General features: G+C 36.4%; 397 protein-coding genes, 1 tRNA gene, 1 pseudogene and 1 riboswitch (2 of these 400 running past the window's edge). Of the genes and pseudogenes, 233 read left to right on the top strand and 166 right to left on the bottom strand.

From position 1 onward, the window contains the following. The 5 genes in view from ilvD to ilvA are tightly spaced (at most 48 nt apart) and all read left to right on the top strand, a layout consistent with a single transcriptional unit that may run on beyond the window. Positions 1-412, top strand: partial view of a dihydroxy-acid dehydratase gene (ilvD, locus tag A1704_RS05605; protein ID WP_062671252.1) — the 3' end only. It extends 1,271 nt beyond the left edge of the window; 412 of the gene's 1,683 nt are visible here — the last part of the coding sequence; the start codon falls outside the window, past its left edge; it ends in the stop codon at positions 410-412. A gap of 6 nt (positions 413-418) precedes the next feature. After that, a complete protein-coding gene (gene ilvB / locus A1704_RS05600; RefSeq protein ID WP_062671250.1) occupies positions 419-2,143 on the top strand; it encodes a biosynthetic-type acetolactate synthase large subunit in 1,725 nt (574 codons plus the stop codon). Positions 2,144-2,154: 11 nt separating this feature from the next. Then, positions 2,155-2,436, top strand: a complete 282-nt coding sequence (locus A1704_RS05595) for an ACT domain-containing protein (RefSeq protein ID WP_062671248.1) — start codon at positions 2,155-2,157, stop codon at positions 2,434-2,436. A gap of 48 nt (positions 2,437-2,484) precedes the next feature. Continuing rightward, a complete protein-coding gene (ilvC, locus tag A1704_RS05590; RefSeq protein WP_034692308.1) occupies positions 2,485-3,531 on the top strand; it encodes a ketol-acid reductoisomerase in 1,047 nt (348 codons plus the stop codon). A gap of 11 nt (positions 3,532-3,542) precedes the next feature. Beyond that, positions 3,543-4,805 carry a threonine ammonia-lyase gene (gene ilvA / locus A1704_RS05585; RefSeq protein ID WP_062671245.1) on the top strand — a complete coding sequence of 421 codons (1,263 nt, stop codon included), beginning with the start codon at positions 3,543-3,545 and terminating at the stop codon, positions 4,803-4,805. 598 nt (positions 4,806-5,403) lie between these two features. Here the strand turns inward: ilvA and A1704_RS05580 are convergent. The 6 genes from A1704_RS05580 to alaS all read right to left on the bottom strand — a co-directional run bounded on the left by A1704_RS05580 (position 5,404) and on the right by alaS (position 16,283). After that, the gene (locus tag A1704_RS05580) at positions 5,404-6,873 is read right to left on the bottom strand and encodes a M20/M25/M40 family metallo-hydrolase (RefSeq protein WP_062671243.1); all 1,470 of its coding nucleotides are present in this window, start codon (positions 6,871-6,873) and stop codon (positions 5,404-5,406) included. An 8-nt stretch (positions 6,874-6,881) separates the two neighbouring features. After that, positions 6,882-7,118, bottom strand: coding sequence for a hypothetical protein (locus tag A1704_RS05575; RefSeq protein WP_062671616.1), 237 nt, complete (start codon positions 7,116-7,118; stop codon positions 6,882-6,884). A gap of 74 nt (positions 7,119-7,192) precedes the next feature. Further along, on the bottom strand, positions 7,193-9,520 hold the full coding sequence (locus A1704_RS05570) for a hypothetical protein (protein WP_238590578.1): 2,328 nt from the start codon (positions 9,518-9,520) through the stop codon (positions 7,193-7,195). 306 nt (positions 9,521-9,826) lie between these two features. Further along, positions 9,827-11,641 carry a cytochrome-c peroxidase gene (locus A1704_RS05565; RefSeq protein WP_065119520.1) on the bottom strand — a complete coding sequence of 605 codons (1,815 nt, stop codon included), beginning with the start codon at positions 11,639-11,641 and terminating at the stop codon, positions 9,827-9,829. A 65-nt stretch (positions 11,642-11,706) separates the two neighbouring features. Next, positions 11,707-13,182, bottom strand: a complete 1,476-nt coding sequence (locus A1704_RS05560; RefSeq protein ID WP_062671238.1) for an alkaline phosphatase PhoX — start codon at positions 13,180-13,182, stop codon at positions 11,707-11,709. A gap of 497 nt (positions 13,183-13,679) precedes the next feature. Then, positions 13,680-16,283, bottom strand: coding sequence for an alanine--tRNA ligase (gene alaS, locus A1704_RS05555; protein ID WP_062671236.1), 2,604 nt, complete (start codon positions 16,281-16,283; stop codon positions 13,680-13,682). 254 nt (positions 16,284-16,537) lie between these two features. On the opposite strand from alaS, the gene A1704_RS05550 reads away from it, so the two are divergent. The 4 genes from A1704_RS05550 to msrB all read left to right on the top strand — a co-directional run bounded on the left by A1704_RS05550 (position 16,538) and on the right by msrB (position 19,007). Further along, on the top strand, positions 16,538-17,092 hold the full coding sequence (locus A1704_RS05550) for a sigma-70 family RNA polymerase sigma factor (RefSeq protein ID WP_062671234.1): 555 nt from the start codon (positions 16,538-16,540) through the stop codon (positions 17,090-17,092). A 6-nt stretch (positions 17,093-17,098) separates the two neighbouring features. Further along, positions 17,099-17,368 carry a hypothetical protein gene (locus A1704_RS05545; protein WP_062671232.1) on the top strand — a complete coding sequence of 90 codons (270 nt, stop codon included), beginning with the start codon at positions 17,099-17,101 and terminating at the stop codon, positions 17,366-17,368. Positions 17,369-17,448: 80 nt separating this feature from the next. Beyond that, positions 17,449-17,892, top strand: coding sequence for a DUF417 family protein (locus A1704_RS05540; protein WP_062671229.1), 444 nt, complete (start codon positions 17,449-17,451; stop codon positions 17,890-17,892). A gap of 17 nt (positions 17,893-17,909) precedes the next feature. Further along, entirely contained in the window at positions 17,910-19,007 is a 1,098-nt protein-coding gene (gene msrB, locus A1704_RS05535) for a peptide-methionine (R)-S-oxide reductase MsrB (protein WP_062671612.1), read from the top strand. A gap of 42 nt (positions 19,008-19,049) precedes the next feature. On the opposite strand, the gene A1704_RS05530 is transcribed toward msrB, so the two are convergent. The 3 genes from A1704_RS05530 to A1704_RS05520 all read right to left on the bottom strand — a co-directional run bounded on the left by A1704_RS05530 (position 19,050) and on the right by A1704_RS05520 (position 21,577). Beyond that, on the bottom strand, positions 19,050-19,700 hold the full coding sequence (locus A1704_RS05530; protein ID WP_062671227.1) for a hypothetical protein: 651 nt from the start codon (positions 19,698-19,700) through the stop codon (positions 19,050-19,052). A 126-nt stretch (positions 19,701-19,826) separates the two neighbouring features. Further along, positions 19,827-20,672, bottom strand: a complete 846-nt coding sequence (locus A1704_RS05525; RefSeq protein WP_062671226.1) for an ABC transporter permease — start codon at positions 20,670-20,672, stop codon at positions 19,827-19,829. A 2-nt stretch (positions 20,673-20,674) separates the two neighbouring features. Then, a complete protein-coding gene (locus A1704_RS05520) occupies positions 20,675-21,577 on the bottom strand; it encodes an ABC transporter ATP-binding protein (protein WP_062671223.1) in 903 nt (300 codons plus the stop codon). Positions 21,578-21,693: 116 nt separating this feature from the next. Here A1704_RS05520 and A1704_RS05515 point away from each other — a divergent pair, with 116 nt between their 5' ends. Genes A1704_RS05515 through A1704_RS05505 form a run of 3 tightly spaced genes read left to right on the top strand, consistent with a single transcriptional unit; the run spans position 21,694 to position 24,709 of the window. Then, positions 21,694-23,046 carry an AAA family ATPase gene (locus tag A1704_RS05515; protein ID WP_062671220.1) on the top strand — a complete coding sequence of 451 codons (1,353 nt, stop codon included), beginning with the start codon at positions 21,694-21,696 and terminating at the stop codon, positions 23,044-23,046. 50 nt (positions 23,047-23,096) lie between these two features. Further along, the gene (locus A1704_RS05510) at positions 23,097-24,200 is read left to right on the top strand and encodes an NAD(P)/FAD-dependent oxidoreductase (protein ID WP_062671218.1); all 1,104 of its coding nucleotides are present in this window, start codon (positions 23,097-23,099) and stop codon (positions 24,198-24,200) included. Positions 24,201-24,217: 17 nt separating this feature from the next. Next, positions 24,218-24,709 (top strand): hypothetical protein, encoded by a 492-nt coding sequence (locus A1704_RS05505; RefSeq protein ID WP_131797474.1) that lies wholly within the window; start codon positions 24,218-24,220, stop codon positions 24,707-24,709. A 1-nt stretch (position 24,710) separates the two neighbouring features. Here the strand turns inward: A1704_RS05505 and A1704_RS05500 are convergent, their stop codons facing one another. Continuing rightward, a complete protein-coding gene (locus A1704_RS05500) occupies positions 24,711-24,983 on the bottom strand; it encodes a hypothetical protein (RefSeq protein ID WP_062671214.1) in 273 nt (90 codons plus the stop codon). Positions 24,984-25,168: 185 nt separating this feature from the next. Between A1704_RS05500 and prfB the strand changes: the two genes are divergently transcribed. Both prfB and A1704_RS05490 read left to right on the top strand, forming a co-directional pair. Further along, positions 25,169-26,281, top strand: a complete 1,113-nt coding sequence (gene prfB, locus A1704_RS05495) for a peptide chain release factor 2 (protein ID WP_062671212.1) — start codon at positions 25,169-25,171, stop codon at positions 26,279-26,281. 86 nt (positions 26,282-26,367) lie between these two features. Further along, positions 26,368-27,066 (top strand): DedA family protein, encoded by a 699-nt coding sequence (locus A1704_RS05490; protein WP_062671210.1) that lies wholly within the window; start codon positions 26,368-26,370, stop codon positions 27,064-27,066. Positions 27,067-27,345: 279 nt separating this feature from the next. Here A1704_RS05490 and A1704_RS05485 read toward each other — a convergent pair whose 3' ends face one another. From A1704_RS05485 to A1704_RS05475, 3 genes are read right to left on the bottom strand one after another with little or no spacing between them, the layout of a single operon-like run. Continuing rightward, the gene (locus tag A1704_RS05485) at positions 27,346-28,215 is read right to left on the bottom strand and encodes an alpha/beta hydrolase (RefSeq protein WP_062671208.1); all 870 of its coding nucleotides are present in this window, start codon (positions 28,213-28,215) and stop codon (positions 27,346-27,348) included. A 50-nt stretch (positions 28,216-28,265) separates the two neighbouring features. After that, positions 28,266-29,657 (bottom strand): serine hydrolase, encoded by a 1,392-nt coding sequence (locus A1704_RS05480; protein ID WP_082798711.1) that lies wholly within the window; start codon positions 29,655-29,657, stop codon positions 28,266-28,268. Positions 29,658-29,685: 28 nt separating this feature from the next. Next, a complete protein-coding gene (locus tag A1704_RS05475) occupies positions 29,686-30,168 on the bottom strand; it encodes a tetratricopeptide repeat protein (protein ID WP_062671204.1) in 483 nt (160 codons plus the stop codon). A 155-nt stretch (positions 30,169-30,323) separates the two neighbouring features. Here A1704_RS05475 and A1704_RS05470 point away from each other — a divergent pair, with 155 nt between their 5' ends. Then, positions 30,324-31,208, top strand: a complete 885-nt coding sequence (locus A1704_RS05470; RefSeq protein ID WP_062671202.1) for a DUF808 family protein — start codon at positions 30,324-30,326, stop codon at positions 31,206-31,208. A 138-nt stretch (positions 31,209-31,346) separates the two neighbouring features. Here A1704_RS05470 and dnaJ read toward each other — a convergent pair whose 3' ends face one another. The 5 genes from dnaJ to proS all read right to left on the bottom strand — a co-directional run bounded on the left by dnaJ (position 31,347) and on the right by proS (position 37,801). Then, positions 31,347-32,465: a molecular chaperone DnaJ gene (gene dnaJ / locus A1704_RS05465; protein ID WP_062671200.1), complete on the bottom strand. Its 1,119-nt coding sequence runs from the start codon at positions 32,463-32,465 to the stop codon at positions 31,347-31,349. A gap of 101 nt (positions 32,466-32,566) precedes the next feature. Next, on the bottom strand, positions 32,567-33,106 hold the full coding sequence (locus A1704_RS05460; protein ID WP_394360850.1) for a nucleotide exchange factor GrpE: 540 nt from the start codon (positions 33,104-33,106) through the stop codon (positions 32,567-32,569). A gap of 327 nt (positions 33,107-33,433) precedes the next feature. Continuing rightward, complete coding sequence (locus tag A1704_RS05455; RefSeq protein ID WP_062671196.1) at positions 33,434-34,768, bottom strand: Nramp family divalent metal transporter; 1,335 nt, start codon at positions 34,766-34,768, stop codon at positions 33,434-33,436. A gap of 113 nt (positions 34,769-34,881) precedes the next feature. After that, entirely contained in the window at positions 34,882-36,207 is a 1,326-nt protein-coding gene (locus A1704_RS05450; protein ID WP_062671195.1) for an OmpA family protein, read from the bottom strand. 118 nt (positions 36,208-36,325) lie between these two features. Further along, entirely contained in the window at positions 36,326-37,801 is a 1,476-nt protein-coding gene (gene proS, locus A1704_RS05445; protein ID WP_062671604.1) for a proline--tRNA ligase, read from the bottom strand. A 144-nt stretch (positions 37,802-37,945) separates the two neighbouring features. On the opposite strand from proS, the gene A1704_RS05440 reads away from it, so the two are divergent. Together A1704_RS05440 and A1704_RS05435 are read left to right on the top strand one after the other, a co-directional pair. Then, positions 37,946-39,043: a prolyl-tRNA synthetase gene (locus tag A1704_RS05440; RefSeq protein ID WP_065119518.1), complete on the top strand. Its 1,098-nt coding sequence runs from the start codon at positions 37,946-37,948 to the stop codon at positions 39,041-39,043. Positions 39,044-39,097: 54 nt separating this feature from the next. Next, a complete protein-coding gene (locus tag A1704_RS05435; protein ID WP_238590577.1) occupies positions 39,098-40,483 on the top strand; it encodes an OmpP1/FadL family transporter in 1,386 nt (461 codons plus the stop codon). A 101-nt stretch (positions 40,484-40,584) separates the two neighbouring features. On the opposite strand, the gene A1704_RS05430 is transcribed toward A1704_RS05435, so the two are convergent. The 4 genes from A1704_RS05430 to A1704_RS05415 all read right to left on the bottom strand — a co-directional run bounded on the left by A1704_RS05430 (position 40,585) and on the right by A1704_RS05415 (position 46,720). Beyond that, positions 40,585-42,237, bottom strand: a complete 1,653-nt coding sequence (locus tag A1704_RS05430) for a RagB/SusD family nutrient uptake outer membrane protein (protein ID WP_062671190.1) — start codon at positions 42,235-42,237, stop codon at positions 40,585-40,587. Positions 42,238-42,247: 10 nt separating this feature from the next. Continuing rightward, positions 42,248-44,986: a SusC/RagA family TonB-linked outer membrane protein gene (locus tag A1704_RS05425; protein WP_062671188.1), complete on the bottom strand. Its 2,739-nt coding sequence runs from the start codon at positions 44,984-44,986 to the stop codon at positions 42,248-42,250. A 280-nt stretch (positions 44,987-45,266) separates the two neighbouring features. Next, complete coding sequence (locus A1704_RS05420; RefSeq protein WP_062671185.1) at positions 45,267-45,995, bottom strand: ZIP family metal transporter; 729 nt, start codon at positions 45,993-45,995, stop codon at positions 45,267-45,269. After that, positions 45,995-46,720 carry a class I SAM-dependent DNA methyltransferase gene (locus tag A1704_RS05415; RefSeq protein ID WP_062671183.1) on the bottom strand — a complete coding sequence of 242 codons (726 nt, stop codon included), beginning with the start codon at positions 46,718-46,720 and terminating at the stop codon, positions 45,995-45,997. Before A1704_RS05415 ends, A1704_RS05420 begins: the two co-directional genes overlap by 1 nt. Before the next feature lie 137 nt (positions 46,721-46,857). On the opposite strand from A1704_RS05415, the gene A1704_RS05410 reads away from it, so the two are divergent. From A1704_RS05410 to A1704_RS24875, 3 genes and pseudogenes are all read left to right on the top strand, one after another. Continuing rightward, complete coding sequence (locus tag A1704_RS05410; protein ID WP_062671180.1) at positions 46,858-48,024, top strand: THUMP domain-containing class I SAM-dependent RNA methyltransferase; 1,167 nt, start codon at positions 46,858-46,860, stop codon at positions 48,022-48,024. A 19-nt stretch (positions 48,025-48,043) separates the two neighbouring features. Next, the gene (locus A1704_RS05405; RefSeq protein WP_062671177.1) at positions 48,044-48,466 is read left to right on the top strand and encodes a hypothetical protein; all 423 of its coding nucleotides are present in this window, start codon (positions 48,044-48,046) and stop codon (positions 48,464-48,466) included. Positions 48,467-48,522: 56 nt separating this feature from the next. Beyond that, positions 48,523-48,663 (top strand): annotated as a pseudogene (locus tag A1704_RS24875) (class I SAM-dependent RNA methyltransferase); the annotation flags it as partial. Between the two features lie 256 nt (positions 48,664-48,919). On the opposite strand, the gene A1704_RS05400 reads toward A1704_RS24875, so the two are convergent. Together A1704_RS05400 and A1704_RS05395 are read right to left on the bottom strand one after the other, a co-directional pair. Beyond that, positions 48,920-49,726 carry a helix-turn-helix domain-containing protein gene (locus A1704_RS05400; RefSeq protein WP_062671175.1) on the bottom strand — a complete coding sequence of 269 codons (807 nt, stop codon included), beginning with the start codon at positions 49,724-49,726 and terminating at the stop codon, positions 48,920-48,922. 39 nt (positions 49,727-49,765) lie between these two features. Continuing rightward, positions 49,766-50,779, bottom strand: coding sequence for an SDR family NAD(P)-dependent oxidoreductase (locus A1704_RS05395; RefSeq protein ID WP_062671173.1), 1,014 nt, complete (start codon positions 50,777-50,779; stop codon positions 49,766-49,768). Between the two features lie 208 nt (positions 50,780-50,987). Here A1704_RS05395 and A1704_RS05390 point away from each other — a divergent pair, with 208 nt between their 5' ends. Continuing rightward, a complete protein-coding gene (locus A1704_RS05390; RefSeq protein WP_062671171.1) occupies positions 50,988-51,992 on the top strand; it encodes a glycosyltransferase in 1,005 nt (334 codons plus the stop codon). Positions 51,993-52,187: 195 nt separating this feature from the next. On the opposite strand, the gene A1704_RS05385 is transcribed toward A1704_RS05390, so the two are convergent. Continuing rightward, positions 52,188-53,417 (bottom strand): aminotransferase class I/II-fold pyridoxal phosphate-dependent enzyme, encoded by a 1,230-nt coding sequence (locus tag A1704_RS05385; protein WP_062671169.1) that lies wholly within the window; start codon positions 53,415-53,417, stop codon positions 52,188-52,190. A gap of 157 nt (positions 53,418-53,574) precedes the next feature. Between A1704_RS05385 and A1704_RS05380 the strand changes: the two genes are divergently transcribed. Further along, the gene (locus A1704_RS05380; protein WP_034695278.1) at positions 53,575-54,033 is read left to right on the top strand and encodes an Lrp/AsnC family transcriptional regulator; all 459 of its coding nucleotides are present in this window, start codon (positions 53,575-53,577) and stop codon (positions 54,031-54,033) included. Positions 54,034-54,050: 17 nt separating this feature from the next. On the opposite strand, the gene A1704_RS05375 is transcribed toward A1704_RS05380, so the two are convergent. The 3 genes from A1704_RS05375 to A1704_RS05365 all read right to left on the bottom strand — a co-directional run bounded on the left by A1704_RS05375 (position 54,051) and on the right by A1704_RS05365 (position 58,648). Then, on the bottom strand, positions 54,051-55,136 hold the full coding sequence (locus A1704_RS05375; protein ID WP_062671167.1) for a serine hydrolase domain-containing protein: 1,086 nt from the start codon (positions 55,134-55,136) through the stop codon (positions 54,051-54,053). Between the two features lie 200 nt (positions 55,137-55,336). Then, positions 55,337-56,368, bottom strand: coding sequence for a bestrophin family protein (locus A1704_RS05370; protein WP_062671165.1), 1,032 nt, complete (start codon positions 56,366-56,368; stop codon positions 55,337-55,339). 207 nt (positions 56,369-56,575) lie between these two features. Next, complete coding sequence (locus A1704_RS05365) at positions 56,576-58,648, bottom strand: alpha-ketoacid dehydrogenase subunit alpha/beta (RefSeq protein WP_062671163.1); 2,073 nt, start codon at positions 58,646-58,648, stop codon at positions 56,576-56,578. 349 nt (positions 58,649-58,997) lie between these two features. On the opposite strand from A1704_RS05365, the gene dnaE reads away from it, so the two are divergent. From dnaE to A1704_RS05345, 4 genes are all read left to right on the top strand, one after another. Continuing rightward, positions 58,998-63,665 carry a DNA polymerase III subunit alpha gene (gene dnaE, locus A1704_RS05360; protein WP_062671161.1) on the top strand — a complete coding sequence of 1,556 codons (4,668 nt, stop codon included), beginning with the start codon at positions 58,998-59,000 and terminating at the stop codon, positions 63,663-63,665. A gap of 343 nt (positions 63,666-64,008) precedes the next feature. Next, complete coding sequence (locus tag A1704_RS05355; RefSeq protein ID WP_082798710.1) at positions 64,009-67,290, top strand: fibronectin type III domain-containing protein; 3,282 nt, start codon at positions 64,009-64,011, stop codon at positions 67,288-67,290. A gap of 190 nt (positions 67,291-67,480) precedes the next feature. Beyond that, positions 67,481-70,192 (top strand): T9SS type A sorting domain-containing protein, encoded by a 2,712-nt coding sequence (locus A1704_RS05350; RefSeq protein ID WP_157885749.1) that lies wholly within the window; start codon positions 67,481-67,483, stop codon positions 70,190-70,192. 168 nt (positions 70,193-70,360) lie between these two features. Beyond that, positions 70,361-72,685 (top strand): GEVED domain-containing protein, encoded by a 2,325-nt coding sequence (locus A1704_RS05345; protein ID WP_082798709.1) that lies wholly within the window; start codon positions 70,361-70,363, stop codon positions 72,683-72,685. 194 nt (positions 72,686-72,879) lie between these two features. Here the strand turns inward: A1704_RS05345 and A1704_RS24360 are convergent, their stop codons facing one another. Both A1704_RS24360 and A1704_RS05340 read right to left on the bottom strand, forming a co-directional pair. After that, on the bottom strand, positions 72,880-73,038 hold the full coding sequence (locus A1704_RS24360; RefSeq protein ID WP_156106430.1) for a hypothetical protein: 159 nt from the start codon (positions 73,036-73,038) through the stop codon (positions 72,880-72,882). Positions 73,039-73,081: 43 nt separating this feature from the next. Continuing rightward, positions 73,082-73,909 (bottom strand): ion transporter, encoded by an 828-nt coding sequence (locus A1704_RS05340; protein ID WP_062671154.1) that lies wholly within the window; start codon positions 73,907-73,909, stop codon positions 73,082-73,084. Between the two features lie 250 nt (positions 73,910-74,159). Here A1704_RS05340 and A1704_RS05335 point away from each other — a divergent pair, with 250 nt between their 5' ends. The 3 genes from A1704_RS05335 (at position 74,160) to A1704_RS05325 (ending at position 77,010) form a co-directional block, all read left to right on the top strand. Further along, the gene (locus A1704_RS05335) at positions 74,160-75,008 is read left to right on the top strand and encodes a hypothetical protein (RefSeq protein WP_062671152.1); all 849 of its coding nucleotides are present in this window, start codon (positions 74,160-74,162) and stop codon (positions 75,006-75,008) included. Between the two features lie 125 nt (positions 75,009-75,133). After that, a complete protein-coding gene (locus A1704_RS05330; protein WP_062671150.1) occupies positions 75,134-76,231 on the top strand; it encodes a Nif3-like dinuclear metal center hexameric protein in 1,098 nt (365 codons plus the stop codon). A 2-nt stretch (positions 76,232-76,233) separates the two neighbouring features. Continuing rightward, positions 76,234-77,010: a zinc ribbon domain-containing protein gene (locus tag A1704_RS05325; protein WP_062671149.1), complete on the top strand. Its 777-nt coding sequence runs from the start codon at positions 76,234-76,236 to the stop codon at positions 77,008-77,010. Between the two features lie 324 nt (positions 77,011-77,334). Here A1704_RS05325 and A1704_RS05320 read toward each other — a convergent pair whose 3' ends face one another. Both A1704_RS05320 and A1704_RS05315 read right to left on the bottom strand, forming a co-directional pair. Next, positions 77,335-77,994, bottom strand: a complete 660-nt coding sequence (locus A1704_RS05320; protein ID WP_131797473.1) for a hypothetical protein — start codon at positions 77,992-77,994, stop codon at positions 77,335-77,337. 7 nt (positions 77,995-78,001) lie between these two features. Beyond that, positions 78,002-79,780, bottom strand: coding sequence for an AMP-dependent synthetase/ligase (locus tag A1704_RS05315; RefSeq protein WP_062671145.1), 1,779 nt, complete (start codon positions 79,778-79,780; stop codon positions 78,002-78,004). 345 nt (positions 79,781-80,125) lie between these two features. Between A1704_RS05315 and A1704_RS05310 the strand changes: the two genes are divergently transcribed. Beyond that, positions 80,126-81,265 carry an acyl-CoA dehydrogenase gene (locus A1704_RS05310; RefSeq protein ID WP_062671143.1) on the top strand — a complete coding sequence of 380 codons (1,140 nt, stop codon included), beginning with the start codon at positions 80,126-80,128 and terminating at the stop codon, positions 81,263-81,265. 21 nt (positions 81,266-81,286) lie between these two features. Then, positions 81,287-81,652, top strand: coding sequence for a hypothetical protein (locus tag A1704_RS05305; protein ID WP_034695305.1), 366 nt, complete (start codon positions 81,287-81,289; stop codon positions 81,650-81,652). A gap of 267 nt (positions 81,653-81,919) precedes the next feature. Here the strand turns inward: A1704_RS05305 and A1704_RS05300 are convergent, their stop codons facing one another. The 4 genes from A1704_RS05300 to A1704_RS05285 form a co-directional block, all read right to left on the bottom strand. Continuing rightward, entirely contained in the window at positions 81,920-82,864 is a 945-nt protein-coding gene (locus A1704_RS05300; protein ID WP_062671141.1) for a DUF4349 domain-containing protein, read from the bottom strand. Positions 82,865-83,220: 356 nt separating this feature from the next. After that, entirely contained in the window at positions 83,221-84,816 is a 1,596-nt protein-coding gene (locus tag A1704_RS05295) for a peptide chain release factor 3 (RefSeq protein ID WP_062671139.1), read from the bottom strand. Positions 84,817-84,964: 148 nt separating this feature from the next. Further along, positions 84,965-85,687, bottom strand: coding sequence for a hypothetical protein (locus tag A1704_RS05290; RefSeq protein ID WP_062671138.1), 723 nt, complete (start codon positions 85,685-85,687; stop codon positions 84,965-84,967). 13 nt (positions 85,688-85,700) lie between these two features. After that, on the bottom strand, positions 85,701-86,390 hold the full coding sequence (locus A1704_RS05285) for a hypothetical protein (RefSeq protein ID WP_062671136.1): 690 nt from the start codon (positions 86,388-86,390) through the stop codon (positions 85,701-85,703). A 108-nt stretch (positions 86,391-86,498) separates the two neighbouring features. On the opposite strand from A1704_RS05285, the gene A1704_RS05280 reads away from it, so the two are divergent. The 8 genes from A1704_RS05280 (at position 86,499) to A1704_RS05245 (ending at position 99,236) form a co-directional block, all read left to right on the top strand. Continuing rightward, a complete protein-coding gene (locus A1704_RS05280; RefSeq protein WP_062671134.1) occupies positions 86,499-87,329 on the top strand; it encodes a CPBP family intramembrane glutamic endopeptidase in 831 nt (276 codons plus the stop codon). A 41-nt stretch (positions 87,330-87,370) separates the two neighbouring features. After that, positions 87,371-87,946 carry an RdgB/HAM1 family non-canonical purine NTP pyrophosphatase gene (gene rdgB, locus A1704_RS05275; RefSeq protein ID WP_262916991.1) on the top strand — a complete coding sequence of 192 codons (576 nt, stop codon included), beginning with the start codon at positions 87,371-87,373 and terminating at the stop codon, positions 87,944-87,946. A 67-nt stretch (positions 87,947-88,013) separates the two neighbouring features. Further along, on the top strand, positions 88,014-88,928 hold the full coding sequence (locus A1704_RS05270) for a ribonuclease Z (protein WP_062671132.1): 915 nt from the start codon (positions 88,014-88,016) through the stop codon (positions 88,926-88,928). A gap of 7 nt (positions 88,929-88,935) precedes the next feature. Continuing rightward, positions 88,936-89,706, top strand: coding sequence for a TIGR02757 family protein (locus A1704_RS05265; protein WP_062671600.1), 771 nt, complete (start codon positions 88,936-88,938; stop codon positions 89,704-89,706). Between the two features lie 11 nt (positions 89,707-89,717). Beyond that, positions 89,718-90,284, top strand: coding sequence for a DUF1003 domain-containing protein (locus A1704_RS05260; RefSeq protein WP_062671130.1), 567 nt, complete (start codon positions 89,718-89,720; stop codon positions 90,282-90,284). Positions 90,285-90,477: 193 nt separating this feature from the next. Further along, positions 90,478-92,838, top strand: a complete 2,361-nt coding sequence (locus tag A1704_RS05255) for a choice-of-anchor L domain-containing protein (RefSeq protein WP_062671128.1) — start codon at positions 90,478-90,480, stop codon at positions 92,836-92,838. A 168-nt stretch (positions 92,839-93,006) separates the two neighbouring features. Next, positions 93,007-96,591 carry a choice-of-anchor L domain-containing protein gene (locus A1704_RS05250; protein ID WP_062671126.1) on the top strand — a complete coding sequence of 1,195 codons (3,585 nt, stop codon included), beginning with the start codon at positions 93,007-93,009 and terminating at the stop codon, positions 96,589-96,591. A 287-nt stretch (positions 96,592-96,878) separates the two neighbouring features. Then, complete coding sequence (locus tag A1704_RS05245; protein ID WP_062671124.1) at positions 96,879-99,236, top strand: choice-of-anchor L domain-containing protein; 2,358 nt, start codon at positions 96,879-96,881, stop codon at positions 99,234-99,236. A 125-nt stretch (positions 99,237-99,361) separates the two neighbouring features. Here the strand turns inward: A1704_RS05245 and rsmA are convergent, their stop codons facing one another. Further along, entirely contained in the window at positions 99,362-100,132 is a 771-nt protein-coding gene (gene rsmA, locus A1704_RS05240) for a 16S rRNA (adenine(1518)-N(6)/adenine(1519)-N(6))-dimethyltransferase RsmA (protein WP_062671122.1), read from the bottom strand. A 91-nt stretch (positions 100,133-100,223) separates the two neighbouring features. Between rsmA and A1704_RS05235 the strand changes: the two genes are divergently transcribed. The 6 genes from A1704_RS05235 (at position 100,224) to A1704_RS05210 (ending at position 105,460) form a co-directional block, all read left to right on the top strand. Beyond that, the gene (locus A1704_RS05235) at positions 100,224-101,123 is read left to right on the top strand and encodes a cell division protein FtsX (protein WP_062671119.1); all 900 of its coding nucleotides are present in this window, start codon (positions 100,224-100,226) and stop codon (positions 101,121-101,123) included. Positions 101,124-101,125: 2 nt separating this feature from the next. Continuing rightward, positions 101,126-101,422 carry a DUF3098 domain-containing protein gene (locus A1704_RS05230; RefSeq protein WP_062671117.1) on the top strand — a complete coding sequence of 99 codons (297 nt, stop codon included), beginning with the start codon at positions 101,126-101,128 and terminating at the stop codon, positions 101,420-101,422. A gap of 111 nt (positions 101,423-101,533) precedes the next feature. Then, on the top strand, positions 101,534-102,352 hold the full coding sequence (locus A1704_RS05225) for an undecaprenyl-diphosphate phosphatase (protein ID WP_062671115.1): 819 nt from the start codon (positions 101,534-101,536) through the stop codon (positions 102,350-102,352). Between the two features lie 20 nt (positions 102,353-102,372). Further along, entirely contained in the window at positions 102,373-103,071 is a 699-nt protein-coding gene (gene truB / locus A1704_RS05220; RefSeq protein ID WP_062671113.1) for a tRNA pseudouridine(55) synthase TruB, read from the top strand. Positions 103,072-103,343: 272 nt separating this feature from the next. Then, entirely contained in the window at positions 103,344-104,066 is a 723-nt protein-coding gene (rluF, locus tag A1704_RS05215) for a 23S rRNA pseudouridine(2604) synthase RluF (protein WP_062671111.1), read from the top strand. A gap of 221 nt (positions 104,067-104,287) precedes the next feature. After that, positions 104,288-105,460: a YncE family protein gene (locus tag A1704_RS05210; RefSeq protein WP_147367631.1), complete on the top strand. Its 1,173-nt coding sequence runs from the start codon at positions 104,288-104,290 to the stop codon at positions 105,458-105,460. Between the two features lie 77 nt (positions 105,461-105,537). Here A1704_RS05210 and A1704_RS05205 read toward each other — a convergent pair whose 3' ends face one another. Continuing rightward, positions 105,538-106,797 carry a helix-hairpin-helix domain-containing protein gene (locus tag A1704_RS05205; protein WP_062671107.1) on the bottom strand — a complete coding sequence of 420 codons (1,260 nt, stop codon included), beginning with the start codon at positions 106,795-106,797 and terminating at the stop codon, positions 105,538-105,540. A 365-nt stretch (positions 106,798-107,162) separates the two neighbouring features. Between A1704_RS05205 and A1704_RS05200 the strand changes: the two genes are divergently transcribed. From A1704_RS05200 to A1704_RS05185, 4 genes are all read left to right on the top strand, one after another. Beyond that, positions 107,163-108,794 (top strand): T9SS type A sorting domain-containing protein, encoded by a 1,632-nt coding sequence (locus A1704_RS05200; protein WP_062671104.1) that lies wholly within the window; start codon positions 107,163-107,165, stop codon positions 108,792-108,794. 68 nt (positions 108,795-108,862) lie between these two features. Beyond that, positions 108,863-112,267, top strand: coding sequence for a hypothetical protein (locus tag A1704_RS05195; RefSeq protein ID WP_062671102.1), 3,405 nt, complete (start codon positions 108,863-108,865; stop codon positions 112,265-112,267). Between the two features lie 5 nt (positions 112,268-112,272). After that, the gene (locus A1704_RS05190; protein ID WP_062671100.1) at positions 112,273-115,860 is read left to right on the top strand and encodes a DUF6443 domain-containing protein; all 3,588 of its coding nucleotides are present in this window, start codon (positions 112,273-112,275) and stop codon (positions 115,858-115,860) included. Then, positions 115,820-116,449, top strand: coding sequence for a hypothetical protein (locus A1704_RS05185; protein ID WP_062671098.1), 630 nt, complete (start codon positions 115,820-115,822; stop codon positions 116,447-116,449). The genes A1704_RS05190 and A1704_RS05185 overlap by 41 nt, the downstream gene beginning before the upstream one ends. Before the next feature lie 37 nt (positions 116,450-116,486). Here A1704_RS05185 and A1704_RS05180 read toward each other — a convergent pair whose 3' ends face one another. After that, entirely contained in the window at positions 116,487-116,816 is a 330-nt protein-coding gene (locus A1704_RS05180; protein ID WP_062671096.1) for a helix-turn-helix domain-containing protein, read from the bottom strand. 728 nt (positions 116,817-117,544) lie between these two features. Between A1704_RS05180 and A1704_RS05170 the strand changes: the two genes are divergently transcribed. The 6 genes from A1704_RS05170 (at position 117,545) to A1704_RS05140 (ending at position 120,905) form a co-directional block, all read left to right on the top strand. Next, a complete protein-coding gene (locus A1704_RS05170) occupies positions 117,545-118,297 on the top strand; it encodes a polymorphic toxin type 44 domain-containing protein (RefSeq protein WP_062671091.1) in 753 nt (250 codons plus the stop codon). 10 nt (positions 118,298-118,307) lie between these two features. Further along, positions 118,308-118,811 (top strand): hypothetical protein, encoded by a 504-nt coding sequence (locus tag A1704_RS05165; protein WP_131797472.1) that lies wholly within the window; start codon positions 118,308-118,310, stop codon positions 118,809-118,811. 46 nt (positions 118,812-118,857) lie between these two features. Further along, entirely contained in the window at positions 118,858-119,085 is a 228-nt protein-coding gene (locus tag A1704_RS05160) for a hypothetical protein (RefSeq protein WP_131797471.1), read from the top strand. Continuing rightward, entirely contained in the window at positions 119,078-119,389 is a 312-nt protein-coding gene (locus A1704_RS05155) for a hypothetical protein (protein ID WP_062671085.1), read from the top strand. Before A1704_RS05160 ends, A1704_RS05155 begins: the two co-directional genes overlap by 8 nt. A 75-nt stretch (positions 119,390-119,464) precedes the next feature. Then, positions 119,465-120,022 (top strand): hypothetical protein, encoded by a 558-nt coding sequence (locus A1704_RS05150; protein ID WP_062671083.1) that lies wholly within the window; start codon positions 119,465-119,467, stop codon positions 120,020-120,022. 658 nt (positions 120,023-120,680) lie between these two features. Further along, the gene (locus tag A1704_RS05140) at positions 120,681-120,905 is read left to right on the top strand and encodes a hypothetical protein (RefSeq protein ID WP_062671079.1); all 225 of its coding nucleotides are present in this window, start codon (positions 120,681-120,683) and stop codon (positions 120,903-120,905) included. A gap of 106 nt (positions 120,906-121,011) precedes the next feature. On the opposite strand, the gene A1704_RS05135 is transcribed toward A1704_RS05140, so the two are convergent. Next, on the bottom strand, positions 121,012-121,356 hold the full coding sequence (locus A1704_RS05135) for a MerR family transcriptional regulator (RefSeq protein ID WP_062671077.1): 345 nt from the start codon (positions 121,354-121,356) through the stop codon (positions 121,012-121,014). A 203-nt stretch (positions 121,357-121,559) separates the two neighbouring features. Between A1704_RS05135 and A1704_RS05130 the strand changes: the two genes are divergently transcribed. Next, entirely contained in the window at positions 121,560-122,441 is an 882-nt protein-coding gene (locus A1704_RS05130; RefSeq protein WP_062671075.1) for an AraC family transcriptional regulator, read from the top strand. Positions 122,442-122,614: 173 nt separating this feature from the next. Here A1704_RS05130 and ccoG read toward each other — a convergent pair whose 3' ends face one another. Next, a complete protein-coding gene (ccoG, locus tag A1704_RS05125) occupies positions 122,615-124,057 on the bottom strand; it encodes a cytochrome c oxidase accessory protein CcoG (RefSeq protein ID WP_062671073.1) in 1,443 nt (480 codons plus the stop codon). 252 nt (positions 124,058-124,309) lie between these two features. Here ccoG and A1704_RS05120 point away from each other — a divergent pair, with 252 nt between their 5' ends. Then, complete coding sequence (locus A1704_RS05120; protein WP_062671071.1) at positions 124,310-125,203, top strand: SMP-30/gluconolactonase/LRE family protein; 894 nt, start codon at positions 124,310-124,312, stop codon at positions 125,201-125,203. 78 nt (positions 125,204-125,281) lie between these two features. Here A1704_RS05120 and A1704_RS05115 read toward each other — a convergent pair whose 3' ends face one another. Continuing rightward, positions 125,282-126,589: a DEAD/DEAH box helicase gene (locus tag A1704_RS05115; protein ID WP_062671069.1), complete on the bottom strand. Its 1,308-nt coding sequence runs from the start codon at positions 126,587-126,589 to the stop codon at positions 125,282-125,284. Between the two features lie 495 nt (positions 126,590-127,084). Between A1704_RS05115 and rpsA the strand changes: the two genes are divergently transcribed. The 4 genes from rpsA (at position 127,085) to A1704_RS05095 (ending at position 134,086) form a co-directional block, all read left to right on the top strand. Further along, entirely contained in the window at positions 127,085-128,875 is a 1,791-nt protein-coding gene (gene rpsA, locus A1704_RS05110; protein ID WP_034695342.1) for a 30S ribosomal protein S1, read from the top strand. 393 nt (positions 128,876-129,268) lie between these two features. After that, a complete protein-coding gene (locus A1704_RS05105) occupies positions 129,269-131,899 on the top strand; it encodes a T9SS-dependent M36 family metallopeptidase (RefSeq protein ID WP_238590576.1) in 2,631 nt (876 codons plus the stop codon). Positions 131,900-132,025: 126 nt separating this feature from the next. Continuing rightward, on the top strand, positions 132,026-133,003 hold the full coding sequence (locus tag A1704_RS05100; protein ID WP_062671065.1) for an EamA family transporter: 978 nt from the start codon (positions 132,026-132,028) through the stop codon (positions 133,001-133,003). Between the two features lie 111 nt (positions 133,004-133,114). After that, complete coding sequence (locus A1704_RS05095; RefSeq protein WP_394360848.1) at positions 133,115-134,086, top strand: alpha/beta fold hydrolase; 972 nt, start codon at positions 133,115-133,117, stop codon at positions 134,084-134,086. A 145-nt stretch (positions 134,087-134,231) separates the two neighbouring features. Here A1704_RS05095 and A1704_RS05090 read toward each other — a convergent pair whose 3' ends face one another. Then, positions 134,232-135,374, bottom strand: coding sequence for a multidrug effflux MFS transporter (locus A1704_RS05090; RefSeq protein ID WP_062671597.1), 1,143 nt, complete (start codon positions 135,372-135,374; stop codon positions 134,232-134,234). Between the two features lie 75 nt (positions 135,375-135,449). On the opposite strand from A1704_RS05090, the gene A1704_RS05085 reads away from it, so the two are divergent. Both A1704_RS05085 and A1704_RS05080 read left to right on the top strand, forming a co-directional pair. Next, a complete protein-coding gene (locus A1704_RS05085; RefSeq protein ID WP_062671061.1) occupies positions 135,450-136,232 on the top strand; it encodes an AraC family transcriptional regulator in 783 nt (260 codons plus the stop codon). Between the two features lie 184 nt (positions 136,233-136,416). After that, positions 136,417-136,884, top strand: a complete 468-nt coding sequence (locus A1704_RS05080) for an SRPBCC family protein (protein ID WP_157885748.1) — start codon at positions 136,417-136,419, stop codon at positions 136,882-136,884. A 70-nt stretch (positions 136,885-136,954) separates the two neighbouring features. On the opposite strand, the gene rplS is transcribed toward A1704_RS05080, so the two are convergent. Continuing rightward, a complete protein-coding gene (gene rplS / locus A1704_RS05075) occupies positions 136,955-137,311 on the bottom strand; it encodes a 50S ribosomal protein L19 (RefSeq protein WP_002980648.1) in 357 nt (118 codons plus the stop codon). Between the two features lie 295 nt (positions 137,312-137,606). On the opposite strand from rplS, the gene A1704_RS05070 reads away from it, so the two are divergent. Continuing rightward, positions 137,607-140,345 (top strand): fibronectin type III domain-containing protein, encoded by a 2,739-nt coding sequence (locus A1704_RS05070; protein ID WP_062671057.1) that lies wholly within the window; start codon positions 137,607-137,609, stop codon positions 140,343-140,345. A gap of 173 nt (positions 140,346-140,518) precedes the next feature. Here A1704_RS05070 and A1704_RS05065 read toward each other — a convergent pair whose 3' ends face one another. Then, positions 140,519-142,060 carry a toxin-antitoxin system YwqK family antitoxin gene (locus A1704_RS05065; protein WP_062671056.1) on the bottom strand — a complete coding sequence of 514 codons (1,542 nt, stop codon included), beginning with the start codon at positions 142,058-142,060 and terminating at the stop codon, positions 140,519-140,521. A gap of 380 nt (positions 142,061-142,440) precedes the next feature. Between A1704_RS05065 and A1704_RS05060 the strand changes: the two genes are divergently transcribed. Further along, positions 142,441-143,142, top strand: coding sequence for a CoA transferase subunit A (locus A1704_RS05060; RefSeq protein ID WP_062671053.1), 702 nt, complete (start codon positions 142,441-142,443; stop codon positions 143,140-143,142). A gap of 50 nt (positions 143,143-143,192) precedes the next feature. Here A1704_RS05060 and A1704_RS05055 read toward each other — a convergent pair whose 3' ends face one another. After that, positions 143,193-144,995 (bottom strand): ABC transporter ATP-binding protein, encoded by a 1,803-nt coding sequence (locus A1704_RS05055; RefSeq protein ID WP_062671051.1) that lies wholly within the window; start codon positions 144,993-144,995, stop codon positions 143,193-143,195. 124 nt (positions 144,996-145,119) lie between these two features. Here A1704_RS05055 and A1704_RS05050 point away from each other — a divergent pair, with 124 nt between their 5' ends. Beyond that, positions 145,120-145,773 (top strand): CoA transferase subunit B, encoded by a 654-nt coding sequence (locus A1704_RS05050; protein ID WP_002980639.1) that lies wholly within the window; start codon positions 145,120-145,122, stop codon positions 145,771-145,773. 862 nt (positions 145,774-146,635) lie between these two features. On the opposite strand, the gene A1704_RS05045 is transcribed toward A1704_RS05050, so the two are convergent. Continuing rightward, on the bottom strand, positions 146,636-147,451 hold the full coding sequence (locus A1704_RS05045; protein WP_062671049.1) for a DUF4197 domain-containing protein: 816 nt from the start codon (positions 147,449-147,451) through the stop codon (positions 146,636-146,638). Positions 147,452-147,678: 227 nt separating this feature from the next. Here A1704_RS05045 and A1704_RS05040 point away from each other — a divergent pair, with 227 nt between their 5' ends. The 6 genes from A1704_RS05040 (at position 147,679) to A1704_RS05015 (ending at position 154,226) form a co-directional block, all read left to right on the top strand. Further along, complete coding sequence (locus A1704_RS05040) at positions 147,679-149,943, top strand: glycoside hydrolase family 20 protein (protein WP_062671047.1); 2,265 nt, start codon at positions 147,679-147,681, stop codon at positions 149,941-149,943. A 9-nt stretch (positions 149,944-149,952) separates the two neighbouring features. Then, complete coding sequence (locus A1704_RS05035) at positions 149,953-150,594, top strand: Crp/Fnr family transcriptional regulator (RefSeq protein ID WP_062671045.1); 642 nt, start codon at positions 149,953-149,955, stop codon at positions 150,592-150,594. Between the two features lie 264 nt (positions 150,595-150,858). Continuing rightward, a complete protein-coding gene (locus A1704_RS05030) occupies positions 150,859-151,653 on the top strand; it encodes a sulfite exporter TauE/SafE family protein (protein ID WP_062671042.1) in 795 nt (264 codons plus the stop codon). Between the two features lie 82 nt (positions 151,654-151,735). Further along, positions 151,736-153,151, top strand: coding sequence for an MBL fold metallo-hydrolase (locus A1704_RS05025; protein ID WP_062671040.1), 1,416 nt, complete (start codon positions 151,736-151,738; stop codon positions 153,149-153,151). 5 nt (positions 153,152-153,156) lie between these two features. Next, positions 153,157-153,720, top strand: a complete 564-nt coding sequence (locus tag A1704_RS05020; RefSeq protein ID WP_062671038.1) for a YeeE/YedE family protein — start codon at positions 153,157-153,159, stop codon at positions 153,718-153,720. Between the two features lie 26 nt (positions 153,721-153,746). Further along, positions 153,747-154,226 (top strand): DUF6691 family protein, encoded by a 480-nt coding sequence (locus A1704_RS05015; protein WP_062671036.1) that lies wholly within the window; start codon positions 153,747-153,749, stop codon positions 154,224-154,226. A 59-nt stretch (positions 154,227-154,285) separates the two neighbouring features. Here the strand turns inward: A1704_RS05015 and A1704_RS05010 are convergent, their stop codons facing one another. From A1704_RS05010 to A1704_RS04995, 4 genes are all read right to left on the bottom strand, one after another. Further along, positions 154,286-155,686, bottom strand: coding sequence for a TolC family protein (locus tag A1704_RS05010; protein ID WP_062671034.1), 1,401 nt, complete (start codon positions 155,684-155,686; stop codon positions 154,286-154,288). Between the two features lies 1 nt (position 155,687). Then, positions 155,688-156,845 carry an HlyD family secretion protein gene (locus A1704_RS05005; protein WP_062671032.1) on the bottom strand — a complete coding sequence of 386 codons (1,158 nt, stop codon included), beginning with the start codon at positions 156,843-156,845 and terminating at the stop codon, positions 155,688-155,690. A gap of 5 nt (positions 156,846-156,850) precedes the next feature. Beyond that, positions 156,851-157,216, bottom strand: coding sequence for a DUF3302 domain-containing protein (locus A1704_RS05000; protein WP_062671030.1), 366 nt, complete (start codon positions 157,214-157,216; stop codon positions 156,851-156,853). Between the two features lie 230 nt (positions 157,217-157,446). Further along, positions 157,447-158,025, bottom strand: coding sequence for a Crp/Fnr family transcriptional regulator (locus tag A1704_RS04995; protein ID WP_238590575.1), 579 nt, complete (start codon positions 158,023-158,025; stop codon positions 157,447-157,449). 149 nt (positions 158,026-158,174) lie between these two features. Here A1704_RS04995 and A1704_RS04990 point away from each other — a divergent pair, with 149 nt between their 5' ends. The 8 genes from A1704_RS04990 to A1704_RS04955 all read left to right on the top strand — a co-directional run bounded on the left by A1704_RS04990 (position 158,175) and on the right by A1704_RS04955 (position 170,565). After that, positions 158,175-159,170, top strand: a complete 996-nt coding sequence (locus tag A1704_RS04990; protein WP_062671028.1) for an isoaspartyl peptidase/L-asparaginase family protein — start codon at positions 158,175-158,177, stop codon at positions 159,168-159,170. Positions 159,171-159,253: 83 nt separating this feature from the next. Then, entirely contained in the window at positions 159,254-159,808 is a 555-nt protein-coding gene (locus A1704_RS04985) for a hypothetical protein (RefSeq protein WP_062671026.1), read from the top strand. 20 nt (positions 159,809-159,828) lie between these two features. After that, a complete protein-coding gene (locus A1704_RS04980) occupies positions 159,829-160,491 on the top strand; it encodes a copper homeostasis protein CutC (RefSeq protein ID WP_062671024.1) in 663 nt (220 codons plus the stop codon). A 119-nt stretch (positions 160,492-160,610) separates the two neighbouring features. Next, a complete protein-coding gene (locus tag A1704_RS04975) occupies positions 160,611-163,079 on the top strand; it encodes a beta-mannosidase (protein WP_062671022.1) in 2,469 nt (822 codons plus the stop codon). Between the two features lie 192 nt (positions 163,080-163,271). Beyond that, a complete protein-coding gene (locus A1704_RS04970; RefSeq protein WP_062671019.1) occupies positions 163,272-164,180 on the top strand; it encodes an AEC family transporter in 909 nt (302 codons plus the stop codon). Positions 164,181-164,470: 290 nt separating this feature from the next. Then, positions 164,471-166,918, top strand: a complete 2,448-nt coding sequence (gene priA, locus A1704_RS04965) for a replication restart helicase PriA (protein WP_062671017.1) — start codon at positions 164,471-164,473, stop codon at positions 166,916-166,918. Positions 166,919-167,079: 161 nt separating this feature from the next. Next, entirely contained in the window at positions 167,080-168,549 is a 1,470-nt protein-coding gene (gene dacB, locus A1704_RS04960) for a D-alanyl-D-alanine carboxypeptidase/D-alanyl-D-alanine endopeptidase (RefSeq protein WP_062671015.1), read from the top strand. An 84-nt stretch (positions 168,550-168,633) separates the two neighbouring features. After that, complete coding sequence (locus A1704_RS04955; protein WP_062671013.1) at positions 168,634-170,565, top strand: M1 family metallopeptidase; 1,932 nt, start codon at positions 168,634-168,636, stop codon at positions 170,563-170,565. 68 nt (positions 170,566-170,633) lie between these two features. On the opposite strand, the gene A1704_RS04950 is transcribed toward A1704_RS04955, so the two are convergent. After that, complete coding sequence (locus A1704_RS04950) at positions 170,634-171,512, bottom strand: cupin-like domain-containing protein (RefSeq protein WP_062671011.1); 879 nt, start codon at positions 171,510-171,512, stop codon at positions 170,634-170,636. A gap of 158 nt (positions 171,513-171,670) precedes the next feature. Between A1704_RS04950 and kbl the strand changes: the two genes are divergently transcribed. The 4 genes from kbl to gldG all read left to right on the top strand — a co-directional run bounded on the left by kbl (position 171,671) and on the right by gldG (position 176,054). Then, a complete protein-coding gene (gene kbl, locus A1704_RS04945; RefSeq protein ID WP_062671009.1) occupies positions 171,671-172,867 on the top strand; it encodes a glycine C-acetyltransferase in 1,197 nt (398 codons plus the stop codon). Positions 172,868-173,039: 172 nt separating this feature from the next. Further along, on the top strand, positions 173,040-173,591 hold the full coding sequence (locus tag A1704_RS04940; RefSeq protein ID WP_062671007.1) for a CopD family protein: 552 nt from the start codon (positions 173,040-173,042) through the stop codon (positions 173,589-173,591). A 59-nt stretch (positions 173,592-173,650) separates the two neighbouring features. Continuing rightward, positions 173,651-174,379, top strand: coding sequence for an ABC transporter permease (locus tag A1704_RS04935; RefSeq protein WP_062671005.1), 729 nt, complete (start codon positions 173,651-173,653; stop codon positions 174,377-174,379). Between the two features lie 4 nt (positions 174,380-174,383). After that, the gene (gene gldG, locus A1704_RS04930; protein WP_062671003.1) at positions 174,384-176,054 is read left to right on the top strand and encodes a gliding motility-associated ABC transporter substrate-binding protein GldG; all 1,671 of its coding nucleotides are present in this window, start codon (positions 174,384-174,386) and stop codon (positions 176,052-176,054) included. An 85-nt stretch (positions 176,055-176,139) separates the two neighbouring features. On the opposite strand, the gene A1704_RS04925 is transcribed toward gldG, so the two are convergent. The 3 genes from A1704_RS04925 to A1704_RS04915 all read right to left on the bottom strand — a co-directional run bounded on the left by A1704_RS04925 (position 176,140) and on the right by A1704_RS04915 (position 178,171). Continuing rightward, on the bottom strand, positions 176,140-176,958 hold the full coding sequence (locus A1704_RS04925; protein WP_062671001.1) for a DUF2314 domain-containing protein: 819 nt from the start codon (positions 176,956-176,958) through the stop codon (positions 176,140-176,142). A 35-nt stretch (positions 176,959-176,993) separates the two neighbouring features. After that, complete coding sequence (locus tag A1704_RS04920) at positions 176,994-177,632, bottom strand: hypothetical protein (RefSeq protein WP_062671000.1); 639 nt, start codon at positions 177,630-177,632, stop codon at positions 176,994-176,996. Between the two features lie 110 nt (positions 177,633-177,742). Further along, complete coding sequence (locus A1704_RS04915) at positions 177,743-178,171, bottom strand: DUF4268 domain-containing protein (RefSeq protein WP_062670998.1); 429 nt, start codon at positions 178,169-178,171, stop codon at positions 177,743-177,745. 151 nt (positions 178,172-178,322) lie between these two features. Here A1704_RS04915 and A1704_RS04910 point away from each other — a divergent pair, with 151 nt between their 5' ends. The 3 genes from A1704_RS04910 (at position 178,323) to A1704_RS04895 (ending at position 180,278) form a co-directional block, all read left to right on the top strand. Next, entirely contained in the window at positions 178,323-178,730 is a 408-nt protein-coding gene (locus A1704_RS04910; RefSeq protein WP_062670996.1) for an RrF2 family transcriptional regulator, read from the top strand. A gap of 281 nt (positions 178,731-179,011) precedes the next feature. Further along, positions 179,012-179,899: a sulfite exporter TauE/SafE family protein gene (locus tag A1704_RS04900; RefSeq protein WP_062670991.1), complete on the top strand. Its 888-nt coding sequence runs from the start codon at positions 179,012-179,014 to the stop codon at positions 179,897-179,899. 88 nt (positions 179,900-179,987) lie between these two features. Continuing rightward, the gene (locus A1704_RS04895) at positions 179,988-180,278 is read left to right on the top strand and encodes a putative quinol monooxygenase (RefSeq protein ID WP_047376912.1); all 291 of its coding nucleotides are present in this window, start codon (positions 179,988-179,990) and stop codon (positions 180,276-180,278) included. A 172-nt stretch (positions 180,279-180,450) separates the two neighbouring features. On the opposite strand, the gene A1704_RS04890 is transcribed toward A1704_RS04895, so the two are convergent. Together A1704_RS04890 and A1704_RS04885 are read right to left on the bottom strand one after the other, a co-directional pair. Further along, positions 180,451-181,743, bottom strand: coding sequence for a T9SS type A sorting domain-containing protein (locus tag A1704_RS04890; RefSeq protein ID WP_062670989.1), 1,293 nt, complete (start codon positions 181,741-181,743; stop codon positions 180,451-180,453). A gap of 197 nt (positions 181,744-181,940) precedes the next feature. After that, positions 181,941-182,747, bottom strand: coding sequence for a T9SS-dependent choice-of-anchor J family protein (locus A1704_RS04885; protein WP_062670987.1), 807 nt, complete (start codon positions 182,745-182,747; stop codon positions 181,941-181,943). A gap of 95 nt (positions 182,748-182,842) precedes the next feature. Here A1704_RS04885 and A1704_RS04880 point away from each other — a divergent pair, with 95 nt between their 5' ends. The 9 genes from A1704_RS04880 to A1704_RS04840 all read left to right on the top strand — a co-directional run bounded on the left by A1704_RS04880 (position 182,843) and on the right by A1704_RS04840 (position 192,284). Further along, positions 182,843-184,948, top strand: a complete 2,106-nt coding sequence (locus tag A1704_RS04880) for a TonB-dependent receptor plug domain-containing protein (RefSeq protein ID WP_062670985.1) — start codon at positions 182,843-182,845, stop codon at positions 184,946-184,948. Between the two features lie 16 nt (positions 184,949-184,964). After that, positions 184,965-186,080 carry an HmuY family protein gene (locus A1704_RS04875; protein WP_062670983.1) on the top strand — a complete coding sequence of 372 codons (1,116 nt, stop codon included), beginning with the start codon at positions 184,965-184,967 and terminating at the stop codon, positions 186,078-186,080. A gap of 21 nt (positions 186,081-186,101) precedes the next feature. Next, positions 186,102-186,980: a heme/hemin ABC transporter substrate-binding protein gene (locus A1704_RS04870; protein ID WP_062670981.1), complete on the top strand. Its 879-nt coding sequence runs from the start codon at positions 186,102-186,104 to the stop codon at positions 186,978-186,980. 16 nt (positions 186,981-186,996) lie between these two features. Continuing rightward, positions 186,997-188,004: a FecCD family ABC transporter permease gene (locus A1704_RS04865; protein WP_062670979.1), complete on the top strand. Its 1,008-nt coding sequence runs from the start codon at positions 186,997-186,999 to the stop codon at positions 188,002-188,004. Next, positions 188,004-188,777 carry a heme ABC transporter ATP-binding protein gene (locus A1704_RS04860; protein WP_062670976.1) on the top strand — a complete coding sequence of 258 codons (774 nt, stop codon included), beginning with the start codon at positions 188,004-188,006 and terminating at the stop codon, positions 188,775-188,777. Before A1704_RS04865 ends, A1704_RS04860 begins: the two co-directional genes overlap by 1 nt. Positions 188,778-188,779: 2 nt before the next feature. Then, on the top strand, positions 188,780-189,430 hold the full coding sequence (locus tag A1704_RS04855; protein ID WP_062670973.1) for a class I SAM-dependent methyltransferase: 651 nt from the start codon (positions 188,780-188,782) through the stop codon (positions 189,428-189,430). Between the two features lie 4 nt (positions 189,431-189,434). After that, positions 189,435-190,463, top strand: coding sequence for a hemin-degrading factor (locus A1704_RS04850; RefSeq protein ID WP_062670971.1), 1,029 nt, complete (start codon positions 189,435-189,437; stop codon positions 190,461-190,463). A gap of 115 nt (positions 190,464-190,578) precedes the next feature. After that, the gene (locus A1704_RS04845; RefSeq protein ID WP_062670969.1) at positions 190,579-191,451 is read left to right on the top strand and encodes a ChaN family lipoprotein; all 873 of its coding nucleotides are present in this window, start codon (positions 190,579-190,581) and stop codon (positions 191,449-191,451) included. 197 nt (positions 191,452-191,648) lie between these two features. Continuing rightward, on the top strand, positions 191,649-192,284 hold the full coding sequence (locus A1704_RS04840; protein ID WP_062670967.1) for a peptide deformylase: 636 nt from the start codon (positions 191,649-191,651) through the stop codon (positions 192,282-192,284). A 55-nt stretch (positions 192,285-192,339) separates the two neighbouring features. Here A1704_RS04840 and A1704_RS04835 read toward each other — a convergent pair whose 3' ends face one another. The 4 genes from A1704_RS04835 to A1704_RS04820 all read right to left on the bottom strand — a co-directional run bounded on the left by A1704_RS04835 (position 192,340) and on the right by A1704_RS04820 (position 194,492). Next, positions 192,340-192,774 carry a hypothetical protein gene (locus tag A1704_RS04835; RefSeq protein ID WP_062670965.1) on the bottom strand — a complete coding sequence of 145 codons (435 nt, stop codon included), beginning with the start codon at positions 192,772-192,774 and terminating at the stop codon, positions 192,340-192,342. A gap of 193 nt (positions 192,775-192,967) precedes the next feature. Then, complete coding sequence (locus A1704_RS04830) at positions 192,968-193,393, bottom strand: organic hydroperoxide resistance protein (RefSeq protein ID WP_062670963.1); 426 nt, start codon at positions 193,391-193,393, stop codon at positions 192,968-192,970. Further along, the gene (locus A1704_RS04825) at positions 193,390-193,827 is read right to left on the bottom strand and encodes a MarR family winged helix-turn-helix transcriptional regulator (RefSeq protein ID WP_062670961.1); all 438 of its coding nucleotides are present in this window, start codon (positions 193,825-193,827) and stop codon (positions 193,390-193,392) included. Before A1704_RS04825 ends, A1704_RS04830 begins: the two co-directional genes overlap by 4 nt. A gap of 32 nt (positions 193,828-193,859) precedes the next feature. Beyond that, complete coding sequence (locus A1704_RS04820; RefSeq protein ID WP_062670959.1) at positions 193,860-194,492, bottom strand: NAD(P)H-dependent oxidoreductase; 633 nt, start codon at positions 194,490-194,492, stop codon at positions 193,860-193,862. Positions 194,493-194,767: 275 nt separating this feature from the next. On the opposite strand from A1704_RS04820, the gene A1704_RS04815 reads away from it, so the two are divergent. Then, on the top strand, positions 194,768-195,520 hold the full coding sequence (locus tag A1704_RS04815) for an SDR family oxidoreductase (RefSeq protein ID WP_062670957.1): 753 nt from the start codon (positions 194,768-194,770) through the stop codon (positions 195,518-195,520). 6 nt (positions 195,521-195,526) lie between these two features. Here A1704_RS04815 and A1704_RS04810 read toward each other — a convergent pair whose 3' ends face one another. The 14 genes from A1704_RS04810 to A1704_RS04745 all read right to left on the bottom strand — a co-directional run bounded on the left by A1704_RS04810 (position 195,527) and on the right by A1704_RS04745 (position 207,241). Beyond that, positions 195,527-195,802: a hypothetical protein gene (locus A1704_RS04810; protein WP_131797470.1), complete on the bottom strand. Its 276-nt coding sequence runs from the start codon at positions 195,800-195,802 to the stop codon at positions 195,527-195,529. A 105-nt stretch (positions 195,803-195,907) separates the two neighbouring features. Further along, a complete protein-coding gene (locus tag A1704_RS04805) occupies positions 195,908-196,867 on the bottom strand; it encodes a protein-glutamine glutaminase (protein WP_062670952.1) in 960 nt (319 codons plus the stop codon). A gap of 361 nt (positions 196,868-197,228) precedes the next feature. Next, positions 197,229-197,957: a lipoyl(octanoyl) transferase LipB gene (gene lipB / locus A1704_RS04800; RefSeq protein WP_062670950.1), complete on the bottom strand. Its 729-nt coding sequence runs from the start codon at positions 197,955-197,957 to the stop codon at positions 197,229-197,231. A gap of 31 nt (positions 197,958-197,988) precedes the next feature. Further along, complete coding sequence (gene trpA, locus A1704_RS04795; protein ID WP_062670947.1) at positions 197,989-198,723, bottom strand: tryptophan synthase subunit alpha; 735 nt, start codon at positions 198,721-198,723, stop codon at positions 197,989-197,991. 96 nt (positions 198,724-198,819) lie between these two features. Beyond that, positions 198,820-199,998 (bottom strand): tryptophan synthase subunit beta, encoded by a 1,179-nt coding sequence (gene trpB, locus A1704_RS04790; protein WP_062670945.1) that lies wholly within the window; start codon positions 199,996-199,998, stop codon positions 198,820-198,822. Positions 199,999-200,001: 3 nt separating this feature from the next. Continuing rightward, positions 200,002-200,547, bottom strand: coding sequence for a GNAT family N-acetyltransferase (locus A1704_RS04785; RefSeq protein ID WP_062670943.1), 546 nt, complete (start codon positions 200,545-200,547; stop codon positions 200,002-200,004). Beyond that, positions 200,544-201,053 (bottom strand): hypothetical protein, encoded by a 510-nt coding sequence (locus A1704_RS04780; RefSeq protein ID WP_062670941.1) that lies wholly within the window; start codon positions 201,051-201,053, stop codon positions 200,544-200,546. The genes A1704_RS04785 and A1704_RS04780 overlap by 4 nt, the downstream gene beginning before the upstream one ends. Before the next feature lie 19 nt (positions 201,054-201,072). Next, positions 201,073-201,750, bottom strand: a complete 678-nt coding sequence (locus A1704_RS04775; protein WP_062670939.1) for a phosphoribosylanthranilate isomerase — start codon at positions 201,748-201,750, stop codon at positions 201,073-201,075. Positions 201,751-201,759: 9 nt separating this feature from the next. Further along, positions 201,760-202,542, bottom strand: a complete 783-nt coding sequence (trpC, locus tag A1704_RS04770; protein WP_062670938.1) for an indole-3-glycerol phosphate synthase TrpC — start codon at positions 202,540-202,542, stop codon at positions 201,760-201,762. Positions 202,543-202,597: 55 nt separating this feature from the next. After that, positions 202,598-203,584 carry an anthranilate phosphoribosyltransferase gene (trpD, locus tag A1704_RS04765; protein WP_062671595.1) on the bottom strand — a complete coding sequence of 329 codons (987 nt, stop codon included), beginning with the start codon at positions 203,582-203,584 and terminating at the stop codon, positions 202,598-202,600. Positions 203,585-203,625: 41 nt separating this feature from the next. Next, entirely contained in the window at positions 203,626-204,228 is a 603-nt protein-coding gene (locus A1704_RS04760) for an anthranilate synthase component II (protein WP_062670937.1), read from the bottom strand. A 56-nt stretch (positions 204,229-204,284) separates the two neighbouring features. Continuing rightward, the gene (locus A1704_RS04755; protein ID WP_062670936.1) at positions 204,285-205,709 is read right to left on the bottom strand and encodes an anthranilate synthase component I family protein; all 1,425 of its coding nucleotides are present in this window, start codon (positions 205,707-205,709) and stop codon (positions 204,285-204,287) included. A gap of 246 nt (positions 205,710-205,955) precedes the next feature. Next, on the bottom strand, positions 205,956-206,597 hold the full coding sequence (locus tag A1704_RS04750; RefSeq protein ID WP_062670935.1) for a hypothetical protein: 642 nt from the start codon (positions 206,595-206,597) through the stop codon (positions 205,956-205,958). Between the two features lie 191 nt (positions 206,598-206,788). Next, positions 206,789-207,241 carry a cupin domain-containing protein gene (locus tag A1704_RS04745; RefSeq protein WP_062671593.1) on the bottom strand — a complete coding sequence of 151 codons (453 nt, stop codon included), beginning with the start codon at positions 207,239-207,241 and terminating at the stop codon, positions 206,789-206,791. A 200-nt stretch (positions 207,242-207,441) separates the two neighbouring features. Between A1704_RS04745 and A1704_RS04740 the strand changes: the two genes are divergently transcribed. The 4 genes from A1704_RS04740 to lysS all read left to right on the top strand — a co-directional run bounded on the left by A1704_RS04740 (position 207,442) and on the right by lysS (position 210,835). Further along, positions 207,442-207,657, top strand: coding sequence for a hypothetical protein (locus A1704_RS04740; RefSeq protein WP_062670934.1), 216 nt, complete (start codon positions 207,442-207,444; stop codon positions 207,655-207,657). Continuing rightward, positions 207,657-208,031: a c-type cytochrome gene (locus tag A1704_RS04735; RefSeq protein WP_062670933.1), complete on the top strand. Its 375-nt coding sequence runs from the start codon at positions 207,657-207,659 to the stop codon at positions 208,029-208,031. The genes A1704_RS04740 and A1704_RS04735 overlap by 1 nt, the downstream gene beginning before the upstream one ends. Before the next feature lie 3 nt (positions 208,032-208,034). Next, positions 208,035-208,964, top strand: coding sequence for a 23S rRNA (adenine(1618)-N(6))-methyltransferase RlmF (rlmF, locus tag A1704_RS04730; protein ID WP_062670931.1), 930 nt, complete (start codon positions 208,035-208,037; stop codon positions 208,962-208,964). 173 nt (positions 208,965-209,137) lie between these two features. Continuing rightward, positions 209,138-210,835, top strand: coding sequence for a lysine--tRNA ligase (lysS, locus tag A1704_RS04725; protein ID WP_062670929.1), 1,698 nt, complete (start codon positions 209,138-209,140; stop codon positions 210,833-210,835). A gap of 36 nt (positions 210,836-210,871) precedes the next feature. On the opposite strand, the gene A1704_RS04720 is transcribed toward lysS, so the two are convergent. Genes A1704_RS04720 through A1704_RS04710 form a run of 3 tightly spaced genes read right to left on the bottom strand, consistent with a single transcriptional unit; the run spans position 210,872 to position 213,737 of the window. Then, positions 210,872-211,387, bottom strand: coding sequence for a ClbS/DfsB family four-helix bundle protein (locus tag A1704_RS04720; protein WP_062670927.1), 516 nt, complete (start codon positions 211,385-211,387; stop codon positions 210,872-210,874). Between the two features lie 5 nt (positions 211,388-211,392). After that, the gene (locus A1704_RS04715; RefSeq protein WP_062670926.1) at positions 211,393-212,397 is read right to left on the bottom strand and encodes a cytochrome d ubiquinol oxidase subunit II; all 1,005 of its coding nucleotides are present in this window, start codon (positions 212,395-212,397) and stop codon (positions 211,393-211,395) included. Continuing rightward, positions 212,394-213,737 (bottom strand): cytochrome ubiquinol oxidase subunit I, encoded by a 1,344-nt coding sequence (locus A1704_RS04710; RefSeq protein WP_062670923.1) that lies wholly within the window; start codon positions 213,735-213,737, stop codon positions 212,394-212,396. Before A1704_RS04710 ends, A1704_RS04715 begins: the two co-directional genes overlap by 4 nt. A 234-nt stretch (positions 213,738-213,971) precedes the next feature. On the opposite strand from A1704_RS04710, the gene gyrB reads away from it, so the two are divergent. From gyrB to A1704_RS04680, 6 genes are all read left to right on the top strand, one after another. Continuing rightward, complete coding sequence (gene gyrB / locus A1704_RS04705) at positions 213,972-215,906, top strand: DNA topoisomerase (ATP-hydrolyzing) subunit B (RefSeq protein WP_062670921.1); 1,935 nt, start codon at positions 213,972-213,974, stop codon at positions 215,904-215,906. A gap of 82 nt (positions 215,907-215,988) precedes the next feature. Beyond that, entirely contained in the window at positions 215,989-216,411 is a 423-nt protein-coding gene (locus A1704_RS04700) for a DUF5684 domain-containing protein (protein WP_034695994.1), read from the top strand. A gap of 400 nt (positions 216,412-216,811) precedes the next feature. Next, positions 216,812-218,704 carry a DUF3857 domain-containing protein gene (locus tag A1704_RS04695; protein WP_062670919.1) on the top strand — a complete coding sequence of 631 codons (1,893 nt, stop codon included), beginning with the start codon at positions 216,812-216,814 and terminating at the stop codon, positions 218,702-218,704. Between the two features lie 2 nt (positions 218,705-218,706). Continuing rightward, entirely contained in the window at positions 218,707-220,641 is a 1,935-nt protein-coding gene (locus A1704_RS04690; protein WP_062670917.1) for a transglutaminase-like domain-containing protein, read from the top strand. Between the two features lie 93 nt (positions 220,642-220,734). Further along, positions 220,735-221,559 carry an RsiV family protein gene (locus A1704_RS04685; protein WP_062670914.1) on the top strand — a complete coding sequence of 275 codons (825 nt, stop codon included), beginning with the start codon at positions 220,735-220,737 and terminating at the stop codon, positions 221,557-221,559. A gap of 43 nt (positions 221,560-221,602) precedes the next feature. Next, entirely contained in the window at positions 221,603-222,454 is an 852-nt protein-coding gene (locus A1704_RS04680; RefSeq protein ID WP_062671591.1) for a diacylglycerol/lipid kinase family protein, read from the top strand. A 152-nt stretch (positions 222,455-222,606) separates the two neighbouring features. On the opposite strand, the gene A1704_RS04675 is transcribed toward A1704_RS04680, so the two are convergent. Next, positions 222,607-223,887 (bottom strand): dicarboxylate/amino acid:cation symporter, encoded by a 1,281-nt coding sequence (locus A1704_RS04675; protein WP_062670912.1) that lies wholly within the window; start codon positions 223,885-223,887, stop codon positions 222,607-222,609. Between the two features lie 170 nt (positions 223,888-224,057). Then, positions 224,058-225,746 carry a gamma-glutamyltransferase gene (ggt, locus tag A1704_RS04670; protein ID WP_062670910.1) on the bottom strand — a complete coding sequence of 563 codons (1,689 nt, stop codon included), beginning with the start codon at positions 225,744-225,746 and terminating at the stop codon, positions 224,058-224,060. 205 nt (positions 225,747-225,951) lie between these two features. Here ggt and A1704_RS04665 point away from each other — a divergent pair, with 205 nt between their 5' ends. Next, positions 225,952-226,917, top strand: a complete 966-nt coding sequence (locus A1704_RS04665; protein WP_062670908.1) for an NAD-dependent epimerase/dehydratase family protein — start codon at positions 225,952-225,954, stop codon at positions 226,915-226,917. Positions 226,918-227,001: 84 nt separating this feature from the next. Beyond that, positions 227,002-227,754 (top strand): polysaccharide deacetylase family protein, encoded by a 753-nt coding sequence (locus A1704_RS04660; RefSeq protein ID WP_062670907.1) that lies wholly within the window; start codon positions 227,002-227,004, stop codon positions 227,752-227,754. Positions 227,755-227,890: 136 nt separating this feature from the next. Here the strand turns inward: A1704_RS04660 and A1704_RS04655 are convergent, their stop codons facing one another. Both A1704_RS04655 and A1704_RS04650 read right to left on the bottom strand, forming a co-directional pair. After that, positions 227,891-229,096, bottom strand: coding sequence for a metallophosphoesterase (locus tag A1704_RS04655; protein ID WP_062670905.1), 1,206 nt, complete (start codon positions 229,094-229,096; stop codon positions 227,891-227,893). Positions 229,097-229,160: 64 nt separating this feature from the next. Continuing rightward, the gene (locus A1704_RS04650; protein ID WP_062670902.1) at positions 229,161-230,234 is read right to left on the bottom strand and encodes a 3-oxoacyl-ACP synthase III family protein; all 1,074 of its coding nucleotides are present in this window, start codon (positions 230,232-230,234) and stop codon (positions 229,161-229,163) included. 101 nt (positions 230,235-230,335) lie between these two features. Here A1704_RS04650 and A1704_RS04645 point away from each other — a divergent pair, with 101 nt between their 5' ends. From A1704_RS04645 to A1704_RS04610, 8 genes are all read left to right on the top strand, one after another. Then, positions 230,336-230,905 carry a hypothetical protein gene (locus A1704_RS04645; RefSeq protein WP_062670900.1) on the top strand — a complete coding sequence of 190 codons (570 nt, stop codon included), beginning with the start codon at positions 230,336-230,338 and terminating at the stop codon, positions 230,903-230,905. 3 nt (positions 230,906-230,908) lie between these two features. After that, positions 230,909-231,640, top strand: coding sequence for a bifunctional demethylmenaquinone methyltransferase/2-methoxy-6-polyprenyl-1,4-benzoquinol methylase UbiE (gene ubiE / locus A1704_RS04640; protein WP_047096897.1), 732 nt, complete (start codon positions 230,909-230,911; stop codon positions 231,638-231,640). A 3-nt stretch (positions 231,641-231,643) separates the two neighbouring features. Next, the gene (porT, locus tag A1704_RS04635) at positions 231,644-232,426 is read left to right on the top strand and encodes a type IX secretion/gliding motility protein PorT/SprT (protein ID WP_034695972.1); all 783 of its coding nucleotides are present in this window, start codon (positions 231,644-231,646) and stop codon (positions 232,424-232,426) included. A 138-nt stretch (positions 232,427-232,564) separates the two neighbouring features. Continuing rightward, the gene (locus A1704_RS04630) at positions 232,565-232,867 is read left to right on the top strand and encodes a hypothetical protein (RefSeq protein ID WP_034695970.1); all 303 of its coding nucleotides are present in this window, start codon (positions 232,565-232,567) and stop codon (positions 232,865-232,867) included. After that, a complete protein-coding gene (locus tag A1704_RS04625) occupies positions 232,867-233,154 on the top strand; it encodes a cell division protein ZapA (protein WP_034695967.1) in 288 nt (95 codons plus the stop codon). The genes A1704_RS04630 and A1704_RS04625 overlap by 1 nt, the downstream gene beginning before the upstream one ends. A 233-nt stretch (positions 233,155-233,387) precedes the next feature. Then, positions 233,388-234,953 carry a ribonuclease Y gene (gene rny / locus A1704_RS04620; protein ID WP_062670898.1) on the top strand — a complete coding sequence of 522 codons (1,566 nt, stop codon included), beginning with the start codon at positions 233,388-233,390 and terminating at the stop codon, positions 234,951-234,953. 73 nt (positions 234,954-235,026) lie between these two features. After that, the gene (locus A1704_RS04615; protein WP_062670897.1) at positions 235,027-236,268 is read left to right on the top strand and encodes an MFS transporter; all 1,242 of its coding nucleotides are present in this window, start codon (positions 235,027-235,029) and stop codon (positions 236,266-236,268) included. Between the two features lie 168 nt (positions 236,269-236,436). Further along, the gene (locus A1704_RS04610) at positions 236,437-236,619 is read left to right on the top strand and encodes a hypothetical protein (protein ID WP_062670895.1); all 183 of its coding nucleotides are present in this window, start codon (positions 236,437-236,439) and stop codon (positions 236,617-236,619) included. A 79-nt stretch (positions 236,620-236,698) separates the two neighbouring features. Here the strand turns inward: A1704_RS04610 and A1704_RS04605 are convergent, their stop codons facing one another. From A1704_RS04605 to A1704_RS04585, 5 genes are all read right to left on the bottom strand, one after another. Beyond that, positions 236,699-237,634 carry a YeiH family protein gene (locus tag A1704_RS04605; RefSeq protein WP_062670893.1) on the bottom strand — a complete coding sequence of 312 codons (936 nt, stop codon included), beginning with the start codon at positions 237,632-237,634 and terminating at the stop codon, positions 236,699-236,701. A gap of 168 nt (positions 237,635-237,802) precedes the next feature. Further along, the gene (locus A1704_RS04600; protein ID WP_062670891.1) at positions 237,803-238,678 is read right to left on the bottom strand and encodes a LysR family transcriptional regulator; all 876 of its coding nucleotides are present in this window, start codon (positions 238,676-238,678) and stop codon (positions 237,803-237,805) included. A 311-nt stretch (positions 238,679-238,989) separates the two neighbouring features. Beyond that, a complete protein-coding gene (locus tag A1704_RS04595; protein WP_082798706.1) occupies positions 238,990-240,297 on the bottom strand; it encodes a voltage-gated chloride channel family protein in 1,308 nt (435 codons plus the stop codon). A 31-nt stretch (positions 240,298-240,328) separates the two neighbouring features. Continuing rightward, positions 240,329-240,396: riboswitch (Fluoride riboswitch) on the bottom strand. A 207-nt stretch (positions 240,397-240,603) separates the two neighbouring features. Next, positions 240,604-241,443 (bottom strand): GLPGLI family protein, encoded by an 840-nt coding sequence (locus A1704_RS04590; protein ID WP_082798705.1) that lies wholly within the window; start codon positions 241,441-241,443, stop codon positions 240,604-240,606. A gap of 84 nt (positions 241,444-241,527) precedes the next feature. Then, the gene (locus tag A1704_RS04585; protein WP_002980508.1) at positions 241,528-241,995 is read right to left on the bottom strand and encodes an acyl-CoA thioesterase; all 468 of its coding nucleotides are present in this window, start codon (positions 241,993-241,995) and stop codon (positions 241,528-241,530) included. Between the two features lie 121 nt (positions 241,996-242,116). Here A1704_RS04585 and A1704_RS04580 point away from each other — a divergent pair, with 121 nt between their 5' ends. Both A1704_RS04580 and A1704_RS04575 read left to right on the top strand, forming a co-directional pair. Continuing rightward, entirely contained in the window at positions 242,117-242,470 is a 354-nt protein-coding gene (locus A1704_RS04580; RefSeq protein ID WP_062670889.1) for an arsenate reductase family protein, read from the top strand. Between the two features lie 5 nt (positions 242,471-242,475). Then, on the top strand, positions 242,476-242,925 hold the full coding sequence (locus A1704_RS04575; protein ID WP_062670887.1) for a hypothetical protein: 450 nt from the start codon (positions 242,476-242,478) through the stop codon (positions 242,923-242,925). Positions 242,926-242,993: 68 nt separating this feature from the next. Here the strand turns inward: A1704_RS04575 and gcvT are convergent, their stop codons facing one another. The 3 genes from gcvT to idi are packed head-to-tail and all read right to left on the bottom strand — an operon-like array spanning position 242,994 to position 245,062. Beyond that, positions 242,994-244,070 (bottom strand): glycine cleavage system aminomethyltransferase GcvT, encoded by a 1,077-nt coding sequence (gene gcvT / locus A1704_RS04570; RefSeq protein ID WP_062670885.1) that lies wholly within the window; start codon positions 244,068-244,070, stop codon positions 242,994-242,996. Positions 244,071-244,079: 9 nt separating this feature from the next. After that, a complete protein-coding gene (locus tag A1704_RS04565; RefSeq protein ID WP_062670883.1) occupies positions 244,080-244,553 on the bottom strand; it encodes a hypothetical protein in 474 nt (157 codons plus the stop codon). After that, positions 244,553-245,062 (bottom strand): isopentenyl-diphosphate Delta-isomerase, encoded by a 510-nt coding sequence (idi, locus tag A1704_RS04560; protein ID WP_062670881.1) that lies wholly within the window; start codon positions 245,060-245,062, stop codon positions 244,553-244,555. Before idi ends, A1704_RS04565 begins: the two co-directional genes overlap by 1 nt. A gap of 318 nt (positions 245,063-245,380) precedes the next feature. Here idi and A1704_RS04555 point away from each other — a divergent pair, with 318 nt between their 5' ends. Together A1704_RS04555 and A1704_RS04550 are read left to right on the top strand one after the other, a co-directional pair. Beyond that, complete coding sequence (locus tag A1704_RS04555; protein WP_002980498.1) at positions 245,381-245,791, top strand: LNS2 domain-containing protein; 411 nt, start codon at positions 245,381-245,383, stop codon at positions 245,789-245,791. Between the two features lie 86 nt (positions 245,792-245,877). Then, positions 245,878-246,837, top strand: a complete 960-nt coding sequence (locus A1704_RS04550) for a D-2-hydroxyacid dehydrogenase (protein ID WP_062670879.1) — start codon at positions 245,878-245,880, stop codon at positions 246,835-246,837. 74 nt (positions 246,838-246,911) lie between these two features. Here A1704_RS04550 and mscL read toward each other — a convergent pair whose 3' ends face one another. Then, positions 246,912-247,289 carry a large conductance mechanosensitive channel protein MscL gene (gene mscL, locus A1704_RS04545; protein ID WP_034695945.1) on the bottom strand — a complete coding sequence of 126 codons (378 nt, stop codon included), beginning with the start codon at positions 247,287-247,289 and terminating at the stop codon, positions 246,912-246,914. Positions 247,290-247,534: 245 nt separating this feature from the next. Here mscL and A1704_RS04540 point away from each other — a divergent pair, with 245 nt between their 5' ends. Next, the gene (locus tag A1704_RS04540) at positions 247,535-249,052 is read left to right on the top strand and encodes a bifunctional ADP-dependent NAD(P)H-hydrate dehydratase/NAD(P)H-hydrate epimerase (protein WP_062670876.1); all 1,518 of its coding nucleotides are present in this window, start codon (positions 247,535-247,537) and stop codon (positions 249,050-249,052) included. A gap of 71 nt (positions 249,053-249,123) precedes the next feature. On the opposite strand, the gene lgt is transcribed toward A1704_RS04540, so the two are convergent. Together lgt and yidD are read right to left on the bottom strand one after the other, a co-directional pair. Next, the gene (gene lgt, locus A1704_RS04535; protein WP_062671586.1) at positions 249,124-249,972 is read right to left on the bottom strand and encodes a prolipoprotein diacylglyceryl transferase; all 849 of its coding nucleotides are present in this window, start codon (positions 249,970-249,972) and stop codon (positions 249,124-249,126) included. Positions 249,973-250,425: 453 nt separating this feature from the next. Then, positions 250,426-250,674, bottom strand: a complete 249-nt coding sequence (gene yidD, locus A1704_RS04530) for a membrane protein insertion efficiency factor YidD (protein WP_062670874.1) — start codon at positions 250,672-250,674, stop codon at positions 250,426-250,428. A gap of 100 nt (positions 250,675-250,774) precedes the next feature. Between yidD and A1704_RS04525 the strand changes: the two genes are divergently transcribed. Next, complete coding sequence (locus A1704_RS04525) at positions 250,775-252,052, top strand: replication-associated recombination protein A (protein ID WP_062670872.1); 1,278 nt, start codon at positions 250,775-250,777, stop codon at positions 252,050-252,052. A gap of 45 nt (positions 252,053-252,097) precedes the next feature. Here the strand turns inward: A1704_RS04525 and A1704_RS04520 are convergent, their stop codons facing one another. The 5 genes from A1704_RS04520 to A1704_RS04500 all read right to left on the bottom strand — a co-directional run bounded on the left by A1704_RS04520 (position 252,098) and on the right by A1704_RS04500 (position 257,632). Continuing rightward, complete coding sequence (locus tag A1704_RS04520; RefSeq protein ID WP_062670870.1) at positions 252,098-252,535, bottom strand: hypothetical protein; 438 nt, start codon at positions 252,533-252,535, stop codon at positions 252,098-252,100. A gap of 116 nt (positions 252,536-252,651) precedes the next feature. Continuing rightward, the gene (locus A1704_RS04515; RefSeq protein ID WP_062670868.1) at positions 252,652-254,886 is read right to left on the bottom strand and encodes a DUF2339 domain-containing protein; all 2,235 of its coding nucleotides are present in this window, start codon (positions 254,884-254,886) and stop codon (positions 252,652-252,654) included. A 112-nt stretch (positions 254,887-254,998) separates the two neighbouring features. Beyond that, on the bottom strand, positions 254,999-255,709 hold the full coding sequence (locus A1704_RS04510) for a hypothetical protein (RefSeq protein WP_062670865.1): 711 nt from the start codon (positions 255,707-255,709) through the stop codon (positions 254,999-255,001). A 359-nt stretch (positions 255,710-256,068) separates the two neighbouring features. Beyond that, on the bottom strand, positions 256,069-256,917 hold the full coding sequence (gene pheA / locus A1704_RS04505; RefSeq protein WP_062670862.1) for a prephenate dehydratase: 849 nt from the start codon (positions 256,915-256,917) through the stop codon (positions 256,069-256,071). Positions 256,918-257,221: 304 nt separating this feature from the next. Next, positions 257,222-257,632, bottom strand: a complete 411-nt coding sequence (locus A1704_RS04500; protein WP_062670861.1) for an acyl-CoA thioesterase — start codon at positions 257,630-257,632, stop codon at positions 257,222-257,224. 136 nt (positions 257,633-257,768) lie between these two features. On the opposite strand from A1704_RS04500, the gene dnaA reads away from it, so the two are divergent. From dnaA to A1704_RS04480, 4 genes are all read left to right on the top strand, one after another. Further along, positions 257,769-259,223, top strand: coding sequence for a chromosomal replication initiator protein DnaA (gene dnaA, locus A1704_RS04495; protein WP_002980474.1), 1,455 nt, complete (start codon positions 257,769-257,771; stop codon positions 259,221-259,223). A gap of 100 nt (positions 259,224-259,323) precedes the next feature. Further along, complete coding sequence (locus A1704_RS04490) at positions 259,324-259,773, top strand: low molecular weight protein-tyrosine-phosphatase (protein ID WP_062670859.1); 450 nt, start codon at positions 259,324-259,326, stop codon at positions 259,771-259,773. A gap of 67 nt (positions 259,774-259,840) precedes the next feature. Continuing rightward, a complete protein-coding gene (locus tag A1704_RS04485) occupies positions 259,841-260,539 on the top strand; it encodes an SAM-dependent methyltransferase (protein ID WP_034695928.1) in 699 nt (232 codons plus the stop codon). A gap of 449 nt (positions 260,540-260,988) precedes the next feature. Beyond that, positions 260,989-262,791 carry a lytic polysaccharide monooxygenase gene (locus A1704_RS04480; protein ID WP_082798703.1) on the top strand — a complete coding sequence of 601 codons (1,803 nt, stop codon included), beginning with the start codon at positions 260,989-260,991 and terminating at the stop codon, positions 262,789-262,791. A 135-nt stretch (positions 262,792-262,926) separates the two neighbouring features. Here the strand turns inward: A1704_RS04480 and A1704_RS04475 are convergent, their stop codons facing one another. Continuing rightward, positions 262,927-263,820, bottom strand: a complete 894-nt coding sequence (locus tag A1704_RS04475; RefSeq protein WP_062670855.1) for a DUF4349 domain-containing protein — start codon at positions 263,818-263,820, stop codon at positions 262,927-262,929. A gap of 180 nt (positions 263,821-264,000) precedes the next feature. Between A1704_RS04475 and A1704_RS04470 the strand changes: the two genes are divergently transcribed. Next, on the top strand, positions 264,001-265,068 hold the full coding sequence (locus tag A1704_RS04470) for a DUF2891 domain-containing protein (protein ID WP_062670853.1): 1,068 nt from the start codon (positions 264,001-264,003) through the stop codon (positions 265,066-265,068). On the opposite strand, the gene A1704_RS04465 is transcribed toward A1704_RS04470, so the two are convergent. Continuing rightward, a complete protein-coding gene (locus tag A1704_RS04465; protein WP_062670851.1) occupies positions 265,065-265,538 on the bottom strand; it encodes an Mpo1 family 2-hydroxy fatty acid dioxygenase in 474 nt (157 codons plus the stop codon). The two genes, A1704_RS04470 and A1704_RS04465, sit on opposite strands and share 4 nt — an antisense overlap. A gap of 74 nt (positions 265,539-265,612) precedes the next feature. On the opposite strand from A1704_RS04465, the gene A1704_RS04460 reads away from it, so the two are divergent. From A1704_RS04460 to A1704_RS04430, 7 genes are all read left to right on the top strand, one after another. Then, a complete protein-coding gene (locus tag A1704_RS04460) occupies positions 265,613-266,458 on the top strand; it encodes a helix-turn-helix domain-containing protein (RefSeq protein WP_062670849.1) in 846 nt (281 codons plus the stop codon). 89 nt (positions 266,459-266,547) lie between these two features. Continuing rightward, positions 266,548-267,858: a TolC family protein gene (locus A1704_RS04455; RefSeq protein ID WP_062670847.1), complete on the top strand. Its 1,311-nt coding sequence runs from the start codon at positions 266,548-266,550 to the stop codon at positions 267,856-267,858. Between the two features lie 22 nt (positions 267,859-267,880). Beyond that, positions 267,881-268,999 carry an HlyD family secretion protein gene (locus A1704_RS04450; RefSeq protein WP_062670845.1) on the top strand — a complete coding sequence of 373 codons (1,119 nt, stop codon included), beginning with the start codon at positions 267,881-267,883 and terminating at the stop codon, positions 268,997-268,999. Between the two features lie 102 nt (positions 269,000-269,101). Next, on the top strand, positions 269,102-270,694 hold the full coding sequence (locus A1704_RS04445) for a hypothetical protein (protein ID WP_062670842.1): 1,593 nt from the start codon (positions 269,102-269,104) through the stop codon (positions 270,692-270,694). A 347-nt stretch (positions 270,695-271,041) separates the two neighbouring features. Then, a complete protein-coding gene (locus tag A1704_RS04440) occupies positions 271,042-273,252 on the top strand; it encodes a TonB-dependent receptor (protein WP_062670840.1) in 2,211 nt (736 codons plus the stop codon). Positions 273,253-273,356: 104 nt separating this feature from the next. Continuing rightward, complete coding sequence (locus A1704_RS04435) at positions 273,357-274,169, top strand: siderophore-interacting protein (protein WP_062670838.1); 813 nt, start codon at positions 273,357-273,359, stop codon at positions 274,167-274,169. Between the two features lie 148 nt (positions 274,170-274,317). Beyond that, entirely contained in the window at positions 274,318-275,022 is a 705-nt protein-coding gene (locus A1704_RS04430) for a class I SAM-dependent methyltransferase (protein ID WP_062670835.1), read from the top strand. On the opposite strand, the gene A1704_RS04425 is transcribed toward A1704_RS04430, so the two are convergent. Further along, entirely contained in the window at positions 274,995-275,657 is a 663-nt protein-coding gene (locus tag A1704_RS04425) for a hypothetical protein (protein WP_062670833.1), read from the bottom strand. The two genes, A1704_RS04430 and A1704_RS04425, sit on opposite strands and share 28 nt — an antisense overlap. 64 nt (positions 275,658-275,721) lie before the next feature. After that, complete coding sequence (gene metG, locus A1704_RS04420) at positions 275,722-277,758, bottom strand: methionine--tRNA ligase (RefSeq protein ID WP_062670831.1); 2,037 nt, start codon at positions 277,756-277,758, stop codon at positions 275,722-275,724. A 335-nt stretch (positions 277,759-278,093) separates the two neighbouring features. Between metG and A1704_RS04415 the strand changes: the two genes are divergently transcribed. The 4 genes from A1704_RS04415 (at position 278,094) to A1704_RS04400 (ending at position 285,830) form a co-directional block, all read left to right on the top strand. Further along, entirely contained in the window at positions 278,094-280,847 is a 2,754-nt protein-coding gene (locus A1704_RS04415; RefSeq protein WP_062670829.1) for a SusC/RagA family TonB-linked outer membrane protein, read from the top strand. Between the two features lie 11 nt (positions 280,848-280,858). Next, positions 280,859-282,460, top strand: coding sequence for a RagB/SusD family nutrient uptake outer membrane protein (locus A1704_RS04410; protein ID WP_082798702.1), 1,602 nt, complete (start codon positions 280,859-280,861; stop codon positions 282,458-282,460). Between the two features lie 18 nt (positions 282,461-282,478). Beyond that, positions 282,479-283,594 (top strand): SusE domain-containing protein, encoded by a 1,116-nt coding sequence (locus A1704_RS04405; RefSeq protein WP_062670827.1) that lies wholly within the window; start codon positions 282,479-282,481, stop codon positions 283,592-283,594. A gap of 79 nt (positions 283,595-283,673) precedes the next feature. Beyond that, a complete protein-coding gene (locus A1704_RS04400; RefSeq protein WP_062670825.1) occupies positions 283,674-285,830 on the top strand; it encodes a glycoside hydrolase family 97 protein in 2,157 nt (718 codons plus the stop codon). Positions 285,831-285,887: 57 nt separating this feature from the next. On the opposite strand, the gene A1704_RS04395 is transcribed toward A1704_RS04400, so the two are convergent. Further along, positions 285,888-286,877, bottom strand: a complete 990-nt coding sequence (locus A1704_RS04395; protein ID WP_062670824.1) for a sterol desaturase family protein — start codon at positions 286,875-286,877, stop codon at positions 285,888-285,890. A gap of 203 nt (positions 286,878-287,080) precedes the next feature. Here A1704_RS04395 and A1704_RS04390 point away from each other — a divergent pair, with 203 nt between their 5' ends. The 10 genes from A1704_RS04390 to guaA all read left to right on the top strand — a co-directional run bounded on the left by A1704_RS04390 (position 287,081) and on the right by guaA (position 299,203). Next, positions 287,081-288,940, top strand: coding sequence for a glycoside hydrolase family 13 protein (locus A1704_RS04390; RefSeq protein WP_062670822.1), 1,860 nt, complete (start codon positions 287,081-287,083; stop codon positions 288,938-288,940). Positions 288,941-288,949: 9 nt separating this feature from the next. Next, positions 288,950-289,468, top strand: coding sequence for a nuclear transport factor 2 family protein (locus A1704_RS04385; RefSeq protein ID WP_062670820.1), 519 nt, complete (start codon positions 288,950-288,952; stop codon positions 289,466-289,468). Continuing rightward, a complete protein-coding gene (locus tag A1704_RS04380; protein ID WP_062670818.1) occupies positions 289,468-290,886 on the top strand; it encodes an MFS transporter in 1,419 nt (472 codons plus the stop codon). Before A1704_RS04385 ends, A1704_RS04380 begins: the two co-directional genes overlap by 1 nt. A 352-nt stretch (positions 290,887-291,238) precedes the next feature. Then, entirely contained in the window at positions 291,239-291,967 is a 729-nt protein-coding gene (locus tag A1704_RS04375) for a pirin family protein (protein WP_034696330.1), read from the top strand. Between the two features lie 37 nt (positions 291,968-292,004). Next, complete coding sequence (locus A1704_RS04370; protein WP_062670816.1) at positions 292,005-292,556, top strand: NADPH-dependent FMN reductase; 552 nt, start codon at positions 292,005-292,007, stop codon at positions 292,554-292,556. A gap of 289 nt (positions 292,557-292,845) precedes the next feature. Then, complete coding sequence (gene purM / locus A1704_RS04365) at positions 292,846-293,838, top strand: phosphoribosylformylglycinamidine cyclo-ligase (RefSeq protein WP_062670814.1); 993 nt, start codon at positions 292,846-292,848, stop codon at positions 293,836-293,838. Between the two features lie 74 nt (positions 293,839-293,912). Further along, on the top strand, positions 293,913-294,479 hold the full coding sequence (gene purN / locus A1704_RS04360) for a phosphoribosylglycinamide formyltransferase (RefSeq protein ID WP_062670812.1): 567 nt from the start codon (positions 293,913-293,915) through the stop codon (positions 294,477-294,479). A 175-nt stretch (positions 294,480-294,654) separates the two neighbouring features. Beyond that, complete coding sequence (gene purH / locus A1704_RS04355; protein ID WP_062670810.1) at positions 294,655-296,172, top strand: bifunctional phosphoribosylaminoimidazolecarboxamide formyltransferase/IMP cyclohydrolase; 1,518 nt, start codon at positions 294,655-294,657, stop codon at positions 296,170-296,172. Between the two features lie 89 nt (positions 296,173-296,261). Then, the gene (gene purD, locus A1704_RS04350; RefSeq protein WP_062670807.1) at positions 296,262-297,500 is read left to right on the top strand and encodes a phosphoribosylamine--glycine ligase; all 1,239 of its coding nucleotides are present in this window, start codon (positions 296,262-296,264) and stop codon (positions 297,498-297,500) included. Positions 297,501-297,673: 173 nt separating this feature from the next. Next, on the top strand, positions 297,674-299,203 hold the full coding sequence (gene guaA / locus A1704_RS04345) for a glutamine-hydrolyzing GMP synthase (RefSeq protein WP_062670805.1): 1,530 nt from the start codon (positions 297,674-297,676) through the stop codon (positions 299,201-299,203). A gap of 376 nt (positions 299,204-299,579) precedes the next feature. Here guaA and A1704_RS04340 read toward each other — a convergent pair whose 3' ends face one another. Further along, entirely contained in the window at positions 299,580-299,966 is a 387-nt protein-coding gene (locus tag A1704_RS04340) for a hypothetical protein (RefSeq protein ID WP_062670803.1), read from the bottom strand. A 90-nt stretch (positions 299,967-300,056) separates the two neighbouring features. Here A1704_RS04340 and A1704_RS04335 point away from each other — a divergent pair, with 90 nt between their 5' ends. Beyond that, a complete protein-coding gene (locus tag A1704_RS04335) occupies positions 300,057-301,559 on the top strand; it encodes a carbon-nitrogen hydrolase family protein (RefSeq protein WP_062670801.1) in 1,503 nt (500 codons plus the stop codon). 61 nt (positions 301,560-301,620) lie between these two features. On the opposite strand, the gene A1704_RS04330 is transcribed toward A1704_RS04335, so the two are convergent. From A1704_RS04330 to A1704_RS04325, 3 genes are all read right to left on the bottom strand, one after another. Beyond that, entirely contained in the window at positions 301,621-302,265 is a 645-nt protein-coding gene (locus A1704_RS04330) for a hypothetical protein (RefSeq protein ID WP_062670799.1), read from the bottom strand. 146 nt (positions 302,266-302,411) lie between these two features. After that, a complete protein-coding gene (locus tag A1704_RS24695) occupies positions 302,412-302,576 on the bottom strand; it encodes a hypothetical protein (protein ID WP_167348771.1) in 165 nt (54 codons plus the stop codon). A 125-nt stretch (positions 302,577-302,701) separates the two neighbouring features. Continuing rightward, on the bottom strand, positions 302,702-303,514 hold the full coding sequence (locus A1704_RS04325; RefSeq protein WP_062670797.1) for a tetratricopeptide repeat protein: 813 nt from the start codon (positions 303,512-303,514) through the stop codon (positions 302,702-302,704). 87 nt (positions 303,515-303,601) lie between these two features. Here A1704_RS04325 and A1704_RS04320 point away from each other — a divergent pair, with 87 nt between their 5' ends. The 3 genes from A1704_RS04320 (at position 303,602) to A1704_RS04310 (ending at position 307,388) form a co-directional block, all read left to right on the top strand. Continuing rightward, entirely contained in the window at positions 303,602-305,248 is a 1,647-nt protein-coding gene (locus A1704_RS04320; RefSeq protein WP_062670795.1) for an ABC1 kinase family protein, read from the top strand. A gap of 124 nt (positions 305,249-305,372) precedes the next feature. After that, positions 305,373-305,885, top strand: coding sequence for a hypothetical protein (locus A1704_RS04315; RefSeq protein ID WP_238590574.1), 513 nt, complete (start codon positions 305,373-305,375; stop codon positions 305,883-305,885). A gap of 150 nt (positions 305,886-306,035) precedes the next feature. Further along, positions 306,036-307,388 (top strand): DEAD/DEAH box helicase, encoded by a 1,353-nt coding sequence (locus A1704_RS04310; protein WP_062670791.1) that lies wholly within the window; start codon positions 306,036-306,038, stop codon positions 307,386-307,388. Positions 307,389-307,469: 81 nt separating this feature from the next. Here A1704_RS04310 and A1704_RS04305 read toward each other — a convergent pair whose 3' ends face one another. From A1704_RS04305 to A1704_RS04290, 4 genes are all read right to left on the bottom strand, one after another. Beyond that, on the bottom strand, positions 307,470-308,126 hold the full coding sequence (locus tag A1704_RS04305; protein ID WP_062670789.1) for a GDSL-type esterase/lipase family protein: 657 nt from the start codon (positions 308,124-308,126) through the stop codon (positions 307,470-307,472). Between the two features lie 64 nt (positions 308,127-308,190). Beyond that, positions 308,191-308,652, bottom strand: a complete 462-nt coding sequence (locus A1704_RS04300; RefSeq protein WP_062670787.1) for a lipocalin-like domain-containing protein — start codon at positions 308,650-308,652, stop codon at positions 308,191-308,193. Positions 308,653-308,877: 225 nt separating this feature from the next. Next, positions 308,878-310,041: an iron-containing alcohol dehydrogenase gene (locus tag A1704_RS04295; protein WP_062670785.1), complete on the bottom strand. Its 1,164-nt coding sequence runs from the start codon at positions 310,039-310,041 to the stop codon at positions 308,878-308,880. 137 nt (positions 310,042-310,178) lie between these two features. After that, positions 310,179-310,598, bottom strand: coding sequence for a winged helix-turn-helix transcriptional regulator (locus A1704_RS04290; RefSeq protein ID WP_062670782.1), 420 nt, complete (start codon positions 310,596-310,598; stop codon positions 310,179-310,181). A 98-nt stretch (positions 310,599-310,696) separates the two neighbouring features. Between A1704_RS04290 and lpdA the strand changes: the two genes are divergently transcribed. Then, complete coding sequence (gene lpdA / locus A1704_RS04285) at positions 310,697-312,097, top strand: dihydrolipoyl dehydrogenase (protein WP_062670780.1); 1,401 nt, start codon at positions 310,697-310,699, stop codon at positions 312,095-312,097. Positions 312,098-312,265: 168 nt separating this feature from the next. On the opposite strand, the gene A1704_RS04280 is transcribed toward lpdA, so the two are convergent. Next, positions 312,266-312,871: a hypothetical protein gene (locus tag A1704_RS04280; RefSeq protein ID WP_062670779.1), complete on the bottom strand. Its 606-nt coding sequence runs from the start codon at positions 312,869-312,871 to the stop codon at positions 312,266-312,268. A gap of 37 nt (positions 312,872-312,908) precedes the next feature. Further along, the gene (locus A1704_RS04275) at positions 312,909-313,313 is read right to left on the bottom strand and encodes a hypothetical protein (protein WP_062670778.1); all 405 of its coding nucleotides are present in this window, start codon (positions 313,311-313,313) and stop codon (positions 312,909-312,911) included. A gap of 222 nt (positions 313,314-313,535) precedes the next feature. On the opposite strand from A1704_RS04275, the gene A1704_RS04270 reads away from it, so the two are divergent. Then, positions 313,536-316,070: a phosphoenolpyruvate carboxylase gene (locus A1704_RS04270; RefSeq protein ID WP_062670777.1), complete on the top strand. Its 2,535-nt coding sequence runs from the start codon at positions 313,536-313,538 to the stop codon at positions 316,068-316,070. A gap of 219 nt (positions 316,071-316,289) precedes the next feature. Here A1704_RS04270 and A1704_RS04265 read toward each other — a convergent pair whose 3' ends face one another. Further along, positions 316,290-317,891 (bottom strand): S8/S53 family peptidase, encoded by a 1,602-nt coding sequence (locus A1704_RS04265; RefSeq protein WP_062670776.1) that lies wholly within the window; start codon positions 317,889-317,891, stop codon positions 316,290-316,292. A gap of 88 nt (positions 317,892-317,979) precedes the next feature. On the opposite strand from A1704_RS04265, the gene A1704_RS04260 reads away from it, so the two are divergent. The 3 genes from A1704_RS04260 (at position 317,980) to A1704_RS04245 (ending at position 321,207) form a co-directional block, all read left to right on the top strand. Beyond that, the gene (locus tag A1704_RS04260) at positions 317,980-319,104 is read left to right on the top strand and encodes a DegT/DnrJ/EryC1/StrS family aminotransferase (protein ID WP_062670775.1); all 1,125 of its coding nucleotides are present in this window, start codon (positions 317,980-317,982) and stop codon (positions 319,102-319,104) included. Positions 319,105-319,592: 488 nt separating this feature from the next. Continuing rightward, entirely contained in the window at positions 319,593-320,615 is a 1,023-nt protein-coding gene (galE, locus tag A1704_RS04250; protein ID WP_062670772.1) for a UDP-glucose 4-epimerase GalE, read from the top strand. 139 nt (positions 320,616-320,754) lie between these two features. After that, entirely contained in the window at positions 320,755-321,207 is a 453-nt protein-coding gene (locus tag A1704_RS04245) for an adenylyltransferase/cytidyltransferase family protein (protein ID WP_062670769.1), read from the top strand. Positions 321,208-321,252: 45 nt separating this feature from the next. Here A1704_RS04245 and A1704_RS04240 read toward each other — a convergent pair whose 3' ends face one another. The 5 genes from A1704_RS04240 to pnuC form a co-directional block, all read right to left on the bottom strand. Beyond that, a complete protein-coding gene (locus A1704_RS04240) occupies positions 321,253-323,832 on the bottom strand; it encodes a TonB-dependent receptor domain-containing protein (protein WP_062670760.1) in 2,580 nt (859 codons plus the stop codon). 131 nt (positions 323,833-323,963) lie between these two features. Beyond that, positions 323,964-324,989, bottom strand: a complete 1,026-nt coding sequence (gene mltG / locus A1704_RS04235) for an endolytic transglycosylase MltG (RefSeq protein ID WP_062670757.1) — start codon at positions 324,987-324,989, stop codon at positions 323,964-323,966. Positions 324,990-325,021: 32 nt separating this feature from the next. Beyond that, complete coding sequence (gene dapF, locus A1704_RS04230) at positions 325,022-325,789, bottom strand: diaminopimelate epimerase (RefSeq protein ID WP_062670756.1); 768 nt, start codon at positions 325,787-325,789, stop codon at positions 325,022-325,024. An 89-nt stretch (positions 325,790-325,878) separates the two neighbouring features. Next, entirely contained in the window at positions 325,879-326,544 is a 666-nt protein-coding gene (locus A1704_RS04225) for a hypothetical protein (RefSeq protein ID WP_062670754.1), read from the bottom strand. 4 nt (positions 326,545-326,548) lie between these two features. Beyond that, positions 326,549-327,211 (bottom strand): nicotinamide riboside transporter PnuC, encoded by a 663-nt coding sequence (gene pnuC / locus A1704_RS04220; RefSeq protein WP_062670753.1) that lies wholly within the window; start codon positions 327,209-327,211, stop codon positions 326,549-326,551. A gap of 164 nt (positions 327,212-327,375) precedes the next feature. On the opposite strand from pnuC, the gene A1704_RS04215 reads away from it, so the two are divergent. From A1704_RS04215 to hemN, 3 genes are all read left to right on the top strand, one after another. Then, positions 327,376-328,893: an amino acid permease gene (locus tag A1704_RS04215; RefSeq protein WP_062670751.1), complete on the top strand. Its 1,518-nt coding sequence runs from the start codon at positions 327,376-327,378 to the stop codon at positions 328,891-328,893. A 49-nt stretch (positions 328,894-328,942) separates the two neighbouring features. Continuing rightward, positions 328,943-329,956: a WD40/YVTN/BNR-like repeat-containing protein gene (locus tag A1704_RS04210; protein WP_062670749.1), complete on the top strand. Its 1,014-nt coding sequence runs from the start codon at positions 328,943-328,945 to the stop codon at positions 329,954-329,956. 176 nt (positions 329,957-330,132) lie between these two features. Continuing rightward, entirely contained in the window at positions 330,133-331,491 is a 1,359-nt protein-coding gene (hemN, locus tag A1704_RS04205; protein ID WP_062670747.1) for an oxygen-independent coproporphyrinogen III oxidase, read from the top strand. A gap of 203 nt (positions 331,492-331,694) precedes the next feature. Here the strand turns inward: hemN and A1704_RS04200 are convergent, their stop codons facing one another. Then, on the bottom strand, positions 331,695-333,062 hold the full coding sequence (locus tag A1704_RS04200) for a PQQ-dependent sugar dehydrogenase (RefSeq protein ID WP_062670745.1): 1,368 nt from the start codon (positions 333,060-333,062) through the stop codon (positions 331,695-331,697). Between the two features lie 216 nt (positions 333,063-333,278). Between A1704_RS04200 and secD the strand changes: the two genes are divergently transcribed. The 3 genes from secD (at position 333,279) to A1704_RS04185 (ending at position 338,530) form a co-directional block, all read left to right on the top strand. Further along, positions 333,279-336,188 carry a protein translocase subunit SecD gene (gene secD / locus A1704_RS04195; RefSeq protein WP_062670743.1) on the top strand — a complete coding sequence of 970 codons (2,910 nt, stop codon included), beginning with the start codon at positions 333,279-333,281 and terminating at the stop codon, positions 336,186-336,188. A 175-nt stretch (positions 336,189-336,363) separates the two neighbouring features. Further along, entirely contained in the window at positions 336,364-337,623 is a 1,260-nt protein-coding gene (locus tag A1704_RS04190; protein ID WP_062670742.1) for a TCR/Tet family MFS transporter, read from the top strand. A 103-nt stretch (positions 337,624-337,726) separates the two neighbouring features. Then, positions 337,727-338,530, top strand: coding sequence for an arylamine N-acetyltransferase family protein (locus tag A1704_RS04185; protein ID WP_062670740.1), 804 nt, complete (start codon positions 337,727-337,729; stop codon positions 338,528-338,530). A gap of 75 nt (positions 338,531-338,605) precedes the next feature. On the opposite strand, the gene A1704_RS04180 is transcribed toward A1704_RS04185, so the two are convergent. Further along, positions 338,606-339,553: a hypothetical protein gene (locus tag A1704_RS04180; protein WP_062670738.1), complete on the bottom strand. Its 948-nt coding sequence runs from the start codon at positions 339,551-339,553 to the stop codon at positions 338,606-338,608. A gap of 361 nt (positions 339,554-339,914) precedes the next feature. Here A1704_RS04180 and A1704_RS04175 point away from each other — a divergent pair, with 361 nt between their 5' ends. From A1704_RS04175 to A1704_RS04160, 4 genes are all read left to right on the top strand, one after another. After that, positions 339,915-340,256 carry a Sec-independent protein translocase subunit TatA/TatB gene (locus A1704_RS04175; RefSeq protein WP_034696279.1) on the top strand — a complete coding sequence of 114 codons (342 nt, stop codon included), beginning with the start codon at positions 339,915-339,917 and terminating at the stop codon, positions 340,254-340,256. Positions 340,257-340,258: 2 nt separating this feature from the next. After that, positions 340,259-340,825, top strand: coding sequence for a phosphatase PAP2 family protein (locus tag A1704_RS04170; RefSeq protein WP_062670736.1), 567 nt, complete (start codon positions 340,259-340,261; stop codon positions 340,823-340,825). After that, complete coding sequence (locus A1704_RS04165; RefSeq protein WP_062670734.1) at positions 340,822-341,634, top strand: tetratricopeptide repeat protein; 813 nt, start codon at positions 340,822-340,824, stop codon at positions 341,632-341,634. Before A1704_RS04170 ends, A1704_RS04165 begins: the two co-directional genes overlap by 4 nt. Positions 341,635-341,713: 79 nt before the next feature. Beyond that, positions 341,714-342,166: a tRNA (cytidine(34)-2'-O)-methyltransferase gene (locus A1704_RS04160; protein ID WP_062670732.1), complete on the top strand. Its 453-nt coding sequence runs from the start codon at positions 341,714-341,716 to the stop codon at positions 342,164-342,166. A 158-nt stretch (positions 342,167-342,324) separates the two neighbouring features. On the opposite strand, the gene rlmH is transcribed toward A1704_RS04160, so the two are convergent. Continuing rightward, entirely contained in the window at positions 342,325-342,798 is a 474-nt protein-coding gene (gene rlmH / locus A1704_RS04155; protein ID WP_062670730.1) for a 23S rRNA (pseudouridine(1915)-N(3))-methyltransferase RlmH, read from the bottom strand. 229 nt (positions 342,799-343,027) lie between these two features. On the opposite strand from rlmH, the gene A1704_RS04150 reads away from it, so the two are divergent. Then, complete coding sequence (locus A1704_RS04150; RefSeq protein WP_062670728.1) at positions 343,028-344,041, top strand: YihY/virulence factor BrkB family protein; 1,014 nt, start codon at positions 343,028-343,030, stop codon at positions 344,039-344,041. Here the strand turns inward: A1704_RS04150 and nhaA are convergent. The 13 genes from nhaA to A1704_RS04085 all read right to left on the bottom strand — a co-directional run bounded on the left by nhaA (position 344,038) and on the right by A1704_RS04085 (position 359,882). After that, positions 344,038-345,216, bottom strand: a complete 1,179-nt coding sequence (gene nhaA / locus A1704_RS04145) for a Na+/H+ antiporter NhaA (RefSeq protein ID WP_062670726.1) — start codon at positions 345,214-345,216, stop codon at positions 344,038-344,040. The genes A1704_RS04150 and nhaA overlap by 4 nt on opposite strands. A 2-nt stretch (positions 345,217-345,218) precedes the next feature. Further along, positions 345,219-347,429, bottom strand: coding sequence for a RelA/SpoT family protein (locus tag A1704_RS04140; RefSeq protein ID WP_062670724.1), 2,211 nt, complete (start codon positions 347,427-347,429; stop codon positions 345,219-345,221). Positions 347,430-347,538: 109 nt separating this feature from the next. After that, entirely contained in the window at positions 347,539-347,904 is a 366-nt protein-coding gene (locus A1704_RS04135) for a hypothetical protein (RefSeq protein ID WP_062670722.1), read from the bottom strand. Between the two features lie 257 nt (positions 347,905-348,161). Further along, positions 348,162-350,099: an acetate--CoA ligase gene (gene acs / locus A1704_RS04130; protein WP_262486808.1), complete on the bottom strand. Its 1,938-nt coding sequence runs from the start codon at positions 350,097-350,099 to the stop codon at positions 348,162-348,164. A gap of 30 nt (positions 350,100-350,129) precedes the next feature. Continuing rightward, positions 350,130-352,016 (bottom strand): AMP-binding protein, encoded by a 1,887-nt coding sequence (locus A1704_RS04125; protein ID WP_062670718.1) that lies wholly within the window; start codon positions 352,014-352,016, stop codon positions 350,130-350,132. Between the two features lie 98 nt (positions 352,017-352,114). Next, positions 352,115-352,474, bottom strand: coding sequence for a response regulator transcription factor (locus A1704_RS04120; protein WP_062670716.1), 360 nt, complete (start codon positions 352,472-352,474; stop codon positions 352,115-352,117). Positions 352,475-352,483: 9 nt separating this feature from the next. Beyond that, complete coding sequence (locus tag A1704_RS04115) at positions 352,484-355,186, bottom strand: ATP-binding protein (protein WP_062670714.1); 2,703 nt, start codon at positions 355,184-355,186, stop codon at positions 352,484-352,486. Beyond that, the gene (locus A1704_RS04110) at positions 355,179-355,373 is read right to left on the bottom strand and encodes a hypothetical protein (protein WP_062670711.1); all 195 of its coding nucleotides are present in this window, start codon (positions 355,371-355,373) and stop codon (positions 355,179-355,181) included. Before A1704_RS04110 ends, A1704_RS04115 begins: the two co-directional genes overlap by 8 nt. Positions 355,374-355,375: 2 nt before the next feature. Further along, positions 355,376-355,834 carry a GNAT family N-acetyltransferase gene (locus A1704_RS04105; protein ID WP_062670709.1) on the bottom strand — a complete coding sequence of 153 codons (459 nt, stop codon included), beginning with the start codon at positions 355,832-355,834 and terminating at the stop codon, positions 355,376-355,378. A gap of 64 nt (positions 355,835-355,898) precedes the next feature. Then, positions 355,899-356,126 (bottom strand): DUF6814 family protein, encoded by a 228-nt coding sequence (locus A1704_RS04100; protein WP_062670707.1) that lies wholly within the window; start codon positions 356,124-356,126, stop codon positions 355,899-355,901. 43 nt (positions 356,127-356,169) lie between these two features. Then, positions 356,170-357,750: an MFS transporter gene (locus A1704_RS04095; RefSeq protein ID WP_062670705.1), complete on the bottom strand. Its 1,581-nt coding sequence runs from the start codon at positions 357,748-357,750 to the stop codon at positions 356,170-356,172. A gap of 66 nt (positions 357,751-357,816) precedes the next feature. Next, a complete protein-coding gene (locus A1704_RS04090; RefSeq protein ID WP_062670703.1) occupies positions 357,817-359,196 on the bottom strand; it encodes a hypothetical protein in 1,380 nt (459 codons plus the stop codon). Positions 359,197-359,465: 269 nt separating this feature from the next. Beyond that, positions 359,466-359,882 carry an IS1/IS1595 family N-terminal zinc-binding domain-containing protein gene (locus tag A1704_RS04085; RefSeq protein WP_062670701.1) on the bottom strand — a complete coding sequence of 139 codons (417 nt, stop codon included), beginning with the start codon at positions 359,880-359,882 and terminating at the stop codon, positions 359,466-359,468. Between the two features lie 160 nt (positions 359,883-360,042). On the opposite strand from A1704_RS04085, the gene A1704_RS04080 reads away from it, so the two are divergent. The 8 genes from A1704_RS04080 to argH all read left to right on the top strand — a co-directional run bounded on the left by A1704_RS04080 (position 360,043) and on the right by argH (position 368,642). Next, positions 360,043-360,708: a GNAT family N-acetyltransferase gene (locus A1704_RS04080; protein ID WP_062670699.1), complete on the top strand. Its 666-nt coding sequence runs from the start codon at positions 360,043-360,045 to the stop codon at positions 360,706-360,708. Next, the gene (gene argG / locus A1704_RS04075; protein WP_062670697.1) at positions 360,680-361,876 is read left to right on the top strand and encodes an argininosuccinate synthase; all 1,197 of its coding nucleotides are present in this window, start codon (positions 360,680-360,682) and stop codon (positions 361,874-361,876) included. The genes A1704_RS04080 and argG overlap by 29 nt, the downstream gene beginning before the upstream one ends. A gap of 52 nt (positions 361,877-361,928) precedes the next feature. Beyond that, on the top strand, positions 361,929-362,894 hold the full coding sequence (gene argC, locus A1704_RS04070) for an N-acetyl-gamma-glutamyl-phosphate reductase (RefSeq protein ID WP_082798698.1): 966 nt from the start codon (positions 361,929-361,931) through the stop codon (positions 362,892-362,894). Positions 362,895-362,978: 84 nt separating this feature from the next. Then, positions 362,979-364,118, top strand: coding sequence for an aspartate aminotransferase family protein (locus tag A1704_RS04065; RefSeq protein ID WP_062670693.1), 1,140 nt, complete (start codon positions 362,979-362,981; stop codon positions 364,116-364,118). Between the two features lie 85 nt (positions 364,119-364,203). Beyond that, positions 364,204-365,163, top strand: coding sequence for an N-acetylornithine carbamoyltransferase (locus A1704_RS04060; RefSeq protein ID WP_062670690.1), 960 nt, complete (start codon positions 364,204-364,206; stop codon positions 365,161-365,163). Between the two features lie 66 nt (positions 365,164-365,229). Then, on the top strand, positions 365,230-366,024 hold the full coding sequence (gene argB / locus A1704_RS04055; RefSeq protein WP_062670688.1) for an acetylglutamate kinase: 795 nt from the start codon (positions 365,230-365,232) through the stop codon (positions 366,022-366,024). Further along, positions 365,999-367,081: a M20 family metallo-hydrolase gene (locus tag A1704_RS04050; RefSeq protein ID WP_062670686.1), complete on the top strand. Its 1,083-nt coding sequence runs from the start codon at positions 365,999-366,001 to the stop codon at positions 367,079-367,081. Before argB ends, A1704_RS04050 begins: the two co-directional genes overlap by 26 nt. Positions 367,082-367,337: 256 nt before the next feature. Beyond that, positions 367,338-368,642 carry an argininosuccinate lyase gene (gene argH / locus A1704_RS04045; RefSeq protein ID WP_062670684.1) on the top strand — a complete coding sequence of 435 codons (1,305 nt, stop codon included), beginning with the start codon at positions 367,338-367,340 and terminating at the stop codon, positions 368,640-368,642. Positions 368,643-369,079: 437 nt separating this feature from the next. Here argH and A1704_RS04040 read toward each other — a convergent pair whose 3' ends face one another. Next, positions 369,080-369,541 (bottom strand): Lrp/AsnC family transcriptional regulator, encoded by a 462-nt coding sequence (locus A1704_RS04040; RefSeq protein WP_034696246.1) that lies wholly within the window; start codon positions 369,539-369,541, stop codon positions 369,080-369,082. Between the two features lie 239 nt (positions 369,542-369,780). Between A1704_RS04040 and A1704_RS04035 the strand changes: the two genes are divergently transcribed. From A1704_RS04035 to A1704_RS03975, 13 genes are all read left to right on the top strand, one after another. Next, on the top strand, positions 369,781-370,671 hold the full coding sequence (locus A1704_RS04035; protein ID WP_062670681.1) for an aspartate carbamoyltransferase catalytic subunit: 891 nt from the start codon (positions 369,781-369,783) through the stop codon (positions 370,669-370,671). 114 nt (positions 370,672-370,785) lie between these two features. Beyond that, complete coding sequence (locus A1704_RS04030) at positions 370,786-371,859, top strand: carbamoyl phosphate synthase small subunit (RefSeq protein WP_062670679.1); 1,074 nt, start codon at positions 370,786-370,788, stop codon at positions 371,857-371,859. 41 nt (positions 371,860-371,900) lie between these two features. Continuing rightward, complete coding sequence (locus tag A1704_RS04025) at positions 371,901-372,254, top strand: four helix bundle protein (RefSeq protein ID WP_062670677.1); 354 nt, start codon at positions 371,901-371,903, stop codon at positions 372,252-372,254. 59 nt (positions 372,255-372,313) lie between these two features. Next, on the top strand, positions 372,314-375,496 hold the full coding sequence (gene carB / locus A1704_RS04020) for a carbamoyl-phosphate synthase large subunit (RefSeq protein ID WP_062670675.1): 3,183 nt from the start codon (positions 372,314-372,316) through the stop codon (positions 375,494-375,496). A 208-nt stretch (positions 375,497-375,704) separates the two neighbouring features. Beyond that, positions 375,705-376,898 (top strand): hypothetical protein, encoded by a 1,194-nt coding sequence (locus tag A1704_RS04015; RefSeq protein WP_062670673.1) that lies wholly within the window; start codon positions 375,705-375,707, stop codon positions 376,896-376,898. A gap of 201 nt (positions 376,899-377,099) precedes the next feature. Further along, positions 377,100-377,543 (top strand): hypothetical protein, encoded by a 444-nt coding sequence (locus A1704_RS04010; RefSeq protein WP_062670671.1) that lies wholly within the window; start codon positions 377,100-377,102, stop codon positions 377,541-377,543. Positions 377,544-377,552: 9 nt separating this feature from the next. Further along, positions 377,553-378,011, top strand: a complete 459-nt coding sequence (locus tag A1704_RS04005) for a hypothetical protein (RefSeq protein WP_062670669.1) — start codon at positions 377,553-377,555, stop codon at positions 378,009-378,011. A gap of 129 nt (positions 378,012-378,140) precedes the next feature. Further along, the gene (locus A1704_RS04000; protein WP_062670667.1) at positions 378,141-378,512 is read left to right on the top strand and encodes a hypothetical protein; all 372 of its coding nucleotides are present in this window, start codon (positions 378,141-378,143) and stop codon (positions 378,510-378,512) included. A gap of 156 nt (positions 378,513-378,668) precedes the next feature. Then, complete coding sequence (locus A1704_RS03995; protein WP_062670665.1) at positions 378,669-379,169, top strand: hypothetical protein; 501 nt, start codon at positions 378,669-378,671, stop codon at positions 379,167-379,169. Between the two features lie 53 nt (positions 379,170-379,222). Continuing rightward, positions 379,223-379,681: a hypothetical protein gene (locus A1704_RS03990; protein ID WP_062670664.1), complete on the top strand. Its 459-nt coding sequence runs from the start codon at positions 379,223-379,225 to the stop codon at positions 379,679-379,681. A 157-nt stretch (positions 379,682-379,838) separates the two neighbouring features. After that, entirely contained in the window at positions 379,839-381,989 is a 2,151-nt protein-coding gene (locus A1704_RS03985) for a TonB-dependent siderophore receptor (protein WP_062670661.1), read from the top strand. Between the two features lie 217 nt (positions 381,990-382,206). Next, complete coding sequence (locus tag A1704_RS03980; RefSeq protein ID WP_065119554.1) at positions 382,207-383,481, top strand: PepSY-associated TM helix domain-containing protein; 1,275 nt, start codon at positions 382,207-382,209, stop codon at positions 383,479-383,481. Further along, a complete protein-coding gene (locus A1704_RS03975; protein WP_062670659.1) occupies positions 383,465-384,517 on the top strand; it encodes an alpha/beta hydrolase in 1,053 nt (350 codons plus the stop codon). Before A1704_RS03980 ends, A1704_RS03975 begins: the two co-directional genes overlap by 17 nt. A 131-nt stretch (positions 384,518-384,648) precedes the next feature. Here A1704_RS03975 and A1704_RS03970 read toward each other — a convergent pair whose 3' ends face one another. Together A1704_RS03970 and A1704_RS03965 are read right to left on the bottom strand one after the other, a co-directional pair. Continuing rightward, positions 384,649-385,677 carry a hypothetical protein gene (locus A1704_RS03970; protein ID WP_131797469.1) on the bottom strand — a complete coding sequence of 343 codons (1,029 nt, stop codon included), beginning with the start codon at positions 385,675-385,677 and terminating at the stop codon, positions 384,649-384,651. 18 nt (positions 385,678-385,695) lie between these two features. Continuing rightward, a complete protein-coding gene (locus A1704_RS03965) occupies positions 385,696-386,550 on the bottom strand; it encodes a hypothetical protein (protein ID WP_062670655.1) in 855 nt (284 codons plus the stop codon). 69 nt (positions 386,551-386,619) lie between these two features. On the opposite strand from A1704_RS03965, the gene A1704_RS03960 reads away from it, so the two are divergent. From A1704_RS03960 to A1704_RS03925, 8 genes are all read left to right on the top strand, one after another. Continuing rightward, a complete protein-coding gene (locus A1704_RS03960; protein ID WP_062670653.1) occupies positions 386,620-387,138 on the top strand; it encodes a Crp/Fnr family transcriptional regulator in 519 nt (172 codons plus the stop codon). 53 nt (positions 387,139-387,191) lie between these two features. Then, positions 387,192-387,737: a DinB family protein gene (locus tag A1704_RS03955; RefSeq protein WP_062670650.1), complete on the top strand. Its 546-nt coding sequence runs from the start codon at positions 387,192-387,194 to the stop codon at positions 387,735-387,737. A 45-nt stretch (positions 387,738-387,782) separates the two neighbouring features. After that, entirely contained in the window at positions 387,783-388,289 is a 507-nt protein-coding gene (locus A1704_RS03950) for a methylated-DNA--[protein]-cysteine S-methyltransferase (protein ID WP_394360705.1), read from the top strand. Between the two features lie 57 nt (positions 388,290-388,346). Further along, complete coding sequence (locus A1704_RS03945; protein WP_062670648.1) at positions 388,347-388,952, top strand: CDP-alcohol phosphatidyltransferase family protein; 606 nt, start codon at positions 388,347-388,349, stop codon at positions 388,950-388,952. A 128-nt stretch (positions 388,953-389,080) separates the two neighbouring features. Continuing rightward, the gene (locus A1704_RS03940; protein ID WP_062670647.1) at positions 389,081-389,683 is read left to right on the top strand and encodes a DUF2911 domain-containing protein; all 603 of its coding nucleotides are present in this window, start codon (positions 389,081-389,083) and stop codon (positions 389,681-389,683) included. Positions 389,684-389,686: 3 nt separating this feature from the next. Beyond that, positions 389,687-390,214 carry a GNAT family N-acetyltransferase gene (locus tag A1704_RS03935; RefSeq protein WP_062670645.1) on the top strand — a complete coding sequence of 176 codons (528 nt, stop codon included), beginning with the start codon at positions 389,687-389,689 and terminating at the stop codon, positions 390,212-390,214. Beyond that, entirely contained in the window at positions 390,211-390,582 is a 372-nt protein-coding gene (locus A1704_RS03930) for a cupin domain-containing protein (protein WP_062670643.1), read from the top strand. Before A1704_RS03935 ends, A1704_RS03930 begins: the two co-directional genes overlap by 4 nt. Before the next feature lie 243 nt (positions 390,583-390,825). Further along, a complete protein-coding gene (locus A1704_RS03925; RefSeq protein WP_062670641.1) occupies positions 390,826-391,206 on the top strand; it encodes a PEGA domain-containing protein in 381 nt (126 codons plus the stop codon). 64 nt (positions 391,207-391,270) lie between these two features. On the opposite strand, the gene A1704_RS03920 is transcribed toward A1704_RS03925, so the two are convergent. Both A1704_RS03920 and A1704_RS03915 read right to left on the bottom strand, forming a co-directional pair. After that, positions 391,271-392,014: a dienelactone hydrolase family protein gene (locus A1704_RS03920; protein WP_062670639.1), complete on the bottom strand. Its 744-nt coding sequence runs from the start codon at positions 392,012-392,014 to the stop codon at positions 391,271-391,273. Between the two features lie 195 nt (positions 392,015-392,209). Further along, positions 392,210-392,641, bottom strand: coding sequence for a type I restriction enzyme HsdR N-terminal domain-containing protein (locus tag A1704_RS03915; RefSeq protein WP_062670636.1), 432 nt, complete (start codon positions 392,639-392,641; stop codon positions 392,210-392,212). A 7-nt stretch (positions 392,642-392,648) separates the two neighbouring features. Here A1704_RS03915 and holA point away from each other — a divergent pair, with 7 nt between their 5' ends. From holA to A1704_RS03885, 5 genes are all read left to right on the top strand, one after another. After that, complete coding sequence (gene holA, locus A1704_RS03910) at positions 392,649-393,686, top strand: DNA polymerase III subunit delta (protein WP_062670634.1); 1,038 nt, start codon at positions 392,649-392,651, stop codon at positions 393,684-393,686. A 282-nt stretch (positions 393,687-393,968) separates the two neighbouring features. Further along, a complete protein-coding gene (gene trxB, locus A1704_RS03905) occupies positions 393,969-394,913 on the top strand; it encodes a thioredoxin-disulfide reductase (protein ID WP_062670632.1) in 945 nt (314 codons plus the stop codon). 524 nt (positions 394,914-395,437) lie between these two features. Further along, the gene (locus A1704_RS03895; RefSeq protein WP_062670628.1) at positions 395,438-395,650 is read left to right on the top strand and encodes a hypothetical protein; all 213 of its coding nucleotides are present in this window, start codon (positions 395,438-395,440) and stop codon (positions 395,648-395,650) included. 140 nt (positions 395,651-395,790) lie between these two features. Further along, positions 395,791-395,875: transfer RNA gene (locus A1704_RS03890), tRNA-Ser, on the top strand. A 290-nt stretch (positions 395,876-396,165) separates the two neighbouring features. Next, positions 396,166-397,542 carry a site-specific integrase gene (locus A1704_RS03885; protein WP_065119512.1) on the top strand — a complete coding sequence of 459 codons (1,377 nt, stop codon included), beginning with the start codon at positions 396,166-396,168 and terminating at the stop codon, positions 397,540-397,542. Positions 397,543-397,594: 52 nt separating this feature from the next. Here the strand turns inward: A1704_RS03885 and A1704_RS03880 are convergent, their stop codons facing one another. Beyond that, positions 397,595-397,897, bottom strand: a complete 303-nt coding sequence (locus A1704_RS03880) for a hypothetical protein (protein WP_062670626.1) — start codon at positions 397,895-397,897, stop codon at positions 397,595-397,597. Continuing rightward, positions 397,884-398,156, bottom strand: a complete 273-nt coding sequence (locus A1704_RS03875) for a MerR family transcriptional regulator (RefSeq protein WP_062670624.1) — start codon at positions 398,154-398,156, stop codon at positions 397,884-397,886. Before A1704_RS03875 ends, A1704_RS03880 begins: the two co-directional genes overlap by 14 nt. Positions 398,157-398,314: 158 nt before the next feature. Between A1704_RS03875 and A1704_RS03870 the strand changes: the two genes are divergently transcribed. Beyond that, complete coding sequence (locus tag A1704_RS03870) at positions 398,315-398,905, top strand: DUF6904 family protein (protein ID WP_202967936.1); 591 nt, start codon at positions 398,315-398,317, stop codon at positions 398,903-398,905. Positions 398,906-399,006: 101 nt separating this feature from the next. Here A1704_RS03870 and A1704_RS03865 read toward each other — a convergent pair whose 3' ends face one another. The 3 genes from A1704_RS03865 to A1704_RS03855 all read right to left on the bottom strand — a co-directional run bounded on the left by A1704_RS03865 (position 399,007) and on the right by A1704_RS03855 (position 401,841). After that, positions 399,007-399,693 (bottom strand): hypothetical protein, encoded by a 687-nt coding sequence (locus tag A1704_RS03865; RefSeq protein ID WP_062670622.1) that lies wholly within the window; start codon positions 399,691-399,693, stop codon positions 399,007-399,009. A gap of 8 nt (positions 399,694-399,701) precedes the next feature. Beyond that, a complete protein-coding gene (locus A1704_RS03860; protein ID WP_062670620.1) occupies positions 399,702-400,136 on the bottom strand; it encodes a hypothetical protein in 435 nt (144 codons plus the stop codon). Positions 400,137-400,668: 532 nt separating this feature from the next. Next, positions 400,669-401,841, bottom strand: a complete 1,173-nt coding sequence (locus tag A1704_RS03855) for a hypothetical protein (protein WP_062670611.1) — start codon at positions 401,839-401,841, stop codon at positions 400,669-400,671. Positions 401,842-402,229: 388 nt separating this feature from the next. On the opposite strand from A1704_RS03855, the gene A1704_RS03850 reads away from it, so the two are divergent. Next, the gene (locus tag A1704_RS03850; protein ID WP_062670609.1) at positions 402,230-405,115 is read left to right on the top strand and encodes a tetratricopeptide repeat protein; all 2,886 of its coding nucleotides are present in this window, start codon (positions 402,230-402,232) and stop codon (positions 405,113-405,115) included. 363 nt (positions 405,116-405,478) lie between these two features. Here the strand turns inward: A1704_RS03850 and A1704_RS03845 are convergent, their stop codons facing one another. From A1704_RS03845 to A1704_RS25065, 3 genes are read right to left on the bottom strand one after another with little or no spacing between them, the layout of a single operon-like run. Beyond that, positions 405,479-406,879 carry a hypothetical protein gene (locus A1704_RS03845; protein WP_062670607.1) on the bottom strand — a complete coding sequence of 467 codons (1,401 nt, stop codon included), beginning with the start codon at positions 406,877-406,879 and terminating at the stop codon, positions 405,479-405,481. Between the two features lie 56 nt (positions 406,880-406,935). Further along, positions 406,936-408,078 (bottom strand): ApeA N-terminal domain 1-containing protein, encoded by a 1,143-nt coding sequence (locus A1704_RS03840; protein WP_062670605.1) that lies wholly within the window; start codon positions 408,076-408,078, stop codon positions 406,936-406,938. A gap of 23 nt (positions 408,079-408,101) precedes the next feature. Then, complete coding sequence (locus A1704_RS25065; protein WP_157885747.1) at positions 408,102-408,230, bottom strand: ApeA N-terminal domain 1-containing protein; 129 nt, start codon at positions 408,228-408,230, stop codon at positions 408,102-408,104. A 629-nt stretch (positions 408,231-408,859) separates the two neighbouring features. Here A1704_RS25065 and A1704_RS03835 point away from each other — a divergent pair. The 3 genes from A1704_RS03835 to A1704_RS03825 all read left to right on the top strand — a co-directional run bounded on the left by A1704_RS03835 (position 408,860) and on the right by A1704_RS03825 (position 412,030). Continuing rightward, a complete protein-coding gene (locus A1704_RS03835) occupies positions 408,860-409,663 on the top strand; it encodes a toprim domain-containing protein (protein WP_157885746.1) in 804 nt (267 codons plus the stop codon). Between the two features lie 217 nt (positions 409,664-409,880). Further along, positions 409,881-411,047 (top strand): hypothetical protein, encoded by a 1,167-nt coding sequence (locus A1704_RS03830; RefSeq protein ID WP_062670601.1) that lies wholly within the window; start codon positions 409,881-409,883, stop codon positions 411,045-411,047. Positions 411,048-411,274: 227 nt separating this feature from the next. Continuing rightward, positions 411,275-412,030, top strand: coding sequence for a hypothetical protein (locus tag A1704_RS03825; protein WP_131797468.1), 756 nt, complete (start codon positions 411,275-411,277; stop codon positions 412,028-412,030). A gap of 65 nt (positions 412,031-412,095) precedes the next feature. On the opposite strand, the gene A1704_RS03820 is transcribed toward A1704_RS03825, so the two are convergent. Next, positions 412,096-412,911 (bottom strand): HNH endonuclease signature motif containing protein, encoded by an 816-nt coding sequence (locus A1704_RS03820; RefSeq protein WP_062670597.1) that lies wholly within the window; start codon positions 412,909-412,911, stop codon positions 412,096-412,098. A 92-nt stretch (positions 412,912-413,003) separates the two neighbouring features. Between A1704_RS03820 and A1704_RS03815 the strand changes: the two genes are divergently transcribed. Further along, on the top strand, positions 413,004-414,098 hold the full coding sequence (locus tag A1704_RS03815) for a DUF4274 domain-containing protein (protein WP_062670595.1): 1,095 nt from the start codon (positions 413,004-413,006) through the stop codon (positions 414,096-414,098). A gap of 79 nt (positions 414,099-414,177) precedes the next feature. On the opposite strand, the gene A1704_RS03810 is transcribed toward A1704_RS03815, so the two are convergent. Next, on the bottom strand, positions 414,178-414,558 hold the full coding sequence (locus A1704_RS03810; protein WP_062670593.1) for a helix-turn-helix domain-containing protein: 381 nt from the start codon (positions 414,556-414,558) through the stop codon (positions 414,178-414,180). Between the two features lie 328 nt (positions 414,559-414,886). On the opposite strand from A1704_RS03810, the gene A1704_RS03805 reads away from it, so the two are divergent. The 13 genes from A1704_RS03805 (at position 414,887) to A1704_RS03750 (ending at position 432,246) form a co-directional block, all read left to right on the top strand. Further along, on the top strand, positions 414,887-416,527 hold the full coding sequence (locus tag A1704_RS03805) for a T9SS type A sorting domain-containing protein (protein ID WP_062670591.1): 1,641 nt from the start codon (positions 414,887-414,889) through the stop codon (positions 416,525-416,527). Positions 416,528-416,533: 6 nt separating this feature from the next. Continuing rightward, entirely contained in the window at positions 416,534-419,983 is a 3,450-nt protein-coding gene (locus A1704_RS03800) for a hypothetical protein (RefSeq protein WP_131797467.1), read from the top strand. A gap of 6 nt (positions 419,984-419,989) precedes the next feature. Continuing rightward, positions 419,990-423,436 carry a DUF6443 domain-containing protein gene (locus A1704_RS24795; protein ID WP_082798696.1) on the top strand — a complete coding sequence of 1,149 codons (3,447 nt, stop codon included), beginning with the start codon at positions 419,990-419,992 and terminating at the stop codon, positions 423,434-423,436. Further along, positions 423,402-423,911, top strand: a complete 510-nt coding sequence (locus A1704_RS03790) for an ankyrin repeat domain-containing protein (protein WP_062670585.1) — start codon at positions 423,402-423,404, stop codon at positions 423,909-423,911. The genes A1704_RS24795 and A1704_RS03790 overlap by 35 nt, the downstream gene beginning before the upstream one ends. Positions 423,912-423,920: 9 nt before the next feature. After that, positions 423,921-424,277, top strand: coding sequence for an immunity protein Imm33 domain-containing protein (locus A1704_RS03785; protein WP_062670582.1), 357 nt, complete (start codon positions 423,921-423,923; stop codon positions 424,275-424,277). Between the two features lie 137 nt (positions 424,278-424,414). Then, the gene (locus A1704_RS03780; RefSeq protein ID WP_062670580.1) at positions 424,415-425,401 is read left to right on the top strand and encodes a hypothetical protein; all 987 of its coding nucleotides are present in this window, start codon (positions 424,415-424,417) and stop codon (positions 425,399-425,401) included. A gap of 126 nt (positions 425,402-425,527) precedes the next feature. Beyond that, positions 425,528-425,980 (top strand): hypothetical protein, encoded by a 453-nt coding sequence (locus A1704_RS03775; RefSeq protein WP_062670578.1) that lies wholly within the window; start codon positions 425,528-425,530, stop codon positions 425,978-425,980. A 618-nt stretch (positions 425,981-426,598) separates the two neighbouring features. Beyond that, positions 426,599-427,108: a hypothetical protein gene (locus tag A1704_RS03770; RefSeq protein WP_062670577.1), complete on the top strand. Its 510-nt coding sequence runs from the start codon at positions 426,599-426,601 to the stop codon at positions 427,106-427,108. A gap of 63 nt (positions 427,109-427,171) precedes the next feature. Beyond that, positions 427,172-428,773 carry a hypothetical protein gene (locus A1704_RS03765; protein ID WP_062670575.1) on the top strand — a complete coding sequence of 534 codons (1,602 nt, stop codon included), beginning with the start codon at positions 427,172-427,174 and terminating at the stop codon, positions 428,771-428,773. A 223-nt stretch (positions 428,774-428,996) separates the two neighbouring features. Then, entirely contained in the window at positions 428,997-429,149 is a 153-nt protein-coding gene (locus A1704_RS24350; RefSeq protein ID WP_157885745.1) for a hypothetical protein, read from the top strand. Positions 429,150-429,235: 86 nt separating this feature from the next. Next, complete coding sequence (locus A1704_RS03760) at positions 429,236-429,733, top strand: energy transducer TonB (protein ID WP_062670573.1); 498 nt, start codon at positions 429,236-429,238, stop codon at positions 429,731-429,733. A 1,309-nt stretch (positions 429,734-431,042) separates the two neighbouring features. Continuing rightward, positions 431,043-431,297: a hypothetical protein gene (locus A1704_RS03755; RefSeq protein WP_062670571.1), complete on the top strand. Its 255-nt coding sequence runs from the start codon at positions 431,043-431,045 to the stop codon at positions 431,295-431,297. 124 nt (positions 431,298-431,421) lie between these two features. Then, entirely contained in the window at positions 431,422-432,246 is an 825-nt protein-coding gene (locus A1704_RS03750; RefSeq protein ID WP_062670568.1) for a GLPGLI family protein, read from the top strand. A gap of 213 nt (positions 432,247-432,459) precedes the next feature. Here the strand turns inward: A1704_RS03750 and A1704_RS03745 are convergent, their stop codons facing one another. Together A1704_RS03745 and A1704_RS03740 are read right to left on the bottom strand one after the other, a co-directional pair. Beyond that, on the bottom strand, positions 432,460-433,440 hold the full coding sequence (locus tag A1704_RS03745) for a sterol desaturase family protein (RefSeq protein WP_062670565.1): 981 nt from the start codon (positions 433,438-433,440) through the stop codon (positions 432,460-432,462). An 11-nt stretch (positions 433,441-433,451) separates the two neighbouring features. Beyond that, positions 433,452-434,024, bottom strand: a complete 573-nt coding sequence (locus A1704_RS03740; RefSeq protein WP_228432278.1) for a lysoplasmalogenase — start codon at positions 434,022-434,024, stop codon at positions 433,452-433,454. An 829-nt stretch (positions 434,025-434,853) separates the two neighbouring features. Between A1704_RS03740 and A1704_RS03730 the strand changes: the two genes are divergently transcribed. Continuing rightward, entirely contained in the window at positions 434,854-436,002 is a 1,149-nt protein-coding gene (locus A1704_RS03730; RefSeq protein ID WP_238590573.1) for a cation:proton antiporter, read from the top strand. 196 nt (positions 436,003-436,198) lie between these two features. Continuing rightward, entirely contained in the window at positions 436,199-436,651 is a 453-nt protein-coding gene (locus tag A1704_RS03725; RefSeq protein ID WP_062671580.1) for an Hsp20/alpha crystallin family protein, read from the top strand. Between the two features lie 135 nt (positions 436,652-436,786). Here A1704_RS03725 and A1704_RS03720 read toward each other — a convergent pair whose 3' ends face one another. Then, the gene (locus A1704_RS03720) at positions 436,787-437,575 is read right to left on the bottom strand and encodes a PhzF family phenazine biosynthesis protein (protein ID WP_062670557.1); all 789 of its coding nucleotides are present in this window, start codon (positions 437,573-437,575) and stop codon (positions 436,787-436,789) included. 375 nt (positions 437,576-437,950) lie between these two features. On the opposite strand from A1704_RS03720, the gene A1704_RS03715 reads away from it, so the two are divergent. Both A1704_RS03715 and A1704_RS03710 read left to right on the top strand, forming a co-directional pair. Next, positions 437,951-439,546 carry a tail fiber domain-containing protein gene (locus A1704_RS03715; protein ID WP_062670555.1) on the top strand — a complete coding sequence of 532 codons (1,596 nt, stop codon included), beginning with the start codon at positions 437,951-437,953 and terminating at the stop codon, positions 439,544-439,546. 623 nt (positions 439,547-440,169) lie between these two features. Continuing rightward, on the top strand, positions 440,170-441,462 hold the full coding sequence (locus A1704_RS03710) for a hypothetical protein (RefSeq protein WP_062671578.1): 1,293 nt from the start codon (positions 440,170-440,172) through the stop codon (positions 441,460-441,462). Positions 441,463-441,515: 53 nt separating this feature from the next. Here the strand turns inward: A1704_RS03710 and arsB are convergent, their stop codons facing one another. The 7 genes from arsB to A1704_RS03675 all read right to left on the bottom strand — a co-directional run bounded on the left by arsB (position 441,516) and on the right by A1704_RS03675 (position 447,327). After that, a complete protein-coding gene (arsB, locus tag A1704_RS03705) occupies positions 441,516-442,547 on the bottom strand; it encodes an ACR3 family arsenite efflux transporter (RefSeq protein ID WP_062670553.1) in 1,032 nt (343 codons plus the stop codon). Positions 442,548-442,549: 2 nt separating this feature from the next. After that, the gene (locus tag A1704_RS03700) at positions 442,550-443,161 is read right to left on the bottom strand and encodes an arsenate-mycothiol transferase ArsC (protein ID WP_062670551.1); all 612 of its coding nucleotides are present in this window, start codon (positions 443,159-443,161) and stop codon (positions 442,550-442,552) included. 19 nt (positions 443,162-443,180) lie between these two features. Then, positions 443,181-443,654, bottom strand: a complete 474-nt coding sequence (locus tag A1704_RS03695) for a DUF6428 family protein (protein WP_062670549.1) — start codon at positions 443,652-443,654, stop codon at positions 443,181-443,183. Between the two features lie 76 nt (positions 443,655-443,730). After that, positions 443,731-444,060, bottom strand: a complete 330-nt coding sequence (locus A1704_RS03690; protein ID WP_062670547.1) for an ArsR/SmtB family transcription factor — start codon at positions 444,058-444,060, stop codon at positions 443,731-443,733. Between the two features lie 184 nt (positions 444,061-444,244). Then, on the bottom strand, positions 444,245-445,186 hold the full coding sequence (locus tag A1704_RS03685; RefSeq protein ID WP_062670545.1) for a 3',5'-cyclic-nucleotide phosphodiesterase: 942 nt from the start codon (positions 445,184-445,186) through the stop codon (positions 444,245-444,247). Between the two features lie 125 nt (positions 445,187-445,311). After that, on the bottom strand, positions 445,312-446,433 hold the full coding sequence (locus A1704_RS03680; RefSeq protein WP_062670542.1) for an agmatine deiminase family protein: 1,122 nt from the start codon (positions 446,431-446,433) through the stop codon (positions 445,312-445,314). Between the two features lie 69 nt (positions 446,434-446,502). After that, positions 446,503-447,327 (bottom strand): AraC family transcriptional regulator, encoded by an 825-nt coding sequence (locus A1704_RS03675; RefSeq protein ID WP_062670540.1) that lies wholly within the window; start codon positions 447,325-447,327, stop codon positions 446,503-446,505. Positions 447,328-447,487: 160 nt separating this feature from the next. Here A1704_RS03675 and A1704_RS03670 point away from each other — a divergent pair, with 160 nt between their 5' ends. Together A1704_RS03670 and A1704_RS03665 are read left to right on the top strand one after the other, a co-directional pair. After that, positions 447,488-447,736: a hypothetical protein gene (locus tag A1704_RS03670; protein ID WP_062670538.1), complete on the top strand. Its 249-nt coding sequence runs from the start codon at positions 447,488-447,490 to the stop codon at positions 447,734-447,736. Further along, on the top strand, positions 447,736-448,143 hold the full coding sequence (locus A1704_RS03665; RefSeq protein WP_062670536.1) for a YybH family protein: 408 nt from the start codon (positions 447,736-447,738) through the stop codon (positions 448,141-448,143). The genes A1704_RS03670 and A1704_RS03665 overlap by 1 nt, the downstream gene beginning before the upstream one ends. 71 nt (positions 448,144-448,214) lie before the next feature. Here the strand turns inward: A1704_RS03665 and A1704_RS03660 are convergent, their stop codons facing one another. The 4 genes from A1704_RS03660 to A1704_RS03645 all read right to left on the bottom strand — a co-directional run bounded on the left by A1704_RS03660 (position 448,215) and on the right by A1704_RS03645 (position 454,148). After that, the gene (locus A1704_RS03660; protein WP_062670534.1) at positions 448,215-449,669 is read right to left on the bottom strand and encodes a sigma 54-interacting transcriptional regulator; all 1,455 of its coding nucleotides are present in this window, start codon (positions 449,667-449,669) and stop codon (positions 448,215-448,217) included. A 59-nt stretch (positions 449,670-449,728) separates the two neighbouring features. Continuing rightward, positions 449,729-450,868 carry a vWA domain-containing protein gene (locus A1704_RS03655; RefSeq protein ID WP_062670532.1) on the bottom strand — a complete coding sequence of 380 codons (1,140 nt, stop codon included), beginning with the start codon at positions 450,866-450,868 and terminating at the stop codon, positions 449,729-449,731. A gap of 306 nt (positions 450,869-451,174) precedes the next feature. Then, the gene (locus A1704_RS03650) at positions 451,175-452,947 is read right to left on the bottom strand and encodes a flavin monoamine oxidase family protein (RefSeq protein ID WP_062670530.1); all 1,773 of its coding nucleotides are present in this window, start codon (positions 452,945-452,947) and stop codon (positions 451,175-451,177) included. Between the two features lie 13 nt (positions 452,948-452,960). Continuing rightward, the gene (locus A1704_RS03645; protein ID WP_062670528.1) at positions 452,961-454,148 is read right to left on the bottom strand and encodes an FAD-dependent oxidoreductase; all 1,188 of its coding nucleotides are present in this window, start codon (positions 454,146-454,148) and stop codon (positions 452,961-452,963) included. Between the two features lie 685 nt (positions 454,149-454,833). On the opposite strand from A1704_RS03645, the gene A1704_RS03640 reads away from it, so the two are divergent. From A1704_RS03640 to A1704_RS03625, 4 genes are all read left to right on the top strand, one after another. Further along, the gene (locus A1704_RS03640; protein WP_062670526.1) at positions 454,834-456,567 is read left to right on the top strand and encodes a sensor histidine kinase; all 1,734 of its coding nucleotides are present in this window, start codon (positions 454,834-454,836) and stop codon (positions 456,565-456,567) included. Next, entirely contained in the window at positions 456,545-457,198 is a 654-nt protein-coding gene (locus A1704_RS03635) for a response regulator transcription factor (protein WP_062670524.1), read from the top strand. The genes A1704_RS03640 and A1704_RS03635 overlap by 23 nt, the downstream gene beginning before the upstream one ends. 477 nt (positions 457,199-457,675) lie before the next feature. After that, positions 457,676-458,083 (top strand): ACT domain-containing protein, encoded by a 408-nt coding sequence (locus A1704_RS03630; RefSeq protein WP_062670523.1) that lies wholly within the window; start codon positions 457,676-457,678, stop codon positions 458,081-458,083. 145 nt (positions 458,084-458,228) lie between these two features. Further along, positions 458,229-459,176, top strand: coding sequence for an alpha/beta fold hydrolase (locus A1704_RS03625; protein WP_062670520.1), 948 nt, complete (start codon positions 458,229-458,231; stop codon positions 459,174-459,176). A gap of 74 nt (positions 459,177-459,250) precedes the next feature. Here A1704_RS03625 and A1704_RS03620 read toward each other — a convergent pair whose 3' ends face one another. Further along, positions 459,251-459,646 (bottom strand): VOC family protein, encoded by a 396-nt coding sequence (locus A1704_RS03620; RefSeq protein ID WP_062670518.1) that lies wholly within the window; start codon positions 459,644-459,646, stop codon positions 459,251-459,253. Positions 459,647-459,748: 102 nt separating this feature from the next. Beyond that, entirely contained in the window at positions 459,749-460,435 is a 687-nt protein-coding gene (locus A1704_RS03615) for a Crp/Fnr family transcriptional regulator (protein ID WP_062670516.1), read from the bottom strand. Between the two features lie 395 nt (positions 460,436-460,830). Between A1704_RS03615 and A1704_RS03610 the strand changes: the two genes are divergently transcribed. Beyond that, positions 460,831-461,373 carry the 5' portion of a YoaK family protein gene (locus A1704_RS03610; protein WP_062670514.1) on the top strand. Its footprint extends 183 nt past the window's final position, so the window shows 543 of its 726 coding nt (coding positions 1-543); its start codon is at positions 460,831-460,833; its stop codon lies beyond the right edge, outside the window.

Genomic DNA, 461,373 nt, shown 5'->3' with positions numbered 1-461,373 from the left:
CGTACAGCATGGCGATGTCATTGTCATCCGTCATGAAGGTCCGAAGGGAGCTCCCGGAATGCCGGAAATGCTGAAACCCACCAGTGCTCTGATTGGAGCAGGACTGGGAAGCAGTGTCGCTTTGATTACTGATGGAAGATTCAGCGGAGGAACTCATGGTTTTGTAGTAGGACACATTACTCCCGAAGCGCACGAAGGAGGTTTGATAGCCTTTGTAAACGATAATGACCTGATTGAAATTGATGCTGTCAACAACACCATACAGCTCAAAGTTTCAGAAGAAGAAATAGAAAGAAGAAAAAAAGGGTGGCAAAAACCAGCTCTTAAAGTACAGAAAGGATTGCTTTATAAATATGCATTAACCGTATCATCAGCTGCAGAAGGCTGTGTAACAGATGAAATCACTCAATAAAAAAATATGGAAAATCTGAATCTATCAACAGAAATACAATTGAGCGGAAGCCGGATTATTCTTGAAGCATTTCTTCAGGAAGGGGTGAAAACCGTTTTCGGATATCCGGGAGGTGCCATTATCCCTATTTATGATGCCCTTTATGATTATAAAGAAAATCTGAAACATATATTGGTACGCCATGAGCAGGCAGCAGTACATGCAGCACAGGGCTTAGCAAGAGTCTCAGGAGAAGTTGGTGTTGTATTGGCTACAAGCGGCCCGGGAGCAACTAATCTTGTAACAGGATTGGCAGATGCGTTATTGGATAATACCCCTTTGGTCTGTATTACAGGACAGGTTTTTGAACATCTTCTCGGTACCGATGCCTTTCAGGAAATAGATGTGATGAACGTCACAAGTCCGGTTACCAAATGGAATTATCAGGTAACCGATGCTAATGAACTTCCCGAAGTATTGGCAAAAGCATTCTACATCGCAAAGTCAGGCCGCCCTGGTCCTGTTCTGATTGATGTTACCAAAAATGCCCAGCTGCAGTCTGTTGATTATAAAGGATATTCTCCATGTTCTTCACTGAGAAGCTATAAACCCGATCCTGATCCATGTTTTGATAGTATTGAAAAAGCAGTACAGCTGATCAATAATGCTGTAAAGCCATTTATCATCGCAGGACAGGGGATTATGTTGGGGAAAGCTGAAAAGGAGTTCTTACAGTTTGCAGAAAAATCAGGAATTCCGGTAGCATGGACGGTTCTGGGAATGAGTGCTATTCCAACTTATCATCCACAAGCGGTGGGAATGGTAGGAATGCACGGAAACTATGGCCCGAATATATTAACCAATGAATGTGATGTTTTAATTGCTGTCGGAATGAGGTTCGATGATCGCGTGACCGGAAGACTGGATCAATATGCAAAGCAGGCAAAGATTATTCACCTGGATATTGATAACGCAGAGATTAATAAAAATGTAAAAGTAGATGTTCCCGTTCTGGGAAACTGCAAACATACGCTTCCTCTTCTTACAGAAAAGATCGTAAAAAGAGAACATCATCACTGGCATAAAAGATTTAAAAAATGTCATGAAATTGAAAGCATCAATCTGATTCATAGGGAGCTCTACCCTGAAGAAGGTGAGATTACAATGGGAGAGGTTATCCGCGAGTTGAATGAGATCACAGATGGAGAAGCAATTATTGTAACAGATGTAGGACAGCATCAGATGGCGACATGCCGATACTCTCAGTTCAAACATTCCCGAACCAATGTCACAAGTGGTGGGCTGGGAACCATGGGATTCTGTCTTCCCGCTGCGATAGGAGCTTCTTATGCAGAAACAAACCGTCCTGTTATTGCTGTGATGGGAGACGGAGGAGCTCAGATGAATATTCAGGAACTGGGAACCATTATGCAGTATCATCCGGAAGTGAAGATCTTAATTCTGAATAATTGCTATCTGGGAATGGTAAGGCAGTGGCAGGAATTGTTTCACGAAGAAAGATATTCCTCCGTAGATATTCAGAGTCCCGATTTTGTTCAGGTGGCAAAGGGATATAATATTCCCGGAAAAAAAGTATCCGAGAGGGAAGACTTAAAATGGGCGCTCCGTGAAATGTTGGATCACAAAGGATCTTTCCTTCTTGAAGTAATGACAGGAAAAGAACACAATGTATTTCCGATGATCCCTCAGGGAAAAAGTGTTTCGGAAATTGTATTAAATAATAAAGTTTAAAAATAAAAAAGATGAAAACAGATCATAAAGAATATACCATTACAGCGTATACAGAAGATTATTTAGGATTGATCAGCCGCATCAATGCTATTTTTTCAAGAAGAAGAATTTCTATGGTGACCTTCAATGTAGGACCCTCAGAAATAGAAAAAGTAAAAAAGTTTGTCATCGTAATCAGAGAAACAGAAGATTCTGTTCAGAAGATCAGCAGACAAATGGAAAAACAGGTAGACGTTCTGGAAGTACATTACCACAGAAATCCATACCTGACGGCAGTAGAATATGCCAGCTAAGTGTAAAAATTAAACATCACAATCAATAATAAATAAAAATCAAAAAAAATGGCAAAATTGAATTTTGGAGGAGTAGAGGAGAATGTAGTAACAAGAGAAGAATTTCCGTTGGAAAAAGCTCAGGAAGTATTAAAAAATGAAGTCGTAGCAGTGATTGGTTATGGAGTACAGGGACCTGGACAGGCTTTAAACCAAAAAGATAACGGAATTAATGTGATTGTAGGACAGAGAAAAAACTCCAAATCTTGGGATAAAGCAGTCGCAGACGGATTTGTACCGGGAGAAACTTTATTTGAAATCGAAGAAGCACTGGAAAAAGGAACTGTTATCTGCTATCTTTTGAGTGATGCCGCACAGATAGAATACTGGCCGAAAGTAAAACAGCATCTTACCCCAGGAAAAGCATTGTATTTCTCTCATGGTTTCGGAATCACATTCAGCGAGCGTACTGGAATTGTTCCTCCAGCCGATGTAGATGTATTTCTGGTAGCTCCTAAAGGTTCAGGAACTTCATTGAGAAGAATGTTTCTGCAGGACAGAGGTTTAAACAGCAGTTTTGCCGTTTATCAGGATGCTACAGGAAAAGCCAGAGAAAGAGTAACAGCATTGGGAATTGCGATAGGAAGCGGATATCTTTTTGAAACCGACTTTAAAAAAGAAGTTTACAGTGATCTAGCCGGAGAACGCGGAACGCTGATGGGAGCCGTACAGGGAATATTTGCTGCTCAGTATGATGTATTGAGAAAAAATGGGCACAGCCCTTCTGAAGCATTTAATGAAACCGTAGAAGAACTGACTCAGTCATTGATGCCATTGGTAGCAGAAAACGGAATGGACTGGATGTATGCCAACTGCAGTACAACCGCTCAGAGAGGAGCTTTGGACTGGTGGAAACGTTTCAGAGATGCTACTTCACCTTTGTTTGAAGAGCTGTATGATAATGTAGCCAAAGGAAATGAAGCTCAACGTTCCATAGACAGCAACAGCAAACCGGATTATCGTGAAAAATTGGAAGCCGAACTTACAGAACTGAGAGAAAGCGAAATGTGGAAAGCAGGTAAGACGGTACGAAGCCTGAGACCCGAAAACAATTAATTACTAAACAGATGATGAAAGAGGAAGTAAGTTCCTCCGTTCTAGAAAATGTCTATAAAGCGGAGGAACGATTAAAAGATGTAGTGGTAAAAACACCTTTAGCTGTGAATAATAATCTGTCAGCTATTTATGAGTCTAATATTTGTTTTAAAAGAGAAGATCTTCAAAGGGTTAGATCCTATAAAATAAGAGGAGCCTATAATAAGATGGCCACCATGTCTGAGGAAGAACTTTCAAAAGGTGTTGTTTGTGCCAGCGCCGGAAATCATGCCCAGGGCGTTGCTTTTGCATGTCAGACCATGAAGGTTAAAGGAACGATTTTCATGCCTTTGCCAACTCCCGGACAAAAGCTTGAACAAGTGAAGATGTTCGGTGGAGAATACATTGATGTTGTTTTATTTGGAGACACATTCGATGAATCTAAAGATGCTGCGATGAGGTTTTGTAAAGACCATAACAGCGTATTTATCCATCCTTTTGATGATCCGGCAATTATTGAAGGACAGGCAACAACAGCACTGGAGATTCTGGAACAGACAGAAGGTGTGGTTGATTATCTTTTTGTTCCGATAGGCGGCGGGGGATTGGCAGCAGGAGTCTGTACTGTATTTCAGCAGTTGTCTCCGCAAACAAAGATTATAGGTGTAGAACCATCCGCAGCAGCAAGCATGAAAAAAGCCCTTGAAAAAGGTAAACCCGTTCTTCTCGAAAAAATAAGCCGTTTTGTAGACGGTGCAGCCGTACAGCAAGTGGGAGATCTCACTTTTGAACGTTGTAAAGATGTACTATATGATATGGCTACAGTAGATGAGGGACTTGTCTGTGAAACCATATTGTCACTGTACAACAAAGATGCTATCGTGGTAGAACCGGCGGGAGCACTTTCAGTAGCAGTATTGGAAAAATATAGAGAAGAAATAAAAGGTAAAAACGTAGTGTGTATTATCAGCGGGAGCAATAATGATATTACCCGTATGGAAGAAATCAAGGAAAAAGCATTGCTTCATGCAGGACTTAAGCATTATTTTCTGGTCAGATTTCCACAGCGTCCCGGAGCATTGAAAACCTTTGTAATGGATGTACTGGGACCTGATGATGACATCACTTATTTTGAATACACCCAGAAAAATTCAAAAGAAAAGGGAATAGCAGTCGTAGGAATTGCTCTGAAGCAAAACAAAGATTTCATTCCTTTAATTGATAAAATGAAACAATATGATTTCTTTGTCAACTATCTGAACAATGATCCTTCTCTGATGAATTTACTTATTTAAAAGGATTTAGATGTAAAAAGAGACCTATTTTTTTGATGACATTGAAAAACGACATAAGAAACTGAAGCGTTAAGAAAATGAATTCTGTGAACGTTAAAAAAACTCTAGTGTTTGAGTGCGGGACAACATATGATTCTCAACATAGAGTGTTTCCGCATGAGTTTAGAGTTTTTAGAGAACAGATTTCATTTTTAGCTGAAGTTTCTAAGTCTTGAATTTTTGATTCTTTTGTTTCAAGACAAAAGAAATATGATGAATTAAAAAAATTAACGGTTTCCAATCATAATCAATATTAAATTATTTCGTATTTCAGATTCTAAAAACACAATGATGAAAAAAGCTTCACACTCTGTGAAGCTTTTATGTTTCTGGCAATATCAAATGACATAAGAAAGTGAAACGTTAAGAAAATGAATTCTGTGAACGTTAAAAAACTCTACTGTCTGAGTGCGGGACAAAATATGATTCTCAACATAGATTGTTTCCGCGTGAGTTCAGAGTTTTTAGAGAACAGATTTCATTTTTAGCTGAAGTTTCTGAGTCTTGAATTTATGTTTCTTTTGTTTCAAGACAAAAGAAATATAATTCTTTTTATAAATTATCTTTCAAGCGAAAAATTCGAAATTACTTTCGGACGTTCTATTTCATTAGCTACTTTCCAGGATGTTCTGTACATCCATTCAGTCATTTTATAGAGCTTTTTGTAATTGATATTTTCTGATTCATCCTGTGGAGTATGATACTGATCGTGCAGTACACTTGTGAAGAATATTGCAGGAATTCCAATCTTAGCATACGGAAGATGATCACTTCTGAAATAGAAATACTCAGCATGGCTTGGAGAATCCCAATCTTTAAGGTATTTGAACTTTGTACTTTCATTGTTGGCATCTTCGGCCATTTTTACCAGCTCTTCAGAATTTTTGTGAGGAGTATTTCCTCCTAATAGAGCAGCTTCATTATTGTCATTTCTTCCGATCATATCACCATTCAGAACGGCTACAATTTTCTCTTTCGGAACAACAGGATGTGCTGCATGCCATCTTGAACCCAGCAATCCTCTTTCTTCAGCACCATGGAAAACAAACAGGATACTTCTTTTTCCCGGCTGTTTTTTATAAGCTCTTGCCATTGCTAACATGGCAACACAAGTACTGGCATTATCATCAGCACCGTTGTAGATCGTGTCATTCTTTACAGGATGTCTGATCCCGTCATGATCCTGGTGTCCGCTTAACAGAACATATTCATTTTTAAGAACAGGATCTGTACCATCAATTTTTCCGATAATATTAACGGATGGATATTTGTAAGTTTCAGTGATCAGGTTCAGAGAGGCTTTAGGATTGTTTTTTACCCAGCCAGCATTTTCTCTTTTGATCCACAAAACAGGAATATTATTGGTGATTTTTTCTCTTAATCCTTCCACACCGTAGCTTCCTCTTGTCATTTGAGGCAAAACTTCCACCCAGCTTTGTTCAGAAATATCATCAGTGATGAAAATAATAGCTTTTGCTCCCAATTCAGAAGCTTTATTGTAGTATTTATTTCTTACAAATCCAGGATATCTTCTTACAAAAAGTGTCATATCTTTTGAAATATTCTTGTCAGAAGCGTTTACAGCAAGAACTTTTCCTTTGATATTCAATTTCGCAAGCTCTTCAGGCTCTGCGTTTCCGGCATACACTATGTCAGCATCTAATGAAGCGTTTACAGGTTCAGCGACAAGGAAATCTTTCCATAATTTCAAACTGGTATCTCCGATTTTCAGGCTGCTTTGTGGAATCACCTGATGCCTGTACATATCAAAAAACTGGAAAAATGTTCCATTATCTCCGGCAGGTTTCATTCCGGCTTCCTTCGCTTTGTCAGCCAACCACATAGAAACTTTCAATTCATCCAGAGTTCCGGCTTCACGGCCCCAGAACTGGTCTGCAGCAAGCTGATACATATCGGTGCGGAGATCAGATTCTCTGATAGCAGAAACTAATGGTTTTTTATAATTCTGAGCATTTCCGAGGGTAAACAGGAAAAGGCTTAACAGAGAAAAAATATAATTTTTATTCATAACATTGCTTAATTAAATTCAGCTAGTTTCTCTGAAAACTGTTTTGAAAATTCTTTTCTGTCTTCTTCCAGTTTTTCCTGTGTAGAAGGTAGAATATAATTAAAAAGGATCTTGTCTTCGTTGTCCAAAAAGATAATTTCCTTTTCATTTCCATCGATCATCTGTGAGAAAATTTCCCACATCGGAGTGTCTTTTAATTTTAATAATTCAAAAAACTGTTCTGCTTTGATTTCGATTTTCTGCATGTTCTTTTTATATAGTATCGTTGAATATTTCTGAATTCTCATCCAAAAATAAAGATTTTGTATTTTCCGGACGATTAAAACTCGAGAAATTTCAGCTTAAACTGAATGGCGAAGTTTTCCTTGAAATGTGGCGTTGCATAATAACCCACTCTGTAGAATACCCCAAGATTAAAATAGCTGGAAAGGAAATTGTTCCATTCCACACCGACTTCCTGATACAGGTGATCCAGTTTTCTGAATTTAAACTGGTGGTATTCCGGATGTTTCATATCACCGATAGTTCCTCTTAAGACAAAATCAAAGCTGGAAACATTGTGTCCGAAACTTTTCAGATACCATGGAAGTTTATGCGTAAAGTAATACGCTATGAACCTATCATTATAGTATTTTCCGCCTTCCAGTGTGGCAAACCCAAGGTAAGATGTAAGGTTAAAATTGAAGTCTTTACCAGGAGAGGCCAGTCCGTTCATCGTAAAGTTTTTCCAGATAGGCGCCCCACCAAGAACAAGACCTCCATATAATCGGAACCCTGTGGTCCCGATCGGTGTTTTGAAATTATGAACAAACAAACCATCAAAACGGGAATAATTAAAATCCCCCTGCAGTATTTTGTAACTCTGCTCATAATTAAAATACAGTTCAGGATATTTCTGATCAATCAGAGATTTTCCCTGAGGGGTCATAATATTGGTAGAATTCGGAGAATATTTCAGGGTGAAAAGGGTATTGAAGTTTCTGTAAGATGTTCCCCGGTCTCTGAACTGATAATCGAACTCAGCTTCTTCTGTGTTTCTTCTTACGGCAAGAGCAACGGTAAGTCCGTTGGTGACATCGTTCAGGTAAGATAATGACATTCCTTTAAAGTGGAAATACCGGTCATTATTCAGATTATTCCCGAAGTTCATCATTCTCATCTTGAAATTCCACATCTTTCGGTTGAATTCTCCGGATGCTGTTACATCATCATACACTTCAAATCTGAAAAAGGAATTCTTTTCCAGTGTGGTTTTCATATCAAGCCCCATTCCATACTTCCATTTTCGGTCTTTCACACCATATGCAAAATAGTAGTCAGGTGAAAAATAAGGGTTGAAATTTTCATTCAGCTTGGCTTTTAAACCTAATCTGAAACCTTCATAGGAGTTATAATTGACAATTTCATCCACAGCAAAGTCTACAGAACCGACTCTGATCTGTCCGTTCAGTAAACCTGATAAAATCTGTGCTTTGCTGTCGATTTTATATTTTTTACCTAAACTGTCGATGGTTTTATAGGTATTTTGTTCCCTTTCGGTAAGGGGATCTGTCCTGTAGCGGTCCAGAGATTGACCGTCAATATTTTTTACCGAGAAAGTATAGCCTTTAAAATCCTTTGGATCTTCTTCAATAGGAGATTCGAAATCAAAATATTTTGAGGTAAGGAAAGCATAGGTCCCAAAGCTTTTTTTGTCTTTCTTATCATCGGCATGCACTTTGTCATCCATGGCCATTTTACCCATTTTAAGCTTGGCTTTTTCATGGGCAAGGAACCATTTGTTATTGTAGAATACCCAGGTACTGGTAATAATTCCTTCGTTTTTATTTTTACTGAAATTCTCGATTTTTTTGATTCCGTACGTTTCGGTGTCTACATAAATAGCACCGTTATACTTTCGTTTTCTGTCCGGCTTTTTGTAATTTACCTCACGGAAGCGGATTACAAAGTTTTTCCTTCCGTCAAGGGTAACCGTATCTGAAAGAAAGAATCTGTAAAGTCCTCTGTTTTCGGGTTTTATCTGTTCGGGAACAACATCCCTGTTACTTTGCTGGAGTGCGATCATTTCGTAAATAGGCTGCTTCAGACCGGAGATTCTGTTGTCCAGAATATTGATCTTTTCACCATACTTTTTGGAGTACAAAAACTCCTGAGCTCTTTCCCAAAGGAAGAGTTTACTTTTTGAAAATATTTTTCTTGCGTTGATATTATTCAGCGAGTCTTTTTCCCTTTTTTTCTTGAAAATATTTAAATCATTAAAATACTGATTAAACTGCGAAAGACTGTCCTCATCAATATCAAGAGAGATTTTTTCGTAGGATTTGTAAGAATAGGAACCTAAACTTTTGGGTGAGTTTTCTTTGAATAATTTATTGACTTTTTTAAGAATTTCCAGAGCTCTGGGGTCACTTTTATCCTCAATAACTACAGCTTCAATATTGGTTGTCTTTGATGTTTTTTTAAGCAGGGAAACTTCCATGCTGCTCTCAACTGTGATAGTTTCTCTCTGATAAGAATCTGCATCAATATCAATATTTTTACATCCTGTTTTAAACTCCAGAATACCCTGTTCATTGGTGTATCCGATAACTGTATTGTCACAGGATACCTTTGCTTTATAGACAGGCTTTTGACTGGCGTCATCCACAACCTTAATTTTTGATTGTGAATACCCCAAAAAGCAGATCAGGAAAAATAATAACAGTAAACCCCTTTTCATGTAAAAAAACTACGTCAAAAATAATGATATTTATTCTTGTAGAAAAGTTTTTAACAGAGTATAACATTGATTTAATCTAATGTTTTCATGGACTTTGTAAAGACAAAGACAAATGAAAAAATGATCAGATAGTCTTTCTGTATTTTAAAGGAATTTTCAAATAAAAAAACTCCTTAGCAATTAAGATTCAGGAGTTTTGTGGTTTTTCGTTGTTTTGTGTTTTAGAATCGTCTTTTATTGATCATTGAGCGCTTTCATGAATTCAATGATATCATCTGTTTCTTTATCAGTAAGTTGTAACGGATCATCAGAAAGAGTCTGATTTTCCACTTTAAATCCAAAAGCTTTTCCACCACCTTTGTTGTAAAAATTCATCACTTCTTTCAATGTTTTGTACCCTCCGTTGTGCATATAAGGAGCTGTTTTTTGAATGTTTCGGAGAGTTGGTGTTTTGAAAGAATGCTGCAAAGAAGGAACTGTTTCATGAAATTTTCCTCTTCCCGGATCGGCATCAAGTGTTTTATTCTCTGCATTTACTGCCAAACCCAATATTTCCTGCTCAGTTTTTTTGAAATTCGGAGGCACTGTACCATTGAATAAAGGAAGAAAATGACAGATGGCACACTGGGCTTTTCCCACAAAAAGATTGAAACCACGCTTTTGATTGTCTGTCATCGCTGATTTATTTCCTCTCATATGTTCATCAAAATCTGAATTGAATTTTGCGAGCGAACGAATATAGCTCGCCAGTACATTTTGAAGCTGCCATACTTCAGTTTTTTGGGAGTGATAAATTTTTTTGAATGCGGCCTGATAATTTTTATCCTGATTGATTTTGGCAAGAATGATATTCAGGTCACCGTGCATTTCTTCTTTATTGGAGATCACATCTGAGCTTTGTCCTTCCAGATCATCCTTTCTCATATCCCAAAACTGGCCATGCTGATATCCTGCATAGTTGAGTGAAGGTGTATTTCTCGCCAGTTCTGAATTTTCAAGGGACATTGCTCTGGCTAGACCGTCTGTAAATGCTTTCTCTGGAATATGGCATGTTGCACAGCTTCGGTTATTGCTGTTGGATAATATTTTATCATTAAAAAGCTGATGTCCAAGAGCTGCCTTTTCTTCAGAGTAAGCGTATTCTTTTCCGGGAGTGAAAGCATTAGGATTAAAAGCATTTTTACTAAAGAATGTAGCTGCATTTTTGTTTAAAGCGGTCGTTACGTCAACATCAGGAATGTTCTCCTGCTTTTTAAAATCAAGCATCAGAGCTGTGATTCTATTCAGATGATCCGGAATGAAATTGACATAATCAAATGTGTTTTTGTCGGGGTTTTTCTTCAGTACATTAATGGCTGAACTGATCTCTGCCACAAGACTTTTTAAGGCTTTATTTTTCGAACGATCAGTGGAGATCTGTTCCAAAGTTTCTTTTATTCCTTGCAGAGAAGATGGCATTTCCTCTAAAAATACTCCTGAAACGGGTGTGTCAAAACCTGAAATTCCCAGGCTGGAAATTCTGAAAGCTTCCTGTCTTAAGGCATCAAAAACCTGATCTTTACTGATAGTAATAACCTGAAAGTTGGTTTCTATGGTATTGCTTTTATTGATGAGCTTATTAAGCATCCGGATTACTTCTTCTTTATTTCCTTTATCATATGGATACAACATTTCTTCCAAAACCTGAAGCCCTTCGGGTTCTATTTCCGTATGTTCGTCCATCTCTATTTCAGGAAGGGCAGGACCGTTGATAAACCTTGCGGAGTGGGGTAGGAAGTATTCTACCGCCCATTCCATTGTTTTGTAGGTTTTTCGGATATCCTGAAATTTTTTCTGAAGAAGCTTTTCATCAGCGTTTTTAGTAACCAGAGTTTTCAGTTTGTTAATTTGCTTTTCGAAATCAACATTGGTTTTGATAATCCTGTTTTTGACAGAACCAAGATCTTCGTATATCGGCTGCTGCTTATCGTTTTTACAGTAATAAAGGGTAAAAAGCGCTGCTGCACAGTAAAGAAAAAGGAGTATCGGGTATTTTGAATGCTTATTCATAGGTATGAAAAAGTATCAACAGAGATTTTCTATTGATACTTTAATTGGATATGAAGGAATTAAAACTATTTTTCTACGTTTCTGATGATTACAATCTGTCCACCTTCTTTGTTGGCGTTGATTCCGGAACCGTCAGGATTTTTGAATTTATCCAGTTGCCATGTATGAGAATGGATATTCACAGAGAAGGTATTAGGGATTCCGATGATGTCTGAAATATCAACCATTGCTCCGAACTCCCATGAACCGTACTTCTGCAGATCTCCGGATTGGTTGTATGCTGTCTGCCATGCAGAGTCACCTCTGTTGTGCCTCATATTCAGCCACGGTTTGTATTGTTTGGTGGCAATATTCAGCTGCCAGATATAAGAATCGTGATTGGCATTTTTGTAATAAGAATCTCCGTCTTCCTGGATGTATACAAAGTTTTCAGTTACACATAAGTTGTCAGGATTGATCAGATTATTTCCCGGATTAGAATCACCTTCTGCAACCACTTCCAGTTTTCCTGTCAGCATATTATTGGCGTTCAGAACAAGCTTGTAGACTCTTCCCCACATGGTTAATCCGGCTTTTGGATTAACACCGTCAGAAGATTCACCTGTAGCGGTAAAGTAGATTTCTCTTCCTTTTCCAGCTCCTTTTCTGTAATCTACATCTTCCACTCTTGAAAAGCGGATCGCATTATTGTCAATATTTTTCTGGTTGATCTGAGTTCCGGTAAGGTTTTTAGCGTTAGGAATTTCTACGAACTCTACGTCGTAGCTGCTTCCTTTCGTCATATCCGTTTCAGTATAGTTGCTGTTGGTTCTTTTTAAAGAATACAACTTACCGTTATCAAGATCTCCCTGTGTATCTGCTACATACATGATCAGCTGTCCTGCAGACTGGTGAGAAGAAGAATAAGACTGGTCTTCACCAATGATGATATAGGTTTTTCCGTTAGAAACATCTTTAGGAAGCGGAACTGCATTTTCCATAGAAGCCTTTCCTAATGCCGGTTTTACCCTTGTTTTATCAGTTGCCTGAGACACTGGTGCCAAAGGGTTTAAAGCATGTACCATACTTTCTTCACCTGATTCTCCGGCGGTAAGGAATGCACTGAAACCATGAATTTCCGGAGTTGCCAATGTAGCGGAGCATAATCTTGTCATTCCTCCGGTTCCGTTTAAGATATATTCTCCCTTTACAGGCTTAAAAGTTTTGTCTAAATAGACTCTTGATACCGATTGCTTGATCTCATGGTTGGTGATCATCAGATAGCCGTCTGAGTTTGGATCTTTCATAAGACCCATTCCGTCCGGCTGGCCTCCGAAAACGAAATCGGGAGAACCTGGAAGAACGTCAGAACTGGAAATAAGGGTAGTTATATTTAAATTTTCAAAATCTTTCATTCCATAAACGAAAGCGGGTTCTTTAGAAAAATTTTCAAGTTTGATTTTATCATTGACAGGAGTGTCAGAGTTACCGTTGTCATCATTGCAGCCTTGAAATACAAGAGAAGCAAAGACTAGCGCTCCAATAGTTTTGTTTATTTTCATAATTATATTTTTTGAATTTCGATTATGGCAAAACTAAAGGTCTTGTATTAACTGAGTTTTAAAAAGATAAAACAAATAGTTTAAGATTAAGTAATGGTTTGTTAAGATAAGATCAATAATTAGAACGGGTATAAATAAAAAAGACTGTGATGAAATCTTAGGAATAAAGAATAGTATGGTATAGCGCAGAGTACGCAAAAGTTTTATTTCCTGCTTTTTTCGATCGAAAAGGCATTTGCTGACGAAAATATTGATGATAGCATGAGCGTTATATCCGGCTTATGTAATTTTTCAAAATTTTTTTCATCTGCGAGAAGTAAGAATAGTACACACGCTTAGTCAGAATCAATGAAGTTGATTCCATTCTTTGCCACTTGAAATATAAAGTAATATAGAAAAAACTTTGTGTTAAAATAATATGATATGCACTAAAAACAACTCCGGCTGTCTCAATTTTGAGACAGCCGGAGTTAAAATTTATAATAGAGGTTTCTATTTTAGATATTCAAAGCTTTTTGGTAAGCGTTTTCCAACCCTTCAAGGTTTTTACCACCCGCAGTTGCAAAACCTGGGTTTCCACCACCGCCACCTTGGATTTCTTTAGCAAGGTCTTTTACGATAGCTCCAGCCTGGTAATCAGCAGCAAGATCATCAGAAACTCCAACGGTAATCATTGGTTTTCCATCTGCATCAGAAAGAATAATCGTTACTGAAGTAGGAATTTCTCTCTTTAACTGGAAAACGATGTCTTTTACAGAACCTGCATCCAGAGAAGTTTTCTTCACAAGAAGCTGCTTGTTGCCTTTCTGCTCATAAGCATTCTTCCATTCTCCGATTTCTCCTTTTGCTTTTTCCTTTTTAAGAGCATCTACTTCAGCCTTCAATGAAGTATTTTCTTCGATCAGTTTTTCGATCGATCTTACCACATCTTTAGACTTTAATAACTGAGAAAGTTCAGTGATCTGTTTTTCAAGATTGTTAAAATACTCCTCAGATTTGTCTCCCGAAATAGCCTCAATCCTTCTGATTCCCGCAGCTGCAGAACCTTCAGAAGTGATCTTGAAATGACCAATTTCGCTGGTGTTTTTTACGTGAGTTCCTCCGCAAAGTTCTTTTGAACTTCCAAACTGGATCATTCTCACACTGTCACCATATTTTTCACCAAATAAAGCCATTGCTCCTTTATCCAGAGCTTCCTGAATCGGAATATTTCTGAACTCCTGTAAAGCAATACTTTCTTTGATCTTTTTATTTACTTTTTCTTCAATAAGTGCTAATTCTTCCTCAGTCATTTTGTTGAAATGAGAGAAGTCGAAACGAAGATAATCAGGGCCTACATAAGAACCTTTCTGTTCTACGTGAGTTCCTAACACCTCTCTTAAAGCTTCGTGCAGAAGGTGAGTTACAGAGTGGTTAGCCTGAGAATTTTTTCTTTCGGAAGCGTTTACTTTAGCATAGAAAACAGCACCGGCATCTTTTGGAAGACCATTGATCAACGAAATAATCAATCCGTTTTCCTTCTTAGTCTCCAATACTTCAAAGCTTTCAACCGCATTTTCAAGAACACCTTTGTCTCCAACCTGTCCACCACCTTCAGGATAGAAAGGAGAGCTGCTTAATACCACCTGGTAAAATTCTCCGTCTTTATTTTCTACCTTTCTGTATCTTGTGATATAGGTTTCGGATTCAATCTGATCGTATCCTACAAAGTTTTCATCTCTTTCTTCTAAGGTAACCCAATCGTAAACTTTCTGAGCAGAATCAGCTTTTGAACGAAGCTTCTGTTTCTCCATTTCAGCTTTGAAACCAGCTTCATCAATTGTTAATCCTTTTTCCTCAGCAATAATTCTTGTTAAGTCATCAGGGAAACCATAAGTATCATACAGTTCAAAAACTTCTTCACTTGGTAATACCTTCTGATTATTGGCAATAGTCTGCTGGATCAGTTTTTCTACTCTGATCAGACCGTTTTCAATAGTTTTTAAGAAAGAATCTTCTTCACTTTTGATCACTTCAGCAACAAGTTTTCCCTGTTTTTCGATTTCCGGGAAGAAAGTTCCCATCTGCTCCTGCAGTACAGCTACCAGTTTGTAAAGGAAAGGCTCTTTCATATCCAGGAATCGGTAAGAATAAGAAATTCCTCTTCTTAAAATTCTTCTGATAACATACCCCGCACCTCCGTTGGAAGGTAATTGTCCGTCTGCAATAGCAAAGGAAACTGCTCTGATGTGGTCTACCACAACACGGATCGCAATATCCTTTTCGTCTTGTAAAATTCCGGTATATTTTTTACCTGAAAGTTCCTCAACTTTAGCAATAAGCGGAGTGAAAACATCCGTATCATAGTTGGAAGACTTCCCTTGAAGCGCCATACAAAGACGCTCAAAGCCCATTCCCGTATCTACGTGCTGAGCAGGAAGCTTCTCTAAAGATTTATCTGCCTTTCTGTTGAATTCCATGAAAACCAGGTTCCATACTTCAACTACTTGAGGGTGGTCATTATTTACCAATTCAAGTCCGGAGACTTTCGCTTTCTCTTCAGGCGTTCTCAAGTCAACATGGATTTCCGAACACGGTCCGCATGGTCCGCTTTCACCCATTTCCCAGAAGTTATCTTTTTTATTTCCGTTGATGATTCTGTCTTCTGAAATATGAGATTTCCAGAAATCGTAAGCGTCCTGGTCTCTGTCCAGATTTTCTGAAGCATCACCTTCAAAAATGGTAACGTATAAATTTTCTTTTGGAATTCCGTATACTTCAGTCAGTAATTCCCAGGCAAAAGCAATAGCCTCTTTTTTGAAGTAATCCCCGAAAGACCAGTTTCCCAACATTTCAAACATAGTGTGGTGGTAAGTATCTCTCCCTACATCATCCAGGTCATTGTGCTTCCCTGAAACTCTCAGACACTTCTGTGTATCGGCAATTCTAGGGGCGGTAGGGGTTTTGTAGCCAAGGAAAAAATCCTTGAACTGCGTCATTCCGGAGTTGGAAAACATAAGGGTAGGGTCGTCTTTCAGCACAATAGGAGCTGAAGGAACGATTAAATGCTCCTTACTTTTAAAATAATCTAAAAATTTTTGACGTATCTCTTGTGATGTCATAGTATTGCTTTTGCTTTTTTTAGTATCAAATTTTGATAAGATGCAAATTTACTATTTTTAAGCGATTTGTAATAATTTTATGCTATGTTTTGAATGGTGCCCGGCTTTGGATATGGATGTGTCCTAAACCTCACGGGTTTTCAAAACCTGCGAGGTTTGAGACGGCTATAATTTGTAATAATCAATCTTGTTTTGCATTTTCCGGCTTAACTTACTACCTTCGCTATGATCTTAGATAAGGCAAAACACTTTCAATGACAAAAGATGAAGAGCTGAAAAGCTGGATAGAACAGTATTCAGGGCCGCTTTTGAAGCGGGCACTGTATGTACTTTCGAATAAAGAAGATGCACAGGATGTGGTTCAGGAAGTTTTTCTTGCAGCTTATTCTGCTTATGATTCTTTTGAAGGGAAAAGTAATGCGCTTACGTGGCTGATGGCTATTCTGAATAGAAAAGTTGCAGATTTTTACCGGAAAAAATACAAATCGGAACCCAATATCCGACTTGATCATTTTTTTGATGAAACCGGATCATGGAAAAATAATGATGTTTTAAATGACTGGAATGTATCAGGAGAGGAAGATGAGCTTTTAGACAACAAGGATTTTAATAAAACACTTGAAGAGTGCATTGAGGAATTGCCCTCCAAATGGAAGATTCTGTTGAAAATGTATTATATCGAAGAAAAAAAAGCACCGGAAGTCAGTCAGGAATTGAATGTTTCCACGACTAATTTATGGAAGATTTTGCAGAGAAGCCGCATGCAGCTCAGAGAATGTCTGGAGTTTAACTGGTTTTCAAAATCATAAGAAATCATGATACGAAGAATACTACATATATTATTTTTACCGTGCAGTGAAGCTACTTTACTGATGGAAAAAAGGAATGCCCAATCTATTTCTGCCAGAGAAAACAGGATGCTCAGTATGCACCTGATGATCTGTAAATGGTGCAGGATGTACAATGAAAAGCTGGCTCTTCTGGATAAAGCTTTTAAAAAGACTTTTTCTGAAAAAGAAACTGAAATTAATGATTCTGAAATTCAGGACTTTAAAAATAAAATGATCGATAAATTAAATTTCTAGGATAATTTCTGTCAGGATTTTAAAATAGCACCGACTATACTTTTGAAAACAATAAAGTATTCATTTAAAATCTTAAAAATATGGTCGGAACAGTACAGGAATCTAAAAATCAATTAACCCGAATCGGGTATTATATTTCGCTTTTCGGAGCAGCACTTATTTTACTGTGGATTGGTATCTTCAAATTCACTCCCACAGAAGCAGCTGCAATAAAACCTTTGGTAGAAAACCATTTCTTAACTTTTTTCGTATATAAAATTATAAGCGTCCAGACAGTGTCAAATCTTATCGGAGCGATAGAAATTATCATTGCCTTACTCCTGATATTTAGTGCGAAATTTGCTGTATTGAAAAAGTATGCAGGGATAGGAATGATCGTAACCTTTCTGGTGACATTAAGCTATTTGTTTACAACACCGGGAATATGGAAAATAGTGGACGGAGTTCCTGTGACGGATTTCTTTATTTTAAAAGACCTTATGCTTTTAGGATTTGGATTCATGATCGTTCAAAATAATAAGTAATGAATAAAAAGGTAAAAATGAAAAATATATTAATTGTACTCGGAATCATTCTGGGTATAGCAGTCTTTGCTGCGGGATCCGGGCTCTTCAAAAAGAACAGGCCTGATGTAGTGGAAGTAAAAAAAGAAAATGAGAAAATTATGGATAACAAAAACGTTAGAGAGATTTATTTTGCAGGTGGATGTTTCTGGGGAACAGAACATTTTTTTCAACAAATTCGTGGTGTTGTAGGAACAGAAGTTGGTTATGCCAACGGTAATACCAAAAATCCTACTTATGAAGAAGTCGTAAGCCATACAACAGGTTTCGCAGAAACCGTAAAAGTAAAATATGATCCTGAACAGGTAGATCTGAAACTATTGATTGATCTGTATTTTAAAACCATTGATCCTACAAGCAAGGATCAGCAGGGAAATGACAGAGGAAACCAGTACAGAACAGGAATTTATTTCACTGATAAAACGGATGAAGCGGTGGTAAAAGATGAAGTTCAGAAGCTGGCAAAGAATTATAATAAACCCGTAGTCGTAGAAACTATTCCATTGAAAAATTTCTACAGAGCGGAAGACTATCATCAGGATTATCTGGATAAAAATCCAGGCGGTTACTGCCATATTGAACCGGGACTTTTTGAAATGGCTAAAAAAGCCAACCCGCTTCCAAAACCGGCTTATCAAAAGCAGGATAAAAAAGTTTTAAAAGAAAAACTGACAGCAGAACAATATAATGTTACCCAGGAAAACGGCACAGAAAGACCTTTCCAGAATGAATACTGGAACGAAACCCGTGAAGGAATTTATGTAGATATTACCACAGGAGAACCTTTGTTTGTTTCTACCGATAAATTTGAATCCGGATGCGGATGGCCAAGTTTCTCCAAACCGATTACCAAAGGTTTGATTGATGAAAAGCTGGACCGTTCCCATGGTATGGATAGAGTAGAAGTAAGAAGTAAAACGGGAGATGCCCACTTGGGACACGTTTTCACAGACGGGCCGCAGGATAAAGGAGGACTTCGTTACTGTATCAACAGTGCTTCTCTGAAGTTTATTCCGAAAGCTGAAATGGAAACAAAAGGATACGGAAAATATCTTCCGTTGTTAGATAAAAAGTAATGTGAAAGGAAGGCTGCCATTTGGCAGCCTTTTTATTTTGAATTAATAGTGCAATTGAAATCTTTCTTTAATGCTGAACATGGACATATTCAGAAATATAAGAAACCCGAAAATAATGTAGGAAGCTTCTTTGGAAGCGGTTGTAAACAGGTTAAAGATCTGCCCATAGCGGGTAGATTCAAAAGCATTCATAGTTTCTGCTGGCCCCCAATCTATAGTATCATTACAAAGTAAACATTCATATTCAGGATATTGCACCTTAGGATCAATATAGCTATAAACCGCAAAAATATGTCCTGTTTTCTCCAGGTCAACGGCATATTGTTCCTGTTTGGCAATTGCCAGATCATTCAAAACAGAGACAAAATCACCATAGCTATTATTTTGATCTAAAATAAACTCAATACCAGACTCTTTCTCATTTCTTTCCTGAAGCTTTTTCAGTTCAGAAACATATGATTTTGAATTTTCTTTGGCAGTACCGGGGACTATTTTTATTTTTTTGTAATCCCAGTTTCTATAAGTTTCAAAACTTTCAAATGTATTTTTACTCCCTTCTCTTTCTTTGGCAGGAAGTCCAATATCTATCACAGAAACGTTAATATCTTCAGACTTTTGGCTTCCATAATACCAAAACAAAACAGGAATCAGCAAGGCGCTGATCAATCCTGGAAAGTAGTATATTTTTTTCATGGCTGGTTTTTGATAGTACCGAATGAAAATTTTAAGCCAAAAAAAAAGTGATCCGAAAACGAACCACTTAAAAAATAATCTTTAAATATTGTAATTTTTAAATCTTTAAATTCCAGATATTACCATCTACCAATCTCTTTTTCTCAGAATCCAGTACGAACCGAATATAAAAATAGCACACCATACCAGACAGGCGATAAGGCTTTCTGTAGGGTAGTGGAATTCATATTTTAATCCCATCATTTTTGCCATATCCAATCTGATCATCGGATTGGGAATAAGGTTAGACATACTTTCCAGCGGTAAAAGATGCGAGATGAAAAAATCATTCTGAAGAACCTCATTTCTTTGGGGCCCCTGCATTCCTTTTACTTTTGAATAGACTTCAAGAGCCTTTAAAATTCCCTCACCAATCCAGAAAATAAAGAGAGCAAGAAATACAAACACAGATTTCCTCAGTAAAATAGAAAGGAACATTAAGAAACAGAAGAACGTAAATAGTTTTACCAGGTAATTTCCAATAAAGAACATCTCAGCAAAAACCTTTGTAGATTCCGTTGTCTTCGAATATTGATATCCCAGAAACAAAGTAATACCCAATACAATGGCTGTTGAAACAATAGTGAAAATACTTATTGTCAGTAATTTTGAAGTGATGAATTCCTTTCTGCTCAATCCATCAATGGTATTCTGCTTGAACATCCGGTTACTGAATTCCTGTGAAATAGAGAAAACAATGATCAGTCCCAGGAAAATTTTCAGTAAGGCAACAATCCATGTGGTGAAATTCCAGATTTCCGGGAAATTGTAAATCCCCTGTTCTTTTAAGTTAATGGTTCCTCCAAAAATATCAAAGTCAACCAATCCTATGAAAAGCAGCGCAATAAGAATGGCGAAATAGAGTATAGTGAAAACCTTAAACGGTTGATAGTTCAGGTTTTTGTAGTATTCCAGTTTTAATAATTTGATCATGATTAATTAGTGTTTTTTACAAGTTCAAGGAATTGAGATTCAAGAGACAGTTTTTTCTTGGTCAAGTGGGAAAGATAGATTCCTTTCTCTGCCAGTTTCTGATTCATTGCCGAAGCTGAAACAGAAGCATCATCACGGATCTGGGCTTTGATAAGATCACCTTCCTGATGAATGGAAGAGAACCATTGAAGTTCATTCAAAGCATTTAACAGCAATGTGTTATTATCAGCTTTCAGTTCAAAATATCCATTATTGGAAGTCATTTCATCCACTCTTCCACAGTAGATGGAATTTCCTTCTTTTAATACAATCACGTGGCTGCAGATTTTCTCAATTTCATCCAGAAGATGGCTTGCAATGATAATGGTGATTCCCTGTTTGGCAATATTGCTGATGATTTCTCTGATCTGAATGATTCCTTCAGGATCCAGTCCATTGGTAGGTTCATCCAATATCATCACTTCAGGATTGTTGAGCATCGCTGAAGCTATGGCAAGACGCTGTTTCATTCCCAAAGAAAAAGTTTTGAAAGTATCTTTTCTCCTTTCATACAGATTAACGGTCTTCAGCACTTCGTCAATCCTTGAATAGGGTGCGTGCTTAATTTCAGCGACAATCTTAAGGTTGGTTTCTGCGCTTAAATAAGGATAAAAGTTAGGCTGTTCGATAATTGCTCCGATCTTTTTTAAGGTGTCAGGATCAGTTCCTTTTTTTCCAAACCAGAACCAGTCTCCGCTGGTGGGATTGATGGTTGAAAGCAGCATCCCGAAAGTAGTGGACTTTCCGCTTCCGTTCGGACCCAAAAGGCCATAAACATTTCCTCTTTCGACATCAAAAGAAATATTGTTCACCACAACTCTTTTGAATTTTTTCGTCAAATTTTTTACTGATAAAATCTTTTCCATGTAATTTGTTTTACATAGTAGTAGTCTATATAAATTAGAGAATGTTACAGAATTATCATAAATCAATATTAATTTATGGACAAATACATTAAATTTGATAGAATTAATCAACAGTTATGAAGCTAATTGAACTGGCAGAAGAATTAAATGTATCTGAAGAAGCCATAAAACAGTTTATCCAGGATTTTGATCTTGAACTGGTAGACTGTGTCAGTACAAATTTTGACGTAAAAGAAGATTTTGAAAAATTTGCCCGTGAGAATGTAGATTTTTTGAGGTTATATGAAAAAGATCTTGATAAAAATAAAACGTTGGAGCAGATTGCCGAAGTCATTAAGCAGCCAAAAGATAAGGTGGAAAAGGTGATTAAAGACAATAATCTCAATATTTTCGATAATGGTTTTTTCAAATCCTCCATATCAAGCTATGGAATTGATAACAAACTTGGAGGGAATTATCAGTTTGTCTACGATTATTTTGGGCATAAAACCAGCCTTCAGCAAAGAGATTTTATAGGGTACAGAGACCTTTTCTTTTATACATCCACTGTTCTGGAACCCTTCCTGAATCCACAGCAGATCAAAGACTGGGGCATCAACAAACCTGCAGGGATTATTCTGTACGGACCTCCGGGAAGCGGTAAGATATTCTGGGCCAATAAAATTGCTGAAATCATCGGATATCAGTTTAAAGAAGTTAAAAAACACTATTTGGGAACTTCGCTGATTGATGGAAATGAGATCAATTTCAGTGATTTCCTGGTGAGTATGATGAAGGAAAACAAAATGCTTCTTTTTATGGATGATTTCGATGAAATTATGATGCAGAGAAGGGCGGAAACAGACATTGCTTCCTGCAATCTTGAGGCTCAGGAGCTGATTCTTCACTACATTGGAAAATTTGAAAAAGAAGGTGTTTTAATGGTAGGTTCAGCTAATTCTGTGGCTGAAATTGATGAGGAAATTCTGGCGCCCGGAAGATTTGATGTGTTGATTCCTATTTTTCCTCCCAATGCTTCTGAGCGCTCGGAAATCATTCTTTATGCCATGACCAGAGGATTGGAAGAAGATTCTTTACTCTACAAAATACTTAAAAATAACAAAGCTGATAAGGTTCCTTTCTGGCATGAAATCTCTTCAAAGATGAAAGCCTTCAGTAACACTATGCTGATAGACTTTACCCAAAGTTTAAAGAAAAGAATTAAAAATCTTTATCAGAGAACCAGAAACGAAAAGCTAAAAATTGATCAGAAACTTTTGGAGAGTGCGCTGAGGGATGCCGGGTCAAAACTTACCGAAGAATATCTTGATCAGGTAGCTAGATTTCTTGCGGATGCCATTATCAATAATTTTGATGACTTCAGATTTAGGATTCAGGCTCTGAAAAATGAACTGGAAACCTACAGAGTTGTCGAAGAGCCACAAAGAGCAATCGGATTCCAGCATAATGAAGAAGGAGATAAAGGATAAACTGTTTAAGGTTTTATAAAAATTACTCATTACCTAATTACTCATTATTTATGAACAGTATTTGGGAATTGGATACATTCTACAGAAAAAGAGATATCATCATTATTGGTGCGGGGTTTTCCGGGCTTTGGACAGCTATATCCATAAAGGAGAAGTATCCTGAAAAATCTGTTCTTATTATTGAACGGAATACTATTCCATTGGGTGCTTCCACAAGAAATGCCGGGTTTGCCTGCTTTGGAAGTCTTACCGAAGTGATTGCCGATTCTGAGAAAATGGGCTGGGAAAAAACACTGGAGCTTGTTACAATGAGATTTAACGGACTTCAGAAAATCCAGCATTATTTTAAACATGATGAAATTGATTTTGAACTGAATGGAGGTTATGAAATTGTAAACACTGAAGAGCCTTTAACCCAGATTGATGCTGTAAATAAAAAACTGAAAACAATAACCGGACTGGATCAGACTTATACTTTAAAACAGAACAAAATAAAGGAATTCGGACTTGGAAAATCTGAATTCCTGATTGAAAATCCTTGTGAAGGAGGTCTTCACTCCGGAAAGTTAGTACAGAAACTACTGGAGAAATGCCACGAACTGAAAATTGAGTTTTTATTTGGAACGGAAGTTCAAAATATTGAAGAAACGGACAAAGTTGAGGTGCAGCTTTCAACAGATCTTTCTGTAATCGCCGACCAGCTTATTTATTGTACCAATGCATTCACTTCAAAATTTCTGGAAAAAGAGAATATCATTCCTGCCCGCGGACAGGTTCTCCTGACAGAACCAGTAGACGGTTTAAAACTTAAAGGTACTTTTCATTATGATGAAGGCTATTATTATTTCAGAAATATAGGAAACCGGATATTGCTGGGTGGCGGAAGAAATCAGGATTTTAAGACAGAAGAAACAACGGCTTTTGAAACGACAGAATTTCTGCAGAATCATTTAGAAAACTTTTTAAAAGAAGTCATACTTCCTCATAAAGATTTTAAAATTGCCCTCCGCTGGTCAGGAATCATGGCTATGGGTGAAGAAAAATCGCCCATTGTAAAACAGTTTTCAGAAAGACAGTTTTGCGCGGTAAGACTTTCAGGAATGGGAGTGGCCCTGGCCCCGAAGATAGGTGAAATGATGGCAGAAATGATATAATTACAACGTTGGGAAACATGAAATACTTACCCTTTGAACGTATTACTTACAAAACAAATTTGTCTGAAAAGGAAGTTTTAACAAGACTCTCTGGTTTTGTAGAACCTAAAAAATTTGGTTTGGGGAAAAATTATATCAAAGAATATGAAGGATCTATCTATAATAATAGCTTTGAAATAAGCAGAGTGATACAATACAGAAACTCTTTTCTTCCTCAGATCAACGGTAAAATTCAAAATGAAAATAATGGAACCCAAATACAGGTGACCATGTCATTACATGCTTTTGTCTTCTTTTTCTTAATAGTCTGGTGCTCATTTGCCCTGATTTTCTTCATAGGTGTCTCTATAAAAACTATAAGGGAAAAAGAAATATCAGTAGAACTTTTTCTTCCTCTGGGTATGCTCTTGTTTGTCTACACTTTAACTATGGCAGGGTTCAAATCGGAAAGTAAACAAGCAAAAGAATATCTTAGAAGAAGCTTTGAAGCTGAAATTATCAAAGAGTGATTTAGCTGTTTTCCCACCACTTTAAAATATCTCTAGCTACATCTTCGGCACTAAACTCAGACCTGTAAAGACCGTAAGTGACACCCAACTCGGTTTCTATAATAGTTTCCAGCTTTTCCTGATCAGCCCCTTTTTCCAGCTGTTGAAGAAGTTTTTCTGTTAAGTGATTAAAACTGTTTTTAGAAAGACCGGGCATTAAATTCATTGAAATAATAAGCTTCTTTAACTGAGCAAAATTTCCATTACGCTCATTGATCCAATCATTGATATCCATTTTAAACCTGTTTTAAAATATAAATATAAAGGATAATTTACATTCCATAAATTCAAACCTGAACTCTACGTCCCGGAACCCGAACCTCGGATTCAAAACTTTACCCCAAAACTTTAAGCCCGAACTTTAACCCCGCACCTCTCCACTCTAAAAGAATTCCTTATTTTTGCAAAAAAGAAACATTCGTGATTAACAACGACCAGATAAAAGAAGTTCAATCCAGAATTGAAGACTTACACAGATACCTTCAGATTGAAAAAAAGAAGATTGAAATAGCCAATGATGATGAAAAAACTGCGGCACCCGAATTTTGGGATAATCCAAAAACTGCTGAAGCATTTCTAAAACAGCTTCGTTCCAAGAAAAAATGGGTAGAAAGTTATGACGAAATTCAGACACAGTTTGAAGATTTACAAGTTTTGGCTGATTTTGCTAAAGAAGATCCGGATTCTGAAAAAGAACTGGATGAGACTTTCCCGCAATTGGTAGAAAAAATTGAAGACCTGGAATTCAAAAATATGCTTTCCAATGAAGGGGACGAACTTTCTGCAGTACTTCAGATTACAGCAGGAGCAGGAGGAACAGAAAGTTGTGACTGGGCAGCTATGCTGATGAGAATGTATACCATGTGGGCAGAAAAACAAGGCTATAAAATCCGTGAACTTAACTTCCAGGAAGGAGATGTAGCAGGTGTGAAGACTGTTACCCTTGAAATTGAAGGCGAATTTGCTTTTGGATATTTAAGAGGTGAAAACGGAGTACACCGTTTGGTAAGGATTTCTCCTTTTGACAGTAATGCGAAACGCCATACCAGTTTTGTTTCGGTATATGTTTATCCTTTGGTGGATGATACCATTGAAATCAACATCAATCCTGCCGATATCAGCTTTGAAACCATGAGAGCTTCCGGAGCCGGAGGACAGAACGTAAACAAGGTGGAAACGGCTGTACGTCTTCGCCACGCTCCTACAGGAATTATCATTGAAAACTCAGAATCCCGTTCTCAGCTTCAGAATAAAGAAAAGGCCATGCAGCTCCTTCGTTCAAGACTTTACGAAATGGAACTGGAAGAGCGTATGAAAGCCAGAAATGAGATTGAAGCCAATAAAATGAAGATTGAGTGGGGAAGCCAGATCAGAAACTACGTCATGCATCCATACAAACTGGTAAAAGATGTACGTTCCGGTCATGAAACTTCAGATGTGGATGCCGTAATGAACGGAAATATTACCCCATTCCTGAAAGCATTCTTAATGGCCGATGGAACGGCTGTTTCCGATGATGATCTGGACTTATAAAAATCATGTTTGAATTTTAGTTAAAATCTTATAATTAATTTTTGTTTCAGACATTTTAGACTTACTTTTGTTGTTCATCGATATTTATGGAAGATTTCAATAGCTGGAAGGATTTATTAAACCCGGAGTTTTATATAAAAATGGGAGGGTTTTGGCTGATTTTGTTTATTGTTTTTGCTGAAACAGGTCTTTTTGTAGGATTTTTTCTACCTGGAGATTCACTACTGTTCGTTTCGGGAATTTATGCTGTTGAAATCATCAAAGAGACTTTTGGCTCTACAGGGAGCGATTTCCTAGATACTACAATATTAGCTTCTGGTGTAGCTCTTGCTGCTGTTATTGGAAATGAAGTTGGATATTATTTCGGGAGAAAAGCAGGTCCTGCTTTATATAAAAGACCGGATTCAATGCTTTTTAAGAAGAAATACCTTTATCAGGCCCACGATTTCTTTGAAAAACATGGTGCATTAGCTGTTATTATGGCAAGATTCTTACCGGTTGTAAGAACTTTTACACCCATTGTGGCAGGTATTGTAAAAATGGATAAAAAAGAGTTTTTAAGAGATAATATTATTGGAGCTGTATTATGGTCATTCATTTTGATCTTTGCAGGGCATTATCTGGATAAACTTTTCATGGACCAGTTTGGAATCAATCTAAAACAGAAACTGGAATATATCATTATCGTCATTGTATTGGTAACGACACTTCCGGTCATCTTCAAGTTTGTTTTCGGAAAAAAAGAAGACCTTTCAAAAAAATATGAAGATCAGGACTTTGAATAGATAAAGAATTCAATCAAAAAATACAGAGCCGTCTCAATTATGAGATGGCTTTTTTATTGCTTATCAATAAATTTTTTAAACGCAAAGATTAATTTGTATTGAGTATTATTTTGAGAGAGCAAAGGTAGGAATCAATGAAATTGATTCTTTCTAAGCGTATGGATATATATTCGTGAGCTTCATCAGTGACAAAGTCACGACTTCTTTGCTTTTTTACAATGATGTGTTGTAATTATTATCCTTTGCGTTTAATAATCAAAAAAATTCTCTTAGACACCTTTACTTTTTAATCCATTCCAGAATATTAGGATAGATAATGCTGTCTCTTTTTCTTTTACTGAAAAATCTGGGTGCATGCCCGGCTCCTTTCATAAAAATAAATTTGTGTGGAACGTTCATCTTGGTAAGCGCAGAGTCCATCGCAATTCCCTGGTGTTGATTTACCAGTACATCATTATTTCCCTGAAATAACATGGTCGGAACATCTGTAATATTAGCAATAGGGCTGGCTTCCTTAAAAGCTTCAGAAACGTTTTTCCGGTCAAACTTAGTCCCTACTACCTTTTGAAAAGTAGGAGAGGTATATTTTGAATAAAAAGATTTAAGATATTCAGAGCTGTAAAAATCTGTTGGTCCGCTTAAGGAGATTATTTTTTTTATTTGTTCAGGATGCTGGTAACCATAAAGTAAGGCTAGATGGCCACCGGCACTTTCTCCCAGAAGAATGTAATTGTTGGGTTGAAGCTCTGCTTTTTCTGCTAAAGAGTTGAATTTTTCAATGGCAAGCCCAATATCTTCAAGCTGTTGTTTATAAGTGATCTTTTCTTTGGTAGAAACAAACCTGTAATTCATATTGATACTCGGAATGTTGTTTTGAAAAAGCATTTTCTGAACCTGGATCATATGCTCTTTTTTACCCAAAGTCCAGGCACCACCATGAACGATAAGTACAACAGGAGAATTTTCAGAATAATCTTTGGGAAGAAAAACATCCATTTTCTGTCTTTTATGTTCCCCATATTTCAGATTGTAAATCTTCTGTTGTCCGCCGGGACCTACCCAAACTCTGAATTTAGTATTACATGACTGCAGAAGGAAACCAACGCATCCCATGACGAAAAAATGATACCGGAGAACGAGTTTTTTCATTACTTAAATTTACGAAAAATTCTATTAATTATGAAGCAAACAAGGTTTAATTAAAGCCTTTCCGCTGTTTTTGATGACAGTCCTTTTTTGATGGTAATAACTCCTTTTTCACCTTCTTTGAAAATGAAAGAAATCTCAGTGTCATCATCCTGAAGGAAAAGCGCATCTTCTTTTTCAGCTGAAATTCTGACCTTAGGATCTTTATTGTTCTGCATAAAAAGCTGCCCGTTTTCGTAGAGAATATGGATAATGCTATCATCTGAAAGTTGGTAATCTCCCACGTATTTTTTAAGAATATCAGCACTTAGTGTTACTTCTTTCTTTGGTTGTGGAATAGTGTAAGGCTGATGTAAAAGAGCCGCTAAAATAGTATTACCTGCTTTCTCCAGTTTTTTACTTGTGATATTGTTCAGAAGGATAATGCAGAGATCATCCTCCGGAAGCATCGCAAAATAACTTGTGGAACCCTCTATATTTCCGCCGTGATTAATGAGTTTTTTTCCGTAAAGATCATCAATAAACCAACCATAACCGTAGCCGCTCAAAAAAGGAGTGGTTGCTTTTTTAAATGCCTCTTTGGAAACAATTTTATAATCTCTCAATCCAATATAGTAATTGTACAGATCTTCAACGGTACTGTAGATTTGTCCTGCAGGACCGGTTAGTGTAGAATTCCAGACTTGTGTTTTTTCCTGTTTTGTGTTTGAAATATAAGAATAAGGAACGGTTTTGTACGGGCTTTTCAGTGCAAGGTAGTTAAAACCGGTGTGAGCCATCTTCAGAGGATTTAGGATGAATTTTCTTACAGCATCTTCATAAGAAAGTCCTGTTATCTTTTCAATGATAAGTCCCAATATGATATACCCTGAATTGGTATAAGAAAACTGAGTTCCGGGTTTAAAATCCAATGGTTCATTTTTAAAAAAAGAAAGTTCTTTATCTTTTGGTATAGATTTTCCGGTGTGAAGAAGATTGAAATACTCTTTATTTCGCAATACTTCATAAATTCCGGAAGTGTGGGTAAGGAGATGTTCGATCGTAATTTCATTTCCTCTTGGATAATCGGGAATAAACTTTGAGACAGGATCTTTAAAAGAAAGTTTTCCTTCCTCGCTTAGCTTTACAATGACCAGAGCTGTGAAAGATTTGGTTAAAGAAGCAATCTGATACACACTTTTGTCCTGATTGGGGATCTTTTTTTCTGCATCCTGCCAGCCGTATGATCTTTCAATAATGTTTTTATTCTGATAATGGATCAAAGCAGTTCCATTAAATTTATTAATTGCTGCAAATGCTTTTATAATGTGGTCTATTTCTTCTTTCTTGCTTTCGTGATTAATAGTGTTGAGATGATTTTCCGTCTGAGCTTTCAGAGTAGAGTAGAATGCACTGAACAAACAACACATACATCCTAAAGCTAAAATATGAAATTGACGTTGCATAGGGATCAGATTTAAAAAACGGTTAAAATTATAGGTTTTCAGCGTAGCGGCTCAAAGAATTATTGTACCTGGGCAAATGTTTGGAAAGAGCTTTCAATATTAAAGACAGTGCTTCTTTGTATTCTTCTGCTGAAGAAAGGGACAGTGCTAAAAAAGAATCTACCGCATCATCCAGTTCATCAGAATAGTGGGCTTTTTCCTCCCTTAAAATATGGATACTTTCTTCTATTTTTCCATTATTTCTTAAGGTGCTTGCGAGCTGAATTCTTGCTCTTCTTCTTCGTAAACCAGTTAATCCTTTTTCTAATGCTGATCTGTACAAAGGTTCTGCTTCCTTTTCGTGCCCGGTGGAATCAAAAGCACAGGCTCTTTCAAAATCAGCAATAGCCTGGGAATCCTTTTCTGTAAGTAATTCTACATGATCTTTCATTTGCTCAATAAACTCTTCACTGTTTATGGTTCCAAGTTTTAGCCATATACTTTGTAATTGATTTTCCCAGTTTTTATTCATCCAATAGATTTTAAACAAAGATATAAAATATTGAAAGTGAAGGATTGTTGAAAGGTTCATATAATTTTCAAAATAATTGTTAGATTATGAATCCAAAAACGGAATTAAATAATTATTTTTGCTGAACTTAACAAAGATTAAAAAATTATTAAAATATGGCATCAGGCTTTTTTGCAATTTTGGATGATATTGCAGCATTGATGGATGATGTAGCGGTTACCAGTAAGGTTGCTACCCAAAAGACAGCAGGGATTTTAGGAGACGATCTGGCTGTAAATGCAGAAAAAGCCACTGGCTTTCTTTCCTCAAGGGAAATTCCCGTTTTATGGGCAATTACCAAAGGATCATTTATCAATAAACTGATTATTCTTCCTATCGTTTTTTTACTTAATTGGTTATATGCTCCGGCTATTAATTATGTATTGATCCTTGGAGGATTCTATCTGGCCTTTGAAGGCGTTGAAAAAGTTATAGAATTTCTTTTTCACCGTGACAAAAAGGGGCATGAAGTTATAGAGGAAATTGAAGAAGACGAAAAAAGTTCTGAAGAAATTGAAAAAGAGAAAGTAAAATCGGCAATTACAACTGATTTTATTTTATCCATCGAGATCGTTATTATTGCTTTAGGAACCGTATTGGAAGAAAGTCATCCTTTCATTACGCAGATTTTAGTAACGAGCCTGGTTGCATTCATTGCTACTGTTGGAGTGTATGGAATTGTAGCTTTGATCGTAAGAATGGATGATGCTGGGTTTAAATTAATAAAGAAAAGTAAGGATAAAGGCTTTTTCGGAGGACTTGGACATCTATTAGTGAAGGCTTTACCTATTGTTATTAAAATATTAGGAGTCGTAGGAACAATTGCTTTAATAATGGTTGCTGGTGGAATTTTTCTGCATAGGATCGAATTTTTCCATGGCATATTACCAACCTGGCCGGATGTTTTGAAAGAGCTTACACTTGGAGTTGCTGGCGGATTGGCAGCGGTTGCTGTCTTCACTTTAGGAAAAGGAATCTATTCCCTGGCAACAAAAAAATAAAACAGAATTAGAATTAAATAACCAAAAAATCCTGTACTCGAGAGAGTGCAGGATTTTTTATGATTAGATTTAAACTTTGAATATAAAACTTTGAACGTTAAACAAAAAAGAGACCTGTAAAAAGTCTCTTTTTCTATATTAATTGAATAAATCTTTTACTTTATCAAAAAAAGTTTTTTCCTTTCCGGATGGTTCTGCAACCATTTCTCCGCTGGACATCTGCTTTTCAAAGAATTCTTTCTGGTCCTTGGTAAGCTTCTGTGGAGTCCAGACATTGATGTGGATGAACATGTCTCCTTTACCATAACTGTCGATACTTGGAAGCCCTTTTCCGGCTAATCTCAAGATTTTTCCGGATTGAGTTCCCGGATCAACGGTAATTTTTACTTTTCCGCCTACGGTAGGAATTTCTTTCTTCGTTCCTAAAGCAGCTTCAGCAAATGAAACATATAATTCCTGGTGAAGATTATCACCTTCTCTCTTGATCGTTTGATCTACTTCCTCTTCAATGATCACTAAAAGATCTCCCGGAACACCTCCAAATGGAGCATCATTACCTTTTCCTCTTACATTAAGCTGGATACCGTCTCTTGCTCCTGCCGGAATGTTGATTGCGATTTCCTCTTCATCTTTGATAAGTCCCTGTGCATTGGCTCCTGCAGGAATTTTGTCAGCAACTTTTCCAATTCCCTGACAAGTACTACATGTAGTTTGAGTCTGCATTTGACCAAACATGGTATTCATTACTTTTAACTGAACACCGGAACCGTTACAGGTAGGACATGTTTTTGAAGTGGCACCTTCCGCCATCTTCATTTTCTTTACTTTGATGGTTTTCTGAGTACCATTTACCATTTCCTCAAGGTTCAGCTTGATTCTGATTCTTAAATTAGAACCCTTCACCTGCTGACGGCCTCCACCGCCACCACCGAATCCTCCGAAACCACCACCGAAAATATCTCCAAACTGGCTGAAAATATCTTCCATGTTCATTCCGCCTCCGAAGCCTCCGCCTCCGAAACCACCATTTCCACCCATTCCGGCATGTCCGAACTGGTCGTATCTTGCACGTTTCTGATCGTCGCTCAGAACTTCGTAAGCTTCAGCAGCTTCTTTAAATTTTTCTTCAGCCTCTTTATCTCCCGGATTTTTATCCGGGTGAAATTTGATGGCCATTTTACGGTATGCTTTCTTTATTTCGTCGGCCGATGCAGATTTGCTGATCTCAAGAACCTCGTAATAATCTCTTTTTGACATGACAACTTTATAATTGATTGTTGATAAATGATAAAAGATATTGTAAAGCTAATAAGTGAAACATTCATCAATTATCACTCACCATTTATCATTTATGAATTTTAATTTCCTGTTACTACTTTTGCAAAACGGATCACTTTATCATTTAAAGTATATCCTGTTTCAATAACGTCTACGATTTTTCCTTTCAAATCTTCCGATGGAGCAGGGATCTGAGTAATCGCTTCATGGAAATCAACATTAAAGCTGTCACCAGCCTTTACTTCCATTGTTTTTAGTCCTTTTTCGGTAAGTTTGTTCTTGAATTTCTGATAGATAAGTTCCACACCTTGCAGGTCAGCCGGATTTCCATTTTTAGCGATTTCTTTTAAAGCTCTTTCAAAATCATCCAAAACTCCTAACATTGAAACCATCATTTCCTGGTTGGCATACTGGAAGAATTCGATCTTCTCTTTGCTTGTTCTTTTTTTATAGTTTTCGAATTCAGCATACAATCTGATGTAACGGTCTTTCTCTTCTGCCAAAAGTTCCTCTGGAGAAGGAGTAACTGTCACATTGTCCTGAGACGTTGCGTCATTCTGAACATTGTTTTCTTCCTGATTATTGATGCTTTCTTCGTTAATATCCTGGTTTTCCATAATTCAATATTTATTTACTGATTGTTTGACAAAGAGCCTGCCAAATCTAAAATCTGGACATTAAGGCAGAAAAAGGGAGTAGTGGTGAATCGTGAAGATGTCAATGCGCTTCGCTTGTGAATTTTGAGTAGTATAGGTTTAATAATTGACTTTGCAAAGCAAAAATTGACCATTAACCATTCACTAATCAATGGTGAAGATGTCAATCCGCTTCGCTTGTGAATTTGTTGTAGGGTAGGATTAATAATTGACTTTGCGAAGCAAAAATTGACCATTGACTATTCACCAAAGAATGTCCAATAGTCAATTTTAAAACTATAGTTATATTTTCTATTCTCCCGTAAACGTCTGGTACAAAAGGTACAGATTTAGAACAATGATAATGATGGAAATTATCCATACACAGACTTTCAGGAATGGTTTATTGACAAAATCTCCCATTTTAGCCTTGTCATTGGTAAACATCACCAATGGAACAACTGCAAAACTAAGCTGCATGGAAAGAATTACCTGGCTTAAAACCAATAATTCAGTTGTTCCCTGTTCTCCGTAAAGAATGGCAACAATAAGTGCCGGAATTACAGCAATAAGTCTGGTGATCAATCGTCTCAGCCATGGTTTTAATCTGATATTCAGGAAGCCTTCCATGACGATCTGTCCGGCAAGAGTTCCAGTTAATGTTGAATTTTGCCCGGATGCTAATAAAGCAATGGCAAATGCAATACTGGCCATAGAAGCTCCCAGAATAGGGGTTAACATTTTATAGGCATCATGAATATCCGCCACATGCTCGTTTCCTGTAGTATGGAATGTAGCAGCAGCCAGAATAAGAATTGCTGCATTGATGAAAAATGCCAGCATTAATGAAACGGTACTGTCTATGGTGGCAAACTTTATGGCTTCTTTTTTTCCTTCGGTATCACGGGTATAATCTCTGGTCTGTACAATACTGCTGTGCAGATACAGATTGTGTGGCATTACGGTAGCTCCTAAAATCCCGATTGCTATATAAAGCATGGCCGGGTTCTGAATAATTTCCTTTTGCGGAACCAAACCTCCCAGAATCTCATTAAAAGCAGGCTGCGAAATGATGATTTCATATACAAAACAGGCTAGAATAATGAAGATAAGCCCTCCTACAATACTCTCTATCCATCGGAAACCTTTGGACTGAAGTAAAAGAATGATTAAAACGTCCACTGTTGTAATGACAATCCCCCAGGTCAGCGGGATATGGAATAACAGGTTTAATGCAATGGCTGAACCGATGACCTCAGCGAGATCACAGGCGGCAATGGCTATTTCACAGAATACCCAGAGAATAAAATTAGTGGTAGGATTGAAGTGGTCTCTACAGGCCTGAGCAAGATCTCTTTCTGCAACAACACCAAGTTTTACGGATAAGTGCTGTAAAACCATTGCAAAGATATTGGAAATAAGGATGACCGAAAGGAGAGTATAACCGAATTGAGCTCCCCCGGCAATATCTGTGGCCCAGTTTCCTGGATCCATGTAACCTACGGCAATCATCAGACCTGGTCCTGCAAATGCAAGATATTTCCTCCAGAAAGTTGCATTTTTAGGGACTTTGATTGATGAATAAACCTCTGATAAGGAATGGTTTGTTTTATCTTTTCGCCAAGCGTTTTTTATATTGAAATTCATAAATGTTAGAAATGACTAACAAATTTAATTAAATAAATGTAAACAGAAAAATCATGGCATAAAAAAATCCCGGAAATTGCTTCCCGGGACCTAATTTTTATTGACTCTAAAGATTATTTTGCAAATCTTACAGCCATTTTTCTATCGGCAGCTCTTTCAGCATCAGAAGCTTTTGCATCTACTTTAGCAAATTTACTTCCATAGCCTTCAGCTTCTAAAACCTGAGCACCAACTCCTGCTTTTACTAAAGCAGCCTTGATGTATTCAGCTCTGGCTTTTGATAGTTTTACATTGTTGGCTTCGTTTCCGGTTTTGTCTGTATAACCTCCAATTTTGATTTTTGCATCAGGGAAAGCTTTAAGGATAGCCACTAAGTTATCCAATTGCCCTTGTGAACCTGCTTCAAGTTCAGTAGCACTTCCCATTTTGAAATTGACGTGATCGAAGTCGTACCACTTATCTTTCAATGCTGCATCATCAGCTGCATTTTTGTAGTTTCCGGATTTCAGGAATGTAATCATCTGATCTTCCATTCCTCCTTTGTAACCTTTTAACATCACTCCATTAAGATCAATATCTTCATCTGTTTTAGCTGTTGCAGGAGCAGGTGTTACTGTTGTAGCGGCAGTATCCGTAGTTGTGCTGGTTGTAGTAGAATCAGATGTTGTAGTAGTGGTTGTAGTGGTTTGTTTTTTCTCACACTGCTTCCATAAGAAATAAGCAGCAGCGATCAATAATAAAAGCGGAAGCAACCATTTCCAGATTGAACCTCCGCCTTGATTATTATTGTTATTATTTTCAAATCTTTCTCTTACTTCTCTTGCTCCTTCTGAAACATTTTCTCTTGCTGTAGCTACACCTTCAGCGATGTTATCTTTAGCAGTAGATGTTACTGAAGAAACCGTTTCTTTTGCCTGGCCAAACCAATTTTCAGCTCCTAATCCAAAGGAAGCCAAAGAAAGACCTGCAGGCAATAAAGAAGAAATAATGCCTTTCTGATCATGCAGTAAGCTGGAAATACCTGAAGCACCCAGATTATTGTCTGCTGCATATTTTCCAATAGTGCCTACTGTAGCTCCAGTTACCAGGTTTAACAAAGAACCTGCAGAGGTATTGCTGACACCTGAAAAACTGGCAATAGAATTAACTAATGCACCTACTTTATCTCCAAAAATGGAAGATAATAAGTTTGAAATAATAGGACTGCTCGACGAACCGCCTAATAAATTTCCTAAAATTCCACTTGAAGAGGCTTGTGTAATAGCATCCACAACGCCAGGTTTATCTGCATTATTGGCTAATCCACCTATTACAGCAGGTAATAATCCGCCAATTGCTTTAGAAATACCAGATTCACTTTCTCCAAACTGCGATGCAGCCTGTGAAATCAATGCGGGACCTAATTGTCCTTTAATTAAATCAATGACATTTAAAGACATAATAATAAATTTTTTTGATTAATGTTGAGATAAATTTAAACAAAAATCCGTCCAAATGTCACTTTTTTTTGAATATTTCTTTAAAAATTAATGATTTTTTTCTAAATCATTAAAATTTTTAATAAGCTTTTGCAAATAATACACGTCTCTTAGATGGTTTTCCTGAAATCAAAGAAATTCCTTCTTCTACGTCATTATCCAAAGGAATACATCTTATTGTAGCCTTCGTTTCATCCTTGATTTGTTCCTCTTCTTCAGCCGTTCCATCCCAGTGTGCATAAATAAATCCTCCCTTCTCTTCCAGAACTTTTTTGAATTCTTCATAAGTATCCACTTTCGTGATATTATTTTTTCTGAATTCAAATGCTTTATTATAAATATCCTGCTGAATCGTTTTCAATAAATCTTCGATATAAGAATCAATTCCTTCAATAGAACGAACTTCTTTAGTCAGATTATCTCTTCTCGCAATTTCTACAGACTTATTTTCAAGGTCTCTTGGTCCCATAGCGATTCTTACAGGAACTCCTTTCAGTTCATATTCTGCAAATTTCCATCCTGGTTTGTTCTGAGTATCATTGTCAAACTTCACAGAAATTCCTTTTGCTCTCAGTTTAGCCTGAATATCTAAAGCCACTTCACTGATTTGTTCCAGTTGCTCTTCTCCTTTAAAGATAGGAACAATCACCACCTGAATCGGCGCAAGGGTAGGAGGCAATACCAATCCGAAATCATCAGAGTGCGTCATAATTAAAGCTCCCATCAGACGGGTAGATGTTCCCCATGATGTTGCCCATGCATGTTCGATTTTCCCTTCTTTGTTGGTGAATTTTACGTCAAATGCTTTTGCAAAATTCTGACCTAAGAAGTGAGATGTTCCAGCCTGTAAAGCTTTTCCATCCTGCATTAATGCTTCAATACAATAAGTCTCATCAGCTCCTGCAAATCTTTCAGAAGGCGTTTTTAACCCTTGAATTACAGGAATAGCCATAAAGTTTTCTGCAAAATCTGCATATACTTTATTCATCTTTTCTGCTTCTTCAATAGCTTCATCTTTTGTAGCGTGAGCGGTGTGCCCTTCCTGCCATAAGAATTCTGCTGTTCTCAGGAAAAGACGTGTTCTCATTTCCCAACGAACAACATTGGCCCATTGGTTGATTAGTATCGGTAAGTCTCTGTAAGACTGAATCCAGTTTTTATAGGTATTCCAGATAATTGCTTCTGAAGTAGGACGAACAATAAGTTCTTCTTCAAGTTTTGCATCCGGATCTACAATCAGTTTGGATGGGTTGTCCGGATCGGTTTTTAACCTGTAGTGGGTAACAACAGCACATTCTTTTGCAAAACCTTCTGCATTTTTTTCCTCAGCCTCAAACAAGCTCTTGGGCACAAAAAGCGGGAAGTATGCGTTAACGTGACCTGTTTCTTTGAATTTTTTATCCATTTCATCACGCATTTTTTCCCAGATCGCATAGCCATACGGTTTGATCACCATACATCCACGCACGCCTGAGTTTTCAGCTAAATCAGCTTTTACAACCAGCTCATTATACCATTTGCTGTAATCTTCGCTTCTTGAGGTTAATTTTGCCATTATTTTTTTAAATTTTTTTAACTTTTGTACATTATTGTTATCTAAAAATAAAAATCTATTTTTGATAGATTTTTTTACCAGTATTTTGGTACATTTTTGGTACAGATTGCAAATATAATTTAAATTAAAAATTTTTACGTTATCATGAAAAGAAATATACATAAAAATTTGCTTGGTCTGCTAAGATCCAAAGGGATATTGGCTATATCGGGCGGATTATTACTTGTGTCTTGTGGTGCTCAGATGGGAGGGTATAGCGAGACAGACGGGGTGTATTACGACCCCAATAAGGATACGCTACCTGAAGGAGTTATCATCAATGATAGCGGAAACAGAGTAGGAGAATACTATGATTACTATCAGGATTCCAATGTAATTCAAAATGCACAGACGAATTCCAGAGAGCAACAAAACAGATATAATGACTGGAGTGGTACCAACACCAATTGGAATTCCAACGCTACAGACTCGGATTGGGGACTTTATGCAGGTTCTCAGACCAACTATTATGACAACTCATGGGGATGGGGATCTCCTTGGGGATGGTATGGTGGTTACAGCCCGTATTGGGGTTGGGGTATGAACCGTGGCTGGGGCTGGGGTGCTAGTATGTCCTGGGGTTGGGGCGGATCATTCGGCTGGGGCTGGGGAGGCTCTTACGGATGGGGAAGTCCATACTGGGGATACGGATATGGCGGATATTATGATCCATTCTGGGGCGGATACTACGGAAATCCTTACTGGGGTTACGGAGGTGGTTACTGGGGTGGTGGCTACTACAACAGACCTGTTTACAGAAGAAGCGGTATCAGTGGAGGTGGATTCCAGAATACAGGGGTAGCCAACGCAGTTTACAGAACGAATACAAATAATTCAGGTTTCAGAAACACTAATAATAATGGTGGTTTCAGAGATACCAACTCAAACGGAGGCTTCAGAAACAGTAATGGCGGTTTCAGAGATGGCAATTCCGGAGGTTTTAGAAACGGTAATTCCGGAGGTTTCAGAAATACACAGTCTAATGGTGGATTCCGTAACTCTGCGCCGCAAACAAGACCTAATTACAATTATCAGCAACCACAACCAAGATATAACAATAATAACGGAGGCTTCAGATCTAATGATTCAGGAGGTTTCAGATCGAGTGGTGGCTTCAACTCCGGAGGAGGAGGCTTTAGAGGCGGTTCTTCAGGAGGTGGCGGAATGAGATCCGGCGGCGGAGGCAGAGGTGGCTTCAGATAATTTTTCAAATTAATAAACTATTAAAAAATAATGTTAAAAAAATCTTTAGTATTAATGAGTATTTCTGCTGCATTTTATGCACAGGCTCAGGATGTTTCTGTCATAAGAAATACGGTAGAGGTTTATTCAAGTACTCCTATGGTGGGATCAGCTAAGTTTAATGCGATGGCTGGAGCTAATGGTGCGCTAGGTGGTGATGCAAACTCTTTGCTTACGAACCCGGCAGGTTTAGGAGTAGCTATTTCAGGCGAGGTTTCAGGAACTTTATCTATTTTAGGAAATAAAAACAAAAGTACTTTAGGAGGATCTACAATAGATTATAGCAAAACCAGAGGAGACCTTGGGAATGCAGGAGGTGTAATTGCTTTTCCTTTGATGACAGAAACCGGATGGAAGTTTATCAACATTGGTATTAATTTTTCTAATCAGACTTTGGACAATGTAATCCAGTCACCAGGAAATAATAAGATCGTTTATGCTTTTGATAAGGATGATATTACCAAGGATGCTGCATTAGCGGGGCATATGTATGAAAGATACGGTAACTTGTCAAAGATGAGTTTTGGAGTTGGTGCCAACTATAATCATAATTTATATTTAGGAGCAGGTTTCAACTTTTTCAATGCTTCATTGGATCAGTATGATACTTTGTTGTACCGAAACATTGCCAATGGTTCTACAGAAGCATTCAGTAAGCAGGATACTCCGTACTCAGAAAGATCTTCAGGTTTTTCTGCTTCATTAGGGGTGATTGGAAAGTTGAGTCCTAACTTCAGAGTCGGAGCCTCTCTTGAAACTCCTACATTCTGGACAATAGACAGAAATTATTATTTCTATAATGATCCTGTTTATGGAGACGATATTGGAGCTGAAAACAGAAAGTTCACTTCACCTCTTAAAGCAACGGTGAGTGCTGCGTTTGTAGCAAGTAAAAACTTCTCATTGAACGTAGACTATACCCTTGGACTTACAAAGCCTGACTATAAAGTATACGGAGGTGCAGAAAGAGAATTAAATGATTTCTTCAAAGAAAACTACAAGAATCTTTCAGAAGTAAGAGTGGGAGCTGAGTACAGAGTACAGCAGTTCAGATTGAGAGGAGGTTACGCCTACCAGTCAACTCCTTTTGATGCCCTTACGATCAGCAGATTTAATGATGCAGGTACTGTAGGAGATCAATCGTACAGCAATATGATGCTAAGTGACAGAAATACCCTTTCTTTTGGTATCGGGTATGATTTCAAATCATTCTATGTAGATGCGTCTTATCAGAATATCTCATCTAAGTATACTAATCCTTTTATGAGAGGATATATGGATGGTAATTCTGATTCATCTTATTATTCTGCTAAAAATATCTTCGCAAGTGAAGCATATGCGGCAAGTGAGGTGAAAAACAACAGAAATAATTTCTTCCTTACGGTTGGATGGAAATTCTAAGTTAAGATATCAAAATATATAAAGAGAGGCTGCCCATATTTAGGACAGCCTCTTTTTTGTTGATTTGAAATTTTTGAATGCTGTTGATTTCCGTATTATTCTTAATCCGGATTCTGCACCAGATTTGGCTGGATCTGGATCTGCTGCTCGGGAATATATTCTACCACTCTGTTATGGGTATAAGGTACTGTATAAAAAGCATTATTTCCACTTAAATGAGTTCCGGGATATTGTCTGTCGAGATCCAGTTTGTTTCTGAAGACATCGTATCTTCTATGTCCTTCAAAAGCCATTTCCAACCTTCTTTCCTGTAGAACAACGTCCAGAATAGTCTGCCCTGCAGGGACTGAATTATATACAGGTATTCCTGCTCTTGTTCTGATAATGTTTATGTCTGCGAGTGCTGAAGCAGTATTTCCTTTTTTCGCATAGGCTTCGGCTCTGTTCATGTATATTTCTGCCAGTCTTATAACAACAGGAGACCACAGTTGCGGAACTCCCTCCTGTAAGGAACATTTTAAAACATAAAATTTTGGATATCCGTTTCTTTTATCCATATCATTATCTAAGTAAATATAAGTTTTTCCACCGTTTGCGTTAACAAAATAATAGTTTGTTTTATTGGGTGCTGCCTCAGATTGTACCTGATAATTGATATTATTCATGGTGAAGTAAGTATTTCCATTCTGCTGGAAAGTCTTTTGAAATTGATAACTGTAGGTGGTGGCACCGGATGAGTTGGTTCCTTTTTGTACCCAATATGCAACCGGAACCGCCGGACTGCTGTATTTGGGAGAAATAAACTTCAGCCTTGCATCCTGAGGATTCTGATTGATCAGATCAAGATAAGAGGAAGAAGCATACATTTCACCCCAGCCCACATTCTGTATGGTAGCATACATTGAGCCTATAGTATACCAGCCATCACTATAGTCTCCATCTTTATTGTATTTAAATGCAAAAATAGTTTCGGTATTGGATTCAGGAGCTTTGGTAGCATAAGCAGGTAATTCTGCTTTAGACAGAAGGGTATACTTCCCGGAATTGATGACTTTATTTGCATATTCAATCGCTTTATCATTATTTTCCATGTATAAGTAGACTCTGGAAAGTAAAGCCTGTGCTGCTTCTTTGGATGCATATATATTGTTTTTGTCCAGGGTCATCAGTTTTTCTGCTTTCAGAAGGTCGTTTACCACTTGATTGTATATCTCTCCTACAGTGGCTCTGGCAGGTAAATCGTTGACATCGTCAGATAGTTTTAAGGGTACTCCGGGATTACCTGTCCCCTGATTATAGGGTCTTCCAAATACATTGACCATAGAAAAGTATACATAAGCTCTTAAAAAATAATTTTCGCCTATGAGCTGATCTGTTTCTGTGTCTTTTCCTTCCGTAACCTTTGATATCACTCTGTTACATCCGATAATAGCTTTGTATCCCGAGTTCCAGATCGTATTGGTGCGGGCATTGTTTTTAATGCTTTTATAATTATAATAATAAAAAAATGAATCGGTGGTAGTTCCGCTGATATCAATATTATCACCACCATATTCACTGATCCTGTATAGGTTGTTGTAAAAACCACCGCCATCCGCATCCCCTTTAAGCAATGCATAATTTCCCAGCGTTATGGTTTTGAGTCCGGTTGCATCTGCAAGGATAACATCAGACTCCTTTGAATCATACGGTGAACGGTCTATGTTACATGCCGTTAATGATACTATGAGAATGGGAATAAGTATTTTTTTCATAATTATTTTTTTAAAAAGAAAAGTTTAAGCCTAAGGAAAATCTTCTCGGAATAGGGTAGATAGCTCCTGCATTGCCAGAATAGACGCTTTGATTATCTGCATTACCAACTTCAGGATCCACTCCGGAGAATTTGGTGATGGTAAATAAATTTTCACCCATAATATAAATATTCGCTGATTTTATTTTCATCTTTTCTGTTAGAGATGCAGGCAAATTATATCCTATTCTCAAGGATCTTAACTTGACAAAGCTGGCATCCTCAAGATACCGTGATGAAGGCTTATTTGTTAATGAATTATTGTTGTATACAGCAGCCGGATGGGTTGCGATATCTCCCGGCTTTTCCCATCTTGTCCATCCATCTTTTAAAACCATCTGGTTGTAATACGGATAGGCACCGTCTGAATCAAATAATTCTCTGTACGAGTTATATACTTGCCCACCCTGAGAGAAATAAAGATTTGCGGCAAGATAGAAATTTTTGATGTTCAGATTAGTACTTACAGAGCCGTAATAATCTGGTGTGGCAGCTCCTACCACTTGTACGGTAGCCAGGTTGTATTTTGAGGTCGCACTTCTGCTTCCATCCGGATTAATGATCTCCCATTGTGCTTCACCATTTTCCGGATTTACACCCAGCCACTTTCTCATATAGAAAGAGTTAACGTCATATCCTTGTATAGCTACGTGATAATTGTCCAAGACCTGTGTGCCGTTATTACGGGTTGAAAGGACATTGTTTTTATAGGTGCTGATATTGAACCCCAGATCCCAGTTGATATCTTCTGAGCGGATAATGGAATAATTTACATTGAACTCCCAGCCTTTGTTTCTGACGTCACCGATATTCACGTACTGTCTGTCAACTCCAGTCAATGATGGCAGAGGGACAAGCATCAGCAGGTTTTTTGTTTTATTATTAAAATAATCAATATTTAAAGTAAGTCTGTTATTAAATGCCTTGATATCGATACCAATATTATTCTGATAGATTGATTCCCAGGTTAACGCAGGGTTTCCGAGCTGATACCATGTTGCTCCTATTTGTCCATCATATTTTTCTGTAAGTCTATATAGGTCTTGCCATCCGTAATCCGGACTGGGTGTATTTCCCACAAGTCCTCTGCTTGCCCGTAATTTCCATTCGTTAACAGGTTTTATTTTGAAGAAATTTTCTTTATGGATATTCCATCCCACACTATACGCATAAAATAAGCCGTTTCTGTTGTTGGCACCGAATGCAGAAGATGATTCGCTTCTTAAAGACCCTTGGATAAAATATTTTTTATCATATACATATTCTGTGTTAAACAGGAATGCATTATAAGCGCGGTCAAACTTTCTTCCTGTTGGCTTTTGTCCTGTAGAAGCACCGGTATTAAAAATATCTGTACCGGGTACTACGCCATAAACACCAGCTCTTGATGACTTATAGAATCTGTCGGTATATTCATATGCAGCTAATGCGTTGATGTTATGATTTCCAAAATCTTTGTCAAATCTCAGCATCTGGTTGAAAAATTTGCTGATGTCTTTTTGATAGTTTTCTGTTAATTCCCCTTTATTACTTGTTCCACTGATCGATCTGGGATCGGTATAGTACATATCATCATAGTTTTTGTAGGTAACATTGTTAGTGGTAATGAATTTAAGATAATCAGTAAATCTGACTTCAGCATCCAGATTTCCTATGAGATCCAGCTGATTACTTTTACCATAGTTCCATTGAAGGTCATAAAGGTAACTGCTTTTATCCCTTCCGTACCAATCTGCGTAATCCTCATCCACCCTGATCAGATTTCCATTGGCATCTCTGGGATTGTCCCATGGCATATTAAGGTACATCTGATAAAGGGAAGCCTGAGTATCTTTTCCCGTGGTGTATGATAAACTGACTTTCGGTTTCAATATCAACCAAGGCTTTATAGTCTGTTCATGATTGATTCTGAATGATATCCTGTTGTATTCATCTCCTTTTATTGTTCCGGTTTCATTATAATAATTTCCTGAAATATAGGTTTTGGAATGGTCTGAGCCACCCCTGAAATCAATAGTGTAATTTTGTACAACTCCTGTTTGTGTACCGCCTTTCAGCCAGTTGTAGCCATCGTTTCTAAGGGTTTTAGGGATTTCAGGTGCTCCTTTTAATGAGGTGAAATAATCATACAACTGCGTTCCGTTCATAAGCTTGAAGCGCCCGTTGTTAAACACATTAAAAGAATTATTAAGAGATGCCCTTAATATTCCTTTCCCTGAATTTCCTGATTTGGTAAACACCTGTACAATACCATTGGCAGCTCGGGAACCATACAAGGCTGTAGAAGCAGCATCTTTCAGGATGTTGATGCTTTCTATCTGATTGGGATCCAGATTGGGAGCATAGGGCATTACTACGCCATCCACCACCCAAAGGGCAGAACTGGGACCATTGATAGTAGAAGTACCCCTGATTTTTACAGTGGCTACAGAACCTGCAGAACCTCCACCGGGTAAGATTTGAACTCCGGCGGCTTTTCCCTGCAGAAGACCGGATACGCTTGGGGTATTGGAATCCTGAAGTTTTTTGTCAGAAATAACAGAAACGGCAGCTGTAAGGCTGGATCTTTTCTGTGCCTTGTAGCCGATAATTACAATGTCATCAATTTTTTTTTCTTCTAAAGTATCTGTTTTCTTTGTGGTCTGGGCTGCTATAAAACCTGTCATTAAAAAAAAACAGACTGATGTCGTTAATTTCTTTTGTTTTTTCATACAATTTTTAGATGATGGTAATGTCGCTAATGTACAAAAAACAATGTATAGGTGTTATGTTTATGTTAAAAAATGTTAAACATTGTGTTTTATTTTGTTTTAAAGTGTAAATATTTAATTTTTATTTATTCTTTCGTGTAAAATATTTTTAAAAAAACAAATTTTAACTGATGAGTCTAAAGAGGAATGAGTATAGATTAAGGATAATGATCATGAAAAACGTGGATCATTACTAGAAATATAATAAAAAAAGCTCTGGATTTCAGAGCTTTTTTTATATTTAATGAGAATGAGCAGTGGGATGTTGATGGAAAACATGCATCATCAATGCAAGTGAAACTCCTAAAACAACCAGCCCGATTTTTACCCAATCAATATTGTGATTTTTATTACTTTCAAAAATAATTACGGATGAAATATGGAGGAAAATTCCGCCTACGATCGCCAGAAAATAAGGCTGAAGATTTGGATTGAAATAATTACCCAATAACATTCCCATTGGAGAAGCCAATGCAAATAAGGCTACAATGAGAATAGAAGGATAAGATGAAGAACTTTTAGATTCTCCCTTTCTGTTAAATAAAAATGCTCCCAGAATAAATGAAATAGGGAGATTATGAAATACAATTCCCCAAAGATAAGGCGACATTTCGTGTTGCTCGTTAGCCAAAGGAATCCCCTCAATAAAAGCATGGATAAATAATCCTACCATTAAAGCAACAGGAAGAATATTGTGTTCGCTATGATGATGGAAGTGCCCGTGTTCAAAACCTTTGGTAAGAGCTTCCAGGATCATCTGCAGCAGAACTCCCGCGATTACAAATATCCCAAGACTACTGCTTCCGGAAGAGGTATAAACCTGCGGAAACACTTCATTAAGACAGATTGTAATCAAAAAACCGGCACTTAATATCAGTAGATTTTTAGCCAGTTTCTCTTTTTTACCAAAGTGTTTTCCCAGAAATACTCCTGTTACGACACTTAAAATCAGTAAAAGTACTGTTGTCATTATTTTTTCTTAAATAAATTGATGCATCGCGGGGAATTTTCTTTCTTAAATTCATTCAGCTGATAATCTCCCCAGATTTTTATTCTTTCAAACCCACATTCAGAAGCATAGGCATGAATGGCTTCCAGAGTATGAAGTTTTACTTTCTCAAAGAAATGAAACGGTTTACCATCGGCTTCAAAACGGATGTCTTTGATGACGTGTCTGCCTTCGATTTTCTTTAGGATTCTGAACTCAATATTCCCTCTCGTGATCGTTGTTTCAGGAACCAAGGTATTTCTTACAAATTCCTCATTCAGATAGTCCAGAACAAAATATCCTCCTGGTTTTAAAGCATTGTAAACTGATTGGAATACTTTTTTATCATCGCTCTCATTGTCAAAATACCCAAAACTTGTAAATAAATTGAATACAGCATCCATTGGATCTGCATCAATAGGATTTCTCATATCATGAACTTCAAAAAGTAAAGTTTGATTTTCGTACTGTTTGTCAGATTCAATACTTTGTCTTGAAAGATCAAGTCCCAAAACATCATACCCTAATTTATTAAGGAAAACAGAGTGTCTTCCCTTTCCACAGGCAAGATCTATGATTTTCGACTGAGGCGGCAACTGAAGGTCCGCTGTGAGCTTTGTAATGAAGTTTTCTGCTTCAGTATAGTCTCTGTTGCTATAAAGCAAATGATAATAAGGGGTATCAAACCAAGATTCAAACCATTCCATAATGCAAAAATAACTAAATTTGTGCGGTTAAAAGCAAAGTATTTTACAACATTAAGAGATTGAAAAATTCAATTGGACAAGAAGTTGAATAGTTAATCTTTTAATTTTTAAAGCTTTAAATCTTTTAATTCAAACTTATGGATACAGAAAATATTAAAATACAGATAAAAACATTCTTCGGATTGGAGCAGATTCTGGCAGAAGAAATCAAAAAATTGGGTGGAAGAAATGTTGAAATTAAAAACAGAGCGGTAAACTGTGAAGGAGATCTTGGTTTTCTTTATAAAATCAATTACTCTGCGAGAACAGCATTGAAAATTCTGGTGCCGATTCATGAATTCAAAGCTTTTAATCAGCATCAGTTTTATGATAGATTGTTTAAATTTGAATGGGAGAATTTTATGGATGTTGACCAGTCTTTCTCTATTGATGCCACTGTAAACTCTGAAACCTTCAAGCATTCTCAGTTTGTGACTTTGAAAATGAAGGATGCTATTGTGGATTATTTCCAGGAAAAATTTAAAAGACGTCCTAATGTAGAAACGAGAAATCCGGATATCAAATTCCATCTTCACATAGACAGAGAATTGGTAATGATTTCAATGGATTCTTCAGGAGATCCTTTGTTTAAAAGAGGATACAGAAGAGAACAGGGAGAGGCTCCTATCAACGAAGTCTTGGCAAGCGGAATGCTTCAGCTGGCAGGCTGGGATGGAAAAGGAAATTTCCTTGATCCTATGTGTGGTTCCGGAACATTATTAATTGAAGCAGCAATGATTGCGATGGACCTTCCGGCTCAGATTTTCAGAAAGAGATTCGGATTCCAGAACTGGAATAACTATGATGCAGACTTATTTGCAAAAATTAAAGAATTCAGAATTAACAGAGTAAGGCAATTTGATGGAAAAATTGTTGGATATGACATTGATGCAAGAATGCTGAATGCTGCAAGAATGAATGTAGAGGCTGCAGAAATGGATGATGTTATTGAGATTAAAAAACAGAACTTCTTTGATTCTAAAAAAGAACTTTTTCCATTATTAATGGTATTCAATCCTCCATACGATGAGAGAATTTCTATTAATGATGATGATTTTTACAAGAAAATCGGAGATACTTTTAAAACGCATTACCCGAATACACTAGCCTGGTTAATCTCTTCCGATCTTGAAGCGGTGAAGAAAATCGGTTTACGTCCTTCAAGAAAGATCAAACTTTTCAACGGAAAACTGGAAACGAGATTTTTACAATATGAAATGTATGAAGGAACGAAGAAAGTACATAAACTGGAGGAGAATAAGTAGGATTTAAAATAATAAACTGATGTTATTAGATCTATTGGGAATAATTGTAGACGCGTTGGGATTGTTTAGCTCGGGCTCAGGCTCGTTAAGTTCAACCTCTGACAGAAAGAGTCTTAATTATGATGAAAAACCTAGAAAAAAGGAATCAAAAAGATCTAAATATTTTACTGAGAAAGTAAGTGCTGTAGCTTTGGTATTAGCGGCATTTGGTTTTTTTATGGTTTTTAAAGATCCTTTACCGGTACAAAATTATACACAAACCTTAATAGTAGCTTCTTTAATAGGAATCGGTATTTCGCTGTTAGTGTTTTTTGTGCTCTATATTTTGGAACTTTATTACTTTAAAACCCCGTTCAAATTGCTTCTTTTCAGTTGTTCAGTGATTACTTTTTTTATTTCTGCAGTATTGTGTGCTTACTTTAAGTCAGGATGGTTTATATAACAGAACGAATCAGGTTTAGTAAAATATATAGACCATATAGCCGGCTGATGTTCCAAGACTTTGAAACAGTGAAGAAAATCGATTGACGTCCTTCAAGAAAGATCAGACTTTTCAACGGAAAGGTGGAAACGAGATTTTTACAATATGAAATGTATGATGGAACGAAGAAAGTATATAAGTTGGAGGAGAATAAGTAGGATTTAAAATAATAAACTAATGTCCTGGAATTTTTTTGACATATTTGATGTAGTTTTTGATTTATTCGGTCTGTTGGGTTCTGGATCAAAATCGTCACGTTCAAAATCATCTTCAAAACCTGAAAGAAAAGCTTTAAATCATAATGTAATATCTCAAAAGAAGGATTCAAAAGATCCGGATAGCTTACCAAAATAATAATTCCAGTGGTAATTAAAATAAAAAACAGGTTGTACGAATGTGTACAACCTGTTTTGTTTATCGAGCCAGTGAAGGCGCAAAGCCATACTGTTTTTTAAAGGCATGTGAAAAATGGGAAAGGTCTTCAAAACCTACTTCCAGAAAAACATCGGAAGGTTTTTTATTCTTTTCTGATAAATGATAATAGGCAAGTTCAAGACGTTTTTGAGTAAGCCATCGCTGCGGAGTTGTTTGAAAAATCTTTCTGAAATCACGGTTAAAAGTTGATAAACTCCTTCCTGTCAGATATCCGAATCGTTCCAATGGCATATTGAACATATAATTCTTCTCCATAAAGTTAATCAGATCTACTTTTCCCGGTTCCTCAAAATCTGCAAGTAAAGTATCGATATCCGGATCAATTTCCCTTAAAATACTGATGGCTTCAGTGATTTTTAGATGAGCGATATTTTCAGGAAGTGAGCCTTCAATCTCAAAGTAAGGAATCAGGGAAGCAAGACAGCTGTTCAGAAGCGGATGGCTGCTGAAACTGTGAATGCTGGATTCCCGATGTCCGTTTTTCCTTTCATAATCAACAGAGCTATAAAAATTCTTCAGCCGTTCTGTGGTAAGATGCATTACTACAGCTTTATGTGGAAGCCCATCCTTGGGATAATTGATAATCGTGGCAAGATGATTTCTAGGAATCAGAAAAATATCTCCTGCTTTGAACAGATAGGTTTTGTCTGCCTGAATAATTTTCGTTTCTCCTGATATGAACCATACCAGCATATGATATTCAAAAACCGTTTCCGTTTTGAACAGCTTGTCGTCATAACTGGAAATTTTGATATCCGGAGTGAGGTATTGTATCTGGAAATCCATTGTCAAAAGTTTTTCATTACAAATGTATTTAAAAAACAGTTATTTGGTATCAAATTTAAACCCCAGCATTTCTTCGCTTAATTTCCATAAACGCTCAGCATTGTTTTTATCAACAGAGTAGGGCTGTACTCCTCGAATGGTTGCCGGTTCATCAAATCTATGTTCAATTTGTCCTTCGTCTATTTCAGCAATATCACAGTTTTCGCAATAAACTCCACCTATTTCATTAAGTTGAGGGCTTACAGCACACCAGACTGTTGTTGCAGCACCTTGTGGGATAGTTTTTAATCGTGCTTCCACCTCGGGTTTGATATTTCCATTTTCATCATGCGTTCCAAGCTGTTTAAAAAGTTCAACAGGTTGTTCTCTGCCCAGATCAGTTCCATATACAGAACCAGGATGAAGTGAATACGCTCTGATATTGAATTCTTTTCCTCTTTCATCGAGTTCTACAGCAAACAGATTGCAAGCTGTTTTAGATTGCCCATATCCGGAAAGGGTATCGTAATCTCTTTTTTCAAAATTAGGATCTTCAAAATTAAAAGGAGCCATCTGGTGCCCATAAGAAGAAACGCTGATAACCCTTGCACCATTTGCTTTTTTCAGAGCGGGCCATAATTTTGAGGTAAGATGAAACTGTCCAAAATAGTTGGTTGCCAGTTGGGATTCAAAACCTCTGCTGTCTCTTCGGAGTGGTACCCACATGATTCCTGCATTATTAATGAGAAGATCCAGACTTCTGTCTGACGCTATAAATCTTTCTGCAAAGGCATCAATAGAGGCAGGATCCATTAAATCCATTTTTTCAAGTTCAAAATTTTCTAGTCCTGTAAGGTTTTTTCCTGCTTTTTCGATATCTCTTGCGGGAATAATAACATGCGCTCCGGCTGAAGTAAGAACTTTGGTAGTTTCAAGTCCAATTCCTGCGTAACCACCGGTAATGATGACTGTTTTTCCTGTAAGATCTATTCCTTTGATAACTTCCTGAGCTGTAGAAGATGCATCAAAACCTGATTGAATAGGTTGTTGTAATGTGCTGATCATTGTTTCCATTTTTTATTGGTTTAAATTTCTATAGCAAAATTAGGAGGGATTTTTCGTGTTTATTTTGTTTAAAATGTCAAATGACTTGGCTTAGAATTTCATTTGTAATCTCCATGTAGTAAGGCAGATAAAATTCTCTATCGTTAATTTATCTGAATAAGCTGTTAAACTGTTTGTAGGTTGTTCTGCGAATAAGTAATTTTGAAAAATTTTCAATTTGAAGCCTACTATTTCTATTGTCGTTGCCATTTACAACCGAAAAGATGAACTTTTCGAGTTGCTGACCTCTCTTACTCAGCAGACAGATAAGGAGTTTGAGATCATTATTGTGGATGATGGTTCTTTAATCGATCTGAAACCTACCATTGAAAATTTTGATGGAATCCTGGATATTAAATATTTCAGAAAAGATAACTCAGGACCGGGACTGACAAGAAATTATGGGGCAGCAAGAGCCGCTAATGAATGGCTGGTATTTGTAGACAGTGATGTCATCGTTGAAAAAGATTATATCGAACATATTAAAAAGGATATTCAGACTATTCCTTGTGATGCGTTTGGAGGAGCTGACAAAGCGCATAAAGGATTTAATCTGATGCAGAAGGCTATTTCGTATTCTATGACTTCTGTTTTTACAACCGGAGGAATCAGAGGAAGTAAGAAAGCTGTTTCAAAATTTCAACCAAGGAGTTTTAATATGGGCGTGAAAAAGGCTGTTTTTGAAAAAGTAGGCGGATTTTCAGAAATGAGGATAGGTGAGGATCCGGATCTTTCCATGACTCTTTGGGAAAATGGCTTTACCACTGCTTTTTTTGATGATATCGCAGTATATCATAAACGTAGGGTTGATTTTGGAAAATTCTCCAAGCAGGTTTACCAATTTGGCTGTGCAAGGCCGATTCTTAATCAGAGGCATCCGAACTATGTAAAGATTTCCTTTGCATTTCCTACCTTATTTATGCTGGGATATATAATGGGCTTTCTGGAGTATTTTGTGATGGGCAGAGGAATTATCCTTGCTTTCTACGGATTGTATACCTTTTTGGTGCTGTTTCATGCCTTATTGTTGACTAAAAATATCAGCATTGCCGGAATGGCAGTTATTTCTACCTATATTCAGATGTTTTCTTACGGGTATGGTTTCCTGAAATCATGGATTTTATTGAATGTTTTCCGAATGAAGCCTGAGGAGGCTTTTCCGCATCACTATTATAAGAAATAGCAGGGATAATTATTATAAACGAATTTTAATAGGAATGGGCTTTAGCCCATTCATCAAATAAATAAAATCTTTCAATGGCTTTAGCCTAAACCTATAAAAGATTACAAACAACATTTGTTAATCAATATCAAAACAGGTAAGTAGATAAATAAAAAAGGCTGTTTCTCGCAAATGAAACAGCCTTTTACAATAAATTTAGGAAATGGAAATGTTTTCATGGTGGTTAAGAACTCCTACTTTCAACATACATTCCTTCATTTTTTGGTAAGTTCTTTTGATATCGTGGTCAAGACCGATGGAGAATCTGATCAGTCCGTCTGAAATCCCTATGGAAGCTCTTTCTTCTTCAGGGATTTCAGATGAGGTAGATTTTCCTGAGCAAGAGAATAGGGTTTTATAGAATCCTAAACTCACGGCAAGATACCCCAGATTTTCTGTCTGCATCAGTTCCATCAGTTCGTTTGCTTTTTCTGTTGTTCCGGCGTCCAGAGTCAGTAATCCTCCGTATCCGTATTCTTCATGAATCATACTTTTCATTAATTCATGGTTTTTGTGGGATGGTAAGCCCGGATAAGATACTTTTAAGCCATCTTTTTCAAACCTCTCAGCCAGATACATGGCATTGTGGCTGTGCTGTTTGATTCTGATGTGTAATGTTCTCAGGTTTTTTAATATGCTTGAAGATCTTAAACTGTCCATCGTTGGACCAAGAAGCATACACGCACCGGAATTTACATTTTTGGTGTCATCAATAAATGACTGAGTTGCACAATATACTCCTCCTACCGTATCACTGCTTCCGTTGATGAACTTTGTCAAACTGTGAATTACTACATCAGCCCCGAATAATGTCGGAGAGATAGAAAGAGGAGAGAAGGTATTATCTACAATCAGCTTCAGATTGTGTTTTTTACAGATTTCGGAAAGTTTTCTAAGGTCTGCTACTTCAAGCAGCGGATTGCTTACACTTTCGCAATAAATGACTTTAGTATCTGGAGTGATAGCTTTTTCTATAGATTCAAAATTATTGATATCTACAAAAGTGGTCGCTACATTGAATTGAGGGAAGAAATTTTTAAGAAAAGCATAAGTTCCTCCGTAGATCGTTCGGCTTGAAATAATATGATCTCCACTTTTGCACACCTGCATCAAAACAGAAGTAATCGCTCCCATTCCGGATGCTGTAACGTTGGCGGATTCTGTGTTTTCCATCTTGGCAAGAGCCTGCGCCAGATAAAGATTCATTGGCGATGAATGTCTGGAATACAGATAGCATCCTTCCGCATTTCCTTCGAAAGTATCAAACATTGTCTTTGCAGAAAGGAAGGTATAGGTAGAGCTGTCAGAGATAGAAGGATTCACTCCCCCGAATTCACCAAAATACTGAAGATCCTGGATCTCATTGGCTGCGTTAAAGTTTTCCATAAATATTGTTTTTATTTTATCGTTCCAATTTGCATTAATTTCCTAATAATTACAATATAAAATTGAATTTGTAGAATATAAAACTGTAAAATATTATTTATTTAGAAAAAATATTTAGTATCTTCGATATTATTAAATTTTTACCAAAAAAATATCTATGGAACTTGACGAAACAGATAAGAAACTGTTACTTTTTTTACAGGAAGATTGTAAGCAAACCACCAAAGAGCTGTCCGGTAAGCTTGGATTGTCTGTAACAGCAATTTATGAGCGTGTAAAAAAGCTTGAAAATGCAGGTGTTATTTCAAAATATGTAGCCTTGCTGGACAAGAGTAAAGTTAAGAAAAATTTTATCGTGTTGTGTCATGTAAAACTAAGTCAGCACAAAAAAGAATTTGTACTGCAGTTTGAAAAGGAAGTGATGGATCTCCAGGAAGTAACAGAATGCTTTCATGTAAGCGGAGATTATGACTATATTCTTAAAATAGGAGTGAAAGATATTGAAGATTACCGCAGTTTTATGTTAACGAAACTTACAACGCTCCAACACATTGCAAGTACGCACAGTTCTTTTATGATTTCCGAAGTGAAAAATACGACGGCAATCATATTATAGATAAATTTCCCACTCAGTTATTGGTCTGCTTTGGTTATTTTATCAATGAAATAATGGAGTCTTTTAATCTCTGTTCTGCCTTTATTTTTATCATTCAGAAAGCAAGTGGTTACAATGACCATTTTTAAATCAGGAATGACACAGATAAGCTGTCCGCCATATCCGGTTGCAACGAAAGCCTGGTGCCCATTGGTTTTTCTTCGCCACCAGTAATAGCCGTAACCGTTGGCATTCGGCATGACATCCCAGGTATCGAGTTGTACCTGTTCAGAAGTAGATTCCTGAATCCATTTTGAAGAGACGATTTGTTTGCCGCTAAATTTTCCGTTGTTCAGGATCATTGTACCAAACCTCAGCATGTCTTCAGGTTTCATAAACATTTCCGAACCTGCAATATTCCTGTTCATGGAGTCTGTATCCCATCGTGGAGTATTCATTTTTAACGGCCTGAAAAGATTTTCTGTAGCGAACTGTTTCAGATTAGTCTTTACGATTTTAGCTAATGCCGCACCAAAAAGATGGGTTTCACCACTATTATAATTGAAGACTGTCCCAGGATATTCTTCAAAAGGAAGATCCAGTACAAACTTTACAGGATCACCGGAAAATGACATAGCTGTTGAAATTTTTGAATTTTCAACCCAGTCAAAACCACCCTGCATGGTCAATAGATTTTTTAACGTTAATGTATTTCTGATGGAATCATGAGCTACTTTTCCTTCAATATTGGAAATATTTTTGAAGCTGCTTCTCGATATATTGTATTCCGGAAGAATTTTTAAAACCGGAGTATTTAGGTTGGGAAGTATGTTTTTATCCTGTGCGATACCTGCCAGCACAGAAACGATACTTTTGGTAACAGATTTTATACTGAAAATAGTCTCTTTATTGGCACCATGGAAATACTGCTCATAAATTACCTTATTATTTTGTGAAACAATGAAAGATCCCAAAGAAGAAATGCTGTCATTAATTACTTTGGTAAATCCGTCCGTAAACTCTTTGGGTAACTCTTTGTTGAAAGCTGCCTGTGATTTCACTTTAGGAGAGAATAAGGCAAGACATAACATTGCGATAGCCTGCAGGAGTTGATTGGATTTCATTGTTTACAAAAGGAAGGATAAAATTATTAGTTGATGGAAAAAGTAAAAGCTAAATCAATTCGGATGAATCAATATAGCTTATGCTTTCAATGCTTCTAAATTATGAAAAACAATGAACTTTTTGAATACTTTTTAGAGAATATTTTAAAGTTTTACAATGATTTTGATATAAAGTTTAGGTTTTCAAGATAACTAAGAAATTATACCAACACTCCATTTTTAGAAGAAATAGGATCCGGAAGGTCTGTTTCTCCGCTCATCTGAAGAAGGTCTATTTCAATCGTTCTGCAGATTGAAAGCATCGGAACATCAAACATTAATCCTGCAAAAGGATTTTCAGAATAATCTCCTACCAGTTCCATAATGATATAAATCCATCCGATAATGATACAGAAAGGAATAGAAGTCCAGATTCCCCAATCACCAAGCTTTGCAAACTCATTCACTAATCCTAGTGGAAGAAGCATTATAAAGAGAATATTGAAAACAAAGGCTGTGCTGGCAAACTGTCTTGGAGAAGGAAATTTCTTGATTCTTTCTGCCTGTCCCTGAAAATTGTAGAATTCATTCAGTGCGTTCTGAAGCTGAGTCTGATTGAAATCTGTGATAGCATTCATGTTTTTCAGCTCATTGATATCTTTTGCCTGTTGGGCAACCAGATAGGTGGCGAAGTTTTTATAATCGTTTTTGAGTTCGTATTCTTCTTCCGAAAGATATTTGTGCAGGAAAATAGGAGCTCTTCCGTAGTCAGGAAAACCGGCTTTTATTAACCTGTTTCTTCTCAGGTTGATATTCCCGAATTTATTATTTTCTGTGCTGATATGCTCCCATTCTGTAGGAATCAAAAGCTGTTCCCGGAAAGTATATAACCATGCTATGTGACGGTAGACGATTCTTTTTTTACGGTCTTCAAGATCAAAAACTCCAATTTCTTCATTTTTAGTATCGAAGGCATATACCATAGAGGCAAATGAACGGCTGGAATTCACAATTCCACCCCAGATTTTTCTGGCTTCCCAAAGTCTGTCATACGCCTGATTGTTTTTAAAACCTACAAGGAATGCTTCTGCCGTACCAATTAAAGCTACAGGAACCCATGGAATCGTCATCCACTGCCAGTTGAAAAAATAGAACAGGACAGCGATCAGAGTACACCAGATTGAAATCAGTATAAGATGAAAACCCGATAAATTGAGAACCTGTTTATAATTGACGTATTTTGTAGTGATCATAAAAATGGATGTGTTTTGCGTGTATAGACAAAATAAATACCAAACTGGGATTAATTGTATTTTGTAGTAACTCTCAGATAATGGATAATTGTGTTTTCTTGGTTGATAATAGATTAGAATTGAGATTGATAATCTTAAATAAAAGTAGTGAAAAAAATGCATAAAAAAACCTCTAAATATTTTTAGAGGTTTTAAGTTTATATAAAATTAATATTTCAGCATTTCTTCGATCTTACTGCTGAGCTTTTCAGCATTTGGGAGCATCTCTTTTTCCAGCACAAGATTGATCGGAACAGCAGGTACATCCAGTGATCCCATCGTCTCTACCGGAGCATCAAGATACTTGAAGCAGTTTTTAGAAATACGGTGCGCAAAAGCTTCTGCAAAAGAGTTGTTGAGTTGCTCTTCTGTAAGAACGATACATTTTCCGTGCGCTTTTACTCTTTCAAAAACAAGTTCTTCATCCAGAGGAATTAATGTTCTTAAATCAATTACTTCAACTCTTCCATTGAAGTTTTTGGCTGCTTCTTTAGCCCAGTAAACTCCCATACCGTAAGTAACCACTAATAAAGTTCTGCCTTTTTCAGTTTCATCTTTATCAGCTTCAATGATCACTTTACCTTTTCCGAATGGAAGAACATAATCTTCAGCAGGTTCTATCGTTTTAGCATCTTCAGTTCCCGGAACTTTACTCCAGTATAATCCTTTATGTTCCAGCATTACTACAGGGTTCGGATCATAATATGCTGCTTTTAATAATCCTTTAAAATCGGCAGCGTTACTTGGGTATGCTATTTTGATTCCTTTGATATTGGCTAAGATACTTTCAACACTTCCACTGTGGTAAGGACCACCACCTCCATAAGCTCCGATAGGAACACGGATGATGTTGCTTACAGGGAATTTTCCACCACTTAAATAATTTGATTTTGAAATTTCCGTAATCAACTGGTTGATTCCCGGATAAATATAATCTGCAAACTGGACCTCAACAATTGGCTTAAGCCCAACAGCACTCATTCCTGCTGTAGATCCAATGATATAAGCTTCCTGGATGGCTGTATTGAATACTCTCTTGCTACCGAATTTTTTTCCTAAAGTAACTGTTTCACGAAAAACTCCACCAATTCTTTCCCCTACATCCTGTCCGTAAAGAAGTGCTTCCGGATGTTTCCACATCAATTCCTGTATTGCGTGGATGGCAGCATCTACCATTACAATCTTTTCTCCATTGGCAGGTTCACGAGTTCCTGTTTCCTCTGTAATTGGAGTAGGAGCGAAAACGTGCTGCATTACGCTTTCAGGCTTTGGATCCTCTGCATTTTTAGCTTTTTCAAAAGCTTCTTCTGCTTCAAGACGCGCCTTTTTAGTGATTTGCTTTAAAAGATCTTCATCAACACCTGTTTCCAGTAAATGTTTTCTAAGGATCTCTCCCGGATCTTTGGCCCTGTGTTTTGTTAAATCTTCTTCGTCTCTATAGAATTCTCTTCTTACTCCTGAAGTGTGATGGCCGATCAATACCGTTTTGGCACAGACAACAAGAGGCTTTCTTTCTGTTCTAACAAAATCTACGGCTTTTTTCATAGCTTCGAAACTTTCCACAAAATCAGTTCCATCTACTCTCATTCTGCTTAATCCGGTAAATCCAGCTACGAAATCATAAGCGTCACAGGTTCTTGCCTCGTCTTTTGTTACGGAAATTCCCCATTCGTTATCCTGAACCAGGAAGATGATAGGAAGCTGGTGTAAAGCTGCAAATTGTAAAGCTTCACTTACTTCACCTTCTGTAACGGAATTGTCTCCAAGGCTGCAAACCACAACAGGATTATTTTCAAATTGCTGAAGGTTGAAATCCTGAATGTATTTGATACCCTGTGCTACTCCTGTCGTAGGAATGGTCTGCATTCCTGTAGCAGAACTCTGATGAACAATTTTTGGTTTGTTTTCATCCCTACTTGAAGGGTGTGAGTAATATGATCTTCCTCCCGAAAAAGGATCATCAGCTTTGGCTAGTAATTGAAGCATTAATTGATAAGGTTCAAAACCAATTCCTAAAAGAATACTTTCGTCTCTGTAATAAGGAGAAACCCAGTCTTCTTTCTTTAGTTGATAAGCTGTTGCAAGCTGAATAGCTTCGTGACCTCTGGAAGTACTGTGAACGTATTTACATACATTTCTGTTTTCTTCGTAGATGTCTGCCATGGCTTTTGCCAGCATCATATGATTATACGCTTTGAGTAATATATCCTGAGAAACTTTTTCGTGAAGTGCATTTTCCATAGGAAGCAAATATACATAAAAAAACAAAATACTAACAACTGTTAGTATTTTGTAATAAATTCATTGATATACTGATAATTCTATAATTATTTTTTTTGGAATATGTCTTTTTTAGGCTTCTGTTTTATCTCTGCCCAATAGGAAAAGATAAATGAATTTTGGAGAATTATAATAATTGAAGGAGCTTTAAGGTACTGTTATTATTCTATTGATGGGTTAAAATTTTTTATTGATAATTTCAATACCAGGTTTCAAAAATGTTGATTGTTTATCTTGTTGAATTCAGACTGTAATTAGAAAAAATGAAGTAACTTTACATTCTCTTTTTATAAAAAAGTTAGAACATTATATGTATTTAATTTTTGACACAGAAACAACCGGTTTACCAAAAAATTTCAACGCTCCGCTTTCAGACTCGGATAACTGGCCAAGAATGGTTCAGATTGCATGGCAGGTACACGATGATGATGGAAACTTGATTGAAAACCAGGATTATATCATAAAACCTGAAGGGTACGATATTCCCTTCAATGCAGCACGTATTCACGGGATTACAACCAAAATTGCCAATGAAGAAGGACGGGATCTGCAGGAAATTCTTGAAGAGTTTTCTAAAGTCCTTGAAAGGGTAAGGGTGGTTTCCGGACATAATGTAGAATTCGACTATAATATTGTAGGAGCAGAATTTTATAGAAAAAATCTGAAAGATAATCTTCAGGAAAAACCCAAAGCAGATACCATGATTTTGGGGACTGACTTCTGCCAGCTGGGCGGAGGCCGGGGAGGCCGTTTTAAACCTCCAAAACTTGAAGAACTGTATGAAAAACTTTATGGGAGCAAATTTGATGAAGCCCATAATGCTGCTGCCGACGTAAATGCTACTGCCAGAGCTTTCTTTGAAATGGTAAGAATTGGAGTAGTACCGGCTGAGACATTAAAGATTTCAGAAGATCAGCTTGCTTATTTCAGAAGCCTTTATCCGGATCCTATTAAGCCTTTCAATATTGTGATCAGAAGGCAGGTCGCTGATTTTCATAATAAGAAAAAACAACAGGATTTCGGAAGTATTGATGAAATTGATTTAGGAAAATATTTCAATTTTGATAATCACAGTGTTTTCTCTACACTTACCGCTACTTCTAGCATCAATGATTTGATTAAAAAAGCTACTGATGAAAACTTCCCTGCTGTCGGTATGGTGGATCTGGGAAATATGATGGGAGCTTTCAAGTTTGTGTCAGCAGTTGAGAGTGCTAATGGTGACAGGGCAAAGAAACATAAAGAATACCTGGCGAAAAAGCAGGAAGCAGAAGAAAACGGAACGGAATTTAATGAAGCTGAACCTGTTTCCGAACCACTTATCCCGGTTGTAGGTTGCGAATTTTATATTTCAGAACGTTATGAACAAAAGCAATTTACCAAGGATGATCCGGACAGGAGAACCCAGGTAGTGCTTTTGGCAAAAGATTTCAATGGTTATAAAAATCTGGCAAAGCTTTCCAGTATCGGATTTTTGAAAGGTTTCTATTTTGGGGTTCCAAGGGTAAGCAGAGAATTGATTGCGCAGTATAAAGAAGGAGTCATTGCTTTGACTTCCGGAATTATGGGAGATATTCCTGATGCGATTTTAAATACCGGTGAACAGAAAGGGGAAGAGCTTTTCAAATGGTGGAAAGATACCTTTGAGGATGATTTTTATGTTCAGATTCAGAATCACAAACTGCCTGAAGAAGAGCATTTGAATGAAGTTCTTTTGTATCTGGCTGATAAATATGATGTTAAAATTCTTGCTCAGAACGAGACTTTTTATACCAATAAAGATGATTCTAATATCCAGGACATTGTAAGCTGCATCAAAGATGGTGAAAAGCTGACAACGCCTATTGGAAAGGGATTCGGTAAAAGAAGAGGGTTAGCAACAGGTGAATATTTTATTAAAAATTCTGATGAAATAAAAGAAGCCTTTCTAGCGTATCCTGATGCTTTTGATGCCTATGAAGAATTTACGGCAAAGTTTAAACCATATACTTTAAAAAGGGACGTTCTCCTTCCAAAATTTGATATTCCTGAAGAATTTATCCATCCGGAAGATGAGGTAGACGGAGGAAAAAGAGGGGAGATGGCTTATCTTACCTATCTTACTTATGAAGGAGCGAAAAGAAGATATGAAGATACAGGCATTACTGATGAAATTAAAGAACGACTGGACTTTGAGCTTGAAGTAATTGCCAATACCGGTTATCCGGGATACTTCCTTATTGTACAGGATTTTTGTAATGAAGCTCGTAAGATGGGGGTTTGGGTTGGTCCTGGAAGGGGGTCAGCTGCGGGATCTGCGGTGGCTTACTGTATCGGAATTACCAACGTAGACCCTATTAAATATGATCTCCTTTTTGAGAGATTCCTGAATCCTGAAAGGGTTTCCATGCCCGATATTGATATCGACTTTGATGATGAAGGACGAGATAAAATTATCAAATGGGTAGTTGAAAAATACGGAAAAACTCAGGTGGCACAGATTATCACATACTCCGTGTTGGGAGGAAAATCTGCCATTAAAGATGCCGGAAGAGTTTTGGATGTCCCAATTCCCGACACGAACAATATTGCTAAATTGATTCCTCCGAGTCCGGGGATGAACATTGCGAAAGCTTTAGCAAAATATGATAAATTAAAGCCGGAAGAACAGATGCTCGTTGATGAAATGAGATATGTTCTTGATACTCCTGATGATGCGAGACATGGAGTTTTGGCAAGCGCCAAAAAGATGGAAGGTTGTATCAGGAATACCGGGATTCACGCCTGTGGTGTAATCATTACGCCGGAAGATGTGAGTAACCTGGTTCCGGTGACTATTGCAGCGAAAGATGCAGATATCCTGGTGTCACAGTTTGATAACTCAGTGGCGGAAAGTGCGGGGCTTCTGAAGATGGATTTCCTGGGGTTGAGAACTCTGACTATTATTAAGGATGCATTGAAGCTGGTAAAAGCAAGATATGATATTGATATTGATCCGGATCTTATTCCTCTTGATGATGCTAAAACATATCAGCTATTTAAAGAAGGAAGAACAGTAGGGATTTTCCAGTATGAAAGTCCAGGGATGCAAAAATACATGAGGGAGCTTAAACCAACGGTTTTTGCCGATCTCATTGCCATGAACGCATTGTACCGTCCGGGGCCTATTAAATACATTCCAAACTTCATCAACAGAAAGCATGGAATTGAAGAAATTGTCTACGATTTACCGGAAACAGAAGAATATTTAAAGGAAACATACGGGATTACCGTTTATCAGGAGCAGGTAATGCTTTTGTCTCAAAAACTGGCCAACTTTACCAAAGGTGAAGCCGATACTTTGAGAAAAGCGATGGGTAAAAAGCAGATCGATGTTCTTAATAAAATGTACCCGAAATTCATTGAAGGAGGGAGAAAAAATAACCTGAATGAGGAGAGATTAGAGAAAATCTGGAACGACTGGAAGGCCTTTGCAGAATACGCCTTTAACAAGTCTCACTCAACCTGTTATGCGTTTATTGCTTATCAGACTGCCTATTTAAAAGCGAATTATCCGGCGGAATATATGGCGAGTGTAATGAGTAATAACATTAACAATACGGATGCAATTACCATGTTCATGGAAGATTGTAAAAGTATGGGAGTTGATGTATTAGGACCGGATGTAAATGAATCTCAATACAAGTTCTCCGTAAACGAAAAGGGGCAGATCCGTTTCGGATTGGGAGCAATCAAAGGAATTGGTGAAGGACCGAGTGAATGTATTACAAGAGAAAGAGAGAACGGAAGATTTAAAAATATTTACGATTTCTTCGAAAGAATAATGCCTTCCCAGATGAACAAAAGAGTAGCGGAAAGTTTGGTGCTTGCCGGAGCTTTTGATGAACTGGATTCTTTCCACAGAGGACAGTATTTTGACATTGATATGGCTGGAAAGACCAATCTTGAAAGGCTTATCAGATACGGGCAGAGCTTCCAGGAAAGTAAAAATGAGATGGAACATTCTTTATTTGCAGATTTTGCGGAAGAAGTTCAGATTGAGCAGCCGAAATTGGCACCTTGTCCGGAATGGCCAAATATGCATAAACTTAATAAAGAAAAGGAGATTATCGGTTTCTATCTTTCTGCCCATCCGCTGGATGAATTTAAATATCAGTTCCAGTTTATGCAGGGGCGGCTTTCTAAAAAATCTGTTCTTGAGAAAAATGAGGAAGATAAAGTAGTTACGGATGAAACACCCGTATTGGAGAAGGATGCTCAGGATGATGCTGTAGATCTTATAGAAATTGTCTCAGATGATGTAGTGGCTGGTGAAGAGGAAGTAGTGGAGGAAGTGACTAAAAAAGCAGAACCAAAAGGAAATTTCTTATTCCTGAATCTGGATGAGGTAGATGCTTATAAAGAACAGGCTTTTTCTAATAAACAGGAAGAGTTGTTTGAAGAGAAAAAGAAAGACTGGAAAACGCTTCAGAAAGAAAGAGAAAATGGCGGCGGAGGAAAAGAATATACTGTAGCTGGTCTTATTACTGAATACAGAGTTCAGGATGGTTTCAGGAGTGGTGAGAAAGTAGCTTTTGTTACGCTCGAAGATTATTCAGGATCATATTCATTCAGGTTGGGAGACAGAGATTATATGAGGCTGAAGGAGAAACTGGAAGTTCAGAGATTTGTTATTTTTAAAATAAAATTTGCTCAGGTAAAAGATGGAAGAGTCTTCGTGAATGTAAATGATGTGATAGAACTTCAGGAAGCATTTGAACGGTTTGCAAAAAGTATATCTTTAGTAATGGATGTAATGGATGTAAGACCTGAGGATCTTGACTTTTTCAGAACAGTTCTCGACAGAAACAAAGGAAATCAAAAACTGAAATTCTTTATTAAAAATCTCGAAGATGACTCCCATATTGAAGTGCAGTCTATGAAGCATTCGGTGGATCTTAATGGAGATTTGATTAAAGAAATTCAACTTCTTAATAAATATGAGTTTTATTTAAACTAAAAAATACTTAATAATATAAAAGAGTGGCTTAGGTCGCTCTTTTTTTGTTTGCTATTTGATGATATTGATGAAAAATTTTAAATATTTATTTATGTTAAATAGAAAAATTTTCTGAAGTCTATTTTGGTTGTATAGTATTTAAGTATTTGATTTTCATGTGATTATTATTTTTCAATATATTGCGAAATAATTGTTAAATTTAAATAAATGTTTAGTTTTTTTATGTTTTAATGGTGGTTTTAGTTGTTTTCGCGTAAAAAATTATGATAATTTTTAATATTTCGTTTAAAAATTAAATTAATATTTATACATTTACCGCCCAAACTATTATTATTACTATTTTATGAAGAAATTACTACTTTCGTGTTTAGCCTCCCTGAGTATGGGAGTCTATGCACAAACCAATGTTGCCAACTATACTTTTTCAAAAAGTACTGGGGTAGCTTACACCTCGATTACAGGAGGTACAAAATTATTTCCTACCGGAACCAATACTACTTATGACAATGAAGTATCCGCGGCAATTCCTCTGTCTTCTCCTTTTAATTTCGGCGGCGTTTCTATGACTACATGTTATATAAGTGCCAATGGATTTATAACTTTTGGAGCTGCTCCTTCAGGGACAAATTATACTCCAATGTCATCTTTAGGAACAACTACAGGAGCAATTTCCGCTTTTGGACAGGATGGAGGTTTCTCATCATCGGATGCAACACAGCCGCCTGGAAATCATGAAGTAAGATATGAGGATCTGGGGACTGAATTTGTTGTGCAGTGGCAGGATCATGCTAATTATAGTAACCGGTCTACCGAAAGATTGAACTTTCAGATCCGTCTGGTGTATGCTACAGGTGAAATCAAAATTATTTATGGAAACTGTACAGACCCGGGAACCAGTACCTCAAATAGTACTCCTCAGGTAGGAATAAGAGGAAACAGTACTACTTACGCATCCAATGTAAATTCTCTGATGATTGGAAATGTACCGAACGGAACTACCTGTGATTGGTCTAAAGCAGTTACTGGTAGTGCTAATAACAGTACTATGCTTTTCTCCAGTACAACCAATGCAAACGTTAAAATTCCGGCAGGTTTACAATATAAATGGACCCCTGGTACGCAGGCGCCTGTAAGAACTTTTGCTGCTGCAACCGGAATCACCAATAGTGCTGCAACTGTAAACTGGACCGCTCCAACCGGGGCAACCGGCTATAATGTTCAGTATAGAGCAGTTGGAAGCTGCGATTGGACAGATCTTGTGGGTAATCCCGTTTCTGCTGCTTCTGCTACAATTGCAGGTCTTACTCAGAATACGGCCTACCAGGTTCAGGTACAGGCTTTAAATGGTGCAGTACAATCCGTGTATTCTCATATTCCAAATGCAGCCGGATCCGGAAGCGGATATGTGTCTGCAGGATCTTTTTCAACTACACCGAACTGCGCAAGTACAGTAACCGGCCTTTCTTCTGCTGCTCTGACTCCTGAATCTGCAACGATAAGCTGGACGGCGTCAACAACGCCTCCGGGTAATGGATATGAATATTATTATTCTACCAATTCAACTGCTCCGATTTCAACAGTTACTCCTTCGGGGTCTGTAGGTGCAGGGGTAACAACAGCTAACTTATCAGGTTTGACTCCTTCAACTCAGTATTACTATTGGGTGAGAGGAAACTGTAACGGAACAGATAAAGGGGTATGGTCAAGCTCGGCTAACTTTACAACATTAGGTCTTTGTCCTACAGTAACAGCTCCGGCTTCCAGCGCTACAGGAGTAAGTGTAACTCCTACCATTACATGGACTGCCATAAATGGTGCTGCAGGATATAAACTAAAAGTCGGAACCACTTCAGGAGGAAATGATGTTTTAGATATGGATATCGCGGGTGGAGCTAGTAATTCTTATACGATCACTACACCTCTCAACTTTGCTACTACATATTATTACTCTGTTACTGGCTACACTGCCAATATTACAGGTCCTGCAACAGCATGTACAGTAAGGTCATTCCAGACAGTGTGTAGCTCAACTGGCTTACCATATACTTTAGATTTTGAAAGTGTTACTACTCCGGCTTTACCGACTTGTACAACAGTTATTAATAGCGGTTCCGGGAATTTATGGAAAACAGCAACTGCTCCAACCGGATTTACAGGGAAAGTACTTAATTATTCATACAACAGTAGTAATGCTGCCAATACATGGTTCTTTACCCAAGGTTTAAACCTTACAGCGGGCGTTAGCTATAGAATTAAATATAAATATGCAAACGCAACCGGTACAACACAATATCCTGAAAAAGTAAAAGTAGCGTACGGATCTTCTCCTGCAAGTTCGGCGATGACGAATACCATAGCAGATCATGGTAATATTACCGGTGGAACTGTTACAAATACTTTTACAGACTTTACGCCAAGCGCAACAGGAGTTTATTATATCGGATTCCAGGCATATTCTCTTGCAGATATGAATCAAATCTATGTTGATGATATCAATATAGATGTTACTCCTACTTGTTCAGAGCCATCTGCTGTTACAGTTTCAGCGATTACAACTACTGGAGCAAGTGTTTCATGGACAGCTCCTGCCACAGCACCTGGAAGTGGATATGAGTATTACTATTCTACAAGCAGTACAGCTCCTACCGCTTCTACAACAGCTTTGGGAACCAGTACTACAACTTCAGCTCCTCTATCCGGACTTTCTCCTTCTACTACCTATTATTTATGGGTGAGATCGGTTTGCAGTTCTTCTGATAAGAGTGCATGGAGTTCTACTGTTGCTGTTTTCAATACACTTTGTGGAACAGTTATGGCACCTTTTGTTCAAAACTTTGATAGTGGAGCAGCGCCAAACTGCTGGAACAATGTAAACCCTACAGCAACAGGTACGGATGCAACTCTTTTTTGGAAATTTGCAGGAAGTGCAGATTATGGTGCAAGTCCGGCTAATAGCCAAAAAGCAGCTGGTACCTATGCATGGGTGGATGCGAGTTCGCCATATGCAGGAGCTGGTGTAAATACTGTACAATTAGTTACTCCTTCTGTAAATTTAACGGGATTAACTGCGCCAATTGTTTCTTTTGACTGGTTTAAAAACCATTCTATGTCAAGTGGTACTACAGTTTCCCCTTCTACTTATGATAATAATAAACTTACGGTAGAGGTAAATGATGGAAACGGTTGGGTAGTGATCTTTAGTGATAATACCAACTTAAATCAATGGAGAACCGTTGCTGTTCCTTTAGCAGCTTCTTATATCGGAGCAACTATTCAGGTGAGGTTTACTGTAGATAAAAACGTGAGTGGTAACGGATACTTCTATGATGATGTTCTTTTAGATAATGTGGAAGTAAAGCAGAATCCTAATTTGGCAACTTCTGAAACTGCAATAAAAGAGAATAAGCTTACTGTATACCCTAATCCGTTTACAGATAGATTAACGATCTCTGATGTATCCAAAGTACAATCTGTTTCAATTGTTGATGTTTCCGGAAGATTGATTAAAACAATAGAAAAACCTTCTTCTGAACTTCAGTTGAGAGATCTTAAAGAAGGATTGTATTTAGTAATTCTGAATATGAAAGACGGATCTAAACAAACGATTAAAGCGATTAAAAGATAAAATGTATTAATTATATAACATGAAACGACAGCTAAACAGCTGTCGTTTTTTTATTTTTAATTTTTTTAAAAAGGTGTTTTGAATTTATTGTAAATTCGTGGACGTATTAATAACCAAAAACTTATACATGAAGAAAATTTTATTTTTATGCTTACTTATAGTAAGTATAGCACTAAATGCTCAAATCAATTTGGGGGAAGGGAGTACAGCTACCGGAAATCTTCCGGTTAGTAATGCTTTTACTTCCTATTCTCAGCAGATTTATACAAAACAAGAGATAAATACGGATGCAGCGGGTAGTATTACCGGTCTCAAATTTTATGTAACACCTTCTGCTAACATGGGCTATGCAGGAAAATGGGATGTTTATCTGGGACATACCACGAAGACCACTTTTTTTGTTAATGATAACTGGATTCCGACTGGGCAGATGATAAAGGCTTATTCAGGTTGGGTTACTAATACAAATGGTGTGATAGATATTACTTTTACGACGCCATTCCCATACGACAATGCTCAGAATTTAGTAATTGGAATTCATCAAAAGATGTTTAATGATATTCCTCCAAATCAATTTTTTGTCTATAATACCATAGAAGGAGGGGCGGTTACTAATTCTCCAGCTTATTCGAATGACCCTTCAACAATTCCTGCGGGAGCACTTTTGTCTTATAAGCCTGTAGTTGGTCTTAAAGGTTTGTTGCCGAGTGTTTTACCTGTGTGTCCTGCAGTTTCTTACCCTTTTAATAATGCAATACTTTTACCCACATCCCCGGTTTTTACTTGGGCTGCATCACAAGGAGCAACAGGTTATAAAGTTTCTATAGGGACTACTCCGGGAGGAACAGATGTGGTTAACCAGCAATCAGTTGTTACAACCAGTTTTACTCCATCATCTCCGCTATCAGTTTATACTACTTATTATTTTAGTGTAAAAGCTGTTGGGGTTGCGGGTGAATCTTCAGGTTGTACCAATATCAAATTTTCGACAGGAGCATTGCCACCATCTAATGATGAATGTACAAATGCCATAAATTTAACGGTTAATCCAAATATAGATTGTGTAAGTGTAACTTCTGGGACAACTTTGATGGCATCTGGATCGGGCACTGTTCCGAATTCCTGCAATACTTCTTACAGTCATAACGATGTCTGGTATAAATTTACAGCTACTGCTTCCACGCATATGGTTAAATTAAATAATATAACTTCTGTAGGAGCGGTAAATGATAAAAGTGTATATTTTCAGGTATTTAAGGGGAGTTGTGGAAACTTGTCAAGTGTTTCATGTTCTGGTAGTAATGCGCTTTCAATTATAAGTGGCCTTATTTCAGGTGAAACGTACTATGTAAAAGTATATAGCCTTATGTGGCAGAATGTTGCTCAGAATTTTGACATATGTGTAGTAACATTTCCTCCGGCGCCCTCCAATGATGAATGTGGAAATGCAATAGATTTACCTGTCAATCCTGATCAGAATTGTGTAAGTGTTACTAATGGAACCACCGTTTCTGCAACAAATAGTTTGCCAACAGCAGCTTGCTATAACACTCCTAATAATGATGTTTGGTTTAAATTTACAGCAACAAGCTTTAAACATATTATTAAGTTAAGTAATATTGTCTCTAAAATTCCTACTGCCAGTAATTCTTCTGAGTTGTATTTTCAGGTTTATAAAGGTAGCTGTAATAATCTAACGAGTCTTTCCTGCTCTTATCTGAATGCTTTGGCTGTAGATAGTCTTATACCGGGAGATACTTATTATGTAAGGGTTTATAGTAGGTTCGGAGGGTTATCGACTGCAATTAATTTTGATATATGTATAGCAACAGATGCTACGCCACCGCCTCCCAATGATGAGTGTATAAATGCAATTACTTTGCCTGTAAATCCTGATTTGAATTGTTCTGTTGTAACTGCTGGAAGTACCATGGGGGCTACAGCATCGAATATATCAGCTCCTATATGTCATGATGTAGCAAAACCAGGAGATGTATGGTTTAAATTTACGGCTACTGCAACAGGTCATTTGATTCGTTTGAAAGATTTGGTTTCCCTTGGGGTGCAGCAGGGTACTGAAACTTATTTTCAGCTTTTTAGTGGTGATTGTGGTAATCTTACAATTGTTAGGTGTTCGCTTTTGGCGGGTGAGGCTTCTGGGCTTACAATAGGTCAAACTTATTATATAAGGGTGTTTAATATTAGATATCCAAGTGAAGTAGTTGGATTTAATATATGTATTGGGACATTGCCTCCGGTTCCAGTTAATGATAGTTGTTCAGGAGCTTTGGTAGCATCTGTGTTTCCTTATGTTTACTCGCAAACAGATGCTGTAGCTTCAACTAATAATAATGGATTTATTACAGCTTGTGGTTCGGGTATGAATGATGGTACATGGTTTAAATTTACAGGGGATGGTTCTACACATAAAGTTTACGTATCCCCTATAGGAAATGGAAATCCTCGGGTAGGAGTATATAAAGGTGACTGTGGAAATTTAACCTGTGTTACTAAGGGTGGTCATTCGGGATCAATATATTTTAATACTGTTCCGGGAACTGTATATTATGTTAATGTTGGAGATGGAAATCCCACTCATGACATTGTAGAATCTCCTTTTACGATTACTATTTCAAGGGGGACTTTGGGGGTTTCTGAAGTTTCTAAAAACGGAGAAAGTATAGAGGTTTATCCAAATCCATTTAAAGATATCCTGAATATTGTAAAACCACATAACGTAAAATCAGTTTCCATTCTTGATTCTTCCGGAAGATTGATGAAAACCATTGATAATCCTTCTTCTGAACTTCAATTAAGAGATCTGAAACAAGGAATGTATTTTGTAGTATTAAATATGAAAGACGGATCTAAACAAACGGTTAAGGCAATTAAAGATAAATAATTTATTTTAAAAATAGAAAAAAGAGACTGTTCAATTTGAGCAGTCTCTTTGTTTACAAGGGGGATTATCTTTTGTTGAAAGAAAATTTATATTTGTTGTCATATGATGAAAAAAATATTTTTTTTATTGCTGATTTTCACTAGATTTGATTAACTAATACTGATTTATATGAAAAATTTTTTACTCGTTGGTTTCTTAATAACTGGCTTTTTATCCTCCGCGCAAACCTATTGTACGCCTGCTTTCGCTAGTGGCTGTAGTGGCGGGGATATGATAGATACTTTTGCAATTCCGGGTGCCGGATTTGATCATTCTAATACAGGTTGCTCTACTAATGCTTATGGAGATTATACTTCTATGACGATTAATCTCAGTGCAGGTTTAAGTTATGATTTTAGCGTTAAACATGATTACAGTGATCAGAATGTTCGTATCTGGATTGACTTCAATAACGATGGAACTTTTGATGATGCAGCTCCGGAGCTTGTGGCTTCTGCAAGCAGTACACTTATAGGAGGGAATGATATTACCGCAGGGCTTATCACAATTCCTTCAACTGTAACTCCAGGTACTTACAGAATGAGAGTAGGGGATAGATTCTCCGGAGATCCTATTCCTTGTAATACAGACGGATATGGAGAGGCTCATGATTATACAGTAGTAATTGGGGCGGTTCCGACTTGTTTTGCTCCGTCTGCTTTAACAGTATCTGCTGTTACTGCCAATTCAGCTCAGTTAGGATGGACAGCTCCGTCTTCTGCTCCAGGAAGTGGTTATGAATATTATTACTCAACTTCCAGTACATATCCTACTGCTGCGACAGTAGTTTCCGGGTCTATCAATGGATTGACTGCAAATCTACCTTCTCTTGCACCAGCCACTACTTACCATGTCTGGGTACGTTCTGTATGCAGTGCTTCTAATAAGAGTGCATGGTCTCAAATGGCTACATTTATGACTTCGTGTGTTGCTGTGGGAGTGCCTTATGCATTGGATTTCGAAAGTATAACTCCACCAGATATACCAACTTGTACCTCGGTAGTGAATGATGGGGCAGGAAATATATGGGAAACAGGTGATCTGGATGCTCAGGGATTTACAGGAAATGTTCTTCAGTATTCATATGACTATGCAGAGAATGCGAATACCTGGTTTTTTACCAACGGAATTAATCTTACTGCAGGAGTGACTTACAGAATTAAATATAAATATGCCAATGCGGAAGGAACCGTATATGCTGAAAAACTGAAAGTAGCCTATGGGACTTCAGCTACCAGTGCAGGAATGACTAATACATTAGCAGACCACTCGGATATTGTGATCAGCACTGCAACAAGTTCTTTTACGAACTTCACACCAACAACTACGGGAGTATATTATTTTGGATTCCAGGCCTATTCTGATGCTAATATGAATAAATTATACGTTGATGATATTAATATAGATGTTGCACCGGCTTGTAGCGAACCTAATGCATTAGCTGTTTCAAATATTACCGCTGGAGGAGCTACAGTTTCCTGGGCAGCAGCCACTCCGGTTCCGGCTAACGGCTATGATATTTATTACAGTACAACGAATACAGCACCTACGGCAACAAGTACACCTAACTTTACAGGAGTTACAGCAACCACTTATAATATTCCAGGCTTAGCTGCTTCCACTCCTTATTACGTATGGGTGAGATCTGCCTGTAGCGCAACAAGTAAAAGTATATGGAGTGATTCTGCTACGTTTACAACATTATGTTCAAGTACGAATCTTCCTTACACGATAGATTTTGAAAACGTTACTGTTCCAGATCTACCTGGTTGTACAAATAATGTTAATGCGGGAACAGGAAATGATTGGGTAACAATGGATCCTCCTTCCGATAGCCAGGGATTCACCACCAATGTGTTGAAATACCAGTATAACTCTTCCAATTCTGGTAATGCATGGTTCTTTACACAAGGATTGAATTTGACAGCAGGAGTGCAGTATACTATTAGTTATAAATATGGTAATAACTCATCAACCTATGTCGAAAAATTGAAGGTAGCATACGGAACTTCACCAGCTGCAGCTGCTATGACAGGTTCTATTGCAGATTATCCTTCAATCAATGATGAAATGGCACATACAGAATCTATAACGTTTACTGTACCTACAACAGGAGTATATTTCTTTGGATTTAATGCTTATTCAGATCCAGACCAGTATAATCTGTATATTGATGATATCAGTATTAATAACGCAAATCTGGCAACAGCTGAAGTTGCTAAAGCGAAAAATAATATCCAGCTTTATCCTAATCCATTTACGGATGTATTGAATATCTCTGATGTGAAAAATGTAAAAAATGTAATGGTGACAGATGCGACAGGAAGATTGGTGAAAACTATTACCAACCCTGAATCTATAATCCATTTAAGAGATCTGATGCAAGGAGTTTATTTAATAACACTTGAAATGAAAGACGGATCTAAGCAGACTATTAAAGCTATAAAAAAATAATTCATCATTTAAATAAAAAAGGGAGGCGGGTCATTGATGATCCGTCTTTTTTATGGAGATTGAATAGAATCTTATTAATCGTATGAATGAAAAAAGATGAGCAAAATATTTCACTCATCTTTTTTATTTTATCCTGTGGCCGTTATCGATTATCGAATATTTTCCATCACATATTGCCCAGCATACATCACTCATCATTTATTGGGTACAGGCTGTATTTCTCCTTTATTCATAAGGTCAAATACGGTAGGGAAGAACATTGCTAATATAAAATAGATGATGATCATAAGCACAATCAGTGCAAAAAGAATAATCACTAAGCTATTGGGTCTGTTTTTCTTTTTTGGTTCCATGATTTTGTGGTATTTAGTGAATAAATTTTACTTATACCAGATGTTAAGCTAATTTCTTGCCACATTTCTTGCAGTATCTTGCATCATCATCAATATCTTCATTGCCACAACGTTCACATACCATTTCCAGGTTCTGTCTTTTGTTTCTCATTTCGGCTGTTACAATACCGGTAGGAACTGCAATAATGGAATAACCTGCCAGCATGAGAATAACTGCAAAGAATTTTCCTAAAGGCGTTATAGGTGATACATCACCGTAGCCTACAGTAGTTACCGTAACAACTGCCCAGTAGATGGATTGAGGTATTGTTTCAAAGCCCTGTCTTCCGCCTTCTACCATGAACATAAGTGATCCTACAATCACAGAGAATATAATCAGGAATAAAAGGAAAATATAAATCTTTCTCGAACTGTTTTTCAGAGCCCGCACAATAAAATACCCGTCATTCATAAAATCAAGCAAGTTGAAAATTCTGAACACTCTCAGCATTCTCAGCATTCTGAAAATCAGGAAATATTTAGTAACAGGGAAAATAAAGCTTAGATAAAAAGGAACAAGAGCAAGGAAATCTATAATTCCGAAAAAACTGAATATATAATTCTTTTTGTTTTTTACCACCGCAATCCGCATAGAATATTCTGCTGTAAAAAAAATAGAGATGATCCATTCAAGAATCAGAAAGGTATAATGGAATCTTTTATCAAGCTTTGGTACGCTTTCCATCATAATAATAGCAGTACTGGCAAGAATCAATGACAATAATATGATGTCGAACAGTTTTCCAAGCTTCGTATCGGAGCGATAAATTATCCGGTAAAGGAATCTTTTCCATAGAGTATCCTCAGGAATCAGATTATGTTCTCTTTCCATTTATATAAGGTTATTTCACAGCGAAGTTAATAATTTCTATAATGTATACGGTAAATATATGATTGTTAAAAGAATCTTGCAAATGTTAAAAGAAAATCTATCATTAAAAAGTGAATTATTTAGTATTAATTGTATGGTTTTCAATGTGTTATATTTAGTAAAATACGAATAAAATATGACATATAAAAATTAAATTTTTAACATTTTTTTCATCCAAGTTTGTAATTTTATTCTACAAAAGCTTTATATCATGAGAAAAATTTTAACCTTGTTTATTCTGTTTTTTATAAACAGTTTTGTTAACGCTCAGGTTGGGATTAATACTTCAGCACCGAATGGGGCTTCAGTACTGGATATAGTTTCCAACCAAAAAGGAATTCTTATTCCTCGTCTTACAGATACTGACCGGGATACCAACCTGGCTGATAATGACGTTTCCACAGTACCTCCTGCAGGTGTGGTAAACCCTAACCTTACTGCAGGAACCCTTATTTTTAATACGACAACAAATAACTTCCAGTATTGGGACGGTACCCTCTGGAGACAGCTTTTTGTTCCCACATCTTCTCAGGCTGGTAACGATGGTGTCGTTAAAATCAATTCTGGAAACGCAAATGTAAAACCCTCATTCAGTTTAAGTGCAGCAGGAAGCGGCTACGGCCCAAGACAACAGGTACTTTATGCTACTCCGTTAGTATTTGCCGCAAGCCCTACTACAAGCTGGCCGGAAACCACTGTTCCATTTCCCGGAGTAACCAGTAATATCTATATCTCGGCAACTGGTAAATGGCGAGAAAATGAAATTTACGGGCAAGTACATGTATGGAGAGTAATTGCTACCATCACTCCAGGATCCAATTCTTCAGGATCTATAAAAGCTACTTTTAAAAATCCTGATTCAGGCTTTGAAATTAACTCTATCCAGCTGGTTCCGAGTGGTTCCAGTGGAACGGGTAACATTCTTACCTTTTATTTCTATACCATTGCAGACCCTGCGAGTCTTGATCCGGGAAGAGGATATCAGCTTTTTATGGAGTCTGATATCAACTGTAGTGTTGTTGTGGAATCCTTTACAAGAGTATCTCTTTTCAAAGATTAACAGTGTTACTTTATTCTTTTTTAATATCAAAATAAAACCGGTTTATGAAAGCCGGTTTTTTTATGGGGTTGGAAATTTTTACCGTAAAATTAATATCTTCGCTGTAACTGTAAAATATAAAATTAATGAAGCTAAAAACTGTAATTGCAAAGATTGAAGAGGAAATAAGTATCAGACAGGCAGAAGATTTTGATAACGTAGGATTGCTGTGCGGGGTTTACGACCGTGATGTATCAGGAATTCTGGTTTGCCATGATGCATTGGAAAATGTGGTTGATGAAGCTATTGAAAGAAACTGCAATCTGATCGTATGCTTTCATCCCATTATATTTTCCGGATTAAAATCTTTAACAGGGAAGAACTACGTAGAGAGAGCTGTTTTAAAAGCTATTGAAAATAAAGTAGCTATTTATGCCATCCACACTGCATTTGATAATGATTTCTTTGGAGTGAACCATGGGATATGCAGTCAGTTGGGATTAAAGAATATGAAAATTCTGCAGCCTAAAGAAAATAATTTAAAACAGTTAACGGTTTTTGTTCCCAAAGACTATTCAGAAAAAGTAAAAGAAGCTATGTTCTCTGCCGGAGCTGGAAATATCGGATTTTATGACGAATGCAGTTTTACAGTGAATGGTAACGGAACATTCAGGCCTGCAGAAGGTTCAAATCCGTTTTCAGGACAACAGGGAATTCGCGAAAATGCAGATGAAGATATGATTTCTGTGATATTTGAAGGTTTTAAACAAGGGCAGATTGTAGGCGCAATGAAGACAGCGCATCCTTATGAAGAAGTAGCTTATCAGATTTATAATCTGGATAATAAAAATCATCATGCCGGCTTGGGAATGTATGGAGATCTTGAAGAAGAAATGGATGAAAAAGATTTCCTTGGATTGGTAAAAGAAAAATTTGGTTTGGAAGTGATTAAACATTCCTCTTTTAACAATAAAAAAATCAAAAGAGTAGGGGTTCTGGGAGGATCTGGGGCAAGTGGAATACGATCTGCAGCTGCCAGGAAATGTGATGCTTACCTTACCGGAGACCTCAAATATCACGACTATTTTCTGGCTGAGTCTAAAATGCTGATCTGTGATATTGGACATTATGAATCAGAACAATTTGTTAGTCAACAATTATTTGAAATTTTATCACAAAAATTTAGTACATTTGCAATTTCAAAATCTATTGAAAAAACAAACCCAGTAAATTATTTCATTTAAATATGGCAAAAACCAACGATATTTCAGTTGAAGAAAAATTAAGAGCTTTATACGATTTACAGATCATTGATTCAAGATTGGATGAAATCCGAAATACTAGAGGAGAATTGCCAATTGAAGTTGAAGATCTTGAGATTGAGATTGAAGGTCTTGAAAAAAGAGCTGAAAAATTTCATGCTGATATCAAAGATCAGGAGGATCAGATCAAAACAAAGCATGAAGTGATTAACCATGCTAAAACTTTAATTGAGAAATACAAATCTCAGCAGGATAATGTAAGAAACAATAAAGAGTTTGAAGCATTAGGGAAGGAAATTGAATTCCAGGATCTGGAAATTCAGCTTGCTGAAAAAAGAATTAAAGAGTTCGGAGCTAAAATTGCTCACAAAAACGAAACTTTAAGCGAACTGAACTCTAAGATCGATGATTTGAAAAGCCATTTGAAATTCAAGAAAGAAGAATTGGATGGTCTGATCTCTGAAACGCAGAAAGAAGAAGAATATCTTTTAGAGCAGTCTAAAGAATTCGCAGGTAAAATTGATGAGAGATTATTAGCTTCTTACAACAGAATCAGAACCAACTCTATCAACGGTCTTGCTGTAGTAGGATTAGAAAGAGGAGCTCCAAAAGGATCATTCTTCACTATCCCTCCTCAGAAGCAAATGGAAATTGCTCAGAGAAAGAAAATCATCATTGATGAGCACTCTGGAAAAATCCTTGTTGATGATGAATTGGTAATGGAAGAAAACGAAAAAATGAAATCTGTAATTAAATTCTAATTATTGATTTTATAACATACAAAAGCTGTTTCAAAAATGAAGCAGCTTTTTTTTATCTGAACTGATCTAAACATAGCAGTACAATTTAATCAGAGTCTTTGTCATTCCGAAGAATCTCGGCTCTTTTTTCGACATAGCATGGATTCATACGGAATGACGGTGATAGTGTTGTAATTGATTAAAAAACTAAATGATGGGGATCAGTAGGAACGGGCTTTAGCTTGTTTAATCAAAATAAAATTTTAGCCAAAACTATAGAAATATCCGAAATAAAATACTTTGTTATAAATAAAAAGTTATTCTTCAATCTATTTTATTAATATATTACTCTTTCTTGTTTCCATAATGAAAGTTAATCTCCTTACACAGTTTGATGATTGCTGTTTTTCCAGACGGTTTGAAACCAGTAAAGGAATACTCATTATCTGTTCCCTTATTAAATATTTTATGTGTTCTGGCGGGAATTTCAATTTCTGTAATCGAAGTGTTACAGCTTAAACAAATACTGATCTGATTGATTTTTTTATTGCCTTTAAAAAATACTAATCCCAGATGAGGTTGAAAACATGCCGCAGAGCTTTCACCATAGCTTGAATTTTTTGCTAAAGCAGATAAGATCTGATCAGCTTGTTTTTGAGTCAGAAACTGTTGTTTCAAGATCACAGGTGTAAATTTTCCTTTTCTATCAATAGGATTAGGATAGGTCTCTTCGTCACCAGCAAAATCATAAGCAATAATTTTATCATAATCAAGCTTGTTAAAAGGAACCCCGTTTTTTACATTGGGTTTTATGGTTTCAGCAGTTTGAATATAATCATTCAATGTTTTCTCTTTTAAAGTGGAATCTGACAAAAGTTGTGGAATTTCAATTTTTTTCTCAGATATTGATTTTGTGTTTTCTATCTGTTGTTTACATGAAAACATAAAAAATACCAATCCTACAAAAGTGGATTGGTAGATGAATCTATGCTTACATAATTTCATTGAATAATTAATCATGATGATCGTACATCTTATTATACAAAGCAATAAATTTCTCTTTTACGGCCTTTCTTTTCAGTTTTAAAGTTGGAGTAAGCAGTCCGCTTTCAATGCTCCATACCTCAGGAGTAAGTTCAATTTTTTTGATTTTTTCCCAATTTCCAAGGTGTTCATTGATACCTTCTATTTCTTTTTCAATTCTTTGTTTAAGTTCAGGGCTTTTTGCAATCTCTTCAGGTGTGGAACCGATGTTGAGATTGTTTCTCAGAGCCCAGTTTTTAGCAAATTCAAAATCAGGCTGTACCAAAGCACACGGCATTTTCTCACCGTCACCTACCACCATGATCTGCTCTATGAATTTTGAAGCTTTCGCTAAGTTCTCAATAGTCTGAGGAGCAATATATTTTCCTCCGGAAGTTTTGAACATTTCTTTCTTACGGTCAGTGATCTGTAAAAATCCGTCGCTGTCTATATGTCCGATATCTCCGGTTTTAAAGAATCCATCCTCTGTAAAGGCTTCTTTTGTCATTTCCTCATTCTGGAAATAGCCTTTAAATACGGACGGTCCTTTTACTGTAATCTCCCCGTCTTCCTGAATTTTAACTTTTAAATTATCCAATGGAACTCCTACGGTTCCCACTCTCATTTTATCAAAGCTATTAACTGAAATTACAGGGGAAGTTTCTGTTAAGCCATAGCCTTCCAGAATTGGAATGCCAGCATTCTGGAACATCAGGTTGAGCCTTGTAGATAATGCTGCAGATCCTGAAACCAAAGTCACGATTTCACCACCTAAACCTTCTCTCCATTTAGAAAATACAAGCTTGTCAGCAATAATTTCCTGAAGTCCGGACGGTTTTGAAATGGTTTTCTTTTTGCTAATCAGATTCAGGGCCCAGAAGAATATTTTTGATTTTAAACCTCCGGCTGAAGATCCGGTATTATAGATTTTGTCATATACTTTTTCTACCAGTCTTGGTACTACAGTCATATAATGAGGTTTCACTTCTTTTACGTTTTCACCCATTTTTTCGATGCTTTCAGCAAAATAAAGAGAAAAACCATTGTACTGATAAAGATAGAACAACATTCTTTCAAAAATATGACAGATAGGAAGGAAACTTAATGCTCTGGCATCTTTGTAATCAAAGCCTCTCTTTTTTGGAATTCTTGGAATAGATCCCAATATGTTTGAAACAATATTATTGTGCGTCAGCATTACTCCTTTCGGTCTTCCTGTAGTTCCGGAAGTATAAATAATAGTTGCAAGATCTTCTGTGTTGATTGCGTTAGAAAGGTCTTCTACTTCAATTTGGGTAGATTCATCCTTACCCAGATCCAGAATTTCTCTCCAGTTGGCTGCTCCACTGATAGTATCAAAAGTAAAAATTCCCTGTAAGCTCGGAATATTGTGTTTTACTTTCATTACTTTATTCAAGAGCTCTTTATCAGAAACAAAACAATACTGAATTTCAGCATTATTGAAGATAAATTCATAATCTTCAGGAGAAATACTTGGATAAACCGGTACTGAAACAACGCCGATCTGAGAAAGTCCAAAATCCATGATAGCCCATTCTGTACGGGAATTGGTTGTAATCAAAGCAATTTTATCACCTGGTTTTATACCAAGTTTCAATAATCCTCTGGATATCTTATTTCCCTCATTAATAAACTCCTGTGTAGAAGTTTTTTTCCACTCCCCATGATATTTGGTTACAAACATATCCGTTTTAGGATATTTTTCTAAAGCATAGTGTGGAATATCGAATAATCTCTTGATCGTCATGATTTTTTACGTAATTTATAAAGAAATTTAAATATAAGCATTTTTTTTAATTGAAACCATCCGAAGGTAAGATTTAGAAATTAGTTAAATGCTTACCATAACAGTTTGAATCAAAAAGGAGGCCGGAAGCCCTGAAGTAGGGATTTTATATTTTCAATGATTCTTTTATAATGGTTTATTTTTCTCCAGGTTTTTTATATTGCCTTCTTAACCAATTATCCGGAATCCCGAAACTGGTATCCGCCATCAATAAATCTCCCCAAACCTGCCTTTTTCCCGTTTTTAATTTATTTTTTCAGATTTGCTTAAAAAGTGTAAATTTACGGCTATCTAATTATTTTTTTTATGGACTTTAATTTATCGGAAGAACAGCTGATGATTCAGCAGGCAGCAAGAGACTTTGCACAGAACGAACTTTTACCTGGAGTGATTGAAAGAGACCGTGACCAGAAATTCCCTGCAGAACAGGTGAAGAAAATGGGAGAAATGGGACTTTTAGGAATGATGGTAGATCCAAAATACGGCGGTGCAGGTATGGATAGCGTTTCTTACGTACTTGCAATGGAAGAAATTGCAAAAGTGGATGCTTCTGCGGCTGTTGTGATGTCTGTAAACAACTCATTGGTTTGTGCCGGTCTTGAAAAATTCGCTTCTGAAGAGCAAAAAATAAAATATCTTACTCCACTGGCAAGCGGGCAGGTTATCGGAGCATTTGCATTATCTGAGCCGGAAGCAGGTTCTGATGCTACTTCTCAGAAAACTACTGCGGAAGACAAAGGAGATTACTATCTTTTAAATGGTATCAAAAACTGGATCACGAATGGTGGAACAGCTACTTATTATATCGTAATTGCACAGACAGATCCTGAGAAAAAACACAAAGGGATCAATGCTTTTATCGTTGAAAGAGGATGGGAAGGATTTGAAATCGGACCAAAAGAAGACAAATTAGGAATCAGAGGAAGTGATACTCACTCTTTGATCTTTAATAACGTAAAAGTTCCAAAAGAGAACAGAATTGGTGAAGACGGGTTCGGATTCAACTTTGCTATGGCAGTGTTGAATGGAGGAAGAATCGGTATTGCTTCTCAGGCGCTGGGTATTGCTTCAGGTGCTTACGAACTGGCATTGAAATATGCTAAAACAAGAAAAGCTTTCAAAACTGAAATCATCAACCACCAGGCGATTGCATTCAAATTGGCTGATATGGCTACTCAGATCACTGCTGCAAGAATGCTGTGCTTCAAAGCTGCGTGTGAAAAAGATGCAGGAAAAGATATCTCTGAAAGCGGAGCTATGGCCAAATTATACTCTTCTCAGGTGGCAATGGATACTACTATTGAAGCAGTACAGATCCACGGAGGATATGGATACGTGAAAGAATACCACGTAGAAAGATTAATGAGAGATGCGAAAATCACTCAGATCTATGAAGGAACTTCTGAAATTCAGAAAATCGTGATCTCCAGAAGCATCGCAAAATAACATTTATAAAACACACTACCTATGAAAAAATCTTTGTGGATCACCCTTGGGGTTGTATTGCTGCTACTGGGCGTATTTGTCTGGTATAAGTATTATTTTGTTTTCGGAGAAGGAGTAAAGTCCGGATACCTGAACTATGCGATGAAAAAAGGTTATGTTTTCAAAACTTATGAAGGCAAGCTGATTCAGGAAGGTTTTGGGAGGGGAAAAACAGGAACTATTACAAGCTATGAGTTTGAATTTTCCGTAGATGATCCCGAAGTTTTCAAACAATTGGAAACCAACAGCGGTAAAACTTTTGACCTGCATTACAAAGAGTATAATGGCGCACTTCCCTGGAGAGGAAACACAAAGTTCATTGTAGATAAAGTAGTGAATATGAAATAAAAACAAATAAGGCTCTCAATATGAGGGCCTTATTTTACACCAAATCACAAAATATTAATATATGAAATAAAATTTCCAAATTTATTTTTGAACCTTGTTTCACAACGAAGATTCTTTACATTTTGCTTATACTTAAAGTTAAGAGTTATTTTTCTAATAAGCAAGCACTTTCTTTTAACGTTTGATAAAATTAAACATTAGTATCGAACTTCTATTCTAAATCTCATTAAAAAATTATTAAAATCTATCCTGAGTAAAGATTGAAACTTAGTGAGAATCGTTATTAGGAATGTTTCTGTTCTTCTTTTTATAGAAATAATACCCAATGCCGGCAATCAGGAATAAAGGCCATAATGGAAGGATAAACAGGAATATGGAAGTAATAACATCCCAGCCGGATTCAATGGCAGCCAGTGATTTTCCACCAAAGGTTTTAAGCTCTGTTTCTGTTTTGGCTTTCTCACTGATATTTACACTGATTGTGCAGATGGTATTGTCTGCGTAGTTTCGTCCTGAAACCTGAATATCTTTTGTATCAATATCTCCAACATTGCTATTGATATCCTCCATTAACCCATCAAAATGCTGTATGGGAACTTTGATATCCAGACTGTATACTTTTTGATCCTCTCCGTGAGGACTGGCTGATTCCACATAAGATAGATTTTCACTTTTGATATAACCGTTATTTCTGTTCGCTTCTTCCCGGATAATTTCCTTTACCGTTTCCACATTCTCTGCGGTTATAGAAAGATATCCTGATTTTACCATTTTATCTTTAGGCATATTCAGTTCGTAACTGTCATTCTTAGGCTTTTCTTTATAAATGATTTTGGTTTCTTTAATAACCTTTGGAGCCGGAGCTTTTACTGCAATCTTTTCAGTCTTCTTTGTTATAGAATCTTTTTTCTCAATTTTTGATTCCAGTTTTGTATTGGCAATTTTATCCGATAAAGAATCTACCATTTTGGAAGTGTTCTCTATATTTTGCCGGATATCATTTTTTGTATTCTCAAAGTCTTTTATTTTAATACTTGCAGAATCCATAGCCTGGTCTACTGTTTTACTGGCATTTTCAACGGTTTCTGTAGCCACCGTAACCGCACTGTCCGCTGAATGGATGGCTTCATGTATTTTATCCTGTGTAGCTTCCGCTTTTTTACACATAAGGAAAGTGCTTGCTGCAGCAGTGAGTAAGATGAACTTTTTCATAAGATTAATTTTTTTGATGAAGTAAAATTACAAGGGAAGTTCTTGTAAAGATTGTAAATGAAATGTATTGTGCTGGTAAAATTATAAGTGTTGTATTTTCAATCTTTTGTATTCGTTTTACAAAAGATTTACAAAGTGTTTTTCTGATTTTGGGGTATTGAAATGATTCGAAAGCTTTGTCTTTTCACTAAATATTAGTTCGGAAATCTAAAAATTCTCATCCTCCGGAGTGGTGGCAAAAAATTGAAAAATTTTAGACGAGGTGGTTTCATACGATATATTATAAAAAAATCCGCAGAAAAATTCTGCGGACCTGTATTGTAAACAATTTTGCCTTTTTGCGATTTGTCTTTTATTTAATTTTCTCTGAACTCACTGATGAAGTGTAATTTCACATTCGGGAATTTCTCCTGCGTCATGTGAATCGTGAAAGAAGAATCTGCAAGGAATACCAATTGATTGTACTTATCTCTTGCCAGGAATCTCTGCTTTAATCTTGCAAATTCCTTGAATTCTTCAGACTTCTCATCAGCTTCTACCCAACATGCTTTGTGCATCGATAACGGTTCATAAGTACATTTTGCACCATATTCATGCTCTAAACGGTATTGGATAACTTCGTACTGAAGGGCTCCAACCGTTCCAATGATCTTTCTTCCATTCATTTCAAGCGTAAATAACTGCGCAACCCCTTCATCCATCAGCTGATCAATACCTTTCGCCAATTGCTTGGCTTTTAACGGATCGTTATTATTGATATAACGGAAATGTTCAGGAGAGAAGCTAGGAATTCCTTTGAAGCTTAATTTTTCGCCACCAGTTAATGTATCTCCGATTCTGAAACTTCCCGTATCATGTAAACCGACGATATCACCAGGGAAACTTTCTTCCACCACTTCTTTCTTATCTGCAAAGAATGCGTTAGGAGAGGAGAATTTCATTTTTTTACCTTCTCTTACCAGTAAGTAGTTTTCGTTTCTCCTGAATGTTCCTGAAACAATCTTTACGAATGCAAGCCTGTCTCTGTGCTTAGGATCCATATTCGCGTGGATTTTGAAAACAAATCCTGTGAAAGTGCTTTCCTCAGGTTTTACCAGACGCGTATCACTTTCTTTGGGCTGTGGCATTGGAGCAATATCAATAAAAGCATCCAATAATTCACGTACTCCAAAGTTATTTAAAGCAGAACCGAAAAATACCGGCTGAAGATCACCTTTCATATAATCGTCACGATTAAATTCAGGATAAACAGACTGGATCAGATCAAGCTCTTCTCTTAATGTTTTTGCCGCTTTTTCACCAATCACATCATCAATAGATGTGTCATTGATATCATCAAACTTAATAGAATCTCCAACTTTCTGTTTTTTCTCTTCTAAGAATAACTGAATATTATTTTCCCAGATATTATAAATTCCCTGGAAGTCACTTCCCATACCAATTGGTAAAGAAAGCGGACAAACTGTTAATCCTAATTTTTGTTCTACTTCATCCAAAAGATCGAAGGCATCTTTACCTTCACGGTCCAGTTTATTGATGAAAACCAGCATCGGAATGTTTCTCATTCTACAAACCTGAACCAGTTTTTCAGTTTGTTCCTCAACCCCTTTTGCAACGTCAATTACAACGATTACGGAGTCTACAGCAGTTAATGTTCTGTAAGTATCCTCAGCAAAGTCTTTGTGACCCGGAGTATCGAGAATGTTGATTTTGTGGTCTCTATATTCAAAAGCTAATACGGAAGTCGCTACAGAGATTCCTCTCTGTCTTTCAATTTCCATAAAGTCGGAGGTAGCTCCCTTTTTTATTTTGTTGGATTTTACCGCACCCGCTTCCTGAATAGCTCCTCCGAAAAGAAGAAGCTTTTCTGTAAGAGTCGTTTTTCCGGCATCCGGGTGGGAAATGATCCCGAAGGTCTTTCTTTTTTGTATTTCTTTGATTAAGTCTGACATATCGTATTTTGAAGTTGCAAAAATCGTGATTTTTTACGAGGTTTTCAAATTTAAATGAAGACAATATTAATTAGACAGAATAATAGAAGGATACTCAGGTTTCAGAATGATGAATATAGCTGTGAAACGGCCAATAGCTGGCTTTTCTTCAATGCAGCTTATCAACTATTATTTTTACGAGCAACATAAAAACATACACCAGTCCGGCAGCAATCAGGATAACAAGGGCTGCTATGATATATTCAAATATCCCAAATTCTGTTTTTTGTGGTTCTGAACTGAGATTGTACTGATCAATCGCCTGTTGACTTATTCTCAGATCCGGACGAAAGTGTTGAATCCCTTTTAGAAAATGATGGTATAGATCATATTGGTTACTTAAAATTACCAGTTCAAAATTGAAATCAACACGTATTGGTCCAATTTCTCCTGCTTTATTTTTCAGGTAGATCTGCAATGTCGTTTTGCTATATTTTACGTTTTGGGTATTGGATACATGTACATCGGTGGATGAGTTCTGAGCTGGCTGAAGTTCATGATATAATATGGTTTCAATGATTACATTTCGGTTGTTATAGAATGTTACTCCTTTTTCATCTACAATGGCTTTTCGTATCTTTTGCTTTTTTCTGTAAGTTAAAGCCATTATCAAAGCGATACAACAAAATATAAGAAGCAGTTGTGCAATAATAAGCGTGAAAAAAATGCCCAGATCCTGTTCTAAATATTGTCTGAAATTATTGTAAATAAGATTGAAAACAACCCCGATTACTACCATAATCAGAATGACAGCGATCCAGAGAATTCCCATTAGAAAATAAGTAATGGGTTTGCTGATTTTGGATTCTATGGTCTGGAACTTTTCAATCATATTAATTCTTAGCCTAAGTTAACAAAAAAACAAGCCCGCATATAAGTGCTGTAATAACAAGTGCTGCCAGAAATAAAAGCCAGCCTCCCAAAGAAATCCCTTTACTGTTCACTTTCCATGTTTCCGTATCAATAGAATAGCTGCGGAAAACGAGAGGATCTATCTTCAAATCAGGACGGAAAGTGCTGATGCCGTGTAGAAAATGGGCATACAAAGCAGATTTGTTTCTTACCACTCTCAAAGGGAGATTCATATCAATACGTCTTAGAGTTTCTTCTTTTTTATCTGATAAGACTGTTACCTCCAGTAAAGGAGTGATTCCTGATCCTACCGGATTGACTGTGTAAATATCAAAATCCTGTTTTGAAGGCCGGAGATCTGTGTAGAGGATCTGATCTGCAATTTCATTTCTTGAATTATAAAATAAGAGGCCGGTTTCATCAACCACAATTGTATGGGCCGGCTTTTTCCTTTTAATAATATAACGGATCGCAGGAATCAAAATCAACAATGAAAGTCCCCAACTGATCAAGGCAGGGTACAGCATAGCTTCAAACCCTCTTCTGTAAATTCCGTAAGCAGGACCTAAAACAAAAAGCAAAACGAAAGAAATAAACATCACAAAGAAAAGAGCATTCAGAACAACAGTCGTCCACCTGTTGGTTGCAGACTCAAATCTTTGGAATGAAAATTCTGTATTCATTTTGTGATGTTCATGGATAAAGGAACGAAAATAAGAAATTCCTTTTTTAGTTGCCTGTAGCAGTCAAAAAAATTATCTTTGTTTCTCATAAACTTTTACAGAGAAAGGATGGAAAATAGCAAATATCCGAAGTTTACGTTCACATGGTTTGGCGGTGTTGTTTTGGTAGTTGGATTATTCGTGGGAACAATGGCCGTTTCTTTATTCAGCACTTTCTGGAAGGTTGTTTTCAGAGAAAATATTGAATTGAAAGACTGGTTTCTGATGGTAGCAAATTCTGTAGGATTTCTTACAGCTATTGCTTTCTTTGATTTTTTCATTGTAAGACGTACTACTCAAAAGAGGCTTAACTTCAACTTTTCATCGGTTAATTTTTCTACCTATCTTCTCATCTTTCCAATGATGGCGGGGATGATGTTTATTTCCGAATTTATTGCCGCTCAGATCCCAACCACAGGACCGTTTTTCGGTGACTTTTATGAATATTTTATCCAGCTGATGAGCCAATTGACAGATAATCCTGTTGTAATGATTATCATGACGGTAATCATGGCTCCGATTTTTGAGGAAATTATATTCAGAGGAATTATCCAGAAAGGATTGATCAATAAAGGAGTAGAACCATGGAAGGCGATTCTGTATGCTTCCATAATTTTTGGCGTGGTTCACGGAAATCCATGGCAGTTTATCAGCGCTGTAATGTTGGGCTGTGTACTGGGATTGGTCTATCATAAAACAAAGTCTTTGCTGATGCCGATATTACTGCATGCGTTTAATAATTTAACCCTGTCGCTATTGGTGCTTTATGGTAAAGATGAGAGTTTTGCAAAGGTTCTTCATATTTCAGAATGGCTTGTACTGGCTGTTGGAATTGTACTTTTCTCTTTGTTCTATTATCTTTTTATGAAAAAGTATAAAATACATTATGCTGAAATGTAAGTAACCCGATTAAAAAAATAAAATTGAAAATGAATATAGAAATGGAATTATTAGTAGCTACACACAACGAACATAAAAAAGAAGAAATCCAACAGATCCTGGGAAGTGACTGCGTGGTGAAAAGTCTTACCGATTATAATATTCACGAGGAAATTGTAGAAGACGGAGATTCTTTTCATGCCAATGCCCTGATCAAGGCCAAATATTGCTTTGAAAAAACTGGGGTTCCAAGTTTGGGAGACGACAGCGGTTTGGTAGTAGAATCTTTGGATGGAAGACCAGGAATTTTCTCAGCCCGTTATGCCGGAGATCATGACTTCGCAAAAAATATCGAAAAGGTATTGGAAGAAATGCAGGGAATTGAAAACAGGAAGGCTTATTTTGTGACGGTTCTTTGTTATTATGATGAAAATGGCGCTCAATATTTTGAAGGCAGAGTTCATGGAAATTTACTGACAGAAAATAAAGGTTTCAAAGGTTTCGGATATGATCCGATTTTTGTTCCTGAAGGATATGAAAGAACTTTTGCAGAAATGGATCCTGAAGACAAAAATAAGATCAGCCACCGTAAACAGGCATTAGACCTATTTATGGATTTTTTAAAAGTAACTGATTAAGTTTAAATATCAGGACGAAATCCCATTTATATTTTCTGTTGTACATTTGTTATCATAAATTATTGATTTGAGTACTTATTTAACAATATTAGGTTTTAACTCTGCGATTCCGACCATCAATACATCACCCACAGCACAGCTGCTGGAAATGGAAGAAAGACTCTTCCTGATCGATTGTGGAGAAGGTACACAGGTACAGCTGAGAAAGGCAAAAGCAAGATTTTCAAAAATCAATCATATTTTTATCTCCCATCTTCATGGAGATCATTGTTTCGGACTTCCGGGGCTTATAGCCTCTTTCCGTCTTTTAGGAAGAGATATGCCCTTGCATGTTTATGGTCCTAAAGGAATTAAGAAGATGTTGGAAACCATTTTTCAGATTACAGAAACCCACCGTGGTTTTGAAGTGATTTATCATGAACTGGATAAAGATTATTCTGAAAAAATATACGAGGATAACAGGGTAGAAGTATACACTATTCCTTTGGATCACAGGATTTACTGTAATGGGTATCTTTTTAAAGAAAAACCGAAAGACAGGCATCTTAATATGAAAGAGATTGCCAAGTACAGCGAAATTGAAACCTGCGATTATCACAATATCAAAGCAGGGAAGGACTTTGTACTAAGCGATGGTTATGTCCTTAAAAATGAAATTCTAACTGTTGATCCGGCTCCATCGGTATCCTATGCATTTTGCAGTGATACCCGTTATCTTGAAACTGTGATTCCTATTATTAAGAATGTAACGGTTTTGTATCATGAATCTACATTTTTACATGATCTGAAGGAAATGGCAGATTATACAGGCCACACCACAGCTTTGGAAGCAGCTACCATTGCTCAGAAAGCTCAGGTTGGAAAACTGATTTTAGGTCACTTTTCCAACAGATATGGAGATCTGACAGTATTTACTGATGAGGCAAGAGAAATATTTCCCAATACATTTTTACCAAAAGCATTGGAAAGTGTAAAGATTTAGAATGAATATGTTGAAATTTGAAGAACTGAGAGATTTTCTCAACGAAAAAGCAGATCAGTATAACGCTCCTGATTTTATTGAAAATGACCCGATACAGATTCCGCATCGCTTTTCTTTAAAACAGGACATTGAAATTGCAGGATTTCTGGCAGCAACAATTTCCTGGGGAAACAGAAAGTCCATCATTAATTCTGCAGATAAAATGCTTGATATTATGGGAAATTCACCCTATGATTTTGTCATGAATTATTCAGAAAAAGATCTGGAAAGTATTCAGGATAAAAGCATTCACAGAACGTTCAACGGACAGGATTTTTCCTATTTCATCAGACAGTTCAACAGAATTTATAATGAAAATGAAAGCCTGGAAAGTTTATTTAAAGTAAAAGAATCAGAGAATAACTTTCTCCACGCTATAGAAAGATTCAGAAGTGGTTTCCTGGAAACAGAGAAGCACAGAAGCCATAAACACATCAGTTCACCTTATAAGAATTCCTCTGCCAAAAGGATTATTATGTTTTTGAGATGGATGGTGCGTAAAGATAAAAGGGGAGTAGATTTTGGCATCTGGAAGAATATAGACCAAAAAAATCTTTCCATTCCACTGGATGTGCATACAGGAAACATCTCCAGAAAATTAGGCTTGGTTTTCCGAACACAGAATGATTGGAAAACAGTAGAAGAGCTTGATATTGCCATCAGAAAATTTGATGAAAAAGATCCGGCAAAATATGACTTTGCATTGTTTGGATTAGGAGTAACAAAGGAACTGTTGTAAAAATATAAAGGATGAAAAAATATAACGAAAAAACAGAAGTTCTTGAAAAAATAGCAGACAGCATTACATCTTGGATAGGATCTATTCAGTCCCTGATTGTTCATACTCTGCTGTTCCTTACCTCGTTTTTACTTCCGATGCTGAATATCGTTGATTTTGATAAAATGCTTCTGATTCTTACGACCGTACTTTCCCTGGAAGCTATTTATCTGGCAATCTTCATTCAGATGTCTGTGAATAAAAGCCACGAGAAAATTGAAGATATACAGGAAGATATTGAAGACATTCAGGAAGATATTGAGGAAATCAGCGAGGATATAGAAGAAATCAGCGAAGACATTGAAGAGATCAATGAAGATATTGAAGATATCCAGGAAGACATTGAGGAAATCAGCGAAGATATTGAAGAAATTAACGAAGACGAAGATGAAGAAGACCACAATGAAAGAGCGAAAAATGTAATGCTCAAGAGTAATGTGAGCTCGAACAAAAACGAAATAAAAGCCTTAAAAGATATTATCTCTCAGTTGCAGAATGAAATAGACCAGTTGAAAAAAGATGATAAAGAACCGGAATAGTGGCCGTTAAAGTTTAAACAGATCAATACGTTGATCTGTTTTTTTATGGATTAATTTCTGTTCAAAATGATTTGCGGAAAATGTAATAATAAGAAAAAAATGTTATGAATCTACCTGCTGGATTATAAAATAGTAATGTTAAAGGCTGATTTGGTATGATTATTTTTGCTACATTTGAACAAATGAAAACAAAATGTTAATCTATAGACTAAAAAACTATTTTTTCCTTTTTTCTTTTTTATTGATTTCTGTTTCTGCATTTTCTCAAACGAGACCTGTCAGAAAATCAGAAAGAATAAAACCTTCTGCCGCCGCTCTCAGGGCCGGAGCATTTATAGATGTGAATGTACCGCCTTACACCCCTTCAAATTATACTCCCGAGCAGTTGGTAAAGAATATTTTGATCAATGGCGGTACCAATTGTACAACAGCCAATGTTACCAACGTTACTGTATCTCCTAATCATGATGTGACAAACAGCAACAGATTCTGGGGGTATTTTCATAAAGGAACTACAAATTTTCCTTTTACGGATGGGATTGTCCTTACTACAGGATATGCATCTGAAGCTGGAAACAACTATGTAGCCGCTGTAGGACAATCAGTAGGAACAGGAAGTGATGCGGATCTTGTAGCCGCTACCGGAGCCAATGTAAGTTTAACCGATGCGGTAGCCCTTGAGTTTGATTTCGTTCCGAATTCAAACCAGGTGAAATTTAATTACATATTCGTTTCTGATGAATATACTTCCAATTATCCATGTCTGGGCTATTCTGATGCCTTTGCTCTTTTATTAAAGAAAGTCGGAGATCCTACCTATACCAACCTGGCTGTATTGCCGGGAGGTGCCGGACCTGTAAGTGCAACCAATATTGTTCCTGCAGGAAATGGATTCAGCTGTGGGCCAATTAATGCAGCTTTTTTTGGAGCACTGGCAAATCCACATTTAGTAATCAATTATTTTGGAAGAACAACTCCTTTAACAGCTGTGGCAGACGTAATCCCAGGACAAACGTATCATTTCAAAATGGTATTGGCAGATGCCAAAGACCCGTCTCATGACTCAGCAGTTTTCTTAGAAGGAGGATCTTTCGACGTGGGAATTAAAATTGTAGACGAAACAGGAGTTGTGTTACCAGGTACTATCAACATGTGTGATAATACTCCGAAACAGTTAAAGGCACAGGTAGCAGCAATTCCGGGAATGACTTATCAGTGGTATAAAGATGGAGTGGCTATTCCAGGGGCAACAAGTGCTGTGTATGTAGCTACCCAACCGGGAGTTTATACTGTAAAAGTAATGGTCCCGGGAAATCAATGTCCAAGTGAAGCTACTATTACCATTATCGGAGGAACGAGCCCTACCGTACAGAATGCTGAACTTAAACTCTGTACTACACCTGCAATTACCAGTTTTAATCTGGAAACAGCAAAACCTTTAATCAGTACAACGCAGGGAGCAGTATTCCGTTTTTATGCAAATCAGGCCGATGCACAGGCTCAAAATAACAGCTACATCACTAATCTCACAAACTACTCAGGAACAGATGGACAGATATTATACGTATTGGTTTCCAATGGAGCTTTCTGTAGTAAGATTGCAACATTAACTTTAAGAAAAGAAGAGACACCAACGGCTTTACTTACCGCACCAAGATTGAAAATCTGTGCCGGAGAATCTGTTTTGCTTACAGCTACAGGCGGTGTAACCTATGAATGGAGTGATTCAGCAGCCACTACCGGAGGAATCAGAACGGTAAGCCCAACTCAAACTACTACCTATACTGTATATGCTATCGGGGCACAGGGATGTAAATCTCTTCAACCGGCACGTATTACCATTGAAGTAGTTCCGGCTATCGTTTCCAACTTAAAAGGAGGACATATCTGTCAGGGTGATAAAATTATTCTGGATGCAGGTTCTGGTCCAGGATATACGTATCAATGGAGTTCTGGTGAAACAAGTCAAAGTATTACAGTCTCTACACCTGGAGAATATTCGGTAACGATCAGTAACGGAGTTTGTTCAAAAGAGTTCAAAACTCAGGTTATTAAGGCCGTGATCCCTGAAGTGATAAAAGTGGATTATAGTGAGAATGGAGTTATGATCGTTACAGCAAGTAATCCAAGTAATGGTATCCTGGAATATTCAGTAGATAACGGGGTTACATGGCAGTCTTCAAATGTATTTAACAATGTGCCTAAAAATAAAGTCATTTCGATCAGAGTTAGGGTTAAATTTACCAGTTGTGTAGGTTTCCTTGAATTCTTTACATTCGTGATGAAAAATGTAATTACTCCAAACGGTGATAATATTAATGATGTCATTGATTTCAGCGGTGTGGTTAATTATAAAGATTTCAGCGGACAGGTTTTCGACCGATATGGAAGAGAAGTGTTCAAAGCAGCGAAGATCAATCCATATTGGGACGGATATTTCCAGGGTAAAAAGCTTCCTACTTCTACCTATTGGTATCAGGTAACCTTCGAAGATCCTGCAAGTAAAGAACTTACTGTAAAAACAGGATGGATATTACTTAAAAATATAGAATAATTTAAACTATAACTGAAAGACTGACTATTTCGTCAGTCTTTTTTTATTATTTTAAAATAAACAGAGTTGATATTCTAATATAAATAAATTTGCGTTAGTAATAATGTAAATTGTGTTAACTTGAATTTCAATCAAAAAAAATAGTATTTTTGTTCAAAATAATATAAAATGTTAAATAGGAGGAGAGGAAATTTATTTTTAGCGTTATTTTTAGCTTTCATGGGGAACTTTGTTTTGGCTCAAAATAAAGGAAGGGTAGAAATTGCTGCAAAACCTAAAGCTGCTTCTTTGAGGGCAGGTGTTTTTATAGATGTAAATGCACCTAGTTACCCGGAGTCCGGCTATCCTATAACCCAGCTTATAAATGATGTGCTTATATCAGGAGGCTCTACTTGTACCAGTTCAACGGTAAGCAATGTAACCGTTTCTCCTAACTTGTCTGCCACCAATCAGAACCGTAGCTGGGGATATTTTAATAAATCAAATACCAACTTTCCTTTTAGTAAAGGGATTATACTTTCAACCGGATATGCCAATAAAGCAGGGAATACTTTTCAAGGAACATTAAGTGATGATCTGGGAACCGGAGGAGATGTAGATCTTGCGAACGCTTTAGGGATTGCTAACAATAACCTAACCAATGCAACCTCTATAGAGTTTGACTTTGTAGCCGCCTCTACTGAAATTACTTTCAGATATTTGTTTGCTTCTAAAGAATATCAGCAAAACTTTCCATGTACTATTACAGATGGTTTCGCTTTGCTGTTAAAAAAGGCATCTGATCCTACTTATACCAATCTTGCAGTGCTTCCGGGCGGAGCAGGACCTGTAAGTGTAACGAATATTCACCCGCAATATCAAAACTGCGGACCTAAGAATGAAGCCTATTACGGAGGAACCAATACCGCTCAGATTGAAACCAATTTTAACGGACGTACTATTCCTCTGACAGCAAAAGCAACTGTCATTCCCGGGCAAACCTACCATTTTAAAATTGTGTTGGCGGATTATCAGGATCCCAACTTTGATTCAGCAGTATTTCTTGAAGCAGGATCATTTGATATCGGGGTGAAAATCCTGGATCCGGCTGGCGTGCAGCTTCCTGATTCTGTTAATATGTGTGATAATACGCCACAGACTTTTACAGCCTCTGTACAGGGACCTAATATAACGTATCAGTGGTATCAGGGTACCACTCCGATTGCAGGAGCTACCAATGCAAGTTACACGGCAACAGCACCGGGGGTATACACCGTTAAGGTTTTCATCCAGGGGAATACCTGTCCGGGGGAAGCTACTATTACAGTAGTTGGCGGAACATCTCCTACAGTACAGAATGCTACATTAACAGCCTGTTATGCTGCCGGAAATGCAACTTTTAATTTAACATCAGCACAAGCTTCAATAAGCACCACACCGGGAGCTGTGTTTACCTACTATACCACATTGGCGGATGCTAATGCAGGAAATGCAAATACAATTCCTAATCCAACAGCTCATCAGAGTGCAGGTGGAACGGTGTATGTGAGAGTAGCAAACGGTTTCTGTGCAAAAGTAGCACAGCTGCAATTGGTAAAGGCGCCACAAATGACGCCTACTATTGCTCCTCCGGCTGTACTTACCTGTGCTAACTCTCAGACTACACTGGATGCTTCAGCCTCTGTTTATCCGGCAGGAGCTACTTTCAACTGGACAACTACAGGAGGAAATATTGTTTCAGGAGGAACTACTTTAAACCCTGTCATTAATGCGGCAGGAACATATACTTTAACTATTACAAAAGTTTATCAGCCTGGAAATATCAGCTGTACCGCTGTAGGAACTGTAACTGTAACAGGAAACAGTGCCCCGCCAGTTACCGGGCTTACAGCAAGCAAAATAAAAATCTGTAAAGGAGATTCTGTAACACTTACCGCTTCAGGCGGGGCTACCTATAACTGGGGTAATGGCCTTACAGGAAACGGAAGTACACAGGTTGTTTCACCTACTGTTACCACTACTTATACCGTAACAGCAGTAGGTGCAAATGGTTGTGTCTCTCAAAACCCTGCAACGATAACAATAGAAGTTTCAGAGCCTTTTACAGCACAAAATGCAACACTGCATAAGTGTTATCAGCCAGGATTAACTTATAATCTTACTGAAGCTCAGCCTCAGATTACAACTACTGCAGGCGTTACTTTTACTTACTATATCAATCAGGCTGATGCCAATGCAGCTAACGGAAACTTTATTGCAGTACCTACAACATATACACCTCCCGGAGGAAGCCAGACTATTTATGTATTAGTAAGCAATGGAGGCTGCAGCTATGTAGTATCTCTGCAATTATTAAGCACAGCCCAAACTACTCTTACTATTGCTGCACCACAAACAATTACCTGTACAACTCCTCAGGTTACTATCAATGCTTCGGCATCAGTAGTTCCTGCAGGATCTACAATTGCCTGGACAACAACCGGAGGAACTATTGTATCAGGAGGTAATACTCTTACCCCTGTTGTAAGCTCTGGAGGAACTTATACTCTAACGGTTACTAACATTTCACAACCAGGAAACCTGAGCTGTACATTTACTGCTACAGTAACAGTTCAGGAAGATAAAGTACAACCGGTTGCTGCATTGGTTTCATCACAACCTCGTATTTGTGTGGGAGAATCAGTGACGTTGACTGCTTCCGGAGGGGTAAGCTATAACTGGGGCAATGGTCTTACAGGAAATGGAAATACTCAGGTTGTTTCACCTACTACAACTACTGTGTATACGGTATTTGCAGTTGGAGCTAACGGATGTATTTCTGCAACGCCCGCAACTGTTACAGTTCAGGTAGGACCACCTATAGCAGGTCTTACAGCATCTAAATTAAAAATCTGTGAAGGAGAATCTGTAACATTAACTGCCACAGGAGGGATAACTTATAACTGGGTAGGACTTACAGGAAACGGAAACACACAGGTAGTGACGCCTACCGTAACAACAGAGTATTCAGTATATGCATTAGGAGGAAACGGATGTAGCTCTGTGAATCCGGCTAAAGTTACTATTGAAGTAGTTCCGGCGATTGTTTCTACCTTAAAAGATGTATTTGTCTGCGCCGGAGATAAAGGAACTCTGGATGCCGGGGCAGGACCCAACTATACTTATGTATGGAGTACAGGAGCAACGACTCAGACGATAACCACTAATATTCCCGGAACGTATTCTGTGATAATCAGCAATGGGGTTTGTTCCAAAACATTCTCTGCACAGCTTATTAATCCTGATCTGCCACAGTTTACCAATATTGTTTATGATAACCATATTCTTACACTTACGGCAAGTAATCCTACAGGTGGAACTTTAGAATATTCTATAGATGGAGGATTGACATGGCAGCCATCCAATATATTTACAGGTATTTTGAATAATACGATGTATTCTGTAATGGTAAGAGTGAAAGGTGCCAAATGTGGTACTTCACTGGATTACTTTACATTTGTTATCAGCAATGCTATTACTCCAAATATGGATGGTGTAAATGATACCATTGACTTTACTGGAATCAGCGGATACAAAGACTTCGCAGCTTCAATTTTCGACCGATACGGGGCGGAAGTATTTAAAGCAAGTAAAGGTAATGTTATATGGACAGGATCTTTAAAAGGAATCAATCTTCCTACCGCTACTTATTGGTATAGGGTACAATGGGAAAATCCTGCCAGCAAGAAAATGGAACAACGTTCAGGTTGGATTCTCTTAAAGAACAGAAACTAGAATTTACTAAAATAAAAAATCAACAACAAAATCTTTCAGCAATGAAAGATTTTGTTGTTTTTAGGAATAAAGATTGTTGCGTTTTGTGAATTATTTGGAATAGGGGAGGAATATGTTAAAATATTTTGTAATACAATGCTACCACACTATTTATGATTTGTCCGAATAGGGATTGATTAATGAAAATTTACTGTAAGAGGTTCTTATTTTGTTTTTTTGTGGTAAAAAATATAAATATGTATATGATATATTTAAAAAAAAATTAAATTTGTTGAAACAAAAATATTATGAGAAGATATCTACCGCTTTGTTTATTTTTTTTAGTCATCTCGACTTTTTTATTTTCACAAGATCTGCCTCCGCGAAAACAGGCAAAAGAAATTCCTTCAAATCTATCCGGAAGGGCTGGTGCTTTTATTGATGTGAATGCTCCGCAGTATCCTGAAACAGCTTATACTATTGAAAAAATGGTTAAAGATGTATTGATCTCATCCGGGACCAATACTTGTCTTACTCCCAATGTAACCAATGTGAAGATTACACCTAATCATGCTGCAAGTGAGGCAAACAGAGCATGGGGATATTTTCATAAGGCTGCAACCAATTTTCCGTTTAAAGATGGACTTATTCTTTCCACAGGATTTGCAAGAAGAGCTGGTAACACCTTTGAGGGTGGCCTTAGTGATGTGAACGGTGGAGGATCAGATGCTGACCTTGCACAGGTGATTGGGGTAGTGGAAAGCAGATTGAATGATGCTGTGCTTTTGGAGTTTGACTTCGTTCCAACCACCTCTCAGATTAAATTTAATTATCTGATTGCCTCAGAAGAATATACAGGCTCATTCCCTTGTACCTTTGCAGATGCATTTGCCATCTTATTGAGACCTACTTCAGGTGGACCTTATGTAAATATGGCTGTACTTCCGGGAGGAGCAGGACCGGTAAGTATTACCAATATCCACCCTGCAATTGCAGGGAGTTGTGGTGCCGTAAACGAACAATATTTTGCAGGATATAACACCGGGAACGTTGAAACAAATTTTAACGGAAGAACGATTCCATTGACTGCTACGGCAACCGTAGTAGCAGGACAGCAATACCACTTTAAAATGGTAATTGCCGATTACAGTGACCATAGTTATGACTCTGCAGTATTCCTTGAAGGTGGATCTTTCAATATCGGAGTAGACCTTTTAGATCCTGCAGGAACCAAATTGCCTTCAGATATCAATGTATGTGATAATGTCCCTCAGGTAATTACAGCTTCTGTAAATGACCCTAACCTTGTATATCAGTGGTTCTATAACGGTGCACCAATACCTAATGCAACGACTAATACAATTACTGCAATACAGCCTGGTACTTATACTATCGAAGTAAGTGTTCCAGGTAATCCATGTCCGGGTAAAGCTTCCATACAGATTCACGGAGGAACAACACCTCAGGCTCAGGATGCAACATTGCTGCTTTGTACCACACCGGATATTACTACTTTTGATTTAAGTACAATTATGCCTACCATCAGCCCAACGCCTGGAGCTATCTTTAAATTCTACGAAAATCAGGCAGATGCTGTTGCACAGAATAACAACTATATTCAGACTCCTTTAAACTATAATGGTAACGATGGACAGATTTTGTATGTTTTGGTTTCCAATGGAGGATTCTGTAGCAAAATTGTAGAACTGACATTACAGAAAGAAGCAACCCCAACCGCTAAAGTGAAAGCTTCCAGAATAAAAATCTGTCCGGGAGAATCTGTAACTCTTACTGCTGAAGGAGGAGATACTTATCTTTGGAGCAATTTTATGGGAACAGGGAATATGCAGACCGTTACTCTGTATCAGACTACCACATTTACAGTATATGCAATTGGAGCAAAAGGATGTAAATCTCTGAATCCGGCAACAATTAGAATTGAAGTGACACCAGAAATTACCTCTACATTGAAAGATGTTGAAATGTGTGTAGGTGATGTTGTAACCCTGGATGCAGGAGCTGGTGACGGTTATAAATATCTTTGGAGCACAGGTGCTACAACGCAGAAAATTAATGTGAATCAATGGGGTATTTACTCAGTGGAAATTGATAACGGTATCTGTAAGAAAGTTTTTGAAGCTAAAGTAATGGGAGCAGCAACTCCTTTCGTTACCGCTTTAAATTATGAAAGTATCAAAAAGTCAGTAACAATTACAGCGGAAAACCCGCCAATGAACAATACACCAAGTACTTTGGAATATTCTATTGACAATGGTATTACATGGCAGGCTTCTAATGTATTTACTAACCTTTTAGATAATACAAACTACACTGTTTTAGTAAGAAGAGTAGGAACGCATTGTGTGGGATCTCTTGAATTCTTTACATTGCAGATTAACAATATCATTACGCCGAACGAAGACGGAATCAACGATGTACTGGATCTTAAGGCTCTTGGAGACTTTAAAAACTTTACAGGTTCTGTGTATGACAGATATGGAGTAGAAATGTTCAGATTCTCAAAAGAAAATCCTACCTGGGACGGAACAGTAGGTGGTAAGAGACTTCCTACAGCAACATACTGGTATAAATTCAACTTTGAGTATCCAAAATCAAAAGCTCAGATGAACTGGTCAGGATGGATCATGCTGAAGAACAGAAACTAAAATTGATAATGTACTATAAAAGAAAGCCTTTCGAATTTATTTGAAAGGCTTTCTACTTTTAACGAATAAGGGTACTTTATTCAACAAAAAAAGCTCCTGATAGAGGAGCTTTTTATAATAATTGTCTATTGATTTTCTTTCCAGAGATTCGCAAAGTGTATAAAATCTGCAACACTAAGTTCTTCCGCTCTCTTATCTAAAAATTCATGTCCTTTTAGGGCTTCAGGAATGTTTAATGATTTCAGAGCATTAGAAAGCTTTTTTCTTCTTTGGTTGAAACCTGTCTTAACAATCTGCTTAAACAGAACCTCATTGCCTGCAAGTCCTTCTTTAGGGTTTCTTGTAAGTCTGATGACTCCCGATTTTACTTTTGGCGGAGGATTGAAGACGTTCTCATGTACCGTAAACATATAAGATACATCATAATACGCCTGTATCAGAACAGAAAGAATACCGTAATCTTTAGTTCTGGGAACAGCAGCCGTTCTTTCAGCAACCTCTTTCTGGAACATTCCCACCATTTCCGGGATCAATTGGTAATGATCTACAATCTGAAACAGAATCTGTGACGAAATGTTATAAGGGAAATTTCCAATGATAGCAATCTGATCGTCTTTGATAAAACTGAAATCCTGCTTCAGGAAATCTCCTACAAAAGTTTCTTCCGTTACTTTTTTATAATTGTTTTTCAGGTATTCAATAGATTCTGTGTCTATTTCTGCAAGGTAAATGTTCTGATCCTTTTCAAGAAGATATTTGGTAAGAACTCCCATTCCAGGGCCTACTTCCATGATGTTGGTATAGTTCTCAAAACTAAGACCTTCTACAATTTTTCTTGCGATATTTTCATCTGTCAGGAAGTGCTGTCCAAGATGTTTTTTTGCTTTTACACTCAAAGTTTTTTATGATTTTATTAACAGTGATTTTCTTTATTTCGTCCCAAATTTCGGAAGATTTTTTCTATTTTAGCCAAAAATTTTAATATTAATGGCTAAATCTGTAGATGAATTTAATAAGAAAAGGCTTCGGTCCAGCAATATTACAGTAGTGATAAGTATTGCCTTAGTGTTATTTTTGTTAGGATTAATGGGGCTTATTCTGATTAATGCCCAGAAGTATTCTGACTATATCAAAGAACAGTTGGTGGTGAATGCCTACTTTGATGAAAACTATGACGCTAAAGATTCTGTAAAAATTGCAAAACTTGAGGAAGAAACTTTTAAAAAGGTACAGTTATTAGCTCCTGTAAAAAAAGCGACTTATATTTCAAGGGATATGGCGGCTAAAGAAGCCAAAAAGAGTATGGGAATCGACAGTGATGCATTGTTCGAAGAAAATATTTTCCCTTCCTCTATTGAAGTAGCTTTAAAACCGGAATTCGTAGATCCAGCAAAAATTGATGAAGCCATCAAAGAGATCAAATCTGTTCCAGGGATTATCGATGTTAAAAATGACAGTACTTTGATGGTAGATGTTTACAATAACCTAAGCAGAATTCTGAAATGGATTTTAGGATTTTCGATTCTGTTTCTGATATTGGCAGTTGTATTGATCAACAACTCTATCCGTCTGAAGATATTCTCGAAGAGATTTATTATTAAAACAATGCAGTTGGTAGGAGCGAAAAGAAGATTTATCCTTAAACCTTTCATTGTAGAAGCTATTATTCTGGGAGCTATCGGTTCTGTAATAGGTCTTATTGCGTTAGGTGGAGTCTGGTATTATTTCACAAGTCAGATTGGTTCAGCTTTCGTGCAGGACAACAATCAGTACTTCTGGTTAGTTATCCTGGTACTTGGAGTAGGAATTTTTATTTCTGTGTTAAGTACAATTTTCGCTACATGGAGATTCTTAAAATCAAACGTTGACGATTTATATTACTCTTAATAATGAGCAAAAAAACAAATAAATTTTCCGCTTCAGACTTTGGACATGAAGCTGAAGTACCACAGGAAAACACTTTCTATTTCGGACAGCAGAATTTCAAATGGATGCTGATCGGATTAGCATTTATTGTAGTAGGATTTCTACTGATGATGGGACCTGATGCCAATACTGTAGATGGAAAATTTGATCCTAACTCATGGAATGATGGGATCTTTTCTATCAGAAGAATCAGAATAGCACCTCTGTTTGTTGTTATAGGATTTGCAATAGAAGTGTACGCGATCTTAAAAAGAAAATAAATAAAATAATTTTATTTAAGGATTAAAAAATTTAAGAATTGAAAGATGTAAGCCAATGAGCTGATTTTTCTAATTCTTAAATCTTTTAATCTTTTTAATTTTTAAAAGAATATGGATTTAATCAAAGCAATTATTATTGCCATTGTAGAAGGCTTGACGGAATATCTTCCGATTTCCTCTACAGCACATATGGGATTTACTGCGAATCTTATGGGGTTGGAAGAAACAGAATTTTTAAAAATGTTTCAGGTGTCTATTCAGTTTGGAGCTATTTTATCTGTGGTAGTAGCTTATTGGAAAAAGTTTTTTGACTTAAATAATATTCAGTTCTATTTCAAACTTGCATTTGCAGTCGTTCCGGCTTTGGTGTTGGGATATTTATTCGATGATAAAATTGAAGCCGTTCTTGGGAACCAGATTGCGATTTCTTCTGTACTGGTGTTGGGTGGTGTAGTTTTATTGTTTGCCGATAAATGGTTTAAGAATCCTAAGATTGATGATGAAAAAGGAATTACGATAAGAAATGCTGTTACCATTGGTTTCTGGCAGTGTCTTGCAATGATGCCGGGTACAAGCCGTAGTGCTGCTTCCATCATTGGGGGAATGGCACAAGGTCTTACCAGAAAGGCTGCTGCAGAATTCTCTTTTTTTCTTGCAGTTCCTACCATGCTTGCGGTAACAGTGTACTCAGTTTTTGTTAAGACCTGGGGAAAAGAAACCGCAAATCCACAGAAAGGATATGAAATGATTATGTCTTCACAGGATCACATTATGATCTTCGTGGTAGGAAATATTGTAGCATTTATTGTAGCACTTATTGCCATTAAAGCATTTATTGGTGTGCTTAACAAATATGGATTCAAACCTTGGGGCTGGTACCGTATTTTTGTTGGAGTTGCCCTGTTGATTTATTTTTATTTCTTTAAATAAGAAATCTTTTATACCCATTCATGACTGCTGAAGAACTGAAATCAGGATACATTTTTTTATTGGATAAGCCTTTGGACTGGACTTCTTTCCAGGCTGTCAATAAAATGAAATATAAACTTAAGAGGGAGTTTGATCTTCCTAAAAAATTTAAAATCGGACACGCCGGAACTTTAGATCCCAGAGCAACTGGGCTTCTTATCGTCTGCTGTGGAAAATTTACAAAGAAAATTCCTGAAATTCAGGATGCTCCCAAAGAATATTGGACAGAGATCAAGATTGGTGTACAGACAGAATCCTATGATACTGAAAAACCTGAAATTCTTCAACAGGATATCTCGCATATTACTGAACAACAGGTAAAAGAAGTGTTGGAAAAATTTGTTGGAGAAATTGAACAGAAACCACCTGTTTATTCGGCTATTAAAATTGATGGTGAAAGAGCATACAACCTTGCCAGAGCTGGTGAAGAAGTGGAAATGAAAGCAAGAAAAACAACGATCCATTACATCAAGGATATTAAAATTGATTTTCCTGTGGTGAGTTTTATGGTAGGATGTTCAAAAGGAACCTACATCAGAAGTCTGGCCCATGATATCGGGCAGGAATTGGGAGTAGGAGCTTATCTGACACAGCTGAGACGTACCAAGATTGGTGACTATGCCATTGAAGATGCTACAGATCAGTTCCTGAATAATGAGTATAGATTTGAAGGTCTGTAAAAATTAAACCAGCAATTCTCAGGATATTGAAAATCATACACCATCAGGAAATATTGATTATGGTATTACTTTCATAAGAATATCATTTTCTTCCTAACTTTGCATTAGGAAATACTGAAAATACAAGTTTCCTATTCAAAAATATTGAGCCCGAAGGAGGAATCGTTTTCAAATCACATAAACTGAAAGATGGGATGATGATTTTTCATAGATTTAAGCTATGGAACCCCCGATTTCAGTAATAAAAATTATACCGGCTACGGAAAAGACTAATGGAAAAAACGCGTATCAATAAATATTTATCGGAAGTGGGATACTGTTCAAGGAGAGCAGCAGATAAACTTTTGGAAGAAGGAAGGATCAAGATAAACGGGAAAATTCCTGAGTTAGGAACCAAAGTTTCTGATGAAGATCTTGTAGAAGTAGATGGAAAACCGATCAGAGAGCCTCAGGAAAAACCGGTGTATATTGTTTTTAATAAGCCGGTAGGAATCGTTTGTACCACGGATACAAAACGTGAAAAAAATAATATCGTAGATTATATCAATCACCCCAAAAGAATTTTTCCGATCGGAAGACTGGATAAACCAAGTGAAGGACTTATTTTCTTAACGAGCGATGGTGATATCGTTAATAAAATTCTTAGAGCACGAAATAACCACGAGAAAGAATATCTTGTTCGGGTAGACAAACCTATCACACCAAGATTTTTGGAAAAAATGCGAAACGGTGTTCCAATTCTTGATACCGTGACTAAAAAATGTGAGGTAGAAAAGATTGATGAAATGAATTTCAGAATTGTTCTTACTCAGGGACTGAACAGACAGATCCGAAGAATGTGTGAATATCTTGGATACGAAGTAAAAAAACTTAAGAGAATCCGTATCATGAATATCAAACTTGATTTACCTATCGGGAAATGGAGAGATATGACGGATGAGGAACTGAATACACTTAACTCCCTGCTGGCAGATTCCAGTAAAACAATTGATTAAAAATATCTAAAATACTTAACGGTTTTTAATTTCATGCTTCCTTGTATTACCTATGGGAAGCATTATTTTTTAATGTTATTTATTGTTTTTTCACGTATTGGTGTAATATATTTTATTTTTCAGTGAAAATGTTTTATATTTATAATATTAACAATAATAGCCTGAAAATCATGAAATTAAGTCTTAATTCAGTTCTAGTATGTATTACTTTGGTAATATTAGTGAGTTGTCAAAATGATAATCATTATCCGGATCATCCACATGATTCTTCATTTTACATTGATTACAGAAGTTTAAAAGGATTACCAGACGGAATTGCCGTTATTGAACTTGATCCTGAAGCACCCAATTTTGGAAATATAAGCAGTAAGCTTGAATTAGGTGTCGGTGTATTGCCTCACCATATTTATTACAATCAAAATGCCAACAAAATGTTCACAACTGCTTTGGGAGGCAGTTATCTCTACGAAGTAAAAACCGGGCAAGACCAAAACGGACAACCCATATTATTGAACGCAATTCCTGTTGATACGGGTGAGAATACGGTAGGCGAAAATTTATTTTTTACCAATGACGGAAGATATTTTATGACCTTTATGGGTGGAGCAGGAGGTCCAAAAGACGGAAGTATAGGTGTTTTTAACGCGGCTAATAATAAGCTTATCAAAACGATTAAAGCACCCATTCAGACTAACCCCAATAAGTTTATCATGTATCCACACGGTATTTCCATCAATGAGGAAAAAGGACTGATGATGGTATCATCCACTATTCACCCTGATCTTACTACCGGAATGGGTAATACCTGTACTTTATTAGATCTCAATACTTACGAAATAAAGGAAACCTATCAGGTTGCAGACTCTCCAACTGATTTATCTGCTCCTGTAGAAGTCTTGTTACTGCGCGGAAAGTTCCCGCAATATGCACTTGCTACTACAATGCTTGGTGGAGATATCTGGATAGCTCCCTATAATGCTATAACCAAAAAATATGATGCTTTTACTAAGATTTTTGACGGAAGCACAAAAGGTTTAGGCTGGGCACTTGAAATGTATATTGATGATACCAACAAATTGTACGTGAGTTTTGCAGAACCTGGAAAAGTACTTGTCTTTGATATTAATAATCTTCCTCAACTAAAGCTTTTGAAGACTCTGGATGCGGATAAAGGCGCACATCATATGGCTTTCTTTAAAACCAAATCAGGAAAAGAAGTTGTAGCAGTACAGAATAATTTATTGGATCTCCCCAACTTAAATTCCGGTACGATCAGTATAATTGATATTAATACGGAAAAAAAATTAGGCACAGTAGATTTACGTAATAAATATGGAATACTGCCGGAATCCATTGAAGGGACTAATGGTCCAAGCAACTACATGCATCACTAAAATCGAAGATATTATTTTGCAGGACGTAACTCTTCCGGAATATTTTGGAAGAGTTTACGCCTATTTTAGGGTTCATGTTATTTTATATATAATTTCATTCTTTCTTCATACTCAAGTTTCAGTTTCAAAAGTTTCCATATTTTCTTATCATCAGGGTTACTGATCCGGTAGAATATGATTTTTTCTGCTGAATACTTGAAATAAGGATGATTTTTAAGCCATTCCTCAGGTGCTTCTACTAATGAATACCTGGGAACATTGGATATAATCAACGGGGCTATTGAAATCAGTTTTTGAACCAGATCCTGATCTATGTTGTAGGTGGTTAAAATTTGCTGCTTATTCATAAAACCTCCCAGCTTCTTTCTGAAGCCAATTATTGAGCCTGCACTTCTTTCATCCAGACCAAATTCTATAAGCTGTTTGAAAGTAATGGTATTAAGATCTGTTTTTGAAAAATCTGTTTTTTCCTGTTGTTTTTCCTGAATTTTGATATAGGGTTTCATCTCCTGAAATTTCTCTGCGGAGATCACAAAACATTTCTGCAGATCTTCTAGGCTTTTGAAACTTCCCCGTAAATTTCTGTCCCGGTAATTGAGGATTATGATTGCTTGTTTCTCTGAGAATCCAAGTGTTTTCCAACCCTCTAAATCAAGCTGATTAGGATCAAAAATATGATATTGAATTCTGGGTTTTACAGTATTATCCTTCGCAAAATTCCTGAAGTTTTCCGGAGTGTTTTCCGGCAGCAAAAGATAAGGTGCGATTTTGCTGTAATTTTCCGGGGAAATGATAAAGCATTCTTTAAACTTTTCCTTACTGATAAAACTTCCTCCGAGATAATTTCTATACTTTATAATAGCTTCTGCCTGCTTTTCACTGAAACCCATCTTAAGCCAGTCGTGGACAGAAAACCGATCAGGATTGAATTTCGCTGAAATCATAATTCCTTTCTTCCCGTATGGAGTGAATCTTTTGGAATCTCCTTTTTCTGCTGCTTCAGGAAGCAAGATGAAAGAGGCTAGCTCACTGAATTTCTCTTCGGAAATAGCATAACATTTTTTCAACTGCTCTTTTGACGTAAATTTTCCTCCTACCATATCTTTATACTTAAGGATAGTAGCAGCTTGTTTATCTGAAAATCCAAGTTTCAGCCACTGTTCTTTGTCCAGTATATTAGGATCAAAATCTGATAGATCCCGTATTGAAGAATCTTTAATAAAGGTAACTTCAGGAAAAGGTTCTTTTTCACGACTGGTGTATTTCTGATAGGCTAATAAAACAGTCAGCAATGTGACCATCAATGCCAGTTTTTGGTAATAGCTTTTTCTCATCATGCAGTAAACTTATTGATAAAAATAAATCACTGCAATAGCTGATAATGAAATGATTAAAGATGATATAGAGAAAGTGTTTTATGGTTTATAAGGTGTGGCAATATTGTCTTTTATGTGATATAATTTCGTAATTGAAATGAGAATTTCAAGCTCTGTGCATATTGTATTTAATGCGAGATGTTCTGTCGTTGGTGTAAATATTTTTGCATTATAATGAACCAATTCTAATACATTGTAAAGAAGAATTAATTATTAATAGTATTATTTACGTAAAACTGTAATATGTTGATTTTCATGTATTAAAAAGCATTACATTCGTGCAGTTTTAATAAACTGATTAATAACTAAAAAACAAAAACACAAGGATGAGAAGACTTTATCTCGGTGCATTCACTTTATGCACAATCCTGGGCGTATCTGCTCAGGAAGTGGTGTGGCAGAAAGATATCCAATCCTCTACCCAGGATTTTCTAAGCCAGATCACTACAACCATTGATCAGCAGTATCTGATCACAGGAAGCTCTATTCAAAGCAATAAGCAGCACGCTTCAGGCAGTAAGCAAAATAACGGTTACGATTTTCATTTAATAAAACTCAATCAACAAGGACAGGAAGTGTGGGAAAAATATTTCTCAGGACAAAACCATGATTATCTGTCTGCGACTGTTACTACTCAGGATGGAGGTTTTTTACTAGCCGGAACATCTTATTCCGGAAAAGGTTTAGATAAAAAAGAGGATTCCAAAGGCGGTTCCGATATCTGGCTGATCAGAATCAATGAATTTGGGGATGAATTATGGCAGAAAACGTTGGGAAGTTCTTCCGATGAAGAAGCCAGAGCTGTTATCCAGACTACTGATTTAGGATTTTTTGTGGCCGGAAATATACAGAATTCTGCAAAAGGCTATGGCTCTAAAGACGTATGGATCACGAGACTCGATAAAAACGGAAAAGAACTCTCCCAATTAATTTTAGGCGGAAAAGGTTTAGACGAAGTAGAGAAGATGATTCCAACGAGAGATGGTGGAGCATTACTAGGGATTTATTCCAGGAGTTCCGAGGTTCGTGTTTCTGGTTCTGAACAAGGTTCCGGGATGCGACATGCGGGTTCTGCATCAAACGTTCAAAACCCAAATTCCGTATCCCGCAACTCGAAACAAACTGAAAACTTTGGTGAGGGTGATTACTGGATCGTAAAATTGGACAAAAACGGAAAAGTAGAATGGGAAAAGAACTTCGGAGGCAAAGGAGATGATCATTTGAGAAACCTTGCACTAACCTCTACAGGTTTTATCATTGGTGGAGAATCAAGATCAGAAAGATCAGAAAACAAAACCGTAGGCATTGAAGAAGGGACAGATCTTTGGCTGATTGCTCTCAATGAAAGAGGAGAAGAGCAGTGGCAGAAATCCTACAATTTCAAAAACAGAGATATTCTAATGGGAATGAGTGTTCTTCATTCTGTTGACGATAAATCTTCTAAAGGAATTTTATTAGGAGGTTACACCCAGGCTGAAGGAAGAATTCAAACTGATGATGAAACCTTCTGGATGCTGTATTTAGATCAAAATGGTAATGAGCAGTGGAGAAAACACGTAAAAGGAGAATCCAGACAAAAAGAAGAAAGACTTTCTGATTTAAAACTCAACAGAGACGGCTCCATTATTCTCGCTGGAACCAGTGCAGAAGAATTGGGTAAAGAAAACTGGAAAATTGTAAAGCTGGGAGACAAACAGGTAGACCAGTTGATTGAAAAATACGATATCAAGATCTATCCAAATCCAGTATCTGACTATGCTTATGTAGAAATAGGATTCAACGACTTTAAAGAAGCAGATATTCTGTTATATGATATGAGCGGAAGGCAGCTCCAAAGTATAAAAACTAAAAACAGAGTCACGAAGATCAATACCCAGGCTTTGGTTCAGGGAGCTTATCTGATCACAATAAAAACAGATACCAACAAAACGGCAAGTGCTAAATTAATTAAGAAATAAACACGATGAAAAAATATCAAATTATGTGCCTCTTGCTGTTTTGCAGTTGGCTGTATTCACAAAATCAAATGAAAGATACTTATTTAGGGTTTACTCCAAAAACTCCTGATATAAGTTCGTTAGGAAAATATATTGATAAACCAATATCTTTATCCAATGGTTCTGTAAATGTTTCAGTTCCAATCTATACATTACCTATTAATAATAATTTATCTATTCCTATTAGCTTACAATATAATACACAAGGCATAAAAGTAAGTGAAGTAGCAAGTTCTGTAGGACAGGGATGGAATTTATCATCAATGGGAACTATTTCCAGAAGTATCAGAGGCAAAAGAGATAATTATAATGATTCTGCATTTTACCTACAGTCTATTGCCACTGCTAAAAATAGCCTGATGAACAATTCAACAGGTACATATACTGATGTATGGCTGGATCAAAATGCTGAAAATGTTGATCTGGAACCAGATGAATTTAATGTTTCATTATTCAATATGAATTTTAAATTCTTTTATGATTTCTCAACCAATAAGTTTGTCTCAACTCCTTTAAATAATATCAAGATCATTCCCACTTTAAATAATTATGGAAATATCGTTGACTTTAAAATTATTGATGGTTCAGGGAATACTTATTTTTTTGGAAAATCAGATGACAATGACAATAGATTTGAAGTTATAGAGGAGGTCTCAAGTGTAAGCATTAGCAATGATAGTGCATTTTCAAACGGTACAGATCCTCAATTCGGCACATGGTTACTTGTAAAAATTACTACCAATGATAATAAGACAGTAAGATTTTATTATGATGGTAATGCTGTTCCAGTTACCGATTTAACAAAACAGGATGTTTACCTTACCTCTCAATATAAATATTTTGCTAATAATTTTGATTTTTTTAATGGAAAATATGATGTAGTTTCTTGGTCAAGTGGTAATCCTGTAGTGATAGGTAATAAATACCCAATATCATCTGAAATTGCTAAAACTAAAGATGGAAAAGTTTATAATGTTTACAGTTCACCAGGAATTGCAGATAAGCTTATAAACCGAATTGTTTATGAAAATACAGAGATTGAATTTATTAAATCTACAACAGCACGAAAAGACTTCAATGCTTATTCCCTGGATAAAATAAAAATTAAAAATAATAACAACGTAATTAAAACCTATCAACTTAATCAGGGATATTTCAATTCAGAGTTTCCAACTCCAATGAATGATTTTTCAAGAAGTAATAATTATATTTTTACACCCAACTTTGACAGAGCTATTCCAAGGTTAAAATTAAATGGGGTATCTGAATACGATAAAAACAACCAGATAATCAGTAAACATAATTTTGAGTATTTCCCAGGTGAATTACCAAGTCGACTTAGTTTTGCACAGGATTTCTTTGGTTATTATAATGGACATACTGAAAATACTGAACTGATCCCTAACATTAATTTTAAGTATGCCAATGGTGTAAAATCAGCAGGTACAGCAAACAGAGCTGTAAGAGAGGATTATTCAAAAATAGGGATGCTTAAAAAAATCACCTATCCTACAGGCGGATCTACCGAATTTGATTACGAAAATCATACCTATCAGGCGATCAATGATATTAATGAAGTGGTTATCGGAGATCTATTTTCAATGGAGACAAAATATGTAGCCTTCGCCAGTGAACAGGCTGCTGATCCTAATACAGGAGAACAGCTTCCTCCAGAAATGAATTATGAGATGAACTGGGAGTTTGAAGAAGATACCTCTGTTGATTTAAATACTCAGATTGAACAGGTATTTGATGAAAATAACGGAGCCAATAATTCCTACAATATTATCATATACAGAAAAGTAAATGGAAACTGGCAAATATTTACTTTGATGAGCCATACCATTGATAAAACAGTAATGTTTCCTAAAGGAGAATATCTTTTAACAGCGCATCGGGAAGTATTAACCTATGATGAAGGAGGGCTATTTAATAGTGCAGGAGGTTTTACATTGATGATGTCTTTTCTGGGTCCTGTAAAAAATAATCAACAGCCAAATACTAATCCTGACAATATACAAAATGCGGGAGGATTAAGAATAAAATCTATCGTTCAGAAAGAGAATAATGCAGAGCTTTTACGAACTGAATATTCTTATAATGAAACAGTGGGTGGAAAAGTATATTCCACAGGAATCTTGCACGGTTATCCATTATTAGTAACCGAAAACTTCTATGAAGGAATTAACAAGTTTTATGGAGTCATTGATTATCCGTTTAGAAACTCATCGGGAAGTAATATTGTTTATGGACAAGTTACTGAAACATCTGTTGATAATGTGAATAATAAAAAAATAAAGAAAGAGTATTTTTTTGAGAATAACGCTCCTTTGGAAGCTACAGATATGGCTACTATAGATCATAGAACAAGGACACCCTATATGGGATGGAAACTAGGAAATCTTAAAAAGACTTTATATTATAAACAAAATGACAATGGCAATTATTCATTAGTTCAAAAAGATACTATTATTTATGACCGAAAGAATTTGGTTTTAAATGAAAATTTTGGAGTAAGAATTGAACCTAGAAACAGGGTTTTATTATCAACCTTTGGAGGACAAAGTCCAGATGATTACATCTACAAGACGGATTATAGGTATGAGTATTATCCATTATTCTCTGACTTTAGTTTTGAGAGAAAGAAGCAGATCACAGAGCTATTTAATGATAAAATACTTACTACATCAATAGATAATACGTATTCTAATCCTCATTATCAATTATCCAATAAAAAAACGACCCTTCCAGATAACTCTTCAAGCGATATAAGCTACGCCTATGCATCTGAAAAAGGAAATCAATTGATGATATCAAAAAATATGGTTGAAATTCCTTTAGAGACTATAAGTAGTAAAACAATGGGTACTACAAGCAAAATACTGGCAAAATCAGAAACAATTTATCCTATAAATCAATCTGAGGCTAATACAAAAACATCAGGATTGGTTTTGCCCATTTCAGTGTTAGCTTACGAACTTCAAAACCCATCGGTAGCAATTACTGAAGTAACCTTTGACAAATACGATCCCAAAGGAAATTTGCAGCAATATACCGCAAAAAATGGTCTTTCAACAGTAATCATCTGGGGTTACAACCAAACTCAGCCTATTGCCAAAATAGAAGGAGCTAAATTATCAGATATCCAGCAGTCTTTAATGGATTCCATTATTAATGCTTCCAATACAGATGCCTCTGCTGTTGCTAATAATGATGAAACTTCATTTTTGTCTGTACTGAACACCTTCAGAAACGCTCTGCCAAATTATCAGATCACTACCTACACTTATGATCCATTAATTGGAGTAAGAAGCATCACACCACCATCAGGAATCAGAGAAAGCTATGTTTATGATTCCGCAAACAGACTTCAGAAAGTGATCGATGTGAACGGCAAAGTGTTGAAGGAAATGAAATACAACTATAAAAACTAAAACTGATGAAAAAGATAATACTACCAATAGGAGCTCTGCTCTTATCCAATATAACCTATGCGCAGCTTTCCACGATTTCAAGCAATGAAAACTATATCCAGTCCAAAACGTATCTGGATTATAACGGAACTTCTCCAACCAAATCCTCAGAAACCGTTCAGTATTTTGATGGGTTGGGAAGGGCCAAGCAGATTGTTAACGTAACAGCATCACCACTGGGACGTGATGTTGTGACCCATATTGAATATGATCCTTTCGGAAGACAGGTGAGAGATTACTTGCCAGTTCCCCAACTTTCTACCAGCAATGGAAACTATTATTCAGGTCCATTAGGTGTTTATCCTAACACCTACGGAAATGAAAAGATCTATTCTGAAAAAGTGCTGGAAAACTCTCCTTTGGACAGGATTCTGGAGCAGAAACAGGTAGGTAATGACTGGAACGGAAAATCTGTAAAGTTCAGTTATGATACCAACGGATTTAATGAAGTCTATCAGTTTACCACAACCACAAGCTGGGTAGATGGAGCTACTAAAAGTGTACTGAGCTTATCCTCTGCCACGGTTTATGCCCCCAACCAGCTTTATAAAAACTCTGTCAAAGATGAGGATGACAATGAAACCATAGAGTTTAAAAACGGTAAAGGACAGGTTCTGTTGGTAAGGAAAATAAAGAGTTCTGCAGAACATATCGATACCTATTATGTTTACAATGAATATGACCAGCTGGCTTTTGTTATTCCTCCTCTCGCTGTTCATAAGCCTATTACGGATGATCTTCTCAATACTTTATGCTATCAATACCGTTATGATAGCAGGGGAAGACTTGTGGAAAAAAAGCTTCCTGGCAAAGGCTGGGAATATATGGTATATGACAAACAGGATAGACTTGTAGGAACTCAGGATGCTCTATTAAGAACAAAAGGGCAATGGCTGTATACTCAGTACGATCAGTTTGGAAGAGTTGTGATTACTGGACTTGCGACAGGAGGAGACCGAAATGCAGAGCAACCATTGGCTGATGGTTCAAATAATATGACACGGACTAATTTTGTGGTCTTTACCAGGCAGGGAATGGATGTTTATTACGATCCTGATGTCACCTATCCTCATGCCTCTAAGTGGCTCACTTTATTATCGGTAAATTATTATGACTCTTATCCTGCCTACGGTTTTAATCCTGCATTTCCTTCAACTATTCAGGGAGAGCCAGTATTGCCAGCAGCTCCTGCAGCTGATGGGAGAAGTACCAAAGGACTTCCTGTGATGAGCTTTGTAAAAAACATTGATGATGACAAGTGGACAAAGAACTATACCTATTATGATCAGAAAGGAAGAGCTATTGGCAGTCACTCTATTAATCATTTGGGAGGATATACCCACACAGAATCCAAACTGGATTTTACGGGGCTTGCTTTACAAACCATTACTACTCATTTACGAAAGGCAGGGGAAACAGGAATCACGGTAAAAGAACGTTTTGTATATGATAATGGAAACAGGCTGAAGGAACATTATCACCAGGTAGACAGCAATCCTGAAGAACTATTGGCTAAAAACAGTTATAATGAACTCTCTCAACTGGTCAACAAGCAGGTAGGAAACAACCTTCAGAGTATTGATTACGCTTACAATATCAGAGGGTGGATGACTGACATCAACAAAAGCCAGATGAGTCTTGCAGATTTAGGAGGCAAGCTTTTTTCTTATAAAATCAAGTATACTCAGAAAGAAGGTGTTACCAATGCTGACCCTGCACTATTTTTAGGTAAAGATGTACTTCCAAAATACAACGGCAATATCGCAGAAGTAGACTGGAGATCTGTTGAAACATTGGGCGTAAATCCTTCGTTAACCCCAAAGAGATACGGTTATGCTTACGATAAACTCAACAGGCTGACGGCAGGATACTATCAGAATCCCAACAACCCATACAGCAAAGAAAATACAGAATCTCTGCAGTATGATGTAAATGGTAATATTACCGCCCTTTACAGGACTTCTGTGATGGAGAATGGAAGCAATACCGCTACGGTAATTGACAATCTTGCATATGATTATATGGGAAACCAGGCTGTCAAAATTAAAGATAACAGCGGTAATAGTACAGGGTACGAAGGTACAGCTGGATTACCTATTGGATATGATGCCAATGGAAATATGATTTCAATGCCCGATAAGCAAATCTTAGACATCAAATACAATCATTTGAATCTTCCTCAGGAAATGAGTATAGATTTCGGTACTGCTGGCACTGTTATCAATAACATGTATAGAGCAGATGGTACAAAGCTGGAAAAAACCTCTGTAAATAGTGTTTCAGGATATTATAACGTTACCACTACTACAGAAAAGACAGAGTATCTGGATGGTTTTCAGTATTTTAAAAGAGATATCGTTACTTCAGGAGGAGGTGGGGAAATTGAATTGATGACAGCAAGAGCAATGGAACCTCAGGCTTTCTCATTGGAAAATACTACCGTTTCTCTCCAATCAGCCAAAACTCCGGATTTACAGTTTTTCCCTACTTCTGAAGGATTTTATGATTATCAGAAAAATCAGTACATTTACCAATACAAGGATCACTTAGGAAATGTAAGAGTGAGCTTTGGGAAAAACAGCACAGGTGTTCTTGAAATCGTGGACAGTAATGATTATTATCCATTTGGGATGAACCATCTGAAAACCGGTAATGCTTATTTTGGGCAGGGAACTTATAAGAATTACAAGTATAGCTCCAAGGAACTGCAAGAAACTGGCGCTTATGACTTCGGAGCCCGCCAATACTTACCTGATATTGCTCGTTGGGTTGTACCAGATCCACTTTCTGAAAAACATCCTGATTTAAATCCAATGATGTACGCTAATAATAATCCAATAAGATTTGTAGATCCAGATGGAATGGATTGGGTTGAAGCAGCGAATGGAGATATTACTTGGCGAGATGATGTAACAGCTAAAAACCATAAAGATAAAGGAGTACTTCAAAAAGGTGAAACATATAGAGGAACTTACTATGAACGCACTAAAACCTGGGACAATAAAAAGCATAAAGGACTTGTATTAGAAAGTTATCATACATATGGAAAAATGAGTTATTCTGCAGCAAAAGAAATGAGTGTTGAGATAGATGGAGAAATGAGAAACTCTAAAATTGGCGATGTGGATGTAAAGTTAAATGTAACATTTGAAAATGGGAAAACAAAAACATTAGGTTCTTATGATGGTGTTGCAGGAGGTTTTGGAAATGGCGCACCAGAAAATGGGGAGTATACTGTGGATAGTTATCAAGACAGAAGTCCAAATGGATGGTATAACAAAGGAATGAATCGGGACGGAGTCGGATTTAGTTTTAATCTTAATCCACAATTTAGTACAGGTAGAAGTTTATTAAGAATACATCCTGATGGAAATAATGAGGGAACTTTAGGTTGTATCGGAATGTCTGGGGATAAAATTGTTCTAACCAATTTTAGAGATACTCTAAGAAGTATGATAAAAACAGGAGGTCCAGTACCTGTAAATATTAATATTCAGAATAATCCAAATAATAATGGAAAAAGTGGAACGAAAATACCAAATGTTAATGAATAGTCTTTTGTTATTATTTTTTCTGTTTTTTAGTTGTCATCAATCAGAAAAAAAGATACAAGGAAAGATAGAAAATGAAACTGTTATTACAGAAAATTTTTCTAAACCAGATTTTAAAGTGAATCAATTACAATTAAGAGAAGAAGGTTCTATAAATAATTTTTATCCTCAAAATGTAAGATTATTAGATAACTTAAGATATTCTCCTGTGATTGCTTTTACAGATAAAGAAAAAAAAGAATATTTACTTGCCTATCAATATGAGGGAGATGTGAAGAATAGTTTTAGTTGCTTCGAGGTAGGGTATTTAAAAGATGACCGAAAACTTGAGAAAGACGTTGCAGAAACTAAATACGATAATTTTAATACAGAATCAGGGCTCAAATTAGGAATGACTTTAGAGGAAATAACCAATATAAAAGGTAGTAACTATAAAGTTGAAAAAAAATCTAACGAAAAAATTATCAGATATACGATTGACAATCCTAATGATCCTAAAATAAAGCAATATGAAATGCCTCCGTATTTTATGGAATTTTATTTAAAAGATAGCAAACTGTATAAAATTATATTTGGTTTTGAATATCCCTAAAATAAAACCGCCACTTGTTCGAGTGGCGGTTTTTATTTTACGAGTACGCTTTTTTAGCTTTGTAATCTCTTATTGTCATATCAATGAAGTAGAAAAGTTTTTCCTTTATATCATCGGGTAAAGCCTGCACTTCCAGAATCCTTTCCATTGTCTGCATATCGAGCAGTACATCTGCATTGCCTGTTAAATAATCCAAAGACACTTCCAGAAAAGAAGCCAGTTTATTAGCCGTATCAATGGAGGGCTTCATCTCGTCACGCTCATATCTTCCGATCACAGGCGATTTAGTTCCCAAATGATTAGCCAAATCTTCCTGCGAAAGACCTTTGCTTTTTCTTATCTCCGATAAACGTTTGCCGAAACTCATAAGTTCTAATTAATACGGTTAAACCAATAATAAAACAAAAATAAAGAATGAAAAAGTATTAAACAACTCCAAAAAATTTTGTTGTTTAAAATGGATTAGTTATTTTTAAAACTGAAAAGTTCTATAAAAATAATTTTCCTGTGTTCACGAATGACAACCCCAACCAACTCACTTACGAAAACCAAATCCTGAACATATCTGTATTAGGCGGAATCCGATTAGAAGGTTTAGACCGATTAAGAGTAACCTTATCCCGAAACTCACCTTATCGCAGTAAGACACAATCTGGATTTATACAATGATACACAGGTAGAAAAGCTGATAAGAAAAACGGCGGTAAAATTAGAAGTCGGACATTCGGTTATAGAAGCGTGTATCAATGAGCTTATTGAAGAACTGGAAAAATACAGGTTAGAACAATTAGAAAACCAGCATACGGAAAAGGAAATAAGACCATTATCAGAAGAGGAGCGAAAAGAATCCTTAGAACTCTTGGAATCTGAAAACCTTTTAGAACGTACAAATGAACTGATAGGACAAAGCGGAGTAATCGGAGAAACAGACAACAGATTAATAATGTTCTTGATTTTTTGCAGTAGAAAAAGAAACCATCCTTTGCACGTAGTGAGTTTAGGAAGTAGCGGAACAGGAAAAACACATCTACAGGAATCCATCGGAAACCCCCGCTGCGCAAAGTCTCCAGACTTTGAGCTCCGCTGGCGGAAAAAATGAGAAGATTTAGCCCTTACACCTATGCGGGTGATAATCCTATAAGGTATATAGACCCAGATGGAAGAAAATTTATTAATTTTGATGAAAATGGAAACTACACTGGAACTACAAAGGATAATTGGTGGCATAACTTATGGATTGGAAGTAAGGGAAGAGTCGTAAAAAGTGATGGAAGTACAAAGCAAAAATTTAGATTTGCTGATCCTAAAAACGATGTTGCTGATATACAATCAGGTAAAATAAATAAACTTGAATTTGTTACAGAAAAACAAATTAAAACATTAGTTAGATGGTCAGGGGCATTTGATCCTAAGAATAAAACGAGTAACAGGAGTCTTTCTGAAAGATATGATTATATAAAAAAAGAAGGTATAAGTGGAGGAAAAATGGATTTTGCTTATACACAAGTACCTAAAATGTTTCCAAATGCAAAACCAAGCAATCCAACAACCAATACATCAAATACAATATTTTTAGTTGAAGACTTGGCTCATAATCAGAACAATTTTGGGAATTTTTTATTTGGTGCTTCAGGTCGAGCTATGCAATTCACAGAAGCGGAATTATTATTAGGAGCACATTATAATAGTGTAGTTAACTCAAGTACAAACGGTTATAGTAGTCAGTTAGATTCTTCTGATGATCAACTTTCTATATCTAGCGGAGTACTTTTTTCGGATAAGTACAATTATGGAGACAAGCAAATTCAGATAACTGTAGGAACACCTACACCAGCTAATACACCATAAAAATTAAAAAATGAAAAATTTTATTTATTACTTATGTTTATTGTTCATAATATCTTGCAAAAATAATTATGAAGAAGAATTTATTAGTAGATATTCTAATTATGATTTTTCAAATTATCAAGGAAAGGAGATATATGTAAGAGGGTTTTCTTCTAGAAATTTCCCAATAATATTTTTGGAAAATGTTCAAAATAATAATTTTATACGACTTACGATAAATTATAATAAACAGTCCAAGAGTATTATTGATGTAGAAGAAAGTTATCCAAAGGATTCTTTAAAAAAGAATTCAAAAGTTAATGTTAATAATCAACTGAAAAAGCTCACAACAGACTTTATTGATATGAATATTTATTATTTAAAAGTAGATAGTTTAGGTAATATATATGTAAAACCTTCTGCTGAGGAATACTCTCCAGTCATAGGGAAATTTATTTCTGAGGAATATAGAAAAAAGATATTTGTAAAAAGTATTTCTTTAGAAAACGGATGGTATAAAGAAATTAATGATTAGATGATTTGTCATAATGATATGCATCATTTATATAGAACCGGGAGGTTTGGTGAAGACCACAAAATTGAACAATGTTGCAAACAAAGTTCATTTAAACAGTAACACTAAAGCGAAAAATTTTGTTCAGAAAGTAACGGGATTAAGCTCTAGAACATCAAGCAATGTTGCAAAAAAAGTTGATGTAAAAGGAATTTCAAAGCAATTGAGTAATGGAATTAAAAATGCAACTACTAAAAATAGTGTAGATAAATTAAAAGATAAAATAAATGAATAAAAAAAGAATTCTTTTAGTTTTGATTTTCCTAATAATTATTTTTCTTAATAAAAATGTATTAATATTTAGACCTTTATTATCTGTTATCTCAACACAAACGACATACGGATTAGTTGTAAACGAAAAAGATGTATTAAGGAGAGGTTTTATAACTGGAGCATTTAATTATTATTACAAATTTTCAGTAAATGGGAAAGATTATTCTAATCCAAGTTACGATGAAAAATATAAAGTCGGTGATACTGTTTTGGTAGAATACAACGAAACTTTTCCTTTTATGAATAGAATAAAAAATCAGAAATAAAAAGCCTCCGCTCCTGCACGATTGTATTGTGTGGCAGATAAACAAAAACCTTTCAAATATTTATAGAAGATAATTATGAAAAATATTCAGATTTTAACACTATTAATATTTTTAGTTTCCTTATATCAATGTCAGCAAAAAAAGATTGATGTGAGAGAAAATATGAAGAAATATTCCGAAGAGGGTAAAACAAGCAATGATAGTATTTTCATTAATATTGGTAAAGAAATTTCCATAATTGATACAGATTATATGAAATTATATAAATATGATGAAACAAATGAATGTGAACAAAGCAAGGCAGTTTCAGTAATATATGATAAGAGGATTTCTGTATGTTTTGATTATGTTAAAAGGATAGAAGGAAAAAAAGTCAAAGATTTTATTAATCTTGTTCGAAATCCAAAAACATACGGAGCTGAAGATGTAGCCTGTTTTGACACGGACTATTCTTTAATATTATATAATAGAAAAGATGAAATCACAGGATATATAAACATTAGTAATAGCTGTAATAAACTAATATCTAATCCCAAAATTAAAGAAATGGAATTTTATTCACGAGATGGATTAAGAAAGGTTGGTTTTTCGAAGGGAATAAAAGAAAAAATTCAACAAATTTTAGGAATATAAATAAAAACCCCGCTCTGCGAAGTTTGTAACTTCGCAGCAGATAAAGATAAGAAAAGTGTATTTTTTTATAAACTCTCTTACTTTTCAAGCAACTTTTCCAGTCTCGCCATCATTTCCCCCTTGCTGGCGCGAGCGCAATGTCATTAAGTTAAGCAATTATCACAACGTATCTTTTGATTTTTAGAGACTATAGGTTTAGCCCTAACTCTGTATTTCCCTATATTTCTTTTGATTGATCTTTGAGGTCTTATAGGAATTAAATATGCTTTGAAAAGAGTTTTTAATTCCTCCATTGCCTTGTTGATATCAGAGTTGGAAAAAGCAGACCTATAATTCTGTCTTTCAAAAAACCATAAGATAATGAAGTGTTTACTTTGTAACGATATTTTTTGGTATCTTTTTTCCCAGCAGGCAGAGTCTCCTGACTTTGAGCTAATAAAAGCAATTCTTTTACAAAGTCCTTCGAAGTTGGGAGACTTCGGAAAGCAGGGAAAGTACTTTATTGTGTATAAGCTAATGGTAATATTGCTTTTTTGGTGATATAATTTCGTAATTGATACTGAAATTCTTGATTGCTTTTTATATAGCATTTATTCAAACGGCTTGGTTTTTGTAATTTTTTCATCATACTTATTAACCTTATTAATTGATTTTAAATATGAATTACACTGAAGCATTGAAATACAAGGAAGAGGCATTGAAAAAAGCCGACAGTACAGTGGCTGACAATTACCATATTGTTATAGTTCCGGCTGATACAGCTGAAAGTGCAAGGTATATTGAAGAATACACCAAAAAGCCTGAAAATTTTAAAGATGACAGCTGTAAGAAATACTGTTCAAACGGAAAATATCTGGTGGTGAGTTTTAAGAAAGAAGAATAGTTTTGGACAAAAAGCAATAATGAATCATTGGTTTTCCCATGTGTTACTATGAATAAAAACCTCCGCTGCAATGAATTGCAGCGGAGGTTTTATATTTTCAAAGCATTTAATCCTCTTCCCGTTCTCCTAAAGACTCTTTCAGCTTGATCAGTTCAGCTTTTACAAACTCCAGGCGGTCGATCAGGGTGATGGTTTCGGAAATTTTACTGTTGGTGGTCAGAGCGATACGGGCTCCGTCAAGGGTATATCCCTTTTCTTTTACGAGATGGTAGATCATCTGAAGATTTTTGATGTCTTCAGGAGTGAAATACCGGTTTCCTTTTCTGTTTTTTTTAGGCTTGATAATAGGGAATTCCTGTTCCCAGTAACGTATTAATGAAGTGTTTACATCGAATGCTTTCGCAACTTCTCCTATAGAATAATACAGCTTATCAGGTAAATTTATTTTCATTTTACAACTCCTAAACTTCAAAGATAAAAATTTTTTAAAGTTTCATCCAAAATATATTGTAAAAAGTGCGGTCAGACTTTGTTTTAAAGGAAAAATAAAGATGTAAAATCATCACAAAACAGCCATTTGGTCATCACAGAGAAGAAGAGCAGCTATTACCGGTTCTTTTTATCTAAATTTGTGAATCCTTAAGATATTTATCAATGAATCCGATCTCCGTTCTTCATATAGATCTTTTCCAGGCGGGTAAAAATACTTCAGATTTTTATTTTAACACCATGAAGAGTCATTTGGTGCTGGGACATCGTCATATAGAGAAGCCTCACAGACATGATTTCTATGCAGCAGTTCTCTTTACCAAAGGAACAGGAGTGCATGAGATCGATTTTCAAAGATATGAAGTCTCTGAAGGAAGTCTTTTCTTCTTGTCACCGGGGCAGATTCACAGCTGGGAGCTTTCGGAAGATATAGACGGTTACATTTTCTTTTGTTCCCAGGAATTTTATGAAATGCATTATGTGAATCAGAAACTCAGAAATTTTCCGTTTTTCGGATCCGTATCATTCCCGCGAAAACTACAATTAAACGCTCAGGAATTGAAGAAAAACATGAGTTTATTTAAAGAACTGGGAGAAGAACATCAGGCTAAAAAAATCATGAAAGAAGGCCTGATTTTATCACTAATGTCTCAGATTTTCATTAATGCTGCAAGATTGTTTTCAAAAGATTTTGATACAATGGATTCTGCTGCCGGACTTTCTTATTTTAAACATTATCAGGATTTTGAAAATCTGATTGAACAAAACTTCACAAAACACAAGTCCATTACGCATTATGCCTCTTTGTTAGGTATTTCATCCAAACATCTGAACAGGATTGCCCAGACTGTTGTTCAAAAAACAGCGACTGATGTGATTACCGAAAGAGTAGTGCTGGAAGCCAAAAGAATGCTCATGTATCTCGACGAGAGTTTGGTGGAAATTGCCTTTAGACTGGGATACGAAGAATATTCCTACTTTGTAAGAGTATTCCGGAAAAGCTCCGGAATGACTCCTACACAGTTCATGAGGAAATATAAGGCTTAATGAGTCCAAAGTTTAAGGTTTAAGGTTCATAGTTTAAAGTTTAATGGAGAGATTGTTGTAAACCACCCCATCAAAAATTCAAAGAATTTTTGCCACCCCTCCAGAGGAGGGGAATTAGGGAAGCATCAACTACTTTTTCTAATCACCACGACCTGCAACCTATCATCTGTAATCTAAAGAGCTAACTTAAATGGTCCTTCAAAAGTCGTTTCAAACGAATCTACAAGTTTTCCTTTTTCATCGAACACGCCGATGACCATATTCTGTTTTGAGAACTTAATTTCTTCTTCAGGGAAGGAAATGTTAATGTTTCCTTTCAGGATCTGATCTCCTTTCAATATAATTTTTTCAGAACCGAAGTAAGTAATTTCTGCATTTGTTGGAGTAATCACTTTGATGAAAAGGGTTTTCTTTTCATTAGATTTATTCAGAAGAGTATAAATAAAGGTATTGGTGATTTTACCGTTTTTAACAAAGAATGTAGAACCTGCCGGTTTGATGAATTTTGCTTCCATAGAACCACGGTCGTACATTAAAAATCCAAGGAATCCGATTAACAATGCAAGGATAACAGTTGTTGCTTTCATTCTTGGGGTAAAGCGGAATTTATCCTGGTTTTCAATCTCGGCTTCTGTTGCGTAACGTACCAGACCTTTAGGCAAACCAACCTTTTCCATGACTTCATCACAGGCATCGATACAGGCTGTACAGTTTACACATTCCAATTGCTGTCCGTTTCTGATATCGATTCCTGTAGGACATACCACAACACATTGGTTACAGTCGATACAATCTCCTTTTCCTGCTGCTTTTCTGTCTTCGTTATTTCTCCATTTTGCACGGCCTTCCCCTCTTTTAAAATCATAGTATACATTAATGGTTTGCTTGTCAATCAATACACCTTGCAGTCTTCCGTAAGGACAAACCAGTGTGCAGACCTGCTCACGAAGCCATGCGAATACGAAGTAGAACGTCAGGGTAAAGAAGATCATCACAAGAAACTTCAGTGAGTTTCCTTCCGGTCCTTCACTCATAATGCGGAAAACTTCTTCATAGCCCACAATATACATGAACATAAAGTGAGAAATAATCAGTGAAATAAGAAGAAAAACAGACCATTTAGTCAGCCTCTTTCTTATTTTCTCCGCATCCCATTCCTGTCTGTCAAGCTTCATCTGTTTATTTCGGTCACCTTCAATCCAGTATTCGATTTTGCGGAAAACCATTTCCATGAAAAGGGTCTGCGGACAAAGCCAGCCACAGAATATTCTTCCGAAGACTACTGTAAATAACATTACAAAAATCACGGAGGTTACTGCTCCTAAAGCCAGGATAAAAAAGTCCTGCAGGTAGAAAGGTTGTCCAATGATAAAAAACTTTCTGTCGATCACATTAATGAGAAGAAAAGGATTGTTATTGATCTTTACAAAAGGCAACCCAAAGAAAATCGCAAGAAGAATATAGCTGGTGTAATTTCTGTAGTTGGTATACTTTCCTTTTGGTTTTCTGGGGAAAATCCATTTTCTTTTCCCGGTTTCATCCATAGTTCCTACGGAATTTCTGAAATCTTCATTTTCAATTTCCAAAGACTTGATATTGTTGGACTCTGCGCTCATTGTTGTATGCTATAAAGTATTTTGGTACAATTTTCGTCCGGACTCATCATTTTTTAAGATATTTTTTCTTGAAGAAAGTGACCGGTTCTGTTACTGCAAAGCTCCGGATTATATCTTTTTATTACTAATATGATCTACGTCCAAAATAGGACAATTGAGACATTTTACTTCTGTGATTTTTATTGTGTCAAAGTGAGAAAATATTTTGATGCTTTTGGGTCATATCGTAAATTGCAGCTTTAAAAATGAAGTATGAAGAATATCTTTAAAATAAGTATGATTGGTTTGGTTTTCGCATTGGTAAACTGTCAATCAGTAAATTATAGTAAAATGTTTTATGAAGGAGTACAACCGGAAATGGTTTCCGATAAGTTCAGTTTCACAGAAGGACCATCAGCAGATGAAGAAGGGAATGTTTATTTTACCGATCAGCCTAATGATAAAATTTATTATTGGGATTGGAAAAGCAATAAAGTGATAGAGTTTTTAGATAAAACAGGAAGAGCCAACGGAACCCATTTTGACAAAGACGGCTATTTGATTACCTGTTCAGACGATCAGGGTGAGATCTGGAAGATTTCCAAAGATAAAAAAGTAGAAGTCCTGTTAAAAGGTTTTGAAGGAAAAAGATTGAATGGGCCTAATGATGTATGGAATGATGAATTTGGAGGGATGTATTTTACAGACCCTTTGTATGAAAGAGATTACTGGATTGGTTTTAAACAGGAGATCCAGCATAAAAGCCTTTATTACAGGGATAGAACCGGGAAAGTAACGAAACTGGATACCTTCACACAACCTAATGGAATTGTTGGAAGCGAAAAATTAAAGAAACTTTATATTTCTGATATTGATGCCGGAAAAACCTACGTATATGATATACTGGGAGAAGGAAAATTGTCTGAGAAAAAACTCTTCTGCGAAATGGGCTCAGATGGAATGGAACTGGATAAACACGGAAATCTTTACTTAACGGGAGATGGTGTACATGTTTTTAGCCGTTTGGGAAAGAAAATCTATCATATTTCTATTCCTGAGAAATGGACATCCAATGTGACTTTTGGTGGCAAAAACAATGATATTCTCTTCATTACTGCCTCGAAATCTGTATATACTTTCCCTACAAGGGTGAGAGGAATTAAATAATATTATGTCATTGCGGGGAGGGCGGATTGCTTCGTTGCTGTGCTCCTCGCAATGACAATAAAGTGCAGAGTGGAAGGTTTAATATGCAACCTCCATTTTCACTTTCTTACCTTTCAGTTTTTCGTTCTGAAGTTTTCTTAAAAGAGCATTTACTTTATTTCTGGCAACGGCAACATAGGATGTGGTGTCCTTTACTTCAATAATTCCAACATCTTCTTTTTGCAACTCTCCCTTCTTTAGCAGATATCCCACAATGTCCACTTTATTAACTTTATCTTTTTTTCCTGCACTGATATAAACAGTCTGGAAAGGTGTTTTTTGTGGAACTTTAGTAAATCCGGCAACATTTTCTTCAGGAGTATTGTTTTTAATGAACGGAAAGTTTTCATCTTCCGTCATGATCAGGTATACAAAACCTTTGGCATTCATTCTTGCTGTACGGCCGTTTCTGTGAATGAAAGCATCTTCTTTTGGAGGAAGCTGATAATGAACAATTGATTCTACTTCAGGAATATCAAGCCCGCGGGCAGCCAGATCTGTGGTAATAAGAATTCTTGCAGAATCATTTCTGAATTTCAGTAAGGCACGTTCTCTTTCATCCTGTTCCATACCACCGTGGAAGGTTTCTCTGTCGATTCCCATTTGGTTGAGAAGTTCAGAGATACGGTCTACAGCCTCACGGTGATTGCAGAAAATCAAAGTTCTTTTGTTCCCGATTTTACAAACCAGATTGAAAAGCGTATCCAGTTTTTCTTCAGGAATCGTCATTACTTTTCTCAGTTGGAGATCCGGTTTTACATCATTTTCTTTAAGGAAACTGATTATTTTTTCATCTTTTAAGCCTGTAAAAGCCGGAATTTCATCCATAGCTGTGGCAGATGTCAAAATTCTTTGAGAAAGACCTTTTAAAGAATTGGAAATAAATTCCATATCATCATGGAACCCCAATTCCAGAGCTTTATCGAATTCATCAAGAACTAATGTTTTAATCGTTTTCGGATCAAAATTGTTATTTCTTAAATGGTAAACAACTCTTCCAGGAGTTCCGATTAATACAGCCGGAGCTTCAATCAAATTATTAACCTCAATTTTTTTGTCATGTCCACCATAGCAGACAGAAACTTTAAAATCTGTCCCCATGGATTTAAAAACCTGCTCAATCTGTAAAGCAAGTTCCCTTGCCGGAACTAATATCAATGCCTGAACTCCCTGAACGTTTTTTTTCAGATTTCTGAGAACAGGAAATAAAAAGGCAAGCGTTTTCCCGGATCCTGTAGGAGAAAGTAAAACAATGTCTGTATTGTTTTCAGAAGTTTTATAAGTAGATTTCTGCATCTGATTCATATCCTGAATCTGCAGTTTTTGATAGATTGATTCTAATTCCATGCTGCAAAGGTAATGAATTTTGGAGTTCGAGGGTTTGAGAGTGGTAGGGCCTTAGAGTTTTAGAGTAGGAAAGTATTGCTCTTCTTTATTTCTGTGTTCCTGTCACTCTGAATGAAGGGTAGCGAAATGAAGAAGCACATTGAGTTATCCTATTTATTACAGATGATTCGTGAATTACGTTCGTAAACTTTCAGCTCATGCCCGGCATAACAGCTGATACTGCTTCATTCTGAATGTAAGGAAGTTAATATTAGGATGCCGTGTTGGGCTCAGTTGAAGCATTCTTTTAATCAAAGTATTGATTTTTAAATATATATATTAAATATTAGTCTACTGAAATCTATTGCTTATTTTAAATAAAATTCATATCTTTGCACCCACTTTTGGGGCAAAAAGGTTTGAAGAGTAAATTACTTACAATTAATTACTTCCGTATTTTTTAATCCGCATTTATTCAAACCGTTAAAAAAGAAGGAATACAAATTTTATTAGAAAATGTCAAAAGAGACAAATTCAGCAGAGGTTTTATTAAACCAAAACGTAGCACCAGAACAATTTGATTGGGATTCATTCGAATCAGGTCTTGATGCAGATGCGAGAAAAGAAAAAAGCGATTTAGAAGAAATCTACAACGGATCATTAAACAACCTTGACGATAACGACGTTTTAGTTGGTAAAGTTGTAAGATTAACTGATAAAGAAGCTATCGTAGACATCAACTTCAAATCTGAAGGTGTTATCTCTCTAAACGAATTCCGTTACAACCAAGGCCTGAAAGTAGGTGACGAGGTAGAAGTAATGGTTGACAAGAGAGAAGACAAAACTGGACAGTTACAATTATCTCACAGAAAAGCTAGAACGCTTAAAGCTTGGGATAAAGTAAACGAACTTCACGAAACTGGAGAAATCGTTAACGGTTTTGTTAAATCTAGAACTAAAGGTGGTATGATCGTTGACGTTCACGGAATCGAAGCATTCTTACCTGGTTCTCAAATTGACGTTAAGCCAATTAAAGATTACGATCAGTTCGTAGGAAAAACTATGGAGTTCAAAGTTGTGAAAATCAACCCTGAGTTCAAAAACGTAGTAGTATCTCACAAAGCATTGATCGAAGCAGATATCGAAGGTCAGAAAAAAGAAATCATCGCTCAGCTTGAAAAAGGTCAGGTTCTTGAAGGAACTGTTAAGAACATTACTTCTTACGGTGTATTCATTGACTTAGGAGGTGTTGATGGATTGATCCACATTACAGACCTTTCTTGGTCTAGAGTGAACCACCCATCTGAAATCCTAGAGGACGGACAGACTGTAAAAGTTGTAATCCTTGATTTCGATGATGAGAAAACAAGAATTCAATTAGGTATGAAGCAATTAGAAGCTCATCCTTGGGATGCTCTTTCTGCTGACTTGAAAGTAGGTGACAAAGTAAAAGGAAAAGTAGTAGTTCTTGCTGACTATGGTGCATTCGTAGAAATTGCTCCAGGTGTTGAAGGATTAATCCACGTTTCTGAAATGTCTTGGTCTACTCACTTAAGATCTGCTGGAGATTTTGTAAAAGTAGGTGATGAAGTAGAAGCTGAAGTATTAACTTTAGATAGAGAAGAAAGAAAAATTTCTCTTGGTATCAAGCAGTTGTCTAAAGATCCATGGGAAAACATCGAAGCTAAGTATCCGGTAGGATCTCAGCATGTAGGAACTGTAAGAAACTTCACTAACTTTGGTGTATTCGTAGAGTTAGAAGAAGGTATCGACGGATTAATCTACATCTCTGATCTTTCTTGGACTAAGAAAATCAAGCACCCATCTGAGTTCTGCGCAGTAGGTGATAAATTAGACGTTGTAGTTCTTGAATTAGATATCCAAGCTAGAAGATTATCTCTAGGTCACAAGCAATTGACTGAAAACCCATGGGATAAATTCGAAACTAAATATGCTGAAGGAACTATCCACGCTGGTAAAGCTGTAGAAGTTCACGATAAAGGAGCTTCTGTTCAATTCGAAGATGCTGAAGTAGAAGCATTCTGCCCTTCAAGATTATTAGAGAAAGAAGATGGATCTAAAATCAAAAAAGGTGAAGATGCTCAGTTCAAAGTAATCGAATTCAACAAAGAATTCAAGAGAGTAGTAGTATCTCACACAGGTATCTTCAGAGACGAAGAGAAGAAAAACGTAAAAGAAGCTTCTTCTAGAAACGTAACTTCTTCTTCTAACAACGAAGAAAGATCTACTCTTGGAGACATCGATGCATTAGCAGAGTTGAAAAGAAAAATGGAAGAAGGTAAATAATCTTTGAACCATATATAAATATGAAGCCGCTCATCCGAGCGGCTTTTTTTATGAATATACATAGGATAGCAGAATTGTATGTAAGATATTGGAAAGGAGTTTCTTAAAAATTAGACATAACATTATAAAAAATAGTTGAGTCTTGTTTGTATGAGAAATTTATATTAAAGATTTATTTGTATTGTGAAATATTTAAACTAAAAAAATCAAAGAAACAGAATAAAAACAATCTTGAATATCTAAGTATATTATTTTATTCTATTAATTGAGGAATATGTAAAATAGTTTGATTTTTTTTGTTTTATTTAGGTATTTATTTACATATTTATTTTTGTTAAAAAAAATCGTAAAGTTTTGTGAATTATTTGTAGATTAGCGCCTTTAATAATGGATATGAAAAACAAAGCTCTACCTCTTTTATTTGCAGTATTTTCTGCATTTCCTGCAATATTGTTCGGACAGGATAATGAAAAACTGATTAAAGATTATATTTCTCAAAATAAAATAAGGGAATATAAAAAGTCTGATCTTAATAATATCATTGTTGATAATATAGATCCGTCAAAATCATTGAATGGTAATGTGGTTAAATTTTTACAGACTTATAATGGTTTGCCGGTATACAGTTCTGTAGGAACAGCATTGATCAGGGACAATAAAATTATTTACTACACAGATAATTTTGTTACAGATTATACTACATCTACTTCAGGTACAGCTGCTATTAATAAAAATACAGCTCTTCAAAAAATTGCCGAGGATCTGAAGAATCCTGATATTGCGAATTTCACGATTCTCGGATATCTTGAAAAGACTCAGAAAAGAGCTACATCTGCTAATCAAAGATTAGTTTATACAAATGACGAGAATGGAAACTTGCGTTTGGCTTACGAATATATTTTAATGGAGCCAAAATCTCCCAATTACTGGAATATTTTAGTAGATGCCAACAATGGAAATATCCTGTTGAAAAACAATCTGACACTATCATGTAATTTCCATCATGATGCTTACGGTTCAGAAGTAGGGGAAAGCCATGCTGATCATTTTCAAAATACATTAGTTGGGCCTCAGAATAGTGTAGCACAGAATAATAATATTCCATTGCTTTTACCTGATAATGCATCATATAACGTATTTCCATTACCAATTGAAGCACCCACTTTTGGTTCAAGATCCATCATTAACAATCCATGGATTCTGAGTGCTTCTCCTGAAGGATGGCATTCTGACGGAACTAATCATTATACCATTACGAGAGGAAATAATGTTTTTGCCTATGAAGATGCAGCAGGAACAGCTTTAACAGCACCGGATTATCTTACAGGAACTCCGGCAGAAGGTGGGGCAACAAGAAATTTTGATTTTCCTTTTAATATTAATGAAACTCCATTAAACAACAGAAATGCTTCTATTACGAATTTATTTTATCTGAATAATAGAATTCATGATGTTTTCTACAAATTTGGATTTACAGAAACCGGAAGAAACTTTCAGCAGAACAATTTTGGAAATGGAGCTGCAACAGGAGAAGATGATTCTGTATATGCAGAGGCTCAGGATGGAAGTGGATTAAATAATGCTAACTTCTCTTCACCACCAGACGGATATAATGGTAAAATGCAGATGTACCTATGGTCTTCTGTTGGAAGAATTTTCTATTATAATGCACCTACCGCTGCTGTTTCCCGTACACCGGGAGCCGGAACTGCACAGTTTGGTAACCCACTACCTATAAATGGAGTAACAGGAGATGTAGCACTTTCATCAGTGTTAGATGGATGTACGGCTCTGCCTGCAAGTTCATTGGTTGATAAAATAGGATTGGTTGAGAGAGGAACATGTGCTTTTGCCATAAAAGTGAAAAACCTTCAGGATGCAGGAGCTAAAGCGGCTATTGTTTACAATAACGCAGTAAATGGTTCTACTTTGGGAAATATGGCGGGTGATGATCCGGCAATTACAATCCCTTCAGTATTGATTACCAATGCAGAAGGTGAATATATCAAAACTCAGCTTGCAGCAAGTACAGTAGTAAATGTTACCTTAAAAAGAAATATGACCCCTGACGGAAGCTTTGATAACGGAATCGTAACTCACGAATATGGTCACGGAATTTCCAACAGAATGACCGGCACCGGATACAACTGTCTGAACTCAGGAATTAGTAAAGAACAAATGGGAGAAGGATGGTCTGATTTCTTTGCTTTAATGTTGACTAATAAAGCCGGAGATGATGCTACAGTGGCTAGAGGTATAGGGACTTATGCAATAGGACAACCAATAACAGGCGGTGGTATCAGACCTGCGAAATATTCTACAAATCTTGCTGTTAACGGATTTACCTACGGAAATACCAACGGAATGGAATACAATAACGGATCAGCTGTTGTTCCGGATGTACACTCTATTGGTTTTGTTTGGGCAACCATGCTATGGGATCTTCACTGGAAATATGTTGAAAAATATGGTTACTCTTCAGACGTATTGTCCACAACGCCTAATGGAAGCACAAAAGTATTACAGTTAGTAACGGATGCTCTTAAACTTCAGGGTTGTAACCCTAGCTTTATTGATGGAAGAAATGCAATTTTAGCAGCTGAGCTGGCAACTACTCAGGGACAGGATAAATGTATGATCTGGGGTGTGTTTGCAAGAAGAGGTTTAGGGGTAAATGCATCAGCGGGAGTTAAAAATAATATTAATGACCAGGTTCAGGATTTTAATGTTCCGGAGGCATGTTTGTTGGCTACTAATGATGTAAATGCAGATAAGAACAATAATGTTTCTATCTATCCAAATCCTGCCAAGGACGAGTTCTATATTAAGTTCCCAAGCAATACTCTTGGAAAAGTAAGTGTAGAACTTTACGATATGTCTGGTAAGCTGGTTTCTTCAGAAGATAAAATCTCACCGGATGCTAAGAAAGCAATTTCTACTAGCAATCTTGTTAACGGAACTTATATGGTTAAAATCAAAGGACTAGGTTTCGAAGCTGCTTCGAAAGTAATGGTTAAAAAATAATTTACTTTTATAAACAATCTCAAAATCGCCACAAGCTTGCTTGCGGCGATTTTATTTATCTATTACCATGACACTTCAGAATGATTAAATTAATATGTCGTACCTTTGCAGGCTGTTAAAAAAATTATGAAGAAGAAAAATATACTAAAAGGTGTTTTATTTGTAGGGATTGGAGCTAGTATATACGGTATGTTAGCCACTTTTGTGAAAATGGCTTATCATGATGGTTTTACAACCTCAGAAGTTACTACTTCCCAATTCGTTTTAGGTTTGACAGGACTTTTGATCCTCAACTTTATTCAGACCATAACCTCAAAGCAGAAATTATCAATGCCAAGTTCTAAAGAAGTAAGAATGCTCTTGCTTGCAGGAACTTCTTTGGGAGGTACCAGTTTATTTTATTATATTGCCGTACAATATATCAATGTTTCCATTGCTATTGTATTATTGATGCAGTCGGTATGGTTTAGTGTGGTAGTAGAGAGTATTATTACAAAAAAGCTGCCTAATACAAGAAAAGTGGTCTCTGTGGTTATCGTATTATTGGGAACGGTTCTGGCAACAAATCTTATTAATATGGAAATAGAACTGGACTGGCATGGGGTTTTCTGGGGACTGATGGCAGCAGCTTCCTATACTTTGACGATGTTTACTTCAAACACACTGGCTACTCATCTTCCGGTTTTCAGAAAGAGTATTATTATGCTGGCAGGTGGTTCTGTTGTAGTTTTTGCATTCTTATTCTTTGCCCAGATAGGGCCTATGTATTTTGATGGTTTAAAATCATTATACCTGAATTTTACCGATAATACAGAGCATATCCATTCATTTAATTATTCAATATTTCTCACGTATGGATTTGTACTGGCTCTTTTTGGAACAATTATCCCGCCAATCTTATTCAATGTTGGGTTTCCCAATGCAGGATTGGGACTTGGAAGTATCGTTTCATCACTGGAACTTCCGGTTTCTGTTACCATGGCTTTTGTTTTGTTGGGAGAGAAAGTATTTCTGATCCAGTGGGTAGGAATTGTTCTGATTCTTTTTGCCATTGTTTTGATGAATTTACCTTCAAAAAAAGAAAAAGAAGTTTCAATGGCATAATTGTCTAAAAAATATTTAACTAAAAATAACAGTTGAAACCGTTCCTTTTGGAGCGGTTTTTTTTAATTTTATCTTTAAAATAAACGTTTCATGAAACATTTCAGAAATATAATGACTGTTTTTTCTTTGACAGTCTCCGGTTTTATGTTTTCACAGGTAAAACCTCTGGATGCAATGCTGTCTGATTATCAATATCCTTACGAAGTACATTATCTCAATTTCAAGTCTCAGGGCGAAGATTTGAAAATGGCTTATATGGATGTAAGACCGCAAAAACCGAACGGAAAAACGGTCATGCTTCTCCACGGCAAAAACTTTAATGGAGCGTACTGGGAAAGAACAGCAAAAGACCTTTCTGCCAAAGGATTCCGGGTAGTGATTCCTGATCAGATAGGATTTGGAAAATCTTCAAAGCCTCATACTTACCAATTTTCTTTTTCACAGCTTGCAGAAAATACAAAAGCGGTTCTGGATGAACTGAAAATTGACAAAGCCATAGTATTGGGACATTCAATGGGAGGAATGGTGGCCACCAGATTTACATTACTATATCCTGAGAAAGTACAGAAACTGATTCTCGAAAACCCGATCGGACTGGAAGATTATAAAACTTTTGCAGCCTACCAGACCATTGACCAGGCTTATCAGTCTGAACTTAAAAATACAGCTGAAACGTATAAGAATTATCAGCTTAAATTCTATTACGACAACAAATGGAAAGAAGAATATCAACCCTGGCTTGACTTAATCGCAGGATGGACTCTTCATAAAGATTATCCTCAGGTAGCTTGGGATGCTGCACTTACCACAGATATGATTTACAATCAGCCGGTATGTTATGAGTTTAAAAATATCAAAGTTCCTACCTTGCTTATTATTGGAACAAGAGACAGAACCGCAATAGGAAAGGACAGAGCTCCTAAAGAACTTCAACCTAAAATGGGGCAATATCAGGAATTGGGAAAGAAAACTCAACGTGAAATTGCGGGTTCAAAGCTTGTCGAAATTGAAAATGTAGGGCATCTTCCTCATATCGAAGTCTATCCTAAATTTATTGAAGCACTGTATAATTTTATACAATAATTTCATTGTAAACTATAAAATATTTGAAACATTAAGTTTTTGCAAGTGAGTAAAAATAATAAGCTTTATAAACATTTTACTTAATTTTTCATCTTTGATGAAACTTAACTATTCTTATTAACTTCATTAACTTAATGTTTCAAAATCAATTCTTTTTGTTCCCAAACAGCAATAAAGTACAAACTCCAATTCCAGAAAACAAGACACACGCAATTCCCAGGTTCTGTATAAAACCAATCGCTATTAGTCCTGAACCTATCAGGATATAATAAATCAATCCCAATAAAGCTCCGGCACTTCCTGTCTCACTTTTATAATGAATGAGGGCGGTACTCAAGATATTAGGAATAGCCATGCTGAATGCCATCACAATGAAGAAATAAGGAATTAAAAAGTATATTCCTGTACCTATCAGAATCCATACGAAAATAGAGGAGATAAATGCTATACATATACTTGCTTTTACTAAATAGTTAGGTTGTATATTCTTGAATAACAGGTATCTGTTAATTTTTGCTCCTGCAAATGTACCTGTTGCCAGTATCATACTGCTGTACCCAAAGACATAAGATGAATAATGATTTTCTTTAAAAATAAAAGGAGCCAGCGAATAGTATGAAAATAATAAAACATTGAAACTCATGATTAATAAACAGCATCTGATGATGTCCTGATCACAGAGCATCCGCTTGAGCAAACGTATCAAAATATTCATGCTGATTTCCTTTTCCGAATGATGGGTTTCCGAAATTTTCTGTCGGGAGAGCATGAAGAATAGGATTGCCAGCATACATAATGTGATGAATACACTCGGATATCCGAAGGAAGAAGCCAATACCGAACCGGTAATCATTCCTACTACAGGACTTACAGATAAGCCGATTCCGATCCAGGAAAATACTTTACTCAGATTATCTTTGTCATAGCTGTCTCTTAAAATGGTTTGAGTCACAATGGAACCCACTGAAATTCCAAATGCTGAAATAATCCTGGCTGTAAGAAGAATCATAAAATCAGAAGTAAAAACAGCTGCCAGGGTTCCGATTCCATAGGTAATGAGACCATATTCCATTGATTTTTTTCTTCCGATCCTGTCGCATTGAATACCCCAGAATGCTACCCCCAGCGCAAATGCTATAAAATATAAACTGATCGTTAAGGTAACTGATTCTTCATTCACTTCAAATTTCTCCTGTACCATTGGTAAAACTGGACTGTAGATGGTTTCTACAAACTGAGGAAGCATCACAAGTAGAGTCAGCAGCCAGATAGGATTTGTCTTTTTCATTTTTTTCTGCAAAGTTTCCAAAAAATCCATGTATATTTATAATGATGTAAAAACAAAAAGTATCAAAAATAGGACATGGCTATACTGAAGCAAAATGAAAGTTTTAATGCAGATACCCTTCACGAAAATGTAATTGGAATAGCTTCTGATATGGTATTGCATGATTCCGGTTTTCACTTTCATAAAACAAAGTCTCAGTTGTTGTATGCGCCATCAGGCTGTATGACAGTGACTACTTCTGACAGACAGTTGGTTCTTCCTCCGTTCAGAATGCTTTGGATTCCTGCCCATGAAGTTCATCGTGTGAATTTCAGAAACATTGTAGCCTACAGATCCATCTATTTTGATGAAGATTATTCCCAAAAGTATATAAAATCAGATCTGAAAGTTCTTCATGTCAACACCTTGTTAAAGGAAATCATAGAAAGGATTTGTTTTTGGGAATGGTCAGCTCTTAAAAGTGACCAAACCAATCTTTTAAACGTATTCTGGGATGAAATGCAAAGGGCTCAGGAAGAAAAACTGGAACTTAAAATGCCGCAGGACAGACGTTTTAAGAGAATCGTTGAAGAGTGGACGCTACGTCAGTCTATACCTCCAATGTTGAAAAATCTTGCAGAAAAAACCGGAGCAGTGGAGAAAACGATCAGCCGTATTTTTAAAAAAGAAACCGGACTGTCTTATCAGGATTGGAGACAGCAATGGAGGTTACAGCGGTCTATTGAACTTTTGGTAGAAGGTAATTCAATAGGAGAGGTGTCGCATATCCTTGACTTTTCATCAGACAGTGCTTTTATTGAGTTTTTCAAAAAACACACAGGTTCAACACCTTTGCAATATCTTATGAAGAAAGAATAGTCTTTTTGCAACTGATTAAAGTACTGATTGTGAATCCTGTCAAGGTTTTAAACCTTGACAGGATTGTAATAATATAAAATTTCAAAAAGACTTCTATTCAAGAATTGCAATGTATTTTTCTTGTCTTATGAAAAGCCTGATTCATAGTAAATTTCATAAAATTGTATTACCTAATATATGTTTTATGAAAACAATGAGTACCAGTAACGTTGAGAATTACATGCATATAGTTGAGATCAACACTACTGTAGATAAAATGTACCATGCTTTGACTCATGAAATTCCTCTTTGGTGGACTGAATTGTTTGAAGGTTCATCTTCGGAGGAGGGAAATCTTTTCACCATAAGATTTGGAGATCAGATTCACAAAACAATGCGTGTGAAAGAATTAACCGCCAATGTAAAAGTTGTATGGTCTGTTGAAGACTCATTAATTGCTCTTCCCGATTTAAAGAACCAAACAGAATGGATCGGAACAACAATTGTATGGGAAATAGAGGAAAGGAAAGGGGGTTGCCAGATAAAACTTACTCATATCGGTCTGAACCCGGCTGTTGAATGCTATGAGATCTGCTCCAATGGTTGGCTGCAATTTATAGGCAGTCTGAAAAAATTTCTGGAAACCGGAGAAGGAGTTCCCTATAAAAAGTAAAAAATATTGAAACAAAAAAAGAGACTGTTTACACGTAAACAGCCTCTTTTTGTATGTATTGTTGTCTGAATTATTTCTTCTTGTAAGCAGCGTCTTTGATTCTTGCTTTTTTACCTCTAAGGTCTCTGAAGTAGTAAATTCTAGCTCTTCTAACTCTACCTCTTCTATCAACTTCGATTTTTTGAAGTGCAGGCATGTTAATAGGGAATACTCTTTCTACACCTACATCACCACTCATTTTTCTGATAGTGAAAGTTTTTGTAGAACCAGTACCTCTTAATTGGATAACTGTTCCTTTGAAGAACTGAGTTCTGGTCTTTTGTCCTTCTTTAATTTCGTAATACACAGTAATTGTATCACCTGCTTTGAATTCAGGGAATTCTTTTTTCGCAATGTACTTGTCTTGTACGTACTTTAATAAATCCATTATTAATAAAATAAAATGTTAAAGCTAAGCAACTTACACGTTCTTCGTCAGAGGTTGAATAACAGGTTGCAAATGTACAAAATAGTTTTTGAATACACCAAATATTTAATGTGCTAAAAACTATAATTTTTTCATTCCGGTTTCGCTGAAAAATTAACGGTTTCTTTAAAATACCATCAGACAGAGTTTATATGGGAACTCTACTTTTGCCCGAAGTAAAAAATCTTAGCAAGGATTTTTAAATAGTTGATTTACAATTCGAAATTCTATATGTTATTTTAAAACGAAAACGATTATGAAACATTATTTCTTCTTTTTTTGTTTCGCGGTCCAAATGGCTTTCGGGCAGGCTTTGTTCCCTTATTTACAAAACCCGACTCCGAATTCTATGATCGTCAATTGGAAAACAGCTTCCAATAATGAAACAACAGTAATCTACGGAAATTCTCCAGCGAATCTGAATGTTACCGTAACGGGAACTACCAACATCTTCTCAGATACGGGATACAACAACAATTACTATTACCACACAGCAAAGATTACTAACCTTCAGCCGAATACCAAATATTATTATAAGATCAAAACAGGAACCAGCGAGTCTGCCGTTTATAATTTCAGAACACTTCCTTTACCGGGACAGGCGGTAACTGCCAATGGAAAGATCCGCTTCCTTATTATGGGGGACAACCAGATCAAAGCAGAACCGAGATATGATACGCTTACTTTGAATGCCTATAAAAAATTAAAGGAAAAATTCGGAGCTGCTTCAGATCCGTCAGATAATATTGCGCTTACTTTTATGGTAGGTGACCAGGTAGACGTAGGTACATTGGACCATTATGAAAATGTTCACTTTAAAAAGAATATCAAATTATCACCTTATCTGCCTATTCAGACAACGGTAGGAAATCATGAAACTTACGGAACGATGGGAATGAATTCTTACTATGCTCATTTTTATATTGATGAAATCAGTTATAAAGGTATAAGCTCAGGAAATGAAAATTATTACGCCCAGCAGGCAGGAAATGTATTATTTGTGAGCTTAAGTTCTGAACATACAGGATCAGCACAACAGACATGGCTTCAGCAGATTTTAACGGCGGCCAACAATGATTCTACGGTAGACTGGATTATTTCTTTAAGCCACAGACCGTATCAGGCTGAGCAGTATGTAGGAGATATTTCTACATGGGTAAGAGAAAATGCAGTACCGCTTCTGGTAACTTCTGATAAATATTTAATGCACGTGGGAGCCCACCATCATTTATACCACAGAGGTCAGCTTAAAAACACACCGAATTACCAGATTATTTCCGGAGGAACTGCATGGGATCAGTATTGGGGAATGTCTAATGAACAGGATTTTGACGATGTTCAGAAAACTTTGACAGACTGGACCTATCAGATCGTGGAAGTAGATGTCCCAACCGGAAAAGTAGATGTCGAATGTTATTCGATCGGTGGAATTTACAATAAGAAAAACAATGTGTTGGTAGATTCTTTCCACAGATATAAAAATCAACCTAAACCTGCAAAACCATCCATTACCAATACGTTCTCAGGACCCATTACTTTACCTTTGACATTAAATGGAAGTGCATTTTCATCTTCTAACGGAGAGCTTTTAAATACAACACAGTTCCAGATCAGTAAAGCCTCGAACTTCTCTGTGATTGAAAAGGAATTCTACCGCGATTTTGAAAACTGGTTCGGAAAAGACGGAAACGGAACTCCTGATAAAACGAAAAACCTGAATGATGGAGTAGACATCACCAAAGCGACATTGGCAGCGAATTCTATTCCCAACGGAATCTATTATGTAAAAACACGTTACAGAGACAGAAACCTTGAGTGGAGCGACTGGAGTGATGTGAAGCAGTTCGAAATTACAGGAAGTGTAGTGTCAAATCCTACATTTACTTTAAACAAAACAGAATATGCACAAAATGAAGCAATTACGGCTACGTTTACAGGTGGTCCGGGAAATCAGCAGGATTGGGTAGGAATCTATAAAAAAGGACAAACTCCTGCTTCTACCACTTCACAAGGCTATATTTATACGAACGGGCAGACTGCTGGAACAGTGACTTTCAATAATGGTCTGGCTACTAAAGGTCAGTATTTTGCAGGATTCTTTGCAAATGGAGGATATACAGAAATCACTCCAAGAAAAAATTTCTATGTAGGACCGAAAGTACAGCTGCAGACTACTGCTGATACGTATCCTGTGGGAGGAACCGTTACTATTAATTTTACAAACGGACCCAACTTACAGAAAGACTGGATCGGAATTTACAAAATGGGACAAACTCCGGGAACTACAGCTTCTATCAAATGGAGCTATGTAACAACTGCATCAGGAACTCTTAATTTCACAGGACTTCCAAAAGGGTATTATTATGCTCAGTATTTATTGGAAGACGGATATAACGGAATCGGGGAGAAGGTGTTCTTCAAAGTAGGAGATATCGTTACTGATCTTTGGATCAACAAACCTGTTTATACCTTGGGTGAAAATATTACGGCTTCATGGACGGATTCTCCGGGAATTATCAAAGACTGGTTGGGAATATATCCTCAGAGTGTTCAGACACCGGATGATAATTTTGTTTCTTATACCTATTTTGACGGAATAACTCAGGGAACAAAAACTATTCAGGGAACAGCAGTACCTGCAACACCGGGAAATTATTACATGGTCATGTTTACCAATGATTCATACACAGAAGTTTCGAACAGAGTACAATTCCAGGTGGCTTCACCTACTTTAGGAACGGAAGAAACAAGAAGTACAGAGAAAAATGTAGTGTTGTATCCTAATCCAACCAAACCGGGACAGCCTACTTTTATTAAAAGTGATTATCCGATTGAAAAAATTGAATTGGTTTCAGCTTCGGGAGAATTACTGTATGTATCGAAAAATATCAATAACCAACGTTTCTCTTTGGTGAATGAAAATCTTCCGGCAGGCGTTTACTATGTAAAAGTACACGGAAGAAAACTATTTACTTTAAAACTGATTATTCAGTAAGATAAACACAACACAATTATTATGAAGAGGCTGTCAACAATGATAGCCTCTTTTTTATGGATGTAAAAAAGTATAATTTTCCATAATTATCTGTGAAAATCTGTGCCCGTTTGCGGTTAAACAAAAAACGGTTCCAAAAAAATGAAACCGCCTTTGATATATAGTTGTGGTAATTAGTCAAATAAATGGTGCAGATCATCCTCGTTAATCAGCGTCTGGTTTTCGGCAGAAGCATCTTCCTCCTGAGTATCGGCCAGCGTTTTAGTTTCCTGAATGAGCTTTCCATCCATATTATAAAGTTTTAACAAGATCCATTTCCCGCTGCGTTCAAGTTCTTTAGCTCCATCCCATGTTTTTATTCTGATTTTTCCACTTTGAATAACACCTGCTTTTACAGAAGACTTATTGGCAGGCTTTCCTTTTACATACTGTGTGATTTGTGCTGTGAAGGAATAATCTTCCCCGTCTTCAGTGATAGGTTGTGTAAATGTATATAGAATAGTGCCTTTGGGATCGTAAACGGTTGCATCATAGCCTGTTTGTTTAGCGTTCAGCTTTTTTTCAAAACTCAGTTTTGTATTGTCACCTTCAAAAAAGTTTTTGATATTTATGATAATACCTTCCTTATAAACAGTTTCACTAAAACCTTCATAAGTAGTACCATTATAAGGGATACCATCTTTGTATGTTAATGTAGATTTCAGCTTTCCATCCGGTGAATAATATTTGATTTCCTGGATAAGATCATCTTTTAAAAATTGCTCGGAGGATAACTTTCCGTCTTCATCAAAATATTTACTGGTTACCTTTGAGCCTTTTTCATAAGTATCAATAGAGGAAATCTGTGAATATTCATAAGCCAGATGGTAATCATCCCCGTCCATTGGATTATAAATATCATTTTCCTTATCATATTGGTATACCAGATGGGCTATTTTTTTACCCGACTCATCATAAGTGGTTTTATAGCCATCTTTTTTATTCATTTTCTGTTCCTGTAAGATCTTTCCGCTTTTGCTATAAATGACGCCTTCTTTTACACTGCCGTCCTTTCTGTATTTTTCTATCTTAGAGATCCTCATGGGACTGGAATAGTAATCTACTACCATATTTTCACCCGAACCGGAGGTAGTGTTGCTGCCCAGATATTTTCCTTTTTCACCGTAATATTTTGTTTCGGTATTACTGTCTTTATCAATGATGGTTTCATTTCTGATCCCTTTAATGTCATCATCATAAACGATTGTTTTTACAGGCGTAGAGTTTTCGTAATCCACCACAATATTAAAGTCCATTCCATCCTCAGCATCCTTATAACTGAACATCTTTCCTGAAAAACTTCCGTCAGCTTTATATACCACATCTTCTGTCAGCCTGCCATTCATATCATAAGTCTGTGCCGGACCAATCTGCTGTCCGTTGGAATAGGTGGCAAAATTCTGAACCTTTCCTTCTTCAGTATACCAGGTTACTTTTCCCTCAAAAACCTCACTGCTAGGAGTAGTGTCTGAAGCCAGTCCTTCCATCTGGAGCTTTCCGTCCTTATAGAAATCTTTGATAAGGGTAAGTTTTCCTTTAGGAGTCGTTTCACGGTAATATTCCATATTGTCCTGAGTAGTTTTTTCCCAGTTTTCATCGAAATACGTTTTTTCCTGTGCGCATACATTGATGCTGAGTACCAGTGCAAGTAATGCTGAGGTAAATAATTTTTTCATGTTTTTATGTAAGCTTTGATATTTTTATATGATTAGTGAGATGGCAGATATTGAAAGAGACCTTCATAGAGATCAAAAGAAGTGATGAGGACAGTAGTAATCTGCCATAAAATAATTTCTACATTAAAGTTGTGTTTAAATTTCCGTCGGAACTGAAAAACAGTATTTCCGGCTTTGAGAGGGCAAATATAGATGAAATTGATGAGAAATAAGATAAAAAATGAACAGACTTGTTCAGTTTTTGATGTAATGTTTTGATTATGATGTTTTTAAAAGTTTCAGATCGATTTTTAAAAATGTATTAAATTCAGTAATCTTTCCACTCATAGGATATACAAGAAAATTTATTAAATTTAGCCAACAGAAAAATCTAATATTTCATGATAGATAAAAGAGTAAAAAATGCAAAGGAGGCCATCGAAGGAATTAATGATGGAATGACACTGATGCTAGGTGGATTCGGACTTTGCGGAATTCCTGAAAACTCAATCAATGCTTTGGTAGAAAGCGATGTGAAAGATCTGACTTGTATTTCAAACAATGCAGGAGTAGATGATTTCGGATTAGGACTATTGCTTCACAAAAGGCAGATTAAGAAAATGATTTCTTCTTATGTAGGAGAAAATGCTGAATTTGAAAGACAAATGCTTTCAGGTGAATTGGATGTAGAACTTACTCCTCAGGGAACTTTAGCTGAAAAATGCAGAGCTGCCCAGGCCGGAATTCCGGCATTTTATACACCTGCAGGGTATGGAACTGAAGTAGCAGAAGGGAAAGAGGTAAAAGAATTCAAAGGAAAACCTCATATTCTGGAGCATGCATACGATGCAGACTTTTCTATCGTAAAAGCATGGAAAGGTGATCATGCAGGAAACCTTATTTTTAAAGGATCAGCAAGAAACTTCAACCATCCGATGGCGGGTGCGGCAAAAATTACCATTGCTGAAGTGGAAGAACTTGTAGAACCGGGACAATTAGACCCGAACGAAATTCATATTCCGGGAATCATGGTTCAGAGAATTTTCCAGGGAGAAAAATTTGAAAAAAGAATTGAGCAGAGAACTGTAAGAACTAAAGAATAAGTTCAAAACAATAAAAACAAAAAGCGCTGAATCGATGTTCAGCGCTTTTTTTATGCTTGAGGAGTAAGTGTTTTTCTTTCTCCGATCTGTTGTCTCCACATGGCGTAGTACAACCCTTTTTCGTCAATGAGATTGGCGTGAGAACCCGTTTCCACAATCTGTCCGCGTTCAAGAACATAAATTTTGTCTGCATGCATAATCGTGCTTAAACGATGTGCAATAAGAACGGTAATCTGCTCTCTTTCTTTCGAAATGTCCTTAATGGTCGTGGTAATTTCTTCTTCGGTAATACTGTCCAGTGCAGAAGTAGCTTCATCAAAAATTAAAAGATGAGGTTTTCTCAAAAGTGCTCTTGCAATGGCAATTCTTTGTTTTTCACCGCCACTCAGCTTAAGACCACCTTCACCAATTACGGTTTCAATTCCTTTCTCAGCCCTTTCCAATAATGCGGTACAGCTTGATTTCTGTAGAGCAACGGCCAGTTCTTCTTCAGTAGCGGAAGGATTAACGAAAAGAAGGTTCTCTTTAATAGTTCCTGCAAATAACTGGGTATCCTGTGTTACAAAACCAATCTGATTTCTCAGCTCATCAAAATCAAATTCCTTTCCATTGATTCCATTGTAAAAAATATTCCCTTCCTGAGGTCTGTACAATCCAACCAATAGTTTCACCAGGGTACTTTTTCCGGAACCGCTCGGTCCTACAAAAGCAATGGTCTCACCGTTTTTAAGATCAAAAGAAATATTATTTAAAGCTTTATACTGCGCAGACTGATGCTTGAATGAAACATGTTTGAATTCCAGTTCCTCAATAGCCCCGATTTGTTTCGGGTGAAGAGGTTTTTCTTCTACCTCTTTTTTCATCAAACGGTCAAAATTCTGAAGAGAAGCTTCTGCCTCACGATAAGAAATAATAATGTTTCCAATTTCCTGCATTGGTCCGAAAATAAAGAAACCATAAAACATCAGAGATAAATACTGACCTGGTGTAACAATATTCTTAAAAATTAAATACAATAAAGTCAGAGTAATCATCTGTTGAAGAAAATTGACCATGGTACCCTGAATAAAACTTAAAGAACGGATGCTTTTCACCTTTCTCAGTTCAAGGCCAAGAATCTTATACGTATTGTTATTTAAACGGATTACTTCCTGATTGGTTAATCCTAAACTTTTAACAATTTCAATATTTCTAAGACTTTCAGTAGTACTTCCGGCTAAAGCGGTGGTTTCCGTTACAATATTTTTCTGGATCACTTTGATTCTCTTACTCAATAAATTGGTGACAATGGCAATAAAGAAAATTCCACAGATATAAACCGGCATAATAGACCAGTGTAAACGGATCGCATACACCGAGACGAAAATAATACTGACGAGAATTCCGAAGAAAATATTAATGAAATTCGTGATGAATTTCACTGTATCTTCTCTTACTTTCGTTAAAATTGACAAGGTTTCACCACTTCTCTGGTCTTCAAATTCCTGATAAGGCAGTGCCATGGAGTGTTTTAAACCGTCTGTAAATATTTTCGCTCCAAACTTTTGAGTAATCACACTGACTACATAATCCTGAAAAGCTTTGGCAATTCTGCTTACCATTGCAGTTCCGATAAGAAGCCCCAAGAAGTAAAAAGCACCGTGATATAAAGAGCTTCCGTATAAATATTCATTCAGGCTTCTGGGCAATAGCTTTTCTTTATCAAAAAAGTTGGGATGGGTAACCAGCTGATCAAGGATATTTCCTGTGATCGCCGGAGCAAATAAAGAAAAAACCTGATTGACAGTAGCCAAAAATAAAGAGATGATTATCAGCCACTGATAAGGTTTTAGATATCTAAAAAGTATTTTCATTCTATTAAAAAATAATGGAACAAAATTACAGATATTATTTTAACTAACAGTGTTAATTATTGAATACAACAAAGCTCTTTTGTATTCAAGTGAAAATAATTAAATTGCAGTCTAAGTTTTTATTATGCTTACAAAAGAACAAATTGCCAAAAGAATTTCAAAAGAACTGAAAGATCGTTATTATGTAAACCTGGGAATTGGAATTCCTACTTTGGTTGCCAACTATGTTCCGGAAGGTATTTCCGTAGAATTCCAGAGTGAAAACGGAGTATTGGGTATGGGGCCATTTCCTTTCGAAGGAGAAGAAGATGCTGATATCATCAATGCCGGAAAACAGACTATTACTATTCTGGAAGGAGGTTCATTCTTTGATTCAGCCTTCAGTTTCGGGATGATCCGTGGTCAGAAAGTGGACCTTACCATTCTTGGAGCAATGGAAGTTTCGGAAAACGGAGATATTGCCAACTGGAAGATTCCCGGAAAAATGGTAAAAGGAATGGGAGGTGCGATGGACCTTGTAGCTTCTGCTGAAAATATTATTGTAGCCATGATGCACGTAAACAAAGCAGGAGAAAGTAAAATTCTTAAAAAATGTACACTTCCTTTAACGGGTGTAAACTGTGTGAAAAAAGTAGTGACGGAATTAGCTGTTCTGGATGTAACTCCGGCAGGATTCAAGCTGGTGGAAAGGGCACCAGGTGTTTCGGTAGAAGACATTATTAAAGCAACAGAAGCAGATCTGATTATTGAAGGAGAGATTCCTGAAATGCAGTTCTAATTCTGAATAACAATATAAAAGTTTCGGCCTCACAAAGTGAGGCCGAAACTTTTTAAAGACGACATCGAACTCGCAGCGTTAAAAAAATAAGTCCTGTGAACGTTAAGAAAATTCTCCTGTCCGAAGCGCGAGGCAAAATCAGAACCGATAGAGAAATAATGATTTCGCGCAAGTTTAGAATTTTTAGAGAACAGGACTTATTTTTAGTGAAGAAATCCAGGTCTTGAATTTTTGTTTCTTTTGTTTTAAGACAAAAGAAAATAATACAATAAAAAACGGTCCTTTCTTCATTTAGACACAAACAAATAGTTCTATTTACTACCTAAAACTGACATTGGAACTCGCAGCGTTAAAAAAATAAGTCCTGTGAACGTTAAGAAAATTCTCCTGTCCGAAGCGCGAGGCAAAATCAGAACCGATAAAGAAATAATGATTTCGCGCAAGTTTAGAATTTTTAGAGAACAGGACTTATTTTTAGCGGAGAGGTCCAGGTCTTGAACTTTTGTTTCTTTTGTTTTAAGACAAAAGAAAATAATACAATAAAAAACGGTTCTTTCTTCATTCAGACACAAACAAATAGTTCTATTACTACTCTAAAACTGACATTGGAACTCGCAGCGTCAAAAAAATAAGTCCTGTGAACGTTAAGAAAATTCTCCTGTCCGAAGCGCGAGGCAAAATCAGAACCGATAGAGAAATAATGATTTCGCGCAAGTTTAGAATTTTTAGAGAACAGGACTTATTTTTAGCGGAGAGGTCCAGGTCTTGAACTTTTGTTTCTTTTGTTTCAAGACAAAAGAAATTAAACATAAAAAAACTGCTTCATCATGAAACAGCTTTTATATATTTAGTCTAATCTTATTTATTTCCCATCCTGCGCTCCAAAAACCTTCTGCAAAATACTTGTAGTTCTCATAGCAGGTGTATTTCTGATTCCGCTTTCCTTATCTGCTACCATTTTAAAAACTCCATTAATGGTTTCTGTAGTAACATATTCGTTAAGATCTGTAGTAACAGCCTGTCCGGTAAACGTATTGTATTTTGAAATCAGGTTTTTCCAAAGCGTATCAGCACCTACTTTCCCTAAAGAAGCTTTTACTTTGGGTTGAAAGGCATTGAACAGCTGAGTCTGGGTTTTTCCCTGAAGATAACTTGTTGCGGCGTTATTACTCCCTAATAAAATGTTTTTGGCATCTGTAATCGTCATAGAAGTAATAGCATTTGTAAAAATAGGTGCAGCTTCTGTTACGGCATCTTCAGCAGCTCTGTTTAACAATTTTACGCCCTCGTCAGCAAGGCTTCCCATTCCGATGGAACGTAAAGTAGTGTCGATTTTTCTTAATTTTTCAGGCATTAAAATTTTTACCGCTTCATTTTTGAAAAAACCATCTGTTACCGCTAGTTTTTTTACTCCATCCGTTACGCCCATACTTAAGGCCTCTTTTAACCCTGAAGAAATCTGACCGGAAGTAAGGTTTCCAAGGTTGGCAGATGAATTGTTGGAGCCGGAAGAATTAGGGGTACTCTTAGTAGGTGTTACCGTACCATTATTTTTAACAGGAACATTAAGATCTACACCTGTTTTGTCTTTAACAGCAGATTTTATAATATCAAAAATTTGTGCCTGAGCTGATAAAGAAAATAATAAAGCGGCTGCCAGAAAAATATTTTTTTTCATCTTATTTTTTTACAAATTTAAATCTTTAATTTTTTTAAGTCGACTAAATTGATCAAAAAGCAAACCACAATATCCCATATTTAATAGAATAATATCTATATAGAATGATTGAAAACTGTAAATTATTCATTTTACAGGAGTCTGAAATAGGGTATTTAATTTGTTTTTAAAAAGGCTCAAAGAGTTTTGAAAAATAATTATCTTAGCTCAAACCTTAACCCCATCTCATGATACGGACTTTTCTAGTACTCTTTGTATTGATTTCAAACATGATTTTTGCCCAAAATAAATTAAATCTAATCCCTTATCCTCAAAAAGTTCAACTTTTACAGGGAGAATTTGCAATACCAAAAGCTTTCGTACTAAGTGGTAACCTGCCAAAAGAGGAGACAGAATATTTCAAAAAGAGAATAGGTTCTCAGGTGGAATTTCAATATGCTAAGAAAGGTGGTGAGATTCATTTAACGAATTCTATAACTCCTCAGGCATCAGGAACAGATTCTGAACAGAAAAAAGAGTATTACTCCATGGAAATTTCTCCAAAACAGATACATATAAAGTCTTATACTAAACAAGGGTATTTTCTGGCTCTTCAAACTTTGATTCAGATTATTGAGCAGTATGAAGAGGGAAAGAACATTCCGGCTATGAAAATCGAAGATCAGCCTAAATTTGCATGGAGGGGAATGCATTTGGATGTATGCCGTCACTTTTTCACTGTTGATGAGGTGAAACAGTATATCGATTATCTGGCGATGTATAAACTGAACACTTTCCATTGGCATTTAACGGATGATCAGGGATGGAGAATTGAAATAAAAAAATATCCTAAGCTTACTCAGATCGGTTCAAAACGTAAAGAATCCATGATTGGAGCCTATGTGGATAACACGTTTGATGGAAAACCTTACGGTCCTTATTTTTATACACAGGAACAAATAAAAGACGTGGTGAAATATGCTCAGGACAGACACATTACTGTGGTCCCTGAAATTGAAATGCCTGGGCATGCTTTGGCCGCACTGTCTGCATATCCTGAACTGGCATGTACCAAAGGTCCTTTTGAACCTGCTACAAAATGGGGCGTTTTTGATGATGTTTTCTGCCCGAAAGATGAAACTTTTACGTTTCTTGAAAATGTTCTGGATGAGGTAATCCAATTATTCCCTTCCCGATACATTCATATTGGAGGTGATGAGTGCCCGAAAACAAGATGGAAGGAATGTGCACACTGCCAGGAGCTGATTAAGAAAAATAATTTAAAAGATGAACACGGCTTACAGAGCTACTTTATTCAACGGATTGAAAAATATGTCAACAGTAAAGGGCGAAAAATCATAGGCTGGGACGAGATTTTAGAAGGTGGATTAGCTCCCAACGCCGCTGTGATGAGCTGGACAGGCGTGAATGGAGGTATTGAAGCTGCAAAATCAAAACACTTTGCCGTAATGACTCCTGGTGCCTACTGTTATTTTGACCATTATCAGGGAGATCCGCAGTCTGAACCTAATGCTTTTGGAGGATTTACGCCTTTAGAAAAAGTATACGCTTACAATCCTGTTCCTTCCGAACTGAATGCAGAGCAGGCTAAGTACATCATGGGTGTTCAGGCGAATCTGTGGACAGAATATATTTTAGATTTTAAGCAGGTACAGTACATGATTTTCCCAAGATTAATGGCACTTTCTGAAGTAGGATGGGGAACATCAGATCCTAAAAAATATAAAGAATTTGAAAACAGAGTGATTAACCAGTTTAAAGTTCTGGATGGTATGAAGGTCAACTATGCCAGGAGCATTTATAACATCACCGGAAAAGTAATTCCTTCCAATAACGGAATTGCTTATGAACTGTCTACTTCGCAGAATTCAAACAGTATCCGATATACGCTGGATGGAACAGACCCTTCCATCAATTCTAAAACGTATCAGACGGCAGTTGAGATTCCTAATTCTTTAACCATTAAATCAGCTTATTTTGAAGAGGGGCAGTTGAAAAGTGCCGTGTCTACACAGCAATTTACCATTTCAAAGACTACCGGAAAAAAGATAACTTTAGAACAACAACCTAGCGAAAACTATTCTTTTGGAGGTGCTTTCACCTTAGTAGATGGTATTATCGGAAATGTAAAACAACTGGGTAAAACATGGCTGGGCTTTCAGGGAAAAGATGTAGTGGCAACAATAGATTTGGGGCAGAAAACAACTTTTTCAGAAGTGTATTTCAATACCCTTGAAAATAAAGGAAGCTGGATTCATCTGGCTAAATCTGCAAAGATTTTTGTTTCTGATGATAATAAGAACTTCAAACTGATTAAAGAGATCGGCACGCCTGAAATTCAGAAGGCCGGCGGAAAAATCAAACTGAATATAGGAATGCAGAACGCGAAATACCTGAAAGTAACTATTGAAAATGCAGGCATTATTCCGGAAGGAAATCCTGGTGCAGATTCCAAAGCATGGTTGTTTGTTGATGAAATTGGCGTAAATTAGAATAAAAAAATGCAGAACGACACGATACTTTCTTCAGAATTCTCATCATCACCAGAATTGGTAGAAAAACTGTATCAATATGGTATAACGAAGAATTACCATCAAGGAGATATTATTCTAGATGAAAATGCTTCCATCCGTTCCATTCCTATTGTGATGAAAGGAATGCTGAAAGTGATCAGAACAGAAGAAGACGGACGTGAAATTTTATTATACTACATCAAAGCCGGAGAAAGCTGTATCATGTCTTTTCTGGGCGGTATGCATAATGAAAAAAGCATTGTAAAAGCAGAGATAGAAGAGGATGCAGAAATACTTTTCTTACCCGTAGACAAAGTTTCTTTATTCATCAAAGAACATCCGGAATGGCTGGATTATATCTTCAGACTGTATCATAAAAGATTTGAAGAGCTATTAGATATCATCAATGCCATCGCTTTCAAAAAAGTAGACGAAAGACTTCTCAACCTATTGCAGAAAAAATCTGAACTCACTGGCTCTGAAACCATTCATACCACTCATGAGCAGCTTGCCAATGAGCTGGGAACCGCAAGAGTAGTGGTGTCAAGACTTTTGAAGCAACTGGAAGAAGACGGAAAACTCATGTTAGGCAGAAATAAAATTACCCTCCTGAAAGCCCTGAACTCATAAATTCTCTCTCAATTTAATCAAAAATACTCATATTTCTCTTTCTTGGAAGGGTGGCAAAAGTTCAAAGAATTTTTGACGGGGTAGTTAAAGTCATTGCGAACCAAAGGTGAAGCAATCTCAAAGAAGCGGAATTACTCTAAATTCTTTGTGTCCTTTGTGAAACCATTAGTCTTCATTTGTGTTTAAAAATCTCCTTATGTAACAAAAGTAGCTGTAGCTTTCTTTCCGCATTCCCATTTTTGCATCAGAATTAGTTGAATAAAAATGGAAATTATAGGATATGCAGCCGCAGTTTTAATAGGAGTTTCTCTCGGTTTAATAGGAGGTGGAGGAAGTATTCTCACGGTTCCCGTACTTGTTTATCTCTTCGGGATTGATGCTTTTCTGGCAACAGAATATTCTCTCTTTGTAGTGGGAATCAGCAGTCTTGTAGGCTCTGTATCCTATTTTAAAAAGGGATTGGTTAATTTTAAGATGGCTTTGGTATTCGGACTTCCTTCGGTAATTTCTATCTTTCTGACCAGAATATATCTTCTTCCTTTAATTCCTGAAAACGTATTCCAGATACAGAAATTTACGGTTACCAAAAATATTTTTTTACTACTGATTTTTGCAGGCTTAATGATTCTGGCTTCCTATAAAATGATAAAAAGAAATTCTTCAGAAGAATCTTTAGAATGCATTACGAATAAGAATAGTGCTTTTCTGGCAGCAGGACAGGGTTCAATAGTAGGTGTTTTAACTGGATTGGTAGGAGCAGGAGGCGGTTTTATGATTATCCCGGCATTAGTGAATCTATTAAAAGTGCCCATGAAAACTGCAATAGGAACTTCCTTAATGATTATTTCTTTCAATTCTTTAATCGGTTTCCTCTCTTCAGTAAACCAGGTGAAAATAGAATGGAAACTGCTGGTTTCTATTACGGTGATTGCTGTTGCAGGAATTATAATGGGCTCAAAACTATCAAAAAAGATAGACGGCAAAAAACTGAAACCTGCATTTGGGTGGTTTATCCTGATCATGGGTATTTATATCATTACGAAAGAAATCTTCCTTTAATGTTCTTATGTAACAAAAGTAGCTGTACGGGAAAGCAGAAAGCTGGAAATTTGTATCAGATAACAAATCAAAATAAAATAAAATGAAAATAGAACAGATTTATACAGGATGCCTTGCACAGGGTGCTTACTATATTACTTCAGCCGGCGAAGCCGCAATTATTGATCCTTTGAGAGAAACACAGCCTTATATCAACAGACTGAAGGAAGATGGAGTAGAATTGAAGTACATCTTTGAAACTCATTTTCACGCAGATTTTGTCAGCGGACATCTGGATTTAAGCCTTAAAACCGGAGCTCCAATTGTTTATGGACCGACAGCCAATCCCGAGTTTGATGCTGTTATTGCAGAAGATGAACAGATATTTGAACTAGGAGATATTAAAATTAAAGTTCTTCATACACCAGGACACACGCTTGAAAGTTCGTGTTATGTCTTGATTGATGAAAATGGTAATGAAAAGGCTCTTTTTAGCGGTGATACCTTGTTCCTTGGAGATGTAGGCCGTCCTGATCTGGCACAGAAAGGAGCAAATATGACTCAGGAAGAGCTGGCAGGTCTTTTATATGATAGTTTGTATCATAAAATTCTGCCTTTACAAGATGATATTACGGTTTATCCCGCTCATGGAGCCGGTTCAGCCTGCGGCAAAAATATGCAGAAAGAAACCGTAGATACATTGGGAAATCAAAAAAGAACCAATTATGCCTTGAATCAAAAGGATAAACAGAGTTTTATACAAGAAGTAACAGATGGGCTTTTGCCTCCGCCAGCTTATTTCGGAATGAATGTGATGATGAATAAAAAAGGGTACAGTAGTTTTGATGAAGTACTTTCAAAAGGGTTGCACGCTCTTTCTCCTGAACAGTTTGAGGAAATTGCTGAAGCCTCAGGTGCTTTGATTTTAGATGTAAGATCCAATCGTGAATTTGCCAAAGGTTTTATCCCACAGTCTATCAATATAGGATTGGATGGTGATTTTGCCCCGTGGGTAGGAGCTTTAATTGCTGATGTCAGCCAGCCTATTCTGCTGGTTACTGAAAAAGGATATGAAGAAGAAGCGGTAACCCGTTTGAGCAGAGTAGGATTCGATCATATTTTAGGTTTTCTGGATGGAGGTTTTGAAAGCTGGAAAAAAAGCGGAAAAGAAACAGACTTTGTCAATCGCATCTCTGCGGAACAGTTTGAAACCGAAATCAAAGAAAAAGAAGCCAAAATCATTGATATAAGAAAAGAAAGTGAATACAACGCAGAACATATTCATGAAGCTTACAGCAAACCTCTGGCCTATATCAACGAATGGATTCATAAGATAAAACCAACAGAACATTTCTACATGCATTGTGGTAGCGGTTACAGAAGTACAATGGCAGCAAGCATTCTTCAGGCAAGAGGATACAGAAACTTTTCAGAAATTGAAGGAGGTTTTAAAGCAATTAGCTCTACAGAGATTCCTAAAAGCGATTTTGTGTGTCAAACTAAAATTTTAAATAAGTAAAAAAAATGTTAGAAATTATAAAAGAACCCTGGCCTTGGTATGTTGCCGGACCATTGATTGGGCTTACCGTTCCTGCTTTATTGATTATGGGAAATAAATCCTTTGGAATCAGTTCCTCGCTGAGACATATCTGTGCAGCCTGTATTCCTGCCAATGTAAATTTTTTCAAATACAACTGGAAAAAAGAGGCCTGGAATTTATTTTTTGTACTGGGGATTTTCTTCGGAGGATTGATTACATCCCAATTTTTAGTGAATCCTAATGAAATAAAAGTCAATCCCAATCTGAAAGCAGAATTGGCAGGATATGGAATCACAAATTACAGTAATCTGGTTCCGGAACAACTGATGAATTTCGAAAGCCTGTTGACCCTGAGAGGATTTATTATGATGGTAGTGGGTGGGTTTTTGGTTGGTTTCGGAACAAGATACGCAGGAGGATGCACCAGCGGACATGCAATCATGGGACTTTCCAACTTACAGTGGCCTTCTTTGGTGGCAACAGTCTGTTTTATGATCGGTGGCTTTTTAATGGCTAACCTTATTTTGCCTATCATCCTTTCCCTATAAGTATAATTTAAAAAGAGAATTACATTATGATCAAAGAAAAAGAACAAAATATATATACCACTTGTGTAAACGAAAGTACGGCTAACCATCCATGGTATCACAATCTGAAATACCTCGCCGCTGGAATTATTTTCGGGATTATTTTTGTGAAAGCAGAAGTGATCAGCTGGTTCAGGATACAGGAAATGTTCCGTCTGCAGTCTTTCCATATGTACGGAATCATTGGAAGTGCCGTATTGGTAGGAATGATTTCAGTGTGGCTGATTAAAAAATTTAAGGTAAAATCAATTGATGGGGAACCTATTACTCTGGCACCTAAAAAGTTTAATAGAGGTCAGATCTATGGAGGATTGATATTTGGTTTTGGCTGGGCCATTACTGGAGCCTGTCCCGGACCTCTTTTTGCTCAGATTGGAACAGGAGCTTTAGCAGTATCTGTTACTTTGTTAAGTGCAATTGCCGGAACATGGGTATATGGATATTTCAGAGATAAACTGCCTCATTAATATCAGATAAATTATAAAAAAGACTGCAGAAAAAATCTGCAGTCTCTCAAGTATAAAAATTATGAATAAATGAAGTTCTCCGCACCTAAAGCCATATAAAGATTTATACGCTCTATTCTGTACTGAAGTTCCAGATTGATGAGGTTCATTTCATTTTTCAATAGGTCCCTTTGTTTACGAATCAGTACAAAACTGTTGCTGGTACCGACCTTTATTTGTTTTTCAGTAAGAGAAATATTGTTTTTCAGTTCATTGACAGCATTAGTTGTATAAGTCATCTGTTTTTCAATAGAACGGAGATTTGCTAAAGAAGATTCCACTTCGTTCAATGCATTCAGAACAGCTTTAGAATATTCTTCAACGACTTGTTTCTGCTGAGAATTTTTTACTTCTACATTCTTTTTAAGCTTTCCACCATTGAATAGAGGAGAAACTAATCCTCCGCCCACTTTTATTAAAGGGTTGGAAAATAAAGAATTAATAGATTCCACATTACTTCCTGCACTCCCAAGCGATGAGCTTATATTTAATGATGGAAGTCTTGCCGCTTTAGCTTCCTGTACTTCATAAAAAGCTTTTTCGATCTGGAAATGACTCGCCTGTATGTCTGATCTGTTTTCAAGAAGCTCCAGAGGAAAAGATGCAGGAATACTGCTTTTTACAGAATTAAAGAAATTCTGGGTTGCCAGTTTTCCCTCCGGATACTTTCCGGTAAGAAGTTCCAGCGACCTTCTCGACTGCATATTGGCATTTTTAATCTTTTCAAGATAACCCTGCAGGGAAATAATTTCGGCAGAAATATTGGACACATCAATAGCATTTGCCGTTCCAACTTTCTTTTGAATAATGTAGAGTTTTTCCAGGTCTTTGGTCTTCTGAATATAGCTTTCAATCTTATTTTCCTGAATGTTTCCTGCAATATTCAGATAATAAGCTTTGGCAATCATTCCTGCAATAGACTGATGAAGCAGTGTATTCTGATGTTTTGCAGAAAAATAGCTGCTGGTGCTGGCCATCTGTGAAGATTTATTTTTGCCCCAAAGGTCAATTTCCCAATTGGCTTTTAACGCAAGACGCTGAACCTGACTGCCACTAACCAGATTATTCGAAGTGTTGGCTACAGCACTTACGCTTGGATAAAGGTCGCTTCCGGCAATTTCCATTGCCAGCTCAATCTGGTTAAGCTTTTCTCTGGCAATAATCAGATCTGCATTATACAACATTCCTTCATTAATCAAAGCTTCAAGCTGTGAGGTCTTAAGATCATTGATCCAGTCATAGGAAATTGATTTTGAATTTGCTTTTCTGTCAAAAATCCAGTCATCCGGAATTTGTATATGAGAAGCAATTTCACTTTTTTCTTTCAACTCATTTATATTTTCCTTCGTAGCTTCTTTATAACCGATGCATGAGCTTAAGCTTACAGTGAGCACGCTCAATAAAACTAACTTTTTATACATGTTAATGAAGTTTAGGAATCAGGAAGTTGATTTTACTGTTGATTCGCACCATTACTTTTCTGATAAGATGAAGAGGTTTAATATGATCAGAATAGATCACAGCCATTCCTCTTGCTCCCACTGTAAGTTGTTTCTGGTTATCTTCCAATACAAACTTGGCAATCAATTTTCCATCGGTCTCAGGTAATTGTCTTGCAGTATCAGGAAGCCCTGCCGTAGAACCATTTCCACCCAGCATTCCTCCTGCATTATTCATGATTCCCTGGCTTGTAGCATCAATTACATATTCAAGTTTAGCTTTTACCACTTTTCCAGGTTCTGTTTTAAGAGCAAGCTCTACTTCATTTCCATTTTTTACAGATTCAAGCTCGTTCTGAGCAAAAAATCCAATAACTGACTGCTGCTTCTGAATCAGAACAAATGCTGATTTGAATGGGGCCATAATAGCTCCTTCATTCAGCTGCACATTCGGAATTATCCCATCTGTTGGTGCTAAAACAACGGTCTGGGAAAGATTCCATTTTGCCTGATCCAGCTTAGCCTGAATCTCAGATACTGATGAATTTTCTCCGCCATAAGAAGCATTGGACTTTGTTTCCAAAGACTGCTGTTGTGATTGTGCAGCACTGATTCTTGACTGAAGATCGCGGACATTCGTGATCGCCTGTTCAAGATCGAACTTGTTGGCTGCTCCTGCCTGTACAAGCTCCTGATATTGCGCTACTCTTTTGTTGGCTAGATCAAGCTGAGATTGTAATGCAGAAATATTTTTTCTGGAAGCCGAAATATCTGCATCATAAGAATGTACAGTAGCTTTCATACTGCTCAGCTTAGCTTCCAGTGATTTAATTTCCTGTATATAAGGTTCCCTGTCAAGTACAAATAAAGTATCTCCCTTTTTTACTTCCTGGTTGGTACTCACATATACTTTTTTCACCTTTCCCAAAACCTGCGTAGTAATATCCACACTTCTGTTTCCCACCTTTACATCAGAGGTAATAGGGCAATAATAATTTAAACTTAATATCAAAGCGATAGATCCGAAGATAGGCAATGAATATACGATTACCTGTGTGGTAAATGTCCACGGGATCAGTTTTAATTTTTTAATAAGAAGCCAGCATATTCCCGCATATATTGCAACTAGTAATTCCAGCATGTTTTTTAATTTTCGATAGGTTTTAATTCTTCTTCAGGCAAATCTGTGTTGTCTTTCTCTCTTTCAGGAGCCGTCTGGTTTCCATAGTCATAGTTGGCCCAAATTAAGGCAACTGGCCATAAAAGACCGCCAAAGATCAGAGAAAGAAGACACATACTTTTGATAGCGTTCAGCTGGGGATGGTTTTTCTTTTCTGCTACTTTTTCCGGGTAAATATGAACTTTCCAGAAGAGATAAATCCCTGCAATAGGCAATACAAATAAGATAAGCCAGGATGCTCCGTCGGCTATTTTGTCTTCAACATTGCCTGTAGAGGCCTGCACAAAATTGCATGCTAATAACAGGCAGAGAATGGTGGTTATTCTTTGCATAAATTGGTATAAAATGGTAATAAAATGTTGACTTAAGAAAATACAAATTAATACCCGGATGAAAACCCGGACATTCACATACTACTCTGTTAAGATGTAAAGACTATTCTATAAGATGTACTGCTTGGAAGATGATTATATTTTTTTTCATTTGGTTTTTTTATTGGTGAAGAACAAGTTTTTGACCGGACAAAATTATACTGAACAGAATAATTAAAAATATTCTTAAGTTATTTTTTTCCTTGATTCTTTTTTTTATTGTCACGGGCAGTTATACGGGAAAGAGAATTAGGGGTAATACCCAAAAAATTGGCAATATACTTTCTGTTTGCATTTTGACACACAAACGGATGGTTGCTCAGGAAATCTTCATAGCGGGAAAGCGGAGAACTTTTGCAAAACTGTTCTGTACGTGCGGATAAGATGCTGATAATCTGCTTTAAAGATTTTAAGTACAAATTGTAAATTCCTTTATGCTGAAATGCAGTCTGCTCAAATTCGCCTTTATTAAAAAGAAAAATTTGAGAATCAATGACAGCCTGTATGGTATATTTTTTTGTGCCTTCCGGGGAATAAGATTCCGGGCTTTCCATAAAAGCAACCTCTTTTTCTGAGGGCAGAAAAGTATTGATTTCAACTCCGTTTTCATCATCAAAGAAAAATCTCAGAAGACCACCTGTCAATATAAATAAATGGTTAAATGGCTGGCCTGGCTCTAAAAGTTTTTCTTTTTTCCGAAGAAGTTTGGGAGTACTGATGCTTGCAAGGACCTGAATTTCTTCATCAGATAATTCCTTAAAGCAATCCATTCTTCTAAACGTTTTAAACATAAATATTCATTATAATAACCAATATAAAAATAAGAAAAAATAGGAAAGAAAAAATAGTGAAAAAGCCATAAGACTTTCAACGAATTTTTTTAAGATATTTGCTTTGTATTAAATAATTTTGACATACAATGAACAATAACCGAAGAAGTTTTATTAAAAAACTGGGAATTGCCACAGCAGCCCTTACCATTAATCCTTTAGATGTGATGGCCGGAAATCTGCCTGAAAGTAAAAAAATCGTCAACAAACCTATTGTACTCTCCACCTGGAATTTCGGATTAAAAGCCAACGAAGAAGCTTGGACAATCCTTGGAAAAGGAGGAAGAGCTTTGGATGCTGTAGAAAAAGGAGTCCGTCTTGTAGAATTAGATCCAAAAGAAAGAAGTGTAGGATATGGAGGACGTCCGGACAGAGACGGAAGGGTAACGCTGGATGCTTGTATCATGGATGAAAATTATAATATCGGTTCTGTAGCCTGCCTGGAATATGTTAAAAATCCTATTTCTGTAGCCAGAGCTGTCATGGAAAAGACACCACACGTTATGCTGGTTGGTGACGGAGCATTGCAGTTTGCCCTTTCACAAGGTTTTAAAAAAGAAAATCTTCTCACTCCCGAATCAGAAAAAGAATGGAAAGAATGGTTAAAGACCAGCCAATATAAACCCATTGCCAATATTGAAAATCACGATACCATAGGAATGATTGCTTTGGATGCCCAAGGAAATCTTTCCGGTGCCTGTACGACGAGTGGAATGGCTTTCAAAATGCATGGCAGGGTAGGAGATTCCCCAATTATCGGAGCAGGTTTGTTTGTAGATAATGAAGTGGGAGCGGCTACAGCAACAGGTCATGGTGAAGAAGTGATAAGAACCGTGGGAACCCATCTTGTGGTTGAGTTGATGAGACAGGGCAGAAATCCACAGGAAGCCTGTAAAGAAGCTGTAGAGAGAATTGTAAAAATCAATCAGCGAAGAAATAAAAATCTGAAAGATATTCAGGTAGGTTTTATAGCCATCAATAAACAGGGAGAATATGGATCTTATTGTATTCAGGATGGATTCAACTTTGCCGTTTATGATCAGAAAGGAAACCGCCTTGAAACTCCTGAATTTGCTTTGAAATAATTAAAAATTCAATAGAAGTGGGCTTCAGCCCATTTAAACAAATAAAAGATACCCATTGGCTTTAGCCAAAACATAAAACAAATATGAAAAGAACGATTATCGCTTCCTTGTTTATGATTATTGCTTGCAAGGAAGAAAAGAAGGAGATAAAAAAAGATGGTGAAATCCAGCCAATAAAAGAAAAAGTAGTTTTGCATAATGATTCCAATGAAGCTGAAGAAGCCCAAAAATGGTTGGAAAAAAGTATTGTCCACTATTTTAAAGCTGATATTGGAAGTGAAGAAAAGAATATGCAGAAGATCACCACAAAAGATTATTTTGATTATAAAACTGATGCAACAAATGTTAATCTGGATGTAGACGGAAGTCTTACCGACAAAGAATTTCAGGATAAATGGAAGTCTAAGTTTGATACCAGTAAAGCTGGAGTCGGCATAGGATTTTTGATCTCTGCTCAGGATTGGAACAGTATTGAAGTAGAAAGTTGCGATTTGAAGTCGTCTTCAAGGGATGAATATATATTCAATGTAGTATTGAGAGATGATGGCTTCAAAACTCAATATCCCTCTGTGATAAAAGTAGTAAAAGAAAACGGTTCTTTTCTGATTGCGGATGTATGGCAAGACGAACCGAAATAAAATTTAATAGATACAATACAATGTCAAAAATAGAAATAGCTTGTTTTAATCCTGAATCAGCAGTAATTGCTTTTGAAAATGGGGCAGACAGAATCGAATTATGTGATGGACTCAGTGAAGGTGGAACTACTCCGGATTTCGAAACCATGAAGAAGCTTCGTGAAAAAATTACGCTCCCGATTTTTGTGATGATTCGTCCAAGAGGTGGAGATTTTACCTATTCAGATTCGGAATTTGAGCAGATGAAAAATGATTTGGTTCATTTAAAATCTTTACATGCAGATGGTTTTGTATTCGGTATCCTGGATGAAAATGATGAGATTAATATAGAGCAGAATAAAGTTTTAGTCGAATTGGCAAAACCGCTTCCATGTACTTTTCACCGTGCCTTTGACCGTGCCGCAAATCTGGAAGATTCTCTGGAAAAAGTAATCGAATGTGGTTTTACAACCATTCTTACCTCCGGTCAGAAACCGAATGTATCTGAAGGAAAAGAAAATCTTAAGAAACTTGTTGAACTTTCCAGTGGAAGAATAGAAATCCTTGTTGGAGGTGGTCTGCGTTCATCCAATATTGAAGAGATTAGAGCATTTACTCATGCGGGTTACTTCCATTCTTCAGCCATTACGGATGGTGGGGCTTTTGCCAACCCGGATGAAGTGGTTGCATTGAAGAATAAATAATATGCACTCTGGTTGTCATTCCAAGCGTAGCGGGAACTTAACCAATAAAAATAGAGATTCCTTCATTCCTCGGAATGACAAAATCGCTGGTATGATAACAATTCAAAACAAATTTATTGATGAATAAAACGATCCTTTTTGTTTTCCTTTTTATGCAGAATACCCTTTCCGCGCAGTTTTCACAAAGAAGCTTGTCTTTGGAGAACTGGCAGTTTAAAAATTCAAAAGATCAAAACTGGCTTCCTGCAAAAGTTCCGGGAACCGTTCATCTGGATTTAATGAATAACAAGGTGATTCCCGATCCTTATCACGATGAAAATGAAAAGAAAGTACAATGGATAGAAAACGAAGACTGGGATTATCAGGCAACATTTACAGTCTCTTCTCAGGAATTGAAAAATGACAATATTGATCTTGTTTTTAACGGTCTGGATACATTTTCAGAAATTTATCTTAATGGAAAACTGTTAAAGAAAACAGATAATATGTTCAGAAAATGGGAAATTCCGGTGAAACCATATCTGAAAACAGGAAAAAATACAGTTCAGATTAAGTTTAAATCTGCAGTGAATACCGGAAAGGAATTAGCGAAAAAAATTCCGTTCACCCTACCGGAATCACCAAGAAGTTTTGTGAGAAAAGCACAATATCAGTTTGGCTGGGATTGGGGACCAAGATTGGTTACGGCAGGAATTTGGAAAGATGTTCAGCTGGAATTCTGGAATAACGCCAAAATTATAACTGTTAAAGATATTCAGAAAAGCACCTCTGGAGCTTCTACAGACTTACATTTTGACATAGAAATTTATGCTGAAAATGCAGGAGACTATACCTTAGATCTTAATAAAACCCACAGAAAAGTATCTCTGAAAAAAGGAATCAATACAGTCTCTGTTCCTTACGAAACTGGCGGAATGAAGCTTTGGCAGCCTAACGGGCGTGGTGAGGCTCATCTCTATGATTTTGAAGTAAAATTAGCTAAAGATCAGAAAAACATTGATGCTAAAAATCTCAGAATAGGATTAAGAACGGTAGAATTGGTTCAGGAAAAAGACGAAAAGGGAAAATCATTCTATTTTAAAGTGAATGGACAGCCATTATATATCAAAGGAACAAACTGGATTCCGGGAGATAGTTTTTCACCTAGGATGACCAAAGAAAAATACCAGAAACTGATCAAAGATACCAAAGATGCCCATATGAATATGATCCGTATCTGGGGCGGAGGTATATATGAAGACGATGAATTTTACAAAGCCTGTGATGAAAACGGTATCCTGGTCTGGCAGGATTTTATGTTTGCAGGTAGCTTTTATCCGTCAGATGAAGCATTTTTAAACAATGTAAAAGAAGAAGTAAAAGATCAGGTGAACAGACTTCAGAATCATCCGTCCATTGCTTTGTGGTGCGGAAATAATGAAATTGATGAAGCGATTGTCAACTGGGGCTATCAGAAACAGTTTAAATATTCAAAAAATGACTCTCTTCAGGTTTGGAAAGATTATAAGAAGCTGTTTCATGAGGTAATTCCTAATGCATTGGCAGAAAATCTGAAATCGGATAAAAATATATATTGGCCAAGTTCTCCCTCCATTGGTTGGGGACATAAAGAAAGTCTTACCGAAGGAGATTCTCATTACTGGGGCGTTTGGTGGGGTGAGCAGCCTTTTGAAATTTACAACGAAAAAGTAGGGCGTTTCATGTCTGAATATGGCTTTCAGGGTACACCTAGCCTTGAAACTACAAAATCAATGTTCTCCGGAACTCTGGATTTAAGCCTTCAGAATCCAACCATTAAAGCTCACGAAAAACATGCCCGCGGCTGGGATATTATTAATGAATATCTGAAGCGTGATTATAAAATTCCAACAGATTTTACACAATACAATTACGTTTCACAACTGTTACAGGCAAGAGGAATGCAGATTGCTATTGAAGCTCACCGCCGTGCAAAGCCTTACAATATGGGAACTTTGTATTGGCAGCTGAATGATTGCTGGCCGGTAGTTTCCTGGTCTTCCATTGATTATCTTGGAAACTGGAAAGCCTTCCATTATCAGGCGAAAAGAAGCTTTGAACCTGTTTTGGTATCAATAGCGGAAACCGAAAAAAGCTATGATGTCTATCTGATAAGCGATCTCCTGAAAGAACTGAAAACAGAGACAAAATTTGAATTGATTGATTTCAAAGGAAAAATACTTTGGAAAAGCAGTCAGTCAGATAATGTAAAAGCTGATGTAAGTAAGAAAATACGAAGTATCATTAAATCAGAACTGGGTCAGTTTGATTTGTCCGCAACTGTTTTAAAGGTCAGTTCCGAAAAAGACACAAAATTCGAAAAGCTGTTCTTCTTTAGTAAACCAAAAGATCTGAAACTCTTACAACCTGATATTAAAATCAGGAAAATATCACCCACTGAAATTGAAATTTCAACAGATAAGCTGGCTAAGGACATTTATTTAATCGGCGATACTCACTTCAGCGATAATTTCTTTGACCTGCTTCCGGGAACTTCAAAAAGAATTACCCTTTCAAAACCTTTGGAAAATATAGAGGTGATGAGTCTTTGGGAGGTGATAAAGAAGTAAAATATATTCTGAAAAAATTATTTCAAACAGTTATGAATTTCCGGAAGGTAGATCTCCCAACCTTACAGGTTTTGAAAACCTGTAAGGTATTATACTGGAAAGTTTCATTAGAAATTCTACCGAAAAAAATATAAATTTTACCCTTCCAACTCAAAAATCAGCCGTAAATTTGCCTCATATTTTATTACAGTTATGGTAAATTTTGTTCTGATTGCAGTGTGTATCATTGCAGGAATGATATTCAAAGCAACAAAATCTATCCACCCCGATGCTCACAAAGGCATCAATACCTGGATTCTTTATCTTGCTCTTCCGGCAGTTTCGTTTAAATATCTGCCCAAAGTAAAATGGACAACAGAAATGCTGTTTCCGATTGCAGCCACATTTTTAATTTCTGTGTTCTGTTTCTTTTTTATGATGTTTTACAGTAAGAGCAGGGGATATTCAAGGCGTTCCAGAAGTACATTAGAACTGGCAAGCGGATATAGTAATACTTCATTCATCGGATTTCCATTAATCAGTGCTTTTTATGGCGAAGGGCTTTTGAGTATTGCAATCATCTGTGACCAGACCATGTTCTTTGCCCTTTCAACCCTCGGAATTATTGCTGCAGTAAAAGGGGGAAGTAAATCAGGAAAGGTGAGCGCGGCATTTATTTTAAAGAGATTAATAACATTTCCACCATTAATTGGCTGTATTTCAGCTTTGGTATTGTCTCAGTTTATTGACTTTACTGTTGCAGAACCATTTTTTGATAAGCTGGCAGCAACGGTAAGTCCATTAGCTCTGTTTTCAGTCGGGTTACAGCTGAAATTCAACGGATGGAAAAAACTGATTCCTCAAATGTCGATGTCCATGCTTTATAAATTGATTCTGGCACCCGCAATTGTTCTGGGAATGGCTCTGTTATTCGGAATAAAAGGAGATGTGGCTAAAATTACAGTATTTGAAGCAGCGATGCCAACCTTGGTTACTTCAAGTATTATTGCAGAACAGTTCAGGCTGAACTCAAAACTGACCAACCTGATCATTGGAGTCAGTATCATTGTAGGATTTATTACGTCTGCATTCTGGTATCAGATTACAGAACTTCTTTTTTAGTCATTCATGAATCCTTTCTTCGATCCTTTCTGAATTTGTGGTTGTTCTTTTATCTACACACTTTGTCATTCCGCAGGAATCCAGCCTGTCATATCATTGTTTTTTGATCAATGTAATTCTAGACATTAAAAAATATCTGAATGGGTTACATTACTATGGAATAGACAAAAATAAGGAGAAAGTAAAGAATAGAATGCAGTTTCAGGTTTTTGGTTAAAGATTACTAAAGAATCTCCACAAAGTTGCAGTTCTCTCAGGAAAATTCTAATTTTACACTTTAAATATTTTCCTTGCAATACGCTCAAATTGTTTTACCCCTTAACCTGAAAGGATCTTTCACTTATAAAGTTCCTCAGGAAATGATGTCTGAAATCCAACCAGGAATGCGTGTTCTGGTACCGTTTGGCGGGAAGAAGATCTATACGGGAATCGTTTTTGAGCTTCATGATAATGCACCGGAAAACTTTGTAGCCAAGGAAGTCATCAGCATGCTGGATGATCAACCGATTCTTCCTCAGGAACAGATTGATTTCTGGAACTGGCTTTCGGAGTATTATTTGTGCAGCCTCGGAGAAATTTACAGGTTTTCGTTTCCTTCTTCTTTAAAACTGGAAAGTGAAACCTATTTAAAACTAAAACCAGGAGCCATTATAGATTTTGAAAATCTGGATGTTAACGAAATGTATCTGGTTCAGGCATTGGAAGTACGACAGCTGATCAATCTGACGGATATTGAAGCTTTTATTCCTAAAAAAGATATCATCAAAACCATCAATTCTCTTATTGATCTTCAGTATATTGAAATTGATGAGAAAATTGCTGAAAAGTATAAAGCCAAAGAAGTGGCTTACGTAAGAATTAATGATGAGGTTCTGGCCAATCAAAATCTTACGGATATTCTTTTAAAACTGAACAGAGCGCAGAAACAGAAAGATCTTTTCCTTCTTATTCTGGAAAAACAGACGGAACATCCGGATGTTCCCATCAAAAAATCTGAACTGTTTGAGGACGGTTATTTTGGAAGTTCCCACTTCAAACCTTTGGCAGACAAAGGTCTTGTGGAGGAATACTTTATGCAGAAAGACAGGATTGAAAGCTATGAAGGAGAAATCGAGGAACTTGAAGAGCTTTCCGAACAGCAGAAAATAGCAAAAGCTGAAATTGATGAAGCTTTTGAAGAAGGGAAGAATGTTCTGCTTCATGGCGTTACTTCATCAGGGAAAACCCATATCTATTTAGAGAAAATTGATGAGTGCGTCCGTGATGGAAAGAATGTTTTGTTTTTGCTTTCGGAAATTTCGCTTACCAAACAGATCACCCAGAGATTAGAAAAGAAGTATGGAAGACAGCTCGGTTTTTATCATCAAAAACTGACCGATTTTGAAAGGGTAGAAGTCTGGAGAAGAATTAAGCAGAACGACATCCGTATTCTGATCGGAACCCGTAATGCTTTGTTTTTACCTTACCGGAATCTTGGGCTTATTGTGGTTGATGAAGAACATGATTCTGCGTACAGACCAAGGGAAGTTTCCCCTTATTTTAATGCTAAAGACGCTTCTCTGGTTTTAGGCAGGCTGTATAACGCAGGAGTGATTTTGGGATCAGCTACCCCTTCTGTTGAAAGCTACTACAGTGCCAGGAAAGATAAGATGAAATACGTTTTCCTGAATGAAAGATTCGGGAATGTCAATCTGCCGGAATATGAACTGATCAATTTCAAGGAAGCTCAGGAATCTAAAAAGGTTTCAGGGAATTTTTCTCTGAAGCTTATCGAAGAGATTAAGAAAACGGTGGATGAAAAGAATCAGGCAATCGTTTTACACAATCGTCGTGGCTATTCCAATGTCATAGAATGTGAAAGCTGTGGCTATGTGAACTACTGCTCTAATTGTGATGTGGTCATGACGTATCACAAAGCGGCAAATGAAATGAAATGCCACTATTGCGGGCAAAGAGCTTCAAAACCGAAGACCTGCCCGAAATGTAATTCTGAAAAGCTGAATGAAAGAGGAGTAGGGGTAGAACAGATTCATGAAGAGGTTACCAAATTGTTTCCGGAAAATGAAGTAGACAGGATGGATGTAGACTCCATGCGCAAAAAATTCGCCTACGAAAAATTGTACGAGAAGATTGAAGACGGAGAAACAGATATTATTGTAGGAACCCAAATGATTTCCAAGGGACTGGATTTTGATCATATTGAACTGGTGACAATTCCTAAAGCGGATTCCTTATTATATGTACAGGATTTCAGAGCGGAAGAAAGAGCGTATCAACTGATCACACAGGTTTCGGGAAGGGCTGGAAGAGTCTCCGGAAAAGGGAGAATCCTTATTCAGACCTTTAATCCTGATCATTCCGTATTTCAGCTGATCAAGATGAATAATCCTGCGAAGATCTATAAATATATCCTTACCGAACGCCAGAAGTTCCATTATCCGCCTTTCACTAAGCTGATCATGATTGAATTGAAACACAGAAGAGAGGATAAAGCTGATCGGGCATCACAATTTCTGGGTTCTATCCTCAGAAAATATCTTCCTGAAGAATGTGTTTTAGGTCCGGAAAGAGCACCGATTGCAAAACTGAATAACTTCTATCAGTTCCAGATTATGCTGAAGCTTCCCCGTGGGAAAAACTATGAGAAATTCAAAAACATGGTTTTGATAAGTTTGAAAGAATTTGATGAAATCACTGCGTATCAAAGCATTAAAAAAGATGTTTTTGTTGATTTTTAACAATTTTTAACAAACTTTACACTCTTTTATAACGGGGCGGTGGTCCGTTATATAACAATAATTTCTACTTTTGGACGTTGATTAAGTGTTTGGCTCTTTTACTGAATGATTTAACCTTTCATTTTTTATAGAGTCAAAACTACAGAACAAAAAGAAGATAGATGGTAAATTTCAGAAAATATATTTCAAGTGCGGCGGTGTTGGCTTCTGGTCTTTTCCTGGCTCAATCTACCGTATCTACCGTTCTTTATTCCCAGAATTATGACAATCAGAAAAGCAGTTTAAACCTGCCTTCACCCGTTACCACGATGGTGGAGAAAACTGTTTTGTCAGCAAAAGAACTGGTAGACATTAATGTAAACACAATGATGGCGGATCCTGTGCTGAAAAATGCAACCTGGGGATTCGTAGTGTATGATCCTAAAACGAAGAAGGTAATCTCTTCGTACAACGAAAATACTCCTTTAGTACCTGCTTCTACTACCAAACTGCTTACAACGGAAACAGCATTAAATATGCTGGGTGAAAACTACCGTTGGATGACTCAGCTGGAGTACTCAGGAACAATAGATGAAAATGGAGTGTTGAATGGAAATCTTTATGTAATAGGAAGCGGAGACCCTTCTTTGGGAACCAACAAAGCTGGTGCAGCATCTTATAGAGATATTATTTCAGATTTCGTAGGCGGTGTTTCAAGAGAGGGAATCAAAAAGGTAAATGGTGATATTATCATTCAGACAGCGCTTTTCAAAGGCAATATTTCAGTGCTTCCGGAAAATGTTGTATGGTTGGAAAACAATAATTATTATCTGCCTGCAGGAAGTACCCGCGATATCAACCCGGCTAACGAAAAACTGATCGTTAAAAAAGGAGGTTTCTCTACAGAAAAAAAATTCTTCTACGTTTCTCCTTACAATCATCAGATGGTGTATGCTGATAAATACGAAGGAAACGGAGTTTTAACAACCAAACTTCCTGATGCACCGGCTTATCTTGCCAACTCTTTCAGAACAACACTGGTGAAAAGCGGAATTCCTGTTACCGGAAAAGTAACTCCGAAAATGACAGATGCTGCGCCGGAAAACAGAAAAATGCTTTCAGCGTATAAATCACCTACTTTAAATGATATTATTTATTATACCAACCAGCACAGTGACAATTCATTGGCAGAAGCTTTGCTGAGAACGGTAGGATATCAGAAAATGGGTGACCAGACTTCAGAATCCGGAAGAATAGTGGTGACTAATCACCTGAAAGATGCCGGTTTTGATATGGTTGGTCTTAACTATATAGATGGAAGCGGACTATCAAGAAGTAATAACGTAACCCCGATTTCCCAGGTGAAATTTCTTACTTCTCTGATGGATCAGAAATACTACAGATCTTATCTGACTTCTTTGCCTATCGGAGGACAATCCGGAACATTGAAAAGAATGTTCAATGCAGGAGGTAACGGACAGGTTTTTGCGAAAACAGGAACTTTGAACAAAGTAAAAACATTAGCCGGTTATCTGAAAACCAATTCAGGAAAAACGTTGGTTTTTTCTTTAATGGTGAATAACTATTCCGGATCAGTAGATATGGTGAAGAAAAGAATGGAAAAAATTCTTGAACCCGCATTAGATCTTTAAAATTTTTTTATTTTATATATTATAACAGCCTTTTAATCATTGATTAAAAGGTTTTTTTTTATATTTGATTAAATTTTTCTAAACATGACAAAATTGTACCTTTTGGTGTTGGGATTTCTATTTTCCCAACAGTTCTATAGCCAGAAGCAAGAACAAAACATTGATATGAAGGGACTCATTGAAAAAGAGAAAAAATCCTTCACTCAAAAAATGAATATCGGGAATATTAATCCCAATACCCTGAATTACGACCTGCAGTATCAGAGAATGGAAGTCAGCCTTGATCCTGCGGTGTATAATATTTCCGGTTCGGTAACTTCACATTTTAAACCTACTCAAAGTATGGGAAGCATCTATTTTGATCTTTCCAATTCGTTAACGGTTTCTCAGGTGAAATACCACGGAACTAACATTACAAGCTTTCAGCAGCTTCCTTCAAAAGAATTGAAGATTGATTTTCCGGCTTCCATTCCTGCCAATACACTGGACTCTCTTACCATTTATTATGCTGGAGCACCGTCCACAAGTAATGATGCATTCAAAACTGCTCTTCAGAGCGGAACTCCGGTACTTTCTACTTTGAATGAACCTTATGGAGCCCAGGACTGGTTTCCGACAAAGCAGAGTTTAAATGATAAAATTGAAAGATTTGATTTTAAAATTACAACTCCCTCAAACTACAGCGTGGCAGCCAATGGAAAACTGATGTCTGAGACTTTTCCTACTGGTGGCACTAAACTGACGTTCTGGAGAACAATGTATCCTACGCCGGCTTATCTGATTGCACTGTCGATTACCAATTTTGTTAAACTTACTGATACCATTGGAAATCCTCCGTTTCCTTTTGTCAACTATATCTATCCGTCCACAAATTCAAATGCAACGAGCATTGCGAATATCAACTGGACAAAGCAGGTAATGGATACTTTTGAAACCTATTTTGGGACTTATCCTTTCCGTAATGAAAAATACGGACACATGGAATTTATGTATGGTGGAGGAATGGAGCATCAGACCATGTCTTCCATGGGTGGATGGAGCAAGCAGCTGATTGCCCATGAGCTTACTCACCAGTGGTTTGGAGATAAAGTAACCTGTGGTGCATGGAATGATATCTGGCTGAATGAAGGTTTTGCAACTTTTGGAGAACACCTTGCCAATGAAAAACTATTGATGACCAATACAGAATTTTTGAATTACTTGCAAGGTCAATCTAACTACATTACTGCAAGTACAACAGGAACTGTGTATGTCCCGGATTCCGGACTTTCCAGCATCAACAGGATATTTGACAGCAGATTGTCTTATGCTAAAGGAGGATATGTTTTGAGAATGCTGAAGTGGATTTTAGGTGATGCTGCATTTTATCAGGCACTTAAAGATTATCATGCGAGGCCGAACCTGGCATACAACTATGTGCGTACAGCTGATTTTAATGCTTCTTTGCTTCAGTCTACCGGAAAAGACTTTACAGAATTTTTCAATGACTGGGTTTATGGCGAAGGATATCCTACTTACACCATCAAGTGGATGCAGGGCGGAAATCAGGCTTTATTTAAAGTTTCTCAGACGCAAAGCAGTGCTAACGTTAGCTTTTTTGAAATGCCTTTACCTATTAAAGTAACCGGAACTGCAGGTCAGACTGCTTATTTTGTTCTTAATAATACATCCAATAACCAAAGCTTTTTACAATCGGTAACATTCCCGATCGCAAGTGTTCAGTTTAATTATGAATACCAGATTCTTGAGAAGAACTCTACTGTTGTTCAGGATAATACATTAAGTGTTTCTTCTGTTGAGAAAGAAGAATTTGGTTTGTATCCGAACCCTGCAAAAAATGAAATTAATCTGAAAGGAATTAATAAGGCTATGGACTTTACGATTCATGCCATAGACGGAAAACTGGTAGGAAAAGGAACATATCATCCAGGTAAAGCGATTGGAATAGCAGAATTGGTTCCGGGAGCTTATTTCATTACGATTGATGAAAAGAATATTAAATTTATCAAACATTAAAATGAAAAACGGTAAAGTATGAATGATTACTTTTACCAAAATCAATCAAAATATCACAAAAGAAGCTTTCAGATTTGAAAGCTTCTTTGTTTTCTTGCTGCTCTGGCTCCCCTTTTTCTGGCGGTTTTCACTTTATACTCAAACCATTTTTCTTTGAACACTTTTCTCATGAGATTATCAAAATGTCTGGTAATGACCAGATTTTTAAATCCACGCCATTTTTCAAGGGCACTTGACGGCAGCGCTCTTACTGATATCGAATAACCTTCCGTGTCATATTGAATATAATGCCACCAGCCGGAAGGAATATAAAGGGTTTCGCCAGGATGAATGACAGCTTCATAGCCATTTAAATAAAGTAGCGCCGGATATTTTCTGTAATCTGGATTTTTAATTTGAGCCAGACTGTGGAAGTTGTAGGGGAGTTTATACATGAAGTCAGACTGTTCCCACGGGAAGAGCCAGATTCTTTTGATTCCCTGAAATTGTGTGATAAAAACATGGGACATGTCAATATCAATATGATTTCTGGTGACAGAACCTTCTCCTCCAAAAAACATAAAGGGCAGCCATTTCAGTATTTTACCATTCGTTACATCATTGTAGATGAGATCATTCTTCAATTCAGGTTTTATTTTTAATAAATTAAATAAGAAAAGCCTGTGTTCAGTGGGAGCAGATTGGATGAGATCCAGATATTCTGAAAATGTAGTCTGTGCAATAGGATCACTGGCCACTCTGTCCAGGGAATCAAGCTCACTGCCGTAGATATTCACCATATGATCTCCTGCAACTTCTTTGAAATACTCATAATTCCACTTTTTGAAAGCTGGACTTTCCGGATGCACAAAGTCTTCAATAATAACCGGAACTCCTGGCTTCATATAGTTTTTGATAAAGGTTTCTGAACTGATCATCTTTATTTTTTGTACCGGCTTTAATCTCATGCATTAAAATTTTAAACAAATATAAATATTATCCTACTAAATTTATAGACTAATAATGTTAAAACTGAAATCTATATTCATTTTTTAGAATTAAGCATATAAAAGGTTTTATTTTACTGCCTTTTTAGTAAATTAGCACATCTAAAAAATTACTAAAAATGATCTCTGAAAAATACCTTCAACATTTACAGAACGAACTTCAGAATATTGAGAATGACGGACTTTACAAAAGAGAAAGAATTATCACTTCTCAGCAGAGCGCAGAAATAGAAGCGAACGGAAAAAAGCTTTTGAACTTCTGTGCGAACAATTATCTGGGATTATCCAACCATCCGGAAGTGATGAAAGCTTCTCAGGAAATGATCCAATCTCACGGATACGGAATGTCTTCTGTACGTTTTATCTGCGGAACACAGGATATTCACAAGGATTTGGAGAAAAAAATTGCTGATTTCTTAGGTCTTGAGGATACTATTCTTTACGCAGCAGCATTTGATGCCAACGGAGGTGTTTTTGAGCCATTGTTTACAGAAGAAGATGCTATTATTTCAGATGAGCTGAATCACGCATCAATCATTGATGGTGTTCGTTTGTGTAAAGCAGCGAGATACAGATATAAAAACAATAATATGGCTGATCTGGAAGCTCAGTTGATTGCAGCTTCTGAAAAAAATCACCGTTTTAAAATCATCGTTACGGACGGAGTATTTTCAATGGACGGTATCGTAGCAGACTTAAAAGGAGTTTGTGACCTTGCCGATAAATATGATGCCTTGGTAATGGTAGATGATTCTCACGCAACAGGTTTCATCGGAAAAACAGGTCGTGGAACTCACGAAGCTAATGAAGTAATGGGTAGAGTAGACATCATTACTTCTACTTTAGGAAAAGCTTTAGGAGGAGCTTTAGGAGGATTTACTTCCGGTAAAAAAGAGATCATTGATATGCTGAGACAGCGTTCAAGGCCTTATTTATTCTCCAACTCTCTGGCACCGGGTATCGTAGGAGCTGCTTTGAAAGTATTGGATATGATTTCTGATGATACTTCTCTCCGTGATAAAGTAATGGAAAATGCAGAATATTTCAGAACGGAAATGAAAGCAAAAGGTTTTGATATTCCTGATGGAGATGCTGCCATTGTTCCGGTAATGCTTTACGATGCACCACTTTCTCAGAAAATGGCTGAAAAGCTTATGGATGAAGGCATCTACGTTATCGGATTCTTCTATCCTGTGGTACCGAAAGGAAAAGCAAGAATCAGAGTACAGTTATCAGCTGCTCACACCAGAGAACATTTGGATAAAGCGATTGCTGCTTTTGAAAAGGTTGGAAAAGAATTAGGAGTGATCTCTTAATCGTTGAATGAGTAACAGCAATGAAAATATAATGTTCGGCTCGGGCAGCTTTGCTGCCCCGAGCCGAACTATTTTTTATATAAAATCTATTTTACTTATATTTTCCTGATCAAAAGAAATTTATTTTTAACAATTATATAATAAGCTTATCTTTGCTGTTAATTTTTTCTGAATGCTTTACACAATAATCAAAGCGCTGCACATTATTTTTATGGTAAGCTACTTTGCGGGAATTTTTTATCTCGTGAGGATTTTCGTATACTATAAAGATACCGATGAATTTCCGGAAGAAAAAAAGAAAATTCTGAGAGAGCAGTACACTTTTATGGCCAGAAGGCTGTGGAATATTATCACCGTTCCTGCGGGGATAATCATGGCAGTTTGCGGATTGGTCATGATCTTTTTAAATACCGGGCTGATGAAAATGCCGTGGTTTCATTTGAAACTGACCTTCCTGATCGGGCTTGCCATCTACCATTACTGGTGCTGGAAAAAAGTCCTTCATTTAAAAGAATTACATGGAGATACACTGCCGATTGCCAATATCAAACTGAGACAGGCGAATGAAATTGCAACGTTCATTCTGTTTCTGGTGGTATTTACCGTTATATTAAAATCAATGGTGATCGAATACTGGTGGCAATTAATTGCAGGATTTTTCGTTCTTGTATTTCTGATTATGATGACAGTGAAACTGGTTAATAAAAATAAAAAAAACAAATAATTGTACAGTAGGGCGTATGTCTTGAAACATGCATCCTTTTTACATCTTACAAAAAAACTATGATTGCAATTTTAAAGAAAGAACTTTGGAGTTACTTTGGAAACTGGAGTGCATGGGTGATCATTGCCGCTTTCAGTTTGATAGCGACTCTTTTTCTGTTCTTTTTCGACAACGATTCTAATATTTTTGAGATTGGAATGGCCTCATTGCAGAGCTATTTCGTATTGGTTCCATGGCTGTTAATGTTTATCATCCCCGCCCTTTCCATGAAAACTTTTGCGGAAGAACAGCAAACCGGAACATTAAACTGGCTTTTCTCACAACCGTTAAAAGTTTCAGAACTGGTAACAGGTAAATTCCTTTCCGTATGGATTGTAGGAATTTTATGTCTTATTCCATCATTAATTTATCTTTATACGGTATATGTTTTGGGAGTTCCTGCAGGAAATATTGATCTGGGAATGACTTTCGGAAGCTATATCGGACTGATTATCTTAATTGCAGCATTTTCAGCAGTGGGAATTCTTGCTTCCTCTCTCTCTCAGAATCAGATTATGGCTTATCTGCTGGGTGTTTTTATGTGTTTCATTATGTATTTTGGTATCGAGCAGCTGGCGAGCTATAAACTATTGGGAGGTGCAGATTTTATCCTGCAGAATATTGGCTTCTATCAGCATTTCTTAGGCTTCACAAGAGGACTTATTGATGCTAAAGATGTGGCATATTTTGTACTTGTCATCGGCGCTTCATTAGTATTGGCTAATCATTTTATTAACAAAAAGAAGTAGAAGTATGAAGAAGTTCAATGCTAAATCTCCACTGGGAATTTCCTTAATTGCAATTGTTCCTTTGGTTATTATCCTGACCTATTCGGGAATCAGATTAGACTTAACAAAAGAAAAAAGATATACCCTTTCTGATAACACCATCAAAGTACTGGAGTCTGTTAAAAAGCCTCTGACGGTTGAAGTGTATCTGGAAGGAGACTTTCCGGCAAGTTTCAAACAGCTGCAAAGCGAAACGAAATTCATGCTGGAAGAATTCAGAAAAATTAATCCGAAGATTGATTTTAAATTCATCGATCCGATTAAAACAAAAATGTCTCAGGACACTTTGATGGCCATGGGAATGCAGCCGTCTATTCTTCCGGATGTAAAAGACGGGAAAATCTCACAGATCACGCTTTTCCCTTACGCTGTGATTAAATATGGAAATGACGGGGTTTCTATTCCTTTAGTGGTTCAGCAGGCCGGAATTGATGCCGATCAGCAGCTGACAAGATCGATTGAAGGACTGGAGTACAATCTTGTTTCCAATATTAAAAATATTGCAGCTGCCAAGAGAAAGAAAATCGGGATTCTTGTCAACCACGATGAATTGAATCCGGATGAATTCCAGGGATTTGTACAATTGGCAATGGAAAACTATGATGCAGGACCTATCATTCCTAAAAATCAGACTGAACTTTCACTGGAAGATGTTCCGCTATTAAAGCAGATGAGTGCTTTGGTGATTGCAAAACCAAGAAAAGCTTTTACAGATAATGAAAAAGTAATTCTGGACCAGTACATCATGAACGGAGGGAAAACCCTTTGGATGATTGATGCCGTAAATGCTGAAATGGATACGTTAACAAGATCCAAAAAAGTAATGCCTTTCCCTGTCGATATCAATATGACAGACTTCTTTTTTAATTACGGACTGAGAATCAATCCAGCGTTGGTAAAAGACGTTAAAAAGTTTGCCCTGTTAAGGCTGGTTACAGGAGAAGTGAGTGGAAATCCTCAGTACACAAGCTTACCCTGGCCTTATTATCCGCTTGGAATTGCCGAAAATAATAATCCGGTTACAAAGAATATCAACCCTGTAAAATTTGAATTCCCGACTTCTATTGATACTTTAGGAGGAAGAAAGAATATCAAAACAAAAGTCCTTTTCGAATCGAGTGAAAGAACTTTATTGAAACAGGTTCCTAATTATGTGGATCTGAAGGAAATTGCAAGCGTAGACAGTCTTGGACAAATGGAGAAACCAAGTACACCGAAGATCTTCGCTGTTGCATTGGAAGGAAAATTCAATTCTGCCTATGCATCGAGAATTGAGAGAAAATCGTACCCTGGATTCAAAACCTCCAGCCCGGAAAACAAAATGATCGTGATTGCAGACGGAGATGTAGGAAGGAACAAAGTAATCAAAGGAAAACCACTTCCATTAGGGGTAGATCTGTTAACGAACGAACAGTTTGGAAACGAACAGTTTCTGAGAAATGCTTTAGATTATCTTCTTGATGACAGCAATCTGATGGAACTGAGAAACAGAAATATTGAAGAAAGACTTCTCGACAGGCAAAGAATCACTGAAGAGAAATCGAGCTGGCAGTGGATCAATTTACTGCTTCCACTAGCTATTATTGGTCTTATCGGAGGACTGTTTTTCTGGCTAAGGAAAAAGAAATTTGGATAAAACATAAAAAATTCCGGAAGATTTTCTTCCGGAATTTTTATTTTGACAACTTTATTATTGAGTTGTAACCATCTTAATTAATAATTTACCCTTCCAATACAGGAATAAGGTGTTCCCAGTTCAGCTGTTTTGCATAATCCAAAGCTGTTTTTCCTTTTTTAGACTGGATATTTTTATCCGCTCCGGCTTCTAAAGCAACTTTTACAGTGGTTAGATTCCCGGCAATGGTTTCTTTGTGAAGAAGCGTCAGTCCGTCTTCATCGGTTTGGGTAAGTTCATCCGGATATTGTTGTAAAAACTTTGCAAATTCTTCCTTCATATTTTTACTCATCGGATGTTCAATAAGATTTTCCGGATTTTCTTTCTGGTTATTCACAACGAGGATATCATTAAAGTCTCCGAAATCCAGCTGCCAGGCATTATCGTGTTCTTTTCTTTCTGCATCAGACATGTCAGCACGCATTTTCTGGATGGTAAACCCTCCGTAAGCTTTCGGAAGTGGAGAAGATGATGATGAAAATAGCTTGGAAAGTCCCTTGGGTTTTTGTACACTCGGAGTGATGGCAAAAAGCCAGTCGCTGATATTGCTTAAAGGGATTTCCACATAATCACCCACCTGGATGCTCTTAAGGCTGTTAGGTTCATTAATCAAATATCCTCTCACGTGATCTCCGTCAAAGAATATTTCATTAATCCACATATGTTCTACCAGGCTTTCTCCGGTTTCTTCATCCTGTTCTTCAAAAGCCGTTTTAACGCACGATACATTAAGTCCGGGAATGATTCTTCTGTATTCCCAGGACTGTTCGCGCCAGAAATACTTAAAGGTTTCCTGAGCTTTTCTGTAAGCTTTAATCATTTCCGGATCATTTCCGTCTGCAAAAAAGATGGGATTCTCTTCCATTTAATAATTAGGTGTGGTGTGTTAAAGAATATAGATTACTGCTGATAGGTTTCTTTAGGGAGTAAGGCAGCTGTTTTGTAATAGCTGATGTCGCTAGGGATCTGTGCCTGAAGGTTGTGGAAAGTGTCATAATCATAATGAATCCAGTTTTCTTCATTGTCCGGGTCGGGTGTTTTATCTACAGCCAGTTCCAGTTTTCCGTCTTCCTGATAGCTGCATTCTATGGCAGCATATTTTTCACCGCTTTCGTCGTTGGTATACCAGCATTTTATGGTTCTTTCAAGCTGTGGTTGATGGGTTTCGTTATCGATAACCTGTGAACAGATAAAATTTTCAGGATCTTCTGTTTTAAAAACAGTTTTAGAAATTAAAGGCAGTTCATCTACGGATAAGGAATACAATTTATTGGTAGAAATAATAAAGCCCTCGGTGGTTTCTTTTTTTTCAATATCAAAAAAGTCAGACTTTTCTTTAAGATAATTGACTACCTGAGTTTCGTCTTCTTCGTCACTTAAAAAATAATTGATGTTATAAACACTGTCTTCGTTAATAAATTCAATTTCTTTCAGGAAATCGGAACCTTCCTCATAATAATACAGATGATATTCGCTCAGCTTCACAGCATTACTTTTGGAGATGATCTCTCCAAAAATGTTTTTGTACACTTTTCTCATTTTTAATCATGTTAGTTTGTTTCATCTATTAGTTTAAGTGGTAGGGCAAAGATAAGTTTTCTTTTTTATCTTAACCTGAAGTGTAAAGTAGTATTTATTTCGTAAGTATTCTATATATCCTTTATAAAATCCTCATATTCGTAGTAAAACCTTTCAAAACCGTCCATTTTGTCCACAAAGAATTCAAAAATTTCTTGCCAGGTGTTTTTGTTAAAAATAGAAACATTATGTTTTTCAACCCATATCCTGCTGATGACCTTACCGTTTTCAAGGGTGAAATATTCTTCTTTCTGAAAATCTCCAATAAAATCTTTTAAAATATCTTCCAAAGACCAGATCTTCTCGTAATAAGCGTTTCGGAAGATTTCATCTTTCATTTCGATATCCAGAGAAACTTCTGCTTTTTTGTTGTCGGCAGAAAATTTAAATGCCATGTCCTTGATTTTGGTATCATAAAGAATCCATTTTCTGGGAAATGATCTTCCAAAAGCTGTCCAAAATTCCTTTTTTAATTGCTGTGCCTCTTGTTTACTGAACATAGCGCAAACATAATGATTTAATAGGAGAAAGGCAAAAGTGTGGTACCTAAAACCGTAAAATTACGGATAGACAAACTTACCTTTTTATTCGTTTATTATTCCTGTTTTCAGGTTTTTTCAAATATTAAACAATTTTCGTATTTTTGCTCTAATGCTTTCAAAAAAATCTCAATATGCGTTTAAGGCGCTTTCATATCTTGTAGAAAAAAGAAATGAAGGTCCGATTCTTATTTCTGAAATTGCGGAACATAAAAAGATTCCTTTAAAGTTTTTGGAAAACATCCTTCTTGAACTGAAAAAAGCGGAAATTCTCGACAGTAAAAAAGGAAAGGGTGGAGGATACTTTTTCAAAGAAAGTCCGGAAAATGTGAAACTGGCAAAGATCATCCGTCTTGTAAACGGCCCTATTGCAATGCTTCCCTGTGTAAGTCTCAATTTTTATGAAAAATGTGATGACTGCAATGAAGATCACTGCGGGCTTCATGATGTCCTGATAGAAGTTCGCGATGCCTCTCTGAATATTCTGGAAAGTAAAACTTTAATGGATCTGGTAGATTAACCTGATCCTTTTTTTTGAATTAATAGTCTACTTGTTTTGTAGGATAAATATTTTATCAGATATTTGCACTACTTCAAATGAATAAACTATGATTTCAAAAGAAGAGGTAACCGAATTACAAAAGCTTACGCCCTCTATTACCGCCGTGCATTCCGTGGCTGCATGTATTATATCCGGAAATATTTCCTCGCACAGAACTACAGAGAACATCCCAACTTTAAATGCCTCAGTTGTCAATGACGCCCCGATGCTGAAGGAGTATGGATTAAAACACTTGTAATATGGTGATTTCAAGAAAAATTCAGGTAAGGTTGAATGTCCTTTTGGTGACAGCTGCTATTATATCCATTGCTGTTTTTTCCATGTACGAACTCGGATATCTGGAAGAACTGCAGACCATTCTGGCAAAAGATAATTATATTTTTTACTGGATGCTTCTGGTAGGTGTTTTTGCTGAAATTGTTGCAGGTTCCATGGGAATGGGATATGGTGTTATTTGTACTACAACCCTTATGCTGCTCAATATTCCACCACATATTGTAAGCGCAAGTATTCATTCTGCGGAAAGTTTTACCACCGCCGCAGGAAGTCTCAGCCACATTAAATTGAAAAATGTAAGCAAAAGTCTTGTGAAAAAGCTCGCCATTCCGGCTGTTATTGGTGCTGTTATTGGTGCAGTATGTCTTACTTATCTGGGAGAGTATTATGCGAAGATCACGAAAACACTCATTGCTTTTTACACTTTATACCTCGGATTCCAGATTCTATCAAATGCATTTAAAGAAAAACAAAGCAAAGCCCTGAAAAGAAAAACCAATCTGACCAGGCTGGGTGTGATAGGAGGCTTTATAGATTCCTTTGCAGGAGGAGGCTGGGGACCTTTGGTAACCGGAACATTGATTAAAAATGCTTTCACTCCAAGATTTGCCGTAGGAAGCTCTACAGTGGCCAAATTTATTCTTACCATCACGGCTGCCGTTACCTTTTTCTTTACCCTGGGAATCCAGCACTGGAATATCATTCTCGGGCTTTTGATCGGAGGAATTGTGACCGCTCCTTTTTCAGCAATGCTTACTGCCAGGCTTCCTGTGAAGAAAATGTTTGTGATTATCGGAACTCTGGTGATTGTGATGAGTTCTATAACTATTTATAAATCAGTTTTTAATTAAAAATTACACTTGGTGTGGAAAAATAAAAGGGCTAAAAAGATATTTGGTTTTGAAAATATTTTACTTTTACATCACTAAATATTAGAACATGAATTTACATATCATTGCACTTTTTAAGTTTAATGAAAATTATCTGATGGACGCTGTAGAGCTGTTTCAGAACCTTGTGAAAGAAACAAGAAAAGAAGAAGGCTGTCTGCAGTACGATCTTATTGAAGATAAAGATAATAAAGGAACTTTCTTCCTGATCGAGCTTTGGGAAAGTGTAGAACATCATAACAGGCATAACGGTCAGGATCACCTTTTGGATTTCCGTAAGGATGCTTCCAAAATTATGGAAAGTTCTGCAGAAGTTTATAAAGGATTTAAAATATATTAATGGTATTGAAGGGTTTAAAGATTTAAAAATTTAATGATTTAAAGAAGAATCTTATATAACTATTTGTTTTTTATATTTTTAAGTTCTTTAATGAAGAAAAAATAAAAGGCGGTTTCAACAATCTGAAACCGCCTTTTTATTAGAAAAAATAGAAAGTATTAAAATAGAAAGTTTATTTCACGATAAGCTTTTTCGTCTCCGAATGACCACCGTAAGTAATTTTTACAAGGTAATTTCCTGATGGAAGTGTAGAAAGGTTCAGGTCCTGCTTGTAGAATCCTGCCTGGTTTGTAAGTTCATCCGAATATACCTTTTTCCCGGTAAGGTCATAGACCTCTACATTTCCCTTATTACCTGTTTTTTCTTTAACATCAAAAAGAACCGTTACTTTTTTATCCGCAGTAGCTGGATTAGGATAAATACCGAATGATGCTTTTTTTCCAACTTCAGTAATTCCTAACGTTTCCGTGATCTTTTTGTATTTGAAATACATATTTCCTGTACTGGCACCACCATTGGTAGTAAAGTACATTCTGTAGTAATCATTTCCTTTTTTGACGTAGTAGACCACATCATTTTTCACTGTCCCGATCCCTTTCCATGAATGTCCTACTGTGGTAATAGCAGATGAGAAACTTGCATTAGCAGGAATTGCATACGATTCTGTTTGCTGTGTTTCAGGCTGAACCATTGCCACTTTTACGTTCGGACTTTGAATCGCTCCGGAAAGCGGGTACATCTGCACACCCATATAGAACGTGTAATATTTGGTGAATACGAAATCCCATGCCGTTCTGGAAGGCTCAAGATTGGGAACTTTTTCTCCGGTATCAAATGAGAAATAGTTGAAATATGAATCATCTGTTCCATTGGCGATGGTTCTGGTTTCTGTAGCTCCCCATGAAGTCCCATTCCATTTTGAATATCTGAAGGTATATCCTGCAAAAGCATCTTCAATGGCAAACTTGATATAGGTTCCTGAAGCATATTTTAAAACAAAAATTGCTTTCCCCTGAATGTGGTGGTTCACCGGGTTATAAACGCCCCAGCCGGTTGAAGGAATATTGGGGTTTGGAGAGGTTACTGGTCCCTGTTCAAAAGCGCCCTGGCTCCAGTCAGTGGTCTGGTCCGGATTATAAAGAGGATCGCCCCATGAAGCTTCATTGCTGATGCTGATGTTATCCCAGTCTGCTAAGTTGGTTGATGCAGTGAATACTTCAATATCTTTAGCATCATTGACTCTTGATCCGAACGCATAGTTTGAGTTCCTATAAAAAGCAATATCCCACGTATTGGCTGGCTGAGAAACCATATTACCATCTGCAAGGTTCACAAACACGCGGTTTTGATATCCGCTTCCCATGGTCATATTGACCTGTGAATATCCCAACGCGTCAGTCTGCGCCAAAACAGTCTGCTGAACAGACAGTGCCAGTACTGATGCCAATAATAGTTTTGTTTTCATAATTTATTTTTTAAATCCTTATTTAGAATGATTCCACAAAATTATATAATTATTTTTAATCAGTCTAAATAAAAACATGATTTTTATCGTGTTTTTATTTTAATCACTACCAGAAAATAATAAAAATCAAAGCATAGAAAAGCCGGTAAGAACAGTCCTACCGGCTTTAATAAAGGCCAATAATAGTCTGATGAACCTTATTTTTTAATGAATTTTGATTGAATGAATTTTCCTTCTGCTGTTTCAATATTCATATAATATACTCCTGTCTGAAGTGTGCTGATATCAAATCTTTGTCCGTTCAGTTTACCTTCCGCTGCTTTTTGTCCTGCTGCAGAATAGATCTGAATGTTTTTAGGATCTTTTTTGGCAATGAATTCTATTGCAGACTGATCAGAATTTAAGGCAAATCTGAAATTTTCTGTCGATTTATTGTTGTCTGATACGCCTAAAGAAGCAGTTGTATTATACACTACATTATCTATCTGGATTGCTACGTGAGTAGCAGTAGGAGTGAACTTAAATACAATGTATGAGCCTGTGGATGCCGGAATATTAACACTGATATTCTGTACTGTACCAATAACCGATACATTGATAGGGCTTCCTACAGGAACGAATGTTGACATGTCTGCAGGGTTGGAGGCTACTCCTATCTGAATGCTTCCCGGACCAGGAGATGGAGATACCAGGGTAGTATCAAAAGTCAGAGTTTTATTTCCTGTTGGAGTCTCAATCTGCGGCGTAATCAGATAAGAAGAACCTGTTGCATTGTTTCCTGCATACGACTGAACGAATCTGTTGGAATCTCCTGCTACAATCATTCTTGGAGGTACAGGAGGAAACTCACCGGTTATTGGTGCAACGATGGCAGACCATCCAAACTGAGGGAAAGTAGTATTCCCAGCGGTAAAATTGTTGAAATTTTCATTGATGTTAGATACCTGAGCATTCGCCGTTAAGGCTGTAAACATCAGAGCTCCTAAAAGTAATTGTAATTTCATGAGATTATTTTTATTTAGAATTATTACACAAAAATATATAATTATTTTTAATGAGTCTAAATAAAGTTTTATATTTGCTGAAAATTTGTACCCTTATGAAGAAGAAAGTGCTTTCCGTTCTATCGTTATCCGTGGCCTTATGGGTAAATGCACAAGAAAAGGATTCTCTTAATCAAAAGAAAATTGAAGAAGTTGTTATTACAGGACAGTATATGCAACAGTCCATTAACAAATCGATATATAAGGTTGATGTTATTGATGCAGAACAGATCAAAAATATGGCAGCAACGAATGTTGCTGAGGTTCTGAATCAAAGTCTGAATATACAGATCACTCCGGATACGCGTTCAGGAAATTCCACCGCCAACATCATGGGACTTAACGGAGACTATGTGAAAATCCTTATAGACAATATACCGGTAGTAGGGGATACAGGACTGGGAAGTAATATAGACCTTACCAAAATTACTCTAAGCAATATCGAAAGAATAGAAATTGTAAAAGGAAGTATGGGGGTTGAATATGGAAATGGTGCCGTTGCCGGGGTTATCAACATTATTACCAAAAAAAACAGTACAAAAAAGATCAGTGTTAGAGGTTCGATACAGGAAGAAACAGTAAGGGACAACTATGATCTTAAGAAAAGAGGAAACGGAAGGCATATTCAGAACCTTAATGTAGATTATAACATCAGCAATGAATGGTTTGCCAGTATCAATTTCAACCATAATCAGTTTATGGGATATGAAGGAGAAAGCAAAGGCTACAAATATTTCGGGCAGGATAACCAGAGAGGGTATGAATGGAACCCGAAAGATCAGTATGATGCGTCTGCTTTATTAAGATATACCAAAAATAAAACGACATTCTTTTACAAGTTATCTTATCTTGACGAAAAATTCAATTTCTATAATCCGGAAGTAAACAGAAATCCTCTTAATGATGGATTGGGCGGTGTTTCGTATGAAAGCAGAGACAGAAGATATAACACCGATCGATGGATTCACCAGTTCAATATTCAGACTAATCTGGGACATATCCGATACATGGGAGACTTCTCGTATCAGAACCAGGATAGGAAATACTACGACTATAATTACGATATCCCGAACAGACAAATCAAAAGCCGTCAGGAAGAAAAGTCTTATTATAAGACCGATGTCATCTATTCAAGAGGGATGTTCAGCAACTTCCTCGACAGCAAAGTTTTTGATTTCCAGTTAGGGTATGAATTAGACTATACCAATGGCTATGCCGCTTTAATTGCCGGAGATTTCTTCGGTGAGGCGGTAAAAAGAAAGATCTTCACCTATTCCAATTTCCTTTCTGCAGAATGGAATGTGTCAGACAAATTCTCTTTAAGACCGGGAGTAAGACTTTCTCTTAGCGAAAACTTTAATAATCAGTACAACTATTCTTTATCAGCAAGATATAAAACCTCTGAGAATTCAAACCTTAGAGCAGTTGTGGGATCGGCTAACCGCTTCCCAAAATATGACGAGTTGTACACCTATTTTGTGAATCTTAATCATGATGTACAGGGAAATCCGGACTTGAATCCTGAAAAAGGATTCTCTGCAGGACTTTTCTGGAATCAGAACTTTTCAGCAGATAATGGATGGAAGATCGCTTATGGAGTAGACGCATTATACCTTGATGTACGTGACAGAATTGAAATGGTGATGATTAAAGAGCCGTCCACCTACAAATATATGAACCTTAATACCTATAAAAATCTACTATTCTCCGCTAATGTAGATTTCAGAAAAGATCAGTTTGTCCTGTCTTTAAGAGGATCAGTAAACGGAACTTCCGTATCGATGATTGATTTGAAATCTTCTTCCCCAACAGACTTTCAGTATCTGCTACAGGCAGGCGCTTCAGCAACTTACAAACTGAAAAGTACCGACACCAATTTTGCCCTTTACTACAAATTCACAGGTCCGGACAGAATTTATGTATCCGATGGAGCTAATGACTTCCGTCTTGGAAAAATAGATAGTTTCCATATGATGGATTTTATTGTGAGCCAGCCTTTCTGGAATAAGCATTTTGAAATTTCTGCAGGAGTGAAAAATATATTTGATGTCACAAGATTAAACTCTACGGCAGTGGCCGGTTCAGCTCATACAGCTGCCAATGGGTTTGTTAATTTATATTATGGCAGAAGCTATTTTGCCCGATTAATGTTTCAATTTTAAATAATAAGTTACGATTATGAAGTATTTAAAAATAATATCTGTTCTTTCCATCATGGCAGCCACACAGTCTTGTCTTTCTGCAGACGAAGATCCGGTTTCGGTTCCGCCTATGACGGGATCTGAAGTAAGTGTGCCAATTGGCGGCCCTACAGAACCTAACCAGGTTTGGATCGATTTAAGTGACTACACCAATCCGGCGGTCAACAGCAGGACAGACTGGGATCTTGGTTTTTACAGCGGCGATGCCTACAGAGTGATCATGAACGGATCTCTTGCCATGACGGTGGTCAAAATACCCAACGCATCAGACATCAGTAAAGTAAAGGAAGCTGATATTTCAAGTTTAAAAGATATTGCTCAGGTAGGAACATTTGATGCTGCCAATATGAAATATGTTGACAATCCTAATGGTGACTTCCTGAATCAGACTTCAGGAATTGATGCCATCAAAGAAAATGATGCGGATAATCCTGTGTATCTGATCAATCTCGGGAGAGAGATACCTTCTGCTGCCAATATCGGGGCAGGTTCAGTTTCATTGTCCGGTGATCCGAGAGGATGGAAAAAAATTCAGATCCTGAGAGCTCAGAATGGATACAAAATCCGTTATGGTGATGTGAACGCAGCAGAAGCAGACATCAAAGAATATATCATTACAAAAGATACAGAATACAGCTTCTCATTCTTCAATCTGAAAACAGGAACCCCGATAAAAATTCAGCCAAAGAAAAAGAAATGGGATCTGGCATTCACAACATTTACCAATGAAGTTTTCATGGGACCTACAACCAGTGCAGGTAGCTATTTTTATGCAGATTTTGTAACAACCAATACTTTGAATGGAGTAGGTGCTTACCAGGTAACGGTTACAGGAAATCTTGATGCTGCTTACAATGCATTTAAACTAAAAGATGTAGAGTCTTCAAAATTTGTTTTCAATGACCAGAGGGCTATCGGGGATAAATGGAGAACCACTACCGGTACAGCATCCAATCCTGTTCCTTTTGTGTATGCAGACCGTTTTTTTGTATTGAAAGATGCTGAAGGCTTTTATTTCAAGCTGAGATTCAATACCATGAAAAATACAAAAGGAGAAAGAGGATACACCAATTTTGAATTCGAACCTTTATAAATAATCAAATAATAGTATATCATGAAAAAATTCATCCTTGCAGCTTCTGTTCTTGTAGCAGTATATTCTTGCAAAAAAGCAGAGACAGGAGCAAAAGAAAATACAACAGAAGCCAGTTCAGAAGCACCCAAAACCAACAATAAAATAGTAACATTAAACGGAGGAATTACTGAAATCGTAGCTGCTTTAGGTCACGAAAAAGAAATCGTAGGAACTGATGTTACCAGCACCTATCCTGCTTCATTAAAAGCTACAGCGAAAGATTTAGGACACATGAGATCAATGACAATTGAACCGATCATGGCTGTAAACCCAACATTGATTCTGGCTTCTGATAAAGATATCAATCCGGAATTAATGGAGAAAATCAAATCCTCAGGGATTCAAACCGAAGTTTTCAAACAGGAATATACGGTTGAAGGAACTAAAAAACTGATCGAGCAGGTAGCAAAAGCTATAGGAAATACAGATTATCAGAAACTAAACGATAAAATTGATGCTGACCTTAAGCAGGTACAGCCTATCGCTAAAAAACCAAAGGTTTTGTTCATCTACGCAAGAGGAAATATGCTGATGGTGAGCGGTAAAAACACACCAATGGCTTCATTGATCACCCTTGCAGGAGGAGAAAATGCAGTAACCGATTTTGAAGATTTCAAACCATTGACACCGGAAGCCGTTGTAAAAGCTAATCCTGATGTATTATTCTTCTTTGAAACCGGTTTACAGGGAGCAGGAGGAAACGAAGGTGCGCTAAAAATGCCGGGAGTATCTCAGACCAATGCAGGTAAGAACAAGAAAATCATTGCAATGGACGGAGGTTTAGTATCAGGTTTTGGACCAAGAGTAGGAGAAGCAGCAGTAGGATTAAACAAACTTTTAATTGAAAGCACCAAGTAAATTATACTTTTATCTAATGATAAGTGCGGTACTGCTTGCCATTATAGCAGTACTGTCACTTAATATAGGAGTTTATGATTTCGGAGAAAACTCTCCGTTCAGGGCTCTGTGGCAATTTATAAAAGAAGATCCCGGTTTATCGCTGAGTGATAAATATGTGATCTGGGACGTAAGAGCAGCCAGGATTATCATGGCCATTTTAGTGGGAAGTATGTTGTCGGTTTCCGGGACGAGCCTTCAGGGACTTTTCAAGAATCCTCTGGCAACCGGAGATTTAATAGGACTTACATCAGGAGCAACATTGCTGGCAGCCATTGCGATTGTTTTAGGAGGACATTTCAAAGAATATCTTCCTGAAGCTGTACAATTTTCACTGGTAGGAATAGCCGCTTTTATCGGTTCTTTTTTATCCATGATGCTGGTCTACAGAATTTCAACAAGCGGAGGGAAAACCAATGTAGTGATGATGCTGCTTACCGGAGTTGCCATTACAGCTATCGGGTTTTCGATAACCGGATTTTTGATCTATATTTCAAAAGATGAACAGCTCAGAGATCTTACTTTCTGGAATCTGGGAAGCCTGGCCGCAGCAACATGGACGAAAAATATCATTCTCGCCATTGTGATCACCATCGCCTACATCATTTTATTACCCAAAGGAAAAGCCTTAAATGCAATGATGCTGGGAGAAAAAGATGCACAGCATCTGGGAATCAATGTGGAAAGACTGAAAAAGCAGATCATCATCACCGTGGCATTAATGGTGGGAACCTGCGTGGCATTTTCAGGAACAATTGGTTTTGTAGGGCTTATTGTACCTTATATTTTAAGGCTTTTATTCAAATCCAATTATGTTTTTATTTTGCCATTATCGGCAATGTGCGGAAGCATTTTGTTATTAACGGCAGATACCTTCAGCAGAAGTATTGTGGCACCGTCAGAACTGCCGATAGGGATTTTAACAGCCTTAATGGGAGGCCCTATTTTTATCGCTATTTTGGTTAAATTTAAAAAATCACTGTAATGATCAAGGCACATCAGATTAATTATCAACATAAAGAATTCCGGATTCTGGACGGGGTAAATGTCTCACTGGAATATGGTGAATTCCTGGCCATTGTGGGACCCAATGGAGCAGGAAAATCAAGTCTTCTGAGCGTATTGGCAGATGAAGTGAAATCCGGAAATAACAAAGTTCTGTTTAAAGATAAACCCATCAGAGAATGGAATATCCGGGAACTTTCTAAACACAAAGCCAAGTTCTCGCAGCATAACAGCAATGATATTCCGCTTGAAGTGAAGGACGTGATCATGATGGGAAGATATCCTTATTTTGATGCCCAACCAGGAAAAGAAGATCTTGAAGCCATGAACAATATGATGTACGAAACCGATATTTTTCATCTCAAAGAAAGAGAATACAATACCCTTTCGGGAGGAGAAAAGCAGCGTGTACATCTGTCAAGAGTGATGGCACAGCTTGAAAATGGAATTGCCCATAAACTGGTTTTTCTGGACGAACCGTTGAATAATTTAGATATAAAACATCAGTACAAAGCATTGGAAATTATCAAAAATTTCACCAAAAAAGCCAACAGTGCTATTGTTGTTTTGCATGATCTGAACCTTGCTGCACAGTTTGCAGATAAGATTTTATTAATGAAATCAGGACAAGTCTCTGCCTATGGAACTCCACAGGAAGTTTTTACTGAAGAAAATATCAGCAATGCCTATAACTTCCCCTGTACCATCTGCGGACACCCTATTACGAATAACCCAATGATCATTTTTGGATAACCATGGAAAAAGAAGAACTCAAAATCCTCGCACAGAATCTTGCCAATCCTCAGGGTGAAAAAGGCATCGAGATTGGTGAAATGATGAATGCCACTAACATCAGCATGACGTTAGAGAGCATCAAAACACTTGTGATTGATGACGGCCAGCAAATCCTTGAAATAGGACACGGAAATGCCGCACACCTGAAAAGTATCATGAGCCTTGCCAAAAACCTGAAATACACAGGGATTGACATTTCTGAAACCATGCACAATGAAGCCAAAAGGCTCAATAAAGAATTTGAAAGCCAGGCAGAATTTGTTTTATACGAAGGGAATAAGCTTCCTTTTAAAGATGAAACTTTTGATAAAATATTTACCGTAAACACAGTTTATTTCTGGGAAAATCCGGTTGAATTTCTAAACGAGATTTATAGAGTTTTAAAAGATGACGGAACATTTGTTCTTACATTCGGACAAAAAGAATTCATGGAAAAGCTTCCATTTACAGAGTACGATTTCACTCTGTACAGCAACAGTGAAATGGAAGAAATGATTTCTAAAAGCCGTTTTAAGAGAATGAAAACTTCTGAAAGAGAAGAAGAAATAAAAAGTAAAACAGGAAACGAAACCATACGAAGAATTTATACAATTTTAACCATAAAAAAGTAAAGTAATGAGCACATTAGTTAATGATTTAAAGGAAAAATGGGAAGCTCTGAAAGCAGAAAATCCACATATCAGAATAAGAAATGCAGCAGCACAGTTAGAAGTAAGTGAGGCAGAATTATTGGCAACAAGCATAGGAGAAGGAGTAACTGTCCTGAACCCGGATTTCCAGGGAATCCTTACAGAAGCTGAACAGTTGGGAAAAGTAATGGCGCTTACCCGTAATGATGAATGTGTTCATGAAAGAAAAGGGACTTATCTGAACGGAGATTTCAGCAGTCCTCATGCACAGCTTTTTGTGGGTGAAGATATTGATCTCAGAATTTTCCTTAACCACTGGAAATTTGCTTTTGCAGTACTGGAAGGAGAGAAGAAAAGTCTTCAGTTTTTCGGAAAAGATGGTCTGGCACTTCACAAGATTTATTTAACAAAAGACAGTAATGAAGCTGCTTTCGATGTGATCGTAGAAAAGTTTAAAGCAGAAGATCAGAATCAGGCATTGGCTTTTGAAGCAATCGCTCCAAAACAGATTGAAAAAGCAGATTCAGACATTGATGTAGAAGGCTTTAAAAAAGCATGGACAGAATTGAAAGACACCCATGATTTCTTCATGATGACCAGAAAATATGGAGTAAGCAGAACGCAGGCATTAAGATTGGCTCCGGAAGGATTTGCTAAGAAAATTGATAATGCGAAAGTGGTGAATATCCTTGAAGATGCTTCTGAAAAGAACGTTCCGATCATGGTTTTCGTTGGAAACAGAGGGATTATCCAGATCCACACAGGAAATGTGAAGAAAACACTTTGGCACCAGCAATGGTTCAATGTGATGGATCCTGATTTCAACTTACATCTTGACGTAACGAAAATTGCAGAAGCGTGGATCGTGAAAAAACCGACTGAAGACGGAGAAGTAACCGCTATCGAAGTATTCAACAAAGAAGGAGACTTTATCGTTCAGTTCTTCGGAAAAAGAAAACCTGGAATTCCTGAGCTTCAGGAGTGGAAGGACCTTGTAGCAGCTTTAGAGAAATAATAATTAGATGATTTGAATGAGGCCGTTTTGTTTGTAAAATTCAAAGCGGTCTTTTTTATTGAAACAATCTGCAAATGCATGAATATTTGTGTAATTTGTGACTAAATATAAAAAAATGAAAAATATTTTCATAGCGATACTGCTGGCTGGTTTCTGTGCATTGAAGGCACAGGATTTAAAAGCATATCAGTTTTACGATAAAAAAGGAAAAGAAGTAAAGACAGAAAAGCTGGTAAAAGAACTGGCGGATTATGATGTGGTCTTTTTTGGCGAAAATCATAACAGTTCTATCAATCACTGGCTTCAGCTGAAGATTACGGAAGCTTTGTTTGTAAAAAAGAACGGACAGCTGATCTTAGGAGCAGAGATGTTTGAGAGAGATAATCAGGCGCAGTTGGATCAATATTTAAACGGAAAATTTGATGCAAAAACATTAAAAGATTCTGCCCGTTTGTGGAACAATTATGCAACCGATTACAAGCCTTTGGTAGATTTTGCCAAAGATAAAAAACTGAATTTTATTGCGACGAATATCCCGAGAAGATATGCCTCTCAAACCGCCAAAGAAGGTCTTGAATCCTTGAATAAATTAAGCGAAAAAGAGAAAGCCTACATTGCCCGGTTGCCGATTAAAGTAACATTAGACACTCCTGGATATCCGGAAATGAAAAAAATGATGGGAGATCATGCCGAAGGAACAAAAGTGATGAATTTTATTTCAGCTCAGGCTACAAAAGATGCTACAATGGCTGAATCTATCCTGAAAAGCTACCAGGCCGGAAAAATCTTTATCCACTATAACGGTAACTACCACAGTAAAGAATTTGGAGGAATCTATTGGTATATCAAACAGAAGAATCCAAATCTGAAAATGGCAGTTATCTCCGTTTTTGAATCCGACGATCCCGAACTGAAAGTACCTGCTAAAGATTATATCCCGACAGATTTCAATCTGATTATTCCTGCGGATATGACGAAGACTTTTTAATAAGAAGATGATGCGGATTGAGCAGATCTTATTATGAATTAAATAATTTCAATTGCATTCATTCAATAGGAACGGGCTTTAGCCCGTTCATTTTTTTATATCAAAATTCCATTGGCTTTAGCCAAAACTTAAAATTCATTGCTAAATAAATTATTTTTACACCACAATATTTACCTTTGTATCAGATTCAAAAACATATGAAAAAAATCCCTATCCTGCTGATCTTTTTTACCGGATTTTTTAATGCTCAGAAACTCACCTCCAGTGAAGTTTCAATCATCAATCAGGGAGATGTAAACACGGCGTTACCCATCTATCAGACGACAGATAATAATCAGCACCAAACCCTGCTGAACATTTCTTCAGAAGCTGATCCTCTTGATCCTAACACCGCTGTTCTGGTAAAAAGGATGAAAGAATCTCTTCTTTCAACAGATGGTGGAGTAGGCATTGCTGCTCCTCAGGTGGGAATCAACAGAAAGATCATTTGGGTACAGCGTTTTGATAAGGAAGGTACACCGCTGGAATATTTTATTAACCCGGTCATTGTATGGCGTTCCGATCTGCAGAATCTTGGCCCCGAAGGTGATTTATCTATTCCTGATTTCAGAGATCAGTTTTACAGAAGCAAAGTTATCCAACTGGAATATGTGGATTTGAAAGGACAGAAATATTCAGAAATCGTAGAAGGTTTTACTGCGGTGATTTTCCAGCATGAAATCGACCACCTTTTCGGCATCCTGATTTCTGATAAAAAGGAAAAAGAGAAAAATGATTCCTATAAAAAAGTAGATGCCTATCAAAAAAGTGATGTAAATAAAGACAGAAGGTAATGATGAATGATGAATGATGAGAAAGTTGTTGTAAGGTTAAGTACATTTCTGTTTTCTATCCATATTTTATGATAAAATCTTCTCCATCTTCATAACCTGCGGGATATACATAGGTAATTACCCCGATATCTGATTGTAAAACATCTTTTAGCTTATTGAAGTACATATCCCTTTTGTCTTCAGTAGTATCCATTGTTAAGCTCATAATAAGCCTATCGTCATCTGTAATATTGGCACCCACCATTATTTTGTCCGGATTATCATGATATTTATTCCAGTAAAAAGTTTGGTCAAGGGCAGGATTTTCGATGAAATAACCAATCATTTCGTCTTCTGTTTTAAAAATATAATCTTTGTCGTGCCTTGGGAAAGTATAATCGAGATTTAATTTTTCATATCCGGGAAGGAATGTGTTTAGAACAAGATCAATCGTCTTTCTTGATTTTTGCCCTGCATACACCTGGCATACAATATCTATAATGATTTCCATGACACAAAATTACTCTATTTTAATATCATATTGAGTTATAAATGACGAATGACATTCATAAACACTATATACATAAAAAATAGCCTTAATGATCTGCGCCATCATTGAAATCAGCGGGAAAATAAAAAAATAAAAAGGAGCTGTTTCCATGGAAACAGCTCCTTTCGTTATAACTATGCTTAAAAAAATTGGATTAATCGTTGTTGGTGACTGATAGTTTCACCTCCATATTATTTCTGGTCGCATTAGAATAAGGACAGATCTGGTGTGCTTTTTCTGTCAAAGCCTGTGCTTCCTCAATAGAAACTCCAGGGATGTTCACATCCAGTTCTGCTGCCAATCCGAAGCCGCCATTCTCAAGCTGACCTATGCTCACCTGAGCAGTCACTGTTGTTTCACCTGTTTTTACTTTAGAAAGACTGATCACTCTGTTCAGAGCGCTGTCGAAACACGCAGAATATCCCGCTGCAAAAAGCATTTCAGGATTGGCAAAATCATCATTGGCTCCTCCTAAAGCTTTCGGCATTCTTACATCAAGATCCAGAACTCCGTTTTCACTCTTCACATGTCCGTTTCTTCCTCCTTGAGCAGTGACCTGAGTTGTATATAACGTTTTCATTTATTTTCTATTTTGTTTAAGATTTTTAAGACGGTGTCTTTAAGGTGCAACAGCTCTTCCGGTTGTATTCCCAGTTTTTCCTGAATTTTTCCCGGAATTTCACATGCCTTCTGCTGAAGCTGTTTTCCTGCTTCGTCTAAAAATACTTCAACCACTCTTTCGTCCTCTTTTTTTCTTTTTCGGATAATAAATCCTTTAGACTCCAGCCTTTTAAGAAGAGGGGTCAAAGTACCACTGTCCAGAAACAGTTTTTCTCCGATATGGGTTACCGTAAGTCCGTCACCGTCCCATAATATCATCATCACAAGATATTGCGGATAGGTAATGCCCAGTTCATCAAGAAAAGGACGGTAAAGCCCTGTAATCTCTTTGGCAATGACATACAATGGGAAACAAATCTGGTTTTCCAGTTTGGGTGTTTTCGGATTTTCCATAATTTTTGAGTACGAAAGATTCGATGAAGGTATTACTTTTTTATGATAAATTCATCCATTGGAATTCTGACTTTTTTCATAGTAGAAAGCCAGTCATTAGCTTCATCACGGTATCCAAGATATAAAAGACTTACACTTTTCAGTCCTAATTCTTTTAATCCCAGTACTTCATCTACCACCTCATTGCTGAATCCTTCTGCCGGAGTACTGTCGATTTTAAGCTCTGCGGCTTGTGCAAGGGCAATTCCTAAGGCAATATAAGTCTGACGGGCAGTGTGTGCAAAATGCTCTTCAGGAGTCTGTGCGCCATATATTTCTTTAATTTTATCGGTATAGCTTCCAAAGCGGCCTCTCGGAAGATCTCTTACATCTGTATGATAATCGTAAACTTTGTCAATTTTTTCATTAGAATAACTGTCCCATGCTGCAAAGACCAAAACGTGAGAAGAATCTCTCATTACTTCAGGGTTTAATGCACCTGCTACCATTTTTTCTTTCAGTTCCTGATTTTCCACTACAATAATTCTGAACGGTTGTAAGCCCGACGAAGTAGGAGCCAGTCTTGCTGATTCTAAAATAGTATTAAGGTCTTCCTGTGAAACTTTTTTGGTAGGATCATAAGCTTTTACAGCGTGTCTCCAGTTTAGATTTTCTATTAATGACATTTTTATTTTGTTTTTAAATTAAACTACTTTGTTTTTTATCACCTCTATTTATTGTTGAAGTAAATTAATAGTACAAATATACAGTCAATTTAATTGTGTACAATTTAATTTTAAATGATTTTATTGATAGCAATTATTGATAAACTTTAAAAAGGTGAAATAATGAAGATGACAGTAAGAAATTTTAGTTTCAATTTTATTCATTTCCGCATGATTCGGATTTTTTCAAAGCCTATGAATTCCAATATTTGTCATAGAATTTTAAACTAAAAACAATGCAGAGATTTAAAAACAAAACCGCCTTAATTACGGGAGGAACCAATGGAATGGGTCTGGCTACCGCTCAGAAATTTATAGAAGAAGGAGGGAAAGTCATTATTACAGGCAGAAGTGAAGAAACCGTGAATAATGCTTTGGAAAAGCTTGGAGAAAATGCCTTCGGAATCGTATCTAACGCTGGGAATATAAAAGATTTGATGAATCTTCAGCAGGAAGTCAGAAAATATACAGAACATATTGATCTGGTTTTTGCCAATGCAGGATACGGAAGATTTGCACCTGTGGAATATGTGGATGAAAATCAGTTTGACGAATTATTTAATATGCTGGTGAAAGGACCGTTTTTTACGGTACAGCAGATGTTGCCATTAATGAAAAGCGGAAGCTCTGTTATTTTCAATACTTCAGTGGCAACGGATATTGCGATGCCTAATTTTTCGGTGTATTCTGCAGCCAAATCTGCAGTGCAGTCAATGATCAAAACTTTTGCTGTAGAACTTACAGAACGTGGAATCCGTGTGAATGGAGTAAGTCCCGGACATATCAAAACCAATATTTTTAATAATACAGGTTTAACCGGAGAGCAGATAGAAAGCGCTATTGATGATATTATTCCGACAATTCCTTTTAAAAGACAGGGAGAACCTTCAGAAATAGCCAGTGTAGTTCTGTTTCTTGCTTCAGAAGAAGCTTCCTATATTCATGGGGCAGAAGTGAAAGTGGATGCCGGAATTTCTGTGATCAGATAATCCGGATTATTTGACCTCTTTAATTTCTTTGATGATATTGGTTTTATTTTCAATACCAATATTATAGGCCTTACCTTTTTTAAAGCTTTGAGTCGCTTTTTCCATGAGGCTTTTATATTCCGGCGATTTTTTTGAAAGATAAAATACCTGCGCACTGATTCCAATAGCGACACGCACCAGTTCATTGGGTTTGTCCGGATCTTCAGTAATATCGGAAATAGTGGCATTATTATACCAGGTTAAATTCTGCGGAGTGGAATTTCCAGAACAGGATGTAATCATAATAAAAAGTAATAGTAAATAGGACCAGGCTTTCATAATAAAAAGGATTAAGTAAAAAGCTCCTGCAATATATCAAAATATCGGCAGGAGCTCTATATAAATTAGTTAGAATCCACAGCTCGCTACACTAGGTGCAGGGGAAGGAGAGCATCCTGAAAGGGATGAGAATATATTTAATACACAGTTGGTATTTACATAATTGTTATCATATAATAAAGATCCTGATGGACTTCTGTAGTATACGTTTCCTGCAGTATTGGCATAAGAAGAAACAGAAGCAGATCCACAGCTTGTATTGGTGCAAGCAGCTCTCCATGCAGAATCGGTTACCGGTCCGCTGGAGAATAATGACGGATCAATGATTCTTTTTTCAACAATTCCTGAAGCATTTTTGAAGCTTACCAAAATGGCTACGTGATATACCCATGAAACACAGCATGTTCCTGTAGATGCTCTAAGGTTACCATACACGAATTGCTTTTCACAATCGTAGCCTGCATTCAAAAGGATTTGTCTCATTTTGTGCGCTCTTGCATAGCAGCCATCCACAGGATATCTGAAAGTGATACATGGTGAAGATGCGGTAGAAGTTCCACAAGCCTGATTTTTGATCTGAGTGAATAAACTGTTCAGCGTTGCAAGATTAGGAATAACGCTTACTGCTTTTTTGCTGTCACCTCTTTCTTCTTTGTTGAAAACAGTTTTAAAATAACGGATGTCATCAGCAGTTGCTTTTTCAACCTTAGCAATTTCATTAGAATTGACCTTTAGGAAAACCTGAACAGGCGTTTCATTTTCTACTGCTTCTTTGATCATGGAGATAAATCCTGCATTTTCTTTGGTATCCTTAATTTGATAGGGCTGTGCGGAAACCATAAATGAAACTTTAAATTTTCCATCTTCTTTTTCAATCCCTACCGGAACAGTTTTGCCGAAATCTTTCATTGCGATTTCATTAGACTCCTTGACAACAAGATTAGGATCCTGGTTGGCAGCTGAATCTGAGCAGGAGTTCACTGACAGTACCGTCACGAATACCATCATGGATAACAGAAATTTTTTCATAGTTTTTATATTTTGTGGTTAATTTTCAGTGAACATTTTAATTATGATAGTTCACTTATTTGTGACATTAAAAGTAATAAAAATTAAAATATATGCAAGATTTTTTTTGAAAAAAATACATTATTCTGTTGTTTTATTGATTTTATAATATTTAAAAAGATGAAAAAATGATTATTTTTATAGAAATATTCAAGAAAAATAAAAAAATTTAAAATAATGTTTTTTTAACCTTGCAGTCTGGATTCCTACTGAATAACAAACGTTGTGGATAGTCAAGGTGAATAAAAATAACATTATCATAAAACTAAAAGCCCGGTTTCAACGATTGAAACCGGGCTCATTTTATTGTAAGTAAACTTGACTATTTATAAATCAATTCTGCCTGAAAAACATCCGCGAAATGCTTTCTGATCTTTGCTTTCAGTTCTTCCATTTCTTCTGGTGTCAGTTCTCTTTCAAGCTCTCTTTTTAAAGAAGTAACCTGCTTATCTTTGATCCCACATGGAATAATGTATTCAAAATAACGCATATCCGTATTCACATTCAGTGCAAAGCCGTGAAGAGTTACCCAACGGGAAGCTTTCACTCCCATGGCACACATTTTTCTGGCGTATGGTTTTCCCACATCCAGCCATACTCCGGTCTCTCCCGGCGAGCGTTCTCCTTTAATACCATATTCGGCAATGGTTCTGATGATCACTTCTTCCAGATTCCTCATATATAAATGAATATCCGTGAAAAAGTTTTCAAGATCCAGAATAGGATAACCTACAACTTGTCCATAACCATGATAAGTAATATCTCCACCCCTGTTTACTTTCACGAAGGTAGCCTCAATTTCTTTCAGCTTATCAATACCGGCAAGCATATTTTCTTCATGTCCGCTTTTTCCTAACGTGTACACGTGAGGATGCTCTACGAAAAGAAGGTGGTTGGGAGTAATAGTATGCTGTTCTGCAGGAAGATCTCGGTTTTTTATTTTGGTATCAATGATGTTTTTCATCAGCTGTTCCTGATAATCCCAGGCTGGCTGATATTCTTTGATTCCTAAATCTTCAAATTCTACTGCTTTATTTTGATTTGTATTCATTTCAATTTTTGATATACAAATTTAGTGAATTTTACCCTTTTATGGAATGGATAAAATCTATAGCCTTTTTCTTCCAGTCTCTATCCTGAAGCAAAATATTCACAAAGGCTGTTCCAATGATACCGCCATCTGCTTTTTCCGTTACATTTTCGAAGTCTTCTTTCGATTTAATTCCAAACCCAATCATCACCGGATTTTTAAGTGGAAGAGCAGCGAGCCTGGAAAGATAGTCCTCATTCTTTAAAACCGCATTTTCATTTCCGGTAGTGGAAGAAGAGCTTACTGCGTACAGAAATCCTGAACTTAATGAATCCAGATAGATCATTCTTTCATCGGAGGTTTCCGGTGTTACAAGGAAAGTGAAATTAAGATTAAATTGTTTTAAGATATGCTGATAGTTTTTCTCAAACTCAATAGGAGGAAGATCAGGAAGGATCAGCCCTGAAACACCACTTTCCGAACATGCTGCACAGAATTTCTCAAATCCGAAACTCAATACCGGATTGATATATCCCATCAGAATAATTGGAATGTTGATTTTGTCTTTGATGGCTTTTAGCTGAAATAACAGTTTTTCGATCGTCATTCCGTTTTGTAAAGCCAGTTCGTGAGCTTTCTGGATCACCGGTCCATCTGCTACAGGATCAGAATAAGGCATTCCGATTTCAATCATATCTGCTCCGGAATCCTGAATCAGTTGTATAATATCAGCGGTATCTTCCAGTTGTGGAATTCCTGCCGTGAAGTATATATTTAGTTTTTTCATTTTTTATTGTATTAAAGTATAACGTACAAAGTACAATGTAGAAAATAGTATTAAACTCAGGTGAGAAAGTACATTGTACATTTTACATCCGACATTTTACAAATTCTTCAGATACGTTTCCATATCCTTATCTCCACGTCCGCTCAGGCAAATAACGACAACATCATCTTCATTAAATTTTTTCTTGTCTAAAACTGCCAGCGCATGAGAACTTTCCAATGCAGGAATAATTCCTTCAAGTTTGGTAAGTTCAAAAGCACATTGTAAAGCTTCGTCATCATTAATACTAAAGAATTCTGCTCTTTTTTCTTTAAATAAATGCGCATGGAAAGGGCCTATTCCAGGATAATCCAGCCCTGCAGAAATAGAGTGGGGTTCAATAACCTGTCCGTCTTCCGTCTGCATCACAAGGCTTTTGCTTCCGTGAAGGACTCCAAGGGTTCCTAAAAATGTAGTCGCAGCCGATTTTCCTGAATCTACACCCATCCCTCCGGCTTCAGCAGCAATGATTTTTACTTCTTTTTCCTCCACAAAATGATAGAAAGTTCCCGCAGCATTACTTCCTCCGCCCACACAGGCAATCACATAATCCGGATTTTCCCTTCCGATTTTCTCTTTCAGCTGTTCTTTAATTTCTTTTGAAATAATACTTTGAAATCTTGCCACAAGATCCGGAAAAGGATGAGGTCCTACCACACTTCCAATCACATAATGAGTCGTCACAGGATTGTTGATCCAGTCTCTTAACGCTTCATTTACGGCATCTTTAAGGGTTTTTGATCCTGAAGTTGCTGCTACAACTTCCGCCCCAAGCATTTTCATTCTTGCGACGTTTGGGGCTTGTCTCTGGATATCAATTTCTCCCATATAAACAATGCACTCAAGACCAAGCAAAGCACACGCTGTAGCTGTGGCAACACCATGTTGTCCTGCTCCGGTTTCAGCAATGATTCTGGTTTTTCCAAGACGTTTTGCCAACAGAACCTGCCCCAGAGCATTATTGATCTTGTGAGCTCCCGTATGGTTGAGATCTTCCCGTTTCAAATAAATCTGTGTCTGGTATTTTTGACTTAAGTTTTTAGCAAAATAGAGGGGAGTAGCTCTTCCGACATAATTTTTTAGTAAATCCTGATATTCTGCCTGAAAATCTTCAGATTCTATGATTTCAAGATAGTTTTTTTGCAGTTCTTCTACATTAGGATAGAGCATTTCGGGGATAAAAGCACCTCCAAACTCTCCATAATATCCGTTTTCATCGGGGTTTTTATAATTCATTTTTTATTCTTTATTCATTAAATAAGCGTTGTTTTGTACACTCAGCTGGTTGAGCAGCTCTTTTCTTTTCTGTGAGGTATGAAAAATCAAAATATCATCATCTTCAGAATTTACCCACTCCGAGCCGATACTTTCTTTGATCATTTTGGCCTTGTCATGGAGGATTTCTATGTCACATTTTTTATAAAAGGAACGAAGATCAGCGTGGCAGAAACCAATTGTCTCAAGATTTCTCTGAGTAACATTTTCTTTGAAATGTTTCACCAAAGCGGTTCCATACCCTTTCTTTTTATGAGCAGAAACAAGCCCTACGGCTTCCGCAAAGGAATAACCGGTGTCTGCTATTTGTAAGGTGAAATCAAAATTCACTCTCATAATGGCCAATATGCTTTCATCCGTATCCATCAGAAAATGAAATTCCGAGTCTTTAAAAAAAGAGCGGAAGTAGGATGATTTCATGGTGTTCCATGCAGAAATATCCCAAAGTTCCAGGATGTGTTTTATTTCGGCTTCTGTTAAATATTTCGTTTCTTTTACCTGATATTTCATGGGTTTAAACTATTAATAAATGTGAGATGGTAATCATTTTGCTGTTTGGTAATCAGTTTTTTATAGTACAGTAATTCTATTTTATGCATTAAATCAATTAAGGTTGCTTTATCTATTTTGGACTGATACATGGTAATGGCAATTTCCAGATTATCAATCATAAAATAAGGATCGGAATCCTCATATAACAGGAATATTTTGGCATAAATTAATCCTAAGTCATATTTTATACTTGATCTGACATGAGTTTCCAGAAATTTATCTGAAATAATCACCAGATAATAGCTGTTCCATAAGCTGATTCTTTCAAAAAAATACTGAATATCTGTTTCTTCAAAATCTTTAATAATACAAATGAAATCAGACAATAATCCACCCACTTCCCAATGTTCTGTATTACTGTCGTTCTGTGAAACAAAGTGATACAGATTCTGGATTTTTTCATTCCCGAATTTAGGGGGAAATAAGGTTTTGTAAAATGTCTTTTTGAGCAAATGTATATTCATCCTTGTGTGTTTTTATGTGTTATTTATTTTGCTGATATAAAGTTTTAAACTTTTTTATGCTGTCAATATTTTTATTTCCGGGCTCTGTTTCAAATTTCGAATTGATATCCAAAGCAAAAGGTTGTTGTTTCAATGTATCCATATTCCCTATATTTTCCTCAGAAATACCGCCGCTTAAAAAGTAGGGCAGAGGAATCTCAAATTCATTCAGAATATTCCAGTCGAATTGTTTTCCCGTTCCGCCAAAGGCTTTGCTGTCAGTATCGAATAGGTAGTAGGCGATAGGTTTCAGATCAGGAATTTGTGTTATTTTATTTTGATTTTCTGCCGTATTACTCCCTATTCTGATTACTTTAATGATTCCAACCTCAGGATTTAGTTTTTGTCTTAGTTCAGCAATGAAATCATTACTTTCATCACCGTGAAGCTGTACAAAATTCAAATCTGCATGTTGAACGATCTTTACAATGATCTCTACTTTTTCATTGACAAAAACACCTACTTTTCCCTGATGATTAATAGTTGAGATCTCTTCCAGACTCAGATGGTTCAAAACATATCTCGGTGATTTTTCGTAGAATATAAAACCGAGAAAATCTGTTTTCATAGCAATCAATTCCTGAATCTGATCCGGTTTTGTAAGACCACAGACTTTCAGGCGAGATGGCAGGTTTGAGGTTGTAGGTTGCAGGTTCATTGTTGATTATTATTGAGTTAAAATTTGAGAAGCGAATTCTTCAAAAGCTTTGGCCGGATCTGTATTTTTCATGAAATATTCACCCATCAGGAAACCATCAAATCCTTTTTCTTTTAAAAACTGAAAATCTTTAAGATTGTAAATACCGCTTTCAGCAACAGATAAAACTTCTTTTGGAAGCTGGTTTTTCAGCTGAACGGAATGCTGAAGATCAACTTTAAAATCTTTAAGGTTTCTGTTATTAATTCCTACCAAATCAATTTCTGAATTGAAATGCTTCAGTTCATCTTCTGTATGAATTTCCAGTAAAACCTCCAATTTCAGTTGGTGAGCTAATTCGGTAAATTCCTGTACCTGAGCTGGTGAAAGACATGAAGCAATCAGTAATACTACATCAGCTCCAATACTTTTGGCTTCATAAAACTGATATTCATCAATCATAAAATCTTTTCGCAGAATCGGAATGGTAATCTCATTTCTTACATCCAGAACATCATTTAAATTTCCTCCGAAAAAATCATGATCAGTCAGGATTGAAATTCCGCTGGCTCCAAAATTTTCGTAAGCAGAAACTACCTCCAAAGGCTGTACACTATTGTTTATAATTCCTTTTGAAGGAGATTGTCTTTTAAACTCAGCGATAATTCCGCTTTTATTTTTGATGGATTCCTTCAGTGAATAGGTTGGTCTTCCAAAAAAGGCGGTATTTTTTAATCGGTCAAGAGAAATGCGCAATTTTGCAGCAGCAACTTCCTCTTTTTTTCGTTTAATAATTTGATCCAGTATAGTCATTTTTGTGTTTAAGTTTGGTCAATGGTGAATTTTGCTTCGCAAGTGAATAATGAATTTAATTAATCAGGAGATTAAAACTGTTTAATGCTTTTCCGCTTTGCAGGCTTTCCTGAGCAAGCAGAAGACAGTCATCGTACGTTCCGAATTTATGGGTGTTGTGCAGCGCTACTGAAGCATTGGCAAGAATTACTGAGTTCTGCTGCTCCGTACCGTTTCCTTCCAGAATATTCATAAATATTTTTGCGGTTTCCTGAATAGAACTTCCTGCTTTAATATCTTCCAGTGTTACCGGATTGAAACCCAAATCTTCTGCCGAATAGATTTCTTCACCATTTTTTGTAATGATTTTACTATCGTCAGTAAGGCTTATTTCATCATATCCGTCAAGACCATGGACCAGAGTAAAGTCACGTTCCTCCTTCTGAAGAAGATACTGATAAATTCTTGCAATTTCCAGATTATAAACTCCAATCATGGAAAATTTTGGTTTTGCCGGATTTACCAATGGACCCAAAAGGTTAAAGAATGTCCTCAATCCCAAAGATTTTCTCAGTAATCCAACTGATTGCAGAGCAGGATGAAAATAAGGAGCATGTAAAAAGCAAATGTTGGCTCTTTCAAGATCTTCATTCAATTGTTCTGAACTGTTTTTAAACTGATATCCCAGTTCTTCCAGTACATTCGATGAACCAGTAGTGGTGGAAGCTCCGTAATTTCCATGCTTTGTTACCTTTTGTCCGGCTCCGGCTACTACAAAGCTGGCCAGGGTTGAGATATTGATGGTGTCTTTTCCGTCACCTCCGGTTCCTACAATATCAATGGCATCATTGGTGTCGATCTTTACAGGAACAGCCATCTGTAATAGTGCTTCTCTGAAGCCTTCCAACTCTTTCAAGGTGATATTCCGCATCAGGAAGACACTTATAAAAGCAGTAATTTCTGCGGCATTAAACTTATTCTGTGCAATCTCAATCATCATCGCTTTTGCTTCTGATTTTGAGAGTGTGTTATGATTGAACAGATATTGCAGTATTTCTTTCATTTGTGGCGTTTTTATGTTTGTTGAAGGGATTTCTAAGATTTTCATGACAACAGAAAGTTTTTAATGATTACTTCTCCTTCCGGTGTTAAAATACTTTCAGGGTGAAACTGAACTCCGTGTACATCATATGTTTTGTGCTGCAAAGCCATGATCATTCCGTCTTTATCTACAGCTGTGATTTCCAGTTCTTCCGGAAAACCTTCCGGATTGACTGCCCAGCTGTGGTATCTTCCTACTTCCAATCCTGATTGCAGATCTTTGAAAACTTTAGTATTTTCTTTTACTATTTCAGTAGTGGTGGCTACTCCATGGAAAATTTCAGAAAGGTTAATAAGACTTCCTCCGAAAGCTTCAGCGATAGCCTGCTGACCCAGGCACACTCCAAGGATACTTTTTGTAGGAGCGTATTCTTTAATAAGGTCTAATAAAATACCGGCTTCTTCAGGAATTCCGGGACCTGGAGAAAGGATGATTTTGTCATATTTTCCAATCTCTTCAAGGGTAATTTTATCATTTCTTACCACATCCACTCTTTGATTCAGAATTCTTTCGATAATCTGGACAAGGTTATAGGTAAAGCTGTCATAGTTGTCGAAAACGAGGACTTTAAGCTGTGGTTGTTGAGTGTTTATATTGTTGTTCATTGCTTTTTTGTTAGAGAGTTGCTATTTTTTTTGTTGCTGTTTGCTGGTTGACGGATTTATTTTTCAACTATTTTTTCAGCTTTTTCTACGGCTTTTTTAAGAGCATTCAGTTTGTTGTTGACTTCCTGCAGTTCACTTTCAGGAACAGATTTTGCCACAAGGCCGGCACCAGCCTGATAAAATAACGTGTTATTTTTGCTTAAGAAGGTTCTGATCATGATGGCCTGATTGCAGGTTCCGTTCAACCCGATAATTCCGATACAGCCACCATAATATCCACGGGAATCTTTTTCGTATTGGTTGATCAGCTGAAGCGCTTTATGTTTTGGAGCACCGCTTAATGTTCCCTGAGGGAAAGTAGCGGAAACCATTTCCAGAGGATTGATGTCATCAGCAACATCTGCAGTCACCTCACTTACCATATGAATAACGTGGGAGAAAAGCTGGATTTCTTTAAGCTTAGTAACCGTTACATTTTTCCCAAGCTTTCCAAGATCATTTCTAGCGAGATCTACCAGCATGGTATGTTCTGCATTTTCTTTGGGATCAGCTTTTAGCACTTCTATAGACTCAAGATCCGCTTCAAAATTTCCGGTTCTTTTCGAAGTTCCGGCAATCGGGTGAATAATGGCTTTATTATTTTTAATGATTAACTGACTTTCAGGACTTGATCCAAATAGTTTGTAATTTCCGTAATCAAAATAGAATAGGTAAGGAGAAGGGTTGATATTTCTCAAAGCACGGTATACATTGAACTCATCTCCCTTGAATTTTTGTTCAAACCTTCTGCTTAAAACCAGTTGGAAAACATCTCCACGCATACAGTGTTTCTGTGCTGTTTTTACGAGTTCAAGATAATCTTCATCTGTAATATTAGAGATTTCCTCACTGGTTTTCTCGAAAGGGTAAACCGGAGTATTCTGATTTTTAATAAGATTTTCCAACAGATGAAGTTCAGATTTTACTCCATCGATAAAGTTTTCAATAATATGCATTTCATCATTGAAATGATTGATAGCAATTACATATTGGTACAATCTGTATCTCATCACAGGGATTTCTACTTCCTTGCTCTGTGGTTTAAGATTGATGTTTTCAAAGAACTGTACCGCTTCAAAACTTGTATATCCAAAAAGACTCTGAGCAGTTTGTTCAATCGGATCATTGGTCTCTTTGCAGTTAAAAATTTTTCGGAACTCTTCAAATATATCTGTGATATTTCGTTCCATAATAAATTGTTTTACGGGAGCAGAGGCAGGAAGTTTGATTTCATATTCGTTGAGGTTTTTCACTTCAATTCCGGCGATGGCATTCACTGCAATGAAGGAAAAATTATTATCAATACTTTTTGAGTCCGAACTTTCCAGAAGAATGGTGTCACGGAATTTATCCCTGATCTTAAGGTAAATATTCATGGGGGTATGAAGGTCTCCCAGTGTTTTTTTCGAAACAGTTTTTATTGTAATTGCGTTGGTCAACATCTTATTGTTTTTTGTGAGATTAAGGAATAAAAAAAGGCTTTAACGGTATCCGTCAAAGCCTATATATTGTTTTTTGATTATTTCTGCTGTAGTTAACAACATGACAATACCTCCAGACCCGACGAAGAGTTTGAAAGCCACCACCAAATATTGTTGTTCATTTTTAACATGGGACAAATGTAGAAATTTTTTTAATAAAAAAACTAAAAAATATCAGAAAATACTAAAATTTAATATAAAAATCCTTTATTTAAGCTGCTTGAGCTCTTGTTTTAATTCCTTGATTTTTTCTTTATAAGCTTCATCATTGTAGTATTTTACGTAGTTTTCCAATGTAGCAATATACTCCTCAATGAATTCCTTATTCGTTTTGTCTGCTTCATACTTGGTTTTTGCAGAATTCACAGGAGCCAGTTTTTCATTTTGTAATACAATTTTTCTTTCCCTGGATTGGTCATAAAGGATAACAATGTTTTTTTCATATCCCGGGATGTATTTTACGGGTATATCCTTGTCACCAGGTATTCTGATTGAATTTCGGATGGGATAAATCGCTGCAGTAGTAGTGGAGAAAAAAGTAGTGGTATATTTTCCGTCCTGTTTCTTCACAATAGCCTCATAATCGTGGATGTACATATCATTCAGGGTAGAATTGGTTTCTACATCAGACGTGATGATAGCTGTGCTTTCCACTCCATATTTATTTAAAAACCATGCGTTTAAAAACTGTCCGCCAAAACCATTTAATATAGCCAGTGGAATGATAGGTATTAAAAGCCAGGTTTTTTTGGTCATATACGAAAGCCCTACAAAGAATACCAGCAACAGAACCACAGTATAAAAACCATGATGACTGGTGAAAAACAGAATTTTTGAAATTAAAACCATGGATTAAAGATAACTATAATAATCTTTTATTTAAACGCTATGTTCGCAAAGATGTTATTAAAATAACTATAAAACGTTCGCAACGGCGTTACACTCAGTAAAATACAATATCATTAGTTAAATGAAGTGCCCTTGTGAACCCAAAATAGAGTTTGATGATAATTACTTTGCGAACATAGCGTTTGAAATATTTATTGTACCGGTTCAGATAAAGGAATGTCAGGAGTTCCGCTGTAAAAAACAATCAGCGTTGCTCCGAGGTCTCCGGTTTTACCTCTGTGGCCGGTATTAACCATTTCAGGAAGCACCTGACCTTTTCTTATCCATTGCGTTTTTCCATCCTCTTTTCTTTCAATCTGAATTTCACCTTTTTCTACATAAGCTGCATTGATCACAGGATGTTTATGCCAACTCAATGCAGAATTCGGAGGTACGGCAATTTTAAGAACTGTGATTTCCGGCTGTGTGGTAGGATAGGCCGGATATACCGTTCCATCCCATGATTTGGTTGTTTTTAAAAGTGTCACCGATTCAATTTTATCAGAATATTCTGATTGTGGTTCGTTAGATGAATTGTCACACGAAAGGAAGAGGGATGAGGATACAACAAAGAAAGTTGTAGCCAACAATTTTTTTTTGGTCATAAGCTTCATATTTATATTTTGGTTTTGGCTCGGATTATCCGATATACAAAAATAATAACCTATTTTAAATCTCCCTATGTATTGAATTATTTTTTTATTGTTAAATTAAAACTCCGATCCCAAAAATATTTCTCAAAGAAAACATTTGTCATAAGTTTAAAAGGTTATTTTTTATATTTTTGCTTCCAAATTAGAAAAAAATGAAAAAAGTATTAGCAATCGCATTTATCGGAGGTTTATTATTAGCAAGCTGTTCTAAAAAAGTAGATCACTCTTTACAGGACACAAACACAATGCTTCCAGAGCCAGAAGTAGCTACTGTTGATTCTACGGCTAAAAGTGCTGCACCAGCTGCTGCAACTCCGGCTGTTGCTGCGCCTGAAGCTGCTAAAACAGATTCTACAGCGAAGAAATAATGAAAAAAATACTTTTAGCAGGAACTTTAGGTCTCATGATCATTTCCTGTTCTAAAAAAGAAAATACAGCAGAAGTAGCGTCTTCTTCTGAAACGGCCGTTGTTTCAGAACCCGTTCAATCTAAACTTTCAGGTGATCAGATCATCGAAACATTGGACTGTTCAGGATGTCACTCTGTTAATGAGAGAATGATAGGACCTTCTTATAAGGAAATTGCAGGAAAGTATACTGAAAAGGATACGGAATTGCTGGCTTCCAAAATTATAGAAGGAGGAAGTGGAGTATGGGGAAGTGTGCCTATGGCCGCCCATCCACAGGTATCTAAAGAAGATGCCAAAAAAATGGTGGAATATATTTTAAGTCAGAAGAAATAAAATATGTCCGCTGAAAAATCCAGTCTGCACACAAGAAATCTGCATCGTAATCCCTATGATTTTGATCAGCTTATTTCTTGTGTGCCGGAACTGAAACACTATGTTTTCGTGAATGCTTATCAGACGGTAACCATTAATTTCAGCATTCCTCAAGCAGTTAAACTGCTCAATAAAGCCTTACTCTTACATTTCTACAACATTAAAGGCTGGGATATTCCTGATACCAATCTTTGTCCACCCATCCCGGGAAGAGCAGATTACGTCCATTATATTGCTGATTTATTAAGTGAACAACTTAATAAAATCCCGACAGGAAATTCTGTAAAAGGTCTGGATATAGGAGCAGGAGCTAATCTTGTGTATCCTTTAATTAGCCACAGATCTTACGGCTGGACAATGCTGGGAACGGATATCAATCAGGATTCTTTGAAAAATGCTCAACACATTCTGGATCAAAATGAAGATCTTTCTTCTGTTATTCAGTTAAAAAGCCAGCCTGATGCTGATTATATCTTTACCAATATCATTTGTCCGGAAGACAGATTTACTTTTACCATGTGTAATCCTCCTTTTCATGATTCTGAAGAATCTGCCATGAAAGGGAATATCAGAAAAACAAAAAATCTTAGTAAATCAAAAAAAACGAAACCTCTTCTTAACTTTAGTGGACAGCAGTCGGAACTTTGGTGTGAAGGTGGGGAACTTGCTTTTATTACTAAAATGATCAATGAAAGTACATTGTTTTCATCACAGATTCTTTGGTTTACATGTCTGGTTTCCAAAAAAGACAATCTCAATAAACTCAACAATCTTTTAAAGAAAGTAAATGCTGTAGAGGTAAAAACCATCGATATGGCTCAGGGACAAAAAGTAAGCAGAATGCTGGCGTGGACGTTTATTCCTCAAAAAGACAGAAAAATCTGGTTGGTTTAAAATTCAAAGTTCAAAGTTTAATGTTATGCACAATCATTCAAATCTTTGATCTCTAAACACGTATCCCGAACCCCAATACCCCGCATCTTTACCACTTTTTAAAATTTCTTAAAAAAGCCATTGACGGTCATGTCAAAAATGCCTAAATTTGTACGCTTTTAGAAAAATAAGAAATGCAATTATCAGAACAAGAAATCATTAGAAGAGAAAAGCTGAATAAGCTTACTGAAATGGGGATTAATGCGTTCCCTGCGGATGAGTATATAATTACAGATACTACAGAATCTATAAAACAGGATTTTTCTGAAAGTAAACAGGTGAAGATCGCTGGTAGATTGATGTCCCGCAGAATTCAAGGAAAAGCTTCTTTTGCAGAATTGCAGGATTCTAAAGGAAAAATCCAGGTTTATTTCAACAGAGACGAGATCTGTCCGGGTGAAGATAAAGAACTTTATAATGAAGTATACAAACACCTTCTGGATATAGGTGATATTATCGGTATTGAGGGTGAATTGTTTACCACTCAGGTAGGAGAGAAGACGGTTTTAGTGAAAAACTTTACGCTTCTTACAAAAGCTTTACGTCCGCTGCCTCAGGCTAAAACTGATGAAAACGGAGTAGTACACGATGGTTTTACAGATCCTGAATTAAGATACAGACAGCGTTATGTAGATTTAATGGTAAACCCACAGGTAAAAGAAATTTTCGTGAAGAGAACAAAATTGTTCAATGCCATGAGAACATTCTTTAATGATGCAGGATATTTTGAAGTGGAAACACCAATCCTACAGTCAATTCCTGGTGGAGCTGCAGCAAAACCGTTTATCACGCATCACAATGCATTAGATATTCCATTATATTTAAGAATTGCCAACGAATTATATCTGAAAAGACTGATCGTAGGTGGTTTTGACGGAGTATACGAGTTCTCTAAAAACTTCAGAAATGAAGGAATGGACAGAACTCACAACCCTGAGTTTACCGCTATGGAAATCTATGTAGCTTACAAAGATTACAACTGGATGATGGATTTCACTGAGAAATTACTGGAATTCTGTGCTATCCAGGTAAACGGAACTACAAAAGCTACCTTTGGGGAACATGAAGTAGATTTCAAAGCTCCTTATCCAAGAGTTTCCATGACAGAAGCAATCCTGAAATTTACAGGGTTCGATATCACTGGAAAAACTGAGAAGGAATTATACGATTTTGCCAAGTCTATCGGTATCGAAGTAAATGAGACGATGGGTAAAGGAAAATTAATCGATGAGATCTTCGGTGAAAAATGTGAAGGAAACTTCATCCAGCCGACTTTCATTACGGATTATCCGATTGAAATGTCTCCACTGACAAAGAAACACAGAAGCAAAGAAGGCTTAACAGAGCGTTTTGAATTAATGGTATGCGGTAAAGAAATCGCTAACGCTTACTCAGAGCTTAATGATCCGATCGATCAGAGAGAGCGTTTTGAAGCTCAGATGGCGTTATCTGAAAGAGGAGATGATGAAGCGATGTTTATCGATCAGGACTTCTTAAGAGCGCTGGAATACGGTATGCCGCCAACTTCAGGATTAGGAATCGGTATGGACAGATTAATCATGTTCTTAACGAATAATGCCTCTATCCAGGAAGTATTATTCTTCCCTCAGATGAGACCTGAAAAAGCAGTCCCACAAATTGAACTGGGCGAGGATGAAAAAGTAATCCTTGAAATCCTTAATTCTCAGGAAGAGCCAATGGCTTTGGCTGAAGTAAAAGAAAGAAGCCAGTTATCCGGTAAAAAATGGGATAAAGCTTCCAAGACTTTGACAAAAAACAATATTGTGAAAGTAGAGAAAATTGACGAAAATCTTTTGATGAAACTGTCTTAAGATTTCTCAGAAAACATAAATAAAAAAGGTACAGTGCTATGCTGTACCTTTTTCTTTTTTCCATTTCCGGAGCTGTGCCCTGAAGTTTTTAAACGGAGCCACGGTATTGATATGAATCCACTTCCAAACCGGCCACTGGGCGGGAGTAGTTGCCCATTTTCTCTGTTCCGGAGTGAATAGTGTTTCATCGTCAAGATTTTCTATCCAAGTGATAATTTTATCAACTTGATTTCTCAGCAAGTCTCTTTGCTGTTGTAAACTATAAGAACCGTATTCATGATAAAAAGACTGGTACAATCCTCCCAGGTTATTCCATTTGTATTCAGGAGTGGGAGTTTTCACTTCAATTCCTTTGCTTTCATCAGATTCCCACTGTAAAAGCAGGTGAGTCCAACCCAATTGATAGGAAATATTTTGTGATGGAGTTTTATCAACTCCCGGCTGCCTAAGATCTTTTTCCTCTTCTTTTATATCATTAAATTCCTGATCATAGAGCAGATATCTTTTCTTTAGCTCTTCAATGAGTTGTGTTTTGTCTTTATAAGTCTGCATACTTACTATTTTCTCAACTTGCTGAAAGAAGCCATCAGATAAAATAAGAAAGGAAGAATAAACAATGAGCCCAGCATCAATGCCCATCCCAATGCGGCGATAGTTTTTTCAGGAGCCATATGTTCCAGTAATGAAAGATGCTGTCCGTTTCCTAATAAAATAATATCCGGATTATGCTGATACGTTGCCGCTACTAAAATCATCACCATCTGGAATCCTGCCAAAGCACGTACAGGAAGCAGCTTCTGACGGTTCATCGCTCTTAGAATAAGCAACAAGGCAATGGTGGCAAAAGCAATCGCCATAATCCCCAAAGGCTTTGAAAATACCCACATCAAAAGGGGAATATCTGAAATATAAGCAGTTACGAATACCAATATTCCTGTGACCACAACAAAGATCATGGTCTGCTTGGATTTTCTGATCATTAACAAAAGATCGGCCTTATCACGTGTTTCTCTTAATGAAAATATAGAAGCAAGATAAGCACAAAGGGCTACCGTAAATAAGCCCACAGAAACCCCAAACCAGTTCAGCCAGCTGAATACATACAAATCCAGAAAACCTACAGCATCAGGATTGATAGAATGTGAAACCGTAGCAGCAGCAATTAATCCCAAAAAGAAAGGAGTTAAAAGACTCGCATAATAGAAAATCTGGGTATATAAAACCTGCCAGTTATCCTTTACAGCATCATAATGTCTGAAAGTAAAGGCTGTTCCTCTTGCAATAATTCCCAAAAGCATTAACACTAAAGGAATGTGAAGATAAGTAGACATAGTGGTATAAATCTCCGGAAAGCCAACAAAAAGGATAACGATGGCAATAATCAGCCACATGTGATTGGCTTCCCAGACAGGAGCAATAGATTCATACATAATCTCATGGGTTTTATGACGGGCTTTTTTATTGGTGAACATTTCTACAATACCTGCTCCAAAGTCAGCTCCGCCCAGAATAATATAAAGACAGATGGATAGCCAGAGAAAACCTATTACAATGTAAATCATGATTTTTTGTTTTTATCGTTAAACTGAGCATCGGTAGGATCGTAAAGTTTCGGTACCATTTGAATCTGTCTCTTTAAAAGGAAAACAAGGATCAATGATAATGATACAAAAATAGCCGTGAAAAAATAGAATGAATACTGTATTCCCGGCATAGGAGTTACAGCGTCAACTGTTCTCATAATTCCATAAATAATCCAGGGCTGTCTTCCTACTTCCGTTACTGTCCATCCGGCTTCCAACGCAATATATCCAAAAGGTGTTGCTATTAAAAATGTTTTCAATAGCCAGTGTTTATTCAGCCATTCTTTTTTGAAAAAGAAAGCATATAAATAAATAGCTCCAATAACAATCATGATCACTCCGAAGAAAATCATGATTTGAAAAGCATAATGAACCACAGCAATCGGAGGCCATTCATCTCTAGGGAAATCCTTAAGACCTTTTACTTCAGAATTGAAATCATTGCTCACCAGAAAACTTAAAACTTTCGGAATTTTCACTGCATATTTCACTTCTTCTTTTTCCTCATCAGGAATTCCTCCAATCACAAATGAAGCCCCTTTTTCCGTTTCAAAATGAGCTTCCATAGCTGCCAGTTTGATAGGCTGTCTTTCTGCTACCGACTTTGCAGCAACATCACCGCTTAGAGGTGCTCCGAATGCCCCAATCAAAGCAAATCCTACGGCAATTCTAAAAGCTTTGGTATGAAATTCAACATTTCTTTTTCGCATAATCATAAAGGCATGTACTCCAGCTACGGCAAATCCTGTTGCACAAAATGCCGCGACCGTCATGTGAAGAGCCTGCGGAAACCACGCATCATTGAACATTGCTTTGATAGGATCTATATTAAGGTACTGTCCGTTAATATAATCAAAACCGGTGGGAGAATTCATCCATGAGTTGGCTGCTACCACCAGAATTCCGGAAGCCAGCCCGCTTACTCCTACAAGAAATCCGCAGAACCAGTGAAACCATTTATTGAATCTTTCCCATCCATATAAAAAGAAACCGATAGCAATAGCCTCAATGAAAAAGGCTGTTCCTTCCAGAGAAAACGGCATCCCGAAAATCGGACCTGCATGTTTCATAAATCCAGGCCATAGAAGTCCAAGTTCAAAGGAAAGCATGGTTCCTGAAACTGCTCCGGTAGCAAAAAGGATAGCTACCCCTTTGCTCCATGCTTTTGTCAGTCCTTTATATACTTCATTATTGGTCTTTAGGTATTTCCAATGGGCAAAAGCCATCAAAAAAGGCATCACCATACCCACACAAGAGAATATGATATGAAAGCCCAGAGAGAGAGCCATCTGAGCGCGTGCTGCTATAAAATCATCCATAATTTCAACTTTTCAGTTAATAAATTTAAGCATAAATTATTGATGTTGAATATGATTTACAACAGTTGCAATTTCAGCAATACCTTTTAATTTTGAATCTTTTATTGGCTTCCTTTTTCTTATGTTTTTAATAAGAAAACTCTACATTTTTTTGACACTTTTTAACTTTCATACCTCGAAAAAAATCACGATATTTGTGAGTCTTTGCATACAGCAGGATTTTTAATTTTTAATATGAGTCAAAAACAATATACAGCTAGTAGTATTCAGGCATTGGAAGGAATGGAGCACGTACGTATGCGTCCTTCAATGTACATTGGTGATGTAGGAGTCAGAGGACTTCACCACTTGGTTTATGAAGTAGTAGATAACTCTATTGACGAGGCATTGGCAGGGTACTGCGACACGATCTTCGTTAGCATCAAGGAAGGAAACGGAATTGAGGTAAGTGATAACGGTAGAGGTATCCCGGTTGATTTCCACGAAAAAGAACAGAAATCTGCCCTTGAAGTTGTAATGACGAAAATTGGAGCCGGAGGTAAGTTTGACAAAGACTCTTATAAGGTTTCAGGAGGTCTTCACGGGGTTGGGGTTTCGTGTGTGAATGCACTTTCCAATGAGATGATCACTACTGTTTACAGAGATGGAAATGTTTACCAGCAGATCTATTCAAGAGGAAAAGCCCAGACAGGTGTTGAGGAGATTGGTCACAGCGAAAAAAGAGGAACCAAGCAGTTTTTCCAGCCGGATGATAGTATATTTACAGAGTTAATTTACAATTACGATACATTAGCAAGCCGTTTAAGAGAACTTTCTTACCTTAACAAAGGAATTACCATTACATTAACTGATGAAAGAGAGAAATTAGAAGACGGATCTTTCCGTTCGGAAGTTTTCCATTCAGAAGGTGGGTTAAAAGAATTCGTTGCTTACATTGATGGTAACCGTGAGTCTATCATGGAACATGTAATCTTCATGGAAGGAGAAAGAGATGATATTCCTGTAGAAGTAGCAATGCGTTACAATACATCTTTCAACGAAAATCTTCACTCTTATGTAAACAATATCAATACTCATGAAGGAGGAACTCACTTAGCAGGTTTCAGACGTGCTTTAACAAGAACGCTTAAGAAATATGCTGATGATCTGGGTATTCCGCAGAAAGAGAAAGTAGAAGTTACAGGTGATGACTTCCGTGAGGGATTAACAGCTGTGATTTCTGTAAAAGTAATGGAGCCTCAGTTTGAAGGACAGACTAAAACAAAACTAGGAAACTCTGAAGTTTCCGGAGCTGTTGATAAAATTGTTGGGGAAATGCTTACCAATTTCCTTGAAGAAAACCCTTCTGAGGCAAAACTGATCGTTCAGAAAGTTGTTTTGGCAGCAAAAGCAAGACAGGCAGCGAAGAAAGCCCGTGAAATGGTTCAGAGAAAATCTCCCATGGGAGGTTCTGGTCTTCCAGGTAAATTATCTGATTGCTCTTCTAAAGACCCGGCAGAATCTGAAATCTTCCTTGTAGAGGGAGATTCCGCAGGGGGTACGGCTAAGCAGGGAAGAGACAGACACTTCCAGGCTATCCTTCCTTTAAGAGGTAAAATTCTGAACGTAGAGAAATCTATGCTTCATAAAGTATATGATAATGAAGAGATTAGAAATATCTATACAGCTCTTGGAGTTTCTGTAGGAACAGAAGAAGACAGCAAAGCATTGAATATGGCTAAGCTGAGATACCACAAGATCGTTATCATGACCGATGCCGATATTGACGGATCTCACATTTCTACATTGATCCTTACTTTCTTCTTCAGATATATGAAGGAACTTATTGAGAATGGATATATCTATATTGCTCAACCACCTTTATACCTGTTAAAGAAAGGGAACAAAAAAGTATATGCATATAACGAAAAAGAACGTGAAGAGTTTACTCTAGACATGGCTCCGGATGGTAAAGGAGTAGAAGTACAACGTTACAAAGGTCTTGGAGAAATGAACCCTGAACAGCTTTGGGAAACTACATTGAATCCTGAACACAGAATTCTTAAACAGGTAACCATTGATAATGCAGTGGAAGCAGACAGTATTTTCTCTATGCTGATGGGGGATGAGGTTCCACCAAGAAGAGAGTTTATCGAGAAAAATGCGAAATATGCCAAAATTGATGCATAAACGTTTTTAAAAATATAACAAAAAAAGCTTCTAATTATTTAGAAGCTTTTTTTATATTTGGATAAACCAAAAAAACAATAATATGTTAACTCTTTTACAAACAGACCCTTACAACGGGGCAGATGCGGCTTCTGGAGCAGTAGCTGCAGGATTGGGGATCGGAACGATGTTCTTCGGCTTACTTTGCTATATTTTCTATGGATATTGCATGTACAAAATCTTCCAGAAAGCAGGACGACAAGATGCCTGGGCTGCCTTTATTCCTATTTATAACACCATCGTATTGCTGGAAATTGTGAAAAAACCAATTTGGTGGATCATTCTTTTCTTTATTCCCTTGGTGAATATCTATGCCTGCTGGGTTGTATATGACAGACTAGCCAAAGGCTTTGCCAAAGAAACTCCTCTTTACACGATTCTGATTCTCCTTTTCGGATTTATTTTTATTCCTGTATTGGGACTCGGAAGTGATCAGTTTGATAGTAAACTGGTCCCGAATGATTAAAAAAGAAACAAAAAAATTAAAAGACTTCATTTTTGAGGTCTTTTTTTATAAATAATTTTAAGCTGTAGAATTTATTGTACTTCTTCCTATTATTAATTCTACATTATTTAAATTGCTTGAATTGTAATTTATTTTAAATTTGAAATGAAGATAATATGAAGTTTATCCCTTCATGCCACAGAATAGGTACACCCTTCTCCCAATATAGAATGAGTATAAATATTCTGTTTTTAACTTTTCAAAATTAATGATGGAAAGTTGATAATGTGTTCATTTTCTTATAAGTACATTTGATATAGTACTTTTTTAAGTAATAGGTTAAGGCTTCACATGTTGAAGCCTTTTATATTTTTTTTAACAGTTATTAAGATTTTATTATTTTTGTATCATCTTAATAACTATGATGAAAATATTAGTCTTGGGGGCTTTATCTACCGCCTCATTGTATTTCGCACAGAGCTATCCTGCCTCTGCCATTCCTGAGAATTTAAAGAAAAATGCTAACGTTGTTATACGAAAAAAATTTACAACGGTTCAGATCAACAAAGTTGATGAAATAAAATACCAATATAATACTGTGACTACAGTTTTAAATAAAGATGGTGATGAACGAGCTGTAGCGTATATACCTTATGATAAAGCAAAAAGTATTTCTAATATAAAAGTTACGATTTATGATGAAGCAGGAAAAAAGGTTAAGAGCTTTTCAAAGTCGGATTTTAAAGATTTTGCTAATAATCCTCAGGGAGTTTTCTATTCTGATAACAGAATTCTGGTATTTTCTTACACATCAGTTCAGTATCCTTATACTGTTGATTTTTCTTATGAAAGCGAAGATAAGAATACGATCTTTATTCAGGATTTTGTACCGTTTCACTCTATTAAAATGTCTTTGGAAGAGGCTCAGTTCAAAATCATTAATACATCAGGAATTGAACTGCGTACTAAGATATACCCTTCAAAGTATAACTATGCGTCTGTTGTAGAAAGCGGAAGTGAAAATGATAAGACCTATTCCTATAAAAATGTACCTGCCATTGATGATGCTTTTATGATTCCGGAGCCTGTTAAAATCTTACCTTCAGTAAATTTTGCTTTAACAAAATTTAACCTGGCAGGAAAACAAGGGACTTTAAATAACTGGACGGATTTTGGAACCTGGTATTATAAAGATCTGATAGAACCAGTTTCGGTATCTACTCCGGCTATTAAAGCTGAAGTAGCATCCTTACAATTACAGGGATCTGTAGAAGATAAAGTAAAGAAAATTTATCAGTACATGCAGAACAAAACCCGATATATCGCTGTAGGATTAGGAATTGGGGGCTGGCTTCCTATGCAGCCGGATGAAGTCAACAAAAAAGGATATGGAGATTGTAAAGCATTAACGAATTATATGAGAATTCTATTGAATGAAGCAGGAATTCCATCTAAATACTGTGTGATCAATTCCAGTTCCTCACAGGTTTCTTTTGATCCCGAATTTCCTTCTATGGGAGGAAATCACGCTATTCTGATGATTCCGACTGAAAAAGGAAATATCTGGCTTGAAAATACTTCTCAACAAATAGCCTTTAATCATTTAAGCTATAATACCACAGACAGGAATGTGCTTGCTGTAACTCCGAAGGGAATAGAACTTATCAATACACCGGTTTATAAAGCTGAACAAAATAAAGAAAAACAAATATTGCGAGTTAACCTTAATGAGGACAACAGTATTATCGGGACTGGAAATTTTTCCTATACGGGAAATCAATATGATTATAATTTGAGGTTTGCCAGTCTTAATCCCACTGAAAAAAATGATGCGGTAAAAGAGAGGTTTAATGTTTTAAATTTTGAAAAGGTTGAAATGAAAAATTTTAACAATGACAGAGATAATGCTGTTATTACCTACGACCTTGATTTTAAGACCAATAATTTCTCCAAAAAAGCTGGAAACAGCCTTCTGTTCAGATCTGTGCCTATTTTTAATGATGCTGTCTTTAAAACTGATGAAACCCGCGAGCTTCCTTTTGAAGTCGGTATGTCTTATGAGGACGAATATGAAATTGCTTATGTACTTCCTTTGGGGTATAAGGTGGATGAAACTCCTGATAATTCAAGCATCACTTCTGAATTTGGATCTTACAAACTAAGTTTTGTTAAAAGTGAAGGACAGGTAAAGGTGGTCAGAAAAGTACAGATCAATAAAGGATTATATCCAAAAGAAAAATACAACGATTATATAAGTTTCAGAAAAAAGATTCTGAATATGGATAATTCGAAAATTTTAATAACAAAAATATAACCATGAAAAAAATTATAGTATTGCTTTTTTGCTCTGCCAATACCATATTGATCAGTGCTCAGAAGAAATATGAATTTCTGAACCCTCCCAAATTTAATGAGGCAGATCTGTCGAAAGCAAAATCTTTATTAGATGAAAATGCTCCTGCCGAAATTTTATACAAATCTGCTTATTTTATGGTGGATTCCAATACGGGAAATCTCCACAAAAGATATTTTTACAGAGTGAAGATTTATAATAAAGATAAAGCTGAAGACTGGTTAAATCTTGAGATTCCTATTTATAATGTTGGAACCAACAGAGAATCACTGGGAAAGTTCAAAGCTTTTACCTATAATCTTGAAAATGGAGTTACAGTTCCGGTAAAAGTGGAAAAAAGTTCTCAATATAAAAGTAAAGAGAATAAATATGTTACTTTAACAAAATTTGCTTTTCCAAGTGTGAAAAATGGATCTGTCATAGAATATCAATATGAAATTATATCTCCGTTCCGCTTTATGATTCCAGAGGTATTGATAGAATCTGATACTCCTTCACTGAATACAGAATATGTTTTTGATACACCCATCAATATGTCTTATAATGTAAACTATACGGGAGGAATCAGTCCTAAGTATAGAGAAATGGAAGAAAGATATCTGTATGGTGCTCAATATAAGACCTATAGATTTGCTTATGAGAATTTGACTGGTTTTAAAACTGAAAAATTTGTAAGAAACGATAGAAATTTCAGAACAAAAATCAGTGCTGAGCTAAATTCTACTAATTTCGGCGAGCTTAAATTGTATTCATCTTCATGGGATCAGATTGCAAAGAGACTGTATGATAGTGATGATTTTGGAGGTGAAATAAAAAGAACAAAACTGGCAAGAGAAAATATTCCGGCAGGAGTTTCGGAAATGAAAACAGATCTTGAAAAAGCCAATGCAATATTTTCATACGTTCAGAAAACCTTTACATGGAATAAGGACAAAGGGGTTTATACAGAAGATGGTATCAAAAAACTTTTGGAAACTAAAACCGGCAACGCCGCAGAAATTAATCTTTTCCTTGTTATGATGCTTCGCGAAGCAGGTCTTAAAGCTGATCCGTTGATTATTTCTACGGTAGAGAACGGATTGATCAATATGGTGTCCCCTAATATTTCCAATATGAACTTTGTTTTGGCAGCAATTGATATAGATAAGCAGCTGCATATTTATGATGCTACCTCCAAACAATCTTCATTGGATGAAATACCTCTAAAAAACTGGAATCAATATGGAATCCTTGTGACTAAAGATAAAGCTTTGCAGATTCAGATGTCCAATGTAAAATCAAGCAATACTTATCTTACAGCGAATGCCAAAATCAATGATGACGGTAGTATTTCCGGTACCTATTCGGATAAAGATACAGGTGCATACGCGATGTATGCTAAAGACAACTACGATGATAACGCAGAAAAATACAAGAAGCAGTATAAAGAAAACTTCTCAATGGATTTCACGGATATCAATTCGAAAGTGTTGGAAAATGGCGACTTTGAAAGCACTATGAAATTCTCTTCGTCCAACCTTATTGACAGAGTAGGGAAGAAAATGATTATTAATCCGATGCTGTTTTTAAGTAAAAACTCTAATGAATTTGATCAAACCGAAGTAAGAAAATATCCAATTGATTTTGGATCACCCATAACCAGAACAAAAAAGGTCATTCTTGAAATTCCTGAAGGATACAAGATAGAGGAAATGCCTAAAGAAAAAAGGATCGTTACAGAAGATAAAGAAATAGCATATACTTATTCTGTAGAACAAAAAGGAAATATACTGGAGGTGACTACAACTACCAAAATTGGGAGTTCAGACTACCCGAAAGAATATTACCCTGCATTCAAACAAATCTGGGGCGTTGCTTCTAAATTTGAAAATCAGGTAATCAGTCTTGTAAAAAAGTAATAGTTAACAGGATTTAAATAAAAAAATATTTTTTTTTCAAAAACCATTCATCTTTTGAATGGTTTTTGTATTTAATACCCCAAAAATAGAATTATGAAAAATACGATTGCTGTTATAGCATTATCTTCTTTCTTAGCTGTTACTGCCTGTAAAAAAAATGAAACAGCAGGATCAGCAGAAAAAATAGAAAACAAAGCCGCTGAAGAATTTGTAGTAGACTCTGTGAAAGTCAATGACTCTACAAAAATTACGGATTCTTTAAAAGTGAGCTTTACTTCAAAGCTTTTGGTTTTTCCAACTTTAAAAGATAAAAAACTGTTAGACAGCATCTATTTCCAGAATGAAAAGATTAAAGATTTTTCCAAAGCTGGTCTTCAGACTTATCTGGATAATGAAAAAACTAGTTATTTCAATTCTGTAAAAAATGATAATAAAGACTGGGTTTCAGATGTTACTTATGCTCAAAACTGGTATTCAAGCTCGCATATGAATCTTATTTCTAATTCTAACGGTTATATGCATATTCAGTATCTGGGAAGCGGGTATGAAGGAGGAGCACATGATAACTACGGATTTTCCGAAAGGGTTTTTGATCTTAAAAACAACAAAAAATTAGAACTGAAAGACATTACTTCAATGCCTAAAAATAAAATTGAAGCCATTCTGATGAAAAATATTGATAAAATAAATAGTGGTACAATGGATGGTGACGGAGAAGTGAAGAACTCAGAAATGCTTTTAGTGGATAAAATTCCGGCATCAGACAACTTTTATTTTGATGATAAAAACCTGTATTTTCACTACAGTCCGTATGAAATTGCTGCTTTTGCTGCCGGAGACATTACAATTCCGGTTTCATGGGAAGATCTGAAAGGTACATTAAATACAGAATTTAAAGAAAGAATGAAAATTAAGTAAATTAATGCTTCCAGTTTTGGAAGCATTTTTTAATTTTGTGGTAATGGACAAAGTAGCTTTTATTATCAATCCTTTTTCGGCCAAAAAAAATTATCAGCCGTTTTTAAACGAACTTAAAACAAAGGTTAATAACCCATTGTACTATGTGTCAGAATCTATTCCAGGAACAGATGAATTTATTCAGTCCCATTTTGAAGAGGTTGATATTTTTGTGGCCATCGGAGGGGATGGTACTATTTCTACAGTAGCCAAAAATCTTATTTACACAGATAAAATTCTGGCAATTTTTCCCGCAGGTTCAGGAAATGGATTTTCCAATGAAACACAATTCAGTAAAAATCTGGATGAACTTTTAGAAAAAATAAAAGCTAAAAACTCCCGAAAGATTGATACTTTTACGGTAAACGACAGGCTATCCATCAATGTTTCGGGAACAGGATTTGACGGTAAAGTGGTTAAGGAATTTGAAAAAACAAGCCGTGGATTCAAAAATTATATCAAAGTTTCCCTGAAAACCTTTTTCAATTACAAACCTATCAAGGTGAAATTTTTTGATGAAGAATATCAACAGTACAATGGAAGGTATCTGATGATGAACATTGCCAATACCCGTCAGTTTGGTAACAATGCCTATATTGCTCCGAAAGCCAGTAAAAGTGATGGACTGGTTGACATGGTTTTGGTAAAAAAGTTTCCACTTACTTATTCAGCACTTTTTGCTTTCCGAATGTTTACTAAAAGACTGAAAGATGATGAATATGTAACCTATCTTCCAGTCTCTGAAATATCATTTAAGGTGAATACCAAAAACTGGCATCTGGACGGTGAATTCAATAAGATCAAATCACCAATCCATGTTAAAGTTCAACCTGCGAGTTTAAGTATTTTGATTTAAAGCTTTATGGTACTGGATGCAGGTTAATTTGGTTTCGGATTTACTCGTTGCTGTTTGTTAGGTTTCGGGTTAGGTGTTACACACAACCTTGAACTTTGAACCTTGATTCTTTCCCTAATTCCTGCAACCTAAACCTGCTATCTGCAATCTATTTACACTTCCAGTTTCTTTTCCACTTCAGCCGGATGATCCAGGCAGTATTGAAGTTGCTTTTTATCAAGCTGTTTTTCCCAGTTGGCAACTACTACGGTAGCTACAGAATTCCCAATTACGTTGGTCAGAGCTCTGCATTCGCTCATGAACTTATCAATTCCAAGAATCAAAGTCATTCCTGCAATCGGAATCTCAGGAACTACTGCCAATGTTGCGGCAAGGGTAACGAATCCGGCGCCTGTAACGCCAGCTGCCCCTTTTGAACTTAGCATAGCCACCAAAAGAAGCATCAGTTGTTTTTCGATAGGAAGATGAATATTTAAGGCCTGCGCGATAAAGAGAGAGGCCAGGGTCATATAAATATTAGTTCCGTCTAGATTGAAAGAATATCCGGTAGGAACCACAAGGCCTACAATGGCGCGTGAACAACCTGCCTTTTCAAGTTTTTCCATAATTCCGGGCAAAGCAGATTCTGATGAGCTTGTACCCAAAACGAGAAGTAGTTCTTCTTTAAGATAGAAAAGGAGTTTGAAAATATTAAATCCGTTATACCATGCTACCGCTCCCAATACCAGAATCACAAACAGGATTGATGTAATATAAAATGTACCTACCAGGAATATCAGATTCAGAACAGAATGTAGTCCATATTTACCGATCGTAAAAGCCATTGCTCCGAAAGCACCTATCGGGGCCAGTTTCATCAACATATGAACGATCTTAAATACCGGAGTTGATAGATCCTGTAAAAAATCGGTTACTTTCTGGCTCTTTTCTTTTGTTAAAACCAAAGCAACTCCCATTAAAATTGCTACCAAAAGTACCTGAAGAATATTTTCACCCACCAACGGACTAAATAATGTCTCCGGAATAATATTCATAATGAATCCCGTAAGTGTTGATTCATGAGCTTTTGCCTGATACTGTGAAACATCACCCGAAAGAGTAGAAGGATCAATATTTAAACCATGACCCGGTTGAAGAATATTTCCTACTAATAACCCTATGATAAGAGCCAGAGTTGAAAAGGTAAAAAAATAGATCATTGCTTTGATTGCAATTCTGCCAACTTTTTTCAAATCGGTCATGTGGGCGATTCCTAACGTAAGCGTAATGAAAATTACCGGAGCGATAATCATTTTTACCAATTTGATGAATCCATCTCCCAAAGGTTTCATCTTTTCTCCTAACTCAGGATAAAATTTTCCCAGAAGAATACCTGCAATGATGGCGATAATCACCTGGAAATAAAGCTGATTGTGTATTTTTTTTGCTTTCAAAGAACAGTCGTTTTGTTTTTTTAAGGGCGAAAATTAAGAAAATTTATCTAAAAACATGACAAAAGTCATTGAAAAGAATCTGTAGCGCGGGTTTTCTAAAATGCTTAAAAAAGCCTTGGCTTCATTCGGAGAATGAAGCCAAGGCTGTATTTGTTATTTTTGTATAAGTATTATTCTACTGCTACAGAATCATCTCCACGGCCATCAGCGACAGCATGAATATTTCCGTTTTCATCAAGGACAATCATTTCTGTTTTACCAATATATTTTGTCTTTTCAATGATGTAATTCTTGCTTTTCAGTTCAGAAATAGTGCTTTCCGGGAAATTGTTTTCCACGGTGATAGTTTCTGGTAACCATTGATGGTGGAATTTAGGTGCATTCACCGCAATATTCGCATTCAGTTTAAAATCCACTACATTCACGATAGACTGATACACTGAAGTAGGAATTGTAGTTCCTCCTGGTGTTCCCACGACCATATAAGGTTTTCCGTTTTTAAGGATGATGGTTGGGGTCATCGAAGAGAGCATTCTCTTGTTAGGTTGTATTGAATTAGCTTCTCCACCTACTGCTCCAAACATATTCGGGACTCCGGGTTTGATAGAGAAATCATCCATTTCATTATTTAAAAAGAATCCGGCTCCTGAAACAAGAACTTTACTTCCATAGTATCCATTAAGTGTGGTGGTTACAGAAGCAGCATTTCCATCTTTATCCAATACGGAAATATGAGTAGTCTGCATAGATTCTTTAGGTTGTTCTATAATCTTACCAACTTCTGCACTTGGAGTTGCCTTATCAAAACTGAAGCTTTTCCATCTTCCTTTCAGATATTCATCCGAGATCAGATAAGAGGTTTTATCCTGAATAAAATCCGGATCACCCATATATTCTGCTCTGTCGGCGTAAGCCCTTCTTTCTGCTTCAGTCATGATCTGAACTGCTTTTGTAGAGTTTTGCTGATACTTTTCAAGGTTTTCAAAACTAGCCATTCTGAGCATCTGGGCAAGAAGAACTCCGCCGCTTGAAGGCAGAGGCATCGTGACAACATTGCTTCCTTTATAATCAAATTCCAGGGCTTTTCTTTCAGCAACTTTATAATTTTTAAGATCTTCAAGAGTGATGATTCCGTTTCCTCTTTTCATTTCGGCAACTAAAAGATCAGCTGTTTTTCCTTCATAAAAACCTTTAGCACCTTGTTTCTGGATCAGTTTCAATGTCTCTGCTAAGTCTTTCTGAACCAAAATATCTCCGGCTTTCCACGGAGTATCTTTTACAAAAATGATCGAAGATTTATTATGCTTCTGAAATTTTTCTCTTTGATTATTCAGCATTTCCGCTTCCTTGTCGGTAATGGCAAATCCTTTTTCGGCAAGATCAATAGCAGGCTGGATGATTTTTTCCATAGGAAGCTTACAGTACTTCAGAGTAGCAAAGAATCCTGCTACACTTCCGGGAATACCTACGGCCAGTCTTCCGTTCTGGGAAAGATCAGTATCTGCTTTACCTTTTTTATCAATATACATGTCTCTGGAGGCTTTTTTAGGAGCAGTTTCCCTGTAATCCAGCGTAAATTTTTCACCGTTATTTTTTACACCTACCAAAAATCCGCCACCTCCGATATTTCCTGCCTGAGGATAAACTACAGCAAGGGCGTATTGTGTTGCAGTAACGGCATCATAGGCGTTTCCTCCCATTTTTAAGATTTTAGCTCCCGCTTCACTGGCTAACGGGTGTGCAGAGACGACAACACCTTTCTTCTTTACCTGTACTTCTTTGATAATATTGATATCTGTGAACTGAGCCCAGCTTAGCTGAGCTGCCAAAAGCATCGAAGCAATTAAAATCTTCTTCATATGATTGTTTTTTCTTTACAACAAAATTATTGAATTTTCAGTTAATCACAGCTTGATGATCATTGCATTTGATTTTTTCTTTCATTGAGATTATCTAATTGAAATATCTGTAGTTTATCAGGGCTATGTTTTTTAAATACACCTTTTTTATTATGGTTGGCATGTTTTTTTTACTTTTGTACAATTCTAAAAAAAAATCTGAAAAATGGAATCCTATACGGAAAGAATACTGATTACAGGTGCCTTGGGACAAATTGGTACCGAACTTACGAACAGACTTGTTGAAATTCACGGAGCGGAAAACGTTGTTGCTTCAGGATTGGACAGATGGCAGGAAGGAATTACTTCTGCCGGACACTACGAAAGAATGGACGTTACCAATACTCAATTGGTAAGACAGGTGATTCATGATTATGAGATAACGACAGTGTATCACCTTGCTTCACTTTTATCCGGAACTTCGGAAAAGCAGCCTGTTTTTGCGTGGAAGCTGAATCTTGAACCATTGCTTCACTTTTGTGAAATGGCTAAAGAAGGACTTCTTAAAAAGATCTTCTGGCCAAGTTCTATCGCGGTATTTGGAAAAGGAATTCCAAAGCATGAGGTAGGACAGGATGTGGTATTGAATCCAACAACTGTTTATGGGATCTCTAAAATGGCAGGGGAGAAGTGGTGTGAATACTATTTCGACAAATATGGTGTGGATGTAAGAAGTATCAGATATCCTGGATTGATCTCATGGAAGACTCCCGCGGGAGGTGGAACTACCGACTATGCTGTTGAGATTTTCTACAAAGCGATTGAAGACGGAAAGTATACAAGTTTCATTTCCGAAAATACAGGAATGCCGATGTTGTATATGGATGATGCCATTAATGCAACCTTGAAATTAATGGATGCTCCAAAAGAAAGTTTGACAGTTCGTTCTTCTTATAATTTAGGTGGAATGTCATTTACTCCAAAAGAATTGGCAGAAGAAATCACAAAAGAAATTCCGGATTTTACGATTGATTATAACCCGGATTTCAGACAGGCAATTGCAGATTCATGGCCGGCATCTATTGACGATTCAGTAGCGAAAAAAGACTGGGGTCTGACTTATGATTTCGGAATTTCGGAAATGACAAAAGATATGATTAAAAATCTGAAAGTAAAATTAGGAAAGGATTAATAATATAAAGTAATACTTTAATTGTTCTTGATTTTAACATCTGATTTTTAATATATTATAGAATTTATATAAACTTTAATTTAAATGGTATTATTAACTTTTAACATCACTTGTATTGAGGCTGAAGTAAAAAACGGCTCTCAAATTACTGATGAAGAGCGATTGAAAATCACCGAAGATAATACCAAAGCGATTCTTAGAGTTTTAGATATTCATGATATCAAATCAAGTTTTTTTGTAGAGGTTTCTCTTACCGAAAAACTTCAGAATTTAATAAAAGCAATTTCATCCAAAGGGCATGAAATTGCTTTTTATAATAAAGGATCAAATCCTGAAGAAATAGAAAATGCCAAGAAGAATATTCAGGATCTTTTGGAAAAACAGATCAGAGGAATTCGTCAGAAAGATGTAAAAGTTGCTCAGGAAAATTTAAAGCTGATGGAATTTAATTACGTCTCCAATATCGATAATGCCAATATTCTTTTTCCTTTTAAAAGACTCAAAAGAGATACCGAAATTACAGAAGAGGATGGTTTAAGTATTGTCCCTGAAAGTATTTCTCCGTACAGTCAGCTTCCTTATAATGATTTCGTGTTTCAGATCCTGCCGATGAAATATTACCAGAACATGGTGCTGGAAACTTTGCAGAATGAAGAATTTGTACTGATCTATCTGAACACATGGCAGTTTACAGATTTCAAAAAATACCGTTTTGATATTCCTTTTTACCGGAGCTTATTTTCGGGCAAAAAAATGGAGGACAAATTAGATGCCCTCCTTACTTTTCTCAATGACAGGGAAATGGCTACTTCCCGTATGAAAGATTATATTTTTTAGTGATAGGTAGCAGATATTAGGTTGTAGGGATTAGGGAGAGAATTCAAGGTTTAATTTTGTGTAGTTGTAACTCGCAACCAAACAATTTGCAAATAATAACTCGAACCCCGAATCTCGCATCCCGAAACCCGCACCTCTAGCTCAACTCAAAAAGCGTAATCTCCGGCAGTACACCCACTCTTCCTGGGTATCCTAATACACCAAACCCTCTGTTTACATATAATAGTTTCCCTTCACTTTCGTATAAATCAGCCCATTTTGGATATTTGTATTGTACGGGTGACCATTTTACGTTTTTAAGATCTAAACCAAACTGCATTCCGTGGGTATGCCCTGAAAGAGTTAAGTGGATATTTGAAGGGTGCTTTTTAACCACATAATCAAAATGAGTAGGGTCGTGGCTCATCAGAATCTTCGTAGCGGATTCTGGCACTCCTTTTAAAGCATCATCTATTCTTCCGAATTGAGGAAATGGTTTTAATCCCCAGTTTTCTACTCCCAGAATGTATAGTTTTTCTCCGTTTTTTTCAATGACTCTGTGTTCGTTTCTCAGCATGTCGAAACCAGCTTGTTTTTCATAGCCGATTAAGGTGTCAAGGTTTTGTTTTTTAGCTGCAGGTGATTCCCAGGTCACGTAATCTCCGTAATCATGGTTTCCTAGCACGGCTAATTTTCCGTCTTTGGCCTTAATTTTTGAAAACAAGGAAATAAAAGGTTTGAACTCGTCTGCAACATTGTTCACCATGTCTCCGGTAAATAATACCAGATCAGGTTTCTGTTCGTTGATCAGGTTAATCGCATGCTGTAATTTGTCCGGATCTGAGAAGCTCCCGCTGTGAACGTCTGAAATCTGAATGATTTTATATCCTTTAAAGCTTTTCGGAAGGTTAGCAAAATTTACTCTTACTCTTCTTACTTTATGTCTGTACTTTCCAAACGTAATTCCGTCTATGAAAAGAGCAGAAAGTACTCCGCTCATTCCTAATCCAACCAGACTCAGGAACTTTCTTCTTTCCGGGAAGAAATTCTCGGAGGGTTTGGCGAAGCCGATTAAATAACCTCCGGTTCTGATAATATCATCAATTAATAAAAACAGAACTATGAAAATTTTAGGAAGGATAAAGATCAAAAATAAGGAAATCATGATCTGGGTTCTTGCCATACTTCTATCTGATCTCTGATAGTGAGTGACTTCGTAAGCGAAAATCCCGTACACAACCAAAGAAATTATCCAATATCCGATTCTGATCCAGAAATTATCGGTAAGTGTTCTGATGGCCTGATAAATATACACTTCCAAAAAAAGGAAGATTCCGGCGATGATTAAAAAATTCTTTTGCATGTCTGATCAAAAAAAGCACAAAGAATAAACTTCCCTGTGCTTTTATATTTTAATGGTTTAAATATTACTTTTTAGGAAATCTATAAACGATAGCATTGATGTTCATTCCGGCACCTACCGAAGTCATTACAATGTTACCATTATCTTTAAACGATTGACCTTCCATTTTTCCTTTAATTATTAAATCATACATAGTAGGAATTGTTGCTACAGAAGTGTTTCCAAGATCCTGGATCGTCATAGGAGAGATGGCATGATCGTATTCTTTTACATCATAAAGTCTGTGAAGTCTTTCAATCATAGCATAATCCATTTTAGCGTTTGCCTGGTGAATTAAGATTTTGTCTATATCTTCAATAGAAAGACCGGCATCAGTAATGGTATCCTTGATCGCAACCGGTACATTTTTTAGAGCGTATTCATAGATTTTTCTTCCTAACATTCTTACATATAGGCGTTTTTGATCTACTTCTTTATTGATGGAAGGTTGGTTTTCAAGATAATTTAATTCAGGTCCGTTGTCACAAATCGTGTTGTGGGCAATAATCCCTACATTCTCTTCATCTGTTGCTTTTACTACTACAGCTCCTGCACCGTCTGCAAAGATCATTCTGTTTCTGTCATGTGGATCTGTTACTCTGCTTAAAGTTTCCCCTCCTATAACAAGAATTGTTTTAGCTACTTTAGCTTTAATAAGGTTATCTGCCAAAATCATAGCTTCCACCCATCCCGGACATCCGAAAAGCATATCATATGTTACGCATTTTCTGTTTTTGATTCCCAGTTTATTCTTTACTCTCGCTGCCATTGTAGGCATAAAATCAGCATATCCGTGTTCTGTAACTTCCCCGAAATTGCTTGCATAGATGATATAATCCAGTTGTTCGCCGTCTACTTTTGCATCCTCAAGGGCGATTTTTGCAGCTTCATAACCGATTTGTGAATTGGAAAGATCATCCTCAATGAATCTCCTGTTTTCGATTTCTGTAATCTCTACAAATTTCGCAATGGTCTCTTCCACAGGCTTTTCAATCTTTACTCCGTCTTCAGTATAAAACTCGGAATTCATGAAGTAATCTCTACCAATAACTCTGTTCGGAATATAAGATCCAGAGCCAATAATGATCGTATTCGGCATTCGTTTATATGATTTTTTTAAAGATGCAAAGTTAATAATTAATATTAATAACGGAGAATTAAAAATATTATTAAATTTGCAAAAATTGTACTTTACAATCTATGAAAAACAACTCGTCCTTAAAAGGCTTACTTATTGCAGCTGTGGCGTTTATCGTTGCCTTTGGGATCTACTTCCTTTTTTTAGCCAAGAAGAATTATTATGTGGTAGATAATCCTACCCCGAATACGTATTACTTTAAGATCAATAACGGATCTGAAGGAATTATTTCAGCGGGGCAGTATGTGCATGTGGATTTGAATAAAGGGAAAAACTCTATTCAGGTTTTTGATCAGAACAAGAAAATGCTTTACGATTCAGCATTTGAAGTCAATAAACTTCGTGGTCTGATTAATATTACCCATCAGGATTACTACGTAAATGATCAGTATTACGGATATAATCTTAAAAAAGATTCGTTGCTGACAGCACTTGATAAAACGGTTATCGACGGAAAGGATTATTACGGAGGAGCAAGACGCTTCAATAAGCTTTACACAGAAGATTTTTATTACAATGTAGATGAAGACTATGACAAAGTGATCAAAAATATCCAGAAAGTGGAATCACGATCCAAAATCTTCAGAAAGCAGGATTACCTAAATTATTACAAAGAATATTACAAGTTTTAAGTTTTGACAAAAGATATCACCAAAGTTACTCCCTACAATTCAGAGGCTACCAAAAAAAGCCAGGTAGAGGATATGTTCGACAACATTGCACCGAAGTATGACCTTCTGAACCATGTTTTATCCATGAAAATTGATGTTTTATGGAGAAATAAACTGGTAAGATGGATGAAAAATGATAATCCGCAGGAAGTGCTGGATGTGGCTACAGGAACGGGAGATCTGGCAATTACTATTGAAAAAGGAACCGGTTCTAAAGTAGTTGGATTAGATTTATCACAACAAATGCTGAATGTTGGCGTTATTAAAATAAAAAAACTTAAATTAGACGGCAAAATTTCCATGCAAAAAGGAGATGCAGAAAATTTACCTTTCGAGGACAATAGATTTGATGCTGTTTCCGTTGCATTTGGAGTAAGGAATTTTGAAAACCTTACCAAAGGTTTGGCAGAGTTAAGAAGAGTAGTTAAAGATAACAAAAGTGTTTATATACTGGAGTTTTCAAAGGTTGAGGGTTTCATGGGGCCATTTTATATGTTTTATTTCAAAAATATATTGCCTGCCATCGGCAGATTGGTTTCTAAGGATAATAGGGCGTATACATACCTTCCGGATTCTGTAAATGCTTTTCCTTTCGGGGAGAAGATGAAGCAAATTCTTTTAGATACGGGATTTAAGAAAGTTGAATATAAAAAATTAAGTTTAGGTATAGCCACAATTTATAAAGCAACAAAGTAACCTATGAATAAATTTCTATTAAAAGCACTGGTTTTAACCTCAGTAAATGTTGCCGTTTTTGCAAACGCGCAATTCAGAACCCGAAACAGAATGGACAAGTTGGAAGATTTCGACGAACAGAAATTCAGTTGGGGGTTTTATTTGAACGGGAACAGACTGGATTACCGCATTGTTTTGCATCCGAAATATGGGATGAATGATAATGAAAACCTTGTTACCTCTAAGGAAAGTTATAGTTTCGGTGCCGGGCTTATTGCAAAATGGAGACTGAATGACTATCTTGATGTAAGAGTAGAACCAGGGTTACAGTTTGCACAAAGACAGTTGACTTTTAATACTCAATCCAATGACATTTATGCGGGTGGATCTTTAACCAATCCTCCTTTTATGCCATTCCCTTTACAGGAAAAGGATAAAGTAAGAGAAATTAAATCTACCTTGATTGATATTCCGGTACTTCTGGAACTTCATGGTCAAAGATGGTACAACTCAAGGCCTTACGTTGCTGCAGGGGTGAACTATGTTGTAAACCTTCAGTCTAACTCAAGTTCCACAGATGACAACATGCAGGGAATCTACAGATCTACAACGCACAACTTTGCATGGTCTGCAGAAATGGGAATTCAGTTTTATTTCAACAAGTTTAAGCTGACTCCTGCCGTAAGAGGAACATTCTTCATGAACAATGAGAAAGTGGCGGATAATGCTACTACACCTCCTTACTGGTCATCTGCGATCTCTACACTGCAGACAAGAGCGGTAATGTTCGTTCTGAAATTTGAATAAAAATATTGTGTCAAAAAATACACAGGAGGTGCACTGGCGCCTCCTTTTTTATTGTTATATCAAAATATAGAGTGTTTTATTTTTGTTAGTGTTATTATTTTTTTATTTTTGCTTTTAGTTAGAATATACAAACCTGAAATGCTTCAAGATTTAGAAAACAATTTTTCAGAATTAGAGAGAAAGATTTCGACTCTGCAAAAGAACTATAAAAATCTTACGGAAAATTTAAAAGAATTAAATTTTGAGCATGAAGAGTTGAAGAAGAAATATGATGAGGAAAGAAGAAAGAATCAGGTATTAGCAGAAGAACAAAAAAATATAAAACTTTATTCAGCAATATCAGGAAATCCTGAACACAATAGGTTAATGAAAAACCATATCAACAGATTGGTGAAAGAAATTGATTTCTGTATTGCTCAGCTTCAAAACAGTGGATTATAATGGAGGTAAGGAGAATAACCGTCAACATTGCAGGAAGAGTGTATCCGCTGAACGTACCGGCAGCAGAGGAAGAAACTTTGCGTAAAGTAGGGAAGCAGATCGAGAATATGATTAAAGATTTTGAACAGAATTTCGATGTAAGAGATAAACAGGATGCTTTGGCAATGTGTGCCCTTAAACTGGGAACCAATGCAGAAGTAGTTTCTCTGAACTACGAAAAAAATATTAATTCAACCAACGAAAGATTAACGCAGATTAATCAGTCGTTGAATGAAATCGGGAAATAGATTTTTTTTCCTGAAAAGTACTGCCTACAATAATTCTAACACATTAAAGGTAAACTCAACGCTAAACAATTACCGAACAAATGTCCATCGAATGGCGTGCCGGACTTCCGGATTACAGACAGTGGAAATCAGTTCAAATCGTGTTGATTAGGAGTTTACTCTCAATCTCTGGATTATTGTGGGCTTTTTTTATTGAACAAGGATATGAATACAATTAAAACTCAATATAAATTATGATAGAAGTTATAGTAGGTGTTGTTTGTTTAGTAATCGGAGCTGTAGTGGGAATATTTTTTTCCAGAAGTTCTCTGAATACGAAAGCAAAATTCATCATAGATGATGCCAAGAAAAATGCCGAAAACCTTATAGAAAAAGCCAATGTTCAGGCTGAATCCATAAAGAAAGAAAAGAATCTTCAGGCTAAAGAAAAATTCCTGGAATTGAAATCACAGCATGACGCTGACATTCAATCCCGTGAAAAGAAAATGCAGGAAGTTGAAAAGAGAACAAAAGACAAAGAGCATAAGCTGAATGATGAACTTAGCAAGACTGGAAAGCTTGAAAAAGACTTAGACAAGCAGATTGCAGATTATGCTAAGAAGAACGAAATTCTGGACAGAAAACAGCAGGAATTAGATATAGCTACTGCCAAAAAAGTAGAAATACTAGAAAAAATCTCTAATTATACTGCAGAGGAAGCTAAAGCAGAATTGGTGGAAACTATGAGAGCTGAGGCAAAAACAAGAGCGCAGGCACATGTTCAGAGCATCATGGAAGAAGCTCAGCTGAATGCCAAGAATGAAGCAAGAAAAATTGTTATTCAAACGATCCAGAGAATTGGAACCGAGCAGGCAATCGAAAATTCAGTATCCGTTTTCAACATCGAGTCTGATGAAGTAAAAGGTAGAATTATCGGTAGAGAAGGTAGAAATATCCGTGCTTTAGAAGCAGTAACCGGAGTAGAAATTATCGTTGATGATACTCCTGAAGCTATCCTTCTTTCATGTTTCGATCCTGTAAGAAGAGAGATTGCAAGACTATCCCTTCACAGATTGGTAACCGATGGTAGAATTCACCCGGCAAGAATCGAAGAAGTAGTAGAAAAAACTAGAAAACAGATCGAAGAGGAAATCATTGAAGTAGGGAAGAGAACCATCATTGATTTAGGAATCCACGGATTACACCCTGAACTGATCAAAATTGTAGGTAGAATGAAATACCGTTCTTCTTACGGACAAAACTTACTACAGCACTCGAGAGAAGTAGCCAACATTGCTGCAACCATGGCTGCTGAATTAGGATTAAACGTTAAATTAGCCAAAAGAGCAGGTCTTTTACACGATATCGGTAAAGTTCCTGAGCAGGAATCAGAATTACCACACGCCCTTTTAGGAATGCAGTGGGCTGAGAAATACGGTGAAAACCCTGAAGTTGTAAACGCAATCGGAGCTCACCACGACGAAATTGAAATGAAATCGTTATTATCTCCGATCATTCAGGTTGCTGATGCGATCTCTGGAGCTAGACCGGGAGCAAGAAGACAGGTATTGGAATCTTATATTCAGAGATTAAAAGATCTTGAATCTGCAGCATTAAGCTTCGATGGAGTATCCAGTGCTTATGCAATTCAGGCAGGTAGAGAACTGAGAGTAATGGTAGAGAGTGGAAAAGTAAATGACGAAGTAGCTTCTCAGCTTTCTTACGACATCTCTGAGAAAATCCAAAATGAACTGACTTATCCGGGACAGGTAAAAGTAACAGTAATCAGAGAAACAAGAGCTGTGAATATTGCCAGATAATAATCAGAAAAAGATATTTGATAAAAACCTTTCAAGAAATTGAAAGGTTTTTTATTTTTATCAAAACTTAAAAATGCAAGAACTGTCCCTGTCTTCAAAACTGAAGTACATTTTCTCTATTCCCGTTATTATTTCTGCCTTAGGCTATTTTGTAGATATCTATGACCTTCTTTTATTCGGTATCGTTAGAATTCCAAGTTTAAATGCATTAGGGCTTAATCCGGATGCAGACGGAACCTTCATACTGAACTGCCAGATGGTAGGACTTCTCATAGGAGGGGTATTCTGGGGAATTTTTGGAGACAAAAAGGGAAGACTTTCTGTACTGTTTGGATCTATTTTGGTTTATTCATTAGCCAATATTGCCTGTGGTTTTCTTCCTTATTTTCCGAAAGAGCATTTAGTGTACCAATATGCCGGGTTAAGATTTATTGCGGGTATTGGACTTGCCGGAGAGCTCGGAGCCGGAATTACGCTGGTTTCTGAAAGTCTGCCGAAGAATTTAAGAGCTATCGGAACCTCAGTAGTTGCAGGTTTTGGATTAATGGGTGCTGTTGTAGCTCAGCTTACCGTAGAGCTGGCCGGAGGATGGAATATTTCTTACATTATCGGTGGGATCATGGGAATTATGTTATTGATACTGAGAATAAGCGTATCGGAATCCGGAATTTATAAGAATCTTGAGCATAAAAACATCTCAAAAGGAAACTTTCTCTCCTTTTTTACCAATAAAGACAGATTGATAAGGTATTTAAAATGCATTGCAGTGGGATTACCTACTTGGTATTGCATAGGGATTCTGGCTGTTTTAGCCAATCAGTTTGCCCCTGAATTGGGCATAAAAGATATCAACCCCGGAAAAGCAATTATGTGGGCTTATGTAGGTATTTCTGTCGGCGACCTGTTGAGCGGGTTTATTTCTCATGCTTTAAAATCACGAAAAATGGCCATCTTTTATATGCTGGTCTTTACTCTGGTTGGGGTGGCAATCATGTTATTTGGTAATACAAATACGGAAACAAAATATTACATGTTTTGTGTATGGCTGGGATTTGGAACAGGATATTGGGCCATGTTTGTGACACTGGCAGCAGAACAGTTTGGAACGAATATAAGAAATACTGCAACCACAACTGTTCCCAATATGGTAAGAGGGTTGGTGCCGGTAATGATATTCGCTTTTGATTCCCTTAAAGGGCATTTCCCTGTTGTAGAAAGTGCTGCCATAGTAGGAGTAGTGGTATTCGGGCTTGCATTTTACTCTTCACTTACCATTTCTGAAACCCACGACAGAGATCTTGAATTTACAGAATAATTTAACTTGTTTAATAAATAAGATGCTGGTAATCCTTGTTTTGAATATAACAATGAAGTTATAATCAATAAATTATTAAATTTTATTCTGATTTTTGTTGCGAGTGTTTAATATTTGTTTAACTTTGAGAAGTAACTAAAACTATATTTTTAATCAAAACTAAACTACATGAACATTATGAAAAATGCTAAAAAACTGAGAAAACAAGATTTAAAAAATATTACTGGAGGAGTAAGCGGTAAGCCGGATTTATCTCTTTGCGGATGTAGCTGCTCTGGTGCTGTAACTGGTCCTGACTATTGCTCAATATATATGGGCTGTCCACAGGTTTATACTTGTGGGGAGATCTAAGAAATTATTTCAATTAGAAATAAACATTTCCACATTTAATATGCAGAACCCTTTTGATTCCAAAAGGGTTCTGCTCTTTTTAATAGATAATGTAAAGAAGACTGCCAACACTTATGGTGATCCATAGGATAATTGCCATAACCAAAGGTTTTAATCCGATTGATTTCAGCGTTTGAATAGAAAGGGTAGAACCAATCAAAAATAAGGTCAGATTCAGACCGGATTTTGCCAGAACAGTAATTGAAGTGCTGAAGCGGTCAAGAAATGGGAAATAAGTATTCAAAAGGATCGCCACAATGAAATACCCGATAAACCACGGAATCTTTATTTTGGAATCTTTACTTTTAAAAATAAACATGGTAATCAGTGAAACAGGTATAATCCATAAAGCACGAGCCAATTTCACAGTAGTTGCTATTTTCAAGGCTTCATCTCCATATTTGCTGGCAGCACCTACTACAGAACTCGTATCGTGAATTCCCACAGCACACCAAAGTCCAAACTGCTCCTGTGAAAGATTCAGCAGGTGTCCTATTGCAGGGTATACAAACAAGGCAACCGAATTTAAGGTAAAAACAATAGCCAGTGCAAGAGAAATTTGTTTTGTATTAGGTTTAATGATGGGGGAAACAGCAGCAATAGCACTCCCGCCACAAATAGCAGTTCCTGCGGAGAGAAGATAAGATAAAGGTCTTTCCAGTTTAAATAATTTTCCCAGAAAATATCCTAAAACCATAACGGTGACAATACTTACAACAGTCAGCATCAAGCCTGTTTTTCCGGCATGAAGCGCTTCATCAAGTTTCAGCCCGAATCCAAGACCTACTATTGAAATCTGCAGCAGTAAATGAATATATTGATGAAGGTGTTTTTCAAAAGGGTTTCCGATAAAAACAGCCAGGGCAAATCCCAAAGCAAGAGCAATTGGAGAAGATATAAAAGGTGTAAGGCATAATACAGCCAAAACAATAAAAAATACTTTCCTTGTTATTTCATTTTGAATGAAATCTTTCATAATGCGAACTTTTAAAATAAGTATCAAAAGTCCGGAAAATAGTATTACAAAGTAAATCGTATTTTGTTATATTGGATAACTAAAAGTTATATCTTTGCTTATTGCTTATTGCTTATTGCTTATTGCTTATTGCTTATTGCTTATTGCTTATTGCTTATTGCTTATTGCTTATTCTGCAAACCTCAAAAAAAGTTTGATCAGTTCAGATTGTTCGCCTTTAGGCAGGATAAAATGAAAATCTCTTTCAATACTGAAATTTTTAATGTCAATGACCGTAAGTACATTGTTTTTCAGTTCATTTAAGATAGTACTGATAGAAAGAAACGCCATACATTCCGAATGAAGAAGATAATTTTTGATACTTTCACTGCTTCCCAATTGCATAACAGTATTCAATTCATGGATATTGATTTCCTTTTCTTTAAGCCTGTTTTGGATGAATTCAAGTGTCCCGGAACCTTGTTCTCTGAAGACCAGATCCAGTTGGTAAAGATCTTTTAAGTTTAAAGTTTTATGAGTAAGAGGATGATCTGACTTTGCCGCCAGAACAATTTCATCGGGCTTAAACGTTTTATACTCGAAATAAGAAGACTGTGATTCTCCTTCAATGATACCGAGATCAATTTTTTCTTCTTTTAAAAGCGTTGAGATTGTTTCTGTATTTCCTGTCAGCAATTCAATCTTAATATCTTTATAATACGAATTGAATTTGGCTAAAATCTCCGGTAAAATATACTGTGCTATAGTTGTACTCGCCCCGATAATCAGTTTTCCTTTATGCTGCTGGCTGATCTGGCTGATCTCAAACTCCATATCACGATAGATGTTTCTGATCTTTTCTGCATGTTCAAACAGAATTTTTCCGCTTTGGGTCAGCTGGATAGAAGTTCCTTTACGGTCAAATAGCTTAGCACCTATCTGAGTTTCAATTTCTTTAATATGTTTAGTGACAGCAGGTTGTGAGATGTGTAGCTCCTCTGAAGCCTTGGTGAAGCTTAATCGGGTAGCCACCGTATGGAAAACTTTTAATCTGTAATCGAACATGGGGTAAAATTACGAATTATAGTTGGAAATGATGAAGGGAGTTTGAGAGTGGGAGGGTTTGAGGGTAATGAGATGCGTGTTGCGAGTTTCGGAGTCTTAGTATTTGAGAGATCGGGGATTCGGGATTCGGGTTTCGTGGTGTGGGATTCGTGGTGCGAGTTTCGGGATTTCAGGTTTAAGATGTTATAAATGAAGAACTGAGAACTAATAAAAACCAGCATACCGCATCCAGCAACAAAATAAACAAATAATTGTGACCCCGCTCCTCGCACTTCGCATCCCACATCCCGCACCCTGCATCTCGAAATCCCTTATAAAAAATCCGAAACAGACTTGTCCTGCTGACTTTCAAATCTTCTGTTTTTTGCCTCTCCAATCTTTTGTTTTGTATAAATACTGTTATGACCGGAAAGAAGATAAGAAACGACACACGCAATAGCTACATATACACCGCATTCTGCTCCGAATAATTCAATTCCCATCAGCATACAGGCCAAAGGAGTATTGGTAGCTCCGGCAAATACGGCTACAAATCCCATTCCTGCCAATAATCCGAACGGTAATGGGATGAAAAGTGATAAAGCACTGCCTAAGGTAGCACCAATGAAGAACAAGGGTGTCACTTCTCCACCTTTAAATCCGGCTGAAAGGGTAACAATGGTAAAAATCATTTTTAAAGCAAAATCATACAGTGGAAGCTGCTTTTCAAAAGATTCCATAATTATAGGAACGCCCAGTCCGATATAACGGGTTGTTCCCATCGCAAAAACGGCAAGTGCTATAATAATTCCTCCCACTACAGGACGAAGCGGAGGGTATTTGATATTTGATTTAAAGACAGAGCCCATCCAGTGGATGATTTTACTGAAAGCAGCCGCGCAGATTCCAAAAGCTATTCCTGCCAGAATGCTGTATAGAATTGGTAAAAATTCAAGTTTCGGAATAAAATCAATATGGTAATGGGTATGTTTTACATTCCATAGATTGGTAGCCCAGTCTGCCAGAATTGCGGAAGCAAATGCCGGAAAGATTGCATTGTAACGAATCCTTCCGATCAGAAAAACTTCAAGACCAAAAACGGCTCCTGCCAGTGGTGTTCCGAAAACGGAGCCAAATCCGGCAGCAATAGCAGCAATAATTAATATTTTTCTTTCATTTCTGTCAAGTTTAAAAGGCCTGGTGAGCTGATCCGCGATGGCACCCGCCATCTGAAGAGCTGTTCCTTCACGGCCCGCAGAACCTCCGAAAAAATGCGTTGCAATTGTTCCCAGATAGACAAAAGGAGCCATTTTAAAAGGAATAATTCCCTTGGGTTCATGGATGGTATCAATCAACAGGTTATTTCCAGCCTCCACATCTTTTCCGAAATAATAATAAAGAAGCCCTATCAGAAATCCTGCAGCAGGAAGTAAAGCAATCAGCCAGAGATGATTTTCTCTGAAGTTTGTTGCCCATTCTAAAGACTGAAGAAATCCTGCAGAAGCTGTTCCTACCAATATACCAATGATGATACTGATACACAGCCATTTTAAAATATAAGGAACTGCCGGAAATTTTCTGAAGAAAAAACGAGTATGAAAAATTGCTTTTTTACCTGGTGTTCTTTGACTTTTTGACATAGTAATCCTGATTAGTTATTTGTTAATAATCTTTTAATCAGGCGTCATCAGCTTTTGTAAAGCGGTTGGGTAAGGAAGAACACCATTTCCTTTTGATGATGCAAATATATGAATTATAGTAAAAAGATAAAAGATAAAAGATAAAAGATAAAAGATAAAAGATAAAAGATAAAAGATAAAAGATAAAAGATAAAAGATAAAAGATAAAAGATCTTATTGTTAAAATTCAATAGGGGTGGGCTTTAGCCCAGCCAAATAAATTTTAAATCCCATTGGCTTTAGCCCAAACTTAAAATAACCATAGCTTTAATATACCGGATAATGCATCGCCTTATTGATTTCAATCGGATTATTATATTTTCTGATAACCTCCTGCATGCTTTTGGTTTGCGTATTCAGTTCATCAACATTATGAATTTCCTTTCCGTTGATATTAATTCTAAGGTCATTATTGGATTTGCTGATATTATTTCTTTCAAAAGCAAAAGGATCATTATAAAACTCCATAAGCAGCTTATGTTTTTGCTTTTCGTTAATAGGAATTGCTTTATTACCAAAGCTGGATTCCAGGAAATCTGAAGTAGGGGAAACTTCCGGAAGTTCTCTGCTTTTAACGAGCGTATAAAGGAAATTTTTCTTAGCATCTGATAGCTCAAAGATTAAACCGGGCAATCCACGCAGTTTAAATGGCCCTTCATTAAATGGAATATCTTTACAGAACCAGGCCGTCCAGCTTCTCCCTCCAAATTTTGTAGTTGCTTTTTGTAAAGTATAGTTTTCTACCTTTTTTATCTCATCAGCAATCGTCCAATTGATCTTATCTATAGTTTTAAATGTATAATATCCGTTTTTAATATTGATGAAATTTTCATTATCAAAAGAATTGATCTTTCTTTTAACTACCTGTCCGGTCATATCAGTATAGCTGAAGTTCGTTCCGAATTTTTTATTCAGTGAGTCTCTGATGGCGAGATCTTTCCCATAGAATTTTACTTCCTTCGGAGTGATATCGAGGATCATATTCACTTTTTCATATCCAGCCTCGGTAGAATCCATTTTATACTGAAGATCATAAATAAACCGGTGTGTCTGAGACTGCACCAAAGCTATTACAAGCAATGCTGTTAAAGTAAAAAAACTTTTCATATCATATGATTGGTTGTTTTTTGTTACTGGTTTCCCAAAACCTTAAACCTCAAATCCTGCAATCTCGCATCCCGAAACCCGCTCTTACAAAAAAGGTTTCATTTCATCTTCAATCTGCGTTCTCAGCTCCATCAGGCGTTTGGCATACATTTCAAGCTGTTTTTCTTCCTCTGTTTCCGGTGTCCATTTTGGAACAGGGAGTTTTTTTCCATTTTCATCCACAGCTACAAATACAATAATACAATGTGTTTTCTTCTCAAAGTTGGGCTGTTTTAAATTTCTTGAAAAAACATTGATGGCAATATGCATGCTTGAAGTTCCGGTATAGATCACCTGAGCGTCTACTTTTACTACTTCCCCGATTTTAATAGGATCATAAAAACGAATTCCGCCTACATAAACAGTGACAGAATAATTACCACTCCAGGTTGTCGCGCATGCATAACCGGCCTGGTCAATCCATTTCATAACACTTCCTCCGTGTACATTTCCTCCGTAATTAACATCTGAAGGCTCCGAAATAAACTGAAAAGTAATAGGCTTGTTCTGCATCTTTATAAAATTTGAATAAAGTTATTTAATAATTTCCAAAGTTTTAGATTAAATCCTACTTTTGAAAGACGAAACTTTCAATGAAAGAGAATTTTAACCCATAACAGATTTAGAACCCGTAATGAAGAAAGTATTTTATCTCAACACTTGTGATACATGTAGAAAAATTTTAGCCCAATTTGACCTTACAGGCTGGGAACTTCGCGAAATTAAAAAAGAGCCCATCACAAAAGAGGAATTGGCGGAAATGCATAAGAAAACAAAATCATACGAAGCATTATTCAGTAAAAAATCCACTCAGATTAAATTGAGAGGGCTGGATGTAAAGTCTTTGACAGAGAAAGATTTTAAAGAGTTACTGCTGGATCATTATACTTTCCTTAAAAGACCTGTTTTTGTGACAGACAAGGAGATTTTCGTAGGAAATGATAAGAAGAACGTTGAAGAATTGCAGAAGTTCTTTGGTGTGATATAGCGTATATGGGATTTGGATTAGAGATCTATCTCATTTTTGATGTGAAAGAACCATTTGAAAAGTATTTGGAGCTTAGAGACCGTTACCATTTTGATCATAGAAACGGCTTAAACTTAATAATGACAGGAGATGGAGATGTGGATGCAGGTGATGAAGATCGACTGTTAAGGCAAGTCGAAAGAGTTTTAAATGTTGATCTTACTTTGTTGGATTTCTGGGATTATACTGAAGAATACGAAGGTTTTACAAGTATAGAACCTTTACGTGTGAAACTGATTGAACTGGAACATGCATTAGCAGAAAATCCTGAATTTTATAAAAGAATCAGCTGGGGGCACGATATAGAAGAAGAATATCTGAAAGACAACTTTATAAAAGATGTCCGCTTTTTCATTGAAAGGCTCAATTTGAATCTTGAAAATGGAGCTTCCCTGGTAAAATATATTTCACACTAAAATTTTATAAAATCAGCCCCGCAAAAATTGCGGGGCTGATTTATTATTTCTTATATCTTTTGAACAGATTATACAAAAGGAGCTTTTACCACTTTTGCAGGAATGTTCTTGTTTCTTACCTGAATGAAGATTTCAGAACCTAATTTGAAGTGAGGTTTGTCTACATAAGCAAGACCTAAACCTACTTTTTTCATTGGAGACTGTGTTCCGGAAGTTACTTTCCCGATTACATTTCCTTCAGCATCCACTACAGGATAATCATGTCTTGGAACTCCTTTGTCTGTCAATTCGAAACCTACTAGTTTTCTTGTAACTCCTTCTTCTTTTTGTTTTGCGAAAACATCTTTAGAAACGAAGTCTTTGTCAAACTTAGTGATCCATCCTAAACCGGCTTCAATCGGAGACGTTGTATCATCTATATCATTTCCGTACAGGCAGAATCCTTTTTCTAATCTTAAAGTATCTCTGGCAGCCAATCCGCAAGGAATGATTCCTTCTTCTTTACCTGCTTCCATTACGGCATCCCAAAGTTTTTCAGCACTTCCGTTATTGAAATAAATCTCAAAACCACCGCTTCCTGTGTATCCTGTGTTTGAAATAATCACATCGTTTTCGCCCGCAACAGTTCCTACAGTAAAATGATAGTAAGGAATTTCTGAAAGGTTTACTTCCGTAAGTTTTTGAAGAATTTCAGTAGCTTTAGGCCCCTGAACTGCCAGTAATGACATTTCGTCAGAAGCGTTGGTCATTTTAGTTCCGAAAGTATTGTATTTTGAAATATGATTCCAGTCTTTGTCGATGTTGGATGCGTTGACTACTACAAAATATTTGTCATCTTCCATCTTGTAAACAATAAGGTCATCTACAATTCCGCCATTTTCGTTCGGAAGGCAGGAATATTGAGCTTTTCCGTTTTCAAGTGCATCTACATTGTTGGTAGTTACATACTGCAAAAGGTCTTTTGAACCCGGCCCTTCGATGAAAAACTGTCCCATGTGGGAAACATCAAATAATCCTGCTTTTTCTCTTACGGCAAAGTGCTCTTCTGTAACCCCTGAATATTGAACAGGCATTTCAAAACCTGCGAAAGGTACGATCTTAGCTCCCAAAGAAACATGTTTGTCGTACAAGGCTGTTTTCTTCATATTTAATTTTTATTTCTTTATTTTAAAACTGTTAAAAGTCTCATTGAATAGGGTCATATAGTTTCCGTTCCAGAACTTCTGGCCACAGTTGATGGAAACCAAATATAAGTTTTTATCTTTTTGAAAAGCTTTGGTTACCCAGAACAGCTTTTCTTTTTCATCGAAATGCTCATAGAAGTATTCCGTATACCCTTTCTGACTCTTTTTTTCTTTTACTTTTTTCTCTTCGTCATGTGATTGATAAAGGGCAAGGATAAATTTTTTCACTTCTTCTTTCGGAAGGGGAAGATCATGATATTCCGAGATGGTAATAGCACCTATCTGGCTGGTAGGGAAAATATTGATGATCTCACTGTCGTTTGTGGATTTCCAGCCTTCAGGAACATTGATAGAGTAATTCGGAGTGTCAAATACACCTGCCTTTTGGGCAAAAAACAGGCTTCCTGTCAAAAAAGCAGAAAAAAGCAATATTTTTTTCATCATTAAAAATGGTGTTTGTATTCTTCGAGGATGATTTTGAACCATTCTGTAAAGTTTTCAGGATGTTCGGAAATTTCCTTATCAAGATCTTCCATAGAAATGAATCTTACTTCTTCCACTTCATCTTTATTTAAATTGAAATCAGTTTCATGATTTCCCACAAACACATGATCCAGCTCGTGCTCCCAAAGACCACCGCCTACATCTGCTTTGTAAATAAAATGGAATTTTTCAGAAAGATCAGCTTCAATTCCCAATTCTTCTTTCAGTCTGCGTACTGCTCCTTCCAGATAAGTTTCTCCTTCTCGGGGGTGTGAGCATACCGCATTGGTCCATTGATTGGGAGAATGGTATTTTCCTGACGCTCTTTTCTGCAATAGCATTTCTCCTTTATTATTGAAAAGAAATACAGAAAAAGCACGGTGTAACAAGCCATTGATGTGAGCCTGCTGTTTCTCCATCAGCCCTAAAACCTCATCTTCAGGATTTACTAAAACGACAAATTCTTCCATTCCTACAAATGTAAGAGTAATAAATGTATTTTGGAAATTTTTAGATAAACATCATGCTTTTTGTAATAAGACTAATAAAATGATGAAAGTTTACAGATAATACATCCATTCACAGACTGATTTTCTTTAAAACCTCCACTTTCTTATTTAAAAAAAGAAATGCAAAACGAAAATTATTAACTATTTCATGGTAAATAATGAATAAAATATTGATATTATTCTTTAAATAATAGTTTTTGTAGTAAAATATTAACATAAACTAAGATTAATATGCCTGATAGTTGTAAAAACGCTAACTTTGTTTTTTAATATTTAGTAATGGAATTAGAATACATTGAACACATTAGTCCTATTCTAAAGGATGGAATAAAAAATTACTTAATAGATATCGACGGAACCATTACTGATGACGTTCCCAATGAAGAGCCGGAAAGAATGGTTACCTGCGAACCCTATCCTGATGCTCTGGAAACGATCAACAGATGGTATGACGAAGGACATCAGATCTGCTTTTTTACTTCAAGAACCGAAAATCTGAAACAAATTACGATCGACTGGCTGGATAAGCATGGCTTCAAATACCACAGCGTGCTTTGCGGAAAACCAAGAGGAGGAAATTATCACTGGATAGACAACCACCTGGTAAGAGCTACAAGATACAAAGGAAGATTTACGGATTTGGTAGAAAAACAAGTGACCATTGAGGTATTCAAAGAAGACGGCGAATAAAAATATAATTCAAAGATTTAAAGATTAAATGTGAACCAGTACCTTTAATTTTTAAATCTTTCATTTTTTAATATACTTGATATTTTATGAAAGTTTTAGCAAACGACGGCCTGGATCAATCTGGAATAGATGCATTGACAGAAAAAGGCTTTGAGGTGATTACTACAAAAGTTCCCCAGGAATTTTTAGTAGATTATATTAATGAGCACAAAATCCGCACCTTATTGGTGAGAAGTGCCACACAGGTAAGAAAAGATATTATTGATGGATGTCCGTCTATCGACATTATTGGAAGAGGGGGTGTTGGTATGGATAATATTGACGTAGATTATGCAAGAGAAAAAGGAATTCATGTGATCAACACTCCTTCAGCATCATCGGAATCTGTGGCTGAGCTTGTTTTCGCCCATTTGTTTTCCGGGGCGAGATTTCTTCAGGATTCTAACAGAAAAATGCCAGTTGTAGGAGATACTGAATTTGCAGGTCTTAAAAAAGCATACGCTGCAGGTATAGAACTGAGAGGAAAAACCATCGGTATTGTGGGAATGGGAAGAATCGGCCAGGAAGTGGCAAGAATTGCTTTAGGACTTGGGATGAGAGTGATTGCAGCTGATAATAACGTCGGAAGAGCAAGTATCAAAGTGAAATTTTACAACAACCAGTTCATCAATGTTGATATTGAAACAGAGCCGTTACAGGATGTTTTAAAACATTCAGACTTCATTACTCTGCACGTTCCTGCACAGAAGGACGGTTATATGATCGGAAAGAATGAGTTTGAAATAATGAAAGACGGAGTGGCTGTTGTCAACTGCTCAAGAGGAGGAGTTATTGATGAAGCAGCTTTAATTCAAGCTTTGGACTCAGGTAAAGTAAGATTTGCCGGATTAGATGTTTTCATTAATGAGCCAACACCTTCTAAAGAAATCCTTACTCATTCTAAAATCTCCCTCACCCCTCATACGGGAGCTTCTACGCTTGAAGCGCAGGATAGAATCGGTCTTTCTCTGGCAGAGCAGATTTCAAGCATCTTACAGATTCAGTAATTTGGAAATGATATTATAAATAAAGCACCTTGGTTAGACCGAGGTGCTTTTTATATTAAAATGTAGTTTACAAATTAGATATTTTTGCTTTTCAACAAATCTCTGATCTCAGTAAGTAATTTTTGATCTTCTGTAGGTCCGGCAGGAGCTGGAGCCTCTTTTTTGTTCACTTTATTAGCCAGTTTGATGATCCAGAAAAGAACCATCGCAATACAAAGGAAACTGATTACTGCTGAAAGGAAGTTTCCATAAGCAACACCATTCCATGTAAGTTTTGCAATATTTTCTGCACCGGCTGCTTTCAATGCCGGGTTTAAGATCAGAGGCGTGATAACATCTTCTACCAAAGACGAAACAATTTTACCAAATGCTGCCCCAATGATCACACCGACAGCCAGATCGAGAACATTGCCCTTAAAGGCAAACTCTTTAAATTCTTTAACAAATCCCATAATTTATATTTTTTTAATTAGTATATACACAAAAATATAATTTAAAAATGTAAAAAACACTACTTTTTATGGTTTTTTATTCCCAAAATATTGAATTTTATGAGAAATTTATAGAATTTGATTTAATGAATATTTCAGCTTTTTTAAGATATATTATCTCATTAGTGAGGTCTCTTTATTTTTGTTATTGACGTGGCATCATAATGAAAAATCTTTTGTAATTTGCTTAAAAGTTTGATTTGCCTATGAAAGTTTTTAGAGCAGAACAGATACGCAGCTGGGATCAGTTCACGATTTCTCAAGAGCCGGTTTCCTCCATTCAACTGATGGAAAGAGCTTCAATGGCTGTTGCACATTGGATTTCGGAACATTGTAAAAATCATAAGAAACTGGCTGTATTTTGTGGTAACGGAAATAACGGAGGAGACGGCCTGGCTGTCGCAAGAATACTTTATCTGAAAGGTTTTGATGTAGATGTATTTGTAAGCGATTCCAAAAAGAAATTTTCAGAAGATGCTTCTGTTAACCTGAAAAGACTTCGTGATTTATCCGGAATTTCAGTCAGGAAATTTGATCCTAAAGAACAATATAATTTTGATGATAAAACAATCATTATCGATGCTCTTTTCGGAACAGGATTATCCAGGCCGCTGGAAGGAGAATATAAAATGCTTGTTGAGCAATTGAATACTAAAAAGAATATTAAGATATCCATTGATGTTCCTTCCGGATTGTCTGCTGATGAAATGTTTGACCATGATCCTGTTATTCTGAAAGCTGATTATACCCTTACTTTCCAATGCTGGAAAAAGACCTTCCTTCATCCTGAAACCGGAAAATATTCTGGAAAAATAATAGTACTGGATATTGATTTAAATAAAATATATGCAGACACAACCGATTCCGATTACTCTGTAATTGATGATCAGCTGATTAGTTCGATATTCGTTCCGAGACAGGAATTTTCTCATAAAGGCAGCTATGGTAAGGCAGCCATCATAGGAGGGAGCTATGGAAAAATAGGAGCGGCAGTACTGGCTACAAAATCAGCTTTAAAAACCGGTGCTGGGCTTACCTTTACCCTGGCTCCGGAATGTGGATATGATATTCTGCAGACCTCATGTCCTGAAGCAATGTTTATAAAAGGAGGGGAGCAGTTTATCACAAATTTTGAAATTGATAAAGACATTACCTGTGGTGCGGGTCCTGGTTTGGGAACTCATTCAGGAACCGAAAAAGACTTTCTGAATTTTCTGAAAGACTATTCAAAGCCATTGATTCTGGATGCAGATGCATTGAACATCATTTCAAAAGATAAGAAAAATTTGAAATTAATTCCTGAAAAATCAATCATTACGCCTCACCCGAAAGAGTTTGAAAGACTTTTCGGAAGTACAGATAATTCTTTCAAAAGACTTGAAATGGCAAGGAAAAAGGCAAAAGATCTTGGTCTTTATATTGTTCTTAAAGACCACCATACCCAGGTTGTTACTCCGGAGGGAAAAGTATTCTATAATATAACGGGAAATGCAGGGTTGGCGAAAGGAGGAAGCGGAGATATTCTTACCGGAATCCTGACTTCGCTTCTGGCCCAGAAATATTCTGAAGAAGAGACTTGTATTCTTGGTGTATGGTTACATGGCAGAGCTGCCGATATTGCTTCAGAAAAACATTCAAAAGAATCGATGCTGCCTACTGATGTCATTGATGCATTGGGGTCTGTTTTTGAAGAACTGAACAGGAAAGCGGAGAGAAATCTGTAAGTAAACAGCTAATAAAAAAGGCAAATCTGTATTTCTACAAATTTGCCTTTTTATTTTTTAGTTTAAATGGTTTATTCCGGTTTCTCGTTTTCTGCTTCAGTAATCTTAAATTTCTTGGAAACGATCATGATGACAACACCTGCAATCATAAAAGGAATCGAAAGAACCTGACCTGTATTCAGTCCGCCAATCTGGATGAACTCATCTCCCTGCGGCTCTTTAAGGAACTCAACAAAGAACCTGATCGCCCAAAGAATGATGAAAAACAGACCGAATAACCATCCCTGCTGGTATTTTTTATTTGTTTTTCTGTACAATATCCATAGTAAAATGAAGAGAAGAACATATCCTACTGCTTCAAATAACTGGCTCGGATAACGGGGTACCGTAAGACCATATTCACTGCTTTGTTGTGGGAAAAGCAAAGCAAACGGAGAATTCGGGTCCGCTGGTTTACCAACAATTTCAGAATTGAAAAAATTCCCCATTCTTACAAACGCTCCTCCTAAAGCTACGACAATACCAAGTCTGTCATATACCCAAAAAGGGTTTTTCCTAATGATTTTAAATGAATAATAAAGCGTGGTAAAGATCAGGGCAATCGTAGCACCGTGGCTCGCCAGTCCTGAAAAACCTGTGAATTTTAAACCGTTTTTTGTGCTTATCGGTAAAAATACACTCCAGAAATCTTCTTTAAATAATTCCGGCTGATAAAAGATAACATGTCCTAATCTTGCTCCCAGAATAGTCCCGATCAATGTCCATGTGAACAGAGGTTCAAGATATTTCTGGTTCACATTATCAATCTTAAAGATTCTCGTCATTAAAACATATCCGAATCCAAAGGCAAAAACAAACATCAAACTATAAAAGTGAAGCGTAAATGATCCGATGTGAATACCTTTTGAAGGATCCCAGATTTTAAATGAAGTCTTAAGTTCTACTTTATCAGAATCTGTAATTGGCTTTACAGACTTTACTGCATATTTAAAAGTGGTGATATTTTCTTTGGTAACACCAGTATCAATCAACTTAAAGTTTTTATCAAAAAACTGATACCTGGAATCCTTATACTTTGCTAAAGTGGAAGCCCCATAATTGTAATAAGCAGGTTCAAAATTGGATTCATTAAGAATCACAACGAAAGACTGGTTCTTGTCTGATTCTCTGTCCGGAAAAGCTGTAAGGTCTCCCATCTCTGTGGTAGAATAGATTTTTACAGGAACATTACTTCCATTGATATCTAAAGTTCCGTCAGATAAACCTCCAGGGTATTCCTGTGCAAAAAGAAGCTGCGTGATGAACGCAAACAGCACAAGATAAATTCTGAAAAAGATAGTATTCATTTTTCTATTGATTTAATAGTTTGATTATTAACATTTATGTTTGGGGGGAACAGGATCATAACCGCTTCCTCCCCAGGGATGGCATCTTAAAATTCTTTTAAATCCCAGCCAGAAACCTTTAAAAACACCATGTACCTGAAGCGACTCAATCATATAGTGAGAGCAGGTAGGTTCGTAACGGCAGTTTTTGGGAAGTAAGGGCGAGATGAACCATTGGTAAAATTTGATCAAAATTACCAGCGGAAATGTAATGATTTTATTGAATGTAAGTTTCAAAACAATGCAAAAATAGGGTAAAAAAATGAAAATTAGTTTAATTTTGTTATAAGTTTCGGAGATCGGAAATCCGGGACATTGATCTTAAAAAAGAAGTACTTTGAATCAAAATATTCCATTAGCTGAAAAATTAAGACCTAAAACCCTGAAAGATGTATTAGGACAGGAGCACCTTACCGGCGATAAAGGAACAATCAGAAAAATGATTGAAAATAATACCTTGAATTCGTTGATTTTATGGGGACCTCCGGGAACGGGAAAAACAACGCTGGCTGAAATTATCTCAGAACAGTCGGGGAGAAAATTTTATAAACTTTCTGCTGTTTCTTCCGGTGTGAAAGATGTACGTGATGTGATTGAAGATGCAAAAAAGCAGAATCTGTTCTCTGGAAAATCACCTATCTTGTTTATTGATGAGATTCACAGGTTTAATAAATCGCAGCAGGATTCATTATTGCATGCGGTAGAAAAAGGCTGGATTGTATTGATTGGTGCGACTACCGAAAATCCGAGTTTTGAAGTAGTATCGGCATTACTTTCAAGAAGTCAGGTTTATATTTTAAAAGCATTAAGTTATGAAAAGCTGGAGGAATTAATAGACATTGCTTCGGAAAGATACAATAAAGATGAAGGAACATATTTTAAAATCCTTGAAAAAGAAGCTTTTATTCAATACTCAGGTGGTGATGCCAGAAAACTGATCAATTCTGTAGAACTGGTTTTGAATCAATATAAAAATTCGGGTACAACTGAAATTATTAATTCTGATGTACTGGAAGTTCTTCAGGAGACGATGGCTCTTTATGATAAGAACGGAGAGCAACATTATGACATTATCTCAGCCTTTATCAAGTCGATGCGTGGAGGTGATCCTAATGGAGCAGTATATTGGCTGGCGAGGATGATTGCCGGGGGAGAAGATATCAAGTTTATCGCAAGGAGAATGCTTATTCTTGCTGCTGAAGATGTAGGGTTGGCGAATCCTAACGCTTTGGTGGTCGCCAATAATTGTTTCCAGGCAATCAATGTTATCGGAAACCCTGAGGCAAGGATTATACTAAGTGAAACAGCCGTATATCTTGCGGTTTCACCCAAAAGTAATTCTGCCTATATGGCTATCAATGATGCGTTGGCTCTGGTAAAACAGACGGGCAACCTGCCTGTACCTCTTCATTTGAGGAATGCACCTACTAAATTGATGAAAGACCTTGATTACGGAAAAGAATACAAATATGCCCATTCTTATGAAGGAAATTTTGTGGAACAGGATTTTCTTCCGAAAGAAATCAGGAATGTGAAACTATATGAGCCGGGAAATAATTCTACGGAAAAGAAGATTTACGAAGAGCTCAAGAAAAAGTGGAACAATAAATACTAATAAAAAAGGATGTTGTAAAAACGACATCCTTTTTTATGTTATTAATTATTCGGTAGTGTAAATAAATAATGTTTTCTTACCGTTGTAATCTTTAGTTTCTGTTCTTTTCTTGATTTCAGGATATATCAAAGTGTTGGTGTCTGCAAATTCATATCCTTCAATAAATACAGGATTATCTGCTGGGATATTATATTGAACATTCATATTGGATAATGCCATTCTGTCAAGTACATTTTCTCCGTTTTTAAACTTATATTCAGTTACGCCTTTTGTAAAAACAGAACTGTATTTTTTTAAGCTTTGGGGAAGACTAGCTGGAGTATTGTATACCTTTGAAACCTGCAATACGTTCTTTTTGGTATTGAACAATTCTACTGTCCCAATGGCATTATCGGCCACTGCAAACTTTACTGCAGGATTTTTTTGCTGTGCCAATAAAGTAGCAGAAGATAGTAGTAAAAAAGAATAGAATAGTTTTTTCATAATCAGAATATGTAACTGTTAAAAACGTGATAAATATAGTTATTTTTTATAAAATCTGAATAAAATCTCAAATTGTTTTACATTCTATTTAGAAATAAAAACTTTTTCCCTGATTGTTAGTCGGTGTTTTCTTCTGTTTTGTCTTTTTTATCCACCATATTTCTGATCATATTTTTCAGGCGTTGAAAAGCAAATGAGCTTAATAATAAAATGATTCCGAGAGCAATAAAGGCACTTATTCTTGAAATATTATCCATTTGCCATACATCATACCCATAAAGTTTTAATACCATCAGACCTATCAATGCAAAGCCAATCTTGTTGTATTCCTGGATACTCTTTTTCAAGCCTTTATAAATAAATATACTGGCAAGAATTGTCCATATTATAGGAAGATAAAGAATATTGAAATGTTCACTCGCTTTATAAGAATGAGGAAGATTATTGGGAACCATTAAAATATAAGAATGATGCAGCTCGCAGCTTAGAGAAATGATTAGTGCCAGAGCCTGTATCCAGTAAGAAATCTTTTGCTTATGAAACGCTGAAGTAGGAATAATTCTGTATCCTATATATATAAAAGGAATCCATTGCAGAAGATGAAGAAAATAAAAACTTAAATTGAGCTTTTTTGTTAAGACAGCGGTCACAACTGAAAGAGTCGAAACCGATGTATTTATTACGAACAGGAAGAAAAACAGATAAATTAGTAGGTTTTGAACATCATTTCTGATGCTGAGCAGTTTTCTGAAAAGCAATAAAATGAAAATATAATAAATACTGAATAAAAGTCCTGTGCTGGTAATGGCTGACCAGGGCATTTCCGAAATATGATAAGTGATTTCAAGAAGAAAAGTTATATAGATAACCCCATAACTGATCGCGGTAATAAGATCTTCAAAAATGTTATTGCTTTTTTCCTGTGTTTCTTTCACGGTGTTTCTTAGTAAATACAGATTAATCATGATGGAAACAATAGTAAAGGAACTGGTGATGAATGGAGGATTGAATATGATATTGAAATCTTTTGTTCCAAAATATTCAGTCCAGGTTATAAGTTGGGCGATCATCACCAATGGAAACAGGATATAAAAGAAGGTTTTGAAAATCTTATGACCTGTTTTTTTCCAGATAAAAAGAAGCAGGGTGGTTTCTATGGCCCAGATACTGGTGATGAGATGCGTTTTAAACTGAATAGCAACTGCAATGGTTATAAGGCTGGTAACAAGCCCTGCAAATACAGAATAAGCTACTCCAAAGCTTTTGCGGGTGTATTCTCTGAAAAGTAAAATAGCGTTTACAGCAGCAAAAATAAGTGGGAAAACAATCGGAGGGTCATATTTTAATGTATCAAAAATGTAAAGAAGCCCCAGGATACTTGAAAAATTAGCGAGAGCAAGTATTAAAATATCAGAGGTTGAAAGTATATTTCTTCTGAAGTAATCATGCAGGGCAAAAATGTAGAAAATCAGATAACTGATCAAATAAAAAGTAATGCTTAAAAGTTCAGGACTTTCATTAGTCCAAAAGAAGAGATATCCTGTTGTAAAAATATAAGCTGTCCATCCCACGCTTTTCCAGTGCTGCAGAAAAGAGGCTGCCAGCATTCCTGTATTTAAAAAGGTAATATAAATAAAAAGGAAAAGGTAGTTACTTTGTCCTGTGCTGATCATCAAAGGAGCTGCAAAACCTCCAATCAGTGAAAAAATTATCAGTACTTCACTTTTATAATAATAGGATAAGATAATAGAGGCCGCAGTAATCAGTGCGGTTATGGTAAAAGCAGTATTTTGGGTAAACAGATGGTATTCACGAAAGGCAATGGTGGCCGTGAAATATAAAACGGCAACTCCACCTCCTGTAATAATGGAAGAAAAAGCCTGGTAATTTTTTCTGAGAAAATGTCCGGTTATAATGATTCCTGCTCCGATACAAAAACCGATTCCCGCTCTTGCTGCTTCTCCAATCCAGTTTTTATCAATGGCATATTTTACAAAATAACCAATTCCGAGAACAAGGGTAAAAATACCGATAATGGTAAGTGCGTTTTGTTTTAAAAAATCAGAAACAGGAGCAAGCCAGTCTTTTTGAACCGGTGTTGAAATGTTTTCATTTACTTCACTGGGTTGTATATTTTGATAATGAACCAGCGGAGATTGCTCTTGCTGAGGGAAGGATGTCTCTTCTGTTGAGTTTTTCTTATGAATTACTTCAGTCTGAGCCGGAGGAGTATTATTGATTTTATAATTAAGATCTGAAATCTCCTTTTCCAACTTTCTGATTTTGGTATTCAGATTATTGAAAATGATGAAGATAATGATAAAGATGATAGCCGCAACAAATTCATTCATTTCATTAGTTTTTATCAAATATAAAGAAATGTTTAATATGCTATTAAAAAATTAACCCATCGCGGTATAAGCGATGGGTTAAATGGTATAGATAACTAACAATATGTTTTTACTAGTTTGATACTTTGTAAACGTAGAATGATGCAATACTGGATCCTAATAATCCTGCTGTGACAACACCGGAATCTACAAGTCCGAAAGATATTTTGTCACCCGCCTGGAATGAATACAAAGAATTAATGCTGGAATCGGAAAGTGTTAAGTTAACTGCTAATGCAAGGTTGACCCCACTGAATGGACGTGTGTCTATCAAACTGGTTACTGACGATCTGGTTCTTGCAATGGCAATACCAGGTGTTCCTGATAGTAATGAAGCCTGTAATCCTGTTCCGTATCTGAATGCGAATCCTACCGCATATACTCCAGTGGACGGAATATTATAAGAACCGTCAGCATTTGTAAACAAAGCTGCGCTTCCTATAGTTCTATCCGCTTGTACAAAACTGACAGGTTGGAAATCAGATGGTAAAACTCCTAAATTCAGAAGCGTGATACCTGTTGTTTTTTTTGCAGAATATACAGATGTGTTGGTTCCTGCAGCTGCGCTTAATAATGACGGGTCTACCGAAAACACTTGTGTGGTTCCCTGGTTAACTGCTAAAATTTGATATCCGGGTAGTGCTGTAGCGGCGGGAGTGTCACGAACTTTCAGTGTCCCGTTAACGTCTAAGGTTGCGGATGGGGTTGCTGTATTGATACCTACTTGCGAGAATAATGGTAACGTCGCACATGCTAACATTAAGCTGTAAAGTTTAGTTTTCATGATCAAGATTTTAATTAGTTGCTAAGCAAATATACAATAAAAATTATACTCTACATTGTGATATTTTCATTTTTAACATTAATATGATGTAATATCTTTAAACATATGTTTATATTTTGATTGATATTTCCATATAATTTAATTACGACTTATTATATTTAATTTTGTTATAATACTTTGTTTATCAGGGTTTTGATAAAAAATAATTCTCTCCATTGTGTGGGTTATTTTTTAATTAAACAGATGATGTTGTCATTATGGTAATCTATTGTAAAAGTTTTTAAGATTTTGTTTTTTTATAGTGTAAATAAAAAAAACACTGCTTAATGGCAGTGTTTTTTTACAGATTTAGTTTTTTTCTAGCTTTCCAGAAGAAATTCTTTGTAATTCCCAAGAAAATCTACATTGGCATGGATTGACTCAAGCTCTTTCAATGCATTTTCATGTAAGACTTCTTCCCATGGTCCTTCAACATTGATAAAGAAGAAATAATTTCCCAGTCCTGTTTTTAATGTTCTGGATTCAATCTTACTGAGATTCATTTTTCTCCATGCAAAAACAGATAATACCTGATGCAATCCACCGGGATGATCTTCGGGAAGAGTGATCAGCATACCTGATTTTTCACCCAATGTTTCCAGTTTATCATTCTGGTATTTATTCTGCTCTTTAGAAATGATGATAAATCGCGTGTGGTTCTGTTCGAAATCCTGAATATTACGATTCACTATATTCAAACCATATAAATTGGCTGCAAACTGATTGGCTACCGCAGCAATAGGAGTCTCCGGATTCTCAGAAACAAACTTGGCAGCGGCTGCAGTTGAGGAAAAGTCCTGTTTTGGAATTTCTTTATAATGGGTATCCAGAAAGTGAAAGCTCTGTGCAAGGGCTTGCGGATGTGAATATATTCTCTCAATATTTTCAATAGAATTTTCCTGATGAATCATCAGATGATGGGCAATAGGCATTACTGCTTCTGCTTCAATTTTAATAGACGGAGTCTTATACAAATAATCCAGCGTCATAGAGACGGTTCCTTCAATAGAGTTTTCCAAAGGTACTACTGCTTTTATTACCTCTCCGTTTTCAACGGCATTAAAACAATCCAGAATGCTGGCTTGTGGTACTATTTCGTCATCAGGGAAAAGCTGTGCTGTAGCAAGCTGGGTAAAACTGGCATGAGGTCCCAAAAATGCAATCTTCATAATATAATATATAAGGGATGATTATAATAAGGGTACAAAGGTGCGAATTAATTCATAAATAGTGAGGGGATAGAGTTCAAAATTTAGAGTTTAACGTGTAATCTTTTTAGTTGTGAGTTACTACTTATGGGTTGTGAGTTGCGGGTTTATTTTGTGACCGGATAATTTGAGATAGCCATCTTGGCTCTATCAAAAATTCACCATTCACTTGCGAAGCAAAATTCACCATTCACATTAATCTCCTCCATTAATATTTCGTCGTGTATTTCCTAATTCCTACCACCTGCAACCTACTATCTGGCATCTATCCTTTCCAGTTCTTTTCAATCAGATCCATCAGGAAATCCGGGCACTTGATCACTTTATTGGTTTTTGCATCCAGAAAAAATAGAGTAGTGGAGGCTTCTGTTATTTTAGTATGCTCTTCATTGTAAATTTCATACTCAAATTCAATCCTTACCCCTGGAATTTTTTTAACATAAGTATGAATTTCTAATTTTTGATCATATAAAGCAGGGCGGATATATTTAATTTTGTAGTCCGAAACCGGCAGCCAAATTCCTTGGTTTTCAATTTCATCGTATGAAATTCCTATGCTTCTGAAGAGTTCAACTCTCGCTACTTCGAAGTACGTTGCATAGTTTCCATAGTATACATATTTCATCGGATCTGTTTCTGCGTAACGTACTCGTATTGAGTGTGTTGTGTGTATCATTTTACGGGTTAAATTATACATACAAATATATTTTTAAATAATCAATACCTGCAATATTTTTTTTTGAAAAGAAAATATTGGACCTTTGTCTTCCTTCTAAACACAGTACAAACAAAGAATAATCGGGGCTTAAAAAATGGATGACAATTTAATGATGATATGGCAGAAATGCCTTCAGTTTATGCGCGATAACCTGAACGCTGCTGAAGACAATTCTGACCTTAAAAAACTTGAAAAATCTTTCGATATGCTATTCGATAAGGTTCAGCCGCTTTCGTTGGTGGCCAACAACCTTACGTTGATCGTACCAAGCGATTTTTACAAGGAATATATAGAGGACAATTACCTGTCCTTACTTTCTGCTGCCCTGAAGAAAAACATTGGAAAAGGAGTGAAATTATGGTATTCTGTAATGGAAAACAGACCAAAAGGTGAAGAAAAGCCTGTTACCATGAACATCAAGGGACAAAGCGTTCCTACTCCGAAAACACAGGAAACCATGCCACAAGGTTTTTCTGCTAATATTGTAAACCCGTTTGTAGTTCCTGGTATTAGAAAAGTAAACATAGATTCTAACCTGAAGCCTGACTATTCATTTGATAGTTATGTAGAAGGAGAAAGCAACAAATTTGCAGCCACTGTAGCCAGATCCATTGCAAAAAGACCTGGAGCAACAGCATTCAACCCTTTATTTTTATATGGAGGTTATGGAGTTGGTAAAACTCACTTAGGACAGGCGGTGGGTCTTGAAGTAAAAAATCAGTTTCCTGATAAAGTAGTTCTTTATCTGTCTTCTGAAAAATTTATCCAGCAGTTTATCTCTGCGGCTAAAGCTCATAAGCAGACTGAGTTTGCGAATTTCTATCAAATGGTAGATGTACTGATTATTGATGATATTCAGTTCTTATCCGGAAAATCAGCTACACAGGACAGTTTCTTCCATATTTTTGATCACCTTCACCAGAACGGAAAACAGATTATCCTTACTTCTGATAAAGCACCTGCTGATATTATGGATATCCAGGACAGAATTGTTTCCCGTTTTAAATGGGGACTTTCTGCAGAAATCAAATCTCCGGATCTATCGACAAGAAGACAGATCATTGAAGATAAATTAAGCAGAGACGGAATTGTTCTTCCGGGAGATATGCTTGATTTCCTTGCTGCCGAAGCAAAAACGAATGTGAGAGAGCTTATCGGGGTTATCAACTCAGTGATCGCTTACTCTACAGTATATAAGAGAGACCTTAGTCTTGAGTTGCTTAAGGAAACCATCAACAGAATTGCTGCGAATCAGAAGAAGGTTATTAATATCCCTTATATTCAGGAAGTGGTTTGTGATTATTTTGGAATCAAAAAAGAACAGCTGCTTTCAAAAACAAGAAAAAGAGAAATTGCATTGCCAAGACAGCTTGCCATGTACTTCTCCAAAGAATTTACCAATTCTACATTTACTAAAATTGGTGAAGAAATGGGTGGAAAAGATCACTCTACAGTAATGTATGCCTGTGATACCATCAAAGACGTTTCTAAAATCGATAAAGAAATCAAGAAATACGTAAAAGACCTTACTGAAAGAATCAAACAATAATTAAGGTTGAGCTTACATAAATTAAAATGAAGGATAGTTTTATTCTTCATTTTTTATTTAGTTTTGTCGTGACAAAAGACTTTTTTTAAATACACAGGATATGAAATTATTAATGGTTTGTCTGGGAAATATATGCAGAAGCCCATTGGCGGAAGGAATTATGAAAGCAAAACTACCGAATCATTATATGGTAGATTCTGCCGGAACTATTTCAATGCATGAAGGTGAACATCCTGATAAAAGAGCTATTAAAACGGCTGCTAATCATTATATTGATATATCCAGACAAAGATCAAGGCCCATCACCAGAAAAGATTTTGAAACCTTTGATAAAATTTACTGTATGGATATTGCTGTAATGGAAGATGTGGTTTCTAAAACTAAAAATGAAGAAGAACGTCAGAAAGTTTCCTTGTTTTTAGAGGTGTTGGGAGATCACAAAAATGCTGAAGTGCCGGATCCTTATTGGGGCGATATGAACGATTTTGAAAAGGTTTTCCAGCTTTTGGATAAAGGGTGTGAGGCTATCAAAAATCAATTATCAAAATAATAAGCATGAAAATGCAAAATATTTCCCACAACCTTCACTTAACGAAAGAACTAAAAAAAATAATACAATGCTTTTTTTACTCCCTGCTTATTTATCAGAAAATACTTCTATCAATCACTTTTCCCCTGTTCTGAAGGATTATATCATGCAGACGGACTATTTCTTTGTGGAAAATGAGAAGACAGCTCGAAAAGTTGTTAAATTTTTCGCTCCCGAAAAAAAACAGGCTGATCTGAAGTTATTTCTATTGGATAAATACACAGAAAATGCAGATATTAAGGAGGCTCAGGAGCTCATGCTGAAAGGGCAGGACTTCGGATTACTGTCAGAAGCAGGACTGCCATGTATTGCAGATCCCGGAAATCTGATTGTGAAATGGTGTCATGAAAAAAATATCAGAGTAGTTCCTGTTTCAGGACCTTCATCCATTATTCTTGCCTTGATTTCCAGTGGTTTTAATGGGCAGGAATTCACCTTCCATGGTTATCTTCCTATTGATAAAGGAGAGAAAAAGAAACAGATTATGAATCTTGAAAGTCTTGTTCAGAAAACCGGATATTCACAGATTTTTATGGAAACACCTTACAGAAATAACCAGCTTTTTGAAGATTTATGCAAGTTTTTATCACCCAATACAAAGCTTTGTATTGCTGCCAATATCAACGATCCGGAACATGAATTTATCAAAACAAAAACCATAAAAGACTGGCAGAAACAAAAGCCGGAACTTCATAAAATTCCTGCAGTCTTCGTACTTGGGAAATAACTCAGATTCTTTGTGAATATAATCTACTGGCTGAGAGAATGATCAATTCTTTCAGCTTTTTTATTAAATAGTTTTCAGTACTGCTTGCAAATTATATAACTGACATCATTTTATATTTCCATTTCTCTCTACCCTCTGTTATCAATCAATTCATATAAAAAATATTTCAATAAAGTGTGATTAATTAAGTGGTTTTTTGTATATTTATGTTTTAACATATTGTGACTATATGTTAAATATAAGATGTTATGAATTGTAATTTTATGTTTTAATATGAAATATTGACTACTTCATTTAGTCTAATTTGTTTTTTTATTAAAAATTATACAATTCAAATTATTTAATGAATTAAAGCTGTTTTCTTTTCTATTTCTTTAGTTATATCGAGAAAAAGGGTTTCAGAAAATAGTTTTACGGAAGATTAATCAATAACACCAAAATATTTAGTTATGAAGACGAGTAAATTTTTTTTTGCGCTATTGCTGATGCTGGCGATGCTGGTACCATCTTTAATTCATCTGTCTGCGCACGGATATGTACTGAGTCCTGCCTCCAGAGGATATCAAGGAAGCCTTGATAAGGCTGCACTAGGCTATTCTGCTGCATTTAGTATCTATGGATCTGTTATTAATGAACCAGGATCTCTTGAAGCCCCAAAAGGGTTTCCTGCGGCTGGTCCTGCAGATGGAAAGATCGCCTCTGCTAATGGAAGCATCGGTGGAGACACTACACTGGACATACAGACTGCCGACCGTTGGAAGAAAACCAATATTTCCACTGGAGTGAATGCCTTTATCTGGAAATACTCGGCGTACCATGCGACAGCGAAATGGCATTATTATATGACAAAGCAGGGTTGGAATCCCAATCAGCCGCTTTCCCGCCAGGATCTTGAACTTATAGGTACAGTTATGCATAATGGAACACCACCACAGGACAATGTTTCTCATCAGATTACAGTTCCTGCCAACCGTACGGGCTACCATATTATTCTAGCAGTCTGGGATGTAGCAGATACCACCAATGCATTCTATAATGTAATTGATGTGAACGTAACCTCCGGAACAGGAGTTTCTGCACCCGCTACACCTACAGGATTAACACAAGTAGGAGTAACAAGCTCTTCGGCTAAAATAAGCTGGAATACGCAATCAGATGCAGTGTCCTATAATGTTTTCCGCAACGGACAAAATATTCAACAGGTAAGTACACCTACTTTTCAGGATACAGGCTTAACTGCTAACACAATTTATACCTATGAAATACAGGCGAAAGGCTCTTCAGGACTTACGTCAGGAAAAAGTGCGCCACTCAATATAAAAACTAATAGTGAAGGTACTCTTGAAAAACCTACAGCACCATCAAACCTCCATTCAATGGAAGTTACTGAAAATTCAGTTTCACTCATGTGGATGGCATCTACCCATTCACAGGGCATCAAAAACTACCAGATCTTTGAAAATGGGATCAAGGTAGGAGAGACTGTACAAACAAACTTTTTACGAACAGGATTGGCACAAGACACAGAATATCGTTACACGGTTAAATCGGTTGCCATGAACGATCAGTTATCTGATGCCAGCAATGAATTAAAAATCAGAACTAAGAAAGTTACATCCGGAAATGGTCAATCTTATTGTGGAGCAGAGCAGTATAACGCTGCCAACGCATATCCTACAGCCGGAACGAAAGTCTTTTATTCCTGTAAAATCTGGAAAAACAAATGGTATGCAAATCCGGGAGAACTACCTGGAGTCAATATGGTATGGGAAGAAATAAGTACTTGTATCGAAGGTCCTGGTTGTGAATCCAGTGGTCCGGTTATGTATTGTGGCGCACAGGAATATGATCCTTCAAAAACCTATCCAACGGCAGGAACAAAGGTTTTTCATGCCTGCAAAACCTGGGAAAACAAATGGTATGCAAATCCGGGAGAAGCACCGGGAAGTAACGCTGTCTGGAAAGTGGTAAATGACTGTAATGAAGGTCAAAGTTGCAAAACATCGTCTCTTGCTAACAAAGAGAATGATCTTTCAATTATTGTATCGGAACATATGATCAATTTTGCACCAGAAACTTATTATGGTAAAATAAGCAGGGTAGATGTCATCACTCCTCACGGACTTCAGATCATGACTTTCATGAATCCGGAACAGAATAGTATGAATATCAGCCGACTTCAGTCTGGAATCTATTTTGTAAAGATTCAGTATAAAGATGGAACCCGTATCACCAAAACCATCAGAAAGTAAATTTTCAAAAATATTTAACAGCTGTTAACAAGGCTATTGCATTGTTATTGATTTTAAACAAGTACTGGAAACAGGATAAATTGTTGATAATGCAGTAAAAATCCGGGCATCGAAGATGCCCGGATTTTTTATCATTTAATTTTTATTTTTCTTCCCTGATCTCCACTTTCTCCAAAGGAAAATAATAATGGGGACAAGCAGAAAGAATGGCCATAATGAAACCATTCCCAGCATAAAGCTTACAAAACTGTTCCAGCCTTGCGTCAGAGAATCCATAAAGCGGCTTCCAAAACCTATTTTTGAAGTGGCGGAACTTCTCACTTTTTCTTTGTATAAATTCAAATTCAGTGTACTGTAATTCACCCGGTCATCAATAAAACGAAGTCTGCCTTCTGCTACATCGATCTCATCTTCCAGCTCACGGATATTTTCCTGGATTTCCAGCATATCTTTCGTAGTAGCAGCCTTTTTAAGCATATCACGGTATTTTTCAAGATATATCTTTTTATTGGCCAGCTTTATCGCTACATCGGTATATTCCTCTGTGACATCATTGGATGAAATATTTTTAGATAAAACAGTTCCTACTCCATTTGAAAAAGAATTGATCAGAGCATCAAAATTTTTATGAGGTACACGGATAATCAGACTAAGGTTATCATCCATATCCGTATTTTGAAACTCTTCTTTCTGGATATAAGCATTGTTTTTTCTAATGATTTCATTAACCTGGCTCTGTGTTTTTTTAATATCACCCACCTGAATCTTCATATCTCCGTTTTTGATGATTTTTTTGGAGATTGTATCTGTTTTCTTTGAGGGGTGAACATCTTTGTTGGTTCCATTTTCATCAGAAACTACCTTTTCAGAGATAGGAAGTGGTGGAGGTGGAGGCGCGGCTGCAGGAGAAGGTGCTCTATCTTCAGTTAGAACTTCCATCAGGTCGGCTTTCACTTCCTGTTTTTCACCACCTGATTTGCTGCAATTGATCAGAATAAGACCTGATAACAGTAAAATAATTTTTTTCATGGGTTAATTAGTTTTTTATGGGTATGATCAAAAAGTGTGCACAAAAATTATTATGGGTAAGATTGATTAAAAAATTAAAATGAAACAAAAAATTTAATATCAAATCAGTAAATAGAAGAAATGCTGGAAAACCAACTTGAAAAATTACGAGAACTGGTAATTTATTTCTATTTTTAATTCATGAAAAAAAGTCTTTTAGCATTTGTGTTTTCTCCATTTCTGATGTATGCCCAGGAAATTCCGAAACTTACAGACGAGATGGCGATAAAATTATCCGACAAACCTCTTCATTGTATCAATCAGGAATATCCTAATAAAACAGCGCATATCATCAATAATGCAGGCGAAGTTCCTTTAACTCCTAAAGATCTTCACCCTAGTTTTTATGGATGTTTCGACTGGCATAGCTCTGTTCACGGACATTGGATGCTGACAAGACTTTTAAAAACAAAACCTAATCTGTCCAATGCCAGAGAGATTGAAAAAATTCTGGATGAATCATTTCAGAAAGAAAAACTGCAGACAGAAGCAGATTACTTTACAAAATATCAGCTGACAGGAACTTTTGAAAGAACCTATGGCTGGGCGTGGATTTTAAAACTGGATGAAGAACTCACAACCTGGGATCATCCGAAAGCTAAAATATGGCATCAAAACCTGAAACCGTTAACAGATCAGATTCTGAAATCCTGGAAGACCTATCTTCCCAAACAAACTTATCCCAACAGAACCGGAGTTCACCCTAATACTGCATTTGCTATGGCATTTGCGATAGATTGGGCAAGGGCCAATAAAGATAAAGACTTCGAAAATCAGCTGATGGAAAAGGCTAAATACTTTTTCTTAAAAGATCAGAAAACACCTGCTTATCTGGAACCGGATGGTTCAGATTTCTTCTCGCCAAGTCTGGAAATTGCAGATCTGATGCGAAGAGTGCTTCCTCAAAAAGAATTTGTACAGTGGCTGAATGCTTTCTACGAAAAAAGAAGTCTGGAAAATGTTGAAAAAATCCCTGTGGTAAGTGATCTGAGCGATTATCAGACGGTTCACCTCGTAGGATTGTCTTTTTCTAAAGCATGGTGTATGAAAGGAATTTCAAAGGCACTTCCTACCAATCATCCCTTGAAAAAAGACTTCAGAAAGACAGCAGATGTATTTCTCAATAATGGATTACCTCTGCTTTTCCAGGGAAATTATGGTGGAGACCACTGGCTGGCCAGTTTTGCGGTTTATGCTTTGGAAGATTAATATCTGATTCCTGTCTTTTTAAGAATAAAGCCTAAAAGCCATATTGGTCCTATCAGAAGAAACTGAAGGTCTTTGAGGAAAGTAGGCTTTTTCCCTTCAATTTTATGCCCTATAAACTGGAAAATCCATGTGATAATGAATACAGAAAGATAAACTATCCATGATTGTTTTCCGACACTGATATTGGTAAGATAGATGAAATGTTCCATGACCAGCATGATCACAATCATCATAATAGCGATCAGAAAAGACAGTCGTATATAGAATAAAGTGATCAGAGTAATCACCAAAAGGCTTATAATACTTGCACATCCGAAGTAGGAAGCGCAGAAATGTGGAGAGGGAATCAGGGAGGCAAAGCCCAGAATTGTCCAGAAAATTAAAGGCACACAAATCCAGTGAATGACCTTGTTGGTCGCGTTTCTATGGCTTTTACTGTATTCTGCAAATAATAGATCAACCTTTCTCATACTGAAGGGAAATTGGATTCCTGCTAAAATAATAAAATTTTGTAATCACTGGTAAGATTGCTTACATTTGTCTTATGTCTGCCCTTGAAAAATTTGGCGTTGATATTTTTACGGAAAGAAATATTTTCGAGAGAATCGCTGTCGGTAAACCTTTCCGTCCTGAAAATCCTGCATTTATATTTATTAAATCAGGGACTATAAAACTTCGTCAGCATTTCAGTGATCTTGAAGTTTCTGCCAACATGTTTATGGTAACCGATCCGCAGACCATTTATGAAGTGGTGGGAGTAACGGATGACTTTCAGTCGAGAATGGTTTCTTACAAAAGAGAGTTTATCTCTGCCTTATCATTGAAATTTAATCGGCTGATTACTTACCGATATTTCAGACAGCAGATGAATAAAGGAGTTCCTTTTCCTGAAGACGAAATGGAAGTCGTTTGGAAAAGCGTCAATTTCCTGAAATATATCCTGGATTCTGATACTGAAATGCTCTATAAAAAAGAAATGGTAGAGCATCTTTTCTCTGTTTTTTGTTACCAGATGGCAGGAATTATTTCCAAGGAAGATAACAGTTCTTTGAATCAGATGTCCAGACAGGAAGAAATCGTATTTGTATTTCTTACCGATCTTTCGGAACATCATCTTACAGAAAGGACAGTGGAATTTTATGCCGAACGGCAATCCATTACAACCAGACATCTTTCTTCTGTAGTCAAGACCATCACAGGTAAGTCTGCAAGCCAGATTATTGCTTTAATTGTCATCAATGAAGCGAAAGTACTCTTAAACTCTTCTAGTAAACCGGTTTCGGAGATTTCTTCTATCCTCGGATTCAGCGATCAATACTCATTTTCTCATTTTTTTAAGAAGCATCTTGAGGTAAGCCCTACACAGTACAGACATCAGTTCGAAAATTAAAATCTTACATTTGAACATCTTTTTCCAAAAATCAAACATTTGATTGATTTTGTTGTTGACCTAACTTTGCATCTGTAAAACAAGGTAAAATGACAAAGAAAATAAAAACAGCACTATCTGTATTGATAGCAGCTTTTCCTGCGCTGTTTTTTTCACAACAGATTAAGCAGATGACTGCAGGTGAGGTGGCAGAACTCGCTGTTCAGAATCACCAGCAGCTCAAAGTCTCCGCACAGAATATTGATATTGCAAAGCAGAACACCAATGTGGTTAAGCTTCAGAAACTTCCTACCATTACAGCTTCTACAAGCCAGTTCTATTTAGGAGATGCAGTAGCCATTGATAAAGATTTTTCAAATTCTACAAACGTTCCGATGCCGCATTACGGAAGTTCGTATGCTGTACAGGCAACACAGCTAATTTTCAAAGGAGGATTGGTGAATAAATCTATTGAAATGGCAGGGCTTCGTGAACAGCTTTCGGAACTGGATTTAGAGAAAAATAAACAGGATGTGAAATTTTTAGTGATTTCCAATTATCTGGATGTCTATAAAATCATCAATCAGGAAGAAGTATTTCAGAATAACAAAAAACTGGCTCTGGAACGTCTGAAAAATATCCAGAAGTTTTATCAGCAGGGAATGGTCACAAGAAACGAGGTAATTCGTGGAGAATTGGCCATCAAAAACCTGGACCAGGGAATTCTTACCCTTACGAATAATAAGAAAATCCTTAATTATAATCTGAATATTGCATTAGGCCTATCCTCTGATACGGAGATTATCCCTACGGAAAGCCTCGAAAATAAAGAATCCGGAATAGGTATGGAGTATTATACAGATCTTGCCCATGAAAGCAATCCGTTACTGAAATCGGCTCAAAAAAATATTGCTGTTGCAGATAAAAATATAGAGATTATAAAAACGGATAATGCGCCTACGGTGGCAGGGTTCGGAGGATATACGCTACAAAGACCGATTACAACAAGAAACCCTGTTTTGGATATGTATTCAGGAGGCTGGCAGACCGGAGTTTCTTTGAGCTATAATATAGATACTCTTTTTAAAACAAAGGAAAAAGTGAAATTAGGTGAGCTGCAAAAGAATCAGGCGAATGACGCCATGACTCTGGTACAGCAGAATGTAGATATGGCAGTGAATGCAGCCTATACTAAATATCAGGAAGCGATTCAGCAGGCAGATATTCTGAATGATTCCAAAAGACTGGCTGAAGAAAACTACAAAATTACGGAAGCCAAATATCTTAACCAACTGGCTGTGCAGGCAGAAATGATTGATGCACAGAACCAGAAACTACAGTCAGAACTGGATTATGCAAATGCAGAAATCAATGTTCTGTATCAGTACTACAACCTTTTGAAATCTACAGGAACACTTTAATTTTTAAAACTGAAAATCAACAATGGAAAACAAGGGACAAACTACTCAAAATACAACACCAACTCCGGCAGCATCTGCTGTAGAAAATAAGAAAAAGAAAAATAAAACGAATAAAATCAGAGCCATTATCTCCAACATCATCGTTTTTCTGGTGATCGGATTCGGATTATTCTGGTTAATTCGTGAATATTTCCATATCGGAAGCAAAACCTACACGGAAGCGGCTCAGGTAGAGGAATTTATTAACCCTATCAATACGAGAGTTTCTGCTTATATCAAAGAAATTAAGTTTATCGAACATCAGCGTGTGAAAAAAGGAGATACACTGGTAATTCTTGACGAACGTGAGATTCTTACTCAATTAGGGCAGGCAGAAGCTGCTTATCAGAATGCAATGGCTCAGAAAACGGCAACAAGTTCTTCAGTGAACACGGTTTCCAACAATATCAACGTCATGCAGTCTAATATCGCAGGTGCAAAAGCGAGATTATGGAATGCTGAACAGAATTTAAATAGATATAAAAACCTTTTGGCAGCTGAAGCCGTTACCAGACAGCAGTATGATCAGGTAAAAACAGAATATGATGCTCAAAAGGCGGCTTATGAAACTTTAGTGAATCAAAAGCAATCCGCAAACCTTTCCACTACTGAAGTGAAAAGCAGATTAGGAATTAATGATGCCGAAATTAAAAGAACAAAATCTGCTCTGGATATGGCAAGGATCAATCTTTCTTATACTGTTATTACGGCACCGTATGATGGAGTGATGGGAAGAAGAACAATTTCTGAAGGTCAGTTGATCCAACCAGGACAGCAGGTGGCAACAATCGTTCTGAATGGTCAGAAGTGGGTAACTGCCAACTTCCTGGAAAGCCAGATGCCGAATATCAAAGTAGGAGAAAAAATTTTCATGACAGCCGATGCTTTGGGCGGTAAAAAATTCGAAGGAGTAGTCACAGCAGTTTCTGCAGCTACCGGTTCGAGATATTCAAATGTACCTACAGATAACTCTACCGGAAACTTTATCAAAGTACAACAGAGAATCCCAGTAAGAATAGAGTTTACCGCTTCCAACAAAAAAGAAGATCTGGATAAACTGAGTGCCGGAATGAATATGAATGTGAATATTAATAAAGACTAAAAGATGGAAGATATCAGATTTCAGACATCATGCGTATGGGAAGCTAAGGTTGAATGTCGAAAGTCTGCCATCTGATATCTGAAGTCTATTCCCTAAAAAATCATGTACAACAAAGGATTATATAGCGATTGGGTACCGAAACCCGTACAGCTGCTGCTGATTGTATTACTACTTGCTGTGGTAATGCCTATCGGCGGGGTGTATACAGGAAATATCAGTTCTCTTGTAAGCGGAACGGGTGCCATGACAGAATATTTTATGTGGGCCAATTACGCCACTACCATTGGGATGGGAGCTTGCATGCCTGTTGTCCTAAGAATCAAAATGAGATTCAAAGTAAGGGACAAGATGGTGTTGCTTCTGGTACTTTTAGGGTTGCTGAGCTACGTGAACGGGACTACTTTACAGCCAATGATTTTTATTTTTACTTCTTTAATGATTGGCTTTATGAAAATGATGGTCACCATAGAGTTGTTCCTGCCATTGATGGTCATGATTGGAAATCGTGGAGTATTTTATGGAGCTTTCTATACATTCGTTCTTGTCATGAACCAGGTGGCAACCTATTATGCTGCTGAGTTTGCCCTTCTTTACAACTGGCAGCAGTTCTACCTGCTTACAGCTGTTTTATGCTTTATTTTAGCATTGATACACTGGATTTTTATGCATGACAAATATTTTGCATTAAAAGTTCCCCTGCATTATATTGACTGGCTGAGTATTTTGCTTTTCATCTCAACATTCATGTTTTCGGCTTATGTGTATTCATTTGGAAGACAGCAGGACTGGTTCAACTCCAGGAACATCATCTATGGAAGTATTGCAGCTTTTGTCAGTTTTGCACTGCTTTCTATCCGTCAGCTGACTTTAAAACGCCCGTATCTTTCATTCAAAATTTTCACCAAAAATAATGTGCAGCACGGTTTGTTCATGCTTTTCTGGCTGGGAATGTTTCTGGGAACAGCTTCTATTCAGAATACGTTTGCGGTAGGAGTTTTGGGATATGATCAATTGACCAATACCAGGCTGAGTCTACTGATGATTCCAGGAATTATTTTAGCAGGAATCATAGCCATTTTCTGGTTCAAAAAAGAAAAACCTTTGAAAATGTACATTTTTTCAGGTTTTGCAGCAATGGTTGCATATGCCATTATCATGTATTTTTCTATGGTTCTGGAATTCAGTTATGACAACTGGTATCTGCCTATGTTTTTAAAGGGCTACGGAATGTGTTCATTGTTTATCTCCGTATGGTTTTATACGCTGGATAAGCTTGAAATGGATGAAATGCTGGCGGCCATCGGGCTTGTATTGGTTTGGAGAACTTTTCTTGCCGTAGGAATTTTTTCAACTTTATATTCCTGGTTTCAATACCGTTTTCAGGTTACGGCAATAGGAGATCTTGCTGTTTATATGGATGGAATGACGGTGACTCCTCAGAATGTAGCAGCCAATATGAAAGCCATTCAGCTTAATGCCATTATCATCGCCACCAAGAAAATATTCGGATATATTATTTTAGTCGGATTTGGAGTACTGATTTATGTTGCGACTCATCATTTCGGAGCAAAACGATTCCAGTATTTCAGATTTGTAAGAGTTCTTGGCGGTAAATCGGTCATTGCGAGAAGAAGACTTCGCGAAAGAAAAAAATTATTAGAAGAAATAAAAGATGCTGCAGGTCCTGCAGTATAAAAGAAACCTTGTTTTTACCAGTAAAATCCTGGTCCTTAGTTGGGCTGGGATTTTACGTTTTTAAGAAGATATCAAATTTTAAACTTTTTTGAAACATTAAGATTGTAGTAAGGTATTTAGAGTATTAAGATGAGCTTCGCCTTAAGCTTAAAAAACAGAATGATTTATCTTAACTATACTTTATTCCTTAAATCCTTCTTAATGGTGTATATATATCTGGATTTAGAAAACTTTTCTGTAAAAGAGGTTTACCCTCATTAAATAAGGGAAAATTTCATGTTTGGTTATTTTTATTCTTTCTAAATAAGAATTATCTTTGTAGAATTATAAAACGTTGAGTAGAAAGAATGAAAAAGCAGTATGCATTCATAGGTCTTTTAGTTTCGGGACTAATGCTTTCCCAGACCGTAAAAGATTCTATTGCCTCTAAAGGTATTGAAGATGTGGTGATCGTAGCCTCCAGAAAACCAACAAAAATCTCTGAAGTTCCGGGAACAGTTTGGGTCGTACAGAAAGAAAAAATTCAGGAACAAGCCAAAAGTGGAGTTCCGATCAAAGAAATGTTATCAATTCTGATACCTTCTATGGATATCGGTCCGCAGGGAAGAACCAATTATGGTCAGAATATGAGAGGACGTTCTGCCTTGGTGATGATAGACGGCGTTTCTCTGAACAGTATTCGTGCGATCAGCCGTCAGCTGGATGCTATTGATCCTTTTAATATCGAAAGAATTGAAGTGCTTTCAGGAGCAAGTTCAATTTATGGAGGTAACGCTACCGGTGGTATTATCAATATCATTACAAAAACACCTTCCAAAAAAGGAATCAGCGGTGAAACTGAACTGGGTGTACGTACAGGATTTATGGGAAAAGATGACCATGACTTCCGTGCTGCTCAGTCTATTGCCGCAAAAGGAGATAAGTTCTTTGGAAGATTGGGAGTAGCCTATCAGCAGAATGGAGGTGTGTATGGGGCAGATCAGAAACAGCTTTTTACTGATATTACCCAAACCGATCTTCAGTATAACCAGTCTATTGATATCCTGGCTACCGGAGGATATCAGTTTAACAATAAACATAAAATAACAGCATCTGTTCAGTATTACAATTCTAAATTTAATGGAGACAGAAGTTTATTTTTAGGTGAAAATTTAAGTGCATTTACTACAAAAAATGCTTCATTGCTGGAAATGAGAGATGGTTTCTCATCCGATAAAAATGTAGGAACGGAACGTTATATGGCAACCGTAGCGTATAACGGAAACGGAATTTTAGGCGGCCAGGATTTATATGTGCAATTGGCTACCCGAGGTGAAAAATTAGGATTCTATCCATTCCCGGGAAATGTTACCTTAAAGACGGGAAAAATACCTTATATGTCTTCTTCTCAGCAAGATACTTATTATTCCGGGATTAAAGCTTTGTTGTCAAAATCATGGAGAGGCTTAAATGTTACTTACGGAGCAGATTTCGATTTTGAAAAATTTGAAGGAACACAGTCTGTTTATGATATTGCCAAAACAATGTCCAGTGGAGGTTTAATCAATGAAACAAAATACAGCCTTGGCAGATATCCAACCAATCATTCACAGAGTTATGCAGGATATGTTCAGGCAAAATACAATATTCTTCCCAAATTACAACTGAATGCCGGAATCCGCTATCAGCATATCAACGTAAAAATGGATGATTTTGTAGGCTCAGAGCAGCAGACACAGATTGCTATGGGGTATGGAAATTCAGCATCGGCAATTCCCGGAGGTGAAAGTTCTTATAATGTGACTTTAGCTAATGCAGGTTTATTATATAAATTCAATGAGCAGCATCAGGTTTGGGGAACATTTTCCCAGGGAGCAAGCTTAGCAGATCCTGCCAAATTTTATGGAATAGGACAGTACAAATTGGTAGGAACAAACTGGGATGTAGTATCCAGTATCAATGTGAAAGAACAACCGCTTCAGGCTATCAAAACCAATCAGTTTGAAGCAGGATACCGTGTGAACAGAGGAGGTCTAAGAGCTCAGATTGCAGGATTTTTGAGTAACTCAGACAAAACCGTTGCTGTAGATAAAAAGACATTCCAGATTCTTGTGAATGATTTGAAATTAAGAAATATGGGAATTGAAGCTGAGGTTTCCTATTCTTTAAGCAATGGAGTGTATTTCGGTGCCAGCGGACTTTTGATTAAATCTGAAGTAGACAAAGACGGAGAATGGCAGAAGCAGGAAATTTACAATGCTTCCCCTTCAAAATTGGTGACGTATATCGGGTATAATATTAAGAACTGGTCATTCAGATTCCAGTCGTTACAGAATTTCAAGCAGAAAGACGAGCTTAATAATGTAGTGGAAGGCTATAATACATCAGATCTGATGATGGGATACCGTTTCAACTGGGGAAAATTCAACTTAGGAATTCAGAACCTGTTTAATACCGATTACCAGACGATCTGGAGCAAGCGTTCCCAGGTTTTATATGCTACTTACGGACTTCCGGAACTGTTTAATTATAAAGGAAGAGGAAGAACATTCAACCTTTCCTACACTTTTGAATTTTAAAAAAATGATCGGGATTTAAAATACCCTGATCTGAAAACATATTGTATTTCAAATCCGGTTTCTGAATCAATCGGAAACCGGATTTTAATTTAAAAAAATCAGTTATGGCTAAAATTTCAACAGGGCAGATCGTTGCCGAAGTCACCAGAAAAGAATACATTACTGACCATTTTATCAGAGTGTATTTGTACTCACCGGAAGTTTATTTGTTCCAAAATACCATGGTGGGAGATAATAATAAGATCGCAGTTCCTCCGGCCGGACTGAATGAGGTTCATTTTCCCACACTGGATGAAAATCATCAATGGGTGTATCCACCTAAAGAAGTGGCTCCTGCAGTCAGAACTTATACCCACAGAGGAATTGATCTGGAAAAAAATGAACTGATCATCGATTTTGTAGACCACGGAGATGGTGGACCAGCCTCCAGATGGGTAAGAGAAGCTGAAGCAGGTTCAAAGCTTGGAGTGATGATGCGTCTGGAAGGAAAAGAATTGTATCCGGCAGCTGATTGGTATTTACTGGTAGGAGATGCTACAGCTATTCCGGTGATCAGTGCTATTTTGGAAACACTTCCTGAAATGGCAAAAGGTATTTGTATCATTGAAGTTCACGGAAAAGAAGACGAACAATTGCTTGAAACCAATGCTCAGATTGATTTTAAATGGTTACACAATCCACAGCCTCAGATCAGCAGTGAAATTTCAAATGCGGTAAAAAGTATTGAAATTCCGGAATCAACAAAGTTTGGTTATGTAGCCTGTGAATTCTCAAGCGTGAAAGAAATCCGTACCTATCTGAGAAAAGAGAAAAACTGGACTTCCCAGGAATTGTACGCTTATTCTTACTGGAAAGCAGGCGTAGCAGAAAACGAATCTCAGGCTGACAGACATAAGGAGAAGGATTCGATGGAGTAGAAGGCAGGGATTTAAAGTTCAAGGTTTAAGGTTTAAAGTTGTAGTTACACCGAATCTTGTACCTGGAAACTCGTAACCGCATCTCGCAAACCCGCAACATTCAACCAAAAACTTTGAACATTGAACATTGAACTATTATCTTTGCACTATGAAAGATTTAATGGGCAGAGCGATCTGGGATTATTATCACAATGACAATCCTGAAGATCTGCAGACTGAAACGTCAATTTCTGAGCTGGATGAACTTCCGGTGGATTATTTATTCAGAGATTTTGAAGAAATGAATGATATTGAGCAGAAAGCACTGCATTTATCCAACGGAAAAGTTCTGGATATCGGGGCGGGTGCAGGTTCTCATTCTTTATACCTTCAAAATGAAAGAAATCTTGAGGTTACCGCATTGGATATTTCACCCAAATCTGTTGAAGTTTGCAAGCTGAGAGGCATAAAAAAAGCAGTTTGTGAGAATATGCTTGATTTCTCCGGAGAAACTTTTGATACTATTTTATTGCTGATGAACGGTACCGGAGTTTTTGAAAGCCTTGCGAAAATTGATACTTATCTTCAGAAACTACATACTTTACTAAACGATGAAGGACAGGTTTTAATTGATAGTACGGATATTCTTTATATGTTCGATCGTGATAAAGATGGGGGAGTGTATATTCCGGCTGGTGGATACTACGGAGAACTGGAATATGTGGTTCATTATAAAGGGGAATCTGAAGAACCGATTACCTGGCTGTACCTTGATTTCAATACCTTGAAAAATGCTGCCACAAATAATGGTTTCAAAATAGAAAGAGTATTGAAGGATGAAGATTCTTATTTAGCGAAGCTTACTAAGAGATAACCAGAAAACCATTCGGGGTAATTGATGATAATTGCTAACATTATCAAGCAAATAATACCTGGTAAGATATAAGAAGCTGCCTTATAAGGTAGCTTTTTTGGTGTAAACAAAACCCATAATACCAGTAAAATTAAAGCACCTACGGCAGCCATGGAAAATTCTGGACTTTTTCTATAAGTAAAAAATCCTTGTATACTTTCCTTATATATGAGTGGAACTAAAAAATTCTGAATAGGTAAAAAGACAATTCCGAAAACAAATGTTAGAATTGCTGCTCCATACTTTTTAAGCTTAATAAAATTCAGTCCTAACAATAAAGCTCCTGGAATTGTTCCCAAAAGTCCTCCAGCAAGTAAGATAAGGTCTCTCGGAAAAAGTTTAACAGCATTCGTATCTTCAGTGATATGATCTTTCCAAAGTTCACGTTCTTCTGTAAATTTTACTTCTTCAGCTTCTTGTTTACGCTGAATTAATTGCTGAACAGCTGTTTTTTCCTGCTCATTGAAAATACGCCCTCTTTCTTCCAGAATTTCAAAAGCTGCCTGAACAGCCTCCGGAACAAAGCGGTTGCCTTCTTTTAAATATCTCTCTAGTTCCTGATTGGAAAGCTTTCTTAAAACATTTTTATTGACCATAAGCTGTCTATAAAAGAAAGGCTGCTTCTCGTGAAACAGCCTGTTATCTTTATAAGGATTTTAATTATCCGATCTCAATACCGTTTTCAACATTGCTGTCATCCGGTGTTACGAAAGATAATTTTCCGTCTGGTTTTGTTGTTAATAATAACATTCCCTGAGATTCAATTCCTCTGATCTTTCTAGGAGCAAGGTTCAGAAGGATCATTACCTGCTTCCCGATTACTTCTTCAGGAGTGAAACTTTCTGCAATCCCGGAAACAACAGTTCTTACATCTACTCCTGTATCTACAGTAAGTTTTAGTAATTTATCTGCTTTTTCTACTTTTTCAGCTTCTAAAATGGTTGCTGTTCTAAGGTCTATTTTAGTAAAGTCATCAAACGTGATCTCTTCTTTCATAGGGTTTGCGTTAGGGTTTGTTTTTTTATTGTTTTGTTTTGTGTTTTCCAGTTTTTGGATCTGAGCCTCGATGACATCGTCCTCAATTTTTGAGAAAAGAAGGGAAGATTCATTGATTTTGTGCCCTGTTTCAATCAATACTGATTGGTTTTCAATAGAGTTCCAGTCTTTCTTCTCAACATTGAACATGTTCAATAGCTTTTCAGAGCTGAAAGGCATGAAAGGTTCGCATAACTGAGCCAGAGCAACAGCTATTTGAGCTCCAACGAATAAAGATTGAGCAGCTTTTTCCGGGTTGTCCTTGATGGTTTTCCAAGGCTCTTCCGTCTGAAGATACTGGTTTCCAAAACGCGCAAGGTTCATTAATGCAGTTAATGAATTTCTGAATTCATAATTTTCAAGGAATCCTGAGATTTCTTTTGCAGATTTACTTATTTCCTGCAGTTCAGGGCTGTTTACATCGCCTTGCGGAACCACACCGTCATAATATTTATGAATAAGAACTGCAACTCTGTTGATAAAGTTTCCGAAGATCCCTACCAATTCAGAATTATTCTTAGTCTGGAAATCCTTCCATGTAAAGTTATTATCCTTTGTTTCCGGAGCAGATGAAAGAAGGGCATATCTTAAAACATCCTGTTGCCCTGGGAAATCTTCCACATATTCATGAGCCCATACTGCCCAGTTTCTTGACGTTGAAATCTTATCGTTCTCAAGGTTCAGGAATTCAAAAGCAGGAACGTTAGCCGGCATGATATAATCTCCGTGTGCTTTCATCATCGAAGGGAAAATAATACAGTGGAATACAATATTATCCTTTCCGATAAAATGTACCAGATCACTTTCTGGACTCTGCCAGTAGTCTTTCCAGTCTTTTCCGTTTTTCTCTGCCCATTCTTTGGTGAAAGAGATATAACCGATAGGAGCATCAAACCATACATATAATACTTTTCCTTCAGCATTCGGAAGAGGAACCGGAACTCCCCAGTTCAGGTCTCTGGTCATGGCACGAGGCTTAAGGCCATCATTCAACCAGGACTTAACCTGTCCGTATACGTTAGGTTTCCAGTCATCTTTATGACCTTCAATGATCCATTCATTTAAAAAGTCTTCGTATTCATTTAACGGAAGATACCAGTTTTTGGTTTCTTTAAGGATAGGAACATTTCCGCTAAGCATTGATTTCGGATTGATCAGCTCAGAAGGAGAAAGGGTAGAACCACATTTCTCACACTGGTCTCCGTAAGCGTTTTCGTTACCACAATTAGGGCAAGTTCCTACAATATAACGGTCAGCAAGGAATTCTCCTGCCTGCTCATCAAAATACTGCTCAGAAATTTCTTCAGTGAATTTTCCTTTTTCGTATAAAACTTTGAAGAAATCCTGACTGGTTTCATAATGCTTTTTAGACGTTGTTCTGGAGTATTCATCAAATGAAATTCCCAGATCAGAAAAAGATTTTTTGATGATCTCGTGATATTTGTCCACGATATCCTGAGGAGTTACTCCTTCTTTTTTAGCTCTTATGGTAATAGGAATCCCGTGCTCATCTGAACCACAGATAAACGCTACATCTTTTCCTAATCTTCTCTGAAATCTTGCGTAAACATCCGCAGGAATATAAACACCTGCCAAATGTCCTATATGAACCGGCCCGTTTGCATAAGGCAAAGCTGCCGTAATCATCTTTCTGTTTGACATTTATAGTAAAGTTTTAACTGCAAAGATAAGGAATATCTGTTGAATACCGCTATTAGTGGCATTATTATGATGAAGAAAGCGATTTTGAAAGGTTGAATATGAAATTAAGTTAAACAATTGTTTAACATTTTCTTAATTTAAAACAAATATTATGTAATGCATAAGACGTTGTAAATTATTGGATTTTAAAAAACTAACTAAAATCGGTTTCGTAATATACATAATTTTAACTAAAATTATATTAAATTTATAATAATTCTAATTTTTTTTTAAATTGCGAGTCTGGCTCTGGGCCAAAATATGACTGAAAAACGAAACTATAAAAAAATAAGATTGTGAAGAATTTTACAACAGTATTAAAAATCGCGCCCGCTTTTTTACTGGCCAGTACAGTAATACATGCGCAGAAAAAAGATTCTCTTCCTCAAGAGAAGAAGATTGACGAAGTTGTACTAATTGGATATGGAAAACAGAAAAAATCTGACCTTACCGGTTCTATAACTTCTGTTACGGCTAAAGACTTCAACGGAGGAGCTACTTCTGCCGGGCAGCTGATCCAGGGTAAAACACCAGGAGTACAGATTACCAATAACAGTGGAGCTCCGGGATCGGGTACAAAAATCAGGATCAGGGGTACTTCTTCTTTAAGTGGAGAAAACTCTCCGTTGATCGTTATTGATGGAGTTCCTCAGGATTTCGTTGGAATGAATGGTGTTTCCGATCCTTTATCATTAATTAACCCGAATGATATTGAAACGTTTGATATCCTTAAGGATGCTTCCGCTACTGCGATCTATGGTAACAGAGCTTCCAATGGGGTTATTCTCATTACAACCAAGAAAGGAACAGCAGGAAAGTTTAAAGTTAATTTCTCAACAGTTACTTCGGTTTCTACTAAAATGGGAAAGGTAGATGTATTAAATGCTCAGGAGTTTAGAGATTTTGTTAATACGTATGCACCTGCAGGTTATAAAACCAAACTTGGAAATGCTGATACCGATTGGCAGGATCAGATTTATCAGGCAGCATGGGGTACCGATAATAACGTTGCCCTTTCAGGAGGGATTAAAGGTCTGCCATACCGTTTATCATTAGGATATAATGAGCAGAACGGTATTGTAAAATCAAATTCTTTCCGCAGAACTTCTGTAGGATTGAACTTAAACCCTAAATTCTTTGATAATCATTTATCAGTGAATGTAAATGCAAAGGGAACATTTACCGATAACAGATTTGTAGATGGCGGAGTGATTAAGGCGGCTACTTATTTTGATCCTACACAACCGGTGTATTCAGGAAACTCTAATTACGGAGGGTATTATGAATGGCTGGATTCAGGATCTGCAACAGGTTATAATGTAAATGCCAATTCAAACCCACTTGGGATGATCAATGGGGTAAGAGATGTTTCCTCTGTATTAAGAGGATTAGGAAATATTCAGTTAGATTATAAGTTTCATTTTCTTCCGGACCTTCATTTCAATGTAAATGCCGGATACGATTATACAAAAAGTGACGGACATAAATTTAAAGACGCTCGTCTGAGACCAGGTTTCGAAGATAAAGGAAGCTCAAATTTCTATTCTATGGAAAAGAAAAACAAGCTTTTGGAAACCTATTTTAATTATGTAAAAAACATCAGTGCTATTAATACTGGTGTAGACATTACTGCAGGATATTCTTATCAGGATTTCAATATCTATCTTCCGGGAGCTATCACTTATAGAGGAACAGGAATTAACTCGCAAGATTTAGATTTCAAAACTCAAAATACGCTGATTTCATTTTATGGAAGAGCTATTTTTACCATAGCTAATAAATATATTATTTCAGGATCAGTTCGTAAAGATGGCTCTTCAAGATTCTTTAACGGTACCAGAGATAATGTTTGGGGTGTTTTCCCTGGAGTTTCCTTAGCCTGGAAGCTTAATGAAGAAAATTTTATCAAAAATATATCTTCCATCAGTACATTAAAACTAAGAGCGGGATGGGGTAAAACGGGCCAGCAGGAATTGCCTGCGCTTAACGGTAACAAGCCTAATAATTACCCGGCTTTTGCAGCCTACAATCCAAGTTATCAGGGAGCTGGATATCAGTTTGGAAATGAATTCTACTTTATGTTCAGACCTGCTAACTATAATCCAAATCTTACCTGGGAAACTACAACCACTAAAAACTTAGGATTAGATTTTGGTTTTAATAAAAACAGAATTACCGGATCAATAGATGTATTCAGAAAGGATACGAAAGATCTTCTTGTATATGCTGACGAGCCTGCTGGAGGTTTAAGTAATGCCAGCTGGCAGAACGTAGGTGATATGAAAAATGAAGGGATTGAAGGAAGTATTACCGTAATTCCTGTTAAAAACCAGAATACCACCTGGGAAGTAAGCTTTAATGCTACTCATTACAAGCCGGTTATCACGAAGCTTAAAGACAGAGCTGACGAATCATTTAACATGGAAGTAGGAGGTATTGAAGGAGGTTCTGGAAACAGAATTCAGGCTCATGCTGTAGGATATGCACCTAATTCATTCTGGGTATACCAGCAGGTATATGATACCAACGGAAAACCTGTTGACGGAGCCTTTGTAGACAGAAACGGAGATGGAGTAATCAATACAAAAGATATGTATTATTACAAATCTACTACACCGGATGCAATTTTAGGCTTCTCTACTAAAGTTTCTCACAAAAATTGGGATTTTGCATTAAGTGCAAGAGCCGTATTAGGAAACTACGTATATAATAATGCTGCTTCAAATAGTTCACTGCAGTCAGCATCTACCAACGAATACCTTCAGAACGTATTCTCTACAGCTCCTCAGTATAAGTTTGCAGTTCCTCAGTACAAATCTGATATTTATGTTGAGAATGCTTCATTCCTGAGACTGGATAATATCAATGTTGGATACAATTTCGGAGAAATCTTCACCAAAGGAAGCAACCTGAAAGTATATGCGATGGCGCAGAATGTTTTTGTGATCACTAAATACTCTGGAGTAGATCCTGAAGTTTTTGGGGGAATAGACAACGGTTACTACCAAATGCCTAAAATTTACTCTTTAGGTTTTAACTTCCAATTTTAAATAAAAATTCAATGAAACTAAATAGAATTAAACTTAAAAATATAGTATTGCCTCTTTCAGCAGTATTTTTATTAACAGCAACTTCTTGTGTGAAAGATCTTGAAAGAGAGCCAATCACAGATGTTACTTCAGCCAGTATTTATAAGGATTTTGCTAACTATAAAAATGTTTTGGCAAAACTTTATGGAGGACTTGCAATGGGTGGCCAGGTAAGTGGAGATGGTGATCAGCCGGATAGTGATATTAACGGAATCAATGGTGGTTTTTCACAATATACCAGATTGATGTACACACTAAATGTTGTTACAACAGATGAAGCTGTGATTGGATGGAATGACGGAAATCTTCATACCATGCACAAAATGACATGGGATGCCTCCAATGAGTTTATTGCGGCTATGTACTATAGAATATATACAGAAATTGCTTTTTGTAATGAGTTCTTAAGAAATGTTACCGATGAAAAGTTAGCTTCCAATAATATTACTGGAGACAATCTTAATCAGGCAAAATTGATGAGAGCAGAAGCACGTTTCCTGAGAGCACAGTCATATTTTCATGCGATTGATATGTTTGGAAATGTTCCTTTTGTAGATGAATCATACCTGCCTGGATCTATAAACCCGCCACAAAGAATAGAAAGAAAAGCATTGTTTAATTATATCGAATCTGAATTACTTGCTATAGCAGGAGAGTTAAAAGATCCTAAAACAAATGAATATGGCAGAGCAGATAAAGCTGCTGTTTGGTCATTGTTGGCAAAATTATATTTAAATGCTGAAGTTTATACTGGAACTCAGAGAAATACAGATTGTATCACATACTGTAATAAAGTGATTGCAGCAGGATATTCTTTAAAACCGAAATATGATGATTTATTCCTTGCTGATAATAATATCAATAATCCGGAGCAGATTTTAAGCGTTAATTTTGACGGAATCAATACGCAGACTAATGGTGGGACCACTTATCTGGTACATGCTGCCATAGGTGGTGATATGAAAGCTGCTGATTTTGGAGTGAATGGAGGATGGAGTGGTTTAAGAACTACAAAAGCATTTGTAGGGTTATTCCCTAATAATGGAAGTGACAAAAGAGGAAGATTCTTTACTTCAGGGCAAAATCTAGAAATTAATGATTTAGGCTCATTTACAGATGGTTATGCTTTTATCAAGTTTAAAAATGTTAAAAGTAACGGATCTGTCGGAGCTCATACCAACTGGGTGGAGGCTGATATCCCATTGTACCGTTTGGCAGATATTTATCTGATGTATGCAGAAGCTGTGTTAAGAGGAGGAACTGGCGGAAATCAGGCTACAGCAATCGGTTATATTAATCAACTGAGACAACGTGCTTATGGAGATACAAGCGGAAATGTTTCTTCTATCAATCTGAATTTCATTTTAGATGAGAGAGCCAGAGAATTATCATGGGAAATGACCAGAAGAAGTGATCTTATTCGTTTCAATAAGTTCACCACAGGGGATTATCTATGGCCATGGAAAGGAAATGTAAAAGATGGAAAAGCAGTAGAAAACTACAGAAACCTGTTCCCGATTCCTGCTAAAGATATTGTAGCGAATCCTAATTTGATTCAGAATCCTGGGTATTAATTTTAAATCCTGTTTAAAATGAAAAATTTATTCAAAATATTAGCCCTGGTTTTTACAGGTCTTATCGTTTTTTCCTGTGAAAAAGATGAAGATCAGGCGGTTATTAATGAAACATCTGCCGGTAAAATATCTGCTGATAAAAGTGCAATAGTTCTTAATGAACTTAATGCAAATGATGCCGTAATAAGCTTTACATGGACAAAACCAACATTTAATATTGCTGTAGTTCCCAATCAGAAAGTAGAATTTGGAATGAAAGGGGATGGTTTCAAAAAAAGTGCTACCATTGACTTTTCTAATGATATGACTTCAGGTTCTGCAACACATGCCGCTTTGAATGCCGCCATGTTTGCCATTGGAGCAGTTCCGGATGTTGTAAACGATATCGAAGTAAGATTGAAGACTTCAGTAGGCTCAGCAGCTTTTTATTCTAATGTAATTGCTCTTAAAGTAACTCCTTATACTCCAAACCCTGATTTGGTATATCCAAAGATCAATGTTCCTGGAGCATACGCAGGAGCAGCTGGTTATGCAAACTGGACTCCATCTAATTCACCGAATCTGTTTTCTCCTGAGAAAAATGATAAATACAGAGGATTTATTTTCATCAAAGATGCTTCAGGTGATAATGGTAAATATAAATTTGCGATCAATCAGGATTGGCCGGGAAATAAAGGGGATGATGGAACCAATAGCGGAAAACTAAAAGTTGATGGTTCAGATATAGTACCGGCAGCAGCAGGAACTTATTATATGAAAGTAGACTGGGCAGCAAATACCTATTCTGCTACATTAGCAAACTTCGGAGTTATTGGTGATGCAACGCCTACTGGATGGGGATCAGATACTGACTTTGTATACAATCCTGCAACCAAAACCTATGTTATCAATTCAATTGCTTTATCCAATACCGGAGTATTTAAATTCAGAGCTAATGATGATTGGGCAATAAAGTTCCAGCCAAAAGATGCAGAGCAGACTTTAGTTTCAGGGACAGGTGTTCAGACCTATTTAAGCTCAGAGGGAACCGTTACAGGAGATCCTGGATATAAAGTTTCACAGGCAGGTAATTATAAAATTGAACTGGATCTACACAATTCAGCATATTACAAGTTAACCATTACTAAATTGTAAATTAAACTAAACAAACTAAAATAAAGCAAAGTGCTGCTTTACCGCAGCACTTTATTTTTTAAGTTAATAAATAGTCATTATGAAGAAAATTACAGTTGGAGCACTTTTGCTCTCAATGATGTTTACAGGTGTGAAAGCCCAATCTTTAAAATCTCCGGACGGAAAGTTCGAAATGAACTTTCAGCTGAAAGAAGGAGTACCTTACTATAACCTGAAATACAATGGGGCAGTAGTGGTGGAAGATTCTAAATTGGGATTGAGATTATTTAAAGACACAGCCATAAAATTCGCTTCTGAAATTGCCAAACCAGAAGATGCAAAATACGATCTGAACAACGGTTTTGCAAAGACAGATGAAAAAAGAGACTCCAAAAATGAAACCTGGCAGCCGGTTTTAGGAGAAAAGAAAAATTATATCAACCATTACAACGAACTGGCAGTCACCCTGAATCAGGCTTCTACAGACAGAAGTATTGTGGTAAAGTTCAGATTATTCAATGATGGATTGGGTTTCAGATATGAATTCCCACAACAGAAAAACCTTAATTATTTCGTCATCAGAGAAGAAGATTCTGAAATCGATTTCCCTACCGATATGAAGGCATGGTGGATGGTTGCAGATTATGACTCTCAGGAGTATCAGTATCAGGAAACAAAAGTATCTGAAATCCCTTCAAAATGGGATAAAGCATATGATGCCAACGCTTCACAGTCATTGGTGAAAAATGCAGTGCAGTCTCCATTGATGCTTAAAAAAGAAGGAAAAGAGCCATTGTATATTAACGTTGCAGAAGCAGCTGTATTGGATTATCCGGCTTCACACCTTGAGGTAGATGCACAGAATTTTAAATTCAAAACGCATTTGACTGCCGACAGACAGGGAGCGAAAGGATACATTCAGACTCCGTCAGTAACGCCTTGGAGGACAATTATTGTAGCTCCGAAAGCAGAGCAGGTGATGGATTCTAAAATGATCTTCAACCTTAATGAGCCTACAAAGTACACCGATACTTCTTACATTCACCCTACAAAATACATGGGAGTCTGGTGGGAAATGATTATCGGAAAATCACAATGGGCTTATTCTACCGCTGAAAATGTCCATTTAGGTAAAACAGATTTTGCAAAATTAACTCCAAACGGAAAACATGCTGCCAACAATACAAAAGTTAAAGAATATATTGACTTTGCAGCAGAAAACGGATTCCAGGGATTGTTGATCGAAGGATGGAACATCGGTTGGGAAGACTGGTTCGGACATTCAAAAGAGTTTGTTTTCGATTTCATTACTCCTTACCCGGATTTTGATATTAAGATGTTGAATGAATATGCGCATTCAAAAGGAATCAAGCTCATCATGCACCATGAAACTTCAGGTTCTGCGACAAACTATGAAAGATGGGCTGATAAAGCTTTCCAAACCATGAATAAATATGGATATGATGCTGTGAAAACAGGATATGTAGGAGATATCATTCCTAGAGGGGAACATCATTACTCTCAATGGACCATCAACCATTATTATAGAATTGCAGAAAAAGCAAACGACTATAAAATCATGGTGAATTCTCACGAATCCGTACGTCCTACAGGAGAAAGCCGTACTTATCCAAACTATATTTCTGCAGAAGCAGCACGTGGAACGGAATATGAAGCTTTCGGAGGAAATAAGCCGGATCACCAGACGGTTCTTCCGTTTACAAGATGGATGGGAGGTTCTATGGATTACACGCCGGGAATTTTCCAGACAAAACTTGACTATTATTTCCCTGGAGATAACCGTTTTGTAAAAACTACTCTGGTAAAGCAGTTAGCACTTTATGTAACGATGTATATGCCGCTTCAGATGGCTGCGGATCTTCCCGAGAACTACAAAAAGCATATGGATGCATTCCAGTTTATTAAGGATGTTGCAGCAGATTGGGATGATACAAAAATCTTAGCTGCTGAGCCTGGTGATTATGTAGTTACAGCGAGAAAAGCAAAAGGCACTGAAAACTGGTTTGTAGGAGGTATCACGGATGAAAACAAACGTGAGTATACTGTAGACTTCTCATTCCTGGATAAAGGAAAGAAATATGAGGCAACCATCTATGAAGATGGAAAAGATGCTGATTATATCGATAACCCTCAAAGTTATAACATCTACAAAAAAGAGATTACAAGTAAGTCAAAAATTAATTTTAAAATGGTAAGAAGCGGCGGTTTCGCAATTTCAATTAAACCAGTAAAATAATTGTAAAGATACACTAAGGTGCCCCGGTTTATCGGATTTTCGATGACCGGGGTATTTTTATTTATCCTCTGCGTGTTGAATCAGCTGGGAATATTGATTTTCAGATTCTAATAGTTGTTCCTGTACTTTAACAGGAGTTTTTATTTTCTCTTTATATTCTTTCTGATACTGTTTGACGGTTTTTCCAGTTCCGTCATGTCTCCATCCTGGCGAATAAAAAAGATATTTTAGACGGTCTTTAAAAGAAATTCCCGGCTGTCTGATATCTTTCCCTATTCTTCTCCATTCATAGAAAAGCATCGTTGCGGGATCTTTGGATTTTATTTTCGGATAAACTCCATATTTTACAGGAACTTCAGGATCTTCTTTTTCAAAAGTCCCGAAAATTTTATCCCAGATAATCAGTCCCATTCCCATATTGCGGTCCAGATATTTGATATTGCAGGCATGATGTACCCTGTGATGAGAAGGTGTCACCAGGATATATTCTAAAAATCCCATACTTTTAATCGATTGGGTGTGTACAAACGTACCGTAAATCTGTATAGAAGAGTAGGCTACCAGAATATGCCACGGATGAAAACCCATGAAAGCTAGTGGAGAGAAAAATAAATACCTGTACAACGGCTGAAATACAGGGCTTCTGAATCCCGTACTTATATTGAAATAATCAGAATTATGATGGGTAATATGTACCGCCCAGAAAACACGCGAATGATGATCTACATAATGATGGACATAATAAGCAAAGTCCTGAGCCAGGAATACGGCAATCCAGTACCAGATCCCCTCCTGCCAGTCGAAAAGACGGTGCTGGTAAAAAAACATCATAACAAATAAGGAGAAACCCTTCATGATGATATCTAGTCCATAATTAAGCAAGGCGAAAAGGACATTTGTTGCTACGTCTTTTGTCTCATATATTTTCTCTTTATTAAAATGACTGTAGGCCATTTCCAGGAAAATTATAGCAGCAAACACAGGAATTGTCCATGTGTAAACAACATCCGGTCCTTCAGTTTTGAACATATTGCTGAAATCCAACATTTTTTCTATAAAACTAAACATAAAAAGCATGGGAAATTAAGTTTATGCATGAATTTTTTGTGAAAAATTTAATTATTCTTTATAAAAATTAAAATGAAGTCATTTAATCTGATAATCTTATAGAAATGAAGATTAAAAAAAGAGACTTTCCGTTACATTTTTGAACGTATATATGAAAATTTAATGCTAAATTGAACACTAATATGAAGACAATATATGCAGCATTCGCCCTTTCGATAGCTTCTTTTGCTTTTTCCCAGAAAAATCTGGAAAGAGTAGAGCCTGCTTTCTGGTGGAAGGGGATGAAAAATCCTGAACTTCAGATTCTTGTATACGGAAAAGAAGTGGCTAATAACGAGATTACGCTTTCAGATGGCATACAGATCAAAGACATAAGGAAAGTAGATAATCCTAACTATGTTTTTATTACAGTCAATACCAACGAAATAAACGTTCCGAAGTTTGCTATCAATATTAAGAAAGGCAAAAAGAATATGGGTTCATACACTTATGAGCTGAAACAAAGGAATCCGGGATCTACCGATCGTGAATCTTTTACTTCAAAAGATCTCATGTATCTGATCATGCCGGACCGTTTTGCCAATGGTGATGAGAAGAATGATTCAAGACCGGAGCTTACCGAAAAAGCAGATCGCAGTCTTCCCAACGGCAGACATGGAGGAGATCTCCGCGGGATTATCAATAATCTTGATTATATCCAGAATTTAGGAGCTACAGCAGTCTGGCTGACTCCCGTGAATGAGGATAACGAAAAAGTGTATTCCTATCACGGTTATGCTCAGACCGATCTATATAAAATTGATGCACGCTACGGTACCAACGAAGATTATAAAACATTATCCCAGGAGCTAAATAAGCGAAAGATGATGTTAGTGATGGATTATGTAACCAATCACTGGGGCGGCTCCCACTGGATGATTAAAGATCTTCCTTCCAAAGACTGGATACACTGGTTTGATGAAGGAGAAAAAGGATTTAAACGGTCAAACTATAAAACGACGACACAGTTTGATACCAATGCTTCGGATATTGATAAAAAATATGCCCTGGACGGATGGTTTGATACAACGATGCCTGATATCAACCAGAAAAATCCATTGGTCCTGAAATATCTGATCCAAAATGCTATCTGGTGGATCGAATATGCCGAGCTGGGAGGATTTCGTGTAGATACCTATCCTTACAATGATAAAGACGCCATGGCAAAATGGGCAAAGGCGATCACCGATGAATATCCGAAATTCAATATCGTAGGGGAAACATGGCTGTATACAGCAGCTCAAATTGCCGCGTGGCAGAAAAATTCGAAGATCGGGGCGATAGAAAATTACAATTCAAATTTACCATCGGTGATGGATTTTATGCTCTTTGAAAACATGCCTAAAGCCCTTAAAGAAAAAGAAAGCTGGGATAAAGGAATGATCCGTATTTACGATTCTTTTACGAGCGATTTCCTTTATCCGGATATCAATAATACCCTTGTTTTCTTTGAAAATCATGACACCGAAAGATGGAATGAAATCTTTAATGCAAATCCTGATGCCTATAAAATGGCACTCACTCTGATATCGACAGTAAGAGGAATTCCACAGATTTATTACGGATCTGAAATAGGAATGAGAGGTGATAAAAAAACTGGTGGTGATGCGGATATCCGCAGGGATTTTCCAGGAGGCTGGAAATCTGATACACAAAACGCTTTCAATCCATCCGCTCAAACTGCAGAGCAGAAAGAATTTTTCCGGTTTACTCAGAAATTATTAAACTGGAGAAAAGGTAAAGACGTGATACATCATGGAAAAACTAAAAATTTCGTTCCTCAGGATGGCGTTTTTGTGTATTTCAGATATAATGAAAAAGAAAGTGTAATGGTGGCCATCAACAATAATGAAAAAGATCAGACGTTAGATCTGAAAAGATTCGCAGAATCACTGAATGGATATACAAAAGGAAAAGAAGTAATTTCAGGAAAAGAAATTTCATTACAAAACAGTATGAATATCCCTGCAAAGACACCATTCATCATTGAATTAGAAAAATAATAATTACCTATGAAAAAACTAACGACTGCTTATACATTAATCCTTTTTTTACTGGGATTTTCTTTACTTACAGCACAGTCGAAGACCGGATTTGAAAAAGAAAAATCGGAAATCGGTACCATGCTTGATACCTTTAATGCAATGGCGGCAAAAGCAGATTACGATGCCTATTTTAATCTGTTTGCAGAGGAATCTACCTTCATCGGAACAGATGCAACTGAAATCTGGGATAAAAAAGCATTTATGGTTTGGGCAAAACCTTACTTTGACAAAAAGAAAACCTGGAACTTTAAAGCTCTTAAAAGAAATATTTATTTCAGTAAAGATGGGAAACTGGCCTGGTTTGACGAATTGCTGGATACACAGATGAAGATCTGCAGAGGCTCAGGAGTGGTAGAGAAAATCAATGGAAGCTGGAAGGTAAAACAATATGTTCTTTCTGTGACAGTGCCTAATGAGGTGGTAGACAAAGTGGTTACGGAAAAAGCACCTATTGAAGATGCGTTAATTCAAAAACTGAAATCATAATGGCAATAATGATGGGGAAATATGATACTGGGGCAGTCGGGAAAAGAAAAAAGCCAGACCTATCGATGCTCCAGATTATCAATATGAGCATGGGATTCCTGGGAATTCAGATGGCATTCGGGTTACAAAATGGAAATGCGAGCCGTATTTTGGGGAATTTAGGAGCAGATGTTCACGAGTTATCCTGGTTCTGGCTGGTGGCTCCTATTACAGGACTCATTGTTCAGCCTATTATCGGCCATATGGGTGATAATACATGGAGTCCGTTGGGAAGGAGAAAGCCTTATTTCCTGATTGGCGCTGTTTTATGCGCGATAGGATTGGTTCTCCTTCCTAATGCAGCATCCGTTACTCAGATGTTTGCCGCCAATGCACTTTTGTTAGCGGTAATATTTTTAGCCATGATGGATGCTTCAGTGAATATTGCCATGGAACCTTTCCGGGCTTTGGTAGGTGATATGCTTCCTAAACATCAGGGTACGATAGGATTTTCTGTACAAACAATTCTGATTGGAATCGGGGCAGTATTAGGATCTTATCTGCCGGACTGGTTAACGAAAATGGGAATTTCCAATGAAGCACCGGAGGGATTTGTAGCAGATAATGTCATTTACTCTTTTTATATCGGCGCAGGATTGCTTATTATATCAATTCTATACACGATCATGACAACCAGAGAGTATTCCCCACAGGAATTTGCTGATTTTGAAGATGGAAAAGACGCAGACCAAAATAACTCTAAGTTTTCAGATATTTTTAAAGACTTTGCAGCGATACCTTTGCAGATGAAAAAGCTGGGAATTGTTCAGTTTTTCTCATGGTTCGCATTGTTTACCATGTGGGTATTTACCACCAGTGCTCTGGCAACCCATCATTTTGGACTTTCCCCGGAAGATACCCATTCCAAGGCATTCAATGATGCTGGAGACCTTACCGGAAAACTTTTCGGAATGTATAATCTCTGGGCGATTCCGTTTGCGTTTCTGTTAACACCTATCGCTAAGCTGATTGGTAAAAAACAGACTCATGCTTTAGCTTTATTGTGCGGAGGTTTGGGACTGGTTTCCATGTATTTCATTAAGGATGTCAACAATTTATGGATCTCCATGATTGGATTAGGCTTTGCCTGGGCAAGTATTCTCGCAATGCCTTATGCCATGCTTATTGAGGTGATTCCACAACGGAAGATGGGGGTTTATATGGGCATATTCAACTTCTTTATTGTGATTCCTCAGATCATCAATGGTTTGTTCGGAGGTCCTATCGTAAGCGGGATTTTCGGAAAACAGGCGATGGATTATGTTGTCGCAGGAGGTGTTTGCATGCTGATCGGAGCCGTAGTAACCATGATTTTTGTGAAATCCGAAGATGAAACCCCTAAGGAAATTGAAGAGGAAATCAAGCAGGTACATTTTTAATAAGAAAATAGAGGTTAGAAATAAGTAATGTGATGTGTTTTGAAATTTAATTTAAAATAGCATCATAAAATTCAATAGGAGCGGGCTTTAGCCCGCTTTTCTTTTAAACATTCATCAATTGGCTTTAGCCAAAACTTAAAATCTATCCTTCGTATACTTATATCGCAAATAAAATCTTTGCGCCTTAAAAACATACTGTAAATAAAAAAATCGCGTAATCAGACCTATAAAATAATCCTCACTTTCTGAGCTTTCTCAACCTTTTTAATTTCTCCAAATTTCGTTTCTTAACCTACATCAACTTTTTAAACACCTACATCCCGTACATTTGTACTATAAATAATCACAGAAAATGAAAACAGTATATCATAAAGCAGATTCAAGAGGCCATGCCAACCACGGATGGTTAAATTCTTACCATACATTCAGTTTTGCCAACTATCAAAACAGAGATAGAACCAACTTCGGAGTTTTAAGAGTATTGAACGATGACACCGTTTCGCAGGGAATGGGCTTCGGAACACACCCACACAGAGATATGGAAATTATATCCATTCCTTTGGAAGGAGATCTGGAACATAAAGACTCCATGGGAACCACAGCAGTAATCAGAAAAGGAGAAATTCAGGTGATGAGTGCCGGAACAGGTGTCATGCACAGCGAATACAATAAAAATAAAGATGAAGAAGTAAAATTCCTTCAGATCTGGGTGTTCCCAAAAGAACAGAATGTTGAACCGAGATACGATCAGAAAAGTATCAAAGAAGGAGAAAAAATCAATGGATTCCAACAGATCTTATCTCCCAATAAAAATGATGACGGAGTTTGGATTCATCAGGACGCATGGTTCAATCTGGCCAACTTTAAAAAAGGAAACGGTAAAAATTATATGCTCAACAAAAAAGGAAACGGAGTGTATGCGTTTGTTTTAAAAGGAAGCGCAAAAATCGGAGACCGTGTCCTGAATGAAAGAGACGGATTAGGAATCTGGGATACACAGAGCTTTAATATTGAAGCCGTAGAAGACACTGAAGTATTATTAATGGAAGTACCTATGGAACTGCCGTCTTATCTTAAATAAAAAACTAAATTTGTAATCTTAAAAATAAACCTCACCTATGAAAATTTTAGCAATAGCAGGAAGTAATTCAGAAGTTTCAATGAACAAGCAGTTGGTAGCCTATGCATCAACGTTATTTGAAAATGCAGAAGTAGAAGTAATCGATTTAAACCCTTTTGAAATGCCTATCTATAAACACGAAAGAGAATTAGCAGGCGGTGTTCCACAGGAAGCTCATGATTTCGCAGCAAAAATTGACGGTGCTGATGTATTACTGGTTTCTTTGGGAGAGCACAACGGAACGTATTCTACAGCATTCAAAAATGTGTTTGACTGGGTATCCAGAATCAAAGACAGAACCGTTTGGAATGAAGTACCTATGCTATTGATGTCTACATCTCCCGGAGGTAGAGGTGGAGCAGGTGTTTTGGAAGCAGCATCAAAGCGTTTCCCTTTCCACGGAGGAAATGTGGTGGAAACTTTTTCTCTTCCTTTCTTTAATGATAACTTTGATAAAGCCGCTCAGAAAATTTCTAATGAAGAGAAAGACAGTGAGTTAAAAGAAAAAATTAAGAAGATTGCAGCCATTGAAACAATCCTTGAAAAATAGAATTTGAATATTCATTTAAAATTACTATTTTTGCAAAAAGAAAAGAGATGAAAATTCAGACCTCCTATAAACAATGTTTTTCTCATAAAGGGAAAGTTGTGGGCTCTGAAATTCTGAGATAAAATAACGGCCGATAATCTGAAAAGATTGTCGGCTTTTTTGTTTTCTAAAATCGAGTATAAAAGTAATTGAAATATTAAAAGATAATAAGACGCAAGACGTCAGATACAAGATAAGAATCATCTGAAATCTGAGATCTGAAATCCTATATCTAAAAATCTAAGCAGACATGAGCAACACTTACAAATCAGCAGGAGTAGACAAAGAAGAAGGATACAAAACGGTTGACAAGATCAAAAAAGCGGTCGGTGAAACCCACAATTCCAATGTACTGAACCACTTGGGAAGTTTTGGTGCTTTCTATGAAATCGGAGGATACAAAAATCCGGTTCTTGTATCAGGAACAGATGGAGTAGGAACAAAGCTGAAAGTAGCTTTAGATACCAAAAAATACGATTCTATCGGGGTAGATTGCTTCGCAATGTGTGCCAACGATATTCTTTGCCACGGTGCTAAACCTTTATTCTTTCTGGATTATCTGGCTTGTGGAAAGCTTGATTCAGAAATCGCTGCAGAAATCGTTTTAGGAATGGTTGCCGCTTGTAAGGATAACAACTGTGCATTGATTGGTGGTGAAACTGCTGAAATGCCTGGAATGTACCAGCCCGGAGATTATGATGTTGCAGGATTCTGTGTAGGAATCGTAGAAAAAGACCAGATCATTGACGGTTCTAAGATCAAAGCTGGAAACAAAATTATTGCATTGCCAAGCTCAGGATTCCACTCAAACGGATTCTCTTTAGTAAGAAAAGTATTCCCGGATTTTGAAGAAGAATTCGAAGGAAAACCATTATACGAAACACTTTTAGTTCCTACAAGACTATACTACAAAGATATTCATAAAGTACTGGAAGAAGTAAGAGTAGAAGGAATTGCCCATATCACAGGAGGTGGTCTTTACGAAAACGTTCCTAGAATTATTCCGGAAGGACTTTGTGCTTCTATCGACGAATCAAAAATCAGAATTCCTAGTGTGATGCTTGAGCTTGAAAAAAGAGGTGGAGTGGCACGTGAAGAAATGCACGGAACATTCAACATGGGTGTAGGAATGGTAATCGTTGTAGATGCTGAACATGCTGAAAAAGTATTACACCTTTTAGATGACGCTTACGAAATCGGAGAAATTACTGAAGGAGCAGAGAAAATCAATTTGAAATTTTAAATGACATCAGATTTCAGATCTTAGATATCAGATGTAAGTCTGTAATCTTTAATCTGACATCTAACATCTGAATAATGAAGAACATTGTTGTACTCGTATCCGGTTCAGGAACCAATCTGCAGAGAATCATTGATACTATTGACTCAGGAGAAATCCAGAATGCAAAAGTAACTCTGGTGGTAGCAGACAGAGAATGTTTCGGACTGGAAAGAGCAAAGAATCACAATATAGAAAACATACTCATTCCGAGAGGAAAGAACTTCAGCAGCGAATTGGCCAAAGTAATCCCTGAAAATACAGATCTGATTGTATTGGCAGGATTTTTATCCATCTTAAAATCTGAATTCTGTGAAAACTGGAATGGTAAAATAATCAATATTCACCCGGCTTTGCTTCCGAAATTCGGAGGAAAAGGAATGTGGGGAATGAACGTTCACAATGCAGTTATTGAAGCGAAAGAAATAGAGAGTGGGGCAACTGTACATTTTGTGACACCAGGGATTGACGAAGGAGAAGCTATTCTTCAGAAGTCTTTCGAAGTAACCGCTGAGGACACTCCTGAAACCCTGGCTCAGAAAGTTCACCAGATTGAATATGAAATATTTCCGATCGCGATCAATAAGGTCCTGGGAAATGAATAAATATAACAATGTATCAGTGTACCAATTTACCAATGTTGAAGGTATTGTTACATTGCTGGACTGATACATTGTTACATTAATAAAAAGAAATCTAAGTAAAATAAAAGTAAGTTCGGAGGTGAAAGACCCGGACACAGTTTGAAATAGCTGTAAAAAGTAAAAAATTGAAAGTAAAATGAGTAAAAAGAGAGTTTTAATCAGTGTTTCTGACAAAAGTGGATTAATAGAATTCGCACAGTTTTTGGAAGCTCAGAATTATGAGTTGATCTCTACAGGAGGAACGTTCAAACATTTGAAAGACGCTGGTTTAAATCCTATTCAGATTGATGAGGTTACCAATTTCCCTGAAATGTTGGATGGAAGAGTGAAAACTTTACACCCAAAAGTTCACGGTGGATTGTTGGCTGTTCGTAACAATGAAGAGCACATGAAAACCGTTCAGGAGCACGGAATTGGTCTGATTGACATGGTAATCGTAAATCTTTATCCTTTCTTTGAAAATGTAAACAAAGACATTTCTTTACATGAAAAAGTAGAGTTTATCGATATCGGTGGACCTTCAATGCTTCGTTCTGCAGCGAAAAACTTTGATTCTGTAACAGTAATCACTGATGTTGAAGACTATGCAGCAGTGAAAATTGAAATGGAGCAAAACGGTGATACGTATATCGAAACCCGTAAAAAACTTGCAGGAAAAGTATTCAACCTTACCTCTGCATATGATGCGGCTATTTCAAGAATGCTTTTAGATGAAGAATATCCTACTTATCTGAATGCTTCTTATAAAAAAGTAGCAGATCTAAGATATGGAGAAAATCCTCACCAGACAGCAGCTTACTACGTTTCTACTTTCGAAAACGGAGCGATGAAAGACTTTGAACAGCTTGGAGGTAAAGAACTTTCTTTCAACAATCTTCGTGATATGGACCTTTGCTGGAAAGTAGTCACTGAGTTCAAAGAAGAAATGGCTTGTTGTGCTGTAAAACACTCTACCCCTTGTGGCGTTGCGATCGGAACTTCAGCATTGGAAACCTATCAGAAAACATTTGAATGTGATCCGGTTTCCATCTTTGGCGGAATTGTTGCAATGAACTATAAAATTGATGCAGCAACAGCGGAAGAGCTCAACAAAACTTTCCTTGAAATTGTAATGGCTCCTGAATTTGATGAAGAAGCTCTTGAAATTTTAAGAAAAAAGAAAAACCTGAGAATCATCAAAATCGTAAACCCTGTTTCTGACAAACAGACCTGGGTGAAAGTAGACGGAGGTATCCTTGTTCAGGATAATGACCTTCACTTCTCAGATGATATCAAAGTGGTAACTGAAGTACAGCCTACAGAAGAGCAGAAAAAAGCATTGCTTTTCTCTCAGAGAGTAGTAAAATATGTGAAGTCTAATGCAATCGTAGTTTCCAACGGAATTCAGGCATTCGGTATCGGTGGCGGACAGGTAAACAGAATCTGGGCAACACAGCAGGCGATCGAAAGAGCAAAAGAAAAATTCTCAGGAGATTTAGTACTGGCTTCAGATGCATTTTTCCCTTTCCGTGATGTAGTAGATTTCTGCGCTCAGGAAGGCATCAAGGCGATTATTCAGCCAGGTGGAAGTGTAAAAGATCAGGATAGTATTGAGGCAGCAAACGAGCACAGTATTCCAATGATGTTTACAGGTGTCAGACACTTTTTCCACTAATTAAAATAGAATTAAAAAATAATTAGGGATTGTATTTTTAGCATTCAAAATTATATATTTGTAAATTAAGACTAGATAATAAATAAAGTATGAGAATATTAATCATAGGTGAAGGCGGTAGAGAATCTGCTTTAGCGGCAAAGCTTCAGAATGACTCAAGAATTTCTAAAATGTTTTTTGCCAACGGGAATGCTACTACCGATGTAATAGGGAAAAATGTTCATTTATCAGAAATCAAAGAACTTAGAGATTTCGCTATTAAAGAAAAAATTGATCTTACGATCGTAGGTCCGGAAGCTCCTCTTGTAGCGGGTATCAAGGACGAATTTAAAAAGCATGATCTTAAGGTTTTCGGGCCTACTCAAAAAGTAGCGAGCCTGGAAGGAAGTAAAGCTTTCTCTAAGAAATTTATGCAGACCTATGATATCAAAACAGCTAAAGCTGTAGTATTTGATTCATATAATGAAGCTAAAGAATATGTGCAGACACAGCAGTATCCTTTGGTAATCAAGGCAAGTGGTTTAGCTGGCGGAAAAGGCGTTGTTATTTGTGACAACCTTGAAGAAGCTGAAGCCACAATCCACGATTTCATGATCAGAAGAATCTATGGTGATGCTGGTATTCGTTTAGTTATTGAAGAATATTTACAAGGTTTTGAAGCTTCTATCATTGCTTTCTCTAACGGAGAAAAATTATTTCCATGTGTAGCAGCAAAAGACTATAAAAAAGCTGGAAACGGAGATACAGGACCTAATACAGGAGGTATGGGTTCAGTAGCACCAAGCCCGGAATTTACTCAGGAGCACTATGCAGATTTTGAGAAAAATATCTTAGAACCTACTGTCAAAGGTCTTAAAGCTGAAGGTTTCGGATTTAAAGGAATCATCTTCTTCGGATTGATGGTAACGAAAAACGGAGCTTACCTTCTTGAATACAACATGAGATTCGGAGATCCTGAAACTCAGGTATTGATGGCGTTGATGGAAAACAATCTTCTGGATGTGATTCAGGATTGTATGGAAGGAAAAGACATTGAGCTTAAGTTTAAAGACGAAAAAGCAGTTTGCCTTGTTATGTGTTCAGGAGGATATCCGAGAAATATCGAAATAGGTTTCGAAATTACAGGAGAAGACAAACTGAAACACAGTAAACTGTTATACGCAGGAGCTGTCACCAAAGGTGATAAAGTAGTTTCCAATGGCGGTAGAGTACTGAACATTGTGGCTACAGGAGCTACTTACGAAGATGCCCGCAAGAAAGTTTACGAAGACGCAGGTCACGTACATTTCGATTACGGCTTCTATAGAGAAGACATCGGAAAGTTTTAATAAAAATCACGAAAAAAGATTTGGAGCTAATCCAAGTCTTTTTTTGTAAAACAGTTAAGTAAGCAATAAGCTTTAGGCTACAGGCAGCATGCTTATTGCGTTATAGAAAGCTTATTGCCTGAAGCCTATAGCTTAAAGCTTTTAATTTAATCATCATTTATCAATTATCAAAAATGAACAACGGTATTATTATTTTAGATTTCGGATCCCAGTACAACCAGCTTATCGGAAGAAGAATCCGTGAGATGGGTGTGTACTCTGAAATCTTGCCTTACAATACACCATTACAAGATATTTTAGCAAAACAGCCAAAAGGAATCATCCTATCCGGTGGACCAAGTTCTGTAAATGCAGAAAATGCTCACCTGGTTGAGAAAGAATTATACGAGCAGGGAGTTCCTGTATTGGGAATCTGTTACGGAATGCAGATGACGGCTCACCTTTTAGGAGGAAAAGTAAACAAAGGAGAGAAAGGAGAATACGGTAAAGCCAACTTAGAGATCGTTAAAGAAAGCTCTTTATTAAAAGGAGTTACTCAGAACTCTGTTGTTTGGATGAGCCACTTTGACGAAGTAGGAGAATTGCCTGCAGGTTTTGAATTAAATGCGAAATCAGGCGTAATTGCTTCTATCTCCAATGAAGACAAAAAAATCTTCTGCGTTCAGTTCCACCCGGAAGTTTCTCATACAGAAGAAGGAGGGAAAATGCTTGAAAATTTCGTTTTCAGCATCTGTAACTCAGAGAAAAACTGGAAACTGACTAACTATATTGAAAAAACAGTTGAGGAAATCCGTGAGAAAGTAGGAGACAACAAAGTAATCCTTGGACTTTCAGGAGGTGTAGACTCTTCTGTAGCCGCTGTTTTGATCCACAAAGCCATCGGTGATCAGTTGACTTGTATCTTCGTAGATACGGGATTATTGAGAAAGGATGAAGGGAAAAAAGTAATGGATCAGTATGGAGAGCATTTCCATATGAACATTAAAATGGTGGATGCTAAAGAAAGATTCCTTTCAAAACTAGCCGGAGTAGACGATCCTGAAGCAAAGAGAAAAATCATCGGAAACGAATTCATCCACGTATTTGACGAAGAATCTCACAAAATTGAAGGTGCTAAGTTCTTAGCTCAGGGAACCATTTATCCTGACGTTATCGAAAGCCAGTCTGTTAATGGACCATCTGCAGTAATCAAGTCACACCACAACGTTGGAGGACTTCCTGAAGATATGGAATTCGAATTATTAGAGCCATTAAGAGAGCTTTTCAAGGACGAAGTAAGAAGAGTAGGAGAAGAATTGGGTATTCCTCATCACCTGGTATACAGACACCCTTTCCCAGGTCCTGGATTAGGAATCAGAGTATTGGGAGCGGTAGATGCTGAGAAAGTAAGAATCCTTCAGGAAGCGGATGATATCTTCATCGAAGAATTATACAAAAATGACCTTTACGAAAAAGTATCTCAGGCATTTGTAGTCCTTCTTCCTGTAAAATCTGTAGGAGTAATGGGTGACGAAAGAACTTACGAATATACAGCTGTAGTTCGTTCTGCCAATACCATCGACTTTATGACGGCAACGTGGAGCAGACTTCCTTACGAGTTCCTGGATACCGTTTCCAGCAGAATCATCAACGAAGTAAGAGGAATCAACAGAGTAGCTTACGATATTTCAAGCAAACCACCTGCAACGATTGAGTGGGAATAATTTTTGACTTGAATTTAAATATAAATCCTGCCCATTTTGGGTAGGATTTTTTTGTTAAAACTGTTTCAATGAAGAAATGATCAGTAAAATATTTAAAGCAATTAACAAGCAATATATCAGCTTGAAGAGTATATGTTTATGGAAAATGACATAACTTGTTAACATAGTACCTATTAAATAGAAGTAAATAAAACTTTTTGCTTCCTGGGGTTTTATTTCAGATGCTAAAAACAAGTTTAAATTATGCGAAACATTGACTGATGTATCAGCATAAAAGATTCTTAAAATAAACATAATGGTGACGCTTATGAGTAAAATTACTGCGTATGGTTTCATCAACTAATAAAAATTTAATTTAATCGGACAAGAATGATTTTTAATTTACATTGTAAAAATAAAAATCTTCCGCAGAAAAAGCATTCAGGTTTTCTATAAAATCAAAATAAGCATTATAAATATCAGGATCTACAGTCAAATACGGATTAGATAGCGTATCGACAATAATATATTCTATATCACGAAATGTATGCAGAATATTTTTTACCTGTAAAGCATATAGCTTTTCTATAAAAATCAGAGGATAATTCAGACAGATATATCCCACAGTTTTATTTCCCAAATTTAGAATAGCAATTTTTTCTGATTCCTTTTCTATATCAGTGCGATAAGGAAATGAAAGCGCCTCGATTACAGAACTGAAATCAGAGTGTTTCCAATAATTATTTGAGTGAACTGCTGCTTGTAAAATTTCGGTGATATCCACTGTTAAATTTTGTATAAATAGTTGGGGAAGTAGTTATCTATAAGGATTTAAGTAAAATATTTTCACTAAATTTAAGTAAAATTACATCAAATGCAAATAGAAACAAGAAACCTGACCCTTCAGGATTATGATGAACTGGCGGAAACGATGAAAAGGGCCTACCCACAGATGTCGGAGTCTATATGGTCCAAAAAAAGTATTGATAAACTGACAAAAATATTCCCTAACGGACAAATTTGTATCACGGTTGACGGAAAACTCGCTGCTGTAGCGCTTTCCATTATCGTCAATTATGAAGAATTCGGGGACGACCATACCTATAGTGATATTACAGGAAATTATACATTCAATACCCATACTTCAACGGGGAATGTTCTCTACGGAATTGAAGTTTTTGTAGATCCTGAGTTTCGGGAACTACGTTTGGGAAGAAGATTGTACGATGCACGAAAAGAACTTTGTGAGTTATTAAACCTGAAATCGATTATTCTTGGAGGCAGAATCCCGAATTATCACAAATACAGCCACGAACTTTCTGCAAGAAATTATATCCGAAAAGTAAGAGATAAGGAGATCTATGATCCGGTATTGTCTTTCCAGCTTTCCAATAATTTTCTTCCGATAAAAATCCTGAAAAAATATCTTCCGGAAGATGAAGCTTCAAGAGAAAATGCAGTTCTTTTGCAATGGAACAATATTTATTACAGCAGAAAACCGAATACCATGCAGGATAGCATTATCCGTCTCGGATTGGTGCAATGGCAGATGAGGCATTTTAAAGATATTGAAGCTTTTTACGAGCAGGTAGAATTCTTTGTAAACGTAATGGGAGATTACAAATCTGATTTCGTCCTTTTCCCTGAGCTGTTCAACACGCCTTTACTGGCTCCCTTCAATAATCTTTCCGAAAGGGACAGTATGATAGAGCTGGCGAAGCTGACAGAGGAAATCAAAGAAAAAATTTCAGAGCTGGCCATCAGTTACAACGTCAATATTATTTCGGGAAGTATGCCTGTTTTTGAAAATAATGAATTGTACAACGTAAGCTATCTTCTTCACCGTGACGGCCGTATGGATGAATACAGAAAAATTCATATTACTCCAAACGAAAAGAGATATTATGGAATGAAGGGTGGAAATGAAATCAAAGTTTTTGATACCGACTGCGGAAAAATAGGTCTTGTCATCTGCTATGACGTGGAATTTCCGGAGTTACCAAGAATTCTGGCCGATCAGGGGATGAAGATTCTGTTTGTTCCTTATCTTACAGACACTCAGAATGCCTACATGAGAGTACGCCACTGTGCCGCAGCAAGAGCCATTGAAAACGAATGCTACGTTGCCATTGCCGGTTGTGTAGGAAACCTTCCGAAGGTAAACAATATGGATATTCAGTTCGGACAGGCAGCGGTGTTTACCCCTTCCGATTTTGCCTTTCCATCCAATGCCGTGAAAGGAGAAGCTACTCCCAACACAGAAATGACCCTGATTGTAGATGTAGATTTGAATCTGTTGAAAGATCTCCATCATAACGGTTCTGTTCAGGTAATGAAAGACCGAAGAAAAGACCTTTACGAAACCTACCTTAAATAAAAATATCTGCGGCAGCTCCAACGGAGCTGCCGCAGATATTTTACTATCCAAACGGACCGAACTATCCTTTTTTAGCAGATTCTCTGATTAAATCCTGATTGTTTTTATAAACCTCATATTGTTCCGGGCTTAATATCTTTTTAAAATCTTTATCAAGGACTTTAAAATCACTTATAATAACCTTTTTTGCCTTATTGCTGTCAGCATCTTCAGGACCCGCATTTTTCTTGTTGAGACGCTTTCCAAAATCTTTCTGAACTTTCTGTACTCCTTTGAAGTTGATCTCGTATACCTGCTCAACCTGTCTTTCAGTCAGATCCAGAATAGGAACCATAATCAATGTTCTGAAAAGAGCAATCTTTTCTGCTCTGTCTTGCTTTACTACAGCCATCTGCTCAGGAGTAAGAATCTGCTCCATCGCCTGATGACGCTGGGCAATTATGCTTACAAATTCGTCAGCAATCATTTTATTATTCTGGGAACTGCTATTGTCACCGGCTTTGTTATCAAGAGCAATAAGAGCATCTGCTGTCATTTTATTGATCTCTGTAACCTTATTTGCCTGTGATTCTGTAAGCCCTAAATAACTCATTTCTTTTGTGGCCACTTCTGCAATAGATCTCGCTGATGCTACCTGTGCTTTTACTTGTGTTGTAAACATAACTGCTGATAAAATAAGACCAGCTGAAATAATTTTTTTTAACATAGTGTTGTAATTATAGAGTTGTATTTTTTTCTTTTCAGATGGAAATAATATGCCAGAAATTGAAGTACATAGGGATTTTTCAGGGTAAAAAAAATACCCGAAGAATATTTCTTCGGGTACCGTATAATTCTGTATAAACTCTGGTCTTACATATACTGAGGGCATACTACAGCAGGGCAGATCAGTCCAGTACATTTTGGTCTTCCGTCTGTAGGGCAGCATTGGTTTGAGCAGTTTCCGATAATGATTCCGCTTCCTGCAATTCCTTTTAACTGTTCTCTTGAAAGTTTGTTGTTTCGTAAATTTTTCATGTTCTAATACTTTTGATTTGTTTTAATTTGTACGTTGTAAATATATTAATTTTTATAATATACCACCCGTTTTTATTAATATTGATGTATATTATCCTTTAAAATATTGATTATGTGTGAATTTTTTAATTTTTAAGCTCTGTGCATTTTGCCTGGGAAATGACATCATCAATCCCTGTATTTCCAAATTGCCTGCTTTTAAGAAAGCTTTTACATGCATTTTCCTGTTGCCCCATAGCTAGCAGCACTTCCCCACGAATATAAAGAACCGTTGGGTCGTCAGAATTATATTGCAGGGATCTTTCTAAATCTTTAAGCGCAGCATCATATTGTTTTAGCAAGGCAAAAGCCGCCCCTCTGTTTCCAAATCCTTTCTGGCTCTCTTTTAAGGACAATGATGTATTGAAATCTTCAATAGCTTCAGAATAATTATCCATTCGCATTTTTATATATCCGCGGTTCAGATAATTGCTGAAATTTTTAGGTTGTTTTTCTACTGAAATATTGGCGTCAGCCAAAGCTTCATTATACATTCCCAGTTCTGCTTTAACGCCCCCTCTTTCACTATATAAATCATAGTCTAAAGGATCTCTCTCTATCGCAATATTATAATACTCCAGTGCTTTTCCAAAATCGGCCAGAGAGGAATAATAAGTAGCGTAAAAAGAATAGATCCTGCGATTTTTGGGGTCCAGTTTAAGAACTTTATCAAAATCTTCTTTCGAATTTTTAATATCCTCCAAATATAAATAAGACATTCCTCTGTAAAGATAAGAGTCAAAAGTTTTTTCTTTTTTCTCGATGGCCTTAGTAAAAAGTGAGATTGCTTCTTTGTAATGTTCATTAATATATTCCGCATATCCAAGGTTGTAATTAGACTGCCCTGAAAGGATGGAGGAAATAATGAGGAAAAAGAACAAGAGTATAGTTTTTTTCATAGGTGAAGTTATTATTGTTTTTGTTCTCGAATTTAATAAAAAATAGGAACAATTTTTGGAGTAAATTGCACCTACTATTGATACACTATGTTTGACAAGCCTCAAAGAAAACTGAAAAGATCCGCAAGACTGATTTCCGTATTAAGTAAATATGGATTCAAAGATATTCTGGCTAGAATGAATGGAAATAAGCAGGAAGAAGCTTCTGGTCATTCAGATGAAATCATTTCAAAAGGAACCGTTTATGAAAGAATAAGACTCGCTCTAGAAGAGCTGGGACCTACCTTTGTAAAATTGGGTCAGACATTTAGTAACAGGGAAGACTTATTGCCGCCGGAATTGATCCAGGAGTTACAAAAACTTCAGGACAAAGTGGATACGGTAGATATGGATGTGGAAGAAGCGCTGGAAAGTGAATTCAATATTTCCGTCAAAGATTATTTCCGTGAAATTCAGAAAAAGCCTTTGGCTACGGCTTCCATTGCACAGGTGTACAAAGCTGTTCTGTTGGATGGCAGTCCGGTAATTTTAAAGTTGAGAAAACCTGATGTTCAGTCTGTCATTGAAGATGATTTACTGTTGATTAAAGATATTGAAAAGCTGATATCCACTTATTCGGAGATAGGAGAAAAACTCAATCTGAAACAGGCTATTTCTACCTTTGAAAGATCTTTACTCGAAGAAGTCTCTCTGATCAATGAAAAAAATAATATCCAGCAGTTCCGTCTGAATTTTAAGAACAATAAAGAAACATACGTTCCTAAAGTGTACGAAGAATTTTCCAACAACAATATTCTTTGTATGGAATTTATTGATGGAATCAAAGTAACCGATAAATCTGTTCTTTTGGCCAATGATATCGATCCTGTAAAGGTTTCAGAAACAGGATTGAGACTCTTTGTATCACAGATTTTAGACTATGGGTTTTTCCATGCCGATCCTCATGCCGGAAATATTTTAGTAAGAAAAGACGGCAGAATTGTTTTCATCGATTTCGGAGCAGTAGGGAAAATTCAGCCTAATGATAAAGAAATTCTTGAAAATCTTATTGTCAGTTTTGTCGCTAAAAATTCGCATAAAATAGTCCGTTCACTCAAAAAAATGGCCATAAGCTATGAAATTCCGGACGAAAGAAGGTTTGAAAATGATGTGGATGATATTCTGAATTTTGTTCACAGCTCGTCATTACAGGATATCAATGTACAGGTGATTATCAACAAGATGAAGGATATATTGAAAGACAACAGGCTTTATATGCCGGATTATTTCTATCTTCTGTTCAAAGGAATCAGCCTGATAGAAGGAGTGGGAAGGAGTATTAATCCTGATCTTGATATTGTTAAAAGTCTTCACCCTTACACCAAAAAGATTTTTACCAAGAAAATCAGTCCTAAAAATCTTTTGAAAACAGGGATGGACCGGATGATGAATTTCACGGATAATGTGGATGAAATTCCGAAAGAGCTCCGTTCCGTTCTTCAAAAGCTGGATGAAAATAAATTTACGGTTTCCAGTGAAATCAAAAATATAGATAAGACCAACCAACTGATCAAATCCAGTGTCATCAATCTGATTCTGGCTATGGTTTTAGGAGCAAATATCATTGCCACAGCCATTGTCTTTTCTTCCGAGTCCGGACCAAGAATCGGAGAACTTTCATTAGTAGCAGTTTTAGGCTTTATCTTTTCAATCCTTTTAGTTATAATCCTCCTGCTAAGAGTAACCAGAAAATAATACACGTATTATGTGATTTGACTTGCATAGTTGACGTTATAATGCAGGATGAAAAATTGTAAAATCTTTAACTTTTAACTTATAAATCGTAACCCGAACGCCGAAACTCGTAACTAAACCAACAATGAAAACACTTATTATAACAACAATCACCTTATTCAGCTCATATTGTATGGCTCAACAGGGACGTGAAGAGAAACTTCAGGGAGATTTTGACGGAAACGGAACAAAAGAATACGCCTATACAAAAGTCAGCGACTGTGGTGACGAATGTGAAGGAAAGTGCGAAACAACCATTTATTTCAGTGATAAAAACATAAAACCTATAACCATTACACCTGCAAACCAGGGAAGTCTGTATAATTTGGGAGATCTTAATGGTGATGGGAAGGAAGAGATCGGATTTTATCCCAATTGGTGTACCAGCTGCTGGCATCCTTTTTATGTGTATACTTTAAGTAAAACGGGCTGGAAACCATTATTGCCTTCTATTTCAACGCATTGTAATCAGTGGGAAGAGGATCAATTCCCCATCAAAAAAGATCCTAAAAAGAAAGGATATGTTATTGTTACCTCCAGTAAATGGGAAGATGATGATATTAAAATCAAAGTCAATAGTGTAAAGGTAAATGAGTAATTAATTTGTTGCTGGTTGTTATTTGTTGCTAGAAACATCAGTGTATTTGGTAGTAATTCCCTATAATCAGATAGCTACTCTCTGCAACCTGCTGTCTAATATCTGCCAACTCAAATTTTCAACTTGTAATTAAATACCTATCTTTGCAAAATGGAAAAACTCACTTTTGCGGATTTTGACCTTCCGGTTAAAATTCTTGATGTTTTAGCGGATCTGGAATTATTTGAACCTACTCCCATTCAGGAAAAGAGCTTAAAGCCTATTCTTTCGGGAAGGGATGTAATGGGAATTGCACAGACCGGAACCGGAAAAACATTGGCTTATCTTTTACCCGTTCTGAAAACATGGAAATACAGTAAGACAGGAAATCCAACTGTTTTGGTGCTTGTTCCTACAAGAGAATTGGTAGTACAGGTGACTGAAATCCTTGAAAAACTGACGGAAAATATTACTGCAAGAGTAATCGGAGTATACGGTGGAAAAAATATCAATACTCAAAAACTATTGTTCAATGATGGTTGTGATATTCTGGTAGGAACACCGGGAAGAGTGATGGACCTTTCCATAGACAATGCAATCTCTCTGAAGGAAGTTCAGAAGCTGATCATTGACGAATTTGATGAGATGCTTAACCTTGGTTTCAGACCACAGCTTACCCACATTTTTGAAATGATGAAGGAGAAAAGACAGAATATTCTTTTCTCAGCTACTATGACAGAAGCAGTAGATGATATGTTGGATGAATATTTTGCAAGTCCGGTAGAAATTTCATTGGCAAAATCAGGAACTCCACTTGAAAAAATTGAACAGACAGGGTACAAAGTTGAAAACTTTAATACTAAAATCAATTTACTTGAACATTTGCTGAAGAATGATACAGATATGTCCAAAGTATTGATTTTTAACAATAATAAAAGGCATGCTGATCTGCTCTTTACTAAAATCGATGAACTTTTCCCTGAACAGTTTGATGTGATTCACTCCAATAAATCGCAGAATTACAGACTAAAAGCGATGAAAAGGTTTGAGAATGAAGAGATCAGAGGCTTGATTACTACCGATGTCATGGCAAGAGGTCTTGATATTTCAAACATTACGCATGTCATCAATTTTGAGACCCCTGAAGTTCCCGAGCAGTATATCCACAGAATCGGTAGAACGGGTAGAGCAGATAAAGAAGGAAAAGCTTTGGTTTTTGTAACGAAAAAAGAAGAACCTTTACTGCTTGATATCGAGCTGTTGATGGATAAGGAATTGAAATTTAATGAATTCCCTGAAGGTGTTAAGATCAATCCTAAGAAGATTGCTGCCGAAGAAGATCAGGTAGTGATGAAAAATCCTGTACAGGTAAAACTGAACGAAGGAGGCGGAGCATTTCACGAGAAAAAGGCTAAAAATACCAAAGAAAACTGGGGTGGACCTTCTAAAAGAAAAGCTCCTAAGAAGTTTGGAGCCAACAGAGCGCAGCAGAAAGCAATATCAAAGTCGAAAAGAAAGAAATAAAATAAAAAAACGATTCCAATTCAGGAATCGTTTTTTTATTTTTAATCGAATTTGATATTATTTTTTTGTTATGGGTTGAGTTTACTTCAAATAAGGAGTGATTATCCTGGCCCAGATTTTATATCCTTCCGGCTTAAAATGAAGCATATCTTCAACAAAAATATTCTTTCTTACATTTCCATTAGCATCTTCCATAGCCTTAGTTACATCAATAAATTCTGCATTAGGTTCTTTTTTCATAAAAGCAGCAATCTTTTTGTTGGCAATTTTCATCTGTGGCCAGATCACTTCGCGGCTTGGTGAGTATTTGATAGAGATATAATCTACTTCAATATCAGGAAATCTTTCACGTATCTTTTTGTAGAAAGCTTTATATCGGTCTACAACCACTTTTGCTTTTAGCTGGTGATTGTCGGCAAAATCATTTTCACCACAGTAAATAATGATCTGTTTGGGTTGGTAAGGTGCTAAGAGATCATTTGCAAAATCATTAAGGTCTGTAAGTCTGGATCCCCCGAAACCTCTGTTGATGATTGTTTTGCCGGGAAAATAATCCGCTACATCCGTCCATTTGGTGAATGAGGAACTTCCGATAAATAAAATAGCATCCTTTTGAGGCGGATTTTGCTGATCCAGCTTTTTAAACTCCTGGATGTCCTGCCAGAACATCGGTTTTTTTTCCTGAGAAAAGGCAATAGCAAAGTACAGCAATAGAAATGCTGATAGAATCTTCTTCATTATATTCAGTTTTAAATTAGATATAAAAGTAATAAAAAACTCCCGATTAGCGGGAGTTTATATTTTATCTTTTGTAGGTAACGTAAGGGATATCCGGAATTTTATCTCCATCCATATCAAAGATCCCTGACTGCTGGGCAAGTTTAAGATCTTTGGCTGTTAACATATCAATTCTGTAATTGACAGATCCTTCGTCACCAAGTTTAATTCCAATAATTTTTGAATCGGCATCGTAGGTATATCTTCCTTCAGTTTTGGGAGCTGGAGTACAGTTGGCCCCTTCTCCCGTATACGCCGTGTAGCTCACATAATAATCTGTTCTTAAGAAAAGAGTATTTTTGGTTGCACATCCGGTTAACGTTTCAGTATAAAGCACTGTTTTATTATCTTTTCCGGAAATTACTTCCCTTTTAACTTCCTTCCAATCTCCTTTCATGATATCCATATCATAAGCTTCAAGATTATCATCTTTACAAGAAGTAAGCGCCAGGGCAGAAAAGGCAAATAAAAGTAGCTGTTTTTTCATTTTCACAAATTTAAGAATATGCTAAAATATAAATAAATTTGAAATATCTATAATGAAATAATGATTTTTTAAACGAATGTTTGTAAATTAAATAATTTTATGAATATTGTGATGAGAGATACAAGTTTCAGGGTTTATATATTCAACTTTAAAATTAATATAAACACTGTCATCCGAATCTCGAAATAACATAGCTCGAACCTCGTGCCCTGTATCCCCAATCCCTTAATAACTCATTTCTACAATCTTATAAGCATCCTGCGGAGTCAGTTTTTTGTATTCTCCAAGTCCCAGCCAGTTTCTTTCTGTAAAGGCTTTTTCAACCTTTTCAGCTGTTCCTTTAAAGTCTTCCGTATATTCGGAAAGCTTGGTTTTGATGTGAAGACTGTGGAAAAATTCTTCCAGTTTTTTAATACCCAGTTCAGCTTTTTCCTCTACGCTTCCGTCTTTGATTCCCCAAACTCTTTCAGCGTACTGGGCCAGTTTTCCTTTTTTATCTTCAAAGTTGTAACGGTAATGAGAAGGAGCAATAATTGCCAGTGTTCTTGCATGATCAATACCGAAGTAAGCCGTCAGCTCGTGCCCCATTGCATGTACTGCCCAGTCTGTAATCACTCCCTTCTGGATCAGACCGTTTAAAGCCATTGTACAGCACCACATAAAGTTTCCGGCAGCATCGTAGTTGAAATCATCAGCCAATACTTTAGGAGCAGTTTCCTGCAGGCTGATCAGAATGCTTTCTGCAATTCTTTCCTGAAGGTCTGCAGAAGAAGGAGCAGTCATATATTGTTCCAAAACGTGAGTGTAGGCATCAGTGATTCCGTTCACGATCTGGTTTTTAGGGATAGTTCTGATCACTTCCGGATCCAGGACAGAAAACTGTGGGAAAAGTCCTGGTCCTCCCGAAGATAATTTTTCATGGGTTTCTCTTCTTGAGATCACATATCCGGAATTCATTTCTGAACCTGTTGCAGGCAGTGTCAGAATGCTTCCAAAAGGCATTCCTTCTCCTTCAAATGTTCTTACCGACTTTCTCAGGATATCCCATGGCTCACCGTCATAATTGGCTGCTGCAGAAAGGAATTTTGTGCCGTCAATCACAGATCCGCCACCTACAGCGAGAAGGTAAGTAATATTTTTCTCTTTGATAAAATTTAAAGCACTGATCAGAACTTCATATTCAGGGTTGGCAGGAACTCCGCCAAACTCATATAATTCATGTCCTTTTAAAGCCTCTTTTACCTGATCGTAAACACCATTATTTTTGATGCTTCCGCCACCGTAAATCATTAATATTCTTGCATCTTGAGGAATTTCTTTGGAAATTTTAGCGATTTCACCTTTCCCGAAAAGTATTTTTGTTGGATTTTTAAACTCGAAATTAAGCATTGTTCTAAATTTATTTTAAGTCAAATTTACGGAATGAAAAAGGAAAAGTGAGTTAATGAAATTTTAAAATTGCTATTATTCATTTTTATGAAAGCTATTGCTTTGAACTTCTTTGATTAATGTTTTTTTATTGCTTTCTAATCCAAATGCGATGTTTCAGGAGAAAGATAGGCTTTTGCTCTTTTTATAAAGGCTTCCTTATCTTTTTTGATCTCTTCCAATAATTTTTTCCGGTCATCAGGGATCGTGAGATACCGATCACCCCAAAGGTTGATTTCAACGATCACGGGGATAAGATCAATCCCTTTCTGAGTCAGAAAATAAAGAATTTTCAACTTGCTGTCCGGATGGTCTTTTTTATCAATTATCCCATTGTCTAAAAGGTTTTGCAGTCTTGTGGCCAGAATGTTGGTAGCTATTTTTTCATCTGCCTTAAGAAAGTCACCATAAGTACATTCCTTTTTCAGCATAAGGTCTCTAATAATAAGCAGAGACCATTTGTCACCCCACATTTCCAGTGAACAGCTGATCGGGCAGTCGGATCGTTTTTTACTCATTTTGTTAATTTTAAAATAATGCTTGCAAAATGAAAGTGTTTGTTTTAATTTTGCTTTTATTTTGCAAGTAAATTTAATCATAAAAATTAATAAATCAAATGGATCATTATGACATTGCCGTAATTGGCTCAGGACCCGGCGGATACGTAGCGGCGATACGAAGTGCCCAGTTGGGATACAAAACCGTGATTATAGAAAAGTATGATACATTGGGAGGAACATGTACCAATGTGGGCTGTATTCCGACTAAAGCATTATTGGACAGCACTCATCATTATGCTGAAGCACAGCATCAATTCAAGGAACATGGGATTAGGCTGGATACTATTGAACTGGATTTTTCCCAAATGTATAAAAGAAAAGCAGAGGTGGTTTCAAAAAATACAGGAGGGCTGGACTTTTTAATGAATAAAAATAAAATTACAAGGTTAAAAGGGACAGCAAGTTTCATCAATAATTCTACCCTAAAAATTCTCAGTGAATCTGAAATTAAAGAGATTACTGCACAGCATTATATAATTGCTACAGGCTCAAAACCATCAACTATTCCAGGAGTAGATATTGATAAAAAAAGGATTATTACTTCCACAGAAGCCCTTTCTTTGCAGGAAAAACCGGAATCTATGGTAATCATAGGCGGTGGAGTGATAGGAGTGGAAATGGCGTCTATTTTCAACCGCATCGGAACGAAAGTAACTATTCTGGAATATGCCGATCATCTGATTTCCACCATGGACCATGAGTTAGGAAAAAGCATGCAGAAGATTCTTAAAAAAGAAGGAATTGATATCCGTCTCAATCAATCTGTATATAAAACCCAGAATGTAGGCTCTAAGGGCAAAGTCTTTTTTAAAGATAAAAACGGAACAGAAGGTGAACTGGAAGCAGATTATATATTGGTAGCAGTGGGAAGAAGCCCTTATGTAAAAGGTTTGGGTCTTGAAAATACAGATGTACAGCTGGACGAGAGAGGTTTTATTAAAATAAATGAAAACAATCAGACTTCAGTGCCTGCTATCTATGCAATAGGAGATGTTATTGGTGGAGCAATGTTGGCTCACAAAGCGGAAGAAGAAGGTGTTTTTGTAGCGGAAACCATTAACGGACAAAAACGTCATATTCATTATAACCGCATTCCTTCAGTAGTGTACACGTGGCCGGAAGTAGCTTCAGTAGGATATACCGAAGAATATCTGAAACAAAATAATATTGCATACAATGTAGGGAAATTTCCATTTTCTGCCAGTGCAAGGGCCCGTGCTTCAATGGATATGGAAGGTTTTGCTAAAGTTTTGGTAGATCCGAAATATGGCGAAGTGCTGGGAGTTCACATCATTGGAGCCAGAGCTGCAGATTTGATTGCTCAGGGTGTTATCGCTCAGGAATATGAGGTGACTGCAGAAGATATGTTCCGTATTTCCTATGCCCATCCAACCTATTCTGAAACTTTAAAAGAGGCTTATTTGATTGCTTCAGGACAGGGAGCAATTAATATATGAAGTACTATTAAATTTGAACCATTAAGATTTTTGAAGAATGTAAGAATAATTAAGATTCATCTGAGATGACAATAAAAAGCAAAGCTCAATACAATAGCTTTAGGCATTCCCTTAACTATCCTTATCAATTTAAAAAATCTTAATGGATTATTTGCGTTTTTAAAAGAATCACAAAGAATTACAGTTTTCATCCTTCGCATACACGCCATTGCTTTTTGCCTCCAGTTTTCCTGTTTTTCTGTTGATTTTAACCCAAAAAGATTCTTTCACAGCCGGACAACCCTTAGATTGCATGAGGTACATTGAAATATAGCGGTCTTCAATTTTATATGATCCGGTAAAGCGATTGCTTGTATCCACAGAATACCCATACGTTTTAGCCAGTAAAATAGCCTCCGGAAGATTGTCTACCGTTCCGATAAAATCTCTTAACTGCTGTTCACTGGAAAAGTAAACCGATCTTTCATTCTTACATGCCAGAATGTATGAGAAGCAGTTGTTCCCAATACACTTCTGGAAAAAACCTTTTTCAGGAACTGGTTCATTGATGGTCATAAAATCGGGAGCCTGGCTTTCATAGAGTACTGATTTTTCATAGTCCGCATCATTACTCAGAACACGCCAGTAAGCATAGTCTTTATCAGGAACAATGAAAGGATAGAGATATTCTACGGTACCGAGGATATCAGGAATTTTTTTATAATCATCGGGAACCTTGATCTGACTGTAAAACAGATTGGAGAGAATCAGGGAAAATGTGATGATTATTTTCATAGAGAGTGGGTTTCCGGTGCAAATGTAAGAAAGAGAATTATTCCAGTACAATTTTATAATATCCTTTTTCAGCAGTTACATCAATATCTATACCTGTAAACGTTAATTTATTAATTTGATAGCCATCACACCCTCCGTTAAATTCTGATGATTGTATTGAAAAGTCTAAGTCTTTAATATTAGAAAAGAATTTATACTTTTTTGTTCCATTATAGGCACCTACATTTTCTACAATGATCATATTGTCAGATGTTTTGGATAGTTGGACACTATTGTTATCTTCGTCCTGAACTGAATAAGTGGTCAATGTTCCATTGGCAATAAGATTTTCATCATTAGAATCCACAAACTTAAAAAGGATCGGCAGAGGTGGATTGTAACAATCTTTTTCACAAGAGATGAAAAGAAGGGCTACGAGTAAAAAAGTAAATATTTTATTCATGGATGATGGATGGTGTGAGGAGTAAAATTAATCAAAATTATATTAAATCTGAATGAGTAAAAATGGATTTCTATAATTTTAAAACCTATACAAGTATTCCATAGTTAATCGTTTGTTTACTCTGGAAAAAGTATTTATAAAATTTTTTAAAAAATAGTTTTCATCTTTTATTTTTGTCATTTGTCAATTAAATTAATTTCAAAATCGCTTACATTTGTTAATATGATACATGACCAACGCGCAGAAAAATTCAGGCAGATTGTGGAAAATAAGTTCCAGATCTATAATTCATTATTTATGAGCCTGCCTTATGATAAAATGACGAATATCGGAATGCTGCTTCCATTTCTTTATGAGGAAAGCAGGACCGGTTATGAAGCAGGAAAAACTCCTGAAGATATCGTCGAAGAATTCTTTAAAAACCATACCGATCTTCAGAACGAAGAGCAGAAACTTGAACTGCTTTTCAAGATCATACAATATATAGAAAGACAGGTAGTTTTGTTTGACAGTATTGAGGATGCTGCATTTCCTAATCTCCATTCAGAAAGTGATAATGGAACGGTGACCAACCTCTTTGAGCGTTCTTTTCAGGATCATAAAATTGAAAAAGTACGCGAGAAATTGAAAGATTTCAGTGTTAAGGTTGTATTTACTGCGCACCCCACTCAGTTTTATCCAAGTTCGGTACAAAGAATTATTCAGGATTTGAGAGGAGCGATTACAGGTGATTCAGTGACGCAGATTGATATGCTTCTGCAGCAGCTGGGGAAGACTCCTTTTGTCAATAAAGAAAAACCTACTCCGATAGATGAAGCACTAAGCATTATTTCTTACCTGAGATATGTGTATTATGATACCATCGGTGAACTGTTTACAAAGATCAAAAAGACTTTTGGAAACGGACATTTTCACCTTCATGAAGATATTATCCAGCTTGGTTTCTGGCCGGGAGGAGACAGAGACGGAAATCCTTTTGTAACCGCAGAGGTAACGAAAAGAGTAGCGGAAGAACTTCGCTCAGCCATTCTGAAGTCTTATTACAGCCATTTGAAATTTATCAGAAGAAGATTAAGTTTCAGAGGTGTTTCCGAAGTGTTGACCCAGTTAAGTGAAGAGCTGTATGCTGCCATTTTTGACGGGAAAAGCATTAAAGCCGAAGATATTTTAAAGAAAGCCAATGAGGCAGAAAAAATATTGATCAATGAGCATAATTCTTTGTTTTTAGATCTTTTGGTCAATTTCAGGGATCGTGTGATGATCTTCGGAACTCACTTTGCTACGCTGGATATTCGCCAGGACAGCAGAATTCATCAGAAAGTTATTGATGAGGTATATGCAAAAGTTTACGGAAATGAAGAGGCTGGTTATGAACAGAAGTTCAGTAAACTGATTCAGATGTCAGAAACGGTACATGCGGAGGATTTCGAAGATATTGTAAAAGATACTTTATTAACGGTTTCTCAGGTTACAGAAATCCAGAATCTGAACGGACTGAGAGGAATGAACCGTTATATTATTTCCAATTCTGACGCGGTAAAAGATGTTATGAATGTATATGCCTTCTTTAAAATCTGCGGTTATCGGGATGAAGCGATCAATATGGATATTGTTCCGCTTTTTGAAACCATGGAAGGACTTGCCAATGCAGAAAATGTAATGAATGAGCTGTATCATAATCCTGTTTATAAAAAGCATCTTGAAAAAAGAGGAAATCAGCAGACGATCATGCTTGGATTCTCAGATGGAACCAAAGACGGAGGATATTTAAAAGCCAACTGGGAAATTTATAAAGCCAAAGAAGTACTGACAAAACTTTCCGAGCAGAATAATATTAAAGTGGTATTCTTTGACGGTAGAGGCGGACCACCAGCCAGAGGAGGAGGGAAGACCCACGATTTCTATGCTTCTCAGGGAAAAACAATTGCGAATAATAAAATAGAACTAACAATTCAGGGGCAGACGATTACCAGTATTTTTGGAAATAAAGAACAGGCAAAATACAACTTTGAACAGCTTCTGACCGCCGGTGTAGAAAATGACGTATTCAAAAATTCAAAAAAAGAACTTACCGAAAAAGAAAGAGCTTTGATTATTGAGTTGGCGGATATCAGCTATAAAAAATATTCAGATCTGAAAGCGCATCCTATGTTTGTTCCCTATCTGCAGGAAATGAGTACGCTTGAATATTACGGAAAAACGAATATCGGTAGCCGGCCTTCAAAAAGAGGAAACGGAAGCGAACTGAAGTTTGAAGATCTGAGAGCCATCCCGTTTGTAGGATCATGGTCACAATTGAAGCAGAACGTACCTGGGTTCTTCGGTTTTGGATATGCAATGCAAAAGATGAAAGAACAGGGCAGATTTGAAGAGGTAAGGGAACTTTACAAAGGGTCAGATTTCTTTAAGACTTTAGTTCTGAACTCCATGATGAGTATGAACAAGTCTTACTTCCCATTGACTTACTATATCAAAAATAATCCGAAGTTCGGTGCTTTCTGGAATGTACTTTTCGATGAATATGAGCTTTCCAGAGACATTATGCTGGAACTGACAGGATTTAAAATGCTTCAGGAAGAAGATCCGTTATCCAGAAAATCGGTGAAGATCCGCGAGAAGATTGTACTTCCGTTGCTGAGTATTCAGCAATATGCTTTAATGAAGATTCAGAAAGGAGAAGGCAACAAAGAAGCTTATGAAAAGCTGGTAACGCGTTCACTGTTCGGGAATATTAATGCAAGCAGAAACTCTGCATAAGCTATTTTTTAATAAGAATGATCATAACGAAATGATAATCAATATCAATAAAAAACGGGCTTTAGCCCGTTTTTTATTATAAACCATTCAATGAGCTTTAGCTCAAACTTATTTTTATGTTGTAATACGACAAAAAATAGTAATATATCTCCCATAGATTGTACAGATGTTTATGTTGTATTAAATCTGCTCAATCTGAATAATCTGCGAGAAACAAAATTATTCCTTTAAGAATTTTTCGTAGAAAACCTTATCCTTCATCTGAATCTTCAGATAATAAGTTCCTTTGGAAAAATCTTCCACTTTTATAGATTTCTGGTTGTTGCTTTTCCTGATGAGTCTTCCCAGGTTATCATATATTTCTAACGTCTGAACTTCTTGCTCTGACGCAATATTCAGGATGTTTTTTACAGGATTCGGGAATATGGAGAACTGGGCTTTTTTTACAGTCTCAGAGGTATTCAGAACCAGATTGTATAAACTTCCGAAATTAAGAATACCAAATCCTGTCTGATCGGTATGGGCAGGATAAAGTGAAGCCGTTTGTCTCAGCTTTGCTCTCATCTGCTCTCTGTTCATTGTTGGGAATGCCTGAATAAGACATGCAACGCCGCCGGCAGCAATAGGAGTAGCAACTGAAGTTCCATTCACGATTAAGGTAGCATTATCATAAACGGTTGTCGTACCGGTTCCCTGGGTACTTCCATCCGGTTTTACCACCCCGAGAGCATTAGGCCCGAAAGAAGAAAATCCGGATGCATTTCCGGCTGAATCTACAGATCCGATAGAAAATACTTTTGCATTGTCAGAGGGTGTCATAAGGTAATGCCAGGGCTGTTGTCCGGAGTTTCCTGCAGCAGCAAGAACAAAAATACCCTTGTCAGCGGCAATACCTGCTCCGCGGGCAATAAATGAAGTATTCCCGTCCATATTGGCATATGTATAATTGTAACGGCTTTCGTCAAAAACATTGTATCCTAGTGAAGAAGTAATAATTTCTACTCCTTTTCGATCTGCTTCCTCAGCAGCTTCAATCCAGTAGAGTTCTTCTTCGGGAATCTCTACGGTAGCATTTTCACTGCGGTAAAGATAAAAGTCAGCATCAGGTGCAGCTCCTACAAAGACGTCTTGAAGATATCCGCCAATAGCACCTAACACGACGGAGCCATGAGTACTGAGAGATGCATTGTAGATGTCTCCGGTTTTGGTTACAAAATCATAAGAGGCTTTGATATGATTATTGGTCCACAATCTTGAAAAAGCAGCACCTGTATTCACCGTTGGAAATCCGGCATCAATCACCGCTATGGAAATTCCTGTTCCCGTATAGCCTGCCAGATGAAGCGGCCGGATATTCACCTGATCTATTTGTCCGGCTCCGGAACCGTAATTAAAATTGGTAAGTATTTTATTGATGCTAGCATCGTCTTTCCATTTTCCTGGTGCTGGTTTCACAGTAGCAGAACTGTTTCTGGCAAAACTTTCAACAGAGGAAACATAAGTTTGAGCCTGAAGTAATGTTTTTTGTGCAGGAGTAGCATTAACTGCTGCACCATTAAGCCATTTTGAATAATCCGTAACAACAAATCCCAAATTTTGAAGATTCTGAAGATAAGACTGTTCAATAGGAGCATCCTGATCATTGAGGGGAATTCCCAGCGCGGTACGCCTGTTGAGTGATTTATGGCTGAGTTCCGACAGCGGATTGGCGTAAAAAGCAGCTTTATTAGGCTTATCCGTGAAGTAAACAAAGACGAGCTCCGTTTGTGCGGAAACGGCAAGGTAACCAGTTAGGAAACAAAAGAGTAAAAGTTTTTTCATAAAATTTATTTGTATAAAGATAAAAACAAAATCAATAAAATTTTTGATAGGATTTTAAATTCCTTATTTTTACAGAAATATTTAGTATATGAAAAAAATTCAGATGGTTGACTTGCAAAGTCAGTATTACAAAATAAAGAATGATGTAGACAATGCAGTTTTGAATGTAATGGATTCTGCGGCATTTATTAACGGTCCTGAAGTAAAGTCTTTCCAGAATGAATTGGAGTCTTATTTAGACGTAAAACATGTTATTCCGTGTGCCAATGGTACAGATGCATTACAGATTGCCCTGATGGCGTTGGATCTGAAAGAAGGAGACGAAATTATAACAGCTGATTTTACTTTTGCTGCTACAGTAGAAGTTATTCACCTGCTTAAATTAAAGTCTGTACTGGTAGATGTAGATTATGATACATTCACAATCTCTACTGAACAGATTAAAAAAGCAATTACGCCCAAAACAAAAGCGATAATTCCGGTGCATATTTTCGGACAGTGCGCTAATATGGAGGAAATTTTAAAAATTGCTGAAGAACACAATTTATTTGTTATTGAAGACAATGCTCAGGCAATCGGTTCAGAATATACATTCTCTGACGGAAGTGTAAAACAGGCAGGAACAATGTCTACTGTGGGAACCACTTCTTTCTTCCCTTCCAAAAACCTGGGATGTTACGGAGACGGAGGTGCTATCTTTACCAATAATGATGAATTAGCTCACCGTTTAAGAGGAATTGTAAACCATGGAATGTACGAAAGATATTACCATGATGAGGTAGGAGTAAACTCACGTTTGGACAGTATTCAGGCTGCGGTTTTAAGAAAGAAACTTCCTCATCTTGATTCTTACAACGAAGCAAGAAGAAAAGCAGCTGATTTTTATGATGAAGCTTTTGAAGGGAACCCGAATATCCTGACTCCAAAAAGAGCGGAAAACTCTACTCACGTATTCCACCAGTATACATTAAGGATTCTGAATGGAAAACGTAATGAGCTTCAGAAGTTTTTAGCGGAAAAAGAAATTCCTGCAATGATCTATTATCCGGTAGCATTAAGAAAGCAAAAAGCATACTTCCAGGAAAGCAACGCTGCAGACTTTGTGAATACAGATAAGCTTTTGGATCAGGTAATTTCGTTGCCAATGCATACAGAATTAGACGAAGAACAGCTGAAGTATATTACGGATGCAGTGCTTGAGTTTATGGGATAAAAATAAGTATGAAGGAATTTTTTTTAAAAGGGAGAAAATATAAATTCTTTTTAGGATTTCACCTTTTTATTGTGGGGCTGTATTCAATCTATATCATAAATACATTGAAGTCTTATAATTCCTCATCTTATTCCACATATTATAAAGAGAGTATTTATGAAAATGTCGCAAAATACTCTTTTTATATTATCATAAATTTAATTTCAGGAGGGATCATTTATTTTAGAATAAAACGGGCAAAAACTATCCTCAATTTTTTTGCAGTAATGATCTTTATTCTGGTTTGTTATGCCGAATATACCCTGGTTAAAACTTATGTTAATAACTCATATTATAACTTTGTAATTACTTTTAATACAGGAGTTATAGGTTTTATTGTTTTTTATATTTTTTATCTTAATAAAAAGAGTGAGATAGAAGAAACAGGAATCAATGAAATAGAAAATATAGGAAAAAACGAAGACTAAGAAAGCGCAAAAGATAAAAAAATGGCAATACTTGTTACCGGCGGACTTGGATATATTGGTTCTCACACTGTTGTAGAACTTCTCAATAACGACTTTGAAGTGGTTATTGTAGATGATTTATCCAATACGGAAAGATTTATTTTAAAAAATATTGAGGACATTACAGGTAAGAAGCCTGTTTTTTATCCTTTTGATTTAAGAAGAAAAGAACTTCTTACTCAGGTTTTTGATGCTCATCAGATTGATGGCTGTATCAATTTTGCTGCCTCTAAAGCGGTAGGAGAGAGCCAGATCATTCCTGTTGATTATTATGAGAATAATCTGTTTTCTTTGATTAATATTCTTCAGGAATTTAAAGCAAGAAAGATCTCCAACTTTATTTTCAGCTCATCATGTACGGTATACGGACAGGCAGATGTAATGCCGATAGATGAAAATACCCCGTTGAAAACCCCTGAAAGTGTCTATGGGAAAACAAAACAAATGGGAGAACAGATCCTGATTGATTTTGCAAAAGCCTATCAAAGTAAAATATCACTATTAAGATATTTTAATCCAATCGGAGCACATCCTTCAGGAAAACTGGGAGAATTGCCGATAGGGATTCCTAATAATTTAGTACCTTATGTGATGCAGACGGCTTCCGGAGTTCGTGAGAAACTGAATATCTGGGGTGATGATTACCCTACAGAGGATGGAACGGCCGTTCGTGACTATATCTATGTTGTTGACCTGGCAAAAGCACATGTTGCGGCATTAAAGAAACTGATAGAGGATCCTTCATCGGATGCTGTGATAGATATTTACAACCTGGGAACAGGAAAGGGTTCATCTGTACTGGAAGTGGTAAAAGCTTTTGAAAAAGCCAATCATGTAGAAGTGCCTTATCAGATCTGTGCCAGAAGGGAAGGGGATATCACTATTGCATATGCCAACCCGGATAAAGCTGAGAAAGAACTTCACTGGAAGTCTGAAACATCGCTTGAAGAAGCTTTAAGAACAGTTTGGGAATGGCAAAAATATCTGAACACCAGAAATTCATAACTTAGCATTGAGAAATGCTTATATAGAAAGAGCAATTTAAACGATCATAAAACAAATTACAAAAACATCTTCCTTGAAATTTGGTGTTTTATCTTTTTAAAAAACATTTATTTCAGCGAAGCTTTAATTTAATATTAATATGAAGACACAGAGAATAGGTATTACATTTTCGTCATTTGACTTATTGCATGCAGGTCACATTAAAATGCTTGAAGAAGCTAAAACTGTATGTGACTATTTAATCGTCGGACTTCAAATCGATCCGTCCCACGATCGTCCAAACAAAAATAAGCCAAGTCAGACTATTGTTGAAAGATATATCCAACTGAAAGCGGTGAATGCTGTGGATGAGATAATTCCTTATTACACAGAAGAAGACCTTTTGGATATTCTTAAATCATTTGTGATTGACGTAAGAATCATCGGGGATGATTACATGGACAAAGACTTTACAGGTAAGAAATACTGTGAAGAAAAAGGAATTGAGCTATTTTTCAACAAAAGAGACCATAGGTTTTCCACCAGCGATCTGAGAAGGAGAATTTATGAAGCTGAAAAAGAAAAATACGCAAAAGCAGAACCTGTAAAATAACAGAAATAAAAAATCCCGAAAGAAACTTTCGGGATTTTTGCTGTATTACATTGGGCCGCCTTGTTCTTCGTCCCCTTTTGTATTAGAATTAATATCTTTCTTCATTTTTGGTTTGGCATCAATCTTCTCACCTTGCTTGAACTTATAAGTGAAGGATAAAGCAAACTGTCTTGGCTGCCATTGCATTTCCATTTCTCTTGTAAATTGGGCATTATCAGAGAAGTTTTTCATTTTTCTGGTATTAAAGATGTCTCTGATGTTGAATCCTATAATTCCGTTTCCTTTCCATATGGTCTGGCTTACTCCTAAATCTATACCATACATGGCCTTTCTGTTATTCATAGCTGTTTTCTCAGCAGCCCTGTAGAAACTTTGGATTTGAAGGCTTAAGTTTTTAGTAGGCTTAAAAGTATTGTTAAAACGTATTCTGTATGAAAATCCGGAACCTGAGAAATCATTTACAGTTCGTGGATTGTCAGGGAATAGGTTAAAGCTTCCTGTATTTTTATATCCGTAAAGGTCAGCAGAAAGCATTATTTTCCACCAGCTGTAAGGATCGTAAGTTCCATTCAGATCCAAACCATAATTGGTCTCCGTACCCACGTTGAAAGGCATGGTATTAACAGCTCCGGTCTCATCGATGTATTGATATCTGTTTTGCTCATCTTCAGACTTTTTAAAATACAAAGTTGGATTAAACGTAATCTTTTTATTTGAAAGATTGTATCCAAGTTCAAAAGAGTTTTCGTAGGTTGGATTAAGATCCGGGTTTCCTCTGAAGTAGTTTCTGTCATCATCAAAAGACATAAATGGAATCAGGGAGAAAGCTCTCGGACGGTTAATTCTTCTTGAATAGTTTAACAAGATCTGATTGTTCTTTGCGAGGTCATAGCTTAAAAATACAGAAGGGAAGAACTTAGTGTAGTTTTTATTAACCTCTGGAGTATTTGCCGGGTTTCCGTTTACATCATAATTTTGAAAATTAACGTCAATTTTTGAAGTCTCACTTCTTAATCCTAACTGATACGCAAATTTTTCTCCAATTTTACTTTTAAACTGTGCATACACTCCAAGAATATTTTCAGAATATACCGTGTTACTTGTAAAATCAAATCTTGTAAAGGAAGGCTGTCCGTTATTACTTTGGTCCACAAAATAATCATACGTGTTTCTGTTATAATCATAACGTGCTCCTGCTTCTAATTTAGACTTTTCACCTATTGGAAGTTCATAATCAATTTTTCCAATAAAGGTATCCGTTTTAGAATCTGTACTTACATTATTAATAGTACCGGTAGGTTGTAAAAGATTATTGATAAAAGTTCTCTGTACAATCTGATTGGTTCCGTCTGTTTTGTTCGTCTGGTAACTTGCGGATGCGGATAATAACTGGCCGTTATCTCCAATTTTCTGATCAAGTCCAAGATCAAACTGTGTTGCCAGATTTTTGTTATTTCCAAAGCTATTTCTTTCTCTAACAACATCATTTACGGTAGAAGCATCTTTATAAAGCCTTTCATTATAAGTGTTAATTCCGGTTTGATCTGTATCAAAACTTCTGATCATTCCCGAGAAATTGATAGAAGTCTTATCACTGAAGTCATGAGTAAAACCAGCCGTCACGTTATAAGTGTCACTTTCTCTGGTTGTCTTACCATTTTGTTGGGAATACTGAGTAAAAGGGAATGCAGTTGAAGCTAAGCTGCCAATATCATCCTTTCTGGTAGTTGTATTCTTCATGGTACTTTCATTCTTCTGATAACCGCCGCCGCCATTTAAAAACCAGGTCCAGTTACCTTTTCTCCAGTTTAGGTTTGCATTAAGATTGGTTCTTGGAAGGTAACCTAAAGTTCCGGTTACGCTACCATTGAATCCCATCTTTTTATCCTTTTTAAGAATGATGTTCAGAATACCGGCAGTTCCACTTGCCTCAAATTTAGAAGAAGGGTTGGTAATTACCTCAATTCTTTCAATCTGATCCGCAGGAATACTTTGCAAAGCATTGGCTCCATCGTCTATTCCAAGAAGAGAAGACGGCTTTCCGTTGATAAGAAATTTTACATTTGAATTTCCTCTCATCGATACTGTTCCGTCTGTGTCTACGGAAACCGAGGGAACGTTGGTCAAAACATCCTGAAGATTTCCTCCTTTACTTACAATATCCTGTGAAGGATCATAAGTTTTCTTATCAAGTTCTACTTTATATGCTTTGGTTGCTGATGCGGTAATAACAACACCCTGTATTTCTTTCGTTTTACCATCTACAGTAGAGGTTGCCTCTGCTTCAATAGATAGAGCACCGATATTACCTGCTTTTGCAATGTTTTTGCTGACTACACTTTTTTTGTAATCAATAGCTTCTACCGTAATGTCATAGTCTCCGGGCATAAGTTGCAGCTGATACTGTCCTTTTTCATCAGTTAGTACAGCATCACTTAAAGTCTTGTTGGCTTTATTGCTGAAAGTTACGGAAGCGTAAGGAACCGGTTGATTTTTTTTGTTGACAATGATTCCTGAAACTCCAGCCTTTTCTTGTGCAAAAGCCAATGCTGCCGCTGAAAGTACTAAGGTAAGTCCTAAAGTTTTTCTGGTGAAAATAGTGACAATTTCTGTCTTATTCTTCATAGGTTATTTTTTTGTATAAGATCGTGAAAGAATAACCCTTAATATTTTGAGTGTCTATAATAATGTGAACATCAAAACATTATGGTTGTATATTTTTTTCTAACTGTTTAAATTTTCTGGTGCTTCTAAACTTATTTTATATTTTTTGAGTTGAGCCAGTCCTGATAAGCCTTTGCATTCACTGCATGTTCTTCAGCACTTGCAGTAAACTTATGGTATCCGAATCTTGCCGGATCAGCACACATAAATATATAGTTGTTGTTTTCGGCATTTAAAACAGCATCTATTGAATTCTTATCCACTACACAGATAGGTCCCGGAGGAATACCTGCATTGGCATAAGTATTATAAGGTGATGGTGTAGACAAATGCTTATATAATACCCTTTTTATAGGTTCTTTAAAATTAGTCTGCTTATTAATTGCATAAATTACCGTAGGATCAGACTGAAGTTTCATTCCTTTTCTGTAACGGTTTAAATATAATCCTGCAATGGTTTTCATTTCATCCTTTTTCCCTCCTGATTCTTTATAAACAATGGAAGCTAAAGCATAAATCTGATCTCTTGTAAGCCCGGACTGCTGCTCCTTGTTCTTTCTTTCACTCGTCCAGAAATCATTATATTGATTTTCGAACTTGGAAAAAAATTCTCTCGGACTTACCGTCCAGAAAAAATTATAAGTATCAATGAAAAAATATTTTTTTAAATCTTCAACATTTTTATATCCTTTCTCCTGTGCAACAGCATCGAGATCATTCACAAAATGTAATGAATCAATTTCTGTTTTTTTAGTCACCCTACCAATCATCTGATACATATCTCCAAAATCACCGATTCTGTAAGAGTTTGCAGTCTGGTTACCTGCTTTGATCATATTGACAAGGTTTTTGTTACCTGTTCCGCTCTGAATATGATATCGCCCTGCTTTAAAATTCGTATCAAGGCCTTTTTCCTTAGCTACAGCTTCAAAAGATTCCCTGTCTTTAATATAAGGAGCAATAGAATCGAGGATCTGTTTAAATCCTGCTCTATGAGGAATCAGAACGTAACCATCCTTTTCTACGTTATTTCCTAAATATTTATTATAAAATCTCAAACCAAAAAATCCTGCCACTACAAAAACCAGCAGAATGACAATGAGAATTGCTTTTTTCATTCTTATCAATGTTGATTAAAAGTTTTTTGTTTTTAAAGAAGATCTGTCTTACCTCTAAAAACTTGCTTTGCAGGACCTTCCAGCCAAATATTCTGGAATGCATCACCGCTTTTTTCAGCATGTACTTTAAGGTTTCCACCTAAAGTTTTAACTTTTACAGAGGTTAGATTATGTTTTTGCAGAAAAGTTAAAGCAGAAGCTGTAACTCCTGTTCCGCAACTGTAAGTTTCGTCCTCAACGCCTCGTTCATAGGTTCTTACAAAAATTTCATTATCGGAAATTTTTTCTACAAAGTTCACATTGATTCCTTTTTCTTTATATTTTTCTGAATTTCTGATGCCATATCCTTCGTCATAAACGTGATAATCTTTCAGATTGTCAACATATTTTACATAATGAGGAGATCCGGTATTCAGAACAAAATCATTTCCGTCTTGGGAGATAGTATCCACATTGATCATTTTTAATTTAATGATTCCGTTATGGATTTCAGCTTCATGTTCACCATCTGTCGCAATGAATTTGCATTTGTCTTCAAAGATGTCAAGGAAAAAAGCAAAAGCGACAAGGCATCTTCCTCCGTTTCCGCACATTGTACTTTCTCCACCATCAGAATTGTAGTACACCATTTTGAAGTCATAATGAGGATCGTTTTCCAATAGAATAAGACCGTCAGCACCTATTCCGAAACGTCTGTCACATAATTTTTCAATGCTATCTTTATCTTTAGTAAATTGGAGATCACGGTTGTCTACCATTACAAAATCATTCCCTGTTCCCTGATATTTATAAAATTCCATATTTTTTTGTTAAATGAAGAAGCAAAATTACTATATTTTAAATGAAAAACGAACAGTGTTAGCTGTTCGTTTCCTTATTTATAATCGTTTTATCTAAAGCCGCCACCGCCGCTCTGCTGTCTGCTTGAACTGGTGCTTTGGCTGCCCGAGCTATTCCTGAATCCACCGCCGGAAGACTCTGATCTGCTGCCTCCGGAATTTCTGAAACCGCTGTTATTCTGGTTTCCCTGGTTGTTCTGATTACTGCTGTTTTGATTTCTGAATCCACTGTTACTGTTGGAGTTTCTGAAACCACTGTTGTTCTGATTTCCCTGATTGTTTTGATAACCACTATTCTGGTTTCTGAATCCGCTGTTGCTGTTAGAGTTTCTATTATTATTGAATCCTCCGTTATTATTATATGAACCGTTACTGTTCGTTGTACGCGTATTCTGGAATCCGTTTTGAGGTCTTGAAGAAGAAGATGATCTTCTTTCTACATAGACTTTTCTTCTGGAGTTATTATAATTGTCATAATAATAAGGAATGCCATTATCATAGTAATAATTAACGTTGTTTCTGTAATAATAGCCATCATTGCCCCAATATCCTCCGCTTCCGTAGTATCCTGAAGGAGCATAATAATACCCGTTGTTGTAATAGGGATCACCATATCCGTAACCACTATTGCTTCCGTATCCGTCGGTATATGCTAAACAAGAGGTTAAACTGGTAATAGCAAAAATACTGACTGCTATTTTAAATAAATTTTTCATGACTTTATTGTACTTTTTTTTCTTTAAAACTTTTTTTCCAATTGACGTATCCTAAGATCGCCATTATAGTAAATACCAAATATTGAACCGAAGTGATTCCAAGTCCCTTAAAAATCATCATAGGAATACAAATAAGATCTCCGAGAATCCAGAAAATCCAGCTCTCAATGCGCTGTTTGGCCATCAACCACATTCCTACTAAAAATATGGAAGTGGTAAAAATATCCATCCAATTGGCCCAGTCGAGATGATACAATCCCAAATAACCACCTTCTAAATGATCAATATAAGGTTTGCAATAATAAATAAAAGTAACAAATGCCAAACTCAGCACAAAAAGAATACTTGCATGTATCCATTCTTTTCTGGTAGCCCATGTAACTTCTACGTGAACATGATCTTCAGAATTTCTTGCCCATAGAACCCATCCATAAATACTCATGACAGTATAATAGACGTTAATCATACAGTCTCCCAGAAGCCCGGCATTGAAAAGAAGATATACATAGATCAGCGTTGAAATAATGCCGGTAGGATACACCCATATATTTTTCTTTATGGAAAAAAATACGCTCAGTATTCCGAAAATTGCACCTGATGCTTCCAACATAATTTGTAAAGAATCATAGCTTTCATAAGGCTTTACAAAAAGATCATATAAATTCATGCAATCAAAAATAAGCAAAAATATGGACTTTTTAAAATGGATTATATAATGTGTTGTTCAGGTTTTTAAACCTTTAATGTAAAATAAATGAGGAAAGTTTAACGATAAACGTGGGAGTTCCTAAATTTTTTATATTTTCGTAAATCCTTAATAAATAAAAAAACATGTCGAAAATTTGGGTTAAAAAGCCACTAAGTGCCTATGAGGCAGATATGAAGAAAAGTGAGCTGAAAAAAGTCCTTGGAAAATGGAGTTTAACAGCAATTGGAGTAGGTGCTATCATCGGTGGTGGAATCTTTGTTCTTACAGGAACAGGAGCCTATTATCACGCAGGACCAGCACTTGCCATTTCCTTTATCATCGCAGGGATCGCCTGCGTTTTTGCTGCATTATGCTATGCAGAGTTTGCATCCATTATTCCTGTAGAGGGTTCAGCTTATGCTTATGCATATGGAACAGTAGGAGAAATTTTTGCATGGGCCATGGGATGGTGTCTCATCCTCGAGTACGCGATGGCGAGTATGGCCGTCTCCGTGAGTTGGTCCGGTTATTTTAATAAATTTTTGAAAATTTTTAATATTCATTTGCCTGCCTATCTGACATCAGACCCGGCAAGTTATACCGGAGATGGTTTTTCTATGAACCTGCCAGCATTTATTCTGGTTCTTTTAATTACTGCATTATTGGTAAAAGGAACTAAAGAGGCAGCAGGAGCGAATAACCTGATCGTTTTAATGAAAACTTCAGCGGTTATCTTTGTGATTATCGCTGGTGTATACATTATTTTCTCTAATACGGATCTTTACAATGCGGTAGATGGTGTTAAAAACTGGAAGCCTTTTATTCCTGATCCGATAAAGATCAAGAACTCTGAAGGAGATCTGGTTTCTGCCTACGGGATTAAAGGTATTATTTCCGGAGCAGCAGCTATTTTCTTTGCTTATATCGGTTTTGATGCTGTTTCTACACAGGCTGGAGAAGCTATTAACCCTAAAAAAGATGTACCTTTCGCTATCATCGCTTCACTATTGATCTGTACAGCTTTATATATCTGTGTATCTCTTGTATTGACAGGGATGATGCATTATACAGACTTTAATCCTGAAGGAAGATATCCGGATGCCATCAAAGCGCCTGTAGCGTATGCTTTTGAAATTGCAGGAAAGCACTGGGCGAGTAATATCGTAACGATTGCTGCTACTGTAGGGTTGATTTCTGTTGTAATGGTAATGATGATGGGGCAGTCCAGAATCTTCATCGGTATGGCAAAAGACGGCTTGATTCCTAAATTCTTCGGACAGCTTCACCCAAAAACAAAAACACCTTACAAAGGAATTATCCTGTTAGGAATTGTAGTAGCTTTAATCGCTGCATTTACACCAATTTCTACATTGGCAGATATGACAAGTTTCGGAACCCTTTTTGCATTTACACTGGTTTGTATCGCAGTTTGGGTAATGAGAAAGAAAGAACCTAATCTGATCAGACCTTTCAAAGTTCCTGCTTATAAAATCGTAGTGGCATTAGGAGTAATTATCAACCTATATTTGATCTTTAACCTAAGTGCTCATGCATTGGAACTTTCTGCAGTATGGTTATTCTTAGGAGGTTTGGTATACTTCCTTTACGGAAAATCAAACAGTAAACTTAACAACCCTGAAAAATATCAGAATCAGGATTAATAATAATATAAACCGCTTCGGCGGTTTTTTTTGTCACAATACTATTACTATGAAAAATATTTTTTCCATTATATTCCTGTCTGTAGGAATTACAGCGTTTTCCCAGCAGGTGGAAAGCCTTGAAACCATTCTTAACGATAAAATCAGTATCAGGGCTCTTGAACTATATGACAACAAAGTATGGTACAGCGGTACGGATTCCAAATTCGGGTTTGTAGATCTTAAAGACTATAAAAACCAGAAACAGGTCAGGCTATCTGAAGAAAAACTTCAGTTCAGAACACTAGGACAGAATAAAACTTCTTTCTATGCAATCAATATTGAAAGTCCGGCACGTTTTTTCAAAATTGATAAAAAAGATCTGAAATCACAGGTGATTTTTAAAGATACTGTAAAAACAGCGTTTTATGATGCTTTGCATTTCGTGAATGATAAACTTGCCTATACCTTCAGTGACGCAGATAAAGATCACCTGCTGAAACTGGCGGTATATAAGGATGGGAAATGGAACATGTTTAAAAATAATGTAACGTTAAATGATGGCGAAGCTGCTTTTGCCGCCAGCAATACCAATATTTCATCCTCTAAAAAATACTTATGGATTGCGACTGGAGGAAAAGCTTCAAGAATCTTAAGAATGAACCTGAAAGATGATAAAATAGAACTGTTCAATACCCCAATCATACAAGGAAAATCTTCCCAGGGAATGTATTCCATTGATTTTTTTGAAGACCGTTTCGGAATAGCAGCAGGAGGAGATTATACCAAACAGGATGCTAATATCAATAATATTGCAACGACAAATGATGCAGGAAAGACCTGGCAGATTCAGGCTTCAGGGCAGAATGCGGGATATACCACTTGTGTGAAAATAAAACCGGGATCCAAAGGAAAAGAAATCATTGCGGTAGGCGACAAACATATCAGCTATTCCTCAGATTTTGGGAAGACCTGGAAAAAGATTTCTGATGAAAAAGGCTTCTTTGTCTGCCAGTGGATTGATGCTGACCATGTGGTTCTTGCAGGAAATAACAGAATTGCGGTGATGAAATTAAAATTTTAAATAGCAGGAATAGAATTTATCACTATTGGCTAAAAGCCTGATCATACGTATTTAGACTCATTATAAAATAGAACCTAATATATTTCATAGGTTAAAATTCATAACTAATGGTTAATTTTGTAAGATGAATTTTAATTATGTTAAATTTCATAGCCTTATAAAATTTAATTTTCAAAATGAACTCTTTAATAGATAAGTATAATATTCCCGGACCGCGTTACACTTCTTATCCTACCGTTCCTTATTGGGATGAATCAACATTTTCACCGGAACAATGGAAGGAAACCGTAATCAGGTCTTTTCATGAAAGCAATGCAGAGGAGGGAATTTCTATTTATATCCATTTGCCTTTCTGTGAGGCATTGTGTACGTTTTGTGCATGCCATAAGCGTATCACCAAACAGCATAGTGTTGAAATACCTTATCTGGAAAGTGTTTTAAAGGAATGGAAACTGTATCTTGATCTTTTCAACGAAAGACCTAAACTGAAAGAATTACACCTGGGAGGTGGTACTCCTACCTTTTTCTCCCCTGAGAATTTAAGAACATTACTGGAAGGGATCTTTTCATCGGTAGACATTGCAGAGCACCCTGAATTTTCTTTTGAAGGGCATCCAAATAATACGACGAAGGAACATCTTCAGACCTTATATGACCTTGGTTTCAGAAGAGTGAGCTTTGGAGTTCAGGATTACGATCCTAAAGTTCAGAAAGCCATCAACAGAATCCAGCCTTTTGAAAATGTGAAAAACGTTACAGAATGGGCAAAGGAAATAGGGTACAGAGGAATCAGCCATGATCTGGTTTTCGGATTGCCGCACCAGAATTGGGAAGCAATGGAACATACCATCAGAAAGACTATGGAATTGAAACCGGACAGACTAGCATTCTATTCTTACGCACACGTTCCATGGGTGAAAGGTGTCGGACAAAGAGGATTTGATGAAAATGACCTTCCAAGTGGAGAAGAGAAGCGCCGTTTGTATGAAGATGGAAAAAAGCTGCTTCAGGATCTAGGATATATTGAGGTTGGGATGGATCACTTCTCTCTTGAGCATGATGATCTGTATCAGTCTCTGATTCATAAAAAACTTCACAGAAATTTTATGGGGTATACCTCTAGTAAAACCCAGCTGATGGTTGGGCTTGGTATGTCTGCTATTTCAGATTCATGGTATGCTTTTGCCCAAAATGTAAAAACAGTGGAAGAATATCAGAAAATGGTTGAACAAGGTGAGATTCCTGTTGTAAAAGGACACGTTCTGAGCGATGAGGATCTTACGGTAAGAAGACATATTCTGAATCTTATGTGTCAGCTTGAAACCACTTTTGATGTTAATAACTCTTTCCCTGAGCTTGACAATGCGCTGGAAATGCTGAAAGAAATGGAAAATGACGGTTTGGTTGAGATCAATGGAACTGAAGTTAAAATTACAGAAGCCGGAAGAGCATTCACAAGGAATGTAGCCATGGTTTTTGACCTGAGGATGATGAGAAACAAACCTGAAACCAGGATTTTCTCAATGACTATATAAAATAAAAGCGGTTCAATTCTGAACCGCTTTTTTATAGACCCGTGGGTTTGTTTTGAACTTGTTTAAACTTTTTTGAAACATTAAGATTGTATTAAGGTGTCTAGAGTAGTCCAATGTTTTTTGCTTGGTAAAAAGCCTTTGCCACCCTTTTTTATAGAATTTAAAAGCCTTAGCGTTTCGTTTGCGTTTAAAACCAGCTACTACTATTTAATAATCAATTTCTGACTATATGATTTCAGTTCCCCGGATTTTAGATTAATATAATACACTCCGGCAGGTATCCCTGAGATATTAATTGCTTTGCCATTAATAATCTGATCCGTTTCCATCACTTTTCTTCCCTCTGCACTGATGATTTCCAGGGTTGCTTTTTTATCTTTTACCCCATCAATGAAAATTTCTTTTGAAGCAGGATTAGGATAGACCTTTACTGCTCCTAAAGTATTTTCATTAGTTCCTAAAGTTCCTGTAGATATTTTGAAAATTTTTCCATTGCTCAAATCTGCGACATACAATCTTTTTTGATAATCTTCTCCAAAAGTAGAAAAGTTATTTCCGGAATAAGGAGTCGTCCAAGTAATGGTATTATTGGTATCCAGCATTCCGATCTGAGAAGAACAATAATCTGCAAAGAAATATTTTCCCTGAAGTGACGGGTATTGGCTTCCTCTATAGACGTAGCCGCCTGTGATAGAACATTTCCCGCCAGAATGGTTGTATACAGCAACAGGGAAGGTCATGGTAGACTGTGCAGCGCATCCTGCTGTATTGTAAGCATTATTTCCTTCATAACAACGCCAGCCATAATTTAATCCGGCTGTAGTAATGGGCATTTTGTTGATTTCTTCTATTGCTCCCTGTCCAACATCCGCAATCATAGCATTGCCTGTAGTCAGATCAAAAGAAAATTTCCAGGCATTTCTAAGACCATAAGCCCATACCTCGTCTGCACCATCCACTCCGGCTCCGGCAAAAGGATTGTCTGGCGGAATATTGTAAGGGCCGGTAGCATCCACATCGATTCTCAACATTTTCCCTAATAAAACATTTTTATTTTGGGCATTATTATTCGGGTCACCACCACTTCCTCCGTCTCCGGTGATGATCCAAAGCTTTCCATCAGGAGCAAAATGAATGCTTCCTCCATTGTGATTGTCGAATGGTTTGGGAATATTCAACAGTATTTTTTCAGAAGCAGGATCTGCTACGTTTGGGTCTGTAGAGCTCACATTGTATCTGGCAACAATAATATTGCCTGAAAGGTTGTTATAATACACAAAAAAATACCCGTTGGTAGAGTATTGAGGATGAAATGCAAGACCAAGAAGGCCTCTTTCACCGCCGAAAGTAATTTTTGATCCGATATTCAGAAAGTTGGTTGTGTTAATAGTCCCATTGGGTTGAATAATTTTAATGATGCCGTCTTGTTGAACCACAAAAAGGCGGCTGTCATTGGCGTTCGTAATCTCTACAGGGCTGGTAAGTCCTGTCACAAATTCTTCCAAATTAATGCTTTGAGAATTAACAATTAAGGAAGAAAAAACACTGATGCTAAAAAGTAATTTTTTCATAATATTTTGAGAGTTAGTGTGTTGGAAAAGTAAATGAAAATTTTATACCAATCGATTTTGAAGACTTCATTATGATAGTATGAAAAAATTGTTAAATCTTAAATAGAAATCACGATACCAATATATCTGGAAATAAACCATTTCTGTTGTTAAAAATTCATAAAATACAAGAAAATCATTATATTTGCCGACTTAATTTAACGTAGTTATAACAAAATGCAAGGAAAAGGACTTATTACAATTGTCGCTATTGTACTAGGGTTGATTTGCTTAAACGAGCTATTACCAACATGGTACGCCAGCAAAATTGAAAAGCAGGCAACTGCTATTGCAGGAGACAATCCGGAGAAGTATCAAAAAGAAATCGCAAGACTTTCTAAGGATACTTTGAATTTAGGATTCACAAAACTTTATTACACTAAAGCCAAAGACAAGGAAATGAAACTTGGTCTTGACTTGAAAGGAGGGATCAACGTTCTTTTGGAAATCAACCAAAGAGATCTTGTGAATGATTTAACCAATTATTCTACAAATCCTGTTCTTATTGAGGCTTTAAACAAAACTGATGAAGCACAGAAGAATTCTACTAAACCTTACATCGACAACTTCTTTGAGCAGTTCGATGTAATTAACAAAGCTAAAGGGGCAAATCTTAAGTTGGCGGATCCGGAAATTTTCGGAAATACAACCCTTACTGAGGTGAAGTACAACACACCTGATGAGCAGGTGAAAAGCATTGTTAAAAGAAAAATCGATGCATCTGTAGGAACAGCTTTCGAGGTAATCAGAACGAGAATTGACAAACTTGGAGCTATCCAGCCAAACGTTCAGAGAGTACCTGGTACAGCGAGAATTTCTGTGGAAATGCCTGGTATGAAGGACATCGATAAAGTGAAGAAAATGCTTCAGACTTCTGCAAAACTTCAGTTCTGGGAAGTACAGCAGGTTCCTGAAATTGCACCTTATTTCCAGACTTTGACAACTATGGTTGCTGCAAAAGGAGATTCTATGGGAGTGGCAAAGAATGTGAACTTCATGAGCCTTTTACAGCTTGACAAATTAAGAACAAATGGTGTTGCTAACGTAAAATTATCTGATACTGCAGTTGTAAACAAAATTTTAAACAGCAAAGTAGGTCAGTCTCTACGTCCGGCTAACATTAAATATACTCAGTTCATGTGGGGTTACAAACCTGAAGCTACCGATACTGAAAGTTTAGTATTATATGCGATCAGAGGTAACATTAACCAGAAAGCTCCGGTAGACGGTGCTGTAGAAACTGCAAACATCAGCTACGATGAACTAAGCAGAGTAGTGGTAGATATGCAGATGGACTCTAAAGGAGCAAAAGAATGGAAAACATTAACTGAGAAAAACGTTGGAAAACCAGTTGCCGTAACTCTTGATAACAGAGTATACACAGCTCCTAACGTTGTAAATGCTATCCCTAACGGTAGAACTCAGATCTCTGGTAACTTCTCTCAGGAAGAAGCTAAAGAACTGGTAGATGTGTTAGGTGCTGGTAAATTGCCTGCAGGTGCAAAAGTAGTTCAGGCTACCGTTGTAGGTCCATCTTTAGGACAAGAGGCTATTGATTCTGGTTTAATGTCGTTTATCATTGCATTTGCTATTATCATTGTTTATATCATTTTCTACTACGGTGGAGCTGGTGTATACGCGGTAATTGCGATGGTGATCAACTTATTCTATATTTTCGGTATTATGGATTCGGGTGACTTTACCCTTACGCTTCCAGGTATCGCGGGTATCGTTCTTACCATGGCAGTAGCGGTGGATACGAACGTTATCATTTATGAAAGAACTAAAGAAGAATTATTTGCTGGGAAAAGTATTCTTGAAGCTTACAAAGATGGTTTCAAACATGCATTAAATGCGATTATCGATGGTCACACTACGACTTTCTTAACGGCAGTTGTATTGTTCTTCTTTGGAACAGGGCCTATTAAAGGTTTTGCATTGACGTTGATGATCGGTATCTTAATGACATTATTTACGTCTGTATTGCTTTCAAGAGTAATGATTTTCTCAAGATTAAATAAAGGAAAAGGACTTTCTGTTTGGACTCCGGCTACGAAGAACCTATTCAGAAATACCTGGATCGATTTCATCGGAAAGAGAAAATATGCTTACATCGTTTCTGCTGTTCTTACAGTTATTTGTATTGTTTCAATCGCTACACACGGTTTCAAATATGGTATCGATTTTACCGGTGGTAGAAACTATGTGGTAAGATTTGATAAAGATGTAAAAGCTGAAGATGTTGAAGAAAAATTAGTAGCATTATTCAAAACTGAAGACGGTAAGAACTCTTCTGTAGAAGCTAAAACTTTCGGAAACAACAAACAATTAAAGATCTCTACGGATTACCTTATCGAAGATGAATCTTTAAAGGCTGACCAGATTATCGAACAGAAATTATTCGAAGGTTTAAAATCAAACTTGCCGGCAGGAACAACATTGAAAGATTTCAAATCTGCTGATAAAGACCACGCAGGAATCATTTCTTCTGAGAAAGTAGGACCTTCGGTTGCTGATGATATCCAGACTCACGGTATCTATGCGGTATTAGCTGCATTAGCAATGATCTTCATCTATATTCTTGTAAGATTTAGAAAATGGCAGTTCTCTCTTGGAGCAGTTGCTGCTCTATTCCACGATGCGGTAATTATTTTAGGAGCATATTCGTTGCTTCACAAATATATGCCGTTCAACATGGAGATCAATCAGGACTTCATTGCTGCGATTCTTACTGTGTTAGGATATTCAATTAACGATACGGTAATTATCTTCGACAGAATCAGAGAATACCTGAGAGAGAAAAAATCATTAACATTAGCTGGTCTGTTTGATGACTCTATTTCAAGTACGTTGGGTAGAACATTCAACACTTCATTCACTACGATTTTGGTGATCCTTGCGATCTTCATCTTCGGAGGTGATAACTTAAGAGGATTCATGTTTGCGATGCTAATCGGTATTGGATTTGGTACTTATTCATCCATCTTTGTGGCGTCTGCAATTGCTTATGACTTCCTTAAGACTGGGAAAGAAGAAGAAGTACATGGAAAATCTACTTCTGCTAAAGAAGAACTCGCTTCTAAGTAATACAAACTACAATAAATTAGTAAGGGCCGTTTCGAAAGAAACGGCCTTTTTTTAATGAAAGCCCCAATAGTGGTCAGCTGTTCGTGCTCGTATTGCTTTACTTTTTTTAGTATACATATTAACTATTGATAATTTAGAATCATTATTTTTCAGATTTGATTAATTTTGCACCATCATGGAAAATTCAAAGAAAAAAGCAGCTATAGGCTTCATATTTATTACTTTACTGATCGATATTACGGGATGGGGAATCATCATCCCTGTTGTTCCTAAATTAATTGAGGAACTTATTCATGCAGATATTAGTGAAGCTGCAAAATATGGTGGCTGGCTTGGATTTGCCTATGCATTTACGCAATTTATATTCTCTCCGTTAGTCGGAAATCTTAGTGACAAATACGGAAGAAGACCCATCATTCTGATTTCTCTTTTCGGATTTGCAATCGATTATATTTTCCTTGCGCTGGCTCCAACGATCTGGTGGCTGTTTTTAGGAAGGATCATTGCAGGGATTACAGGAGCAAGTGTCACTACCGCCAGTGCCTATATTGCTGATATTTCCACTGATGAAGACCGTGCCAAGAATTTTGGACTGATAGGGGCAGCCTTTGGTCTTGGATTTATCATTGGGCCGGTTCTGGGTGGAGTTCTCGGGCATTACGGAGCAAGAGTACCTTTTTATGCTGCGGCAGGCCTGTGCTTACTTAATTTCCTTTACGGTTATTTTATCCTTCCCGAAAGTCTTGATAAAGATAAAAGAAGAGAATTTGATTGGAAACGTGCCAACCCTATTGGTTCATTTAAGTTTTTAGGCAAGCACCCTGAAATTTCAGGTTTGATTGTTTCTTTGATCTTAATCTATATTGCAGGTCACGCTGTACAGAGTAACTGGAGTTTCTTTACTATGTATAAGTTTAGCTGGACGGAAAGAATGGTAGGAATCTCATTGGGAGTAGTAGGTTTGCTGGTAGGTCTTGTACAGGGCGGGCTTATCAGATATACAACGCCCAGACTGGGAGAGCAGAAAAGTATTTATTACGGATTGGCTTTCTATGCAGTAGGAATGTTATTGTTTGCCTTTGCTTCAGAAGGCTGGATGATGTTTGTGTTTCTGTTTCCTTACTGTTTAGGAGGAATTTGCGGACCGGCTTTACAGTCTGTCATCACGAAAAGTGTTCCTTCCAATGAACAGGGAGAACTTCAGGGAGCATTAACGAGTTTAATGAGTGCTACATCCATTATAGGACCTCCGATGATGACTAATTTATTTTACTATTTCACGCATGATGAAGCACCGTTCAAATTTTCAGGGGCACCTTTCTTTTTAGCATTTATTTTAATGGCGGTCAGTGTGGTAATTACTTATTCTGCTTTTCAGAAAAAAAATAAAAATTTAGTTGATATCACCTCTGAAAAAGATTTTCACAAGCCATAGATTTGTTCTATTGATGAGATATAGGTGATTTTGAGTTACATCTTTCAATAAATTTACAGGAGTGAATAGTTTTGCTCATTGCTGAAACAGGAAAAACAAAATTATGAATATAGCAGACCTGGAAAAGTATTTTGAACGGATTCATTTCTTTGGAACTCCGGAATTGAGTATGGAAACACTGAAAAGGATCCATCAGCTTCATCCGAAACATATACCCTTTGAGAATATTGACCCTTATACGGGGACGGTTCCTTCTTTAAAGTTAGATGATGTTTTCAGAAAACTGGTGATCGAATCCAGAGGCGGATATTGCTATGAACAAAACCTGCTTTTAAGTGAAGTTTTAAAAACATTAGGTTTCAATGTAAAGCTTCAGCTTGGAAGGGTAGTGTGGGGAAGGCAGGAGGATAGTATTGCTGCACAGACGCATCTTTTGCTTATTGTTGATTTTGATGGAGATCAATATGTAGTAGATTGTGGATTTGGAACAGCCACGCTCACTGCACCTGTACTTTTAAATGAAGAAGAGCAGCAGCAAACACCCAACGGAATGTTTAAAGTTTCCCATAAAGAAGAAACCTATACGCTTTGGATGTGGAAGGAGCAGTGGCTTCCTGTGTATCGATTTACTCCTGAAAATGTAGTACCTGTTGACCTTGATATTTCCAACTGGTATTTGTCTACTCATCCGGATTCTCATTTTAAGAGCAGACTGATTCTTTCAAAAGTAGATGAGAATGCTCGTTATACCTATACAGACCATGTTCTGAATATCCGGACTCGTGATGGTGAAAAGGAATCTATAACGATAGAAAATGATATACAGCTCTATGAAATATTGATTAATACTTTTGGGCTTAAAGAAAATGCGATAGAAGCGTTGAAGTCAAAAGTCAGAATCTGGTAAGACTTATAAAATATAATAAACGGGAAGCTCAGTGAGCTTCCCGTTTTGATTAAAATCTGATTTTTATGAAAATAACTATGGATAAAGGGATTTTGTCCCGTTACTTACAATATTGCTGCCTAATCCGGAGAATGATACAGAGAAATTAGTGGAGTTAAAGCTTAAAGAACCTGTTGGTGTACAAAGCCCCAGTGCATAGCGACATTGCCCGTAAGCTCCTGTCTTTTTAGTTATTTTACTTTCGCTTTTTGCTTTCCCTAAGCTTATATAGCCCCAATCACTTACATCTGCATTGGAAACGGTGGATCCTGAATAATAAATGGTAATCTTATATCCGGCTTCACCTCGTTTAGAACCCCAAAGCCAATTGGCTGTCCACCACTGTTTATACCATGTAGAAGCTACTTTTGAAGCTTCTCTGTCAGATGTTTCTGAATTTCCTCGGGTATCCATCATCACAAGTCCTCCGAAGATATTGTCCCAGATAATCCCTGAATCTCCATAAAAACATAGGGTGGTAAATTTTCCGTTTTTGCCGTTCCATGTTACTTCCATAACCTGGGTGCCCGCTTTTACTTCTCCGGTGATGGCTTCTTTTAATCCTTGTTGGGCGATTGTTAAATCCTCACCATGATATAAATCTCCAATTTTTCCGATTTTTACAGAGGATGGATCCAAAATATTTCCGGAAGCAATGAACTGATCTTTATCCGTAATCAGTTTTTTAGACAGTTCTACCCCTTGTTGGGTTGAAATTTTTCCCAATACAGCCACTCCCACAATCTGTAAATCATTTTTTAAATACGTTTCGAGATTTTTGGTGGATTCATTCAGTTGAAGCTGTACTGCTTCTGGAATAAGTTGAGAAGACGAAGGAGTAATTTCTTTTTTCAGCTCATCGATGGTTGTCTTAGCCTGAACAGCTTCCTGTTGGTTCATTTCATTGTTTTCATTCTGGCAGCTGTAGAGTGCCATTACCGATAACACGGCGAAAACTTTAAAAGTAGTCACTAGTTTTTTCATAATTAATATTTGTTTGGTTGTGCATTATAAATATACATAATTGTTGCTTAATTCTCGCTATTTTGAATTAAATATTTGTTAATTGATATGTCGGGTTTGTAGGTTGCAGATGTTAGCTAGCTAAGTTTGAGAGTGGGAGAGTTTTAGGGTTCAAGGTTCTTAGTTTAAAGTTTGTGGGTAAACAGTAATAAAAAGAAAGAGCAACTCGCCCCACGTAAAAAAGTAATCTCAAAACCCGCAACCCGTCTAAAAACCTTAAACCTTAAACCTTGAATCCTGAACTTCATTATAAAATCTTAAAATTTGTTTAAATTTTTAGTTTACAGTCTATAAATGCAATAATCTTTCGTAATTTTACACCATGGAATTAAGCATTGGAGAAATGGCACTCATTGCCATTGCAATCGTTGTATTATTCGGTCCGGATAAGCTGCCCCAGATTGCGCGTGACTTAGGTGCAGGCGTTAGAAAGATGCGTGGAGCAGTAGAAGATATCAAAACTGAAATCATGAAGGAAACAGATAATCCTGTTTCTGAAATCAAACGTGAGATTGAGAAGGTAAAAGATGCTGCAAAGGATTTCAACCCGATGAATGATATTCAGAAAGATATTCTGACGGAACCTTCTTCTGTTGCTTCCAATGAGCCTCCAAAACCGAAGCCTGCAGATGATGAGACTTACGAAGGACCTGTAAGCAGATAAGTATGGAGGAAATCATTCAGGAAGATAAGAAGGTATTTCTTTACCTTAATAATTTGGGCGATTCATCTTTCGACCAGTTTTGGATGCTGATTTCCAGTACCTGGATCTGGGTGCCTCTTTATATTATATTTCTTTATTTTTTATATAAAAACCACAAACTAAGATCATTAGTTTTTATCCTTATATTTTTGGCTATTGGAGCAACGGTTTCTGATCAGTTAGCCAGTGTGTTCAAATATGGTGTGGCAAGGCTCAGACCGTGTCATGATCCTACTTTAGAGCATCACATGAGAATTGTGAAATGTGGTGGACAGTTTGGATTTTATTCTGCTCATGCTTCCAATACATTCTTTTTGGCATCCTTTTTAAGTATTTTATTAAAAAATAAGCTTAAATGGTTTCCATATGCTATATTTGTATGGGCTATAGTGGTTTCCTACAGCCGTATATATTTAGGAGTGCATTTCCCGATAGATATTTTGGTGGGGGCGTTTGTTGGATCTTTATTGGGAGTGATATTTGGTGCACTCGCCAAAAAAGTGATCAACAAACAAACTATAACTTCATGAAAAAAACTTTACTAGTAGTAATTTCCCTCTGTTTTTCTTTAAATTTCTATGCCCAGGATAAAAAACTGGCTGAAGAATGTTTTCAAAAAGCTGATTATAAATGTGCAGAAGAGCAGTATTTAAAATTGGCAGAAAAAGAACAGATCCAAAAATTTCAATCAGAATATTACGATTATCTCGGAACAGCTCAGAGAAGGCTTGGAAAAACGACGCAGGCTTTTAAATCCTACGATTCTGCCCTGAAAGCAAATCCACTGTCGGTTTCTGTATACGTCAATCTTTCGTCGCTTTACAGTCAGAAAGGAAATAAAGTAAAAGCCCTGGAATATATAGAAAAAGGACTTCAGGTAAATGCTGAAACTCCGGATCTGTATCTTACACGTTCCAAAATTTATGACAGTCAGGGAAAAAAAGACCTGGCGATCAAAGACCTTAATCAGATTCTGACTTTTGCTCCTGACAATCTTTTTGCAAAAACAGGACTGGCCAATCTGAAAAAAAATAATGGTGACCTGGACGGAGCTTTAAAAGATTATAATAAACTTCTTTCTGAAAAACCGGAATCACTGCTTTATAATGGAAGAGCAGACGTCTATTTTAAAATGAAAAAATATAAAGAAGCTCTTACAGATGCCAACAGAGCAATTTCCATAGACCCGAAATTTGCCCAATCTTATGTGAGCAAGGCTATGATTCTCATGGACACATCCAAAATTAAGGAAGCTTGTGAAAATCTGGATAAAGCAGTTGCTTTAGGCTATGAAAAAGCAGTCCTGACTGATTCTTATGCTAAATGTGTAAAGAAATAAATTAAAAAACACTCTACCCAAATCATTTAAATAAATCCATACTAAAAAGTCCATACAAAAAACGAAAAGAGATAGAAAGATGTTGAATATTGTTCTTGTAGAACCCGAAATACCTAATAATACTGGAAATATTGGAAGATTATGTGTAGGAACTGAAAGCAGATTACACCTGATTCATCCGTTTGGATTTGTAATTAATGATAAAAACCTGAAGCGTTCCGGGTTGGATTATTGGGTACATCTCGATGTTTCTGAATATGCAGATGTAAAAGAATGGATTAAAGTAATTCCTGATGTATCACGAGTATTTTTAATGAGTTCACATGCCGAAAAATCATACCTTGAAACGGACTTTCAGGATGGAGATTGGTTGGTTTTCGGAAAGGAGAGTGTGGGACTGAGTAAAGAGGTCCTGGACCTGTTTGAAAATCATCTTACCATTCCTATGTCGAAACTCATCAGGAGCTTTAATATTGCTAATTCTGTTGCTTTTGTGGTAGGAGAAGCAAAGAGACAGATCAGTCTGAAATAGAGATAAGTTGTCTCAAAAGTCAAATTATTTGGCTTTTGTCATTCTGAACACAGACTGAAAGGCTGCGAACGTAGCTCAGAAATGGAGTGAAGAATCTCATAAATTGTATTGGTGAGATTCTTCTTTCGTCAGAATGACATTCTCGGGAGCCTCTTTTTTTAATCGTTATGATAAGGTTTTCCCTGTAGAATCTGGTCCGCACGGTAAAGCTGTTCTACAATAAACAGACGGATCATTTGGTGGGTAAAAGTCATTTTCGATAAAGACATTTTTTCATTCGCTCTACTGTAGATCTCTTCAGAAAAGCCATAAGCTCCTCCAATCAGAATATGTATTTTCTTTACGGAGGAATTCATCCAGGTATCAATTTTCTGAGAAAACTCCCGGCTGGTAAACTGTTTTCCTTTTTCATCAAGAATCACTACCAGATCGTTTTTATCAATATGGTTTAAGAATAACTTGGCTTCTTCCTTTTTAAGAAGATCAGGAGATAGGTTTTTGGCATTTTTTACATCCGGAATTTCTGTAATTTCAAAATTCCAGTGTTTGGGTAAACGGTTGAGATAATAATTGATTAAAGAGGTAATTTCCTTATCATCTGTTTTACCGATACAAAGTAAACTGATTCGCATTGCAAGAATTTTCAGATGGCAAAGATAGGGTTTCGCAGTTAATTTGTTGCTGGTTTTTTGGTTGTAAGTTTTTTAGTTTACACTCTAAAGTCCTCCCACTCTCAAATTCTCCCTTAATCCCTGCTACCCAACATCAGCGACCTGTTATCTAATTCCTGCCACCTATCACCTTATATCTTTTCCCTATTTAATTTAATTCCCCTACCTTTGTATAAAGACAAACAGATCGATGAGTGTAAAGGTTCCTAAATTTATTTTAAAGATTCAAGAGTTTTTTGACAGCATCCATATTCCTGTTTTAGGAATATCGCTTTGGCAGATGTTTCAGATCTATATCTCCGGGATTTTTAAAGGAAAAATTGGAAGAAAAGCGGCTGCTATTTCTTGGAGTTTTACCATAAGTCTCTTTCCGTTTATTCTGTTTTTGCTTTCTGTTCTGCCTCATATGCCGCTATATGATGAGCTTCAGTTTTATATTTTTGATGTACTGATGCATAATGTTTTCCCTTCCAACATGGAAGGAGACGTGAAAGGATACATTGTAAGCAATATCATTCCGAATATGAAAGGAATCAGTAACCTGACCATTCTTCTGGCTCTTATTTTTGCGACCAATGGTACATTTTCCCTAATTAATGGTTTTAATGAAAATACAGATGAAAAATTAAGTGATGTAAAAGAGTTTATTCTTTCATTTTTTATCACGATAGGCTTTATTACCATCGTTTTTTTAACACTGTTTGGAGTGTATTACGCAGAGGTTGTAATGAAGCTTTTTACTCCGGCTTATGATGTAACATGGCTTGTAGACAACCTTTCCAAGATTATCGGGTTTGTTTCTTTCCCGCTTTTTTACTTTATACTTCTGACCTTATTTTACTGGCTGGGTACTGTGAAGATTACAAGATTCCGACAAGCGGTTCCTGGAGCTATTCTGACTACAGTATTATTTGTGGTTACAACGTATATTTTTGCTATTTATGTAAAAGATATAGCCCGATATAACGTTCTTTACGGGTCTATAGGAAGCATGATTCTGCTGATGGTTTGGGTGAATGTCAATGTATATCTCCTTTTATTCGGAAATGAGCTGAATATGGCGATCCGAAAACTCAGAATAGAAAAGCTGTTGTCTGATGAGATTGAGAAGGAAGCTTCAGGATATCACACCCAGATTACTGAACCTGACTTTGATAGTGATGAGGAACATAAAAGAAAATTGGAGAACCGGAAGAAAGATTAATTCTCTTCCAGTTCAGGGTTTTCTTTTGAGCTTACGCTAAGTATGGTAAATCCTGCAATGGCAGCGATAAAAGACGCAATCAGGATGGCAAACTTCGCTTCATCCTGAATCGGAATTTCTCCTTTGAAGGAAAGCAATGCAATAAAAATAGACATGGTAAACCCGATTCCGGCCAGCAATCCTACACCAATCATCTGAAGCCAGTTGCTGTTTTGAGGCAGTGAACTTAGTTTTAATTTAATAGCAATCAATGAAAACAGATTGATCCCGATCAGTTTACCCAATACCAATCCACAGATAATTCCCAGTCCTAATGTGCTTGTAACTCCTTCCACCATTTCACTGGAAAAAGTGATATTGGTATTTGTTAAAGCAAATATCGGCATGATCAGAAAACTTACCGGAATATGAAGCTGATGCTCCAGTTTTTCCAGAGGTGAAATTTCTACATTAGAAGCATTGGTAGGAATGGAAAATGCAAGCAAAACACCTGCTATGGTTGCATGAATTCCGGAATGATGAAGGAAATACCATAAAAATAGTCCCGGAATGATGTACAATATTGTTTTGGTTACTTTTAAAAAGTTTAAAATAAAAAGTAGGGCAGTCACTCCAAAAGATAGGAGAAGATAGCTCCAGTGGATTTGCTCCGTATAGAAAATCGCAATCACGAGGATCGCTCCCAGGTCATCTACAATAGCTAATGCCGCTAAAAATATCTTGATAGAATTAGGAATTTTTTTACCTAACATCGAAATGATAGCCAGAGAAAATGCAATATCGGTTGCCATAGGAATTCCCCAACCATTGCTGTATTCCGTTCCTGTATTGAAAATGCTGTAGATTACTGCAGGGACAAGCATTCCTCCTACCGCAGCAAAAATAGGAAGGGAGGCATTTTTAAAGGATGAAAGTTCACCCTCTACAAGTTCACGTTTTATTTCAAGGCCTACCAGAAGGAAGAAAACCGCCATTAATCCGTCATTGATCCAGATGCTGACAGGATATTCCAACCCAAAAAGATGAGTTCCTACTTCCTGGTCTAAAAAATGCTGAAAGTTCTCTGCAGCAGACGAATTGGCAATAAGCAATGAAATAAGTACACAGAAAATAAGAATAATTCCTGAGGACTGACTGTTGTTGAAAAATTTTTTAAAATAAAGAGATAAATTCATGTTTACGATTGTACTCGTCTCACTCTGGAAACACCATTAATATTTTTAAGTTTTTTAAAGGTCTCTTCTAACTGACCTTTATTTTTGACTTCGAGGTTGATATTTCCTGTGAAAACACCATTGTTGGATTCAATAGACATACTTTTCATATCCATCCCCATACTTCCACTGATGACAGTGGTGATATCATTAATCATACCCATTCTGTCAAGTCCTTCAATTTCAATTTTTACTCTGTTTTTGAAGCTTTCTGCATTCACCCACTTGGCCGGAATAACACGATAATCGTACTGAGCTCTCAGATTGATGGCATTCGGGCAGTTGTCACTATGCACTTTGATTCCGTCTGAAATCGTGATGAATCCGAAAATTTTGTCTCCCGGAATTACGGTACAGCATTTTGCATACGTATAGTTAAGCTTCTCTTCGTCCTTCCCAAAGACAATCATGTCAAGGTTTTCCTCTTTCAGATCCTCGAAATGCTGACTTTTATTAGGCGATTTTCTGAATCTTGAAAGTAAATTGTTGAATACGTTTTTACTTTCTATATATTTTCTCAGGCTGCTTACATCCAGTTCATTACTTTGGAATTTAAGGAAGAGCTCCTGAGATGATTTTAAATTAAAGAACTTTTGCAGTTTATTAATTTCTTCATCATTAAAATTAATTTTCGCATGACGAAGTTTTCTCTGCAGAATTTCTTTTCCTTCTTCCACCAATTGGTTTTTCTGAGAGTTCAGATAACTTTTAATCTTAGATTTGGCTTTCGATGTTACTACGAATTCCAGCCAGTCAGATTTAGGCTTCTGATTCTGTGACGAAAGAATATCTACCTGATCTCCGTTTTGAAGGATGTAGGAAATAGGAACCAGTTTTCCATTGATCTTGGCACCTAAGCATTTCATTCCCAGATCGGAGTGAACAGAGAAGGCAAAATCCAGAGCGGTAGCATTGGTCGGAAGGATTTTAATTTCTCCTTTTGGCGTAAAGACAAATACTTCTTTGGAATATAAGTTAAGCTTAATGTTATCCAGAAGCTCCGAGGTGGAAAGATTCTGCTGCTGTTCCAGTACTTCACGGATCTCGGTTACCCATTTTTCAAAATTTCTGTCATCAGAACTCTGTTTGTAACCTTCTTTGTATTTATAGTGTGCAGCAACTCCTTTCTCAGCAATTTCATCCATTCTTTCCGAACGGATCTGTACTTCAATCCACTTTTTATCAGGGCCTAAAACCGTTAAATGTAAACTTTCATATCCTGTAGAACGGGGCTGGGTAATCCAGTCACGCATTCTGGAAGGGTTACTGTGGTATACATCCGTAACGATAGAGTAGATCTTCCACGCCAGAAATTTTTCATTTTTTGCATCCGATTTATAAATAATTCTGATCGCATAGTTATCAAAAACCTCTTCAAAGGAAACTCCCTGTTTCAGCATTTTTCTGTAGATGGAAGAAATAGCTTTCGCGCGGCCTTTGATTTTAAAGTTTAAGCCTTCTTCATGAAGTCTTTCAGATACTTCTTTTTTAAATTCTTCAATATACCTTTCACGGCTTTCCTTGGCCAGTTCCAACTTCTCCGTGATCTCGTTATAGACTTCGGGATTATTATACTTTAAAGAAAGATCTTCCAGCTCGGATTTGATATTATACAATCCAAGACGGTGAGCCATTGGAGCATAGATGTAAACCGTTTCCGAAGCAATTTTTTTCTGCTTGTCCGGAGCCATGCTTTCCAGCGTCCTCATATTATGGAGACGGTCTGCAATTTTAATCAGAATCACCCTGAAATCCTCAGATAATGTCAGTAAGAGTTTTCTGTAGTTTTCAGACTGTACAGAGATATTCTGATGGTTCATGATGGAAATTTTCGTCAGTCCATTCACGATATTTGCAATCTTCTCACCAAAGATTTTTTTCAGATCTTCGTAGGTATAATCAGAATCTTCAATCACATCGTGCAGAAGTGCACAGGCAATAGAAGTAGCACCCAGACCAATCTCTGTTGCTACAATTTTAGCAACAGCAATAGGGTGGTAGATGTAAGGTTCTCCGGATTTTCTCCTTTGATCCTTGTGGGCATCCAGCGCGATATCGAATGCCTTTCGGATGAGCTTATTATTTTCCTCATCCAATGTTCTGTATGTATTAGAGATCAGGTCCTTATATCTGGCAAGGATCTCTTTATTCTCTTGTTCTAAATCGTAGCTCATTTGTGCACATGCCTATAATTAGACGAAAATACGAAATTTTTTAGTTTTTTCAAACATAAAAGATCCGCAGTATACACTACGGATCTTCGGCTATTAGATTTTATATCGATTAGAATTTGACTTCAGAATTCATACCGTCACTTGATGTTTTGATTTTAATATCAGGGCTGCTGTGGATTTCAGCTCTGTTTCTTGCATCAATATACCTTTTGATGGTATCGTAATTGGTTTCATTGATGTTCATATTTTCAAATAAGTAGGATTTCAATGCTGCATTCTGAACAAATGCATTCCGTGCAAGGTCAATCTGAGTAAGATCATTAACGGTAACACTTGCCAAATATTGGGAATTACCGGAACCATCATTAAGGTATACAATGTAATCTGAAGTTCCGAATCCTGAATTTTCCAGATCACTTTCCAGTTTTTTGTAGTCGCTGTGATGACCAAATACTCCAGCTAATATATGTGACATAGTTAATTGGTTTTAAAGTTCCCATTAAAGTTAGTAATAATTTTCTGATTATCATTGCATTTGAGTCAATATAATTTGTTAATTAATATTTGGTTTTCAATAGATATAGGTAATATTTAAGAATAATTATTGAACGGGTGTTTAATTTTAACAATTGGATAATATTCGTTTCCATCTCCTGATAATTTCCTTGTTCTAAAATAAAAAGCCCTGAAAATAACTTCCAGGGCTTCTATTGGTTAAAAAATTGATTAAATTTAAATTCTTTCGTTTTTAATTTCCTCTACAATTTCAGGATTTAAAAGTGTACTGATGTCTCCGAAATTACTGAAGTCACCCTCTGCAATTTTTCTCAGAATTCTACGCATGATCTTTCCGGAACGGGTTTTCGGAAGCCCGGAAACGAACTGTATTTTATCCAGTTTCGCAATGGGTCCGATCTGATCCGAAATTAACTGATTGATTTCCTTTTTAAGATTTTCCTTATCACGTCCTTCTCCGGTTTCTTTAAGCATTACATAGCCATACAGCGCATTTCCTTTGATGTCATGAGGGTAACCTACAATGGCGGATTCTGCAACAGCCGGATGCTGGTTGATGCTGTCTTCAATAGGTGCTGTCCCAAGATTATGCCCTGAAACGATAATTACATCATCTACACGCCCGGTAATTCTGTAATAGCCCACTTCATCCCTCAAAGCTCCGTCTCCTGTAAAATATTTTCCAGGGAAAGCTGTAAAATAAGTTTCTTTATATCTCTGATGGTCACCCCAGATGGTTCTTGCGATTCCGGGCCATGGAAAACGGATACAAAGATTTCCTGTCACCTGATTTCCTGTGATTTCATTGCGCTTATCATCCATCAGAACAGGTTGTACACCTGGTAAAGGAAGGGTAGCGTAAGTAGGTTTTGTAGGCGTTACAAAAGGAAGCGGTGAAATCATGATTCCTCCTGTTTCCGTTTGCCACCATGTATCTACAATCGGACATTTTTTCTTTCCGACATGGTCATTGAACCAGTGCCATGCTTCATCATTGATAGGTTCACCTACTGAGCCAATGACTTTCAGAGAACTCAGATCATGTTTGTCTACCCATTCCGTACTTTCTTTTGCTAAGGAACGGATTGCAGTAGGTGCCGTATAAAACTGAGTGATCTTGTGTTTTTCAATCACTTCCCAGAAACGATCCGGTTCGGGATAAGTAGGAACGCCTTCAAAGATCACTGTAGTAGCGCCGTTCAACAGCGGCCCGTAAAGAATATAGGAGTGTCCGGTGATCCATCCGATATCTGCCGTACACCAGTAAATATCATTTTCTTTATAGTTGAATACATTTTTAAAAGTATATGCGGTGTACACCATATACCCGGCGCAGGTGTGCAGCATTCCTTTGGGTTTTCCTGTAGATCCGGAAGTATATAAAATAAAAAGAGGATCTTCAGAATCCATAATGACAGTAACGAAATCAGGAGAAGCTTTTTCATACAGATCGGCCATCCAGTAATCTCTTCCTTCTTTCATTTTAATTTCGTTGTGGGTTCTTTTTACAACAAGAACTTTCTCCACGGTCGGCGTTTTTTCCAGCGCATCGTCTACAATGCTTTTCAGATCCAGAACTTTATTACCTCTGTAGCTTCCATCTGATGTGATAACCATTTTTGCTTCACAGTCATTGACCCTTGAAGCCACTGCTGAAGCTGAGAATCCTGCAAAAATAACAGAATGAACAGCTCCCAGTTTTGCACAGGCAAGCATCGTAACAGCCAGTTCAGGAATCATAGGAAGATAAATGCAGACCCTATCTCCTTTTTCAATACCCATATCGCGCAAAACATTGGCCGTTTTATTCACCCGGGTGTATAATTCGTTGTAAGAAATATGCTGTGCTTCTTCCTTAGGATCGTTGGGTTCCCAGATGATTGCTGTTTTTTCCCCTCTTATGGTAAGATGTCTGTCGAGACAGTTTTTGGTAATATTGAGTTTCGCATTTTTAAACCAGGTGATCTTCGCTTCATTCATGTCGTACTTAACAACCTTGCTCCATCTCTGATACCACACGAAGTTTTGATCTGCAACTTTATCCCAGAATTTTTTAGGATTTTTGATAGACTTCTTATAGTCTTCAAAATATTGTGGTAAATCTTCTATTAAGTAATTTCTCATATCCCTTTCGTTTTTGAAATTTGAATTTATTATATTTTAAATTTATGTTTAATTTCCCGTTTAAGCTCTATAAACCTGGATTTTTTCCTGGATTTCCTCAATGATTTTTTCATCATCAATAGTGGATGGAATCTGAAAATCTTTACCGTCCAGCAGTGTCCGGATCAGCTTTCTTAAAATTTTTCCGGATCTCGTCTTGGGTAAACGTTTGACAACCATTACGTTTTTTAAAAAAGCAACTGCTCCGATTTTGTTGCGAACCATCTGAACGATGTCTTTTTCAATATCTTCTTCAGAAATCGCCGAGCCGTTTTTCAACACCACCGTGGCAAAAGGAACCTGTCCTTTTAAATCATCATCAATGCCTACAACAGCGCATTCGGCAACATCAGGATGTGAGGAAACAATTTCTTCCATTTCGGAGGTCGAAAGCCTGTGTCCTGCTACATTAATCACATCATCCACTCTTCCTGTGATGAAAATATAACCGTCTTCATCCTGAATAGCACCGTCTCCCGAAAAATAATACCCTTTATACTGAGACAGATAACTGCTTTCAAAACGGGCGTAGTCTTTCCATATTCCAAGCATGGCGCCAGGTGGGAGGGGAAGTTTGATCACCAGATAACCTTCATGATGCGGATTGAGTTCGTAACCGTTTTCATCAAATATTTTAATATCATATCCCGGAACAGACTTTCCTGCAGATGCTCTTTTGATCTGATAATTTTCATCATGAGTCAACAACCCCAGCATTGGCCAGCCGGATTCTGTCTGCCACCAATGGTCTATTGCCGGAACACCAATATGTTCTGCAAACCAGTCCAAAGTGGCAACATCGCATCTTTCACCAGCGAGAAACTGTTTTTTAAAATGGGTTAGATCGTATTTTTTTACCAGTTCTCCGTTCGGATCTTCTTTTTTAATAGCTCTGATAGCAGTAGGGGCCGTAAACATTACCGAAACTTTATATTCTGAGATAATTCTCCAGAAAGTTCCTGCATCAGGAGTCATGATGGGTTTTCCTTCAAAAATAACAGTCGTGTTTCTATTGATTAAGGGTCCGTACACAGAAAAACTATGGCCAACCGCCCATCCGAAGTCTGAAGCAGCCCAATACGTTTCTCCCGGCTCAACACCATAGACATAAGTCATTGAGAATTGTAATGCCGTGGCATAACCTCCTGTATCACGAACGATCCCTTTAGGTTTTCCGGTAGTTCCTGAGGTGTAAAGCAGGTAAAGCGGATGAGTGGATTCTACAGAAACGCAGTCCGCAGAAGCTGATTTTTCTACCAGTTCTTCATAATCAATAAGACCTTCAAACATCTCATCCTTATTATCAACGAGTTTTCTGTTGTATACAACAATATTGTCTACTTTGTCCTGAGCCAGCTCAATTGCTTTTTCTACCAGTGGCAGATAAGGGATTCTCTTTGCAATTTCGACACCGGCCGTGGCTGTGATTAAAACTTTCGGTTTGCAGTCATCAATTCTGACAACAAGCTCATGAGGAGCAAAGCCTCCGAAAACCACATTGTGAATCACCCCGATTCTTGCGCATGCCAGCATGGCAAAAAGTGTCTGCGGAATCATAGGCATATAAATAACGGCTGTGTCTCCTTTTTTTAACCTTAAAGAAACCAATCCTCCTGCCAGTTTTGCTATTTCCTCTTTTGCCTGATGAAATGTGTAGGTTTTCTTCTGATGGGTTACAGGAGAATCATAAACGATCGCAACCTGATCTCCGAAGCCGTCTTCAATGTGTCTGTCAATACATAAGTAACACATATTGAGCTTCCCATCAGAAAACCACTGTGGGTAATCGTTTTCACCATTGGAAAGAATCTGCTGCGGAAATTCAAACCATTGTATTTTCCCGGCCTGTTCCTTCCAGAAGTCTTCTTTGTTTTCTATGCTTTGTTTAAATAAGGTATCTGTATTCATATCATTAGTTGTGTGTTAGTTTTTTATCCTTGTCAAGGTTTTAAATCTTGACAAGGATAAGTAGTCGTATCATTGCGAGCCGCAGGCGAAGCAATCTCTTAGAACATCTCCTCAATTTGTTGCATCAGTTTTTTTATTGAATAAGGTTTGGTTACATAGGCATCTGCGCCCATTTCCAATCCTCTTTCAATATCTCTTGGGTTATTTTTAGCACTTAGAAAGATCACTTTGGTGTCTTTCAGTTTTTCATCCTGTTTAATAAGATCCAGGGTGCTGTAGCCATCAAGATTCGGCATCATGATATCTAGAAGAATCACATCCGGAACCATGGTTTTCAGAAAGTCAAGGACTTCCATTCCGTCACGGGCAATATAAACATCATATCCGTTTTTCTTAAAACTGTATTCCAACGACATCAATATTTTGTGTTCGTCATCCGCAATGATTATCTTTCTCATAAGAAGGTTTTAATGGTGTTCAACTTCATCTGTAATCTCTTTTTTAGTTTTTTTGGGAATGTTGATGGTGAAAGTTACGCCCAGCCCGCTGTTTTCTGCTTTTATACTTCCTCCGTGTGCCTCTACAATTTTTTTGGAAATGGCCAATCCCAGTCCGCTTCCTGTAGGCTTTAATATGTTTTGGTTTTTCGATTGATAAAATTTATCAAAAATCATTTCCAGATCCTCCTCCGGAATATGCTTTCCGGTATTGAAGATGGTAATGATCAGCTGCTGATCTTTTTCAAACAATTTGGTCTGAATGGTGCCATGTTCTTCCGTAAATTTTAAAGCGTTTCCCCAGATATTCTGAAACAGCTGAATCATTCTTGCTTCATCATATTCAAATATAGACTGATTCAGGAGATTAACTTCACTCAAATGAATATTTTTCTGCTGTATCAGGTGAAGAAGCGGATTCAATGCTTTTTTATACGTGTCAACAATATTGTTTTCCTGAATATGCAGAGAGATTTCACCATGCTGCAATTTATCCAGATAAAGAATATCATTGATGATTTCGCTTAATCTGTCGGATTCTGTGATGATGTTGTTTAAAAACTCCTGTTTGATGTCAAAAGGGATATCATCGTCATCCGCTAAAATTTCTCCTGCTGAACGGATGGCCGTAATCGGAGTTCTTAGCTCGTGAGCGACAGAATCCAGAAAATCGTCTTTTTGGCGGTCTTTAATAATCAGACTTTCATTGGCAGTCCTCAGATCATTAGACAGTTTCTGAAGTTCTGCAGACTGTTCGGTAAGCTTTTTATTTAAGCTGATATTTTCTTGTGATTCTTCGAGAATATTTAAAACTTCTTTTAAAGATATTTTATCTTCCTTGGTTACTCCTTCAATCAATATTTTTGCGGAAGCTGTACCGATTCTTCCGGCCAAAAGGTTTTCTGAGAATTTGATAAACCTTGAATCGGCTGTCTCAGTATTGGAGTCGATGTTATATTTTAAATTAAAAATCCTTAAGGCCTGTTCCGTTTTATTCTTACCTAAGAAACGTTCCAGAATATTCTGAATATCAGAAATATAGGCTGTTCCTCGCCAGATAAAAGCATTTTCGTGATTCTGAATGTACTTATCGATGTCTACGTAAAGCTCAGCAAAGTTTCTTTCACGGTAATTTCCTTTTGAACTTACGGAAACAATTGTAAACAGGCTTGTATTGACCAGCATCGACCAGAAAAAGATCTGTGGAATTCTTCCTAAATAAGGAATGGTAAAAAATCCGAAAGCATTATACATATCCCTCAAGACCCCTTTAAATTCCTGATTGTACGAAAAATAATACTGGGGAATAATCAGTCCGAAATAGCAGATTACCAATCCGGCTAAAAGTCCTGTAACAGCACCTTTATAACTTCCTCTTCTCCAGAATAAAGCTCCGAAAAATGCAGGTGCCAGCTGTGCAATCACGACAAATGAGATTAATCCTACCGAATCCAGGGAAGTTTTCAAAATGAAATACTTGTAGAAGGCAAAAGCCATAATGATCAATGCGAAAATACTGAACTTCCTGATATTGGTGATGATTCTTGTATTTTGCTCCTCGCTTTCAGATTTTAATTTTCCCAGCAATCCGTATGGAATGATGAGATTGTTGGAAAGCATGATGGATAAAGTAATGGCAGAGATAATGATCATGGAAATACATGAGCTCAATCCTCCAAGAAAGACGAATACTGTGATCAAAGTATTGTCGAAATGCTGTGGAATCAGAATAGAGTAGAACTCAGGATTTACTTTCTGTCCGTCAAAAATTAATCTTCCTCCCCAGGCAATCGGGAAAATAAATACAGTAAAGATTAGAAGGTAAAGCGGAAAAAACCAAATAGCTGTTCTGATGTGCTTTTCCTGCCTGTTTTCAACAATAGCAGTGTGGAACTGTCTTGGGAGAATGCAGATCGCTGTTGCGGAAATCATGCAGAGAACCATCCAGTTCAGGGCACCTTCAATTCCGTTGAAGGTGTTTTTTTCTTTAAAATCTTCAAATTTACTGGCTTTCTCATAAATATCTGAGAAACCATCAAAAACATAATAAATAACGAAAAATCCGAGAATAATAATGAAAAACAGCTTTAAAAAACTTTCCAGAGCAATGGCGGAGATAATTCCAAGCCTTTTTTCTGAAGCATCCACATATCGTGTTCCATAGTAAGAAGAAAATAAAGCGATTAAAATTACCACGAAAGTTGCATTATCAGTAAGAATGTCTTTCGACATCGGAGTTTCAGTTACCAGATGGAAGGTTTCAGAAATGGCTTTAATCTGCAGCCCGATATAAGGAACTATCGCCAGAAGGCAGACTATCGTGATAATGGCACTCAGGCTTCTGCTGTTCCCGTATCTCAATGAAATGAAATCGGCAAGGCTGCTTATTTTGTTGACCCTTGAAATTCTTACAATCCGGGTATTGATATAGATCCATGCCGGAATAATCATAATAGGTCCAATGTAAATTGGTAAATAGTTTAATCCGCTTGTTGCTGCCACACCGATACTTCCATAATACGTCCAGGCAGTACAATATACAGCAAGAGATAAAGCATAGATGTATGGATTATTGATCCAAAGCTTGCTTCTTTTCTTCTCTGCCAGGTAGGCAACTAAGAAAAGGAGGGCCAGATAAAACAGAACGACAAAAAATAATGCGAAACTACTCATCATGTCTTTTTACAATTACAAAAGAAATCACAATGGAAATCATCCAGACCACGAACAGATAAATAAGGATCATAGGATAGCCCAAAACTTCCCTGTCACTATTGAAAAGAAGTGAAATAGGAATGCTGAAAGCAATCATAAGCCCTACGCTCAGTATGATAAGTTTTTGTTCGTGTCTTTTTTTCATAATTATTTTATTTCCTTACTGAAGCATATCGCTTCTTCACGTCCGATGTAAATTCCATAATTTTCAATGACCTTATATTCGTTTTTCAGATAAAACTTTACGGCATTGTCATTTTTTTTACGGGTTTCCAGATAGATGTATTTATAGTCGAATTGTTTTGCGGCTTTTTCTAACGCCGAGAGAATCTTTCCGCCCAGGCCTATGTTTTTGTCCAGGGAGAACATGCGTTTAATTTCACATATTTCTGGTGAAAGGGGGCGAAAACCTCCACAGGCTATGGGTTTTTCATCACTTACAGCAATGAGGAACAAAGCTTTCTCCTGACAAAAGTCATCAAGGTTTGCACTTTTGCTTCCACTCTCACCAGAGATTGTAATAAGAGAAGTATTTAATCTGTGGATGAGGTCAATAACGCTCTTATCCTGAGAAGGACGGGGAATTGCTTTAATCGTGATATCCATTTTTTTATAATTGATAACAGATCATTGATGAATGCCGCATTCATCAATGATCTGTTTTTTGCTTTTAAATTTTATCGTCAGAATATTCTCCTTTTAAGGCGTAATAACCGAAAACTGCCATTCCGCCTGAGATAATCGGCATCAGTACAAAAAGAATGATGATGCCAAAAACAAGATCTTCCTGTTTTCCGGAAGTTATTTTCGGGATTCCCAGTACGGTAATTCCGAAGTAACCCACAATTACTGCTATTGCGATCCAGAGAATGCCTAATATTTTTTTTAGTCCGTTCATTTTAGTAGTTTTAAAATTAATAAAAATTTGAGTGATTCAGTACCTAATCGTGAAGATTATTGTTCTTATTTTTAAGATAAAATAATCCGATGATCAAACATACGGCAGCGACTCCAATCGGGTACCAGAGTCCTTCCAGATACCATGTTGCATGTCCTGCTTCTTTTCCTGTAGTCACCAGATAAGTAGCTACCGCTGGAAGAAGTCCTCCAAAGACCCCGTTTCCAATATGATAAGGTAATGACATTGAGGTGTAACGGATTCTCACAGGGAACATTTCAACAAGGAAGGCAGCGATAGGTCCGTAAACCATCGTTACAAAGATCACCTGGATGAAAACAAGGAATACCAGGTACCATTTGGTGTTGTCACTTAATTTTAAACTTTGAGAAACTTTGGCTTCCTCCGGTTTTCCGTCTTTCATAACAATCCCTGAAGATGACCAATGAACTACGCTGTCTTTTTTAATTAAAGTTCCGTCTGTATAAAGTGTTTCTTTGTGAAAAGTCACCAGGCTGTCTGTCGCAATATCATTGTGGATTTTAGCCGTTCTTTTTTCTGTAATTCCATTGGCTGCAATCGTTTTGTTTTCGAGGTTTACACTTTTAAACATGCTGTCGTAAATAGGTCTGTACGCTAAAATAGCAATCAGCATTCCGGTCATCATCACTGCTTTTCTGCCGATTTTGTCAGAAAGCCATCCAAAGAATACAAAGAAGGGTGTTCCTAAAAATAAAGCCGTAGCCATCAATGAATCTACCTGCGCCGATTCTACATTCATGACCTTTTGAAGGAAACTCATGGCATAGAATTGTCCTGTATACCAGATTACACCTTGCCCCATCGCAGCCCCGAATAAAGCCAATAGTACAAATTTGAAATTGTATTTGTTTCCGAAACTTTCCTTTAAAGGGTTTTTGGACGTTTTTCCCTCGCTTTTGGCTTTCGCAAAAAGGGGTGATTCTTTCATGTTCTTTCTGATAATGTAAGATACAGCAACCATCAGAATAGAAATCCAGAATGGAACTCTCCATCCCCACGTATCAAATTCTTCTGCAGAAAGAGTGGTCTTGGTGATCAGAATAACAATTAATGAAATGAAAAGTCCGGCTGTTGCTGTAGTCTGGATCCAGGAGGTCCAGTATCCGCGGCGATGAGGTTGTGCGTATTCTGCGACATACGTGGCAGCACCTCCGTATTCACCTCCTAAAGCAAGCCCCTGAAGTAATCTTAAAATTAAAACCAAAACCGGTGCCAGAAATCCAATGGTTTCATAACTTGGAATACATCCGATCAGGAAAGTGGAAAATCCCATAATCAGTAACGTAACCAGGAAAGTATATTTTCTTCCGATAAGATCTCCCAGTCTCCCGAAAAATAATGCCCCGAAAGGTCTTACTACAAATCCGGCAGCAAAAGTAGCCAGGGTAGATAAAAATGCGGCAGTAGGATTATCCGCAGGGAAAAATTTGGTCGCTAAAACAACGGCCAGACTTCCAAAGATATAGAAGTCATACCATTCTATCAATGTTCCGAGAGATGAGGCAGTGATCACACTCCAGATGGTGCGGTTTTTCTGCCTGTCGGTCATATTTTCGTAGCTTTCGTGATGATTTTCGCTCATATTGATTAGTTTTTGATGTTAGTGGAATAGGATGTTAATTATAATTTTTTTTGAACCATTAAAACCTTACAGGTAGATCTGAAACTGTACAATAAATTCTCCTTTAGAAGAAGGACTTTCCGTAGGATTTGTATAAACAGGCCTTGTGGAATACTGTGTCGTTATTTTTGCATGATGTCCGTCTATAAACCAATTGGCTCCAACATCGAACTGAGATGAAGATTTATCAAAAGCCTCAAAACTTTTACGAGTATAAGCAGCAAAAGGCTGTATTCTGATTTTTGGCTTTTCTGCCTGACTCGGTAATAGTAAACCTGCCTGGGCGTAGATAATATTACCTGTTCCAATGGTTGGCTGTAGATTTCCTGGTCCTGCAATGGCTTTATTCCCAATAAAATTAGGATCAGAGGCGCCAATATTCATGGTTCCCAGATTTCTTACATAGTTCGGTCCGAAATTGTAATTATAATATCCGGCATAGGCAGAAACGGCCATTTTATTTTTTGCCTCACCCAAAGGAATATCTGCAAACGCATCTACAGCAAAAAGGGTAATATCATGTTTTTCAATGTTTGAATTGACAGAAGTTCTTGTTCCGTCAGCCTGATGATAAAAACCGGCACCTACATTGAAGACTTTTTTTGTTCCCAGGTAAGATCCAACTTTAAAAGGAAGTGTGTTGGATTCTTCATCAAGAAACTGATATTCAACATATCCTGCTTTTGAAAAACTGGGATTTCCGTTATTATCAACAGCGACTGCTTTTGAAGGATCTGTTACATTCACAGGAACAAGATCTGTGGCGAAAGGTTTATTTAAACTGAAACGATATTCCAGTTTTCCATACTTTCCTTTGGCAAACATTCCGAGCTGTCTTGCAAACTGATCTGAATTATCAATCAAAGGCCATGAGAAAACAGGAGAATCTAATGTAAGGAAGTTAAGCGTCGAAGCCATGGTCATACGGGAAAGTCCCATATAGTAGTGTAGTCCGGCCCCTAAAGTTAAACTGAATTTTCCCGCTTCTCCAGGTAAAATAACTGCATATTCGTTCCAGGCATCATGAAAGAACAGCTGGGTTTTCTTTCCGTTTCCATAACCTCCTGTTCCTGAGGTGCCTGAAGCGCCACCATTGATGAAAGTCTGATTATTAATTCCGAAATGGAGCAGGATCATATATCTCTTAGAGATCTGTGCGTATGTTAATGCACGTAACCTTCTGTTTCCCAGACTCCATGAGTTGTCAGTGGGTTCACCGCCTACCATGGTTCCAGGGTTCATAGATGTATTTCTTACCCAAAACTGGTCCCATAAAATAAATCTGACGAATTTATCCCCGTTTTGGTTGAGGTTAAGTTTTAAGCCACTGCCATAATCAGGAGAGCCTTGTGAATATAAGGAACTGCTGATTAAAGCTAATCCAATGAATGTAAGTAATTTCTTCATAAATTATCAATTTTTGGCGTTGTTTTTTGTGAATGCCAAATTGTAATTAATAATTTATTTATGAAAATTTAATATATATTATTGGTAATAGTATAGTTGGTATTTAGTAGACTTTGATTTTCGGGATGCGGGGTTCGAGGTTTGGGGGTTAGGATTTAAAATTATAATTTTTTAAATATTTGATATACAGTTTTTTGTAAGAGTATTTTCACCTCGGTTTTAAAACTTCATGACTCGCATCCCGCGAAACCCACATCCCTAAACCCGCGCTACTTTTTAAACCGTTCCCACTTAATCAGCATATACTTATCGGCAAATTGTGTGATGATAATTCCGGAGTTTTTAATATTCTCTTCCTGAGCGATATACTCAATCAGTTCGCTTTGCTTTAGTATCTTATAAACAGGATGGAATTCAGAATGGGGCGGCCTTGTGATATTGTATTTTTTAATCCATGAGCTTATGGTAACATGGGAAACACCGATAATTCTTTCAATTTCACGATAACTTAAGCCTTCCAGATAAAGCTGAAGAGCTTTGGTTACATAGTAATCATCTATTTGCTTTCCCAGTTTTTTAACGGTAAAATAATAGTTGCAGTCTTTGCAGTGGAAGCGTTGTTTATTGTTGATGATACCGCTTTTTACTACTTTGATACTCTTGCATTTAGGGCAGGTGTTTTCCATAACTATATTATTTTAGCAAATATATAATAAATTAGCAAATGTACATTTTTGTTTAAAGATAATTTTACCTGCTTAAAATTTTAAAACAAAAAAAATATCTTTTTAATTTGGATTTAAAAGAAATTATATTTTAAATTTGCCAAAAAAATTAGATAAATAAATGGAAATAGAAATTTCCTCATGCGAACATCTAATGTATGTGAGTGAAATACAGCAGGAAATGTACGATTCTGCACAGCGCAGAGGAACGGGTATCGCAAAACGTTCTATAGAATATTTGAGTAAAAAGATTTCAGAAGGCAATGCTGTGGTAGCCACTGAAAACGGAGAGTGGGTAGGTTTCTGTTATATAGAGACCTGGTCACATGGGAAGTTTGTGGCTAATTCGGGGCTGATTGTGTCACCGAAATTCAGGAACGGGGGAGTAGCGACTCAGATCAAGCAGAAAGTTTTCCAGTTATCTAGAGACAAATATCCGGATGCGAAAGTGTTTGGATTAACAACAGGTTTGGCAGTAATGAAAATAAATAGTGATTTGGGATATAAACCCGTGATCTATTCTGAACTGACTCAGGATGAAGAATTCTGGAACGGCTGCAAAAATTGTGTAAACTATGAAATTTTAATGATGAAGGAACGTAAAAACTGTCTTTGTACAGCCATGTTATTTGTTCCGGAAAACGATAAAAAAAAAGAGGAGGTAGTGAATAATCTGCCTGAAAATAAATATGATGGAATGATTCAGAAAGATTTTGATGAATTCCATGTGACCATTAATAAAAATAAAAAGAGTCCAGATGAAAAAGAAAGTCATCTTAGCGTTTAGCGGAGGTTTAGATACTTCCTACTGTGCTAAATATCTTAGTGAAACACTAGGGTATGATGTGTATGCCGTTACTGTAAACACCGGAGGTTTTTCAAAAGAAGAAGAAAAAGAGTTGGAAAGAAAAGCCTTAAACCTTGGAGTAAAAGAGTACAGGTGCGTAGACGCTCAGGAAGATTACTATAATTCATGTGTGAAATATTTGATTTTCGGGAATGTATTGAAAAATAATACCTATCCTCTATCGGTAAGTGCTGAACGTACTATTCAGGCGCAGGAGATTGCAAAATATGCCATTGAAGTACAGGCAGATGCCATTGCTCACGGAAGTACAGGAGCAGGGAACGATCAGGTTCGTTTTGACTTGATTTTCCAGGTGATGTGTCCAAATATTGAAATTATTACTCCAATTCGTGATATGGCTTTGTCCCGTGAAGAAGAAATTGAGTTTTTGAAAGAACACGGTTATGAAATGGAATTTCAAAAAGCTCAATATTCTGTCAATAAAGGACTTTGGGGAACTTCAGTAGGCGGTAAAGAAACACTGACATCCAGAAATTACCTGCCGGAAGAAGCTTTTCCATCCCAGATTAAAGAAACTCAGCCTTCAGAGCTGGAGATCGAGTTTAAAAACGGAGAAATGGTAGGAGTCAATGGAGAAAGCTTTGAACATTCAGTATACGCCATTCAAAAAATAGAAGAACTGGCTTCAGCATATGGAATTGGCCGTGATATTCACGTAGGGGATACCATTGTTGGGATTAAAGGACGAGTAGGATTTGAAGCGGCAGCAGCATCGGTGATTATCAAAGCGCATCATTTATTGGAAAAACATACGCTTTCAAAATATCAGCAAATGATGAAGTCGCAGTTATCCGACTGGTATGGAAACTGGCTTCATGAAGCACTTTTCTTAGATCCTGTCATGAGAAATATTGAGTCGTTCTTGGTAGATTCTCAGAAAACAGTAACCGGGAAAGTATTTGTAACCCTTCATCCTTACAGATTTATTCTTAACGGAATTGAATCTGATCATGATCTGATGTCCGACAAATTCGGAAGCTATGGAGAAGCGAACAGAGCATGGACGGGAGAAGATGTAAAAGGATATACGAAGATTGTAAGCAATTCTTTAAATATATACCACCAGATTAACCAAAATATCAACTAGTTCCGCAAGGACGATGTAATGAAAGGCAGAACAAAATGCTGTCAGAATTAAAATGAAGAAAACAGTAGGAATTATTGGTGCCAACGGTTATACAGGAAGTGAGCTTATACGCTTACTGGCTTTTCATCACCATGTGACATTGAGTTTTTTATATAGTCGTTCGAATTCGGGAACAAGAATTTCGGCTCTGTACCCGGATTTAACGACGGTTTGTGAAATGGTTTTGACGGATAAGCCTGAAGACGTGGATATTCTTTTTCTATGTCTTCCTCATAAAGAAAGTCAAAACTGGTTAACGCAGAACCCTGTCAAGGATGAAACGCTGGTGATTGATCTTGGAAACGATTTCCGCTTAGAAGGAAATTTCGGAAACAGAAATTTTATCTACGGATTGCCGGAAATTAATAAAAAACAACTAGTGGGTGCTAAAAGTATTGCGAACCCGGGATGTTTTGCTACGGCCATTCAATTGGCTTTGTTGCCATTGGCGGAAAAAGGAGTGTTGAATGAGGTCTTTACCACAGGGATTACGGGTTCTACGGGAGCCGGGCAGTCTCTGCAGGCAACGACTCATTTTACCTGGAGAAATGATAATGTTTCAGCCTATAAAACATTAACTCATCAACATGTGGATGAGATTTTGCAGCAGCTGATTGCATTCAATAATAAAGAAGTAAACCTGAACTTTGTTCCTTGGAGAGGAGATTTTGCAAGAGGGATTTTTACAAGTTCCACCATGAAGACGGAGCTGGAGCTGGAGGAAATAGAACATTTGTATCAGGATTTTTATGCAGAGGAGCCTTTTGTTACAGTAAGCAGGAAGGCAGTGGATTTAAAGCAGGTTGTCAATACCAATCGCTGTGTGATTCAAATCGAAAAGAGTGGAAATGTTGTCGTTATTCACTCAGCGATTGACAATTTGTTAAAAGGTGCTTCGGGGCAGGCCGTACAGAATATGAATCTGGCTATGAACTGGGAAGAAAATGCAGGATTAAACCTGAAACCGATAGCATTCTAATATAGAAAGTAGATGGATGTATGGGAACTCGAAACCCGAATCCCGCATCATTCATTATTTATCAATTATCATTTATAAAAAGACATGAATTTATTCAACGTATATCCATTATTCAACATAAATCCGGTAAAAGCTCAGGGATCCTTTCTTTGGGACGATAAGGGAGAACAATATCTTGATTTTTACGGAGGTCATGCTGTGATTTCTATCGGGCACAACCATCCACACTATCAGAATAAGCTGAAAGATCAGCTTGAAAAAATTTCTTTCTATTCCAATTCTGTTCAGAATGAATTACAGACTGAACTGGCAGAAAAATTAGGAAAGCTTTCAGGATATGAAGATTATAACCTTTTCTTATGCAATTCTGGAGCAGAAGCCAATGAAAATGCATTGAAGCTGGCTTCATTTCATAACGGAAAAAGCAAAGTGCTTTACTTTTCAGGCTCATTTCACGGCAGAACTTCTGCAGCGGTTTCAGTGACTGATAATCCGAAAATTGTAGCTCCGGTTAATTTTTCTGAAAGATTTATCAAATCAGAATGGAATGATATACAAGAGCTTGAAGAAACCTTTGAAAAATTTGGAAATGAAATTTCATCCGTAATCATCGAAGGAATTCAGGGAGTAGGAGGAATTATGATTCCAACACCGGAATTTTTATCTAAAATCAAAGAATTATGTGAAAAATATGATACTGTTCTTATTTTGGATGAAGTGCAGTCCGGGTATGGGAGAAGCGGATATTTCTTTGCGCATCAGGAATTTGGTGTAGAAGCAGATATTATTACTACGGCTAAAGGAATGGGAAATGGTTTCCCTGTGGGCGGAGTTTTAATCCATCCTAAATTCGAGGCAAGCAATGGTTTGCTTGGAACTACATTTGGAGGAAATCATCTGGCTTGTGCAGCTTCAATTGCTGTGCTGGATGTCATGAAAGATGAAAATCTTCTTGAAAATGCACAACAGATGGGTGAGTATATTGAAAATGAAATTAAAGATTTGCCACATATTAAATCTATCCGAAGGAAAGGATTGATGATCGGAATAGAACTCGACAGAGACTGTTCAGAAGTAAGGAAAGAATTACTGTTTGATCATCATATTTTCACTGGAAACTCTAATGATAAAAGTGTTTTAAGGATTCTTCCGGCACTGAATATCAAAAAAGAGGAAACAGATCTTTTCATCAGTGCCCTGAAGGGGGTATTGGAAAATATCTAAGGGATTTAAAAACAAAATCTTTAAAATTACTTTAAAATGAAATGGATATTCCATTTGTCCATTGAAAAAAAATAGAAAATACCAAATGAAAAAATTTACCTCTGTAAGTGATGTAGAAAACTTACAGGAAATCATAAAAAAAGCTTTACAGATAAAAGCAGACCCCCTTACTGAAACACAAAAAGGAAAGGGAAAAACAATCGGACTTGTATTTTTAAATTCAAGTTTGAGAACCCGTCTGAGCAGTCAGATTGCAGCTCAAAATTTAGGTTTAAATGTGTTGACGTTAAATGCAGCACAGGAAGCCTGGAATCTTGAATTTGCTGACGGAGCGGTGATGAACGGCGACACTGTAGAACATATCAAAGATGCTATCGAAGTGTTAAATCAATATTGTGATATCATTGCGGTACGTTGTTTTGCAGGGATGAAGAGCAAAGAAGATGATGTGAATGAAAGCATCCTGAGCCAGTTTGAAAAGCATGCAAAAGTACCTGTTATTTCTCTGGAATCAGCTACCCGCCATCCACTACAAAGTTTAGCAGACTGCATCACTATTACAGAAAATTGGAAAAAAGACCATAAACCAAAAGTGGTATTGACCTGGGCACCGCATATCAAACCTATTGCTCATGCCGTTGGAAATTCTTTCGCAGAATGGATGCAGGAAATGGATGTAGAGTTAGTGATTACAAACCCCGAAGGGTATGATTTAGATAAAAACGTCACAAAAGATGTGAAAGTAATCCATGATCAGGATGAAGCATTGAAAGATGCAGACTTTATCTATGTGAAAAACTGGTCTTCTTTTGATGACTACGCAGCAATGCCTGAAGTAAAGGGTGAGTGGATGCTTACGAATGAAAAACTAGCGCATACCAATGATGCGAAAGTAATGCACTGTCTACCGGTTCGCCGTAATGTGGAACTGAGTGATGAAGTGATGGATGGAGATCATTCTATCATTTATCAGCAGGCAAAAAACCGTATTTTCTCCGCACAGGCTGTGTTCAGTGAAATTTTAGATGAATTGAAAGCCCAATAATAATCCTTGTCAAGGTTCAAAACGTTGACAAGGATAGAAAAAAGAAAAGATCACAAAACGTTTACAATGAAAGAAAAGTTATACATCATAAAAATTGGCGGAGCTTTAATAGATGATGAGGAATTATTGAGCCAATTCTTAGAACAGTTTTCCGAAATTACTGAAAAGAAAATCCTTGTTCATGGTGGTGGCAAGTTGGCAACAACGCTTGCTGATAAGCTGGGTATCGAACAAAAGATGATCAATGGAAGGAGGATTACGGATAAAGAAACACTGGATATTGTAACGATGGTATATGCAGGAGGAATCAATAAAAATATCGTTGAAAAGTTGCAGCAGAAAAGATGCAATGCCATAGGATTCTCAGGAGCAGACGGAAATTTAATTAAAGCTAAGAAAAGAGAACATCCTGAAATCGATTTTGGATTTGTGGGGGATATTACCAAGAAAAGTGTAAACAGAAAGCTGGTTTCAAAACTCATCAAACTGGATCTTGTTCCTGTATTTTCTGCGATTACCCACGACAGAAAAGGAAATCTTTTCAATACCAATGCAGATACCATTGCTTCTGTGATGGCGCAGGCTCTTTCTGAGAAATATGAAGTTGAACTGTTGTATTGTTTTGATAAGGAAGGTGTTTTGGAAGATATAAACGATCCTGAATCTGTGATTAAAAGTGTAACTGAAGAAGATTTTACCACACTAAAAGAAGAAGGAAAACTTCACAAAGGGATTTTGCCCAAACTTGAAAATGCTCTTGGAGCTATAAAAAATAATGTAGACAAAGTGTTTCTGATCAAAGAAACAGAATTGAAAAACCATATAGAAAATCATCATGCAGGAACTGAAATCTGTTTATAATAAAGAAGAGCTATTGAATAATGCGGTCGGATTGCTTAAAAATTTGATTGAGATTCCTTCATTCAGTAAAGATGAGTTTAATACTTCGGTAGAAATTGAAAATTTTTTCAAAAAACACCAGATTCCTACCAAACGTTTTAAAAATAATATCTGGGCGGTAAATAAGCATTTTGATGTCTTTAAACCTTCTATTTTACTGAATACCCATCATGATACGGTAAAGCCAAATAAAGCTTACACGCTGGATCCGTTTGTCCCTATTGAAAAAGATGGAAAATTATTTGGATTAGGAAGTAATGATGCCGGAGCTTCTTTGGTTTCTATGGCACAGGTTTTTTTACATTTTTATAATAAAGAAGATTTAAAATATAATTTAGTTATTGCTTTGACGGCAGAGGAGGAGATTTCAGGATTTGATGGAATAGAGGCTCTGTTTCCGCAGCTACACAACGTAGAACTCGCCATTGTAGGGGAACCCACGCAGATGAATCTGGCGATTGCTGAAAAAGGACTTCTTGTGATTGATGGAGAAATGAAAGGTACTCCTTCTCACGCCGCTCATCCTAATGATGATAACTCAATTGTAAAATGTATGCAGGATCTGCAGAATATTCTTTCCTTTAAATTTTCTAAGGTTTCAGAATATCTGGGCGAAGTTAAAGTGACTTTATCAGGAATCCATGCAGGAGTACAGCACAATGTCGTGCCGGAGTCTTGTAATTTCACACTGGATGTTAGGGTAACGGATGAATATTCCAATCAGGAAGCATTTGAAATCATTCAGTCTCAGATGAAATCTACATTAACAGCAAGATCGTTCAGGCTGAATTCCTCCAAGATCGAAATGGATCATCCGTTTGTAAAAGCAGGAATTGAAATCGGAAGGACCACCTATGGTTCACCTACTTCCTCAGATCAGGCGATTATTCCATGTACATCAGTGAAAATGGGACCTGGAGACAGTAGGCGCTCTCATACTGCAGATGAATTTATCTATATCCATGAAATAGAAGAAGGAATAGAAATCTACATCAGAATTTTAGAAAAAGTGTTATAAGAATGGAAGATGGGTGTAGGAAGATGGAAGTTATTGCAGTGTGTTATTAGCTTCCAGCCTCCAGCATCAGACTTCCGGCTCAATATATGTTTTGACTCCGTCCGGCAGGCATGAAGTTTAGTTTTTAAAAGATTTATGCAAAAAAGAAAATTAGGAATGAAAGCTTCACATAAGGAAATGTTTTTTTATAGTTATTAGTAATAAGGATTGCCTTGCCGGGCTTGTCAAGACCCATCAGTATTTTAAATCAGAGAATATGAAAAAAATATGGCAGAAGGATGACCTTGCCACCAATATACTAGTCAATAACTTTACAGTCGGTAAAGACCTTGACTTTGATGAACGTTTAGCCAAATATGACGTAAAAGGCTCTATGGCCCATTGCAAGATGCTGGCAGAAACCGGAATTATCACTCAGGAAGAGTCAGAACAGATGTTATCTGTCTTAAATAGTATCTTAAATCAAATTGAGGATGGGACTTTTGAAATTGATAAAGAAGCTGAGGATATCCATTCTCAGGTAGAAGCAATCTTAATTGAAAAATTAGGAGATACAGGAAAGAAAATCCATACGGCAAGATCAAGAAATGATCAGGTTTTACTGGATATCAAATTGTATTTATTGGATGAAATCCGTGAGATCACAGCCCTTACAGATGAGTTTTTCCAGATTTTAATTCAACTGGCAGATCAGCATAAAAACGTTTTGCTTCCAGGATATACTCACTTGCAGATTGCAATGCCTTCCTCGTTTGGATTGTGGTTTGGAGCTTATGCAGAAGCGCTTTTGGATGACGTGGAAATGTTATTTTCAGTAAAGAACATCATTAATAAAAACCCATTAGGATCAGCGGCTGGTTATGGTTCATCTTTCCCGATCAATCGTGAAAGTACCACTTACAATCTAGGCTTCCAGTCGATGAACTATAATTCGGTGTATGCTCAGATGACCCGTGGAAAGTCAGAAAAAATGTTATCAATGGCAATGGCTACTTTAGCTGGAACACTTGGGAAATTTGCTTATGATGTATGTTTGTATCTAAGCCAGAATTTTGATTTTATCAGCTTTCCAAAAGAATTTACTACGGGAAGCAGTATTATGCCGCACAAAAAAAATCCGGATATCTTTGAGCTGGTTCGCGCACGATGCAACAGAATTCAGTCACTTCCCAATGAGTTGATTCTTTTGACAAGCAATCTGCCTTCAGGATATCACAGAGATGTACAGTTGACCAAAGAAATTCTTTTCCCGGCTATTGATTCCCTGAAAGAATGTCTGGAGATCCTAAGCTATACTTTACCAAATGTTAAGGTAAAAGACGGGATTCTTGAGGATGAAAAATACAAATACCTTTTCAGTGTGGAAAAGATCAATGAAGAGGTGAAAAGCGGGAGCTCTTTCCGTGATGCTTATGTGAAAGTAGGGCAGGAGATTGAAAATAATGAGTTTGAATTTGAACCTGGAAACCTTGAACATACCCACCAGGGAAGTATCGGAAATCTTTGCCTGGACAAAATAGAATATCAGTTCAATAAACTGAAAAATAAATTATTGGGTTAGAATCTAAGCCATTAAGGTCGTCAAAAACTTAGGTAAAAATCAGTGGAAATTCTAAAAATATTTTAGCCTGCTGTCTTTTCGTTTGTGGAAACCTTAATCTTTAATAAATCTTAACTGCTTAAGTGATCTTAATGGTTGGATTTTACTCCGCTCTTTGAATTTGATGATTGATCTTTAAACTTACTATGGTTGGAAATTGAGATTAAATCTGCTATATAAAATTTTATCGGAGATAAAATCTTTGCGCCTTAAAGCATAAAATTAATAAATTTCTTTTGCGTCTTTGCGTTTTCTAAACAAGATAGTAGAAATGAAAATTGTTGGTATACACAAAGGTGCAAGGAATTGTATAATAGATATTACTTTTAAGGCGCAAGAAAATCAAAGATTTCCAACAATTGAAATAGGAATGAATAATGAGTTTAAAATGAGAGGGATTATTCCAGATCAATTTTAAACTTGGTGGATTTTTTCACCTCGTGAAGTACAATAGAACTGTGATATTGTCCGATGTTGGGAAGGTTTGAAATTACGCTCACGGCAAACTCATTATAGGAATTGATATCTTTCGCGATAATTTTCAGCATATAATCATATTCCCCGGAAAGGCTGGTGATTTCCTGAACTTCGTCGTATTTGGAAATGTTGTCCTCAAAGGTCTCCAATACTTTTTTGGATTGCTCCTTAAGACGGACATTGCAATAAACGATGATATTCAGACCCAGTTTTTCACGGTTTAAAAGACCTACGTATTTTTCAATGATGCCCTGCTTCTCCAGTTGTTTGATTCGCTCATACGTAGGAGTAAAGGTAAGACCTATCTTTTCGGAAATTTCTTTAACCGATAATGTAGAATCTTCTTGAATAATACTGAGAATCATTTTGTCTTTTAAATCCATAAATAAAGTTGTGTGCTAACAAAAATATTAATTTTAAATGAGAATAAGGAAAGACTGAAGTTTTTAATTTATTTTAAACATAATTTTTGTAGGTTCATGAAATTGTTGTATCTTTGCACCTAATGAATAAAAAAGCATTTATATCATTAGATTTACCGGGCGAAAGCGCCCTTTACGATATTTATTGTTATTAGCGAAGATTGTTGTCTTCGCTTTTTTTATGCCCAAAAATTAGAATTATGTTTACGATTACAGAACTAAGCACCGAGAGAATCAACAGTATACTGACAGAAGCACTGGCTTTTGCAAATGGTAAAACTGCTAAAATTGAAGGAGAAGTTTTTTGCTCAAACCTTTTCTTCGAAGACAGTACAAGAACGAAGACAAGCTTCGATCTTGCGGAAAGAAAACTGGGACTTCAGGTAGTTCCTTTTGATGCATCACACAGTTCGGTAAACAAAGGTGAGAGTCTTTATGACACTGTAAAGACCATTGAAAGTATAGGAGTGAACCTTGTAGTGATCCGTGATAAGAAAGACAGATACTTCGAGGAATTGAAAAATATTAAGATTCCGGTAATCAACGGAGGAGATGGTACAGGAAACCATCCTTCACAGTGTATGCTGGATCTGATGACCATCTATCAGGAATTCGGAAAGTTTGAAGGACTGAAGGTGGGAATTGTAGGAGATGTAAAACACAGCCGTGTTGCCAATTCAAATGCAGAAGCATTAAGAAGACTGGGAGCAAAAGTATACTTCTCAGGACCGGAACAATGGTTTGATGAAGGAGCCTTGATCAACGGAACGTATATGTCAGTGGATGAGCTGATCGCTGAAGTGGATGTTCTGATGTTATTAAGAATCCAGCATGAAAGACACGATGCAGCAATGAGCTTCACTGCTTCAGAGTACCATAAAAGATATGGTCTGACCAAAGAAAGAGAACAGGCCATGAAAAAAGAAGCAATCGTCATGCATCCGGCTCCGATCAACAGAGGTGTCGAGATAGATTCAGATCTTGTAGAATGTGAAAGATCAAGAGTCTTTAAACAAATGGAAAATGGTGTTTTCGCCAGAATGGCCATTTTGAAAGAAGCGTTGGAAAGTAAGGGGTATACTTTTAAATAAGAACCAAGGTAAAAGAGCCAGGGTAAAAGTAAAAAGTAAAAAGTAAAAAGGTAAAGAGCCGCGTAGGGGCGACCTGTTAATGACATATAAAATAATAAGAGATAAAAGTTTAAAATGAAGAAAAAATTAATACTGGAGTCCGGTGAAGTGTTTCATGGAGAAGGTTTCGGAGCAGAATTGGAAACTGCAGGGGAAGTAGTTTTCAATACCGGAATGACAGGGTATCAGGAATTGATCTCTGACCCATCATACTGTGGTCAGATAGTTTGTATGACCTATCCGCTTATCGGAAATTATGGTATTAACCGTGATGATTATGAAAGTATCGAGCCGGCAATTAAAGGGCTTATCGTAAAAGAACTGTGCGATCTTCCTTCCAATTTCCGTACTCAGATTACTTTAGATGAATTATTTAAAAAGAAAAACCTTTCAGGAATTTCAGGTATCGACACCAGAAGACTGACAAGAGTTCTTCGTAACCATGGAGTAGTAAAAGGAAAAATTGTAAACGATGATGCTGACGAAGCTGCTGTAGCTTCTGAGTTGAAATCAACAACTTTCCCAACCAATCAGGTAGAGGAGGTTTCTACAAAAACACCTTACGCTAACCCGAACAGAGGTTTCAAAGTGGTCCTAGTAGATTTCGGTGCAAAACTGGGAATTATCAGAGAATTGTCTCAAAGAAACTGTGACATCATCGTGGTTTCTCAAGACACGACTGCAGAAGAAATTCTATTGATGAATCCGGACGGTATCATGCTATCAAACGGTCCTGGTGACCCGGAAGATGTACCACACGCCTTGGATATGATCAGAGGATTATTAGGAAAAGTTCCAATCTTCGGAATCTGTTTAGGACATCAGTTAATTGGTCTTGCTTGTGGAGCGAAAACTTTCAAGCTGAAATTCGGACACAGAGGAGGAAACCACCCGGTATTGGATCTGGAGAAAAATACAGTAGCCATTACTTCTCAAAACCATGGGTATGCTGTTGATCAGGAAAGTTTAAAAGGAACAGACCTTATCGAAACACACATTGCCTTAAATGACAGAACAAACGAAGGATTAAAACACAAAATCCACCCTTGTTTCTCCGTTCAGTATCACCCTGAAGCAAGCCCGGGTCCTGAAGATGCAAATTACCTGTTTGATGAGTTCATTCAAATGATGGAGGACTTTAAGAAATAAGAGTGACTTCAGATATTAGACATCAGATAGCAGACTTTATCATGCATAATTTTGAAAAATTGGTCTTTTGGCAGAAATCTATTGAACTTGCAAAACAGGTTTATATCATTTGTGCGGAGTTACCTAAAGATGAAAAGTTTGGTTTGATCTCTCAAATTAAAAGATCTGTAATCTCTATTCCTTCAAATATAGCTGAAGGTGCAGGAAGAAATAATGATAGAGAATTTTATCATTTTCTTGGAATAGCAAATGCATCCTCCTTTGAGTTACAGACCCAGTTAATTTTAACTAGAGAATTAAATTTACTTGAAGCAGAAAAAGTTAATGGTTTAATATCAAATCTAAATGAAATTCAAAGAATGATTTATACATTCAAATCTAATTTAAAAAAGTAAAACAACCTGTTGGAAGTCTGAAATCTGACATCTAACATCTTGTATCTAAAAAAAGAAAAATGGCAAAACGTACAGATATAAAAACAATTTTAGTAATCGGTTCAGGACCTATCATCATTGGTCAGGCAGCTGAATTTGATTACGCAGGAACGCAGGCTTGTTTGTCTTTGAAAGAAGAAGGCTACAAAGTAATTTTGATCAACTCAAACCCTGCAACGATCATGACGGATGTGGAAATCGCTGATAAAGTATATATTGAGCCGATTTCATTACAGTTTGTAAGCCACATCATCAGAAAAGAACGTCCGGATGCTTTATTACCAACCCTTGGAGGCCAGACAGGTCTTAACATGGCGGTAGAACTGGAGAAATCAGGAATTCTTGAAGAGTGCAAAGTGGAAGTATTGGGAACAAAACTTTCTGCCATCAACAGAGCAGAAGACAGAGATCTTTTCCGTGAGCTGATGAGAGAACTGAACGAGCCGGTACCGGAATCTGATATCGTAAATACGGTTGAAGGAGCTCTTGCTTTTGCAGATGAAATCGGATATCCTGTAATTGTTCGTCCTGCCTTTACAATGGGAGGAACCGGAGGTGGTATCGCTTCCACAGAAGCTGAATTGAAAGAAATCGCTGAATTGGGACTAAAACACAGCCCGGTTACACAGTGTCTTATTGAAAAATCAATCGCAGGTTTCAAAGAAATTGAATACGAAGTAATGCGTGATGCAAACGACAACGCCATTGTGGTTTGTAACATGGAAAATATAGACCCGGTAGGTGTTCACACAGGAGACTCTATCGTAGTTGCGCCTTCTCAGACGCTTTCAGACAGAGAATATCAGCTGCTGAGAAATGCTTCACTGAAAATCATCAGAGCATTAGGAATTGAAGGAGGATGTAACGTACAGTTAGCTTTAGATCCGCATTCATTCGATTACTATATCATCGAAGTAAACCCGAGAGTTTCCCGTTCATCAGCATTAGCAAGTAAAGCAACAGGTTACCCGATTGCAAAGATTGCTGCAAAGATTGCTGTAGGATTGACTCTGGACGAAATCATGAACCCGGTAACAGGAAAAACATACGCATGTTTCGAGCCGGCTCTTGACTATGTGGTAACAAAATTCCCAAGATTCCCATTCGATAAATTCGAAACGGCAGACAGAAGACTTTCCACTCAAATGAAAGCTACCGGAGAAGTAATGGCAATCGGAAGAAACCTTGAAGAATCATTACAGAAAGCGATTCGTTCACTGGAAACGGGAATCAAGCATTTAGGTTTAAAAACCAAGCAGGCTCAGGCACTTACTGCTGAAGAAATCGAAAGAAGAATCAGAGTATGTGATGACGAAAGATTATTCATCATCGGGGATGCTTTAAGAAGAGGATACGACTGGGAACAGATTGTAGAATGGAGTAAAATCGATAAATTCTTCATCTGGAAACTGAAAAAATTAGTTGACTTCGAAAAAGTAATCGCTGAAAACAAATTCGATAAAGAAACCCTGATTGAAGCGAAGAGATTAGGCTTTGCAGACATCAATATCGCAGTTCTTTGGGATGTAAAAGAGCGTGAGGTTTTCAACTTCAGAAAAGAAAACGGAATCATGCCGGTGTACAAAATGGTAGATACCTGCGCCGCTGAATTTGAAAGTGAAACGCCTTACTTCTACGGAACTTACGAAGAAGAGAATGAAAGCGTTGTTTCAGATAAAGAAAAAATCATCGTACTAGGTTCCGGGCCTATCAGAATCGGACAGGGAGTAGAATTTGACTATGCAACGGTTCACTCCGTATGGGCAATCAAAGAAATGGGTTACGAAGCGATTATCATCAACAACAACCCTGAGACAGTTTCTACAGACTTCTCAATTTCAGATAAACTTTACTTCGAGCCGCTTACAGAAGAAGATGTAATGAACATCATCGAGCTTGAAAAACCAAAAGGAGTAGTGGTACAGTTCGGAGGGCAGACAGCGATTAACCTTGCCGATAAACTAGCCGCTCACGGAGTACAGATCTTAGGAACTTCACTGGAAGATCTTGACAGAGCTGAAAACAGAGATAAGTTTGAAAAAGCACTTCAGGAGCTTGGAATTCCTCAGCCAAAAGGAAGAACTTCAACTTCGAAAGAAGAAGCTATAAAAATTGCCAACGAAATCGGATATCCGGTATTGGTACGTCCAAGCTACGTTCTTGGAGGTAGAGCAATGGAAATTGTATACGCAGAAGCAGAACTGGCTCACTACATGGAAAATGCAGTAGAAGCAAGCCCTGAGCACCCTGTATTAGTAGACAAATACATGGTAGGAAAGGAAATTGAAGTAGATGCAATCTGTGACGGTGAAACAGTAGTGATTCCAGGAATTATGGAGCATATCGAAAGAGCAGGAGTTCACTCCGGAGACTCAATCGCAGTGTATCCGCCACAAAATATATCTCAGAGCGAGATTGATACTTTGGTAGACTACACACAGAGACTGGCAAAAGGATTAAACGTTATCGGATTAATGAATATCCAGTACGTTCTTTTCGAAGGAAATGTATATGTAATCGAAGTAAACCCTCGTTCTTCAAGAACAGTTCCTTTCTTATCTAAAATCACAGAAGTTCCAATGGCGAATCTTGCTACAAAGGCAATTCTGGGACAAAAACTGAAAGATTTAGGCTACGAAAACGGATTAGTTTCAAACAAAGAAGGAGTATTTGTAAAAGTGCCGGTATTCTCTTTCTCAAAACTAACGAAAGTTGATATCTCTTTAGGCCCTGAAATGAAGTCTACAGGAGAAGTTATGGGGAAAGATACAACCCTTGAAAAAGCACTTTACAAAGGATTGGTAGCAGCGGGAAGAAAAGTTCCTATGCACGGATCTATCCTGTTCACAGTAGCTGATAAGCATAAAGATGAAGCAGCAGCTCTTGCAGCAAGATTCCATGAAGTTGGATTCAGAATCTGGGCTACGGAAGGTACTGCGAAGTTCTTCGAAGAAAAAGGAATCCCTTGCAAAATCGGATACAAAATCGGAGAAGAAAGTGTAAATCTTATCGACCTGATCCAGAAAGGAAAAGTTCAGTATGTTGTAAATACCACTACAAAAGGTAAGCAGGCAGAAAGAGACGGATTCCAGATCAGAAGAATGAGTGTGGAAAACGGTGTTCCTTGTTTAACTTCAATGGATACGGTAGAAGCAATTCTAAAAGTAATCGAAAGCATGAGCTTCAAAATGGAGACAATGTAATTTCGAAAAATAAATATTCTAAACCTCATAGATTTTAAAAACCTATGAGGTTTTTTTATGCTCAAACCTACTAAAATAATACCACAAAAGGGTAATTGACATACGATTTCATACAGAGTACTTTTGGTATGTTATAATAAATGAAAGTTTGATAATACAACTCTCATTATATGCAAAACTCATTATCTAACCTCAAAAAACTATACAAATGGAACCTAATCAATGTACAAAGCTTCTGGAGGGTGGAATTTATACCACTTTGAATGTCGTAAAAACAGGAGATTTTCTTTACGACCTGAAGAAATATTATGAATCCGAAAAATTCAAAGACGATTTTAAAACTCAAAAATTTTCATTTGGTTTTGAAGCAATTGATCCTACATCAATGGTTAAAAATGTTTTAAATTTAGGTGCTTCTGATGATGAAATTCATAATTTTCAGGAGAAAATCAAATCTTTGGACACCATTATGGTCTCACAATCATTTTTTGATTCTTTTAGTTTGCATACACCCAACAAAGACATCATTGAAGGATATGTGAAATGTTTAGAAGTTCAAAATAATAAAAAAGGATTATCAACAGTAGTACAGGAAGGAGATGAAGGGATAACCATCTATATTTTTTACAACAAAATATCAAGCACGGATCCAAGCCCTATTGTCGAAGATTATAAAATAACCAATGGGATAGAAATAAGCAAAAGCTTTAATAAAGGGGGTATTCTGGATGATGATAATTCAATTACTTTTAAAAGAAACGATCCGTCAAAAGATATTTTCTTTTTCCTGGACACAGATAAAGGTCCTGTAAACTGCTTATTAAATGGACTTCCCAGTGGTTTTAATAAAGATTTTCCTGTAGGAACAATACTTTGTTCATACTTAATTTGGGAAGAATTTCAGGAGGTAACTAAAAATAATCTGACAAATCCTGATAAGAACTGGAATAGCAAATACTCAAAATGGGCACCTTGTGACGGAAGAAAAGTAGACACAACCTGCGGGCTTGCCCGTGCCACACAAAATCTTACAAATGTTCCCGATTTGAGAGGTGTTTTCCTTCGTGGAAATAATGCTTTCGACTCCAATGAATTAGGCTACGGTATCCCAACGGTTTCTGAAAATCAAAAAGATCCAGAGGGTAACAGATTACGGGGAAGTATCCAGGGAGATGAAATCAAAGAGCACGATCATCAGATTGTTCAGCAGAGTTTTGGAGGAGTAACTTCAACGCCAAGGGCAGTTTCTGCAAATACATCAGGTGCTGATGGTGACCTTGATGGTTCACAGGTAGTTAGCGGTTATGATAAATCAACGGTCCCTTTAGTTATTGCTGCTGCCGGGGGAAAAGAAACCCGTCCCAAAAATATGGCTGTCAATTATTATATAAGAATAAATTAATAACAAAAACGATCAAAATTGTTACTGTAGTACAGTCAATCCTGTTTTTTTTAATGATAGAACATGGATTAAAAAAATACTATTTTTTGGAAAAATGAATCTTAATTCCCGTATGTTTTTCTTACGGGATTTTTTATCGGAAAAACTAATAAATTAAATTTATCTGACTATTTTTACAAAAATCATCTAAATTCCAGTATAATGAGTATAAAATCAATTACGATAGGATTTCTATGTTGTATTTTCGTGGCAGTGCTTTCAGGATGTTCCTGGATAACTGATTTCTATATTCAAAACCTGACCGGATCTAAAAAAATAATTAAGATCAATTACAGTTATCCCATCTCAAAAGCAATTGATAATGAGGCTGAGAGCTTTGCATTTAATTATGAAAATAGAATATTGTCTCCTCGATCTTTTTATAAAATCAAAAATCCAAAGTCTCTTGAAAAAATAGAAATAAAAGATTCTTCCATTGTCCTTGAGCTTTATCCAAATTCAACAACAAAAATTTACACAAGCCATAATGGAAGCTGGAGATATAGGATTAAAAGTGTTGAGATTAATGGAACCATTTTTTATCCTTCAGAATTAATAAATAAAAGCAGATATATCAGTAAAGGTTATGTTTATAAAATTAATTAAAAATTTACTATGAATTTTTATTTGAAAATAAAACGGACTTTTCTAAAAAGCGTAATAGCGTTTATACTTATTATTGGTTTTCAGGCCAAAGCTCAAAAATCCCAGTTTAATATTGTTGGAAACTGGGAATCCATTGATTACTGGAAGAGTAAAGGCAAAGCAGGCTTTACTAAAGATGGATATGTATCTATTACAATTAACGGGGAAGAAATTGACGGTAAGAATTTTATCATTCACGGAGGTCCTAATAATGGGCAAAAGGGTGAACTCAAATATAAAATTGATATGGAAAAGACACCAATTCATATTGATTTTATTGCACTAAAAGATAATCAGGAAAAAGGAAGACTGCTAGGAATTATTTTTCCTATTAACGATTCAAAATTCCTTATGCTGATCAACATGAATGGGAAGCGGCCTGAAAGTATAGATCATGATGAAACAATGACACTTACAAAGATTGAATGAAATTGATCTGAAAAACAGTTTAAACCTCATACATTTCAGCAATTTATGAGGTTTTTCTATATAAATTCTATAATTTAGGTTAGTCAATATTTCGATTAAAAAGAATATTGTGGTATTATCAATTATTCTATGAAAAAAACACTTCTTACACTCACTTTTGTATTAGGAGTTATATGTATTCTCAATATCAATTTTCCATTAAAAAAGCAGGATATCTATGGAAAATATATTAACATGAATTTTGATAAGCCAATTTGCTGTGTGGAAGCTCCTCACACTGCAGATACTTTAGTTTTATATGAAGACAATACATTTAGAAGTAAATTTTATGGAATGGGTACATATAAATTATATAATGGATTAAATCCTGAAATAGAACTTCATTATACAGATTTTGGTCAGCCAGCTGCTTACAAAACCTATTTTTTAAATGGGATTTTTGAAAAGCCTAAGATTAGTCTAAATGCAGATTCAAACCATTATTATGAAAAACTTGATTGAAAAAATATAATTCTCAACTCTTTCTCAATCATTTTTATCACACCCGCTTAAAAATGCATTTATGTTTACCGAATTATTTATAAATTAGAGCGTTAAAATTCAAGCTGTTATTATTATTTAAAAACTAATACAATTCCACCAAATCAAAATATAACCATGGCAGAATATTACGCAAAATCAAGCAATTCTTTATCTTTTGAAGTTACAAGAGAAGAAAGATTAATTGGAAAACTTATCTATACAAGCTGGTTTAAATTTAATGCTGTTATTGAAATTGCTCATGGGCAGACCTATCAGGTGGAGCCAAAGGGTTTTTGGGGAACTACAATTGAACTGAAAGATCACGAAAGAGTGCTTCTGAAATTCAGAATGAACTGGAACGGGGAAATTGTGGTGCAGACCTATTTTGATGGGATTAAAAATGGCTATCTTTTTAAACACAGAGGTATTTTTAAAGAATCATTTGTCCTTACAGATCAGGACGGCGTCGAGCTGATGATCATAAAACCCCATCTGAAATGGACTTCTATGAATTACGAATACCAGATCACCACCTCTGATGCCTATGAAACCCTTCCGGAAAAAGAAATCGTTTTAATTAATGCACTGCATTGCGCCAATTACTATATGTCGATGATGGCCGCTGCTGTTATATAAGACAGGTAAAGTAAAACTTTAGCAATATAGTTACCTTTATTTTTATTAGCCTTATGGTAAAAAAGAATTGTGTCCTGAGTGTTTTTGGACTGCTATTACTATTTCAATGTAATCCTAGCAAAAATTACAAAAAAGAATTTGAAAAATTTGTTTTTGATGCTGATCAGGTTTTATCCAATGGTGATATTTTACATCCTGCTTGTGCCTATCTTAAAGATGGAAAATTAAAAGGTCTTGAGTTTAATAATCATCCAGAATGTGGAGATTATATCCAAAGATATTTTTTTTCTGAAAATGAAAAAATAAAGAAGATTGTTATTGAGAAAAATTATTATAATGAAAGCTGTGGTAAAACTTTTGACTCATTATTCATTATATATCCCGTATTGGGTAAAACAATTGTGTATGCGGATAATACAAACGCAAAAGAAATGGAAGGTAATGTTTTACGGGAGGAAAAAATTAATATTGATCGCTATATGAAAATGATTAAAAATTGGAAAAATAAATAAAAAAACTTATCTATTGATTGAATAAAGGGTTTTCGGAATTTTCGAAAACCCTTTATTTATAGGCTATTCTATGGTAGAAGTTTTATGATTTGTATCATGTTTTTATTTAGAATTAATAAAAATAAAATAATTTTGCAGAACTAACTTAATTATAAACATGAAAAAAACTATTATTTCTGCAGCTCTATTAGCCGTAACGATGCTGAGTGCCCAGGAAACAGATACCATTAAAGTGGCTGAAATTCAATCTGTATCGCTCCAGGGAACTCACAATTACAGAACAAAAAAATCTGAATCTATCGCAAGGCTTCCTCTGGAAAATCTTGAAAACCCTACTGTTTATAATCTTGTTCCCAAAGAAATCATCAGTGAAATGGGAGCCATGGATTTCAACACAGCGATGGCTTCTGCTCCAGGAGTGGTCGTAAGCAATAGTGTAAACGACAGTGGAAATGATATTTTTATGAGAGGTTTCAGTTCCAATGCCAGTTTCAGAAACGGACTGACTCAAAATCCAAGAGTACAGTCTGAGATCGCTAATATCGAGAGAGTAGAAGTAATAAAAGGTCCATCCGGAACCTTATTCGGTGGAACATTAGCCAATTATGGCGGTGTGGTGAATATCGTTACGAAAAAACCACAGGAAAACTTCGGGGGAATTATCAATTATACCACCGGAAGCTGGGGAATGAACAGGATTACAGCCGATGTAAATACCCCTTTAAATAAAGAAAAAACTGCATTGGCAAGATTCAATGTCGCAGCCTATTCTCAGGATTCTTTCCAGGATGCAGGCTACAACAAAGGATTATTTTTCTCCGGAAGTGTTTTGTACAAAGTAAGCGACAAAACCACAGTGACACTTGATACCGAGTTCCATGCTCCGGATAAAACATTGAATGCTTATGTAAGAAACTCAGAAAAGCTGACCTTACACTCCATGAAAGACCTGGAAGTAGCCTACAAAAGAGCGTTTACTAGTAATGATATCGGCTCGAAAAGAACCAACTTTGTAACGATGGCTGAGGTTACCCATAAATTCAATGACCAGTGGACGTCAAGGACATCTTACCAAAGAGGAGAAGCCAATGAAAACGAATCTATCTTTTTAGTACTCAGATATCTGAATAATAATCAGGTAGAAAGAATGATCCGTCCTTTTGACAGCTTTAAAGTGACCACAGACAATATCCAGCAGAATTTTACAGGAGATTTTAAAATAGCAGGGTTAAGAAACCGTCTGGTAGTAGGAATAGATTACTTCCAGCAAACAACAAAATATCAGTTCCCTTACTATGAGGCCAACGGATACAGTAATGTTTTCATGCCTTATGATAAAGTGAATCTTGATAGCTCTTCCGCATGGGATCCTATCTCAAGAAACAAATTCATGAATAAGGAAAGAAAATCCACAGAATCGGATATTACAAGATTCAGAACCATCAGCGGTTATATTTCCAATGTTTTAAATATCACAGATAATTTGCTGGTAATGGCCAGTTTGAGAGTAGATAGCTATAAAAATGATGATATGGTGGTAAATGGCGTAGAGATCTCTACCAAAAACGGATATCCTGAAAATAAAGTTTCCGGTTACAGCCAGACCCAGTTTTCACCAAAGTTCGGATTGGTGTATGAAATTGTAAAAGATGAGATCTCATTCTTTGCCAATTATGTGAATGGATTTAAAAACTATGCTCCATCAATGAATGAAGTGGGTGTCCTGACAAAGTGGGATCCTGAACAGGGAAATCAGATTGAAACAGGTTTTAAAGTGGATCTGTTCCATAAAAAACTACTGACGATCGTGAGTTACTATAATATTAATGTTAAAAACAGACTGGTTGCAGATCCAGGCGGAATAGGAAGTATTCAGGATGGAAATATCAAAAGTCAGGGACTGGAAATAGGCATCATTGCCAACCCTTTCAAAGGATGGAATATCGTTGCCGGATATGGTTATAACGATAACAAATATGATGACCGGAGCAAAGACAGCGGAAAAAGAATTGCCTGGACTCCAAAACATGTTGCCAATCTATGGACAAGCTACAAAATCATGGATGGTGCATATGAAGGACTTGGTTTCGGAGCCGGATTTAATTTTGTAGACCAGACCTATATCAACATCACCAATCATTTTCTTGCTCCTTCTTATACTACGGTAGGTGCAACAGTTTTTTATGACAGGAAAAAATACAGAATCGGTCTGAAAATGAATAATGCGCTGAATGAAAACTACTGGAACTTCTACGGACAGCCACAGAAGCCAAGAGAAATCCAGGCCAATTTTGCATTCAAATTTTAAAACTAAAAAAACAAAAATAATCTCAACGAAAATATAAGGATGAAAACCGCAAAGGTGCAAAGCTTTGATTTATGATATATCTATTTCTGAAGCCTTCAAATATGCTAAAGTAAACGGCAGCAGAAATAACTCTTTTCACTTTACAAACACGCTATTATAAATACAATTGCGCCTTTGCATTTTCTACACTTACATTGTTGATTGGATGAAAACAGATATGAAAAATAATAAAACGAATCCTAAAAAAAAGCAGGGTAAATCCCTTACCAAAAGGATCACCGGCTGGCTGCATCTATGGCTCGGCCTGGTTTCCGGAATCATTGTGCTTACTGTTACTCTTTCGGGAACTGTATTTGTCTTCTGTGACGAAATCATTGATCTGTGCGGCGGAAGCGCAAAATATGTCCAGGCTCCGGCTAATGCAGAAAAAATGACCCCTGAAGAGTTGCTTGCCCACTTTCACCAGCAGGTTCCGGACAGAAAAGCGTTCTATTTTGATACCTACAAAGATGCTGACAGAAGTTTCAGAGTAGCTTCAGCAACGAAGCCTCCTAAAGATAAAAGTGCGGACAAGGCAGACAAACCAAAGAAAAAAGGCCGTGGTCCACGAGGTGTATTTGCCTATCATTATCTTAACCCTTACACCGGAAAAGTAATCGGTTCTACCAAAAGCTATGAGTTTTTCTATGTTGTAGCCCATATTCATGCGCAGCTATTGGCAGGAAAGTTTGGGAAAACGGTGGTTGGCGTTGCTTCCATCATCTTTTTTGTTCAGCTTATCGGTGGACTGATTCTCTGGTGGCCTAAAAAATGGAACAAAACCACAAGAACAACAGCTTTTAAAATTAAATCCGGAACGAAATGGCGCAGGAAAAACTACGATTTCCATAATGTCTTTGGGTTTTATTCATTGCTTCCGGCTGTGTTTATTACCATTACAGGATTGATTATGGCCTATGAGGTTTTAACCAATCTAACCCAACAGGCTTTCGGAGGAGCTGTAGATGCCCATACTATTGCAGAAAAATATGAACCTAAGTTTGATCCGGAAAAGAAAGCTTTGACTTATACTGATGTTATAGACAGAAAGTTTAAAGAGTTTCCTGATGCAAAACAGTTCAGAATGAGTATTCCGAGAAATGATTCTGCAACGGTGTATCATGTGGTGGCAGCTAGGTTTATTGGTCTGAAAAGCCTTATCAACGGGAAAAGTATGGAAACCAATAAATACACAGGAAAGGAGATTGATTATCCTAAAGAAGTTCAGATGCATGAAGTAATAGAGCACATGAACTTCGATCTTCACGTAGGCTATTGGGGCGGAATGTTCGGTAAAATATTCACATTCATTATCGGAATGATCTGTACCAGTCTCCCGATTACCGGATTTCTGATCTGGTGGGGACGCAGAAACAAATCACCCAAAAAGAATAAAGAAATTAAAAATATTCATCAACACAGAAAAGATTCGCACCATGAACAATTGGTTTAAAATTATATACCTTCCTGTATTTTTACTGTTTACATTTGGAAAATCCCAGGAAAAACTAACGATAGGAGAGAAGCAAAATGTATTTTCAAAAGTTCTAAATGAAAACAGAGAAATCTGGGTTCATCTGCCCAAAACGTATAACGACAATACCATCAATCCTGCAAAATATCCTGTCATCTATCTTTTAGACGGAGAAATTAATTTTGATTATTATACAGGATTAACAGATTTCATTGCCAGAACACCCTATGCCGACATTCCGGAATGTATTGTTGTCGGAATTAAAAATACAGAAAGAACAAGAGATCTTACTCCGACAAAGTCTGAAAAGAAGAGTCCGGTAAACCCTGCTCTTACGCTTTTTGCCGACAGCGGAGGAAGTGAAAACTTTCTGAAATTCATGCAGGAGGAATTGAAGCCTTTTATTAATAAAAACTACAGAACTCAGGATTATTGTGTGTTGGTAGGCCATTCTTTCGGCGGATTATTTGCCATTAATACCTTTCTTTCACATCCGGATTATTTTAATGCTTATGTTGCTAATGATCCTAGTTTATGGTGGGACAATAAAGTAACCATCAAAAGAACGAAAGAGTATCTGGAAAAGAATAAGAACTTTCCTGCAAAAAAATCTTTGTATGTTTCCCAGGCAGATAATGAAGAGCAGCAGAAAAACTGGAATTCTGATATGACCCAGGCGATTGAAGAATTTAAAGGAATGATAGAAAAAAACGGATCTTTGAACTATAAACATCACTTTTTTGAAGGCGAAACCCATGGGACCGTTTCTTATCCCGGAAATTATGAAGCTTTGAAATTTATATTCAAAGGGTATAGAACTGATATAAAACAGTTGGCCAAAAATCCCAAACTGCTTGAAGAAGAGTATCAAAAGTTTTCTGAAAAAATGGGAATAAATTTTATTCCTTCGGAAGCCTATCTGAATGTGGTAATCAAATTTATGAAAAGTAATGGTTTTAAAGAATCCGAAACCTATTTTATGAATCTGAAAGACAACTATTATCCTAAGAAATAATGAACTGAAAATAAAAACCAAATCCGTTTATCAACAGATTTGGTTTTTTATATCTTACTTCTAACGATACGTTTTATGTATCCAGAGAATTCGACATTCCGCTAGAAATCGGAATAAATTCTTTCCGGGAATTAATGCCTGTTATCACAATTAATCGGGAAATCCTTCTCCTTTTGATCTAAAAAATTAATGGAAGGACAGCCAAAAGACTGGGCAATGAACCCAAAAATAACCGGAGGTTTTCCTTTGAAAAGATGGCCTGTATATTGGAAAATATTAGATTCATCAGCATCTATTCCATAAAGAGGAAGAAACTCTCCGCCATCACTGCCTGCAAGGCTGAATATCTTCTCTGCAATTTTTTCCTTACGATCATTGATGACTGCCAGTTTACGCTCTACAATATTTCCTTCTTCAAGATAATCCTGCAGATAATAGGTCAGATTTTCATATTGGGACTGATAAGTTTTTCCCAGAGCCAGTTTTGAGTGAGAAAAGTATTTTTTTGAAACATCAGCGCCGGCTTTTTGCCATTTCACAGCTTTCATTTTATTGTCTACAAACGGATTTTGATTTCCAAAATAGGCGATGGCATTAGTATAACGATCGTATTCAGTTGTTTTTTGATGAGTTGCCACCTGGAAACCCATCATATAAGAATCCGGGTCTAAATCCTGATCATCTGAATAAGGACTTAAGTAGGCCACGGCTTTTAATTGGCTGACAGGCATTTTTTGAAGTTGGTTAGAGCCATACTCATAGATGTAGAGAGAATCATTTTCAGTAAGGTGAGTCCCATCCAGCAATTTTTTTCTGCTGGGTGCATCCAGTTCAAAATGCTGACGTTCCTCATAAGTCATCTGCTTCTGATTTTTCATAATAGCTGCAGGAATCGGTTGTTCCCCCTTATAAATATCTGAAACAGAAATGAAAATATCCATATCAGAATCTTTTTCTGCGGATGAAATAACGGACAGACTGAAAATATTAAAATCAGTATAATCTATTTTCTCCTCAGTTTTTGCTGTTTTTACAGAATCATTCGTCGGATGTGTTTCTGTGGTAACAGTTTTTTTTTCTTCTTTCTTACAGCTTACAATAGCCAATGGCAAAAATAAAAGCGCAGCGACGGTTTGGGGTTTTATAATCTTTTTTAGCATTAAAGTGTTTATCATATTCTAATTCATTTTGTAATAAGGTTCTGAAAAATATTTGCTGGGTTTAATGTAAGCCATTTTCCTTTCAGCATCAAAGATCCAGATGAATCTGCGAAGCATATCAGCACCGAGATAATTTACATTTTGTATTTTCAGTTCACCTGAGAAATATCCTACGAAAACATCTTTGAACACGCTATTTCCCAATTTGAAATAGGGTAGAACAGCTTGTTTGGTCGTTAACGTTTTACCTTGAGAATTCTTTAGTGTTTTATCTCCTGTTATCTTAAGTTTTTTCTCCAGATGTTTTTCTTCAGCAAACTCATTACTATAAAGAATAGCTCCGGAAAACCCGGATTGTAAAACAAAATAGGTTTCCTGCTGCTGATCGCCTTCAAGGATATTGTCTGCAGCAAGATAAAACCCTTCATGATCCGGAATGATGTTGATGGGTTGGTAGCCTTGCAGATCCGGCATTTTGTTATACATCACAAACTGGTTATTGTCGTAATCAATTTTAAAGGCTTTCCCTTCAAAAATTCCGGTTCCGATTTTTCCGTCTGCTTCATGACCTGTCAGCTGATTGTCAAAAAAACGCACATTTTCCTGGATGATCTTTCCGATCTCAACAGTATTATTATCGCTGAGTTCTTCTTTATTGAAAATAATATGTGCTGCTTTCTGTTTGCCATCAGGAGAAATTGCATAATCTTTCATGGCAATCTGGAACATGAGATTGAGCGAATCTTTTTTGTTGACAAGGGTCTTTACAATGATATTATTGTGTTTTGTGATCCGGAAGGGGATGGTCTGCTGTGCTTTCATACCATACAATCCGGCAGAAAGCAGTATGAAAAGTACTGTTCTTTTGAGCATTATCAGTGATTAGTGTTTTAAAACTTTAAAATTACCTATTATCTTTGGAAAAGCAAATAATAAAATGAAATGGTTGAAAAATTGCTTCAAAGTGGAATCCATTGGGAAAAGAAAGCATTCAGACGAAATGAGTTCCTGAAGATTTCAGGCAGTACAGATACCTCTATTTATTGTATTGAAAACGGAAGTGTCCGGATTTTTATGATGGATGAAAATGAAGAAAGGATCATTCGTTTCGGATACACAGGAAATATTATTGTCAGCCTGGATTCTTTTTTATCGGGAAAACCTTCGGATCTTTATATTCAGGCGATTAAGAAAACAACGGTAAGAATAGCTTCAAAACAGGATTTCTATGCGTTCGTACAATCGGACGAAGAACATATGAAATTCTGGATGAATGTCCTTGAAGATCTCGTATTACAGCAGCTTGAAAGAGAAAAAGATCTGCTCATCAATGCTCCCGGAGAACGTTTTGAAAGGGTTTTAAAACGAAGTCCAAAACTATTTCAGGAAGTTCCCAATAAATATATTGCCAATTATCTGAGGATGTCACCGGAAACTTTGTCCAGACTAAAAAAATCTTGAGTTCAGTCAAGATTTAAGAACATTCTGATCAGCATATTTGCATAAAAAACGTAATGAAAATTTCAACCTCAGAATTCCTGAATGAATTAAGAAATAGAACTGAAGAACATTTACAATTCGCTGAAATGTTGTCTTTAAAGACGGAACATGATCTGAATTTCAGAACTTCAACAGAAAGCTGGAGTACATTGGAATGTCTGGAGCATCTTAACCGCTACGGAGATTTTTATATTCCCGAAATAAGCCGTACAATTTCTTCTTCCGGAAAACCTTCTCAACTCTATTTTAAGCCCGGAATTCTTGGGAATTATTTTGCTAAAAGTATGCTTCCCAAAGAGAAACTGAATACGATGAAAACGCTTAAGGCCATGAATCCTATCCACAGTAATCTGGATAAAAGCGTAGTGGATACATTCATAAAACAGCAGAAAAAAATGCTTGAATTACTGGAAGAGGCTCAATTTATTGACTTAGAAAAAACAAAAACAAGTATTAGTATTTCAAAGCTGATCAAACTGAAGTTGGGAGATACCTTTCGTTTTGTTATTTATCATAATGCAAGGCATGTTGAACAGATAAAAAGAATTTTAACGGATTAAAAACAAGTTATGATTTCCAAAAAGCTTAATTTTAAACGAATGGAAATGATACACCAAAAACATATATCAACCCCTTTGGGAGAAATGATTGCCTGTGCCATAGATCAGGGAATCTGTCTGCTGGAATTTACAGACCGGAAAAATATTGAAAAACAGTTGAAGGCTTTGTCAAAGATTTTGAAAGCAGAAATTTTAGAAAAAGAACATCCTCATTTCAAACAGCTGGAAGAGGAACTGAAAGAATATTTTGAAGGAAAAAGAAGTCAGTTTGAAGTTCCATTGTTCACTACAGGAACTGCGTTTCAGGAAAAAGTATGGCAGCTTCTTCGCAAAATCCCAATGGGAGAAATAAGGACTTATAAACAACAGTCAGAAATACTGGGAAACCCCAAGGCGATACGTGCCGTAGGAACAGCCAACGGTATCAATAAAATTGCCATTTTAATTCCCTGCCATCGTGTGATAGGTTCCAACGGCGAGTTGGTAGGGTATGCCGGAGGTATCTGGAGAAAACAAAAACTATTGGAGCTGGAAAAGGCTATCTTATTTTAGAAATATATTAAAAATATCCCTATATTCCGGCATTTATCACAAGTTCTGCTACCTTTTATGAAATCAAAAATTCCGGTTATTTTAATCTTTTCCAGATTGATTATTGGCTTTCTCATCATTGCTTTAAGTCTCATTACAATAGAAAATTTTCAGGCAATTACTGTCGTTCTTTTATCTATAGGGTTGTTAACTGATATTTTTGATGGAATTATAGCAAGGCATCTTCAGATTTCAACTCAGAAACTCAGACGTATGGATTCTACTGTTGATCAGATTTTCTTTATCTCGGTAGGACTTGCAGCATATATACAATGCCCTGAATTTTTCAAAACAAACGCTTCCAAAATAATTATTCTTGCAGGATCTGAAGCTCTTATTTATCTGGTAAGCTTTTTAAGATTCAGAAAGGAAGTAGCAACACACTCTATTGGTGCCAAGATCTGGACTTTAGTACTTTTTGGAACATTAGTTCAGGTTATTTTACAGTGTCAGTCTGTCATTCTGTTCAACCTTTGTTTTTGGGTTGGCCTGCTTACAAGGGCAGAGATTATTGCTATTCTTTTTATATTGAAAACCTGGACGAATGATGTTCCTTCTGTTTTTCATTCCATTCAACTAAGAAAAGGGAAAACGATTAAGAAAAATAAATTGTTCAATAGTTGATTATTTACTTTTAAAAAAGATTTGGCTAAAAAATACCGTCATAGAAAAATATCGGTAAAACAAATTTTAACGAAGTTTATGAAAGCTATTTCGCTCTGAATTTTGTAATTTTAAACAAAAATTTACACGTGAAAAAGTTACTAGCAGCAGTTTGCATTTCAGTTTCAGCATTCAGTTTTGCTCAGGATTATTCTGTGCCGGCAGCAAGTCCGCGCCAGAAGGTTGAGCAGCAGTTTTCAATGTCTAAAATTACCATTGATTATGGAAGACCGGGAGTGAAGGGACGTAAAATTTTCGGAGAACTGGTTCCTTATGGCCAGGTTTGGAGAGCGGGAGCGAACTCTTCTACAAAAATTACTTTCGGACAGGCCGTTAACTTCGGTGGGAAAACAGTGCCTGCAGGAACATACGGATTGTTCATCGTTCCTACAGAAAAAGAATGGAAAGTTATCCTTAATAAAGATTTCCAGCAATGGGGAGCTTATACTTACGATCCAAAACAGGATGTAGTAGACGTTACGGTACCGGTTAACAAACTGACAGACAAACAGGAATGGTTTGAAATCACTTTAAATCCTACAGATGAAAACTCAGGAAACCTGGTTATCAAATGGGATATGGCTCAGGCAGAAGTTCCTTTGAAACCGTCCAAATTAGACACTGTTATCAAGATTTCCGACAAGTTGAAAGAAATCAAGAAAATAGAATCAGATTCTACTAAAAAAGGCTAAGCAATGAATTTTTCTGTTCAGCCTGTTTTAGAGAATGAAGAATTTCAATTAATCCCCTTACAGCAAGGGGATTTTGAATCTTTATATGAAGTGGCTTCCGATCCTAAAGTCTGGGAACAGCATCCTAACAAAGACCGTTATAAGAGAGAAGTTTTTGAAAACTTTTTCACAGGAGCTATGGAGAGTAAAGGTGCTTTCAAAATTATGGAGAAAGCTACCGGAGATGTATTGGGAAGCAGCCGTTATTATGATTTTGATGAAGAGAACAATCATATTTTCATCGGATATACTTTCTACGGAACAAAATCATGGGGAAAAGGCATTAATCCTAAGGTTAAAAAGCTGATGCTGGATTATATTTTCCAGTTTGTAGACAAAGTTCATTTTCATATCGGAAAAGAGAATTTTCGTTCACAGACAGCTTTGGAAAGACTGGGAGGACAAAAAATAGCTGAAGAAGAAGTGGCTTATTTTGCAGAACCTACAAGAACCAATTTCGTATATGAAATTAAAAAAGAATACTGGGTATGAAAAAATATAAAATACAGCAGTCCCCATTTGTAGTGCCTACTACAGACGGAAAACTGATTGAAGAACATTGGGGAAACTCAACAGGGAATTCCAATGTTTCCATTGCTCATATGGTAGCACCTCCGGATTGGAGTGAGCCTCACCAGACTCCTGAGTTTGATGAATTTACCTACATTATTTCAGGAAAAAAGCAATTTGAAATAGATGGAGAAATTGTTACGTTGGAAAAAGGACAGAGTATTCTTATTGAAAAAGGAGCGAGAATCCGTTATAGTAATCCGTTTTCAGAACCATGTGAATATCTTGCGATCTGTCTTCCTGCATTTTCTATGGAATTGGTGCATAGGGAAGAGGAAGGCGTAGACTAAGAAAAGAATTAAAAAATATAAAAAAGCAAATCTGAGAATAGTGGATTTGCTTTTTTTTTTGTGTAATTACACCATCATGAAAAAATAATCATGAATTGCTGATTTCTTTGAAGTTGATTTTCAATGTGTTTTTATTAAGAATGCCCTTCAATAAAAGGTTTCGCAATAGTTTTTTCTTTTTCATGCCTGATAGTTTCAATTTATTTTGTAAGTTCGCGGACTTAAAAAAATGAACTAAAATCTATGAAAAACAAATTATCGATTGTATTCATGCTGGCAATCGCGCTTTCTACCACTTCATGTGCAACCATTTTTACAGGAACTCAGGATTCAATCGCTTTTTCTTCAAGCCCTGAAGGAGCAAAAGTATTTCACAAGGGAATTGAAAAATGTACAACACCTTGTACAACCAAAATTCCAAGAGGTTTGGGTAAGCAGATGGTTACATTTGAAAAAGAAGGATTCGAGAAGAAAGAAGTAAAACTGACAAAAACTTTTAATGCCGTGACTTTACTGAATATTATTCTTGGAGGAGCAATAGGAGTGGGAATTGATGCTGCAACAGGTTCTCTAACCAAATATTCTCCAAAGAAATATGATGTTGAGCTTCAGGCTAAACCGTAATTAAGCTAACAATATAAAAGTAAAAAGGCAAATTCATCAGTTTATGAATTTGCCTTTTTTATGTTTATTTCAAAATTTCTTTCAGGAACAGCAACGTATGATTCCATGCTCTTTTGGCCATTGTTGCATTGTAATCCGGTGATTTCGGATCTGTAAATGTATGTTTAGAATGGGCATATGTGATGATCTGCCAATCGGCATTTCCTTCATTCATTTCTTTGATGAGGTTATTATAATCCTCAGGAGTTACACTTTTATCATCAGCCGGATTTTCAACCAGAATTTTAGCTGTTAAAGCCTCATTTTTTCTGCTCTGATCTCTGCCCAGACTTCCGTGGATGGAAACAACACCCGCTACAGGAAGATGACCTCTTGCTGATTCCAGTGCTCCTGTGCCTCCGAAACAATAGCCGATAACCGCTACCTTATCAGAAATGGCTCCGTTTTTCTTCAACTGCTCCAATGCCAGCGAAATTCTTTTCTGGTACTCCTGATAATTCTGTTTGTAATACCCTGAGCTTTTTGCAGCAGATTCGTTATCTGCAGGAATTTTTCCTTCACCGTAAATATCAGCGATAAAAGCAATATAACCTTGCTTTTCGAGTTCAATAGCAGCTGTTTTAGCTTCTTCGTCAATACCTTTCCAGGCTGGAAGAATCAGTACTCCGGGAAGTTTTTTTCCGGCATTGGAAGTGATGAGACCATTAAGTTTCTGGGAACCGTCCTGGTAGGAAACAGATTTAAGTTTCTGACTGAAAAGATTTCCTGAAGCCATAATCATTGCAGTTAATAAGATGGAACGTATCATATTTTGTAATTTAATTTTAATACAGATTACACTAATCCTTTTCACAAATACAACCAATAACAATTGTGCAATTCGTGTAAAAATTTGTGATTAGTGTTGAAAAGAAATCTTATCGAAATTAATAAAAATAACTCAGAAAGAATATTAATAGAATATTATTTAATACTTTTCAGAAATTATCTAATGTTATAAGCCTTACTCAGGTTTGTAAAACTGGTATTGCTCATTTTCATAATAGGCATTAATGTGCTGCAAACCGTTTGTTAAAATAATTTCCCTGGCACCGATAATAGAATTGTACCGGGCAGTCTGTTCAAATGTTTTTTCCGTTAATTTGATCTGCGGTGCTTTACATTCAATCAGAATTATAGGTTCGGTCTTTTCAGTAACCAGAAGGTCAATCCTTTTGGTAAGACCATTCAGGATAATTTTTTTTTCGGTGATCAGAGCCGATGTGGAGTAGGATTTTACAGTAAGATAATAATGTACCCAATGTTGTCTGACCCATTCCTCAGGAGTGAGCAGAAGATAAGTTTTGCGGACCAAATCATAAATAAAAAACTTATCTTTGTCTTTCTTGAATTTAAAATCAAAAGTTTCCTGAAAATTCAGTTTTGGAAGTTCCATTAATAAGATGAAAGAATTAGATTTAATCCTCAAAAATATTAAAAATAAAGAAGTTTTACCTATTTATTTTTTCCACGGAGAAGAAGCTTACTTCATTGATGTCGCTGTAAAGGCTCTTGAACATAACTTTTTGGAAGAAGATGAAAAAGCTTTCAACCAGACAGTTACTTATGGAAAAGATACTTCTTATCAGGAAGTTCTTTCCCTGGCAAGACAGTTTCCGATGATGGGAGACAAACAGGTGATTATTGTGAAAGAAGCTCAGGATTTACGATTCAATGAAGAGGAAAACAGAATTCTGGAAGCCTATGTAGAAAATCCCGTTCCTTCAACGGTATTGGTTTTTGCTCATAAACACAAGAAACTGGATAGCAGAAAAAAGGCTGCCAAAGCTTTAGATAAAGCCAAAGCCCTTTTCCTTAGCGAATCTGTAAAGGAAAGCAACTTACCGAAATGGATTTCAGATGAATGTGCAAAGCTTAAAATCAATACAGCTCCCAATATCTCTCATTTGTTGGCAGAATATCTGGGAAATGACCTGTCCAGAATTGCCAACGAGCTGAACAAGCTAAAGATGATCCTTAAAGAAGGAGAAATCCTTGATGGAACCATCGTTGAAAATCATATCGGGATCAGCAAAGAATATAATATTTTTGAGCTCCAGAAGGCTTTAGGAACTAAAAATGCCAATGCAGCTTTTAAAATTGCCCATTTTATGGGTAAAAACCCGAAGAATAATCCTTTTGTCATGATGTTGGCAAGTCTTTATAATTATTTTTCAAACGTTATTATTTACCAAACCATGGCAGGGCAGTCTCCACAAACGATTGCTTCGCAGATGGGAGTGAATCCTTATTTTATCAAAGACTACGCGGAAAGTGCCAGACTTTACCCTTTGAAACATGCTACAAGAGTCATTTCTATTTTACGTGAATTCGATATGAAAGGTAAAGGGCTCGGAGCGGTAAATATGGGAGAAGCTGAGCTGATTCGGGAACTTGTGTATAAGATCATCAATGTAGATAAGATTAAGATGAAGGTGTGATGCGTGTTGCGAGATAGTGAGATTCGGGATATGATGGATAAAGGACATTAAAAAAGTTTTAAATTTCCTGCCAATCTAAATTCCGTAACAAAATAACCCGAATCCCGAAACCCGCACCCCGAATCTCGAATCCCGAACCCCGGAATTCACCCCACAACAGTTACCATCGAAATTCAACATATCAGATATTGACAAGTATCATTAAAATAACTTTAAAAAGAAATTAAAAATTCCGAAATTAGCGGTCTAATTCAAATTAAATCTTTTCGAACAAAGCAAATTATGGAGCAAAACATTTTAGATTGTGTGATCGTTGGATCTGGGCCTTCTGGTTTCACAGCTGCTATCTACGCAGCAAGAGCAGACTTAAAACCTGAATTGTATACAGGTTTGGAGCCGGGCGGACAATTAACAACCACTACTGAAGTGGATAACTTCCCAGGGTATCCAGCCGGGATTACAGGTCCTGAAATGATGATGGATCTGCAAAAACAGGCAGAAAGATTTGATACCAAAGTTCATTACGAAATGATCACCAAAGCTGAATTCTCCAAAGAAGCAGGCGGTGTTCACAAATTATATGCAGGAAACAAGGAGATCCTTGCCAGAACAGTTATTATCTCTACAGGAGCTACAGCAAAATATTTAGGTCTTGAAGATGAGAAAAAATATGCAGGAGGCGGTGTATCAGCTTGTGCTACGTGTGACGGATTCTTCTACAGAGGAAAAGATGTTGTAGTAGTAGGAGCGGGAGATACAGCTGCTGAAGAGGCTACTTACCTAGCAAAGCTTTGTAAAAAAGTAACGCTGTTGGTAAGAAAAGATGTTTTCAGAGCGTCAAAAGCAATGGTTCACAGAGTGGAAAATACGCCGAATATTGAAGTGAGATTCCACCATGAATTAATCGGGATTGAAGGAGAAAACAGCCTTGTAGAAAGAGCGGTAATCATCAATAATCAGACTCAGGAGAAGTCTACAGTAGATGTTGAAGGGATCTTTATTGCTATCGGTCACAAACCGAATACAGATATCTTTGTGGGTCAGGTAGATCTTGATGAAAACGGATATATCGTGACTGAAAAAGGGTCTTCAAGAACCAATCTTCCGGGTGTATTTGCGGCCGGAGATGTTCAGGATCATATCTACAGACAGGCTATTACAGCTGCGGGAAGCGGATGTATGGCGGCAATGGATGCAGAAAAATATTTAGCTGAATTACACGGATAGTATTCAGTGTATACAATACAAAGCGTACCCGAAGGGTGCGCTTTTTTGTTCCTATATACCTGAGCTTTGTCGGGTAATCGCAATGTCGCAAAGGTTTTTTTTACTTTATGTATGATTTTAAGGTGTAAGAACATTTCGACTTCGCTCAATATGAGATTTTCAGTAAAGAATATACGTTATCAATTTTATCGGAGATAAAATCTTTGCACCTTATAACAGTCTTTTTTTAATATTACTTGCGCCTTTGCGCTTACAACATTCAACATCTCTCCATACCCAATATTCGCTAAGAAATTAGATAAATAGCTTTCTTTTCCAGAAATATTTCCAAAATCCTCATGACCATCTATATAACAACTGAAGACGTACACATTCCCCTCCTTTGGAGGGGTGGCAAAAATTCTTTGAATTTTTGACGGGGTGGTTACGACTATACGATTGAGTAAAAGTGATAGATAAGTTATTATGATCATCTTGTTTTGCGTAAAGTAAAATCCCTAAATTAGCCCATAATCAAAAACAAAATGGAAACAAAAATCATAAAAGTTACACACGTTACCGGAACTTACATCATTGAAGTTCCCAATGGAGCCCTTAATGACATGAAAACCCAGCTGGACAAATGCCTTAATGATGAACAGGGTGCTATTGTAGTAAAGGGAGAAGATGGAGATCAGTTTGTATATCCGTCTGATTTTTTAAAAAACAGTTTTATTTCCATTGTTGATAGGGAATAGGGAAGGTTTTCAAAAAATAATTCCCCTGATTCCTAGTCTATTATTAGGTTTTGTTAAAATTTGTGTGGGAAAAGTTTTGCAGAAATTAAAAATCGTTCTATATTTGCACCACTGAAAACAACGGTATAGCCGGAGTTTAGGGAGAGTTGGCAGAGTGGTCGATTGCGGCAGTCTTGAAAACTGTTGACTGTAACAGGTCCGGGGGTTCGAATCCCTCACTCTCCGCAAGATGCTAATTAGTACTTTAAAATTTATTTTTTAAAGTTTCCAAAAAGCACTAAAAAATAGATTAATCCTGCAAAATCAATGATTTGCAGGATTTTTTTGTTTATGGCTACTGCCATAATTTTCAAAAATACTCCAAATGTTTGTGGCAGATTCGTGGCAATATTCGAAATCTAGAAAATTGCCACAAATACAAGCACAACTATTTGATAGTTAACCTGTAAACAGTTTTCACGACTTGATTTAAAGCGCTTTTAGTTTGACATTTATAACCCTTAAAATGTTGAATTATGTTAGAGCAGAGTTATGGGCTAACCTTCTTTTTGAAGAGCTCAAATGTAAAGAACAAGACCACCCGTCACGTTTATCTACGAATTACCGTAGATGGTGTCCCTAAAGAAACTTCCACTAAAAGAAAGTGGGATGTAAACAGATGGGATCAGAAGGAAGGAAAAGCAACAGGAACAAAAGAGGATGCAAAGGCACTGAATTTTTTTCTGGAATCATTGACCACTAAAATCAATAATCACAAAACTGATCTTTTAAATAGTGGCGTTCCTATTACTGCAATAGACCTTATTAATTTTGTAAATGGAAAATACAAACCCCGCAATAAGGTACTGGAAGAATTTCAGGAGCATAATGATGAAATAGCTGCCTTGGTTATCACAAAGGAGTATGCCAAAGGTACACATGACCGCTATATTACTGCACGTTCGCATGTGCAGGAATTCATCAAATACAAATATGATAAGGAGGATCTGGAATTCAGTGCACTAAACTATGCTTTTGTAAAGGATTATGATCTGTACCTTAAAACTGTCAGAAAATGTTCCAATAATACTTCTCTAAAGTATATCAGCAATTTCAAAAAAATAGTTCTAAGGGCTGTAGCTAAAGAAATCATCCCCAAAGATCCCTTCAAGCTTTTTGTAAGCAAGAAAACCAAAATAAAGAAGAAACCACTGACAAAGGCGGAGCTTAGAAAAATTGAAGAAAAAGTATTCAGTTCCGAAAGGCTGACCGTGGTACGTGATATTTTTGTGTTTCAATGCTATACCGGATTATCATATATCGACGCATATCAACTCAGATGGGAAGACATCAAAGAGACCGACGACGGTAGTATGTGGATCATGTCTAGCAGGCAAAAGTCTAAGTCGGACACTGAAATCCCACTCTTGCCCAAAGCACTTGAAATCATTGCTAAATACAAGGATGACCCCTTGTGCAAAAAAAGAGGAACTGTACTTCCGGGTAGGTCAAATCAGAAAATGAATGAGTATCTCAAAGAAATCGCCGTTCTCTGTGGGGTATTTACTCTACTCAACACGCATAAAGCTAGACGAACCTTTGCCAGTACCGTAACCCTTAATAATGGGGTTTCGATCCATGTTGTAAAGGAAATGCTGGGCCACTACTCTGTCAAACAGACCGAGGATTATGCAATTACCGAACAGGCCACAATTGCAAGGGAAATGAAGGAGCTAGAAATGAAATTGAAAGGAGCCGATCAATTCAATACCAATCTTGTAAAATTCCTCCAACAGCTCGAAAAAGAATTTCAGGAACTTAAAAATGCACAGGCAAAAACTATCGATGCTTCGTTTACCAATAGATGCGATGCTTTCCAAAATATGCTCGAAACAGTCAAGGTGATGATATAAAAGGAACAAATAAGCTTCAATACAAACAGGTGTATTGAAGCTTATTTGATATTCAGCCTTTGGGTCTTTTCAGTATTTCTACCGTACTGCGGTATCCGGGATGATAAGAAGGGGTATATTTGATATAACCCAATTCCTGAAGCTGCTTAAAATACTTATGGTAGCTGGGCAGGGTATTGATATGTGAGAGTGTCATTAATTTACTTCGACTGACCCTAATGATCCATTTTTCATTTTGTCTATATGCAAGTCTCGCTATTGCGACCAATAAGGAAATATGCCATACATTCAACAATGGATCTCCTGCGATATAATCCAGGAAGTCGAACCATCTTTTTGGATCATTCGTTTTCATCACTGAATATTTTTTGAAGGTCTTCGCTATTGTAATAATATGACCCCAGTAATTTCTTGAATCTAATTTTCCCGGTGATTCTCAGATTTTGCAGTGTAGCGGCTGAGATATTAAGTTTTTTTCGGATCGTTTTGCTCCGCATCCATCCAAACTCCTCAGAGTCTTTATTATCTTCTAATTTATTGTCAAGAAGATTCCCAATGTCAGAAATGATCTGATTTCTCAGAATTTCGAGATCTTTTTTTGTAATTGTATCCATATCTAAGATTTTTGATTTACTTCAAAAATCTTGTTTTAAGTAACATACCGAAGTTATATGGTATATAGTGGTATCATTTTTCCGATATTTGCCAAATACCGTATGCTTTCTATACTTAATGGAAGAAATAATTCATTATATTCGTGATAAAATTAAATATGTTATATATAATTCCTACCAGGTTTGGCTTAGGAGTAGAAATCTGGGGAACCTATGATGATTTGAACAATTTTTACGAAGTAATCAGCAAATTCTGGAATGATGAAAATAAGGTCAACAAAAAAGGATTTGATAACCGTGATACCCTGATCAGTGGTTTTTCTTATGAGATACGAAAGGCAAAAGAAGGCAGTCGATTAAAAAGGGATAGCAATCATTTAACATTTGAAGAATTACCTTACCTGGGAGCTACCATATCATGGGTTCACTTTTTGTTTTCACTTACAGCATTAAAATTCAATATGAGATATGCTGAAACCAATAAATTTGATCTCTCACAAATTTTACTTGTCGAGTTTTGGTTGGAAAAAGCGATGTATAGTTATGATGAAGTTGGAGCAGGAAACTTAAAAGGTTTTATAGAAGATGGTCTTTATGGCGGAAATAATCATATCTATCAATATATGAGAAGTATAAATCTTGACTTCTTTCTTTTGGGAGGCGGGAAAAAAGCATTTAGAAAACTTCCTGATCTCTTAAACGTGGAGTATATTACTCTGAGGAATATAGCGGTTATGAGAAGTTTCTGACCACAGAAGCAAAAAGGCTTGACTGCGAAATTTCTGATCTTGAACTTAGTGATGATAATTTTAATTATGAAGGATTAAAATGGTAGAAAAAATGAACTACTTCACCGACGAAACCCCCGTCCTTTTTTAGGAGGTTTAATTTGAATTTGTTGCTTTTTGCTTTGAGTAAGTTTTTCAGCTCTATCAATGGCATATTTTTTAAGACTGTCACTAAAATATGTATTAAACCATTGGATGTTCTTATTCATTATTTGACAGTTTGCATTATCGTTCAGATAAAATGCAATTGAAAGAGGCACGCCTACACTTGCAGTATCTACAAATCTAATTATATCAAAGAGGTCAAAATGTTTATTGACTCTTATGATGCCCTCATCATAATTAAATTTTATATCATTGGCACTTACATCATGTTTGCCCAAGGCGACACGGTCTATAACCCTTGAAGTTGCCAAACTAATATTGTCAAGCCCAAAATAGATGAGATTGGTCTGATAATCCGCATCCCTGAATATCTTAGCGACCTGGGCTGCCATATCGGTTGAAAAATTACTTTCAAATGCAAAGCCCTTCTTCAGAGATAAAGCAGTCTCTATTTCTTTTTCCAGTCGTGAAGGTACACCTCCTTTAAGTTTCTCACGGTCATAATTTGGATATCTGCGCAAAAGTTCCGCATAGATTTCATCGCCATTGAAATAAAATACATTTTCAGGAATAAAATCACCACTATAGGTCGATTTTCCTGCCCCATTAGGACCTGCCAAAAGAAAGAACTGTGGCCTGCTCATGATTAAAGCTAATTTTTATCATTGACATAAGCCCAACGTCCTTTTCCAGCTGGCAAAAGCTGCTTTATAAAGAAATACTTTCTGTTATCAGCATCAAAAGCCACAAGATCTTCTGAGCCATCAGGATTGGCACTGATAAATTCTCTTTCAGCGGCACATCTGCCATCTTTATAGTGCAGCGATACTCCTTTTGCAAAAGCCTCACGGTAAAGACTCTCTGTGGTCTTAATGCTTTTATCATGTGTTTCTCTTATTGTCCGTCCTTCAGGCATCATAGTATTAATAACCATATTCTCCTCTTGCCATTTTTCCATAAGATCCTCCAATAAAAACCTCATTTGGGAATTCTCTTTTAGATTATCCTTTAATTCCGAAAGCTCTTCAATTGGAATAAAAAGCCCTGTCTGAACACCTTTATTATTTTTAACATTACTTATTCTCATAGAACTAAAAATTGATTTATTAAACAAATTTAAACATTATATTTTTCAAAAAGAACCCGGCTATTTCTATATGAAGATGACTCTGTATTAAGTGACAAATTCTCTTTCAAAATATTTGAATTCTTAATTTATTAGGTTGTTTTTGCGATTACTGCAATTATGATATTTGAAACAAAACAAAAATCACATTTTTTGGTTATAGATATTTATTATTGTACTGAGAGGTGTTGTTTTTCCTTTAGTTTCCTAATTTACATCCATAAGAATAACAGTATAATATATCTTATAAATCATTTCTTCACACTGCTGCACTACAAGAATATTATTCATCAAGGGCTTTATTTTTGCGTTTTTTTACTTAAAAATCAAAACATAAAATCAAGGCAGACAATACCATTCTCAAACATAATATTCAAGACTACGGTATAAAGTCAGAAATGCAATTTAAACAACAATAAAGTGAATGCCTTTACTTTTATGTTTTTACATGGATATAAGATCGATATAAATATGAGCCTATTGATTATTGCACCTATCCTTTCATATTATTAAACACTTTGTCAGTTGAAATATAGAAATATGTGTTTTCCTGCTTTAGTATATTTTTAAGGACATATCTATTAAAATAATTTAATTCAATTTGTAATGGTCTATTATAATCTTTTAAGTTTTTATGATCCTGAAATTTTAGCATGAGTTCGTTCATTCGATTCCGAAAATATGAATTTACTTTTCTTTCATTTGCAGAATAATCATGTATGTATCGCATTGAAGAGTTAATAGCAAAATATATTAAAGCATAGGCTTTTGATAGTGGAAACTTAGGTAATAGATAGTCAACTATTTGTTCAATAATCTGATCGTCAATTTTTATTTTAAGATATTTACCTGATTGAAAATCAATATATTCCTTAACTTCAGAATAATAAACTTCTTTCCATAATACCTCCTTGTCCTCAAAACCATAAGATCTCTCCTTAATGATTGTAGCGAGTTCAGAAAGTGTAAATAACCCCTCCGATGATTTATTTATATTGAGAATCCAATTAATTCCTGACGATTTTATATTAGGTAATGATTCATTTGATAAATAAAAAGAATCAAAATAATACATATCAGGAATTAGAATTTTTCGGTCAATAAAATTACTTATTATTGAGTAATACTCCTGAGAAATTCTGTGTATTTGAAACCTATTTTGCTTAAAATTGGAGAAATCTAAGAGATCTGTTGTATTTGAATAAGACTCAATAAGCAATGCAAGATGAATTTCATCGTAAATACTTAGGTCGTTTAGTGTATAATTCAAATTATAGTTTTCGATATAGAAATCATTCCAAATCATTTGCAAAGCTCTTCTCTTTTCCTTGATTTTGGCATTCTTTTTATTAGAACATTGCTCACAACAACAGTTTCCAGAATTATCATGTTTACAGTTTCTACATAGTTTAACTTCCTCAATATAGCTACCAGTTCTTTTTATTTTAGTATAGATAAAACCATCACAATATTCACAAGTTTCACTACTAAGCTTATAAGGCAATTGTTTGAAAAAACTGTCCGTTTTTGTTATTCCATATTTTGTTCTAATTTCTAGAATTTTAGCTCCATTTTTATAGTCTGTACTTATTGCATCAATCTCTATTTCGGAAAATATTTTTAAGGAAGAGGAAGGATTTTCAAAGTAATATTTTTCTTGCTCCATTTTATGACTTTTTATTCATTTAGAGGTTCATTTGATTGGCAAATCATATTATCGGAACTCATTAATTATCTTGTTTCCAAGGAATAATATTAATTGATAATCTGTTTTTAAATTTTATTCTTTAAAGTTTGCCTGATTTTTAAAAATATAAATTTTTCATTTAATCTATTTAAAACTTAGATGAACGGTATATTAATTAAAGTGATTATTGTTGTATTAGTCCTACTTTAAAAAAAATCAGATGCTGAATTATGGCGTTTTAACTAGAAAATGGTTGATAAGGCTTAAACATTAATAATGATATAAATGCAAATTGATGTTTAAAGACTACCGTAATCTAACAATTAACAATATATTTGGAACCTAAAAAATCCAATTCAGAAATATAATGCCAAACATTGATATAGATCTAGACTCAATAAAATTTTTTAAAAGAAATACTGATGCCATATTTACTAATAGAGGCTTTTATTATCAGTATTTACACCTTTTAAAAAAATGGGTAACCAATTTTGTAAATGGTATTGAGAATCCTATTTATACTGAAGTGGATAATGACATTAAAGAGGTTGGGAATGATTATGTTTTTACCCAATTGAAATGCTATTCATCAAAGTTCAGTTTAAATTCCAAAGAAATCAAACAATCTATCTTTGACTTCTTTATTACTTACCTAGACTATAGGCAGAATAATGTCTTTCCTGTTTTTTCTTTTGTGACCAACTCTGGTATTACACAAAATGAAAAATTATTGGAAAAATGGTTTAACAGAAAGGTCTTTGATAATAACCTCGACTTGGCTGTTTTAAAGAAAAAGAACAAAGAGATACTCAAAGGTGAATCCAATAAAATCAGACAATCGAAACTTAATCGCCAAAATCTTTCAGATGATAAAAAGCAAGAAATAAATAAAAATTATAAAAATATCTGTTCCATTTTTGAAGACGATTTGCTTATTGAAGATTTCTGTAGGGCTGTTCACTGGGAGTTTGGAGAGCAAACAACAGAAGTGGCTATCACTAAACTTAAACAAGAGATCTTTACCTTACTAAATGACAAAGCTTTCAATGGTAGGTCTACAGAAATAATATTTAGGGTTTTGCTTTCTGAGATCAATAGATGTTCACAAGAAACTGAGGTCTCTAAAAGATGTGTCACTATTTTAGATTTACAAAGGCTTTTAGATTTAACAGATGTTGACATTAAACATAAAATCGATGCGAAATTCATCCATTTAATTGGGGTTGAAATCGAAGAATTAAAAGAAAGGCTTATTAATATTGAAGCTATACAAGAGAAACATACTTTAGTTCTTAATAACTTAAAAATTAACGAAATAGAGAAAACTGATCTTACGTTGATTCCCTATCTTAATAATATAGATGATGTTATTGGATGGAACAATGAGATCGAGGAAATTTATGATATTCTTAATCAAAAGAGCCTAATATCAATTTACAATTTTGGAGGTGTTGGAAAAACAACATTTGCAAAAAAGTTTTTGAGTAAATATCGAGATGATTTTAATAATGTTATTTGGCTAAATGTAGAAGAGTCTCTATATACCGCATTAGTTTTAAATGAACTCTTGATTTCTAATTTACATATCAAGTTAGATAAAGAATTGACCATTGAACAACAATTCAATATAATAGTCAATGAGCTTGATAAATATGGAACTAACAATCTTATTATACTGGACATCCAGAAAAATGTAGAAAATGTCACTAACCTAAGTAAAATTGTTAGCTTAAGAAATTGGAAAAAAATAATTCTTTCTCGTACTCATTATAAATTATATTCTCCTTTTCAACTTCCTCATCTGAATTTTGAAAATGCAAAGAAACTATTCGAAATGCATTGTACAAACGAGATAGATGATACTGTTTTTAAAGGCTTTTTAGAATATATTGAATTCAACAATCTAATTATTGAGCTCGTAGCCAAAACAATCGAGAATGGATTTGATCTAACATTAGAGTTTATTTTTGATTCTTTAAAGAAGCAAGATCTCAATAATCAATTGCTAAAAATAGACATTGAATTGTCCGATGAAGAGAGTAAATCTGTCCGAATTTTTGACTTTATCCTTCAAAAATTTTCGATCGAGGGGCTCAAGAATGACGAGAAGTGTTTTCTTGAATATCTCTCATTGTTACCATCCTCGGAAATTGTGATTGAAGATTTAATACTAATCTGCGGTAAGGATTTTTATGATGGGAATAAAGTCCAATTTATCAATTGGGCGAATTCTTTGGAAAAAAAAGGGTTTATACAATATGAAAATAACAGAAAAAGTATCCGAATACACAAAGTGCTACAAGATGCAATTGTATACTCGACAAGAAATGGGAAGGCTGCCTTTGCTAGTTCAGTCCATTATACAGTCTGGCTTTCCGGTAGATTATCAGACGGTTATAATACCCCAAAGGAATCCTTCAGGTTTTTAAAATATGCAGAATCTATTCTAAGTACAATTAAGGAGGAATACCGAACGAATATTATCTACCAACCGCTTTTGATGCTCGAAAATGAATATCTACATTTATCGTCCTTTTTCTTTATCCGGGAAAATACCTCAGAATTATGGAGAGATCTGATTGAAAGAACCGAGGGCTATTTAGGAAAAGAAGATATTTCTTTAGCTTCTATTTATAATAATTTGGCATTAAGTTTAAATAAAGAAACCTCAATACATGAAGTTATTGAATATCTGAAAAAAGCTATTAAGATTTTTAGTAAAAAAGCCTATTCCCTTAAGGAAAAAGCATTACTAATGTTTATAACCACAATAAATAATTTAGCTCAAGCATATCTTTTCATAGATGATTTTGAAAACGTCATTAAATGCTTCAATAAAGTTTCTGCACTACGAAAAAAGTATAACTTTTATAATGATGCCCAAATTGGAGTTGGATACACGATATTGTCAGAGCTTCATCGTATTATGAATGATTTTGATCAATCAGAATCGCTTATCAAGGAGGCTATTAAATATCATAATTTAATTCCTATTGAAAAGAGAAATGACCTTCTGCTTTCTAGTTATTACAATAAGCTTTCAGAATACTCTTTACTCAAAAATAATCTTCAAAATGCTGTTGTTTATCAAAAAATATGTGTCGAGATCTTGGAATCGCAGGAAATAGTAAACTCTCAAACCATACAAATGTATAAGTTTTTGATATCTTTAGCTAAAGCTAATAACGATAATGATCTAAGTTTAATCTATGAAAATAAACTTGAGTTAATGCAAGAAAAGGCGAACGATTAAAAAGCTTTGAGGATATTGCATAAGAAATAAATAAGTAGCTTTTTTGCTTCTATACCCAATCGTAAAGTTTATTTTTTCGATTCACGTACTAATACATTTCTTTCTTTTTAAATTCAGGGAAATAGTTCTATTAATACCATAATTGGGTAAAAGTAGATTTCATCAATACTTAATCTATACCCGACTTGAAGGCTGAGAGCATTACCTTCCACAAGGTAAATTCTTTAAGTATCTTGCCTTTCATTAATCGGTCAAGAAGAAGAATAGTTCAGAAAATGATATAGATCCTTAAGTGTTGCTCCTGTGTCTTCTTTTCACTTAGTATAATATTGTTTTACTGTCAAAAGTTTTTACAACTAATATTTATTCAATAAGGAATTCTAGAAAATAGCAATGTCCATGATCATTAGTAGCATTTCCAAATGTTATTTTCAATTCGTTGAAAATCCACGTTCTAATGATATTTTTCTCTGGATTTTCGTTTGAAAAATCAAAATAGCCTTTATGATCGCAGTCAGCTCCAAATAATTTAACAATTTTATTTGTTAGCAGTTCTGCTTCTCTGTACATTGTAAAGTTTGCATTTACATGTCTTTGGCAATATAACGTAATGGAATTTTTATTTCGATATATTCTATTAAAGTAATTAAAAAAGATATGAGAATTTATTTGTCTTATAGATTGTTCTATTAAAATATTGTCTATATTATCTTTTAAAATAAGACTATTTTCTAACTCATAATCTAAAATTCCAAAAAATGAATCGATCTTATTCTCTTCTTGTCGTAAAAAAGTTGGTCCTCTATCTAAAAATTCATTGACGTTATATATTCTAGTTCTGATATTAAAAAACTTGTATGTAATATAAGCCTTTGTTGAAAGCCCTTTATCCTCTGTTATTAGGAAATCAGAGAAAGAAGCATACCATGCATGATTAGCATCAATAGTTATACTATTTAAAGATTGTGTTTTTCTAAGCGGCTTGTCTTTAGTAATATTGTATAACTCTAAAGAATTAAAAAAGAAAATGAATTTATCATAATCATTATAACTATCAATATTGTCAAATATTTTATTCATCATTTCTGTAAAGGCAATGTCTTTAAAATTTTCTTGAAATTTTAGATCAAATTGATCTTTCCATTTTTCAAAACTATATTTATCACTGCTCACATATTCTTCAATTGACTTTTTTATATCAATGACTTCTTGTTTATCAGTTAGAAGTTTTTTTCCAGAGCTGAATAAGCATTCCAGTATATTTCCAATAGTAAGATTATCATCGCTAGGAAAAAATTTTTTAAGAATTTTATTTTCTTTACTTGTTTGATCAATGTTTTCAAATGGAGGTAAAGAAATGTCCCATAGAATATTCATAAATTCTTTTAAATCATTTAGCGAACCATTTTCAGCTTGTGGAAATAGAGTCTCCATTAAATTACTTTTTAAACTTAAAAAAATTTTAGCAACATCAAAGTCTGTATCATAAAAAGATTCCGTAGGCTTTGCCAATAAACAATCAGTAAATTTTCTTATCGGATCATAATTGAAATAGTGGTCTTTCGCATATCGCTCCAGTAGTAGTAAATCTTCCTCCCAAAATGCTTTATCAGAATTTGCTAAATCTTCATGGTGAGCATGAGAATAAGTAAAAATAAAAGTATCCTTCAACTGTTCCATTAATTTCTTCAATGCAGGATTATAATTTTTCTTACCTTCTTTTATTGTTGAATAGATATTTTTATCACAATATATTCTCATCATATGGTAACGTCATTATTAATATTAATGAATTCATTTAATGTTGTTTATATCAATTTTCAATGTTCCGAGTGTTTAGATAGGACTTCGTTGATTTTTATATTATCTAGTCCAAGCTTATGTAAAAAACAACAAATAAGTAAGTATCTCAATTGTTTAGTTAAGTTAAATAAATCTATGCCTTCCGCTACCTTCTCATTGGGCAACTTATTATAAAAATGTGAATAGTAATTTCTTGAGTTTGCTGCATATTCTGTGTCAATTTCTCGAATGATTAAAACTTCTTTAGCAAAGAAGTTTTTCAAATTTCTGAATCTGCTTTCGAGAGATTTATCTTTTTCCGGCTCCTTATCAAAGAAACGACGATGGTATCCATCTAGTGCCTGAGCAATAATCAAATAATCAGTACTTTTGAAAATAGGTTTATCTTGTATACTGTCAATGAGATGGTGAAGAATAGGCATTATTTTTTTGTCAAAAGAAAACCATTCTTTGATTAGATTTTGAAATTGAAATTCAATACTATGGAAACTAAATAAGTAATTCTCATTTAAGGACTTATTGTTGGTGATTGTTTTATTAAATTGTTTAAAAAATAACTCAATAGGGAGAGGTATTTTTTTGTTATCATTTAACTGGAGAAAATGATTTGAAGAATAAAGACATAAACTAAGAAAACTATTATGGTTAAATGTAGCCATATTCAGGAACGATTGAAATCTGTGTGCTTTATTAATTAAATGAAAGAAACTGGTAGGTTTGTCACTTTTTATAGTAACTATATACCTTTGTTTTACAGTAATTTCTTCTTTGTAAAAATCAGTATAATTAGCTATTGCACTAATGGAGAGTTCAAAATTTTCATTAATGTCATAAAACAATTTATTTTCATCTTTTGTATAAGACAATGTAAAGTTATTTGTTAGCTTATTATCTACAATAGGAATTGATAATTGGACAGGATATGAATTCATCCAAGGGGTTAAAGATTCCAATTCCAAATCAATTTCCTCAAAAATATTATCTTCTTTAGAAAGCAGATGTATACCTTTAAAAACATATAAAATTTTATAGTGGACCAAGGGAAAGGTACTAGAAAGATTCAGATGTTTTTCTCCAACACTTAAAACTATTAGTGTTATTTTATTAGCATTTTTATCTTCTCCCCAAATTATTTTAGGAGGATTACTTTTTGTAATCATTTGCTTTAATATAAAATCAGAATCTATACCAAATCACCAAATAATCTTAAATCAGTCTCAAAATTCGGTTTATAATGTAAAATTCCTGCAATTCGATTTTCGGGACTTTCTGGTTTCCACCAGTAACCTTCCGTTTCAAATTCTTTAACCATTTTTTATTTTATAATTTTTTTAAATTTTATCATTTCAATTCAGAATGTTGATTGAAAACTATATTTTTCTCTTTGAAACAATATTTTTATAATTAATTAATATGGCACTAAATTATAAATTTTCTTAAACTCAATAGTTTATTTCAAAAAATCTTGAAATACTTTATTATTGAAGTGTTGTGTTCACGTTTTTATTGTTGTAAAATGATTTTACAACAATAAAAGCATTTTACAGGAATTATTTATTATATACTGCTAAAACAATACAGAAATATCTCTTTTTCAGAAAATAAATAGCAATATGGACGATTGTATGAGAATTAAGCAAGGGATCCATTAGGTAATTTAAAGCAAAGCAAAGTAAAGTACTACCTAGTAAAGTATATGAAGCGTAGAAAGTAGTATTTTCTTAAAAAATTATATTACACATGAACTGTAAGCAATTTAATTCCATAGGATTGGAAGAGATTCTCTATACTCTCGGACACCTTCCAATCCGTCAAAATGCAAAAGAAGCCTGGTATCTCAGTCCCTTCGGCACTGAGTACCAAGCCTCTTTCAAAGTTGATAGGAGCCTTAATGTCTGGTATTTGTTCTCCGAAGGTATCGGTGGAACCAATACGGATTTTATGCAGAAATACCTGGCTATATCCGTAAAAGGTGTTCTAGAATGGGCATCCGCTCAAAATTTTTCTTCTTTTCACCAGCAATCTCATCAGGCTAGGAAAACACCTACCGAATATAGGATAGATAAGGTACAGGAACTGACGCACCCCAATCTTTTACAATATCTTGGTCAAAGAGGATTATCGTCCAAAGTATATAGGTATGTAAAGGAAATATGGTTTACCATGAAAGAAAAATCCTATTATGCGATTGGATTTCAGAACCAATCCGGAGGTTGGGAAGTCCGAAATCCCTACTACAAAGGTGCTTTGCTTGGTAAGGACATCTCAATCCTGAATATCAGTCCAGCAACCCAGAGCGTTGGGGCTCAACAAGGACATCATGATGGAATTCCTGATGGCAAGGTAGCCGTTGTAGAAGGCTTCATGGACGCGCTCTCCTTCATTGAAATGAAAGGGAGCTATCAAGGAAAACTGCTTGTTCTCAACTCGACAAGTTTACTCAAAAAAGCCATTGATGCCCTGAAAGGCTATATTGAGATCAATCTATTTCTGGATTATGATAAAACTGGCAAGAAAGCAACCAATGAAATTCTAAAGGTTTATCCCCATGCAAAGGACTTTTCACACATCTATGCGGAACATAAAGACCTGAATGCATACCTAATGGCAAAGAAACAGCGACAAGCCGTCCCTGCTCCAAAAGCAGAGGTTCTTGCGAAACAGAAAAATGACGGTGCAGAAAAACAGGAATCGTGCGAGGAAGAAAAAAACAGGCCAACGAAAGGATTGCGCAGAAGGATGTAGGACGGCGCTTTTTACCAAGCTTCCCGCAGAAGTTAGGAGCTCATTCGCAACTTTGAAGGTCACTTCGATCCCAACAAAGTTTCTTCCTCGCCCGCAGGGGCTAAAAAAAGCAGCCAATTGTTGGCTGCCTCAAGTAGAAGAATGTTTGAAGTAATTACTGCAAACGCTTATGAGCTATCACTGCAAATATATCACAATTTAACAAAACAACTATCTTATGAAAACTTCTATCAATTTTAAAGCTGTAAAACCTGATTCTGAGATCCATAATTTTAGAAGAAAAACTTTCGATTATATCCGAAAAGAATTGACTGTTAAAAATGAATACTGGCAGGAAGATAAGATTGGTGACAGACTCAATAAAATTCAGGCATATTGTAAGGAGACATCTGGAAGAAAATTACAGAGCAATGCTATGCCTGTCCGTGAAGCAGTGGTAGTTATTAAGGAGAATACCACGATGAAAGACCTTTTTGATCTTTCCCTAAAGTTGGAAAAGGAACTAGGGATAAGGGTTTTTCAAATAGCCATCCACAAAGATGAAGGACACTGGGACAAAGAATCTAAGGAGTGGAAACCTAATCTTCATGCCCATCTTGTCGCTGACTGGCAAGACCTGAAAACTGGAAAAACATTAAAGCATCAGTCATTTCATTATTCTAAGATGCAGGATATTACTGCTGAATGTCTCGGTATGGAAAGAGGAATAGCAGGTTCGGTAGGCAGGCTGGAAGCGGTAGAGTTCAAAATCCATAAAAAAGAAGAAGAGCTTAAAGCATTAGAAATGAAAATTAATGAGATGCAAACAAAGCTAGAGGGTAATTCATTCAAAGACCTCATTGTTAAAGAGACTGACTTTTTTGGGTTTGAACATATAAAGACTGGAAAGACCATTGAAAATTACGGACAAGCATTTAAACTTTACAATGCCGAGCTGTTAAAAAAGAATGATCTGATCGAGTCCCATCGTAAACAAATTTCAGATGTAAAACTTCAAACCGAATTTCAAAAAAAAGAAATATCTGATCTTAGGAGCAAAAACACGCTGCTTATAACCAATCCCAATGTTTTTGCGGGTGAAAAGAAAAAATATATGGATTCTGTTATTCAGGCCCTGAAAAAGCAAATCCTTTCCGAGCGTTTAATTAACCTTCATTATAGCTCAATGGATGAGAAAAACCTTACCCTCGAAATGAGCAGAATATGTAAAGATCTATCTGAAAAAAATAATATTCCTTTCTCTGCTTTTGAAGAGATCTTTACGACTAGTGAATTACTTCTCGATTTATTTTCCATGTTAAGCTTAGGACCGGCATATAATCTAGAGCCAGAAGATATTCCTCTGCCCAAAAAGAAAAAGAAGAGAAGAAATATAAGATACTAGCAAAAGAAAACTGCAGTGTTTTAAGATTTGAGCCTTATGATATTTGAACGGTTGTTACATACAGTATGCTATTTGATCCAGGGACACCCATTTTTTAGTTATTTCTTTACTTGATTAAAAAAAACTTTAAATTAATATAATAAATGATGTTTATGGAGACTTCTGAACTTCTCAATTATTAATGACCATTTTATATCCAGAAGGAGGTTTATATGAATGTTAATGCGATGATGTTATTTGACAAAGTAATGAATCAGTCTATGGAGCGTTTTTCTGCGCTATCATTTGTTAAAAAGCAGGTGTATATCCATAATACTGAATATTTAGCTAGAAAGGTTGCCTATATAACACAGTTATATACGGCCTGTTTCTCTAATTTTGGATGGCTTTCTAAAGATTCCCGGTTTTATAAACGTATTTTGCAGGGAAACCTCTATTTTGGTTCCGATATTAATAAAGACGACAGCTCTGTTTCTAAGATTATGGAATATCTACCCGAGCAGCAAACAATGACAGAGAATTTTCCACTACCTTTTCATATCCATTTCACTATACTGCCCAATTTCTGTTGTGTAAGCGGTATTATATGGAAAGATAACTTAGAAAGGGTATTTATATGCCTATCCGAGTGCTCTATTCCCAGGGATATGATTGAGAATTCGCCCGGAAGTTATGCCTATCTTTCCGAGTTATTAGAAGAGTATGATTCTGTTAAACATCCTCAACTCCGGGATTGGATCAAAGGGAAGGAACTCAGTATCCATAAGATTCACAATGATTCTAAAAAATACTGGGGCGACAGCTTTTACAGCCATTATCTAAAAATAAAGATGATCGGGGCTCTTGGAGACGTTCTTTTTACTTCAAAAACATTGAAGGAAATCGCCATAAGCCACAATTTTATTAAGTATAACAATATGTACAAGGCTTTTAATAGATATGATATAGACCTTAGTAAAATTTCCAGATTCGCCAAATTGTAATATTTGTTTTGAGATGTAATATATACAGTAATAGGATGAGCAAAAGTCCTTATAATTTTAAGTCATTATGGATATATTTTAAACTGATGATAATCACCTCTATTGGACAAGGACATATCTCTTGGGACGGTGAAAGTATGGGTATGGTCAAAACTGCACATTCCAATCCCAGGCTCAGGAATATTCCTTTTACTCATGCTGTCGTAAATTGGAGAAGGGCGTATAATGCTTACTTTTCCATTGCATCCTGAAAAAATACACTTTGCTTCATGAATAATGGTTGCAGGTCTTCTTTTTAGATCCCTAATAACTTTTATTATGTACATGACACTCATAATAAGTAATAAACTCATCAGAAACACTGAACTGATCTCCCACTTTGCTTTCATAATATATATGAAGAAGAAAACCAGAAGGATGTTAAAAATAGCAATACTAAACAAAGCTGCATAGGCATTGAAAGGATTAAACGCCCTTTCCTTCGGATAATAAACTACATGTGGATACGTGGCAAACTTACCATTACCTATAGGATAAGGATTATAAACACCATTTAAAGTGTCTCTTACATGCTTTTCATGATTTGTCTTAATAGCCTGCAGTTCTTCTAATGAGAAGTATTTTGTTTTTTCATGACAGGTGGGATGCAAAAGAAAGAGATTTTCATATTTATCTTTTTCTTTAATGGGAATATCCCTATAACTTGGTACATTGGTATCATGTCGGGAAATTATATGGGCCTGATGAACGGTACATTCAAGAGTCTCCATATCAATAAAGGGCTCGCGGCAAAGGCCACAAAAACCGCCTGATAAAGCCCAAAGCAGCCTGAAATCTCTGTCGTCAAGCCTTTTTCTGTATTCAGTATTTTTCTTTTTCATATATTTAAAAATACTAATTTATTTAGTTGCATATTTTAAGGGTAAGAATATAGATGATATATATCTATTAAAATTTTAATAAAACATACACCATGAAGTTCAAAGTATCAGAAAAGAGAGCTGCTTTCTTGGCTCATCATTTTTTAAACTATTCCTTTGAAGGAAGAGAGCTCGATATAAAAACTTTTAACACGATACAGGAGCCTATAGAGTTATATTATATCGCCCAAAATCATAATTACGATAATGGCAATGACCTGCTAAAGCATATTATTAATCATCGCCAATGTGATATTCCTACGGCAAGAATGATTTTCTTTCGCTCAGATATAGATGGCTTTATAAAGGATAAAAACAATTGTGAAGACACAGATCTTATTACCTCCATTTTGAAAAATTTTGAGAAGAACTTTTATTCACAGGAGCTATTTTATTATAATCCAGATCAGGATCCGGATTCTTTACATTTTGATCATCAGGAATTTCTTAATCAATATCAATCTGTAGATACCTTATTTTCAAATCCTAAAGGGAAAAGAGTAGAACCTTCTTTCAATGAAACATTTCATCAAAGAAATTTAAAATTTTACCAAGGAAATCTAACTATTACAAATGAAGATGAAAAACTGCTTCTAAAAACAGTCCATAATGAAATATTATTTCAAATTCCTACCGGATTTGTGCGTGTTGATCATGAAAGATACGATGACTTTTTTACGGCATGGAAATTTTCTGAGAACTTAAGAAAACGCTTTGATACCTCTGACAAAGCCCTAAAAAAGGTATTGGTAAAACCCCAGCTTATTGTTGAAAATGATGATTTCATCATAGCATTGAACATTTTTAATAGTAAACCCTTACATTTAACAGACAATGTAACCAATGTTGCAACCATCTTAAGAAATGAACTGGTCTATCTTGAAGCATTCGTCGATATCATTGGGGTTGAAGATGATTTTATCAAATTTAAACGAATCAAACATGATAATAAATGGTTTGTATCGACAAAGGGAATGCAGATTAAAGTGGTAAATATTGAAAATCTCCAATATCTCAAATTACTTTTAGTGGAAGTCGATGGTATTCTATTTTCACTGTTTATTATTACCGATACCCTGGATAATTTTAATAAAGATATCATCCCTGAGATAATATATTCTTTTTCAATTCAAAACTTGCAGGGCTAATTTTGAAATATCGTATATATTTTGCATCCCCCATTGAAGAGTAAAAAACGTGACAAAAAATTAACGAGAATATTTACTCTTATTTTTTAATTTTATCGATGAGAGTTTCAATAAGTTTATTTTGAACACTAAGAAGATTAGTAATTGCGTCCTGATTCTTTAAAATTCCATTTATGAGCTCAGGTGATTCTGCATAAAAATTGGAATGTGGATTACCAATGTTTTGAATACTGCAATCATTATTTGTTATATTAAAGGTAGGAACTTCCTCCAGAAGATCATTTAAGTCGATTTCATAAACTTCAGAAATCTTTAATAGATTTTCAACAGCGGGTTTTGCCAAATCTGTTTCCCATTTATGATATGCCGGTTGTGAAATATTCAATAAATCAGCAACCTCCTGTTGCGTATATCCTTTCTTTTTACGTAGCCTGGTTAATTTAGTGCCGAGAGAAACCATAATATATATTTAATCAGACAAATTTAATGAATTTTAATATAGAAAAACTATACAAATTCATAACCAGCAGTTATTAAATTTATAACCATAAGCATTGTTGCTGAAAATCCATCACGCTATCTTGCCTAAATATTTTAAATGAAATATAATACGACATGTATTGTCGCTGACCCAAATTATCTTTGGCTTATTAACCAATTGGCTTAAAAACAGAAGGATTTAGTTTCATTTATCAGGGAAATCACGGAATGATAAAACAGGGAAAATCCCCATATCTCCACCGATGAAACTGCATTACATTTGGCGGAGCCAAAAAAACCTAAGAACTATGAAAAAAAACTTTTACAGTATACTCTTATTGTATACCGCAATTTCTTTACAAGGACAGCAGGTCCTCTGGCAGAAAGACATCAAATCCTCTACCCAGGATTTTCTAAGCCAGGTCACCATAACAATTGATCAGCAGTATCTCATTACAGGAAGCTCTATTCAAAGCAATAAGCAACAAACATCAGAAAATAAGCAAAACAACGGCTATGATTTCCACCTGGTAAAACTAAACCAGCAAGGAGAAGAAATCTGGGAAAAATATTTCTCAGGACAAAATCATGATTATCTGTCCGCAACTGTTACTACGCAGGATGGCGGATTTCTATTAGCAGGAACTTCTTATTCAGGAAAAGGATTAGATAAAAAAGATGATTCAAAAGGTGGCTCAGATATCTGGCTGATCAGGATCAATGAATTTGGTGATGAATTATGGCAGAAAACACTTGGAAGTTCTTCAGACGAAGAAGCAAGAGCCGTTATCCAGACTACAGATTTAGGATTCTTTGTTGCCGGTAACGTACAGAATTCTTCAAAAGGTTACGGCTCAAAAGATGTTCTAATTACCAGACTTGATAAAAACGGAAAGGAGCTCTCCCAATTAATTTTAGGCGGAAAAGGTTTAGACGAAGTAGAGAAAATGATTCCAACAAAGGATGGTGGAGCATTATTGGGAATTTATTCCAGAAGCGGAGTTGTTAAAACGAATAATCAGCAATCAACGATAAACACTAATACTTCAACCGACAAACCTGCAACCCATAGCCTGTTATCTGCAACCTCAAAGCAAAGCGACAATTTCGGTGAAGGCGACTACTGGATTGTCAAGTTAGACAAAAACGGAAAAGTAGAATGGGAAAAGAACTTAGGAGGGAAAGCAGATGATCATATCAGAACACTGGCTTTAACTTCAACAGGCTTTATTATTGGTGGAGAATCCAGATCAGAAAGATCGGGAAATAAAACAGCAGGCATTGAAGATGGAACAGATCTATGGCTGATTTCTTTAAATGAAACGGGTGAACAGCAGTGGCAGAAGTCCTACAACTTTGGAAACCGTGATGTCCTGATGGGAATAAGTGTGATTCAGAGTCAAGATGCAAGAATCATGAACCAAGACGTCACAAAAGGAATATTGTTGGGAGGTTACACTCAGGCAGAAGAAAGAATCCAGACCGATGATGAAACCTTCTGGATGCTCTATTTGGATCAGAATGGAAATGAACAATGGAGAAAACATGTCAAGGGAGAATCCAGAAAGAAGGAAGAGAGATTGTCTGATCTGAAACTGAACAGAGATGGCTCAATTGTTCTGGCAGGAACCAGTGCAGAAGAGCTAGGAAAAGAGAACTGGAAGGTTGTAAAATTGGGAGACAAGCAAGTAAATCAGCTGATTGAAAAATATGATATCAAAATCTATCCAAACCCTGTTTCAGATTATGCTTATGTAGAAATAGGATTCAACGACTTCAAAGAAGCAGATATTCTTTTATACGATATGAGTGGTAGACAGCTTCAGAATATAAAAACAAAAAACAGAGTGACTAAGATTAATACCCAAGCTTTAGTTCAGGGGGTGTATCTGGTGACCATAAAAATGGATACTAATAAAACGGCGAATGCTAAACTAATCAAGAAATAGACACAAATGAGAAAAAAATACTTAATACTGCCATTGTTTTTTATGCAGTATTTACATTCACAGACTGCAAATTCAAATCCGACAACTGCAAGCAGTCCTATGGATAATATAAAACAAATTTATCCGGCCGCTCCCACTGCCAATAATTTAATGAAATTTGAAGAAGTTCCTGTAAGCTACTATACAGGAATCCCGGATATTAAAATTCCACTTGCAAGTATCCCAACAAATGATTCTAAAATTTCAATGAACGTTTCCCTAAATTATCATCCTCTTAATGCAAAACCTCTTGAGAAATCCGGAGAAGAAGGACTAGGGTGGAGTTTGTTTGCCGGAGGAACCATAACCAAAACCATAAGAGGGAGTTCAGATGACCGTAATTTTGAAGGAGTAGAGAAAAGGGTAGGAATTCTTTATGATGAATATAATTATGCAGGAGCCCACACCAATTATACAAGAAAATATTTAGATGAACTGGCAGTAGGTGGTGTTCAGCATACGGATCAATATAAAAAACTTTTATTTGATGCCCTGTTTTTTAGCCGTTATGATATGGAGTATGACCTTTATCAATATAATTTCATGGGCTATACCGGGCGATTCATCATTAAAAAATCTTCCAACAATAATTTATACGTTGAAAAATTAGATAAAAATAACCTAAAGATTACCATAGGTTCTACTAGCCCTGGTAATGCATTAGAAGTGGCCTCTTTTGTAATTCTTGATGAATATGGAAATAGTTCTACTTTTGATGTATTAGAACGAACCCAGAGATCAAGTATATCTAATAAAATAGGGTATTATGACTCCTATCAAACCAATTCCAAAGATTCTGGTGAAAGTACTACTGCTTTTCACCTGAGCAAAGTTTCTGGCACATCTGGTGCAGAACTGGTAAAGCTGGAGTATTACCCTCCTGCTGAAATTCAATATACAGATCACTCTAATATTACCAGGAATAAGTTGGCAAGTGAAGATCCAAATACTTTGCCTGTAGCAACGACTTTCGATAGCCAGATGCCGGCTTCTTATGAAACGAATACCATAACAAACAATACATTTGTCCGAAGTTTAAAAGATATAGAAATACCGGGAAAAGGAAGAATTAATTTTACCTATCTGCAGGGAAGAGAAGATTCAAACTATAGTCTGCCTCAGCAGCTGCAAAAATTAGATAAGGTTAAAGTTTTTGATTCATCCGGAAAATTACTGGAAACACACCAGTTATCTTACAGCTATTTTACTTATAATTTAGCAGGAGGAAATTTACCTAACAAAACGTTATCACTCTCAAAAGTAACAAAGTTTGATTCTTCTTCCAATAAGCAGTATGATTATGTATTAGACTATACATCCAATCCACAGAATCGTACGTTGGGAACAGATTCATGGGGTTGGTTTAACTGTCCCCGTCCTAATGCTAATCCTCTTTTGGCAAAATATGTTTCACCGGATTGTATCAATATGAATATCCTCAAAAGCATGAAATTGTCTACAGGAGGTATTAGAACTTTTGATTTTGGAGCCAATATGTATTCATTTGATCATCTGGGAATACCTATTGCCAATTTTGATGATAATATTGAAAACTGGACTTACAGTGATGTGAATAATGTTACATTACAGAGTACTTTTTTAAATTCCGCTACTTACAGTTTAGGAAAGGTTCTTCAGAATAAAATATTGGTGCTGGAAAGCGGTCAGATTTTAAACAATGACGATAACATCGGATTTTTATTCTTAGAAAAATTAAACCTGAATCAGGAGTTGGTACAGTCATATGGTTTAATAGGTACGGACTCAGAAATTAATTTAGAAGCGGGATACTTTTATAGAATTAAATTTACCTGGACGAATTCAAACGATCAGGGAACTGCTCTCATTAACTATTCATTTAAGACAAAAAATCCAACACAAAAGCAGTGGCTTAACGGAGGAGGAATAAGAATCAATACAATCAGTTATTATGACAATCCCAATGATGTCACTCCTCAAAAGAAAGTTACATTTTCGTATAACAAATTTACAGATTCAGGAAAAAGCAGTGGCGCCTTGGTATTTCCAAAACCCTTGCTGACTTATAAGTATGGGTATAGTAATAAATTTGTTTCGACTTGTGGAGGAATGTCGGTAGGATACTGTCAATATCCTTATGCCAATGAATTTGCAATCTATTCCTCTCAGAGTTTTCTTCCCGTTCAGAAAACACAAGGTTCTGATGTGGGCTATCAGAATATAACAGTTTTGGAAACAGGCAAGGGCAGAACAGAATATTCTTACACTTCACCTATTGATAAGCCAAATCCCGACTCACACTATATCAATTTTGGATTACCTCCATTTCTTCCGGTAGATAATTATGATTATAAAAGAGGATTATTGACAAGGGATGAAAAAAAGGATAACCTGAATATAAGTCTGTATAAAAAAGATACGGAATATAATATCTATGATTCAAGAGTTCTTACAGGACTCGATGTAAGCTATATCAATTCACCCTACTCAGAGTATTTGTATGCAGGTCATTTTAATTCCTATGAAAATTATTATGCTGGCTGTATACAGGATCAGGGATTAAATGTTTTCTGTGATAACCGCAGTAACATTAGCAGTATGATGCGAATTCTTCCGGTAGAGGAGATTATAGGAAAAGCCAATCCTACGCATTCTGAGACTATAGAAAGTTTTAGCGGGAAGCCTTTAAAAACAATTGAGGATATAACGTATAATACCAGAGATTATCCTATAAATGAAAAAGATACTTTCCCGGATGGTACAGTTACTGAAACCTCTTATCAATACGCCCACGAGAAGGGTAATCAGCTGATGATTGATAAGAATATGATTGGTATTCCATTGGAAACCAAAACACAGCAGACAGCAGATAATATTACGAAGGTAATATCGAGAGAAGAAACGACCTATCCTACGGCTCTGCCTCATTCCGTAACCGGATACTCAGTACTTCCATTGTCGGAGTATTCTTATGATACACTAACCCCTACAATCTCTTCTAAAGAAGTCACTTATGAAAAATATGATGAAAAAGGAAATATTCTTCAGTATAGGGAGAAAGACGGTACGCCTGTAAGTATTGTCTGGGGTTATAACAAGACCCAGCCGATTGCTAAGGTTGTGGGCGCTTTATACAGTCAGATTGAAGGTATGATCGGTACTATCGTATCGAAGTCCAATGAAGATGCAGCTGATCCAACGAAAGAAGCTGAGTTATTACAGGCTCTTGATGTCTTCCAGCCTGCAGGAATGGTAACCACTTATACCTATGATCCTTTGGTGGGAGTAACCACAATAACACCACCATCAGGAATTAGAGAGCAGTATGTCTATGACAGTGCCAACCGACTTAAACAGGTTCAGGTAAGGGAAAGAGATAATGCCGGAACCTACAGTTTTAAAGTGGTAAAAGAATTCAAGTATAACTATAAGCAGTAAACACAAATGAAAAAAATACAACTATTAGGTCTGCTGTTTGCGGCAATGACAGCCTACGCACAAAGTTTAACAGAAAATTATGTACAGTCCAAAACATGCCTGAATGGTGATTGTAGCAAGAAGACCGAGACAATTACCTATTTCGATGGATTAGGAAGACCTAAACAGATAATTACTGTAAAAGTAACAACGACAGGAAAAGACCTGGTTACTCCAATTACGTATGACGCATTTGGAAGACAGGCTAAGGATATTCTTCCGGTTCCTGCTAATACTCTCAATTCAGCCATTCATAGTGGAATTGTGAATGAAAGTACAGCGAACGCTTACTATAACGCGACCAATGCCTACACAGAAAAAGAGATTGAAAATTCTCCATTAGACAGGGTGCTGCAACTGGCACAGGCAGGTGATGTATGGAAGATGAGTAGCGGTCATACCCAGAAATACACATATGAAGTAAACTTGGGCACAGAGGTAAAGAAATTTATCACCAATACTACTACAGGTACAATAGGAACGGATAATAAAACAATTTCTTCTGTATCCCTAGCACCTGGAAACATTTTTTATCAGGCCGGGACTTTATACAAGAATACCGTAACTGATGAAGATGGAACTCCGGTTACTCAGTTTCAGAACGGGCGTGGTGAGACGGTGCTGGTCCGTAGAACAGACGGGACACAAAACATTGACACCTATTATGTCTACAATGAATATGGGCAAAAAGCATTTGTAATTCCTGCTCTGGCAGTAAAGAAAATTGAGCAGAATAACAATGTTGTTACTACTGATATTGTGAACAGCCTTTGTTACCAATATCGGTATGACGGATTGGCCAGACAAGTAGAAAAAAGACTGCCGGGAAGGGATGACTGGGAATCTGTTGTGTATGATTCTGCTGACCGTCCTGTACTTACCCAGGATGTAAACCTGAAAAATAAAGGACAATGGTTATTTGTCAAGTATGATGCCTTTGGTCGCGTTGCTTACACAGGGCTTATTGCTGGTGGCGACAGAGCTAGTATGCAAAGCCAGATTGGTACTCAGGTAATCAGCGAAAATCAGACGACCAATGGGTTTGATAAAAATGGAGTCATGGTCTATTATACTAACAATTTTCTAGCCGGCTTTACAACACTGTTAACGGTTAGTTACTATGATTCTTACCCAAGGGACACTAAGGAATTTCCACCTGCGAAAATCCTTGATCAATATGTAGTGAATGAAGACAAGGCTCTGAACGGAGGTGCCAATACCCAAGGTCTGCCCACAGCATCTTATGTAAAGAACATTGAAGATGATAACTGGACGAAAACCTATTTCTATTATAACACCAAAGGTGGAAAGGTAGCGGAGAAAAGCTGGAATCATTTAGGGGGATATACTAAAAAGGAATTTAAGCTTGATTTCTCCGGTGCTGTAGATGAAAGTTATACCTACCACAAAAAAGGAAGCACAGATCCGGAAGTGCTGATCAAAGAAAGATTTGAATACGATAACCAGAAAAGGCTGTTGAAGCACTATCATAAGGTGAACAGTCTAACCGAAGAACTTCTGGTAGAAAATACCTACAATGACCTTGGACAGCTTATTAATAAAAAAACAGGCAATACTACTGGTACACCGTTACAGTCAATAGATCAGACCTACAATATCCGTGGATGGATTACCAAAGTGAATGATCCCGTTAACCTAAACGGGAAGCTCTTTGCCTACGAGCTTAAATACCATAATCCTGTTTATTCAGTGGTTTCTACAGGCAAATACAATGGAAATATTGCAGAAATAGACTGGCAGGCTGCTGATGGTGGGACGTTTAGAAGATATAATTATAAGTATGACGGATTGAACAGGCTCAAAAATGGAATTTATTCTGAACCTAATGCGACGGTTCCACAGAATAATTATTTCAATGAAACCCTGACTTATGATGTAAACGGGAATATCCAGACCCTAAAAAGGAACCGATTGTTATCGAATGTAGGAGTGATAGTAATGGATGATCTGAGCTACAACTACTTAGGAAATAGGCTCAATACAGTAACAGACTCTTCTGGTAACTATGGTGGCTACCCTGATATTTCAGGAAATCCTATTCCTTATGATGGGAATGGGAATATGAGCAGTCATGTTGACAGAGGGATTTTGCAGATAGATTACAATTACCTTAATCTTCCCAATTACGTAAAGTTTGATCAAAATTATGTTCCTCATGATTTAGAGGTTAATACCTATGTCAATACAAGATATCTATATAATGCTGCTGGCGCAAAATTAAGAAAAGTCTATACGTATGGATCGGGCAGAATGAATGTAAAAACGATTGAAACAACAGATTATCTGGATGGGTTTCAATATTTAAATGATGTTTTAAGTTTTGTTCCAACCACAGAAGGATATTATGATTTCGTTCAAAATAAGTATATTTACAACTATACAGATCAGGTTGGAAATGTCAGATTAGCGTATTACAAAGATGCTTCCGGTAACCTGAAAATAGACAGAACTACACATTTTTATCCTTTTGGACTAGAATTTGGAGGAGAGCTGAGTACTGCTGTTTCAATAACACCTAGCTATAGATACTCTACCCACGGAAAGGAGAAACAGCAAGAAACAGCATGGAGTGACTTTGGTGGAAGAATGTATATGTCTGATGCCGGAAGATGGTTTTCACCAGATCCATTAAGTGAGGATTTTGGAAACTGGTCACCTTATAATTATGTTTTCAATAACCCGGTACGCTACGCTGACCCAGACGGAAATGCTCCAATAGATGTAGTTGGTGAAGGAGATGGTTGTTGTGGTAACTTCTTTAAAGGTGTAAAAGAAGGATTTACTGGCAGGATTGACGGGATAAGAAATTTTGTATCAGATCCTTATGGCACAACTAAAAATGCTGTAAATAATTATACATGGAGTGATTATGGTGATAGTGTTGCCAATTCATTGACATTTGGGATCTATGGCACTGCAAAAACCGTTAATAAAGCAGCTCAAGGAGAAACACGCTCAGCGGGCCAAGATGTAGGAGGAACAGCTTTTGATACCGTGGTCGCAGGAGCTACCGCTGGAATTGCAAAAGGATTGAAGGGAAAAGCACCAGCTATTGTAAGTGAAAGTAATGTAGCAACTGAAACTAAACCTTATGCAAAAAGTAGACCTTCATATGGGAAAGACCAAGTAGAGAAAGTATGGGAAAGTAATAAGAAAAAGAATGGAACAGTTGTAGATCCAAATACTGGAGAAGTATTGACTTGGGATAAGTCCGTAAAACCAAGATCGTGGGATATGGGACATAAAAAAGGCCATGAATACAAAAAATTACATAAAGATTATATGGATGGTAAGATTTCAAAAGAAAAGTTTTTAGAGGAATATAGAAACCCGAACAATTATAGACCAGAATCCAGAAATGCAAATAGAAGCAGAAAATATGAACAAAAATAATACTGATAACGTCTTTCAAATGGTTAGATTCAATGAATTAGAAAACCTAAAGAAAATTGTAAATGAAACGAATGTAAATAGATTTGTAAATGAATATAAGCAAAATCTTCTTCATGAAGCAGTTGCTTATGATGCATTAGAAATTTTGAATTATCTTTTATCTTGTAATATCAATATTAACAAACAAGATGATGAGGGTAAAACACCTTTGCACTATAGTGTAGATCATAATAATTATAAGTTTACTAAATTGTTATTAAATGCTAAAGGAATAGAGAAAGATATTAAAGATCAATATGGAAATAATGCAATGTGGGTTGCTGTTTTTAACTCTGATGGAGATTATGATATAGTTAAACTTCTAAAAGAATATGGTATCGAGTCAAACTCTAAAAATAACAGCAACAGATCTCCATTAGATCTTGCAAAGCAATTCGAAGATGAAGAGTTACAAAGAATATTAACTAGTAATTAGCTATTAAAAATGAAAGATAATGGATACCTAGAGTTTCAAGAGGAAATATGTGAAAAATATTCACAAGATAAAGATTTGGTGAATCTTGATTCATTAATTGCGTTAGGGAAAAATTTTAATCCTTCTCTACAGATAAACGGATTAAGACATCCCCGTACAGAAACTTTGAATGGCTGGTATATATGGTCAGGCGAAGACTTTAATCCAGAAGAATTTGATTTTTTTAGTCCATCACACACCTATCACTTATTTGAGAGTGCTTCTTTTGTTGTCAAATATATGGGACTTCCAGCTGGAAACCGATTTTTGATAGATAGTAATGGGTACGAAGATATATGGTTTGATGAAAGTCTATTGGAAGATTAAAAATAGAAAAACATGTGTTTATGAAAAATTATAGCACGGGTTTATTATCCGTGCTATTTTATTAAATAGGTATTTGTAGCTATACTGATTAGGTAGTAAATGCCAGACTACCTGTAGTATAAAATTCAAAATAAATTATGCCGAACAAACCATATTGGATTTTTAAAAAGGATGAACTTGAAAAATCAACAATTTTGGCCCACGAATTAAATATTTCTGAAACTGATTTCAATAATATTCAATCTTGGTTTGACTTACTGCTTTTGAAACACCATGAAGCGTCTAGTGATAGGGATGAACAAGTAAAGACAGAAGCTGAATTAGAAATCCAATTTAGCGAACTTGTTTCTGGAATAAGCGAAAGGAAAAGTTATAAATATATTCTGCCAAAGTTACTGAACTATAACAATGTCTTTAACGATGCTTTTCTAAGATCATTATATGTAGCAAGGATTGGGGCATTGCTTAGAGACAATTTGATACCAAAATTTGTTCAGGATAAGATGATTGTCTATTCACCAGAAGACTTTTTATGTGTCACGGCTTATTTTAGAGATAACTATTTTATTTCCCCTAACAGCAATTTTTTGGAAGATATTCTTAAAATAGAAATCGTTCGCGGTATTATAAAACAAGCCTCTGTTAGTATAAAGTTTGAAACCTTGAAAAATATTTTGCACATAGTATTTCAGAAAGATTTTCACCATGATATTATCTGTTTTAAAAAGATTTTAAAATTAGTTTCAGCAACCGATGCTGAATTAATTGACTATTTAAAGAAATTCAGAGTGGAGAATAACCAAGGTTGCTATAAGATTATTGCTGAAATCTTTAATTTGAATATATCAGAAGATATTTGGAAAGACTTTGAAATTAAAGTCCAGCTGATTAATTTTTTCGATTCAGCTAGAAGTGCTAATCCAACTCCGGCTTGGAATAGGAAACTTAAAGAGGTATCAGCATCTATAGAAGAAGATAAACTTCTACAGACTATACAGACTGTTTTGAGAAATGAGAACTGTAATATCTATCGATTGGACTATGGAGCTGAATGGGGCGATGATGTATCAAAACGATTTTTAAAATCAGCGCGGTGGATAGTCGCTAGTATTAAAGGTGAATGAAGATGATTTTATTGTTTATGTAATTTTCCAGAACATCGTAAATGACTTCATTTCGATTTAAATCCCAGAGAAAGAAATTAACGTTTAGTTTTCGCCATTACCCTAAGAACATTATTTTATAAAAACATGAAGAATCTTGAAGAAAAATTTTGGTTTTGGTTTGTGGACAACCAAAGCCTTTTGCATGATAATATTGAAAATAAAAGCTCTCAGAAGTGGATATTTAGTAGTCTCAATGCACAATTAAGCAATATTGATGACAATCTGACTTTTGAGTTTAGTCCTATTCGGGAAAATGGGGTTAGAGAGTTTTCAATTTCAGCAGATGGTATGAGAGGATCATTTGCGAATGTAAGGAAGCTGATTGCATTGAGCCCCGATTTAAAGAACTGGAAATTTAATGCTTTTAGGCAGCGAGTATCTGGTGATAATTATAGCGTCAATTATGATGGCTATACAATAGGCTATGATGATATTTTCTATAGATATTCTACCTCAAACGGTGAACTTGGAATAGAATTGAATATCAGAAACTATGATGAAACGGGAAAATGCAAAATGCTATTTATATTCTACTAGATGGGCTATTAGGGGAGTATGATGTTACCATGAATATAAATTGGATTGATTGGAAAAAGCTTGATGAGGAGCAAAAAGGCAACTTGAGCAAATTGCTAGAATTGCGAGGACTAGTAGATCGCCAGAAGAAATGAGAAGAAGTATATTGATAATATGATTTAGAAATTGCAGGATAGGGAGTTCCGTAAATAAACGGAATTTTTTATGGGTTTTTCACGGTGTATGATTTGGTGCATAATATTTATTTTTGCTCAACTAAAAATTCTTGGAAAATTTTATACTTGAAAAATAGATTTACTGGAGTTGCTAGTTAGTTTTTCATAACAGAAAAATGGATGTGACTTACCAAATGACTTTTACTTTAGTCATTTGGTTTTTATTATTGCCGTATGCATTACGAAAACCTCTCTATTGTTGCCAAATCGGATGGGGAGTTGGTTAATTAGTGTTTGAAGTAGTACAAGGTGCTCAAGGAATGACAAAAATGGAGGCTCGGGTTTTGGAGCAGACCTGAATTAATCAACATGGTATGGTAAAGAATGGAGGAGCGCTCCTAAATAAAGTAAACTCAATTTCATCAAAGAATTGAGCAGAACTTGGAATTAAATAATTAAAATTATGGCAAAACGAGTAATAACGAAAATCGGGGATATATTCTCTATCATATTAGACAACGGCAACAAAAAGTATTTTCAATATATTGCCAACGATCTAACTCAACTTAATAGCGATGTAATTCGTTCGTTCAAAAGAGAATATTCAAAAGAAGAGCGAGCAGATTTCAAGGAGCTACTTTCGGGAGAAATTGATTTCCATGCCCATACTCCGATCAATATAGGTGTAAAACAAAATCTTTATATACAGGATGGGAAACATGAGGTTTATCCTGATATTAAAAATATTATTTTCAGAGGAACCAATGATTCTGGTCACGGTCCAGGAAAACCTCAAGTTTTCATTTCTGAAAATTGGCACATTTGGAGAATTGGAGATGAGAAATTTACACTTGCTGGAAAATTAGAAGGTGAAAATCGCAAGGCAGAAATAGGCTCAGTAATACCTCCCTTCATGATTGTAGAAAGAGTGAAAACAGGAAAATTCAATTTTGTTTATCCCGATTTTGAATAAGCTAGTTTAAAAATAAACAAACTTTAAAAAACACCGAACCAATAAAACATAATTTAATAAATTATGAAAATTCCTTTATACATATTGGTCTTATTTATTTTGACAACATGCACTATAAATGGACAAATTAAGAATAATACCTTACAAAAACTAGTTGAATATAAACTCATTGAAAATAAACAAATCGGAGATTTTGAAGATTTATTAAAACGGAATCAAAATAAATCAAATAGCGCTTACTTACACTCACTTTATCAAACCGAATTTAAAAAAATTACTGGACATTACTATTCAGAATTAGGAATGCAAATAAATTTTGGAAAAGAGAAACCACAACCATTATTACAGGCAAAAATTAATGAAGAATTGTATTTGTATCTTTCCAAACTCAGGAATTGCGATTTAGTAACGATTAAACAGTTTAAAGATCAGTCAAGAAAGATCGAAAATAATGATTATGTATATATTCTTCAACTGTTACAAGACCTAGCAAATCAAAGTGCATATGAAGAATGGTTAAGCCCTGATAAACTTATAAAGTATGGAGAAAAACTTCTGATAAATAATGTTATTTCTGAGAGATCATTCGACCACCTTAAACGTGACATAAATGCGGAGAGAATAACATCTCATTATCAACTTATCGACTATTGTAACAATGCAGTATTCTTCGATCTGGCAAAGTATTCCAACGACCCTTCAATTTATCTTGAACAATTACATAAGGAAGTCTCAAATCTTTTACCTGAATTATGTTTTACAGACTTTAAATATAAAATAGAAGTTGACTCGGCTGAGTCATTTCAGGATTATACGGCATATAAAGCTGTTATATCATTAAAAGTCCGTGATAAAACATATACACAAAAAAGTTTTATATCACCAGAGAATATCGGTAAATCTGGAGATTTTTTAGGGAAAATTGATGATCAGGAATTCTACAAAATATTTAATAAAATTCTTGCAGATAATCAATCACCATTGAGACTTCACGAAATACAGCCACCGTATCAATATGGACAAAAAAAATATCAATATTTTGGAATAATTACTCTATCTAAAAATCAAGTTCCAATGTTCCGAAAATCAGATAGCTATATCCAGGTAAGCTATGAGAAATTCGAAAATAGTTTAACCTCGGCCCAGATTGATACTGCAATAAAAGAGTATCAGCAAATTGGTTTATTTGATCATTTAACAACATCACAAATTGAAAAAGCCAAAGAACAAGTCTCTGAACAGGAAAATGGTAATCTAAATCAAGTACTCGCTGCTTTTCCGGGTATTATTTATATCTATGATACTGAATTAGGAAACCTTAAAGATCCTTATGCTGAACTAATAAGAGAGTATAAAAGAATCTCCCATAATCAATTCAATGCAACAGAGATTTCAGATGATTTTGATACACAAAATAAAAAGAAAGTCTTGGTAAAATTTAGAATTGCAAATAAGTCTTATAATAAAACACTTAAAATTGAAGGAGACTGGATTGACACTGATTTTTTTGATTTTGTAAGATCGGTCGTTACAGAAGAAGAATTGAACGGACAATTTTATGAACTTTATACGGGAGGGCAAGAAGCTAGTGTGATATATTTGACTAAGGCTCAATATGATTACTTAAGATCAAGAAAAAAAATAGGATTTGCTGACAAAGAATAGAATGAAGAAAATTGAAGCTACAACTTTATTGATGGTAATCTTATACTTAATTATAATTTTATAAATATGAACGGACCAATAATATTCAGTATAACTTTTTAAATGAAGTTGGAAATCATGACAGGATTATGGATCAAATCATTAGAATAATAAAGAACTAACAGTTAAAGGAATAGCAGCTACACAAAAAATAATAATCTAAATAAAAATTCTTTTTAAAATTATGATGAAAATCAATTTAATTTTTGTTCTTATAGGTTCAGTATTGTTTGGGCAAAATAAATGGAAAGACTCCATCGTCTATGGCAGATATCCAGATGGGCAGCAGGCTTATACCGGTGGTAATATCAATCTTTATAAAGATGTCATGAAATAATAGTAAAAAAGAAACTCAACCAATGCGAAAATAAAAAGGAAATTTATATTGCAACGGTTGTCGTTTATCCCGATAAAACGATAAAGTTGTTAAAAAAGCAAAACATTGAAAGCGCTCGCAAAAATAAATGTGCATTTGAACTGACCCAAACCATTTTAGAAGATTTACAAGGTTGGATTCCAGCCGAAATCAATGGGAAAAAAGTTCCAGCATTCCAAACGATAGTAATGTTTCCTGATAGTTTATTTGAAAACTATAAAGAAGGTTATGACCCAATGGATTACTCTGATCGGATCGCGGAATTTCCTGGCGGGAATAAGGTTTTTAAAGAGCAATTTAGTCAAAAAGTAAGTATTAATGGTTTCAAATTTGATCGGTTCGGTAGGATATATCTAAAATTTAAAGTGGATAAAAATGGGAAGGCATTCGATTTTATGGTGAAGCCAACATCAGGGAATATCAGATTTGATAAAATGGTCATTAATGCCGCCAAAAGCATTAAGGGAACTTGGAGACCAGCTACAATCCATGGAGTTAATGTAGAAAGTTACCTGGAAATTCCATTAACAATTAATGAACATTAAAAACGGCTGTATAAAACTGGTGCCTGGTATTCAATATGAAACAATTACAATTTTAGAACTCAAGAGAGTTCCGTTTTAATATGCTGTAGTTGCCTTTCAAATAAAAATTAACAAATTAAAGCAACACTAATGTTTTACTTTATCTTTTTTCTTAATCTAGTGAGTTTCCTTCGAGTGTAAGTATTTTATAATTTTAATATGCTAAATAATCATTTTCATTTTGACAGATACATTAATCTAGTTTCACAGGCAGTATATGGAGTATCACTGGCGCGCACTTGCACAGATACTGTTTTACAAGGCGGCTGTTGTGTCGGGATCTTTTAGAAAACTTTAGGGAGAGGTTAGTGACAGGGAACAATACGAATTGCTGGTGAAAAATCTTGAGAATGAAGACATAGCAACGCTGAATAAATAGACCGTTATTGGGAAATATAGTATGAAGAATATTTTATTTAAAACAAGTAAGAATATATTATAGACTGGATTGATGGATCAACAGTTCTGAACCCGTCAATTTAAATGGTAATTTTGAATTGCGTTATCAGAAAATGAAATCTCTGTTCAGTGTATTATATAGCTTGTGACTCTTTTGATCAGATGAAGAAACCAATACCAAGACAAGTTATAGGTTTTTAAGAATTCAAGGAAGTCAACCTGTGCATTTTTGGAATTTGTTCAGAGTTACCTTTAAAACCTACATTATTAATAAAGTGGAGTGAAATAGTATCTTATTGCTGATTACTAAACTTATTTTTATATTTGTAATATTAAAACTAAAATGCTCTTTAAATCTTTTGTTAGATTTTGTAGATTAAAATATTTATGGAATTGTGGCAAATTCGTGGCTATCATAAAATGGGTATTTTTAATAACTCTCATTTTCAATGACTTAAGTAAAATGGTTCGAATCCCTCACTCTCCGCTTAGGGAGACGTTTATTTTTAAACGTCTCCTTTTTTTATATCCTAAATGGCTTGATTTCCGGTCGGCAAAGGGAGGGACTTCTTATTCATATTGGTAGTTAAACTACATTCAAAAAGCTGGTACAACTTTTAAAAAGGGTTTTCACATTCTTGATAAAACCAAAGTTCTTTCTTTGCTATTGGATTTATCTAAATTGGATCTTCTAAAAATAAATTCTAAAACTGAATTTATGTATAAATATTTCAATTTTAAATGAAATAATTAACGATGCTCAAGTTGGCATAAATACTTTATTAACAGGTGTTTAACATAATAAAATGTTTCTATTTTCATTGACTTAAATCCATATATTTGATTTGTAATTTTAAAAATTATCACAATCATGAAAAAACTATTATTTATTGCTATGATTGGTATAGCAGGTTTTGTAAGTGCAAAAGGAAACGTGGAGAAAGTAAATTCTAAAACAAAAGAAGTTAGGGTTGCTAAAAGCACTAAAAAATCTAAGAAAAAACTTCAAATGCAATGTGGAACATTTCAGGCAAGCTGTACATCTGCTTATACTTGTCAGGATTGGAGTGCTGATCAATGGATAGAGTGGGCAGAAAAAATTCAGGATAATTATTGTCAACTATAATTTATCAGTCACAAGTTAGTCATTTCTTTGAGCTCAATAGGAAAGAAGTGTTGACTATTAATCAAAATAATCGTTCAAATAATAAACCTTGTTTGAACGGTTATTATTTTCACAAAAAACAGCAATGAATTTCACAAAGAAACAAACCTTAACAATTTTATTTTTGTTTTTTTTCTCTTTTTTGTTTTCTCAAACAGCTACTGGTGATTCATTAAGAGGAGAATTTACCTATTTACTTCAATATAAACCTAATACTCTAAATCTAGATAACGTTTACAAAGAACTTTTTACCATGCAAATAAGTGATAAACGTGCTTTTTTTATTAGTGAAAACAGGTTGAAATTTGACTCTCTTTTCATGGAGCAGTATAATAAAAATAGGAGTAATTTTAATATTGATATGAGAGGGTTGCCTTCATCAAAATTTAAGTTTTTAATTATCCAAACAACTGATAATTCTGAATTTTATGAGTCAGTTGGAACTGCTCTACTATCTTATAATACCCCTATAATTCGTGACTGGAAATTGATTGATGAAACCAAAGTAATTAATTCTTTTCATTGTAAAAAAGCAGAGGTTCATTATAAAGGAAGAGATTGGACAGCTTGGTATTCAATGGAAATTCCTTTTCCTTATGGACCATACAAATTTAGTGGTCTTCCAGGCTTAATTGTTAAAATAACAGATAAGACAGGGGATTATGATTTTGAACTTGTAAAATCGGTATCAAGTGCTAAGTTGAAGGGAAGAATAATAACAATAAATAAAAGACATTATCAAAATGCTAAGTTAGTCACAAAAAAAGAGTTAATTCAAGCAACAACAAATTACAGAGACAATATTAAATATGAATTAGAAAAAATGGGAACTGTATTTTCAGAGGGGCAAAGCAGACAAAAAATAAGTGAAACAGAGAAAAAAGGTTATAACCCTATTGAATTAGAGTAATGAAAATTTATTTTCTTAACACTTTTTTTAACCAGGAAAGCATTGTACATAAATTCAAGTATATTTTAAGCATTTAAAAGCTGCTAAAAAAGTGTCTGGAACTTAATTGTTGAGGGAATTACTTTGTCTAACAAGTCGTAGAAGGTTGATGTTTATTTCTGAATTAATAAAGAGTTTTTATCAGTAATTTACACTTTTCATGTAAGACAACCATCAATTCATTTTTTCTTCTAATTCCCGCTTCAAAGTAGAAATCCGCTCATCTTTATCATGATGATGCCAGCCCGGAGCATTGAATATATACCCCAGTTTCGCTTTCCATGTCGGTGCATTCCGGACATCCTTTATCATATTTCCAAACTCATCAAAGACGATATGAAAAACATTATAAGTATGAATATTATGATAGATTCCGTAATCCGTCGTTTTCTTTTCTTCCGCTTTGTACGTGCCGAAAAGATGATCCCAAATCATCAAAATGCCTCCATAGTTATTATCTAAATCCTCAATTTTTCGGGAATGATGCACCCGATGGTTGGATGGAGAATTGAATACTTTATCGAACCACCCTAATTTTCCAATAGCATTGGTATGCGGCCAAAATTGAAAAATCAGGTTAAACTGATGCATCATAGCCATCATAATAGGATGAAAACCAATAATGATAAAAGGGATATACCAAATGTCCCGATATATAATTTCAAACCATCCCTGACGCAGTGCAATAGCAAGACTTAAATGAGTAGCCGAGTGATGATTGACATGACCTGTCCAGAATAATCTGATTTTATGACTCAACCGATGATGCCAGTAAAAGCCAAAATCCTGAACAATCATAACCAATAACCAAAGCCACCAGTGATCTGTATGCCATTGTAAAGTGAAGAATTTATTGAAATCTTTGATCCCGAAAATATCAGTAAGCCTAAAATGATTGTAAATCCAAAAAAAGTAGGATAATGATATAGCTTTCATCCCAAAGTCTAACATTACTGCCCCTATCCCCAATCCGATACTCGATACATTATCTTTGATGAGTTTTTTGGTGAATACTTTTTGAGGAATCTGATACAAAAATATTTCCCCTACTATCAACAAGATAAACACAGGAATAAAATAAGTAACAGGATCAGTAAAGTCCAATGGACAGAATAGAGCAATATTATGAAAAAACCGGTTATCTTTTCTTTTCATAAGTCTTGATTTTATCGGATAATTCTGTTCTTTTTTTCAAGACCAACCACTCCCAGCACCAACATCAATTGGGCTAAAACATAAGTAATCATCACAACAAGTTCTTTCCCAATACTGCGCTGTACGAATATATTAATGGCCAATACGGAATCTGATATTACAAACAAAACAGCTCCCAGGATTAATAATAAAGAATAAGTTCTGATACTAAAATACAGCATCGTAGCAATGGTAATTCCGTAAATTAACACGGGTATCTTCATTTCGTTTAAATAAGGATATATATAGTAAATAAATGAACCTAAATAAAGCAAAACAAAGGGAAGCCAACTCCATGCATTTTTCTTTTCAATCTTAAAAAAATAAGCTATGTAACAAATATGAGCCAACAAAAAGCTTCCCAAACCGGGCATAAATCCCCATCCAAATAACAAAAACACATCACCCAAAAAGCTTAAAATTAATCCAGATAAAAACCATTGGTTGATCCGACATACGTTTTGCTTAGAATAAGTAAAATAAAACCAGATAATAACAGGTAACAACAGTGGCTTGGTAAAAAACCGCCAGGAACTATGATCCATAGCAATAAATACTAAATCAAATGCAAAAACAATGGAAAGAAGGACTAATAACAATTTGATATTGAAAGATTTTATCATGGTATTATTTTATTGCAATTCTTTAATTATCTTTTTACTTGTTACAACATGGATATATCTCAGGTTTGTACCAAGTTATTCTATATGTGATACTTAGCTAAGATTGTTAAATTACAAATAAAATGAAGATAAAATACCTTTGATATATAAAAATACAATGCATCACACTTTAGTTTATTTTATATTTTAGAAATCGACTATTATTAGAAGTATTATTTAAGTTTATGCAGTTTAATTACATCTTTTCCAAAGTAATTTTCGAATTTTTTGGAAAATTCTTTATACTTGAACTTTAGGATTGTATGATAACTATCAAAAGCAATGATCTCAAGAAAGGATTCAGAAATTAAAAATTATTGCTAGATTTCCAGTCAGCTATATCTCCGGGTAGCTTGGTCTGGATTTTGTATTCTGGTTTGAAAATAACTAATAACCAGAACATGTAATAAGTTAGAGTTTATTATTATGAATTTGTTATGATAATCAATGAAAATTTTTTACTGGAGTTCAATGTAGAATATGGTAGCTTTTTTTCTAAAGAAGCCATATACAATAAAGATGGCGCCCGTCTTTATTTTTTCCAAATTAAGAACAGTAGAGTTGGATTAATGGTTTATCAGAAGGGTAATATTGGGTACAATAGCCTTGCAATAGGAAAGCTGAGGAAATCCAACGTCACATTCAATAATAAGACAACAGATCATAACTCATATTAAAAAACGAAATTATCTCAATCTAAAACGTTATCAATATGCTTTGGACTGTATGTATTTTGTGTATGACTATCTTAGGACTGATGTTTGTGTTGAAAAAATTTAATCAGCCTTATCTTATTGCTTATATTATTGCCGGGGTGTTATTAGGTCCTTATGTACTAAAGCTATTTAACAAACCGGAAGAAATAGAAACGATTGGCGAAATAGGAATATTACTGCTGATGTTTTTTATCGGAGTGGAAATTAATATTCCCAATAAAAAGAGCCTTATCATTAAGCCCTTATTGGCTCAGGGGATGAAAATACTCTTAAGTTTTATATTTGCGTATTTTGTGGGTAAGTTACTCCATCTGAATCTTGAAAGTGTGCTCCTCATCGCCATTCTGTTTATGTTCAATAGTACTGCAGTTGTAGTTGAGTTTCTGAAGAAGCATGGAACCCTGCATACTGCCTTTGGAATTATTATCCTAAATATTTTGTTATTACAGGATCTTCTTCTGGCTCCGGTGCTCACTGTGTTGAAATTCTGGAATAGCAAAGATTTCAGTATATGGAATATGATGCTTCCCATTGCCATATGTCTCGGCATTTTTTTGATATTCCGGAAAATCAGACATCTGAAGGAAATTAAATTCTCAAGTACATTCCTTGAAAATGACCATGAGCTGCAGGTATTTTCCGGCTTACTGATCTGTCTCGGCTTTGGTCTTATAGCAGAAACGGTCGGAATGAGTGCGGCACTGGGAAGTTTTATTGCGGGGGTCTTAGTCGGAAAAATTCAGGCATTTCGATGGCTGGAACATTCTCTTCTTCCATTTAAGGTTTTCTTTGTGGCACTGTTCTTTGTATCCATTGGTTTACGGCTGGACATCAATTATCTGTTATCAAATTATAAGCTTATCACGATAGGAACTTTAATTGTACTGATAAGCAACAGTATTATGTCGGCTCTCTTTTTCAGAATGCTGAATTTTAAATGGCAGGATAGTTTTTATGGAGGTGCTTTACTTTCTCAAACAGGTGAATTTGGAATACTGGCTATTTCGATTGCTTACAAAACCGGTATGGTAGAGTACGATCTCTATAAAGCCGGGCTGGGTATTACCTGCTTATCCCTTTTATTGTCCACAATATGGATCAGTTGCGGTACATTTTTCAGGTTTCGTAAAAAAAATTGTATTTAGAATAAAGAATAAAAAAACATACGGATGGCGAATGTTCTCAGTACCATGATTTTGTGTCAGTGGTGCTGAAAAAATGACAGAAAATCGGAAAAAATTTCACACTTAATCAAATGGTATTTTTTTTGTAATTTTTGATGTACAGCTGGCCAGCTGACGTGTTTTTAATGATTGTTAAACTTAATTAAAAATGATTACAATGAATAATCTAATAAGAAGAAACGGAAACAGCAACCTGGGCTTTTCAAATGTCTTTGACGATTTTTTTGGTCGTGAACTTTTTAACTGGGGCAATAACAATTACTCATCTACCAGTACAACCGTACCATCGGTAAATATAAAGGAGAATGGAGATGCTTACGAAGTTCAGGTTGCAGCTCCAGGTATGAATAAAAATGATTTTCAGATCAGGCTGGATGGTAACCTGCTTACCATTTCATCAACGAAGGAAGATCGTAAAGAGTCAAAAGATGACAATTTCACACGAAGAGAGTTCAGTTACCAATCCTTCCAGAGAAGTTTTGAGCTTCCAAAAGATGTGGTGGATCAGGATAATATTAATGCAAAATATGAAAATGGCCTTTTAATGTTAACCATCCCGAAAAAAGAAGATGCGAAGCAGAAACCTCCAAGAATGATTGAAATATCATAGAAAAATTATAAAAAAATTGGCTACTAAAAAGTAGCCAATTTTTTTATAATTTTTAAGAGGGCAGATTAACTTAAATCTTTGAATCGAATGATTCACGGTCTTTAATTGTAGCATATACTGTGACTGCCAGAAAATCTATTCTATCCAAAAATGCCCTGCAGAATACGTTTGGGCTTTCCCTGCCACAATTACTCTTTCATTTTTATTTTCACAATAGAGCTGACCACCTCTTTCAGAGATCTGGCGGGCAAAAAGCTTATCCTTCCCTAATCTTGATGACCAGAAGGGAATCAGTGAACAGTGTGCAGAGCCTGTAACAGGATCTTCAAGAATAGAGGACTGCGGGGTAAAGTATCTTGATACAAAATCACTGTCAGTGCCTGCTGCTGTCACGATAACACCGCCCGGGTCCAGGTTGATAAGGTCAAAAACGGATCTTTCAATGTTGATATTTTTTACATCTTCTTCAGAATCGTATACCAGAACATAATCTCTTGCTTTGAAAACTTCCTTAGGCTGTATATTAAGTGATCTGGATATGATTTCCGGAAGAGTAGAGGCTTCGGGCATTCTGGAAGGAAAATCCATATAATAAACTCCATCTTTTACATCTACTGTCAGGTCACCACTTTTTGTTTCAAAAATGATTCTATCATGCTGATAATTGAGGATGGAAACAAGACAATGAGCGGTAGCTAGGGTAGCATGTCCACATAAATCCATCTCTATTTCAGGGGTAAACCATCTCAGATGAACACGATCTCCATTGTCAATAAAGAAAGCGGTTTCTGCTACTGCATTTTCACGGGCTATTTTTAAAAGGATTTCATCGGGTAACCAGGTTTTTAATGGAACAACACATGCCGGATTTCCATGGAAAACAGATTCTGTAAAAGCATCTATCTGATATAATTCTAACTTCATAGGTTGTAAAAATTTTGTAAACTATAAAGATAATCCATTTTCATCAGGAAGTTCTCCGATATTCCTGAAAAAATTATTTCAGATTCTATTTTTATACAAATAAATAATGAGTTTTTATGGTCCTGTTTTGTAATAATTTTTCCACATCCGGGTGGCAATTTTCTTACAGATGTTTTTCAGGAAAAGCTTTCGGAAAATTTAGTTTTGTACTAAATAAAAACGGGAAACAGTGAAAAAATATAATCATAATTTTCTTCATTCAAGTCTTTCGGGAATACCCATGGCTGAAGTCTTCAATCTTTTGAAAAGACTCTGAATCTGCAATTGTTTTCCTAAGATTTCTTCACTTCATTAATAACTCATAATCAAATAATAATGTTTAAAAACTTTACTACATTATCAGTAGCAGTGGCTTTGCTCTCTTACGGTATTGTGTCTGCTCAAAGTGTCGGAATCAATACAGCTCAACCAGGTTCAACACTGGACGTGAACGGATCATTAGCTGCAAAATACATCACTGTTACTTCCGCAGCGTATACACTGACTTCTGCGGATTTTCATATCTCGTATAACGGAACGGGCAATGCTGTTTTTACCTTACCGACAGCAATATCCGGTGCAGGTAATTTCAAAGGACGTATGTATACGATCAGAAATAATACCGCTTTTACCATTACAATAAATCCTTCAGCTTCAGAAACAATTAATGGTAATGCAAGTATGGCAATAGGTCCTAACCAGAGCCTTCAGCTGATCAGTACAGGTCTTACGGGAGCTGCTTCTACATGGGATATTTCAGGAAGTGCAAATGTAACGGCAAGCAACGGGCTTACAGCCATAGGGCAGGATGTGAGGCTTGGCGGTACACTTTTACAGAATACAGCGATTGATTATTTAGATAAAGCCTTGTATTTCAGGAGCAATGTAGATGGTGCAGGACTTACATCCATCAGCAACACGAATTCCGGGACTAATGCTTCCGCTCTTCTAAGGCTCACTAATGATGTAGGAAGTTCTATGGATATGTTCCTGAACTCTTCCACGAAAACAATAGAAGGTGGAGCTAATGCAGGAGTCATAAACAATATAGGAGGAGCGCTGACGATCGCGGGAAATAATAATGTTGCCCAGTTGAAACTCAGCCAGGCCAATGGAGGCGATTATCTTTTTAATGGGGACAGAAAGCTTAACTTCAATGGAAACGGTGATATTACAGCTTTTGGGGCTGCCGGTAATTCTGTGAATGCTTTCAATGGTCTTCTTACCTTAAAGGGAAACAGCAATAATCCTGCATTTGCCCAGGTAACGCTTGGTACTACAGGTCTTAGATACTATTATGGTAACAGCGTTAACAGTATGCTTGATATTGATGGTAATGGAGATATCAATATGAACAGACCCGAAGTTAGCGGTATTGGAGGAAATAAAGTGGCGGCCACCAAAGGACACCTTGATTTAAGCGGATACAACACACTGAATGGGTCTGTAACCCAGATTTATCTTGGGGCGGAAGGTTTCAAATATAGTTATAACGGAAGCACAAAAGTGACGATTGACGGTAACGGGTTGGTGAGTGCTGCAGGTGGTTTTGTCAATACTTCGGATATGCGTTTAAAAACTCAGGTTAAAGAAATAGGATATGGTCTTAGTACCATTATGGCATTGCAGCCGAAACAATACGAGCTGTCTGCCAATAATCAGATTAAAGAAGGTAAACCAGCTGTGAATCCGGCACAGAAGACTCAGCATAAAATAGGATTTCTGGCACAGGATCTTTATAAACTAATTCCTGAAGCCGTCTTTAAACCAAAAGATGATACCAGAGAGGCCTGGGCTGTTGACTATGCTTCACTTGTTCCTGCCCTTACAAAAGCTATTCAGGATCAGCAGGCTGAAATAGAAGAGCAGAAAACTAAGATCAAAAAGATGGAAACAGAAATGGAAGCCATCAAAAAGAAACTGGGATTGTAATAAACAGGTACAATATTTTGGACTTAAAGTTATTGCATTTCCGATTCTAAGAACACACACAGTAAAAAGAAAATACCTTATCCTTTTGGAAAACTATTTTAATAAAGCATTCCCTCGGCTTTTATTAAAATATTCCGCGATTTAGGGTTTGAAATTCCCAAATTTTTTATTTTCCCATACGTCGCAAAAGCCTGCAGATAGCGGGCTTTTGTATTAATGAATCTGGTTTTACTAATAATCTTATTTCAGGTTTTTCTTAAAAAAACATCCAGCTTATCGAAAGGAACAATGTCTGTTTTGTCGTAAAGATCTATGTACAGCGTCAGGAATGATTATTAACTCTTTCGTATTCTCACTAATTTTCCCGGTATAGGATAGATCAAAAGGCCAGTATAATAAGTCCACTTTCTGCCATGTGATTGGTATAGGGATCGGATAATTGCTCATTCACTGTCCCGAAAGGTTCGCTTATGGGAGATTATTTTTGATGGTTGTCATTGTTCTTCATTACTGTAATTCATTATATTAGCTTTTTAAAGTATATAATTTGCACTAAGGATATATAACTCTAAGGTGCAGCCATGTATTTTCACAGAAAAACATTAACCACAAAGAATTTAACCATGAAGCAGACTGTTCTTACAGCATTCTTTCTCTTGTTTGTATTAGGTGTAAAAGCACAAAAACAATCTATACCCCCTGATACAATTTCTGTTTATTTCGATGAGCTGAAGACAGCTTCGAAAAAGAATATCGGACTTTGGAACAAAGATTTATATGGTCCTATGATTTTAATCGATCCGAAAACCAGAGAGTTTTTTGCCAGCGAGCCAGATTCGGAGGGAATACTGAAACATAATGGTACTCTCTATTCTGGAGTTTTACCTGCCACAGTCAATATTGCAAATACCGCTATCAATTGGGGTGGAAAAAGATGGGCAATGATCATGCTCCCGCTTTCTCAAAATAAAGAAAACAGGATTAATCTTTTGGCTCATGAGTCTTTTCACCGCATTCAGCCTTCATTGGGGTTTAGTCTTAACAATGCAGAAAATAACCATCTGGATCAGAAAGAGGGCAGAATTTACCTTCGTCTCGAATTGGAAGCGCTAAAGCAGGCAGTCCGCTCAAATTCAGAAAAAGAAATAAAGCGGCATCTCACCAATGCATTGATCTTTAGGAAATACAGGAATACACTTTACAAAGGTTCAGAAACTACAGAAAACCTGCTGGAACTGAATGAGGGAATTGCTGAGTTTACAGGGCTCATTGTGAGTGGCAGAAATAAAGATCAGACAAGATCATATTTTTTAAATGGCATAGAAGGTTTTATGAAAAATCCCACATTTGTACGTTCATTTGCTTATTACACCACACCTGTTTATGGGTATCTGCTGTATCATAAAGATCCGGACTGGAACAAAAAAATTGATTCAAAAACAGACCTGACCGGTTATTTCATTAAAGCATTCGATATACGGATTCAGACTGACCTGCAAAAAGCAGTTGAAAAGCTATCTGACAATTATACTGGTACATCAATTATAAAGCAGGAAACCGATAGAGAAGAACAAACAAAAAAGCGTATTGCCGAATACAAACTGAAATTTATTCAGCAGCCTCACTTTGAAATCAAATTTGAAAAAATGAATGTTTCCTTTGATCCGAGAAATATTATGCCTGTAGAAGATCTAGGGACAGTATATCCCAATATCCGGATTACTGATTTGTGGGGTATTCTTACGGTTGAAACCGGAGCATTGATGAGCCCCAACTGGGATAAAATTTCAATATCAAATCCAGTGAAAACTGAAAATAAAAAAGTATCAGGAGATGGGTGGATTCTTGAACTGACAGACGGCTATACCATAGCTAAAGATGAAGACAATGGAAATTATAAATTGATTAAGAACTGATATCCATAAAAAAGCATCACTATTTAGGTGATGCTTCTTATTTTGTAATGAAATTAATGATACCATTTCTTTTTCAAGAATAAACTGGCTTTTACCAAGAGTATTAACACAGGAACCTCTACCAAAGGACCAATCACCCCTACAAATGCCTGCGGCGAATGAATGCCAAAGACCGAGATGGCCACAGCAATAGCCAGTTCAAAATTATTTCCGGTGGAGGTAAAGGCTATAGATGCATTTTTATCATAAGGGATTTTTAATGTTTTATTGATGATAAAACTTACAAAAAACATCAGGACAAAATAGATCACCAATGGGATTGCTACCTTAATGACATCCATTGGTAACTCCAGTATTTTAGACCCTTTTAAGCTAAACATCAGTACGATGGTAAATAATAAAGCATACAATGTTACAGGAGATATTTTAGGAACAAATTTCCTGTTGTACCAGTCTGCACCTTTTGATTGAATCAGAAAGTATCGGGTGAGAAAACCTGCCAGAAAAGGAATTCCCAGGTAGATGAGCACACTTTCTGTAATGTCTTTCATAGAAACATTCACATTAAAACTTGCCAGACCAAGTTGAGTAGGAAGTACATTGATAAACAGCCAAACCAGAAAACTGTAAGTGAACACCTGAAAGATGCTGTTTAAAGCCACCAATAATGCTGCATATTCTCTGTTGCCTTTGGCAAGATCATTCCAGACAATAACCATAGCGATACATCTGGCCAGCCCAATGAGTATTAAGCCTGACATATAATCCGGTTCATGCCTTAAAAAAAGGATCGCAAGACCAAACATCAAAACCGGGCCAATAATCCAGTTTAGCAATAAAGAAATGCTGATTACTTTTTTATCTTTAAAAACCAATGGCAGAAGAGTATAGTCAACCTTGGCCAATGGCGGATACATCATCAAAATGAGTCCGATGGCCAGAGGAATATTGGTGGTTCCTAAAGACTGAGAATTGATGAAACCAGGAATAGCAGGGAAAAAATGTCCCAAAGCAATCCCTATCCCCATAGCCATAAAGATCCATAGGGTAAGATAACGGTCAAGAAATTTTAATCTGGGCTGCATGATTATCTTTTTATTTTAGAAAAAACATAAAACATTTCTGCTGCAATTTGTAAGCTTCTTTCAGCATATACAGCTGTTTGTTCCGGGGTGTGATCTGAAACCTTAGGATCTTCAAACGTGATCGGAATTCTCTTTTCCGCACCGGGAATAAAAGGACATCCGCCATCTGCCTGCGAGCAGGTCATAATCGCTGCAAAACCGGATACAGGATTGAACGGGCTATCATATTTTTTAGAAAAGCCAATGATCGGAAGGCTGTTATCATCATATTTTACAGCATATACAGGATTGGTAGTATCGGCAATGCTGAAAACTGAAAAACCTTGTTCTGCTAAAACTTCTGCGATCTTAGGAAACAATGCCGTTGTTTCTGTTCCTCCGGAATAGCAACGGACTTCCGGAATTGTAAAGAAAGAAGCCGCTGCCTGTGCCCATATCTGTGCCAGATGGCTTCGTCTTGAATTGTGAGTGCAGATAAAATTCAGGTTGATTTCCTGTTTATCATCCACTTTTTGCTGGATAAAGCTGATCAATGGTTCAAGAACCTCTTTTCTATCGCTATCTGTATTTTCCCATTTCAGAGATTGAATCGTATTTAATAATTCCTTATACATAAGATTTTAATAAAATTAATTAGCAGCATCCTGATCCCGGAGTACAGGCTGATGTTGGGTTTACAGATAGTTCAGACAGGTTTTTCTTTTGTTTTTCGGAAGGAATTCCGCAGGCTTCCTGAGCAAGGCAGGCTGTTGTTTTGTTTTTCAGGATGAAGTTTTTCCCGTTAAATTCAAGGTCATATTTTCCAATGGTTTCTCCCTGATATTCAACTTCAATTTCGCTATCTTCTATCCCGAGTCTTTCTTCAGAAAGCTGAATGATATGAAGCAGTTTTCCAGGTTTTAAACGATGCTCATAATCGTTGGCATCCCAGAGCTGGAAGTTGACCACTTTTTCATTTCTGATTACGCCGCCGCAATCGATGAAGTTTTTAATAATCTGTCCCACTTCCGTTACATGGAAATGTTCAGGAACAAAATGTCCGTTTTCCAATTGAAATTCTACATTTTCCAGGGTAGAAAGAATTTCTTTAATTTCTGATAATCTCATAGTAGATTAAAATTTAGTGTTATAATTTTCTAGTGTTATATTGCAATATTACGATGTTTTTGTTCAAAAAAATGCCTTAACAGCATTGTTTTATACTAACATCCTGATTAAAAAACAGGTTGAATTCATTTTGAAACTGTTTCCAGTTGCTTTCATTAATGCAGTAGCATACAGATTTTCCTTCAATGGAACCTTTGATAATTCCAATATTCTTCAGCTCTTTTAAATGTTGGGAAATGGTAGCCTGAGCCAATCCAAGTTCTTCAACAAGATCATTACAGATACATGCTTTTTGATTAATGATATACTGTAAAATAGCGATTCTTGCCGGATGTCCCAAAACTTTAAGCAGAGAAGCCAGCTTATTTTGCTCGTCAGTATAAATTTCTGTTTTAGTAACTCCCATTGTTGTAATTTTATATTGCAATATTACGATGATAAATTAATATAACCATGAAAAAACTTATTAATTTCAGATAAATAAAATTAAATTATTGAATTTCAGCATATTAAAATTGTTTTGTTATGAATGATACAGTTGTAAATCAAAAAAGATGAAGCTTGTTTCCGCTTCATCTTTTGATTTGTTGTTACGGTAAACTAATCTTTTTACCTTGTTCCGGGAAGATATAATTTACTTTTAGAGGATTGTTTTTCAGTAGCTCTTTTTTGATAAGTTCTGGATTATCACCTGTCGGTTTTCTGTGCGTAACTACTATATTAAGGCCTTCAAGGCTGCTTTGTCCTGTCTTTTCTTTGAGTTTGCTCAATTCCTCAATCAGCAGATTCGGAGTAAGGTGCCCGAACAGCAGATGTTCTGGCTGACTGTTGGGGAAAGAAACTTCAATTAATATCGTGTTGAGCTGTCTTTTTTTAACAAGTGGAGCTGTCCTATTCCAAAGTTGATCCAGACGGTCAGATTTTTCTATACGGTCTGCACCGGTATCTCCAAGATAAAGCAGATAATGATTTTCTCTTCTTACCAATGCGGCACTGCTTTTATATGGATTTACGTGGCTCAGTTCATAGCCTGTTATAAAAAAAGGTGTTTTAGGCGCTGGAATCTCAGTTCCTTCCTGGAGTTCATTATAATGGTATTTTCCAAGGATTGGTTTTTGTCCCTGATCTGCAAAATTGATCCAGGTATCTGTAATAAAGTAATGATTCTGTAAAATCTGAATCACAGGAGCTATGGCGAAAATATCTTTCTTGGAATCAGCCGGAGAATTGATGATAAGCCCTGACAAATGATCGAGATGACCGTGGGATACAAAATACCCTTTGATCTGATCTTTTAAAACCGTTTCTGCTGATCCTTCAAGACTTTTCAGTTCAATCGCTTTTCGTATTCCGGCATTTACGATACCGGCATCCAGGCAGAGAAATGCATTGTCTTTTGGAGCGCCTACCAGATAGGCTGATAAATTGTCTTCCTGCTCACCACCATATATTCCTAAGGGAATTACATCAAAATTTTGTGCCTGGCAAACAATATTCAGAAGAACCAATAAAGAAAGTGCTGTTTTTTTCATAATACGTATAATAGAAAACCATCTTTTTCGGGATGGACAGAGCAAATTTACGCTATTTTTTGACGACTGAAGCCGTTTATCAGTAAAGCCTGCTGAAATGAGCAGGCTTTATTCTTACGATTATTTTATTGAGGTTGTTGCTGGGTGACACAATGCACCATTCCTCCATTGGCGAATAAATTACGGCAATCGATTCCAACTACCTGTTTACCAGGATAGAGCTGTTGGATGATGTTGTTGGCAACCGCATCATTCGGGTCATTATAATTAGGAACCAATACACGGTTATTGGCAATATAATAATTGATGTATGAAGCGCGGCCCACATTTTTCCCGTAAGTAGTGATCACATCATTTCTTGTTAAAGGTACTTTTACAAACTGATAGGCAGCTCCGGTTTTTGTGGTTGCATCATACAGTTTATCAATATCTCCATTGGGAACCTGCCAGTAGTTAAGATCGTCCGGATTCATTGTGATAATGGTAGATGAATTAGCAAATCGGGCAAACCCATCGATGTGCATGTCTGTGATATCCAGACCGGCTTTTCCATTCAGCCAGATAAATTTGGTTACTCCGAGGTTTTTAGTAAATATGGCTTCTGCCTGTTGTTGCGTCATTCCCGGATTTCTGTTATTATTCAGAATAGAACTTTTACAAGCCATCAACACTCCGTTTCCGTCAATTTCCACACTTCCTCCTTCATTGATCATGACTGAATTAAGATTGATTTTTGGTATATTGGTATCGGCTGCTATTTTTGAAGGTATTACGTTACATTTGCTGTAATCGGCTTTGTTTCCCCAGCCGTTAAATCCCCAGTCCTGAATGAATAACTGTCCGTTCTGATCTTTTACATAAATAGGACCGTTATCCCTTACCCAGAAATCATCCGTTGGATAAATTTTGAAGTTGATATTGGTGAGAGAAACTCCAGCATTGTTGAGCAGGCCTATAATACGATTCTTTTCTGCACCGTCATAAGCAATAATGTGAACTTTTTCACTTTGTACAAGTTCTTTGGTCATGGCTACCCAGGTGGCGTCCAGACGGTTTCTGTAGGTAGTTCCATATTGATACTGATGTGGCCACTGAAGCCAGGTTCCTTCATGGGGAGCTGATTCTTCAGGCATTTTGTAAACAATGGTTTCCGGATTTACCATACCCGGTAATTCTGTTAAGTCCGCTGATGAGCAGGATAATAGAAGAAGAGGTAATAGAGGGAACATGATTTTCTTTTTTTGCATAACTGATCTATTTTTAACAGAGCAAAATTAGATCGATTGTTTTTCTTAAAGTTGTCCCAAATTGACAACTTACTTCAAAGGTAATAAAATATAGGTCAGTTGTTTTTCCTGATCATCTTCGTTTTCAGCATGATTTTCATACTTTTCAATGATAGGAGTGTGTGAAAACTCAAGACCTGAATTGAAAATCCAGCGTGAATAGATCTTCGTATACGTGTCGTCTATTGTTTCGTAGCTTCCATGATGGGTAAAACGGGCATATTTACCTCCGAATATCATTTTTGAAGGTAGCTTTTTATTTCCGGACTGAACGGATGAGCATGCATCATAGCGGCAGTTGATTTCTGTTTTTATTAATGGTTCATCGGCTATAACTCCAAAATATTCTATCCCGGAGTCAGGGAAATCATTTTCCATGAACTTTTCCCGCAGCACTTCAATCTCTTCATTGTTATAATAGGTGTTCATGCTCTGATAAAATACCTGCATAGGCTTCAGATATACAATTTCGGGTTCCAGTAATACTTCTGAGGTAACAAGGATGATGGCATCTCCACAAAGAAGTTGTTCCTTACTTTGTTTTGCAGCTTTAGGAGAAATCCCAAAATGTTTTTTAAAGGCTTTTGAAAAGGAAGCGATATTGGCAAAACCCACTTCAATGGCAATGGAGGTGAGATTTTCCTGAGTATAAAGAATCCGTTTATAGGCATTTTCTACCTTCAGCCTCTGTTGGAACGCACCTATTGTTTCCCCACAGCTGTACTTGAAAATGCGCTGGATATTCCGGTAAGAATAATGAGAAATGTCTTCCAGTTCCTTTACAGAAACAGGCTGATCATAATTCTTTTCCATGAAATTGATAACTCTGTAAATACAATTCAGGTTGTCTTCCATAAGCACTGAAATTGTCCGAAACTGGTGGTATAAAATAAATTACAAATAAAAGAAATAAAAAAATATCTTGACAATATCGTATTTTAGCTTTCGGCAAAAATAGCTTTTAAAAAAATGAATTTTACCGCTTTAAAACAAAAAACCAAAAAATACATTCAATATGGAAAAAGATTTGTCAGAATTAACCGATCAGGAGCTGATAGAGAAAAAAAGAACTATCGAAGCCAGAAATGTTGTGAATGCTATCATCCTGGGAGTATTGGCTGGAATTTCTATTTATAGTACCATAACCAAAGGGATCAGTTTCACTACTTTCTTACCGATACTTCTTGCTTTTTTTGTGGCCAACAGCTGGAATAAAGGAAAGAAAGGTTTGAAAAGGGAAATGGACTCCAGAAATGTGAAGTAATGCAGGAGTTTAACAGAAAAACAGAAATTGGTGCTGTAGCCTATTTTCGGTATTGCATCAGAAATGGAGATGTAAAAGGAGCATTAAGCTGTTTTCATCCTGAAGCAGTCTACATAGACCGCGATGGAAGAGAATGGAGAGGACCTGAGCAGATAGAAAGGGCAATGAATGAGATTTGTCGCTTAAAACTGGATATTCAGGGTGAAACTCCGCATATCACTGTTGTAAATGATCTGGCGATGTGGCAGGATCAGTGGGAAATAACGGGAACTGCTCCTGATGGGCATTCTATTCATATGACAGGCAATACTTCCTGTATCATGAAAAGAAATGAAGAAGGAGAGTGGCTATGGTTGGTTGACAATCCTTTCGGTTCTGCTGTGCTTAAAAATGACAATCTGGTATAAAGTCTTTCAGAAACAAATAAAAAACCTTCAGCTGAACTGAAGGTTTTACTTTTATAGTATTTTACTGATTTTTAGTTACGTAAGAATTGGCCAATCCCGGGAGAATCGAAAGTGAATGCATTCTGATTTTCAGATTTGTCAATTTTATTGCTGATCGTTAATGCCCAAAGCACCAGTTCTTTGCAGAAGTTCTGATCTTCTTTGCTCAATTCGGAAGCATTTTCTTCCACTACAGTTGTCAGAGGTTCTATCTTATCAAGTTTAGCATAGAATTCTTCATCCGTATCATTGTAATTAAGTTCTAAATGATTTTTGTTGAACCACCTGATCAGGTCAGTGTACGGTGTTTTAATCCCTTCTTTTTCCAGTTTTGAAATACGTGGGAACAGGCTTTCAAATTGGGTCATTACGGCTTTATCAATTAAGATTTTGGCTACGTAATCAGCACCTTCCTGTTCACCTTCATAGACCAGTTCGATTTTCCCTGTGATTGATGGAATGATCGACATGAAGTCAAGCAGACGTACGGTAGTTCTCTCTGCTCCGGATTCAATTAAACGTAATTTGGCTGCTGCCATTAAATTTTCCATAGCACTGATGGTAAGACGGGCACTGACACCACTTTTCACATCCACATATTCGCTGATACGGGCTGCAAAAGCAACTTCTTCCAGGAGATCTTTCGCCAGATCAGGAATCTGGATCTGTGCTTTATCTTCAGCAGAAATCAATGCTTCCTGTTCTGTAATCTGTCTTGCAAGAGCGATAGTTTTTGGATAATGGGTGAAAATCTGAGACCCGATCCTGTCTTTCAGCGGGGTTACAATACTTCCTCTGTTGGTATAGTCTTCCGGATTGGCTGTGAAAACAAACTGAATATCAAGCGGCATTCTCAGCTGGAATCCACGGATCTGAATATCTCCTTCCTGTAAAATATTAAACAGGGAAACCTGGATTCTGGCTTGCAGATCCGGCAATTCATTTAAAACAAAAATAGAGCGGTTGGCACGTGGAATCATTCCGTAATGTAAAACACGTTCATCGGAATAGGGTAGTTTCAAGGTAGCTGCTTTAATAGGGTCTATATCACCAATTAAATCTGCAACATTTACATCGGGAGTAGCCAGTTTTTCGTAGAAACGATGAGAACGGTGTACCCACGAAATTGGAGTTTCATCTCCTAATTCAGCAAGCAGATCTTTGGCAAACTTTGAAATGGGATGAAAAGGACTGTCATTAATTTCTGATCCCTTTACGATAGGCATATATTCATCAAGCAGATCAACCATGCTTCTTGCAATTCTGGTTTTTGCCTGGCCGCGTAGTCCCAATAAATTGATGTGGTGGCCGGCGAGTATTGCTTTTTTCAATTGCGGAACTACCGTGTCTTCATACCCCCAAAGTCCTTTAAATACGGGTTCTTTAGCTTTAATTCTTGCAATTAAATTGGCTTGGATTTCCTCATTAATTGTTTTATGAGTATAGCCGGATTTTTTTAATTCTTTGAATGTAATATCGTTTTTCATTGTCTTGTAATACTATTTATCGGATCAGGTTTTTATTTTAAATCATTTAAATCTGATCTTTATATTCTTCTTATTCTGTTTTTCTCGTAATCTTCAAAAATCATCTGTCCTAAGCCTGATAGCCCGGTGAGGAATGCTTTTCCTTTGTTTTGAGCTGTGAATTCCTCCACAAACTGACGCAGATAAGGATCCTGAGCAATCATGAAGGTGGTAATAGGAATTTTCAGTTTTCTTGCCTGCGCTGCTCTGTTGAAACATTGGTTTACAATTTTTTCATCCAGACCAAAGCTGTTCATATAAAATTCACCACTAGGAAGCTGAATACAACTAGGTTTCCCATCGGTGATCATAAAAATCTGTTTGTTGGTATTTCTTTTTCTGCGGAGAATATCCATGGCCAGCTCAAGTCCGGCTACGGTATTGGTATGATAAGGGCCTACCTTCAGATAGGGAAGGTCTTTGATTTTAATGGGCCAGGCTTCGTTACCAAAAACAATAATATCAATGGAATCTTTCGGATATTTACGCTTGATCAATTCCACGAGTGCCATAGCTACTTTTTTGGCTGGTGTAATTCGGTCCTCACCATATAAAATCATAGAGTGGCTGATGTCGATCATCAGGACGGTACTCATTTGTGCCTTGTGTTTTGTTTCCTCTACGATGAGGTCTTCTTCTGTCAGGCGAAGGTCTGAGATTCCGTTGTTGATCTGTGCATTTTTTAAACTTTCCGTCATATTCACGGCGGCAAGATCATCTCCGTATTGGAAGGAACGGTTTTCGCCATCTCTTTCATCCCCGATTCCTGTTTTGTTGGTCCTGTGATTTCCGGCTCCGTTTTTCTTGAGTTTTCCAAAAATCTGATCCAATGCATATTCACGAAGAGCGGCTTCAAGCTTCGGAGTTAATATATTTTTACCTTTTCCACTTCCTGTGTTGCCTTCTTCAGGATCTTCTTCCCTAATGTAGCCTCGTTTTTTCAGATCTTCTTCAAAATCCTGAAGGGTGTATTCATCACTGAAAATATCATATTCCTGATCAAGCATGTCCAGCCACTCGAAAGCTTCTTCAATATCTCCGGAGGTGTGGGTAAGCAAATCTTTGAAAACATCAAAGATACGGTCAAAATGTGATAATTCCTCCGGCACATGTTTACTGAATATAAATCCTTTTCCTGGATTAAAATTTTTATCTGTCATAAGATGATAAAGAGGTTTTGCAGTTATTTGCTTTTGAATATTTCAGAAAATGTAATGAATTGTCTGAAGTATTCTTTATTTCGTTTTAAACTGAAAAGTTATGAAAATATCATCGCAAGATTTCCGTAGAAAAATAGAAAATACTAATGATGGTGATATGGAATAAGAATATAACAGCTTGTTGTTTGATAGAGCTTAAAAAGAGTATAAAATTAACTGCGGTAGTGAGTTACTGTCAAAATGGAAATAATAAAGCTCCGGATTATTCCGGAGCTTATTACACATCATCTTACTATTAATACATGGTTACCATCCTAAATAATATTCAGGATCTAACCAGTAGGGCCAGTCTAATTTAAAATGAGTCTGAAGCATTTTTTCTGCTTCACAGAAAGCACCTTCCACCCAGCCTTGCTGATCAGAATACGCTTCCCCGATAATATGAATCTGTTCATCCATCAACGGTTTTCTCATATAAGGCATCACATCTTTTACGGAGAAACCTGCTTTCCATGCATGATATCCTGCACCGTAAGGATCATCTGTCCAGTCTCTGAAATAGGTTACATACGGTTGAGGAATATCTACTCCGTGTAATTCTTTCAGCTGATTTATCAATTCATTCACCATGAATTCTGTAGCCTGAACATCGTCAAACTTATGCAATTCTTCCAATGAGGCAGATCTTGCAGCTCTTACTTTAAACAGCACTTTGTCATCAGAAAGTGCTTTCCAGAATGTTTCTGTTTCCATATCACCATAGCTTCCCAATAACATTGAGTTTTTAGTTTCAGTATCGGTACCGAAATAATAACATTGTCTCATAGGTAAGTCTGTAATAGAATGCCCGGAATCAATCCCCAGATCTCTCCACCACGGACCTTCAAAACCCATAAGGATTTTAAATGCGGGCTCCATGATGATGGAACGGATATTTTCGTTCAGTTTCTGGTGTCTGTTGGCATCAAAAAAGAAGTTATTCTGATCCAGAAGTTCGAGTGATTTTCTTGGCATACCCAATACGATTGAATTGGCATACACTTTCCATGTTTCGTTGCTTTGTATATTCAGGAAAGTTAATTCGTATTTATGGGTAGCGGTCAAATGATGATCTTTGGTGAAAGTAATCAGCTTGTTTTCAGACCAGATGCGTGCTCCTTCATATTCCATATAAGTGTTGGCTACTGCATAGGCAATACTGTCATAGCCTTCCTCAATGGTTTTGTAGGTAGTATCAGCAGAGAAATCTCCTACCATATACGGAAACGCTTCTGCAGAATTCCAGTTGATGGTATTGGAATAATATCCTCCGGCATTTGCTAAGAACTCATATCCTTCCTGAGAAACCTGGTCTTTGATTAAGTTCCAGAAACCGATATCGTTTACCAGGCGTTTGTCATAAGGAGAACCCGGGAAATTGTAAACCATTCTTGGTTTTATAGCATCCCAGTCTCGGCTGGTCAGTTTGAAAGTGTAATCATAACCATTAGGATCAGCAATAATCAGATCTTTATAGGTTGCAGCTACCCATGGGTCTGCCATTAAAACATTATATATAATTTTGTTGAATAACTGATCAGAGCTGAAACCTTCATCATTTTCATTCAGATAGTAGCGTGTAATCAGTTTATTGCCTTGTTTCTGTTCTTCTGTCCATGCATTCTGTTTGAAACGCTCTTTTCTGATGTACATCAACAGTTTGTCAGGGTCTCCCATATGGAAAGGAATAGGAGTCATTTTATCTTTCAGAACAGGGGTTCTTTTGCTCAGATCTGTTTCTTTCAATGGATAACCTTCAATCAGAGTTGTTACAATTTCCTGAGAAGTCAGATAACGCATTCCTCCGAGTTCACCCCAGAAATTCATTCCCGGCATCTTGACAGATTCCAGTCTTCCTCCTAATTTGTCACTCATATCGAAGATCTGGACTTCATGACCTTTGTATTTTTGGTCTGCTACCAAGCGAAAGGCAGTATATAATCCGGAAGTTCCGGCACCGATAATGGCTACTTCTACTTTCAGATCGCGCTGCATTCCTGGATACAGCGGTGTATTTTTGTTGACGTTTTCTTGATTCATGGTTTTATAATTTTTAAAGGGCTAAGAAATATTTATATCCTAATCGGAAGGGGGTAATATCGAAATCTGTATGTCCATCCAAGGCAAGATCCGACATGATTTTTCCTAAGAAAGGAGTGAATTTGGCTGCCCATCCGGTAGCGTACACCACAATGTTTTTATGGTTGGGAACATAAGACGGAGCGAAATCAATCAGTAGTTCTTTATTAGGAATTGTACTCAAAGCGATAAGGCATGTTGAAGTATATTCCGGAACGATGCTGAGTCCGCTCATATGATTCTTAATCCATTCTGAAGTATAAGCCAGTTCCTGAGGGTTGGGAATTAGTGTTCTGTCACTCGGTTCTTCCAAAGGTTTGATTACAAAATCAGGTGCTACACGAATGTATTCGGGATGATCCCATTCCACGGAAGGAAAGCCGTAGAATTGATTGCCGTTTTCTCCGCTTGCATTCTGAAATACAAACCATGTTGGATATTGTATCGTAGGGTCGGTCTTTTTAAAATAAGCAGAAGACATATTCCAGTAAGTGGCTTCTATTTTAAAATCAAGCAGATTGATCACACTGTTGATATAAGGTCCGGGAATGATGGCCAGTTTTTTAGCGATATAAATTCCGTTGGGTGTAGTAAGCTCAAAAAGATCACCGTTTTGTTTAATTTCAAGCACCGGAGAATCTTCTCTGAGTTCTACGGTTTCTTCCTTCTGACAAAGAGCTAAAAGTGTTTCAATAGTTGCTTTAAAATTGATGCTGGCACCATCAGGTTGGAACAGGCCTGTATAATTATCCGGTAAATTTTTGAAATGATACTGCTCTTCAATTTCCTTTGATGTTAAAGTCGTATAAGGAACTCCTAAAGCCTGTAATGCTTTTTCTGCCTCCGCAATATTTCCTTCAGTGGAGTGTACTTCAGGGTCTCCAAACCAAAGTGTTCCAACTTTATCCAGCAATTGGGCGTCTGTCTTTTTCTGCAATTCATCCCAATAAGGCTGTGCCTCTAAAGCCATTTGTACCATATATTCATCCGGATAAGGAATCCGGAACTGGCGTGATACTCCTGCAGAGCTGCCTAATTGATTCACAAAAGTATATTGTTCCAGTACTAAAGTCTTAGCCTGACGCTGACCGAGATGATAAGCTGTAGCCAGTCCTATTGCTCCTCCGCCAATGACGATTACGTCGTAGTTTTCTGTAATCATAGGTTATTTTGTTTTATGTTTTATAATCGTAAGAAGAGATACAAAAAAGTAAAGACATCCATATGAAGGAATGTACCCTCATTACTAATTTTTAATACTCTCTGAATCTTATTTACTACGATAGTTTAAGTGTAGAGACCAATCTTCCGGTACATGTGAATATTCTGGTTTTCCATTGAATAGTGTCACGGTTAATAAGCCTTTCAAAGTAACAAAGAAGAGCATATATCTTCTTAGAGTGTTAATTACCAAATGTGGTATTGAGTAGAAATACGGAATGCCAGGAAATCCATATCCAGAAGGCTGTTTCAATAATTACAAGGTGGATATGGAATAAGTGGTCTATGAGTTATATGCTCATTTTTTTGACTTATTGTTTACTATTTGTAATAAAATGAACAGAAAAATAATATTTTACTGAGCCTCAACTTTTTGCAATTGATCTAAAAAAATAGATTTACATACATAAAACTGAATGTTTACAAAGCATTTTAATAGTAAAAAAAAATAAATTCTGTGAGTTTAATCAAATATTCATTATTATAAGAAGACAAAAATTACTTTAACTTTGCCAATTGAATGATATATGCATATTATGAAATTATTGAAAATAATGCTATATTGTTAAAGGCTAATATCTAATGGACTTATGTCATCAGGAAATTAATTTAACTGATAAACAAATATGAAAAATAAATTCTTAAATTTTAAATTGAGAAAACTTGTTCATTACTCTTTGATCCTTTGTATTTTACTGATACAGGTCATTATTGCCACATTTTTCTACAATGAATTTGTCAATGGGAAGAAGCTGAAGTTTATTAAAGATCAGCTTGAGGAAAGCCGTGCATTGGGAGGATTGACTGATAATTCCAGGAAAGATTTCATGGATGCACAGGATCATCTTCAAAAATACATGGCGACTCAGGATAATAATGATCTGCAGCTCTATTTCCAGTCATTGAGAAAGCTTAAGACTAATTTTGATAAAATTGGTGAATATGAAAATACAAGTCCGAGACTGAAAAAAAATCTGGCGCTTCGTAGCAAGGATACCTTAAAGACTGCAAAATTGAAGACATTGATAGATTCAGTGTACCAGACTTCTCTGAATCCACCGGCAAAAATCGAGGATAAGCACTATGAGCCTGCCAAGTATAAAAATGATTTTGAAGATTTCAAGATTCAAACCCGTACGTATGCGGATACGGTTAAAAAGAAAGGCTTTTTCGGGCGTTTAAAAGATGCGGTAACAGGGAAAGTAGATGTTCAGAAGGAGAGTACGGTGATTACGATGACCAATAATAAAACTATAGATCTTTCTCAGGTAAAATCCAAAATGGACAATACGATAAAATCTATAGACAAGCATTATGCAGCTGAAGTAAAGAAGGTTCAGCTCCTTGCAGCCATTAGTCAGAAAAATAACTTACAGTTTTACAGCAATTTCAGTAAACTGTTGGTGTACAGTAATAACTTAATAGAAGTATACGAAAATGCTATCAAAGATTTTAAATCTGAACTGGAAAGAGAATACAACGAACAGAGCTCGAATAATAACAAGATAAGGACTTATCTCGTATTGGGACTGATGATTCTGATGTTTATTGTTTCTATTCTGATCATGTATTTTACAAGAATGGCTTTTGTTTATGAACAAAAACTGGATGCAGCCAATAAGGAAATTAAAAAGAACCTTAATTTCAAAAACAGGATTTTGGGAATGTTAAGTCATGACTTGAGATCTCCTTTGAAAATCATCAATATTTTCATAGATAAAATTCAAAGATCTACTGAAGATGAAACGATAAAGGATTATCTTAAATCCATTAAGTTTACCAACAGCACTTTGCTTCTGCAATCTAACCAGATTCTGGAATACACTAAAAATGAAAATGCAGAAAAAGAACTTATAAAATCTGTTTTTAACCTTAAAGATGAGATCAGTTCTATTGTAAAGGTCATTACTCCTTATCTGGAAACGAGAAACAACAGGTTTGCGGTCACAGACAGAATCCCTGAAAATCTAGTAGTGTATTCGGATAATATCAGAATCAATCAGATTTTTATGAATATTCTGGGAAATGCCAACAAGTTTACAGAAAACGGACAGATTGATCTTGTATTGTCTACAGAATCCCTTGGAGACAATAAAATTACCCTGATCACAACAGTAGCAGATACCGGAGTAGGAATATCAGAATCTGATCTCGGTAAAATTTTTGATCCTTATTATCAGGGAATGGTTTCTGATGAAGTGGATAATCTGGGAGCGGGACTTGGCCTTAATCTGGTAAAAGAAATTGTAGAACTTTTCGATGGCGATATATCTGTGGAAAGCAAATTGCATAAAGGAACTAAAGTGACATTCAGGATCAATTTAAATAGTAATAATAATGGAAACACCAATTCAAAATAAAGAGATTATATTCCTTCTGGCAGACGACCACAGTATTGTACGTCAGGGAATGGAAATTGTGATCAGTGATATTGTTCCTAACGCTAAAGTGTATCAGACTTCATCCCTACATCAGGTCTTGGAGCTCATAGAATCAAAAGGAATAGAGATGGCTATCATTGATGCCCATTTCCCGGACGGAAACAGTCTTCATATTTTACCTCAGATGAAAAGTGTAAATCCTGATATTAAAATTTTGATTTTTACAGGACTTGAAGAAGAGTTGCATGGTCTTAAATTCATCAAAGCCGGTGCTGATGGTTATCTGAGTAAACTGAGTGAAGAGGAAGAGGTAAGGGAAGCGATCACGGCCTTTATCGAGAAGGGTGAATATTTCTCTGCTCTTTTACGAAATCTATTGGTACAGTTTGTTTACAACCCGGATCTGATAAGTCCCCTCAACATTTTAACCAAAAGAGAAATGGAGATTGCAGAACTTTATGCTGAAGGGTATGGAAACCTGGAAATTTCAAACAGTCTGAATATCAAACAAAATACAGTAAGCACAATCAAAAAGAATATTTTTGAAAAACTAAAGATCGAAAATATAGTTGAGCTGGTAGAGCTTGTCAAAACCCATCATAAACTATAGTGTTTCAGGATAATCACCACTTCAATGAGTCAGGATATTATATTTCATCGATAAATATCTATAAGTCGATCGATATGTATCGATGGGGTTTATAGGGAATTTTATTTGAGAATGTTGTTCCTTTGTACTATGAAATTTAAGTAATGAAAAAGCAACTGAGAAATGCTTTTTAACTTCTGAAGTTTCAAACACAAAAACAACAAATGATTATAACTATACAAATAATAAAACTGTAGTTATAGAAACACAAATGATGAAAAATTAATAAACACTGATGAAATTAGAAGTGTATGAATAACCTTAACCGGACTTCTTAAAAAAGCCAAATGATCAAAAAAAACACAAACACATATAGTGAGGTTCAGTGATAGGTTACATTACAAACACAAAAAGGAGGCATACAGCCTCCTTTTTGCGTTTTTTATCAAATGATAAACAAATGCTGCCATCGATGCTTTAGTTTTGCATCAAAAAAAGATGTCAGGAGAAAAAGACTTAGCGGTACTGATTCAGAATATGGAACCCGTATTGAATAGAGGAGAATATGTATTTTGTACTGTTGAAACTTTAGGTGGAATACAGGATATCGATAGAATTCTGTTTTTCTTTCGGGAAACTGAAGCGGTCACTATTGTTTTAGAAAAAAATATTGCAGATGAATGGTCTTTAGACTACAGTTATATTTCTTCCTGGATTACCTTGAATATTCACTCTTCTCTGGAAGCGGTAGGACTTACTGCAGCTTTTGCCAATGCTTTGAGAAAGGAGAATATTAGTTGTAACGTAGTGGCAGCTTATTTTCATGATCATATTTTTGTAGCAGTAAAAGACGCTGAAAAAGCAATGGATGCCCTTGATGCATTGAGATCAGCTCAGGAACTTTAAACATTGTTTTGAGTTTTTACTTTTTATTTTCACCTTGTAAAATGTCTAATTGGGCGGCTAAAATGTCCTGTTGATAAAGCTTATAAGTGTTCTTCCTGTTTTTGTGTTTTATGTTTGCACCATAATCATACAAAAATAAACGACAATGAAAACAATCAGAAAAATCTCAGCCGTAAGCTTATTATGTTTAACTCTTTTTACGGTAGTGACCGTATCCTGCACTGAAGAAAATGAGCCTCCCACGACACAGGAGATACAAAATAACAGCCACCAAACTGCCAAAACCCAATTCATAACTGTTAAAGGAAATGCCATTGCCTACCGTGTTTTAGGAAAAGAAGATGGAGTTCCTCTGGTTCTTCTTCCGGGATTGGGAGGTTCAATGGATGACTGGGATCCTGCAGTGACTCATGGACTGGCCAAGAAGTATAAGGTAATTATCTTTGACAATAAAGGTGTCGCTTCTTCAAATGGAACAACGCCCAATACGGTTCAGGCGATGGCCGATGATGCTGTAGATTTTATTAAAGCTCTACATTATACCAAAGTAAATATCATGGGATTTTCAATGGGTGGATTTATTGCACAGAGAATAGTACTGACTAACCCTTCACTGATCAATAAAGTGATTTTAACAGGTACAGGCCCACAGGGAGCAATCGGGTTATCTAATCTTCCCAATATTATTGCAGGAACAGCCGGATTAAGCCCGGAAGCTTCATTTCTGAAATTCGGTTTTACAGAATCTGCTCAAAGTATTGCAGAAGGAAAAGCATCTTTCGCACGGGTTCAGCTTCGTACTACGGATAGGGATCTTTCTTTAAGTGATGCCACTTCAAACTCGCAGTTTACCGCTGTATTGAGTTGGGCTCAACCTAATCCTGATGCCCTTACAGAAATACAAAAAATCAAAAATCCGGTACTGATTGTTCATGGTGAAAACGACCTTCCGGTATCTGTTCAGAATGCGAAAAATATGGCTCAGCATTTAGACCATGCAGAACTGGTAATTTTCCCGGATTCAGGACACGCTTCTTTCTATCAATATCATGATGCATTTGTTGGAAAAGCCATTGAATTCCTTGGAGAATAAATTAAAATAATATCAATATATTTATGAAAAACTCGCTGAAGTCCTCAGCGAGTTTTATGTTGATGGATAAAAAATTAACTGAATTTCTTCATAGCCTCTTCACTCACTGGAGTAAAAAAGTTAATCATATTGCCATCCGGATCACAGAACAGGAGAGATCTGTTTCCCCAGGGCATTGTTGTGGGCTCTTGAATAATTTCGGAAGCTATACTTTTGATTCTTTCATATTCTTCGTCAACATTTTTAACCAAAAACTCAATGATGGTTGATTTTGTTCCTGCAAAATCGGTAAGACCTTCCGAGAACATTTTCATTGTTCGTGTACTTCCGACAGCGATCGTAATAGAATCTGCAGAAAGTTCTGCAAAATCTTCCGTATACCATGTGGCAGTTATACCCAAGATCTGTTCATAAAATGCTACTGTTGCTTTAATGTCTTTGCTGATCATTCTTAATGAGGTAAGTTTCATAAGGATACTTATTTGTTTAAACTAATTATAAGCAAAGGTAACAGGTGTTTATGACAACAGACTGTCAGTAGAAATAAACGATTTTTAATTTGAATAATTTTACTAATAAAAATTAGCAATATGAATTAACTGTTTAACGTTGATGATCTGTATTTTCCGTCCTTCGGATCTGATGAGTTTTTCCTGTTTGAAATCATTGATGATACGCGCTAAAGTTTCTCTGGCCGTTCCTACCATATTGGCAAGATCCACACGAGAAAGCGTAATAAATACTTCTTCATCAGGAGCATCACTTGATTTATATTTATCATGAAGAATCAGCAGGCTGAGAGCGGCTCTTTCTCTTACGGTACGATGAGATAAAACAGCAATAAGGTTGGCCATCACACTGAATTCATGACTCAAAGATTTCAGTAACAACCTTGAAAGTACTGATGATTGGCTTAGAATATCCAGAAAGCTGTCTTTCGAAATAAAAGAAATAACTGAATTCTCCAGTGTTGAGGTCGTATCTCCATAAGATTCGTTGCTCAGGATCGCAGAATAGCCGAAAAATTCTCCGGAACTGTAAATGTAAATAATCTGTTCCCTTCCGTCATTATCAACCTTGTATTTCTTTATTTTACCCTCATTCAGGTAGTAAACGCCGTTAGGTTTTGTCCCGTCCGTAAATATGGGCTCATTTTTACGGTAGTTTTTGGTTTTCATTGCTCCTGTAAGCAGATTTTTGTCATACTCGGGGAGTTCATCAAAAAGATACTGATTATTGAAAATAAATTTTGAGATCATAATTTTTTATACGGCTGTTGAATTTACGCTCAGTTTTTAACTTAAATCACATTTTAAACCCATCTATATCACATGGTTTTTTTTCTGAACGAATTACTTTTACAAAAGTAATAAAATTGGTACTGAAATAAGAAACAGAACATTTCAGAGAGGTTTTAAAGGCATTTTCATGTCATAGACTGATCTGTTATTTGTTACGGAAAAAGTAGAATTTTACGTTAAAGGGGATTCCGTAATTCTATAAAGAACACTGGATAAATAGTTAAGCGGATATGTTTTTCACGGCTTTATGCTGACATTTCTAATTTATTTTTTTTTGCTTATTTATTTTATCCAGCTGTTTTTTGAGTAAAATTTTAAAAAAACACAATACACAACCCTTATAGAAATTTAAAATGTTCAGGCACAGAGGGAGAAACAGAACCTATTTTCATAATCTTAAGCTGGCATCAGCACTTTCTTTTGTTGCCGGAATAGTGAATATTGTGGGAGTATTATCTGTTAAAATACTTACCACCAACATAACGGGGCACTTTGCCTTCTTTTCCGAAGAAATTCTACTCAGTCATTATAGTGAAGCTCTTACTTATCTTGTCTTTATTATGTGCTTTCTGGGAGGAGCATTCTGCTCAAGCTTTATGGTTGAATTTTCTTCCGGACGTAGCATGTTTCGCCCGCATCTTATTCCTTTGATTACTGAAATTCTGATATTAGGTTTTGTAGGACTATCAGATGATGGGCTACTGAAACTATCAATATCTCCTTATACCATTGCCGGTCTTTTGCTTTTTGCAATGGGAGTTCAGAATTCATTAGTAACAAGAGTATCCCAGTCTGTGGTGAGAACGACTCATCTTACGGGATTATTTACTGATCTGGGAATAGAACTTTCAAAACTTTTCTTTAAAGAACGGGAAAATGAAAAGAAACAGCTTACA

This window comes from Chryseobacterium cucumeris, from assembly GCF_001593385.1.
GTDB lineage: Bacteria > Bacteroidota > Bacteroidia > Flavobacteriales > Weeksellaceae > Chryseobacterium > Chryseobacterium cucumeris.
The sequence above is the reverse complement of the archived record's forward strand: the minus strand, read 5'-3'. Positions and strand labels throughout refer to the sequence as shown.

Coding starts and splice junctions, on each gene's coding strand:
- A1704_RS05025 (WP_062671040.1), top strand. CDS start 151,736: ATGAAAATAGAACAGATTTATACAGGATGCCTTGCACAGGGTGCTTAC.
- A1704_RS03875 (WP_062670624.1), bottom strand. CDS start 398,156: ATGGATACAATTACAAAAAAAGATCTCGAAATTCTGAGAAATCAGATC.
- gldG (WP_062671003.1), top strand. CDS start 174,384: ATGAAGAAGTTCAATGCTAAATCTCCACTGGGAATTTCCTTAATTGCA.
- A1704_RS05170 (WP_062671091.1), top strand. CDS start 117,545: ATGAGAAGATTTAGCCCTTACACCTATGCGGGTGATAATCCTATAAGG.
- A1704_RS04465 (WP_062670851.1), bottom strand. CDS start 265,538: ATGAGAAAGGTTGATCTATTATTTGCAGAATACAGTAAAAGCCATAGA.
- A1704_RS03820 (WP_062670597.1), bottom strand. CDS start 412,911: ATGAAAAAGAAAAATACTGAATACAGAAAAAGGCTTGACGACAGAGAT.
- A1704_RS04755 (WP_062670936.1), bottom strand. CDS start 205,709: ATGTTGACCAACGCAATTACAATAAAAACTGTTTCGAAAAAAACACTG.
- A1704_RS05060 (WP_062671053.1), top strand. CDS start 142,441: ATGATAGATAAAAGAGTAAAAAATGCAAAGGAGGCCATCGAAGGAATT.
- A1704_RS05040 (WP_062671047.1), top strand. CDS start 147,679: ATGATACGGACTTTTCTAGTACTCTTTGTATTGATTTCAAACATGATT.
- A1704_RS04470 (WP_062670853.1), top strand. CDS start 264,001: ATGAAAAAAAGTCTTTTAGCATTTGTGTTTTCTCCATTTCTGATGTAT.
- A1704_RS03700 (WP_062670551.1), bottom strand. CDS start 443,161: ATGTATAAGGAATTATTAAATACGATTCAATCTCTGAAATGGGAAAAT.
- A1704_RS04925 (WP_062671001.1), bottom strand. CDS start 176,958: ATGGAAGAGAATCCCATCTTTTTTGCAGACGGAAATGATCCGGAAATG.
- argC (WP_082798698.1), top strand. CDS start 361,929: ATGAAGAAAACAGTAGGAATTATTGGTGCCAACGGTTATACAGGAAGT.
- A1704_RS04140 (WP_062670724.1), bottom strand. CDS start 347,429: ATGAGCTACGATTTAGAACAAGAGAATAAAGAGATCCTTGCCAGATAT.
- A1704_RS05065 (WP_062671056.1), bottom strand. CDS start 142,060: ATGAAAAAATTATTTACCTCAGCATTACTTGCACTGGTACTCAGCATC.
- A1704_RS04625 (WP_034695967.1), top strand. CDS start 232,867: ATGGAGGTAAGGAGAATAACCGTCAACATTGCAGGAAGAGTGTATCCG.
- A1704_RS04655 (WP_062670905.1), bottom strand. CDS start 229,096: ATGCAAAAGAATTTTTTAATCATCGCCGGAATCTTCCTTTTTTTGGAA.
- A1704_RS04550 (WP_062670879.1), top strand. CDS start 245,878: ATGAAAGTTTTAGCAAACGACGGCCTGGATCAATCTGGAATAGATGCA.
- A1704_RS04110 (WP_062670711.1), bottom strand. CDS start 355,373: ATGAAAAAAAGACACGAACAAAAACTTATCATACTGAGCGTAGGGCTT.
- A1704_RS04970 (WP_062671019.1), top strand. CDS start 163,272: ATGGTAAATTTTGTTCTGATTGCAGTGTGTATCATTGCAGGAATGATA.
- A1704_RS04270 (WP_062670777.1), top strand. CDS start 313,536: ATGATACATGACCAACGCGCAGAAAAATTCAGGCAGATTGTGGAAAAT.
- A1704_RS05285 (WP_062671136.1), bottom strand. CDS start 86,390: ATGAATACAGAATTTTCATTCCAAAGATTTGAGTCTGCAACCAACAGG.
- A1704_RS04375 (WP_034696330.1), top strand. CDS start 291,239: ATGAAAACAGTATATCATAAAGCAGATTCAAGAGGCCATGCCAACCAC.
- A1704_RS25065 (WP_157885747.1), bottom strand. CDS start 408,230: ATGGTTAAAGAATTTGAAACGGAAGGTTACTGGTGGAAACCAGAAAGT.
- A1704_RS04815 (WP_062670957.1), top strand. CDS start 194,768: ATGCAGAGATTTAAAAACAAAACCGCCTTAATTACGGGAGGAACCAAT.
- A1704_RS04660 (WP_062670907.1), top strand. CDS start 227,002: ATGGTATTATTAACTTTTAACATCACTTGTATTGAGGCTGAAGTAAAA.
- A1704_RS05295 (WP_062671139.1), bottom strand. CDS start 84,816: ATGTCAGACTTAATCAAAGAAATACAAAAAAGAAAGACCTTCGGGATC.
- A1704_RS04240 (WP_062670760.1), bottom strand. CDS start 323,832: ATGAAGAATAAGACAGAAATTGTCACTATTTTCACCAGAAAAACTTTA.
- trpA (WP_062670947.1), bottom strand. CDS start 198,723: ATGAAAAAACTAAATATATACTTCACGGCAGGAATTCCACAACTGGAA.
- A1704_RS03965 (WP_062670655.1), bottom strand. CDS start 386,550: ATGCTCAAAAGAACAGTACTTTTCATACTGCTTTCTGCCGGATTGTAT.
- A1704_RS04590 (WP_082798705.1), bottom strand. CDS start 241,443: ATGAAAAGTTTTTTTACTTTAACAGCATTGCTTGTAATAGCTTTGGTG.
- A1704_RS04710 (WP_062670923.1), bottom strand. CDS start 213,737: ATGGATGATTTTATAGCAGCACGCGCTCAGATGGCTCTCTCTCTGGGC.
- A1704_RS05120 (WP_062671071.1), top strand. CDS start 124,310: ATGAAGAATATCTTTAAAATAAGTATGATTGGTTTGGTTTTCGCATTG.
- A1704_RS04610 (WP_062670895.1), top strand. CDS start 236,437: ATGAACATTATGAAAAATGCTAAAAAACTGAGAAAACAAGATTTAAAA.
- pnuC (WP_062670753.1), bottom strand. CDS start 327,211: ATGAATTTATATGATCTTTTTGTAAAGCCTTATGAAAGCTATGATTCT.
- A1704_RS04200 (WP_062670745.1), bottom strand. CDS start 333,062: ATGAAAAAATTACTTTTTAGCATCAGTGTTTTTTCTTCCTTAATTGTT.
- lysS (WP_062670929.1), top strand. CDS start 209,138: ATGCAATTATCAGAACAAGAAATCATTAGAAGAGAAAAGCTGAATAAG.
- A1704_RS05430 (WP_062671190.1), bottom strand. CDS start 42,237: ATGAAAAAAATACTTATTCCCATTCTCATAGTATCATTAACGGCATGT.
- A1704_RS03775 (WP_062670578.1), top strand. CDS start 425,528: ATGAAGAATCTTGAAGAAAAATTTTGGTTTTGGTTTGTGGACAACCAA.
- A1704_RS05035 (WP_062671045.1), top strand. CDS start 149,953: ATGCAGAACGACACGATACTTTCTTCAGAATTCTCATCATCACCAGAA.
- A1704_RS04845 (WP_062670969.1), top strand. CDS start 190,579: ATGAAAAATATTTTCATAGCGATACTGCTGGCTGGTTTCTGTGCATTG.
- A1704_RS03865 (WP_062670622.1), bottom strand. CDS start 399,693: ATGAGCAGGCCACAGTTCTTTCTTTTGGCAGGTCCTAATGGGGCAGGA.
- argG (WP_062670697.1), top strand. CDS start 360,680: ATGAAAAAGAAAGTCATCTTAGCGTTTAGCGGAGGTTTAGATACTTCC.
- A1704_RS03780 (WP_062670580.1), top strand. CDS start 424,415: ATGCCGAACAAACCATATTGGATTTTTAAAAAGGATGAACTTGAAAAA.
- A1704_RS05530 (WP_062671227.1), bottom strand. CDS start 19,700: ATGAAAAAAATATACTACTTTCCAGGATTGATCAGCGCCTTGCTGATT.
- A1704_RS05580 (WP_062671243.1), bottom strand. CDS start 6,873: ATGAATAAAAATTATATTTTTTCTCTGTTAAGCCTTTTCCTGTTTACC.
- A1704_RS03880 (WP_062670626.1), bottom strand. CDS start 397,897: ATGAAAACGAATGATCCAAAAAGATGGTTCGACTTCCTGGATTATATC.
- A1704_RS05500 (WP_062671214.1), bottom strand. CDS start 24,983: ATGGATATCAATGATTGGATCAATGAGCGTAATGGAAATTTTGCTCAG.
- A1704_RS03695 (WP_062670549.1), bottom strand. CDS start 443,654: ATGAGATTATCAGAAATTAAAGAAATTCTTTCTACCCTGGAAAATGTA.
- A1704_RS04245 (WP_062670769.1), top strand. CDS start 320,755: ATGAAGACACAGAGAATAGGTATTACATTTTCGTCATTTGACTTATTG.
- A1704_RS04775 (WP_062670939.1), bottom strand. CDS start 201,750: ATGAACCTGCAACCTACAACCTCAAACCTGCCATCTCGCCTGAAAGTC.
- A1704_RS04500 (WP_062670861.1), bottom strand. CDS start 257,632: ATGATACACACAACACACTCAATACGAGTACGTTACGCAGAAACAGAT.
- lpdA (WP_062670780.1), top strand. CDS start 310,697: ATGGATCATTATGACATTGCCGTAATTGGCTCAGGACCCGGCGGATAC.
- A1704_RS04380 (WP_062670818.1), top strand. CDS start 289,468: ATGGCAATAATGATGGGGAAATATGATACTGGGGCAGTCGGGAAAAGA.
- A1704_RS05455 (WP_062671196.1), bottom strand. CDS start 34,768: ATGAATTTCAATATAAAAAACGCTTGGCGAAAAGATAAAACAAACCAT.
- A1704_RS04860 (WP_062670976.1), top strand. CDS start 188,004: ATGATCAAGGCACATCAGATTAATTATCAACATAAAGAATTCCGGATT.
- galE (WP_062670772.1), top strand. CDS start 319,593: ATGGCAATACTTGTTACCGGCGGACTTGGATATATTGGTTCTCACACT.
- A1704_RS04940 (WP_062671007.1), top strand. CDS start 173,040: ATGCTTTACACAATAATCAAAGCGCTGCACATTATTTTTATGGTAAGC.
- A1704_RS04125 (WP_062670718.1), bottom strand. CDS start 352,016: ATGAATACAGATACCTTATTTAAACAAAGCATAGAAAACAAAGAAGAC.
- dnaA (WP_002980474.1), top strand. CDS start 257,769: ATGGATGACAATTTAATGATGATATGGCAGAAATGCCTTCAGTTTATG.
- A1704_RS05560 (WP_062671238.1), bottom strand. CDS start 13,182: ATGAAAATAAACAAAACTATTGGAGCGCTAGTCTTTGCTTCTCTTGTA.
- A1704_RS04335 (WP_062670801.1), top strand. CDS start 300,057: ATGCAAATAGAAACAAGAAACCTGACCCTTCAGGATTATGATGAACTG.
- A1704_RS05305 (WP_034695305.1), top strand. CDS start 81,287: ATGAAAAAATCTTTGTGGATCACCCTTGGGGTTGTATTGCTGCTACTG.
- A1704_RS04820 (WP_062670959.1), bottom strand. CDS start 194,492: ATGTCATTAATAGAAAATCTAAACTGGAGACACGCTGTAAAAGCTTAT.
- A1704_RS04885 (WP_062670987.1), bottom strand. CDS start 182,747: ATGAAATTACAATTACTTTTAGGAGCTCTGATGTTTACAGCCTTAACG.
- A1704_RS05245 (WP_062671124.1), top strand. CDS start 96,879: ATGAGAAGATATCTACCGCTTTGTTTATTTTTTTTAGTCATCTCGACT.
- A1704_RS04645 (WP_062670900.1), top strand. CDS start 230,336: ATGAAAAACAACTCGTCCTTAAAAGGCTTACTTATTGCAGCTGTGGCG.
- A1704_RS03745 (WP_062670565.1), bottom strand. CDS start 433,440: ATGAAAAGAAAAGATAACCGGTTTTTTCATAATATTGCTCTATTCTGT.
- A1704_RS04315 (WP_238590574.1), top strand. CDS start 305,373: ATGAAAACACTTATTATAACAACAATCACCTTATTCAGCTCATATTGT.
- trpD (WP_062671595.1), bottom strand. CDS start 203,584: ATGAAAGAAATACTGCAATATCTGTTCAATCATAACACACTCTCAAAA.
- A1704_RS04390 (WP_062670822.1), top strand. CDS start 287,081: ATGAAGACAATATATGCAGCATTCGCCCTTTCGATAGCTTCTTTTGCT.
- A1704_RS04010 (WP_062670671.1), top strand. CDS start 377,100: ATGAGTATAAAATCAATTACGATAGGATTTCTATGTTGTATTTTCGTG.
- A1704_RS04920 (WP_062671000.1), bottom strand. CDS start 177,632: ATGAGAAAAGTGTACAAAAACATTTTTGGAGAGATCATCTCCAAAAGT.
- rlmH (WP_062670730.1), bottom strand. CDS start 342,798: ATGCGAATCAGTTTACTTTGTATCGGTAAAACAGATGATAAGGAAATT.
- A1704_RS04700 (WP_034695994.1), top strand. CDS start 215,989: ATGTTAACTCTTTTACAAACAGACCCTTACAACGGGGCAGATGCGGCT.
- A1704_RS04665 (WP_062670908.1), top strand. CDS start 225,952: ATGGAATCCTATACGGAAAGAATACTGATTACAGGTGCCTTGGGACAA.
- A1704_RS04450 (WP_062670845.1), top strand. CDS start 267,881: ATGGAAAACAAGGGACAAACTACTCAAAATACAACACCAACTCCGGCA.
- rdgB (WP_262916991.1), top strand. CDS start 87,371: ATGGAATTATTAGTAGCTACACACAACGAACATAAAAAAGAAGAAATC.
- A1704_RS05485 (WP_062671208.1), bottom strand. CDS start 28,215: ATGAAAAAACTCGTTCTCCGGTATCATTTTTTCGTCATGGGATGCGTT.
- A1704_RS05235 (WP_062671119.1), top strand. CDS start 100,224: ATGGCTAAATCTGTAGATGAATTTAATAAGAAAAGGCTTCGGTCCAGC.
- A1704_RS04980 (WP_062671024.1), top strand. CDS start 159,829: ATGTCAAAAATAGAAATAGCTTGTTTTAATCCTGAATCAGCAGTAATT.
- A1704_RS04035 (WP_062670681.1), top strand. CDS start 369,781: ATGTTTACGATTACAGAACTAAGCACCGAGAGAATCAACAGTATACTG.
- A1704_RS05010 (WP_062671034.1), bottom strand. CDS start 155,686: ATGTATAAAAAGTTAGTTTTATTGAGCGTGCTCACTGTAAGCTTAAGC.
- A1704_RS03805 (WP_062670591.1), top strand. CDS start 414,887: ATGAAAAAAAACTTTTACAGTATACTCTTATTGTATACCGCAATTTCT.
- A1704_RS04835 (WP_062670965.1), bottom strand. CDS start 192,774: ATGGAAATCATTATAGATATTGTATGCCAGGTGTATGCAGGGCAAAAA.
- A1704_RS03765 (WP_062670575.1), top strand. CDS start 427,172: ATGAAAATTCCTTTATACATATTGGTCTTATTTATTTTGACAACATGC.
- trpB (WP_062670945.1), bottom strand. CDS start 199,998: ATGAATTATAAAAACCCCGATGAAAACGGATATTATGGAGAGTTTGGA.
- argH (WP_062670684.1), top strand. CDS start 367,338: ATGAAAAAAATATGGCAGAAGGATGACCTTGCCACCAATATACTAGTC.
- gyrB (WP_062670921.1), top strand. CDS start 213,972: ATGAGTCAAAAACAATATACAGCTAGTAGTATTCAGGCATTGGAAGGA.
- A1704_RS04485 (WP_034695928.1), top strand. CDS start 259,841: ATGCTTTTTTTACTCCCTGCTTATTTATCAGAAAATACTTCTATCAAT.
- A1704_RS03770 (WP_062670577.1), top strand. CDS start 426,599: ATGGCAAAACGAGTAATAACGAAAATCGGGGATATATTCTCTATCATA.
- A1704_RS03645 (WP_062670528.1), bottom strand. CDS start 454,148: ATGATTACAGAAAACTACGACGTAATCGTCATTGGCGGAGGAGCAATA.
- A1704_RS05520 (WP_062671223.1), bottom strand. CDS start 21,577: ATGGAAAAGATTTTATCAGTAAAAAATTTGACGAAAAAATTCAAAAGA.
- A1704_RS05260 (WP_062671130.1), top strand. CDS start 89,718: ATGAAAAAATATAACGAAAAAACAGAAGTTCTTGAAAAAATAGCAGAC.
- secD (WP_062670743.1), top strand. CDS start 333,279: ATGCAAGGAAAAGGACTTATTACAATTGTCGCTATTGTACTAGGGTTG.
- A1704_RS03725 (WP_062671580.1), top strand. CDS start 436,199: ATGAATAATCTAATAAGAAGAAACGGAAACAGCAACCTGGGCTTTTCA.
- A1704_RS04490 (WP_062670859.1), top strand. CDS start 259,324: ATGAAATTATTAATGGTTTGTCTGGGAAATATATGCAGAAGCCCATTG.
- A1704_RS04780 (WP_062670941.1), bottom strand. CDS start 201,053: ATGAATATACATTTGCTCAAAAAGACATTTTACAAAACCTTATTTCCC.
- argB (WP_062670688.1), top strand. CDS start 365,230: ATGAAAGAAAAGTTATACATCATAAAAATTGGCGGAGCTTTAATAGAT.
- A1704_RS05090 (WP_062671597.1), bottom strand. CDS start 135,374: ATGAAAAAGACAAATCCTATCTGGCTGCTGACTCTACTTGTGATGCTT.
- A1704_RS04850 (WP_062670971.1), top strand. CDS start 189,435: ATGAGCACATTAGTTAATGATTTAAAGGAAAAATGGGAAGCTCTGAAA.
- A1704_RS04605 (WP_062670893.1), bottom strand. CDS start 237,634: ATGAAAGATTTCATTCAAAATGAAATAACAAGGAAAGTATTTTTTATT.
- gcvT (WP_062670885.1), bottom strand. CDS start 244,070: ATGAAGAAAACAGCCTTGTACGACAAACATGTTTCTTTGGGAGCTAAG.
- A1704_RS03675 (WP_062670540.1), bottom strand. CDS start 447,327: ATGGAAGACAACCTGAATTGTATTTACAGAGTTATCAATTTCATGGAA.
- mscL (WP_034695945.1), bottom strand. CDS start 247,289: ATGGGATTTGTTAAAGAATTTAAAGAGTTTGCCTTTAAGGGCAATGTT.
- A1704_RS05505 (WP_131797474.1), top strand. CDS start 24,218: ATGAAATACTTACCCTTTGAACGTATTACTTACAAAACAAATTTGTCT.
- A1704_RS04310 (WP_062670791.1), top strand. CDS start 306,036: ATGGAAAAACTCACTTTTGCGGATTTTGACCTTCCGGTTAAAATTCTT.
- A1704_RS05395 (WP_062671173.1), bottom strand. CDS start 50,779: ATGGAAACAATGATCAGCACATTACAACAACCTATTCAATCAGGTTTT.
- A1704_RS04695 (WP_062670919.1), top strand. CDS start 216,812: ATGATGAAAATATTAGTCTTGGGGGCTTTATCTACCGCCTCATTGTAT.
- A1704_RS04915 (WP_062670998.1), bottom strand. CDS start 178,171: ATGTTCAGTAAACAAGAGGCACAGCAATTAAAAAAGGAATTTTGGACA.
- A1704_RS03935 (WP_062670645.1), top strand. CDS start 389,687: ATGAATTTTTCTGTTCAGCCTGTTTTAGAGAATGAAGAATTTCAATTA.
- A1704_RS03660 (WP_062670534.1), bottom strand. CDS start 449,669: ATGAAAAACGATATTACATTCAAAGAATTAAAAAAATCCGGCTATACT.
- A1704_RS04120 (WP_062670716.1), bottom strand. CDS start 352,474: ATGAGAAAGATAATCATTGCGGATGACGAACACAAAATATTGATGTCG.
- purN (WP_062670812.1), top strand. CDS start 293,913: ATGAAGAACATTGTTGTACTCGTATCCGGTTCAGGAACCAATCTGCAG.
- A1704_RS05565 (WP_065119520.1), bottom strand. CDS start 11,641: ATGAATAAGCATTCAAAATACCCGATACTCCTTTTTCTTTACTGTGCA.
- A1704_RS05180 (WP_062671096.1), bottom strand. CDS start 116,816: ATGAGTTTCGGCAAACGTTTATCGGAGATAAGAAAAAGCAAAGGTCTT.
- A1704_RS05030 (WP_062671042.1), top strand. CDS start 150,859: ATGGAAATTATAGGATATGCAGCCGCAGTTTTAATAGGAGTTTCTCTC.
- A1704_RS03995 (WP_062670665.1), top strand. CDS start 378,669: ATGGCAGAATATTACGCAAAATCAAGCAATTCTTTATCTTTTGAAGTT.
- A1704_RS05490 (WP_062671210.1), top strand. CDS start 26,368: ATGGAAGATTTCAATAGCTGGAAGGATTTATTAAACCCGGAGTTTTAT.
- A1704_RS05225 (WP_062671115.1), top strand. CDS start 101,534: ATGGATTTAATCAAAGCAATTATTATTGCCATTGTAGAAGGCTTGACG.
- A1704_RS04580 (WP_062670889.1), top strand. CDS start 242,117: ATGAAGAAAGTATTTTATCTCAACACTTGTGATACATGTAGAAAAATT.
- A1704_RS04785 (WP_062670943.1), bottom strand. CDS start 200,547: ATGAAATATCAGGTAAAAGAAACGAAATATTTAACAGAAGCCGAAATA.
- A1704_RS05155 (WP_062671085.1), top strand. CDS start 119,078: ATGAATAAAAAAAGAATTCTTTTAGTTTTGATTTTCCTAATAATTATT.
- A1704_RS04840 (WP_062670967.1), top strand. CDS start 191,649: ATGAAAAAAATCCCTATCCTGCTGATCTTTTTTACCGGATTTTTTAAT.
- A1704_RS03815 (WP_062670595.1), top strand. CDS start 413,004: ATGAAGTTCAAAGTATCAGAAAAGAGAGCTGCTTTCTTGGCTCATCAT.
- A1704_RS05440 (WP_065119518.1), top strand. CDS start 37,946: ATGAAAAGAAATATACATAAAAATTTGCTTGGTCTGCTAAGATCCAAA.
- ilvB (WP_062671250.1), top strand. CDS start 419: ATGGAAAATCTGAATCTATCAACAGAAATACAATTGAGCGGAAGCCGG.
- A1704_RS05370 (WP_062671165.1), bottom strand. CDS start 56,368: ATGATCACTACAAAATACGTCAATTATAAACAGGTTCTCAATTTATCG.
- A1704_RS03825 (WP_131797468.1), top strand. CDS start 411,275: ATGATGTTATTTGACAAAGTAATGAATCAGTCTATGGAGCGTTTTTCT.
- proS (WP_062671604.1), bottom strand. CDS start 37,801: ATGGCAAAATTAACCTCAAGAAGCGAAGATTACAGCAAATGGTATAAT.
- A1704_RS04330 (WP_062670799.1), bottom strand. CDS start 302,265: ATGTTAAAAAAAATTATTTCAGCTGGTCTTATTTTATCAGCAGTTATG.
- arsB (WP_062670553.1), bottom strand. CDS start 442,547: ATGCAGCCCAGATTAAAATTTCTTGACCGTTATCTTACCCTATGGATC.
- A1704_RS03720 (WP_062670557.1), bottom strand. CDS start 437,575: ATGAAGTTAGAATTATATCAGATAGATGCTTTTACAGAATCTGTTTTC.
- A1704_RS03970 (WP_131797469.1), bottom strand. CDS start 385,677: ATGCTAAAAAAGATTATAAAACCCCAAACCGTCGCTGCGCTTTTATTT.
- A1704_RS05085 (WP_062671061.1), top strand. CDS start 135,450: ATGGCTATACTGAAGCAAAATGAAAGTTTTAATGCAGATACCCTTCAC.
- A1704_RS03615 (WP_062670516.1), bottom strand. CDS start 460,435: ATGATCTCAAAATTTATTTTCAATAATCAGTATCTTTTTGATGAACTC.
- A1704_RS04650 (WP_062670902.1), bottom strand. CDS start 230,234: ATGCCGAATACGATCATTATTGGCTCTGGATCTTATATTCCGAACAGA.
- A1704_RS05070 (WP_062671057.1), top strand. CDS start 137,607: ATGAAACATTATTTCTTCTTTTTTTGTTTCGCGGTCCAAATGGCTTTC.
- A1704_RS04690 (WP_062670917.1), top strand. CDS start 218,707: ATGAAAAAAATTATAGTATTGCTTTTTTGCTCTGCCAATACCATATTG.
- A1704_RS04520 (WP_062670870.1), bottom strand. CDS start 252,535: ATGAAAAAACTATTCTATTCTTTTTTACTACTATCTTCTGCTACTTTA.
- metG (WP_062670831.1), bottom strand. CDS start 277,758: ATGTCAAACAGAAAGATGATTACGGCAGCTTTGCCTTATGCAAACGGG.
- A1704_RS04825 (WP_062670961.1), bottom strand. CDS start 193,827: ATGGAAAATCCGAAAACACCCAAACTGGAAAACCAGATTTGTTTCCCA.
- A1704_RS04280 (WP_062670779.1), bottom strand. CDS start 312,871: ATGAAAATAATCATCACATTTTCCCTGATTCTCTCCAATCTGTTTTAC.
- A1704_RS05550 (WP_062671234.1), top strand. CDS start 16,538: ATGACAAAAGATGAAGAGCTGAAAAGCTGGATAGAACAGTATTCAGGG.
- A1704_RS03975 (WP_062670659.1), top strand. CDS start 383,465: ATGAACAATTGGTTTAAAATTATATACCTTCCTGTATTTTTACTGTTT.
- A1704_RS03915 (WP_062670636.1), bottom strand. CDS start 392,641: ATGGAACTTCCAAAACTGAATTTTCAGGAAACTTTTGATTTTAAATTC.
- A1704_RS03710 (WP_062671578.1), top strand. CDS start 440,170: ATGAAGCAGACTGTTCTTACAGCATTCTTTCTCTTGTTTGTATTAGGT.
- A1704_RS04760 (WP_062670937.1), bottom strand. CDS start 204,228: ATGAACAACAATATAAACACTCAACAACCACAGCTTAAAGTCCTCGTT.
- A1704_RS04080 (WP_062670699.1), top strand. CDS start 360,043: ATGGAAATAGAAATTTCCTCATGCGAACATCTAATGTATGTGAGTGAA.
- lipB (WP_062670950.1), bottom strand. CDS start 197,957: ATGAATACAAATCAAAATAAAGCAGTAGAATTTGAAGATTTAGGAATC.
- A1704_RS05480 (WP_082798711.1), bottom strand. CDS start 29,657: ATGCAACGTCAATTTCATATTTTAGCTTTAGGATGTATGTGTTGTTTG.
- A1704_RS04985 (WP_062671026.1), top strand. CDS start 159,254: ATGAAAAGAACGATTATCGCTTCCTTGTTTATGATTATTGCTTGCAAG.
- A1704_RS05335 (WP_062671152.1), top strand. CDS start 74,160: ATGAGAAAAATTTTAACCTTGTTTATTCTGTTTTTTATAAACAGTTTT.
- ilvA (WP_062671245.1), top strand. CDS start 3,543: ATGATGAAAGAGGAAGTAAGTTCCTCCGTTCTAGAAAATGTCTATAAA.
- A1704_RS04100 (WP_062670707.1), bottom strand. CDS start 356,126: ATGAACGGACTAAAAAAAATATTAGGCATTCTCTGGATCGCAATAGCA.
- A1704_RS03830 (WP_062670601.1), top strand. CDS start 409,881: ATGAAAACTTCTATCAATTTTAAAGCTGTAAAACCTGATTCTGAGATC.
- A1704_RS05250 (WP_062671126.1), top strand. CDS start 93,007: ATGTTAAATAGGAGGAGAGGAAATTTATTTTTAGCGTTATTTTTAGCT.
- A1704_RS03845 (WP_062670607.1), bottom strand. CDS start 406,879: ATGATGAGAATATATTGTGATAAAAATATCTATTCAACAATAAAAGAA.
- A1704_RS04400 (WP_062670825.1), top strand. CDS start 283,674: ATGAAGAAAATTACAGTTGGAGCACTTTTGCTCTCAATGATGTTTACA.
- A1704_RS03655 (WP_062670532.1), bottom strand. CDS start 450,868: ATGACAGATAAAAATTTTAATCCAGGAAAAGGATTTATATTCAGTAAA.
- A1704_RS04515 (WP_062670868.1), bottom strand. CDS start 254,886: ATGAATGAATTTGTTGCGGCTATCATCTTTATCATTATCTTCATCATT.
- A1704_RS03835 (WP_157885746.1), top strand. CDS start 408,860: ATGCAGAAATACCTGGCTATATCCGTAAAAGGTGTTCTAGAATGGGCA.
- A1704_RS04050 (WP_062670686.1), top strand. CDS start 365,999: ATGCAGGAACTGAAATCTGTTTATAATAAAGAAGAGCTATTGAATAAT.
- A1704_RS04680 (WP_062671591.1), top strand. CDS start 221,603: ATGGACAAAGTAGCTTTTATTATCAATCCTTTTTCGGCCAAAAAAAAT.
- A1704_RS03920 (WP_062670639.1), bottom strand. CDS start 392,014: ATGATACGTTCCATCTTATTAACTGCAATGATTATGGCTTCAGGAAAT.
- A1704_RS03985 (WP_062670661.1), top strand. CDS start 379,839: ATGAAAAAAACTATTATTTCTGCAGCTCTATTAGCCGTAACGATGCTG.
- A1704_RS24360 (WP_156106430.1), bottom strand. CDS start 73,038: ATGGAACCAAAAAAGAAAAACAGACCCAATAGCTTAGTGATTATTCTT.
- A1704_RS03840 (WP_062670605.1), bottom strand. CDS start 408,078: ATGATTACAAAAAGTAATCCTCCTAAAATAATTTGGGGAGAAGATAAA.
- A1704_RS05420 (WP_062671185.1), bottom strand. CDS start 45,995: ATGACAACAGTACTTTTACTGATTTTAAGTGTCGTAACAGGAGTATTT.
- A1704_RS04830 (WP_062670963.1), bottom strand. CDS start 193,393: ATGAAAACGTTATATACAACTCAGGTCACTGCTCAAGGAGGAAGAAAC.
- hemN (WP_062670747.1), top strand. CDS start 330,133: ATGAACTCTTTAATAGATAAGTATAATATTCCCGGACCGCGTTACACT.
- A1704_RS05055 (WP_062671051.1), bottom strand. CDS start 144,995: ATGAAAATACTTTTTAGATATCTAAAACCTTATCAGTGGCTGATAATC.
- A1704_RS24795 (WP_082798696.1), top strand. CDS start 419,990: ATGAAAAAAATACAACTATTAGGTCTGCTGTTTGCGGCAATGACAGCC.
- A1704_RS03855 (WP_062670611.1), bottom strand. CDS start 401,841: ATGGAGCAAGAAAAATATTACTTTGAAAATCCTTCCTCTTCCTTAAAA.
- A1704_RS03715 (WP_062670555.1), top strand. CDS start 437,951: ATGTTTAAAAACTTTACTACATTATCAGTAGCAGTGGCTTTGCTCTCT.
- A1704_RS03980 (WP_065119554.1), top strand. CDS start 382,207: ATGAAAAATAATAAAACGAATCCTAAAAAAAAGCAGGGTAAATCCCTT.
- A1704_RS05410 (WP_062671180.1), top strand. CDS start 46,858: ATGGATACAGAAAATATTAAAATACAGATAAAAACATTCTTCGGATTG.
- A1704_RS04000 (WP_062670667.1), top strand. CDS start 378,141: ATGAAAAAAACACTTCTTACACTCACTTTTGTATTAGGAGTTATATGT.
- A1704_RS04990 (WP_062671028.1), top strand. CDS start 158,175: ATGAACAATAACCGAAGAAGTTTTATTAAAAAACTGGGAATTGCCACA.
- A1704_RS04025 (WP_062670677.1), top strand. CDS start 371,901: ATGCATAATTTTGAAAAATTGGTCTTTTGGCAGAAATCTATTGAACTT.
- A1704_RS05020 (WP_062671038.1), top strand. CDS start 153,157: ATGTTAGAAATTATAAAAGAACCCTGGCCTTGGTATGTTGCCGGACCA.
- A1704_RS04260 (WP_062670775.1), top strand. CDS start 317,980: ATGAAAAAAATTCAGATGGTTGACTTGCAAAGTCAGTATTACAAAATA.
- A1704_RS04135 (WP_062670722.1), bottom strand. CDS start 347,904: ATGTCACATATATTAGCTGGAGTATTTGGTCATCACAGCGACTACAAA.
- A1704_RS04480 (WP_082798703.1), top strand. CDS start 260,989: ATGAAGACGAGTAAATTTTTTTTTGCGCTATTGCTGATGCTGGCGATG.
- A1704_RS05015 (WP_062671036.1), top strand. CDS start 153,747: ATGATCAAAGAAAAAGAACAAAATATATATACCACTTGTGTAAACGAA.
- A1704_RS04325 (WP_062670797.1), bottom strand. CDS start 303,514: ATGAAAAAAACTATACTCTTGTTCTTTTTCCTCATTATTTCCTCCATC.
- A1704_RS04320 (WP_062670795.1), top strand. CDS start 303,602: ATGTTTGACAAGCCTCAAAGAAAACTGAAAAGATCCGCAAGACTGATT.
- A1704_RS03960 (WP_062670653.1), top strand. CDS start 386,620: ATGGTTGAAAAATTGCTTCAAAGTGGAATCCATTGGGAAAAGAAAGCA.
- A1704_RS05470 (WP_062671202.1), top strand. CDS start 30,324: ATGGCATCAGGCTTTTTTGCAATTTTGGATGATATTGCAGCATTGATG.
- A1704_RS04460 (WP_062670849.1), top strand. CDS start 265,613: ATGTCTGCCCTTGAAAAATTTGGCGTTGATATTTTTACGGAAAGAAAT.
- A1704_RS04440 (WP_062670840.1), top strand. CDS start 271,042: ATGAAAAAGCAGTATGCATTCATAGGTCTTTTAGTTTCGGGACTAATG.
- A1704_RS03945 (WP_062670648.1), top strand. CDS start 388,347: ATGAAATCAAAAATTCCGGTTATTTTAATCTTTTCCAGATTGATTATT.
- A1704_RS04290 (WP_062670782.1), bottom strand. CDS start 310,598: ATGAGTAAAAAACGATCCGACTGCCCGATCAGCTGTTCACTGGAAATG.
- A1704_RS05475 (WP_062671204.1), bottom strand. CDS start 30,168: ATGAATAAAAACTGGGAAAATCAATTACAAAGTATATGGCTAAAACTT.
- A1704_RS04870 (WP_062670981.1), top strand. CDS start 186,102: ATGAAAAAATTCATCCTTGCAGCTTCTGTTCTTGTAGCAGTATATTCT.
- rlmF (WP_062670931.1), top strand. CDS start 208,035: ATGTCCGCTGAAAAATCCAGTCTGCACACAAGAAATCTGCATCGTAAT.
- ccoG (WP_062671073.1), bottom strand. CDS start 124,057: ATGAGCGCAGAGTCCAACAATATCAAGTCTTTGGAAATTGAAAATGAA.
- purH (WP_062670810.1), top strand. CDS start 294,655: ATGAGTAAAAAGAGAGTTTTAATCAGTGTTTCTGACAAAAGTGGATTA.
- A1704_RS05190 (WP_062671100.1), top strand. CDS start 112,273: ATGAAAAAGATAATACTACCAATAGGAGCTCTGCTCTTATCCAATATA.
- A1704_RS05380 (WP_034695278.1), top strand. CDS start 53,575: ATGGAACTTGACGAAACAGATAAGAAACTGTTACTTTTTTTACAGGAA.
- holA (WP_062670634.1), top strand. CDS start 392,649: ATGAAAGAATTAGATTTAATCCTCAAAAATATTAAAAATAAAGAAGTT.
- A1704_RS03860 (WP_062670620.1), bottom strand. CDS start 400,136: ATGAGAATAAGTAATGTTAAAAATAATAAAGGTGTTCAGACAGGGCTT.
- A1704_RS05300 (WP_062671141.1), bottom strand. CDS start 82,864: ATGAAAAAGTTCATCTTACTCACTGCTGCAGCAAGCACTTTCCTTATG.
- A1704_RS03670 (WP_062670538.1), top strand. CDS start 447,488: ATGGAAAAAGATTTGTCAGAATTAACCGATCAGGAGCTGATAGAGAAA.
- A1704_RS05130 (WP_062671075.1), top strand. CDS start 121,560: ATGAATCCGATCTCCGTTCTTCATATAGATCTTTTCCAGGCGGGTAAA.
- A1704_RS05255 (WP_062671128.1), top strand. CDS start 90,478: ATGTTAATCTATAGACTAAAAAACTATTTTTTCCTTTTTTCTTTTTTA.
- A1704_RS04160 (WP_062670732.1), top strand. CDS start 341,714: ATGTTGAATATTGTTCTTGTAGAACCCGAAATACCTAATAATACTGGA.
- carB (WP_062670675.1), top strand. CDS start 372,314: ATGGCAAAACGTACAGATATAAAAACAATTTTAGTAATCGGTTCAGGA.
- A1704_RS04265 (WP_062670776.1), bottom strand. CDS start 317,891: ATGAAAAAACTTTTACTCTTTTGTTTCCTAACTGGTTACCTTGCCGTT.
- A1704_RS05435 (WP_238590577.1), top strand. CDS start 39,098: ATGAGTATTTCTGCTGCATTTTATGCACAGGCTCAGGATGTTTCTGTC.
- A1704_RS04865 (WP_062670979.1), top strand. CDS start 186,997: ATGATAAGTGCGGTACTGCTTGCCATTATAGCAGTACTGTCACTTAAT.
- A1704_RS05510 (WP_062671218.1), top strand. CDS start 23,097: ATGAACAGTATTTGGGAATTGGATACATTCTACAGAAAAAGAGATATC.
- A1704_RS05165 (WP_131797472.1), top strand. CDS start 118,308: ATGAAAAATTTTATTTATTACTTATGTTTATTGTTCATAATATCTTGC.
- A1704_RS05105 (WP_238590576.1), top strand. CDS start 129,269: ATGAAAAACAAAGCTCTACCTCTTTTATTTGCAGTATTTTCTGCATTT.
- A1704_RS04090 (WP_062670703.1), bottom strand. CDS start 359,196: ATGAAGAAATTACTTACATTCATTGGATTAGCTTTAATCAGCAGTTCC.
- A1704_RS04875 (WP_062670983.1), top strand. CDS start 184,965: ATGAAGTATTTAAAAATAATATCTGTTCTTTCCATCATGGCAGCCACA.
- A1704_RS05265 (WP_062671600.1), top strand. CDS start 88,936: ATGTTGAAATTTGAAGAACTGAGAGATTTTCTCAACGAAAAAGCAGAT.
- A1704_RS05195 (WP_062671102.1), top strand. CDS start 108,863: ATGAAAGATACTTATTTAGGGTTTACTCCAAAAACTCCTGATATAAGT.
- A1704_RS05315 (WP_062671145.1), bottom strand. CDS start 79,780: ATGACGATCAAGAGATTATTCGATATTCCACACTATGCTTTAGAAAAA.
- A1704_RS04395 (WP_062670824.1), bottom strand. CDS start 286,877: ATGTTGGATTTCAGCAATATGTTCAAAACTGAAGGACCGGATGTTGTT.
- A1704_RS05365 (WP_062671163.1), bottom strand. CDS start 58,648: ATGGAAAATGCACTTCACGAAAAAGTTTCTCAGGATATATTACTCAAA.
- guaA (WP_062670805.1), top strand. CDS start 297,674: ATGAACAACGGTATTATTATTTTAGATTTCGGATCCCAGTACAACCAG.
- A1704_RS04105 (WP_062670709.1), bottom strand. CDS start 355,834: ATGGATATCACGATTAAAGCAATTCCCCGTCCTTCTCAGGATAAGAGC.
- A1704_RS05200 (WP_062671104.1), top strand. CDS start 107,163: ATGAGAAGACTTTATCTCGGTGCATTCACTTTATGCACAATCCTGGGC.
- A1704_RS03665 (WP_062670536.1), top strand. CDS start 447,736: ATGCAGGAGTTTAACAGAAAAACAGAAATTGGTGCTGTAGCCTATTTT.
- A1704_RS05415 (WP_062671183.1), bottom strand. CDS start 46,720: ATGGAATGGTTTGAATCTTGGTTTGATACCCCTTATTATCATTTGCTT.
- A1704_RS05325 (WP_062671149.1), top strand. CDS start 76,234: ATGGCAAAAACCAACGATATTTCAGTTGAAGAAAAATTAAGAGCTTTA.
- A1704_RS04890 (WP_062670989.1), bottom strand. CDS start 181,743: ATGAAAACAAAACTATTATTGGCATCAGTACTGGCACTGTCTGTTCAG.
- A1704_RS04745 (WP_062671593.1), bottom strand. CDS start 207,241: ATGACCAAAAAAAAATTGTTGGCTACAACTTTCTTTGTTGTATCCTCA.
- A1704_RS04065 (WP_062670693.1), top strand. CDS start 362,979: ATGAATTTATTCAACGTATATCCATTATTCAACATAAATCCGGTAAAA.
- dapF (WP_062670756.1), bottom strand. CDS start 325,789: ATGGAATTTTATAAATATCAGGGAACAGGGAATGATTTTGTAATGGTA.
- A1704_RS04900 (WP_062670991.1), top strand. CDS start 179,012: ATGGTGATTTCAAGAAAAATTCAGGTAAGGTTGAATGTCCTTTTGGTG.
- A1704_RS05000 (WP_062671030.1), bottom strand. CDS start 157,216: ATGCAAAGAATAACCACCATTCTCTGCCTGTTATTAGCATGCAATTTT.
- A1704_RS05545 (WP_062671232.1), top strand. CDS start 17,099: ATGATACGAAGAATACTACATATATTATTTTTACCGTGCAGTGAAGCT.
- A1704_RS04475 (WP_062670855.1), bottom strand. CDS start 263,820: ATGAAAAAAATTATTTTACTGTTATCAGGTCTTATTCTGATCAATTGC.
- A1704_RS03930 (WP_062670643.1), top strand. CDS start 390,211: ATGAAAAAATATAAAATACAGCAGTCCCCATTTGTAGTGCCTACTACA.
- A1704_RS05290 (WP_062671138.1), bottom strand. CDS start 85,687: ATGATTGAAAAGTTCCAGACCATAGAATCCAAAATCAGCAAACCCATT.
- A1704_RS04040 (WP_034696246.1), bottom strand. CDS start 369,541: ATGGATTTAAAAGACAAAATGATTCTCAGTATTATTCAAGAAGATTCT.
- rplS (WP_002980648.1), bottom strand. CDS start 137,311: ATGGATTTATTAAAGTACGTACAAGACAAGTACATTGCGAAAAAAGAA.
- A1704_RS05320 (WP_131797473.1), bottom strand. CDS start 77,994: ATGAAATTATGTAAGCATAGATTCATCTACCAATCCACTTTTGTAGGA.
- A1704_RS05400 (WP_062671175.1), bottom strand. CDS start 49,726: ATGGATTTCCAGATACAATACCTCACTCCGGATATCAAAATTTCCAGT.
- A1704_RS05575 (WP_062671616.1), bottom strand. CDS start 7,118: ATGCAGAAAATCGAAATCAAAGCAGAACAGTTTTTTGAATTATTAAAA.
- A1704_RS04855 (WP_062670973.1), top strand. CDS start 188,780: ATGGAAAAAGAAGAACTCAAAATCCTCGCACAGAATCTTGCCAATCCT.
- A1704_RS04685 (WP_062670914.1), top strand. CDS start 220,735: ATGAAAAATACGATTGCTGTTATAGCATTATCTTCTTTCTTAGCTGTT.
- A1704_RS04805 (WP_062670952.1), bottom strand. CDS start 196,867: ATGAAAAAATTTCTGTTATCCATGATGGTATTCGTGACGGTACTGTCA.
- A1704_RS05540 (WP_062671229.1), top strand. CDS start 17,449: ATGGTCGGAACAGTACAGGAATCTAAAAATCAATTAACCCGAATCGGG.
- A1704_RS04430 (WP_062670835.1), top strand. CDS start 274,318: ATGAAAGATTTAATGGGCAGAGCGATCTGGGATTATTATCACAATGAC.
- A1704_RS04895 (WP_047376912.1), top strand. CDS start 179,988: ATGAATTTACATATCATTGCACTTTTTAAGTTTAATGAAAATTATCTG.
- A1704_RS04615 (WP_062670897.1), top strand. CDS start 235,027: ATGCAAGAACTGTCCCTGTCTTCAAAACTGAAGTACATTTTCTCTATT.
- A1704_RS03950 (WP_394360705.1), top strand. CDS start 387,783: ATGATACACCAAAAACATATATCAACCCCTTTGGGAGAAATGATTGCC.
- A1704_RS05080 (WP_157885748.1), top strand. CDS start 136,417: ATGAAAACAATGAGTACCAGTAACGTTGAGAATTACATGCATATAGTT.
- A1704_RS04975 (WP_062671022.1), top strand. CDS start 160,611: ATGAATAAAACGATCCTTTTTGTTTTCCTTTTTATGCAGAATACCCTT.
- A1704_RS05355 (WP_082798710.1), top strand. CDS start 64,009: ATGAAGAAATTACTACTTTCGTGTTTAGCCTCCCTGAGTATGGGAGTC.
- alaS (WP_062671236.1), bottom strand. CDS start 16,283: ATGACATCACAAGAGATACGTCAAAAATTTTTAGATTATTTTAAAAGT.
- A1704_RS04720 (WP_062670927.1), bottom strand. CDS start 211,387: ATGCAGACTTATAAAGACAAAACACAACTCATTGAAGAGCTAAAGAAA.
- purD (WP_062670807.1), top strand. CDS start 296,262: ATGAGAATATTAATCATAGGTGAAGGCGGTAGAGAATCTGCTTTAGCG.
- A1704_RS04005 (WP_062670669.1), top strand. CDS start 377,553: ATGAATTTTTATTTGAAAATAAAACGGACTTTTCTAAAAAGCGTAATA.
- A1704_RS04425 (WP_062670833.1), bottom strand. CDS start 275,657: ATGGTCAATAAAAATGTTTTAAGAAAGCTTTCCAATCAGGAACTAGAG.
- A1704_RS04735 (WP_062670933.1), top strand. CDS start 207,657: ATGAAAAAAATACTTTTAGCAGGAACTTTAGGTCTCATGATCATTTCC.
- A1704_RS04175 (WP_034696279.1), top strand. CDS start 339,915: ATGGAATTAAGCATTGGAGAAATGGCACTCATTGCCATTGCAATCGTT.
- A1704_RS04995 (WP_238590575.1), bottom strand. CDS start 158,025: ATGGATTGCTTTAAGGAATTATCTGATGAAGAAATTCAGGTCCTTGCA.
- A1704_RS04405 (WP_062670827.1), top strand. CDS start 282,479: ATGAAAAATTTATTCAAAATATTAGCCCTGGTTTTTACAGGTCTTATC.
- trpC (WP_062670938.1), bottom strand. CDS start 202,542: ATGACTATACTGGATCAAATTATTAAACGAAAAAAAGAGGAAGTTGCT.
- A1704_RS05310 (WP_062671143.1), top strand. CDS start 80,126: ATGGACTTTAATTTATCGGAAGAACAGCTGATGATTCAGCAGGCAGCA.
- A1704_RS04935 (WP_062671005.1), top strand. CDS start 173,651: ATGATTGCAATTTTAAAGAAAGAACTTTGGAGTTACTTTGGAAACTGG.
- A1704_RS04740 (WP_062670934.1), top strand. CDS start 207,442: ATGAAAAAAGTATTAGCAATCGCATTTATCGGAGGTTTATTATTAGCA.
- A1704_RS05045 (WP_062671049.1), bottom strand. CDS start 147,451: ATGAAAAAAAATATTTTTCTGGCAGCCGCTTTATTATTTTCTTTATCA.
- A1704_RS04295 (WP_062670785.1), bottom strand. CDS start 310,041: ATGCTTAATTTCGAGTTTAAAAATCCAACAAAAATACTTTTCGGGAAA.
- A1704_RS04095 (WP_062670705.1), bottom strand. CDS start 357,750: ATGAGCGAAAATCATCACGAAAGCTACGAAAATATGACCGACAGGCAG.
- A1704_RS04510 (WP_062670865.1), bottom strand. CDS start 255,709: ATGAAAACTAAACTTTACAGCTTAATGTTAGCATGTGCGACGTTACCA.
- A1704_RS04955 (WP_062671013.1), top strand. CDS start 168,634: ATGACAAAATTGTACCTTTTGGTGTTGGGATTTCTATTTTCCCAACAG.
- pheA (WP_062670862.1), bottom strand. CDS start 256,917: ATGAAGATTGCATTTTTGGGACCTCATGCCAGTTTTACCCAGCTTGCT.
- A1704_RS05140 (WP_062671079.1), top strand. CDS start 120,681: ATGAATTACACTGAAGCATTGAAATACAAGGAAGAGGCATTGAAAAAA.
- A1704_RS05405 (WP_062671177.1), top strand. CDS start 48,044: ATGTTATTAGATCTATTGGGAATAATTGTAGACGCGTTGGGATTGTTT.
- A1704_RS05185 (WP_062671098.1), top strand. CDS start 115,820: ATGGAAAAAGTGGAACGAAAATACCAAATGTTAATGAATAGTCTTTTG.
- A1704_RS04630 (WP_034695970.1), top strand. CDS start 232,565: ATGCTTCAAGATTTAGAAAACAATTTTTCAGAATTAGAGAGAAAGATT.
- A1704_RS04540 (WP_062670876.1), top strand. CDS start 247,535: ATGAAAGTTTTTAGAGCAGAACAGATACGCAGCTGGGATCAGTTCACG.
- ilvC (WP_034692308.1), top strand. CDS start 2,485: ATGGCAAAATTGAATTTTGGAGGAGTAGAGGAGAATGTAGTAACAAGA.
- rpsA (WP_034695342.1), top strand. CDS start 127,085: ATGTCAAAAGAGACAAATTCAGCAGAGGTTTTATTAAACCAAAACGTA.
- A1704_RS03680 (WP_062670542.1), bottom strand. CDS start 446,433: ATGCAAAAAAAGAAAATCATGTTCCCTCTATTACCTCTTCTTCTATTA.
- A1704_RS03685 (WP_062670545.1), bottom strand. CDS start 445,186: ATGAAAAAAACAGCACTTTCTTTATTGGTTCTTCTGAATATTGTTTGC.
- ggt (WP_062670910.1), bottom strand. CDS start 225,746: ATGAAGAAGATTTTAATTGCTTCGATGCTTTTGGCAGCTCAGCTAAGC.
- A1704_RS04370 (WP_062670816.1), top strand. CDS start 292,005: ATGAAAATTTTAGCAATAGCAGGAAGTAATTCAGAAGTTTCAATGAAC.
- A1704_RS03925 (WP_062670641.1), top strand. CDS start 390,826: ATGAAAAACAAATTATCGATTGTATTCATGCTGGCAATCGCGCTTTCT.
- A1704_RS05205 (WP_062671107.1), bottom strand. CDS start 106,797: ATGATGAGAAAAAGCTATTACCAAAAACTGGCATTGATGGTCACATTG.
- A1704_RS04225 (WP_062670754.1), bottom strand. CDS start 326,544: ATGAAAAATTTATTTAAAATAGCAGTCAGTATTTTTGCTATTACCAGT.
- A1704_RS04455 (WP_062670847.1), top strand. CDS start 266,548: ATGACAAAGAAAATAAAAACAGCACTATCTGTATTGATAGCAGCTTTT.
- A1704_RS05100 (WP_062671065.1), top strand. CDS start 132,026: ATGAAGAAGAAAAATATACTAAAAGGTGTTTTATTTGTAGGGATTGGA.
- A1704_RS05230 (WP_062671117.1), top strand. CDS start 101,126: ATGAGCAAAAAAACAAATAAATTTTCCGCTTCAGACTTTGGACATGAA.
- A1704_RS04950 (WP_062671011.1), bottom strand. CDS start 171,512: ATGAGATTAAAGCCGGTACAAAAAATAAAGATGATCAGTTCAGAAACC.
- rluF (WP_062671111.1), top strand. CDS start 103,344: ATGGAAAAAACGCGTATCAATAAATATTTATCGGAAGTGGGATACTGT.
- A1704_RS04180 (WP_062670738.1), bottom strand. CDS start 339,553: ATGAAAAAACTAGTGACTACTTTTAAAGTTTTCGCCGTGTTATCGGTA.
- A1704_RS03785 (WP_062670582.1), top strand. CDS start 423,921: ATGAAAGATAATGGATACCTAGAGTTTCAAGAGGAAATATGTGAAAAA.
- A1704_RS04300 (WP_062670787.1), bottom strand. CDS start 308,652: ATGAAAAAACAGCTACTTTTATTTGCCTTTTCTGCCCTGGCGCTTACT.
- A1704_RS05050 (WP_002980639.1), top strand. CDS start 145,120: ATGCTTACAAAAGAACAAATTGCCAAAAGAATTTCAAAAGAACTGAAA.
- A1704_RS03755 (WP_062670571.1), top strand. CDS start 431,043: ATGAAAAAACTATTATTTATTGCTATGATTGGTATAGCAGGTTTTGTA.
- idi (WP_062670881.1), bottom strand. CDS start 245,062: ATGGAAGAATTTGTCGTTTTAGTAAATCCTGAAGATGAGGTTTTAGGG.
- A1704_RS03870 (WP_202967936.1), top strand. CDS start 398,315: ATGTTATATATAATTCCTACCAGGTTTGGCTTAGGAGTAGAAATCTGG.
- msrB (WP_062671612.1), top strand. CDS start 17,910: ATGAAAAATATATTAATTGTACTCGGAATCATTCTGGGTATAGCAGTC.
- A1704_RS03895 (WP_062670628.1), top strand. CDS start 395,438: ATGGAAACAAAAATCATAAAAGTTACACACGTTACCGGAACTTACATC.
- A1704_RS04085 (WP_062670701.1), bottom strand. CDS start 359,882: ATGGAAAACACCTGCCCTAAATGCAAGAGTATCAAAGTAGTAAAAAGC.
- A1704_RS05005 (WP_062671032.1), bottom strand. CDS start 156,845: ATGCTGGAATTACTAGTTGCAATATATGCGGGAATATGCTGGCTTCTT.
- A1704_RS04910 (WP_062670996.1), top strand. CDS start 178,323: ATGCTTTCAAAAAAATCTCAATATGCGTTTAAGGCGCTTTCATATCTT.
- A1704_RS03630 (WP_062670523.1), top strand. CDS start 457,676: ATGTCAGGAGAAAAAGACTTAGCGGTACTGATTCAGAATATGGAACCC.
- A1704_RS03800 (WP_131797467.1), top strand. CDS start 416,534: ATGAGAAAAAAATACTTAATACTGCCATTGTTTTTTATGCAGTATTTA.
- A1704_RS04275 (WP_062670778.1), bottom strand. CDS start 313,313: ATGAATAAAATATTTACTTTTTTACTCGTAGCCCTTCTTTTCATCTCT.
- A1704_RS05280 (WP_062671134.1), top strand. CDS start 86,499: ATGGAAAATAGCAAATATCCGAAGTTTACGTTCACATGGTTTGGCGGT.
- A1704_RS05375 (WP_062671167.1), bottom strand. CDS start 55,136: ATGAAATCCAATCAACTCCTGCAGGCTATCGCAATGTTATGTCTTGCC.
- A1704_RS04165 (WP_062670734.1), top strand. CDS start 340,822: ATGAAAAAAACTTTACTAGTAGTAATTTCCCTCTGTTTTTCTTTAAAT.
- A1704_RS03750 (WP_062670568.1), top strand. CDS start 431,422: ATGAATTTCACAAAGAAACAAACCTTAACAATTTTATTTTTGTTTTTT.
- A1704_RS04445 (WP_062670842.1), top strand. CDS start 269,102: ATGTACAACAAAGGATTATATAGCGATTGGGTACCGAAACCCGTACAG.
- A1704_RS04880 (WP_062670985.1), top strand. CDS start 182,843: ATGAAGAAGAAAGTGCTTTCCGTTCTATCGTTATCCGTGGCCTTATGG.
- A1704_RS05340 (WP_062671154.1), bottom strand. CDS start 73,909: ATGGAAAGAGAACATAATCTGATTCCTGAGGATACTCTATGGAAAAGA.
- A1704_RS04410 (WP_082798702.1), top strand. CDS start 280,859: ATGAAACTAAATAGAATTAAACTTAAAAATATAGTATTGCCTCTTTCA.
- A1704_RS04030 (WP_062670679.1), top strand. CDS start 370,786: ATGAAGAAAAAATTAATACTGGAGTCCGGTGAAGTGTTTCATGGAGAA.
- A1704_RS04305 (WP_062670789.1), bottom strand. CDS start 308,126: ATGAAGAAGATTCTATCAGCATTTCTATTGCTGTACTTTGCTATTGCC.
- A1704_RS04185 (WP_062670740.1), top strand. CDS start 337,727: ATGAATATAGCAGACCTGGAAAAGTATTTTGAACGGATTCATTTCTTT.
- A1704_RS05115 (WP_062671069.1), bottom strand. CDS start 126,589: ATGGAATTAGAATCAATCTATCAAAAACTGCAGATTCAGGATATGAAT.
- A1704_RS04150 (WP_062670728.1), top strand. CDS start 343,028: ATGAGTGTAAAGGTTCCTAAATTTATTTTAAAGATTCAAGAGTTTTTT.
- A1704_RS05450 (WP_062671195.1), bottom strand. CDS start 36,207: ATGTCTTTAAATGTCATTGATTTAATTAAAGGACAATTAGGTCCCGCA.
- A1704_RS04810 (WP_131797470.1), bottom strand. CDS start 195,802: ATGATTACATCCTGTTCTGGAAATTCCACTCCGCAGAATTTAACCTGG.
- A1704_RS03885 (WP_065119512.1), top strand. CDS start 396,166: ATGTTAGAGCAGAGTTATGGGCTAACCTTCTTTTTGAAGAGCTCAAAT.
- dnaJ (WP_062671200.1), bottom strand. CDS start 32,465: ATGTCAAAAAGAGATTATTACGAGGTTCTTGAGATCAGCAAATCTGCA.
- A1704_RS05385 (WP_062671169.1), bottom strand. CDS start 53,417: ATGGAAAACTTTAACGCAGCCAATGAGATCCAGGATCTTCAGTATTTT.
- A1704_RS04015 (WP_062670673.1), top strand. CDS start 375,705: ATGGAACCTAATCAATGTACAAAGCTTCTGGAGGGTGGAATTTATACC.
- A1704_RS04585 (WP_002980508.1), bottom strand. CDS start 241,995: ATGCAGAACAAGCCTATTACTTTTCAGTTTATTTCGGAGCCTTCAGAT.
- A1704_RS03790 (WP_062670585.1), top strand. CDS start 423,402: ATGCAAATAGAAGCAGAAAATATGAACAAAAATAATACTGATAACGTC.
- A1704_RS03740 (WP_228432278.1), bottom strand. CDS start 434,024: ATGGATCATAGTTCCTGGCGGTTTTTTACCAAGCCACTGTTGTTACCT.
- A1704_RS04555 (WP_002980498.1), top strand. CDS start 245,381: ATGGAATTAGAATACATTGAACACATTAGTCCTATTCTAAAGGATGGA.
- porT (WP_034695972.1), top strand. CDS start 231,644: ATGAATAAATTTCTATTAAAAGCACTGGTTTTAACCTCAGTAAATGTT.
- rny (WP_062670898.1), top strand. CDS start 233,388: ATGATAGAAGTTATAGTAGGTGTTGTTTGTTTAGTAATCGGAGCTGTA.
- A1704_RS03690 (WP_062670547.1), bottom strand. CDS start 444,060: ATGGGAGTTACTAAAACAGAAATTTATACTGACGAGCAAAATAAGCTG.
- purM (WP_062670814.1), top strand. CDS start 292,846: ATGAGCAACACTTACAAATCAGCAGGAGTAGACAAAGAAGAAGGATAC.
- A1704_RS05515 (WP_062671220.1), top strand. CDS start 21,694: ATGAAGCTAATTGAACTGGCAGAAGAATTAAATGTATCTGAAGAAGCC.
- A1704_RS04600 (WP_062670891.1), bottom strand. CDS start 238,678: ATGTTCGATTACAGATTAAAAGTTTTCCATACGGTGGCTACCCGATTA.
- A1704_RS24350 (WP_157885745.1), top strand. CDS start 428,997: ATGATGAAAATCAATTTAATTTTTGTTCTTATAGGTTCAGTATTGTTT.
- A1704_RS05330 (WP_062671150.1), top strand. CDS start 75,134: ATGAAGCTAAAAACTGTAATTGCAAAGATTGAAGAGGAAATAAGTATC.
- A1704_RS03650 (WP_062670530.1), bottom strand. CDS start 452,947: ATGAATCAAGAAAACGTCAACAAAAATACACCGCTGTATCCAGGAATG.
- A1704_RS05150 (WP_062671083.1), top strand. CDS start 119,465: ATGAAAAATATTCAGATTTTAACACTATTAATATTTTTAGTTTCCTTA.
- A1704_RS03810 (WP_062670593.1), bottom strand. CDS start 414,558: ATGGTTTCTCTCGGCACTAAATTAACCAGGCTACGTAAAAAGAAAGGA.
- dnaE (WP_062671161.1), top strand. CDS start 58,998: ATGTATTTAATTTTTGACACAGAAACAACCGGTTTACCAAAAAATTTC.
- dacB (WP_062671015.1), top strand. CDS start 167,080: ATGGTAAATTTCAGAAAATATATTTCAAGTGCGGCGGTGTTGGCTTCT.
- A1704_RS04575 (WP_062670887.1), top strand. CDS start 242,476: ATGGGATTTGGATTAGAGATCTATCTCATTTTTGATGTGAAAGAACCA.
- mltG (WP_062670757.1), bottom strand. CDS start 324,989: ATGAAAAAAGCAATTCTCATTGTCATTCTGCTGGTTTTTGTAGTGGCA.
- trxB (WP_062670632.1), top strand. CDS start 393,969: ATGGAGCAAAACATTTTAGATTGTGTGATCGTTGGATCTGGGCCTTCT.
- A1704_RS03635 (WP_062670524.1), top strand. CDS start 456,545: ATGGAAACACCAATTCAAAATAAAGAGATTATATTCCTTCTGGCAGAC.
- A1704_RS03620 (WP_062670518.1), bottom strand. CDS start 459,646: ATGAAACTTACCTCATTAAGAATGATCAGCAAAGACATTAAAGCAACA.
- kbl (WP_062671009.1), top strand. CDS start 171,671: ATGATCTCTGAAAAATACCTTCAACATTTACAGAACGAACTTCAGAAT.
- A1704_RS04060 (WP_062670690.1), top strand. CDS start 364,204: ATGAAAAAATTTACCTCTGTAAGTGATGTAGAAAACTTACAGGAAATC.
- truB (WP_062671113.1), top strand. CDS start 102,373: ATGACTGCTGAAGAACTGAAATCAGGATACATTTTTTTATTGGATAAG.
- A1704_RS04215 (WP_062670751.1), top strand. CDS start 327,376: ATGTCGAAAATTTGGGTTAAAAAGCCACTAAGTGCCTATGAGGCAGAT.
- A1704_RS04715 (WP_062670926.1), bottom strand. CDS start 212,397: ATGATTTACATTGTAATAGGTTTTCTCTGGCTATCCATCTGTCTTTAT.
- A1704_RS05525 (WP_062671226.1), bottom strand. CDS start 20,672: ATGATCAAATTATTAAAACTGGAATACTACAAAAACCTGAACTATCAA.
- A1704_RS03990 (WP_062670664.1), top strand. CDS start 379,223: ATGGTAAAAAAGAATTGTGTCCTGAGTGTTTTTGGACTGCTATTACTA.
- A1704_RS04565 (WP_062670883.1), bottom strand. CDS start 244,553: ATGATGAAAAAAATATTGCTTTTTTCTGCTTTTTTGACAGGAAGCCTG.
- A1704_RS05595 (WP_062671248.1), top strand. CDS start 2,155: ATGAAAACAGATCATAAAGAATATACCATTACAGCGTATACAGAAGAT.
- A1704_RS05345 (WP_082798709.1), top strand. CDS start 70,361: ATGAAAAATTTTTTACTCGTTGGTTTCTTAATAACTGGCTTTTTATCC.
- A1704_RS04435 (WP_062670838.1), top strand. CDS start 273,357: ATGGCTAAAATTTCAACAGGGCAGATCGTTGCCGAAGTCACCAGAAAA.
- A1704_RS04210 (WP_062670749.1), top strand. CDS start 328,943: ATGAAAAATATTTTTTCCATTATATTCCTGTCTGTAGGAATTACAGCG.
- nhaA (WP_062670726.1), bottom strand. CDS start 345,216: ATGAATTTATCTCTTTATTTTAAAAAATTTTTCAACAACAGTCAGTCC.
- A1704_RS04170 (WP_062670736.1), top strand. CDS start 340,259: ATGGAGGAAATCATTCAGGAAGATAAGAAGGTATTTCTTTACCTTAAT.
- A1704_RS03850 (WP_062670609.1), top strand. CDS start 402,230: ATGCCAAACATTGATATAGATCTAGACTCAATAAAATTTTTTAAAAGA.
- A1704_RS05135 (WP_062671077.1), bottom strand. CDS start 121,356: ATGAAAATAAATTTACCTGATAAGCTGTATTATTCTATAGGAGAAGTT.
- A1704_RS05095 (WP_394360848.1), top strand. CDS start 133,115: ATGACTGTTTTTTCTTTGACAGTCTCCGGTTTTATGTTTTCACAGGTA.
- A1704_RS03640 (WP_062670526.1), top strand. CDS start 454,834: ATGAAAAATAAATTCTTAAATTTTAAATTGAGAAAACTTGTTCATTAC.
- A1704_RS04750 (WP_062670935.1), bottom strand. CDS start 206,597: ATGGTTTTAATTTCAAAAATTCTGTTTTTCACCAGTCATCATGGTTTT.
- A1704_RS04190 (WP_062670742.1), top strand. CDS start 336,364: ATGGAAAATTCAAAGAAAAAAGCAGCTATAGGCTTCATATTTATTACT.
- A1704_RS04385 (WP_062670820.1), top strand. CDS start 288,950: ATGAAAAAACTAACGACTGCTTATACATTAATCCTTTTTTTACTGGGA.
- A1704_RS24695 (WP_167348771.1), bottom strand. CDS start 302,576: ATGAAAAATTTACGAAACAACAAACTTTCAAGAGAACAGTTAAAAGGA.
- A1704_RS04595 (WP_082798706.1), bottom strand. CDS start 240,297: ATGTCAAAAAGTCAAAGAACACCAGGTAAAAAAGCAATTTTTCATACT.
- A1704_RS03730 (WP_238590573.1), top strand. CDS start 434,854: ATGCTTTGGACTGTATGTATTTTGTGTATGACTATCTTAGGACTGATG.
- A1704_RS04115 (WP_062670714.1), bottom strand. CDS start 355,186: ATGAGTAGTTTCGCATTATTTTTTGTCGTTCTGTTTTATCTGGCCCTC.
- A1704_RS05425 (WP_062671188.1), bottom strand. CDS start 44,986: ATGAAAAAACAAAAGAAATTAACGACATCAGTCTGTTTTTTTTTAATG.
- A1704_RS03625 (WP_062670520.1), top strand. CDS start 458,229: ATGAAAACAATCAGAAAAATCTCAGCCGTAAGCTTATTATGTTTAACT.
- A1704_RS03955 (WP_062670650.1), top strand. CDS start 387,192: ATGAAAATTTCAACCTCAGAATTCCTGAATGAATTAAGAAATAGAACT.